This is a genomic window from Caballeronia sordidicola (assembly GCF_000729995.1).
GTDB lineage: Bacteria > Pseudomonadota > Gammaproteobacteria > Burkholderiales > Burkholderiaceae > Caballeronia > Caballeronia sordidicola_A.
Genome location: NZ_JNFG01000201.1, coordinates 1 through 346341 on the forward strand (window position 1 = coordinate 1; position 346341 = coordinate 346341).

300 protein-coding genes and 3 pseudogenes are annotated in these 346341 nt (G+C 60.3%); 154 read left to right on the top strand and 149 right to left on the bottom strand.

Translation table 11 applies throughout. The features are described from left to right. Positions 1-1072 precede the first annotated feature (1072 nt). The 3 genes from FH08_RS0138785 to FH08_RS52760 form a co-directional block, all read right to left on the bottom strand. Positions 1073-2002, bottom strand: a complete 930-nt coding sequence (locus tag FH08_RS0138785; RefSeq protein WP_419178050.1) for an ABC transporter permease — start codon at positions 2000-2002, stop codon at positions 1073-1075. A 114-nt stretch (positions 2003-2116) separates the two neighbouring features. Next, a complete protein-coding gene (locus tag FH08_RS0138790) occupies positions 2117-3592 on the bottom strand; it encodes a sugar ABC transporter ATP-binding protein (protein WP_031363499.1) in 1476 nt (491 codons plus the stop codon). Beyond that, positions 3586-3723 carry a hypothetical protein gene (locus FH08_RS52760; protein ID WP_160172546.1) on the bottom strand — a complete coding sequence of 46 codons (138 nt, stop codon included), beginning with the start codon at positions 3721-3723 and terminating at the stop codon, positions 3586-3588. Before FH08_RS52760 ends, FH08_RS0138790 begins: the two co-directional genes overlap by 7 nt. A 254-nt stretch (positions 3724-3977) precedes the next feature. Here FH08_RS52760 and FH08_RS0138800 point away from each other — a divergent pair, with 254 nt between their 5' ends. Beyond that, a complete protein-coding gene (locus tag FH08_RS0138800; protein ID WP_031363500.1) occupies positions 3978-5387 on the top strand; it encodes an LLM class flavin-dependent oxidoreductase in 1410 nt (469 codons plus the stop codon). Positions 5388-5399: 12 nt separating this feature from the next. On the opposite strand, the gene FH08_RS0138805 is transcribed toward FH08_RS0138800, so the two are convergent. The 11 genes from FH08_RS0138805 to FH08_RS0138855 form a co-directional block, all read right to left on the bottom strand. Beyond that, complete coding sequence (locus FH08_RS0138805) at positions 5400-5729, bottom strand: Rieske (2Fe-2S) protein (protein ID WP_031363501.1); 330 nt, start codon at positions 5727-5729, stop codon at positions 5400-5402. A gap of 24 nt (positions 5730-5753) precedes the next feature. Next, positions 5754-6830 (bottom strand): branched-chain amino acid ABC transporter permease, encoded by a 1077-nt coding sequence (locus tag FH08_RS0138810; RefSeq protein WP_235210643.1) that lies wholly within the window; start codon positions 6828-6830, stop codon positions 5754-5756. Positions 6831-6852: 22 nt separating this feature from the next. Then, positions 6853-7719, bottom strand: coding sequence for a branched-chain amino acid ABC transporter permease (locus FH08_RS0138815; protein ID WP_031363503.1), 867 nt, complete (start codon positions 7717-7719; stop codon positions 6853-6855). After that, the gene (locus tag FH08_RS0138820; RefSeq protein ID WP_031363504.1) at positions 7716-8423 is read right to left on the bottom strand and encodes an ABC transporter ATP-binding protein; all 708 of its coding nucleotides are present in this window, start codon (positions 8421-8423) and stop codon (positions 7716-7718) included. The genes FH08_RS0138815 and FH08_RS0138820 overlap by 4 nt, the downstream gene beginning before the upstream one ends. A gap of 2 nt (positions 8424-8425) precedes the next feature. Then, positions 8426-9148: an ABC transporter ATP-binding protein gene (locus FH08_RS0138825; protein WP_031363505.1), complete on the bottom strand. Its 723-nt coding sequence runs from the start codon at positions 9146-9148 to the stop codon at positions 8426-8428. Positions 9149-9161: 13 nt separating this feature from the next. Next, positions 9162-10451, bottom strand: coding sequence for an ABC transporter substrate-binding protein (locus tag FH08_RS0138830; RefSeq protein ID WP_031363506.1), 1290 nt, complete (start codon positions 10449-10451; stop codon positions 9162-9164). A 63-nt stretch (positions 10452-10514) separates the two neighbouring features. After that, positions 10515-11573: a maleylacetate reductase gene (locus FH08_RS0138835; protein ID WP_031363507.1), complete on the bottom strand. Its 1059-nt coding sequence runs from the start codon at positions 11571-11573 to the stop codon at positions 10515-10517. Between the two features lie 2 nt (positions 11574-11575). After that, on the bottom strand, positions 11576-13039 hold the full coding sequence (locus FH08_RS0138840) for an aldehyde dehydrogenase family protein (protein ID WP_031363508.1): 1464 nt from the start codon (positions 13037-13039) through the stop codon (positions 11576-11578). Positions 13040-13139: 100 nt separating this feature from the next. Continuing rightward, positions 13140-14135, bottom strand: a complete 996-nt coding sequence (locus tag FH08_RS0138845) for a hypothetical protein (RefSeq protein ID WP_031363509.1) — start codon at positions 14133-14135, stop codon at positions 13140-13142. A 78-nt stretch (positions 14136-14213) separates the two neighbouring features. Then, positions 14214-14705: a hypothetical protein gene (locus tag FH08_RS0138850; protein ID WP_031363510.1), complete on the bottom strand. Its 492-nt coding sequence runs from the start codon at positions 14703-14705 to the stop codon at positions 14214-14216. A 175-nt stretch (positions 14706-14880) separates the two neighbouring features. Further along, on the bottom strand, positions 14881-15846 hold the full coding sequence (locus FH08_RS0138855) for a LysR family transcriptional regulator (protein WP_031363511.1): 966 nt from the start codon (positions 15844-15846) through the stop codon (positions 14881-14883). Positions 15847-16101: 255 nt separating this feature from the next. Here FH08_RS0138855 and FH08_RS0138860 point away from each other — a divergent pair, with 255 nt between their 5' ends. Next, positions 16102-17007 carry a LysR family transcriptional regulator gene (locus FH08_RS0138860; protein WP_031363512.1) on the top strand — a complete coding sequence of 302 codons (906 nt, stop codon included), beginning with the start codon at positions 16102-16104 and terminating at the stop codon, positions 17005-17007. 349 nt (positions 17008-17356) lie between these two features. On the opposite strand, the gene FH08_RS0138865 is transcribed toward FH08_RS0138860, so the two are convergent. From FH08_RS0138865 to tssB, 11 genes are all read right to left on the bottom strand, one after another. After that, positions 17357-17851 (bottom strand): hypothetical protein, encoded by a 495-nt coding sequence (locus FH08_RS0138865; protein ID WP_152603031.1) that lies wholly within the window; start codon positions 17849-17851, stop codon positions 17357-17359. Between the two features lie 541 nt (positions 17852-18392). Further along, a complete protein-coding gene (locus FH08_RS52255; protein ID WP_152603032.1) occupies positions 18393-18554 on the bottom strand; it encodes an H-NS histone family protein in 162 nt (53 codons plus the stop codon). Beyond that, the gene (locus tag FH08_RS0138870; protein ID WP_031363514.1) at positions 18551-18826 is read right to left on the bottom strand and encodes a PAAR domain-containing protein; all 276 of its coding nucleotides are present in this window, start codon (positions 18824-18826) and stop codon (positions 18551-18553) included. Before FH08_RS0138870 ends, FH08_RS52255 begins: the two co-directional genes overlap by 4 nt. 35 nt (positions 18827-18861) lie before the next feature. Next, positions 18862-19290, bottom strand: a complete 429-nt coding sequence (gene tssE / locus FH08_RS0138875) for a type VI secretion system baseplate subunit TssE (protein ID WP_031363515.1) — start codon at positions 19288-19290, stop codon at positions 18862-18864. Beyond that, entirely contained in the window at positions 19287-21980 is a 2694-nt protein-coding gene (gene tssH, locus FH08_RS0138880) for a type VI secretion system ATPase TssH (protein ID WP_031363516.1), read from the bottom strand. The genes tssE and tssH overlap by 4 nt, the downstream gene beginning before the upstream one ends. Positions 21981-22093: 113 nt before the next feature. Next, positions 22094-22579 carry an Hcp family type VI secretion system effector gene (locus FH08_RS0138885; RefSeq protein WP_031363517.1) on the bottom strand — a complete coding sequence of 162 codons (486 nt, stop codon included), beginning with the start codon at positions 22577-22579 and terminating at the stop codon, positions 22094-22096. A gap of 15 nt (positions 22580-22594) precedes the next feature. Beyond that, positions 22595-24400 (bottom strand): OmpA family protein, encoded by a 1806-nt coding sequence (locus FH08_RS0138890; protein WP_235210644.1) that lies wholly within the window; start codon positions 24398-24400, stop codon positions 22595-22597. After that, positions 24397-25065, bottom strand: coding sequence for a DotU family type IV/VI secretion system protein (locus FH08_RS0138895; RefSeq protein ID WP_031363519.1), 669 nt, complete (start codon positions 25063-25065; stop codon positions 24397-24399). The genes FH08_RS0138890 and FH08_RS0138895 overlap by 4 nt, the downstream gene beginning before the upstream one ends. Beyond that, entirely contained in the window at positions 25062-26408 is a 1347-nt protein-coding gene (gene tssK, locus FH08_RS0138900) for a type VI secretion system baseplate subunit TssK (RefSeq protein WP_075583437.1), read from the bottom strand. The genes FH08_RS0138895 and tssK overlap by 4 nt, the downstream gene beginning before the upstream one ends. A gap of 81 nt (positions 26409-26489) precedes the next feature. Next, positions 26490-28049: a type VI secretion system contractile sheath large subunit gene (gene tssC / locus FH08_RS0138905; RefSeq protein WP_031363521.1), complete on the bottom strand. Its 1560-nt coding sequence runs from the start codon at positions 28047-28049 to the stop codon at positions 26490-26492. An 83-nt stretch (positions 28050-28132) separates the two neighbouring features. After that, on the bottom strand, positions 28133-28639 hold the full coding sequence (gene tssB, locus FH08_RS0138910; protein WP_031363522.1) for a type VI secretion system contractile sheath small subunit: 507 nt from the start codon (positions 28637-28639) through the stop codon (positions 28133-28135). 246 nt (positions 28640-28885) lie between these two features. Here tssB and FH08_RS0138915 point away from each other — a divergent pair, with 246 nt between their 5' ends. The 11 genes from FH08_RS0138915 to FH08_RS0138965 all read left to right on the top strand — a co-directional run bounded on the left by FH08_RS0138915 (position 28886) and on the right by FH08_RS0138965 (position 47342). After that, positions 28886-31369, top strand: a complete 2484-nt coding sequence (locus FH08_RS0138915; RefSeq protein ID WP_031363523.1) for a type VI secretion system Vgr family protein — start codon at positions 28886-28888, stop codon at positions 31367-31369. 98 nt (positions 31370-31467) lie between these two features. Then, a complete protein-coding gene (locus FH08_RS54525; protein WP_419178051.1) occupies positions 31468-32058 on the top strand; it encodes a T6SS immunity protein Tli3 family protein in 591 nt (196 codons plus the stop codon). Positions 32059-32117: 59 nt separating this feature from the next. Next, positions 32118-34100, top strand: coding sequence for an effector protein Tle3 domain-containing protein (locus tag FH08_RS48950; protein ID WP_051888877.1), 1983 nt, complete (start codon positions 32118-32120; stop codon positions 34098-34100). A gap of 279 nt (positions 34101-34379) precedes the next feature. After that, positions 34380-35573, top strand: coding sequence for a hypothetical protein (locus tag FH08_RS0138930; protein WP_051888878.1), 1194 nt, complete (start codon positions 34380-34382; stop codon positions 35571-35573). Then, positions 35574-39236, top strand: coding sequence for an ImcF-related family protein (locus tag FH08_RS0138935; RefSeq protein WP_031363527.1), 3663 nt, complete (start codon positions 35574-35576; stop codon positions 39234-39236). It abuts the gene before it with no gap. 61 nt (positions 39237-39297) lie between these two features. Further along, on the top strand, positions 39298-40905 hold the full coding sequence (tssA, locus tag FH08_RS0138940) for a type VI secretion system protein TssA (RefSeq protein ID WP_031363528.1): 1608 nt from the start codon (positions 39298-39300) through the stop codon (positions 40903-40905). Positions 40906-40922: 17 nt separating this feature from the next. After that, positions 40923-42725, top strand: coding sequence for a type VI secretion system baseplate subunit TssF (gene tssF / locus FH08_RS0138945; protein WP_031363529.1), 1803 nt, complete (start codon positions 40923-40925; stop codon positions 42723-42725). A 74-nt stretch (positions 42726-42799) separates the two neighbouring features. Further along, on the top strand, positions 42800-43768 hold the full coding sequence (gene tssG / locus FH08_RS0138950; protein WP_200878863.1) for a type VI secretion system baseplate subunit TssG: 969 nt from the start codon (positions 42800-42802) through the stop codon (positions 43766-43768). Between the two features lie 21 nt (positions 43769-43789). Then, positions 43790-44443 carry a type VI secretion system lipoprotein TssJ gene (gene tssJ / locus FH08_RS0138955; protein ID WP_235210646.1) on the top strand — a complete coding sequence of 218 codons (654 nt, stop codon included), beginning with the start codon at positions 43790-43792 and terminating at the stop codon, positions 44441-44443. 80 nt (positions 44444-44523) lie between these two features. Further along, a complete protein-coding gene (locus tag FH08_RS0138960) occupies positions 44524-45696 on the top strand; it encodes a hypothetical protein (RefSeq protein ID WP_051888879.1) in 1173 nt (390 codons plus the stop codon). 74 nt (positions 45697-45770) lie between these two features. After that, positions 45771-47342, top strand: coding sequence for a hypothetical protein (locus tag FH08_RS0138965; protein WP_152603033.1), 1572 nt, complete (start codon positions 45771-45773; stop codon positions 47340-47342). A 390-nt stretch (positions 47343-47732) separates the two neighbouring features. Here the strand turns inward: FH08_RS0138965 and FH08_RS0138970 are convergent, their stop codons facing one another. From FH08_RS0138970 to FH08_RS0139015, 10 genes and pseudogenes are all read right to left on the bottom strand, one after another. Beyond that, on the bottom strand, positions 47733-49187 hold the full coding sequence (locus FH08_RS0138970) for an alginate export family protein (RefSeq protein ID WP_035568437.1): 1455 nt from the start codon (positions 49185-49187) through the stop codon (positions 47733-47735). Further along, a complete protein-coding gene (locus FH08_RS0138975; protein WP_031363535.1) occupies positions 49184-50116 on the bottom strand; it encodes a hypothetical protein in 933 nt (310 codons plus the stop codon). Before FH08_RS0138975 ends, FH08_RS0138970 begins: the two co-directional genes overlap by 4 nt. Positions 50117-50184: 68 nt before the next feature. Continuing rightward, complete coding sequence (locus FH08_RS0138980) at positions 50185-50430, bottom strand: DUF1427 family protein (protein WP_031363536.1); 246 nt, start codon at positions 50428-50430, stop codon at positions 50185-50187. Positions 50431-50456: 26 nt separating this feature from the next. After that, positions 50457-51098 carry an HD domain-containing protein gene (locus tag FH08_RS0138985; RefSeq protein WP_031363537.1) on the bottom strand — a complete coding sequence of 214 codons (642 nt, stop codon included), beginning with the start codon at positions 51096-51098 and terminating at the stop codon, positions 50457-50459. Between the two features lie 85 nt (positions 51099-51183). After that, complete coding sequence (locus FH08_RS0138990) at positions 51184-53061, bottom strand: amidohydrolase (protein ID WP_031363538.1); 1878 nt, start codon at positions 53059-53061, stop codon at positions 51184-51186. 114 nt (positions 53062-53175) lie between these two features. Then, entirely contained in the window at positions 53176-53814 is a 639-nt protein-coding gene (locus FH08_RS0138995) for a hydrolase (protein ID WP_031363539.1), read from the bottom strand. Between the two features lie 202 nt (positions 53815-54016). After that, positions 54017-55417, bottom strand: a pseudogene (locus FH08_RS0139000) (ATP-binding protein); the annotation flags it as partial. Between the two features lie 261 nt (positions 55418-55678). After that, positions 55679-57142 (bottom strand): mechanosensitive ion channel domain-containing protein, encoded by a 1464-nt coding sequence (locus FH08_RS0139005; RefSeq protein ID WP_031363541.1) that lies wholly within the window; start codon positions 57140-57142, stop codon positions 55679-55681. Between the two features lie 32 nt (positions 57143-57174). Beyond that, the gene (locus tag FH08_RS0139010; protein WP_051888881.1) at positions 57175-58539 is read right to left on the bottom strand and encodes an amidase; all 1365 of its coding nucleotides are present in this window, start codon (positions 58537-58539) and stop codon (positions 57175-57177) included. Between the two features lie 232 nt (positions 58540-58771). Then, a complete protein-coding gene (locus tag FH08_RS0139015) occupies positions 58772-60370 on the bottom strand; it encodes an MFS transporter (RefSeq protein WP_081889739.1) in 1599 nt (532 codons plus the stop codon). Positions 60371-60474: 104 nt separating this feature from the next. Between FH08_RS0139015 and FH08_RS0139020 the strand changes: the two genes are divergently transcribed. Then, on the top strand, positions 60475-61356 hold the full coding sequence (locus tag FH08_RS0139020; RefSeq protein ID WP_031363544.1) for a LysR family transcriptional regulator: 882 nt from the start codon (positions 60475-60477) through the stop codon (positions 61354-61356). 88 nt (positions 61357-61444) lie between these two features. Here FH08_RS0139020 and garD read toward each other — a convergent pair whose 3' ends face one another. The 11 genes from garD to FH08_RS0139075 form a co-directional block, all read right to left on the bottom strand. Further along, a complete protein-coding gene (gene garD / locus FH08_RS0139025) occupies positions 61445-62998 on the bottom strand; it encodes a galactarate dehydratase (protein WP_031363545.1) in 1554 nt (517 codons plus the stop codon). A gap of 42 nt (positions 62999-63040) precedes the next feature. Then, entirely contained in the window at positions 63041-63976 is a 936-nt protein-coding gene (locus tag FH08_RS0139030; protein ID WP_031363546.1) for an ABC transporter permease, read from the bottom strand. Then, entirely contained in the window at positions 63976-64866 is an 891-nt protein-coding gene (locus FH08_RS0139035; protein WP_031363547.1) for an ABC transporter permease, read from the bottom strand. Before FH08_RS0139035 ends, FH08_RS0139030 begins: the two co-directional genes overlap by 1 nt. Then, positions 64863-65942, bottom strand: coding sequence for an ABC transporter ATP-binding protein (locus tag FH08_RS0139040; RefSeq protein ID WP_031363548.1), 1080 nt, complete (start codon positions 65940-65942; stop codon positions 64863-64865). Before FH08_RS0139040 ends, FH08_RS0139035 begins: the two co-directional genes overlap by 4 nt. A gap of 94 nt (positions 65943-66036) precedes the next feature. Beyond that, on the bottom strand, positions 66037-67149 hold the full coding sequence (locus FH08_RS0139045) for an extracellular solute-binding protein (RefSeq protein ID WP_419178052.1): 1113 nt from the start codon (positions 67147-67149) through the stop codon (positions 66037-66039). Positions 67150-67704: 555 nt separating this feature from the next. Beyond that, positions 67705-69189: a heavy metal sensor histidine kinase gene (locus tag FH08_RS0139050; RefSeq protein WP_031363550.1), complete on the bottom strand. Its 1485-nt coding sequence runs from the start codon at positions 69187-69189 to the stop codon at positions 67705-67707. Continuing rightward, entirely contained in the window at positions 69186-69872 is a 687-nt protein-coding gene (locus tag FH08_RS0139055; RefSeq protein WP_031363551.1) for a heavy metal response regulator transcription factor, read from the bottom strand. The genes FH08_RS0139050 and FH08_RS0139055 overlap by 4 nt, the downstream gene beginning before the upstream one ends. Before the next feature lie 130 nt (positions 69873-70002). Continuing rightward, entirely contained in the window at positions 70003-71445 is a 1443-nt protein-coding gene (locus FH08_RS0139060) for an efflux transporter outer membrane subunit (protein WP_051888908.1), read from the bottom strand. 86 nt (positions 71446-71531) lie between these two features. Then, positions 71532-72755, bottom strand: coding sequence for an efflux RND transporter periplasmic adaptor subunit (locus FH08_RS0139065; protein ID WP_031363553.1), 1224 nt, complete (start codon positions 72753-72755; stop codon positions 71532-71534). A 15-nt stretch (positions 72756-72770) separates the two neighbouring features. Continuing rightward, positions 72771-76001, bottom strand: coding sequence for an efflux RND transporter permease subunit (locus FH08_RS0139070; RefSeq protein ID WP_031363554.1), 3231 nt, complete (start codon positions 75999-76001; stop codon positions 72771-72773). Between the two features lie 370 nt (positions 76002-76371). Beyond that, positions 76372-77250 carry a LysR substrate-binding domain-containing protein gene (locus tag FH08_RS0139075; RefSeq protein WP_031363555.1) on the bottom strand — a complete coding sequence of 293 codons (879 nt, stop codon included), beginning with the start codon at positions 77248-77250 and terminating at the stop codon, positions 76372-76374. A gap of 149 nt (positions 77251-77399) precedes the next feature. On the opposite strand from FH08_RS0139075, the gene argH reads away from it, so the two are divergent. The 4 genes from argH (at position 77400) to FH08_RS0139095 (ending at position 81420) form a co-directional block, all read left to right on the top strand. Beyond that, positions 77400-78833 (top strand): argininosuccinate lyase, encoded by a 1434-nt coding sequence (gene argH / locus FH08_RS0139080; protein WP_031363556.1) that lies wholly within the window; start codon positions 77400-77402, stop codon positions 78831-78833. Further along, positions 78827-79711 (top strand): amino acid ABC transporter permease, encoded by an 885-nt coding sequence (locus FH08_RS0139085; RefSeq protein ID WP_031363557.1) that lies wholly within the window; start codon positions 78827-78829, stop codon positions 79709-79711. The genes argH and FH08_RS0139085 overlap by 7 nt, the downstream gene beginning before the upstream one ends. Positions 79712-79742: 31 nt before the next feature. Continuing rightward, on the top strand, positions 79743-80507 hold the full coding sequence (locus tag FH08_RS0139090) for an amino acid ABC transporter ATP-binding protein (protein ID WP_031363558.1): 765 nt from the start codon (positions 79743-79745) through the stop codon (positions 80505-80507). 76 nt (positions 80508-80583) lie between these two features. Further along, on the top strand, positions 80584-81420 hold the full coding sequence (locus FH08_RS0139095) for an ABC transporter substrate-binding protein (RefSeq protein WP_031363559.1): 837 nt from the start codon (positions 80584-80586) through the stop codon (positions 81418-81420). Positions 81421-81514: 94 nt separating this feature from the next. Here the strand turns inward: FH08_RS0139095 and FH08_RS0139100 are convergent, their stop codons facing one another. Together FH08_RS0139100 and FH08_RS0139105 are read right to left on the bottom strand one after the other, a co-directional pair. Then, on the bottom strand, positions 81515-82567 hold the full coding sequence (locus FH08_RS0139100) for an ABC transporter substrate-binding protein (protein ID WP_031363560.1): 1053 nt from the start codon (positions 82565-82567) through the stop codon (positions 81515-81517). 1032 nt (positions 82568-83599) lie between these two features. Continuing rightward, complete coding sequence (locus FH08_RS0139105; protein ID WP_031363561.1) at positions 83600-84760, bottom strand: branched-chain amino acid ABC transporter substrate-binding protein; 1161 nt, start codon at positions 84758-84760, stop codon at positions 83600-83602. On the opposite strand from FH08_RS0139105, the gene FH08_RS0139110 reads away from it, so the two are divergent. The 13 genes from FH08_RS0139110 to FH08_RS0139170 all read left to right on the top strand — a co-directional run bounded on the left by FH08_RS0139110 (position 84755) and on the right by FH08_RS0139170 (position 99943). Beyond that, positions 84755-85165, top strand: a complete 411-nt coding sequence (locus FH08_RS0139110) for a hypothetical protein (protein WP_031363562.1) — start codon at positions 84755-84757, stop codon at positions 85163-85165. The two genes, FH08_RS0139105 and FH08_RS0139110, sit on opposite strands and share 6 nt — an antisense overlap. Before the next feature lie 354 nt (positions 85166-85519). Further along, positions 85520-87073, top strand: coding sequence for a carbohydrate porin (locus FH08_RS0139115; RefSeq protein ID WP_035568439.1), 1554 nt, complete (start codon positions 85520-85522; stop codon positions 87071-87073). Positions 87074-87111: 38 nt separating this feature from the next. Beyond that, the gene (locus FH08_RS0139120; RefSeq protein ID WP_031363564.1) at positions 87112-88263 is read left to right on the top strand and encodes a hypothetical protein; all 1152 of its coding nucleotides are present in this window, start codon (positions 87112-87114) and stop codon (positions 88261-88263) included. Between the two features lie 48 nt (positions 88264-88311). Next, positions 88312-89583, top strand: coding sequence for an iron uptake transporter deferrochelatase/peroxidase subunit (gene efeB, locus FH08_RS0139125; protein WP_031363565.1), 1272 nt, complete (start codon positions 88312-88314; stop codon positions 89581-89583). A gap of 78 nt (positions 89584-89661) precedes the next feature. After that, positions 89662-90687: an iron ABC transporter substrate-binding protein gene (locus tag FH08_RS0139130; RefSeq protein WP_031363566.1), complete on the top strand. Its 1026-nt coding sequence runs from the start codon at positions 89662-89664 to the stop codon at positions 90685-90687. 12 nt (positions 90688-90699) lie between these two features. Then, on the top strand, positions 90700-92343 hold the full coding sequence (locus FH08_RS0139135; RefSeq protein WP_051888882.1) for an ABC transporter permease: 1644 nt from the start codon (positions 90700-90702) through the stop codon (positions 92341-92343). A gap of 6 nt (positions 92344-92349) precedes the next feature. Next, a complete protein-coding gene (locus FH08_RS0139140; protein ID WP_031363568.1) occupies positions 92350-93405 on the top strand; it encodes an ABC transporter ATP-binding protein in 1056 nt (351 codons plus the stop codon). An 80-nt stretch (positions 93406-93485) separates the two neighbouring features. Then, entirely contained in the window at positions 93486-93917 is a 432-nt protein-coding gene (locus tag FH08_RS0139145) for a MarR family winged helix-turn-helix transcriptional regulator (protein ID WP_031363569.1), read from the top strand. Positions 93918-93986: 69 nt separating this feature from the next. Further along, positions 93987-94691, top strand: coding sequence for an SDR family oxidoreductase (locus tag FH08_RS0139150; protein WP_031363570.1), 705 nt, complete (start codon positions 93987-93989; stop codon positions 94689-94691). A gap of 29 nt (positions 94692-94720) precedes the next feature. Beyond that, the gene (locus FH08_RS0139155) at positions 94721-95908 is read left to right on the top strand and encodes a thiolase family protein (protein WP_031363571.1); all 1188 of its coding nucleotides are present in this window, start codon (positions 94721-94723) and stop codon (positions 95906-95908) included. A 346-nt stretch (positions 95909-96254) separates the two neighbouring features. Beyond that, entirely contained in the window at positions 96255-96725 is a 471-nt protein-coding gene (locus FH08_RS0139160) for a hypothetical protein (RefSeq protein WP_031363572.1), read from the top strand. Between the two features lie 788 nt (positions 96726-97513). Next, on the top strand, positions 97514-98026 hold the full coding sequence (gene msrB, locus FH08_RS0139165; RefSeq protein ID WP_031363573.1) for a peptide-methionine (R)-S-oxide reductase MsrB: 513 nt from the start codon (positions 97514-97516) through the stop codon (positions 98024-98026). Between the two features lie 99 nt (positions 98027-98125). Beyond that, complete coding sequence (locus FH08_RS0139170) at positions 98126-99943, top strand: cytochrome c biogenesis protein DipZ (protein WP_031363574.1); 1818 nt, start codon at positions 98126-98128, stop codon at positions 99941-99943. Positions 99944-99967: 24 nt separating this feature from the next. Here the strand turns inward: FH08_RS0139170 and FH08_RS0139175 are convergent, their stop codons facing one another. After that, positions 99968-100672, bottom strand: a complete 705-nt coding sequence (locus FH08_RS0139175; RefSeq protein ID WP_031363575.1) for a class I SAM-dependent methyltransferase — start codon at positions 100670-100672, stop codon at positions 99968-99970. A gap of 189 nt (positions 100673-100861) precedes the next feature. On the opposite strand from FH08_RS0139175, the gene FH08_RS0139180 reads away from it, so the two are divergent. From FH08_RS0139180 to FH08_RS0139200, 5 genes are all read left to right on the top strand, one after another. After that, the gene (locus FH08_RS0139180; RefSeq protein WP_031363576.1) at positions 100862-101881 is read left to right on the top strand and encodes a LacI family DNA-binding transcriptional regulator; all 1020 of its coding nucleotides are present in this window, start codon (positions 100862-100864) and stop codon (positions 101879-101881) included. 2 nt (positions 101882-101883) lie between these two features. Further along, on the top strand, positions 101884-103371 hold the full coding sequence (locus FH08_RS0139185; RefSeq protein WP_031363577.1) for a sugar ABC transporter ATP-binding protein: 1488 nt from the start codon (positions 101884-101886) through the stop codon (positions 103369-103371). Then, a complete protein-coding gene (locus tag FH08_RS0139190; protein ID WP_031363578.1) occupies positions 103352-104368 on the top strand; it encodes an ABC transporter permease in 1017 nt (338 codons plus the stop codon). The genes FH08_RS0139185 and FH08_RS0139190 overlap by 20 nt, the downstream gene beginning before the upstream one ends. Before the next feature lie 62 nt (positions 104369-104430). After that, entirely contained in the window at positions 104431-105393 is a 963-nt protein-coding gene (locus tag FH08_RS0139195) for a substrate-binding domain-containing protein (protein ID WP_031363579.1), read from the top strand. A gap of 44 nt (positions 105394-105437) precedes the next feature. After that, positions 105438-106499 (top strand): sugar phosphate isomerase/epimerase family protein, encoded by a 1062-nt coding sequence (locus FH08_RS0139200; protein ID WP_031363580.1) that lies wholly within the window; start codon positions 105438-105440, stop codon positions 106497-106499. An 89-nt stretch (positions 106500-106588) separates the two neighbouring features. Here the strand turns inward: FH08_RS0139200 and FH08_RS0139205 are convergent, their stop codons facing one another. The 3 genes from FH08_RS0139205 to gndA all read right to left on the bottom strand — a co-directional run bounded on the left by FH08_RS0139205 (position 106589) and on the right by gndA (position 109883). Then, positions 106589-107731: a hypothetical protein gene (locus FH08_RS0139205; protein WP_031363581.1), complete on the bottom strand. Its 1143-nt coding sequence runs from the start codon at positions 107729-107731 to the stop codon at positions 106589-106591. Beyond that, on the bottom strand, positions 107721-108290 hold the full coding sequence (locus FH08_RS49815; protein ID WP_051888883.1) for a DUF4365 domain-containing protein: 570 nt from the start codon (positions 108288-108290) through the stop codon (positions 107721-107723). Before FH08_RS49815 ends, FH08_RS0139205 begins: the two co-directional genes overlap by 11 nt. Positions 108291-108476: 186 nt before the next feature. Continuing rightward, entirely contained in the window at positions 108477-109883 is a 1407-nt protein-coding gene (gndA, locus tag FH08_RS0139215) for an NADP-dependent phosphogluconate dehydrogenase (RefSeq protein ID WP_031363583.1), read from the bottom strand. 408 nt (positions 109884-110291) lie between these two features. Between gndA and FH08_RS0139220 the strand changes: the two genes are divergently transcribed. The 8 genes from FH08_RS0139220 to FH08_RS0139255 all read left to right on the top strand — a co-directional run bounded on the left by FH08_RS0139220 (position 110292) and on the right by FH08_RS0139255 (position 117300). After that, positions 110292-110663 (top strand): hypothetical protein, encoded by a 372-nt coding sequence (locus FH08_RS0139220; RefSeq protein WP_051888884.1) that lies wholly within the window; start codon positions 110292-110294, stop codon positions 110661-110663. A 76-nt stretch (positions 110664-110739) separates the two neighbouring features. Continuing rightward, positions 110740-111690 (top strand): 2-dehydropantoate 2-reductase, encoded by a 951-nt coding sequence (panE, locus tag FH08_RS0139225; RefSeq protein ID WP_031363585.1) that lies wholly within the window; start codon positions 110740-110742, stop codon positions 111688-111690. Positions 111691-111857: 167 nt separating this feature from the next. Beyond that, the gene (locus FH08_RS0139230; protein WP_051888885.1) at positions 111858-112466 is read left to right on the top strand and encodes a chromate transporter; all 609 of its coding nucleotides are present in this window, start codon (positions 111858-111860) and stop codon (positions 112464-112466) included. Beyond that, positions 112463-112993, top strand: a complete 531-nt coding sequence (locus FH08_RS0139235; RefSeq protein WP_031363587.1) for a chromate transporter — start codon at positions 112463-112465, stop codon at positions 112991-112993. The genes FH08_RS0139230 and FH08_RS0139235 overlap by 4 nt, the downstream gene beginning before the upstream one ends. 165 nt (positions 112994-113158) lie before the next feature. After that, positions 113159-113497 (top strand): thioredoxin family protein, encoded by a 339-nt coding sequence (locus FH08_RS0139240; RefSeq protein ID WP_031363588.1) that lies wholly within the window; start codon positions 113159-113161, stop codon positions 113495-113497. A gap of 183 nt (positions 113498-113680) precedes the next feature. Continuing rightward, entirely contained in the window at positions 113681-114511 is an 831-nt protein-coding gene (gene otnI, locus FH08_RS0139245) for a 2-oxo-tetronate isomerase (protein WP_031363589.1), read from the top strand. Positions 114512-114743: 232 nt separating this feature from the next. After that, the gene (locus FH08_RS0139250) at positions 114744-116321 is read left to right on the top strand and encodes an aldehyde dehydrogenase (NADP(+)) (RefSeq protein ID WP_031363590.1); all 1578 of its coding nucleotides are present in this window, start codon (positions 114744-114746) and stop codon (positions 116319-116321) included. 49 nt (positions 116322-116370) lie between these two features. Then, complete coding sequence (locus tag FH08_RS0139255) at positions 116371-117300, top strand: SMP-30/gluconolactonase/LRE family protein (RefSeq protein WP_031363591.1); 930 nt, start codon at positions 116371-116373, stop codon at positions 117298-117300. Between the two features lie 15 nt (positions 117301-117315). Here FH08_RS0139255 and FH08_RS0139260 read toward each other — a convergent pair whose 3' ends face one another. The 3 genes from FH08_RS0139260 to FH08_RS0139270 all read right to left on the bottom strand — a co-directional run bounded on the left by FH08_RS0139260 (position 117316) and on the right by FH08_RS0139270 (position 118872). Further along, complete coding sequence (locus tag FH08_RS0139260) at positions 117316-117747, bottom strand: GNAT family N-acetyltransferase (RefSeq protein ID WP_031363592.1); 432 nt, start codon at positions 117745-117747, stop codon at positions 117316-117318. Next, a complete protein-coding gene (locus tag FH08_RS0139265) occupies positions 117748-118347 on the bottom strand; it encodes a short chain dehydrogenase (protein ID WP_031363593.1) in 600 nt (199 codons plus the stop codon). It abuts the gene before it with no gap. Between the two features lie 108 nt (positions 118348-118455). After that, positions 118456-118872 carry a hypothetical protein gene (locus FH08_RS0139270; protein ID WP_152603034.1) on the bottom strand — a complete coding sequence of 139 codons (417 nt, stop codon included), beginning with the start codon at positions 118870-118872 and terminating at the stop codon, positions 118456-118458. Between the two features lie 315 nt (positions 118873-119187). Between FH08_RS0139270 and FH08_RS53075 the strand changes: the two genes are divergently transcribed. Next, a complete protein-coding gene (locus tag FH08_RS53075; RefSeq protein ID WP_200878856.1) occupies positions 119188-119352 on the top strand; it encodes a hypothetical protein in 165 nt (54 codons plus the stop codon). A gap of 76 nt (positions 119353-119428) precedes the next feature. Here the strand turns inward: FH08_RS53075 and FH08_RS0139280 are convergent, their stop codons facing one another. Then, positions 119429-120043, bottom strand: a complete 615-nt coding sequence (locus FH08_RS0139280) for a DUF3005 domain-containing protein (RefSeq protein WP_031363595.1) — start codon at positions 120041-120043, stop codon at positions 119429-119431. 318 nt (positions 120044-120361) lie between these two features. Here FH08_RS0139280 and FH08_RS0139285 point away from each other — a divergent pair, with 318 nt between their 5' ends. Both FH08_RS0139285 and epsC read left to right on the top strand, forming a co-directional pair. After that, positions 120362-120607: a hypothetical protein gene (locus FH08_RS0139285; RefSeq protein WP_031363596.1), complete on the top strand. Its 246-nt coding sequence runs from the start codon at positions 120362-120364 to the stop codon at positions 120605-120607. A gap of 134 nt (positions 120608-120741) precedes the next feature. Then, positions 120742-121701 carry a serine O-acetyltransferase EpsC gene (gene epsC / locus FH08_RS0139290; protein WP_031363597.1) on the top strand — a complete coding sequence of 320 codons (960 nt, stop codon included), beginning with the start codon at positions 120742-120744 and terminating at the stop codon, positions 121699-121701. Between the two features lie 26 nt (positions 121702-121727). Here epsC and folE read toward each other — a convergent pair whose 3' ends face one another. Both folE and FH08_RS0139300 read right to left on the bottom strand, forming a co-directional pair. After that, positions 121728-122384 (bottom strand): GTP cyclohydrolase I FolE, encoded by a 657-nt coding sequence (folE, locus tag FH08_RS0139295; protein WP_035568441.1) that lies wholly within the window; start codon positions 122382-122384, stop codon positions 121728-121730. Positions 122385-122482: 98 nt separating this feature from the next. Then, a complete protein-coding gene (locus FH08_RS0139300) occupies positions 122483-122707 on the bottom strand; it encodes a hypothetical protein (protein ID WP_031363599.1) in 225 nt (74 codons plus the stop codon). Positions 122708-122881: 174 nt separating this feature from the next. Here FH08_RS0139300 and FH08_RS0139305 point away from each other — a divergent pair, with 174 nt between their 5' ends. Next, a complete protein-coding gene (locus tag FH08_RS0139305; protein ID WP_031363600.1) occupies positions 122882-123226 on the top strand; it encodes a hypothetical protein in 345 nt (114 codons plus the stop codon). Between the two features lie 8 nt (positions 123227-123234). Here FH08_RS0139305 and FH08_RS0139310 read toward each other — a convergent pair whose 3' ends face one another. Beyond that, positions 123235-123999 (bottom strand): SDR family oxidoreductase, encoded by a 765-nt coding sequence (locus FH08_RS0139310; protein ID WP_031363601.1) that lies wholly within the window; start codon positions 123997-123999, stop codon positions 123235-123237. A 174-nt stretch (positions 124000-124173) separates the two neighbouring features. On the opposite strand from FH08_RS0139310, the pseudogene FH08_RS48955 reads away from it, so the two are divergent. Both FH08_RS48955 and FH08_RS0139320 read left to right on the top strand, forming a co-directional pair. Then, positions 124174-125081, top strand: a pseudogene (locus FH08_RS48955) (LysR family transcriptional regulator). 61 nt (positions 125082-125142) lie between these two features. Continuing rightward, positions 125143-125940, top strand: coding sequence for an alpha/beta hydrolase (locus tag FH08_RS0139320; RefSeq protein WP_031363602.1), 798 nt, complete (start codon positions 125143-125145; stop codon positions 125938-125940). Between the two features lie 210 nt (positions 125941-126150). Here the strand turns inward: FH08_RS0139320 and FH08_RS0139325 are convergent, their stop codons facing one another. Together FH08_RS0139325 and FH08_RS0139330 are read right to left on the bottom strand one after the other, a co-directional pair. Further along, a complete protein-coding gene (locus tag FH08_RS0139325) occupies positions 126151-126531 on the bottom strand; it encodes a type II toxin-antitoxin system VapC family toxin (protein WP_031363603.1) in 381 nt (126 codons plus the stop codon). After that, positions 126528-126734, bottom strand: a complete 207-nt coding sequence (locus FH08_RS0139330) for a type II toxin-antitoxin system VapB family antitoxin (protein WP_031363604.1) — start codon at positions 126732-126734, stop codon at positions 126528-126530. The genes FH08_RS0139325 and FH08_RS0139330 overlap by 4 nt, the downstream gene beginning before the upstream one ends. A 966-nt stretch (positions 126735-127700) precedes the next feature. On the opposite strand from FH08_RS0139330, the gene chvE reads away from it, so the two are divergent. The 3 genes from chvE (at position 127701) to mmsB (ending at position 131570) form a co-directional block, all read left to right on the top strand. Then, the gene (gene chvE, locus FH08_RS0139335) at positions 127701-128762 is read left to right on the top strand and encodes a multiple monosaccharide ABC transporter substrate-binding protein (protein ID WP_031363605.1); all 1062 of its coding nucleotides are present in this window, start codon (positions 127701-127703) and stop codon (positions 128760-128762) included. A 68-nt stretch (positions 128763-128830) separates the two neighbouring features. Beyond that, a complete protein-coding gene (mmsA, locus tag FH08_RS0139340) occupies positions 128831-130387 on the top strand; it encodes a multiple monosaccharide ABC transporter ATP-binding protein (RefSeq protein WP_031363606.1) in 1557 nt (518 codons plus the stop codon). Next, entirely contained in the window at positions 130380-131570 is a 1191-nt protein-coding gene (gene mmsB / locus FH08_RS0139345) for a multiple monosaccharide ABC transporter permease (protein WP_051888887.1), read from the top strand. Before mmsA ends, mmsB begins: the two co-directional genes overlap by 8 nt. A 165-nt stretch (positions 131571-131735) precedes the next feature. Here the strand turns inward: mmsB and FH08_RS0139350 are convergent, their stop codons facing one another. Further along, the gene (locus FH08_RS0139350; RefSeq protein WP_031363608.1) at positions 131736-132317 is read right to left on the bottom strand and encodes a DNA-3-methyladenine glycosylase; all 582 of its coding nucleotides are present in this window, start codon (positions 132315-132317) and stop codon (positions 131736-131738) included. Between the two features lie 188 nt (positions 132318-132505). Next, entirely contained in the window at positions 132506-133903 is a 1398-nt protein-coding gene (locus FH08_RS0139355) for an MFS transporter (protein ID WP_031363609.1), read from the bottom strand. 127 nt (positions 133904-134030) lie between these two features. Here FH08_RS0139355 and FH08_RS0139360 point away from each other — a divergent pair, with 127 nt between their 5' ends. Continuing rightward, positions 134031-134750, top strand: coding sequence for an ArsR/SmtB family transcription factor (locus tag FH08_RS0139360; protein WP_031363610.1), 720 nt, complete (start codon positions 134031-134033; stop codon positions 134748-134750). 338 nt (positions 134751-135088) lie between these two features. On the opposite strand, the gene FH08_RS0139370 is transcribed toward FH08_RS0139360, so the two are convergent. Then, positions 135089-136417, bottom strand: coding sequence for an aspartate aminotransferase family protein (locus FH08_RS0139370; RefSeq protein WP_031363612.1), 1329 nt, complete (start codon positions 136415-136417; stop codon positions 135089-135091). Positions 136418-136589: 172 nt separating this feature from the next. Between FH08_RS0139370 and FH08_RS0139375 the strand changes: the two genes are divergently transcribed. Then, the gene (locus FH08_RS0139375) at positions 136590-137999 is read left to right on the top strand and encodes a PLP-dependent aminotransferase family protein (RefSeq protein WP_031363613.1); all 1410 of its coding nucleotides are present in this window, start codon (positions 136590-136592) and stop codon (positions 137997-137999) included. Between the two features lie 407 nt (positions 138000-138406). Continuing rightward, complete coding sequence (locus FH08_RS0139380; protein ID WP_031363614.1) at positions 138407-140155, top strand: Ig-like domain-containing protein; 1749 nt, start codon at positions 138407-138409, stop codon at positions 140153-140155. A 149-nt stretch (positions 140156-140304) separates the two neighbouring features. Here FH08_RS0139380 and FH08_RS50920 read toward each other — a convergent pair whose 3' ends face one another. The 3 genes from FH08_RS50920 to FH08_RS0139395 all read right to left on the bottom strand — a co-directional run bounded on the left by FH08_RS50920 (position 140305) and on the right by FH08_RS0139395 (position 141824). Continuing rightward, complete coding sequence (locus FH08_RS50920) at positions 140305-140466, bottom strand: DUF1328 family protein (RefSeq protein ID WP_031363615.1); 162 nt, start codon at positions 140464-140466, stop codon at positions 140305-140307. A gap of 252 nt (positions 140467-140718) precedes the next feature. Next, positions 140719-140883 carry a hypothetical protein gene (locus FH08_RS52765; RefSeq protein WP_160172547.1) on the bottom strand — a complete coding sequence of 55 codons (165 nt, stop codon included), beginning with the start codon at positions 140881-140883 and terminating at the stop codon, positions 140719-140721. 317 nt (positions 140884-141200) lie between these two features. Continuing rightward, on the bottom strand, positions 141201-141824 hold the full coding sequence (locus tag FH08_RS0139395) for a LysE family translocator (protein ID WP_031363616.1): 624 nt from the start codon (positions 141822-141824) through the stop codon (positions 141201-141203). A gap of 447 nt (positions 141825-142271) precedes the next feature. Between FH08_RS0139395 and FH08_RS53770 the strand changes: the two genes are divergently transcribed. From FH08_RS53770 to FH08_RS0139440, 10 genes are all read left to right on the top strand, one after another. Next, entirely contained in the window at positions 142272-142538 is a 267-nt protein-coding gene (locus FH08_RS53770; RefSeq protein WP_075583439.1) for a hypothetical protein, read from the top strand. Between the two features lie 170 nt (positions 142539-142708). After that, positions 142709-143266, top strand: a complete 558-nt coding sequence (locus FH08_RS54085) for a phospholipase D-like domain-containing protein (RefSeq protein ID WP_326929007.1) — start codon at positions 142709-142711, stop codon at positions 143264-143266. Between the two features lie 493 nt (positions 143267-143759). Further along, on the top strand, positions 143760-144254 hold the full coding sequence (locus tag FH08_RS0139405; RefSeq protein ID WP_031363617.1) for an HU family DNA-binding protein: 495 nt from the start codon (positions 143760-143762) through the stop codon (positions 144252-144254). A 721-nt stretch (positions 144255-144975) separates the two neighbouring features. Further along, positions 144976-146172, top strand: a complete 1197-nt coding sequence (locus FH08_RS0139410) for an HlyD family secretion protein (RefSeq protein WP_031363618.1) — start codon at positions 144976-144978, stop codon at positions 146170-146172. Next, complete coding sequence (locus FH08_RS0139415; RefSeq protein WP_031363619.1) at positions 146169-147737, top strand: DHA2 family efflux MFS transporter permease subunit; 1569 nt, start codon at positions 146169-146171, stop codon at positions 147735-147737. The genes FH08_RS0139410 and FH08_RS0139415 overlap by 4 nt, the downstream gene beginning before the upstream one ends. A gap of 1 nt (position 147738) precedes the next feature. Continuing rightward, a complete protein-coding gene (locus FH08_RS0139420) occupies positions 147739-149277 on the top strand; it encodes an efflux transporter outer membrane subunit (protein ID WP_031363620.1) in 1539 nt (512 codons plus the stop codon). Positions 149278-149608: 331 nt separating this feature from the next. Further along, positions 149609-151015 carry a circularly permuted type 2 ATP-grasp protein gene (locus FH08_RS0139425; protein ID WP_031363621.1) on the top strand — a complete coding sequence of 469 codons (1407 nt, stop codon included), beginning with the start codon at positions 149609-149611 and terminating at the stop codon, positions 151013-151015. Between the two features lie 81 nt (positions 151016-151096). Next, the gene (locus tag FH08_RS0139430) at positions 151097-152050 is read left to right on the top strand and encodes an alpha-E domain-containing protein (RefSeq protein ID WP_031363622.1); all 954 of its coding nucleotides are present in this window, start codon (positions 151097-151099) and stop codon (positions 152048-152050) included. 23 nt (positions 152051-152073) lie between these two features. Further along, positions 152074-152871: a transglutaminase family protein gene (locus tag FH08_RS0139435; protein ID WP_031363623.1), complete on the top strand. Its 798-nt coding sequence runs from the start codon at positions 152074-152076 to the stop codon at positions 152869-152871. Positions 152872-153142: 271 nt separating this feature from the next. Next, on the top strand, positions 153143-154012 hold the full coding sequence (locus FH08_RS0139440; protein WP_031363624.1) for a proteasome-type protease: 870 nt from the start codon (positions 153143-153145) through the stop codon (positions 154010-154012). 266 nt (positions 154013-154278) lie between these two features. Here the strand turns inward: FH08_RS0139440 and FH08_RS0139445 are convergent, their stop codons facing one another. From FH08_RS0139445 to cobA, 5 genes are all read right to left on the bottom strand, one after another. Next, entirely contained in the window at positions 154279-155454 is a 1176-nt protein-coding gene (locus FH08_RS0139445; RefSeq protein ID WP_031363625.1) for a porin, read from the bottom strand. 641 nt (positions 155455-156095) lie between these two features. Then, positions 156096-157460, bottom strand: coding sequence for a YihY/virulence factor BrkB family protein (locus FH08_RS0139455; protein WP_051888909.1), 1365 nt, complete (start codon positions 157458-157460; stop codon positions 156096-156098). A 381-nt stretch (positions 157461-157841) separates the two neighbouring features. After that, positions 157842-158999: a CmpA/NrtA family ABC transporter substrate-binding protein gene (locus FH08_RS0139460; RefSeq protein WP_031363628.1), complete on the bottom strand. Its 1158-nt coding sequence runs from the start codon at positions 158997-158999 to the stop codon at positions 157842-157844. A 10-nt stretch (positions 159000-159009) separates the two neighbouring features. Next, positions 159010-159585, bottom strand: a complete 576-nt coding sequence (locus tag FH08_RS0139465) for an ANTAR domain-containing response regulator (protein WP_031363629.1) — start codon at positions 159583-159585, stop codon at positions 159010-159012. A gap of 112 nt (positions 159586-159697) precedes the next feature. Continuing rightward, positions 159698-160510, bottom strand: a complete 813-nt coding sequence (gene cobA, locus FH08_RS0139470; protein WP_051888891.1) for a uroporphyrinogen-III C-methyltransferase — start codon at positions 160508-160510, stop codon at positions 159698-159700. Positions 160511-161248: 738 nt separating this feature from the next. On the opposite strand from cobA, the gene FH08_RS0139480 reads away from it, so the two are divergent. From FH08_RS0139480 to FH08_RS0139495, 4 genes are read left to right on the top strand one after another with little or no spacing between them, the layout of a single operon-like run. Next, positions 161249-162577, top strand: coding sequence for an MFS transporter (locus tag FH08_RS0139480; protein WP_031363631.1), 1329 nt, complete (start codon positions 161249-161251; stop codon positions 162575-162577). Between the two features lie 13 nt (positions 162578-162590). Further along, positions 162591-165131 (top strand): nitrite reductase large subunit NirB, encoded by a 2541-nt coding sequence (nirB, locus tag FH08_RS0139485; RefSeq protein ID WP_031363632.1) that lies wholly within the window; start codon positions 162591-162593, stop codon positions 165129-165131. Between the two features lie 40 nt (positions 165132-165171). Then, complete coding sequence (gene nirD, locus FH08_RS0139490) at positions 165172-165519, top strand: nitrite reductase small subunit NirD (RefSeq protein ID WP_031363633.1); 348 nt, start codon at positions 165172-165174, stop codon at positions 165517-165519. Positions 165520-165547: 28 nt separating this feature from the next. Then, positions 165548-169753, top strand: coding sequence for a bifunctional nitrate reductase/sulfite reductase flavoprotein subunit alpha (locus FH08_RS0139495; RefSeq protein WP_031363634.1), 4206 nt, complete (start codon positions 165548-165550; stop codon positions 169751-169753). A gap of 26 nt (positions 169754-169779) precedes the next feature. On the opposite strand, the gene FH08_RS0139500 is transcribed toward FH08_RS0139495, so the two are convergent. Both FH08_RS0139500 and FH08_RS0139505 read right to left on the bottom strand, forming a co-directional pair. After that, positions 169780-171159: an MFS transporter gene (locus FH08_RS0139500; protein ID WP_031363635.1), complete on the bottom strand. Its 1380-nt coding sequence runs from the start codon at positions 171157-171159 to the stop codon at positions 169780-169782. Between the two features lie 59 nt (positions 171160-171218). Further along, positions 171219-172469: a metal-dependent hydrolase family protein gene (locus tag FH08_RS0139505; RefSeq protein ID WP_031363636.1), complete on the bottom strand. Its 1251-nt coding sequence runs from the start codon at positions 172467-172469 to the stop codon at positions 171219-171221. Positions 172470-172968: 499 nt separating this feature from the next. Between FH08_RS0139505 and FH08_RS0139510 the strand changes: the two genes are divergently transcribed. Then, the gene (locus tag FH08_RS0139510) at positions 172969-174180 is read left to right on the top strand and encodes an acyl-CoA dehydrogenase family protein (RefSeq protein ID WP_031363637.1); all 1212 of its coding nucleotides are present in this window, start codon (positions 172969-172971) and stop codon (positions 174178-174180) included. 224 nt (positions 174181-174404) lie between these two features. Here FH08_RS0139510 and FH08_RS0139515 read toward each other — a convergent pair whose 3' ends face one another. The 4 genes from FH08_RS0139515 to FH08_RS0139530 form a co-directional block, all read right to left on the bottom strand. Then, entirely contained in the window at positions 174405-175370 is a 966-nt protein-coding gene (locus tag FH08_RS0139515) for a glycosyltransferase family 2 protein (RefSeq protein ID WP_051888892.1), read from the bottom strand. A 312-nt stretch (positions 175371-175682) separates the two neighbouring features. Beyond that, positions 175683-176513, bottom strand: coding sequence for an IclR family transcriptional regulator (locus tag FH08_RS0139520; RefSeq protein ID WP_035568504.1), 831 nt, complete (start codon positions 176511-176513; stop codon positions 175683-175685). Between the two features lie 52 nt (positions 176514-176565). Then, the gene (locus FH08_RS0139525) at positions 176566-177888 is read right to left on the bottom strand and encodes an MFS transporter (RefSeq protein WP_031363640.1); all 1323 of its coding nucleotides are present in this window, start codon (positions 177886-177888) and stop codon (positions 176566-176568) included. 50 nt (positions 177889-177938) lie between these two features. Further along, a complete protein-coding gene (locus tag FH08_RS0139530; RefSeq protein WP_031363641.1) occupies positions 177939-178709 on the bottom strand; it encodes an SDR family oxidoreductase in 771 nt (256 codons plus the stop codon). A 276-nt stretch (positions 178710-178985) separates the two neighbouring features. On the opposite strand from FH08_RS0139530, the gene FH08_RS0139535 reads away from it, so the two are divergent. Continuing rightward, entirely contained in the window at positions 178986-179189 is a 204-nt protein-coding gene (locus FH08_RS0139535) for a cold-shock protein (protein WP_031363642.1), read from the top strand. A 68-nt stretch (positions 179190-179257) separates the two neighbouring features. Here the strand turns inward: FH08_RS0139535 and FH08_RS0139540 are convergent, their stop codons facing one another. Both FH08_RS0139540 and FH08_RS0139545 read right to left on the bottom strand, forming a co-directional pair. Next, entirely contained in the window at positions 179258-180721 is a 1464-nt protein-coding gene (locus FH08_RS0139540; RefSeq protein ID WP_031363643.1) for an amino acid permease, read from the bottom strand. A 326-nt stretch (positions 180722-181047) separates the two neighbouring features. Next, positions 181048-182166 (bottom strand): 3-deoxy-7-phosphoheptulonate synthase, encoded by a 1119-nt coding sequence (locus tag FH08_RS0139545; protein WP_031363644.1) that lies wholly within the window; start codon positions 182164-182166, stop codon positions 181048-181050. 345 nt (positions 182167-182511) lie between these two features. Here FH08_RS0139545 and FH08_RS0139550 point away from each other — a divergent pair, with 345 nt between their 5' ends. After that, on the top strand, positions 182512-183240 hold the full coding sequence (locus FH08_RS0139550; protein ID WP_031363645.1) for a FadR/GntR family transcriptional regulator: 729 nt from the start codon (positions 182512-182514) through the stop codon (positions 183238-183240). 168 nt (positions 183241-183408) lie between these two features. Then, positions 183409-184722 (top strand): MFS transporter, encoded by a 1314-nt coding sequence (locus FH08_RS0139555; protein ID WP_235210647.1) that lies wholly within the window; start codon positions 183409-183411, stop codon positions 184720-184722. A gap of 56 nt (positions 184723-184778) precedes the next feature. Here FH08_RS0139555 and FH08_RS54530 read toward each other — a convergent pair whose 3' ends face one another. From FH08_RS54530 to FH08_RS0139570, 3 genes are all read right to left on the bottom strand, one after another. Beyond that, positions 184779-185003, bottom strand: a complete 225-nt coding sequence (locus tag FH08_RS54530) for a type II toxin-antitoxin system RelE/ParE family toxin (protein ID WP_152603043.1) — start codon at positions 185001-185003, stop codon at positions 184779-184781. An 89-nt stretch (positions 185004-185092) separates the two neighbouring features. Further along, positions 185093-185371 carry a hypothetical protein gene (locus tag FH08_RS0139565; RefSeq protein WP_031363647.1) on the bottom strand — a complete coding sequence of 93 codons (279 nt, stop codon included), beginning with the start codon at positions 185369-185371 and terminating at the stop codon, positions 185093-185095. A gap of 297 nt (positions 185372-185668) precedes the next feature. Further along, positions 185669-186550: a manganese catalase family protein gene (locus FH08_RS0139570; protein ID WP_031363648.1), complete on the bottom strand. Its 882-nt coding sequence runs from the start codon at positions 186548-186550 to the stop codon at positions 185669-185671. Positions 186551-186924: 374 nt separating this feature from the next. Here FH08_RS0139570 and FH08_RS0139575 point away from each other — a divergent pair, with 374 nt between their 5' ends. Further along, positions 186925-187344: a CopG family transcriptional regulator gene (locus FH08_RS0139575; protein ID WP_031363649.1), complete on the top strand. Its 420-nt coding sequence runs from the start codon at positions 186925-186927 to the stop codon at positions 187342-187344. Positions 187345-187387: 43 nt separating this feature from the next. After that, positions 187388-188389, top strand: coding sequence for an alpha/beta hydrolase family esterase (locus FH08_RS0139580; RefSeq protein ID WP_031363650.1), 1002 nt, complete (start codon positions 187388-187390; stop codon positions 188387-188389). Positions 188390-188477: 88 nt separating this feature from the next. On the opposite strand, the gene FH08_RS0139585 is transcribed toward FH08_RS0139580, so the two are convergent. The 9 genes from FH08_RS0139585 to FH08_RS0139630 all read right to left on the bottom strand — a co-directional run bounded on the left by FH08_RS0139585 (position 188478) and on the right by FH08_RS0139630 (position 200961). Continuing rightward, positions 188478-190022, bottom strand: coding sequence for a methyl-accepting chemotaxis protein (locus FH08_RS0139585; RefSeq protein WP_031363651.1), 1545 nt, complete (start codon positions 190020-190022; stop codon positions 188478-188480). Between the two features lie 267 nt (positions 190023-190289). Continuing rightward, positions 190290-191396, bottom strand: a complete 1107-nt coding sequence (locus FH08_RS0139590) for a porin (protein WP_035568445.1) — start codon at positions 191394-191396, stop codon at positions 190290-190292. A gap of 463 nt (positions 191397-191859) precedes the next feature. Next, the gene (locus FH08_RS0139600; RefSeq protein ID WP_031363653.1) at positions 191860-193110 is read right to left on the bottom strand and encodes an NAD(P)/FAD-dependent oxidoreductase; all 1251 of its coding nucleotides are present in this window, start codon (positions 193108-193110) and stop codon (positions 191860-191862) included. 46 nt (positions 193111-193156) lie between these two features. Beyond that, positions 193157-194020, bottom strand: a complete 864-nt coding sequence (locus FH08_RS0139605) for an MBL fold metallo-hydrolase (protein ID WP_031363654.1) — start codon at positions 194018-194020, stop codon at positions 193157-193159. A 27-nt stretch (positions 194021-194047) separates the two neighbouring features. Further along, positions 194048-195709, bottom strand: a complete 1662-nt coding sequence (locus tag FH08_RS0139610; RefSeq protein WP_031363655.1) for an HAL/PAL/TAL family ammonia-lyase — start codon at positions 195707-195709, stop codon at positions 194048-194050. 19 nt (positions 195710-195728) lie between these two features. Continuing rightward, positions 195729-197063 carry an MFS transporter gene (locus FH08_RS0139615; protein WP_081889724.1) on the bottom strand — a complete coding sequence of 445 codons (1335 nt, stop codon included), beginning with the start codon at positions 197061-197063 and terminating at the stop codon, positions 195729-195731. Between the two features lie 4 nt (positions 197064-197067). Further along, the gene (locus FH08_RS0139620) at positions 197068-198708 is read right to left on the bottom strand and encodes a urocanate hydratase (protein WP_031363657.1); all 1641 of its coding nucleotides are present in this window, start codon (positions 198706-198708) and stop codon (positions 197068-197070) included. 13 nt (positions 198709-198721) lie between these two features. Continuing rightward, positions 198722-199813 (bottom strand): DUF917 domain-containing protein, encoded by a 1092-nt coding sequence (locus FH08_RS0139625; RefSeq protein ID WP_031363658.1) that lies wholly within the window; start codon positions 199811-199813, stop codon positions 198722-198724. Between the two features lie 257 nt (positions 199814-200070). Beyond that, complete coding sequence (locus FH08_RS0139630) at positions 200071-200961, bottom strand: LysR family transcriptional regulator (RefSeq protein ID WP_031363659.1); 891 nt, start codon at positions 200959-200961, stop codon at positions 200071-200073. Between the two features lie 124 nt (positions 200962-201085). Between FH08_RS0139630 and FH08_RS0139635 the strand changes: the two genes are divergently transcribed. The 4 genes from FH08_RS0139635 (at position 201086) to FH08_RS52770 (ending at position 205036) form a co-directional block, all read left to right on the top strand. Further along, complete coding sequence (locus FH08_RS0139635) at positions 201086-202471, top strand: dihydroorotase (protein WP_031363660.1); 1386 nt, start codon at positions 201086-201088, stop codon at positions 202469-202471. A gap of 14 nt (positions 202472-202485) precedes the next feature. Next, positions 202486-203763 carry a Zn-dependent hydrolase gene (locus FH08_RS0139640; protein ID WP_031363661.1) on the top strand — a complete coding sequence of 426 codons (1278 nt, stop codon included), beginning with the start codon at positions 202486-202488 and terminating at the stop codon, positions 203761-203763. Positions 203764-204351: 588 nt separating this feature from the next. Further along, positions 204352-204606, top strand: a complete 255-nt coding sequence (locus FH08_RS53785) for a hypothetical protein (RefSeq protein WP_075583440.1) — start codon at positions 204352-204354, stop codon at positions 204604-204606. Positions 204607-204898: 292 nt separating this feature from the next. Next, complete coding sequence (locus tag FH08_RS52770) at positions 204899-205036, top strand: hypothetical protein (RefSeq protein ID WP_160172548.1); 138 nt, start codon at positions 204899-204901, stop codon at positions 205034-205036. 155 nt (positions 205037-205191) lie between these two features. On the opposite strand, the gene FH08_RS0139655 is transcribed toward FH08_RS52770, so the two are convergent. From FH08_RS0139655 to FH08_RS0139665, 3 genes are all read right to left on the bottom strand, one after another. Next, a complete protein-coding gene (locus FH08_RS0139655; RefSeq protein WP_152603035.1) occupies positions 205192-205413 on the bottom strand; it encodes a hypothetical protein in 222 nt (73 codons plus the stop codon). 255 nt (positions 205414-205668) lie between these two features. Continuing rightward, positions 205669-207012, bottom strand: a complete 1344-nt coding sequence (locus FH08_RS0139660; protein WP_031363663.1) for a type II toxin-antitoxin system HipA family toxin — start codon at positions 207010-207012, stop codon at positions 205669-205671. Between the two features lie 10 nt (positions 207013-207022). Further along, positions 207023-207400: a helix-turn-helix domain-containing protein gene (locus tag FH08_RS0139665; protein ID WP_326929005.1), complete on the bottom strand. Its 378-nt coding sequence runs from the start codon at positions 207398-207400 to the stop codon at positions 207023-207025. A gap of 392 nt (positions 207401-207792) precedes the next feature. Here FH08_RS0139665 and FH08_RS0139670 point away from each other — a divergent pair, with 392 nt between their 5' ends. Next, positions 207793-209115 carry a sugar efflux transporter gene (locus tag FH08_RS0139670; protein WP_051888894.1) on the top strand — a complete coding sequence of 441 codons (1323 nt, stop codon included), beginning with the start codon at positions 207793-207795 and terminating at the stop codon, positions 209113-209115. Here FH08_RS0139670 and FH08_RS48965 read toward each other — a convergent pair. The 3 genes from FH08_RS48965 to FH08_RS48970 all read right to left on the bottom strand — a co-directional run bounded on the left by FH08_RS48965 (position 209112) and on the right by FH08_RS48970 (position 212455). After that, a complete protein-coding gene (locus FH08_RS48965; RefSeq protein WP_035568448.1) occupies positions 209112-209291 on the bottom strand; it encodes a hypothetical protein in 180 nt (59 codons plus the stop codon). The genes FH08_RS0139670 and FH08_RS48965 overlap by 4 nt on opposite strands. 229 nt (positions 209292-209520) lie before the next feature. Beyond that, positions 209521-211812 (bottom strand): FdhF/YdeP family oxidoreductase, encoded by a 2292-nt coding sequence (locus FH08_RS0139680; RefSeq protein WP_031363666.1) that lies wholly within the window; start codon positions 211810-211812, stop codon positions 209521-209523. A 262-nt stretch (positions 211813-212074) separates the two neighbouring features. Then, the gene (locus FH08_RS48970) at positions 212075-212455 is read right to left on the bottom strand and encodes a hypothetical protein (RefSeq protein WP_235210648.1); all 381 of its coding nucleotides are present in this window, start codon (positions 212453-212455) and stop codon (positions 212075-212077) included. A 366-nt stretch (positions 212456-212821) separates the two neighbouring features. On the opposite strand from FH08_RS48970, the gene FH08_RS52265 reads away from it, so the two are divergent. The 3 genes from FH08_RS52265 (at position 212822) to FH08_RS0139705 (ending at position 214788) form a co-directional block, all read left to right on the top strand. Beyond that, entirely contained in the window at positions 212822-213241 is a 420-nt protein-coding gene (locus FH08_RS52265; protein WP_075583441.1) for a hypothetical protein, read from the top strand. Beyond that, positions 213238-213690 carry a DUF2442 domain-containing protein gene (locus tag FH08_RS0139695; RefSeq protein WP_031363668.1) on the top strand — a complete coding sequence of 151 codons (453 nt, stop codon included), beginning with the start codon at positions 213238-213240 and terminating at the stop codon, positions 213688-213690. The genes FH08_RS52265 and FH08_RS0139695 overlap by 4 nt, the downstream gene beginning before the upstream one ends. Positions 213691-214092: 402 nt before the next feature. Further along, a complete protein-coding gene (locus tag FH08_RS0139705) occupies positions 214093-214788 on the top strand; it encodes a glycosyltransferase (RefSeq protein WP_031363669.1) in 696 nt (231 codons plus the stop codon). A 174-nt stretch (positions 214789-214962) separates the two neighbouring features. On the opposite strand, the gene FH08_RS0139710 is transcribed toward FH08_RS0139705, so the two are convergent. The 4 genes from FH08_RS0139710 to FH08_RS0139725 all read right to left on the bottom strand — a co-directional run bounded on the left by FH08_RS0139710 (position 214963) and on the right by FH08_RS0139725 (position 219603). Further along, positions 214963-215550: a nucleotidyltransferase family protein gene (locus tag FH08_RS0139710; RefSeq protein WP_031363670.1), complete on the bottom strand. Its 588-nt coding sequence runs from the start codon at positions 215548-215550 to the stop codon at positions 214963-214965. A 127-nt stretch (positions 215551-215677) separates the two neighbouring features. Then, entirely contained in the window at positions 215678-217906 is a 2229-nt protein-coding gene (locus tag FH08_RS0139715; protein ID WP_031363671.1) for a xanthine dehydrogenase family protein molybdopterin-binding subunit, read from the bottom strand. Continuing rightward, positions 217903-218892: an FAD binding domain-containing protein gene (locus FH08_RS0139720; protein WP_031363672.1), complete on the bottom strand. Its 990-nt coding sequence runs from the start codon at positions 218890-218892 to the stop codon at positions 217903-217905. The genes FH08_RS0139715 and FH08_RS0139720 overlap by 4 nt, the downstream gene beginning before the upstream one ends. Positions 218893-218901: 9 nt before the next feature. After that, positions 218902-219603, bottom strand: coding sequence for a 2Fe-2S iron-sulfur cluster-binding protein (locus tag FH08_RS0139725; protein WP_035568450.1), 702 nt, complete (start codon positions 219601-219603; stop codon positions 218902-218904). Positions 219604-220062: 459 nt separating this feature from the next. Here FH08_RS0139725 and FH08_RS0139730 point away from each other — a divergent pair, with 459 nt between their 5' ends. Together FH08_RS0139730 and FH08_RS0139735 are read left to right on the top strand one after the other, a co-directional pair. Then, entirely contained in the window at positions 220063-220359 is a 297-nt protein-coding gene (locus tag FH08_RS0139730; protein WP_031363674.1) for a type II toxin-antitoxin system MqsR family toxin, read from the top strand. 2 nt (positions 220360-220361) lie between these two features. After that, positions 220362-220763 carry a type II toxin-antitoxin system MqsA family antitoxin gene (locus FH08_RS0139735; protein WP_031363675.1) on the top strand — a complete coding sequence of 134 codons (402 nt, stop codon included), beginning with the start codon at positions 220362-220364 and terminating at the stop codon, positions 220761-220763. A gap of 81 nt (positions 220764-220844) precedes the next feature. Here the strand turns inward: FH08_RS0139735 and FH08_RS0139740 are convergent, their stop codons facing one another. The 3 genes from FH08_RS0139740 to FH08_RS0139755 form a co-directional block, all read right to left on the bottom strand. After that, a complete protein-coding gene (locus tag FH08_RS0139740; RefSeq protein WP_031363676.1) occupies positions 220845-221645 on the bottom strand; it encodes a transporter substrate-binding domain-containing protein in 801 nt (266 codons plus the stop codon). A 201-nt stretch (positions 221646-221846) separates the two neighbouring features. Beyond that, positions 221847-222371 (bottom strand): isochorismatase family protein, encoded by a 525-nt coding sequence (locus FH08_RS0139750; protein WP_035568457.1) that lies wholly within the window; start codon positions 222369-222371, stop codon positions 221847-221849. Further along, a complete protein-coding gene (locus tag FH08_RS0139755) occupies positions 222361-223683 on the bottom strand; it encodes a GNAT family N-acetyltransferase (RefSeq protein ID WP_235210649.1) in 1323 nt (440 codons plus the stop codon). The genes FH08_RS0139750 and FH08_RS0139755 overlap by 11 nt, the downstream gene beginning before the upstream one ends. A 209-nt stretch (positions 223684-223892) precedes the next feature. Here FH08_RS0139755 and FH08_RS0139760 point away from each other — a divergent pair, with 209 nt between their 5' ends. The 6 genes from FH08_RS0139760 to FH08_RS0139785 all read left to right on the top strand — a co-directional run bounded on the left by FH08_RS0139760 (position 223893) and on the right by FH08_RS0139785 (position 231059). Further along, complete coding sequence (locus FH08_RS0139760; RefSeq protein WP_051888895.1) at positions 223893-224312, top strand: GFA family protein; 420 nt, start codon at positions 223893-223895, stop codon at positions 224310-224312. Positions 224313-224360: 48 nt separating this feature from the next. Further along, entirely contained in the window at positions 224361-224921 is a 561-nt protein-coding gene (locus FH08_RS0139765; protein ID WP_051888913.1) for a DUF488 family protein, read from the top strand. Between the two features lie 192 nt (positions 224922-225113). After that, positions 225114-226679, top strand: a complete 1566-nt coding sequence (locus tag FH08_RS0139770; protein ID WP_031363682.1) for a S53 family peptidase — start codon at positions 225114-225116, stop codon at positions 226677-226679. A 127-nt stretch (positions 226680-226806) separates the two neighbouring features. Continuing rightward, on the top strand, positions 226807-228456 hold the full coding sequence (locus FH08_RS0139775) for a S10 family peptidase (protein ID WP_031363683.1): 1650 nt from the start codon (positions 226807-226809) through the stop codon (positions 228454-228456). A gap of 111 nt (positions 228457-228567) precedes the next feature. Continuing rightward, positions 228568-230718, top strand: coding sequence for a catalase HPII (gene katE, locus FH08_RS0139780; protein ID WP_031363684.1), 2151 nt, complete (start codon positions 228568-228570; stop codon positions 230716-230718). Between the two features lie 38 nt (positions 230719-230756). Next, on the top strand, positions 230757-231059 hold the full coding sequence (locus tag FH08_RS0139785) for a putative quinol monooxygenase (RefSeq protein ID WP_031363685.1): 303 nt from the start codon (positions 230757-230759) through the stop codon (positions 231057-231059). A gap of 67 nt (positions 231060-231126) precedes the next feature. On the opposite strand, the gene FH08_RS0139790 is transcribed toward FH08_RS0139785, so the two are convergent. Both FH08_RS0139790 and FH08_RS0139795 read right to left on the bottom strand, forming a co-directional pair. Next, positions 231127-231564 (bottom strand): PRC-barrel domain-containing protein, encoded by a 438-nt coding sequence (locus FH08_RS0139790; protein WP_031363686.1) that lies wholly within the window; start codon positions 231562-231564, stop codon positions 231127-231129. A gap of 632 nt (positions 231565-232196) precedes the next feature. Continuing rightward, on the bottom strand, positions 232197-232517 hold the full coding sequence (locus FH08_RS0139795) for a DUF4148 domain-containing protein (RefSeq protein ID WP_031363687.1): 321 nt from the start codon (positions 232515-232517) through the stop codon (positions 232197-232199). A gap of 385 nt (positions 232518-232902) precedes the next feature. Between FH08_RS0139795 and FH08_RS48975 the strand changes: the two genes are divergently transcribed. Next, on the top strand, positions 232903-236508 hold the full coding sequence (locus tag FH08_RS48975) for an ATP-binding protein (protein ID WP_051888896.1): 3606 nt from the start codon (positions 232903-232905) through the stop codon (positions 236506-236508). 228 nt (positions 236509-236736) lie between these two features. Then, entirely contained in the window at positions 236737-237189 is a 453-nt protein-coding gene (locus tag FH08_RS0139805; protein WP_235210650.1) for a hypothetical protein, read from the top strand. A 53-nt stretch (positions 237190-237242) separates the two neighbouring features. Here the strand turns inward: FH08_RS0139805 and FH08_RS0139810 are convergent, their stop codons facing one another. Continuing rightward, a complete protein-coding gene (locus FH08_RS0139810) occupies positions 237243-237431 on the bottom strand; it encodes a hypothetical protein (protein WP_031363690.1) in 189 nt (62 codons plus the stop codon). A gap of 179 nt (positions 237432-237610) precedes the next feature. Then, a complete protein-coding gene (locus FH08_RS0139815; RefSeq protein WP_200878857.1) occupies positions 237611-238792 on the bottom strand; it encodes a TIGR03364 family FAD-dependent oxidoreductase in 1182 nt (393 codons plus the stop codon). A 112-nt stretch (positions 238793-238904) separates the two neighbouring features. Here FH08_RS0139815 and FH08_RS0139820 point away from each other — a divergent pair, with 112 nt between their 5' ends. Continuing rightward, the gene (locus FH08_RS0139820) at positions 238905-239660 is read left to right on the top strand and encodes a DeoR/GlpR family DNA-binding transcription regulator (RefSeq protein ID WP_031363692.1); all 756 of its coding nucleotides are present in this window, start codon (positions 238905-238907) and stop codon (positions 239658-239660) included. A gap of 31 nt (positions 239661-239691) precedes the next feature. On the opposite strand, the gene FH08_RS0139825 is transcribed toward FH08_RS0139820, so the two are convergent. Both FH08_RS0139825 and FH08_RS52270 read right to left on the bottom strand, forming a co-directional pair. Next, complete coding sequence (locus FH08_RS0139825; protein WP_031363693.1) at positions 239692-240819, bottom strand: 2-aminoethylphosphonate--pyruvate transaminase; 1128 nt, start codon at positions 240817-240819, stop codon at positions 239692-239694. Then, a complete protein-coding gene (locus FH08_RS52270; RefSeq protein WP_152603036.1) occupies positions 240791-240997 on the bottom strand; it encodes a hypothetical protein in 207 nt (68 codons plus the stop codon). The genes FH08_RS0139825 and FH08_RS52270 overlap by 29 nt, the downstream gene beginning before the upstream one ends. Before the next feature lie 137 nt (positions 240998-241134). Between FH08_RS52270 and phnS the strand changes: the two genes are divergently transcribed. The 8 genes from phnS (at position 241135) to FH08_RS0139865 (ending at position 251242) form a co-directional block, all read left to right on the top strand. After that, complete coding sequence (phnS, locus tag FH08_RS0139830; protein ID WP_031363694.1) at positions 241135-242226, top strand: 2-aminoethylphosphonate ABC transporter substrate-binding protein; 1092 nt, start codon at positions 241135-241137, stop codon at positions 242224-242226. A 71-nt stretch (positions 242227-242297) separates the two neighbouring features. Next, on the top strand, positions 242298-243386 hold the full coding sequence (phnT, locus tag FH08_RS0139835) for a 2-aminoethylphosphonate ABC transport system ATP-binding subunit PhnT (RefSeq protein WP_419178047.1): 1089 nt from the start codon (positions 242298-242300) through the stop codon (positions 243384-243386). After that, positions 243364-244263 (top strand): 2-aminoethylphosphonate ABC transporter permease subunit, encoded by a 900-nt coding sequence (locus FH08_RS0139840; protein WP_051888897.1) that lies wholly within the window; start codon positions 243364-243366, stop codon positions 244261-244263. Before phnT ends, FH08_RS0139840 begins: the two co-directional genes overlap by 23 nt. Before the next feature lie 64 nt (positions 244264-244327). After that, positions 244328-245092, top strand: a complete 765-nt coding sequence (gene phnV / locus FH08_RS0139845) for a 2-aminoethylphosphonate ABC transport system, membrane component PhnV (RefSeq protein ID WP_087881930.1) — start codon at positions 244328-244330, stop codon at positions 245090-245092. Positions 245093-245242: 150 nt separating this feature from the next. Next, on the top strand, positions 245243-246511 hold the full coding sequence (phnA, locus tag FH08_RS0139850; protein WP_031363698.1) for a phosphonoacetate hydrolase: 1269 nt from the start codon (positions 245243-245245) through the stop codon (positions 246509-246511). Next, positions 246508-247962: a phosphonoacetaldehyde dehydrogenase gene (gene phnY / locus FH08_RS0139855; protein WP_031363699.1), complete on the top strand. Its 1455-nt coding sequence runs from the start codon at positions 246508-246510 to the stop codon at positions 247960-247962. Before phnA ends, phnY begins: the two co-directional genes overlap by 4 nt. Positions 247963-247965: 3 nt before the next feature. Then, complete coding sequence (locus FH08_RS0139860) at positions 247966-248529, top strand: phosphonate degradation HD-domain oxygenase (protein ID WP_031363700.1); 564 nt, start codon at positions 247966-247968, stop codon at positions 248527-248529. Between the two features lie 262 nt (positions 248530-248791). Further along, positions 248792-251242, top strand: coding sequence for a glycogen/starch/alpha-glucan phosphorylase (locus tag FH08_RS0139865; protein ID WP_031363701.1), 2451 nt, complete (start codon positions 248792-248794; stop codon positions 251240-251242). 518 nt (positions 251243-251760) lie between these two features. On the opposite strand, the gene FH08_RS0139875 is transcribed toward FH08_RS0139865, so the two are convergent. Beyond that, positions 251761-252177 carry a DUF6232 family protein gene (locus FH08_RS0139875; RefSeq protein ID WP_031363703.1) on the bottom strand — a complete coding sequence of 139 codons (417 nt, stop codon included), beginning with the start codon at positions 252175-252177 and terminating at the stop codon, positions 251761-251763. Between the two features lie 221 nt (positions 252178-252398). Between FH08_RS0139875 and FH08_RS0139880 the strand changes: the two genes are divergently transcribed. Together FH08_RS0139880 and FH08_RS0139885 are read left to right on the top strand one after the other, a co-directional pair. Continuing rightward, a complete protein-coding gene (locus FH08_RS0139880; RefSeq protein ID WP_031363704.1) occupies positions 252399-252767 on the top strand; it encodes a YciI family protein in 369 nt (122 codons plus the stop codon). A gap of 26 nt (positions 252768-252793) precedes the next feature. Further along, a complete protein-coding gene (locus FH08_RS0139885; RefSeq protein WP_031363705.1) occupies positions 252794-253186 on the top strand; it encodes a VOC family protein in 393 nt (130 codons plus the stop codon). Positions 253187-253209: 23 nt separating this feature from the next. On the opposite strand, the gene FH08_RS0139890 is transcribed toward FH08_RS0139885, so the two are convergent. Then, complete coding sequence (locus FH08_RS0139890) at positions 253210-254124, bottom strand: LysR family transcriptional regulator (RefSeq protein ID WP_031363706.1); 915 nt, start codon at positions 254122-254124, stop codon at positions 253210-253212. Between the two features lie 265 nt (positions 254125-254389). Between FH08_RS0139890 and FH08_RS0139895 the strand changes: the two genes are divergently transcribed. The 8 genes from FH08_RS0139895 (at position 254390) to FH08_RS0139930 (ending at position 264768) form a co-directional block, all read left to right on the top strand. Then, positions 254390-255874 carry a UbiD family decarboxylase gene (locus FH08_RS0139895; protein ID WP_031363707.1) on the top strand — a complete coding sequence of 495 codons (1485 nt, stop codon included), beginning with the start codon at positions 254390-254392 and terminating at the stop codon, positions 255872-255874. After that, positions 255871-256494, top strand: coding sequence for a UbiX family flavin prenyltransferase (locus tag FH08_RS0139900; protein WP_031363708.1), 624 nt, complete (start codon positions 255871-255873; stop codon positions 256492-256494). Before FH08_RS0139895 ends, FH08_RS0139900 begins: the two co-directional genes overlap by 4 nt. Then, the gene (locus FH08_RS0139905) at positions 256491-259568 is read left to right on the top strand and encodes a xanthine dehydrogenase family protein molybdopterin-binding subunit (protein ID WP_031363709.1); all 3078 of its coding nucleotides are present in this window, start codon (positions 256491-256493) and stop codon (positions 259566-259568) included. Before FH08_RS0139900 ends, FH08_RS0139905 begins: the two co-directional genes overlap by 4 nt. Further along, complete coding sequence (locus FH08_RS0139910) at positions 259565-260380, top strand: FAD binding domain-containing protein (protein WP_031363710.1); 816 nt, start codon at positions 259565-259567, stop codon at positions 260378-260380. The genes FH08_RS0139905 and FH08_RS0139910 overlap by 4 nt, the downstream gene beginning before the upstream one ends. Continuing rightward, entirely contained in the window at positions 260377-260919 is a 543-nt protein-coding gene (locus FH08_RS0139915) for a (2Fe-2S)-binding protein (protein ID WP_031363711.1), read from the top strand. The genes FH08_RS0139910 and FH08_RS0139915 overlap by 4 nt, the downstream gene beginning before the upstream one ends. Beyond that, complete coding sequence (locus FH08_RS0139920) at positions 260912-262474, top strand: AMP-binding protein (RefSeq protein WP_031363712.1); 1563 nt, start codon at positions 260912-260914, stop codon at positions 262472-262474. Before FH08_RS0139915 ends, FH08_RS0139920 begins: the two co-directional genes overlap by 8 nt. 3 nt (positions 262475-262477) lie before the next feature. Continuing rightward, entirely contained in the window at positions 262478-263284 is an 807-nt protein-coding gene (locus FH08_RS0139925) for an enoyl-CoA hydratase/isomerase family protein (RefSeq protein ID WP_031363713.1), read from the top strand. A 110-nt stretch (positions 263285-263394) separates the two neighbouring features. Beyond that, positions 263395-264768, top strand: coding sequence for an MFS transporter (locus tag FH08_RS0139930; RefSeq protein ID WP_031363714.1), 1374 nt, complete (start codon positions 263395-263397; stop codon positions 264766-264768). A 24-nt stretch (positions 264769-264792) separates the two neighbouring features. Here FH08_RS0139930 and FH08_RS0139935 read toward each other — a convergent pair whose 3' ends face one another. Then, on the bottom strand, positions 264793-265704 hold the full coding sequence (locus tag FH08_RS0139935) for a LysR family transcriptional regulator (RefSeq protein ID WP_031363715.1): 912 nt from the start codon (positions 265702-265704) through the stop codon (positions 264793-264795). A 172-nt stretch (positions 265705-265876) separates the two neighbouring features. Here FH08_RS0139935 and FH08_RS0139940 point away from each other — a divergent pair, with 172 nt between their 5' ends. The 3 genes from FH08_RS0139940 to FH08_RS0139950 all read left to right on the top strand — a co-directional run bounded on the left by FH08_RS0139940 (position 265877) and on the right by FH08_RS0139950 (position 268118). Beyond that, the gene (locus tag FH08_RS0139940) at positions 265877-266560 is read left to right on the top strand and encodes a RibD family protein (RefSeq protein WP_031363716.1); all 684 of its coding nucleotides are present in this window, start codon (positions 265877-265879) and stop codon (positions 266558-266560) included. Between the two features lie 121 nt (positions 266561-266681). Further along, entirely contained in the window at positions 266682-266978 is a 297-nt protein-coding gene (locus FH08_RS0139945; protein WP_031363717.1) for an ArsR/SmtB family transcription factor, read from the top strand. Between the two features lie 78 nt (positions 266979-267056). Further along, positions 267057-268118, top strand: a complete 1062-nt coding sequence (locus FH08_RS0139950) for an alkene reductase (protein WP_031363718.1) — start codon at positions 267057-267059, stop codon at positions 268116-268118. 85 nt (positions 268119-268203) lie between these two features. On the opposite strand, the gene FH08_RS0139955 is transcribed toward FH08_RS0139950, so the two are convergent. Beyond that, complete coding sequence (locus FH08_RS0139955) at positions 268204-270888, bottom strand: excinuclease ABC subunit UvrA (RefSeq protein ID WP_152603038.1); 2685 nt, start codon at positions 270886-270888, stop codon at positions 268204-268206. Positions 270889-271651: 763 nt separating this feature from the next. On the opposite strand from FH08_RS0139955, the gene FH08_RS0139960 reads away from it, so the two are divergent. Further along, positions 271652-273307 carry a bifunctional aspartate transaminase/aspartate 4-decarboxylase gene (locus tag FH08_RS0139960; RefSeq protein ID WP_031363720.1) on the top strand — a complete coding sequence of 552 codons (1656 nt, stop codon included), beginning with the start codon at positions 271652-271654 and terminating at the stop codon, positions 273305-273307. Between the two features lie 116 nt (positions 273308-273423). Here the strand turns inward: FH08_RS0139960 and FH08_RS0139965 are convergent, their stop codons facing one another. Further along, positions 273424-274599: a porin gene (locus FH08_RS0139965; RefSeq protein WP_031363721.1), complete on the bottom strand. Its 1176-nt coding sequence runs from the start codon at positions 274597-274599 to the stop codon at positions 273424-273426. A 328-nt stretch (positions 274600-274927) separates the two neighbouring features. Here FH08_RS0139965 and FH08_RS54535 point away from each other — a divergent pair, with 328 nt between their 5' ends. Beyond that, a complete protein-coding gene (locus tag FH08_RS54535) occupies positions 274928-275074 on the top strand; it encodes a nuclear transport factor 2 family protein (RefSeq protein WP_419178048.1) in 147 nt (48 codons plus the stop codon). Continuing rightward, the gene (locus FH08_RS48980; protein WP_419178049.1) at positions 275071-275295 is read left to right on the top strand and encodes a nuclear transport factor 2 family protein; all 225 of its coding nucleotides are present in this window, start codon (positions 275071-275073) and stop codon (positions 275293-275295) included. The genes FH08_RS54535 and FH08_RS48980 overlap by 4 nt, the downstream gene beginning before the upstream one ends. On the opposite strand, the gene motB is transcribed toward FH08_RS48980, so the two are convergent. Both motB and motA read right to left on the bottom strand, forming a co-directional pair. After that, positions 275284-276459, bottom strand: a complete 1176-nt coding sequence (motB, locus tag FH08_RS0139975; RefSeq protein ID WP_081889729.1) for a flagellar motor protein MotB — start codon at positions 276457-276459, stop codon at positions 275284-275286. The two genes, FH08_RS48980 and motB, sit on opposite strands and share 12 nt — an antisense overlap. Before the next feature lie 69 nt (positions 276460-276528). Beyond that, complete coding sequence (motA, locus tag FH08_RS0139985) at positions 276529-277398, bottom strand: flagellar motor stator protein MotA (protein ID WP_031363723.1); 870 nt, start codon at positions 277396-277398, stop codon at positions 276529-276531. A 339-nt stretch (positions 277399-277737) separates the two neighbouring features. On the opposite strand from motA, the gene FH08_RS0139990 reads away from it, so the two are divergent. Further along, a complete protein-coding gene (locus FH08_RS0139990; RefSeq protein ID WP_031363724.1) occupies positions 277738-278010 on the top strand; it encodes a hypothetical protein in 273 nt (90 codons plus the stop codon). Between the two features lie 102 nt (positions 278011-278112). On the opposite strand, the gene FH08_RS52775 is transcribed toward FH08_RS0139990, so the two are convergent. Both FH08_RS52775 and FH08_RS0140000 read right to left on the bottom strand, forming a co-directional pair. Further along, positions 278113-278283 carry a hypothetical protein gene (locus FH08_RS52775; RefSeq protein WP_160172549.1) on the bottom strand — a complete coding sequence of 57 codons (171 nt, stop codon included), beginning with the start codon at positions 278281-278283 and terminating at the stop codon, positions 278113-278115. Between the two features lie 118 nt (positions 278284-278401). Then, positions 278402-279880 carry an MFS transporter gene (locus FH08_RS0140000; protein WP_051888898.1) on the bottom strand — a complete coding sequence of 493 codons (1479 nt, stop codon included), beginning with the start codon at positions 279878-279880 and terminating at the stop codon, positions 278402-278404. A 381-nt stretch (positions 279881-280261) separates the two neighbouring features. Between FH08_RS0140000 and FH08_RS0140005 the strand changes: the two genes are divergently transcribed. After that, positions 280262-280990 carry a response regulator transcription factor gene (locus FH08_RS0140005; protein ID WP_031363726.1) on the top strand — a complete coding sequence of 243 codons (729 nt, stop codon included), beginning with the start codon at positions 280262-280264 and terminating at the stop codon, positions 280988-280990. Between the two features lie 72 nt (positions 280991-281062). Here the strand turns inward: FH08_RS0140005 and FH08_RS0140010 are convergent, their stop codons facing one another. After that, a complete protein-coding gene (locus FH08_RS0140010; RefSeq protein WP_031363727.1) occupies positions 281063-282892 on the bottom strand; it encodes an ATP-binding cassette domain-containing protein in 1830 nt (609 codons plus the stop codon). Beyond that, positions 282889-283764: an extracellular solute-binding protein gene (locus tag FH08_RS0140015; RefSeq protein WP_031363728.1), complete on the bottom strand. Its 876-nt coding sequence runs from the start codon at positions 283762-283764 to the stop codon at positions 282889-282891. Before FH08_RS0140015 ends, FH08_RS0140010 begins: the two co-directional genes overlap by 4 nt. Before the next feature lie 269 nt (positions 283765-284033). Here FH08_RS0140015 and FH08_RS0140020 point away from each other — a divergent pair, with 269 nt between their 5' ends. Beyond that, positions 284034-284462 (top strand): TOBE domain-containing protein, encoded by a 429-nt coding sequence (locus tag FH08_RS0140020; RefSeq protein WP_031363729.1) that lies wholly within the window; start codon positions 284034-284036, stop codon positions 284460-284462. Positions 284463-284493: 31 nt separating this feature from the next. Here the strand turns inward: FH08_RS0140020 and FH08_RS0140025 are convergent, their stop codons facing one another. Further along, positions 284494-285420 (bottom strand): hypothetical protein, encoded by a 927-nt coding sequence (locus FH08_RS0140025; RefSeq protein ID WP_035568468.1) that lies wholly within the window; start codon positions 285418-285420, stop codon positions 284494-284496. A gap of 224 nt (positions 285421-285644) precedes the next feature. Here FH08_RS0140025 and FH08_RS0140030 point away from each other — a divergent pair, with 224 nt between their 5' ends. The 3 genes and pseudogenes from FH08_RS0140030 (at position 285645) to FH08_RS0140040 (ending at position 287304) form a co-directional block, all read left to right on the top strand. Next, entirely contained in the window at positions 285645-286136 is a 492-nt protein-coding gene (locus FH08_RS0140030; protein WP_031363731.1) for a molybdopterin-dependent oxidoreductase, read from the top strand. A 140-nt stretch (positions 286137-286276) separates the two neighbouring features. Continuing rightward, positions 286277-286842: pseudogene (locus FH08_RS52280) on the top strand (nitrogen fixation protein NifQ). A gap of 138 nt (positions 286843-286980) precedes the next feature. Further along, on the top strand, positions 286981-287304 hold the full coding sequence (locus FH08_RS0140040) for a winged helix-turn-helix domain-containing protein (protein ID WP_200878858.1): 324 nt from the start codon (positions 286981-286983) through the stop codon (positions 287302-287304). A 28-nt stretch (positions 287305-287332) separates the two neighbouring features. Here the strand turns inward: FH08_RS0140040 and FH08_RS0140045 are convergent, their stop codons facing one another. The 3 genes from FH08_RS0140045 to FH08_RS0140060 all read right to left on the bottom strand — a co-directional run bounded on the left by FH08_RS0140045 (position 287333) and on the right by FH08_RS0140060 (position 290669). After that, the gene (locus tag FH08_RS0140045; RefSeq protein WP_031363734.1) at positions 287333-288721 is read right to left on the bottom strand and encodes a DUF2325 domain-containing protein; all 1389 of its coding nucleotides are present in this window, start codon (positions 288719-288721) and stop codon (positions 287333-287335) included. 185 nt (positions 288722-288906) lie between these two features. Further along, complete coding sequence (locus tag FH08_RS0140055) at positions 288907-289410, bottom strand: hypothetical protein (protein WP_051888900.1); 504 nt, start codon at positions 289408-289410, stop codon at positions 288907-288909. A gap of 353 nt (positions 289411-289763) precedes the next feature. After that, positions 289764-290669 (bottom strand): dihydrodipicolinate synthase family protein, encoded by a 906-nt coding sequence (locus tag FH08_RS0140060; protein WP_031363737.1) that lies wholly within the window; start codon positions 290667-290669, stop codon positions 289764-289766. Between the two features lie 264 nt (positions 290670-290933). On the opposite strand from FH08_RS0140060, the gene FH08_RS0140065 reads away from it, so the two are divergent. The 3 genes from FH08_RS0140065 (at position 290934) to FH08_RS0140075 (ending at position 293780) form a co-directional block, all read left to right on the top strand. Further along, the gene (locus FH08_RS0140065) at positions 290934-291887 is read left to right on the top strand and encodes a 4-hydroxyproline epimerase (RefSeq protein WP_031363738.1); all 954 of its coding nucleotides are present in this window, start codon (positions 290934-290936) and stop codon (positions 291885-291887) included. Positions 291888-292203: 316 nt separating this feature from the next. Further along, the gene (locus FH08_RS0140070; RefSeq protein WP_051888914.1) at positions 292204-292959 is read left to right on the top strand and encodes an AraC family transcriptional regulator; all 756 of its coding nucleotides are present in this window, start codon (positions 292204-292206) and stop codon (positions 292957-292959) included. A gap of 407 nt (positions 292960-293366) precedes the next feature. Continuing rightward, positions 293367-293780, top strand: a complete 414-nt coding sequence (locus tag FH08_RS0140075) for a response regulator (RefSeq protein WP_152603039.1) — start codon at positions 293367-293369, stop codon at positions 293778-293780. A 74-nt stretch (positions 293781-293854) separates the two neighbouring features. Here FH08_RS0140075 and FH08_RS53080 read toward each other — a convergent pair whose 3' ends face one another. Further along, a complete protein-coding gene (locus FH08_RS53080; RefSeq protein ID WP_200878859.1) occupies positions 293855-294025 on the bottom strand; it encodes a hypothetical protein in 171 nt (56 codons plus the stop codon). Between the two features lie 252 nt (positions 294026-294277). Between FH08_RS53080 and FH08_RS0140085 the strand changes: the two genes are divergently transcribed. The 4 genes from FH08_RS0140085 to FH08_RS0140100 all read left to right on the top strand — a co-directional run bounded on the left by FH08_RS0140085 (position 294278) and on the right by FH08_RS0140100 (position 299027). Further along, positions 294278-294949, top strand: a complete 672-nt coding sequence (locus FH08_RS0140085; RefSeq protein ID WP_031363741.1) for a glutathione S-transferase family protein — start codon at positions 294278-294280, stop codon at positions 294947-294949. Positions 294950-295078: 129 nt separating this feature from the next. Next, positions 295079-296716 carry an ATP-binding domain-containing protein gene (locus tag FH08_RS0140090; protein WP_031363742.1) on the top strand — a complete coding sequence of 546 codons (1638 nt, stop codon included), beginning with the start codon at positions 295079-295081 and terminating at the stop codon, positions 296714-296716. Positions 296717-296724: 8 nt separating this feature from the next. Continuing rightward, positions 296725-297222: a molybdopterin-dependent oxidoreductase gene (locus FH08_RS0140095; protein ID WP_031363743.1), complete on the top strand. Its 498-nt coding sequence runs from the start codon at positions 296725-296727 to the stop codon at positions 297220-297222. Beyond that, the gene (locus FH08_RS0140100; protein WP_075583442.1) at positions 297192-299027 is read left to right on the top strand and encodes a hybrid sensor histidine kinase/response regulator; all 1836 of its coding nucleotides are present in this window, start codon (positions 297192-297194) and stop codon (positions 299025-299027) included. The genes FH08_RS0140095 and FH08_RS0140100 overlap by 31 nt, the downstream gene beginning before the upstream one ends. 33 nt (positions 299028-299060) lie before the next feature. Here the strand turns inward: FH08_RS0140100 and FH08_RS0140105 are convergent, their stop codons facing one another. Next, positions 299061-299915: a helix-turn-helix domain-containing protein gene (locus tag FH08_RS0140105; protein WP_031363745.1), complete on the bottom strand. Its 855-nt coding sequence runs from the start codon at positions 299913-299915 to the stop codon at positions 299061-299063. A gap of 510 nt (positions 299916-300425) precedes the next feature. Between FH08_RS0140105 and FH08_RS0140110 the strand changes: the two genes are divergently transcribed. Continuing rightward, positions 300426-301160 carry an OmpW/AlkL family protein gene (locus FH08_RS0140110; RefSeq protein ID WP_031363746.1) on the top strand — a complete coding sequence of 245 codons (735 nt, stop codon included), beginning with the start codon at positions 300426-300428 and terminating at the stop codon, positions 301158-301160. 77 nt (positions 301161-301237) lie between these two features. Here the strand turns inward: FH08_RS0140110 and FH08_RS0140115 are convergent, their stop codons facing one another. Next, positions 301238-302212, bottom strand: a complete 975-nt coding sequence (locus tag FH08_RS0140115; RefSeq protein ID WP_152603040.1) for an amino acid ABC transporter substrate-binding protein — start codon at positions 302210-302212, stop codon at positions 301238-301240. Between the two features lie 396 nt (positions 302213-302608). Between FH08_RS0140115 and FH08_RS0140120 the strand changes: the two genes are divergently transcribed. From FH08_RS0140120 to FH08_RS0140155, 7 genes are all read left to right on the top strand, one after another. Next, positions 302609-303946, top strand: a complete 1338-nt coding sequence (locus FH08_RS0140120) for an MFS transporter (protein WP_031363748.1) — start codon at positions 302609-302611, stop codon at positions 303944-303946. 278 nt (positions 303947-304224) lie between these two features. Beyond that, positions 304225-304533, top strand: coding sequence for a hypothetical protein (locus tag FH08_RS0140125; protein ID WP_051888902.1), 309 nt, complete (start codon positions 304225-304227; stop codon positions 304531-304533). 313 nt (positions 304534-304846) lie between these two features. Further along, the gene (locus FH08_RS0140135; RefSeq protein WP_031363750.1) at positions 304847-307000 is read left to right on the top strand and encodes an ATP-binding protein; all 2154 of its coding nucleotides are present in this window, start codon (positions 304847-304849) and stop codon (positions 306998-307000) included. Then, the gene (locus FH08_RS0140140; protein WP_031363751.1) at positions 306997-309036 is read left to right on the top strand and encodes a response regulator; all 2040 of its coding nucleotides are present in this window, start codon (positions 306997-306999) and stop codon (positions 309034-309036) included. Before FH08_RS0140135 ends, FH08_RS0140140 begins: the two co-directional genes overlap by 4 nt. Continuing rightward, on the top strand, positions 309033-309677 hold the full coding sequence (locus tag FH08_RS0140145; protein ID WP_031363752.1) for a response regulator: 645 nt from the start codon (positions 309033-309035) through the stop codon (positions 309675-309677). The genes FH08_RS0140140 and FH08_RS0140145 overlap by 4 nt, the downstream gene beginning before the upstream one ends. A gap of 122 nt (positions 309678-309799) precedes the next feature. Next, complete coding sequence (locus FH08_RS0140150; protein ID WP_031363753.1) at positions 309800-310060, top strand: hypothetical protein; 261 nt, start codon at positions 309800-309802, stop codon at positions 310058-310060. 393 nt (positions 310061-310453) lie between these two features. Further along, positions 310454-311251 (top strand): TenA family transcriptional regulator, encoded by a 798-nt coding sequence (locus FH08_RS0140155; RefSeq protein WP_035568470.1) that lies wholly within the window; start codon positions 310454-310456, stop codon positions 311249-311251. 155 nt (positions 311252-311406) lie between these two features. On the opposite strand, the gene FH08_RS0140160 is transcribed toward FH08_RS0140155, so the two are convergent. The 4 genes from FH08_RS0140160 to FH08_RS53085 form a co-directional block, all read right to left on the bottom strand. Further along, positions 311407-311685, bottom strand: coding sequence for a hypothetical protein (locus FH08_RS0140160; RefSeq protein ID WP_051888903.1), 279 nt, complete (start codon positions 311683-311685; stop codon positions 311407-311409). Positions 311686-312011: 326 nt separating this feature from the next. Continuing rightward, positions 312012-312443, bottom strand: a complete 432-nt coding sequence (locus FH08_RS0140165) for a hypothetical protein (RefSeq protein WP_051888904.1) — start codon at positions 312441-312443, stop codon at positions 312012-312014. Beyond that, entirely contained in the window at positions 312443-313990 is a 1548-nt protein-coding gene (locus FH08_RS0140170; protein WP_031363757.1) for an FAD-binding oxidoreductase, read from the bottom strand. Before FH08_RS0140170 ends, FH08_RS0140165 begins: the two co-directional genes overlap by 1 nt. Before the next feature lie 120 nt (positions 313991-314110). Beyond that, on the bottom strand, positions 314111-314248 hold the full coding sequence (locus FH08_RS53085) for a hypothetical protein (protein ID WP_200878860.1): 138 nt from the start codon (positions 314246-314248) through the stop codon (positions 314111-314113). 423 nt (positions 314249-314671) lie between these two features. Here FH08_RS53085 and FH08_RS53090 point away from each other — a divergent pair, with 423 nt between their 5' ends. The 5 genes from FH08_RS53090 to FH08_RS54235 all read left to right on the top strand — a co-directional run bounded on the left by FH08_RS53090 (position 314672) and on the right by FH08_RS54235 (position 319162). Further along, entirely contained in the window at positions 314672-315100 is a 429-nt protein-coding gene (locus tag FH08_RS53090) for a hypothetical protein (protein WP_200878861.1), read from the top strand. A 29-nt stretch (positions 315101-315129) separates the two neighbouring features. Beyond that, complete coding sequence (locus FH08_RS53095; RefSeq protein ID WP_200878862.1) at positions 315130-315531, top strand: hypothetical protein; 402 nt, start codon at positions 315130-315132, stop codon at positions 315529-315531. A gap of 19 nt (positions 315532-315550) precedes the next feature. Next, positions 315551-316612: an isopenicillin N synthase family dioxygenase gene (locus FH08_RS0140180; protein WP_031363758.1), complete on the top strand. Its 1062-nt coding sequence runs from the start codon at positions 315551-315553 to the stop codon at positions 316610-316612. Between the two features lie 63 nt (positions 316613-316675). After that, on the top strand, positions 316676-317524 hold the full coding sequence (locus FH08_RS0140185; protein ID WP_235210653.1) for an ABC transporter substrate-binding protein: 849 nt from the start codon (positions 316676-316678) through the stop codon (positions 317522-317524). Between the two features lie 63 nt (positions 317525-317587). Beyond that, complete coding sequence (locus FH08_RS54235) at positions 317588-319162, top strand: amino acid ABC transporter permease/ATP-binding protein (RefSeq protein ID WP_051888905.1); 1575 nt, start codon at positions 317588-317590, stop codon at positions 319160-319162. Positions 319163-319176: 14 nt separating this feature from the next. Here FH08_RS54235 and FH08_RS0140195 read toward each other — a convergent pair whose 3' ends face one another. Continuing rightward, positions 319177-320067 carry a LysR family transcriptional regulator gene (locus tag FH08_RS0140195; protein WP_152603041.1) on the bottom strand — a complete coding sequence of 297 codons (891 nt, stop codon included), beginning with the start codon at positions 320065-320067 and terminating at the stop codon, positions 319177-319179. Between the two features lie 199 nt (positions 320068-320266). Here FH08_RS0140195 and speB point away from each other — a divergent pair, with 199 nt between their 5' ends. From speB to FH08_RS0140210, 3 genes are all read left to right on the top strand, one after another. Continuing rightward, complete coding sequence (speB, locus tag FH08_RS0140200) at positions 320267-321217, top strand: agmatinase (protein WP_031363762.1); 951 nt, start codon at positions 320267-320269, stop codon at positions 321215-321217. Positions 321218-321266: 49 nt separating this feature from the next. Beyond that, positions 321267-322037 carry a class II aldolase/adducin family protein gene (locus FH08_RS0140205; RefSeq protein WP_031363763.1) on the top strand — a complete coding sequence of 257 codons (771 nt, stop codon included), beginning with the start codon at positions 321267-321269 and terminating at the stop codon, positions 322035-322037. A 67-nt stretch (positions 322038-322104) separates the two neighbouring features. Then, the gene (locus FH08_RS0140210; protein ID WP_031363764.1) at positions 322105-323028 is read left to right on the top strand and encodes a 2-hydroxyacid dehydrogenase; all 924 of its coding nucleotides are present in this window, start codon (positions 322105-322107) and stop codon (positions 323026-323028) included. A gap of 24 nt (positions 323029-323052) precedes the next feature. Here the strand turns inward: FH08_RS0140210 and FH08_RS0140215 are convergent, their stop codons facing one another. The 4 genes from FH08_RS0140215 to FH08_RS0140230 form a co-directional block, all read right to left on the bottom strand. Continuing rightward, positions 323053-324222: an ABC transporter substrate-binding protein gene (locus FH08_RS0140215; protein ID WP_031363765.1), complete on the bottom strand. Its 1170-nt coding sequence runs from the start codon at positions 324220-324222 to the stop codon at positions 323053-323055. A 211-nt stretch (positions 324223-324433) separates the two neighbouring features. Beyond that, positions 324434-325186 carry an arsenical resistance protein ArsH gene (arsH, locus tag FH08_RS0140220; RefSeq protein WP_031363766.1) on the bottom strand — a complete coding sequence of 251 codons (753 nt, stop codon included), beginning with the start codon at positions 325184-325186 and terminating at the stop codon, positions 324434-324436. Continuing rightward, positions 325186-325608 carry an arsenate reductase (glutaredoxin) gene (arsC, locus tag FH08_RS0140225; RefSeq protein WP_031363767.1) on the bottom strand — a complete coding sequence of 141 codons (423 nt, stop codon included), beginning with the start codon at positions 325606-325608 and terminating at the stop codon, positions 325186-325188. The genes arsH and arsC overlap by 1 nt, the downstream gene beginning before the upstream one ends. Positions 325609-325659: 51 nt before the next feature. Continuing rightward, positions 325660-325983, bottom strand: a complete 324-nt coding sequence (locus FH08_RS0140230) for an ArsR/SmtB family transcription factor (protein WP_031363768.1) — start codon at positions 325981-325983, stop codon at positions 325660-325662. A 205-nt stretch (positions 325984-326188) separates the two neighbouring features. On the opposite strand from FH08_RS0140230, the gene FH08_RS0140235 reads away from it, so the two are divergent. Continuing rightward, positions 326189-327934, top strand: coding sequence for a methyl-accepting chemotaxis protein (locus FH08_RS0140235; RefSeq protein ID WP_075583443.1), 1746 nt, complete (start codon positions 326189-326191; stop codon positions 327932-327934). 120 nt (positions 327935-328054) lie between these two features. Here FH08_RS0140235 and FH08_RS0140240 read toward each other — a convergent pair whose 3' ends face one another. After that, the gene (locus FH08_RS0140240) at positions 328055-328687 is read right to left on the bottom strand and encodes a VC0807 family protein (protein WP_031363770.1); all 633 of its coding nucleotides are present in this window, start codon (positions 328685-328687) and stop codon (positions 328055-328057) included. Between the two features lie 104 nt (positions 328688-328791). After that, positions 328792-329676 (bottom strand): DMT family transporter, encoded by an 885-nt coding sequence (locus FH08_RS48990; protein WP_051888906.1) that lies wholly within the window; start codon positions 329674-329676, stop codon positions 328792-328794. Between the two features lie 288 nt (positions 329677-329964). Here FH08_RS48990 and FH08_RS0140250 point away from each other — a divergent pair, with 288 nt between their 5' ends. From FH08_RS0140250 to FH08_RS0140260, 3 genes are all read left to right on the top strand, one after another. Next, positions 329965-330690 carry a haloacid dehalogenase type II gene (locus FH08_RS0140250; protein WP_031363772.1) on the top strand — a complete coding sequence of 242 codons (726 nt, stop codon included), beginning with the start codon at positions 329965-329967 and terminating at the stop codon, positions 330688-330690. Between the two features lie 104 nt (positions 330691-330794). Continuing rightward, positions 330795-331520 carry a haloacid dehalogenase type II gene (locus FH08_RS0140255; protein WP_031363773.1) on the top strand — a complete coding sequence of 242 codons (726 nt, stop codon included), beginning with the start codon at positions 330795-330797 and terminating at the stop codon, positions 331518-331520. Positions 331521-331565: 45 nt separating this feature from the next. Then, positions 331566-332060, top strand: coding sequence for an Lrp/AsnC family transcriptional regulator (locus tag FH08_RS0140260; protein ID WP_031363774.1), 495 nt, complete (start codon positions 331566-331568; stop codon positions 332058-332060). Positions 332061-332117: 57 nt separating this feature from the next. Here FH08_RS0140260 and FH08_RS0140265 read toward each other — a convergent pair whose 3' ends face one another. From FH08_RS0140265 to FH08_RS0140275, 3 genes are all read right to left on the bottom strand, one after another. Beyond that, positions 332118-333512: an aspartate aminotransferase family protein gene (locus FH08_RS0140265; RefSeq protein WP_031363775.1), complete on the bottom strand. Its 1395-nt coding sequence runs from the start codon at positions 333510-333512 to the stop codon at positions 332118-332120. Between the two features lie 127 nt (positions 333513-333639). Beyond that, positions 333640-335208 (bottom strand): PucR family transcriptional regulator, encoded by a 1569-nt coding sequence (locus tag FH08_RS0140270; protein ID WP_031363776.1) that lies wholly within the window; start codon positions 335206-335208, stop codon positions 333640-333642. 27 nt (positions 335209-335235) lie between these two features. Further along, a complete protein-coding gene (locus FH08_RS0140275; RefSeq protein WP_051888907.1) occupies positions 335236-336552 on the bottom strand; it encodes an MFS transporter in 1317 nt (438 codons plus the stop codon). Between the two features lie 335 nt (positions 336553-336887). Between FH08_RS0140275 and FH08_RS0140280 the strand changes: the two genes are divergently transcribed. Both FH08_RS0140280 and FH08_RS0140285 read left to right on the top strand, forming a co-directional pair. After that, on the top strand, positions 336888-338495 hold the full coding sequence (locus FH08_RS0140280) for an amidohydrolase family protein (RefSeq protein ID WP_031363778.1): 1608 nt from the start codon (positions 336888-336890) through the stop codon (positions 338493-338495). Positions 338496-338497: 2 nt separating this feature from the next. Then, positions 338498-339508, top strand: coding sequence for a CobW family GTP-binding protein (locus tag FH08_RS0140285; protein ID WP_035568473.1), 1011 nt, complete (start codon positions 338498-338500; stop codon positions 339506-339508). A gap of 6 nt (positions 339509-339514) precedes the next feature. Here FH08_RS0140285 and FH08_RS0140290 read toward each other — a convergent pair whose 3' ends face one another. The 6 genes from FH08_RS0140290 to FH08_RS0140315 all read right to left on the bottom strand — a co-directional run bounded on the left by FH08_RS0140290 (position 339515) and on the right by FH08_RS0140315 (position 346222). Continuing rightward, positions 339515-340633 carry an LLM class flavin-dependent oxidoreductase gene (locus FH08_RS0140290; RefSeq protein WP_031363780.1) on the bottom strand — a complete coding sequence of 373 codons (1119 nt, stop codon included), beginning with the start codon at positions 340631-340633 and terminating at the stop codon, positions 339515-339517. Then, positions 340630-341862, bottom strand: coding sequence for an acyl-CoA dehydrogenase family protein (locus FH08_RS0140295; protein ID WP_035568474.1), 1233 nt, complete (start codon positions 341860-341862; stop codon positions 340630-340632). Before FH08_RS0140295 ends, FH08_RS0140290 begins: the two co-directional genes overlap by 4 nt. A 24-nt stretch (positions 341863-341886) precedes the next feature. Continuing rightward, the gene (locus FH08_RS0140300; protein WP_031363782.1) at positions 341887-342822 is read right to left on the bottom strand and encodes an ABC transporter substrate-binding protein; all 936 of its coding nucleotides are present in this window, start codon (positions 342820-342822) and stop codon (positions 341887-341889) included. A gap of 126 nt (positions 342823-342948) precedes the next feature. After that, on the bottom strand, positions 342949-344538 hold the full coding sequence (locus tag FH08_RS0140305; protein WP_031363783.1) for a rhodanese homology domain-containing protein: 1590 nt from the start codon (positions 344536-344538) through the stop codon (positions 342949-342951). Next, the gene (locus FH08_RS0140310) at positions 344535-345131 is read right to left on the bottom strand and encodes a cysteine dioxygenase (protein WP_031363784.1); all 597 of its coding nucleotides are present in this window, start codon (positions 345129-345131) and stop codon (positions 344535-344537) included. Before FH08_RS0140310 ends, FH08_RS0140305 begins: the two co-directional genes overlap by 4 nt. A gap of 14 nt (positions 345132-345145) precedes the next feature. Further along, positions 345146-346222, bottom strand: coding sequence for an LLM class flavin-dependent oxidoreductase (locus tag FH08_RS0140315; RefSeq protein WP_031363785.1), 1077 nt, complete (start codon positions 346220-346222; stop codon positions 345146-345148). Between the last annotated feature and the right edge of the window lie 119 nt (positions 346223-346341).

The following is a 346341-nucleotide window of genomic DNA, read 5'->3' on the forward strand; positions in this document are numbered from 1 at the left end:
GTGGTGGGTTCTGGGGTTTGCGGTCGGGGTTGATGCCGGGTTGCTAGGTTCCTGCGTTAGCGGTCTTAGTCATCGCCGGGTTGCTGCTTTCAGTGTGAGTGGTCTGCATGAGTCGGATATTCTCTTTATCACTATTAGCCACTGTGCGCGGCGGCACGTCATTTCTTTGTCCAAAGCGACAAAGAAACGAAGCAAAGAAAGCGCTTTCAGAACGAGGGCTCGTAAGTTGACCTAGCGTGCAGTCTCCGCGTTTTTGGCACCCCAAAAGCACGGTGCTCGCCAGAACCACGGATGTGTGAACCCCTCCTTCTCGCGAATTCTTACACGCACACGCTTCGCCCCGTACGCTCTCGGGCAAGCACGCTTGCCAAGGAACCCACACGGCCTTACGCGCTTTTCGCGGCTCCATTTTTTGTTGGTTGGTTGTGTTGTCAGCGCTGCTATCTTCTTGGAACGAAGCCCACTCCCTAAGTTCTTGACAGGTGGGTTGCGCGCTGTGTGCGGATGTCTTCGTGGACTACATCACGGCCGGATGCATTTTGACGGCTTCTTTTTTGGTAGGCGTTTGATTGGCTTGAACGTTATTTTTGTCGGCTACGGCCTTACACATTTTGGCAAGCTCGCTTCGGGGTGGGTTGCCGACATAGTTCGGCATGCGTACAAATTCGAAGGATGGTTGTCCGCGGATAGCGCGGAGCGTTCCTTGGGCAGGTTCAGTCACTGGTGGCGAAGCGTGTGGGTATCCGTGTTCGGAGAAAGAGGGTTTCACACATCCGTGGCTCTTGCGAGCACCGTGCTTTTGGGGTGCCAAAAACGTGGAAACTGCACGCTGGGTCAACTTACGAGCCCTCGTTCTGAAAGCGTTTTCTTTGCTTCGTTTCTTTGTCGCTTTGGACAAAGAAATGACGTGCCGCCACGCACAGTGGCTAATAGTGATAAAGAGAAAAGCCAACTCAAGCAGACCACTAACACTGAAAGCAGCAACCCGGCATAGACCCCGACCGCTAACGCAGGAACCTGGCAACCTGAGCACTAACCCCGACCGCTACCCCTCCCAAAACCCACCGCGACTTCACCGCCCCTCTTTCCGTCCAATGCTGAACGTAAAGGCAAGCGCCCCAACAAGCAATGCACCCTTGATGAAATCCTGCATGTAATAAGGCGCATTGAGCATGGTCAGCCCGTTGAGCAACACACCGACAAACACCGCACCCACCGCCGAGCCCAGCACGTTGGGACGCTTCGCCCCCCACACCGCATAACCGATCAGCGCGGCAGCAACCGCATCCAGAAGCAGCGAATTGCCGGCGCCCACATCGCCACGCCCGACGCGCGCGGCAATCAACGCACCGCCGAGCGAAGCGATCACCCCCGATGCCACATACGCCGCCACACGATAACGCGCCGTCGGCGCACCCGCGAGCCGCGCGGCTGTTTCGTTGCCGCCAGTCGCATAGAGCACACGACCCCATCGTGTGAATTCCATGACGAGCACCGCGACCAGCGTCACCACCGCCAGCACGATGACCGGCACCGGTACGACATCCAGCCAGCGTGCCCGGCCCAACGCCAGGAAGGCCGCCGGAAACGCGCCGGTAGCCTCCGTTCCGTCCGGCAGGATGGTGCCGGTCGCGAGCGAACGTCCACCCGTTGGAATCAGTTGCAGGCCCGCTAGCAGGAACAAGGTTCCGAGCGTCGCTAGCTGGTCCGGGACGCGCAGACGCGTGATCAGCAAGCCATTAAAAAGTCCCGCGCCGACACCCAACACCAAGCACGCCGCAACAGCGGCAAGCGTGTTGCCGTGCCACACCACCAGCACGTAGCTCGCGGCCATCTGCGCCGTCGCGGCCGTGCTACCGACCGATAAATCGAAGCCGCCTACCGCCAGCGTAATGCTGACGCCCACGGCCAGAAGCGCGACAATCGACGCAGCCTGCAAGATGCTGAACAGATTGTCCACGCTCAGGAATGCCGGCTCACGCCATGTAAATACCGCGCCCATCACAACGAGCAGTAACAAGATGCCGCTGCGTTCCAGCTTCGTCCTGATGCTGGTGTGTCGGAGCTCCGTTCGAGCCACGGTGCTTGCTTCGGTAGAAGCGCCAAGTTTCATGCGTCAGGCTCCGGCAAGATCTTCAATGTCTGTTTCAATGATCGAACGATCGAAGTGCAGCACACGGTCCGCGACTTCGAACGCCTCCTCGATGGCGCTGACGAACACCAGCGTCACCCGCCCCGCTGCATTCGCTCGCAATACATCGGCGATATCCGCGCGAGCGCCGGCGTCGACACCCTGGAACGGCTCGTCAAGCAACAGCATGCGGGCGGGTTCCGCATGCGAGCGCGCGAGTACGACTTTTTGTTGATTGCCGCCGGAGAGGTTGACCACGCGATCCGCTGGACCGTTGCATCGAATGGAAAAACGCTCGATGGCGGACGCGGCCTCGCGACGTTCGCGCGATCTATTGATCCACCCGCCCTTGAACCAGTTCGACAAAAACGGAAAACTCAATGTGCCTTCGATCGACGCGAACTGAACGCTGTCCGGAAAGAGCGACGAGCTCCATCGGTCCTCGCCTACGAGGAAGACGCCACGGCGGATTGCATCGGCAGCAGAGCGCGGCTGCCATGGCTGGCCATCGAGTGTCATCGTGCCGGACACTACCCGCTCAGTGCCAAACAGCGTTCGGGCTAGCCGCGACTTACCACCGCCCAAGGGTCCCGCGAACGCAACGATCTCGCCACGGGCAGCGTCGAAGTCGAGTGCGGGGCTATCCTTACCCGGGAACAATTTCAGGCCTCGGACCTGAAGGCCTTGGCTCGCTGTCGAATGCACTGTCTTTCGTTCGCGAGTCTTTGACAATTGCGGCAATGCGCGGCCGATCATCGTTTCAGTAGCATCGTCGAAATCGATCGGATTCTTCAGGTTTGCCACTAGCCGGCCATCGCGGACAATGACCACCCTGTCCGCCATTCGCTTCAGATCGCCTAGCCGATGCGAGACCAGCAGCATGGCGACACCACGCTCGCGCAACCTGTCGAGTGCGGTAAAGAGGCGCTCCGCTTCGGCCGCCGAGAGGCTTGCCGTCGGTTCATCGAGTATGAGCACTGCGGGTTTGGCCGCCAGCGCCCGGGCCAGCGTGACAAGTTGCCTCGTCGCAAGCGGCAGCGTGAAAAGTGCCGCCCGCAGATCGACGTCGAGTCCAACCAGCGCAGCAATGGAACGCGCCTCATCGAGCCGCGCCGCGGGCCCGGCAAACCAGGGCGTCCCCGCATTGTTGAAACGATCGAGCAAGAGGTTGTCCGCAACCGACAGCGTGGGCACGACCGACTCAGCGATCGACTGATGCATGGTCGCTACGCCCAACGCCTTCGCTTCCTGCGGTGAAGCCGGTGCGTACGGCTTGCCGTGCAGTTCAAGCGAGCCTCCATCGCCGGGATAAACACCGCTCAGTATCTTGACGATCGTAGACTTCCCCGCCCCGTTAGCGCCCATTAACGCTACGACCTCGCCCGCAGCAACGGAAAGATCGAATCGATCAAGCGCGACGGTTGGGCCAAAGCGTTTCGATACCGACCGCGCGACTAGCATTGGCAAGCCGGCCGTGAAACCGTCGCCGGCACGGCCGCGTCTTCGTCGTCGATAATCAGGCGCGATACGTCGCTGGCCGATCCGGCCGGCAATGACGCAGGCAGGGCGGTTTCAATGTCGACGGTGCTCAAGATGCGCCTCCTTGGCTAGCGGGTTCCACGGCAGAGAAGCTTTATACGCATAGCTATCGCATGACGCAAAGAACGAGTTTTTCTTTCGATATGAACCATGTGGTGGCAAGCCCTCATGGCGCCCCGCTTGCACCAGATGGGAGCACAGGCCTTTACAGCCACGGGCATATGTAAAGCTGAAATCGTTAGAGCGCGACGTCGATTCGGCGACTAGATTGTCCGGTTGTTAAGTGAAAATAGAGAAGCCGGCGGCCATGAGCAAAACCATCCATTTCAATGCGTTCGAGATGAACTGCGTCGGCCATCAATCACCGGGTCTGTGGTCTCATCCACGCGACCGGTCATCGCAATACAAGGACCTCGAGTACTGGACGGATCTTGCAAAAATTCTTGAGAGGGGTTTCTTCGACGGTATCTTCATAGCCGACGTGATCGGCTATTACGACGTCTATAAAGGCAGTAACTATCACGCGATTCATCAGGCCGCGCAGATCCCCGTCAACGATCCGCTGCAGCTTGCGGCGCCTATCGCCATGGTGACCGAGCATCTGGGCATCGGCATCACGGCATCGACGACTTTCGAGCATCCGTATACCTTTGCGCGCCGTCTTTCAACTGCCGATCACCTCACTAAAGGCCGCGTGGGATGGAATATCGTCACGTCTTATCTGGAAAGCGGCGCGAAGAATATCAGTGAAGGCGGCTTGCGCAAGCATGCGAACCGCTATGAAGTGGCAGCCGAATATATTGAAGTGCTGTACAAGCTTTTCGAGGGAAGCTGGGAAGAAGACGCCGTGGTCCGGGATCGCCACAATCGCGTCTTTACGCATCCCGAGAAGGTCCATGAGATAGGTCACCACGGCAAATATTTCGATGTGCCCGGCTACCATCTTTGCGAACCCTCGCCTCAACGCACGCCCGTGCTCTATCAGGCCGGCGCGTCGGGTGCGGGTAAGGCGTTCGCGGCCCAACACGCCGAATGCGTATTCGTCGCCGCCCCGACCAAGGAAGTGTTGAAAGAGTATGTTGCTGACGTCCGCGAACAGGCAGCGCTTGCGGGACGGGATGCGGGCGAACTGCTGATCTACAACCTAGTCACGGTCATCGTGGATGAGACGGATGCCAAGGCGCAAGCGAAGTTCGAGGAGTACCGCCGCTATACCTCGTACGATGGTTCACTCGTGTTTATGTCGGGTTGGACGGGCGTCGACTTCGGTCAGTACGCGCCGACCGATCTGGTCAAAAAAGTGGAAACCAACGCAATCGTCTCCGCCATCGAACATCTGGCGGGCGGTGCGAAGTCCTGGACCATCGACGAACTCGCGGCGTGGGGTGGAATCGGCGGCATGGGACCGGTGTTCGTCGGTTCCGCGGCAACCGTTGCCGATATTCTGCAAACCTGGGTGGAGGAGACCGGCGTCGACGGCTTCAATCTCGCCTATGCGGTCGCCCACGAGACCTTCGAGGATATCGTTGAATACCTGGTGCCGGAGTTGCAGCGGCGCGGCGTTTATCGCAAGGAATATTCGCCCGGCACGTTGCGCGAAAAGCTCTTCGGCAAGGGACGCTTGTTGCCGGCTGGACATCCCGGTGCGAGGTATAGAGACATCGAGGCGTTCAAGCGCGGCGAAGCGGCTAAATCACTGGTTAGCTTGCAGGAATAGCGACCTCCAGGCCTATTCATCGGCAAATATTCTCCTGCCCTCAATGCGGATGGGCACGCGGGTCAGGCGTGCGCCAAGGCACGGGCCATCGACGCACACGCCATCCTCGAACCGGAACATCGCGCTGTGATAGGCGCACATGAGAAGCTCGGCGCCGTAGGCGCAAAACGTGTTCGGCTCATAGTTCAACGGTATGGAGAAGTGCGGACATAGGTTGCGGTACGCCCACGCGTTATCCCCTCTGCGCAACACCACGACCTCGCTCCCTGCTTCGAGACCACCGCCGTCCGGCACGTCGTCGAGAATACAGAGAGGCACGCTATTGCACGCTCCATCGTTCATGGCGTCACACTTCCTTGCGTTACTTCAGCGTGCTGCATGCCGGGGGTCCGCTGATTCCTTGCGCGCGGGTAGAACCCTGGTCCCTGGATCAAGGAACACAACACGCCGGCCGACGGGGAAAAGCTGCAGCCCGAACCGTCGCGATACATAACCCCACAATCCCTGAGGAAAAAACATCGTGACGACAATCGCGAGCGTGCCCAGCCCGATCAGATACCAGGTCCCGAAATCCGACAGGAACTTGTTCAACAGGAAAAATATCAGCGTACCGATGATCGGTCCTTCAAGCGTCCCCAATCCGCCGATCATCACGATGAAAATCGCGAAGGCGGTCCAGTTCACGGAGAACGCGGCATCGGGTGAGATCCGCAGGTTGCTCACGAAATAGAGCCCACCCGCGAGCGCGGCGCCGCCCGACGACACGAGGTACACGCCGAAGCGAGCGCGCCTAACGTCGACTCCCTGACTGTTCGCCGCCACCGCGTTGTCGCGCATGGCAGTGAGCGCGAGACCCCGTTTCGAGCGCAGGAAGACGTACAGCAAGCCGATGGCGGCCACCACGATTGCCAGCGCCAACCACAGCGTCAGCGACTCGCGCAGCGACCTCGGAACGTCCTGTAGCGCGGTCAAGCTCGTGCCTGACCCTCCACCGAGCCACGAGAGGTTCGCGATGCTCAGGCGAAAGACCTCGGCGATCACCCATGTGCCTATGGCGAAGTACCCGCCCTCCAGCCGAAACGCGACCAGCGAGACCGGCGCTGCGATCAATACGGCTATCGCACCCGCAACCGGCACGGCGACGAAAGGCGACAAGCCACCGTAGTTCGCAAGTATCAGCATGGCGTATCCGCCGATACCGAAATACGCCTGTTGTCCGATCGACACCATGCCTCCGTAACCCGCAAGCAGGTTCCACATCATGGCGAAGACCAGGTACGCGGCAATCTGCGTGAAGTCGCGCAGGGTGCCGCGGCCAGCCCAATAAGGAAAGCTCGCGACCAGCACGGCGACAATCAACAGCACAAGCACGGCCGCCCTGCTCACACGCGTTGCCCGCCGGATTTCGAAATGTCGTTCAGAGACGTTCATGTGATTGCTCATTTGACTAAGCTCCCGGCGCTCATCACGCGGTCTTGGGCAACAGGCCTTGCGGCCGGATCGTCAACAGCGCCAGGAACAGCACGTGTCCCAGCCAGATACCCCATCCTGGGTCGATGTAAAAACCGATTTGCTGAGCAACGCCGAGTGCGATTCCGCCGAGGAACGTCCCCCAGAACGAACCCATCCCGCCGATGATCACCGCCTCAAACGCATAGAGCAGCAGCGCGGGGCCATCGGACGGAGAAACGGCTGTACGCATCGCATAGAGCGTGGCAGCAAGCGCGATCAGCACGAACGCGATGCCCATTGCAAGAGCGAACGTCCTGCGCGGCGAGACGCCCATCAGTTGCACGATCTCGCGGTCGTCGGAAGTGGCGCGAAAGACCCGGCCGAGCGGCGTGCGGCCAAAGAGCCACTGCAGCCCGAGCGTGGCCGCTACCGTGACGGCGAGCGTAAGGAGCGGCAGGAGTCCGAGCGCTATGCCACCGGGCAACGTGATGCTCATCGACTCGAAGCCACCGGTCCCGAGCGCGCGCGGGTCCGCAGAAAACGCTTCCTGCAGCACGTTCTGGATCACGATCGAAAGACCGAAGGTGACGACGAGCGATGGCAAGGGGTCACGGCCACTGACCCGATTGAGCACGGTGTATTGCAGTGCATATCCCGCGCAGAATGCGATCCCGATCAAAACCGGTACGGCAACCCACAGCGGCATATGAGCCAGGTTTGTCAGCACGAACAGGACGAATACCAGCAGCACGATGAAGTCGCCGTGCGCCGTATTGGTCAAGCGCATGACACCGAACACGAGCGACTGGCCCATTGCGAAGAGCGCATAAAGCGCGCCGAGCAGCACGCCCTGTAAGAGGATATTGACAATTGAACTCATGACACCGCTCCGAAATAGGCACGCGTAATTGCTTCGTCGGACACTTCCGCCGACGCGCCTGCCAACGACACGCGGCCTTCCTGGAAGCAATAAAGGCGCTTCGATACGCGCCGCGCCAGTTGCACGTCCTGCTCGACGATGATCGCGCTCATACCGTCCGCGACGATCGACGGCAACGCAGCATAGATTTCCCTGATCACGACTGGTGCGAGGCCGAGAGAAAGCTCGTCGCACATTAGAAGATCCGGATTACTCATCAATGCCCGGCCGAGCGCCACCATCTGCTGCTGCCCGCCGGACAACGCGGTCGCCGGATGGGTGCGCCGCTCCTTCAGGATGGGGAAAAGCGCATAGACCGTGTCAAGGGTCCAGCGGCCGGGCCGAGAAGAATAAGCGCCGAGCAACAGGTTTTCCTCGACGGACAGACTCGCGAACAGCCGCCGGCCTTCGGGCACAAGTGCTATCCCCTTTCCGACAATGCGTGCGGCGGGCATGCCGCCGACCGCCTCGTTCTTGTAGGCGATCTGTTGCGCGGGCACCGGCAGGAGACCGGCAAGCGCCTTCAGGAAGGTGGACTTCCCCGCACCGTTCGAACCAATCAACGCAATCACTTCGCCGCGCTCGACCGTGACATCAATGCCGAAAAGGGCCTGGAAATCGCCATAGAAAGCGGTCAGGCCGCGAGTTTCAAGAATGGCAGGCATGGTCAACTCTCCAGGCCAAGATACACGCGCCTGACTTCGGGGTCGTCCATCACGGCGGCCGGCTTGCCCTGTGCAAGGTGCCGGCCGAAGTGGATGACCAGCAAGCGATCGGCGACGGCGAGCAGCGCATGCACTACATGCTCGATCCATACGATCGTCACGCCCTGCTCTTTGACGCTGCGGATTTCATCGACGAGTTCATGTGTCTCCTGCTCGGTCAGACCGCCCGCTATTTCATCGAGCAGCAGCAGTTTCGGCCGGGTCGCGAGTGCGCGGGCAAGTTCGAGGCGCTTGCGGTCCAGCAACGTCAGCGTGCCGGCCAACTGGTCCGCACGGCGCTTAAGACCGGTGCGCTCAAGTACATCGATGCACAGGTCAGCCGCTTCACGTTCTTTTAGCTCGCCGCCAAAGGTGGCGCCGACCAGCAGGTTCTCGAATACCGTCATGCCACCGAAGGGCCGGGGCACCTGATACGACCGCCCAATACCCGCCACACACCGGCGATACGGCGCCAGTTTGCCGATGTCGGCTCCGTCGAATTCGATTGTGCCGGCGTCCGGCCGTACGTCACCGCTGATGAGGTTGAAGAGGGTAGTCTTGCCCGCGCCGTTCGGTCCGAGGATCCCGTAGGTCTCGCCTTGCTCGATCGCGAAGCTGATGTTGTCGGTGACTTTGAGCGCACCGTAGCTCTTCGACACGCCCGTCAATCTGAGAACGCAACTCATGCTCGCCTCCCCTCTAGCCGATCAACTTGAGCGGGCCGGACAGCGGCACATTCGGCGCAAGCTGGTTGTTCACGATTGCAAGGTCGAAGCGATGCGTCTGCCCCTTGATCCATTGACCGCCAACCAGCGGCGTCTTCGCGACGTTCTTCACCGGCCCGCCGCCCCATGCGACGTGACCGACGACGGTATCGAGTTTCGTCGATGCCACCGCATCGCGAATCGCTTCGTTCGAGTCAACGTCCTTGCTACGCTTGAGCGCGTCCACCGCGATCTCGAACAATGCGTGCGCGAAGCCGATAGGCTGGGTCCATTGTTTCGATGTCGCCTTCTCGTATGCATCGGCTAACTGACGGGCCGACTGCCCGGTCAGCGACGACTTGAACGGGTGCGATGGAGACCACCATACTTCGGTGGAGAGACCCTCGCCAAGATCGCCCAGCGCTTCTATTGAAGTCGGGAACAGGAGTGCCTTTCCGATCGAAATGACTTTCGGTTTAAAACCCTGCTGGCGCGCCTGCACCAGGAAGTTCTTCGCGTCGGGCGGAATCACGACGCCCGTCACGATCTGCGCGCCGCCTTGCTTGAACGCTGCGATTTGTGCCGAAAAGTCCTGCGTCATGGACTGAAAGCGGCCGGGGTCTTTCAGCGTAAAACCCTTTTGCGCGAGCACGGGCGGAAAGCCGAGCTTGCCGTCGCCCCATGCGTTGCCATCGCCGTCATTCGGAAAGAGTCCGCCGACCGACTTGTTGGTCTGCACCGATTGCCACATGCCGGTGTACACGGCGATCACGTCTTCAAGGCCCCAGAAGAAGTGATACGTAAAACGAAAACCCTTCTTGGGATCGCCCTTCCTGCCGAAGAACCAGGGTTGCCACGGGACGACCGTGGAGACGCACGGCATCTCGTTGATCTCGCACGCATCGCTCACGGGATTGGCTGTTTCTGGCGTTCCCGAAACCAGCATGATGTCGACCTTGTCCTTCAGGATCAGGTCGTTCGCCACTTCGCCGGCGCGGTTCGGATTCGACTGGCTGTCCTTGACCAGGATCGCGACAGGATACTGCTTGCCATTGATCGCAATGCCGTCTTTAAGCGCCGCCTGCATCTGTCCGATGACAAAGCGGTCAGCTTCGCCGAACGGTGCAAGCGGACCGGTTTGCGGCGACACGTAACCGATCTTGAGCGTACGCGGACTGGCAGCGTTCGCGATGCGCGCAAGCAGCGGGGAAGCCGCGACAAGCGTACCGCCCGCCGCGAGCTTCACGAAATGACGGCGAGCGCCGTTGATGGAATGATCGTCCATGTCTGTCTCCTTCAGTCTTTTATGGTGCTGTCCCGGCCTTCTTGCGTGCCAGGCTCAGGGTAGTCAGTCGGGGCGGCGACCCTCGTAAGCGGCTTCAAGCAAAGCCCGCAATGCGCCACGTTCGAGGGGCCTCGGATTCCAATAGGGGGCCTTCGATGCAATATCCAGCGCGACGCCAATATCCGATTCCTTCAGTCCGATATCCTTCAACGCCGTCGGTGCGCCATTGTCACGAGCGAGATCGAACACGCCTTGCGCTGCATCCGAAGCCCCAAGCGCACGCGCGATCCGCTGCATCGCTAGCGGTGCGGCTTCGCGGTTGTACGCAAGCGCATGCGGCAACACGATGGTGTGTGTCTCAGCGTGCGGCAAGTTGAAGGTGCCGCCAAGCGTGTGGCACAGCTTGTGATGCAATGCCATGCCAACGCTGCCGAGCACGGCGCCGCACAGCCATGCGCCGTAGAGGCAATCGGCGCGGGCATCGAGATCGTCAAGGCGGGAAACGACGCGACCTATGCCGGCTCCCAGCGCACGAATGCCCTCCTCCGCCATCAATCCGGTAATCGGATTCGCATCTTGTGCGTAGAGCCCTTCGGCCGCATGCGCGATTGCGTTGATGCCGCTTGTGACAGACAGCGAGGCCGGCAGCGACACCGTCAGCTCAGGATCGTAGATGACAGTCTTCGGCAACACACGCAGGTCGCGGCCGGTCTTCTTCAAGCCGGCTTCGGTGAGCCCGTACACAGGCGTCATTTCCGAACCTGCATACGTGGTTGGAACGGCAATGATCGGCAGCGATGAAGTCAGTGCAATTGCCTTGCCGAGCCCGGTCGTGGAGCCACCACCTATCGCCACGGCGCAGTCGGCGCCCAGCTTCGTAGCGTAATCGCGGGCCTCCTTCGCAATCTCCACAGGCACATGCATGACTGCCTTCGAAAACACGCCAACCGCCCGCGAGCCGAGTCGCGCGGCGAACGCCTCGGCCTGCTCGCGCTGCTGCGGTGTGGACAGCACGATGGCGCGTTTAGCCCCCAGCAGATCGATCTCGCGCTCGAGGTGGCGGATGCTGCCCGCACCAAAGACCACGCGTGAAGGCAAGCCCTGATAGATGAACGGGTCCATGATCAGCGCGGATAATAAGGCGGAATGTTGGCGTCGACGTTCACCCAGACCGACTTCGGCTGCGTGTATTCGCGCATGACTTCAAAGCCCATCTCGCGGCCATAACCGCTCGATCCCACTCCGCCGAACGGTGACGCCGGACTCACGCGCTTATAGCAATTGATCCAGACCATGCCGCTTTTCAACTGACGCGCAAAAAGATGCGCGCGTTGCAAGTCGCGTGTCCACATGCCGGCGCCCAGTCCGTATTCGGTGCCGTTTGCAATGGCCAGAGCCTCTTCATCGCTCCCGAATGTGCTCACCGTGACGAACGGGCCGAATACCTCTTCCTGCGACACGCGATCGCCAGGCTTCGCCGCAACAATAGTCGGTTCTACGTAGCAACCGTTGGCAAGTGCGGCGCTTTCCGGCGCCTTGCCGCCTGACAGGATGCGGCCGCCCTGCTCGCGAGCGACATCGACATAAGACAGAACGCGGTCACGATGATGACGCGACGTCAGCGGCCCCATCTCGGTCCTCGGATCGAGCGGATCGCCGATCCTGATCGAACGCGCCAGCGCGATAAACCGCTCAAGCAGTTCGTCCGCCACCGACTCATGCACGATCAGCCGCGATGCCGCAATGCAAGCCTGCCCCTGGTTATGAAAGATACCGAACGCAGAGCCTTGCAAGACAGCGTCGAGATCGGCATCGGCGAATACGACGTTCGCGCCCTTGCCGCCCAGTTCGAGTTGCACCTTCTTGAGATTGCCGGCGGAGGCCTGCACGACCTTGCGCCCGACTGCGGTCGAACCGGTGAACGCCACCTTGCTGATCTCTGGATGCTCGGCAATATATTGCCCCGCCACCTGACCGAGACCCGGCACGATGTTCACCACGCCCGGCGGGAAACCTACCTCGGCCATCAGTTCGGCAATCGCGAGACTGGACAGCGGCGTGAGTTCCGCCGGCTTCATGATCACGCAATTGCCGGCGGCAAGCGCGGGCGCCATCTTCCAGCTGGTGAACATCAGCGGGAAGTTCCATGGCACGACTTGCCCGACCACGCCGACCGGTTCGCGCGTCACATAGTTCAGGAAGCCCGCTTCAACCGGAACCACCGTTCCTTCGAATTTGTCCGCCATGCCGCCGAAATAACGGAAAGTGACAGCTGTGCGCGGCACGTCGAGATTGCGGGTATCGCGAATCGGATGCCCTGTGTCCAGCGACTCGAGCCGGGCCAGTTCATCGGCATTCGCTTCAATGGCGTCGGCTAGCTTGAGCAGCAGGCGGCCGCGATCCATGGCCGCCATGTTGCTCCACTTCGGGAACGCAGCTTTCGCCGCGGCGACGGCGCGGTCGATATCCGCAGGGCCGGCCATCGACACTTGAGCGATCACGGAGTTGTCGTGCGGGTTGAGTGAAGCCAGCGTTTCACCGCTCTCGGCGGGAACGAAGCGGCCATTGATGAACAGTTGCGTTTGCATGGTGGTCCTGCCTGATGAACAAATGAAAGCTGAAGACGAAACCCTGCCCGCGACGCCGGCGAGACCGGCGTCGTTAGCGACCTAAAGAAGCAACAGGGGTTTAGAGCGGTACCGGATACGGCGGGAGTTCGCCGCTCTCGTAACGCTTGGGCAGATCGGGGGTTGCGTTCTCCCACACGAGCAGCATCGAACGCTTTTGCGAATAACCCTTGTGGCGAATATCGGCAGGCATGGCCGCGATGTCGCCGGCGTTCATCGTGATGCGGGCGCGGGGTTCGCCCGTGTCCTTGTCGCCGACATCCCAGATGATCTGATCGGACAGTTGCAGGAACCACTCCACGCGATCGTTGCCGTGAAAGACCGGCAGCACGAATTCCTCGGTGGTCGGGCAAAAGAGACTCTGCTTGCAGACGGAGGTGACCGATGGATTCCAGGTAACGTCCGAACGCGAGAGGTATTTGAAAAGACTGAACGCATGCAGCTCATGTTCGAAGCCAGCCTCTGCGTGGATCTCCGGCTCGTCCTGGCCGATATCCGCGAACTGCCGGTTGACCGGTAGGTCATCGCGCAACGGCGAATCACCCACGAGTCCCGGCATGCGTTTCGTCGCAATGCGCGTGCGCTCGATCGCGCCAATGTTGTCGCCATGCTTGATACCGAATGCCGAACCGGTTTCCTCGGGAGCGGCGAACGGATCAAACCCTTCATTGACCCAGTCTCTCAGGATCGCCTTGAAGGTCGCCATGATCAGCGGCGTTTCAAACTGCTGCGTGTAGTCGACGCCCGCGTCCTTGAAGCTCGAGTTGTACGAACCGGCATACATGTCCACGCGGCCGTAGTGATTGCGCGTGCCGATCACTTCGTCGAAGTTGACCCAGCCGTAGAAAAATCCCCACGCCACGTCACGCATCATCGCGCGCAGAAAGTCGTCGGCATGCATCTGGTGCGAACGGGTTTCCCCCTTCGACGGCCATTTGACCGTGACGAAATAAGCGTCACGGCTGAATTCGAAATCACCTAGCGTGAAGGTGCGGTAACCGCTCGTCTTGTCCGGGTCGGTCGCGGTGACACTTTGAAAACCTGCTGACTGGTCCATGGCTTGTTCCTCGAAAGTTGATCAGGTCGATGTCGATAAGGCGGGCTCACGGCCTCATTGAATGCCTTATTGAATGCCTCATTGAATGCATATCTCGGCCCACTTCTCTACCGAACACGAACCAAGAATGGTCTGGACGAGCAGAACGCCCGTCTGGCGGGCTTCGAATCGATAAGCAGCACCGGCAGGCAGCAGCGCCTGATGACCACGGCGCAAACGCACGTACCCCATCGGCTGGCCTGCAGGTTCGCCTTCGAGACGCACGCTGCCTTCTGTATCGGCGTTGACGAGCGGACCGTCGGAGGGCTTGATGAAATGCACGTCGATCTCGCCGTCGAGCACCACCGCGAACTCATCGTGCGACGCGCTGAACCATGGCGAGACGCCTTCGGCGCGAACCGTCTCGATCACGTATTTGAGGTTTTTTCCGACCACCACTTTCTCGTACGGTGCAGCGTGGCTGGCAACCTCGAATACATTGGACATGGCGTAATGTCCGGGTTTGCCCTTGATGATTTCGATGGAGCCCTTGCGGTAATTGCCGAGGCTGCCGAGATAGGTCTCTTGCATGTCTGTCTCCATTGCTTTCTTGAAAGACGGTTGTGAACGCGTTGCCTTGGAACGAAGATTAGGGCCGCGCGCGCAACGGGGCAATGGATTGAGGTTCGCGTTTGGCGAACCCTACGTGCTCACAAAAGACGCTAGGGAAAGTACTGAGAAGCGCGCCGCGTCGCGGGGACCCCGCTCATGCGTCGCCGAGTTCGTCGCCAACGTTCTTGGTTTCGTCATCGGGCGGCGAGATACCGAGCGCCCGGTCCCACTGCGGTTCGCGCAAGTAGCGCGCACGCAGGAACTCGACAAACGCCTTCACTTTTGTGGTCGACCTGTGGGACGCCGGATAGACCGCCGAGAGCCATAGCGGCGGTGCAGCATACTCGGGGAGCACACGGACGAGACGCCGTTCGAGCAGATCGGCGGCGGCCACCATGGTCGGCAGATAAGCGACGCCGGCACCGGCGCGAGCGAATTCCAGGAGCAGGTGCACGCTGTTTGTCTTGAGCACCGGATTGAGTGCGATCTCGAAGCATTCGTTGCCCTTCATGAGGGGCCAGTTGTCGCCCCACGGGTAATACGAATAACGCGCGAAGTCGTGCCGCACGAGGTCGAGCGGCGTTTCTATGACGGGCTCCTCCTTCAGGTAACCGGGGGCCGCGCAGAGCACGCCGCGCACCGGAAAGAGCTTGCGTTCGACCAGCAGGTTCGACGCGGGCGGGTAGATCTGCAACGCCAGGTCGAAGCCTTCCTGCACGGGATCGATCACGCGATCGTTGACCGTCACCACGAATTCGATACGAGGATGCGCCTCGCGAAAAGCAATCAGCGCGTGCGAAAAATGGCCCAGCGCGAAACCCGGCAGCACGTGGACGTTGAGCGTCCCGCTGAGCGAGTGCGTTTCGGCGCTGGTACGGCCGGACAGTTCGTGGACTTTATTGACGAGCTGGGCGCAGTCGCGATAATACGACTCACCCACTTCGGACAAGCGCACCGCGCGCGTGGAGCGATGAAAGAGCGCGACGTTGAAATGCTCTTCAAGCTGTTTGACGCGCGACGTGACGACCGACTTTGCAACACCGAGCTGACGTGCCGCGTTCGCGAAGCTCTGCGCTTCGGCGGCGCGCACGAACGCTTCCATCGATATGAAAAGGTCCACGCTGTCTCCTGATCGTTTTGTCTGAACCGCTATTGTCTAATGGAGATTCTAGTTTCTTTGAGCGGGTGCCGCGGCGCGCTGACCGGTGCGCACAACCTGAATTGATCTTAAAGCCCGCACGCGATGCTGTATTCCAGTTATATGCACAGTTAAAAAACGATCGATTCAAGTCGACAATCGAGACACACCGGATAGCGCGTCAAGCGCATCCTCGCCAGATCACAAGACTACAAGATTACAAAAGGGAAAGCTGCAATGAAGCTGTCATTCGAAGTCCTCGAAGCGCTGGACGCAATCGACCGCACCGGCACGTTTGCCGAAGCGGCCGAATTGCTGCACCGGGTGCCGTCGTCGCTCAGCTACCTCGTGCAGAAGCTCGAAAGCGATCTCGATGTCGCGCTGTTCGATCGCACCGGCAGGCGCGCCAGGCTCACGCACGCGGGACGTGTGGTGGTCGAGGACGGCAGGCGGTTGCTGCTCGCCGCAGAGCAACTTGAACAGCGGGCGCAACGCATTCAGGAAGGCTGGGAGGCGGAGCTGCGAATCTGCATCGACGAGATCCTGCCGCTCGATGCTTTCTGGCCCTATGTACAAGCGTTCTACGACCTGAAGATGGATACGCGGCTGCGTCTGTCGAGAGAAGTGCTCGGTGGCACCTGGGACGCGCTGGTCACGCGGCGCGCCGATCTTGTAGTCGGCGCGGCCGGCGAGCCGCCGCACCTGCCGCATCTGGTGGCTCGTTCGGTCGGATCGCTACGGCACGTGTTCGTGGTCGCACCCAATCACCCGCTGGCGGATCTGCCCGAGCCGCTTGGAATAGAAACCGTCACGCGTTATCGCGGCGCGGTGATCAGCGATACATCGCGAGAGTTGAGGCCGCGGTCGGTCGCCACCGGGACTACGCAGGAATTCATCGCGCTGCCCACGCTCAGCGCCAAGCTCGCCGCTCAATGCGAAGGTGTGGCCGTGGGCACTATACCGGAGTGTCTCGCCGCGCAGCCGATCGCCGAGGGCAAGCTCGTGGCCAAGCGCGTGACCGGCATGCGCGAAGTGACGGACTGCTACCTCGCATGGCGCGACGATGAGACCGGTCGGGCGTTACGCTGGTGGGTCGAACAACTGGATCAGCCGGATTTGATCGATCGCTTTATAAGGCGGTAAGGGTTTTGGCTCGCGCTAGTGGACGGTCTTTTGAGTGGTGGGCGGGGTGCGCGTGGGGGGCGGTGCCTGGGTTGCCAGGTTCTGGCGTTAGGGGTCGGGGCCAGTGGTGCGTTGCTAAGTTCTGAGGTTAACGGTCAGGGTCAATGCAGGGTTGCCGCTTTCGCCGTTGATGCTAGCGCCCAGAACGTGACAAGGGTCGACCTACGCTTTAAAACTGGCGCCTACCCGTGGCTCCCAGCCAAGAAACAGGATAACAAGGCGCAAAAATGAATCTCCCCAGAAAGCGCATGTCCCGTTGCGGTCCATCCAGTCGTTCAAATATGGTTGCCCGATGTAGCCTCGCGCATATCTATCCGCCGTGCGCCGCTGCGAGTTTGCGCATCTCGCCAAGGTGCACACCGAGGTAACGCTGATAAGCACACTCGGGACACCACTGGCCTTGTCGCACATCGCGCGCATTCAACTCGAAGTGATGTCCTCGTCCGCACACAAACCGCACCGGCTTCGGGTACTCGTCGACCCCAATTGATAAGCGCTTCCCGCCCCAAACGGTCGCGACTTTTTTAAGGGCGTTGAGCATTCGTCTTGCGTAGACGCGCGTAACATTCGTACTCCGGTTCGGTATCGTGGACGACGCATCCTCGAAGCGCCGACGCATCTTCGGCGTGACATGCGGGGCGTACACCTCGTAATGGCGCGGGCCGCGGAGCCTGCCGTCTGCTTTCATGATTGACTTTGATATTTTGATCGTAAATGGGACGTTCGACACCGGATACCCTGATGAACCTGCGCCGGCGTTGCCGACCAGCCATGGCTCGCCGTTCGCGTTTCTTTCCGATTTCACGATATTGCGTCCATATGCAAGTACCGCCAAGGCGTGCCATTTCTCCTAAATGGTCTATGACTGGGGCAGGTTTGCGCATACACACCACCGTCCCCGCACTACGTCCCTTCGATATGCTTGCCACTCGCTCCCATGTGTGCATCGCCAAAGAAGCGGAGCATTCGTACCCAGATATTCCGGGGATAAGCAAAGTCCACCGTATCTGGTGGCAAGCTTGCGCATCTCGCCTATCTGCTCGTCGAGGTAACGACGATGCGCACACTCGGGACACCAGACACCTTGCCGAAGGAACTGCACTAACAATTCAAAGCGATGCCCTTGTGCGCAGGCAAACAGAAGCGGTGAATAGTGCCCATCAAATGCTGCAGACAAACACGCGCCGCTCCACGCGCAGGCAACTTCCTCGACGGCGTTGAGCATCCTAGTGTCATAGTCAACCGAACCAACGCCGCCACGCCATGGCATGGTGGCGACGGCGTCCCATACTCGCCATCGGGTCTTCTGCAAAACTGTAGGAGATGAGACGTTGTATTCCAACGCCCTAAGCCTCTTGAGATTCGGTTTCATGCGTAAGTCCCGCGCCCATGTCCACGGCTTGCTCAAGCTGGAAGCGGCCGCAAACCTTGCCGCACAGCCACTCAGGTGGTTTTCCTCTGCCGTTCCACATCGCCCCGGTCAGCGGATTGCGATAATGCGATTTCATGCAAAATAATTGATCGTAGAATCAGCAATCACGCGATTCGTGCCTTCCGGACAGTCGCACATGACGATGTCTCCATCCAGTACACCGCGCGTATTACTTAGACCGAACGTTTCCGCCGTGCCGAAGATCGGCCCGTTCTTGCCGCATTTTGGGCATGACGCGAGATCCATGTGACGTGCAATAGGCCGTCCGTCGTCGAGCGCGGTTTCATCGCCGTCGAGGATCTCGCCTCCAGTCGTTGTTGCGTTGCCTTTCACTGCCATCTTTTTCATATTTGCTTCCTTGGGAATTACTCTGCGCGTGCTTGCTAATCGCGCGCGTCCTCATGCGTTGTAAGCCGGGCTTGTCCCTCTGGCGTGAAATACGTGCCATAGCGCACAAGACCCCCTTGATGCAGTTCGCACGTCATCGTAAAACTGAGCAACATGCCGTCCTCCGGATCGGCGGAAGCTATATCGATCGATTTCAAACGCGGCTCGTACCTAAGCAACGTACCTTCAATCTCACGCCTAAGCGTGTGCGCCGAGGCCGGCATGTGTTTATAAATCGTCGACAGATCGCCCAAACCGTAGTCAGGCAAATGCGCAAGGCTTTCGCGACGGCTATTCAAAATGCGCTGGATGTTGTCGCGCACCGAAAGGAACATTTGCTGGTTCCGGCTGTGCAGATCAATCCGATCGCCGTTCGCAAAATGACCGGTTACAGCTTCGAACAGTCCAGGTCCGCCACGCGTCATGCCGGCAACCCGCCGGTGCTCGTGGTGGCTTCGTCAAAATCGACACCGATGCCGGTATCGTCGGAGTACGACAACCTGACCGCACGGAGCGTTTGAGCTTGCGCCACCCGCACCAGCAACTCCCGCGAGAGCACAGGAAGAATCTGCTGGTCGAGCAGGCTATCGATATTGCGCGCCCCCGAATCCGGTAACTGGCATGCACGCACCAGTTCACCGATCAGTGCGTCGTCACAGATGAGCGGCACGTTGAACTTGCGCTCGATGCGCTGCGCCACTTTGGCGAGCTTCATGCGCACGATCGTAGTCATCGCGTCGGAAGAGAGCGGCCGGTACACGACCGTCTGAAAGCGAGCGAGCAGCGCGGGTTGGAAATGCTCAACGAGAGTCGGCCGAATTGCCTCCATCAACATGCTGGTGGTCACCTCGCCGCCGACTTCGACCACAGCCTCCTGTGCCGCCATGATCAGGTCGCTGCCCAGATTCGATGTCATCACAATCACCGTGTTGCGAAAGTCGATCACGCGCCCTTCACCGTCACGCATGAAACCGCGATCGAAGACTTGATAGAAGACGTTCAACACATCGCGATGTGCTTTCTCCACTTCATCGAGCAGGATCACGCTGTAGGGACGCCGACGCACGGCTTCAGTCAGCACACCGCCCTGTCCGTAACCCACGTAACCCGGTGGCGAGCCTTTGAGCTGAGACACCGTGTGGGCTTCCTGATACTCGGAGAGATTGATCGTCAGCAGTGCCCGCTCTCCACCGAACATCAGGTCGGCAAGCGCTCGTGCCGTTTCCGTCTTGCCGACACCGGATGGTCCGACAAGCAGAAACACGCCGAGCGGCGCGTCGTCGGACTTAAGGCCCGCTTTGGCCGCGCGAAGGCTCTTGCCAAGTCCCGCTAAAGCATCGTCCTGGCCGACCACGATCTGTCCGAGTCGCGTTTCCAGTTCGAGAAGCGTGGCAAGTTCGTCCGATAGCAAACTACCCACCGGCACGCCCGTCCAGTCGGCAATCACGCGGGCAATCGCGGCTTCATCGACTTCCGCGTAGATCAGTGCATCGTTGCCATGTTGGGCAAGTTGATCATGCGCGTGTTTGATCGACGGCTGCAAGTCGCGACGCTCGGTTTCGTCGGTTGCCGCATGCCACTGCGCACGTAGCGCAAACAACGTCTCGATCGCATCCTTCTGCTGCGCGAATTCAACTTCCAGTTGGACAAGCTCGCGCGTGAGCGTTTCCAGCCGCGTATCGATAGAAGCAAGACGGTCCACATATTCCACCGACGTCGCGCCTTCATCGTGCAGCAATGCCGTGCGTTCCACTTCCAGCGCTGCGTGTTCTGCACGCCGGGTGGAGATCGCGATCGGCGTTGCATCGAGACTCATGCGCACGCGTGCGGCCGCGGTGTCCAGCAGATCGACAGCCTTGTCCGGCAGTTGACGACCGGTGAGGTATCGACGCGACAAACGCACCGCCGCGCTTACCGCGGCGTCAGTAATATGCACGCCATGATGTTGCGCGTAGCGCTCCTTCAAACCGCGCAGCATCAGGCACGCGTTGTCGTCGTCGGGCTCATCGACTTTGACCATCTGGAAACGCCGTTCAAGCGCGGCGTCACGTTCGAAGTATTGTTTGTATTCGGACCAGGTGGTGGCAGCAATCGTACGTAATTCGCCTCGGGCGAGCGCGGGTTTGAGCAAGTTCGCCGCGTCCGCGCCACCCGCTGTGTTGCCTGCGCCAATCAACGTGTGGGCTTCATCGATAAACAACAAAATGGGCTTGGACGAATCCTGGACTGCTTCAATCACGTTCTTCAGCCGCTGCTCGAATTCACCTTTTACGCCCGCACCCGCTTGCAAGAGACCAAGATCGAGCGTCAGCACGCTGACATTTCGTATAGCCGCAGGCACATCGCCTTCGATAATCTTTAGCGCGAGCCCTTCAACTAGCGCGGTCTTGCCTACGCCCGGTTCACCCACGAGGATCGGATTGTTCTTGCGGCGTCGCGCGAGGATATCCACCATCTGACGGATTTCGACTTCGCGCCCGAACACCGGATCGATCTTGCCGTCGCGTGCTTTCTGCGTGATGTCGATAGTGAAGCGCTGCAACGCGTCGGACGTCGCTTTTGTCGCTAAGGCCGGTGACTGTTCAGTGTTCTCGTGGTTAGCGTCCAAACGTTCCGTGCCGTCTGTTGCCGCATCCGTCTGCCCCTCCACCGACACCCGATTCAACTCCGGCATCAACCGTCCGATCTGCACGGCAGATATGCTCAACAATTGCCATGCATCGGGTGCACGCAGCAAATGCGGCATATCGGCGAGCACGGCCAGCAAGTGAGCCGAACGGATAGTAGGCTGATCACCTTCGAACGAAGCGCGCAACCAGGCGGCCTCCAGTATCTGTCCAAGCCGATGAGACAAACCCGGCTTACCCCTTAATTCACGCGGCAACCGGTCGATGCTTTTAAGCAAGCCGTTCCAGATGCCGTCCATCTCAAGCTCATAGCGCCGCGCGATTGCTACCAGATCGCCGTCGCCAAGTTCCAGCAATTTGATCAGCCAGTGCTCGATTTCGATCTCTTTATGCGCGCGGGTCTCACACAGGCTTGCTGCATCAGCAAGTGCACGGGCGCAGTGGTCGTTCAGGCGGCGCAGGAATGGCGAGAGGTCGCGAGCGGTCATGGAGGATCATCGAAGAGGATGCAAAACGCACGAACCTGCGAGCGAGGCTCGTGCGGACAAAGCGGTTCAGGCGGACAAATGCGTCCACCCGTCACCGGCTACTAAAAACGCGCTTACGAGCGTTCGTTCCAGCTATCGGCGTGGATGATGTTGCCGTCCTTGTATGCCCACGTGATCTTCTCGTAGCGCAACTCGATCTCTTCCAGATGGTTGTGCTTTTCGAACGCCGGGTTCTTGATGTCAAGCATCTTCGGCTTGACGCTCACGACCTTCACGTTATCGAGTTGCGTATTGAAGTACTCTTTTTCCTTACCCGCGTCGTCGATCTTGTACCACTTGATCTCGATCGACTTGAGCGTCTGGCCGCTCGTCACAGCCTTGTACAGATACGGCGTCGATGCGTCCGTTTCCTTCGTGAACGTGACGGCGCTGTGCACGCGCGTGCCCGTGAGCTTGCCGGTGTTCCCATCGGTCGGAATGTGAATGCCGTGCTCGAACGCAACCACTTCAACGCTGCCTTCGCGACCGGTAACGGTAACGGAACCCTTGACGTCCGCGCCGCCATCGTCCTTGATCCACATGTATGACGGAATTGCCATTTCTTGTTTCCTTTTTTAATTAAAAGAGCAGGCCACAGTGCCTTCATGACCCTCGGGAGGTGCCCCGTTCTTACGATCGTCACGACAGTCCGGAACGAGCGTAATTTCGACGCGGCGGTTCGCAGCGCGCCCCGCCTCTGTTTCGTTGCTGGCTTTGGGACGCGTGTCGCCGTAGCCTTGAATGGCAAAGCGCGTGGGTGAGATCCCGGATGCGTCCGCCAGCCAGTCACGCACCGATCCGGCTCGCGCTTCGGAGAGTGACTGGTTGCTTCGCGGATCACCTACGGAGTCCGTATGACCGGCAATCAATACACGCTTCGATGCATGCTCCTTGATCAATTCCAGTGCGCCGACGAGCACGCGGTTCGAGCCGGGGTTAAGTACTGCGCTGCCGCTGTTGAAGAGGGACAGACTGTTGAGTTCGATCATCGATGGCGGTGGCGCGGGCGGCTGATAACCGGCAATCAAGGCAGTGGCAACCGGTAACAAAGGTGCTGCGCGATAGAAGCCAAGACTCAAACGAGGCGGCACGCCATCGCTTGCGTAACGGCTCAACTGATCGCGGTCACGCTTGATGGCGCTAAGCGCGTCGACTCGCGCCGCGTCCATGCTCTCAGGTATCGCCCGATATCGCGCCATGTCGTTATTCACGCGCTCGACGAGATTGCGGTTCTGCCAGGCGGACGCACCAGCCGCCGCACAAAACACCGCAACAAGGGCCAGAAAGCCGTGAGCCAATGCACGTGATAACGGACGGTGAATCTGTTGCGCGGCGATGCCGCGCATTAGCGATTCGGGTAGCGGATAGCGCGCGACGTTATCTATGTTTTCGGAAGCAGTGGCAGATACATTCACCGGTAATGTCAGCGCCGTAATACCGCTCACATACTTCGCGAGCAGCGAGTCGTGCGCCGGGTAACTCGAAACAGCCATCAAGCCGACAGCGCAGACGTGCACCGCACGCGTGCCCCGTTGTTCATCGATAAGAACAGGCAACACGACGGCGCTCGTCCACTGTGCCGCCGCGTCGAGCCGTGCCGCGCGACGCGCACGCGCTTCGCGCTCTTCGGGGATCGCCATGCCAGCGTAAGCGGCGAGGCGCGTGGCGATCGCCTCAGGCAACGTGGCGAGTTCGATATCGGAGGAACCGGACACGCCAAACCACGGACATTCATCCGATGTGGGCCGACGCTCGTTCGCATACACCGCCAAGCACACAGGCATCGGATAGCCGACCGCCCGACTCGCTTCCCCCACGGCCGCACGCCATCGGCGCAGCACGCCCGTGAGCGCCGCCTGATCGTTTGCAGCGTCGGCATCGACGAGTAAAGCAACCGCGTCCGGGCCTTGACCTTCGCGCCAGCGCTTGAGTGAATCGGCGAGGTGGGCGAGCTTCGCCGGATCGCTCGCGCGAACCCAGATCGCAGTATCGGTGACACGCACCGCTTCGTTGCCAAACGCATGGGCCATCAACGTCTCAGTGGTCGACGCCACCAGCACGATGGGCGTATTGCGCTTGATATCGGCGGGCAGCGCACTAAGCGCGCCATCGATCTTGCGCAGGACCGGTTGCGTGGCTTCGGTGCGCGTCAACGCTCGGCGCGTTGCAATGACCATCGCCACCGCCGTGCATATCATCACCGCAACGCCAGCGCCGATATTCCAGCCGCTCGACCACGGCGAGCAGAGCACGAGCCAGACGATCGCAAGCAGCGCGATCCAGCCAAACAGCGTTCGATACGGATAGCCGCGCACCGGCCCAAAGACGCCGCCCGCGACCACGCTGCTTGCTGTCTTGCTACCCATAGCGCCCTGTGTCATGCAGCCATCCGCGCAATCGATGCAGCGAGCCACTGCGACAGCCCCAGATACACCAGCGCCGCGATCACGACACCCGATACAACCCACCCCAGCGGCGACATGCGTGCATTGAGCACGCTCCACTGCCGGACGATACCTTGCGTCAATAGCACCGTCCCCGACGTATCCTTGGGCGCTGCCTGCCCGATCTGCTGGTCCAGCGCGCGCATCAGTTCAAGGCGGGCATCGGCGCCATTGATCGCGAATTGACCCTTGAATCCAAGGCCCAGAACGGCGCTGAAGAGATTCAGCAGCGCCAGCCTGGGACGCGGCTCTGCAAGCCGTCGCCGGATCAGCCCGATGAGTTCATTGCCGGCATCGTTGGTCTGGAATTCCCTGATCTGGAGCGGCTCCTTTTCCCATGCGTCGCGATCGGCTCCCTTCAGGCGCAGCAATGCGGCTTCATCGAGCAGCGCGCATTGCGCGTATGTCGCGTCGCGGATCACGTCAGGCAAATGTCCGGCGGACGCCAGCTCGCGCCGCAACGCTTCGACCTGTGCCAGGCACTTGTCGCGAAACGTGGCGAAGGAGAGCGCCGTGGCTTCATCTGCTAGCGACGCGACGGTCAGCGCCGTATCGCGAAACGCGTTCGGGAGCAACGGTGTATGAACGGTTTCGTCGTTCATGTTGGCAGCACCGCGTACAGTTCAAGCACGACATCGGGAATGGACGACGGCACATAGAACTGGCAAGCGCGGGCCGCGATCATCCGTTTGAACGCCGGGTGAGCGCTATCGAGCGCGAAGTACTGGCTTTCGATACGAATAGGAATGGCCGCCGGCAAGCGCGACATCACGCGCAACGGAATGCCCGGCATGGCCGAGTTCACGATTTGCTCAACTTCATCGGGTGCACCCGCCTTGCACAATCGCGGCAACTGTTCGAGCAATGCGTGCGCGGGCAGCGACGATTGCACGGACAGGTAATAGTCAGCGCCATCGGTCAGGCGTTCATCGTTGATCTTGCCCATCCACATCGTTTGTTTCGGGCGCTCCAGCGTAATGGGCACCACGCGTGACGGAATGACCGTATCGAGCAACGCCCGGATCAGCGCTTCCAGTTCTGCAAAGACGGGTTCCGGCGCGGCGTGATCGTAAGCGGGAATGGCTTGCAATGTTTCAGTCGTGGAGAAGGTCAGCAGCGACCCCGCCAGACGTGCCAGCACGCCATACAAGCGCTCAGGGTGCTGATTTGGGGCAGCACACAACCGCGCGATATCCGGCCACGTGCTGTTCACGCTATGCAGCAGCCAGAAGAGCGAGACATCGGACACGGCATAATCCGCAATCTGGTCCGAGCGCTCGCGACGGCGCACCGCGAGACTCGCGCTCTTGGCGCTCAGAATCTCGGAGATCCGCTTCATTCGCTCGACCAGCCGATCATTCGCCGACAGGAACAAACACGGCGGCACGAACGCCGTATCGAATTCGAACTGCCCCTGCGTATTGCGCGTGACACGGCCAATCGCGCAGGTCACGTAATTGCCGGACTCTTCAAAGTCGAACAGAAGCGCGAGCGAATGCCGCTCGACGCTCAGTTCTTCATGACCTTCGCCATTAATATCGGCGACGTTCAAATACTCGCGCGCATAACGGCGCGGGCGGGCGTGACGCTCGCCTTCTTCCAGACAGTTGTTGCCCTGCGCGCTCAGCAGCGGCAATGCAATCGACACAACAGCGCCATCCACTTGCGCCGGGATATCACTCAATTGACGCGGCACGGGCAATCGATCTGCCGTTTCCGAATCGATGAGCGAACCGTCCGGCAGACGCGCGTCGATCGCGTTTAATTGCAGGCGGTTAATTCCCAGCGCCTGCTGATCGAAGCCGACGCGAATCACGCCCCATGCATCGGGACTGGCCATGCGCGCGATGCGGTCATCGGCGAATTGATTCCACATCGCCTGTTGTTGAAAGTGCTGGGGCGTCATGAACACACCCTTGGCCCACAGCGGTCTGGTTATTTTCATTTGTTCGTTTGATGCGCGCAAAGGGACACGCTGCACGACGGTTGCCGTGCAGCGCGGGTGGCTTCAATAGCTAAAGTTGTCTTAGCTTTTTGCCTTCGGCATCTGCGAGACCAGCGACAAATTCAGATCCATGCCTTCGATCTGGAAATGCGGCACGATAAAGAGTTTTACGCGGAAAAAACCCGGATTGTCTTCAATGTCCTCGACGGTCACCTTCGCTTCGCGCAGCGGATGTGAAGCTTGCAGCGAATCGCCCGGATCGGTCATCTCGGTGACGAGCGTCTTGATCCACGTATTCAGTTCGAGTTCGAGCACGCGCCGGTCTTTGGTCGTGCCAATGTTCTCGCGCTGAATCAGCTTCAGATAGTGCGCGATACGCGAGAGCAGGAAGATGTACGGCAGGCGCGCATTAACCCGGCTATTGGCCGTTGCATCCTTCGTGTCATAGATTGCCGGCTTCTGTGCCGAGTGCGCCGAGAAGAAACACGCGTGATCGTGGTTCTTGTAGTACGACAGGGGAATGAAGCCGAGATTGGCGAACTCGAATTCGCGCGTCTCCGGAATCAGCACTTCGGTCGGGATCTTCGCCTGATTGCCGGTCCCCAAGTCATACAAGTGGATTGGCAAATCGTCAACGAGGCCACCTGCTTGCGGACCACGAATCTGCACGCACCAGCCATTCTCGATGAAGCTTTTCACCATGTTGGCCGCGAACGCGAACGACGCATTCGCCCACAGATAGCGCGTGTGATCCGGTCCCTTCACGGCTTCCGTGTAATTGAACGCGCGCACCGGCACCGTTTCAGGACCGTACGGCAAACGCACGAGGAAACGCGGCAGCGTCAGGCCGATATAGCGCGCATCGTCCGATTCGCGAAAGCTCTTCCATTTCAGATACTCGGCACGATCAAAGTAATTGCCGATGTCGCGAATGCTCGCGACTTCTTCCATCGAGTCCTTGCCGAAGAACTTCGGCGCAACAGAGCCGATGAACGGCATGTGGGCCGCCGCTGAAACCTTCGAGATGTTGCGCAGCAATGCAATGTCCTGCGGGCTGCGATCGAACTCGTAGTTGGAGATCACGGAGCCAATCGGCTCACCGCCTGGGGTGTCGTATTCCTGGATGTATGTGTGAAGGTACAGCCCACTTTGAATGATTTCAGGCGTGTCCTCGAAGTCCTGACGCAATGCGTCCTTCGAGACATCGAGCAGCTCGATTTTGACGTTCTTGCGAAAGTCGGTCTTGCTGACCAAAAACTGCAAACCGCGCCATGCCGACTCGATTTGCTGGAACGTCTCGTGGTGCATGATCGCATCGAGCTGACGGCTGATGCGCTGATCGATACTCGCCATGTGGTGATCGATCAGGCTCTTGTCCAGGCGATCGACATTTTGTCCCGCGACCATATCGAGGAACACGCGCAACGCTTGCGTGACGCGTTCGTCGGTCGATGACTCGGACAGGGAGTCCGGATTATGGAAGGAGTTAACCGAACGGGCTGACGCCACCGGCGTCATGTTGATCTTGCTGAACAGATTCGCGTAGACGTTGTTTGCAGCGACCGCGCCTGACGCGGCGGGTTCGTCGAGGACGAGCGTTTGCCCCGCCGCTTCAAGAGCGCGGTGTTCATTCTTTGCCATGGTGTGACTTCTCGACTAAAAGGGTAGCCGCGAGGGAATCGCGATAATTCGGCTTATTGACTGGACGGGTTTATTGCACCGGCTTACTGGACCGAAGGCGCCGATTCACCAATGCCCTGAAGCTCGGATCGAAGGCTCGCGGACAGCGTCGGATCAACCAGAATCTTTTCGAGTTCGCGACGAAATGTGGTGTTGTCGAGCAAGTTCGATTTAAGGTCGCGCAGCAGGTTTCTCGCCGACATCAGCGCCCGAAGTTCCGGTACGCGCTCAGCGACTTTTGCGGGACTGAAATCTTCCATTGACTTGAAGTCAAGGTCGACGGGCAGATCGCTACCGTCACCGGCAAGCGTATTGTCCACTGCGATTTTTGCCTTCGGATTCAACTCGGCGAGCACCGCGTCGAAGTTGTTCTTGTTGACCGACACTTTGGTCCGCTCGCCCAGCGCCATGGTGTTTTGCCCGTTGCTGTAGTCACCCATCACGAGCAGTTTCAACGGCAGTTCAACCTTCTTCGATGCTCCGCCGGTATGCAGGTCCAGCTTGATATTGACGCGTGCTTTGGGCACTTCATTCTGGAAACTTTCAGACACTTCGTTTCTCCATTTTTTCGAATTCGCTGGCCGATGCGACCAATCTCGCGAAAACGGTATCGCTAGAACGGGTGATTGAGGAATACGAAAATTCCTAATAAACGGACCTTTCATCGTAAATACATCGCCCCGTTTGCAAACATTTCGCCATCAGCTATCGTGCCCGGTTGAGAAACATATCGCACGACTATGCACAAGATCTCGCACAATCCGCGAGGTTCAAAAGACGACTGAGGGACGAAAACGATGCAAGAAAATGTTCGGGGCGCAGGATCGCGGCGCTCATCCAGCGCACTCATAACGGGGCGGCAGGCATATCACGTTGACGTGCCGAGCGCGGCTAACGCCAAGGACCTCTCCGTGGTGTCCTACCACTTGCGTGAGGCCATGAATGAGCCCTACGAGATCACGATCCAGCTAACGCACCCCGAGCAGCTCACTCGCGCTGACTTCCTCGGCCGCGATGCGCACTTCACAGTCTCCGCCGAAGACAGCCTGGAGCCACGCGAATACCGCGGCATTCTTGTCAGCTTGATACGCACCAAAAAAACGAAGGACGCGTTTCACTACACCTTCGTCATCAAGTCGCAGCTCTCGCGTTTAAGCCTGGTGCACGCAAGCCGCGTGTATCAGCACCACAGCGGGCCGCAGCAGATCGAATCGATTCTGCTGAGCGATAACTTCATGGATCACCAGTTCGTCTTCAGGCTGCGTCGTGAATATCCAGTCCATGATTTCCGTCTGCAGTACCAGATGTCGAACCTTGACTATATTCGTCTGATATGCGAGCAGGAAGGACTGTTTTTCTACACGGAAAAAGGTAAGCATGGTGACGTGATCGTGTTCGCGGACGATATCGATCACTACATCTATACGCCTCAGTTGATGGTGCCGTATCGCGAGAACGCGGGGCTTGAGGCGGGGATTGAAGCGGTGTTTGCGCTTGAGACACATGCGGATGTGGTGCCGCAAGCTTTTACCGTGGCCGACTACAACCCCCTCATCGCGTGGGAACGGTTCAAGGCCGAAGAGAACGTTGCGCAGAGCGACACGACCACCTATGGCAAGCCCTACGTCTACGGTACGAACCATCTGAATCAGGCCGGTGCCGAGTGGGAAGCGCAGCTGCGGCACGAAGCCGCCATTGCGTGGCAGGTGGTGTATCACGGGCAAAGCAATGTGCTGGAGTTGCGGCCGGGCCGCATTCTTCGCATCGATGAGCCACTGCCCGATGCGCTGACCGGACAGGTGATTATCGAGGTGACGCACTCGGGCGGCCGGGGCGTCTCGTACACTAATTCGTATAAAGCGATTCCGTCGGACCGACGATTTCGCGTAAAAATAGACGAGAGCAAGTGGCCCAAAATTCACGGAGCGCTCAGTGCGCGCGTGACGTCGCCCAAGAAATACCCCTACCCGTACATCACGAAATTCGGTCACTACACGGTTCGGCTCGACCTCGATTTCGATGAGTGGAATCCGGGCGGTGAAAGCGTGCCGCTGCGCCTGGCGAAGCCCTTCTCAGGAGCGCTGCACACGGGTTTCCATTTCCCGGTGCTCGACGGCACGGAAGCGGTGGTTATGGCCCGCGATGGCGACCCAAATAAGCTTTTTATCTCGCAGTTCCATCACAACAGCATTCAGTCCGACCTGATCACGAATCAGGACCGGTGGATGTCGCGTCACGTCATTCGCACGCAGAGCAACAACAAGCTGCGCATGGAGGATTGGAAAGGTGAAGAGCATATCAAGCTGTCGACGGAGCATTCTGGGAAAAGTCAGTTAAGTCTCGGACACCTCGTTGATAACAATCGGAAAGAGCGCGGTTTTGGGTATGAGCTGCGTACGTCTGGTTATGGGGCGATTCGCGCCGGTAAAGGCATGCTCATTTCGGCCTACGACCAGCCCGGCGCTGGTGGCAAACAGCTAGATATGTTAGCCGCTAAGGCTCTACTCGACGAAGCACTCCAGATGATGCAAGGACTTGCACAGGCGGCGCAAGCTGCGCAAACCTATGCGAATGACGTGGAAAAACAGCGGCAACTACTTGCCCAGCGGCTCGACAAGCTGCAAGAAGCGGTGATCTTGCTAAGCGCGCCAAAAGGCATCGCGCTTGTAAGCGGGGATCAACTCCAGGCTTCAGCAAAACACAACGTCACTGTATCGGCAGGTGAAAGCGTCGATGTTGGAGCGGGAAAAAATATCACGCTGTCCGCTGCGAACGCAGCTTCGATCTATGCGCAGAACCTCGGTATCAAGCTAGTTGCGGCCAAAGAAGACATTCAGGCTGTCGCTCATACCGGACAGGTGATTCTGACATCTCACAAGGACATGAAACTGACCAGCGTGAATGGGGAGCTTCATGCCGCAGCCCATGGGTCGTTGATCTTGTCCAGCGGTGGTGCATATATCAAGTTGTCGGGGGGTAATGTCGAAATTGGTTGTCCCGGAACGCTCACACTCAAACGCGCCGGCATGAACCTTGAGGGGCCAGCGAACCTCCATGAAACTTATCCGCCTTTGAGCAATGCAGGGCCTAACAGTCGGAAGTTTGCTTTGCATTACGAGGGACGCCCCAACCATAGGCTATCTAATAAACGCTACAGGCTTCACAAAGAAAACGGCTCGGTTATTGAAGGTGTTACTAACGCCAGCGGCGAGACGAGTCTGGCACAAAGCGAGATTGCCGAACTGGTCCGGGTTGAACTATTAGGCGGAGCGAAAACGTGACAAATATAAATAGGTTGATCAACGATTCTCCACGAACAGTTCGTGCGGGATTCGCCGCTGTCATGTGCGCATTGGCGCTAAGCGGATGCAGTGCCCTGATGCCCGTCGGTGTGCCATCGAATTTCGGTGCTCATGGACCGAGCATTGACAGCTTCCCGGAGCATTTCGCATATCGGATTGACGATCATCGCTACATCACGACTCAGGGCAACGACAGATGTCAAGGAATGCTTTACTACTATGACACTCAAGCGGGTGTACGCACGGCAGTTGGGCCCACGGGGCAGATCGACCGAGGAACGTTTAGCGGATATTACGCCGCGCAGTCCCAATACGTAGCTATACCATCAATAGGCTACTCCGAGATTAGTGGGCCGCTCCTTTATATTTATTACTCGTACGACCGAGGGAACACCTTTAAGCGGTTCTTGGCGGGCTCCTACGCGGGAAATTTCGACATGATAATTCTCGATGGCAAGAAGCTTTATGTTGTTCGAAATAGCGGCGATCCTACTAAGGGAATCTACGTCGCTTACCTGTATGACGTGAGTCACGAGATTACTACCGGTGACAACCAGCAGGCAATCAGGTCTGAAAGTCCAAGCGTCACGCCGAGCCAAGTGCCGATACGAACAACTTCACCATCTGGAAAGACGAAGTGGGCATGCGAGGCGACGGCGCACGATTAGCGCAAGTGGACAATTAAGCCACGATATTTTTGGTATCGAAAACAAGAAATGAGAGCCACATGACCCAAGATAGACCTAATTTTGTTGGTGAATCGATGTGCGTGCCGGGAGACATGCATCTCGCACACATCCCTGTTAAACGTCCATTGCCCGGCGTCGTCATATTCGTGCACGGCGTCAATTCCGAAGGAGAATGGTATGACTTTGCTGAGCAAGGTCTCGTTCACGGCCTGAACCAACGTTTAGGACGCGACGATCTAACTGCGAGTAGTAACGACCCCCGCGACGATCGACTACGTGGCGAAACAAATCGAAGCCCCGTGATCCGCTTTTATTGGGGCTACCGTGCCCCTATTTCGGAGACATTGAAACGAGATTCGAAGGGCGAGATTAAACTCAAGTACAGGATTTTCTTGAAGCGCCGCGACGAGGTTCCCGGAGCACCGGAAAGGTACACCTACGATCGCTTTTCATACGATTACCCCGCCAACAACGTACCGGGCACTTACTATTGGGGCGGCGGTCCGTTTCAGAACGGCACCACTGCCCTAAACATGTCGTGGTACGACGGTTTCGATCCCAATTTCGGGATCATCTTTGACGCCGGCAGCCCTTACATCATGAAGGAACGCGATCGACCGCTCAACGAAGCGCCGAAGCGGACCTATTTCGTTAACGCCTCACGTCGACTTGCCGATCTGATCGACTCGATATACCACCAGTATCCACACGACACGGTGAGTGTGGTTAGCCATAGTCAAGGCACGATGGTCGCATTGCTCGCCATGCTGATGGTCGATAAGGTACCGGACGCGCTCTTCCTGTGCAATTCTCCTTACTGTTTCGAAGACAAGTTCCTGGACGGTTTCGCGTACTGCTCCAAATCTCCCACCAGTGGCTCACGCGTTCGGACCTTCTATAAAGTTCTTGATCGCTTCAAACAATCCAAAGAACTCGCGTCCAGCAAAACGACGGAGGAGCAACTCGATGGAGTCGGCGGTTGGCTGGACGAAGCCGATCTGCCGCCGCACGAGGGCCGATCTTTCATGCCCAGTGGCGAAGTCGATGGGCCGGTCGTTGACGTGCCGCCCCCCGCTTCGTGCTCGCCGCATACAGGACGGATGTGGACACCTGCAATACCGACTGAAGAACCGGTGCCGGGTGAAGAAGATCATCACAATCACGGACGGGTTTTCGTCTACTGCTGCCCCCATGATCGAGTCATGGGTTCGGTGCCACTTCAAAGCATCGGATGGAAGGGCGTGGACTATAAGTTGCCGCACCCAACGGACCCACGAGCCAAATTACTGCCGTTCGTGGACTACAAAGGCGTTTTGTATCAACGTCAATTCATGCGATCCCATTCCGTCGGTAGCACCCCTGACGGAAAGGACGGCCCACAGACGCCGCGTTACCCGAAAGAGGGCGAGTTCTGGATGCCACCGCAACCGGATAAAAGTTTGGGATTGTTCGATGAACTCGCCGTGCCGTCGAAGGACGCAAGAATCTATGTGAATGGTTCCCGAGTCCCTGAGCCAGCATCGATCGAGCTGATGGGACTGTTCAACGAAACCAATAAGGACGGTATAAAGATCAATAAAGACGCGGACTACAGGTTCACGAAAGAATTGATCGAAGAAAAGAAAAAATGGGTGGAAGGACCAAAAGATTTCTACACCGGTCAACGGAGCCAACGCCTCCAAACCGACAAGGAGATTGAAACGGAAATGGCGACCACAAATGCTACCCCGACCAATCACAGCACCATTTTCAGCCATGAAAAAGGCGAGCTTGTTCGACGAATTCTTGCTTATGACTTGCCCATTGGGCGAGCCCAATGTTTCGAAGATCCAAACCACCCAGATTTCTGGCCCAATTTGATAAAAAAAGCTGATTGGCTAAACGAAGGAGGCGATGTTGCTTACCAACAAGGGGGCGACTTCAACGCCGAAAACGTGGGTGTAAAACTTGTTGACCCCGAGACGCGCGAGGTCGCGTACAAAGAACTTGAGCACTGGCGGGAAATGTATGGTGGGTCTTGATCGCCCATATGTCCGCGCGGAGCTATGTTCGACACAGGTTCTCGCGCAGCGCGTCATACGTACCGGCGTGTGCCAAACCAAGACCGATGGATCTCTTTGTCCCGCGATCCATCGGCGAGCGTCGCAAAGCAAACGTAGCTACCCGACCAGCGACGGTCCCACACCATACGATTTCCGGTTTTTATGGCCCTTGATATAGATTCGCTTGCGCCGCCCGCTGCGGCGCTGTCTGCACCGCCCTCGTTGCTCCGATGGAGCGTCGTATTCTTGACATCCTGCATGCTGGGGGTTGTCTTGATGCTATTGCTTTGGCCCAAGAACTTGCCAACCGCGACAGCGTTGTTTTGGACAACAGTCATTGGAATCCCGGCAATCGCATCGGCGGTGGTGGTCGTGATTCCCTTGCTTTTGCGCGCCGGCGCGCAGCGCGACGCAGACGCTTGGAACCGGGCACGCGACGTGGACGTGCAGAAGGCCTTTCAATCGGAAAGCCGCGCCATCGCATTGCTGGCAGGAAGTTATCGCTTTTCTTTGGACGACGAGAAGAATGACGTTTCCAACCTCGTAAGCGGAGATCTGCTGCTTGTGGCGCAACCGACGCCGGATCGATCGGCTGCTGTCGAAGCGCGATGGTTTGACGCGCCCGCGTGCGCCGTGACAGAACGCGCGACCACCTACGATGCGACCCGTCAACTGAAAGCGCTCGACAATGTCTTGAAGAAATTACTTGATGCCGTCACAAGCGCGATTCAAACATTGCCTGGACGAATCCCTCTTACGGTCAAACTACATGTTGCAGCTCCGTTGATTGCGGACGATATCGAGAAGCGGTTTCAGCTAGCGTGGAAAGTCGCTGATCTGCGCGACGTAGCCGTCATCCATGAACCTGTTCCTCCCGGTCTGATGTCGCTCGACAGATGGCTTGACCAAGGACCGGGACCCGAGCGCGATCATGCGACTTTACTCGTGGTTATCCAGTTGCATCGTCTCGTATCAAAATCCCCTCCCAAAGGCTGCGCGGAGGCTGGCGTCGCGCTGCTGACAATTCCTGAAGACTTGGCTCGACGCAACGGACTGCAATCCAAAGCGCGCATATTCAGGCCCCGCGAGGGGACCATTGCTACCTTAGCCGAGACGCTCAAATTCGCACTAACTTGGGGTGCTGCAGAGTCCGATACGGTGGGCCATTTGTGGCACACGGGTTTTGACATGGTAGGTCAGCGAGCACTGTTGAGTGCAACCAAATCCGTAGGACTCCCTTCGACGACAGAGCGGCAGCCGCCCGGTGCACACAATCTCGATCGCATGTTAGGGCATGCCGGCGCGGCGGCCGACTGGTTCGCTCTGGCTTGTGCTTGCGAATATGCAGACGCATTCGGCGGCCCGCAACTGGTTGCCACCCACGATGGACGGCATGCATCGATTAGCGTGGTCCGACCGACCGATCGCCCGACCTTACACAAAAGCTTATAAATGGACCGAAAATTTTTGTTCGACGCGTTGTTGATCCTGCTGCTCGCGCTGTTGGCGAGCGTGATTATCTGGGTATGTCGACAACTGGGCGTGATCGAGTCGCCAGCCATTCCACCGTTCGCCTATCGCGCTGTGGCCGGGATGGGCGCTGCCGGAATTGTAATGGCGATATGGGCATTGGTTTCGCGGTACAAAGCCGGTGAGTATCAGCTGGCACGTTGGAAAGCGGCAAATAACGGTCAAGGGGCCGGATCTGCCCGGGAACGCGGACTCGAAAGGTCAACAGAAGGATTGCGATCAACGCTTCGCGCGACGCATGGCTTTTTTTGGCGCTATCGCCAGCCCTGGCTGCTCTTGACTGGCGAGGCGCAGACGATTCGGCGCTTGATGCCCGAACTGGCTGAAAACGGGTGGCTTGCGACAGATGACGCGGTGCTGCTCTGGGACAAGCCGGGTTCGGACGGTGGAAACGACGATGATTGGTTGCGACGCCTGTACGGGCTCCGCCGTCGTCGCCCCGTTGATGCAGTCATTCTGACGTTGGACGGTGAAACCAAACCGATTTCGCAACGCGGCGGTACGAACGCCCACAGCATCGGTCTAACTCGTATTGCCAACGTTCTGCATTGGTCCGCGCCCGTCTATGTGCTAGATGCCGCTAAAACGGATGCCTTCAACAACGGTCGCACAGCGGTGATCGGTTGTGACTTTCTGCCCGACGCCAACGAGCGCGCGATCGAATCAACCTTGCTTGCGCTGCGTAGTCGAATCGGACATACAGCCATCGGGCAGTTGATTCGAAACGACAAAGACCGGTACGGCGCAAAGCTATCGCAGCGACTTGATACCCGCAGCGCTCCACTCGCGGCGTTGATTGCATCGTTGGCAAATCGCAAGACGCGACATCAGTCCGTTAGCGCCGCGTTCTTCGCTCCGTTGCCGGTGCCGTCCGATGCGAATGCGGTCGTCGATCCCAACGCGCTAACCAGCGCCGATCTGCCGCTGTGGACGCACCTCGCTACCATCGCCCGCAAAGCGCGAGGCAGACGCATGGGCTGGCATCCGGTGACCGTGTTCTCAACCATCGCGCTGAGCGTGCTCGGGTTGTGGACCGCGGGCATGCTGATATCGGGCATGACGAACGGACGCGATCTCGTTCAAGCGCGCAATACGGCTCAAACCCTCAAGACAGCATCTGACCCGGCCGCTCGCCTGCAAGCCTTGCTCGCACTGCAACAACAGATAGGCCGTTACGAGGAACGCGTCGCGCATCAGCCGCCATTATGGTCGCGCTTTGGCTTGAATCAGGACGCTTCGATCCTTGCCGCGCTTTGGCCGTCCTACTCCGATGCCAGTAAGGCGGTCCTGGTGACCCCGATCCAGCAGAACCTCGAAGCCACGCTCGTGGATATGAGCCAGATGCCCACCGATGCCCTCGATGACCACGCCAACGCCGCCGCTCAAGACGGCCACAAGGCGCTTAAAACATACCTGATGCTCGCCGATCCAAGCCGTGTCGATGCAGGCTTCATCACGCCCCAACTCACGCATTACTGGAGTACGAACGCAAACGTTTCCGTCGGTGCGAAGCTCGATATCTCTGAACGACTGGCGGGCTTCTATGCGCAACACCTGAAGGCCCACGACGCATGGCGCATCCAGCCGCGACCGGAACTCGTGAACGTATCGCGTCAGACGCTGCTATCGGTAATCGGTGTGCGCAATTCGGAAGACACCGTTTATCAAAGCGTGCTGGCGGGCGTGGGCAACAAGTACCCGGACCAGACGCTCGCATCGCTCACAGCAGGCACCGATACGCGCGGGCTGATTCGAACCAGCGTAAGCGTACCCGGTGTCTACACGCGGCAGGCTTACGAAGGATACGTCGCGGCAGCGATTGTCGAAGCCGCTAAAAGCCGCGACGTGACCCGCGACTGGGTGCTGGCGAATGACACTTCGACGGACTCGGCCGATGCCACGCAAGCGCCATTAGCATCGTCCACCGACGCTCTCGAACTGGCCCTCACCACGCAGTACTTCAACGACTACGCCGAGCACTGGCAATCGTTCATGAACGCGCTGCAATGGCAGGCCGCGCCCAACATTCCCGCTGCCATCGAACAGATGAAGCTGCTCGCCGATGCGCGTCAATCGCCCGTGATTGCCTTGATGAAGTCGCTCGACTATCAGGGCACGGCAGGTATGCGTCAGGCATCGTTATCGGACACGCTGGTGGCCAAGGCGCAGAACATCTTTGGCAAGAAGGATGACGCGGCAGCCGTTGCAGTCGCAAATGCATCGGGCCCGCTTTCAGCAGCGTTTGACCCGGTGCTCAGGCTCGTTGGACAGGTCAGCGAATCGGCAACAGCGAAGACCCCTGTCGCCAGCGATGTCAGCCTGCAACGCTACCTCGAACGCGTCACCGCGCTGCGCTTGAAACTCCAGCAAATCAGCAACGGTGCCGATTCCGATGTTCAAGCGCGCCAGCTCGCTCAAGCGCTCTTCCAGGGCAGAGGCTCGGAACTGGCGGACACGCAAGCGTACGCGCAACTCATCGCGGCTAGCCTCGGCGCGCAATGGTCCGGCATGGGCGACGCACTGTTCGTGCGCCCCGTCGCACAGGCCACGCAGATCGTCCTTCAACCCGCGCAAGCAAGCCTCAACGATGTGTGGCATCAATCCATTGTCACGGCCTGGAACAAGTCATTCGCCGGCCGTTATCCGTTCGACAACACCGATAACGACGCATCGATTCCCGAACTCGCGCGATTTCTCAGGCCGCAAGGTGGCTTGATCGCGTCGTTTCTCACATCGCAACTGGCGGGCGTGCTCGAATTGCAGGGCGACCAATGGGTCGAGGTCAACTCACGTGGTGGCGCATTGCAGTTCGACCCGGCGTTCCTCAAAGCCGTGAACACACTGCAACGCGTCGCGGGACACTTGATGGCGCAGGGCGAGCCGCAGTATCGCTTCGACTTCAAACCTGTTCCAACACCGGGCATTACTGACACGCTTCTCACCATCGATGCACAGAAGCTGCACTACTACAACCAGCGCGAAACCTGGCAGGGCCTGATGTGGCCTTCGAACGATCAACAAGTTGCCGGCACGCGTCTGCAATGGCAGACCGAAACGGCGGGTACGAGCAAGAACTTCGAATTCGGCGGCCGTTGGGCACTCGTGCGCATGCTGGAGCGCGCGAAGGTCGAACCCATCGATAGCGCAACGTTTCAGCTTACGTGGCAGGCAGCGCCGGATACGAGAATGACGCACGTGGCCGTAGTCGCGTCACCGGCCGCCGCTTCATCGCCTTCACCGATTGCGCAAAAGCCATCGCATCGAGCCAGCGACGACTGGAACAGTTCAGCGCGGGAGCCGAGCGCATCGACCGAGAACCTGGCACTTGACAGCCTCGTCACACAGCAACCGTTGACCGCAGCGCCCGCAAGCCTGACCTATCCGTTGAGCTACCTGATGCGCACGGACGTGGGCAAAGGTCCGCTCGAACTGCTCGCGCTGAAGGGGTTTGTTTTGCCGAACCGCATGTTTATCGATAAGCCGCGTGCCGCAAGCACCGACAGAAGCGCGAACCCGCCACCGTTGCCCAAAGCCGCTCGTGAAGCCGCGAAACTCGCCGCCACGCCGTTGCCGGATCAAACGTAATGAAGCACTCCACAACGTCGGCGCGTGCGCTCACGGCCCTGTCAAATCGAGCCCATAGCACATGATCAACTTTTCCAAGCTCCTCAACGCGCTGTTCGGTACGCGCGCCCCATCGGACCTCGCGCGCTCGACCCAGGTCAACTGGGATGTATGGTTGCAACCGATCATCGAATTGCACCCGGGCGATGTCGCTACGCTCGCCGCGCAAGTGGGCGAAGACCCTGGCTACGACGATGGTTTTCTCGCCATCAAGGAACAAGTGGCGAAGCTCTCGGACGTGGACGACACCCTGATCATCAATACCGCCGAGCGCCTGCTCAAACACTGCGCCAAGGACGTACGCGTTGCTGTTTATTACCTGTACGGCCGCATGCGCCGCGACGGCGCCGAGGGGGTTGCATCGGGCTTCGAGCTGCTGTCGGCGCTGATCGATCGCTTCGGCACCGACCTGTTGCCGGCGCGTGTGGAAACGCGCAAAACCGCGCTTGAATGGCTCGCAGGTGCAACCTTCGCTGACCGACTCGATCGCGTGCAAGGGCTAACTGGCGACGTGCTGGAACGCGCGCTTTCCGCGCTCGCGTTGATCACCGAAAGCACCGCCTCGTGGCCCGACGATGCGCGCCCGCAATTGAGCGCGTTGTATCGGCGCTTCGAAGGCCGGGTGGAGTCACCGAAGGCCACGGATCATCCCTCGCTCGTGGCGCCGCCTTCGGGAAGTACGGCCACGTCACTGCAGTCGGAGACCGGGGTTTCATCAAGCCGCGACCTGCTCGACCGCGCACGCCAGATGGCATCGTTTCTGCGCGAGCAGCCGCAGGGTTATTTCCCGGCTTACCGATTAATGCGCTGCATCCGCTGGGACACGCTCACCGAAGTGCCGCCATGCGATCCGGACAGTCGCACGCGCCTTGTACCGCCGCGCTCGGAACTTCGTGTCCAGCTCAAGCGGCTCTTGGCGCAAAAACAATGGCTCGAACTGCTGGACAAAGTAGAACTTGCCTTCGCTGAGGGCGCGAATCACTTCTGGCTCGACCTTCAGTATTACGCGTTCGTCGCCCAAGCGCAGGCAGGCGGCGACTTCGCGCCAGTGCGAGACCTGGCCGCCACCGATTGCGCGTTGATGCTCGAACGCCTGCCGGGGTTTCATCTTCTGTCGTTTTCCGACGGCACGCCATTTGCCGATGATTCCACCCTCGAATGGATCGCACGATACGCAGGCACCCGTGATCTCGATCGCGGAGAAATGCCGAGCTCAGCGGCAGCGCAATCGGCAAATACCGACTGGGCGGAAATCGAAACCAAAGCGCAGGAGCTCGCCACGCAACAGGGACTCGACTCCGCATTTCTCTGGCTGCAAAGCCTGCCTGCTCAAGACGGTGAGCGCGACCGGTTCGTGCGGCAAATGGTGATGGCTCGCATCGCCGAGCGCGCAGAGCGTCCGGACACGGCAATGCATCTGCTCGCCACGCTCGATACATCTACACGCCGTTTTGCATTGCCGATATGGGAACCGACCCTCGCGTTCGAAGCCAAGCAGCACCTGATGCGCCTGCTCAAAGTGCGCATGACGCGCAAGGACGCCGACAAGCCGGCGCTCGCACTACGCATCGATACGCTCATCGGCGAGCTGACTGCAATCGACGCTGCCCGCGCCGTTGCGCTGGATTAAACGAATAAAAAGCTACCGTGAATACACCCAAACACAACGAAGTCCTGCGCTACTACGAAGCCGAAATGCGCTATCTGCGCGATGCCGGAAAGGAATTCGCTCAAGCGTTTCCCGAGCGCGCGCGCATGCTCAACATCGATCGTGTCGGGGAACGCGATCCGCACGTCGAACGCTTGTTCGAAGGTTTTGCGTTTCTCGTCGGCCGCCTACGCCAGAAGCTCGACGATGAACTGCCCGAGCTCACCGAAGGTCTCGTCAGCATGCTCTGGCCGCACTATCTTCGGATGATTCCATCGCTGTCGATACTCGAAATCACGCCCACGGACGGTTCGCTGCAAAGCCACGACGTGCTCGCCGCAGGCCTTGAAGTACTGGCCGATCCGATCGCCGTCGATGACGCCAAGGTTGAATGCGTCTATCGGACCACACAGGCGGTCGACCTGTACCCCCTGAGGCTGACTGAGGCGAATGCTTACGCGCGCGAAGACGGCCGCTCGGTCATCAAGCTCAGGCTGAAATTGCAGCCCCAGATACCGCGCGCGCAGATGCAGGTGCCGCGATTACGCATGTATCTGAATGCGGATCGGCCCGTCGCGTTGAGTCTCTACACCGCGCTCACTGCGGCACCGCTCGCGGTCCACGTTCGCATTCCGGGTTATCCCGAAGATCGGCCGGGAATGCCGCAAACCATGCAGGGCTTGCACATCGAGGCGGCAGGATTCAAGGCCGACGAACGCCTTTGGCCCAAGGCCGATAATGCGTTCGGTGGCTATCAATTGCTGCTCGAATACTTCACGTTCCCTGAGAAATTCATGTTCGTGGATCTGGTGGGTCTGGACATGCCATCGATTCCACAAGCGGCGCCTTACTTTGACGTCGAGATCGTGCTCGCTCAACCCTATCCCGACGACATGCGCTTCACCGCCGAGAACGTGCGGCTCTTTTGCACGCCGATCATCAACCTGTTCAAGATTCAGGCCGATCCGCTCACGGTCTCGCAGTTCGAAACCGAGTACCGGGTGAATGCGCTCAAGGCGAGCGGGGACTTTGTTGAACCGTACTCAGTTGACTCGGTGGTCGGCTTTGAAACCTCGAACGGCTCACGCTTCGAGTACGCGCCGTTTGCGTCGTTCCGGCATCGCGGCGGCATGTTGCGCCATGAGATGCCCGAGCGCTACTTCCATACCCGCACCCGACGCGGTCCATCAGGACGCTTCGATACCTGGGTTGTGCTGGGCGGCCACGCGTGGGAAAGCGAGACCACGCTACCCGAGGAAACGCTGTCTCTGTCGGTGACTGGCACGAACGGCATGTTGCCGCGCAAGGGCCTGCGCGAAGCCGGCATTAACCGCACGCGCGCGGGCTTTACGAACGTCGCATCGGTGCGCAATCTGAGCGCGCCGACCTTGCCGGTGTATCCACCCACCGGCGACCGTTTTCATTGGCGTGTGCTCTCGCATCTGGCGCCGAACTATCTGTCGCTGCTCGATGCGGAGATCCTGCGCGGCAGTCTTGCGCTCTACGACTGGACTGACGGCGAGCTGAACCGGCGGCGTATCGAAGCGATCACCGATGTCAAACATCGACCATTGCAAAAGCTTGTCAAAGGCGGCTTGCTGCGCGGTGTGGAGATTGAGGTCACGCTCAACAGCGACAAGTTTGCAGGCGATGGCGATCTCGCGATGTTCGGCGAGATGCTCAACCGCTTCCTTGCGCTGTACGCAACGGTGAACGTCTATACGAAACTGGTCGTCGTCTCGTTACCGAGCGGGCGCCGGATAACGTGGCCCGATAACAAAGCAGAAGGAGCGCCGTTTTGAACGCGCCTCGTCGCGAGTTTCCGGTGCTTGAGCAAGCCTTGCTGCTCCCTGAGTTATTCAGCCACGCGACGCAGATGAACTTCATGCGCTTTTGCGAATTGATGGAGTTATCGGCGCCCAATCGTGCGCCGATCGGCTCAACCGACTCGCCGACCAATGAGCCGGTGCGCTTTCGCTCGCGCGCTCGGCTGGGGTTTCCGAATCGGGAAATCGATGCAGTCGAGTACGACTACGACGATGCATCGAAGCCGCCATCGGTCCGCACGACCTTCCTCGGGTTGTACGGTGTCGATGCGCGTATGCCATCGTATTTCATCGATGAGGTCGCACAGAATCGTGATGGCGCTGAATCGTTGTCGGCGTTTCTGGACTTGTTCCATCACCGAATTGCCACGCAGTTTTATCGGACGTGGCGCAAGTATCGGTTTCCGGCGGGGTTCAAGAAAGGTGGCACCGATGACGTCTCGCGCTGCCTCGTCAGCCTCGTTGGATTAGGCATCGGCCGCGCGGGCATTGAGCAGACCGTTGGCACACGCAAGATTCTGTCGATGCTTGGGCTGGCCAGCCAGCGCACACGCACGGCTGAAGGTCTGGCAGGTGTGCTTCAACATGCCGTGCCGGATGCGACCATCACGGTCACCGAGTTTCATCCAGTATGGATTCAGTTAAACCAGTTTGAACCAACGGCGCTTGGTGAGAACTGCGTATTGGGACGCGGCTTCTACGATCGAGGCAATTGCGCGCGCGTAGTGATTACACCAACGACACCTGAATCGGTGTTGGGCCTCACGCCCGGTCGTGAGGTACATGCCGAGATCATGGCACTGCTGCGCTTCTACCTCGGCTACGAATCGAACGCGCATTTGGAGATGCATGTTGCGCCCGACCTAATGCCAAAAGCCGAGCTTTCATCGGACCAGATGAGCCTGGGTTACACGACCCAGCTCGCGCAAGCTGAACGGCCCTATGCGACAGGCGCCATCACCCGCGTGCAACTTGGCACATGGGACGGTCGCACCGCGAAAACTTACTCGACACACTAAATAAAAATATGGAACCCAAGCATGAATCCCATGATGATCCGGCTGATCCATCAAACACGACTCGCCGCCGCGGTGTGTGCCATCCTTACTATCGCAGGCTGCGGCATCGCTCAGTCGGTGAAAACCGGGACAGTGGACGCAGCGAAGTGGGCGTTCACCACCCAGATCAAAACGATGAACCTCGACCTCATGAGCCGGTCATCGTTGAATACAAGCGGCGCCGGACGATCGCTGTCGACGGTGCTACGGGTCTACCAACTGAAGACGCCGCAGGCGTTTGAGCAACTGGGGTATGCGCAGTTGCAAGGCAATGATCTGGATGCACTGAAGCCCGATCTGCTCGGCACAACGGACGTCGTGCTTCGACCCAATGCGAGCGCCAGCCTCAGCGAACCGATGGATGAGCAAGCGCGGTTCGTCGCTATCGTCGCGTTCTTTCGGGACGAGGGCCGCGAGTCAACGTGGCGATTGCTGATTCCGAAAAAGCAGTGGAAGGCGACCGATCCCGTGAAGGTCGAAGTGCGGGATAACACGCTGCAATTGGCAGGAACAAACGCGAATGCGGTGAAGCGATACACGTCACAGCCAGGTGCTACGCAGCCAGATACGCCCAAAGCCACGAAGCCGAGTGCGAAAGGCACCGCGTTAAAAGACGACTGGTTGCAGCCTGGGTGACCTACGCTGGCACGTCGCGAAGCAGCGTTCAGCGTGCTCCTCTTCCTATTGCGCGTGACTCATCCTCTCTCTGAGTGATCATGACAAGAAAATTTGTAATTGGCAGCGCGAGCCCCATTGCGCTCGATACCCGCTCTGATATGCCGGTGCGTCGCCGATTGACCGCTAAAGAGTTCGAGCGGAATTTTTCGCCGATCGGCATGGCGATTAGAGAATCGATGATTACCTCCATACAAGCGATGGAGCACCACTTCGATCTGCTGCCGATTCCGGTGCGCTATCGGGCATCCGGCGCCATCGATGCCTGGACTGCCGTGCGGCGTCTGGCAGGCCGCGAGGGTGCGAAATTCTCGGCAGCACTGGCCGATCCGCGCGGTGAGGTCATGGACCTGAGCCGCCATCTGTGCGAACTCGTTAGACATTGTCTGGGCGAACCACCACCGGATGAAGCCGAACATGAATTCGCGGACATCTACACCCGAAGCGCTTTCAGTCAGGCCTTCTGGCTTAGACGCGGAGCGTTGTACGAGCCGACCGCCGCGCTGCATCGTCTGCTTGAAGTAAGCGATATCGCCAGCGACGTCCCGTTGTCGCTGCTGCGCTTGCCTGCACCTGCCATTTGTATCGTTCCGGAGCCTGCGCTGCGCGACCACCCCAATGGTTTTAAAGCCGTGATGGTGTTCGAGCACTGCGCTCCATGCGGTTGGGAGGAGCATGCGCGCTGGCTCACGTTTTGTGTCTGGCCGCACGAGGACGATCCCTATCCGAAGCTTCACGTGCAATCCTTAAGTCTCTATGCTGGCGCCGATAGCGGATCAGTTGAAAAGGCTTTGTCCCACGTGTGTGAGCGTTACAGTCTTGAGGGCGAGGCCTTGGCCTCCTGGCAGCGCGTTCTCGACTACGTAGTCAAAGTTCTGCTTTATCTCTCGCTGGACGTTTCCCCCGTTATTCACGAGCGCCCCTATAGCACGGCTCCACGCAAGCCCGCCGCCTTGGGCAAACGCAAACGTCTTGAGCAGCATGTAGCGAGAGAAAGCCTCTACGACCGCTACGTCGTCGGCCCAGCCGCGCTCCCCGAGCGGTCAGAGCCAAGCGGCAGCAGCGAGGGCAGCGATCGAGAAACGCGGGCGCACTGGCGGCGCGGTCACTTTCGCATGCAGGCGCATGGACCCGCCGCGGCTCGGCGCAAGTTGATCCTCGTGATGCCGGTGCTGGTGCGCGCTGATCGTCTTGGCTCGGACTGCCTCCTGTAGTGTTGTTCCCGCGAGCAGTGGTAACGTGGTAACTCTAAAAACTTCACCGGATTGTCAGGCCTTTCAAACACAAAATGAAAATATCTTCATCTTCAGGGGAATTGCCTTTTGCTTATCGAATGGCGAAGCAAATGCCTATGCCGAAGGTTGGCATCGAGGAGGCGTATCGGACGATTAGGAACCGTTTGCGAAAGTACAGCGCGTCATCGATCATCGATGCAGCTTTACTGATCCTCTGGAACCCGCCGCCGAATAAACTTGAGGAAATCAGAGGCGCACCTTGGCTGACGCTGCTCATCGTAAAGTGGGCGCTTCAAGACAACGGCGTCAATTTGCGTATCGGGGCAGCAATTCCGATGGAGGAGATGAACCGCATCCGGCAGGAGCTTTGGGACCTTCCTGAGAAGGTCCGCGACAACGCTGCACCGACGAACATTCTCCTCATGCTGCGCAAAATCATGCATGCGCAAGTCGAGTTTCAGCGCCTCGAAAGCCAGGGATTCATGCGGTGGGCCGCGTTATATGCGCGAATTCCCGAAGACCGAAATGAACGTAGGCAATTCAGAGATGCCTTCGGGATGGAGCCTGACGTGTTCATGGTTCTTTCCTTTGCGCTTTATGCAGCGGTTCTTTCGGGGGAGATGCCGATAGAACGTGAATGGATGCTGCCGATGCGCGAGACGTATGGTGCGAGCGTCGACCGTATCTATGAAATTTTTTCGCGTGACATTGCAAGCTTGCGAGAGGAGTTGCAGAAGGATGCAGCGCAGAAAATTCGTGGAACAGCAGAACTCTATGAATTCCCATACGTGAAGCGGTTTCCGCTCGTCACAATGCGAGACGGGAAGATTCATTGCTGGCATCGGCTCGTTTTCGCACGAGGCATAGAGGAAATTGTCCACCTTCGCCTTTCGGAACTTTACGGTGGAGAATATACGCTCTCGTTCAGCCGCGTATTCGAAGAATACGTGACAGAACTTGTCGTCGAATCCGGATTGCCCGTGCTGTGCGAGACGGAATATAAGGCGATTGCAGGAGGGCATGCCGCTGCGGTTGAGGCGGTTATAGCAAGCGACAACTGCAATATCTTTGTTGAGGCCAAGATGAGCCTGTTCGCCGATGACGTGCTTTTGCAGGATAGCCCGATCGCCGCTTATCAGAAGACCAAACGCGTACGTGACGCAATCACTCAAGGCTGGAAGGTTGGCGAGCATGTCAGAAAGTGCGCAGGGCTTGGTGAGCGCTTTCAAAAGCCGTACGATTTTCTACTGGTGGTGACCAGTCGTGAGTTGTTCGTCGGCGGTGGAGAAATGCTACAGCGCCTTTTCCCGCCGGAAGAATTTGGTTATCCCGATGAAAATGCTGCGCGCCGCCTCCCCCTTTCAAATGTGTTCGTGATGGGTATCGAGGAATTCGAGCGTCTGATTGGCAGTGTGAAGGCGGGCGAGGTCAATCTGTCCGAACTGCTCCATGAAGCCGCTATTTTGAATCATGACGGCCCTACCTCGCGGATTTTCTTCAGTGACTTCCTGAAGAAATACGTCAAGGCCTGGACAATACCCGTGGTCTTGGAAAATGCTCAAGGTAAGGTGGATGGACAAATCGAGTCTGCGTTGGGGGCGAGTCCCGAGCATACAGCTTGTTGACCTGACCATTCGTGCCAGAACGGTTGCGAGATTCGTCCTGCGTGTACCCTAACGAAATGAAAAATCCCGCTGGCAGTAGGGTTAAATTCCGGCAAAGCCTGCTGACGCTGACTCCATCAACAGGATGAAATAACTGCAGAATCTCATGCGTGCGGCAGCGCGTCATTTCCTTTCCAAAGCGACAAATAAATGACGTGCCGCCACGCACAGTCGCTAACAGTGATAAAGAAACTAGGTACCCTAAGCAGACTACTAACCTGGAAAGCAGCAACCCGGCGCTGACCCCGACCGCTAACACCAGAACCTAGCAACCCGGCATCGCCCCCGGCCACCTACCTCAGAACCTGGTAACCCGGCACCATCCCCGACCGCGACTCCCTCCCTCACCCCCTACCACCCGTATTTCAACTCCACACCAACATAGTCGGCATTACTACCACCCACCGCGCGGATAGCATCGCCGACCTGGAAATGCACCGCCTCGACCGCGCCGATCAGGTTCGCCGCGATGGTCCAGTCCGCGCGCAATTGCACGTACATGCCGGTCCGCAAGCTGCCATGACCGGCCGTCCCCGGCACGGGCACCGATCCTTGTGCATACACGGCATCGGCCGTGGTCGCGCGCCACTGGAAGCCAACGGCTGCCAGCAACGACAAGTTGCTCGCCGGCTTCAACGTGATGCTCGGCTTGACGTGAATCAGGTTGCTGTAGCCGGTGTAACCCGCCAGCGTGAAATAGTAGCCATTGGGGAACAGCGGGTTGAACGTCCCTATCCGGCCATCGCCCGGGTGACGATCGCCCGATGCCGCATCGATCTGAATGCCCGCGCGCGGCGTCCCTGGAACATCGCCGAAGGTATAACCCGCCAGCGACCCGAGCGCCCACGCACCAATCGTGCTGTTGCCAACATGCCCACTTTGCAGCATGGTCTCGACATCCCAGTCCACCTGTCCGCCCTTGCCCGTGTAACGCAAGTCGAACACGTCCCGGCGCTCATCGCCCGCAGCATCAATAAAATGTGCGTTATCGCGGTTATAGCGCGAGTAGTACCCGGACAGGTCGCCCGGTCCCACGCCCTGACGCTCGAAGCGCACGCCGCTGAACGTGAGGTGCCGGTTCGAGACGTCGTCAAAGTCGCTGACGTCACGGTTCTGCACCGGCTGCGTGGCATAGGCTATGAACCGCCAGCGCTGTATCTCCCAGTCAGTCCAGAGCCCGTCGAACGCTTGCCGGACATTCGGGCCATCACGGACGGAAATGAAGCGCTGCAAGTCGAACGCCATCTCCTGACGCCCCAGCCTGAACTTGAACGTACCGCCCCCGAGCGCTCCGACGTAGGTGATGAACGCTTGCTCGAGATCGAGCGGGTTCTTGTCGACCGGCGACACCGAATCCTTGCCGTAAGGCTGGGCATCTTCGATCTGCGTGAAGATCTGCAGATGGTCGCCGAGATGGATATCGGCGTGTACTTCAGCGCGTTGCAGCAGGTACGTATCAGCACGGTTCGCACCGACGCCGAACAACGCGGCATCGTTGACTTCCAGCCGCTCGCGCAGGTTCGCGCCGAGCGAGAGGTACGACGCCGGATCGCCACCCAGCGGCATGTACTTGAGGCCGTCCAGCGGCTCGCGCGGCACGCACGGATTCGCGAGCACCGACCAGTCCTCTTGCCATCGATTAAACAAGACCGTGGGGCGTTTAACGTCGCAGGTCGTCACTGGCGTGGGCGCGGGAGGTGGTACGTCGCCCGCATCCGACGCAGCCCGAGCGTCCATTGCCGCGCCGCTCGCACTCACCGCCAGCGTAAAGCCTAAAAGCGCCAGCAATCGTCGCGTCTGCGTCATTGAGCAGTCGTGTCGTGAATCTCGGCGATATACCCACCCGGAAATTCGACGATCGACGTCTTGCCCTTATCAGTCTGATACGGCGTAAACAGCACCTTAGCGCCTGCCGCCTCGGCCTTCGCCAGCGTCGCCGCGAGGTCGGTCACCTGGTAGCCTGTCGTCTCGCGCCCGAACGGAAATGGCAGCTTGCCGTCGGTCACGAACACCATCATCTTGCCAAAGCCCGATTCAATCCGGATGCAGCGCATGGTCTCGCCCGGACGCCCGATGACGCCGGAATCCGCATGCCGATCGTCTGACACAATCTTGCCTTGCGAGAACCGCACGAACCGGCGCACGAAGTTATCGACGGACGTACGGGACATGTACACGCGATTGTCCGGTACCGATTCAAGCGGCCCATAAGACGGTGCTTTCGTATGCCAGTACAACTGCATGTTCAAGCCGCCGGGCCAGCGGATCAGCGCGTCCTTGCCGATAGGGTCATCGAACGGTTCGACGATCACATCCGCACCCGCGGCATGGGCCGCGTGCACGGCCTTATCCATGTCGGTCACGAGATAGCCGGTCCGCTCGTCGCCGAACGGATACGGAATCGGCGTCTGGAACGCAAACACGGACAGCATGCCGACCGGCGTCTGCACGTATTGCGATGCGGTCTTGCTCGGCGTCGGCGTCACGGTGAAGACCGCGCGTGGCGAAGCCTTGCCGCCGAAGGTCGCCAGGAAGCTGTTGACGAATGCATCGATATCTTCGTTGGACACATACACGTGGGTCGTATCGTACTGAGGACCAACGGATACGTTCGTGCTCGCCGCCGGCTTGAGTTCGGCTGCGGCCTGGGCAACACCGGGCGCGCTCGCCGTGCCGAGCAACACGCAAACGAGGGCGACCGCGGCCGCAAGCCGGGAAACGGAAATGCGCGACATGGAAAAGCTCCTGTTTTTGTCCTGCTTCTATTCGATATAAAGGGAGATAGGAAAGCGGTGCGCTTGATTCACTTGCCACCGTTTCCCGGATCGGTGGACGGCGATGGCTTCGCCGATGCGGGCGTCTCCAGTTGCCGGACCTGAACGCTTTCCGGGAACAGATGAGCGCGCACCACCGGTATCGTATGCTCCCCGAGCACGATACCCAGCAATCCTGCGAGCGCGATCAACGGCGGTGCGGGTGACTGCACGCGCACCAGGCAGTACAGCAGGCCGACCACAAAGCCTGCTGCAAGCGAAATAAGATAGGGCATCGTCAAGTCTCTTGTCTAAAGCAAAACTATTCTTTCCAGTCGGAGCCGAGAATCAGGCCGCAGAAATTCACGCGCCGATAGTTGGGATCGCAGCGTTCGAGCACGTCGGCGTTGACCGTCCCGAATGTGGTTGCGGGACGGTTCGCCATCGCCTGCGCGAACACGTCGATGATCTGCTGCTTGAAGCCCGTACCGCGCGGATATTCGACCAGCACCGCGTCGCGCTCCACGCGACCGACCTCGTCGAAATGCATGCCGAGCAGATCCGTTTCGACACCGGCCGCAACCAGCCCGGTCAACGCGGACATGTGCGAACAAATGCCGAACGTGGTGTGCAGTGCGATCGCATTCCAGACATCGGCGACATCGTCATCGGGTATGTCATAACCCTCGAGAAAATCCCTTACCGCATTGGCGCTGTCCACTTCGAAGCGCATCCGGGAATCGCGATATAGCGAGGTCAGGCCCATGTCATGAAAAAGCGCAGCCACGTACAGCAACTCGGCGTTGAAGACGAGCTGCCTGCGAACACCGATCAGCGCCGCGAACAGGAACACCCGCGATGAATGGCGATAAAGAATATCCGGCTCGATAGCGCGCGCGGCGGCAGCCGCTGCACGCGCCATCTTGCTGTCTGGAATCGCGATTCCCGCGATGCGCTTTGCCATCGCCACCTCCTTGGGCCAGCCTGCACGAACCCTCTGCTCATGCGCCCTCAAGCGGCCTGAATCGTCCTTGATTCTCCACGACGCTTCAGAACGCGAAGCAACTGCAGCCGAGCGCGCCCCAGAACCCGTTTGCATCGCTGACGGGTACCTGTTTGCGCCATGCCCACATGTGACCATGAGCATGAATGCCGCACAGGTTGACGCAACTGTCGGCGCACGCCTGCTGGAGGATAGTGGCGGGCTGGTATCGGCTATAACCGCCGAACTCGGCCACCGGCGACCATGACGGACTGACGGGTAACGGCGGCGGTGCAAGCGAGCTGAACTCGGCGTCCGCATGAACCACCTTGCCGTTGACCACGGTCAGCACTGACGATAGATACTTGATCCGCGTTTCATCGACTGTGAAATAGTCGTCGGTGAGCGCGGCGAAGTCCGCGAACTGCCCGGGCACCAGCGCGCCCTTACGGTCCTCTTCGCCCGAGAACCAGCTGCTGCCCACCGTATAGCGGCGCAGCGCTTCCATCCGGTCCAGGCGGTCCTGCGGTGCGTACATCTGCATGCCACCGACCGTGCAGCCCGACACCATCCAGTAGAGCGATACGAACGGGTTGTAACTTGCCACGCGCGTGGCGTCCGTACCCGCGCCTACCGGCAAGCCTGCTGCCAGCATCTGCTGAATCGGCGGAGTCTTGGCGGCTGCCTGCGCCCCATAGCGATGAACAAAATACTCGCCCTGAAACGCCATGCGGTGTTGAATAGCAATGCCGCCGCCAAGTGCCGCAATGCGGTCGATGTTGCGCCGTGAAATGGTTTCGCAATGGTCGAAGAACCAGCGCAGGCCATTGAACGGTGTGTCCTGGTTGACGCGTTCGAAGACGTTCAGGAAGCGGTCGACAGACTCGTCATAGGTCGCATGCAAACGGAACGGCCAGCGGTTCTGTACCAACAGCCGCACGACCGCTTCAAGTTCCGGCTCGAGCGTCTCCGGCAGGTCCGGACGCGGCTCGAGAAAGTCCTCGAAATCAGCCGCGGAAAAAACCAGCATTTCACCCGCGCCGTTCAATCGAAGGAAGTCATCGCCCTCGCCTGGCTTGGTCATCTTCACCCAGCGCGCGAAGTCCTCGATCTCCTTCTTCGCATTCTGTGTGAAGAGGTTATAGGCAATGCGCAGCGTCAGCTCACCACGCTTGGCCAGCCCCATGATCACGGCGTAGTCATCGGGATAAGCCTGGTACCCACCGCCCGCATCGATTGCGCTCGTGACGCCAAGCCGATTGAGTTCGCGCATGAAATGCCGCGTCGAATTCACCTGGTCGTCGTAGGCAAGCTTGGGTCCCTTCGCGAGCGTCGCGTACAGCAAACCCGCGTTGGGGCGGGCAATCAGCATGCCAGTCGGATTGCCGCGCTTGTCGCGCTGGATCTCTCCGCCCGGCGGGTCGGGTGTGTCCTTGGTGTACCCCACTGCACGCAGCGCGGCCGCATTCAGCAGTGCGCTGTCATAGAGATGCAGGATGAACACGGGCGTGTCCGGCGCAATGGCGTTGATCTCTTCGAGCGTCGGGCCGCGCCGCTCCGCGAACTGCAGCTCGTTCCAGCCGCCGATCACGCGCACCCATTGCGGTGCAGGCGTACGCGCAACTTGCCGGCGCAGCATGTCGAGCGCATCGCCAAGCGACGGCACGCCGTCCCAGCGCAATTCCATGTTGAAGTTCAGGCCGCCCCGGATCACGTGCAGATGCGAGTCGTTAAGTCCCGGGATGACGGTGCGCCCTTTCAGGTCGATACGTTGAGTGCCGGCGTGCGCGAACTGCATCGCGTGAGCGTCGTTGCCGGTGGCGAGAATTTTTCCGTCCTTGACCGCGAGTGCCGTCACGAAAGATCGCTTCTCATCCTGGGTAGCGATCTTGCCGTTGAAAAAAATGGCATCCGCGGACGCAGCGGCAGGGGTGGGCGCTGTCATCGTCGTCCTCATGCTTTAGGGTGCGCGACGGCGGCGAACGTGGTTCACCGGAAGGTAGGAACCATGGTTCGCGCCGTAAGTTGACGTGCGTGTTCTTTAAGCTTCGTCGGACTTTCAGCCGCCCGCTTCGCTCGCGTGCTCGCCGAGGATCTGCTTCGCGTAACGCACGCCGATACCGTATGCGCTATGCGCCTTGAAGATATCCATGCAGCCGTCATACGTTTCACCGCGAGCCCAGTCACGTTGCAGCTCGCACATGAATTGCAACGAGGTCATGGGCACAGCGCCCGCCTGGATGATGCGTTGCACGGCGCGCTCATGCGCTTCTTCCGTGATGTCTCCGCACGCGTCGGTCGGGACGTAGATCTCGTACCCTGCGGCCAGCATCTGCACAGTCGGAAACGTCACGCAGACTTCCGTCCACAAACCGGCGATCACGATCTTCTTGCGCCCGGTCGCTTCAATGGCCTTGCGGAAGTTCGCGTCTTCCCAGGAGTTCATCGAGGTACGGTCGATCGGCTTTTGCTCAGGGAAGACTGCCTGAGGTTCGGGGATGAACTCGCCGCTGAACGTCTGCGCAGCGATCGTCGTGAGGATCGTGGGAACGTTGAACAGCTTGGCGGTTTTCGCGAGGACCTGGACGTTGTGCACGATGGTCGTGCGGTCATGCGAATGCGTTCCAAAGAACATCTGCGGCTGGTAGTCGATCAGCGCGAGAGCACACGTGTCGGGGGTGAGTAATTCATGCGGCATGGAATGCTCCTTGGTCTGGCCTCAGACTGAATCGGCACGGCGACGCACGCCGCCGTGGAAAATGTCGATAACCGAAATGGCAGGCGTTTGCCGCATCTCGATTCCGCTTCGAGGCTACAGAGAGGGAGTCTTAAAGTCCTGAGGCCGACCTGAATCCTTCTTAAAGGATCGAGCCGCTCGTGCGTTGATGCGCCAGCACGGGCCAGGCCGCGTGTGCCAGCGCGGCAGCCTTGCGCTCGCCGTTGTCTTCGAGTTGCTGCAGCGCATAGGCCCGCGTGGTTGCAAGCAGGCGATAGCGCGAAGGAACCGTCCCGCTATCGTGAATCACGAGCGACTTCGAGACGAGGCCGCCAAGCGCGTCGAGGATCTCGGTTTGCGAAAAGCCGTGGGCGGCCACCATGTGGCAGGCTGCATCGAAGGAAAATCCGTTCAGGAAGACACCGAGCCAACGCAGCAACGTACGCTCGGTATCGTCGAGAAGACGATAGCTCCAGTCGAGCATGGCCTTCAACGTCTGATGGCGTGGCAACACACCCCTGAAGCCACCCGTCAGGATACGAAAGCACTCGTCGAGATGGTCCACCAGGACCTCAATGCCGAGCACTGCCGCACGCGCCGCCGCTAGTTCGATCGCAAGCGGTATGCCGTCGAGCCTTCGGCATACAAGGCCGGTAAGAAAGATGCTGCGTTCATCGGAAGAAAAGCACGGATCGATCGTGCGGGCGCGGGCAAGAAATAGCTGCACCGCACTTGTTTGAAGGATCTCGTCGCCAAGGCTTGCATCGGGGGGCACGTCGAGCGACGGCACGTGATACAGCACCTCGTCCTGGATGCGAAGTGCCTCGCGGCTGGTAGCCAGCACGCATAACGCGGGGTTGACGGCCGTCATGGCACGGGCCATTTCCGCGGCCGCGTCGATCACATGCTCGCAATTGTCGAGCACAATCAGCACACGACGGCCAGCTATCTCCGCTGCGATCAGATCGGACGACAAGCGGCCCGCAGGCAACTTAATACCAAGCGCACCGGCCAGTGCTTCCAGCGCGAAACGCGCATTCGACACCGAGGCAAGCGGTACGAACACCACGCCGTCCGGAAAACGCATGGTGGCCTGACCTGCAACCTCCAGCGCAACCCGCGTCTTGCCAATACCGCCCGCACCGACCAGCGTGACAACGCGCCCGGCATTCAGTCCGCCCAGCACTTGCGCGACCAGGGTTTGCCGGCCAATCAAAGCCGATACACCGGCAGGAAGCATGATCGAAGCGCATGGCAACAAACCTGCGGCGGTTTCATGCTGCAAGGGCGCCTCTTCATGCGCCAGCATCAGCCGATAACCGCGTCCTGGCACCGTCTTGATCAGATCACGATCTGCACCGAGCGCCTTGCGCAAGGCAGCAACATGCACCTGCAGATTGTTTTCCTCGACCACCGTATCAGGCCATACGCGGCGCATGATCTCGTCCTTCGAGACCAGCGTTCCCTGTGCGCGGATCAGCAGCTCGAGAATGTCGAACGCGCGGCTGCCAATGCGCAGCGACTCGCTGTCAAGCTGGATTTCCCTGCTTTCGAGGGAGATGAGAAGTTGCCCGATCCGGACCATCGCACGCTCGATTCCGAAGAGTGACGGATGAAAAAACAGGTCACGGTAATAAGCGATTCAGATGGCAAATCTTACGGCACGGGAACGAATCAAAGATTGAAAAATTTCGATTCCACCCATCGAAAATCTTGATGTGTTTGCGGTTCGCAAGACACACGAGCGGTGCAATGCATGGCAGCGTGGAAGAGGTTTTATGCCGGCAAGCGTTGCCCGCATGTCGATGGAACCCTGCGCTACTCCTCGGCTTGCCGGGTGGATTCTTTAAAAGGTCAGATCATGCAGCTTGTGCATGCCTTCGCGCAGCCAGTCCAGCAGCGTGCGTTCGGTGCCCACCGGCGCGGGTATCTCGGTGTTCAGCTTGCGCAGGGTGTCCTGCTGTTCCGAAAGCAGCTGGCACATCTGCTGGCCTATTTCCGGCCGGCTCTTCAGCAGCGGCGTCAGGTCCACCTTGTCCAGCCGATAAAGCACCGCTCGCGTCAAAGCCGTGACTTGCGCCTGAACCGGCAAACCCGCCAGCACGCCCGCTTCACCGATAGAATCTCCAGGTCCCAGGCGCACGGTTTCGACCGGGCCGGAGGGTCCCTTCACGATCACCGACATGACACCCGACTCGACGATCATCAGATAGTCCATCACCTCCTCTGACGCGACCACCACCTGATTTGCTTCGTATTCGTGACGGGACAGTCTGCCGGACAGCGCTTCGATCTCTTCAGTTTTCAAGGCACGGAAGAGATCGACATGTGACAGGAGCCGTTGCCGGCTGTCGGCAGCGTCGTGGCGTGGCGGCCGTGGACCGCTCAGTGGCCAGAGGTCGATACCCGCAGCTGCGAGATGACGATGGCAAAGATCGTAAAGCTGGTTCGTCACGACCACAGACTTGCCCATGTCGTCGATATAAACCGTGACCTCGTATTCAATCGAGTTGATCGAGGCTCTCTTGACAAGCGTATAGGGTGCGGGTGTTTGCAGAATCATATTGCTTCCCGCTACCGCGCGTTCCAGCGCACCAAGGACGGTAGCCGGACGTTCTTCGGGTGAAATCTGCAGCGCGATGGACACGCCGTGCAGCGCAACGGGACGGCTGCTGTTGGTGATTTTGGCCTTGGCCGCCAGACTGTTGGGGACGATGACAACATTGCCCTGTGAAGTGAGCAGGTGGGTCGCCCGCCAGTTCATCTCCAGCACCTTGCCGTCCACGCCATCCACTGAAACCCAGTCCCCAATGTGATACGGCTCGGTCGTGTTCAGCACGATCCCGGCGAACACATCGCTAAGTGTGCTTTGTATGGCGAGACCCACCACGATAGCCAGCGCACCGGAGGTGGCTACCAGTCCCGTCACCGGCAAACCCAGCACGAATGCTAGCGAGGCGACGACGGCGGCAAGAAAAACCAGCGCACCGAGTACGTCCTGGAAAAGGCGGTCCTTGTGCCATTGGCGCGATTGGAACGCTGCGTCCAGTGACATCGTAAGAAGACGCGCACCGAGGAGCCACCACGAAACCTCAAGGATCTGGGCCGCAAGATGGCGGCCCGGGGACTCAGGCCATGGTGCCGGTGTGAAGGGACTCAGGGTCGATCCGAACATCAGCAGCGCACTCAGCAGCGCGAAGATCACCAGTCTGAGCAGCAAGCGAAGGGTGTCGTTGCGTGGAAACGCTGCGCGCCAGAGCACGACGTTCACCATGACCAGCACGAAGCCAAGAACCAGCGGATCTTTCACAAGACTGCTCCCGACATAGAGGACCTTCAGCGTTACCGCACCACGAACGGGCGAGGACCGGTGTTTGCCCGCACCTTCACCGCCTGCCAGCCCGCTCGCGCTTCCACCCACGCGGCTACTGCGAGCAAACGCTCGTCGTGTTGTGCCGCGCCGACCAGTTGTGCGCCGAGCGGAAGACCGGCGGGCCCAAGGGCGATTGGCAGGCTGATAGCCGGAACGCCCAGGAATGTCCATGGAGCGCACAACGAAGCGTCGCCGGTATAGTCGAGTTCGACTGGCGCTTCCCCTGTAGCCGGCGCGACGAGAAGCACGTCAAACCGCATCTCTTCATGCAACCAGCGGTCGAAGAGATGAGCCAGCCGCACCTGCGCAGCCCTCGCTCGCGCATAGTCGATGCCCGATATACCGCGGCCCTCATTGATCAACGACGTCATGACCGGGCTGACCAAGCCGGGCGACCGGTCCAGAAGCGGACCATGCACCACCGCCGCTTCTACCGCCAATATGGCCGATACCAGCGGCCCTATGTCCAGCAGTTCAGCCGGCAAATCGACCGTGACGACCTCCGCTCCATCGGCTTCCAGTTGCCCCGCCAGCCGGGCCAACGCGCTGTCCTGAGCCGGTTCCATCGCGGTGCCGACCTGCCTGCGCAGCATGCCGATACGGATGAACGCACCGCCGTCGTTGCCCTGGCTTTCGTTTTTGCTACGTATGTGTGAAGAGTGAAAGTCCTGGTCGTCGGAACCCGATACGACTTTGAAGGCGTATGCCGCATCTGCGACGTTGCCAGTGAAGATTCCGATGTGATCCAGCGATGGCGCCAGCGGCAACACACCGGTTCTGGCAATACTTCCATAGGTCGGTTTGAACCCCACGACACCGCAATACGCTGCTGGGCGAATAACAGAACCAAACGTCTGGGTCCCGAATGCAAGAGGAACAATCCCCGCCGACACAGCCGCGGCAGAGCCGCTGGACGAGCCGCCGGGCGTATGCTTTTCATTCCATGGATTGACCGTCGGACCCGGCTGGCGCCAGGCGAACTCTGTTGTAACTGTCTTTCCCACAACGGATCCACCTGCCTGCCGCAAGCGCGCCACCAGTACCGCATCGGTCTCAGGCGTGCGGCCCGCGTATGCCGGCGAGTTGTACTCGGTCGGCATGTCCGCCGTGTCGATGAGATCTTTTATGCCGATGGCAATACCCGCGAGCGGCAACCCGATGTCGGTTTGATTGACCACCGGCGCATCCGGCAGATAACTGAATGCGTGCAACCACGGTTGACTTTGCCGGGCGGCCTTATCGGCGGATTCAATGCTTTGCTGGATCGTCAGAACACCGCTCTCGACAGCACGGCGGATGTCGAGCAGGGTAAGTGCGTTTGCTGGTTCAGTCATCTCGTGAATAATCCCGGTATGGTTTTGTATTCCGTGGCCTAAACGCGCAAGGCCTAAGTATGCCAGTCACTTGACTCGAGATAATAATGGCAAAGGAGGCGCGTAGCTGCCAACTACCGCTAGCGGGGCTGTCTTGAAGCACGAACGGCTAAGCCGGGCGTTTGCCCGGCCTTAAGGATTTTCTCTAGGAAGCTGAATCAGCCTCCGAACGCTAAGCATGATTGACGCACCGTCATCCCTCCCTGAGCGGTTGCGTCGCAGGACGCACGCGTCGGCCAGCCAAACCCCATACGATCGCAGCAATGACCAGGGCGAGCACGCCCGCAACGCACAGCGCCGACGCGAAACCACTCGCGAAACTTGCCGGAGCCGCGGATGCCAGGAACGCCTTTGCGGCTGGCGCTAAATGCTCGGTCGCGTGAGACGCGTCTCCGGCTAGCAATCTGGACATGAAGTCGGCATCAAGCGAATTCCTCACTGGGGGAGCATTGGCCAAGGCTACGTCGAGCGCCGTTTGAGTCCGCGATGCAAGCACGGCGCCAAGCACCCCTACGGACGTGACAATCGCAGTAAACCGCGTGGTCGTGCTGATGCCGGAAGCCATACCGGTTCGATTGGGCGGAACGCACGCCATGATCGCTTTCTGCGTATCTCCGTTTAGTATGCCGGCGCCACAGCCCGTGACGATCATGCCAAGTGCGACCAGCCAGTATCTTTGATCCATCGATACCGATGCGGTCAATAAATTCCCCGCGCCGATCAGGCCAAGCCCGACTGTCAGCAGCGTAACGCTGGAAAGCCGGCCTGCGAGCCACGCCCCTACGTAGGGGCCCGCGATCATGGCAGTGGCAAACGGTAGCATTCCGATACCCGCGCTGACCGCCGGCCATCCAAATGCATTCTGCAGATACAACGGCAGGAACGTCATCATGACCTGAGCACACGCTGCATAGCCGAACATGCTAAGCACAGCAGCAACAAAACGCGCCTGACGAAACAGCGACAGGTCAATCATCGCATGAGCACGGTTCTTTTCCAGCTTCAGGAAAGCGATAAGCAATCCTGTACCTCCTGCGAACCTGACAATCGTGGGAAGACTTTTCCAACCGTCTGTTTGTGTTCCGATCAGTGCCCAGATTCCAAGCGCCAGGGAGGCACCAAACAACAGGCTCCCGATTACATCGATTGCCCCCGCTTGAGGGTTGCGCGACTCGCGGATAGAGCGGTGCACGCACCAGGCGAGCACCGAACAGACAGGAAGATTCAGGAGGAAGATCCATCGCCACCCGAGCCACTGCGTAATCACGCCGCCGACTAACGGCGCGACCGTGGTCGCCAGCCCCATGCACATGCCCCATACCGCCCAGGCGCGCGCTCGCGAGGGTCCCTCCGGGAAGGTATGGGCTATCACGGCGAGCGCGGCGGTCAGCAACATCGACGCACCCACGCCCTTTACCGCACGAGCGAGATTCAGGAAAAGCGCGGTGGGTGCAAGCCCGCATCCGAGCGATGCCAGGCAGAAGACACCCAGACCGACCATCATCAGTTTTTTTCGGCCGAAGCGATCGGCTATGCCGCCGGCGGCCAGCAAGCACGATGCAAAAGCGACCATGTAGGCACTCACGACCCATTCGACGTCAGCAAAACCCACGTGGAACGATCGCGCGATCGATGGAAGGGAAACGGCGACCACGTTGGTATCGAGGACGATCAGCGCACAGGTTGCCGAGGCAGTGCCCAAAACGAATCGCGCTGCCTGTGTGCTCAACGCCGGGTTGAGATCCGTGTCCGGAGAATGCTCATGGTTTATAGGTGTACTTCCTCGAAACATGCATACCACCATCGAAATGTAATTGGTGGTTGTAATGCTATCTGTACCCGTATTAATCGTCACTAACGTAAGATCACTGAATTATTCACGAAAACGTTAATACAGTGAAACTCGAACTTCGTCATATCCGATGCTTTGTGTGCGTTGCCAGGCATCTCCACTTTGCCCGCGCGGCTGAGGAGCTGGACATTGCACCGCCCTCGCTCACCAAGCAGATTCAGGAAACCGAGCGGCTGCTGAACGTGCGTCTGTTTCATCGGACCAAACGCAGCGTTGCGTTGACTGCGGCAGGAGAGGCGTATTTGCCTGAAGCGCTGGCCGCGCTTGCCCACTTGTCACGCGGGCAGGAACTCGCCGCGCTGGCCGAGCGCGGAGAGCTGGGCCGGATCGAGGTGGGATACGTTGCGTCGGCGGCATTTGCGGGTGTGCTTCAAAACACCGTCCGCGGATTTCGCCGTGACAATCCCCGCATAGAGATGGTCATTAGCGAACTGGCGATGGACCGCGTGCCGGCCATGCTTGCTGAAGGTCTTATCGACGTCGCGTATGTCAGGCCGCCCCTGCATTATCCAGAGGGCGTCCAGGCGATCACGCTGTATCGCGACGATTTCATCCTGGCAATTCCTGAAGACTCGTTGCTGGCTGAATCGGCGAGTGTTTCTCCCGCCCAATTGCGTGACTGTGTTTTTGCTCTGCCTGAGCAGGACTTTGGGACGTTTGAAGTCGGGCGCAGAGGGCGCTTTCAACCGCAACTGGGCCCGAGGCCCGGACCGTTGGCCGCAGTACTAGCTTGTGTTTCGCTAGGGGGAAATGTTGCAGTGGTGCCGCGTACGCTCAGCGATTGCGTTTCACTTCCAGGCGTGGTTTATAAGGCTATTGCTGGAAAACCAATCGTATCAGAAGTTGCCATGGCATTTCGCCGGCATGAACGTGCGCCTGCTGTACACGCGTTTATCAGTTATACGAAACAGTTGATGGTCGGTTGAGCCGGATCGCATGGTTGGGGAAAGAGATCACCGCTGCCAGCCGAACCATCTATCGGCTGGCAGCGGTCAAGCTTCAACAACCGGCCGCTCAGGTCACCGGCGCCGGATTAAACAAAGTAAGCGCGTTATGCAGCTTCAAATGCTCCGCACACGTCTCCTTGCGTCCGCTCGCCACGTCCAGCATCAAGCGGAACAATTCCCAACCCACGTCTTCAATCGTCGCGTCGCCGGTTGCTATGCGACCCGCGTCGATATCCATCAAGTCATGCCAGCGACGTGCCAGATCGGAGCGTGTCGCGACCTTGATGACAGGGACTTCTGCCAGGCTATACGGCGTGCCGCGCCCTGTGGTGAACACGTGCAGATTGATACCGGCGGCAACCTGCAGCGTGCCGCAGATGAAATCGCTCGCAGGCGTTGCCGCGAAGATCAGGCCCTTCTGCTTCACCTTCTCGCCGGGCGACAACACGCCCGAGATAGCGGAGTTGCCCGACTTGATGATCGAGCCCATCGCTTTCTCGACAATATTCGACAACCCGCCTTTCTTGTTTCCCGGCGTCGTGTTGGCGCTGCGGTCCGCGCCGCCGCGCTTCAGGTACGTGTCGTACCACTGCATTTCGCGGATGATCGCCTGTGCAACCTCGGCGTTAGCGGCGCGGCTCGTCAACTGGTCGACGCCATCGCGGACCTCGGTCACTTCGGAAAACATCACCGTCGCGCCCGCACGCACCAGCAGATCGGTCGCAAAACCAACTGCGGGATTCGCCGTGAGTCCGGAGAACGCATCGCTGCCGCCGCACTGCACACCGATCACAAGATCGGCGGCAGGACAAGTTTCGCGCCGCCGCTGGTTCAGCCGTTCGAGATGGTGCGTAGCGGTACGCATGATGGAATCGATCATCGACTGGAACCCGACGTGCGCATTGTCCTGCAACACGACAACGTCGCCATTCGAATCGTCGCCTGCCGTCGCAATCGGAATCGTGCCGACGGGCATCAAACGCTCAGGCTGCAGCTTTTCGCACCCAAGGCTCACGATCATCACTTCGCCGCCAAAGTTCGGATTCAGGCTGATGTTGCGCACGGTGCGGATAGGCACCATGGCATCGGGGGCATCGATAGCAACACCGCAACCGTAGGTATGTTCGAGCCCGACGACATCATCGACGTTCGGATAGCGCGGCAACAGTTCCGCCTTGATCCGCGCAACCGCATGCTCGACAACGCCCGACACACATTGCACGGTCGTGGTGATCGCAAGAATGTTGCGCGATCCGACGGTCCCGTCGGCGTTTCGATACCCCTCGAACGTGAACCCTTCCAGCGCCGGCATCTCGGGTGCCGCGCGCGTGGCGATCGGCAGATCCTCCAGGCCCGGCGGCTCCGGCATCCGGATCACGTGTTCGTTGATCCAGCTTCCTTTGGGCAAGTCCTTCAACGCGTATCCGATCACCACGTTATAGCGCACCACGGCTTCGTTCTCGGCCAGATCGGCGAGCGCCACTTTATGGCCTTGCGGTACCCGCTCGCGCAACACGAGACCATCGGCAAACACGGCGCCTTCGGGCAAGCCGCCGTCGTTGACGACAATCGCGACATTGTCGAGCGGATGAACACGAATGTAGAGAGGAGACTGTTCCATTTCAATCGAACCTTAAGATGACTAATTGCGACTACTCGCCCATCACTGGCGCTGTTCCTTGACGCGTGAAACGAGTTGCGTCGGACTCACGAACTGCAGCGCGATCAATACCCATACCAGCGTGATCGCCATGTAGATCATCGCCATTGCATCAATGGATTGAGGCGCCCGCACGCCCGTCGAAAAGACCGCGTAATACAGCGCGACCACCAGCGTCTGCGTGGTCGGCCCGGCGGTAAAGAACGTCAGTTCGAACATGCCGATAGTGCGAACCAGCACCAGCAAGCCCGCAGCCAACATGCCGGGCATCAGCAGCGGCAGCAGCACATAGCGGAAGTACTTTGCCGTGTTCGCCCCGAAGATACGCGCGGCCGCTTCGAGGTTCGGATCGATCTGTTCGATGAACGGCGTCATCACGAGAATGACGAAGGGCAACGCAGGCACAAGGTTCGCCAGGATCACGCCGCTCAATGTCCCGGCCAGTCCGACCTTGTACATGACGGTTGCCATCGGGATGCCGTAGGTGACGGGCGGGACCATGAGCGGCAGCAGGAACACGAGCATCGCGAAACGCTTGCCGCGAAATTGCACGCGGGCAAGCGCATAAGCGGCCGGCACGCCCAGTGCGATCGACAGGAGCACCACTGCGCCGACGACCTCGACCGTCACCCACAACACGCTCGCAAGCTGGAAGTCGGTCCATGCCTGCGCGTACCAGTGCAGCGTGAATCCCGCCGGCAGCAGCGTGCCGAACCAGCGCGTCGCCACCGAGTTGACGGCAACGGTTGCAATCAGCAACAGGACGTTGAACAGGAAAAACGCCATCGCGCCCCAGACGAACATCTTCCAGAGGCGGTCACCAAGGCTTAAGCGCGGCTTCATCGGCTTGGCCGGTTGCGCACCGTCGTTGCGGCTGTCGCGAGGCGCCGATGCATGAGTAGAAGCCGTCCAGGCAGGTGCATGATTATCGGACGCCATCAGCCTTTACCTCCGGTCACCGGACCTGTGTAGAAGAAGCGGCGCGTGCTCAGCATGCCTGCCACCACCAGCAACTGGACGAAGCCCATCACCATCGCTATCGCGGAGGCGAGGGAATAATCGTAGCTTTCGAATGCGGCTTCGGCCGCCGCTATCGAGATCACACGCGTGGGTCCGGCAGGCGCACCAAGCAGCACGGCCGATGGAAACACCGAGAACGCCTGCACGAACGACAAGCACGCGGCCATGGTCAGACCGGGCATCAGCAGCGGCAGGTAGATCTGTCGAAACTGCTCCCAGGGACTCGCGCCCAACGTGGCCGCAGCACGCGCAAGCGTGGGGTCAATGCCGGTCACATACGAGAGCGTCAGCAGAAAGGCAAACGGAAACCCCGACACGATCAGCGATATCAACACACCCCAGTAGTTATGCGTGAGACGCACTTCGTCGCCATATAAATGCAGTCCATGCACCGCTTGCGAGAACCAGCCGTTCGGACCGAAATAGGTCAGCATGCCGTCAGCGATCAGCACCGTGCCCAATGTCACCGGGATCACCAGCAACGTGGTGACGAACTTCTGATAAGGCGAGTTACGGCGCAACGCGAATGCGACCGGAACCGACAAACCCACGTTGATGATCGTTGCCGGCACCGCAAGCTTCAAGGTCACGATGATGGTGGGCCACATCGCGGTATCTGTGAAAAACGCGATGTAGTTCGCGAACGCGGAGCCGCCGTTCATCGGCTGGAACGACAGCACGAGGCCGTACACGAACGGATAAACAAACAGCGCGAGGATGAAGATCAGCGCGGGAGAAACCAGCCACGCTTTGGCGTCGCGCGGGACTGCGGCCGGAAGGGGAGCGTTAGGCAGGGTCGGCGAGCTCATGGCGTTTCTCCGTCATACACCAGCGTGCGCGATGGCGGAGCCCGCAGGCAAATTCGTTCACCCACCGTCACGTCACCCGTCACGCGTGCCCACAAATTGCCGAACGCAGCCTTCACGCGGATCAGCGAATCGTGGCCACCGTATTCCACGGTCAGCACCTCTGCATCGAACGCGTTCTCGGCTCCTGGCGCGGCGCGTTCCAGGTCTTCGGGACGCATCGCGACACTCACGCGCTTGCTGTCGAAGCCGGCCATCGGCATGCCGATCAGCCGCACGCCGTCCGAGCTCACGGCCACCCCTTCGCCCTGCATGCCTTCGAGCGTAAATTGCGCCACGTTCCGATACCCCATGAAGCGCGCGACATGCAGGTTGCCGGGCCGTTCATAGATTTCCTTCGGCGATGCGACCTGCTGCACGCTCCCCTCACGCATCACGACAATGCGGTCGGCCATTGAGAGCGCTTCGTCCTGATCGTGGGTCACGTAGATCGTCGCGCGTCCCAGTTGGCTGTGAATGCGCCGGATCTCGGCGCGCATTTCAATGCGCAGTTTGGTATCGAGATTCGACAGCGGTTCGTCCATCAGCACGAGCGCCGGTTCGATCACGATCGCGCGAGCGATGGCCACGCGCTGCTGCTGGCCGCCGGACAATTGCCCCGGCAGCTTCTTCTCCTGACCGACGAGCTGCACCATCTGCAGCGCTTCATAGGCGCGACGCGCGGCTTCGCTCTTCGCGATGCCGCGCATCTTGAGGCCGAAACCGACGTTGTCCAAGACGGACATATGCGGGAACAGCGCGTAGTTCTGGAACACCATGCCGAAGCCGCGTTTTTCCGGCGGCAGGACGTCGATACGCTGGTCGTCGAGCCAGATCCGTCCGCCGGTCAGCGGTTGCAAGCCGGCGATGCAATTGAGCGCGGTCGACTTGCCGCATCCGGACGGCCCGAGCAACGCGATGAATTCGCCGCGCTGGATGTTCAGGGCAAGACCACGGAGCGCCGCGACCGCCTGACCTTCGGCGTTCATGAAACTGCGGCTGACCGAATCAAGACGCAACTCATCAAACTGATGCTTCATGGCAGGTTCCTGAGGCTAAGAACGATACCGTGCGACGGGCTTGAAACCTTCCTCGAGCCGCCGCACGGTCTTTATAACTACTTCGTCATCCGAATTACTTCGACTTCTGCGAGCCGATCTCGCGGTCCCACTTCTGGAACGCGGCGACCATTGCCGCGGCGTTCAACGGCACCACATGCGGACGGTCGGCAAGCAGCTTCGCGTATTCCGGCCGGCCGTACTTCTTGATGACGTCCTGGCTCTTCGCCGGGGCTTGATCAATCGTCACGCCCTTCACTGCGGGACCCGGATAGAAATAACCGTCGTCGAAGGTCATGGCCTGCTGTGCGGGTTCAAGCATGAAGTTCATCATCTTGTAGAGCACGTCGAGCTTTTCCTTCGGCACGCCGTTCGGGATCACCATGTAATGGGCGTCGTTGACCCACGTCATGTTGTCGAAGGCCTGGACCTTGTATTCAGCCGGCACGAGGCCGAGTGCGCGCGGGTTGATATCCCAGCCGGTCACGGTGACCGTCATGTCGCGCGAGCCTTCGCCGAGTTCCTTCATCACCGCCGACGTACCACCCGGGTAATACGGAATGCAATCGTTCAGTTGCTTGAGGAACGCCCAGGTCTTGTCCCAGCCGTTGATCGGGTCTTGCGGATTCTTGTCGCCGAGCACATACGGCAAGCCCATCAGGAAGGTGCGGCCGGGACCGGAATTCGCCGGACGTGCATAGATCAGCTTGTCCGGATGCGCCTTGCACCACGCGAGCAGTTGCTCAGGCGTTTTCGGCGGATCGGTCACCTTGGCCGGGTTGTATTCGATCAACGGACCCGCCGGCATGTACGTCACTTCAATGCCATAGCCTTGCGCCACGTCCTGCATCTTGCGTGGACCGGGTGCGTATTTATCGAGTACGCCGGGGAACGCCGCGGCCTGATCGGGCAGCAGTTTCATCCACAGCTTTTGCTCGATACCCGCAGCAAGCGCGTCCGTACCAGTCAGCACGAGGTCGATATCCGAGCGGCCGGCCGCCTGCATCGCCTTGATCTTGCCGGGCAACTGCGGTGCGGGTGCGTTCGTGAACGTGATGTTGGAGACAAGCTGCGGGTACTTTTCCTTGAAGGCCTCGAACGCCTTCTGCGTCAGTTGCAGGTTGCCCGCGACGTCCACGATGTTGATCGATACCGGCTCCGCCGCGTGCGCGGCAGGTGCGGTGACCATGGACACCGCAGTGACAGCGGTAAGCGCAGCCGCAGCGCTCAACGCCATGCGCAGTACCCCCAGCTTCGCCGACAAACGGCCGGTCAGAATCATTTCGTCCCCTCGCTCTTTGTATGGATTTTATTGCGGATCGATCAAGTCCGATGCCGCCACGCGACACAAATCAGCCGCAGCCAAGGTCAGCTTCACGGCGCATTTATCGATGTATGTTGTCGTATGAGAACATAACTGTGACAGGACGCATTTTCTATCACCGTAAACCCTTAATCGCGATGGATTCAGTCTGCGGGGAAAGGTCGGACAGATATCGTTCTATCCCTTATGGATGGTCATTCCCATGATTTTAAAAAGCGCGGAACCAGATCGATCCGAAGCAGCTAAGTCTCGAATAACGGTGTTGCTATCAGCGATCACGTTGTACGACAACCTATCTTTTGGGCGAACAAAGAAACACGCGTTTAGTAACACGGAAAAAACCAATGAAGGGAATTATTGCCCGAACGGGCCGCTCCCCGGCGCGCGAGGCGCCGGGCAAGCCTGGCTGCCAGGTCAATCTCAGTGACTTGCCGAGGCCGGATGCATAGGTGCATTGGACGGGACATCGGCGGACCCACCGGACGGCGCATCGGCTGGCGCATTGACGGCTGGCGTTTCAGCCGCACTCGCCTGCCCGCTGCCTGACGCAGCGACCGAAAACGCAAAAGTATTAATACCGCCGACGCTGGTAACAGACACCTTGCCGCCATGCATTTCCGCCGTCGCCTTCACGATCGCCAACCCCAATCCATGGTTCTCGCGGCTATTCGTCCGCGAGACCTCGGCACGATAAAACCGGTCGAACAGATGATCGAGCACGGCGGACTCAATCGGCTCGCCCGGATTGGCCACAGCGACGCGCACCTGGTCGCCTTCACGCGTAATCGAAACCTTGATAATCGATCCTTGCGCGCAATGCTGGATCGCGTTCATCAGGAGATTGATACACGCGCGGCCGAACAGCGACTTGTTCACCCGCACCAGCGCGTCACCAGTGGAGACGGCATGCACGTGGGCTTCCTCCAGCGGAATCTCCAAAAACTCCAGCGTATGGGCGACTTCCGCGGCAAGCGATGTGTCCACCAGCCCCGTCGCGCGTTCGCCCTGATCGGCCCGGGCGAGGAACAGCATGTCGTTGATGATCGCCCGCATGCGCTCGAACTCTTCCAGATTCGACTGCAACGTGTGACGCAGGTCATCGACGGAACGGTTGCGGGTCAGCGCCACCTCGGTCTGCCCGATCAGGATGGTGACGGGCGTACGCAGCTCGTGTGCAACATCCGCATTGAACGACTCGAGCCGTCCGTAAGCGCCATCCAGACGCTCAAGCGCGCCGTTGAATGAATTGGCGAGATCGTTGAGTTCGAGCGGCAGTGAACGCGTATTCAGCCGCTGCGAACGATTGTTCGGGCTCACCGCCGATGCGTCCCGGGTCAGCCGAGTAAGCGGCGCAAGCCCAATCCGGGTAACCGAATAACTCAGCAGCAGAACGCCGAGGCTGCCCAAAGCGGACAACGCGGCAAGCGCAAAGCCAAATGCGCGCATGGTCCGCGCGTTGGCCGAATAACCGGCGGCGACCTGCAGCTGCACGGCGGGTCGTTGCATGTAAGCGGGAATGACGACCGTGTTGGTCAGCATATCGCTTTCGCTGCCACCACCGGGGCGCACCCGCGCATACCCGCCCGACCACCGATCCATCACCTCGCCCGTAACCGGACTGCTGTAGTGAAATGACGGATCGGGGCTCGACACGGAATACAGCGTGGCGCCATCGTGCGGCGTCATGTCGGTGAGTTTCTCACGCGCCATCTTCCATTTTTCTGGCGTACCCGCGTGATAGACAATAATCCGCGCGATCTGCGTACGGTCGTCGAGCGACTCGCGCAAATGCTGTTCGAGTTGCGTGCGCAACACCAGGAACAAGCCGCTTCCGACCAGCGTGAAGACAAACAGCGCGACGGCCGCGAACATGAAAGCCAGACGCCGGGCGATAGATCGATTCATGATGTTCCCGCTTCTTCGCGGACCTCCAGCACGTAGCCCATGCCGCGCACCGTGTGCAGCAGCTTGGTCGGAAATGGGCCGTCCAGCTTGGCCCGCAGGCGCTTGATCGCAGTTTCCACCACATTCGTATGACTGTCGAAATTGACGTCCCAGACCAGTTCGGTGATGGCCGTCTTCGACAGGATATCGCCCTGGCGCCGCGCCAGCACGCTCAGCAACTGGAATTCCTTGGCCGTCAGGTCCAGCCGCACGCCGTCACGGGTGGCGCGCCGCCCGATCAGGTCGACGTACAGGTCGCCCAGCGAGATCAGCGTCGACTCCTGCACGCGGGTACGCCGCGCCAGCGCATGCAGCCGCTCGACCAGTTCCAGGAAGGAGAACGGCTTGGTCAGGTAGTCGTCGGCGCCTTCACGCAGGCCACGCACCCGATCGTTGATCTGGTCGCGCGCGGTCAGCATGATGACGGGAGTGGCCTTGTGCGCACGCAGCGACTTCAGCACGCTGAAGCCGTCGCGTTTGGGCAGCATCACGTCGAGCACGATCACGTCGTAGTCGAATTCGATCGCGAGATGCGTGCCTTCCTCGCCGTCAAGGGCTACATCGACTATCCACCCCTGCTCCGTCAAGCCGGAGCGCAGATAGTCAACCACCTTGTGTTCGTCTTCCACGATGAGCAATTTCATGCGCGCCTTCTTATGTACGTATTCCCATTATAGGAAAAACGTTTTCTCTCATCCTGCGGCGAGTGGCGAGGCCCGGTCTAAGCGCCCTGTTCTGCGCGGCCCGGCGGGTTCACGTCACTCGCATGTCAAATCAGTTTGGCGGGTTGGTCGTGGCCGCCGCCGTTTTCTCCGGTGCTGCCGCGTTGACATCCCAGCCGCCCCCCAGCGCCTTCACCAGCGACACCGACAGCGTCCATTGCTGGCCATGAATCTGCACATCCTGACGCTGGCTGGTCAGCAGCGACTGCTGGGCGGTGATCACGTCGAGGAAGGCAACCAGGCCGCCCGAATAACGATCGTTGGCGAGCGAGAGCAAACGCTGCGCGTCCGTCACGGCCTCCTGCGACTCCTTCGACGCCGCATCGAGCACCGACAACCCGGTCACGCCGTCCTGCACCTGCTGGAACGCATTGAGCACCGTCTGCCGATAGTTCGCCTCGGCCGCCTGATAACCCTCGCTCGCAAAGTCGACATTGGCGGCACGACGGCCGCCATCGAAGACGACTTGCCCGAGTGTTGCGCCCAGCGTCCACATCAGCGTGGGCGCGCTCAGCAGGCTGGCGAACTGCGTGCTTTCCCAGCCGATACCGGGCGTCAGCGAAAGGCTCGGGAAAAACGCGGCCTTCGCCACGCCGATCTGCGCGTTCGCCGCAGCCATCGCACGTTCAGCCGATGCAATGTCGGGACGCCGCTGCAGCAGATCGCTCGGCAGTCCGAGCGGTATCGTGGGGACGGCGGTATCGATTACCTTGGGCTCAATGGCGAATTGCGGTGCGGGCACGCCGATCAGTGCGGCGATCGCGTGCTCGAACTGGGCGCGCTGGTTGAGCAGCAGGCGCGCCTGGACCCGCGTGGAATCGAGTTCGGATTTCTGTTGCAGTACATCAAGTCCGGACACTGAACCGAGGTCGTGCTCGGTGGTCACGTAATCCAGCGCCTTCTGCTGCAGGACGACTGAGCGGTTCAGCACGTCGATCTCGGCATCGAGTTCGCGCATCGAAAAGTAGTCGCTTGCCAGGTCCGTGGTCAGCACGAGCCGCGCGTTGGCGAGGTCGTCGCGTGATTGTTCGGCAGACGCTGTCGCGCCCTCGACTTCGCGGCGAATCCGGCCAAACAGGTCGGTGTCGTAGTTGATGGTCGGACCGAGCTGGATGTTGTTCTGCACCGTTGACTGGGTCGGCGTGGCGTAGTTGGTCAGCGGCCGGTTCTGCGATATCCGGAAGCGCGACCCGTTGGCGCCAAGATCGACCTCGGGCACCTGTTGCGCCTTGTTGTTGGCGAGCGTCGCACGCGCCTGCGCGTAGTGCGCGCTCGCGGCTGCGAGCGTCTGGTTCTGCGCGAGCGCTTTCTGCTCGAAGCCATTCAGCGCTTCATCGTTGAAACTGGTCCACCATTCCGGGGCTATCGGCGCATGCGACGGCTCGGCGACACGCCAGTAGGAGTCGGTATGCCACGCGGGCGGAGCGTCGGCGTGAGGCTGCTTGTAGTCCGGCCCAACGGTGCAGGCGGACAGCAGGACTGCTCCGGACGCCATCACGGTCGTGCTGGTGATCAGAGTCCTGAGGGTCTTCAGCCGTGCCGGCAGGATCGGCCACTGAACCGGCCATTGTCGCGCGCGCTTCACGACGTCCCCTTCTTGGCGGCTTGTTGCGGCGCGATCAGGACGTGGTCGCCGTCCGCGATGGAATCGCTCGGATTGATGATGATCTTGTCACTCGCTTCAATGCCGCTTTCAATCTCGAGCGACTGCCCCAGATCCTGCGCAATCACGATCTTGCGCAAGTTGACCTTGCCGTCCTGGTCGACCACTGCCACCCGCGGTCCTTCGGCGCGGAACAGCAGCGCATTGCCCGGCACCAGCAACGGCGCCCGCACGGTAGCCGGCAGCGCCACCTGTACATACGCGCCCGGCCTCAGCTTGCTGTCCGGATTGGGCAGCCGTACTTCGATCTGCAGCGACCGGGTCGGGACATCGATTGCGCCGGAGATATTGGCAATCGTTCCGTGGAACTGCTGGCCCGGCAATTCCGCCTGCGTGACGATCACGTCCTGCCCTTGCTTCACGTTCTGCGCGTAAGCCTGCGGAAGCTGTACATAAACTCTCAGCGGGTCCGACTGCGCCAGCGCGAAGAGCGCACGGCTTGCACCGCTGCCCGCATCGATCAAATCACCCACATCCACGTTGCGCTGCGTCACCACGCCGGCGAACGGAGCGACGATACGCTTGAACGATTCAAGCTGTTTCAGGCGCTGCAAGTTGGCGTCGGCGGCGGCGAGATTCGCGACGTCCTGGTTATACGTGCTCTCGCGTTCATCGAGTTCCTGCTGCGACACGGCATCGCGCTGACGCAGTTGCTGCCAGCGCTGGAACGAACTCTTCGCGAGCACGAGGCTGGACGCGGTCTGCTCGCGTTGCGCCGCGGCCTGCTTCAGTTCCTGATCGACCTCAGGCGTATCCAGGTCGGCGAGCAACTGGCCTTGCTTGACCCGCGCGCCAATATCCGCATACCAGTGCAGCAGATAACCCGTGGAGCGCGCGTAGATAGGCGACTCCACGTAGCCGCGCAACGTGCCCGGCAGCAAGGTGTCGCCGCCGCCCGCCGCTTGCTTCGGCACGATGACATTCACATACACCTTCGCGTTTTGCTGGGAGGTCACCGCCACCGAGTGGCTTTGCATGACATCCGACACCACGGTGCGGCCGGCGCCCAGTACGAGCAGGATCAGCACCACGATGACGGCGATCTTCGCGCGTTTCCATTCACGGCCACGGGGCGGCAATGCGTGCCCGTCCTCGGTATTCCTTGCGGGAATCGCCAGCGAAGCATGAGTTTTTTCAGTCATATCAGTCAGCCATATTTAACTTGGAGCATGCTCGCCGGCGCCGTGGCCCGGGCTATCTTGACCAGGGTGGCCGCCGCCATGATCGTCGTGGTCACCCGCCGAACGATCACGGCGCCGGACCAGCCGGCTGTGAATACCCGCAAACACGAGCGGCACGAAAAACAGTGTGGATACAGTAGCAAACAGCAATCCGCCGATCACCGCGCGGCCGAGCGGCGCATTTTGTTCAGCGCCTTCGCCGAGTCCGAGCGCCATTGGAATCATGCCGATGATCATGGCGAACGCCGTCATCAGCACCGGCCGGATACGGCTCGCGCCGGCTTCCAGCGCGGCGGTCAGCGGCGGTGCGCCGGCTTGCAGCCGCTGGCGCGCGAAGGACACCATCAGGATACTGTTCGCGGTCGCGACGCCCATCGTCATGATGGCGCCGGTGAGCGCCGGAACGCTCAGGTGCGTGCCGGTGAGGAACAGCATCCAGACGATACCGGCAAGTGCCGCCGGCAACGCGCTGACAATGATCAGCGGGTCGACCCACGACTGGAAATTCACCACGATCAGCAGGTACACCAGCACGATCGCCATGGCCACGCCGACACCCAGGCCGAAGAACGACGAGCGCATGGTCGCGACCTGCCCGCGTACGGTGATCTGGCTGCCGCGCGGCAGGCTGGCGCGTGACTGGTCCACGAGCTTGTCGACCTGCCTCGCGATACTGCCGAGGTCGCGCCCTTCCACGCTCACGAACACATCGATGACCGGGCGGATGTTGTAGTGCGTGACCACCGCGAACTGGCTTTTCGGCGTGACCTGGACCAGATTGCCGAGCAGTTGCGTGGGCCCGTTGACGCTGCCGGAAACCGGCGTGCGCAACAGTTCGTCGATTGATGAAACCTGATACTGCGGCGTCTGCACCGCGACCGAATACTCCACGCCATTCTTGTTGTTGAACCAGAAACCGGGCGCTGTCTGCGAGCTGCCCGACAGCGAGATCAGCACGTTCTGCGCGACGTTGCTGGCCGTCAGGTTGAGCTGCTGCAGCCGGGTGCGGTCCATCTGCAGGTTGAGCGTCGGTTCGTCAAGCTTCTGCTGGATGTGCGTGTCCACCGTGCCGGGAATCTGCCGGATCGCCTTCATCAGTTTCGCTGCGACCGCGAAATTACCCTGCTGGTCCGCGCCGGAAATTTGCACGTCTACCGCGGCCGGGAGACCGAAGTTAAGGATTTGCGTAACGATGTCCGCCGGCTGGAAGAAAAACTCAACACCGGGAAAACGCTGCGGCAACACGGCGCGCAACTTGTCGACAAACTTCTGCGTGGGCTCGTGGTCCGCCGTCAGCGCCACCTGGATTTCACCGTCGAGCGTGCCGATCGTGCCCGCGTTGCTATATGACAAGTTGATGCCGCTATACGGCAAGCCGAGGTTATCGAGGAGCGTGGTGAGTTGATCGGCCGGCACGACCTCTCGCACCACTTTCTCCACTTCGTCCGCGAGTCGCGCGGTTTCTTCGATCCGAGTGCCGGTCGGCGCACGCATGTGCAAGCGGATATCGCCGGAATCGACCGTCGGGAAGAAGTCTTCCCCCAGCGCGAATACCAGTCCTACCGACAGCACGCAAAAGCCCAGGAACGACACGGCGAAAATCCGACGCCGCACGAGCAATGTGCTAAGGATCACGATGTAAGTGGCGCGCATGCGCTCGAACCCGGCATCGAAACGGTGATACAGCCGCATGAACAGATTCGGCTTCGAGCCGTTTTTCGGCTTGTGCGCGTGGCCCATCAGCAGCATGGCGAGTGTCGGCACGAGCGTACGCGACAGGATGTACGACGCCAGCATGGCGAACACCACGGCTTCGGCGAGCGGCACGAACAGGAATTTCGCCACGCCGGTCAGGAAGAACATCGGCACGAACACAATACAGATACACAGCGTGGAGACCAGCGCGGGAACCGCGATTTCGCCGGCCCCTTCCAGGATTGCCTCGTGCAGGTCCGTGCCCATGTGCAAGTGCCGCTCGATGTTCTCGATGGTCACCGTTGCATCGTCCACCAGGATACCCACCGCGAGCGCGAGCCCGCCCAGCGTCATGATGTTGATGGTCTGCCCGAGCGCGTGCAGCACGAGCAATGACGAGAGGATCGACAGCGGAATGGAGACCGCGATGATGCAGGTGCTGCGCCAGTTGCCGAGGAACAGCAGGATCATCGCGGCCGTCAGCGCGGCGGCGATCAGCGCTTCGCGAATCACGCCCTGCACTGCTGCCTTGACGAACACGGACTGATCGAAAAGCGGCGTGATCTTCAGGTCCGGCGGCAACGACGCCCGGGCATTCGGTAACAGTGCATAGAGCGAATTGACGATGGACAATGTCGACGCGCTGCCGTTTTTAAGCACCGAGATCAGCACGCCGCGGTGTCCGTCCTGACGCACGATATTCGTCTGCGGAGAGAAGCCGTCGCGCACATGGGCGACCTCTCTCAGGTAAGTGGTCGCACCATTGAGCGTGCGCACCGGAATGTCGTTCAGCGCCGCAATGGTGGCGGGCGAACCATTCATGTTGATCGTGTATTCCTTCATGCCGATCTTGGCCGTGCCGGTGGGCAGGATCAGGTTCTGCGCGTTGAAGGCGTTCACTACATCCGACGGCGTCAGGCCTTTCGCCAGCAACGCACGCGTGTCCAGATCGACCGACACCAGACGGCTTTTACCGCCATACGGATACGGCACGGCCGCGCCGGGAATAGTCACCAGTTGCGGGCGCAGGAAGTTCAGGGCGGTGTCGTTCAGGTCCTGCTCGGAGAGCGTGGGACTGGAGAGTCCCAGCTGGATCACCGGAATACTGGAGGCCGAATAACTGATCACGAGCGGCGGGGTGGCGCCCGGCGGCATCTGCTTTAACTGCGCCTGCTCGACGGCCACCGTCTGTGCGATGGCTGTCTGGATGTTCGCGGTCGGTTGCAGGAAGACCTTCAGGATGGCGATGCCCGGCAGCGACTGCGACTCGATATGTTCAATGTCGTTGACGGTCGTGGTCAGGCTGCGCTCATTGACCTGCGTGATGCGGTTGGCCACGTCCTCGGCCGACAGGCCCGTGTAAGTCCAGATGATGCTGACGACAGGAATGTTGATTTCCGGCAGGACGTCGACCGGCGTTGTCAGGAGCGCAAACGGCGTTGCTAACAGGATCAGGATGGCCATCACGATAAACGTGTAGGGCCGCTTTAGCGCAACGTTGACGATCCACATTGAGACGCGCTCGAAAAAAGCAGGAAAGGAAAATGAACCGCTGGAATGCGACGACGCCGCTTAAGGCCGGGCCGCGTAGGCAGGGCCTCTCACGCAAGGCCGCTTAAGCAGGGCCGCTTTAGGCAAGGTCTAGCATACGGCGAGCCGGATCGAGTGCGGCCCGAAGCCGTGCGGCCTTTCATGCAGCCAACAGGACACCGATAGACAACTCACGCCCCGATCTTAACGGGCAGGCGCCAACGCCTACATGGCGCCAAAATGGCAGAAATGTCAGGAAACGAATCTTTCCTCAGATTTTTCAGAGGCAAACGTTTTCGCGTAATCAGGGTGCACCCGCACTGCTTTCCATATTCGATAAAAATAGAAGGCTTTACGCCAGTTTCGAGTCCACCCACGACATGAATGCGGCCACGAGCGGCGCCTCCGTCAGTTCATGCCGGCACACCCAGTAATACGCATGCTTGGCCGGCACGGTGAGTCTGAATGGACGAACGAGCGTGCCATCGGCGAGATCGTCGCGCACAGAAAAGCTATCGCCTAATGCTACGCCTTGTCCCCGCACTGCGGCCTCGATACCTACATGCGCAATGCCAATTTCAAGGATGCGCAAACCTTCAAGCTTGTCCGCCGACGCCTCGGCCAGCCATCGCATCCACGACTCGGCGTACTCGCAGAACAAGGTCCGGTTCGCCAGGTCCTGCACCGTGCGAAGCGCGCGCGGCCCGTTCATCAACGCCGGGCTCACGACGGGGAACAGGACCGGATGCATGATGAGCTTGACGTCGCGATCACGCCAGCGGCCCTCGCCGTATCGGACGCAGAGATCAACATCGGATGAGTAGATTTCCTTGTCGTCGTTGGACGGGATCAGTTTTAAGTTAACTGCGGGGAAGTGTTCGAGGAAGTCGCCGATGTGCCGCGCGAGCCACCTCGACGTGAACAACATCGGGGCAGACACCACCAGCTCCCCCGCAATGACGGGCGACTCCAGCCTGACGACGGCTGTTGCGATCATGTCGAACGCGTTCTTGACTGGCTGGAGTAGCGCCTCGCCGGCAGGTGTCAGCTTCACCCGCGCCTTCGAGCGAATGAACAACGAGACGCCCAGGGTGCTCTCCAGCACGCGCACCTGATGGCTGACCGCGCTTGCCGTGACGTTGAGCTCCTCGGCCGCGCTCGCAACCGTCCCATGGCGTGCCGTCGCTTCGAACGCACGCAGGGGATTGAGCGGGGGCAGCCGATGGCGCATAAGCAAGTCTGCAGAAAGTGTATGAACGGGAGATGCTGAGAAAAATTTGATTTAAAGCGAATTTAATTCTCTCTACAAGCAAAAAACTTGTTTGCGTAAGCTTAGAGTCATTCTTAGCGTCATTCCGAACCGCATTCTTAGGCAAGCACATGAACACACCAGATACAACCGAACGCCTCTGGGGCGGCCGCTTCAAATCAGGGCCCTCGCTGGCGCTGGAAAACCTGTCCCGCTCGGACCCGAGCTTCTTCCGTCTTGCGCCCTACGATCTCGCCGGTTCGCGCGCCCATGCGAACGAACTAAAGCGAGCCGGCATCCTCACCGCCGACGAGCTTCAACAACTGCTCGACGCAATGCAGCAAATAGAGACCGAGTTTGTTGCGGGCGACCTCTCCCCTATCCTGGCCGACGAAGACGTCCACACCTTCCTCGAGCGCGAACTGACGCAGCGGCTCAAAGCGATCGGCGGGAAGTTGCGCGCGGGCCGTTCACGCAACGATCAGGCGGCGAACGACCTGCGGCTATATCTACGCGACAAGGCTCGCAAGCTGGCACTGTCGGTGATCGAATTGCAGCACGCGCTTGTTGAACAAGCCGAGGCGCATGTGGAAACCATCGTCGCCGGCTTCACGCATTTGCAACCGGCACAGCCGATCGTTTTCGCCCATCAGTTGCTCGCGCATGCGCAGTCGATCTATCGTGATGTCGACCGGCTGGTGGATTGGGATCGCCGCAGCGCGCGTTCGCCGCTGGGCGCGGCGGCACTGGCAGGGTCCGCGATCTGCTTGCGGGCCGACCTGTCAGCGCAGGAACTCGGCTACGACGGCCCGTGCGAGAACTCTATCGACGCCGTCGCCTCGCGCGACCACGTTGCCGAGTTCACGTTCATCACGAGCATGCTGGCGGTCAACCTGTCGCGGCTCTCTGAAGAAGTGATCCTGTGGACGTCCCGCCAGTTTCGCTGGGTCGAACTCGACGATGCTTATGCAACCGGCAGCTCGATCATGCCGCAGAAGAAAAACTCGGATATCGCCGAGCTGACACGTGGAAAAGCGGGCCGGTTGATCGGCAACCTGAGCGGCTTGCTCGCCACGCTCAAGTCGCTGCCGTTGGCCTATAACCGCGATCTCGCGGAAGACAAGATTGCCGCGTTCGACAGTATCGATACCCTTGAACTCGTGCTGCCCGCAATGGCCGGTATGATCCGTACCATGCACGTGAACGTGGATGAAATGCGGCGCCAGGCGCCGCTCGGGTTTACGCTCGCCACCGAAGTCGCGGACTGGCTCGCGCTGCGCGGCGTGCCGTTCAGCGAAGCGCATGAGATCACCGGTGCGCTGGTGCGGGCCTGCGAACAGCAGGGCATTGAACTGAGTGAGGTGTCGGTGGCGACGCTCGCAGCGGTGGATGCGAGACTTGAACCCGGCGTCCTCGATCACGTCACGCTGGACGCCGCCGTCGCAGCGCGCAGCGGTTATGGGGGCACCGCGCCTGCGCGCGTGGTCGAACAGATCGTGCGCTTGCGCAGCGCTATTGAAGAACAGGTCGCGTGGGCGGCTGACTACAAGGGACCTTCATGCTGAGCGCATCGAACGACCGGCCATCGGCGTCCGGCAACGCCGACAGTTTCACCGATATCTCGCACTTCGAGCACGTGCCGCGGCGGTACTACGGGCGTTATCTCGCCTCGGTGGTGATTCTCGCGATCGTGGCTTATGTCGTCGTGGCGTTCGCGCGCGGGCAGATCGACTGGACGGTCGTCGGGCGTTTCCTCACGGCCAAGTCGATCCTTCGCGGCTTGGCCAACACCATCGTCATGACGATCCTCGCGATGGCGCTGGGCATCGTGCTTGGGGTAATCGTGGCGATCATGCGGCTCTCGACCAACCCCGTCGTTCAAGCAGTCGCGCATGGCTACGTGTGGCTGTTTCGCGGCACGCCGGTGATCCTGCAATTGTTGTTGTGGTTCAACCTTGCGCTGGTGTTTCCGGTCATGGGCATCCCCGGCCTGTTCGAATTTCGTACCGTCGACATCATGACGCCGTTCCTCGCCGCCCTCCTCGGCCTCGGGATTAATCAGGGTGCCTATACATCGGAGGTCGTGCGAGCGGGATTGCTTTCCGTCGATACAGGCCAGTACGAAGCCGCGAAGTCGATCGGCATGCCGAAACTCCAGGCCCTTCGCCGCGTGATCCTGCCGCAGGCCATGCGCGTGATCGTGCCGCCTATTGGCAACGAACTGATCGGCATGGTGAAGCTGACCTCACTGGCAAGTGTGATCCAGTACGCGGAAATGCTGCATAGCGCCGAGAACATCTACTACGCGAATGCGCGCGTGATCGAATTGCTGATGGTCGCAGCCGTCTGGTATCTGGTCATTGTCACGGTGCTTTCCTTGCTGCAGTCGCGGGTCGAACTGCGCTTCGCGCGCGGGGCGGGCCGCCCATCCGCGAAGAGATAACTACTCCACTCAACCGCGATCCCGGGTAACCATGAATCCACTAGTCAAAGCGGTCGACCTGCGCAAGTCCTATGGCGAGTTCCAGGCGCTGCACGGCATCAACCTCGACGTCGCGAAGGGCGAAGTGCTGTGCATCATCGGACCATCGGGTTCGGGCAAGAGCACCTTCCTGCGCTGTATCAACCAACTGGAAAGCATCAACGGCGGCGCGCTATGGGTGAATGGCGAACTGGTCGGATACCGGCGCGTCGAGAACAAGCTTTATCCGCTGTCTGAAAAGCAGATGGCGCGGCAACGTCTTGCGACCGGCATGGTGTTCCAGCGCTTCAATCTTTTTCCGCATATGACGGCGCTGGAAAATGTGATCGAAGGGCCGGTCCAGGTATTGAAGAAGAAAAAGTCCGAAGCCGTTGAAGAAGCGCGTGCGCTGCTTACGCGTGTCGGACTTGGTCACAAGTGCGACGCGTTTCCGGTCGAGTTGTCGGGCGGCCAGCAGCAGCGTGTTGCCATTGCACGCGCGCTGGCCATGCATCCTCAGCTCATGCTCTTCGACGAACCCACCTCCGCCCTCGACCCCGAGCTGGTCGGCGAAGTACTGAGCGTGATGCGCGACCTGGCCAAAAGCGGCATGACGATGATCGTCGTCACGCACGAACTCGGCTTCGCGCGCGAAGTGGCGAACCGCGTGGTCTTCATGGACCAGGGCCAGGTGGTCGAAAGCGGCACGCCCGACCAGGTGCTGTCGCGACCGCAACATCCGCGTACTCAAGAGTTCATTTCGGCCGTGCTTTCCTAGCGTTACGGCGCCCGTGGCAACGGCTTTTACATTGGCTTTCCCGACCTTCCGTCAACCTCACGTTCAGGCGACATTCATGATCGATTCCTTGTTCCGGCGCACCCTTCTAACCCTCGCGTTCAGTGCTGTTTCGCTTGCCTCGTCGATGGCGCATGCGCAGACGCCTGTCGCGGGCAACGGTACGCTCACGGCCGCTATCGTGCCGAACTATCCGCCGTTCGAATACAAGGACCCGGCAACCGATGAACTGACCGGCTTCGACGTCGACCTCGGCGTCGCGCTGGCCGCGAAGATGGGCGTGAAACTGAAGTGGGAAGAGACCAACTTCGACCAGATGATGAACGCGCTGACCACGCATCGCGTGGATGTGATCCTGTCGGGCATGACGGACTTGCCGACACGCCGCGAGGCGATCAACTTTCTTGACTACATCAAGTCCGGGCCGCAGTTTTATACGTTGAAAGCGCGCGGTGGTGACTTCAAGTCGATCGAATCCGTGTGCGGCAAGCACGTGGGCGCGAGCCGTCGCACGTCGTGGCCCGACGACATCAAAACGTGGAGCGACGAGCACTGCGTGAAGGCCGGGAAACCGGCGGTGCAAGTGGTGGGTACAGATGGTTCAGCCGATGCCCGCCTGCAGTTGCGTCAGGGCCGCATCGACGCCGCCGTGCAAGGCGGTGAAACGCTGCCGTATCAGAACACCCTTGAGAAAGATGCGTACGCGCCGATCGGCCAGCCGTTCCTGTCGCAATACTCGGCTATTGGCATGTCGAAGAACAGCCCGGCTTTGAACGATGCGATAAGCCAGGCATTCGGCAAGCTGATCGCTGATGGCACCTATGCAAAGATCCTGAAGAAATGGGGCTTGCAGGAGCATGCGGTCTCGAAGGTCATCATCAATTCGCAAGAGTAAGAAGGCGACCGTCATACGCTTGATTAACGCGTAAACGGAAACGGGCGTTGTCGGGGCACTCCCTGACAACGCCCGTTTTTAATTCAGCATCAGGTTACCGCTCGACCTGACGATTCCAGCGCGCGTCCCATTGCGGACGATTTGCGTTGATTACATCCCAGTCCACCACGTTGACCTTCTTCACCAGGTCGTCGAGGTTACCCAGTTGCTTTTGCATCGAGTCGGGCATTGTCGCCTGGCGGTTCGTCGGGATCTGGCGGCCGGCGCTTGCTGCCTTGCTTTGCGCTGACGCTGAAATCATGAACTGCGCAAGCTTTTGCGCGAGCGCCGGATCGGGGTTGTTCGCCACTACACATTCATCGACGAGTAGCAGCACCGGCCCTTCTTTCGGGTTCACGTAGGCCACGGGAATGCCCTTCGCCTGCAGGTCACCCACTGCAGTTGGCGTGAGCGGGAACAGGCCGGCTTGACCGGTCTGGACCATCTCTGAGATCTTGGCCGAGTTGGGGATGTACTCGATCACGTTCCGGCCCACGGTGCTTTGCCATTTCGTGAAGCCCGGTTCGACGTTCTTTTCCGAGCCGCCTTCGAGCCGGTTGATCATCAGGAAGCCGTGCAGGCCGAACGTGCTGCTCGATGCCGACTGGAATACGACCTTATCCTTGTATTTCGGATCGGCGAAATCGAGCCATGACGTGGGCGGCGCCCAGCCGTTCGCCGTGAAGAGCTTCGTGTTGTAGGCGATGCCGGTCATGCCGAGCTGCACGCCCGCGCCGATGTCGTCCTTCATGCGCGCGAACGGATAGAGTTGCTTGAGTTCGGGGCTGTCGTCGAGTTTTTGGCAGACGCCCATGCTGACTGCGCGCGCCATCACGCCATCGTCGAGGAACACTACGTGGATTTGGGGTTTGGCTTTGTTCGCCAGAAGCTTGGCGAGAATGTCTGAGGATGTGCCGGGGACTACGACTACTTTTACGTTGTTGGCCTTTTCGAATTCGGGCAGGACTTCGCTCGTGTAGGCCTTTTCCATGGGGCCACCGTTCATGCCGATGTAGATGGTTTTGTCTTCGGCTTGCGCGGGCGAGGAAAGGGCTGCGGCGCACAGGGCGGCTATGCCCACGCTGGCTACTGTATGAAACGCTTTCATTTACTAATCTCCTTCTGACAGGGTGGTTTCGTTCGCACTTCTTGAAAATGTTTTTTTTCGATGTGGGGGACTGGGGTTTTGTGGGGTTGCTAGATCTTGGGGTTAGCGATCAGGGTCAGTGCCGGGTTGGTGCTTTCGGTGTTAGTGGTCTGCATGAGTCGGATTTTCTCTTTATCACTATTAGCCACTGTGCGTGGCGGCACGTCATTTCTTTGTCCAAAGCGACAAAGAAACGAAGCAAAGAAAACGCTTTCAGAACGAGGGCTCATAAGTTGACCCAGCGTGCAGTTTCCACGTTTTTGGCACCCCAAAAGCACGGTGCTCGCAAGAGCGACGGATGTGTGAAACCCTCCTTCTCCGAACACGGATACCCACACGCTTCGCCACCAGTGACTGAACCTGCCCAAGGTTCACCCCGCGCTATCCGCGAAAAACCATCCTCCGAATTAGTAGGCACGCCGAACCACGTCGCCAGCCCACCAAAAAGTGAAGCCGTAGAGTAGGTAAGGCCATACTCACAAAAATTACTGCGCAAATCAAGCAACTAACCCATCAAATAATGAGGCACTAAAAGCGCGTGACGCCGTGCGGGTTTCTTGGCACTCGTGCTTGCCCGAGAGCGTACGGGGCGAAGCGTGTGCGTGTAAGAATTCGCGAGAAGGAGGGGTTCACACATCCGTCGTTCTGGCGAGCACCGTGCTTTTGGGGTGCCAAAAACGCGGAAACTGCACGCTAGGTCAACTTACGAGCCCTCGTTCTGAAAGCGTTTTCTTTGCTTCGTTTCTTTGTCGCTTTGGACAAAGAAATGACGTGCCGCCACGCACAGTGGCTAATAGTGATAAAGAGAAAAGCCAACTCAAGCAGACCACTAACGCCGAAAGCAGCAACCCGGCATAAACCCCGACCGCTAACGCCAGAACCTAGCAACCCGGCATAAACCCCGACCGCTAACGCCAGAACCTAGCAATCCAGCACCCCCAACCGCTAACCTCCGCGCAGCGCCCCCTCCAGCGCTGCGCGCCACCCACCGGCCTACGTTCCGTTCTTCGTCACGATCGGCACCCAGGCGCCGCCCTTGACCTGATACATCGTCGATGAAGCATTCTTCAACGCGCCGGTATTGTCGAAAGCAATCGTGCCCGTAATGCCCGGGAACGAAATAGCTTTCAGCACCGGACGGTAGACCTTCGGATCGATAGAATTAGCCTTCTGCATGGCATTGATCGCGGCCCATGCAGCGTCGTAACCGAACGGCGAATACGAGAGAATCGCCACGCCGAAATGCTTCTGGAATTTATCGGCGAACGCCTTGCCCTGCGGCAGCTTCTCAAGCGGACTGCCGTATTCCCACGCCATCGCACCATCAGCCGCGTCGCCGGCAAGCTTCAGGAAGTCCGCGTCCATCACGCCACCGCCGCCCACTAGCTGAGCGTTGATGCCAAGTTGCCTCATCCGCTTCGCCACCGCTGCTGCTTGCCGGTCGAGGCCGCCAAAGAAGATCAGGTCGGTACCCGCACCCTTGAGCGCGGTGAGTTGCGCGCTGAAATCGACGGTCTGGTTGTCGCTGTACTGACGCGCGATGATCGTGCCGCCCGCCGCCTTCACCGCTTTCTCGAACTCATCGGCTTCACCCTGGCCGAAGGCCGTCCGGTCGTCGATGATCGAGATCTTCTTCGCTTTCGTCACCGTTACCGCATACGTCCCGGCGGTACCGGCGTTCTGGGCATCGCTGGAAATGACGGTGAAAACGTTGTCGAACCCTCGCTGCGTAATGGTCGGATTGGTCGCCGCGGGATCGATCACCGGAATGCCGGCGGTCTGGTAGACCTGTGACGCCGGAATCGTCGTGCCTGAATTGAAGTGGCCGACAACGACAGCCACACCGCCATCCACCAGTTTTTGCGCCGCCTGCACGCCGATGCGCGGGTCGGCCTGGTCGTCTTCGGCCTGAATGACGAAGTTGGCCGTCTTGCCGCCAATCTGGATCTTCTTCGCGTTCGCTTCATCCAGCGCCAGTTGCACGCCGTTTTGCAGGTCCTTCCCGTAACCTGCGTTCGCGCCCGTCAGCGGGGCGGCAAAGCCGACCTTGACGTCGAATGTGTCGGCAGCGGCCGAGAGCGGTAATGCCCCCAAGCTGGCAGCAGCGCACGCAAGAATCCAGGCAAGCGGTTTGAGTTTGGTTCGAAGATGCACTTTTATTCTCCTTCGGGGTTGGACAGGTCCGGCGAGCAGGGCGATCAGGTTTCGCTTTCGCGTTTTGGTTTTCTCTACACGTTTCAACTCCGTTTTCGGGTTCACGACTGCACCACGGCGGGCACGCTGGGAGCAAGACGGGACTTGCCCGTGTGCGCCGCCATTATCGTGTGGACGAAAAAGCCGGTTGAGCTTGTTGAACGAACTCGCTGGCGACCCAGCAGCAGATGCAATTTAGGAAGCCAAATTACCGGCGTCTTGGCAGTTCGTCGCATCAGCAATGCGGATTTCGGCATAGCGGGTTTAAGCGGATTGCCGAAGCTCCCTAAGCTGGCACTGCCGCCGTTGTTGACCCCCTCGGGCAATACCCTGATGCAGGCGATCATCTGTCCTGTTTGCCGCTGAAGATTGCGGCACAAACCGCGCAGGCGTTGCTCAAGAGCAATGCGGAATCTCGTTATTGTTCTTATATATCAAACACATTACTTAATAGTTTCAAATAAGGAAGTTATAAAATCGTAAAGAATGACATTTGTAAGGTGATTTTTACCTCTCTGTAATTATAATGAGAATCGTTCTCATTTATATTGACGTTCAAACTTTGCGTGGGTACGATTCGCTTCGCTGGTGCCCTCTGGATGGTGGCCCGGAGGACGTTTCAGCGCTGATGTGCGGGGCTTGTCGCCCTCGTCGTTGCAACGTCTTTAGAACAATCAACACGACGCGTTAGCAGCCGTCGCAACAAGAAAGAGGATTTCGATGCAACCCGTCCAGCTCGCTCCGCGCGAATCGCGCGTTGAATCGCGACACGATTCACGCCCCGACGCGACACTGCGCGCTGCCAACAAGCGCCGTGGTGCGCCTTTCCGCCGGGCGGTGCTCGGTACCAGCCTGGCGCTGTTTGCGCTGGCTTCATCGGCGACATTCTCGGCGGCATTTGCCGCAGGCGAGCCGGCCAACCCGGACGCAACCCCTTCTGATGCCCCCGAAGCCGACCTGAACATCCAGGCGCAACCGGCGGGTCAATGGACTGGCACATGGGGCCGTTCAACTCTGCTCGGCGACATGGGCGGCATTCGCTCATTTCTCGGCCAGTACGGCGTGACGCTGCAAGCGACGGAAGTATCGGAATATCTCTACAACACGCGCGGCGGCCTGCAAACCGGCGGCACCTACGACGGTCTGACCACGGTCACCCTTGGCCTCGATACGCAAAAGGCCTTCGGGCTGCCGGGTGGCACGTTCAACGTGAGCGCGCTGCAGATCCACGGCCGCAACCTGAGCGAGTTCAACCTCGGCACGCTGAACACCGCGAGCGGGATCGAAGCACAGGACACCACGCGCCTCTGGGAGCTCTGGTATCAGCAGTCGTTCCTGAACAAAGCCGTAGACGTGAAGGTCGGCCAGCAGAGTATTGACCAGGAGTTCATGGTCAGCAGCTACGCGGCCACGTTCGTGAACACCATGTTCGGCTGGCCGGGCCTGCCGTCGTATGACATGCCTTCGGGCGGTCCGGCGTATCCGCTGTCCGGACTGGGCGTGCGCGTACGCGGCCAGATTTCGCCCTCATTGACCGCACTGGCAGGTGTGTTCGACGCAGATCCGCTCGGCAACAACCCGAACAATCTCAGCGGTACGAACTTCAACCTGCATAACGGCGCGATGTATATCGGCGAATTGCAGTACTCGATCAACCAGCCGTCCGACGGCCAGATGGAAGGCGTGCCGCAAACCGGCTTGCCCGGTACGTACAAGATCGGCTTCTGGTACAACAACGAACGCTTCGCTGACCTGAGCACTGACAACACCGGCCTGTCGCTCGCCAATCCGCTGAGCAGCGGTACGCCGCAAAACCATAACGGCAACTACAGCTTCTACGCCGTTGCGGACCAGATGATCTGGCGTCCGAACCCGGACGAACCGCGCAGCATCGGCGTGTTTGCACGCGTGATGGGTGCGCCGGGCGACCGCAATCTGGTGAGCTTTAGCGCCAACGCGGGCATTGTGATGAAAGCCCCGTTCGCCGGCCGCGACAACGACAGCGTGGGCCTTGGCCTCGCCTACATCAAGGTCGGCAGCCACGCGCACGACCTCGATATCGCGGCCGCAGCCGCAAGCGGCGGCCCGTACGGCATACGCACCCAGGAAACCGCGCTCGAGGCGACCTATCAGTACCAGGTCAACCCGTGGTGGGTCATGCAGGGCGATCTGCAATACACCTTCAACGCGGGCGCCGGCCAGAATCCGAGCGATCCCACGCAGCCGCTGCGCAACACGTTGGTCGTCGGCGTGCGCACCACCATCACTTTCTGATCGGCGTGATCCTGAACGCACGCACCCGAGGCTTTTGTATGAAACAACTTATCAAATCCCGAGCGCTTTCGGCCACGCTTTCGACCATTGCGTCAGGCGCGTTGCTGGTGGGTGGTCTTGTCAGCAGCGTGGCGCACGCAGCGCCGATCGGCTTTCTCGAGACACTGCACAAACACACCACGCTGATCAACACCGTGCCGTCCAACGGCGACCAGAACCCGTATGCGATCGTGGTCGCGCCGGTGTCGTCGGGCACGGTCAAGCAGGGTGACGTGCTGGTGGGTAACTTCAACAACGCCGCGAACCTGCAAGGTACCGGCAGCACGATCATCAACTATCATCCCGACACCAAGGAGATGACGGTGTTCGCCACCGTGCCGCGCGACCTGAAGGAGTGTCCGGGCGGTATCGGCCTCTCCACCGCGATGACCATGCTTAAGTCGGGCTGGGTGATCGTCGGCAGCACGCCAAGCAATGATGGTACGACCGGCACCAAGGGCGCGGGCTGCCTGATCGTGCTCGACAACCAGGGCAAGGTAGCGTCCACCATTGTTAGCGCGAACATCAACGATCCGTGGGGCAACATGGCGGTCGTCGATAACGGCGATCACGCTACGCTGTTCCTGAGCAATGCCGGCTTCGGCGTGGGCGGCGCGGACGGCACGCCGCCAGTGTTCAAGCAGGCGACCATTCTTCGCCTCGACCTGGATATTGCGCAAGGCAAGGCGCCGGTGGTCAAGCAGGAAACGGTGATCGCCAGCGGTTTCGGCGCGCAGGCCGACAAGGGCGTGTTCCTGGTGGGTCCAACGGGCCTGGCGTTGTCTCCTGATCAGAAGCTGCTGTATGCGTCGGACGCCATCGGCAACCGCGTAACCGAAATCGATGAACCCATGACCCGCGATACCAGCGCGGGTGTTGGCCGCGAGTTGACCGCTGATGGTTTCCTGCATCGTCCGCTCGCGATGGTGACGGCGCCCAACGGTCACTTGCTGGTTACGAATGCGTTGAACGGCCAGGTGGTGGAGATCGATCCGGCGACGGGCAAGCAACTGTATGCACGGTGGATCGATACCGACAAAGCGCAATCGCCGCCGGGCAATGGTGACTTGTTCGGCATCGCGATGACGCCGGAAGGTGACGGTTTTTACTACGTACAGGACGATGTAAACACGCTGGTCCTGGCGAAGTAGGTACGTGAAGTAAGCAAAGCGAACTAATTAGCATAGCAGGGCGACATCATGACAAACGATCAAGATCCACCGCGCCGCCGCTTTCTGAAAGCGGGCGTTGCCGCAGGCGCGGCGTTAGGCGCGGGTTCAGTCGCGCACGCCGCGACCAAGGCGCAGTTCAAGCAACCCATCGACCCGATGCTCATGGTCGAGCCGTTCTTCGGCGAGCATCAGGCGGGTATCGTGACACCGCAGCAGAGCCATACGTACGTGGCGTCGCTCGATCTCACGACCGACAAACGCGAAGAAGTGATCGGTCTTCTGAAAGAGTGGACGGATGCCGCCGCGCGCATGTCGCGCGGTGACACGGCCAAGCCTTTGCCCGCCGACGACAAAGCCGCACCCGATTCCGGCGATATCCTCGGCCTCGGCGCCGCGGGCCTCACGATCACGTTCGGTTTTGGCCCGGGATTGTTCACGCACGAAGGCAAGGATCGCTACGGTCTGGAGAAACGCCGGCCCGCAGCGCTGGTCGACTTGCCGCGCTTCAACGGCGACCAATTGCTGCCGCAGAAAACCGGCGGCGACATCCTGATTCAAGCCTGCGCCAACGACGCTCAAGTCGCATTCCACGCAGTGCGTCAACTCGCGCGCATGGGCTACGGCATCGTGGCCATGCGTTGGGCTCAGGCGGGTTTCCTCTCCGGTCCGCGTGGACAGACGCCGCGCAACCTGATGGGCTTCAAGGACGGCACCAACAATCCATCGACCGCGAAACCGGCGCTGATGAATCAGTTCGTGTGGGCCAACGCACCCGACGCGCCGTGGATGAACGGTGGCACGTACACGGTCGTGCGCCGTATCCGTATCACGCTGGAACACTGGGACACCATGGAACGTGGTTTCCAGGAACAGGTGATGGGCCGCGAGAAATACAGCGGTGCGCCGATCGGCAAGAAGAACGAAACCGATGCGTTGGATCTCGATGCCACTGACAAAGACGGCAATCAGGTGATTCCCGAAAACTCGCACGTGCGTTTGTCGAACCAGGCAACGAACAACGGTGCGCAGATCTTGCGCCGTTCGTATTCGTATAACGACGGCACCGATTTTTATATCGAGCGGTGGCCGCCATGGCGCCAGGAAACCGAGTACGACGCGGGGTTGATCTTCGTCGCGCATCAAAGCGATCCGCGCACCGGTTTCGTTCCGATCAACGAACGGCTGGCGAAGTTCGACATGATGAATCAGTTCACCACGCACGTGGGCAGCGCGGTGTTCGCGTGTCCGCCGGGCGTGCGGCCGGGATCGTTTATCGGCGCGGGGCTGTTCGAAACCTGATTCAAAGCAAGCCAGAAGCCCAAGCTAAAGTACACGCCGGCAACGAGCCGGCGCACCACAACAAAAGGAATGACTGCAATGAACACCACACGCTCCCTGCCCGTGCTGCGCACGCTTTGCGGCATCGCGGTGCTGGCTGCCGCGGCGGCGTTGCCGCTGAACTCGGAAGCGGCGACGCTGACCTTGTACAACGCGCAACACGAGCAGGTCGTGGCCGCGCTGGCGAAGGACTTCGAGAAGCAATCCGGTGTGTCGGTGAAGGTTCGTAACGGCGAAGGCCCGGCCATGGCGGCACAACTGGTCGCGGAAGGATCGGCTTCTCCCGCCGATGTCTACTTCACCGAGAATTCGCCCGAACTGATGTTGCTGGACGAGAAGGGCCTGCTCGCCAAAACCGATGCGTCCACGCTCTCGACCATCCCGTCGCGCTACAACTCGCCGCAGGGCGACTGGGTCGGCGTGCTCGCGCGTGAGAACGTGCTGGTCTACAACACGAAGAAGATCGATGCGGCGCAACTGCCGGCATCGCTGATGGATCTCGCCAAGCCGGAATGGAAAGGCAAGGTCGGCATTGCACCGAGCGACGGCGATTTCCTGCCGGTGGTGAGCGCGGTGATTGCGATGAAGGGCGAAGCACAAGCGCTCGAATGGCTCAAGGGCCTGAAGAAAAACTCGCAGATCTTCGATGACGACGAAGGCGTGGTCGCAGCGGTGAATCGCGGCGGCGTGGCGACGGGCGTAGTGAACAACTACTACTGGGCGCGCCTGCATGTGCAACTGGGCGACAGCGCGACCCGCAGCGCGATCTATCACTTCGGTAATGGCGACGTGGGCGCACTCGTGAACGTATCGGGCGCGGCGGTATTGAAGTCGAGCAAGAACCAGGAGGCCGCGCAGCAGTTCCTGGCGTATCTGGTCAGCGAACGTGCGCAGGACCTGATGGCCAAGGGCAAGATCGCGTTCGAATATCCGCTGCATGCGGGTGTTTCTCCCGACCCGCTGCTCAAGCCTTTCGACCAGTTGAGCCCGCCGTCGTTGACGGTTGAACAACTCGGCGATGACAGCAAGGCCGCGAAGCTGATGCGTCAAGCCGGATTACTGTAAGCGCAGGAGAGTATGAGCGATGTTGTGAAGGCGGTTGGCGTATCCGCGCTGCCCGAACCCCGCGGCCGCAAACGCGCGCCGCGGGGTTTGCTCGTGGCGGCGGGATTGTGCGCGCTGCTGGTGCTGATGCCGCTCGCCTTCACGGTGTATCGCGCGGTGACGTTCGGCTGGGATGACGCCATCGAACTGATCTTCAGGCCGCTGGTGGGCGAATTGCTCATCAACACGCTGTCCATTACCGTGAGCGCCACGCTCGTGTCAGCGGTAGTGGGGACGGCGGCAGCATGGTTTATCGAACGAACGGGTTTGCCCGGGCGGCGACTGTGGGCGGCTCTCACGGTTGCGCCGCTCGCGATGCCTGCGTTCATCACGAGTTACGCATGGGTGTCATTGAGCCTCGATTTGCAGGACTTCGCGGGCGCGTTGCTCGTGATTTCCACTGCGTATTTCCCCCTTGTCTATTTGCCTGTTGCCGCCGCCTTGCGTGGCATGGATCCGGCGCTTGAAGAAAGCGCTCGCTCGCTGGGTTGCGGACGTGTTGGCGTGTTCGTGCGCGTGGTGCTCCCGCAATTGCGGCCCGCGCTGCTTGGCGGAATGCTGCTGGTGGCGCTAGGCGTGCTGTCGGAATTTGGCGCGTTCACGCTGTTGCGCTTTCGGACCTTTACTACGCAGATCTACGCCGAATACAGGACCAGCTTCGATAGCAGCGGCGCGTCTGTATTCGCGTGCATTCTTATCGCGATGTGCCTGTTCTGTCTCGCGCTGGAAATGCGCGTGCGGGGCGGCGCACGCTATGAACGCGTCGATCGCGGCGTGAGGCGTGCCGCATTGCGTTATGAACTCGGCGCGTGGCGATGGGTGGTGGTCGCCGCATTTGTACTGCTGGCGATCGTGACACTGGGTGTGCCTATCGGCATGATCGGTTTCTGGCTGACGCAAAGCGGCGCCGCCGCGATCACGCCGGCGGAGGTATCGCCGGAACTGCTGATTGAATCGACTTTGTCATCGATCGGTTATGGTTGCGCCGCTGCAGTCGTCACTACGCTCGCGTGCGTGCCGCTCGCGTTCCTGCTGGTGCGTTTTCCGAGCAGGGTTGCGACTACGTTCGAGCGCATCGTGTTCCTGGCGCAAGGATTGCCGAGCCTGGTGGTCGCGCTGGCGATCGTGTCGCTGGCCGTGCACGCGTTGAGGCCGTTGTATCAGAGCGCCGAGTTGCTGGTCGTGGCCTACGCCATTTTGTTCCTGCCGCTCGCGCTGGTCAGCGTGCGCGCGGCGTTTACGCAGGCGCAACCGCGTCTTGAAGAGACCGCTCGATCGCTTGGGCTAAGCTGGCGTGAAACCGTGCGGCGTGTGCTCTTGCCGCTGGCCGGGCCGGGTCTGGGCGCCGGTGCAACCATGGTCTTTATCTCGGTCGTCACTGAACTCAATTCCACGTTATTGCTGTCGCCAAGCGGGACACGCACGCTCGCCACGCAAGTGTGGATCGATACGTCCACGCTCGCGTTTGCCGCCGCTGCGCCGTATGCCGCATTGCTCGTGGGCATTTCGCTGGCGGCATCGATCGCGTTGTTCACGTTGCTCGGACGATCGGCGGTAGCGGGACGTGCGGCTGATTTAAAAGCAGGACTACAGGCCGGTTCGCCGCCTGACAAGTAAATCGATATGAGCGAACTTCGCGTTACCAGCCTGACCAAGTCCTTCGATGGTCAACCCGTGCTTCATGGTGTCGATTTATCGGTGGAACGCGGTACCTTGCTTGCCTTGCTCGGGCCATCCGGCAGCGGCAAGACCACGCTCTTGCGCGTGCTGTGCGGCTTCGAACGGGCCGACGCCGGCACCGTCGAGATCGATGGCGTGCGCGTGGCCGGACCGGGCATTCACGTGCCGTCAGAAGCGCGGCGGATAGGCTATGTGCCGCAGGAAGGCGCGCTTTTTCCCCATCTTTCGGTCGCCGATAACATCGTCTTCGGCTTGCCGCGGCAGCAGCGGCGGGCGCGGTATCGCGTGGATGAATTGCTGGCGCTCGTGGGTCTGCCGGCGGCCTATGGCGACCGCGCGCCGCAGGCATTGTCCGGTGGGCAGCAGCAACGTGTCGCGCTGGCGCGAGCGCTTGCGCCGTCGCCCTCGCTCGTGATGCTCGACGAACCGTTTTCTTCCCTCGATGCCGCGTTGCGGATCGAAACGCGTGAGGCCGTGGCGAACGCGCTCGCGGCAACGGGCGCCACCGCGGTGCTGGTGACGCACGATCAGGCCGAGGCGTTGTCGCTCGGGCACGAGGTGGCGGTGTTGTGGCGTGGCCGTCTTGTGCAGACGGATTCGCCGGAGGCGGTGTATCGGCGGCCGGTGTCGCGTGAGCTGGCGAGTTTTGTCGGCGACGCGGTGATCGTGCCGGGGTTGATCGATTCCGGGAATTCGAAGCAGGTGATATGCGAGTTCGGCACCTTGCCGATCGCACGCACCGTGGTCGCCAGCGATGTCGATGTGATGATCCGGCCGGAGCAGATCCGGATTGTTTCCGATCATCGTGCGGAAGGTGATGGCGTTCAGGCGATAGTCGAGAAAGTCGTGTTCTATGGTCACGATGCCAGCGTCATGCTGCGTTCCCTCACAGGCGAGCGCGGTGTGCAGATTCGCGTGGCGGGGCATTCGCATCCGCGTGTCGGCGAGCGCATCGCGCTGTCGGTCGAAGGCGATGTCGTGGCTTATCCCAAGGGCTAGCCAGGGGTAGTTGGGGGCCGATGTTATGACGGCCATTTCGCTTATTTGACAAAGTGCATATGCACAAATATAATCGGCAGATGACTACCCAAGACCTGTCCTATCTCGACTGCAACTGCTTCGCCATCCGTCAGGCGGCGCGGTTTGTGTCGCAGCTTTATGAGCGTCACGTCAGCCAGGCAGGCGTGACGGCGGCGCAATTTACGTTGCTCGCGGCAATCCACCGGCGACCGGGCGTGACCATGGCCGACCTCGCGGACGCCATGGTGATGGAACGCACCACGCTGGTCCGGGCGCTAAAACCGCTGCAGCGCGACGGGCTGGTCACGGCCGCCCAGCAAGACGCCAGCACGCGGGCTGTCGCGCTGTCCCTGTCGGACGCAGGCAAGAAGACGCTCGGCGAAGCATCGCTGCGCTGGCGCGACGCGCAGCGTGAATTCGAAGACAAGTTCGGCCGGGAACGCGCCGGCGAACTGAGAAAGTCGCTGCTCGAACTGACATCGGCGGAATGAAATACTCGCTCGGCATGCCGCCGGGCGTTTTTTTACCTCATAAAGTGCATATGCACTACGGAGATTGAGATGGAAATCAAAGGAAAAGTCGTGTTGGTGACGGGCGCTAATCGCGGCCTTGGCGAGCAGTTTGCGAAAGCGTTGCTCGCGGCGGGGGCATCGAAGGTATATGCATCGGCGCGCGATAAAAGCCAGGTCAAGGTGCCCGGCGTTGAGGCTGTGCAACTCGACGTGACGAATGCGCAGAGCATTGCTGCTGCGGCCGACCGCCTGACCGACGTGCAGATCGTCATCAACAATGCCGGCGCAATCATTGGCGGTTCGTTGCTCGATGGCGCGGCCATTGATGCCGTGCGCTCGCAGCTCGAGACCAACGTGATCGGTCCGCTCGCCGTTACCCAGGCCTTCGCACCAATCCTCAAGCGCAACGGCGGCGGTGCGGTGGTCAACATTCTGTCGGTGCTGAGCTGGTTGACCATCGACAACACGGGTTCGTACAGCGCGTCCAAGTCCGCCGCGTGGGCGATCACGAACGGCCTGCGCACCGAACTGCGTGGACAGAACACGCTGGTGGTGGGAGTGCATCCGGCGTTTATCGATACCGATATGACCGCGGGGATCGACGCGCCAAAGACATCGCCGGAAGACGTCGTGCGTCAGGTGCTGGACGGCATCGAGCAAGGCAAGCAAGAGATCCTCGTCGATGAAGTCGGCCGCAACGTGAAGGCGTCGTTATCGTCGGCAACGCCTGCTTATCTCTCGCCGGCGCATTAATTTTTCTGGTCAATCAGGAGCGAAGAACCATGAGCCATCAACGTGAAATCGTGCTGTGCGAGCCGGTCAGGACCGCGATCGGTGCATTCAACGGGGCGCTGAAAGGCACGCCCGCGACGGACCTTGGCGCGGCTGTGGTCCGTGAAACGCTGCGGCGTGCAGGGGTTGCAGGACAGGACGTGGATTCGGTCACCTTGGGCAACGTGATCCAGGCGGGTAACCGCATGAATCCCGCGCGCCAGGCGGCCGTGAACGGTGGTTTGCCAGTGTCCGTTCCCGCGCTAACCGTGAACCGCGTGTGCGGCTCGGGCGCGCAGGCGATTGTATCGGCGGCTAACGAGATCACGACCGGCTTTGTGCAACTCGCGGTAGCGGGCGGCATGGAGAACATGGATCGCGCGCCGTATCTGCTGGATAACGGGCGTTTCGGATATCGGATGGGCAACGCGGAAATCCACGACAGCATGTTGCGCGATGGCCTTGACGACGCATTCTCCGGCAAGCATTCCGGCTGGCATACGGAAGACCTCGTCCTGCAAATGGACATCACGCGCGAAGCGCAGGACCGTTTCGCCGAGCGTTCGCAGCAACGTTTCGCCGCAGCGCAGGCGAAGGGATGGTTCGCGGGGGAGATTGTCGGCGTGGAGGTGAAGGCGGGCAAGCAAAGCGTTGTTTTCAATGTCGACGAACAGCCGCGGCCGGACACCACGTTCGCGACGTTGTCAAAACTGCGTCCCGCATTCCGCCCCGACGGCACGATCACCGCGGGCAACGCGCCGGGTCTGAACAGCGGCGCGGCAGCGATGCTCGTGGCAGATCGCGCGTTCGCCGAGCGCAAGGGGATCCAGGCATCGGTACGGCTGGTCGCATACGGCATTGCGGCGGTCGAACCGGGCATGTTCGGCCTTGGACCGGTGCCGGCCGTCCAGCAGGCGCTGGATCGCGCAGGCTGGAAGCTGGGCGATCTGGAGCGCATCGAGATCAACGAAGCGTTTGCTGCCGTGCCGATCGCGGTTGCACGGAAACTGGGTCTGCCCGATGACGTGGTGAACCCCGAAGGCGGCGCGATTGCCCACGGCCACGCTATTGGCGCAACCGGCGCGGTGCTGGTCACGCGTCTCGCCCACGCGATGAAACGCGACGGTTTGAAGCGAGCGATGGTGACGCTGTGTATCGGCGGCGGGCAGGGGATTGCGCTGGCGTTGGAAAGCGTTTGATTGGGCGGGATTAGCTCGTGGGCTAAACATGGGCATTGGCAGGGGCGTTTGAGTTCGCGATTGAAGAGGATTGCGTCGTCTGGACCGGACGCTTGTGGTGCATTGCACAAGGGAGATTCCCCGAACCCTCGACACGCCTTCCAGGACTCCCGCATCGCTCAGCATCGTCGAACAAACGCGGTCCAGCGCGCTAAACGGGCGAATAACGCGAAAAGTTGGCGGATTACAGCGATAGTCTCTCGCATGGGGACGGGACGCGGACAGTAAGGTGAAAGCTCGTTTGGCGGCGCGTCGGAATCAGCTTGATCCGGGCGTCGCCATTCCTGTTTCCCGGAGTGCACGAGCTATGAGAATCCCCCTGTCCGCCGGCATTGCCGTGCTGTTCCTGAGCACCAGCGCGCTTGCGCAACAACCGCTCGCCCTTCCAATGCGCAGCCAGAACCCGGCGCAAACCAGGATCGATACCGCGATGTGCTACAGCTACGCCAATCAACATACCGGCGTAGTGATGGCGCGCGTGTCCCAGTTGCCCGAAAAGCCGAAGACCGTGAAGCCGGGTGCGGTGAATCCAGTTGCGGTGGCGGCGCCGTTGCCCTCTGCGATTGCGCCCGGGTCCGCGCCGGATGCGGCATCGGCGATGGAAGCGTCCTCGACGCCTACGCCCGGTGTGGCGGCGGATGCTCGCGCTGCCGCGAACGCAAGTTCGACGTCCGCCGATGCGCCTATGCCTGCGTTGCCTCCGCCCGAGCCGCCAATGGTCCAGTACTGGCGTTCGTATGGTGAATGCATGACGGACCGCGGGTATATGGTGCGATAAGGGGCATGGTTTTTCGCTCGCGCCGGTGGACGGGGTTGGGGTTTTGGTGGTTGCGGGGTTAGTTAGTGGTCGGGGGTCTATGCCGGGTTGCTGCTTTCGGTGTTAGTGGTCTGCTTAGGTCGGCTATTCTCTTTATCACTGTTAGCCACTGCGCGTGGCGGCGCGTCATTTCTTTGTCCAAAGCGACAAAGAAACGAAGCAAAGAAAACGCTTTCAAAACGCGGGCTCGTAAGTTGACCTAGCGTGCAGTTTCCAAGTTTTTGGCCCCCCAAAAGCACGGTGCTCGCAAGAACCACCAATGTTTGAACCCCTCCTTCTCGCGAATTCTTACACGCACACGCTTCGCCCCGTACGCTCTCGGGCAAGCACGAGCTGATCGTGCTAACAACCGCCCGAATAAAACCTGACGCCAAGCATGTCGACCACGTTACGCTATATTTCGGTAAATATAGCGTTACGAAAAAATACGTCACACCTATGGGGTATGCATAAACCGGCCAAACGAATTTGATGGGGCACGTGTAACCGACCGTGGCCCCTGGACGAACTAGCTAACAGACGCTCAGTGAATGTGGGGTTGATAAACCCGAGCCACATTCAAGACCCGGTTGAAATAGGCCACAGGCTTTCAAAATTAGTCACGATTTTTTCGTTTCCAATGGATTAAAGCCGTGATTGAAGTGTTTGCCTGTTAGGACCATAACCGCGGTTCACCGTAGCGACCCGGAAAGACGATTCACACAAAGAACGGCCTTCCTCAAAGCGTAAGTTTTGTTCAGGAGCACATCATGCAGACCCGTCGCCGGTTTATTTTTGTAGGCAGCGTTTTTGCCGCAGCGGCGTTTGCCGCGTTCAATCAACGTCGCGTGTTGGGCGCGACCGGAAAAAGCGGCAGCGCCGATGAATCGTTCGAGGTCGTTCATCCTGACGACCAATGGCGCCGCCTGCTGACGCCTGCGCAATACAACGTGCTTCGCCACGAAGGCACGGAACGTCCTTACAGCAGCCCCTTGAACGACGAACATCGTAGCGGCACATTTGCGTGCGCCGGATGCCAACTCGATGCGTTTTCATCGCGCACGAAGTTCGACAGCCATACGGGCTGGCCCAGCTTTTGGGCACCGCTCGACCACGCGGTGGCTACGCATGAAGATTTGTCTTTTGGCGTATCGCGCACGGAGGTGCATTGCCGGCGTTGCGGTGGACATCTCGGCCATGTATTCGATGACGGTCCTAAGCCCACCGGGTTGCGTTACTGCATGAACGGCCTCGCGATGACGTTCAAACCCGCCGCTGCCTGAGCAGGTTGCCTGAGTAAGTTGCCTGACTCGCTGCACTAACCACAGAAACTGCTTTGCGCTGCACGCCGACCACCTAAAGACCTAAGAACCTTCACGCTCATGTTACTCATTGTCCTGGCTTACCTTGGCGGTGCGCTCACTATCCTGAGCCCCTGCATCTTGCCCGTGTTGCCCTTCGTGTTCTCGCGGGCGGACCAACCGTTCGCGCGCAGCGGCCTGCCTTTGCTTGCCGGCATGGCCATCACGTTCGCAGCAGTCGCGACGCTCGCGGCAGTGGGCGGCGGCTGGGTGACACAGGCGAACCAGTACGGACGCTGGCTCGCTGTCGCATTGCTGGGCATCTTCGGCTTGACGTTGCTGTTGCCAAGCTTCGCCGAACGCCTCATGCGTCCGTTTGTTAGCGCCGGCAATCGGCTGACCGAATTTGCCCAAGCTGACGGACAACAAGTGCGCGCAAGTTCGTCGTTCCTGCTGGGCATTGCGACCGGTTTGCTGTGGGCGCCATGCGCCGGCCCGATTCTGGGCCTTGTACTGACAGGCGCGGCATTGCGTGGCGCAAGTGTCGGCACGACGCTGCTGCTGGTCGCTTACGCGGCGGGAGCCGCGACTTCGCTCGCGGTGGCGTTGCTGATCGGCGGCCGGGTGTTTGCCGCCATGAAACGTTCGCTTGGGGCGGGCGAGTGGATTCGTCGTGGTATTGGTGCCGCGATGTTGCTGGGTGTGGTCGCCATCTCGTTAGGACTCGATACGGGCGTGCTTGCACGGGTGTCTACCGTTGCGACGGGTGGCATCGAACAGAAACTGGTGGACCGGTTGTCAGGTGGTACTGCGCAGGCCAAGGCCCTCAATAGCGATGCGGCCGCGCCCGCCCAGACCACCGCGGCAACCGATGCCGCCGCGCCCGCGATGATGCGTGCAGCCGCGAGTCCTGATGCGCCACTATCGCTGCCTGTGGAAGGCGAATTGCCGTCGCTGTCCGGCGCCGTTCAATGGCTCAATTCGCCGCCGCTCACGGCGCAAGATTTGCGGGGCAAGGTCGTGCTCGTCGACTTCTGGACTTACTCGTGCATCAACTGCCTGCGTTCGTTGCCTTACGTGAAAGCGTGGGCACAGAAGTATCGCGATCAGGGGCTGGTGGTGATTGGTGTGCACGCGCCCGAGTTTGCGTTCGAGCGTAACGTGGACAACGTCAAGCGCGCGACGCACGATCTGGGTGTCGACTATCCGGTGGCCATCGATAACAACTACGCAATCTGGCGTGCATTTGGTAACCAGTACTGGCCCGCGCATTATTTCATCGATGCCAAGGGGCAGGTTCGCTTCCATCACTTTGGCGAAGGCGACTATGCACATTCGGAGCAGGTGATCCAGCAGTTGCTGGCGGAAGCCGGCCACGCGAATGCGGGCGCAATGGTCAGCGACGACACGGCAGCGAAGGGCGTGCAAATGGCCGCCGATAACGCCGACATGCAGTCACCGGAAACCTACGTGGGCTACGAACGCGCGGAGAACTTTGGCGGTAAGGGTGGCGAATCGCATGACCGCGTTCACACATATGCCGCGCCTGGTCAACTCGCGCTTAATGAATGGGGTCTGGCGGGTGCGTGGAAAGTGGGTTCGGAGCAAGCGTCGCTCGCGGCTTCGACGGGAACGATTGTGTATCGATTCCATGCACGGGACTTGCATCTCGTGCTGGGACCAGGAAAGGACAACAAGCCGGTGAGATTTCGCGTCAGCATCGATGGCGCCGCGCCCGGCGACGCGCACGGGTCGGATGTCGAGGCCGATGGCACCGGCACGGTCACGGAGCAGCGGTTGTATCAACTCGTGCGGCAGTCGGGCGATGTAAAGGATCACACGTTCACGATTGAATTCCTGGATCCTGGTGTCGAGGCGTATGCGTTCACGTTTGGTTGAACCGAGAAGGCATAGCGAGAAGTACTATGCGTCGTTGAAGCGGTAGATCAGCATTCGGCCTTTATAAGCAGCGGTATCGTCGAAGGCGATTTTATCCAGCCGTTCCTCGTGCATCTGGAAGCCGCGTTCGCCCATTTGGCGGTTGAACGCGGCGCGATTGCCCCGGTCGGGGTCCACGATCCAGACCTCGGCGGCCGACGATGCGTGCAGTCCGATGAACGCGGCGAGCGTCGCGTTGGCATCGCGTTCGTAGAGCAGGTCGCTGCCCATGATCAGGTCGAAGCGGCCATCGACAATGCGCCGTCCCGCCTCATCTTTGAGGGTGTCTTCCAGTTCAGGGATGGACCAGTTGCCGTGCCGGTATTTCATGGGCGGCAGGTGGTTCAGGCGCAGGTTTTCTTTCAGGAAGTCCCCGGTCAGCGGATGGCAATCGCTGGCGGTGACGTCGGCTCCGCGTCGGTGTCCGACGAGGCTGGCGAGCGCGAGTCCGCAACCAATTTCAAGAATGCGTTCACCGATCAGGACCGGCCGCAGGGCGAGGCGCGCGGCGAGGTGCGCGCCCGATGGCCACAGCATGCCGAACAACGGCCACATGGCAGAAGAGATGCCGATTCGTTCGGCGACGCCGGTGGGGTCGGAGAATTGCTGAAGGTCTAGCAGCGAACGGATGATCAGGTCTTCAACGCCTGTAACGGCGATGTTTTGTTGCTTGGTCAGGTAACCGGGCATCAGGGAGGCGCGGAGTGAAGCCGCGCGGGGGGACGGGGACACAGTATGCGCTTGTTTGAAAATCTGCCGGTTCAGGCCGGTCCGAGCCCGGTGCTAACCACCGCCGTCCGCGTTTGTCCCTATCGCGTCCCGCCCGTGTCCACTCCAATAATGTAATCCATTACATCCGCCGGCCGCGAGTTGAAATAAATGACGGAAATATTCCGCACCGCCGATGAAATCTCAATCTCCGACGTCGCACAGAAGGCGGGCGTATCGGTCGCGACCGTGTCCCGCGTGCTCAACGGCCACACCAACGTCCGGGAACCCACCCGCGACAAAGTGCTTGCAGCGGTTGCCGCGAGCGGGTACCGAATCAACGAACTCGCCCGCAATTTGCGCACGGCCGAGAGCCGCATGCTGCTCACCCTGGTCCCCGACTTCGGCAACCCGTTCTACGCCGCCATCGTTCGCGGCATCGACAGCGTCGCCCGTCAAAACGGCTATTTCATGCTGCTCTGCGATACAGGCGCCGATCCCGGCCGCGAACGCAGTTACTTCGACTTGCTAAGAGGCCGCCGCGCCGACGGCGCCATCTGCCTCGATCCTGCCGCCATTCAGCAGGCGCTGGTAGAAGAAGCTGCCACGCTTCCCTGGGTAGCATGCTGCGAGTTCGATCCGGCGGCGGGTGTGCCGTACGTAGGTATTGATAACTATGAAGCCGCCGGAGACGCAATCCGCCACTTGATCAGCCAAGGCCACCGAAAAATCGCGTTGATCAATTCGGGCCACGGATATTTATATAGCCGCCAGCGCGCGGAGGGATATCGGGATGCGCTGAGCGCCGCTGGCATCGAGGCAGATCCCGCCTGGCAAGTCGACCTCGATACCCTCGATTACGCGGCCGGTGAAACCGCCGCGCGCAAGCTGACACGCCTGCGGCGCAACCGACCGACGGCAGTGTTCGCCGTCTCCGACACCCTCGCAATCGGCGTGATCAACGGCTTGCGCGGCGTCGGCTTGCGCGTGCCGGACGACATGGCGGTGATCGGCTTCGACGATATTGCCGTCGCCGCGCAAATCGATCCCCCGCTCACGACGGTCGCTCAACCCATGCGTGAACTTGGAGAAACCGCCGCGCGCCTGCTGCTCAAACGCCTGCGCGAACCGGACGCACAGGTGCCTGGCGTGCTGTTACCGCACAAGCTGATGATACGAAGGAGCGCGTGATCATGAGCCTGGCTGTCGGCTTCGATAACATCGAAAAACAGTTCGGACCTGTTCGCGTGCTGCATGGCGTGAGCTTTGACCTAGCCCCCGGACGCATCTATGGCTTGCTTGGCGAAAACGGCGCGGGCAAGTCGACGCTGATGAAGATCCTCGCCGGCTATGAACGTCCGAGCGCGGGAACGTTTTCCATCGACGGCGTGGTCAAGAGCTTCGATAGTTCCCGCGATGCCGAAGCCACGGGCATCGTGCTGATCCATCAGGAACTGAACCTCGCGGATCATTTGAGCATCGTGCAGAACATGTTTCTTGGGCACGAGATAAAGCGCGGTCTCTTCCTCGATGAACCCGCCATGCGCGAGGCCGCACGCGCGCGTCTCGCCGACGTCGGCTTGCACAAGCATCCGGATACCAGAGTGCGCGACCTGATCGTCGCGGAGAAGCAGCTTGTGGAAATCGCCAAGGCCATGCTGCGCGATGCCCGCCTGTTGATCATGGACGAACCGACCGCCACGCTCACGCCCGCTGAAACGCAACGCCTGTTCGCATTGATGGCGCGGTTGAAGGACGATGGCGTGACCATCATTTATATCTCGCACAAACTCGACGAAGTGGAACGCGTCACTGACGAAGTCATCGTGATGCGCGACGGCCGCTTCGTCTCGCGCGGATTGACTGCCGAGACCACGCGCCAGCAGATGGCGAACCTGATGGTTGGACGCGAAGTGTCCGACATGTTCCCGGATAAACCTGTCATCGCCGCCGATGCACGGATTGCGTTCAAGGTCGATAACGCCTATGTGCCGGGATGGGCGGAGAACGTGAGTTTCTCGGTGCGGGCAGGCGAAGTGTTCGGCTTCGCGGGACTCGTGGGCGCGGGACGCACGGAACTCTTCGAAGGACTCATCGGCCTGCGGGCGCGCACGGCGGGACGCATTACGCTTGACGGCGAGAACATCAATCCGCGCAATCCCCGCGCCGCGATGAAACACGGCATCACGTATTTGAGCGAGGACCGCAAGGGGCGCGGACTGCACGTCGACATGGCGTTGAAAGACAACCTCACCATGATGACGCTGGAGCGCTATGCGCATCCGCTGCTCGACGCGCAAGCGGAACGCGATGCGCTTAAAAAGGCGGTCGGCGACTTTGGTATCCGCACCGGCAACCTGGCGAGCCGCGCGCGCATGTTGTCGGGCGGCAATCAGCAAAAGCTGGCGCTCGCGAAGTTCCTGCATCCCGATCCACGCGTGGTTGTCCTTGACGAACCCACTCGCGGCGTCGATGTCGGCGCGAAACGCGACATCTATTTCCTGATCCACGCGCTCGCCGCCGAAGGCCGCGCGGTGATCGTCATCTCATCCGAACTGATCGAGCTGATTGGTTTATGCCATCGCGTGGCGGTGATGCGCGGCGGCCAGCTTGTCGCCACGCTCGGTGCCGGACATCTGACTGAAGAGAGGTTGATCGCGCATGCGACCGGCACACACTGAAGACGTTGAAGGATCGAGCCGTCTGGGCAGCTTCGCGCGGCGGCTGCACGGCGTCGGGCCGTTGCTCGGACTGGTCGCGCTGTGCATAGGCGGCACGCTGCTGAACCCGGACTTCGCCACCTTCGACAACGCGATGAACGTCCTCACGCGAACCTCGTTCATCGGCATCATTGCGGTGGGGATGACCTTCGTGATCATCTCGGGTGGCATCGATCTCTCGGTTGGATCGATGGCTGCGCTGATCGCGGGCAGCATGATCTGGGTCATGAACGCGCTTGCGCACGGCGTGCGCGGACACACGCTTGCACCGCTTGCCATTATTGCTGTCGGCATAGTTTTAGCCCTTGTTTTAGGGGGTCTTTTTGGTTTGGCGCATGGTCTGCTGGTGACCAAGGGACGTATAGAACCGTTCATCGTGACACTGGGGACACTTGGAATTTTCCGCGCGGTGCTGACGTGGCTCGCGGATGGCGGAGCGCTTACGCTCGACAACAATTTGTCCGATCTCTATGGCCCCGTGTATTACGCCAGCCTCTTCGGCATTCCCGTGCCGATCTGGGTGTTCCTGATCGTTGCGGCGGGCGGTGTGATCGTGCTGAACCGAACCGTGTTCGGGCGGCATGTGCAAGCTATCGGGTCCAACGAACAGGTCGCCCGTTATGCGGCCATTCGCGTGGATTCCGTGAAGATCGTCACGTACGTGCTGCTTGGGTTATGCGTCGGCGTGGCGACGGTGCTGTATGTGCCGCGCCTCGGGTCTGCCACGCCAACCACCGGTCTCCTCTGGGAGCTTGAAGCGATCGCGGCGGTGGTCGTTGGCGGCACTGCTCTAAGAGGTGGGGAAGGGCGCGTGATCGGGACGGTGATCGGCGCAATCCTGCTGTCGGTGATCGCGAACATCCTCAATCTCACGAGCATCATCAGTGTGTATCTCAATGCGGCAGTGCAAGGCGCCGTGATTATTTTTGTAGCGTTTTTACAGCGTGGACGTCGTTGAAGTGTGTTCGAACCGTGCCCTGAAATCCTCTCAGGCGCCTGTCAAAACAATGGAGACACAGCATGAAAAACATTCTTCGCGTACTCGGCGGCTCACTCGGCGCAATAGCGCTGGCGGCGAGCGCCGTCTCGGCCAGCGCCGCCGATAAAGTCACGCTCGGCGTCGCTATTCCGACTGCGACGCACGGCTTCACCGGCGGTATCGTGTGGTGGGCCAACGAGGCAAAAAAGGAACTGGAGCAGGCGCATCCGGACCTGAAGGTCATCATCAAGACAGCGGGCGGCGCGCCGGAACAGGCGAACCAGTTGCAGGACCTGGTGACGGTGAACAAGATCAATGCGCTGGTGATTTTCCCGTTCGAATCGGCGTCGCTGACGCAGCCGGTGGCGCAGGTCAAGAAGAAGGGCGTGTACGTGACCGTGGTGGATCGCGGGCTGACCGATACCAGCGCGCAGGACGCGTATGTAGCCGGCGACAACACCGCGTTCGGCAAGCTGCCGGCTGAATATCTGGCGAAGACCATGGACGGCAAGGGCGACATTGTCGCGTTGCGCGGCATCCCGACTACGCTGGATAACGAACGCTGGGCTGCGTTTGAATCGGTGATCAAGCAGCATCCCGACATGAAGATCCTGGACGCCAAATACGCCAACTGGAATCGCGATGACGCGTTCAAGGTCATGCAGGATTACCTGACGCGTTTCAAGCATATCGATGCGGTCTGGGCGGCCGATGACGACATGATGATCGGCGTGCTGAAGGCGATCGATCAGGCGAAGCGGACGGACATCAAGCAGGTGTTTGGCGGCGCGGGATCGAAGGAAGCGGTCAAGCGGATCATGGATGGCGACAAGCTGGTCCAGGCGGATGTGTCGTACTCGCCCAAGTTCATTTATGACGCCATCAAGCTCACTGCCGAAGCGCGTTTGAAGGGTGAGAAGCTGCCGCCGACGACCATCATTCCCTCGGTGCTGATCACGAAGGACAACGCCAAGCAGTTCTATTATCCGAACTCGCCGTTCTGAGTTCCCGGCGGCTTGAACACAGCTAAGTTAGCGGATCGATGCACATGAAAACCATCAAGGGCCCCGCCATTTTTCTGGCGCAGTTTCTAGGCGACACGTTGCCCTTCGACAACCTCGCGCATCTGGCGGGCTGGGCAAAGGGCCTGGGTTATGAAGGTATCCAGGTGCCGTGCGATCCGCGGCTGATCGATCTCGAACAGGCCGCAAAGAGCGATGCATATTGCGATGATCTGCTTCGCGTAGTGGACGACGCAGGCGTGAGCATCACGGAGTTATCGACGCATTTGCAGGGGCAGCTTGTCGCGGTTCATCCGGCCTACGACACGCTCTTCGATGGTTTCGCCGCACCACATGTTCGCGGCGATCCGAAGGCGCGCACCGCGTGGGCGATCGAGCAGGTCGGGTTCGCGGCGGCGGCATCGAAGCGCTTGGGCCTGAGCGCGCACGTGACGTTTTCGGGGGCGCTGGCATGGCCTTATTTGTATCCGTGGCCGCAGCGCCCGCAGGGTCTTGTTACGGCCGCGTTTGAAGAATTGGCGCGGCGCTGGCGGCCGTTGCTGGATGCCTTCGATCAAGCCGGTGTGGATGTTTGCTACGAGTTGCATCCGGGCGAGGATTTGCACGATGGTGTGACGTTCGACCGTTTTCTTGCCGCTGTGGACGCTCACCCGCGAGCGAACATCCTGTTCGATCCTAGTCATTTCTTGCTGCAGCAACTGGACTACCTTCAGTTCATCGATATTTATCACGAACGCATCAAGGCTTTCCATGTGAAGGACGCGGAGTTTCGTCCTGACGGGCGCCAGGGGGTATATGGCGGTTATTCGGGGTGGGTGGATCGCGCGGGACGTTTTCGGTCGCTGGGCGACGGGCAGATCGACTTCGGGGCGATCTTTTCGAAGATGGCCCAGTACGATTTTCCCGGTTGGGCCGTGCTTGAATGGGAGTGCGCGTTGAAGCACTCGGAGGATGGCGCGCGGGAGGGGGCGGAGTATATCCGCAAGCACATCATTCACGTAGCGGACCGCGCATTCGATGACTTCGCCGGAAGTGACGCGAACGGTGAGAAAATACGGGAGGTGCTGGGATTAGGGCCTTTAGACTGAGGCCGCAAGACCCGAGGCGGAGAACCCGAGGCCTTGAAGCACCGAACACCAGTCCACCGGTCCGTCTGCCAAGCCCAACCTAATTTGTATTAGCCCAGACCCGGGCCGATCAGGATAAAGCTCGTCACGTCGGTCATGGTACGCGGTTGACGACCGGGACGCAGGCGCCCCGCGATTCGAACCAAGGCCCGATCGTCAAGGTGGGCAGTGACTGCCCTCGCGTACTGTTCCTGATCGAGTACAACGCGGGCCTTGATGATCTCGCCCTCCCGAAGGAGCAGCGCCATGACTACCTCACCGGCCCGATTTCCTTCAATATCGAATTCTCCGTTCAGATGCTCGACTGTTCCGATGAATACGTCGTCGCGGTCACGCTCAACCGCACGCAATTCCTGGCGTACCTCGTCAATGCGCGCGAAGTAATCGCTTCGAATCCTGATGCTCTCATCGGCCGTGGCGTCGCGCGGTAACGCTACGGTTGTTGCCCAACGAAACGACATATCGATGTTGTTGCGTACGTCGTCACTGTGAAGACGCGTCAGCGCTTCGCAAAGATTCGACGAAACGATAGGCGACGCCGCTGCCCTCTGTGAATCTACGAAGCGGCTCAGCGAGTCCTCTTCGATGGCGTTGACGAGTTGGCGCACGCCATTTCTGGCGGTAAGCATGGTCATGCGAACAAACGAGTCGTTCGCGTACGCGAGGTCGGGCACGGAAGGCGTTTGCATAGCATCGACAGGACACGACACGCGCATCACGAAACTGCCTCGCTCGGTATGTCCGAATCGTGCATGACCGGCAAGCTGCGCAGCTTCCGCCCTGTGCAGACGCGGATGATGGGTCTGGGGACGCAATACGGTACACGCCGACGCAAGCAGGATTTGCTCCGCGCCCTGCAGCAATGAAGATGCGAACGACAAGGGCAGGCCGTCATCAACGGAGCCGCTGCTCGTCACGCGGTAATAGACGGAGTCGTCACGCGAGATGGCGGCGAGCTGAATCAGCTCCGCCAGCTTCATACCCTGCAGGTCCGCGAGTTTGGACAACGCGAGTTCACATGCCTCGGCGTAGTCTGGCGCATCCTGATCCATGGGAATGACGATCTGGCGGCGCGGCACGTCGGCGTGATGCATGACGTAAAGACGGTCCACAATGCCATCGGGCAACGACTGCCATCCCAGCGATTTCACGAAATCACGCAGGGCAGACGGTGACAGATCTTTAATTGCCATGAGGAACTCGGTGAGCGGGAGCTTTATAAGCAGGAATTTCGCGACGCGAGATGCTCGCCATGAGTTGCATGAGACCGGTACCGTCGAACACCTGATGCTTTGGGATCTTTACCGTGACGCCTGCAAGGTTGTCCGTTGGTGGCGCGCCTCGCAGACTGACCCAGTACGCGCATTTTCGGAGCACGAGCTGCTCGTGTGAGTGCGTTAGCCAGTCTTCCGCTTTCGGCGGCAGGAACAACACGGCGAGTATTCGCGGCGACGCGTGCGTTTCACGGCGCAGGTCGTCGTATTGCTGCGTGCCGGACAGGAAGTAGGAGAGCGAGTCACCGTCGTCGAATGGCGGCTTGATGCTTGCCTTCAGCTGGACCTTGATGTCGACCTCGGTCAGGCTTCCGCCATTCGGAAATGGCTCCCAACCGGTCAGCATGGCATCGATCCCGGCATTGTCGTCGTGCCGGTTGCTCGTCTTGCAGTTGACGCCCGCGTGGGATGCAATGGCGTGGAGATAAGCGTAGCTCAACTCCGATTCCCGATTTAATACTGTAAGTGCTGTTGCCATGATCTTCCTGCCGTTCCGTTATCCATCGACAGGAAAGGATAGGCGCAAACACCGTTATTCGACTTGTGGAAAAATTCGCTGCGACAAAATTTGACGATTCTGCTCAGGGCAAAAAAACGCCGACGCGAAAGCGTCGGCGTTGAACTACCGGAAAGGCCAGCCGCTTCTCAGTGGCTTCTCAGCAACTTACGACCAGTCGGCGTGGAAACTGCCCTTCTTGTCCACCCGTTCGAACGTATGCGCGCCGAAGAAATCGCGCTGTGCTTGCACCAGATTCGCCGGCAACGTCTCCGACCGGTAACTATCGTAATAAGCCACTGCCGACGAGAACGCCGGCACCGGCACACCCGCCTTCACCGCCGCGACAACCACATCACGCAACGCACCCTGATACTTCGTTGCGATGTCGGTGAAGTACGGATCGAGGAGCAAGTTGTGCAAGTCCAGATTGGTCTTGTAGGCGTCCGTGATCTTCTGCAAAAAGCCCGCACGGATAATGCAGCCCGCCCGGAAGATCTTCGCGATCTGACCATACTGCAAGTCCCACTTGTACTCTTCTGACGCCGCACGCAACTGCGCAAAGCCCTGCGCGTAGGAAACGATCTTGCTCAGGAACAACGCACGCCGCACGGCTTCCACGAAGGCATCGCGATCGCCATCGAACTTGGGCGACGGCCCCGTCAACTGCTTGCTCGCTTCAACGCGCTGATCCTTCAGCGAAGACAGCACGCGTGCAAACACGGCTTCCGTAATCAGCGGCAGCGGCGCGCCGAGGTCGAGTGCATTCTGACTCGTCCACTTGCCCGTGCCCTTTTGCGCCGCGCGGTCGAGAATGACATCGACCAGATCCTTGCCCGTCTCTTCATCCTTCTTCGAGAAGATCTTCGAGGTGATCTCGATCAGGTAACTGTCGAGTTCACCCTTGTTCCACTCGACATACACCTTACCCAGTTCTTCGTTCGACAAGCCCGCCACGCGCTTGAGCACGTCGTAGCTTTCAGCGATCAACTGCATGTCGCCGTATTCGATCCCGTTATGCACCATCTTCACGTAATGTCCCGCGCCGTCCGGGCCCATGTACGCCACGCACGGTTCGCCATCCGGCGCCTTGGCGGCAATCTCGGTCAGGATCGGAGCCACCAGGTCGTACGCTTCCTTCTGGCCGCCCGGCATGATCGACGGGCCTTTCAACGCGCCTTCCTCACCGCCCGACACACCCGTGCCAATGAAGTGCAGCCCCGACTTGGCGAGGTCGGTGTTGCGGCGGATGGTGTCGGTGAAATGGGTGTTGCCGCCGTCGATCAGGATGTCGCCCTTGTCGAGAAGAGGCCGCAGCGAGTCGATGGTGGCGTCCGTGCCCTGGCCAGCCTTGACCATCAGCAGGATGCGGCGAGGTTTCTCAAGCGACTCGACAAATTCTTCCAGCGTGTACGCGGGCACGAGTTTCTTGTCGGGATGCTCGGCTATCAGCTCGTCGGTTTTTTCGCGGCTGCGGTTGTACACCGACACCGCGTGGCCGCGGCTCTCGATGTTCAACGCCAGATTGCGTCCCATGACGGCGAGGCCGACAACGCCGATTGCTTGCTTGCTCATGTTTCTCTCCGAATGACCGAAGCGCGGGCGGCTCGTGGCTACACACGCGACGGGTGCGATTTGTCAATTGGGGCGGTGTCCGCGACGGCGTTCCGGACAGGCTTTCGCGCCAGCAACCAGTGGCAAAAGCGGCACGGACACTACGTGTTTCCGTCAGCCTGGCAGGCGGAAACACGCAAACGCCGCGCAGAACGCGCAGACGGAGCGAGATTACCACTTTGACACGGCGCTGGCAGACATCGCACGCGCTTGCACGACCGGAGAGCGGCCGGATAGCCCGTCGGCAGCGGTCGGGCAGCACTCCTGACACCAGTCTAGAATGAGCATCCGCAGCCGGTTTGAGGCGCGACGCGACTCGCTTGAACCAGGCGGAACAGGGCAACCGCAGCGCAACGACAGGGCAACCGCATGGCGCTTCGGAAAAAGACTCAACTTAAAGCTCAACCAAAGGCACGGCCAAGGAGTCACCACTACCACGTCTACGTGATCGAACTGGCGGACACGGTTTGGAACGAAGCGCGTTTCCGGCGCGCGAATCCGGATTACGTGCTCGGCAAGCCCTTTGTCTATGTAGGCATGACGGGTATTGATCCCGATGTCCGTTTCGACAAGCACAAGGCCGGTATCCAGTCGAACCGGTATGCGCGGGAATTCGGGCTGCGATTGTTGCCGCAGCTCTACGAACTGTATAACCCGATGCCGTACGAAGGCGCGCGGGAGATGGAAGTGGAATTGGCAATCGGCTTGCGGGAAGCCGGGTATGGCGTCTGGCAAGCGTAGAAAGGCCGGTAAAACAAGGCGGCGCCGTCGCACCTGCGGCCGGCGTTCTGATCGGACTAAATGCAAGGAGCAGGACATGCGGATTCTGGTGGTGGGCGCGGGCGCGATTGGCGGCTATTTTGGCGGTCGGCTGCTCGAAGCCGGCCGTGACGTGACATTCCTCGTACGCGAACGGCGGGCCGCGCAACTCGCGCAGACGGGCCTCAACGTGCGCAGCCCGAACGGCGACCTGTCTATACCCAATCCGCCCATCGTGCTGGCGAAAGACGTTCGCGAGCCGTTCGACCTTATCCTGCTCAGCTGCAAGGCGTACGATCTCGACGGCGCCATCGAGTCGATAAAAACCTCGGTCGGCCCGAACACCGCCATCCTGCCGATGCTCAACGGCATGCATCACCTCGATGTGCTCGAAGCGCAATTCGGCGCTGAGCGCGTGCTCGGCGGCCAGTGCATCGTGGCCGTGACGCTCGACGCCGACGGCACCATCGTTCACTTGAACAAGCTGCATTCCATGGCGTTCGGCGAGCGCGCGGGCGGACTGTCGGCGCGTATCGAGGCTATCTCGGCGCAGTTGACCGGCGCGCAGTTCGACGCGTTCGCCAGTCCCGAGATCATCCAGTCGATGTGGGAAAAGTGGGTGTTTCTCGCGACGCTCGCGGCCGGCACATGCCTGATGCGCGCGCCGGTCGGCGATATTATCGCGGCGCCGGGTGGCCAGAAGCTGCTGCTCGATCTCTTCGATGAAGCCCGAGCCATCGCATCCGCGAACGGCTTTACGCCCGGGGAAGCGGTGGTCGCGCGTGCGCGGGCGATGTTCACGGAGGCCGGCTCCACGATCACTGCCTCGATGCTGCGCGATCTGGAGAACGGCGCGCGGATCGAAGCGGACCACGTAGTGGGTGATTTGATCACCCGTGCCAAAGCGGCGCACGTCGATCAGATCAGCACGCCGGTTTTCTCGACGGCCTACACGCATTTGAAAGCTTACGAATCTCGCCGCGAACGTGGCGACGTCAAGGCTTCGTAAGCCGGATCGGGGCCATGGGAGCGGGGCGGACGCCGGCAGTCGCAGCGGCATTGCGTCTTGCTGCCCGAAAAAATCCGCATTGCGCTTTAAACAGCCATTTCGGACTTTGAAGCAACCGCTATAAAGCGTTACGCTTTGCGCTTCTCGAAAGTAACGCTCGCCGAACCATGCACGATCATGCCTTGCAAGAGCGGCTTGCCCCGCCGACTGTCGCGGAGATTTTTATCGGCTTCCTGACGCTCGGGCTGACCGCGTTCGGCGGCGCGCTGCCGCTCGCACGGCGCGAAATCGTCGAGCGGCGCAAGTGGCTCACCCCCGACGAATTTGTCGATCTGCTGGGTCTTTGCCAGTTTTTGCCGGGCGGGAACGTGATCAACCTATCGGTTGCGGTCGGCATGAAATTTCGTGGCGTGGCGGGCGCGCTGGCCGGCCTGCTCGGGTTGATCGTCGGGCCTTCGCTGATCGTGATCGGACTCGGCGTGCTGTATCAACGCACGCATCAAGATCCGCACATCCGCCATTTGTTCGCGGGACTCGCCGCGGCGGCCGCGGGCTTGCTGGTGTCGATGGCGATCAAGGTGGCGTGGCCGCTGCGGCACAAACTCTCCATGGCGGCGGTCGCAGTCCTGGCGTTCATCGCGATCGCGTTGCTGCGCTTGCCGTTGTTGCCGGTGATGCTCGTGCTCACACCGGTTTCGATCTTCGTCGCGTCGAGGGTGAATCGCGAAGAGAAGCCGGAAGAGACGCCGGAAGTGAAGCGCGGGGAGAGCCAATGAATCACGATCTCGCTTCGCTTGCGGCCATTTTCAGCCAGCTTTCACTGCTCGCCTTCGGCGGCGGCAATACCATCCTGCCCGAGATGCAGCGGCAGGTAGTGGACATCCATCAGTGGATGTCGAAGGCGGATTTTTCCGCGCTGTTCGCGCTTGCACAGGCGGCGCCCGGACCGAACATGATGATCGTGACGCTGATCGGCTGGCATGTGGCCGGCTGGCCGGGCGTGCTGGTGACATCGATTGCAAAATTCGGCCCGTCGTCAATCGTGACGGTCGCGGCCATGCACGCCTGGGAACGCTTCAAGGACCATCCGTGGCGACGCTACGTTCAACTCGGCCTCGTACCCATGACAGCCGGCCTCGTTGCGGCGAGCGCGTCGTTGATTGCCGAAGCGTCGGATACCCGCTGGGTACTTGCGGCCATCACGGCGGTCATTGCGTTCCTGTCGTTCAGGACGAAGCTGCATCCGCTGTGGTTGCTGGCTGCGGGCGCCCTGATCGGGCTGACCGGCTTCGGGCAGTTCTAGGCTTGCATCGAGTTTAAGGGCGAAGGGCAGAGCCCGTTGCGGGCATCGGCCTTGCGGAAAGGGACGTGCTGGTCGGGCCACATCGACGAGTTTGGCGATGTTATGAACATCCAGCGCCTGGCCGTATTTGCTTGTCACGTGTTTCGTTTCGAGGAGGAAGTACTGATGGCGATGACCACTGAATTCGCACTCACTGCGCCATCGCGCGCTGAGATCGACGCGCTCCGTGGGCCGGCGGTGATCGAGTTCGGCACCTCCTGGTGCGGCTATTGCCGCGCTGCCCAGCAGCTGATTGCGGAGGCTTTCGAGGACCACGCCAGCGTCCGGCATTTGAAGATCGAGGACGGCAGCGGCCGCCCGCTTGGCCGCTCGTTCAGGGTCAAACTCTGGCCAACGCTGATCTTCCTCGACAACGGGATCGAGCTCGCGCGGGTCGTGCGCCCGAAAAGCACATCGGAAATTCGCGATGCTTTCGCGCTGATCGACCATCCGGTTTCGCCATGATGAGGGTTTTTACCGATCATTCCGGGCGCGGGGTACGGGAATATCATCGGTTCGAAGGGTAATGGCGAAGGTAATGGCTGACGATGCGCAAAACCGGGCGCGGGAGTTGCGCAGTTCGTCTTGCAGACCGCTCCGGCAATTCTTGAACGCCTTGGCGTCACCCTGACCAGCAGGAGGTTCACCATGCCGCGTTTCGCCGCCAACCTCAGCATGATGTACAACGAACATGCGTTCCTCGAGCGTTTCAGCGCGGCGGCGCGTGATGGTTTCAAGGCGGTGGAGTTCCTGTTTCCCTATGAATTTCCGCCAGCGGAAATCAAGACTCAGCTCGCGGACAATGGCCTGAAGCAGGTGCTGTTCAACGCGCCGCCGGGTGACTGGACCGGAGGTGAACGCGGACTCGCTTCGCTGCCCGGACGCGAGGAAGAGTTCAGGCGCAGCATGGAGATAGCCCTCGACTATGCCGCGGCGCTCGGCAACGACCGGCTCCATGTCATGGCAGGGTTGATTGACACGAAGCACGGAACAAACCACGACGCGCAGCACTCGCGCGAACAGCATCGCGATGTCTATCTCAAGAGCCTCGCGCTCGCCGCGAGCATGGCGCAAACGGCTCGCATCACCATCGTGATCGAGCCGATCAATACGCGTGACATGCCCGGCTATTTCCTGAACCGGCAGGATGAGGCGCAAGCGATCTGCGAAGAGATCGGCTTGCCGAACCTGCAAGTCCAGTTCGACTGCTATCACTGCCAGATCGTGGAAGGCGACCTGGCCGTCAAGCTTCGACGCGACATGAAACGGCGCAACGCGGGTATCGGCCATATACAGGTAGCAGGCATACCCTACCGCAACGAGCCGGATACGGGCGAAGTCAACTATCCCTACCTTTTCGATCTCATCGATTCACTCGGCTATGGCGGGTGGATCGGCTGCGAGTATCGGCCGCGCGCAGGCACCTCCGACGGGCTGGGATGGCTCACTCCGTATCGTCATGCTGGCTATGCATCATGACCCTGCCGAGACGGCCTGATGCTGGTTTGATGCGCGACGTCCGGGCCGCTTGGTCGCTTTTACCATGGCGGAGGAAGCGCTGGAACTATCCGCACGACGCTGAAATTTTCGTTGTTGCGTGAGCGTCCACGGTAAAAGGCAAACTCACTTGCGCCTCGTGTCACCTGGCTTTTTTTGTCACCCACGGCGACCATCGCGGTCCGCGACAGGCGCTGCATTCAGGAGAGTTCACATGCAGATCACCGGAGAAATGTTGATCGGTGCGACGGCGGTGCGCGGAAAGGACGCCACGCTGCATGCCTTCGATCCGGCGCGCGGCGTCGACCTGCAGCCGGCTTTTGGCGGCGGTGGAGCGAAGGAAGTTGCCCAAGCGGCCGACCTTGCCGAGCGGGCATTCGATACCTACCGGCTCGCGCCGCTCGAAACGCGTGCGCAGTTCCTGGAAGCGATTGCGGACAACATCGCCGGACTTGGCGATACGCTGATCGAACGCGCACACGCCGAATCCGCGCTGCCGAAAGCGCGCCTCGAAGGCGAGCGCGCCCGCACGATCGGGCAATTGAAATTGTTCGCGTCGCTCGTGCGCGAGGGCCGCTGGCTGTCAGCCACGCTCGATTCGGCTAAGCCGGAGCGCAAGCCGTTGCCGCGTCCCGACCTGCGTTTGCAGAAGATTCCCGTTGGACCGGTTGCCGTGTTCGGCGCGAGTAATTTTCCATTGGCGTTTTCGGTGGCCGGCGGTGACACCGCCGCCGCGCTCGCCGCGGGTTGCCCCGTGGTCGTGAAGTCGCATCCGGCGCATCTGGGCACGTCGGAACTGGTCGGGCGCGCGATCCAGAAAGCAGTGGCGGATTCAGGATTGCCCGAAGGTGTGTTCTCGCTCGTAGTGGGCGCGGGCAACGCGGTAGGCGAGGCGCTGGTCGCGCATCCGGCCATCAAGTCGGTCGGGTTCACGGGCTCGCGGCGCGGAGGCCTGGCGTTGATCGAGATCGCATCCAGGCGGCGTGAGCCGATTCCCGTCTTCGCCGAGATGAGCAGCATCAATCCGTTTTTTGTGTTGCCGGGCGCACTGGCGGCGCGGGCTGAATCGCTGGCGAACGGTTTTGTCGATTCAGTGACGCTCGGGGTCGGGCAGTTTTGTACCAGCCCGGGTCTGGTGCTGGCGCTGGAAGGCCCTCATTTGCAGGCGTTTATTGATTACGCAGTCAGTGCTTTCGAAAAGAAGGGCGCGCAGACCATGCTGACGGCAGGCATCGCAACTGCCTATCAGGAAGGCATTGCGCGGCGCGATGAGTCGGGCGTGGAGCGCGTTGCGACCGGCGCCGAATCCGATGCGTCGTGTCCGGCGCTGCCCGCGCTATATACCGTGAATGCCGAGAAATTTCTCGCCACACCGCAGCTCGAGGATGAGATATTCGGACCCACGTCGCTCATCGTGATTTGCCGCAGCGAGGACGAGATGCTGGACCTGGCACGCCGTATTGAAGGCCAGTTGACGGCGACGCTGCAAATGGAAAGCGACGACGTACCGCTCGCGCGTCGCCTCCTGCCGATCCTCGAACGCAAGGCCGGGCGAATTCTGGCGAACGGCTTTCCGACTGGCGTTGAAGTATCGTATGCCATGGTGCATGGCGGGCCGTATCCGGCCACTTCCGATAGCCGCGCGACTTCGGTCGGCGCGACGGCGATTGAACGCTTCCTGCGGCCTGTGTGCTATCAGGACCTGCCTTCGGCTTTGCTGCCGCTTGCACTTCAGGATGACAACCCGCTAAACCTGTGGCGCCTGCGCGATGGTGAACTCGGAGCTAACTGAACACGTTGGACACACGACTCAAACGACTCAAACAAGGAGATGAAAACAGATGGAGCGCCGTTATCCCGATCCCGCCGTCCGAGTACTCGATCCGCGCTTTAACGCGCTGCGTGTCGGCATGGCATCGGTCGAATGTTTGTATCAGGGGGCTCGCTGGTCTGAGGGTCCGGTCTGGTTCGGTGACAGCCGCACGCTCGTATGGAGCGATATTCCGAACAACCGCATGCTGCGCTGGGACGAAGAAACGGGCGAGGTCCGCACGTTTCGCAAGCCCTCGAACAACGCCAACGGCAACACCCGCGACCGCGAAGGACGGCTGGTCACGTGTGAGCATCTCACGCGCCGCGTAACACGCACAGAGTACGACGGCTCGATCACTGTGCTTGCCGATCAATACAACGGCAAGCCGCTCAATTCACCGAACGACGTGATTGTAAAATCCGATGGCTCGATCTGGTTCAGCGACCCGAGCTTCGGTATCGACGGTTTTTATGAAGGCGAGCGCAAGGACCCGGAACTCAAGCCGGCGGTGTATCGCGTGGATGGCAAGAGTGGTGAGATCACCATGATGACCGACACGCTGATTGGTCCGAACGGACTCGCATTTTCACCTGATGAGTCGGTGATTTATATCGTCGATTCGCGTGCGTCGCCGCGCAAGATCCTCGCCTTCGATATCTCGAGCGACGGCCTGAAGCTTGCGAATCAGCGCGAGTTGATCGATGCCGGGCAGGGCACGCCCGACGGTTTTCGCGTCGATGTGCACGGCAACCTGTGGTGCGGCTGGGGCATGGGCAGCGACGAGTTGGACGGTGTCAGGATCTTCACGCCGCAAGGTGAAGCGATTGGACATATCGCGCTGCCCGAACGCTGCGCCAACGTGTGTTTTGGAGGCCGTTATCGCAACCGCTTGTTCATGGCGGCGAGTCACGGCCTGTACTCGCTTTACGTCAACACGCAGGGCGTGATCGGCGGCTGAAACATCACGCCGCCATCACGCCGGCGCGCGTTTTTCCATCAGCTTTTCCGGCTGCGCAGGCACGACAAAACCGAACCGGGCGTATAGGGTGTGAGCGCTTGAGGTCGTCAGCAGCATCTTGCGCAAGCCCTGCAAATCCGGATGCGACAGCACGCATTCCACCAGCCATGTACCCAGGCCGTCGCGTTGACGGCCGGGAAGCACGAACACATCGGCGAGATACGCGAAGCTCACGGTGTCCGTGATCGCGCGTGCATAACCAATCTGCGCGTCGCGATGGAACAGGCCGAACGCCAGCGAATGCCCGGCCGCCCGCTCGACTTTTTCGCGCGAGATGCCGGGTGACCAATAAGCCACCTCGCTCAAGTACCGATGCACGACGTCGAAGTCGAACGTCCTGATGTCCGTGGTGACGCGATAATCGTCCCTCGACCATTCGCTAACCATTCAACGCACCTTGTAGATACGTCCGGTTTCGAGGCCCTCCACGCTACGGCTGTACGCGAGTGCAACGCGCGCACCGGACGCCGCTTCGAAGCCGCGAAAATACGGCCCGAACGCTTCGCGCGCTTCTTCCAGCATGGTCGCGTTCACGACGTTGATGCGCAGGCCTCGCGGCAGTTCGATTGCGGCTCCTCGCACGAAACCTTCAATGGCGCCATTGACCGCCGCCGCGCTTGCGCCATATTTGATGGGTTCATCGCCCACGATTCCGCTGGTCAGCGTGAACGAGCCGCTGTCGTTCACGTACTGTTGCGCGACCAGCACGAGGTTGACCTGACCCATGAGTTTGTCGTCGAGGCCAATGCGGAATTGCTCGGGGGTCATCTGCGAGAGCTCGCCGAAGTGAACGTGCCCGGCGGTAGCAACAATGGCGTCGACCTGACCGATCGATTTGAACAACGCATGAATGCTGTCGATCTTCGTCAGGTCGACACGGTGCGCGCCTCGGGTGGCGCCGATCTCGAAGACTTCGTGACGCGGCTGGAATTCGGAGAAGACGGCGCGGCCGACTGTGCCGGTTGCACCGATGACGGCAATTTTCATGAGAGTCTCATCGAAAAAGAAACGGGCTCTCATTGTGCGATTTACAGGCCGCTTGAACAAGCGTGCCGGTGGGTCTTTCTTAGGTGGACTTCAATTTCAACTGCAACTTCAACGGATCCCGTGCGACGCGCCCGGCGAGAGTAAGAAGATCGATGCCGCCAGCTTGAGCACCAGTACGACGCCGGTGACGAGCGCGGCGACAGGGAAGGCATGCCATTCTGCACCGAGCATGGGTCCGACCAGTACGACCGACGTAAAGCCAAGTACAACGGTAATCCAGCGCGCCCATTGCAGACGGAACGCCACGCAACCATACAAGCCGGCAATCAATGCACGCGATGCAATCAGTGCGGCGATGGGCTCGCCCGGACCGGTCATCAGCGCCAATCCCATCTCGACCCATGACAATGCGTACGCCAGCCCGAGGCACACCAGTGCAGTGGAGAACGCTTGCTTGCGCCACGGTGCGCGGACGCCTTGCGTCTGCTGTAACGCTTCGTTCGATAACGTATTGGTTGTGTTCATGCCGGCCCCCGCCGCTTGGTTTTTCGATGCATCGTGCTGCATTCGTCTGATTCGCGGGAGTCTTATGCATGGGTCGTGCCAGATCAAGGACAAGCTGGGAACATCGCTTGCTTTCAGTTTCATAGCGCCGTATGGCGGCGCGTGCAGCGGCGATTTACCTGACGAAAGCCCGCTTTGCTGCCGGCGTTTTTATCGGAACTAAAGGGCGAAACAAAGCAGAAAGCAGCTTTGTGACGCTGCGACATTGCAACGATGCTGCACCCAACGGCACGCTTTACACAGTCCACCGCGCAGTCCACCGACCAGGAGTCAGCCATGACCACGACGAAACCGAAGGAACAGCACCCGCATTCGCATCGAGAGGAGGAGGACGTAGACCGCGCGGTGGAAGATACCTTTCCCGCCAGCGATCCGCCAGCGACGGGCGGCGTGACACGGATTGAATCCGACGATGAGAAGGTCAAACCCGAAAAGAAATGATCGGACCGAAAGACAAGAAAGGACCGATAGCCGCTTTGAATCGCGGCTTTTGGTCCTGTGAGTGACCGGCGCTGCGTTATTTCTCGCGCCGCTGGATCTCGATCAAGCGCGATGGCCGGAAATGATTGATGGCGAAATGCCGGCGACCCCGCAAGCTGTAGCCATGGGGATCGCGTTCAACAAATTCATACTGGCGCTCCACCTCTTCAACGTCGGGCGCGATCATGCCTTTATCCACGACACTGAAGCCTTCCTCTAACGCGAGCGCCAGCCCGTTGCGAGCCGGACGGCTGTCGAAACCGCCCAGGCCGTCGCCCTGTTCATAGCGCGAATTTACCGACGAAGCATTCACACCGACAAACGCGTTGGGATTGTTCGCAAGCATGGTTTCGTCGCGCGAGGCATCGCGATTTTTTCCGTCAGCGTCGACGGTATCGTCCAGCGTGTCGTCGTTGAGAACATCCATTGCCTGATGCGTGACGTCGGTCTTGCCAAGCGGCCCGGTGTGTTCCAACGATGAATCAGACGTGCTGCTGCCTGATTGGCCAAGCCCGACTTCGCGTCCCTCCGCTGCTGCTGCCACGTCACCCGGTTTGGCTTTGGCAGTTTCGGTTTCAGGCTTCTTCAGCGGGCTGTCCGCCGCGCGCTGCACTTGCTTGTCCTGCGATTCATTGTTCTGTGCATTGTTCATGATTCGCTCCGCCTGGTTCAGGCTTGGTTCAGGTTAACGAAGAGACATCATGCAAGAAACATTCCGGACTTCGGGGTCCGTTGAACCCCGGGTCAACTCCGCGTTGGAATAAACGACGGGATAAAACATCAGTAAATGTTCTAAGCCAAATTGACTTTTTTCGACCCAACGGGAGTTTTCTCAAGAGTATGATTTGTTGTTCGCCAGGCCTGCGTGCGCCACCGGACGGCCTCGGGCCGCTTGCCGGATTCGCGCGTTTCAAGCGAGCGGGAGACGACCATCGCGAATCCAGCGGGGCACTTAAAATCAGGGTGACTCATGCAATATGACGCGGCATTTTCACATCGCGGCTATTTACTCAATTGTGCACCGGCACGTCAGGGCGACGGCTGTTTCCAACCCTACGTGGTCATCTCGCGATCGAGCGACGGTGAACTGGTAGCCAATCGTTTTTTCCCCGCCGAGCTGCGCTTTGGCAACGCTGACGAAGCCATCGCGCATGCCCGTGACTGGGCTGTCCGATGGATCGATGCCAGCCACGTGAAGGTCGACCCCAAGTCCTGAACGCGCCTGAACGCACCTGAGCGCACCTGACCCGGCTTCGCGCACAGGCGGCGGTCTCGCAGAAAAACGGTTAATCTCGGGGGATCGTTTAGATCGTGCCGTTCAACGCGGCGTCATCCGCCCAAGCTCCCGACATGCCCAAGACCGTCTCCGTAGAACATCAACTTCCCTCTCAAGAATGGGGCCTCGACAAGATCGTGGCCGACTTGCGGGCGTCGCGCGAACAGCTGCATCGCACCCGCCATCCGCTTGGAATCCGCGAATTGCCGTCGCGCGAAGCGATCGTGAAGATCGTCAATGGGCTGCGCTCAGCGTTGTTTCCCACTCATTACGGCGCTGCCGACCTGACCGCCGAGAGCGTGGATTATTACGTCGGCCACACGCTCGAGAGCACCTTGCGCCTGCTCTCCGAACAGATCCGCCGTGCCTTGCGTTTCCTGCCGGAAAACCACGACCTGAGCGATGCCGAACTCGGCATGCATGCGTTCGGGCTCGCGCGTGAATTCGGCTCGCAGTTGCCGGCGATCCGGGCGCTCCTGGTCAGCGACATCCAGGCCGCGTTCGCGGGCGACCCTGCCGCGCAGCACATCACGGAGATCCTCCTCTGCTATCCCGGCGTCTGGGCCATGACGCATCATCGTCTGGCGCATGCTTTGCATAAGCTCGGCGTGCCCTTGCTCGCGCGCTTCATCAACGAGATTGCACACTCGGCGACAGGGATCGACATCCACCCGGGCGCGACCATCGGGCCCAGTTTTTTCATCGATCACGGGACGGGCGTGGTGATCGGCGAGACGGCGGTGATCGGCCAACACGTGCGGGTATATCAGGCAGTGACGCTGGGCGCGAAGAGTTTTCCGGCGGGCAACGACGGCGTGCTGGTGAAGGGCAACGCGCGCCATCCGGTAGTGGAAGACGAGGTGGTCATCTATGCCGGCGCGACCATTCTCGGACGCGTGACCATTGGACGCGGTTCGGTGATCGGCGGCAACGTGTGGCTCACGCATAGCGTGCCGCCGGGCAGCAACGTCTCGCAAGGCAAGATTCGCGAAGGCAGTGCAGGCGACGCGCCGGACGATAGCCGCGGCGCGTGAACGACAGGAAGCCTTAGTCAGTTTTTTTAGTTGTTCGACACGCTGAATGCGCTCGAATGTCCGACGATGGACAAGAATTCGCGGCGCGTGGAAGGGTCGTCGCGGAACGTGCCCAGCATCCGCGATGTCACCATCGACGCACCGGCTTTATGCACGCCCCGCGTGGACATGCATTGATGATTGGCTTCCAGGATGACGCCAACGCCTAGCGGTTGCAGGACTTCTTCCAGCGTGTCGGCGATCTGCGCCGTCATCTTTTCCTGGATTTGCAGACGTTTCGCGAAAGCATCGACAAGACGAGCCAGCTTCGAAATGCCCACAACGCGCTCACGCGGCAGATACGCCACGTGCGCGCGGCCAATGATCGGCACCATGTGATGTTCGCAGTAACTTTCGAAGCGGATGTCCTTGAGCACGATCATTTCGTCGTAACCCTGCACTTCGGAAAAGGTGCGCGCGAGGATCTCGCGCGGATCCTGCGCATAACCCGCGAAGAACTCTTCATAAGAGCGGATGACGCGCGATGGGGTATCGACAAGTCCCTCGCGCGCCGGGTCGTCCCCGGCCCAGCGGATCAGAACGCGAACGGCGGCTTCAGCTTCTTCGCGGCTTGGACGATCGGCGTGATCAGTTTGATCGTGGATGTCCGAAGACGCGTTGGGGGAGGTGCGCGTGGCGCTCATCGAGGGCTCCAGATGCTTGTAGCAAAGTCATTAAGCCCTCATTGTTCCACGTTTTGCGAGTTGGAAGACCCCGGTGGGATGTCGGGTTTTATCGGCCCTTAGTCGCTCTTGCCGCCGCCATCGATTCCCGAGCCGGTTTGCCAGACCTTTTTTCCTTCCTCCGACAGCTTGCCCGAGCTGTGATGCTTGTCCGGTTCCGTGCCTTCCTGCGCCAGATGACCGCCGGGTTGGTCCTGCGCGCGCTGTTTTTCGCCCTTGCGTTGCGCCCGGCGTTCTTCTTGCGATCGGCCTGCATAGTTGGTGTCTGTCTGCTTGTCCGTCATGTCGCCCTCCTTGAGTGAGTGACATGGAAAGTGGCGCAAGAGCCGTTCCATCCGTGAGGGTTGCCGGGTGGACGGGGTATCCGCGATACCGGGATAAACGCCCAACTGGTTGTCGTGCGGGGGTTAGATAGAGTGGCCCGACACTTAACCACCTTCAACTATCAGGCTCAGACCATGAAACGGTTCCACATTGCGCTTGCCGTTGCCAACCTCGATGTATCGATTGCCGACTACACGCAGCGTCTCGGCCAGGCACCCTCCGCAGTCGTGCCAGGTGCCTATGCCATGTGGCGAACAGACCTCCTGAACTTCTCGATCAATGAAAACCCGGACCCGGCGCAAGCCGGATTGCTTGGGCACATTGGCTTTGAAGACGATTCAGCCGCTGGTTTTGCGAAGACGCGAGATGTGAACGGCATCGAGTGGGAGCAGTTCTCGCCTGCGGAGCAGGATCGGCGGATCGAAGAGACCTATGGCAATGCTTATGGCACTGTGATCCGCCAGGCCCCTCCGGCATAACACTGTTTTTACGTGCGCGTGATCGACGCGCCGCCGTCCACGAGCGACGCCGTGCCGGTGACGAACGAGGAGTCATCGGAGGCGAGATAAAGCACCGAGCGCGCGAGTTCTTCCGGCGTTGCAACGCGCTTTAACGCGTGCAGGTTGGTGATGAAGGTTTGCGATTCGGCGGTGTCGTTCATGTCCCGGTACATCGGGGTATCGACGGCGCCGGGCAGCACGGCGTTCACGCGGATACCCTGTGCGCCGTATTCGGCCGCCAGCGCCTGCGTGAGGCCGATCAGGCCGGCCTTGCTCGCCGCATACGAAGCCGTGCCGGGAAACGCAAACGAATAGCCCACGAACGTCGATGTAAAGATGATCGACCCGCCGCCGTGTTCGAGCATGGCGGGAATCTGGTGCTTCGCGCCGAGGAAGGCGCTGGTCAGGTTGATGGCGAGCGCGTTGTTGAACCCCTCCACCGAAACGGATGTGGTCGGTCCCATTTCGCCTAGCGTGCCGGCATTGTTATAAGCAACGTCGAGCCGGCCGAATTTTTCGATCGCCAGCGCGACGACTGCCTTTGCATACTCTTCCGTTTGCACGTCGCCCGCGAGATAAACGGCTTCGCCGCCGTCTGCCTTGATCTCTGCCACCAGCGTTTCCAGTTCGGCCGCGCGCCGGGCGGCAACGACCACCTTGGCGCCTTCGGCGGCAAACAATTTGGCCGTGGCGCGGCCGATACCGGCGCTCGCACCCGTGACGATGGCAACCTTTCCTGTCAGTCGATTCATGATGTTTCTCCGTTCTGTTCAGCTTGGCCGGCGCCCGATGCCCCGGTCCATGTGACGCACTGTAAGCGTAGCGGGAGCTTGCGAACAGGCACGGAAAATGGTCTTATCGTTCAGCTTTTGTGAATCTTGAATCGGAGTCACGCCTAATCGCTCAACCCGCACCGGAGACGTTCAATGGACCGCTTGCGCGCTTATGAGGTCTTCGTAGCCGTGGTCAAGCGCGGCAGCTTTACACGCGCCGCCGATGCGCTCGATACCTCGCCGGCTAACGTGACGCGTTATATCGTTGAGCTGGAGGGGCATCTGGGAACGCGGCTATTGAACCGGACGTCGCGCAGGTTGTCGCTGACATCGGGCGGCGGGCGCTTTACGAGCGCTGCGTGGCCATACTCGATGACGTCGCCGAGACGGAGGGGTTGGTATCGTCGTCTACCGCCGAGCCGCGAGGGCGGTTGCGCATTAACGCGCCAGTCAGCTTTGGCGTGTTGCAGCTTGCGCCGCTATGGCCGGAGTTTATGCGGCGGTATCCCGAGGTGGAGCTGGATGTATCGCTGATCGACCGGGTGGTGGATATTGTCGATGAAGGCGTTGACCTTGCCATTCGCATTTCGCGCGCGGGGTCGATGGGCAATGCAGCGCGCAAGCTCGCCGCGTCGCGTAATGTGCTGTGCGCGTCGCCAACGTATCTGGCGGGACTGCGCTTGCCGGAGCGGCCTGCGGATCTGGGCGAGCATCGCTGTATTGGTTATACGTATGCCGCGAGCGGTGACGAATGGCAGTTTCTTGACGCCGATGAAAAGCCGCACGGCGTTCGGGTGAATTGTCACATGCATACGAACAACGGCGATACGGCGCGCTCGGCGGCGCTTGCCGGACTGGGGGTGATCTGGCAGCCAACATTCATTGTTGGCGATGATCTGCGGGCAGGGAGGTTGGTGGCGCTGATGCCGGCCTTCCATATGGCGGATATCGACGTACTCGCGATGTATCCAAGCCGGAGGCATTTAAGCTCGCGCGTGAGGGTCATGATCGATTATCTTGTCGAGGTCTTGGGAGGCGTGGCGCCGTGGGATAGAAGCTGAAACCCCTTCGGAACCTGTAAACTCCGTTCAAACACAACATCCCTTCCAGGAGATAACCCGCATGCAATCCCCGTGGCGCACCATGGACCGCGCGACCCTCGACGCAGCCTATAGCAACGGCGATCCCCCCGCCGACTTCAAGACCCGCAGCGCGGCCTTCTACGCAGCGCATGCCGGTGAACTCGACGTCAGGTACGGCCCCGCGCCCCGCGAGCGTTTCGACTTCTTCCCGGCATCGAGCGACAAACAATCTTCCGCGCCAACTTTCGTTTTTGTTCACGGCGGTTACTGGCAAAGCTGCGATAAAGAGCTCTGCGCTTTCGTCGCACTTGGACCGCTTGCCCGCGGCATGAACGTGGTCATAGCGGAATACACGCTGGCGCCCACGGCGTCGATGACGCAAATTGTGAGCGAGATCGGACGGCTACTCGACTTCCTCGTCGAGCAAGGCCATACAACGCTCATACTGGGTGGCCATTCCGCGGGCGGTCATCTGACCGCGATGCATCGTGCTCATCCGGCGGTCAAATACGCGCTGCCTGTCAGCGGCCTCTTCGATCTCGAACCCATCAGCGCAGGCCGGCTGAACGACAAGCTCGGGTTATCGGCGGAAGAAATCACGCGCTTCAGTCCAATGCGGCACGTGGCTCAAGGTGCACCGATGGTCGTCAGCGTCGGCGACGCGGAGCGGCCCGAACTCATTCGCCATTCGCGTGACTATGCACACGCGTGCGTTGACGCGGGTGAGCACGTGTCTTATTTGCCGCTACCGGGCGCAGACCATTTTTCCATTCTCTACGACCTCGCCAACCCCGATGGTTTGCAACTCAGGGCGCTGGCGCAGTTGATGCAGGGTTGAAAGTACTTCGCAACCCTTATCAAATGAAGCGGCTATCGTCCTCGAAATGAGGTCACATGGAAGCAAAGCGTCCTTGTCCGCACTCAGCGCAACATGAAGCCAGGGCGCTTGGATTGGACGGGCCCAGCCAAGGCAACGGGCGCGATTAATCGGTCCACCGCTCCTTGTCGCTTCCTTGCGCCGACTTTCGCGACACGTGTTGCAAAACTCCTAATGCAGCGTCGGTCGATGCGCGATACCGAATCTCCCAGCCAGGTCTGTGAGTCGCTTATCAAGCGTCCACAGCTCAGCGCCTGGAGTGATCAGTGTAGACGCCAGCAACGACATGTCCACCAAACCACACCCAAGCCCATACAGCTTTTCACGCTCAATGAACTCCATTACCTCGCTGAGATTCGCCTGTTTGCAAGGCTGCAAAAGGCCGATGCTCGCCAGCGTCTGGACATGAGGTGCCGGGAGCGTTCCGCACGCGATTTCGCCCACGACCAACGGGTGAGTAAGCGCGAGGTCCCGCTCGATCAAGTTAGCCAGCGCGTCGTTGCCGGTTCGGAAGTGGTCTACCCATACCGATGTGTCGATGAGCACCCTCATTGCGAACCTGGGTCCGAGCGGCGACGCGACACATCCGGCATGTCAGGCATGGTGCCGCCGAGCGCCACCAGGCGTTTGGCAGCCTGGACCCGCACGAAGGTTTTGATTGCTTCGCGAAAAATGTCTGCTTTATCCATGTCGGGGTCGGCCATTTCCAAAGCCTTCTCGTAAAGGGCATCGTCAATGGTGACAGTTGTTCGCATCAGAAATTCCTCGCATCAATAGTGGCATCATTTTGTTTCAATATGTACATCTTGGCAACCAGTGCTGCGTTGCAAAACTCCTCAATTCTGCAACGCAACCCTTTCGGGAAAAGCCTAAGGACGTATCAAGATTCTGTTACAGGAGCGCTTTTTCGCCGGATGTCTTTTAGTGGAAATAGGGAGAAGGATCAGGCGGATTAACTGGATCTTTTCTGGTAGTGTCGCGATAAGCTCGGCAAGGGGAGAAATAGCGTCATGGTATGCATTCCTTACATGACCAACGAATAGAACCGCTTCACGGCCGGTCGTCATAAACATTGTGCGAACGCAGCAGAATTGACGAGCGATGTTCGTAGCCATCGATGTTAATAACTGGCTGGCGGGGTACGGCCACGGCGGCGATAGTGGACCTGCTGCGCGCGCCACTGGTCAGTACGTCGCCAGCTTGACCATTCGAGCACAGGGTTGATCGAATGGATGGTGCAATGGGCTATACCAAAATTGATATCGATGTTAGCCTTTTTCTATATTGGACGCATGCTGACGTCGGACGTAGACTTGCTCCCAGCCCATTTTGGGGGCAAGAATCAAAACAAGCGAGACCGGGGCGGGAGACACGAATTACATGAATGGGCGCGGGGTTAGCGGCGTCACCGGCATCACATGGGGCTATCGCCCCGCGCACGCTGACCGGGCGCAGGTCTACGAGGCTGCTCGGGCGGCCGTGAATGCGTTTTCCCAATATCTGGATCTTCCGTGCTTGATGAGACGAGTACCGAAAACGGGTGCACGCTTGAGTGCGCGCGACCCGAGGCTTAAAGGGCCGAGTTCCGTACCATCATCGAGACCGGTTGTATGCGGGCCCGACACGGACAAGTCAAGATCAAAACCGCGGTGCTTTAATAATATGCCCGCCTGGACTGCGGCCAGAACGGCACTCATTCATACACAAAAGGAGACATACCGATGAAACGTCTGTTCTTGAAAACCCTAATTGCGGCCATGGCGCTGCCAATGATCGGTATCGCGCATGCCGACAGCAAGGGGCTGGTTGCTGTATCCATGCCGACCAAGTCGTCGGCACGCTGGATTGCCGATGGCAATAACATGGTCAAGGATCTGCAGGCGGATGGTTACACCACCGATCTCCAGTACGGCGACGATGACATTCCGAATCAGCTCGCGCAAATCGAGAACATGGTCACCAAGAAGCCGAAGGTGCTGGTGATCGCCGCAATCGATGGCACGACGCTGACCGATGTGCTCAAAAAGGCACACGATGCCGGCATCAAGGTCATCGCATACGATCGTCTGATCAAGGGCACGGCCGATGTCGATTACTACGCGACGTTTGATAACTACAAGGTCGGTGTGCTGCAGGCGCAGTCCATTGTCGACAAGCTCGGTCTTAAACAGGGTAAAGGCCCGTTCAATATCGAACTGTTCGGTGGTTCGCCCGACGACAACAACGCCTTCTTCTTCTATAACGGCGCGATGAGCGTGCTGGATCCGTACATCAAGAGCGGCAAGCTGGTAGTGCGCAGCAAGCAGTTTGGCATGGACAAGGTCGGTACGCTGCGCTGGGATGGCGCCGTCGCTCAGGCCCGTATGGACAACCTGCTGTCGGCTTACTACGGCAATGCCAAGCTCGACGCCGTGCTGAGCCCGTATGACGGTCTGAGCATCGGTATCCTGTCATCGGTCAAGGGTGTGGGTTATTGCACGGCTCAGCAGCCGTGCCCGATCGTCAGCGGCCAGGACGCCGAGATTCCTTCGGTCAAGTCCATCCTGCACAACGAGCAGTACTCGACCGTGTTCAAGGACACGCGTCAGCTCGCCAAGGTGACGGTTGCGATGATCGACGCAATGGCACAAGGCAAGCAGCCGGAGGTTACCGACACCAAGACCTACAACAACGGTGTGAAGGTGGTTCCGTCGTATCTGCTCAACCCGGTGCTGGTGGATGGCTCCAACTGGAAGCCGATCCTGATTGACAGCGGCTACTACACGCAAGCGCAGGTCAAGTAAGGCAATAACGAAGTCAAGTCTGTCGCCGGAGACGCCACGCGCGCTCCGGCTGGCGGACCCTGCAAAACATGACAAATTCAGGAGACAGCGTGGCGGACGAAACCATCCTGTCCATGCGCGGCATCACCAAGACGTTTCCGGGTGTCAAAGCACTCGATAACGTCAATCTGACGGTCAAAGCTGGAGAAATCCATGCGGTCGTCGGTGAGAATGGCGCGGGCAAGTCCACTCTCATGAAGGTGCTGAGCGGTGTGTATCCGCATGGCTCCTACGAGGGTGAAATCCACTTCGAAGGGCAGGTGCAACGCTTTACGGACATCCGCGAAAGCGAAGAGCGCGGCATCATCATCATTCATCAGGAATTGGCATTGGTGCCAATGCTCTCGATCACCGAGAACCTTTTCCTGGGCAATGAACAGGCGCATCGCGGCGTGATCGATTGGCACGCGGCGCATAAGCGCACGCGCGAATTGCTGCGGCGCGTGGGTCTGAACGAGTCGCCCGATGCGACCGTCGGAAAGCTCGGCGTCGGCAAGCAGCAACTGGTGGAAATTGCCAAGGCGCTATCAAAGCGCGTGAAGCTGCTGATCCTCGACGAACCCACTGCGAGCCTGAACGAGACCGATAGCGCCGCGCTGCTGAAACTGCTGCTCGAACTCCAGGCACAAGGCATTTCCTGCATCCTCATTTCGCACAAGCTCAACGAGATAACGCAAGTCGCGGATCAGATTACCGTCATCCGCGACGGCAGCACGATCGAGACGCTCGACTGCTCCGCAAGCGAGATCAGCGAGGATCGCATTATTCGCGGCATGGTCGGCCGTGACATGGCACACCGTTATCCGCAGCGCGAGCCGCAGATTGGCGACGTGATCTTCGAAGTACGCGACTGGCATGTGTTCCACGAACAGTATTCGGAGCGCGAGGTCATCAAGGGCATCGACCTGAAAGTACGCAAGGGCGAAGTGGTCGGCATCGCGGGGCTCATGGGATCGGGCCGCACCGAACTGGCCATGAGTATCTTCGGGCGCTCGTATGGCCGGCGGATCAGCGGACAGGTGCTGATCGACGGCCAGGCAGTGGATGTATCAACCATCGGCAAGGCTATCAAGCATGGCATTGCCTATGTGACCGAGGATCGCAAGGGGTATGGCCTGATCCTCGAGCAGGAAATCCGCAAAAACGTGTCGCTCGCCAACCTCGCCGAAGTGTCCGATCTCGGTGTGATCGATGAACACGCGGAGGCCAAGGTTGCGCAGCAGTATCGCGAATCGTTGCGCATCCGCAGTTCGGGTATCCAGCAACGGGTGGTCAATCTCTCGGGCGGCAATCAGCAGAAGGTCGTGCTGAGCAAGTGGTTGTTTACGAAGCCGCGTCTGCTGATTCTCGATGAACCCACGCGGGGTATCGATGTCGGGGCCAAATACGAGATCTACACCATCATTGACGAGCTGGCGCGCAAGGGCGAAGGCATTCTGATGATTTCTTCCGAAATGCCGGAGCTGCTTGGCATGTGCGACCGCATCTACGTAATGAACGAAGGTCGGCTCGTGGTCGAGCTCGATCGAAACGAAGCTAGCCAGGAGCGCATCATGCGCGCCATCGTGAACGCCGGTCATGCGTGACCTATCTACATCGAATCAAGGCCATTTCATGAAACTCGGCTTTCTAAAGAACAATCTGCGCGACTACGGCCTGCTGCTGTCGTTGGTCGTCATCATGGGATTCTTCCAGTACCAGACCGACGGCGTGCTGATGCAGCCGTTGAACATCACCAATCTGGTTTTGCAGAACAGCTACATCATTGTGATGGCGCTGGGCATGCTGCTCGTGATCGTGGCCGGCTATATCGACCTGTCCGTCGGATCGGTCAGCGGTTTTATCGGCGGCCTGGCCGCGGTGCTGATCGTGCAGCACTCATGGCCCGTGGTGCCGACGATCATCGTGGCGCTGCTGGTGGGGGCGTTGATTGGTGCGGCGCAGGGCTGGTTCGTGGCTTACGCGCGCATTCCGTCGTTTATCGTGACGCTGGCGGGGATGCTTATTTTCAAGGGGCTTGCACTCGCGCTGCTGGAAGGCCAATCGGTCGGGCCGTTCCCGCTGCGATTCCAGCGGATCAGCACGGGCTTTCTGCCTGATCCGTTCGGTGGCACGGACTTCCGGGTGCTGTCGCTGATCGTGGGCGTCATCCTGGCGCTGGGTCTGGTCGCAGCCGAGGTGCGCAAGCGCCGCAAGGCACAGGCACACGATATGGACGTCGAACCGGTCGCGTTCTTCGTGGTGAAGAACGTGTTGTTCGCGGGCGCCGTCACCTATCTGGTCTGGCTGCTTTCCACGTACAAGGGCTTGCCTGACGTGTTGATCCTGATGGCCGTCCTGATCCTGATCTACCAGTTTGTGACCAATCGCACGACGATCGGCCGCCGTATCTATGCGCTGGGCGGCAACGAGAAGGCGGCACGTCTGTCGGGTGTGAACACTGCGCGCCTGTCTTTCCTGACCTTCGTGAACATGGGCGTGCTCGCGGCGGTGGCGGGTCTGATTTTCGCGGCACGCCTGAACACCGCAACGCCGAAGGCTGGCCTCGGCTTCGAGCTCGATGTGATCGCGGCCTGTTTCATCGGCGGCGCATCGGCCTCCGGCGGCGTGGGCAAGGTGGTGGGCGCGGTGATCGGCGCTTTCATCATGGGCGTGATGAACAACGGCATGTCGATCATGGGCATTGGCATTGACTACCAGCAAGTGATCAAGGGGATCGTCTTGTTGTCGGCGGTGTTTCTTGATGTCTACAACCGTAACCGCGCCTGACGGGGCACGATTTCGCCCGCGGGGGTTCTTGGGGATGTTCGGGGTCAGGCCGCGATTGAAAATGGCCGGGCGGTTGTCCCCGGCAACCGTAGGCGCGATCCAGACTGACGGTTGATCCTCGCGGGTGCATGCCAATTGCGCGACACGCGTTACCTCGGTGTTTGATCAGACCTTCGGGAATGGCTTGCTGAGAAATTTCGATCCGGCGAGCCCGAAGCGCCAGGGTACATCGATCGCCTTCGTGATGCCGATGCGCGGCCCGGTCGCGAGCGGATAGTCCTCCTCCGGCGCCTCGATGTGAAACGGCGCTTCAAGCAGCGACATGCCGTTGTTTGCGTGCGTGATGCCCAGGGCTTGCGCGACGCGACCCGGTCCCGAGCACAACAGCTTTGCTGGTTCGAGGCCGCGCCGCTGGCGCATGGCGTCGAGACCGGTAAGGGGTTCGATCGCGCGGATCAACACCCCCGCACCGTGGCCTTCTTCACGGCAAACAAAGTTCAGGCACCAGTGAATACCGTACGAACGATATACATACACGTGGGCGGGCGGACCGAACATGACGGCGTTGCGCGGGGTGGGCCCGGAGAAGGTATGCGAAGCCGGATCTTCAGGGTCGTAGGCTTCTGTCTCCACGATCCTGCCGCCGACGCCATCGACGGTGAAGATCGCGCCGATCAGGCGGCGCGCGACTTGATCTGACGGCGCGCTAAAGTCGATAGGTACTGCAATGCGGGATGATTTGGGCATCGTTTGACAGGGCCATTGTGCGAGTCCGCCGCAGTGGACCGGATCGTCGTTTGCAGCAGATGTTCAGCGCCCGATTTTGCCGTCGTTGGTTTTTTCCGTCCACCCGCGTGCGTGAATCCACGCGGTACTTGGCGCCAAGCTTCAGCAGAATTTCCAAGGTGTCAGCAGAGCCACGCTTATTCGAATTCTCAGACCGCCTGGCGGATCCGCTCCCGCGTCATCGCTTTCGATGCAAACCACCAGACGAGCGCCGCTGTCAGCGACACGGCCGCGGCCATCGCCATCGCGGTATGCATGCCCCGCTCAAACTGACCCGGCGTCGTGAGCATCGCGCCAAAAATCGCGACACCCAGCGCAGCGCCTGTCTGCCGCGCCGAGTTCAGCACACCGGCCGCAATCCCGGCGCGGTTTTTATCGACGGTATCCATGAGCGAACGCGTCGCCATCGGCGTAATGAGGCCCGCGAAAAATCCGATCGCAGGCATGGGGAGCGCGACGAGCCAGTACGGCGAAGTATCCGTCGACATCAGCATTCCAAGGAAGCCCATCGTATAGATGACCAGCGCGATACAGATCGGCCGGCGCGGTCCAAACATCCTCACGAACCACGCCGCCGACATGCTGCCCGCGGTCACCAGCGCCGTCAGCGGCAAGAACGCGAGGCCGGTCAGCAACGGCGAATAAGCACGAACTTGCTGGAAATAAAGACTGAGTGTGAAGATCAGGCCATAGAACGTCATTGCGGAGACCATCGAGACGAACGCAGCGCTGGAAAAAATCAGGTTGCTGAATAAGGACAGTGGGAGCATCGGTTGCGAGCGCTTTGATTCGATCGCGATGAAGCTTCCCGCCGCAAGCACGCTCAGCGCAATACCGCTCGAGATCCACGGCGAGCGCCAGCCGAACGAGTGCCCTTCGATCAGCACGGCGATCAACATTCCCAGGGCGAGGATGGCTGTCGCCTGACCGGCGAGATCGAGATGGCGCGTCGCCGGTGCAGGGTCAACACGGTCAACGCGGTCAGTGCTTGCGACCCGCGATGTCAGCCACAAGCCGATCAATCCGATCGGCAGGTTCGCCAGGAAGATGCTGCGCCAGCCGAACGCATGGATCAGGATGCCGCCAATCAATGGACCGCCGGCCATCGCTGCGCCGCCGCACGCCGCCCATAGGCCGATCGCGCGGCCGCGCTCGCCCGGGTCGGTGTAGGCGCGGTTGATGAGCATCAGCGAACAGGGCACCAGCATCGATGCACCGATCCCTTGCAACGCGCGCGCGCCGATCAGCGCGGCAAGGTTAGGCGCGACACCGCAGAGCGCGGACGCCAGCGTGAACACAGCGAGGCCGGCGAAATAGACGTTCTTCGCGCCCAGCCGGTCGCCCAGCGCGCCGCCGGTCAACAGCAGGCTTGCGAAGCTGAGCGTGTACGCGTTGACGACCCATTGAAGGCCCTCTGTGCTGGTCGCGAGCGCATCGTCGATGCTGCCTAGCGCAACGTTGACGATGGACGTATCAAGGATAACGACGATATAGCTGATGCTGGTCGCAGCGAGGACGCGTCGCTGAAGCGTTCGGGTGTCGGGCACAGGAGTTTTTCGCAGAGAGACGGGAAATCCAGTGTAGGGACGTTGTGGCGCCACAAGCTTCGACGCGTATCGAAGCATGCGGACAGGTGGCCGGACTATCATGGCGAGGTTCAATCGGAGAGTTCGCATGTCTCGTCATCCCGCGGTCTCGTCGGCCGCTTTCCTGATCGCCGATCCCACTCGCGCCACCATGCTCATGGCGCTCGCCGACGGACGCGCACAGCCCGCAGGCGAGCTGGCCTATGCGGCCGGCGTGACCGCCCAGACGGCGAGCTCGCATCTCGCAAAACTGCTCGCTGGCGGGTTGTTGTCGGTGGAAACGCAGGGGCGGCATCGGTACTATCGCCTCGCCGGTTCGCACGTTGCGCTGGCGCTGGAAAATCTTGCATCGATTGCGCCGGGCGTGCAGGGTGGCGCGGTGCATCGAATGCCACGCAGCCGGGAAGCCCGGGAATTGCAGTTCGCGCGATGCTGTTATGACCATCTCGCCGGCAGTCTCGGCGTAGCGGTGACGCAGGCATTGCAGGATCGCGGGTTGATTTCTGCCGTGGCGGATAAACAGTTCGAAGTGACGCATGACGGCATGGGATGGTTCAGGTCGATGGGCCTGGACGTGGCGGCGTTGGAACCGACCCGGCGCGGGCTCGCGCGGCAATGCCTCGACTGGACCGAGCGGCGGCATCACCTGGCTGGACCTTTGGGCGTCGAATTGATGAGCCGGCTTTGCGCGATCGGATGGGTCCGGCGTTCCAAGTCCTCGCGTGCCGTTCAGGTCACGCCGAAGGGATGGGCCGGGTTGAAAGAGCAACTTGGCGTGGACGAGAGAGCGGTGCAGGCCAGTGGGTAATCGGGACTGCACCGGCGCGAACCGCGCGGGGGGGGCTGGCTTATCGCAACAGGTACAACAGGCTTAATTCTTCAATTCATTCTTGGTCAGCGCGCCGGAGTGCGGCTCGACTTGGATGTCATAGAACAAGCCCTGTTTGACGCGGCGGAAGGCAGCGTCGAAATCGGCTGCGGCACGGAACGCGCGCCAGAGTGGAGTTCGCGGCGCATTTGCAGCGCTGCCACGAAAAAAGGCCGTTCCGGATCAACCAGAACGGCCTTCAGGCTTGCAAATATGGCTTGCACGCCTGGCTTGTATGCCGCGTCGATCAGTGACCGCAAGCGGCAGTGAAAACCGCGCTATTTGACCGTTTCGAGCACCTTGCGCACCGTGCTGAAAATCTGCTCGATCTGGTCGTCTTCAATAATCAGCGGCGGCGAGAACGCAAGAATATCGCCTGTGTAACGCACCAGAACGCCCGCTTCGAAGCATTTCACGAACGCTTCGTAGGCCCGCGCACCCGGCGCGCCATCGCGCGATTGCAGTTCGACACCCGCCACCATGCCGAGATTGCGCACGTCCTTCACGTGGGGCGCATCGCGCAACGCATGAGCAGCGGCCTCGAACTTCGGCGCCTTCGATGCCGCCCGCACAAACAACTGGTCGCGTGCATACAGGTCGAGCGTGGCGATCGCGGCGGCGGCGGCCATGGGGTGCGCCGAATACGTGTAACCGTGGAACAACTCGATGCCGTTCACCGCGCCCGCATTGACGATCGTGTCATGCACGTTGCGATGCGCGGCCACGGCGCCCATCGGGATCGCGGCGTTGTTGATCGCTTTTGCCAGCGTCATCAGGTCCGGCGTCACGCCGAAATATTCCGCCGCTGTCGCTTTGCCCAGGCGGCCGAAGCCCGTGATGACTTCATCGAAAATCAGCAGGATGCCGTGCTTCGTGCAGATCTCGCGCAGCTTTTGCAGATAACCCTGCGGCGGCACGAGCACGCCCGTCGATCCCGCCAGCGGTTCCACGATCACGGCAGCGATAGTCGATGCATCATGCAGCGCGACGATGCGTTCGAGTTCATCGGCGAGATGCGCGCCCCATGCCGGCTGTCCCTTCGAGAACGCGTTGTGCTCAGGCGCGTGCGTGTGCGGCAGATGATCGACGTTCGGCAGCAGCCCGCCTGAAAACGTCTTGCGGTTCGGCCCGATGCCGCCAACCGAGATGCCGCCGAAACCCACGCCGTGATACCCGCGCTCACGGCCGATCAGCTTCGTGCGCTGGCCTTCGCCACGTGCACGGTGATAAGCGAGGGCGATTTTCAGCGCGGTATCGACGGATTCGGAGCCGGAATTCGTGAAGAAGATGCGGTCGAGCCCTTCCGGCATGATCGCCGCGACCTTCGTGGCCGCTTCAAACGCGAGCGGGTGGCCCATCTGGAAGGTCGGCGCGAAGTCGAGCGTGGCGGCTTGCTGCTGGATCGCGGCGACGATTTCATCGCGGCAATGACCGGCGTTCACGCACCACAGGCCGGCGCAGCCGTCCAGAATCTCCCGGCCATCGGTCGCGCGGTAGTACATGCCCTTGGCGCCCTCGATCAGGCGCGGTGCAGCTTTGAACTGGCGATTGGAGGTAAAGGGCATCCAGAACGACGAGAGGTCGTCGATGACGGGGCGCGAAGTCATGGGAAATCTCCTGTTAGAACACGCAATGTAGTCCTCGATAAAAACCCGCGGCATAGACAGTTGACCTGTCGCGGGGAGAACTGTGCTGGCAAAATGGTGCAAACTGTATTGGTCTGTTGGTCGCCAAGCGTGGACCATTGATTGACGCTCATCATCCTCTTCTTGCCAATTCATGATCGAACTTCAACTGGACCGCGACCGCGCGCAAGCGACGCTTGTCGAGCAACTGGTGCGGGCGTTTTCCGGCGCTATCGAGCAGCAGGCGCTGCGAGCGGGCGCGTTGCTGCCTTCCGTACGCCAGCTTGCGCAGGCGGAGCGGCTGAGTACCTTTACGGTAACGGAAGCGTATGGACGCCTTGTGTCCATGGGCCTTGTCGTCGCGCGGCGCGGCTCTGGGTACCGGGTAGCGGCGCGGGCGCCGACCGTCCACAAGCGGGCTGTGGCATGGCAGCCACCGAGCCTCACCGCGACCTGGCTTCTGTCCGATGTATTCGCTGACCATTCCGTGCCGATCAAGGCCGGTTGCGGCTGGTTGCCCAACGAATGGGTCAATGAGAGCGGCCTGCATCACGCGTTGCGCTCGATCAGCCGCGTGCCGGCGGCGCGCATGGCTGACTACGGGCACCCGTACGGTTTTGCGCCGTTGCGCGAGCGGATTGCAGAGCAACTGGACCGCTATGGTTTGCCCGCTGACCCGGCCACGAACGTGTTGCTGACCGCGGGGGCGACGCAGGCGCTCGACCTGATTGTGCGCACGCTGCTGCGCCCCGGCGATACGGTCATTGTGGAAGATCCAGGTTATTGCAATCTGCTGCAGATCCTGCAACTGGGTGGGCTGGTCGTGCGAGGCGTGCCGCGCACGCCGGCAGGAATCGACAACGACGTGCTTGAGCAGTTGGTGATCGAGCATAGTCCCAAGGCCATCTTTCTCAACACGACGCTGCAGAATCCGACCGGGGCGACCTTCGGCATGGCGGCGGCGTTCCGCCTGCTGCAGATCGCGGAACGCTATGGCCTGTGGGTGGTGGAAGACGATGTGAACCGCGAGCTCGCGCCGCCCGGTGCACCGCTTCTCGCCGCCATGGAAGGCTTGAACCGTGTGCTGTATGTCGGCGGATTTTCGAAGACGATCACGCCGGGATTGCGTTGCGGTTATGTGGTCGCCGAGCGTGACGTGCTGCGTGAACTGGCGCGTACCAAGATGGCGGTGGGGCTGACTTCATCGGCGGCGACGGAACGGATTGTCGAGAAAGTGCTGACGGAGGGGCGTTATGCACGCCACGTGGAATCGATCACCGACAAACTCAAGGACGCGCACGTGCAGGTCGAGGACCGGATGGACGCGCTCGGGCTCGAGCTGTTTCATCGGCCGCGTGCTGGCTTGTTCGTGTGGGCGCGGCTGCCGGTTGAGCCCGAGCACGCGAGCGAACTGGCAACGCAGGCGCTGGAGGATGGAATCTGGCTCGCGCCGGGTTCGTACTTCCGTCCGGGCGATGCCGCGAGCAGCTGGTTTCGGTTCAACGTGCCGTATTCCACCGATGACGCGTTGTGGGGGTTTATCGAGAAGTGGGTCGAACGCTAGGGTGTGAGTGCCTGATTTCGCTGTCAGGCGGCGCGTCGATGTTGGCATTACCCCTTCTTTGCGTGTCTTGGTTCAAGAGCGGCCGGCAAGAAACGCAAGCCGCGGCTACCGGTTATTTCTGTGTCCAGCACAACCTCGCTGTTTCGCCCTGACAAATGGAAAGGGCCTTCCCTTTTATTCTGAATAAAACTATTTGACGTCGCGCTATTGCTCATCGTTCGGTTGAAATCCGATCAATTGTTTCAATTATAGGAATAATCGTATATTTAATTGCGAAATATGACGCGACACTTGCCGACACGGTCATACGCGTGCCTTCGAGCAGCAATTTCCGTGTCGAGGCAGGGCTTCGGGAGTTTGGTCCCGGCGCTCCGCCTGTCCATTAACCTATAAAAAGAGGCATAACCATGGCGCTACAAGCCAACGATAGTCACAGGGCAATCATCGTGTCGGTCGGTCAGGCAACCGGCGGAGGAATCGCAGACAGCACCAGGCCCATCATTAACGGCACGGCCGACGCAGGCACGATCGTCAACGTATTCGATGGAGTGCGCATGATCGGTAGCACGACCGTTTCAGCGGATGGTTCCTGGGCGTTCGAACCGTCAGCCGATCTCAAGGTTGGGGTTCATCAGTTCACGGCGATCTCAATGGATAGCCAAGGCGATTACGGCGCGTCGTCGACCCCGGTGTCCGTGACGGTCACTCTCGCAACGTTGGAGGCGCCGGTGGTGACCGCCTTAGCGAACGATCGGGATGCGACTATTCCTGCTGGCGGAACGACAGCTATTTCGCAACCAACCGCTACCGGAACCGGTAAGCCTGGTGACACGGTTACGCTGTTCGACGGTGTACACGTGATTGGCTCGGGGGTAGTGGACAGCACGGGCAAGTGGTCGATCGAACTGGTAACCAAGTTGGTCGACGGTCAGCACGATGTGTACGCAATCGAAACGAACGCCGCAGGTGCGCACAGCCCGGAGTCGGATCACACCACCTTCACACTTGACACCACCACGCCAGCTGTGCCCGTAGTGCTTGGCGTGATGGACAATGTGGGCCCGATTCAAGGTTTGCTACATTTCTCATCCTGGACCGACGATGCACGTCCGACGGTGTTCGGCACAGGCCACCCGGGCGACATAATCACACTAATTGAGTCCAGATTAGGCAGCATCAGATCGGCCGTCGTCGCGTCAGATGGCACCTGGTCAGTTCGACCCGAAGTCGCGCTGCGCGACGGTATGCAAGCATTTGAAGTGACGGCTACAAACAAAGCTGGCACGACAGGTGATATGAGTATCACCGCGACCGTGCTTCTCATTGACACCAGTACGCCATCCGCCCCCTCCATCACCAGCGTCATGGACAACACAGGTTCAGTGACTGGGCCGATCCCTGCCGGTGGCACAACCGATGAAACCCGCCCTGTCATCAGTGGCTCGGGTCAGCCGGGACATATCGTCAAGCTGTATGACGGCACCACCCTGGTCGGCAGCAGCGAGGTTTCCGGCGGCGGCCAATGGACGGTTCAGCCGGCGGACCCAATGACAGCAACCGTGCATAACCTGTCCGCCGTCGAGTTCACCAAAGCAGGCGTGGCGGGCGCTCCCTCCGCGTACTTCCTGTTCTTGATCGAGACGCCGGTCCTCAAGTCAGTCATGCACGTATCGGAGACCGGCGATCACAGCGATGCCGCAAGCGTGACCGGACACGAAGTGGTCGCCGATCCTGCTCAATCGTCCACCCACGCGGCTGCACCGGGCGAAACCGCAAGCGTCCTGCACGTAACCAGCGATCACGGCATGATCGATCTGGCTTCGCTCGCAGCGAAGCCGGTTGCAGCGAAGGCGTCTGGCGCCGATGCGATTGACGTCACCGCCCAGCACGCAGTCCTCAAGCTTTCTCTGGTCGATGTGCTGAATGCCGGCGAGCAGGACCTGTTCCAAAAAGACGGTAAGCAGCAGCTCGTGGTTAACGGTAAGGAGGGCGATACCGTCGATCTGTCGAATTCGCATGTCGCGGGTCTGGCGGAAGGCGAGTGGCAGAATCACGGCACGGCACAGGTCAGTGGCGTGACGTACAACGTCTATGAGCATTCTGGTGCGCATGCTGAATTGCTGGTACAGCAGGGCACGCAGATCGTATTGCACTAATGACGACAACCGGCTCTGCAATCACGGGAAGCCGGTGATGCACGGTCACAACGAGTAGTGTTGTGACCAAATAACAAAAAAGCGCGAGCATGCTCGCGCTTTTTTGCATATGTTCAGCGGCGTCCATTGAAATCATGGACGCCGAGGCTTCATCGCCGGAACACACCCAGCAACAACGTTGCCAGGAAGATCACGATGAAGATGAAGAACAGGATCTTCGCAATTTCGGTTGCACCACTCGCGATACCGCCGAAGCCAAAAAATGCCGCGATGATCGCGATGATGAAAAAGATGACAGCGTATCGAAGCATGAAGCCCTCCAGAGGGTCGATTGTTTGATTGGTCTGCGTGCTGGCTTTACGCCTTCGCCGCCTTGACTGCGTTAAATGTGTCGCTCGGTGCTGCGGTATGCCGCGACGCCGAACTTAGAGCAACCCTCGTGCCCAAGACCCTCCACTCCGGAAAATAGGGCGCAAAAAGATCCACGCACAAAAAAGCCGCACTGCGTTGCGCGAGTGCGGCCTTGGAGACGCGCCAACGGGCGCGGTAAGGGAAGAGAAATGTTATCGGCGGGGCTTGCCGGTGTCGGGTTCGTCGTCGAGGTCGTCTTCGTCGGCGTGGTTTAGCGCATCCGGCAGTTGGTTCTCGAGTTCATCGCGTTCAATTTGGTCGGCGAGATCGAGGGACTTGCGTGTTGCAGGACCGGACGGGCGGTTTGCTCCAGACATGGCATAACTCCTTGGGAGATTTCAAAGCCGCGCCAAAAGCGGCGCGAGTTGATCGGGCAGCAAGCTTCGTACATGCCTGTCGATCCCCGGGATAACGGAGTGTGCGCATTTCTTGCCGCTTTTTACGGCCAAAGTTGCAATCAGGCTGCATATTTTGCGCGACGGCAGGCATGGACCAGTATGCGCCGCCTACGAAAAAATAGGCTGGATCTGAAGCCGGAACCTGCAAATCAGCTCGCCCCGAGTGCAACGCCGGAACCAGTGGTTACGTGACTGCTTCAATCCGTCCGCTAACACGTCACGACGTCACCCACTCATCACGCCAACGCGCGCTCGACGATTGGATACAAGGACAACACGAGCAGCGTAGCCATCGTCCAGTTGAAAGCGCGCAGCCAGCGTGGTTGCGTGAGAAGCCGCCGCATGGACGTGCCGAACGCGGCCCACATGGTGATGCATGGCAATCCAACCACGATGAACACCACCGCCATCAAGACGGCATTCAGCGAAAAGCTCGAATGCAAATGGATAGTGGTCGCGGCTGTAAGCACCATCATCCACGCCTTCGGGTTGATCCACTGAAACGCGGCTGCTTCGATAAACCGCATGGGCCGGCGCTCGCCGTCGCGAACCTGCATGGTCGACGAGGTCGCGATCTTCCACGCGAGATACAGCAGGTACGCCACGCTTAACGTTTCAAGCACGGTGTACGCCCAGGCGAAACGCGCGAATGCCTGCCCCACGCCGAGACCGACCAGCACCATCAGGATGGCGACGCCCACGCTGATGCCGAGCACGTGCGGCACCGTGCGGCGCAACCCGAAATTCACGCCCGATGCGAGCAGCATGGTGTTGTTCGGCCCGGGTGTGATGGTGGTAACGAGCGCGAACAGCACTGCGGCCGGGAGTGCGGTCAGTAAGGCGGCAGTGTCGAGATGCATGGTATTTCCTGGGGTTTCAATAGAGCGCGAACGGATTGGGCTAAAAGTCCGTGAGCGTCAGTGTATGAGAACTGATCTGTACAGTACCGGTACAGATAGTCGGATCATTTCCTGTACGGTGAGGCAGCGTTTTGCGCAGCGCGCAATGGGCACGGCGATCTGGAAAATTCCTCATGTGAACCCTGACTTCATCGTCACGATCCACTCCGCGTTCCAAGGTTTCCGTGGTTTTGCGTACGGCCAATCTGTTCAAGAATCCGTTCGAACCAGGTGGCTGCATGAGCACCGAAGCGTTTTTTCAACCGGGCCGCAATTGCGATAGCGTTCGGTATGCTGATCGTTTTAGTTTGTTAATCGATGGCTCGGATTATTTTCGTGTCCTTCGGGAGGCGATCACGCGTATGCAGCACACGGTGTTTTATCCTCGGCGCGGATATCGATAGCTGCATGAAACTGACGCCCGATGGCTCGGACGACGGCTGCGCCGATGCGCTCGGCGAGTTCCTGCATGATGTCGCGGCGAGCCGAAAACGGCTTCGCATTTACATTCTCGTGTGGGATTTCGTGGTGCTTTATTCGTTCTGCAAGATGGGATGGCGAACCCAGCGGCGGGTCGCGTTCCAGATGGATGGCAAGCATCGGATGGGGGATCACACTACCAGAAGAGGGTGGCGATCGACGACAAGCTCGGATCGGTCGGCGGCCTTGATCTGACGCGTTCGCGCTGAGATACGCCTGCGCATGCCGCTGCGCATCCGCTGCGCCACGATGTGAACCAGCAACCGTATCAATCTTCCACGATTCCACACGATGTTCGACAGCGACGCCGCGAACGTCTGCATGGATTGCTCACGCAAGCGGATGTGGACGACCGGTATCGGCTGATGTCGCCGAGCGTGTCGGAGTTCGTAACGGGTTGCATTAACGTGCACAGGAAACTGATGTTGATCAACGACGAACTTCTGCTGGTCGGATCGGCGAATCTCAACAATCGTTCGATGGTGCTCGACACTGAATGCAATATGGCGATCGATGCAAGCGGCGATCCGCGCATTCAGGGCGCGCTGGCATTAATGCGCAACGCGCTGCTCGCCGAGCATCCCGGCTGTAAACCGGAGGCGCTCGCGCGGAAAATCAGTGAACGGCGCAGCATGAACGAAGCGATCGCCGTCTTGCTGAAGAGTCCGGCGCAACATCGAACCCCCGAGCGTCCGAATCCCACTGGCTCCCCCGATAGCGACCAGCTCGTCCCGCTTGAAGCGTTGATCGATCCTGAGAAGCCGGCCGAGCCGGACGAACTTGTCGAACAATTTGTGCCGGTCGAAAAGCTGCGTCGTTTGAGTGGGCGGTTCGCGTTGCCTGAGATGCTCGCGCTGGCGATCGTTGGTTTAGCGGCAGCCTTGCATTGGACGAAAGACATCGATTGCGACGGTGAGACGTAGCGTGTTGTCGCAATGCGTCTGGGGCTGGCATCGAGTGAAAGACGCGCACTGGTCGAGCAAGTGTTGCAAAGTTTTGCTACTCCGGTCATGCCGGTGATCCTTCTCCGGGACCTCAGCGACTGGTTTATTTATAGCCGGACGCTGCGCCGGCTGTCTCGCGTTTCTATCGCGCACGCTCGCCCAAGACCTTTCCAACACGCTATCCGATGTTCGCTCTGGAGCGCATCCGGGTGCATGCGGGCGAGCGTCTCGTACGGGTCGATGTGCATCGACGTTTGCTTGGGCGCGGTGGCATCGGATCACTATCCGTTGATCGCACAGCTATCCTTGTCGCCTTAAAACAGACGCTTGTAACGAAAACCCCTTAAAAAAAGGCTTAGAAACGCAAAAAGACTCGCACGAAGTTCAATGGCGCTTGTAGAATCCGGCCTTGGTACGGATGCATTCACGCGGCCGTATTCTAAAAACACTGACCTCAACAGGTAGGAGAAACATGCCGACTTCCGCAAAAACCGCTGCCAAGAAAGCTGCGACCAAAGCTGCTCCGAAAGCTGCAACGAAGACTGCAACGAAGACTGCAGCAGCGCCCGTCAAGAAGGTCGCTGCCAAGAAGGCTGCATCGACGCCGGCTACTGTGGCGAAGAAAGCAGCTGTGAAGACGACGGCAACGCTGTCGCCGATCAAGGACACGTTCACGAAGGCATCGCTCGCCGCGCATCTGTCGGACCGTGCGACTGTCGACCTGAAAGCAGTGAAGGCCGTCCTGTCGGCACTCGAGGACACCATCCTCGGCGCGGTTCACAAGAAGGGCGCAGGCGAGTTCACGCTGTCGGGTCTCTTGAAGATTTCGGCGCAAGTTGTGCCGGCGAAGAAGCGGCGCTTCGGCAAGGACCCGTTCTCGGGTGAAGACCGTTGGTTCGACGCGAAGCCGGCGAGCGTGCGTATCAAGGCACGTGCGTTGAAGAAGTTGAAGGACGCTGCAGCGTAAGCTGACGGGACAGTATCGAAGGACTATGGCAGTGCAGGAGTAGAGGCGAACCGTAGTCGAAAAAAAATGGCCGGTTTTCCGTGAGGAAACCGGCCATTTTTTTGGCTTCTTCTTCTCATGCGGGATTGAATGGCGGCGACGTTCGAACATGCTGGATGACGTGCAAACAGCGATTTTGTCCGCGCCTTTTCCGAGGGTGCGCGGGGGCCAAGTGCGGCGCGCAGGTTTGGCTTGCCCCGAATCTTCGAGGATCACCGTCGACGTGCCGGGTTCGCTTTGGCAGCCCGCTTCATAGTCGATGGTATGCGCATCGAAGTGATGGATCGCGCGCAGCGCCGGTAGGAACGCGCTGTCAATGTCACACTTACGCAGGCAGCTATCTGAAGCGAGCTGAGTGATTCATGGCGTTCGGGCGAGCATAATGGGTGCGCTGCTTCTCGCGCGAATACATGGACAACGCAATGCCAACGCTCATGCCGCCCGCAGACCGAACGCCCTCAGGCGCTGGAGTCACCTTCTGAAAACAAACTGAAAGCGGCTCATCCGTCACTCACAAACGACGGCACGTGGTTTGCTTAAGCCTTGCCCTTACGCCGAACCGTTGGCGTGAATAGAAGAAAGAAAGTTCAAGAGCAAGAGATTCCCATTCTGTCGACCTGCGACCTGGGGAGTGGCCGAACGTCTCAGCCATTCCGCGTTTCAATGAGTGAGAGAGGGCCTGATGCCAGATCAAGACGCGCGACCTGACCATGACGGAGACAAAGCCGGGGACGATTCAAACCACGGTGAGCGAAAAAACGATAGCGACAAAAACAGCGGCGACGGCAAGTCTAACGACGGGTCTATCGACAAGTCCGATGAAAAATCGAACGGGCAAAAGAGAGGCCCGGGCAAAACACCGCTGATCATCCTGGCCATTGTCGTGGTGCTCCTGATCCTGGGTGGATTGATCTGGTGGTTCGCAACCCGCAATCAGGTCAGTACCGACGACGCCTACACCGACGGCGATGCCGTGACGATCGCGCCGAAGGTCTCGGGCTACGTCGTAGTCATGAACCTGGGCGACAACAAGTTCGTCCACAAGGGTGATCTGCTGATCAGGATCGATCCTCGCGACTACCAGGCTCAACTGGACCAGGCGAACGCCCAACTTGGCCTGGCGAAGGCCCAACTCGATGCGGCTCAAGTGCAACTGGATATTGCCCGCGTGCAATATCCAGCTCAGTTGACCCAGGCGAAGGCTCAGGAACAGAGCGCGCAAGCGAACCTGGTGCAGACCCGCGCGGCTTACGAACGGCAACGCGCGGTCGATGTCCGCGCGACATCGCAGCAAAACATCGACACGGCGACGGCTCAGCAAAAGAGCGCGCTCGCCAACGTCGCGCAAGCACAGGCGCAAGTGAAAACTGCGAGCCTCGTGCCGCAGCAAATCAGCCAGGCGCAAGCCACGGTAGAGGAACGCCGGCAGGATGTTCACCAGGCCGAGGCGCAGGTGGAAGCGGCCGCGTTGAACCTGTCATACACGGAACTGCGTGCTCCCGCGGACGGCTGGGTCACCAAACGTAACGTGCAGTACGGCACGTTCCTGCAGGCGGGCACCTCGATATTTTCGCTGGTGACAACCACGGTCTGGGTCACCGCCAACTTCAAGGAGTCGCAACTCGAGCGCATGCGCCCAGGGGACTCGGTGGATGTATCCGTCGATGCTTATCCGAACCTGAAGCTGCACGGTCACGTGGATAGTATCCAGCTCGGCAGCGGCTCGCGTTTTTCGGCTTTCCCTGCTGAGAACGCGACGGGCAACTTCGTGAAGATCGTGCAGCGCGTGCCGGTGAAGATTCTTATCGATAGCGGATTGCAGCCCGATCTTCCGCTGCCGCTCGGACTTTCCGTGGTTCCGAAGGTGATGTTGAAATGAGCGATCATGCCGGCTGGAAACCGAGGTCCAATCCCTGGCTGATTGCGGTCGTGGTCACGCTCGCGGCATTCATGGAAGTGCTCGACACGACCATTGTGAACGTCGCGTTGCCCCATATTTCGGGCGCGATGTCCGCGAGTTATGACGAAGCCACCTGGACGCTGACCGCGTATCTTGTCTCGAACGGCATTGTGCTTCCGATCTCCGCGTTTTTCTCGAAACTGCTTGGACGTAAGCGCTATTTCCTGATTTGCATCGGCGCGTTCACGGTCTGTTCGCTGTTGTGCGGCCTCGCCACCGACCTGTGGCAACTGATCCTGTTCCGGATCTTGCAAGGCTTCTTCGGCGGCGGCTTGCAACCGAACCAGCAGTCCATCATTCTCGATACCTTTCCGCCCGAGCAGCGCAGCCGCGCATTCTCGATCTCGGCCGTGGCGATCGTGGTGGCGCCGGTGATCGGCCCGACGCTTGGCGGCTGGATCACCGACAACCTCACGTGGCGCTGGGTGTTCCTGATCAACGTGCCAATCGGCGTGATTACGACCATTGCCGTGATGGAGTTTGTGGAAGATCCGCCGTGGGAGAAGAAAAAGGATCGCCGCGAACTGGGCCTTGATTTCATTGGCATAGGCTTGATTGCGCTAGGTCTCGGCTGCCTGCAGGTATTCCTCGATCGCGGCGAGGACGACGACTGGTTCAAGTCCGGGTTCATCACTACCTTCGCCATTCTGTCGGCGATCGGCATAGTCGGCGCGATCTTCTGGCTGCTTTACGCGAAAAAACCGGTGGTCGACGTACGCGTATTGAAGGACAAGAATTTCGCGTTGGGCTCGGTATGCATGGTGGGTTTTGCAGCCATTCTCTATGGCAGCGCGGTGCTCGTGCCTCAGCTTGCCCAGCAGCAACTGGGTTACACCGCGACGCTCGCGGGCCTCGTGTTGTCGCCTGGCGCAATGATGATCGTGGCCATCATTCCTATAGTCAGCAAACTGATGCCGATCATACAAACCCGCTACCTGGTCGGCTTCGGTTTTTTCCTGATGGCGTGCGCGTTGTTTTATACGCATCACCTGGTGCCGAACATCGACTTCAAGACGCTGACGCTCATGCGAAGTTCGCAGTCCATCGCCATTGCGTTCCTGTTCGTACCCATCACCACGCTGGCGTATTTGACGTTGAAGCCATCGGAGAATGCGGACGCGTCCGCGCTGTTCACGATGTTCCGCAACGTGGCGGGATCGATTGGAATTTCGCTTGCGACTGCCGCGATCGTCGAGCGCACGCAGGCGAACATGGCGCATATGTCCGTGCACATGACGCCGTTGAACCCGAACTACAACGACTCGATCCAACGTCTCACGCACACGCTGATGGACATGGGCCAGACCTTGCAGCAGGCCATGACCACCGCGACCGGACTGATGTACAAGCAATTCATTTCGCAGTCCACGATCCTGGCTTACCTTGACGTATTCGGCGCGGTGGCGATCTTCGCATTGTGTTTCGTGCCGATCACATTTTTCTTTTCACCGGTAAAAGCCGCGGGTGGCGGGGGAGGGCATTGAGATGCGCAAAAGCAAAAGCAGCACACGCTTGATCCCCTTGCTGCTTTCGATGCTCGCCGGCGCGTGTTCAGTCGGTCCGAATTTCACACCGCCCGACGCGAAAGCCCCGGACAACTGGAACGATTTGCAGCGCGCGCAGAACCCGCCTGACGACGTGCGCTTTCCCCATGCGAGCGTGCCATCGCTGGCGGACACCCATGCGGATCCCGACCCTCGCTGGTGGCGCCAGTTCAACGACGCCACGCTGGACTCGCTGATCGAGCGCGCGGCGGCGGGCAATCTGGATTTGCAGAGCGCGGTGCTGCGCATTGAGGCGGCGCGCGAGCAGGCGGTGGTGTCGGGCGCGCAGGGGTTGCCGCAAATCAGCGCAAACGCCAGCTATAAGCGCGAGCAACTGGGCTTGAAGGGCTTGCTGCAATCGCAGGGTGTGTATGGCAAGGTCAACGCACTCGACCCGAACAATGCTAGCGTGACCGGCGCCCTGAATTCCTTGACGGCGCCGGTGAGCCTCTTCCAGGATGGCTTCGATGCGTCATGGGAACTCGATTTGTTCGGGCGAGTGCGGCGCTCGGTGGAATCGGCGAACGCGCAGACAGAGTCGGCGATAGAAAATCGCAACGACGCCTTAGTCTCGCTCGAGGCGGAAGTTGCTCAGACCTATTCGCAACTGCGCGGGGCGCAGCTCCTGAAGCAGATCACGCTGGCCGAGATCGATTCCGAGCAGCGGATCCTCGACCTCACGCGTGAACAGGCGCGTGTGGGGCTGACGAGCCAGAGCGATGTGGAGAGTGCGACTGCGCAGGTGGGTTCGTTGCAAGCCCAGCTACCGCAATTCGATGCACAGATCGCCCAGGCGATGAACGGCCTTGCCGTATTGACCGGAAGCGCGCCGGGGGCACTGGATGCGGAGCTGGAGGCGCCGGGGGCGGTTCCGCCGGTGCCGCCAAGCGTGCCGATTGGTTTGCCTTCGACGTTGGCGCGGCGGCGTCCTGACATTCGCCGCGCGGAGAGTGATTTGCACGCGGCCACCGCTGAGATCGGCGTGGCGGTGGCGCAGATGTACCCGGATGTATCGTTGACGGGGAATGTGGGTACGCGGGCAACGCAAGCCAAATATCTCGCGCGCTGGTCAAGTCTTTTCTGGACGGTGGGCCCAAGTATTTCGCTGCCGATTTTCGAAGGCGGCGCGTTGCGGGCGAACGTGCGGATAGCGAAGGCGCAGGCGGGGCAGGCGGCGCTGCAGTATCGCTCGACGGTGCTGAAGGCGCTACAGGACGTCGATAACGCCCTGGTGTCCTACCGGACGGATCAGGACCGTCGGGAGGCGCTGACGCGCACGGTAGAGGCTAACCGGATCAGTTTGCAGCTTGCGACCGATAGTTATCGGAAGGGGCTCGTGAGTTTTATCACCGTCCTGGATGCCGAACGGCAGTTGGCCGAAACACGGCAACAACTGGCGCAATCGACGGTGAGCGTGACGACGGACCTGATCGCTGTATATAAGGCGCTGGGGGGCGGATGGGAAGCGGCCAATAGTTGAAGAGAGCAGGGAGCTAACACTCGCCGGACCACAGACCCTGGAGATAGTCACCAGTGCGAACGGCCACCCCTTTCGCACCAAAATCGGGCATTCCCCTATCCCGATCAACCACGGCGGCTCACCCGTGCGCACTTATTTGAAGCAAACTCCTACCTAACCCGCCAAAACAATGAGTAAAAACAAGTAGTGGAAAAAATGGCACGCCTGTTGCTTAATTGTAGATACTAAAACTACCGAAGCGTCGGACAGGCGTGGCCCAGCTTGAAGAGAAGTATCGAGCCGGCATTTCCACGCACAGGCGGCACTAGGCCGCGATTAAAAAGGACGCAAGATGCAGATCTACGACGAAATGCGTCACGAGGAAACCGTGCGGGCGCACTACGCACGTTTCTCCCGGTGGCTTTCCACGCAAAGCCCCGAAACCATCGCGCGCAAGCGTGCGGAAGCCGATCTGCTGTTCAGGCGTGTCGGCATCACGTTTGCCGTGAACGGCGATCTGTCGGGCACCGAACGCCTGATTCCCTTCGACATGATTCCGCGCATCATCCCCGGCGACGAATGGCGCAAGCTTGAAGCAGGCCTGCGACAGCGGGTACGTGCGCTGAACATGTTCATCCGCGACGTCTATCACGATCAGGACATCGTCCGGGCAGGCAAGATTCCCGCCGAACAGGTGTACACGAACGCGCAATACCGCCCCGAGATGCAAGGCGTCGCAGTGCCGCTCGACGTCTACGCGCACGTCGCTGGCGTGGACGTGGTGCGCGCGGGTGACGCGGGAGAATTCTACGTACTCGAAGACAATCTCCGGGTGCCGTCGGGCGTGTCGTACATGCTCGAAAACCGCAAGATGATGATGCGGCTCTTCCCCGAATTGTTCGTGCAGAACCGCATCGCGCCGGTCGCACACTATCCGGACCTGCTGCTCGAAACGTTGCGCTCGATCGCGCCGGCCGGCGTGGACGATCCTAACGTGGTGGTGCTCACACCTGGCATGTACAACTCGGCGTACTTCGAGCACTCGTTCCTCGCGCAGCAAATGGGCGTGGAGTTGGTGGAGGGCAAGGATCTCTTCGTCGATGAAAACTACGTGTTCATGCGCACGACTCAAGGGCCGAAACGCGTCGACGTGATCTACCGGCGGCTCGACGACGACTTCATGGACCCGCTTGCGTTCCGCACGGACTCGGCGCTCGGCGTGCCGGGCCTGCTGACGTCGTATCGCGCGGGCCGCGTGGCATTGGCTAACGCGATGGGCACGGGTATAGCGGACGATAAATCCATCTATCCGTTCGTCCCGGACATGATCGAGTTCTATCTCGGCGAAACGCCGATCCTGAACAACGTGCCGACGTTCCAGTGCCGCAAGCCTGACGATCTCGCCTACACGCTCGCGCATCTGCCCGAACTGGTCGTGAAGGAGGTTCACGGCGCGGGCGGCTACGGCATGCTGGTCGGACCGGCATCGACGAAAGCCGAAATCGAGGCGTTCCGGGAACGCCTGATCGCGCGGCCGGACGGTTATATCGCCCAGCCAACCCTGGCGCTCTCCGCGTGCCCGACCTTCGTGGAGTCGGGTATTGCGCCGCGCCATATCGACTTGCGGCCGTTCGTGCTGTCGGGTAAAGAAGTGACGATGGCCGCCGGCGGCCTGACTCGCGTGGCGTTGAAGGAGGGTTCTCTCGTCGTGAATTCGTCGCAGGGCGGCGGCACGAAAGACACCTGGATGGTGGACTAAGCATCCACCAGGATTGTTCGCACGGGCGCGCTCCCAAGCGCTGCGCCCGCGCGCGCCACACAATAACGGAACGCCATCATGATGCTAAGCCGCACAGCCGATCACCTTTTCTGGATGGCTCGCTACATGGAGCGTGCGGAAAATACCGCCCGCATGCTCGATATCAACCTGAAGGGCATGCTGCTGCCGCAGACGCCGGATCAAGCCGCGCGTGCACAACGCTCGGTGCTGCGTATTTCGGAACTCGAATTCAGGTTCGAGGAGCGTTTCCCGGGCTCGGATTCGCGCGAGGACATGCTGCACTTCATGGTCGCCGATACCGGCAATGCGTCGAGCATCATTTCCTGCCTGCACGCTGCCCGCGAAAACGCGCGTGCCGTGCGCGGGACCCTGACCACGGAAGCGTGGGAGACCATCAATTTCACGTGGCTCGAATTCGGCGAGAAACTCGCTGCGGGCGAACTCAAAAAGAGTCCGGACATGCTGTTCGAATGGGTCAAGTACCGTTCGAACCTGTGTCGCGGCGTGATGGTCGGCACCGCGCTTCAGGACGACGCCTTCTGGTTCATCCAGCTCGGCATGTACCTGGAACGCGCGGACAACACGGCGCGGATCCTGGACGTGCGTTTCGCCGATGCAGAACCGAACTCGCGCGAAGCCGCGCGTCAGCTGGAAGACTTCTACTACTGGACCTCCATCCTGAGTTCGGTGTCCGCGCTGGAGATCTACCGGAAGGTGTATCGCGACGTTGTGACGCCGTCTCGGGTTGTCGAGTTGCTGATCCTCAACTCGCAGATGCCACGCTCGCTGCTGGCATCGCTGGATGGGGTTTGCGCGACGCTCGACAAGCTGCGCACGAGCGGCTCGAACGAGTGTGAACGCTTCGCCGGCAAGTTGCGCGCGGACGTGCTCTACATGGATATTCGCCAGATTCTCGAAACCGGAGTGCACGCCTATCTGACGCAATTCCTGAAACGGGTCGATGAGCTCGGTGTCCGCGTGATGCGCACCTTCCTCATGTTGCCTCTCGCCTGAACGCATCCGTCCTGGGAACTATCATGCTTCTGACCATTCGTCATCACACGAGCTACCGCTACGCCGTCCCCGTGCAGTATTCCATCCAGCAACTGCGCATGACGCCCGCGAACGGGTCGGCGCAGATGGTGCGGCGCTGGAATATCGATACCGTGGGCAAGCTCGACGTCACCCGCGACGCTTACTCCAACACGTTGCATACGCTGGTGCTGACGAAACCGCATATGGAGATCCATCTTTCCGTGACCGGTCAGGTGGAGACCACGCTACTCGACGGCGGCCGCCTCAACGACGGTCCCGGCCGGATTCCGCTTCAGCACTACACCTGCACGACCGCGCTGACCGAGCCGGATGCGGCGGTCCGCGAGCTGGCGAACTCGGTGCCCAAGCTCGATTCGCCGTCGGCGCTGCTTGCGCTGGCGGAAAATATTGAAGCCAAGGTGCAGTTCAAGGCGGGCGTAACCGAGGTCACGAGCACCGCCGCGCAGGCGCTGCAGCTTGGCAACGGCGTGTGCCAGGATCACGCTCACCTCATGCTGGCGTGTTGCCGTGCCCGGGGTCTCCCGGCGCGCTACGTGAGCGGTTATATCGATCCGGGCGACGTCCCGCATGCCGCGAGCCACGCGTGGGTGGATGTGTGGCTCGACGACGGCTGGGTGTCGGTCGACGTCACGCACGCGGCGTTCGCCAGCGGCCGGTACTGCCGCCTCGCGGTCGCACGCGACTATGAAGCGGCCGCGCCTGTGCGCGGCTCGCGCGTGGGCGGCAAGGAAGAACGCATGAGCGTGGACGTCTCGGTGCAGGCAACGGCCGATCAGTAATTGCCTGCGTACTTTGCGCCACCGCATTTGTCAGATGCCATGACATTCAAGCCGCGCCCCTCATCTGCCGATAACAACTAAAGGTGAGGTGGCGCGCTCTTCTTTGCCGCACCTTGAGCTGATGTGACCCGATGTGACCTCATGTGACCTCATGTGACTGTAAGCGGCGCGTTTTCCGGGCGACGCTGCCTGGCCGCGATCATCGCAATCAGCCCGATTCGGGCGATTACCCGATTACAATACGAATTTGCTTCTATCAGGAATTGGACGCATGACTTATTGCGTGGCAATGCGCGTCGACGAGGGACTGGTGTTCCTGGCTGATACCCGCACGAATGCCGGGGTCGACCATGTGAGCGCAGCTCGCAAGATGGCGGTCTTCGAACAGCCCGGTGACCGCGTTCTTGTGCTCCTCGCGGCGGGTAATCTCGCGTTGACGCAGGCGGTCATGCAATTGCTGTCGGAACCAGCGCCCGAAGACAAAACCACGCTGTATAACGTTGCCTCCATGGCGGAAGCGGCGCGGCTGGTGGGCGATGCGGTGCGCGAGGTTCATCGGCGGGATGCGGCTACGCTCGCGGAATTCAACGTCGACTTCAATTGCAGCTTTATTCTCGGTGGCCAGATCCGCGGCGCGAATACGCGCCTGTTCATGATCTATTCGGCTGGCAACTTCGTGGAATCGTCGCAGGTCAGCCCGTATTTCCAGATCGGCGAATCGAAGTACGGCAAGCCGATCATCGATCGCGTTGTCACACCGGCCACACCGCTGGACGAAGTCGCGAAATGTGCGCTGGTGTCCATGGACTCCACGCTGCGGTCCAATTTGTCAGTGGGATTGCCGCTCGATCTGCTCGTGTATGAGAAGGACGCGTTGCAGGTCACGCGGTTCTCGACCATCGATAATGACAACCAGTATTTCCAGATGATTCATCGCACGTGGGGTGAACGGCTGCGGCAGATTTTCGGGGAAATCCCGAATCCGACTTGGGCCGATCCCGCCAATGTGCCGCTGCGGGCGCGCGAAACGGTATCGAATGTGCCACGTTTGACAAACAACGATCTGCGCGCCGAACCCGATACGTCAGCCCCGCCGTTTCAGACGCTGATGCAGCCGGCAAGCGGGCAAGGGCAGCATTGAATCGGACAGGAGCAGGTGAGGCGGTCTAAAAGCGCGTGGTGGAAGCATCGCAAGACAGCTAGCGTGAACAAGAACGGCCTGATCGGCTTAAGTCGATCAGGCCGTTCTTGTTTTTGGCTTCGGTTTTGGCCTGTCGATCGCCGTGAATCAGCGGTCAATACCTCACGCGCATAAAAAAACAGCCATCGGCGAAGCCGATGGCTGTTTTTGAACCGCAGTCGGAATCGGCGCGCTGTGTAGTGAAACGCTACGCGCCGGGTCCGGCTTTAGAACTTGTGACGAATACCAACGATGACCATTTCTTGCGTGTTCGTACCGGCGAAGCCGAACGAACCGATCGATGCTTGCGCTTGCTGATCTACGCGAACCGTCTGGCCAGCAGCGTTCGTGGTGAACGTAGCTTGCGTGCCGCTTGCTTTCTGGTAAGCGCCGAGTGCGTAGAAATCCGTGCGCTTGGACAGCGTGTAGTCCGCACCGATGCCGACCTGATTGTAATGAGCACCCGTGTCGCCACTAGCTTTCTCGTACGTGTAGCCCGTGCCGATCAGGAGAGCCGGCGAAAGCTGGTAGTTCACGAATGCGCTGCCGATGTTGTACGTTTCCGTCGACGTGTATGCCGAGAAACCGTCCGGACGGTACTTCGCATTGCTGTACGAACCGCCGAACGTTACCGGGCCGATAGCATACTGAGCTGCTGCACGAGCGATGGCGATCGAGTGAGCCGATGCGTAGCCGCTGTTGATCGGGCTGTCGAAGATCGAATCCGACGACGGGCTATTCCAGGTCGTAGCCGAACGGCCTGCACTCGGGTTGCTCGTGTAGTAGTAACCGGCAGCCAAGCCCAACGGGCCGTTGTTATACGCAACTGCACCGCTCCACGTCTGGCCTTGACCCGTCGTGCCAGCGCCGTTGCTGAAACCATACAAGCCTTCGAATTGCAGGCCAGCATAGTTCGGCGAAACGTACTTCACGCCGTTATTTACACGCGAGCTGTTGTCGTAGTTGTCGACGTCGCCCGGCGTACCAACGATGGATGCCCAGTAGTTGTCACCCGTGATGCCTTGCACCATGTCGACGAGCGGATCGTATTGACGACCGAGCGTGACCGTGCCGAGCTTGTCAGACGTCAAACCGACGAATGCCTGGCGACCGAATTCTTGACCTTGTTGACCCAGCTTGCCCGTGTAAACGTTAAAGCCGTTTTCCAATTGGAAAATTGCCTTCAAACCGCCGCCCAGATCTTCCTGGCCTTTCAGGCCCCAGCGATCGCCAGACAGGGTGCCGGCATTTGTGCCGACCAGCTTTTCGTTGCCGTTCGCGTTGTGAACATAAATGAGACCAGCGTCGATCACGCCATACAGGGTCACGCTGTTTTGCGCGTGAGCCACGCCTGCTGTGCCGAGCAGTGCCAGCGAAAGGGAAGTCAGTGCGAAACGTTTCATCAGGTTCTCCACGCGAGGATTAAATTCGTTGTTGCCGGCGCAGAGAATAACGCAGCGTTACAAAACTTAAGAACTGAAAAATTAAAACCTGTCTCGAAAAAAAGACACTTTATGGTCGATCGTTTGATGTCTTGTAAGGCAAGCCTGTCAAGGCTTTGGCTTATGATTCATCTAGTGAAAGCATGGCGACAAAGCTGTATTCAGAAAGTTCCTTTTAATGCAATTGATTCAACGAGAATCAGCGATTTTTATTAGTTTTTTACTAATTGGGCGTTATAAGCGAGATAGGCTGGCGCCGCCCGCGAGGAGATCTCTGACGGGCAAGAGGAGCGCTGCATATGGCTCGGCGAGGGTTTACGCCGGGTGGCGGCTCGCCGAGGTCAAGCCAAGTCCAACGCCCTGGGCCGGATGCGGGCGTTGTGTATTACCAACATCCTTACCCATTGAAAGCGTCATTTTTGCATTCGGCGCAACAAAGGCGCTGCGCCTTTGCATCGCGACACATCCATGCGATTGGACGCAAGTTTTGCGCAGTCAAGCCTTTGACACGGAAAACTGCCGTACCGCAAATCACGCCGGTTCGGGACCTGAATTTGATCCCGCTCTGGATCCCGCCGCCCGGCTTGGCGGGCGTCATTCGTCTATTCGTCAATTGCAGCGGGCCGGCCGGGTTCTGGTTCGCGGCCAGATTCACGGCCAGATTCACGGCCGAGATCGCGGCCCTTTAACAGCGCGAGCGCCAATCCTGCGCCGCCGGCCATCAACACGGCGCGCCACGGATACCGTTTCACCAGGTCGTTTGCTTGCACCGCCTTACGCCCGCAATCCAGCATGGCCTGCGCTGTCACCCGCGTCGCAGCGGTCTCCGCACGGGCCAGCTTGCGGCTCAGGGTCAACGCGGTGCTCAGCGCCGACACCCGTTGGCGCGCCTGCTGCGTCAAATGCTGCGAGCGTTCAGCCCGCCGTTCGATGGATGCTCGCGCATGTCCCGGCACGACCGTAAAGGCTTTTGTGGTCCCTGGATTGTTCGCATCTGCATCTTTACGGCCGGCTCCGGGTACCGTCGAGCCCGCCAGCATCGAGCCGATCTTGGCGCGGCTGCCGGGCGGGACCCGGGAGCTTTGCTGCCCCCACGCACCACGGGGATCGTGCAAACGGGCTCGCGCGGCTGAAAACTCCGCGCCGAGCAGCAGGACTGCGGCCGAGAAGTACAGCCACATCAGCAGCACGGCGAGCGAGCCGGCGGCGCCGAATGAATTCGCTGTGCCGGCGTGTGTCAGGTAGAACGCAAACAGTTTCTTGCCGACGGAAAAGAGGATGGCGGCAACAAACCCGCCGACCAGTGCGTCCTGCCATTGCACGCGGCCGTCGGGGAGGAACTTCAGCAGCGCCCCGAACGCGAGCGAGAGAATCACCAGTCCGACCACCAACTGCACAACGTCGCCGATGATCACGAAGGGCGAATCACCCCAAAGCCATGTGCCCACGGCCTGGATGGCGGTATCGAGGACTAGCGAGACGATCAGCAGGAAAGCCACGCCCAGCACCAGGCCGAACGAGATCAGCCGCACCCGCACCAGCGCGAAAACGCTGGACTTCTGCTCGCCGCTCAGCGGCCACACAAGGTTAAGCGCAGTGTTGAGCGATGAAAATGTAGCCGATGCACCCACCGCCAGCAACACGAACGAGATCACGGCGGCAACGCCCGTGCCGCCGCTGCGGTGGGCATTCTCCACAATGCTCTGCACGCTCGCCGCAGCCTGATCGCCGAGCAATCCATTGACCTGATGGAACAACTGGCCGCGTGCGGCGTCCGCTCCGAACACCCAGCCGGCCACTGCGATGACCATGACCAGCGTTGGCGCCAAAGAAAACGCGGAGTAGAACGCGATGCTCGCAGCCATGGCGGCACAGCGATCCTCGCCAAATTTCTTGAGCGCGCCCATCACCCAGGATGCGTCCTTTTTCACCACAGCCTGAATTCTTTCGGTGGACGACGTACTCATGGAAACCTCAACTTCGGTGATGGTGATGATGACCTTGACGATTTTGTAATCCGTCAGAGCACGATGCGTTCCACGGCCGGTGAGCCCGTTGGTCACATCACAGCGTGCCGGGACTTATGAGCATCCGTCATCCCGTGGCAGCTTGGCAACCCAAACCGGGCTCATAGGCCGTTCGGATGCCTTCGGCGGCGCTTTTGTCGCCAATTGTTGAGTTTGTTCTACGTAGTTTTACGTTCAGCGGGAGCGGGTTTTTCAATCGGCGCGGGAATGGGCAGGGAAATGCGCACGTGGCTGGGCGAATGAAGTTCAAGCCGTCACGAGGTGGCATGCATCGCCGAGCCGTTGCAGCCACCGGCGAACGCGCCCACCGCGCCCACCGCATCAGGCACGCATGGCGAACCCGTCGAGATAGGCGGCGGGATCTTGTCCGTCCCAGACGTGCCCGTCGAGCAGCACGTCCGCGCGAATCTCCTCCGGCACGCGAACGTCCGCCAATGCCGCGGCCTCGCGATACAGCGCCGTCTGGCTGATCGCCGCTGCAATGGCGGCGTCGTCGTGAGCGCCGCTCAGCAAACCCCATCGGCGATATTGCGTCAGGAACCACAAGCCGTCGGACGGGCGCGGATAGTTGACGGCGCCTTTATCGAAGAAACTGACGGGGAGGGGAAGCGGCTGCCCGGGGAATCGTGCAGCGTCATAGTCGCCGAGCAGCCGTGGCGCGATCAATTCCTGCGGTACGCCTAGCAGGTCCGGCGCTGCGAGCCATGTCGAGATGTCAGCGCGATGCGAGGGGTTGTCGAGCCACCGGCACGCTTCGAGCATTGTCTGGACCAGCGCGCGCGCCGTATTCGGATAACGCATGACAAAATCGCGCCGGCTGGCAAGGACCTTTTCCGGGTGGTCCGGCCAGATCTGGCTAGTGATCGCGACGGTCCTGCCCGCGTGGCGCGACTCGGCAACCGCGTTCCACGGCTCACCGACGCAGAAGCCGTCGAGCTGGCCCTCGGCCAATGCATCGGCCATTTGCGGCGGCGGGATCACGATGCTGCGAATGTCGCGCAGCGGATGCACGCCATGAGCGGCGAGCCAGTAGTACAACCACATCGCATGCGTGCCGGTCGGGAAGGTCTGCGCAAAGACCGGAGGACGGCCGAGCGACGCGAGCGCCTCCTTCAAATTGCCACTCCGGCTCAGCGCGTCGGCAAGCGGGTTCGATAGCGTGATGGCCTGGCCATTGCGGTTCAGCACCATCAGCACGGCCATTTCGCCTTGCGGTCCGCCAATGCCGAGTTGCACGCCATACACGAGGCCATAAAGCGCGTGCGCTGCATCGATCTCGCCGGACAACACCTTGTCGCGCACGGCCGCCCAGGAAGGCTGCCGGCACAACTCGAGCGTCAGGCCGTGGCTGTGGCCGAACTCGAGGATCTTGGCAACGGCGAGCGGGGCGACATCGCTCAGCGCCACGAAGCCCAGGCGGATGTGGGTCTTCTCGGGTTGCTCGGACGCGCGGTTCAAAGCGGCTTTGGGTGTGTTCATGTTGTGCGGGCTACCCTAATAAATCGGCCATCGATACCAACTGGCGCGCAACCTCGGCAAGCTTCATTCCCTCGTCCATCGCGCGCTTGCGCAGCATGGCGTATGCCTCCGGTTCGGACATCTTGCGCCGGTCCATCAAGAGGCGCTTGGCCCGGTCGATCAGCTTGCGGTCCGCGAGTTCGTTTTCAGCATCGGCGAGCCGCTTGCGAAATTGCTCCTCGCGGGCAAAGCGTGCGAGAGCGACTTCGAGGATGGGTGCGAGACGCGCGGCCTCCAAGCCCTCAACAAGGTAAGCGCTCACGCCAGCACCGACCGCGGCGTGAATCAGTTGCTGGTCGCCGTCGTTGCTGAACATCAGAACCGGACGTGGCGCGGTCTCGTTCATCACAGCAAGTTGTTCGAGAGTATCGCGTGAAGGCGATTCAGTATCGATGATGACCACATCCGGGCGCTGCTCTTCCACCACCTTGGGCAATGCAGCAGGGGTCGCCACTTCGGCCAGCATGTCGTAGCCCAGGCGTGCGAGTGCCTGGCGAAGATCGCCAATGGGTTTGTCGGTATCGGTGACGAGCAGTACACGAAGCATGGATCAGGCGCCGGGATAGCTCATGCAAGGTCGGCCGGGCGCAACGCTCGCCGCGCGCCGGTCAGCGAGCGCCATGGAGACCGCGTGCATTGTTCGATTCGATGTGCGCGTATCAGGCTGCATGCTGGACCGCTTCAGTAATGTCTTGCCACGCGTTGAAGGCGGTGTGCTCGTCCACGGTGAGAGCGCCGGTTTCGTTGTTAGCAACCCAATCTACCGCTTCGCCAATCGCATCGCCAACGAGGATCACGGCGGGGCTTCCCAGACCTTCCTTCACGGCGTCGATAGCCATGCGATCCAGCGTTCCAAGCCAGCGCCGCTCGGATGCTGTACCGGCCCATTGGACCACTGCGGCAGGGGTGGACGCCGGCAACGCTGAGAGCAGTGCATGGCAGAGGCTTTCGATGCGTGTCATGCCCATGTAGATCGCGAGCGTTGTACCGGTTGCCGCGAGTGCGGCCCAGTTGGGTTCGCCATGATCCCGTTTGTGCGCCGTGACGAAGGTCACTCCCTGGCAATGTTCCCGATGCGTCAGCGATATCCCAAGACTCGCCGCTGCCGCAAAGCCTGACGAGATGCCGTTGATGATCTCCACCGGAATCTGCGCATGCCTTAGTGCGGTGAGTTCTTCGCCCGCGCGTCCGAACAGCAGGGCGTCGCCGCCCTTCACGCGGACCACGTGCAGTCCTTTCAGCGCATAACGCTGCATCAGCCGCTGGATGAAGGCTTGCGGTGTCGACTTGCAGCCGCCGCGCTTGCCGACCCGGATCACGCGAGCTTGTGGTGCAAGCGACACGATCTCAGGATTGGCCAGATCGTCCAGCAACACGATATCCGCCAGCGCCAATGCCTTGGCGGCTTTGATCGTGAGCAAGTCCAGATCGCCGGGGCCGGCGCTAAGCAAGGTGACCTTGCCTGTTGTCATCGTGATGTCCTTTGGCGGTTTGGGAAAACGTAACAGCCGCCGCGTTGCTTAAAAGATCGAAGAAATGAATGAACCGCATGGGTCGCGTGTCGCACAGATCAATGACCTTCCGGGCGATGCGACAACACCGCGCTCCAATGGAAAACGGCATCCGCTCGTGCTCCTGCACGAAGGGACGCCGTTGTCCTGAGTCGCCGGTACGTAGTCGATACTGCCGGCGTTCGAATCAATAAGACTGTGATATCCAAGCGCCCGACATCGTTGTCGCACGCAACCACATATAGGCAATATCCAGGCCAGACGAGTGCGGCTTTACCGCGCTCGGCGACTGACCATGCGAACAGCAAAGCGTCCGCCGCGCGAGGCCACGCTCCTCATGCGTGTCCGCATGAACTAACCCTTCCTCGATCTTCTGTCGCGGATCGGGGAGACCAGCCGAGGTGCAGCACAGTCCGCACGCGGACAGTGCTGCATCGCACCGCGAGGGTGCGGCGCTGCATCAAAATGCATCGCGGGTAATGGGCGGAAAACCGGCTGCCACCCGCAAACGCCCGCCATATATAGAGAAGCCACTCATGGCATAGCCCTTGCGTTTAGAGCGTCCATGGATCAACGACGGTCCAGTTTCATTGCAAGACTTCAGCAGTGGCCCATGACGGGCTTATTGGACAACGGCGTCCCCTGAACTCAGTCATCGGCTGGGTTCGCGGGACGCCTTTTTGTTTTTCTGGAAAGACAATGGCAGACAAAGCAACCCGGATCGATCTCTTCAGCTTGCGCACCGTGCCCATGCGAGCCTTCCACCTTACGTGGATGGCGTTCTTCGTCTGCTTCTTTGCGTGGTTCGCCTGTGCGCCGTTGATGCCGTTGATCAAGCGCGAATTCGGACTGTCCATTGATCAGGTTGCCAATATCAACATTGCCGCGGTTGCCGCGACGATCCTGGTGCGACTCATCGTTGGCCCGATGTGCGACCGCTACGGTCCGCGAAAGGTCTATACGGGACTCCTGATCATCGGTGCATTCCCCGTGTTCAGCGCCGCGCTCTCGGGCGGTTACACAAGCTTCCTGCTGTGCCGTCTGGGCATTGGCGCAGTGGGAGCGAGCTTCGTTATCACGCAGTACCACACGTCGATGATGTTCGCGCCGAACGTGGTTGGCACGGCCAACGCAACCAGCGCCGGCTGGGGTAATGCCGGGGCCGGCGCGGCGCAAATGCTGGTGCCGTTGCTGCTCGCAGGCATGCTTGCGCTCGGCGCCGCAGATGCGTCCGCATGGCGCCTCGCACTCGTGGTGCCCGGGCTGGCGATGCCGGTCATGGCCTGGTTCTACTGGCGCTTCACGCAGGACTGCCCGCAAGGCAACTTCACGCAATTACGCGCGCAGGGCATCGCTATCGATGGCGGCAAGAAGGGCGGCTGGGCGAGCTTTCGCGCCGCCTGTGCGAACTATCGCGTGTGGATGCTGTTCGTCACCTATGCGGCTTGCTTTGGCGTCGAAGTGTTCATCCATAACATCGCCGCGATCTATTACGTCGATCACTTTCATCTGTCGCTGAAAGCCGCCGGCGTCGCTGCCGGCAGCTTTGGACTGCTCGCCCTGTTTGCCCGTGCACTCGGCGGCTGGCTCTCGGACAAGGCTGCGGCGCGGCGCGGCCTCGCGATTCGCTCGACCTTGTTGTTCGTGCTGATCGCGGGCGAAGGCCTCGGGCTTCTCTGGTTCTCGCATGCGGATAGCGCAGCGCTGGCCGTGGTCGCCATGCTGAGCTTCGGCCTGTTCACGCATATGGCGTGTGGCGCGACCTACGCGCTCGTGCCGTTCATCGATCGAAAGGCGCTGGGCGGCGTGGCGGGAATTATCGGCGCGGGCGGCAACGTGGGTGCAGTTGCGGCCGGCTTCCTAATGAAGGGCTTCGGCAACGTCCAGCAGACGCTCGCCATGCTCGGCGTGATGGTCACGTTGTCCGCGTTGTGCGCGCTCGCGGTGCGCTTTAGTTCCGAGCACAAGGCACAGGAAGCGGTGCTGCGTGCAGATGCATTGGGTGCCAACAACAGCATTGCTAATTGAGAGCGTCCTGATCATGAAAATTGTCGTCATCGGCCATGGCATGGTCGGCCATAAACTCCTCGAATGCCTCGCCGAAAAGGCAGCGCACGGGCTCGATATCACCGTGCTCTGCGAAGAACCGCGGCCGGCTTACGACCGCGTGCATCTGTCGGAATTCTTCTCCGGCAAATCGGCGCAGGACCTGTCGCTGGTCGAGCCGGGATTCTTCGAGCGGGAGAACGTTCGGCTCGAGCTCAATGCGAAGGCCGTGTCGATCGATCGTGCGGCGCGTACCGTGACGGTGTCGACCGGCGAGGTACTGGCGTACGACAAGCTGGTGCTCGCTACCGGTTCTTATCCGTTCGTGCCGCCGGTTGCGGGCAATGAGCGTCGCGACTGCTTCGTGTACCGCACCATTGAAGACCTCGAAGCAATGAAGGAATGCGGCGCGCGCTCGAAGACGGGCACGGTCGTCGGCGGCGGGTTGCTGGGGCTTGAATGCGCCAAGGCGTTGCGCGACATGGGCTTGCAGACGCACGTGGTCGAATTCGCGCCGCGCCTGATGGCCGTGCAGGTCGACGACAGCGGCGCACGCGTGCTACGCAGCAAGATAGAAGAGCTCGGTGTGACGGTTCATACGCAGAAGAACACCGTAGCCATAGTCGATGGCGAAGACGGTACGCATCGCATGGAGTTCGCCGACGCAACCCATCTCGACACCGACATGATCGTGTTCTCCGCCGGCATCCGCCCGCGTGACGAGATTGCGCGGATCAGCGGCCTCGAAGTCGGCGCGCGCGGCGGCATCGTGATCGACGACGGTTGCCGCACGAGCGACGCTGATATCTACGCGATCGGCGAATGCGCACTCTGGAACGGACAAGTCTTCGGGTTGGTCGCACCGGGTTATGACATGGCCCGTACTGTTGCAAAACAGTTGGCTGGCGAGCTGGCCGGTTTCACCGGCGCCGACATGAGCACCAAGCTGAAGCTGATGGGCGTGGACGTGGCGAGTATTGGCGATGCCCACGGCAAGACGCCGGGCAGCCGTGCGTATCAGTTCAGCGACGAACGCAAGCAGGTCTACAAGAAGCTGGTGGTGTCCGAGTGCGGCAAGTATTTGCTCGGCGGCGTGATGGTCGGCGACGCAACCGAATACGGCACGCTTTTGCAGATGATGCTCAACCGCATCGAGTTGCCTGAGGCCCCGGAATTCCTGATTCTCCCTTCCCCCGACGGCAAGCAAAAGCCCGGCCTCGGCGTCGAGGCGCTGCCCGAAGCCGCGCAAATCTGTTCGTGCAACAACGTATCGAAAGGCCAGATTTGCGCAGCGGTGTGCGCGGGTGCAACCAGCATTGGCGAACTGAAGTCCGCGACCAAGGCCGGCAGTTCGTGCGGCGGTTGCGTGGCGCTGGTCACGCAGGTGATGAAGGCCGAGATGAAGAAGCAAGGGCTCGCGGTCAACAACCACATTTGCGAGCACTTTGCGTACTCGCGTCAGGAGCTCTATCACATGGTGCGCGTCGAGCGCATCGAGACGTTTGGTGCATTGCTCGCGAAGCATGGCCACGGCCTTGGATGCGATATCTGCAAGCCGGCCGCCGCCGCGATTCTTGCATCGTGCTGGAACGAGTTCGTGCTGAAAAAAGAGCACGCCAGCCTTCAGGATTCAAACGACTACTACCTCGCCAACATCCAGCGCGACGGCACCTATTCCGTCGTCCCCCGGATGCCGGGTGGCGAGGTCACGCCCGACGGCCTGATCGCCGTCGGCCAGGTTGCCAAAAAGTATGGCCTGTACACCAAGGTCACGGGCGGGGCACGTGTCGACTTGTTCGGTGCGCGGGTTGAACAGTTGCCGCTGATCTGGGAGGAGCTGATCGCGGCCGGCTTCGAGTCCGGGCATGCGTACGGCAAGTCGGTGCGCACCGTGAAGTCTTGCGTGGGTTCGACATGGTGCCGCTATGGCGTGGGCGATTCGGTCGGTCTCGCGATCGGCATAGAGAACCGCTACAAGGGTTTGCGCACGCCGCACAAGATCAAGTTCGGCGTCTCCGGTTGCACGCGCGAATGTGCCGAGGCACAAGGCAAGGACATTGGTGTGATTGCGACGGAGAAGGGCTGGAACCTCTACGTCTGCGGCAACGGCGGCATGAAACCGCGCCACGCCGAGCTGCTCGCATCCGATCTCGACCGTGCCACGCTGATCCGGTACATCGACCGCTTCCTGATGTTCTACATCCGTACCGCGGACCGCTTGCAGCGCACGAGCGTGTGGCGTGACAACCTGGAAGGCGGGCTCGAGTACCTGATCGACGTCGTGGTGCACGACAAGCTTCAGCTTGCCGCGGAACTCGAAGCGGAGATGCAGCACGTGGTCGACACCTACGAATGCGAGTGGAAAAAGGCGGTCAACGATCCGGAGACGCGCAAGCGCTTCCGCCATTTCGTCAACAGCGATGAAGCCGATGCGAACGTGAGTTTCATCGAAGAGCGTGGCCAGGTTCGCCCCGCGACGCCGGCTGAACGGCAACTGAAGCGAATCGATATTCCCGTGGTTGTAGAGACGGTTTGAACTCCGTGCGATTCACAAGACTCACACTAAGGACATCATCATGAACAACGATCGAATCCCAAGCTCATGGGTGGCTGTGTGCCCGCTCGACGACATCGTGCCGAACACTGGCGTCTGTGCGCTCGTCAACGGCGAGCAAATCGCCGTGTTCCATCTCCACGATGGCAACCCCAGCGTGTTCGCGATCGATAACTTCGACCCGGGCTCACACGCGTCCGTACTGTCGCGCGGACTGATCGGCAATCTGGGCGAACGAATTGTGGTGGCGTCGCCGATCTTCAAGCATCACTACGACCTTCGCACGGGCGAATGCCTCGAGATACCGGCGAACTCGGTCAACGCCTTTGCGGCACGCGTGGAGGACGGCCACGTGTGGGTCGCCGTATGAGCACCGCACGCCTATTTGCGTATCTCGCATGATTTCCGGCAGCGTCAAGACCGTGTGCCCATACTGCGGCGTTGGCTGCGGCATGGTCCTGCAAGTCGAGAAGGGGCAAGTAGTCAAGGTGTCGGGCGACAAGGAGCATCCGGCCAATTTTGGACGCCTTTGCACCAAGGGCTCGTCGGCGCATGTGGTCTTGCGCAAATCGGGCCGCCTGGAATGCGCCTTCATTCGCCATGAGCGGGATCAGGATCCGATCCCGTTACCCATGGCGCAAGCAATTTCCGACACGGCTCAGCACCTGCGCAGCCTGCTCGACGAGCACGGCCCGGACGCGCTTTCGTTCTATGTGTCGGGGCAGATGTCGATCGAGGCGCAGTACCTCGTCAACAAGCTTGCGAAAGGATTTGTCGGCACCAATAACATAGAGTCCAATTCGCGGCTGTGCATGGCGAGCGCCGGCAGCGGCTACAAACTGTCGCTGGGCGCTGACGGTCCGCCGGGCTCGTATGAGGACATCGATCGGGCCAACCTGTTTTTCGTGATCGGCGCGAACATGGCCGACTGCCACCCGATCCTGTTCCTGCGCATGATGGATCGTGTGAAGGCGGGCGCCAAGCTGATCGTGGTGGACCCGCGCCGCAATGCGACCGCCGACAAAGCCAGCCTCTTCATGCAGATCAAGCCGGGGACCGATCTGGCATTGCTGAACGGCCTGCTGTACCTGCTGCATCAGAACGGTCACACCAACGCTGCTTTCATCGCCGAATCGACTGAAGGTTGGGACGCGATGCCCGACTTTCTGGAAGACTATTCGCCGGATAAGGTGGCTGAGATCACCGGGATCTCCGAAGCGGATATTCGTCGCGCGGCGCAGTGGATGGGCGAGGCGCCCGAGTGGATGAGCTGCTGGACCATGGGCCTCAACCAGAGCACGCATGGCACCTGGAACACGAACGCCATCTGCAACCTGCATCTCGCCACGGGCAAGATATGCCGGCCAGGCAGCGGGCCGTTCTCGCTCACGGGGCAGCCCAATGCCATGGGCGGACGCGAGATGGGTTACATGGGACCAGGGCTTCCTGGTCAGCGCTCGGTGCTGGTGGAAGAGGATCGGGCTTTTATAGAAAACCTGTGGGGCGTTCCGAAGGGCACGCTCAAAACTTCGCTCGGGCAAGGGACCGTGGACATGTTCTCGCGGATGGCGACGGGCGAGATCAAGGCCTGCTGGATCATCTGCACTAATCCTGTTGCAAGCGTGGCGAATCGGCAGACCGTGATTGCGGGGTTGCAGGCCGCGGAGCTGGTGATTGCACAGGATGCGTTCCTCGATACCGAAACCAATCGCTACGCCGATGTCCTTCTGCCCGGTGCGCTGTGGGCCGAAGCCGAAGGCGTGATGATCAACTCCGAGCGCAACATGACGCTCATGCAGAAGGCGATCGACCCGCCGGGCGCTGCGTTGCCGGACTGGCAGATCATCGCGCGCGTGGCATGTGAAATGGGTTTTGCCGATGCGTTCAGTTATGCATCGGCAGAAGAGGTCTTCGCCGAGATCACCAAGACGTCGAACCTCAAGACGGGCTACGACTTGCGCGGTGCGAGCCATGAGCGCCTGCGCGAGACGCCGTTGCAATGGCCCTGCGCGCCGGATGGTGCGGCCGATCGTAATCCGGTTCGTTATATTAACGATGGCGTGAGCCAAACGCTTAAGCAAATACCGGACGGCAGCCGCCCGCGTCTCGTCTTTCCCACTCCATCCGGCAAGGCGGTTTTCTTCGCTCGCCCCCATGTGGCGCCGGCCGAAATGCCGGACAGTGAACGGCCTATCGTGCTGAATACAGGCAGGTTGCAGCACCAGTGGCACACCATGACCAAGACCGGCAAGGTGCCCATGCTGAACAAGCTGAACCCTGCTCCGTTCGTGGAAATTCATCCCGAAGATGCGGCGGCGCTGGGTATCAAGGCGAAGGATGCGGTCGAGATTCGTTCGCGCCGCGGCCGCGCCGTGCTGCCCGCGGTCGTCACCGATCGGGTTCGCGCCGGTAATTGTTTTGCCCCTATGCATTGGAACGACGTCTTCGGCGAAGAACTCTGCGTCAACGCCGTGACGAATGACGCCATCGACCCGATATCGCAGCAGCCTGAATTCAAGTTCTGCGCCGTTGCGCTCAGCCGCGTAACGCCTAAAGCTGACGCGGTGAATCGCGAGGCGTGTGACGATGCCGCCCGCCCGGAACACGTCGAGCCCGTTGTTGCCGATCACGCCCGTCCGAACCAGGAACTGGACATGTCCCGTATTGATGCCCTTGGCGCGCTGCTCGGTATTCCGAAAACGCCCGCGCCCGAACTGAGCGAGACCGAACGCATCTATCTCGGCGGCTTCATGAGCGGCCTGCGTTCGACCGAAGGCCGTGCAGCAGGCGGCGTGCCGACGTTGCCGCCTGGTGCGCCCATGGCCCCTGCTACACGCCTTTGGCTTGATGGTGTTCTCGCGGGGCTGTTCAGCCGCGCGGAAACGCCCCTGCCGACGTTGGCCTCGCCGGTGGCGGCAACGACCGCCGAGTCCTCCGTGCGCATTGCGCGCGCGCGGCCAAAAGTCGTGTTGCTGTGGGCTTCCCAGACCGGGAATATCGAGTCGTTGACCGAGCGATACGCGACCCAGTTGATGGAGTCCGGGTTCGAAATACGGACCACGTGCATGGCCGACTATGCGGTGTCCGACCTGGAGAAAGCGCAGTACGTTCTGCTGATGACGAGCACCTTCGGCGATGGTGATGCACCCGATAACGGCGAGAGTTTCTGGACCGCGATCAGCGCCGATAACGCCCCGCGCCTGGATGGCGTGCGCTACGCCGTGCTGGCTTTTGGCGATCGCAATTACGACGCGTTCTGCGGTCACGGCCGCAAGCTCGATACGCGCTTGCTCGAACGCGGAGCGATACGTCTGCTGGAACGGGTCGACTGCGATGCCGAGTACCAGCCCGCGGCCGACGCGTGGCTCGAGCGGATCGTTGCACGTATCAACGAAGAAGATGCGGCGCTGCACGCAGTCCCGGCCGACGGCATGATTCCGGCGGTGCTGCCCGGCACCACGCCTTCAAAGACCCATCCGGCAGCCTCGCGGCTGGTGAAGAATCTGCGGCTCAACAAGCACGGCGCGACGAAGGACACACGCTATTTTTCGCTGGATACCGCCGACTCGGGTCTCGAGTATGAGGTTGGCGATGCCCTCGGGGTATGGCCGAGAAACTGCCCCGAACTGGTCGATGAACTCATCGGCCTGAGTGGCCTTAGCGCCGATGCTGCCGTCAACGTGGCAGGCGCGGGTGAGATGCGCCTCGCCGAAGCGCTCGGCAAGCACTATGAAATTGCACGTCCGAATCACGACGCGCTGGCGTTCATCGCCGCCCGCACGCGCAACGGTGCGGACGGTGCGAATGGTGCGGGTGGTGCGTTAAGCCGGCTGCTTCACGAGGACAACAAGGCGGACTTGAAGAAGTGGCTATGGGGTCAGCAACTGGCTGACGTGCTGCATGAATTCCCGGTGGAGCTTTCAGCCACGGAGCTGGTCGGCATGCTCAAGCGCATGCAGCCGCGTCTTTACTCGATTGCATCGAGTCCGAAGGCGCATCCTGACGAGATCCACCTGACCGTGTCGGCGGTCCGGTATAACAACGGCCGGCGTCAGCGCAAGGGCGTGAGCTCAACTTTCCTGGCAGACCGTGCCGGCGATGCCAGCGTGCCGGTGTTCGTCCAGAAATCGGCGCATTTCCGTCTTCCCCATAGCGGCGATGCACCCATGATCATGGTCGGTCCCGGCACCGGCGTGGCCCCGTTCAGAGGCTTCCTGCATGAACGCCTCTCGCGCGGCGACACCGGCCGCAACTGGTTGTTCTTTGGCGAGCAGCATGCCGCCACGGACTACTACTACGGCGATGAACTCGATGAGATGCGTCGCAAGGGCCTGCTGAACCGGCTCGATCTCGCTTTCTCGCGGGATCAGGCCGACAAGATCTATGTGCAGGATCGCATGCGTGAGCATGGCGCGGAGCTCTGGTCGTGGCTCGATGCGGGTGCGCATTTCTATGTCTGCGGCGACGCGGGCCGCATGGCCAAGGACGTCGACGCAGCGCTCAAGTCTGTCGTGGCTCACCACGCCGGCATGAGCGACGACAAGGCCAGGGAATACGTCAGCGGCATGGTCAGGGACAAGCGTTATGTACGGGACGTGTATTGACGTCCCGCGTGAGTTCAGCAATCTGGCTAATCGCGCAACTGCTGCGCCGCGATGTCTTCGAGCGACCGTCCACGCGTTGGCACGCCCAGCAGCACCACCGCCGCCGCACCGATCAGCAGCACGAACGTGGTTGCACCAAACACGCCGGGAAAGCCCAGCAACGGGTAGACGTACCCAACCAGGATAGGCGCAGCGATCGCGCCCAGCCGACCGATCGATGAAGCCAGACCCGTGCCGGTTGCACGGACATCGGTTGGGAAAACCTCGGGTGTGTAGGCATAGACACCCGCATACGTGCCGTTCATGAAGAACGACAGCAGCACGCCGGACGCCATGATGCCCGCGTCGCTGCGCGTGAGCGCAAGGCCGAGTGCCGAGACGCCTCCCAGCACCATGTACGATGCAATGGTCGCCTGCCTGCCGATTTTCTCGTTCAGCCACGCGCCCGAGAAATAGCCTGGTATCTGAGCGATATAGATCACGAGCGAGTAAGAAAAGCTGCGCGTGATCGTCATGCCGCTTTGCACGAGCAAGCTTGGAATCCACGTGAAGAATGCGTAGTAGCTGAAGGTGATCGAAAGCCACATGAGCCATGTCATGGTGGTGATGCGCGCGAGCTTGCGCGACCAGAGCGCCTTCACGTTCGCGAGCACCGAAGCACGTTCAGCCGCGATGGGAACCTCCGCTGCGGCCGCCGCGTCAGTTGCCGGCAGGGGTTCCAGTTTCACGCCCGCTGCCATCAACTCGGCTTCCGCTTTCGCGACGATTGCCTCGGCTTCCGCGTGCCGCCCGCGCGCGACCAGCCAGCGCGGCGATTCGGGCAACGCGCGCCGCCACCATAGCAACATCACGATCGGCAGGGCGGTGATCACCATCACCACACGCCACGCGTTCGGTGCCAGCGGGATCACAAAGTAACCGAGCAGCGCGGCCGCCACGAAGCCGAACGAGAAGAAGCCGGCGAGGCTGCCGGTGAATGCACCGCGATACCGCCGCGCAACGAACTCCGATAAAAACGGTGCAACGATCGCGCTTTCGGCGCCCGTACCGAGACCGGCAACAATGCGCGTCGCGAGAAAGAACGGCCAGTCGTGGGCAGTCGCGCTGGCAAGCGATGCAACGCAGTAAATCACGAGCGCGACCATCATCACGCGCCGCCGGCCGATCAGATCGCCGAGAATGCCTGCGAGCATCGCCCCGAGGAAATAGCCGATGAACGTGCCGCTACCGAGCACGCCCGTCTGCACGCTGGTCAGCGACCACTGCGTGCGCAGCACCGGCAGCAGGAACGCGAGCACGGCGGCGTCCATCGCGTCGAAGGTGTAGCCGAGACCGCCCATCAACAGCAGCCGTCGATGAAAGGATGAAAACGGCATGCGTTCGATACGGGCGGAAATCGTCGACATGGGTCATGCGCCTCACTGTCAGGAATGAGCGGATTCGGCTTGGGGCAGATGTGCTCGAGTTACGCGTGTTCGAGTTCGTCGAAATGGATGTGGCCGCCTTTCATCACGAAGGGAATGTGTTCGCCCTGACCGAGCAGGCAGTCGATGGATCGCAGCGGATTGCCATCCACAACCAGCACATCGGCGAACGCGCCCGGCACGAGGCGCCCGAGTTTGCCGGTCATGCCGAGCACGTCGGCGCCTATCACCGTTGCGCTTGCTATGGCTTCAGCGGGCGATAAAACCTCGGTGCGCAGCCGGAATTCATCGCTTTGCAATCGCTGCGCTTCACCCAGCAGATCCGTGCCGAAGCCCATGCGCACACCCGCGCGTTTCATGATCTCCAGGGACCTTAGGCCCGCTTCGTGTACGTCGGCCACCTTTGCAAGGCTCGCTTCAGGCAGGCCGTATTTGGCGCCCTCGCTGGCAAGTGCTTCGTAGGTCACGAGCGTGGGAACCACGAAAGCGTCGTGTTCCGCAACCAGTCGGGCGGTGGCGTCGTCGATGAGATTACCGTGCTCGATCGTGCGCACGCCGCAGCGCACCGCACGCGCGATGGCATCGGGCGTGTAGGCGTGCGCCAGCACGTAGGTCTGGCGGCCGCGCGCCTCGGCAACGATCGCGCGGATCTCGTCCTCGGAGTATCCCCATGCACCGACGGGGTCCGTCGGCGAGGCAACACCACCGGATGCCATGATCTTGATCTGGTCCGCGCCCATCTGGAGTTCTTCGCGGACGGCGCGTCGCACTTCGTCCACGCCGTCCGCTACCCGTGTGAGAGCACCAACGCGCACGCAGCATCCGCAGGGCGCATCCGGTGGCATGTAGTCGGTGCGCGTGCGCATGTCGCCATGACCGCCGGTCTGGCTCAGCGCGCGTCCGGAGACGAACATGCGTGGGCCTTCGGCCAGTCCTGCTTCCACTGCCTGCTTGAAGGGATAGCCTGCGCCGCCTGCGTCGCGGATGGTGGTGAACCCTCGCCGCAGCATCGCGCGCATCAACGGCACGGCGCGCAGCGTGACGAGCACGTTGGGCAGGGTGATCACGCGCGGGAGATTGAATTCGACCGCAATCACATGCACGTGGAGATCGATCAGGCCGGGCATCAACGTCTTGCCTTTCAAATCGATCACACGGGCACTGGCGGTTTTGATCGGGCGGTCGGAGACTTCCTTGATTTGACCGTCTTCGACCAAGACCTCGTGGCCGGGGATTAATTCTGGCTGCAACGGGTCCAGCAGCGCGCCGTTGCGAAACAACACCGACGTCATCGCGACTCTCCTTGGAAGGTTGAATCCGGGGCGCGGACTGCGCGAGTGGACGCGCTTGGCTTGGACCGCACGAGCAGCAAACTATACGCCGCGCTTGGGCGAGCGCGCCAGCGTGTCATTAATTGCATAAGGGAAAGCACCGCAAGACTGGTTTGGCTGCGCATGCACTATGTGCGTTGGTTCCCGCTGTTTTATGGCTTCGACAGGTTATCGCCGTGTGCGCGGGATCGATGTCAGGGACCGCTCACGAAGCGAGATTGGCGGACCACTGCGTAACTTCGGCGGCATTCAACGCCATCATGGTGCTTGCCGAGTCAGCGCTCGAACAAGGCTATGATTGTTTTCATAGATCCCGCCTACACGTTACCGGCCGATCCGGCCCATCGCTATCTTGACGGCGACAGCCAACGTTGCGGTGTTGCCGCCGTTTGACCGATCAACCCGAAGATGACGCCCGCGCGTTGCGTGGCGCTAAAAAAGGAGACCCTGCATGAGCAGCATGGATGTTGTACAGACAGAGCGTGCGAGCGAAATCGCCAAGCGTGTGGAAGAGTTCGTGCGCACGGTGGTGGTCCCATACGAACACGATCCGCGTTGCGGCAGTCACGGCCCGAGCGAGGAACTGGTGCGCGAACTGCGCGGCAAGGCGCGCGCGGCGGGCGTTCTTACGCCGCATATCCTGGCCGGAGGCGGCCATCTCACGCAACTCGAAACCGCAACCGTCCTGAAGCAGTCGGGCTTGTCGCCGCTTGGCCCGGTCGCCGTGAATACCGCCGCGCCGGACGAAGGCAACATGTACCTGATCGGCAAGATCGGTACCGCGGCGCAGAAGGCGCGGTTTCTCGCGCCGCTCGTAGCGGGCGATGCCCGCTCGGCATTCTTCATGACCGAACCCGCGTCGGACGGCGGAGCGGGCTCCGATCCTTCCATGCTCCAGACCACGGCCCGACGCCATGGCGAGCACTGGATCATCGACGGTACAAAGGCCTTCATTACCGGCGCTGAAGGGGCATCGGTCGGCATTGTGATGGCGCGCAGCAACACGGGCGAAGGTGGTGACGACAAAGTCAAGGCGACCATGTTTCTGGTCGACTTGCCGCATCCCGCCATTCATCTCGAGCGCATCCTCGACACGATCGACAGTTCAATGCCTGGCGGTCACGCGGTGGTGCGTATCAATGGTTTGCGAGTGCCGGACAACCAGGTGCTGGGCGAAGCGCACGAGGGATTCAAATATGCGCAGATCAGGCTGTCGCCCGCGCGGCTATCACATTGCATGCGCTGGCATGGCGCGACCACGCGCGCGCATGAGATCGCGACACACTACGCCTGCACGCGCCGCGCATTCGGGAAGTTGCTGATCGATCACGAAGGCGTGGGCTTCATGCTCGCGGAGAACGTGATCGATTTGCAGCAGGCGGAACTGATGATCGACTGGTGTGCGGCCGTACTCGATGGCGGCTCGCTAGGCACATCCGAAAGTTCGATGGCAAAGGTTGCCGTAGCCGACGCGCTGTTCCGCGTGGCCGACCGCTGTGTGCAGGTCATGGGCGGCACCGGCGTATCGCGCGATACGGTGGTCGAGCAAGTGTTCCGTGAGATTCGCGCGTTTCGTATCTACGACGGCCCCACGGAAGTACACAAGTGGTCGATCGCCAAGAAGATCAAACGCGACACGCTTTCAGGGCTCAATAGCGCTCAAGGCGGCTAGCAGGCGCCGCAAAAATGCGCTTGGGGTCCTTGTCGTCCGGAATGGGTACGCGTCTACGCGTGCTCTTCCCGGTGCCGTGGCGAGACGGCGCGGAGTACGTGTCCCACCAGTACCCAAGACGAACGTTCGCAATGCCAAGTAACAGCGAATAACCCGGACGCGTCATGCGTCCACCCGGGATCGCGGTGAACCCGGGCTTGAATCCTGGCGGAAGCCGTCTCGCTTCAGCCGTTTTGCGTGCTGCTTTTATAGCTTCCCGCGCTGGCGAATCCCTTGAGGATCAGCATCAGGTGGAAGTAGAGCCGTTTGCTGAGCCCATAGTTGTACGCGTACAAATGCGCGAGCGCTATGCTCAGGCCCTGCATGGGTTGATGGTTACGTGCATATACCGACACGACTATTGGCACGATTCGCTTGAGCGCCAGTTCACGCGCCGACTCAAGGCTGCTGTCAAGCTTTAGTGACTTAAGAAAGTCGTAGGCCAACACGGCCGCGGCGGTGGTCGAGCGCGCCGTGGTCTTGGACATCGAAACGTCGGTCTTCCGATAAAACGACACGTATTCCTTGAGGTAATACACCTTGCGCGCGGCAATGCAAATCTGCGCGCCGAACACGAATTCACAACCGATGCCGTATTGCTTCCTATAGCTGATTTTCTTGACCAGAGCCGCATTCGCGAGCCAGCCATTGTTCGGCATCATCTGAATCAGGCCGACGCGTCCGGGATTGTCTTGCAGGCCGACCACGGCGTCCGTGCGGTGATAATCCGTATTGAGCTGACGGCTCGCTTCCATATCGACCCGGCCGGTATCGTCCATCTGATATTGGTCGCCGAATGCGATTTCCAGGTCCGGGTGGAGGTTCCAGACGGACAGCAGGCGTTCTATACAGTCGGGTTTGAGCGCGTCGTCATCGTGAATCAGGATGATTTTATCGCCGGTGGCACGGTCGAAAAGGCTGGCAATATTATCCGCCTGCCCGAGCGGCGGTTCATTCTTGACGTAGGAGATGCGCGTTTCGTGCAAATACGTTGTATCCATCAGGTTACGCGTGCGGGTATCGCTGGAATCGTCACCAATGACTATTTCGATGTTCGCATGGGTTTGCGCAAGACACGAGGTAAGCGATTCGATCAGCAGTTCGGGCCGGTTGCACGTTGGCAGGCAAATCGAGATTTTGGTCTGTCGCATGATGTCTTCACCGTGGGCTGAATGGTTGGACCGACCGGGCGCATTCGGGCTAAACCAGGAATGGCGGCGTCGGACTATTGAAAGACTGCGTAAGAATGGGCGTTGCTGGTTTTATACGGTTGCGCATTTATTTCGTCAACGCGATTAAATCGCGCTAAAACCGACGCCGATTTATTTTTTATTTTTTACTCTGCGGACGCTTAATTTTCGCGACGATTCATCAGACAATAATGATCACGTGAATTTCTTCTAAATGCGCAAACGGGCGCTCGAATGATGGCATTCGAGCGCCCGTACCAAAGCAAACAGGGCTTATTCGCCTTCCAGGTTGTAACCGCTGAACCCCATGAGCGCGGACAAGCGCGCGGTCATCTCGCCGACCATCCTGCAGACCTCGTCGAACTCGGGATTGATTTTTTTATCAATGCGTTCGAGATACGGCACATTGACCGCCGCCACGGCGTCGCCGCTGCTCCCAATCACCGGGAATGCCACGTTGGTCACGCCGCGCATTTGCCGGCTGGGCACGATCTCATGTCCGGCCGCACGAATCTCGTCGAGCAACGCCAGCAAGGCCGCTGGTTCCACGTCGTTCTCGCCTTCCACGCGCGTATGCGCGGCAAGCATGCGCTCCCGCTCGGCCAGATCGCGGAAAGCGAGCAGCACGTGGCCCGACGAGGTGTCGGTCAGCCCCATCACCGCGCCGACTTTCAGCCCGAAGGACCATCGCTCGGGACTATCGACTTGCGCGATGACCGCTACGCGGCCGCTGTGATAGATCGACAAATGACACGACTGCCGCGTCACGTTCGCCAGATCGCGTAACAGCGGCAGCGCCATGGCGGTCAGCGATCGAATCGGCTGTTGCCGGTGCGCCATCTCGAACAGCTTGAGCGTTAGCGTATAGCGGTCGTTATGATCGCCTTGCACATACCCGCGGCGCTCGAGCGTCACGACCATGCGAAAGATTTCGCTCACGGTGCGGCCGAGTTTTACAGACAGTTCGTTGAGCGTGTAACCCTCGGCGGTGTCCACTAGCACGTCGAGAATATCGAGTCCTTTTTCGAGGGCAGGCGCGGCGTAGCGCGGGCTGTCGGTGTTCTCGCCGGACGCGTTCCGGGAAGGTTTCAGGACTGTATTCATGGCAATGGTGTTATCGAATGAGAACGCGTCGGCATCAAGCTGCGCGAGACCGTCAAAGCGCTTGATCGCGGTTGGCAATACGGGCGGGCAAGCCGAACAGGATTAACAATGCCGCGAGGATCAGGACCGTCGCGATAGCGTACAGACCGCCTGACGGTGCGCCGGTAATATCCACCACCTTGCCGACCAGATACGGGCTGATGATGCCGCCCAGATTGCCGATGGAGTTGATCAGCGCAATGCCGCCGGCGGCTGCCGTGCCGCCCAGGAACGCAGGCGGCAAGGTCCAGAACACCGGCAGGCAGCCGATCGCCCCCACGGCGGCAATTACGAGCGAGATCATGGCAAGCGTGGTGTCATGGGCGAAATACGCGCTCAGGATATAACCGATCCCGCCCACGCCGACCGCCAGCCCAAGATGCCAGCGGCGCTCGCCGTGCCGGTCCGAACTCCTGCCAAGCGCCACCATGCCGATGCCCGCTGCCGCATACGGAATCGCGGTCAGCAGACCGATGGTCATCGGACTGGTGATGCCGGTGTTCTTGATCAGTTGCGGCATCCAGAACGTCAGGCCATAGAGCCCCATCAGCATGAACAGATAGATCAGCGAGAGCAGCAGCGTGCCGGGCTGGCGCATCGCATCGATGAATTTATGCGACGTGCCGTGGTCCTCGCGATCCAGGTTGGCCTGCAAGACAGCCTTCTCTTCGGTGCTGAGCCACTTCGCGCTGGCAATGCGGTCATCGAGAATCGCGAGCACCAGCAAGCCGAGCAGGGCGGTCGGCAACCCTTCGAGCAGGAACAGCCACTGCCAGCCCGCCAATCCGCCCACACCTGCGAAGCGCGTCATGATGAAGCCCGACAAAGGGCCGCCGATCACACCCGAGATGGAGATCGACGTCATGAACAGCGCATTGATACGCGCTCGCCGCTTGGCGGGGAACCAGTACGTGAAGTACAGGATGATGCCCGGCAGAAACCCTGCTTCGGTTGCGCCAATCAAGAAGCGCAGCACGTAGAACCACTTTTCCGATGTCACGAACATCATCGCGGCCGAGGCGATGCCCCACGAGATCATGATGCGCGCGATCCAGACGCGCGCGCCTACACGGCTCAGGATCAGGTTGCTGGGAATCTCGAAGATGAAATAGCCCACGAAGAAGATGCTGGCGCCAAAACCATACGCAGCGTTCGAGAGGCCCAGGTCGCCCTGCATCTGCAGCTTGGCGAAGCTGATATTGACGCGATCGAAGTAGGCGAAGATGAAGCAGACGATCAGCAACGGCACGATCCGCCATACGGCCTTTCGATACGCGTTCTCTTCAAGCATAGCGGCAGCTTCCGGGCTCGTCGCTAATGGAATCGATCCTGACATGGGGTCTCCTCTGGTTTTTTATATTAATAAGCCATACGAATCAATTGCGGTTAATTCGACCAGCCGCCGTCGATCATGTGAATCGCGCCGGTGGTGAACCCTGATTCATCGGAGGCGAGGTAGGTCACCAGCGCTGCGACTTCTTCGGCGCGCCCAACCCGTCCAATAGGCTGACGCGCGACGAACGCGGCACGAACCTGCGCCTCGTCCAGATGAGACGCCGCAGCCTGACTCGCGATCCGTCCACGCAGCGACGGTGACTCGATCGTGCCGGGGCAAATTGCATTGCAACGAATGGCCTGGCCGACGAAATCGGCGGCAACTGACTTCGTCAAACCGATCACGGCCGCTTTGGATGCGCCATAAACGAAGCGGTTCGGCACGCCTTTCACGCTCGACGCCGCGGAGGCCATGTTGATGATCGATGCCCCCTTGCCTGCGTCGATCATGGCGGGGAGGAACGCGCGAATGGTCCGGTACATGGCTTTGACGTTCAGGTCGAAGCTGAAGTCCCAGTCTTTATCCGTGCACTTGAGGATGTTGCCGTCGTGGACATAGCCGGCGCAGTTGAACAGTGCGTCGAGCGGGCCCGTAGTGGCTGCGAACGCGTCGACATCGGCGGAATCCAGCACGTTCAGGCGCGCGGTGCGCAATGTGGAGCCAGCGCCTGCGTCGCGGGCGAGTTCGGCGAGGGCGCTTTCGTCGATATCGGTTGCCCAGACGTGGGCGCCTTCGGCGGCGAGCATGAGCGCGGAAGCCCGTCCAATGCCTTTGCCGGCAGCCGTCACCACAATGTTTTTGCCTTCGACACGCTTGACCATTGATGCTCCTTTTTCGGTGGTTGGTCCCGTCGATGCGGCTCCCCGAAAGGGTTCTCCGCATGGGTTTCGTGTCTAATTTTCACATATGAAAAGAATTTTTATAAGTGAAGGTAAACGCGGAGATGCGCTGAGAGGGGCGGCGGGAGGCGTTTCAGGAAGGATTTTTCGCCGGAGAGGGCCGACGGATTTGAAGTTCAGCCGATGCAAGCAAAGAGTGGCGCCGACGAAAACCACCGCGCGTGATACCGTTCCCCTTTTTCCAGCCAGGAGACGGCCATGCCGACCGGACGAGTAAAGTGGTTCAGCGATGCAAAGGGTTTTGGATTCATCACGCCGGACGACGGCAGCGAAGAGCTGTTCGCCCATTTCTCGGAGATCAAGACTGAAGGTTTCAAGTCATTGCTCGAGAACCAGAAAGTGAGTTTCGATATTGGCCAGGGCCCCAAGGGCAAGCAGGCGTCGAACATCCAGCCTGCCTGAGCTTCCTCAGGGCCCCGTTTGAGTCCGCCGGCCAGATGGACCTGGTCAGCGTCGAGCGAAGCGCCGCTTCATCCCACGTGCCGCTCCGGATGCCGCAGCCGCGAGTGATTGCGTCCATACGAGAAGTAGATGACGAGCCCAATCACCAGCCAGACGACGAGCCGCATCCATGTGACGAGCGGCAGGCCGGTCATCAGGAGCACGCAGAACAGGATGCCGAGAATGGGTACGATCGGCACTGCCGGGACACGAAACGGCCGGTTCGCACCGGAGTCGCTGCGCCGCAGATAGATCACCGCGCCGCATACCAGGACGAAGGCGAACAGGGTGCCAATACTCACCATCTCGCCCAGCACGCTGATCGGCGTGAATGCCGCGACGATAGCGACCACCAGCCCGATCATGGACTGGCTGAGGTGAGGCGTCTTGAGACGCGGATGAACCCGCGCGAACAATCCTGGCAGCAAGCCATCCTGCGACATCGTGAAGAAGATGCGGCTCTGTCCGTACAGCAACACGAGGATCACGGTCGTCAAACCGGTCAGTGCACCGATCTTGATGAGGATGGAGAACCAGGTGAGGCCAATCACGTCCACGCCCTTCGCAATCGGGTCGGGCACGTTCAGTTCGCCATAAGGCACGAGTCCGGTGAGCACCCCCGCCACCGCGATGTACAGGATCGTGCAGATCACGAGTGACCCGAGGATGCCAATCGGCATGTCGGTCTGAGGTTTTTTTGCTTCCTGGGCACAGGTCGACACCGCGTCAAATCCAATGAACGCAAAGAACACGACTGCGGAGCCGCGCAGGATTCCGCTCATGCCGAAGTTGCCGAACTCGCCAGTGTTCGCCGGGATAAACGGATGCCAGTTCGCGGGATGCACGAAGAACACGCCCAGCGCTAGAAATGCCACCACGACAAACAGCTTGACCGCGACCATGACGTTGTTGAGCCGCGCCGACTCCTTGGTTCCCATCACCAGCAAGAGCGTGAGGATCGCAACGATGAAGACGGCCGGCAGGTTGACGATTCCCGCCACAGACGTCCCGTCGGCAAGCTTCACCATGGTGCCGGGAGCCGCCGCCATCTGGGGTGGAAAAGAAATACCCACGTTATGCAGCAGGCTGACGATATAACCCGACCAACCGACCGCAACGGTGGACGCGCCCATGGCGTACTCGAGGATCAGGTCCCAGCCGATGATCCACGCAAACACCTCGCCCAGGGTGGCGTACGTGTACGTGTAACTGCTGCCGCAGACAGGCAGCATGGCCGCGAGTTCGGAATAACACAGGCCGACAAACGCGCACGCAATACCGCCTAGTATGAATGACAGGATGATGGCCGGTCCCGCGAACTGCGCGGCGGCCGTGCCTGTCAGCACGAAGATGCCGGCGCCGATGATGGCGCCAATGCCCATTGCCGTAATGCTGAGTGCGCCTAGGGTCTTCGCTAGCGGGCGCTCGCCGCCTTCAGCACTCTTGACGATATCCGCAACGGATTTACGCGCCATGTAACTCGTGTCAGCCATGATGTGTCGCCTCGGTCGTACGTTGGTGGGCACGAATTGAACGGGACGCAGCCCCGGCTCAACTTGCGGATCACTACGAAAACGCTTGATGCAAGACGACTCGCGACGACTCACTGCAATGAGTGAATGACGCTGACGGGATTAAGTCTATGCCGAATGAAATTTAATGGGAAGCTAAGCAATGTCCCTATCTTGCACCGGTGAGGGTGCAAGACAGGCGTGGCAGGTCTAATGCGATGGGCGGTTCGATCATCACGTGAGCACGCGATGGGTTTGCGGCAATGCAACGTTAAACGAGGCTCGCCGAGCCTCGTATTGAATCAGCATCAGTGCTTGCGGCGCTCACGTACTGCAGCAGCGAGCGTTTGCAGTACCGGTTCGGTTTGGGTCCACGCGAGGCATGCGTCGGTAATGGAGACGCCGCGACGCAGCGGCACCCCGGGCTTGAGATCTTGCCGGCCTTCATCCAGATGACTTTCGATCATCACGCCAATAATGCGTTGATCACCGCCGCTCAGTTGCCGCGCGATGTCCTCACCTACCTCGATCTGGCGCAGATGCGACTTGCCCGAATTCGCATGCGAGCAATCGATCATCACCTGTTCGCGAAGTCCCACGTCCTTGAGTGCGGCACAGGCGGCGGCGACCCCTTCGCTATCGTAGTTCGGCCCCTTCTTGCCGCCGCGCAGGATCACGTGTGCGTCCGCGTTGCCGCGGGTTTCGAAGATGGCAGCCATGCCCATCTTGGTCATGCCCATGAACGCATGGCTTGCCTGGGCCGCGACAATGGCGTCCGCTGCGATCTGCACGCCGCCGTCGGTGCCGTTCTTGAAACCGATCGGGCAACTTAAGCCCGAAGCCAGTTGCCGATGGCTCTGGCTCTCTGTCGTCCGTGCGCCAATCGCGCCCCACGCAATCAGGTCCGCAATGTACTGCGGGCTCAGCAAGTCGAGAAACTCGGTGCCCGTTGGCAAGCCGATACCGCTGATGTCGAGCAGCAACTGGCGTGCGCGGCGCAGGCCTTCGTTGATACGAAACGTGCCGTCGAGCAGCGGGTCGTTGATGTAACCCTTCCAGCCCACGGTGGTACGCGGTTTTTCGAAATATACGCGCATCACGATCAGCAGGTCGTCGCGCAGTTCGTCAGCGGTGGCCTTCAGCAGGTGCGCGTATTCAAGCGCCTGGTCATGGTCGTGGATCGAGCACGGTCCGACGACAATGACCAGCCGGTCGTCGCGGCCTTGAATAATGTCGGCTATTTCAACGCGGCTTTTTTCAACCAGCGTCTGCACCGCGAGCGGCACGGGCAGGTCGTCTTGCAGCAGCGCAGGCGATATCAGCGGACGGACGGCGCCGATGCGGACGTCGTCGATTCGGGTCGTATCTTGCGTCGAGTCGGCACGGCCAGCCTCCTGGTCGTGATAAGGGTTGTCAAGGCGGCTCATGGGATGGTTCTCCGGAAACAGGGTGACAGCCCATGATTATCGCATTTGGGCCGGTCAATGCAGGTGACCAGATAGAGCAAAATGAGCGACGAGATAGAAGCGGGTTTTGCTCGACCTGCAGCAGCCTGGTGAGCTGTGTTCACGACTCATTGCGTGATCAGCGACGTTCCGGCACAGATCTTCTCTATTGAAGTAATGCCAAAGCTTGTTTCGATAAAAACGACACGAGCACGTTTACCCTCAATTTAGTCATACTATTTTGAGTTTTTGATCGCCGTACTTATGCTGTGCTTATGTCGGTCAGTTGGTCAGTTGGTCAGGACCGAAGCTTATCTTTCATTGAACATGGACTATCGACATCTCCAGCATGGCAAAAGCATGCACGGGCGCATCGTGCAGGATCTCGGCATGGATATCGTCGGCGGCAAGGTAGCTCCCGGTGAACGGCTGCCCGCCGAAGTGCTGCTGTGCGAGACCTATGGCGTGAGCCGCCCGGTCCTGAGGGAGGCAACGCGTGTGCTTGTAGCAAAGGGACTGGTGGTGTCGAAGCCGCGGGTCGGCAGTGTCGTCAGGCCGCGCGCCGACTGGCACATGCTCGATCCCGACGTGCTCCACTGGACGCTCGCCAGCGTGCCCGAAGGCGAGTTCTTCCGGTCGCTGCTCACCGTGCGGCGCATCATTGAACCGGCTGCTGCGGCGCTCGCGGCGACAAGCGGGAGCTGCGAGGATCTTGCCCGGATCGAGGAGGCTTACACGCGCATGGAAGCGGCCTCGAGCGCGCCCGAATTACTCGAGCCCGACCTGGAGTTTCATCGCGCGATCATGGCGGCTACTCATAACGACATGCTGGCGTACATCGGCAATATGTTGTCGCTCGCGTTGTCCGAATCCATTCGCCTGACCAGCCGTCATCCCGATACTCACGCGCTCTCTTTGCCCCGGCACAAGGCGATTCTCACGGCCATTCAAAGCCGCGATCCGCTGGGCGCGCGGCAAGCGAGTCTGGTGCAACTCGAAAGCGCACGGGTGGATGCGGACAGCGTGCTTGAAGAGGGCGATATGCGACGCGCGTAGTCGTCGTTCAGTCTGCCATTGCTGAGTAATATAGTAAGACTATTTAACGGATCTGTGCGGGTTTACGCCGCTGCCTCTTGCTTTCAATGCGAAATATAGTGTGACTATTAGAAACCCATAAGAGGGCGTCCATCGAGGCCGTCCCTTCGCGTAGACGAGGAGACGGATGTGGCTGACAAGCTCGTATCTCCAGTTGGAGTAGCTGCCGGTACCGGTATGAATTTTCGCTGGACCGTGCTGATTTGGCTGGTGGCGGGCGGCATCATCAATTACATCGACCGCGCGAGTCTTTCCATTGCGGCGCCGGAAATGATTCGCGAACTTGGGCTTTCGCGCACGCAGATCGGCTTGCTCGGCACCGTGTTCGCGTGGACCTACGCGGTGATGCAATTGCCGGCAGGATGGGTGATCGACCGTTTTGGCGCGAAGAAGGCTTACGCCATTGCCATGATCTGGTGGAGCGTCGCGACCTATATGACGGGCGTGGTCGGATCGGTCAGCGCGCTGCTCGTGATGCGTGCGTTGCTGGCGGTCGGCGAAGCGCCGTGCTGGCCCACTTCGGCGAAGATCACAGCCGCGTGGTTCCCGATGAAGGAGCGCGGGTTTGCCACGGGCATTTGGGATTCGTCATCGAAATGGGGACCCGCGCTTGCGCCCGCTGTGCTGGTTGCGTTGATGGTCGCGTTTGGATGGCGCTCGCTCTTCCATGTAGCCGGGTTTGTCGGCATCGCGTTTGCCATCGTATTTTTGTTCCTTTATCGAAATCCCGAGCAGAGCAAGCGGCTTTCGAAGCAGGAGTTTGCTTATATAGAAGCGGGCGGCGGCGGCCGCGAGCGGTCGATCAGCAATTCGACGCACGAGTGGCGCGGGCTCTTCACGCACCGTAGCGTTTGGGGCATGATCCTTGGCTATTTTTGCGCGATCTGGTTGTGGAATCTGTTCCTCGTGTTCCTGCCGTTGTATTTGCTTGATCGCTTTCACATATCGTTCGTACAACTGGGCATCTACGCGAGCATTCCGTGGATCGGCGGTGCGGTGGGCGAGATCATCGTGGGGTATCTGACCAAGAAGATGGTCGATCGCGGCATGGCCACGCCTATCGATGCCAAGCGCATGTGGATCGTGATCTGCGCGATCGGTGCGGCGGCTTCTGCGGTAGCCATTCCTTTTGTTGATTCGCTTGGCGTCACCATCACGCTGATGACGCTGGGACTTGCGTTCCTTGCGGCGATTATTGGCGCTGCATGGGCGCTGGCGTCGGACGTTGCGCCCAAATCGATGGTCGCCTCCGTCAGCGCAATCCAGAATTTCGGCGGTTATTTTGGCGGCGCGTTCTCGCCGGTAGTGGCGGGATTTATCGTCGATAAAACCGGCTCGTATTCGATCGCGTTGATTTCAGGCGGGCTGATTGCGGGGTGTTCCGCACTGTTTTATTGGTTCATGGTGCGGCGGGTGGTGCCGGAGCGGGGAGTGGTTGTTTAACGACGCAGACGAACCTTCCGGTTGCCTGATGGCGGCCGCGTATGTTTCGCTTAGCGTCAGACGCTGAGCAATCTCTGGTTGAGGAGCTCTTCCAGATCCTGGGCTTGTCCGCAGACTACGTGGATAAATATCTGGTCGCCCGCAATTTCATAAATGATGCGTTGCTGATTGGTTAAGACTTGCCTGTATCGATCTGGATAGCCGAGTAGCTCTGGAGGACGCGAGCCCGATAAGGGGAAATCTTCAATCTGAGAAATTTTGTTCCTCAGCTGTGCCTTAATCTCGCTCCAAGTTCCCTTCGGTTTGTGTCAGGTGACGCAACCCCGCAGATCAGCCAAATCTCTTTTGGCCGAGGCGAGGATGATGAGATTCATTCCTTATCCTCTTCATCGGGGCTATCCAACTCGGCAAAGACGTCAGCGGCAGAGGAAAATTTACCCCCTGCAATCTCGTTTTGGCCTAATGCCAGGATGCAGAGCAGGGCATTTGTTTGCCGCTGTCGATCGAACGTACTGATGTCTTCCACTGCCAGTTTCGCTCCCTCATTTTGAGTAATGATCGGAGGCAGATGTGTTTTCATGGGTTCCGTCACAATCCTCGTCGCGTGACTCTTGAGATAACTGTTGGCTTTGTTATTGGAGAGCTTCATGTTGGATCTCAACGGTTTAGTATGAGTCTACATTTAGACTAAATTTGGTTTCATGTCGATTGGGCGTTCGCTGAACGTACTACCAGGCGAGCTGTTTTTTCCGTGAATAATTGATCATGATCATGCAACGGGGCGGCCCCAACGCAGGTTGGAACCGCCCTCGCTCCTGCTCAACTTGAGGTGCGCCGCAAGCGGGCGAGGCTTGATCAGGCACGCTGCAATGGCATAGAGGGGAGCCAACCTGATCCGCGGCGTGCCGGACTTTTCCTGATCACGAACGCCACGCCTCTCAGACAATCAAACCGCCGTCGCTTGCCCCGATCCAAGATCAGCGCCGGTGGTCGGATCCGAACTCTTGTCCGATGCCGTGCGCGCGGCCATGGCCTGCAACACATCCACGTCTTCCGCCGATACCCCCACGGTCGCCAGTCCATCTCCGCCATCCACGGCCGGTTGCGGATCTTCCACGAACTTCCAGTCGCCGCCTTCGTTCCACGGTCCGCGTACCGGCGGCTCGCTGCCTTGCGACATGTTGTAGTAGACGCTTGTAAATTCCGGCACACCCGGCAACTTGCCTTGCGGGAAATTCGGCTGGATGGAATGCAGCGCCTTCTCGAAGGACTTCTGATGCGCGATTTCACGCGTCATGAGGAAGCCGAGCGTTTCCTGAATGCCGGGGTCATCGGTGACATTGATCAGGCGCTCATACACGATCTTGGCGCGCGCTTCAGCCGCGATATTCGAGCGCAGATCGGCAGTCGGTTCGCCAATGGTGTCGATATACGCTGCCGACCACGGCACGCCGGCAGAATTCGTGAGTGCGGGACCGCCGCCGTAGAGAAGGGCGGTGGTGTGCGAGTCGTTGCCGCCGGAAGTCATCGACCGGTACAGCTCCGCTTCCTGCTCGACCGCTTCGGCTAGTTGTCCCTTCGCGCCTTTGTTTAGCATCGCAACGATTGAACCGATGATTTCCAGATGGCTCAGTTCCTCCGTGGCGATATCGAACAGCAGGTCCTTGCGGCCCGGATCGTCCTCCCCCACGGCTTGGGTGAAGTACCGACAGGCTGCGGCAAGCTCGCCCTGCGGACCGCCGAACTGCTCGAGCAGCAGGTTGGCGAGACCAGGATTGGGTGCGGCGACGCGGACGGTGTATTGCAGCCGTTTGTTATGGATGAACATGGGTAGTACTCCTTGGATCATTGATCGCTCGGCTTTTTTCACCCACGCGACAGACGTGCACAAGCACGCGAAATCATCGCGATGAAAAAACAGAACGAAGGTGGCGAATTGCTCCGAACAGCAACGCGTTGCAAAACCGCGTCGCACCCAACCCTGGGCGCCCGGGCCTCAGAGCGGCGAAATGCTCTGGCGTACAAGCGGCAATTTCGCCGCGAGATAAAAGGATTGCGACGACAACTTCAGCATGGGCCGTTCCTGATGTGTCTCGTCCGGATTTTCAACTTCTGCAGACCGCACTGAATCGGCAAAAAACCTTGACGCACTGCAAAAACCAGCCTATAACCATCTAATTGGATGGTTAAGGGATGGTTTAGATGATACAAAAGGTTGAGGTGCTTAGGCCGAAGGGCGGTGAGACGGAGAAGATCACGATCAACCTGGGTCCTGTGGACTTGGGGCAGATCGACCTGCTGGTGGAGGAGGGTTTTTACTCCAACCGCACGGATCTGATTCGCACGGCTATCCGGAATCAACTCGCGACACACTCTCAGGTCGTGAGCGAAACGGTGACGCGCCGCGCGCTGGTATTGGGTATGCAGCACTTTTCCAAGGCCGATCTTGAAGCGGCGCGCGCGGCCGGTGAACGGTTCGACATTCAGGTGCTGGGACTTGCGAGCATTGCTGCCGACGTGTCCGCCGAACTGGCGCTGGACACGATTGCATCGATCGTCGTGCTCGGCGCTTTTCATGCCTCGCCTGCGGTGAAGGCAGCGCTAGCTGGACGGATTGCTTAGGGATGCTTGTAGATAAAAATTGCGAAAAACAAAGGGAAAGATAATGAAAATCAACGAAGGATTTCTGCATTCGATGCAGGATGCAATGAAGCTGCTGCGCTCACGCGGTCCGAAGGAAGCGACGGCGGCGCTGCAGCGTGCGCTTGGGGCGCACGCTCAAACCACGCCTCAAACGAATCCGGATGCCCCGGCTGTCACGTATCCGGGCACCTTCACGACTCATACGTTCACCAATGCCGCCGGTCATCGGAGCTACAAGCTCTACGTGCCGAGGCACCACAGCGGCCGGCCGCTGCCGCTGGTGGTGATGCTGCATGGCTGCACGCAGGACGCCGACGACTTCGCCGCGGGCACGCAAATGAACGCGCTCGCGGAGCGGGAAGGATGCATCGTGGTGTATCCGGTTCAGCCGCAGGGGGCGAACGCATCGAAGTGCTGGAACTGGTTCAAGCCCGCCGATCAGCGACGTGACAGCGGCGAACCGGCTCTGATCGCAGGCATTACGCGAGAAGTGATGTCGAAGCACGCAGTTGACCCGGCGCGCGTATTCGTGGCCGGATTGTCGGCGGGCGGGGCGATGGCTGCCATCATGATCCAGGCGTATCCGGATCTGTATGCCGCGGCGTGTGTGCATTCAGGATTGGCAGTGGGGGCGGCCCATGATTTGCAATCGGCGCTGGCGGCCATGCGAGGTGGAAAGTCACCCGGCACTCCCCGCGCGGCGTTACCGAAGCGACCGCTGATTGTTTTTCATGGCGATGCCGACGCAACCGTGCATCCATCAAACGCGGCTGAGTTGTTGCGCGGTTTCGGCGCTCAGGCCGTCGTCTTCGACGAGACTTCTCAAGGAGAAGCGGGCAAGCGCAAGAGCACGGTGGAGCGGCTGAAATCAACGGACGGCGTTGATGCCGAGTTGTGGCGCATCCATGGCGCTCCGCACGCCTGGGCTGGAGGTAGCGCAAATGGTTCGTACACCGATTCAACAGGTCCGGATGCGAGCGCGGTCATGATGCGCTTTTTCCTCGATCATCCGTTGCAAAGTTGACCGGTAGCACCTTCGACAACATAGTGTCTACGGATTCAAGACGAAAGGGCCACGAATGGCCCTTTCGTTCATCGTTGCATCGTAAAACTCAAGCCGGCAGCGAAAAGCTCCCGATCGCTTCACGCAGCACATCGACCTGATCTTTCAACGAATGTGCCGCCGCCGCCGCTTCTTCCACCAGCGCAGCGTTCTGCTGGGTCACCTGATCCATTTCACCCACTGCACGGTTCACCTGTTCAATGCCCGCGCTCTGCTCGTTCGAAGCGTGGCTGATTTCATCGAGGATCTCGTTCACGCGGCGCACCGAACTCACGATTTCACCCATCGTCGCGCCGGCGTTCGACACCAGCGACGCGCCTTCCTTCACCGTCTCCGTCGATGTCCCGATCAGCGCCTTGATCTCCTTCGCTGCAGTCGCGGAGCGTTGTGCGAGGCTGCGAACTTCCGCCGCCACCACCGCAAACCCGCGGCCTTGCTCGCCGGCGCGCGCCGCTTCCACAGCCGCGTTCAGCGCCAGGATGTTGGTCTGGAACGCGATGCCGTCAATCACGCCGATGATGTCGCCAATCTGCTTCGAGCTTTCCGTAATGCGCGTCATGGTGTGAATGACCTTCTCGACCACGCCGCTGCCGCGCTGGGCTACATCGGCGGCTTCTCCGGCGAGCTTGGCGGCTTGCGTCGCGCTGTCGGCGTTCTGCTTCACGTTCGCCGTCATCTCGTCCATGCTCGACGCGGTCTGTACCAATGCGGCGGCCTGCTGCTCGGTGCGTTGCGACAGGTCGGTATTTCCCGCTGCAATCTCCGATGCCCCCACGTTGATGTTCTCGGTCCCGGTGCGCACCCGCGTGACGGTTTCGACCAGACCGCTTTGCATCTCGCTCAACGCGAACATCAGGCTATGTGAATCGCCGTCGGCAAGCGGTACGCGTGTGGTCAAGTCACCGCGCGCAATGCGCTGCGCCGCGCTCACAGCAATCGACGGATCGCCGCCGAGTTCACGCTTGATGCTGCGTAACACCAGCAGCATGACCAACGACGCGAGCACGCCGAGCACGGCCGTGATCGCAAACCAGCGCAATGCGCTCGCGTAGAACGCGGCGTCGATGTCGTCCGTGTACATGCCGGTCACGATGAACCAGTCCCATGGTACGAAGTGCTTCGCGAAACTCATCTTCGGCACGGGCGTATCGCTGCCTGGCTTTGACCACAAATAGTTGACGAAACCGCCATCGGGCGTCGAGCTGGCGGCGTTGACAATATTGACGAAGAGCTTGTTGCCCGCCGGGTCGGTGAAGTTCGCGAAGTTGTGTCCGTTCATCGCCGGCTTGATCGGATGCATGATCATCGTGGACTGCGAGTCGTTGACCGAGATGTAGCCATCCGTGCCGTAACGAATCGAAGAAAGCACTTCAAGGGCGCGTTTTTTCGCTTCGTCTTCGGAGATTGTCTTGTTCGCGGCGAGACTCTGGAAATGCGCCGTGGCGCTGATGCCTTCGGCAACCAGCGCCTTCAATTGTTCACGGCGATCGTCCATGGTCGACGAACGGCTTTGCCACGCCCCTATAAAACCGATCGCTATCAGTCCGAGCCATAGCACGGCGATCATCGATCCGAGCTTCTGATTCAATGTCATTTTCTTCATGTTTGCGCCGTCGCCTAATGTTGAACCGTTTGTTTGAATGTGCGGCGTCGGGCGTTGCCGAACGCTATGCCTGACATCTTTACGGCAAAGTGGTGGCGGAATGTAGGGGTGGGATAACCCGTAGACAGTCAGATGAGCACGCCGTGTATTTGTCAGATGATAAGAGTGTGCGACGCATATAGCCGCGTATCCGGTTGCACTGCCTGGCAGCGCAACCGGATACGTATCGTCTTAACCGAAAGTGGTCAGATCGTCGAATCAAAAACTGCTGCGGATTCCCACGCGTCCAACTGCCTGCTTCTGATTGCTTGAAGGATTGAAGCCGGCGATCTGGGCGACCTGTGCGTCGCCCGCAGCTTTCTGGAACACGCCCAGCACGTACACCGATGTCCGCTTCGACAACGCATATTCAGCGGTCAGGTTGAACTGGTTATATTTGGGCTGCGCGCCGGTCGCATGATCGCGGCCGGTGGTGTAGGTGTAACCCGCGCCGATGGTCACAGCGGGCGTCGGGTTGAACAGGCCCGACAACTCGTAGTTCTGGAACGTTGCATCATGTCCCGCGCTGCCTTGCTGGAAAATTGTATTCGTGAAATCGGCCAGCACGCGCAGCGATGCGAGCACCTGATATGAAGCCCCAACGCCCAGCACCTTCTGCGCACGGGCGGCGGCCAGGAAGTCGCCATAGACCGCGTTCGTGAAGCCTGGATAGTTCTGGTAACCCTGCGTCGAGGCACCCGGATCGTTGATGCGCAGATATCCCACGCCTGCGCTGACTGGTCCCGCGGCATAGGTCGCGCCCGCGCTGAACGTGGAGTTGTTCGAGAACTGCCCGGCGAGACCTCCCAGTGAATACAGTCCGCCGAAGGTGAAGCCGGCAAAGGTGGGGCTGCGATATTTGATGGCGTTCGAGATGGGGAAGCCGTTGTCGGTGTTATCCATGTCGTTCGGATGGGCAAAGTAATAACCGCCGATGTTGCCGTTGAGCGTATACGGCTCAACGAAATCCACGACTGAGTCCCATTGGCGGCCGAGCGTCACCGTACCCGCCTGTTCACTTTGAAGACCCACATAAGCGTTACGTGAGAATGCAAGACCGCTGCCGAGATTTCCCGAGTTGAGGTTGAAGCCGCTTTCGAGGCGGAAGATTGAGGAAAGGCCGCCGCCCAGGTCCTCAGTGCCGCGCACGCCCCAGCGACTGCCCGCGGTTACGCCGGATGCAAGCTGGACCAGATGACTGCCCTGCACGTTGCTCACTATATCGACACCGTCTTCCACAATTCCGTATAGCGTCACCGCGCTCTGGGCATGCGCCACGGAGGCAGTGACCATGATCGGGATGATCGCAGCAATTCTTTTAATCATAAAAACGCCCGGTTTAGAAGGTTAGGGGTGGATTGATTTAGAGGCCATACACTTAGTACAACAAAGGTAGAAAAGCGAGTGGATGGCGTGTCAAATTTTGTCTATTCGATATTTGAAGAACCATGTGATAAGATCGCCAAATTTTATTTTGGATAACTATGTATGTAGCTTTAAGAGAATTCCGAGTTTCCGCTTGACGTTCTTCTGTGAGCGTTCAAACGTGTTTCATCACCAGCCTTATCACCGGGCTGAAGGCGATAAACCCTGCGATCACTGTAAAACCCTGTTGCAGTCGCGGCGCACTCAGGCGTTTCGCGAACGCATGCCCAATCAGCACGCGCGCACGGTGCACCGCCCGCACCGGTCAGCGCGAGCGTCGCGCCAACACGAGCGCCGATCGCCGAGTGCGGTGCTTGTTCACGTGACGAATGTTAAGAGTGACGGCGCGCTCATGCTCACGGTTTCAGCGGCCCGGCGAGCCATTGACGAGCCATTCCCGGCCCTTCAGCATGCCGTTCCAGTAAAGCCACGGAAGGACGACCGTCTTCAGATGCCAGGCGAGGGCGCGCGGCACGGTCGGGTCGAGCGGGAAACTCGGCAGCAGCTTCCCGCCATAGCCGAATTCTGCCAGTACGACCTTGCCTTTCTCAACCGTCAGCGGACATGCGCCGTAGCCGTCGTAGCGCGCGGGTAGAGGCTGGCTCTCCCGCGCGGCCAGCAAGTTTTCCGCCACCACGACAATCTGCTTCCGAACCGCTGCGGCCGTTTTCGCATTGGGCGCTGAGCAGGCGTCGCCGAGCGCAAAGATATCCGGATAACGCGGATGCACGAGCGTGGCGTGATCGACTTCGCACCAGCCGGCTTTGTCGGCGAGCACGCTATTGCTTATCACGTCAGGGGGAAGCTGAGGCGGGACGACATGCAGCATGTCGAATGGCTTGTCGATACAAACTACGCTGCCGGCATTGTCCTTGATGCTGAATGAAGCGATCCGGCGATCGCCGTCCACACTCACCAGATTCGATCCGAACGCAAGCGAAGCGTGATAACGCTCGACATATTTCATCAACGACGGCACGAACGCAGCGACGCCAAAAAGCACATCGCCGGCAAGATTGAATTCGACGTCGATATGATCGAGCACGCCCTGCCTCAGCCAGTGATCGCAGGACAGGTACAGCGCTTTTTGTGGTGCGCCGGCGCATTTGATCGGCATGGCTGGCTGCGTAAAGAGCGCTTTGCCGCGCTTGAGCTCATTGACCAGTTTCCACGTGTACGGCGCAAGATCGAATCGATAATTCGACGTCACGCCGTTCTTGCCCAGTGTGTCTTCCAGACCTGCGATTTTTTCCCATGCGAGCCGCAAGCCGGGACAGACGATCAGGTGCCGATAACCGATGACTCGTCCATCATCGAGACGGACGAGATGGTGCTCGGGCTCAATGGCGGTCGCACTGGCTCTCAGCCAGTGTGCTTGTTCGGGCATCACGGACGACATCGGCCGCACGGTGTTGTCTATGTTGAAAGCACCGCCGCCGACCAGCGTCCATGCAGGCTGATAGAAATGCCGGTCACTTGGCTCGACGACCGCGATGCGAAGACCGGGCCGCCGGCGCAGCAAGCTCGCTGTCACGCCAATACCCGCAGCGCCGCCGCCAATGACCACCACGTCGAAGGTCTCTGTATTGCCTGAAAAAGCTGCATGCGTGCTCATCGAGGTACCCCTGCTTCAAAATTCATTTTCTATACCCCCGACTGCTTTAAAACGTGTTCAGCGGAAGCTTCAGATAACTCACGCCGTTGGATTCGGCTGCTGGAAAAGCGCCTGCGCGGATGTTCAGTTGAATGGAAGGGATGATCAGCGCCGGAGGACCAAGCGTCGCGTCGCGTGCAGTGCGCATGCTGACGAATTCGCTGACGGTGATGCCGTCGCGGACATGGATGTTTGCTGCGCGCTGCTCGGCGACCGTGGTTTCCCAGCGGGTTTCACGGCCATCGGGTGGATAGTCGTGGCACGCAAAGAGGCGCGTCTGCGGTGGCAGGCCAAGCAGTCTCCCAATCGATTCGTATAACGTGCTGGCGTCGCCGCCGGGGAAATCGCAGCGCGCCGTGCCAACGTCCGGCATGAACAAGGTGTCGCCCATGAACGCGAGGCCGTCGAATAGATAGGCGACATCGGCCGGCGTGTGGCCGGGAACATGCATCACGCGGCCGGTCAGCGCACCGACCTGAAATGTTTCGCCGTCGGCGAATAAATGGTCGAAAGGGGCGGGCGACGTTGACGACATTGCCGGTTCGAGATTGAAGAGCCGCCCGAATACCGCCTGCACCGACCGGATGTGTTCGCCGATTGCAATCGCGCCGCCCAGTTGCTTCCGGAGATACGCCGCGGCCGAGATGTGATCGGCGTGGGCGTGCGTCTCGAGCAGCCACTCCACCCGCAAGTCGTGCTCGTTCACGAAGCGGATCACGCGGTCAGCGGTTTGCGTCGAGGTGCGACCGGAGTGCGGTTCATAGTCGAGGACCGCGTCGATGATCGCGCACGGTGAACCCGCCGTTTCATACACCACGTAGGTGACGGTTGAGGTCACCGGGTCCGGGAATGCTTCAACGCGTGGCGTCATCGTGTACTCCAAAAATAAACAAAAAAATCAGCCTGGGTAACTGTGCAGTAAGGTTTCTGCCGCGCGGAAATCCGGCGTCAGCGGCCGGTCGCGATCGAGGAACGCAACCTTGCCGCGCAGCGCAGTGTAAAGACCCGCGGTGGCCGGCGACAGCGTGAAGTCCGGTTGCTGCTGGCGGCGCAGATCGATGGCCTGGCCCGCGTGAATCAGCTCGATACCCAGCAGCGTGAAGCTGTTGTCGATCTGCTGTTGCACTCGTTCCACCACGCGCGGCGCATTGGTCGCAATGTCTTCGATGTCACCGGCCACCGGCAGGTAGTCCATGGAGACCGGCATGGCCAGCTCCTTGTTTTCCATGGCCAGCGCGACCGGTGGTTTTTCCATTGCGCCGAACGCGTGCACGGTTTGATCCGTGCCGAGAAAGCGCGTCAAGCCGGTCATATGCGGATCGTTCAGCTTGATGATACGTTGGGCCGACGCCAATGAGTTATGAGCCAGGACAAGACCTGTCTCTTCAAACGACAATACCCACGGCAATGGCTCGAAATTCGCGCTGGGCAGCACCGCGCCGCTCACGTCGCTCACGTCGCTCAAGCCGTCGGCCTTTACATAACCGCGCGATTCCTGCGCACGCTTCGAGTGCGGCGCGACGCCTACGGCAACGCCGGGGTTGTCGTCCGACGAGTTGAGCTGGACGTCGAGCAGCGCACGCGTCTCGGCGTACATACGGTCTTCCTCGCCCAGCAAATAGACACCCGAGCGGAAGCTCAGCGGATCTTGCAGCGCGCGGTTATCGTCATGGTTCCAGATGCTGCTGCCGGCAAGCAGCGTGCGAAGCTGGTCACCCGCCTTGACGGTGTAGGGGAACGGGCGCAGTGCGAGCGTGTCCTGCAGGAATGGCGATACGTTACCGTTGAACGCTTGCAGGCTCAGCGCGTAGACCAGCTTCGAGACCTTGAGCAGACGACCCATGTCGTTCAGCGCCAGCGCGGCCATGCCTGCTGAATAGGCATTCGAACTCAGGATGGCGAGCGCGTCCTTGCCGTACGGTTTGATGGGGGTGATGCCTGCCGCGCCGAGTGCTTCGGCTGCCGGGATCTTGCGACCTTGATAGTAGACATCGCCTTCACCGAGCATCGCCAGGCCAACGTGGCTCAGGATTGTTATATCGGCTTCACCCAGTGAGCCGCCCGACGGCATGGCCGGTGTCACACCGCGATTCAGGAACTGCACATACGTGTCCACAATACTTGTCTGCACGCCCGCGCCGCCGTCGAGCATCGCGTTCAGGCGGGCGGCCATCGCGGCGCGTGCGGTGCGTACGTCCATGTCGGGGCCGACACTGCCCGAATGCGCGTGAATCAGGCCGACGTTGAAACGCCCCGACGCGTCGATGATCTCCTGCGTGAGCTTGCCCTGCGCATTGACCATCTTGCGGTCCTTGTTCAATCCCACGCCTACTGTCAACCCATAGATCTGCTGGCCGTCCTGAGCCGCTTCCAGCAGCACGGTATGCGCGTCTTCCACGCGTTTCATCGCAACCGGGGCAATCCGCACGGATTCACCATCGGCAATGCCGGCAATGGTTTCAGGCGTCGCGGAACGGCCGTCGAGCACAACATCGGCGAATGACAGGGAAGCATGAAGCAATACGGCCGCGATGAGTGCGCATCGGATGGGGTGTAACATGATTCGGATTCCTTTATTGTTAAAAGTTTGGCTTGGGCGGCAGGAAGACGATGGAAATCAGCGCGACGACGCTTGCGGCCATGACGTACCAGGCGGGCGCAAATGCATTGCCGGTACTTTCGGTCAGCCACGTCAGGATGGCGGGGGCGAAGCCGCCGAAGACAGTGACGGCTGCGTTATAGGAAAGCGACATGCCGGTAGAGCGCACGCGGGTCGGAAAGAGTTCGGAAAGCGCGGATGGCGCGACGCCGGTAAAGATGGCGACCATCATGCAGAACACGACCTGGACCACGATCAGCACAGAAAGCGTATGCGCTGCTTGCAGCCATGCAAGGAGCGGATAGACGCCAGCCAGCATCAGCATGGCGCCCCATGCAAGCACGGTGCGCCGGCCGAAACGGTCGGACAGCGAACCGGCATAGACGCAGGCGAGCGCCATGAAACAGTTACCGATCAACGCTGCGAGGAATGCTTGCTGGCCTGAGAAGTGCAGCGTCCGCTGTGCGTAGATCGGCATGAAGATGATGAGCACATACACGCACACCGCCCATAACACCGAGAAACCAAAGCCGCTTGCCAGTGCTTTCGGATAGTCGCGAACGACTTGCAGCAACGGCGTCCTGGCCGCCTGATGCGTCCGGTGCTGACGGTCCATTTCCGCTTCGAACTGCGGTGTTTCATGCAGGGTTTTACGCAGCCATAACCCGACTGGTGCAATGGCAAGCCCAATGATGAACGGGACACGCCAGCCCCATTCGCCAATCTGCTCACGGGTCAAAAGCAGCGTGATGGCGGTCGCGATCAACGCTCCCATGATGTTCGAGATCGCCATGCTTGCCTGCAGCCATGAAGCGTATTTGCCTTTCTTGTCCGGCGGCGCGTGTTCGATCAGGAACGCCGCCGCACCACCCACTTCGCCGCCTGCGGAAAAACCCTGGAGCATGCGTCCGCAGACGATCAGCAGCGGCGCACCGAAGCCGATCGCGGTATAAGGCGGCGCGAACGCAATGATCGCGGTGCCCAGCGCCATGACGAGAATCGTCACGCTCAGCGCAGCCTTGCGACCTGCACGGTCGCCATAGACACCCAGCACGAGCGCGCCCAGCGGACGCACGACAAAGCCCAGGCCGAATGCCAGGAATGCCTGCAACAACTCGGCGCCGGCGTCGCCATGACTAAAGAAGTTCTGCGCGATATACACCGCAAAAAACGCGTAGACCGAAAAGTCGTACCACTCCAGCGCGTTGCCGATAGATGCCGCCAGCACCGCCCGGCGCCCTGTTTTCAGGGTGTTTTGTGAAGGTGGGACCTCGGCAGCGGCGTTCGTTACCGCGGCCTGGCTCGTATTGGACATGGGATCAGATCCGGATGTAGGGCAGGTTTTTGCGTTCGGCTTCATCGAGCGCCTCGGGGTAGCCTGCATCGGCGTAACGCATGACACCCATCGATGTATCGTTGGTGATCGAGAGTTGCAGCCGCTCGTCGGCGTCCGCCGTTCCGTCGGCAACAACGGTCACGCCCGCACTCGTCATGTAGCCGCTGTAACCGCCGCCGCCGGAGTGGATAGCGACGAGATCCGCCATCGACGAGCAGTTGACCATTGCATTGAGCAAAGGCCAGTCGGCGATAGCGTCCGAGCCGTCGCGCATGTTCTCGGTCATGATGTTCGGATGCGCCATGGCGCCTGCGTCCAGATGGTCGCGCGTGAACGCAACCGGGCCGCTGAGCAGGCCTTCGCGCACCATCCGGTTCACCGCGAGTGCGAGTTCCGTTCGTTCGCCGTGACCCAGCCACGCGATGCGGGCCGGCAAGCCTTCGAACGGCACGTATTGACGCGCGAGCCTGATCCAGTTGACGACGATCGCGTTGTCGGCGAAATGCTCGAGCAGGTAGTCGTCGATCTTGCGGATATCGTCGGCATCGTTCGATAAAGCGATCCAGCGGAACGGGCCAATCGCGCGGCAAAACAACGGGCGCAGGAACGCTTCGGTGAAAATCGGAATCTCGAACGCGCGCTCGACGCCGCCTTCCTTCGCATGCGTGCGAATCAGGTTGCCGTTGTCGAAGACGATCGCACCGCGGTCCATGAAGCCGAGCATCGCGTTCACATGACGCACGATCGAGGTACGGCTCGCGTTCATGAGCGCGGGGAGGTTGGTGGTGCGTAATGCGCGGACTTGTTCCAACGTATGTCCGACCGGCACGTAGCCGTAGACGAGATCGTGGGCGGCGGTCTGGTCGGTGACGATGTCGGGTATGACACCGCGCGCAAGGATCTCCGCATAGATATCGGCGGCGTTGCCGAGCAACCCGACCGACAACGGTTCGCGCTTTGCTTGCGCGTCGCGGATCATTGCCAGCGCGTCATCGAGGTCGTGTGCCTGCTTCTCAAGGAAGCCGATCTTCATCCGCTTGTCGATGCGTTCCTGGTCAACTTCAATCGTCAATATGGCCGCGCCCGCCATGCGGCCCGCGAGCGGTTGCGCGCCGCCCATGCCGCCCAGGCCCGCGGTCAGGATGAAACGGCCGCGCAAGTCGTTATCGAAGTGACGCTCAGCGATACGCGAAAAGATCTCGTAGGTGCCCTGGATTACACCTTGTGAACCGATGTACTGCCAGTCACCCGCCGTAAGGCCGCCCCAGCAAATCAGGTTCTTTTGTTCGAGATCGTAAAAGTTCTCGGCCTTCGCCCACTGGCCGATCATGTTGCAATTCGCCATGATTACAAGCGGCGCTCGTGCATGCGTGCGCAGCAAACCTATCGGCTTACCCGACTGCACGACAAGCGTCTGGTCTTCGGTCATCGTCTTGAGTGCATGGACGATGGCGTCGTGCGAAGGCCAGTCGCGTGCGGCCCGTCCCAGTGCGGCATAGACAATCAGTTGTGCCGGGTCTTCACCCACGGCGAGCACATTTTCCAGCAGGCGCAGGAGCGCTTCTTGTCGCCAGCCTTTGCAACGCAGCGTGGTGCCTGAAGTAACGTTGAATTCGCGTTTCATATCTGGAGGTTCCTTAATCAGCGAGTGCGTAGCCGGACAGGCTGATCCCAAGCGCTTTCTCGACCGGCGGATACACAGCCGGATCGCGCACGGAGGACGACAATGGCAGATACGCCTTGTGGACATGCAGGATCAGCACTTCGAGTCCTTCGACCAATTGCCCCGCGCTGATCGGTCTGCCTTCGGTATCGAGCGTGGTGATCACGTCGGGATAACTCGCGATGCGCACGCCATGGGCATCGTCCACGGCCATGTGTTCGTTCATCACGTGGATGACGCACCGTTGCGCGCCGGCGCCGATCTCAACCACGCCCACATCGAAGGCTTCATCGGTGTACTTCAGCGTGTTGCGCACGACTCGGCCGCTGCCGATGATCGTGCCTTGCGTCGCCTTGCAGATCGCGTTGATGATAGCGCGCGGTCCTTTGGATTCCGCAGCAATGATCGCTTCGCCCAGTGCCAATGCGCGGCTGATGCCCCCCAGCGCCGCGTGCTCGCGCACATAGCTCGCGCGCACCGGGTTGCGGCAACTGGCAATGAATCCGCCGGACATGTCGGAAGCTTTGCGCAGCACAGGCGACACCTTGGCGGTCGCGCCGCGCACGACGAGCTCCATATAAGCGTTTTGCGCGCGGTTGCCGCCGGCGGCGGCCTGGATCACCGGCTCAGGGCTGGAGGCGAGGCCGAGCGAGCCCATGTCGCCGGTCGGATGAGCGCGGATATCGCCCACGGCATCCACCACCTTCGTGCCGAGCAGCGCGGAAGGCAACCAACCGTTGAGCGTGCTCGACATGCCGTTCTGGCCGATGATCAGCCCGTGGATCGGCGCACCCAGCGCGTCCTGTACGAGCTGCACGGCCCTCACGTAATCCGCGCCGAGCATCTCCCATTCGGTGAGGCCACCGGGTGCGCCAATAGCTGCGGCGGTAGCGATCCACGCGTCGTCAGGCACCTCATCCATCGATACCAGCTCGGGGCGTCCGATAGTCACCGCCAGCGTGCCCAGTTCGCGGCCGTGAGCGGCCCAGCCGCCACCGCCGCAGGCGAACACCGAGCCGCCTTTCACGGCAGCTTCAACGTCCTTCAAGTTCAGGATGCGTCCCATGTCTTTCCCCTTTTCTCATTAAGAAGCGCTTGACCCTGCACACGCGTGGCTGTCGGCTTGTGGCTCAGGAAGCAGCGGACAAAACCGGTGCGGGGCGCGGCCGGCGCGTTGCAGCTAAGGCCGGCGTAGCGGTGCAGCGATCGAATAGGGGTGAGTCTAGGGAGCCAAATTTTTGACGCGTTATTGCTTTTTTATGGCAAGTACATAACGCGATGTTATGGGGCGGGTCTACGCGGATGAGCGAGGCGAAGGGCGAGTCAGAGCTCGATGCGCATGGTTTCCAGAGTGGCGATGAACGCTTGCGCCGTGCGCGACAGGGGCTCGAGCACCGCGTGAATGACACTGACCGGCGCGGCAATGACCGGTTCGACCGGCCGCACGACCATGTTCGACCAGGCTGGGCCGCCGATCGTCAATTCATCGATCAACGCAATGCCCACGCCGGCCTGGACCAGCGCGCAGGCCACGTGAGCTTGCTGCACTTCGGTCTTGATGCGCAGCGCGCAGTCTGCGTCGAGAAACATCTTGCGCACGAGTTGCCCGAACGGAATGTCGCTGCCGTAGCCAATGAAAGGTTGATCGACGAGATCGCGAACGTGCAGCGTCTCGCGTTCCGTGAGCGGATGGCCGACCGGCAGCGCCGCCACGATGCGGTTCTCATGGATCGGCCGGATCTGCACGTTGGGATGCGTCTCCTGCATGAACGCAATGCCGAGATCAACCTGCTGCGTGATCACCGCCTGAAGCAGGATGCTCGGCAACAGCGTGTGCAGGATGATGCGGACATCCGGGAAACGCTCGTAGAAGAGCGCAATGGCGCGAGGAATCAGCGACTGCCCAAGGTTCGGACTGCAAGCAATTCGCAGATGGCCCATGCGGTTTTCAATCAGGTCGTCGGCCACCTCGTTCACGCGTTGCACGCCTTGGTAGACCACGTTCACCTCGGTGAAGAGGCGCCGCGCTTCGGGCGTAGGGTACAGCCGACCCTTGATGCGCTCGAACAGCGATAGCCCAAGCCTTTGTTCCGTATAGGAAATCAGCCTTGACACAGCCGGCTGCGAGACGTGCAGGAGCTTGGCCGCGCCGCTGATGGACCCCGTCAGCATGATGGCGCGGAAGACTTCGATTTGCCGCAGATTGAGTCGCAAACGATTAACCCGATGTTATGTGGACAGGATAAATAAGCATAAGACATTTTGGGATGCCGCTGCCTACACTTGGCGCCGATTGAGGTGATATCGAAGCAATATCGGCGCGGGAGACGGAGGCAAGATGAGCGATTTCGATCTGGTGGTTCGCGGCAATATCGTCGATGCGCACAGCGTCGTGATGGACGGCTGGCTGGCGGTGCGCGATGGCCGCGTGGTGATGCGGGGCGCGGGCAAGCCGCCGGCCGCGAAAGATTTCATCGATGCACAAAGGCAATGGGTGATGCCTGGTGTAATCGACGGGCAGGTTCATTCGGGCAGCCAGGCGAATCAGGAGGGACTGGGCCACGCGTCGCGTGCGGCGGCAGCGGGTGGCGTAACCGTGATGGTGGACATGCCCTATGACGATCCCGAACCCGTGGCCTCGCGTGCGCAACTCGATGTGAAGATTGCCGAGGTCGAACGTGACTGCCATGTGGACGTTGCGTTGTTCGGCACGCTCAACGACAAACACGGGTTGCAGGCCGCAGCCGGCTTGATAGACGGCGGGGTGTGCGCCTTCAAGTTTTCAACCTTCGAAGCGACCCCCGGGCGTTTTCCTCGCGTGGAAGAAGACGACCTGTACGAGGCGTTCCGGCTGATCGCGCCGTCGGGTCTCGCGTGCGGAGTGCACAACCAGATGCAGGACCTGACGCGCAAGAACGTGAGCCGCATGATTGAAGCGGGCGACACCGGCTGGGACGCTTTCATGCGCGCGCATACGCCGCTGATCGAGAATCTGGCGACGGCGCTGATCTATGAAATCGGCGCCGAGACGGGCGCACGTGCTCATGCGGTGCATGTGTCCACGTCGCGGGGGTTCGAGCTTTGCGACATGTATCGGCACGCGGGACATCAGGCCAGCATCGAAACCTGCGTGCAGTATCTGATGCTCAATCATGAAGATCACACGAAGCGGTTCGGCGCCAAAACCAAGCACTATCCGCCGATTCGTCCGAAGGCCGAGACGGAGCGGCTGTGGAGTCATATCGCGAACGATGCGTGTACGTTCGTTTCCTCCGATCACGTGAGTTGGGGGCTTGAACGCAAGGGCAATCCGAACGTGTTCAAGAATTCATCGGGTGGTCCGGGACTGGAGACGCTGCTGCCGGCGTTCTGGACCGGATGCGAACAGAGAGGCATTTCCCCGACGATGGTGGCCAAGCAACTCGCCCGTAATCCTGCGCGCCACTTCCTGCTGCACGATCGCAAAGGAACATTCGACAATGGCGCGCACGCCGACTTCGTGATCCTCACGCCCGGACGGTACGCTTTCGATCCGTCGCACAGCCTCTCCGCCGTGCAGTGGAGCTCGTTCGAAGGCATGGAATTCACGGTGCGCGTCGCGGCGACCTACTGCCGTGGAAAGCAGGTTTTCGACGGTGCACGCATCGTCAACCAGACAGGCGATGGACGCTTTTTGCGCCCCGCTTCTTTTAACCGCGCTGGCCTGTTGCCGGCGGCCTCATGAACGAAACCGCTGCCATGTCCAACATTTCTTTCCCGCCGATCAACGCTTACCGCTTGAACGCCCGTGTCGAACGCCTGAGTCAGTTCACGCGTCCCGATGTTCCGTGGACACGTCGCGCATTTTCGCCTTTGTTCGAAGAGGCGCGTGCGTGGTTGCGCAGCGAATTCGCGGGCGCCGGCCTGAGTGTTTCGCAGGATGCGGGCGGCAATCTGATCGGTCGACGCGAAGGCTCGGGGCGTTCGACGAAGCCCATCATTACCGGCTCGCATTGCGATACGGTGGTGGGCGGCGGCCGCTTCGACGGGATCATCGGCGTGCTGGCGGGCATCGAGGTCGCGCATACCTTGAACGAGCAGGATATCAAGCTGGATCACCCGTTCGAGGTGATCGATTTCCTCTCTGAAGAACCGAGCGACTACGGCATTTCGTGTGTTGGCAGCAGGGCGTTTTCAGGGGTGCTGGACGACGGCATGCTGGCATCTAAGAATGCGGAGGGTGAATCGTTACGGCAGGCGCTGCGGCGCATCGGCGGGGACCCCGACGCGTTGGCGCAAGCGCTGCGCGCGCCCGGCAGCACGGCCGCGTTCGTGGAATTGCACATAGAACAGGGGCCGGTACTCGAGACGAAGCGCTTGCCTATTGGGGTGGTGACGAACATCGTCGGCATCCGGCGCGTGCTGATTACGGTGACCGGTCAGCCGGATCACGCCGGTACCACGCCGATGGATATTCGCCGCGACGCACTTGTTGGAGCGGCGCGCGTGATTGACCGGACGTGCCGCATCGCGTCGGCGATGAACGGCGATCCGCATTACGTAGTCGCGACCATCGGCCGGCTGGCGATGACACCGAACGTCCCGAACGCGGTGCCGGGCCACGTTGAACTGATGCTCGAAGTGCGCAGCGACAGTGACGCCGTGCTGGATCAATTTCCCGAGGCGCTCATGGCGGCCATCGCCGATGATCTGCTGGCTTTGCGGCTGACCGCGTCTGCGGCGCACGTGAGCCGCGCCAGGCCGACGCACTGTCAGCCGCTGGTGATGGACGCGGTGGAGCGCTCCGCCGCCTGCCTTGGATATGCCTGCATGCGTTTGCCGAGCGGGGCGGGGCACGACGGTGTGTATGTGGCGTCAACAGGACCGATCGGGATGATCTTCATCCCCTGTTTGAACGGCCGCAGCCACTGTCCTGAAGAATGGATCGAACCACAACAGTTGCTCGATGGCACGCGTGTTCTGTATCAGACCATCCGCGAGCTGGATGCGGTGCTGGCGCGCGCGGCGGGGCGATAACGAACGGGCGCGAGCCCGTAGCGTTCACCCACTGTGAATCCTGCTTCCCATGCAACAAGGCAATCCCAATCGCTCCCGAGCAATCCGGCGCGTAATGTCGCGCGCCTTCGCCGATAGCGCCTGAGCGATTTCTGCATGGTGGTCTCGCCCCTCTAAAAAACGTTTGCGGTATTGATCGCCGACGCTCAAGTCCGAATCCCCCTGTGCCGATAAACAAACATGGCGAACCGCCGCTGATTTAAGCAGCCGTTGCAAAGCGGTGGCGATCGATCCGGGGCTTTCCCCTTTGCGACAAAGTGTTGCGATTTTGCCTACATCCCTCCCAAACGGGCGATCCAGGCATACAGTTAAAGTGTTTTATCAAGTTCAGGTTGCGGTGCGGGAGGTAAGTCATGAAGCGCAGGACAGCTAGGCAACTTGTTGCTCAACTCGCGGATATAAGGTATGTGGCGCGGTGTAGCGCACTGAGGGCGTCGGCGCTCAGCAGGACGATAGATCAAAGCCCGGATGAAGAAACAGGGCGGCCCGCGGGCATCATCAAACCCGCGCGAAACGAGGTCGAGCAAGAGTCATTTGCCGGAGCAGCACATGAAATCCACGCATGAATATTCGCTACGTACGCAGGTCGACAAATGGCTGGCTCCCAGCCTCTCGACACCGGTTCGTGTAACAGAGTTCAGCCGCACGCGTTCGGGTGGAAGACGGTATGTGTGTGTAGAAACCGCGTTGCCGCTCGGATCTCGCGCGTTGCTTTTCTTCCGACACGATGACGGCTGCTGGTGCGTATTTCCCCCAGCCTTGGATCGGCCTAATATGACGATGGGATGTCTCACCGGACATTGACGGGTATTTGGACGGATTAGGGATCTTTCAGTAGTTCGGGATGCTTATTTCATTGAACTGCTGATATTAATGTGGTTGGCCGCCGGATAGAGGCGGTTAATAATCAAAAGGCTGACAAGCAGAAGGCCGATAAGCTGAAACAGGAGGGTTATGCCGGAAACAACAGCATATTCATACGCCATTCCCCGTCATTAGCGGAAAGAGGGTAAGCCCGTCGCCACGCGCCTGCGCGTTAAAACCCCGAGCTGCGATTTTTCCGTGAACTCAAAAATCCAAGGTTGGGAGAGTCACCATGTACATCGGGCTGCTTGTCTCACAGGTTCGGCAGGTTCAGGAAGTTCACTTTCATCCCGACGAAGAGGTGTCGGTGGAAGTCGCGCCCCCGCATCGGCTCGCGTTCTGGCAAAGAATCAGACGCCTGTTCGCGTGAGCTTTGTCTGAGTGGGGCGCGACCAGCACCGGGGTGAAGGCGGCAGGCTGATATCGGGCGTCGCTTGTCTTCGACGTCTTTGTCATCGAAAGCGCAGGGTGCGCGAGACGAGAAATCCGGCGTGCCTGGGGCGGCCGAACCCTCATCGCATTGTCTTAGGGAGGATCTCCGTTGGATGAGGGATCGGCTATCGATTTATCCGCGGGTGTGCGCTCGCCGTTAGCGGCCGGTGATTGTCGCGGATGATCTCTTTCATACTTCTCGTTCTGTTGAACGACGCGGTCCAGCGCTCTTGGACCATCGGCTTGGGCAGCAAACGACACGGCGGGCAGGTTCAGCACCGAAGCGGCAATGACGGCGGAGATAAGCTGTTTCATGGTGAACTCCCGGACCACGCGTTCCATGCAAAGCGTTGCGCCCTTCGAGGGACATACCGACGCGAAAACCCTGGCGCTTCAAGCCATATACAGCGGAATAGCCGGGTAGACGATGCACCGGTTTCATCGTCAGTGCGGGCGTCTCGGCGTCTGTATGCAACCGTTAATACAAGAGTAGACGGGAATACTTAAAAAGTTGGCCACATCCGATTGGGCGGACGAATGCGCTGAACCCTTGGGCTTGCTGCTGGGCTCCTACCCGGCATCCTCGGCGAACTCAGGCCGCAACATTGCGCGGCCCAACAGCTTGCGAGCCTGATCCGTCTGCGTATGTTCAAAAGCATCCTCGAAGTCATCCAGTTCCTGAGCGCCGAGCCCTACTTCCGGCGTAACGGCCACGCGGCGCCAGTCCATGACCGCATCCAGGACCTCGGCCAAGATTGTTTTCGCCTGCGCCTCGGAGAGTGAAAAATAGGCGCACGTGTCCAGAAGCATCTGGACTGATTCGATAGGGCCCGCATCCTCAGTGAGCCAGGTCTTGGACTCTCGTACCTTGCCGGGCATCGGGTTCACGTCGAAGGCTGGCGAAATACGCCACAGGTCGTTGCCGTCATATAGAAAACCGAGATTCTGCAGATGGTCGTCGGTGTTGGTGATGAGCAGGTTGAAAATCAGGCGGCGCCATAACTCTCGCGCGTCGACGTCCGGATGCGAGCACTTTTGCTGCATGACATCCACTATCTCGGTGTAGGCGTGCACATCCTGCCGCGACGCCTGCAGCATGGACGCAGCCGAGAGATAAGGGATGCGCAGATCGCCGTCCTCCCGGTCAAACCGTTCGATGATGGCGACCGGCGTGTCGTTCAGCGTAACGCACCGGGCGTTGGCCGTCGTAATGCCGGCCTGGCGCGCGAGCTTGAGCGCCAGCACTTCGGCCCGCGTGACGTTGATGGTGTCATTGACGCTTGGAAACTTGCCGATGGCGAGCTTGCCGTTTTCATCGAGCACGGTGCATTTGGGCCGCATTCCGCCGAGCGAGGTGCCTTTGCCTTGCAGGTAGCGCAGGTCCTCGACGGTTTCCCTGGTCGTCTCGACGGCGCGTGTAGCCCTGTACATGCGTTCGAGTTCGATCATGGGCGGCGTCGTGCGGCGGCCTTCATCCACTGTCCTCAGATAGATCCCTTCCTTGCAAAGCCGAAGCGCGCCAATGCGGCTGAAGTCGTCCACTGCACACAGATAGTCGAGCTCGTTCAGGGGCAGCAGGCGAGGATTGTCCTTGCGCGCCTTGGCGTGGATGCGGTTGATGACACGACGCCCCCATGCGTCAGGGGCTGTGTCGGCCAGTGCGAAGTGAAACACCGAGTCCACGGGGTTGGGCGCCCGTCGCGGCTGGTAGCCAGGCTCGAGGGGCAGGTCGGGCGATACTTCAAACCGGTCCGGGTTGGTCAACCAGGTTTCGTCATAGGCGAACTGCGACACTTCGCGCCGCCCTTGACTGACGTAGTTCAGATGGCCGACAAGCGTACCCGCGGCCCCGAGGTGAACCTCCAGGGCCGTACTGATACCGGGCTTGCCGGACCTGGCGGGTTGGGTTTTCATGGCTGGGCCGTTAGAACGCTTTGGTGGTTTTTTTGGCGGCTCGCACCCGCTGCGGCAGCTTTTCGTCCATCAATGCGAGGCCGATATCGTCCTGGCCGCTGTCGAGGAGGTCATTGAGCCGCTGCAGCTCACCGAAAAAATGAAGCGCTCGCACGAAGAAATGCAACTGCACGTGCGGATCGCCGTTCTCCATGCGCTTGACGGTGTTGAGTCCGGCGCCGATGCGCGCGGCGAGCGCTTGCTGCGTCAGCCCTCTGCGGCGGCGCGCGCGGTTGATGTCTTCGCCGAGCTTTGAGAGTGTCCGTTGCACCGGGATGGGAAGCGGTTTTCCGGCTTTACGGCCTCCAACAGGGCTTTTAAGTGGCTTAGTGGACTCCATGTGGGCCATTATAGTACTTTTGAGATGATGCTGTTACTCATCTCATTTAAAAGCCCTTATATGGGCCTTTATGTGGATTTATAGCCTTTATGAGGGTCGTTATAACGATAACGCCATTCGATCACAGGGCGGTGAGCGGTGCGAGAGCATTTTCGGTATCAGGGTTTCGTCAAGAGCGCGCTGGCGCCCGGCGCCCAAATAAAGCCGGAGCGAATGATCCGCTGCCGTTGTTTATCGCCGGATCGATTTCGTTTATCCGGGAGCAGGTCTCGTCAGTCTGCAACCAAAAGAAAACGTCATTGAAAAAAACGTGAGCGCGTGTTTAAGTGCCCGCTGAACGTCGTTTTTCTCGCTCGCCACGAGCGTCACGCGACGGACCTTGGCCGCCAACGTGAATCTCAATGAACGCCGTCTTCAAGACTTTTCTCGCGCTAATCCGTCTTCCCGGTTATCCCGGCATTTCCCTCGCAATGTTCCTGTCAGGCATTGCATCCTCATTTGCGGTGCCGTACACGTCGCTGTTCGGCGCGACCGAGGCGCACATGACGCCGGTTCGGCTAGGCATCTTCATGACGCTGACCGCGGTGAGCAGTGTGATCGTGAGTACGTATCTCGGACGTATCGCTGATCGCCGGAGCGATAAAAAGCGCATCGTGCTGCTGTCCATCGCGGGGTCGGCGCTGGGTTATGCGTTGCTCTGCGTCACGCGCAACTACATCTTGCTGACGATCTTCGGCTGCGTCTTCCTGAGCATCGGCGCGGCGGTGTTCCCGCAACTTTTCACGTTCGGCAAAGCGAGGCTGCACGCGGAAGGCATCGAACATACCGAAATGCCGATGGCGACCTTGCGCACCACGCTGTCCTGCGCGTGGGTGTTCGGCCCGGCGGTGGGCGCAATCGTGCTGGGTGTATCGGGGTTCAACGGACTGTTTTTGTCGGCGGCGGGCGCGTTTGCGATTGCCGGTTTCATCGTGCTGTGCATGCGCGAACCCAAGGCCTACGACACCCTGGAAGCCGCCGATAAAACCAGCAGCGAAATTCCGCTGCAAGACAAAAACGCCCATGTATACGCGGCGCTGGTGAGTTTTACGCTGATCGGCATGGGCTCGGCGATCGCGACCATCATGCTGCCGGTGCTGATTGTCGATCAGTTGCACGGCACGACCGCGCACGTCGCACAGATGGTCGGTCTCGGCGCGTTCGCCGAGATTCCGATGATGCTCTTTCTCGGCGGCGCGTCCCGGCGCATCAACAAGGCGAACATGATTGCGTTTGCGTCGCTGTCGCATATCGTCTATTTCGCGGGCATAGCGTTCGCGCCCAACCTGTGGGTGCTCGTGCCGCTACAGATCCTTAACGCCGTTGTGGTCGCGGTGACGTCATGTCTGGGCATGTCGTACTTTCAGGAACTGATGCCCGGCGCGCTGGCCCGGGCGACCACGCTGTTTTTCAACACCATGCGCACCGGCTCCGTGCTGGCGGGCGTTGCATCGGGATTCGTGGCAGCCACGTGGGGTTATCGCGCTGTGTTCGTGTTCTGCGTGTTGCTGGCGTCCACTGCATCAATTGTGTTGTTCATTTTCAACTATCAACGAGGTGCGAAGATTTTCTCCGATCCCACCCTGGAACCCGTTGTCCAGGGCAGCGCGGTTAGCACGGTTGTCTCCGCTGGCGAGCGAAACGGAAACCAAGCCGTAACGATGGTTGATAACGAGTCTATTTAGACTGGATGCCCGTCCGGTGGCGCGTCGGGATGCTGCGGCTCCTCCGGCCGATGCCCGGGCGACGGCGGCGACAGCGGGTCTGCCTCGGGGTCGCGATTCGGATCTGCGAGCGGGTCTGGAATCGGGTTGCTCTGCATGTCGTATCTTGCGGGCTGCAGGATGTTCATCGGGTTCATGAGTGGCCTCCGTCTGGTCCATTGCCGACAGTTTATGTCGTGTTCTCCAGCATAGGCGCATGCGGACTGGAAGGTAGGCCGCAAACTCCGGCCGTGCACGTTGAATCTGGCGGCGCCATGCGGGCAATGGTTCACGCCTGACGGCTTGCGCCCCATTGTCCGATGACAATTAAAGGAGTGCCGCTTTCATGGCCGGCACGTCCGTCACGCTACCTTCAGCCTTCTTCCCTCAAGCCGCCATTTTCCGTAGCCGTACAGGAACCGCCTTCGCCGCCGGCACCTTGCTGCGTTTCGCGTGATGCGACACTGGAATCAGACGATTGCACTCCGGGTAATAGCCCATTACGCAACCGGCGGGGATGTCGAACGCATGCACGCGCAGACCGCCCAGTTCGCGCAGTACCTCGTCCTTCGCGACCGTGATTGCCGTGACCGCATCGTTTTCAGCGAAACCCAGCCGGGTCATATCGTCCTTGTTCATCAGCAGCACATCACGCGTGCCGTACACGCCGCGAAAACGGTCATCGAGTCCGTACACGGTCGTATTGAACTGACTGTCACCGCGCGTGGTCATCAGGCGCAGCGTGCGTTCGCCTTCGAAGTCCATATCGGGGTCTTCACCAAAACCATCCGGCACAATAAAGTTCGCCTTGCCGGTTTTTGTTTTCCACTCGCGTTTCGCTGCCGGCAACGGCCGATGAAACCCGCCAGGCTGCGTCATGCGCCGGTTGAAATCCTTGAACTGCTCGGGGTAGGTGCGCTCGATGGCATCACGAACCAGCCCGTAGTCTCCTACCCACGCATCCCAGTCGACCTTCGAGTTCGGCGGCAGGAGCGCCTTCGCCAGCCCCGCGACAATAGCCGGCTCCGACAGCAAGTGTTCACTCGCCGGCTCAGTTATCCCCTTCGATGCGTGAATGCACGCCGTGCTGTCCTCTACGGTCACCGTCTGCTCGCCGCTCGCCTGCCGATCCACCTCGATCCGGCCGATACACGGCAGCAAATACGCCGCGCGCCCGTGCACGACATGGCTGCGGTTAAGTTTTGTTGCGATCTGCACGGTGAGCGGCAACTGCTTCCACGCGGGGGCCATCACACCGTGATCGGGAATGGCGCGCGCGAAGTTGCCGCCGAGTCCGATAAACGCATCGAGATGGCCGTCCCTGACGGCTTCGCACGTATCCACGGTGGTCAAGCCGGTTTCCTGCGGCGGCTCGAATTGATACAGCTCCTTGAGCTTGTCCATGGGAACGAGCGCAGGTTTTTCGGTGATGCCAACGGTACGCTGGCCCTGCACGTTCGAGTGGCCGCGAATCGGGCAGATCCCGGCTCCCTTCTTGCCGATATTGCCGCCAAGTAGCATCAGGTTCGTCAGCATCTGTACCGCAAGCACGCCCTCCCGATGCTGCGTGATGCCCATGCCGTACAAGATGATCACGGCCTTCGCGCGTGCATATTCGGTTGCGGCCGCTTCCAGCGCGGAGCGTGTCAGTGCCGACATCGACTCGATCTCTTTCCAGTCCGCGGCACGCATGGCGTCAGCGAAGGCATCGAAACCATGCGTATGTTCGGCGATAAAACCCGCGTCCAGCACGCGCGGTCCGTTGGTTGCCCGGGCTTTATCGTCGGCTTCTATTAGCGATTTGCAAATGCCCGTGATCGCCGCTATGTCTCCGCCGATCTTCACCTGATGGTATTGCGTGCTGATGCAAGTTTGCTCGGTCGAGAGCATTTCCTTGGGCGACTGCGGATTCGCAAAGCTCACCAGTCCACGCTCGCGTAACGGATTGAACGTGATGATCTGTGCGTTGCGTTTTCTCGCTTCTTGCAGCGGATGCAGCATGCGAGGCGCGTTCGTACCGGTGTTGTGGCCGAAGAAAAACAGGCAGTCCGTGTGATCGAAGTCCTCGAGCGTCACCGTTCCGACCGGCACCCCGATCGTTTCCGGCAACGCCACCGACGTGCTCTCGTGGCACATGTTCGAACTATCCGGCAGGTTGTTGCAACCGTACAAACGGGCGAGCAGCGCATACATGTAGGACGTTTCCAGCGACGCGCGGCCCGAAGCGTAGAACACCACGCGTTTCGGATCGAAGCCGCGCAGCTTTTCGCCGATTTCATCGAAGGCTTGCTGCCATGGGATGGGCAGATAGCGATCGGTCGCGGCGTCGTAGCGCATGGGGTGGGTCAGCCGGCCTTGCGACTCGAGTTCGAAATCACTCCAGGCTTCCAGCGCGGCCAGGGTGTGGTGATCGAAGAACTCGGGTGTCGCGCGTTTGGTCGTGATCTCCCAGGCGGTGGCTTTTGCGCCGTTTTCGCAGAACTCGAAGAGATGCGGATCGGCCGGTTTAGCCCACGAGCAACTCACGCACGCAAAACCATCCGGCTTGTTCTGCTTGAATAATATCCGCGTGCCGTTCAGGGCGACGTGCTCCTGCAGAAGTATCGATGAAACGGCTTTGACCGAGCCCCAGCCGCCTGCCGGATGGTCGTATTGCTTGATGCGAGGTTCTTTGCTCATGGTTGTGTCGCTCCGCGGGTGAACAGGGGCGAACGACGAAAATGCGTTCGCTGGTGAAGTTCATCCAGCAAAAAACAGACTCGACCGTCGAGCACAAAAATGAAAGCCGCCGGCCCGCGAATGCGGGGCGGAGGCTTTCAGATCTGTTCATACACGGACTTGCGCTGGGGGAACGGCGACTTTTGCGATGCCTTGTGCGATGTCCTTCGCGCCGGTTTCGCCGCGGTTTATGCGGCGGTTTCTACGACGGCACGCACGACGATCAGCTTTCTGCCGGTTCCAGACCTTCAGTTTGCGGTTTGAACGCATCGGCGCGACGGCGAATTTCTTCCGCTTCCACAGTCACGAACGTCCGGTTGTCGGCGGCGAGGGCGTTTTGATACGACATGCCTTCCGGTACGCGATGCAGCAGCGCGCGCAGTTCGCCCTGCGTGGTTTGTTCGACGGGTTCGTAGTTGTATAGGCGCAGGGTGAGTTCCGTGCGCTCATGCAGCAGGAACAGGCACGCCGCGAACACGGCGACGCCGACCACTTCCTGGGCGCCGAAACTGAAGTCGTTCGGAATGGATGAGAACGGCAGCATGACGATGGCGATCACGCCCGCGATGGCCAGTGCGATGGTTGCGTAGAGGAAAAACTGCACGCGGCCGACGATGCGATTCCGTTCCGCCTTGAGTTGCCCGGCGGATCTCGAATGAGTGCCGCGTGACCTTGTTTTTGCCGACGTTGCTGAAGTGCTGAAAGCGGAAGGGCGGCCATGGAGTCGGTTGCCTTGAAATCGTCGCCAGGATTGGCGTTGTCCACGGGTTAACGCCAAGCTTTCAGGAAAGTTGACTCAGGTTACGTGTTGTTTCAGTTGGGTCCCCAAAATGTTTCGGGCGCTTTTACTCGTTAGCCGTTGGGTCAGCTATCGGAGGTCGAGTGCTCGTGTGTAATATTTGCCACATCGGATGCTTACTTTGCAGATAGTTGTAAGCAACCTTCGCGCAAACAAGGGAGAATAAAATCAATGAAAGTAGGTCAATATAAAGGGAGGCGGATCGCTGTTCTCACGAGAGACGAGCATTGTCCGCCGCATGTGCATCTGGACGGGGGCGATTGGTCCGCACGGTTTGAATTTTCGTTTTGGCACAATGGAGTGAGTCTGTTGGATGTAATCCCGGATACAGCCAGGGTGCCTTCTCAAGTGAAAAGTGACGTTATCGCCATTGTCAAAGGTCGCTTGCCCGTGGCCAGGGAAAGTTGGATGGAAGCTACAAACAACACGTGCCTGGAAAATCAGGCATGGGACGAAGCAAAACAGTACGTCGTGAAGCCGAATCTGGCGGGAAGGACGCTGGTGAGCATCCAGGCGGGAACGTATGATCCCGCCAAACAGCTGACCGTGTTGCACTTGGCAGACCGTACGCAAGTAGGGATCAAGTTATGAAAATCATCAACGCGCCTGACGAGAAACCTGTCGACCTCGACGAGGGAAGCGAGACGCTTTTTGTTTTGGAGCGTCGCCCGGCTGGCGCAATGTTCAAGCTCAAAGCTGCGTACGAGACCATCCAGAGCGTATGGCATGGTTCTCATTCCACCGTCCTCCCAAGCGTTGCGGATGGTGTGAAATATCTTCCGGAACAGGAGGTGATCATGATTCATTTCCCGCGCGGAAAGAGTGTTGTGATCCCAGTGGACCAGATATCGGAACTGGACAAAGTTCCCGCTGAAGCGCTCTCGGCAATTGCGCTGTCTTTCGCCGGTACGGCGCTCACTTTGGTGGACCACAATATCGACATATCCGTGCAGGGGCTGCTGAAGTCCTGTCAAGGTAAGGACGGCTCAGGATCGCCGGAAGACCGGCTCAGTGGGAATGCGGCGAAGCGCTTCGGTTGAGCCCGAAGCCTGTGAACCCCGCCGCCGGCATTAGCCACGCAGTAAAAAGTCCAATCCGAATGCCTCCATGCTGGTCAGGTTCCAGTTAAGGGCCGCCAACAAATTTCTTGATCAGATGGCCAATTGAGCCGTCCGATGTGTTTTTCTGTGAAACGTCCTTCTTGATAAACATGCGAAGCCGACTAACTCGCTGCTTCGTTTTCCGCATGCGTGTTTACTCCTGCCTCCTTACGCCGTCCAAGTATTGTCCGTAGGTCAGCTGACAGCTCCAATGATCGCCCGTCCACATTTCGCCGGACGCCGGCAGGGATCTTTCAATTCGCTAGGAATAGCCATTGCTGTGTCCATTGGCAAACGTGTCCGGGCAAGCCGGACGCCGGAAATGCGAATGGAGAGAACAACATGCTTGGCATCATCATTCCCGCTCATGACGAAGCGGCACATATCGGGGCGTGCGTAAGCGCGGCAAAGCGCGCGTCGAATCACCATGAATTGCTGGGGGAGGAGGTGCGCGTGATCGTAGTCGTCGATCATTGCACCGACGATACCTCCGCCATCGCTGCTTCCCTGGGCGCGGACGTGCTCAGCGTGAGCGCGCGCAATGTGGGCGTGGCGCGGGCAGAGGGGGCGCGCTACGCGTTGTCGCTGGGCGCGCGCTGGCTGGCGTTCACCGATGCAGACAGTGTTGTCGCCGATGACTGGCTGGTCCGGCAACTCGATTGTCGCGCCGATGCCGTATGCGGCGTGATCGCCGTCCACGATTGGTCACCGCATCTGGCGGCTGTGCGGGAGCATTTCGCGCGCACTTATACCGATGCCGACGGTCATCGGCATATTCATGGAGCGAACATGGGGGTATCGGCGCAGGCTTATAGGCGGGTGGGCGGCTTCGCGCCGCTTGAGCACAGCGAGGATGTGGCGCTGGTGCAGGCGTTGATTGCGGACGGGGCATCGATTGCGTGGAGCGCCATGCCGAGGGTGGTCACGAGCGCGCGCACGGATTTCCGCGCGCTGAAGGGGTTTGGTGCGACGCTGGTGGATGTAAGTCGCCGATGTTTTTTGACGAAGGCAGACGAGGACGGGGCGTTGGCGGCTTGAGGGGTTGGCTAAGTACTTGTCGTGCTTTGGAATCTGGAACTGGGATGTCCTCGGGCGATCTGGACCTAGATGCGCGTGAATGTGGCTTTGCAGCGGCTATTAAATAGGGCTATTAGAAGGTCTTCTTGAAGATCATTTCGCCGGAGACGATCATGGAATCGGCAGCAGGACATCTCAACGGGAAGGCAAATCCCCCGGCAAATCCACATCGCGAAGAATATTCGCATCTTCGACATCGATGCGCTCCACCACCTCCGACATAAACAGCGCCCGCGCGCCGGCGTCGCCGTCAAGCGCGCTGAGCGCCTCCCGATGCATGGCGCCGAACCCCGCCGGATGCCCCCTTTGTCCGCGATAAAACGGCGCAACAATCGACGCGCCCGCGTCCAGCGATCGCGCCACCGCCTCGACCGTTCCCGGCTCGATCCATGGCATATCGCCCAGCGTCACCAGCCAGCCCTCCGCGTCCTGCGTTGCGCGAACTGCAGCGGCAAGCGTCGCGCCCATGCCGCGCTCGGCATCGATGGAAAACATGACGTCGCAGCCCGCTTCGTTCAACACCTCCGCCAACTTCTCCGACCCCGGCCGCACTACGGCCACTACCCGCGAAACCGCCGACAGCAACCGCCGGGCGGACTGGAACGCCACGGGCGTGCCGTCGGGGAGCGTGGCGAGCAATTTGTTATGAAGACCGCTTGGATCAAAACGGGAACCGTAGCCGGCTGCAAGCAGAATGCCGGTCGCACTCGACGAATAACTCATGGCCGGCTTCCCGATGTTAATAGTAAGAGCGGTCGATTTTGACAAGCCGAATGCTGCGCCGCAAGCACGAAAATAAACCGTGCGGCATGCACCGGACGTGCAGCCGCGCGGTTTTCCCGGTGAAACGTCAGACCGTAGTTTTCCGCATCACCTTGTCGAGCGTGATTGGTAAATCGCGTACCCGCACGCCGGTCGCGTGATACACGGCATTCGCAATGGATCCGGCTACCCCCGTAATGCCGATTTCGCCAATCCCCCGCGCGCCCAGCGAGTTGATATGCGGATCAGGTTTTCCCAGCAAGGTGATGTCGAGCAAACCGATATCGGCGTTCACCGGCACGTGATATTCGGCCAAGTTGGCGTTGGTGTAGCGGCCATAGCGTGTATCGAGTTCGCTCTTCTCGGTCAACGCCGAACCGATGCCCCACACGAGGCCACCCATCAACTGGCTATGAGCCGTCTTTTCGTTGAGCAGGCTGCCGACGTCATACACCCCTACAATGCGCGGCACGCGGATCGTGCCGAGATCGGCATCGATGTGCACTTCCGTGAACACCGCACCGAACGAGTGAAACGCGAACTGCTGTTTCTCATCGCCGGGCTTGGCGGTCGCCATCGCTTCGATCGGCTTGCCGCCGTTGCGTGCAATTACCGCGGCAGCCGGATCGCGCTTCGATGGATCAGCGCGGCTGATGACCCAGCCGTTATTGACGGTGACATCGTCGATGGAACCCCCGCTTAGCGGTGACCCCGGATCCGCTAAAGCCATCGCAATCAACTTGGCGCGTGCCTGCGACGCCGCCTCGCGCACCGCAGGCGACACGCTCGCCACCGACTGCGAACCTCCTGACACGGGCGCATGCGGCAACGACGAATCGCCGAGTGCGAAGTCGACCTTGTCTACCGGGAAACCTAATGCATCGGCGGCCACTTGCGTCATCACGGTATAAGTGCCGGTGCCGAGATCCTGCGTGCCCGATGCGGCCATCGCCGTCCCGTCCGGCAAGATGCGCGCAATCGCGGATGCCTCGCTGCGGTTCGCCGGATACGTTGCCGTCGCCATGCCGAAACCGATCAGCGTATTGCCGTCGCGCATGGAACGCGGCTTGGGATGGCGCCGCGACCAGCCGAATTTATCGGCGCCAATTTGATAGCACTCGCGCAACGACTTCTCCGACCACGGTTTCTTTTCCTGCGGCTCCATCTCGGCATAGTTCTTCAACCGGAATGCGAGCGGGTCCATGTTCAACTCGTAAGCCATTTCGTCCATCGCTGATTCGAGCGCAAACGAGCCGCTCGTTTCGCCAGGCGCGCGCATGAACGTCGGTGTGCCGACATCAAGTTTCACCAGCTTGTGCGTGGTCGCCTGGTTCGGCACGGCATACAGCATGCGCGTGACGATAGCCGAGGATTCGTTCCAGTCCTCGAACGTCGACGTGGTCGAGATCACGTCATGACGCATGCCGGTAAGCGTGCCGTCATCGCGGGCCGAAATCTGGATGTGCTGATCCGTGAACGGCCGGTTGCCAACCATGCCGAACATTTGCGGACGCTCCAGCACGAGCCGAACCGGCCGGCCGGTTTGTTTCGCGGCCATGGCTGCGAGCACGACATGCGACCACGCCGAGCCCTTGCATCCAAAACCACCGCCGACAAACGGGCAGAGTACGCGCACATTCTCTTCCTTGATACCGAGCGTTTTCGCCACCGCGCCGCGTGCGCCGGAGACGCCTTGCGTGGCGTCATAGAGGGTGAGGTTTGGGCCGTCCCAGCGAGCCAACGTGGCGTGCGGCTCCATCGGGTTATGGTGTTCGTTCGGCGTCGTGTAGACAGCGTCGAGGCGGGTAGGTCCCTGACGCAGGCCGGCAGCTACATCGCCGCGCTGCGTGTTGATAGGCCGGCCCATCATTTTTTCCGGCTGGTAGGCAGTGCCTTTCGCACGCTGATAGTCCGCGTTCGGCATCGCGGCTTCATAGCGAATCGATGCCTGGAGCTTGCGCGCGCCATCGGTTGCGCGCTCCAGCGTATCGGCAACGACCACTGCTACCGGCTCGTTGCTGTAGCGCACTTCGTCGGTTTGCAGCAGCGACAATCTGCGCACGGCCGGCGGCTCGGCATTCGGTTTGCCGCCATTGGGCAGGCGCATTGCGGTTTCGTGCGTCATCACGAGCAGCACGCCGGGCATGGCTTGTATGCGCGCGGTATCCATTGAAGAGACCCTGCCATGGGCGATCGTGCTCGTCACCAGCACCGCATGCGCGAGCTTTGCTTCGGGGTTATCGGCGGAATATCTCGCCTGGCCCGTGACCTTCAGAAGACCGTCGGTGCGGTCGAGCGGTTGTCCAAGAACACTCATGCCACACCTCCTGCAGTCGACACCGCGCGGATAATCGCGCGCTGCGCCAGTTCGATCTTGAAGCCATTGTCGCGATAACTCCGCGCGTCGCGAACGGCAAGCGCCGCGGCGCTACGCAACGTGTCGCGTGACAATGGCTGGCCAGTGAGCGCTTGCTCGGTCGCCGTGGCTCGCCACGGTTTGTGCGCGACGCCGCCTAGCGCGATACGCGCTGTCCTCACGGTGTTGCCGTCCATCTGCAATGCGGCGGCCACCGACACAAGCGCGAACGCGTAACTCGCGCGGTCACGTACCTTCAGGTAATGCGAGTGCTGCGCGAAGAGCGGGGGCGGTAGGTCGACAGACGTGATCAGTTCAGCGGGTTGCAGCGTGGTATCGACTTCAGGATGATCGCCGGCCAAACGATGAAACTCAGCGAACGCAATCGTTCGTTCCCCCTGGGGACCGTTCACGCGCACCACGGCATCGAGTGCTGCGAGCGCCACGCTCATATCCGATGGGTTCGTCGCGATGCATTGCGCGCTCGCACCCAAAATTGCGTGAATACGGCTGTTGCCTTCTATCGCCGCACAGCCGCTTCCGGGCGTGCGTTTGTTGCATTGGGGAAAGCCGGTGTCATAGAAGTAATAACAGCGCGTGCGTTGCATCAGGTTACCGCCGACGGTGGCCATGTTGCGCAACTGCGCCGATGCTCCCGCGAGGAACGCCTGCGACAGCAGCGGATAACGTTCGCGAATCCATGCATGATTCGCGGCGTCGCTGTTGCGAACCAGCGCACCGATCCGCAGGCCGCCGTCGGGCAGTTCGCTCACCGTGTTCAAGCCGGCTATATGCGTGATGTCGACGAGCTTCACCGGCTTAGCGACACCGCCTTTCATGAGGTCGAGCAGATTCGTTCCGCCGCCGATAAACGCGACACCCGGCTGCTGCGCTGCCTTGATCGCCGCGGCAACATCGCTGGCGCGTTCGTAGGAAATGGCATCCATGTTGCGCTCCTAAGCTTTATTGATCGCAACGGTCTTCACCGCCGCGACAATGTTCGGATACGCACCACAGCGACAGATATTGCCGCTCATGCGTTCGCGGATTTCATCGTCGGAGAGTTGGGGCGGACGGTAGCGCACATCGGCGGTCGCGGCGCTGGCGTCGCCGGCACGGAATTCGTCTATCAGCGCGATTGCCGAACACAGTTGGCCGGGCGTACAGAAACCGCACTGGAAGGCGTCGTGATCGATGAAAGCCTTTTGTATCGGGCTGAGGCTGAGCGTCTGCGCGTTGGCGAGTCCTTCTACGGTCACGATCGTATCGCCATTGTGCATGACGGCGAGCGTCAGGCACGAGTTGATGCGGCGGCCGTTCGCGATCACCGTGCACGCGCCGCACTGGCCGCGGTCGCAGCCTTTTTTAGTGCCGGTGAGGCTCGCGTATTCGCGCAATGCGTCGAGCAAGGTCGTGCGTGCTTCAAGCTGCATTTCGTAAGCATGGCCGTTGATGGTCAGCTTCACGGGCATGAGCGGCGCGGCCGTTTCGGGCGCTGATGGCTGCGGTGCGGAAGTCGTCGACGGTTGCTGCGCATGGGCGAGCGGAGCGGCGGTGACGGCCGCTGCTGCCGCTGCGGATTGCAGGAACTTGCGGCGGGATGGTTTTATCGCTTCGGGGTCTGGGTTGGTGTTATGAGGGACGTTGATGTGGCGCATGGCGATATGAAGCTCCTCGCTCGATCGAGTTAGCGCTGTGTGTGGCTGGACGCGTCGGGGTCATCGGCGTGTCTGGCTAACTTGGGGCGCTGACACCATTCGCTTGGGCGTTGCGGAGTGCAAGTCAATGAGCGAAGGGTGACGAACGAAGTCAGCAAATCTAATGCCATCGATTTGTGCCGCGCTCTTGGGGTGTTCACCGTCCGGAATTGCAGGTAAGGGCTACATTAATCGGTAAATCGCGGCGCTCGCGGTGGGTTCTGCCGCGCTCAGGTGCGTTGTTCGGTTGGCTTACCGTGCGCTTACTTTTCGCTGATTCATTCAATCGCAAGCGTCCAGTGCTGGCGCTGTATGCCAACCTTTGTGCGGTCAGAGAGCACGCTGATTCCGTAGCGCGAGCGCGTATTCGAGCCAAAACGTGCACTTGCTAAAAATAACCAAATAGGTTATTTTGTTCGCATGGAAAAAGGCGTCGCACACTGCAAGTTGTCTCTCGTCATCGCCTTGATCGAAGCGGGTAAAGTCCGCTCAACTATGTCGGCACTCGCCGGCGGAGCCGCACTGGGCTTCGACTTCGAGGGAATCATTGGCGTGGTCAAAGCGCTGGTGTCAACCGACTTTTATAAGAGCATGACTACGCACGCTGATCACCGCATCTGGCAGGACGTGTATCAGCCCACCACCGTCGCCGGACCGGTTTATCTGAAACTGACGGTGATTGATGACGTGCTTGTCGTGTCCTTCAAGGAGCTATGAACATGAAGTGTCCAATTTGTGCGGCGGCAGAGCTGGTGCATGACACGCGCGATGTGCCATACACGTACAAGGGCGAGTCGACCGTCATTCCTGATGTGGCCGGCGATTTTTGCCCCGCTTGTAGCGAGGCTATTTTCGATTTATCCGAGTCGACTCGTGTCAGCGCGGCGATGCTTGAATTCAACAAGCAAGTGAATGCATCGATCGTCGATCCGGCTTTTATTGCAGGCGTCCGTAAGAAGCTTGCACTGGACCAACGCGAAGCCGCTGAAATATTTGGCGGTGGCGTCAACGCGTTTTCGCGCTACGAGAACGGTAAAACCAAACCGCCGTTGGCCTTGGTCAAGCTATTGAAGATACTGGATCACCACCCTGATTTACTCGATGAGGTAAGAGCGGCTTAAAGTCGACCGTACCGCGCTAACCAAAAATGCAAACTGCCACCTCACGGTGGCAGTTTCACATCGATGACGCTTCAGCCTCGTTTACAAATCGCTCGGATACGGTGCTTTGAGCCACTTCGTCGAAAGCTTGTTCAGCGTGCCGTCGTTCTTCGCTTTCAGCACGGCTGCATCCACTTCCTTCAGCAGACGCGTCTCGCCCTTATTCACGGCAACATGATCGGGTGAACTAAAAAGCGCGAATTTCTGCTCGGGCGCGATCGGCGGATTACGCGCGATGATTGTCGCGCCCACGTCGTTGCCCACCACCATCAACTGAACCTGCCCTGACAGGAATGCCGAAATCGCGCCATTGGGATCGTCGAAACGCTTGATGGTCGCGTCCGGCGGTGCGACCTTGGTCACGCTCAAATCCTCCAGCGTGCCGCGCGCCACGGAGATCGTCTTGCCTGCCAGATCCTTTTCGCTTTTCACCGGCAACGACTTCGGTCCGAACACCGCGAGATAGTAAGGCGCGTATGGCCGCGAAAACTCGAGCACTTTCTCGCGCTCCGGCGTCTGGCCCACACTCAGCAGCACGTCGGCCTTGCCGGTGGCGAGATACGCCATGCGGTTTTCACCGGTGATCGGTACAAGGTCGACCTTGACCTTCATCGTCTTGGCCAGATAATCGGCCATCTCTATGTCATAACCCTGCGGTTTCATATCCGGGCCGATAGAGCCAAACGGCGGATAGTCCATGAATACGCCGACCCGGAGCACGCCGTTTTTCTGCACGGTATCGAGGGCATCCGCGTGGGCGAAGGTGGCCGTGACCGCTAAGGGCACAGCGAAAGCCGCCGCCACGAAGAGGCGCCGGGCAAGGCGGGAAAGGCGAATCGTCATGATGGTGGCCTTGAGCAGAAAAGTCGGAGAGCGGGAATCAATATTCACCTCGCGGTATTCACTCGCGATCCCGGAGCGCTACGTGAGCGTGCGTGTGAAAGCACGTGAAAGCACTCTAGGCAGGCCAAAAACCCGCAACAATCGAAATATGCTCATGCCAGCCATGATCTGCGTGCATGGCTTGGGGCGCTTTCACTGATGCTATTTAATCAGCGCCAATGCATCCCTGAAACGCGGATGCCGACAGCTTCCCAGCCAGCCGAAAATCGCGGTTTCCGTGGTGGTAGGAAGCGCTCCTTCGCGCTGCGCTCTAGCCAGCGCGATTGCCTTATTCTCCGGGGCGCGTGAACCGACGGCATCGGCAATCAGCTCCACCGTATAGCCCAGTTTCAGCAGACCAGTCACCGTCAGCAACACGCAAACATGCGCTTCGCAACCGGCCACGAACAGCACCGTGTCCTTCGACGGCAACGCCGCCACGAAGTCTGCGCACAGCGTCGCGTCGAACGTATCCTTCTCGATCGCGCGATGCCGCTCGCCAATCAGGCCATCGACGCTGGCGCCAAGCCCCTGCGGATTTTGCTCGGTGACAAGCACCGGGATATCGAGCAGATCGGCTGCTTTCACCAGCGCTAAACAATGCCTCAGCACAGCCGCGCCTTCATCGATATGCGGCATCAATTTCGCCTGCATATCGATGACGACAAGCACCGGATCAGGCTTCACTTTCCATGATCCGGTCGATCAGCCGCGCGTTTTCCCCCGCTGATCCGATGCCTTCGTGCTTGGCCATCGGGATGAAAAAATGCGTCTTCACGTTCGGCAGGTTTGCACGATCCAGCCACTCCGTCAGATGCCGTGTGAGCCTGTGTGCGGGCGCATCGATCTCGCCGCGTAATACGGGCGGCAACTGACTGAGATAACGCATCTCGGTTTGATACGGCTCGGGCGCGACGCATAACGCATCGGGACGTCCATCGGGGTCTGCCGGCAGGCGTTCCAACGCCTCACGCAGCAACGCAACCCCCAGGCCCTGGCCGCGCCACGCTTTCCTCACTTCCCACGTGCTGATGTACACCACCCGGTGCGTATTGAACACGCTGCACAGGCGCTCGGCCCCAAGCGCTTCAGTGGCGGCGAGCGCGAGCGACAGCATCTCGCCGGAGTAGGTATCGAGGACATAAACGAGGTCCGCGCTGCTCTGAATGGGCGGCACTTTCACGAGTTTCAACTCGACCGCCGCCGCGACGATATCCGTTGCCGCCTCGTGAAATACCGCGAACGCGGTGCCGAGCCGTTCGTCGTCGACCTGCGGATATTCATGTCGATAAGTCATGGTCAGCAGGAACGGGCCGATCTTTTCCCCGGTCTTTTCACGATAGGCCAACGGCTTGTCGACGTCGTAATCGCTCTTGCCGTCCAGCCCGTAGGGGTCGTAGTCCTTCGTGGACGATGCCGGCTCCAGGTCCGCAGCCGCTTTCAACGCCACCGCCGGCCGCCGCGACTTGGGCACCAGGTCTTCCGGCAACCCTTCCCAGCTCAGGCGTAAAAATTCGCGAGCGCCGCGATAGTGCGTTTCGAACAACGACACGACCGCCGTCGCTTCGAACGGCGCAAGAATGCGTTCCGCGGATTCGAGCGCACGATCCATCAACTGATCGGCTTCAGCGGGATCGGGCACGTGCCGCGTGCCATCGTTGTCCGCGCCACCATTGGCGGCGTGTTGTTGGCGCGCGAGTTCGAGCCATTCGTCGGCGGCCCGTTCAGCGAGAAATCCCGCCGCAATCTGATAACCGGACAGCACGATCGACTTGCCCGTGTCTCCAAGCGGGAACACGTACTCGTCGGTCATGACGTCCGCGACGTGCACGTTTTTGTAATCCTTGCGGGCAGACGGCGCGTTCTCGGCAGCGTCAAAACGTTCGTGCGACAGCACATACGCAGCGAGATCGGGAGCGGCCGGTGTCGCGTACGGCCCGGTCGCGACAGTAGCCGTCGCGCCGGAGGGGAGCAGAGCCAGCAGGGATACGTGCGTCATGAGTGCCATCTCCGTCTCGTGGGGGTGTCATCGTAGCAAAACCGCGCTTTTTTGCACGTCACAAAGTCTATGCGGCGCGCAGGTTGCTACCTCGCGGATTGCTACTAAGATTGTTGCCATGGCCGCTGCTGCATGGGTAATAGGATCTTAGGATCTGCAAGGTTCCTGCGCGCCAGTAGATACAGATACCAGATTATAGGGAGGCTGCGATGAACGACATGATTCAGAACCCGGATCAGGAAGTTCGACATGAAGGAGGTTGCGCGTGCGGTGCGTGGCGCTTTACCGCGACGGGGGGACCGGATCGCGTCGGTCTTTGCCATTGCATGACATGCCGCCGCGTGCATGGTTCGGCGTTTGGCGCGTACGCGGTTTATGCGGAGGAGCAGGTCACCATGTCGGGTGCGACCAGAGCCTGGCAAAGCTCCGCCGATGCCCGTCGCCACTTCTGCCCGGTATGCGGGTCGGTCGCTTATATGGCGTATGTCAACACTGACGAGATCGACTTGCCGATCGGCGCGTTCGACGAAACCGGTTTCCTCGACCCATCGTATGAACTCTGGTGCATCCGCCGCGAGCCGTGGCTGTCCGGCGCTGGACGGCGGGAATATCCCGAAAACCGGTCCTGACGGCAGGTCCTACAAGCGCACCGGATTGCCGGACTCATGGATCGCCAGATGAACGCGCCTTTTTTCACCATTGGTCATTCGACGCGTTCGCTGGCGGAATTTATCGGTTTGCTGAAAGAAAGCGAGATCGACATGCTGGTTGATGTCCGCAGCATTCCGAGATCGCGGACCAATCCGCAGTTCAACCAGGACACACTGCCGGATTCGCTGAGTGCAGGGGGTGTTGCCTACGTGCATATTGCGGCGTTGGGCGGCCGGCGCAGCAAGCGCAACGCGGACCAACCGTCACCGAACACCTACTGGACGCATCCGGCGTTCCGCAACTACGCCGACTACGCGCAGGGCTGCTCTTTCCGCGAAGCGCTGGAAGAACTGCGGGACCTCGGCCACGCACGGCGCTGCGCGATCATGTGCTCGGAAGCCGTGTGGTGGCGGTGTCATCGGCGGATCGTGGCGGACTATCTGCTTGCGCGAGGCGAGACCGTGCTGCACATCATGGGCCCTCACCAGGTCAGGCCCGCGACGCTTACGCCGCAAGCCTTGGCGCAGCCGGACGGCACCGTCATCTACCCCGAATCAAGCGTGCAACCCGGGGCGACGCCGAATTGACAGTTTCCTTGTGCCGACGCATAAGCAGAAGGCAATCGTTTGCCTATGCTGGAACTGCGCCCGTCGCGCCGAGTCGGATAACAGGCTGAAGCAAGCAGAGACCACCTGGAGTCGAGGTAACCGCTGGTAAGTCATCTCGACTCCGGATCCGCGCGACACGAATATTTCCGTACCAGCCAGGAGCCACAAGCGATGAGCAAGCATCCGATAGCCGGCAGCGACAAGTCGCAACCCGAAGGCGCACGTTGCCTCGGCGCATGCAATCCGGACGAAAAAATCGAAGTAGTAATGATGCTTCGGCGGCAGAACGAGGACGCATTCCACCAGTTGATGCAAAAGATCAATACCGGCGCCGCCGACGCCGTGCCGGTTTCTCGCGAAGAGTTCGCCCAACGCTTTGGGGCATCCGCGTCGGATGTCGCCAAGACGGAAGCCTTTGCGAAGGCGCATGGCCTGAGCGTAATCCGCGCCGATGCGGGCTCGCGCAGCGTGGTGCTGTCGGGCACGATCGCCCAGTTCAGCGCGACCTTCGGCGTCAAGCTGGAGCGCTTCGATCATCACGCGATCGGCGAGTATCGCGGACGCACGGGACCGGTGAACGTGCCGGAAGACATGAAGAACGTGGTGACCGCTGTGCTGGGTCTGGACAGCCGCCCGCAGGCGCGCCCGCATTTCCGCTTCCGGCCGCCGTTCAAGACCGCGCGCAGCGAATCCAGCACGTCATACACGCCGCTCGATCTCGCGCGGCTCTACGACTTCCCCAGCGGCGACGGCAGCGGGCAGTGCGTGGGCATTATCGAACTGGGCGGGGGATATAACGAAACCGACCTGAGCGCCTATTTTTCGCAACTGGGCGTGGGCAAGCCGAATGTGGTCGCGGTTGGCGTCGACCAGGCCAGGAACGCGCCGTCGGGCAACCCGAACGGGCCTGACGGCGAGGTGACGCTGGACATAGAGATTATCGGTGCGATTGTCCCTGGCGCGCGCATCGCGGTGTATTTCACGACCAACAGTGACGCGGGTTTTATCGACGCCGTGAACCGCGCGATCCACGACGATACCAACAAGCCATCGGTCATCTCGATCAGTTGGGGCGGACCGGAAACCAACTGGACGTCGCAATCGCAAAACGCCTTCGATGAAGTCCTGCAATCCGCCGCGGCACTGGGCGTCACCGTATGCGCGGCCTCCGGCGACAGCGGTTCCAGCGACGGCGCCACGGACGGCCAGAATCACGTCGACTTCCCGGCCTCCAGCCCGTACGTGCTCGCATGTGGCGGGACGCAGTTGCGGGCATCGGCGAAAGGGATCAGCAGCGAAGTGGTATGGAACGACGGCGACCAGGGCGGCGCAAGCGGTGGCGGCGTGAGCGCCGTGTTTGCGCTGCCGGCCTGGCAGAAAGGCTTGAGCGTCACGCGGGTCAGCGGCGGCAAATCGGCGTTGACCAAACGCGGCGTGCCCGATGTCGCAGGCGACGCGTCGCCGGTCACGGGCTACGATGTGATGATCGACGGAACGCAGACGGTGGTGGGCGGCACGAGCGCGGTCGCGCCGCTATGGGCGGGGCTCATTGCCCGGATCAACGCGGCGGCGGGCAAGCCGGTGGGTTTCCTCAACCCGAAGCTGTACGCTGCGAAGACCGCGGGTCACGACATCACGCAGGGAAACAACGGCAGCTTCGAGGCGACGGCGGGATGGGACGCCTGTACGGGGCTCGGCAGCCCGGACGGCGCGAAAGTCGCGGCTGCGTTGAAATAGCGGAGTAACGGTTGCAGGTCGAGATCAGATAGGTTGAAGTTATCAGGTTGAAGTTATCAGTTGAAGTCAAGCAAGTAATGACGATGGGCCAGGCAAGAACTCCAACAACACCGGCAAGGGAGCAATCATGACGAACTCCAGTTCAGCGGCAAACGTACCTTCAAAAACAGCTTCAGGCACCTCGCCAAAGGGCTCTTCAACAGCGCCGGATCAGCCTTACTTCGATCCCACTCCGTATGGCAATGGCCCCGACGATTCCATCGACGCCACCCTGACCGACGAAAACGCCGCGATCACGCATCACTCGGCCGTCATAGGCGGCAAGACGATCGACTACACGGCCACCGCCGGGCATCTCGTGATCGTCGATCCAAGCAGTTCCAAGCCGGAAGCCAAGTTGTTCTACGTGGCGTTCACGCAGGATAATCAGACTGAAGAATCACGCCCGGTCACATTTTTCTATAACGGCGGACCGGGATCGTCGTCGGTATTCGTGCTGCTCGGGTCCTTCGCACCGCAACGCATCAAGACCTCGATGCCCGGGTTCACGCCGCCCGCACCCTACCAGATGGAAGACAACCCGGACAGCTTGCTGGACAAAAGCGATCTCGTGTTCATCAACCCGGTGGGCACCGGTTATTCAGCCGCTATTGCGCCGAACAAGAACATCAATTTCTGGGGCGTCGACCAGGACGCGAATTCCCTCAAGCAATTCATCAAGCGCTTCCTGACGAAAAACAATCGCTGGAATTCGCCAAAGTTTCTCTATGGCGAGTCGTACGGCACGGCGCGCAGTTGCGTGCTTGCGTACCTCTTGCACGAGGACGGCGTGGACCTGAACGGCATCACGCTGCAGTCGTCGATTCTCGACTACACCCAATCCGGCAATCCGGTGGGTGCATTGCCGACGGCCGCTGCGGATGCGTGGTTTCATCGCAAGCTGGGCGTGCATCCGCGGCCGACCGACCTCCTGACGTTCGCCGAGGAAGTCGCGCAGTTCTCACGTACCGATTACATCGCGGCGCTGCGTAAATTCCCGCAGACCGACAACGACACGGTGGAGAAGCTGTCCGAATACACGGGCATCGACAAAGCCACGCTGATTGCGTGGAGTCTCGACGTGGCTTCCTACGACAGCCGTGGCAACTCGCTCTTTCTCACCACGCTGCTTAAGTCCAAGGGCGTGGCGCTGGGGTCCTATGACGGCCGCGTGACTGGTATCGAGACGGGTATAGCGGGCAAGATCGATCCGAACTCCGGCGGCAACGACCCGACCATGACGGCGGTGACCGGGGTTTATACGGCGATGTGGAATGAGTACTTGAACGAACAGTTGAAGTTCACGTCCACGTCGTCGTTCACGGATCTGAACGACCAGGCTTTCGCCAACTGGGACTTTCATCACACGGACCCGACCGGTGCGCAGAAGGGCGTGGACGCGAAGGGCAACATCATTCTCTACACGGCCGGCGATCTGGCTGCGGTGATGGCGCTGAACATCGACTTGAAGGTGTTGTCGGCGAATGGTTTTTACGACTTCGTGACGCCGTTCTACCAGACGGTAATCGACCTGCAGGAAATGCCGCTTATCGATAAAACCGTGCGGGAGAATTTATCGGCGACGTTCTATCCGTCGGGGCACATGATCTATCTCGACGATGGTTCACGCACGCAATTGAAGGCGGACCTCGCGAAGATGTATCAGGCCGCGACGACCGATCACCAAGCCATGGGCCGGATTCGCGCACTGCAACAACGCAAGATTGCAGCGAAATAGCTCACAGTAAGGAAGCGTCTGACGGAGTGCGTCGGCGGGAACACAAGTTGCGAACCGACGAACGAGCGCATGTTTATTGCGCGAGTTCAACTGCAACCCGGAGTTCCCCCGATGCCCACCTCGAAGAAGAATGCTGGCGCGCCCGCGCCCTCAAAAAACACCAGCGCAGTTGCGCGAACGCCTTCGCAGAACAACACCAATCCCAAGCTCGACAGTCTTGAGCCGTTCCGCTCGGACGCGACGAATCAAGCGCTCACGACAAACCAGGGCGTGAAGGTTTCCGATAACCAGAACACCCTGAAAGCCGGTCCTCGCGGACCCTCGCTGCTCGAAGATTTCATCATGCGTGAAAAAATCACGCACTTCGATCATGAGCGGATCCCGGAGCGCATCGTGCATGCACGCGGTTCGGCCGCGCATGGCGTGTTCAAGCCATACAAAGCGCATACGGACTTGACGAAAGCGGCATTCCTGCTGGACCCGAACAAGGAAACGCCGGTGTACGTGCGATTCTCGACGGTGCAGGGTTCACGCGGGTCGGCAGACACCGTGCGTGACGTGCGGGGCTTCGCCGTCAAGTTCTACACCGAAGAAGGCAACTTCGACCTGGTCGGCAACAACATGCCCGTCTTCTTCATTCAGGACGCGATCAAGTTCCCCGACTTCGTTCATGCAGTCAAACCGGAACCGCATAACGAAATGCCGCAGGGCGGCTCGGCCCATGACACGTTCTGGGACTTCGTCTCGCTCGTACCGGAGTCCGCGCACATGGTGTTATGGACCATGTCGGACCGCGCGATCCCGCGCAGTCTGCGCACCATGGAAGGATTCGGTATCCATACGTTTCGTCTGGTGAATGCTCAGGGCCACGGCCGGTTCGTCAAATTCCACTGGCGTCCGACCATAGGTTCGGCGTCGCTCCTGTGGGACGAAGCGCAGAAGCTGGCGGGCAAGGATGCGGATTTTCATCGGCGCGATCTGTGGGAAGCGATCGACATGGGCGACTATCCGGAATGGGAGCTGGGCGTACAGATTGTGGAGGAGGACGACGAGCATTCGTTCGACTTCGATCTGCTCGATCCGACCAAGATCATTCCAGAGGAAATCGTGCCGATCACCATGCTCGGCAAGCTCACGCTGAACCGCAATCCGGATAACTTTTTCGCGGAAACGGAACAGGTGGCGTTTTGTCCCGGGCACATTGTCCCGGGCATCGACTTCTCGAATGATCCGCTGCTGCAAGGCCGCTTGTTCTCGTACACGGATACGCAGATCAGCCGGCTGGGCGGCCCGAACTTTCACGAGATCCCCATCAACCGCACGATTGCGCCGATGCACAACAACCAGCGCGATGCAAAACACCGGATGACGGTGAATCGCGGGCAAGCGTCGTACGAACCCAATTCCATCGATAGCGGCTGGCCGAAGGAAACCGAACCGGCGGCGATTGGCGGTGGTTTCGAGACCTATCCGGAACGCGTGGACGCGGTAAAGATCCGCCAGCGCAGCGAGTCATTTGCCGATCATTATTCGCAGGCCACGCTGTTCTGGAATAGCATGACGAAGCCAGAGAAGGATCACATCGTGGGCGCGTATTCGTTCGAGTTGAGCAAGGTCGAGCGCAAGTTCATCCGCGAACGGCAACTGGGAATTCTGGCGAATATCGATAGCGAATTGTGTGCACGTGTTGCCGATAATCTCGGCCTGGCGGCGCCGAAAGCGAGCGCAAGCGCAGCGGAATTGGGCAAGTCGTCGCTGACTGAGTCACCGGCGTTGAGCATTGTCGCGAAGGCGAAGCCGTCGGTGAGGACACGCAAGGTTGCGATTCTCGCCGCGAAGGGCGCGGATGTCGCCACCATCAAGGCGATCAAGGATGCGCTGACGGCGGAAGGTGCGCATGCGAAGGTGGTTGCGCCGCAGCTAGGCACGTTGGGCGACGGCGTGGAAGTCGATGCAACCATTCTCGCTTTGCCATCGATCATGTTCGACGGCGTGGTGGTAGCCGGTGGTGCGGCGAGTGCGAAGCTCCTGTCGGAATCCGGCGATGCCCGTCACTTCATACTCGAATCGTTCAAGCATCTCAAGGCAATTGGCGCGGTGGGCGATGGTGAGGACTTGCTGGCGGCCGCGCATCTGCCGACCGGTGACGAAGGCATCAGCGTAGGCAGCGACGCGAAGAAGGTGATGAAGGCGTTTATTGCGGCGTTGTCGAAACATCGCGTATGGGCGCGGGCCGAAATGGCGGAAAGCGTGCCGGCGTGATGGGCGCTGGCCATTATGGTGTGTGAACGGAGGACGACATGGTCAAGACAGCATTGTGGGTCCGGTTGGAAGCAAAACCCGGCAAGGAGAAAGATGTCGAAGCGTTCTTGTTGGGCGGCCTCGCGCTGGTCGAGCAGGAGCCTGCCACGACCGCATGGTTCGCGTTGCAATTGGATGCAAGCACGTTCGGAATCTTCGATGCCTTTCCCGATGAAGCCGGTCGCGACGCGCATCTTTCCGGCAAGGTCGCCGAGGCGCTGATGGCGCAGGCAGCCGAACTGTTCGCCTCGCCGCCGCAGATCATGAAGATCGACGTACTGGCAGCGAAGCTGCCGGGTTGAACGCCCGCAGCACGTGGACTACTTGCTGCGGCGTTGAGCGTAACGCCGCAGCAAGCCTCACATCACCTCAATGATGGTCGTTGAACTCCGCACGGGGTTTCGGTGCCGCGGGCATCTTCGCGTATTCAAACTCCGGCAGCGCTTTGATTGCCGCCTTCGTCGCGCCTGCCAATACGATCTTGCCGCCGACCATATCGAGTTGCTCGATAGGAATGGCGACGTCGTGATGCGATACGCCGGCAAACTGGCTGGCCGCGATAATCGCAAACGATACCGACTTGTCCGGCGCCACGATGATGTCGTGAATCACACCGACCCGGTCGCCGTTCTCATTGACGACAGGCTTGTTGAGGATGGATTTCTTGACACTCCAGCCGCCCAGAATGGCTGTGGATTCCTCCACGCTGATGCCGAGCGTCTGCGAGCCGGCGACTTGCGCTTGCGAAGGAAGGGCGACTTGAGCGAGCGCTGCTGCAAGTAGCGCTGCGATGAGTTTCGTCTTCATGTGTGTCCTCTTGCGCGAGTGAATGAGCAGGCGGGTGGCGCGCACATGCCCGGCTTCGAGTTGGGAAACCGGAGACACGCTTGGCAACCGACCGCCGGAAAAACCATGGCCAGGCGTTGATAGCTGATGGTCATGGGCGGAGCGTTGTTCGACTAAGCAACTAAGCGACTACGCGACGACTACGCGAAACGAACGGCTTGATACGAGTGACACGAAACGCATTGGCAAAAGCGAACGAGCATGCTCACGCCGGCGATGAATCCTGGCGTTTGCTCGGAGGTTGAATATTGCCTGGCCCGGATGGCTCGTTTGAGCGATGTGACAGCGGTGTGTCATGTATCCGCAATAAACATTCGCAATAAACGAGCTGATTGGATAGGGCAACAGAACCTGGCTGAATGTTAGCCGCGAAATCAATTTCTGTCAGAGACCGACTAACTGCGGCTAAAAGAGGAGTGGGGTGAGAAAGACGCGGCTGCATGCCGGTCTATTCCCGAACTATGGATGGTGCTGCACGCAAGCTTGAAACGAAGAGAGCCGCTACGTGGCTACGTGGCAGCTCCCTTCACTACTTCAATTTAACTAACGCGTTAATTTTTTGCCAGATGGCACTCCGGTCATAAATGTCCCGCTTAGTGCCCGAAGTACACCGAATGTGTTCCATCGGGTTGCGCCATCGGGGCGCGCATGCCGGCAGCGGACGAACCATCTGTCGGCGAGCCATAGGACGTTGCCGTGACGCCGCGATTCGCTTCCACGCGTTGCTCTGCTGCCTGCGCCTGCGCGGGGTAGGTGGTGTGATCGCCTTCAACGTTATAGCCGGATTGTTCCATCTGAAGCAGATCGGCCTTGACAGCAGGGCGGGTTACCGTGTCCGCGTCTTGCGCATAAGCGAATGCCGGTGCGCCGAGCGCGGCAGCAAGCACGATTGCGGGAACCAGTGACTTGAACATGACGGAATCTCCTCTCTTATGTGTGTTGAGTTTGTTCCAGGACCAATGAGGTCATGCTGAACAGACCCATTAATGAAGTGTAGGCAAGTAAGCGTTGTTGCATTAGCCGTGAATCTGTCGAAATAGTATTGTGTGTCTCGCAATAATGAATGCACTGGATCAGTGCGAATGGGGTCGGGTTAACTGTACGGTTAATGACCAGGCTTACGTTTTTGTTAGCTTGAACAGGCGGATGCGGTGCCCCTTCTTACGTGGGTAAATGCGACTGTGTCATTTAGGCAGACTGAGCGTTTCAACATCTCCAATTGGCGTGGCCGCTTGTATTTGCGACACTGGCGCTCCTTTCAAGAGCGCGTGTCTGGCGCCGTGCGCAGGCAATCACCCAATGAGTTTGCTAAGGACTCACGTCGCGATACAAAGCATCAGCGCGTTGCGTCAGGCAATGGTGTTCGCCTGTCTGCTGGCACTTTCCATTGCAGTCAATGCAGCAACGCCCAAGCCGTTTATCGTGGGTGCGGTCCCGGGCGCATTGCCGCCGATGGAAATGAATGATCCGGATGATTCCAGTTCGGGAGTTCGCGGCGTCTCTGCCGATTTCGCGCAACGTGTGGCTATCGCGTTGCAGAGGCCGCTCGAATGGCGGACCTTTCCTGACCGTTCTGCCATGTTGGATGCGTTGCGTCACCATCGGATTGATGCGGCGACCAGTGCAACCGGCAATGACGCAGGACCGGCGCTGCGTCACAGCCGGCCTTATGTTGCGACCAAGCAAGTCTTCGTTGAACGGCGCGTGGCGGGCCGTCGCACTGGACGGGTTGCTTATGTCGAGCAGCAAACGTCGGTGCGACAGTTGCACGATGCTTATCCCGCGCTGCACGCTGTGGGCTATCGCGATACGCTGAGTGCGCTGCTGGCTGTGTCGCTGGGCGATGCGGACGCGTTTGTGGGCGATCTGGCCACGACGGGTTACACGATCGATCACCTGGACCTGGTGAGCCTCACCATCTCAGGCTTTGCGGCCTTCGATGAAGCCGGCTACAGCTTTGCCTTCGCCGCCGACGCCGCAGGAGACATCCAGCGTCAGCGCGTGGATGCGGCGCTCGCCGCGCTGCCGCCCCGTTTTCTGCTCGAGGTGCGTGCGCGATGGGCGGCTGCCGCCGCGGTGACGTTCACCCGCCCGCTGACGTTGAGCGATGCACAACGTGCCTGGATAAGCGCTCATCCGGTGATCGACTATTCCATGTATGCGGACGCCGCGCCCATGACATTCCGCGATTCAAGCGGTAAGCCCGCGGGGCTGGCAATCGATATGCTCGCGGCTATTGGCGCCCTCACGGGTCTGAGCTTCGAAGGCCGCCTGCACGGTTCCACAGCGCAGGTGACCGATGACCTGGGCGACGGCCGCGCGAGCCTGATCGCCTACGGACTGAGCGCGGGGCAGATCCCGCCGCAGTTCGCGCCGACCAAACCTTATGGCGAAGGCGTGCTTGTGATCCTGACGCGGGCGGGATCGCAGCCGCTGCGCGACGCGCAAGCGCTGGCGGGCAAACGCGTTGCGCTTTGGCGCAATCATGCGCTCATGAGCGAATTGCGCGAGCGCGTGCCGTCGGTGCGTATTGTCGAGACATCGCCGATCAATGGCCAGTTCGATGCCGTGGTAAACGGCCAGGCCGACGCCACCATCATCGACCTGACTTTCGCCAACTATGCGGTCGGCAATCCGTATCGCAACAAGCTCGTCATCACGGGCGCGTTCTCGGATCAGCCCGTGCAGCACGGGTTTCTCATTGCGCGTAACCAGCCCATGCTGCTCGCGATCATGAACCGCGCGATCGAACACATGCAGCCGACCGAACTCGATGCCATTCGCCGCCGCTGGATGCTCATCGAACACCCGGAGAGCCAGTGGGAACGGCGGCGTCCGCAAGTCATTTTCGGCGCGCTGCTGGGTGCGGCCATGCTTGCTCTGTTAATCGGCTGGGCGGTGTCGTTGAAAGCGCAGATTGCGCGCCGGCGGGCGGCCGAACATGCGATGCGCGCGGCAAAGGAGGAAGCCGAAACCGCGAACCGCGCGAAGTCAACGTTCCTCGCCACCATGAGCCACGAAATCCGTACGCCGATGAACGCCGTGCTCGGGCTTCTCGAACTTGAATTGCGCAGTCCGGGAGACCGTGCATCGACTGAACGGGCGCTGGGCACGGCGCATCATGCGGCACATGACCTGCTTGGCATGATCGACGATATCCTCGACATGGCGAAGATTGAAGCCGGGCGGCTCGTGCTGACACCTGCGCCGCTGGAATTGGGCGAATGGGTGAAAAGCGTGGTGGCGATCTATGAGCCGGCGGCACGCAGCAAAGGCGTCGCGCTGGTTGTGCGCATGCGTGGCCATCGGGAGCATGAGCGCGTGTGGGTGATGGCCGACGGGCTGCGCCTGCGGCAAGTGCTGGGCAATCTGTTGTCGAATGCGATCAAGTTCACGGATGCGGGACAGGTGACGCTCGAGTATGCAATCGGGGCAGTGAGGAAAGGCCACGCGCATACCCCTCCCGCTGCCAATGCGCTTATCGCGCATCGCGAACTGTTGCTGGCAGTCTCGGACACTGGCATCGGTATCGCGGCGGATCAGCAAGCGTTGTTGTTCGCGCCGTTCGCGCAGGCGCGACAGGAACGGCCCGGCCGCTTTGGCGGTACCGGTCTCGGCCTCACTATCTGCCGCCGCTTGATGACCATGATGGGCGGCACGATCCGGTTGTCCAGCAAGCCCGGGCAGGGCAGCCGCTTTACCGCGCGGGTACGCTTGCCTGTGGGCCGCCAGCCACTGGAAACGCCCGTGTCAATGTCCGAACTCGATACGCATGACTTGCTCGGTCTGCATGTACTCGTTGTTGACGATCATCCGGCCAATCGCATCCTGCTTGCGAGCCAGTTGAATACGCTCGGCTGCGTGCTTGAAACCGCTAACGACGGCGAGGCTGCTTTTGCGCGTTGGGAGCGGAAGCGGCAAGACGGCGCTCAGTTCGACTTGATCCTGACTGATTGCTCGATGCCCACGATGAGCGGCGAGGATCTTGCACGTGCCATTCGCGCGCGCGAACTGGCGCTGACGCGTCCGAACGCCCATATAAAGCCGACGCCCATCATAGGCGTGACCGCGAACGCGCAGCCCGAGGCGCTTACGCAAGCGCTCGGCGCAGGCATGACGTTGTGCCTGGTCAAGCCGCTTGGACTCGACGCGCTGCACCGCGCGCTGGTACTTGCCATGCACGATGAGCGCAGGCCGAAGGTGGCCGCACTGACCGCCGCCTTGCCCGTTGCCACTCGCGCTGGAGATCCGACGCTGCCATCGGATTCCAGATCCTTCTTCGACCGTGTATTGGGTACTGCACCCATGCATATGTCGACCGCATCGATTGGTGCCGCGAGATCCTTCACGCCAGGCGTGGCGCATGCCGATACCTATGGTCCCACTCAAACCTTCCCGGCGAACAGGGCTGTCGGTAGCGCCGTTTCGGCTGCACTCAATGTGTCCGTTGCGGATCCCGGGAAACTGACGAGCGCGTTCGATGGCCCATCGGATACAGCGCCCAAAGCTGCTCAACCTGTCGATCACGCCGGTGCGGCACTAGGCACGTCCGCTCTCCCATCCACGATCCCGCGTTTCAACGTGGACCAGCTCAACGGCTTCGGGGACCAGGCCGCTGCCCTGGTCGATGCATTGAAGTCGGCGAACCGGCAGGATCTCGAGGAGGCGCGCCGGGCGTTTGCATCGGCGGACTTTCGCCGTCTGCTCGAACTCGTGCACCGAATGAAGGGAGCGGCGTTCGTGATCGGCGCCACGTCTTTCTCCGATGCCTGTCTGAGCCTTCAGCATGCTTGCGTGATAGAGCCAGGACATGGCTACAACACCGCGGCGATTCGCGCGGCCTATGCGCGTTTCCACGCCGAAGCAATAGCGCTCCATGCGGCGCTCGAGCAGCACCCCGCCTAAGGGCTCAAGGGCGCTTTGCTTTTCGATTGGCGTTGATCGACGCGGGTCATTCCGCCGTCGTGATTAATGCCCGATCCCGTTCCTGGAACGCGCATGTGTTTTAATTAGCCCCTCCTCTCGCTCCGACACTTGGCCGTTGCGTTTCCGGCGCGGCCCGATCGCCGAATGAATAGAAGGTTTCTTTCGCATCATCGTCACCACCGCCAAAGTCGCCGGCGTGTTGCCACCGTGTGGTTGCTGCTTGCGCTTTCGGCCGGCGGTGTGCCGGTTCACGCGCAAAAACCCGAGTTGCTTGATCCGCGCGTGACCCAGTCGACCATTGTGGACACGATCTGCCGCCCGGGTTACGCCGACGACGTCCTGCCGCCGTTCGACACCTTGCAGCGCCAGAAAGAGCAACTGCTGAATCAACGCCATGTGGACCCGAAGAGCGCTTCAGACTACGCGCTCGACCACCGCATGCCGATCCTGCTGGGCGGTTCCCCGACCGCGGCGGCAAACCTTGACATCCGACGCTGGGATGGGCGAGCCGGGCAGCGCCGCAAGGAACGGCTGGCGGTGTTCCTGAAGCGCTGCGTGTGTACGGGAGATATGCCGCTGGCCGCGGCACAGGCGGCGATGTCGGGAGACTGGCCGAGCCGTTTCAGCAACCTGTCGAGTCCCACCTGCAGCGGAGGGTGAGGAGAGGGTCGTTCGTCCGGGACCATCGGCACCGATTGAGTGCGAACGACCGCTTATTCCATCGTGAACGTATCAAGCGGCTGATTTGCTTGTGCCTCGCTGGCGAAGCGCCTTGCCAGTTGCTCGTGGAGGCGGCGGGCTTCATCGAGTGTCAGGTCGATCCAGTACGGGTCTCCCGCGCCGTCGTTCAGACGGTCGGGCGGAAACTGAATCTCCAGCACAATGCCTTTCTTGTAGCTCATCGATCAATACCCGGCGCAATCGCAGAAAAGAACAGGCGTCGAGTTTACCGGGCGAGGGCGCCTTCATTGCCCTGCAGCGAGGAAATAGATTCTTGCCGCTAGCTAAATGAAAACCTGTGGTTCTACACCCGTCATGGCATCTGGCCGCGTCGCCAAGGCGTCGCATCTGCGACAGGTTGTCACGCCGTGGGCACCGCTGCACCGTCAAGCAGATGACTGACTACACGCTCACCCAGCGCCGGCCCGCCGCTCATGCCCACGCCGCTATGCATGTACACGCCGGTCACATTCGGCGCGGCCCGCAGGACAGAAAACGGTGCATCCGATGTCCTGGTGCGCGCGCCATACACGCCTTGCCACCGCTCGACGACCCGCACCGTGCTGCCGAGCGTGTCCTCAGCCAGGCCGAGCAGGATTTCATCGATAGCCTGCGCATTGAACGGTGACGGATCATCACCATAATCATGCGAGTCGCCCACGATGAGGTCCCCTCCAGGCGTCGGGCTCGCCAGCAGATGGATACCGTGCTCGAGCAACGCGGGTTCTCGCGCGGCCACTTCCGCTTGCAGCGCAGCGGCTTCGGGAAGGTCCGAGAACGCGCCGTAATGCAGGCAGCTCAGTCCGGTCAGCACGGCATGGTCGAGGGCGAAAGGCGTGGTCGGCCGCACGCGCAGCATCTGCAACCGGCACACCCGCGGTTCCAGTACAGCGAGTTGCGGCGCGAGCAGCGACAGATAATCGTGTCCCGCGCAAACCACCACATGCTCCGCGCGCCACTGGCCCGCAGTCGTCTCGACTCGCCCGTCATCCACATCCTGCACGAGCGTCCCGAAGCGAAAATCCACGTTGAACACAAACCGTAAATAGTCGATGAGCGCAGGCACCGCCTGACGCGAAAACACCTGCAAATCGGCACGCCCATGCAGTGCGGCACGATGCTTGCGGAAGCGGCCATCGTAGAGATCGTCGAGCGCGGCGCGCGAAAGCAACGTGGCATCGTAGCCCGCCGCCTCGGCGCGCGTTGCCGCGAACGCCTCCATCACCTGGGCTTCGGCCGCGCTGCGGGCGAACATCAGCGAGCCGGAACGGCGCACATGCAGCGCCGCGCCGGCTGCCCAGTCGAGCCATATTTTCCGCGATGCCTGCGCAAGCGCATGCATTGCGCCCGGCGGCTGGCCGGTCACCAGCACCATGCCGAAATTTCTGATGGAGGCGCCGAGCGGCGTGCCGCTGCGCTCGAATACGGTTACGCGCAAACCGCGTTTAGCGAACGCATAGGCATGCGCCAGTCCGAGAATGCCCGCGCCGATAATCGCGACATCGGTGCGAAGGGGAGTACGTGTCGTTGTTGTCATGGTCATCCGTGTGGCGGCCGTTCGCGTACTATCGCGTACTACAATACGCGCGGTTCCGGGTTTATCCTGTTTGTCCCTTAGTTCGTTCACTCATTGCCGGCATGTCCGGCCGCACCCGATGCTTGCCGAACAACGTCATCAATACATCCTGTCGGAGTTGTCGAAGAACCGCGCGTTGTCGGTCGCCGAACTCGTGCGTGCGCTCGACGTGTCGCGCGAGACCATTCGGCGCGACCTCAACGCGTTGGCCGAACGCGGCCTGATCGCGACCACCCACGGCGGCGCGCTGTCCAATGATCGGCGCGAGCCGGACCTCGACGTGCGGGAAGCAGCGAACGCAGCCGCCAAGCGTGCGATCGGCGAGCGTGCCGCGCAACTGGTGCCCGACGGCGCGTCGGTGATCATCGACTCGGGGAGCACGACGCAAGCCGTCGCTCGCGCGCTGGGCGACCGGCACCGCTTGATGGTCTACACCAACGACTGGCGCATCGCGCTGCTGCTCGGCCGCCGCAACGACAACAAGGTCACGCTGTTCGGCGGCGAGCTCTCGGACAACGAGGACGCGGTATTTGGCCTCGACACCGTGCAGCAACTTTCGCAATATCACGTGGACTTCGCATTTGTGGGCGCGGGCGCGATCACGCCCGAAGGCTTCCTGACCGACTACTCGCGCCTCGCCGCCGAAGTGCGCAGCCGCATGATCCTGGCGGCGAGCGCGGCGGCTATCGTCGCGGACAACTCGAAGTTCGGCAACGTCACGCCCGTGCGTATTCGCGACTTCGAGAAGGCGCGTTACCTGATCACCGAAGTCGCGCCCGATAAAGCCATGCGCCGCGCGATTGCCGCGCGCGGGCCGGAGTTGGTGATCGCCTGAGGGCGGGGTTGCCCTTGCCGTCACGCTGATCTCAAGCTGCCAGACGCACATGCAGCGTGCCTAGCGCCCGCCCGATGGCCGCTACCGCGTTATATATTTCGTTCGCGTCAATTGCGCCGATGCACCCCACGCGGAACGTCTCCACTTCCGTCAGCTTGCCCGGATAGAGCACATAACCCGCATCGCGGACGGCTTCATAAAAGCGCTTGAAATCGTAGGCTGAATCGTTCGGAGCATGGAACGTGACGATCACCGGGGCCTGCACTGCGGCATCCAGGAACGGCTTGAAACCCAGCGACGCCATGCCGTCGATCAACGCCGCACAATTGCTTCGATACCGCGCGCCACGCGCCGGCTGACCGCCTTCCGCGATGAACTGATCAAGCGCCGCGCGCAACGCGGCGACCACATGCGTAGGCGGTGTAAAGCGCCATTGCGTGGTCTTCACCATGTACGCATATTGATCGTGGAGGTCGAGCGCGAGCGAGCGCGAGTTACCCGCCGACGCTTCCAGCAACGTGCGCCGCACGATCACGAAGCCCATCCCCGGCACGCCTTCGAGACACTTGCCGCTGGCGGAAATCACCGCATCGATACCGCCCTTCGATACATCGATAGGTAACGCGCCGAACGAACTCATTGCATCGACGATCAGGCTCTTGCCATGCTGCTTGCACAGGGCTGCAATCTCGTCGAGCGGGTTCAGCAAACCCGCGCTCGTCTCCAGATGCACCTGCGCCACGTGCGTGATGCGCGGCTCGCGGCGAAACATCTCTTCTATCCGTTCGACGCTGGCCGGCTCATCATCGCTAAACTTCAACTCGATTGACGCCACCCCCAACCGCTCGAGTATTTTCAGTAAGCGTGTGCAATACGCGCCGTTGTTCGGCACGAGCACGACCGCATCGCGCGGCACGAGCGAGCCGAGCGCCGCTTCCACGGAAAACGTCCCGCTACCTTGCATGGGTACACACACAAAATCTTTTTGGCCGGACACGATCGCAAGCAGGTCGCGGCAGATCTCGCTTGTCATCCGGTTGAAAGCCGCATCCCAGGAGCCCCAGTCGCGTAGCATCGCCTGACGGGTGGCAGGCGATGTGGTCAGGGGGCCGGGGGTCAGCAAAATCGGGTCACTTCCATTGATCACGTTTTCCTCCATTCATAGCAACAAGCGCCGCGTCGGCGGTTGGATTGTCGGTCAGGCATCGCGCAGCAAGCATGAAATAGTCTAAGCGTAATTTTGGCGAAATGTGTTCTTTGTTGGAAAAATGTGGCATCGTCATGGCGCTGTCATGAAGTTCTGTGATGCTTCGTTTGGGCTGCTGGCGGACCGACATTCGGGGCGCCGCGCCAGTGAATCATCGGACGCATCGGATCTAAAAGAATCCGGCCGATGCCTGGAAAAAACGTGTCAAAACGACCATTCACCCTCACGCCACCTGGTTGTATCCGCCTTCCCGGAGAAACAAGCACCATGACAAAAAATCGCTTTCCCGCTTCCCGTTTCGTCGCGCAGCGCGTGCTGCCGGCGCTGGCCGTGGCCGCGCTCACCGGTGTCGTGACGGTGCCGGCTTTCGCTGCCGACGCAGTCGTGCTGTACAGCGCCGACGGTCTGGAAAACCTGTACAAGGACGTATTGCCGGCCTTTGAAAAGAAGGAAGGCGTGAAGGTCAATATCGTGATTGCGGGTAGCGGGGAAGTCGTGAATCGCGCGACGGTGGAGAAGGATTCGCCGAAAGCGGACGTGCTGGTCACGCTGCCGCCGTTCATTCAGCAAGCGTCGCAAAGCGGCTTGCTGCAGCCGTACCAGAGCGTCAACTACGCGAACGTGCCGGCAATCGCTAAAGCTTCGGACGGCTCCTGGGCCACCTTCGTGAACAACTATTTCTCGTTCGCGATCAACCCTGAAATCACGAAGACCGCACCGAAGACCTTTGCTGATCTGCTGCAACCCGACTTCAGCGGCAAGGTGGCTTATTCGAATCCCGCCACGGCCGGAGACGGCATGGCCGTGATCATCCTGACCAGCGCGCTGATGGGTGAAGACAAGGCGTTCGACTACCTGAAGAATCTGGAAAAGAGCGCAAAATTCCACACCAAGGGCACGGGATATCTCGACGTCCTGCTCTCGCGCAACGAGATCGCGTTCGCCAACGGCGACCTGCAGATGGACCTGGACGACTCGACCAACGGCGGCCTGTCGCTCAAGCCGATCTTCCTCTCGGCCAAGCCCGGCGAAGCCCCGACCACGTTCCAGTTGCCGTACGCAATCGGCCTGATCAAGGGCGGCCCGAACCAGGCTGAAGGCAAGAAGCTGGTGGACTACCTGATGTCGAAGGAAGTGCAGGCGAAGGTGCCGGATATCTACGGCATTCCGGGCCGTACCGACGTGCCGCTGGCAGGCAAGAACGGCGAGACGGTCAAGCAGGCAATAGCAGGCGTTAAGCTGATTCCGGTGGACTGGAACCAGGTGATGGAGAAGAAGGCTGCATGGACCACACGCTGGAAAAATGACGTGATCGGCAACTCCGACAAACAGCTGGAAGTCGTCAAGCCGAAGTCCTGAGCGTCTGAGCTTTAATGTGACTTGACCTTCGCGCTCGTCCTGTTTTCTCCAAGCTATCAAGGATGCGAACCGTGAACACTTTGACGCTGGCTCCGGCCGCTCGCGAAGCTGCCGCCGTGGATTCAAATCAGCAAGCGCACGGCGGCGTGCGTATTGACCGCTTAAGCGTGCGCTTCGGCACACGCACCGTGCTCGATGACCTGTCGCTGACCATCGAGCGCGGCGAGCTGCTGACCGTGCTCGGCCGCAGCGGCTGTGGCAAGACCACGTTGCTGCGGTTTATCGCAGGGTTCATTGAGGCGGATGGGCTGGCGGGGACGTTGACGGTGGCGGGGCGTGACCTCACGCACGTGCCGCCGTTCAAGCGCAATCTCGGCTTGCTGTTTCAAAGTTATGCGCTGTTTCCGCATCTGTCGGTGTACGACAACGTCGCGTTCGGTTTGCGGGCGCGGCGTTTGAAAGCAGGGGAGATCGCACGGCGCGTAGCCGATGCGCTCAAACTCGTGCAGCTCGGCGACGCGGGGCATGTGATGCCCGCGCAGTTGTCGGGCGGCATGCAGCAGCGCGTCGCGTTGGCGCGGGCGCTGGTGATCGAGCCGGATGTGCTGCTGCTCGACGAGCCGCTGTCCGCACTCGATGCCAACCTGCGCGCATCAGTACGTACTGAACTCAAGGCGTTGCATGAGCGTTTGCCGAACCTGACTATTGTGTGTGTCACGCACGATCAGGACGACGCGCTCGTGCTCTCCGACCGCACCTTGCTGATGCGCGATGGCCGCATCGCGCAACTTGGCACGCCGCGCGAACTCTACGACAACCCGAAGGACGCATTCGTCGCGCGCTATCTTGGCGCGGCCAACCTGTTACCGCCATCCATCATGTTCCCCATCGGCGATGCCCGTCACGATGATCGCGATCACGTGGCATGCGTGCGTCCCGAGTGCCTGTCGATTGTGCCACTGGGCAATGCCCAACTGCATGGCACCATCGCTTCGGTGGAATGGTATGGCGCGGCGTTGTCGGTATCGGTGATGCTGGATGCGTTGCCCGATCAACCCGTGCTTGTCACCATGCAGCGTGCCCACGGGCCGATGCCCGTGAAGGGTGCGCGCGTTTCCCTACGCCATGAGGTTGACGATGTCGTCCTTATCAGTGAGTGAGCACGTAGTCGACGACGTCGCGCATACCGCTGCCAAGCGGCGTCGCGAACGGCTGGCGCAGTGGCATTTGTGGTTTATATTGATTGTTGTGCTGGGTCCGCTGGTCATCTATCCGCTGCTGCAACTCCTGATTCTGAGCGTGAGCGGTGCGCATGGCCTGAGCCTGCATGCCTATACCGCGTTCTTCAGCAATCCGGAGACAAGCGGGGTGGTCGGCACAACGCTCGGCATCCTGTTCGCTAGTGCGACGCTCGCTTCAGTGTTGGGCGTGCTGCTCGCTGCAATGCTGTTTTTCAAGCCCTTCCCCGGTGCGAAGCTCGTCACCCGGTTCCTCGAATTGTTCGTCGCCTTCCCATCGTTCCTGGTCGCGTTTACGCTGATCTTTTTGTATGGATCTCAGGGGTCGGTGAGCATTGGCTTGCAGCGGCTTTTCAACCCGCAGGATCCGCCGCTCAACTTCTTGTTCGGTATCGGCGGCGTGATTCTCGCGGAGGTCGTGTTCTACGCGCCGTTCGTCGTGCGGCCCACGCTCGCGTCGTTCGCCACGCTCGACATGCGCCTGATTGAAGCCGCCAAGAGTCTGGGCGCGAACGGCTGGATGGTTGCGTTCAAGGTCATCCTGCCGCTCGCTTGGCCCGGCATTGCCGCTGGCACGATCCTGTGTTTCCTGCTGACGCTCAATGAGTTCGGCATTCTGCTGGTGCTCGGCAGCGCGCATCTGATCACGTTGCCAATGGCCATCTACAGCTCCGCGACCGTTGATCTCGACTTGCCGACGGCCGCCGCCGGCGCCGTCGTGATGCTGGCAATGTCGCTCTCGTTGTATGCGCTGTACAGGCGAGTCAATCGACGCACCGGAGGCCGCAATGGCAACTGAGTTCACGCTGCCTGCAACGACGTCGAAGCCGCATTCCCTGAAACGGATCGGCGCATGGCTATTCATGGGGTTTGCCGCGCTGTTGTGCTTCTGGTTGTTCGTGTTGCCGGTGATTGTGGTGGCGCTTTCGAGTGTGGCGTCACACTGGTCGGGAACCATCTTCCCCGATGGTTTCAGCATGCGCTGGTTCGAACGTTTGGGTTCCAGCGACTTCGATGCATTGACCACGAGCCTTGAAGTCGGCTTTGGCGTCGCGGTGCTGGGCACCGTGCTCGGCCTATGGCTTGCGCTGGCGCTGGAAGGGCGTGACCGTCGCGGCGTGGGTGCATGGGTCGATACCATCGCGATGATGCCCAATGGCGTGCCGAGCGTCGTGCTGGGGTTGTCCGTGTTGATCGCGTACCACAAGAAACCGCTGGATATCTCGGGGTCGGCGGCAATCGTCGTGCTGGTGCAACTCGCACTCGTGTTGCCCTTCTGTTATCGATGCGCCGCCGCTGCGCTGCGCCCCGAACTTACGATCTTGCGCGAAGCTGCCGCGAGTCTTGGCGCGCCGCCTTCGATGGTCCTCTCACGTGTGGTCCTCCCGCAACTTGTGCCCGCCATTCGCGCGAGCCTTGCGCTCGGGTTTGCTTTGTCGCTCGGCGAATTGGGCGCGACCCTGACCGTCTATCCCCCGGGTTTTGCGACCGTGCCGATCGTGGTGGTCGGGCAGGTGAATCGCGGTTATTACTTGCCGGCGTCGGCGCTGTCGCTGATCTTGCTGGCCGTCTCGCTCGCGGCGTTGTTGCTGATCGCGGCAAAAGTGCCACGGCGGCGAATGGCCTGATCCAGCCTGGCTCCGCCGGAAGTCCCACTCTTCGGGACTTTTTTACGCCGAAAAATGTGGCAAATATTGGCGTTGTGCATCAAAATATGGAATCGCGGATCTTAGCCACAATCGCTGGCAGAACGCTGGTTCATCACGGAAAGGAACCTCATGTCCACGTCCACCGAAATGCTCATGGAAGTTAACGGCCGCGCTTATGGTCCGGCGCGCGCGCTGACTGTGGTCGTCTGCGTCGACGGCTGCGAATACGATTACCTTGAAGCGGCCGTAGCGGCGGGTGTCGCACCGTTTATCGGCACAATGCTGCGCGGCGGGTCCGCCTTTCGCGCCGACTGCGTGATTCCGTCGTTCACCAACCCGAACAACTTGTCGATCGTGACGGGCGTGCCGCCTTCGGTGCATGGCATTTGCGGCAACTATTTCTTCGACCCGCAAGCGAACGGCGGCAAGGGTGCCGAGGTGATGATGAACGATCCGGCCTACCTTCGCGCCGGCACGATCCTCGCGGCTGCTGCGCAACGCGGCGAGAAGGTGGCCGTAGTGACGGCAAAGGACAAGTTGCGCCGTCTGCTTGGCTGGCAACTCGACGGAATCTGTTTCTCGGCGGAGAAAGCGGACGCGGTGACGCTTGCGGAGAACGGCATCGAGAACGTGCTGGAACTGGTGGACAAGCCCGTGCCGGATGTCTACAGCGCAGACCTGTCCGAGTTCGTGTTCGCGGCCGGCGTACGCCTTGCCGAGACGCGCAAGATTGACCTCATGTACCTGTCGACGACGGACTACGTGCAGCATAAATGCGCGCCTGGCACGGACGGCGCCAACGCGTTCTACGCGATGATGGACGGCTATCTCGCGCGCCTGAACGAACTCGGCGCGGTGATCGGCCTGACCGCTGACCATGGCATGAACGCGAAGCACGACGTCGCAACCGGCGAGCCGAACGTGGTGTATTTGCAAGACTGGCTGGATGAAACGCTGGACCTCCCGAATGCGCGCGTGATTCTCCCGATCACTGATCCCTACGTGGTCCACCACGGAGCGCTTGGTTCGTTCGCGACCATCTACCTGCCGGCTTCCGTCGATACAAAAGCACTGGCGGCGCGCATTGCTGCACTGCCGGGCGTGGATATCGTGCTCGACAACGCAACTGCGTGCGAGCGCTTCGAATTGCCGATCGATCGCGTGGGAGACCTGGTGGTCGTGAGCGGACGCAACACGGTACTCGGCACCCGGCGCGCGGAGCATGACCTGTCGGGACTGACTGTGCCGTTGCGTTCGCATGGCGGCGTGTCCGAGCAGGAAGTGCCCTTGCTGTTCAATCGTCCAACCGACGGTTTTGAAGCACAGAGAGAAGGAAAGCGCCTGCGCAACTTCGACGTTTTCAACATCGCGTTGAACCACCTGGAGTTTGCATCATGAGCGCCGTTCTTGCGGTTGAGCAGCATGCGCTGCGGGTTGAAAAGCTGCGCCTTAAGGGCGAGCGTGTGGCGCGTTCACGCAATATCGATGTTTTCGATCCTTACACGAACACCATCGTTGGCACCGTGCCAATGGCAAGCGTCGACGATGTGCGCGATGCATTCGAGTACGCGGCGAACTACCGGTCGACGCTGACGCGTTATGAACGCTCGCAGATTCTCGAGCGTGCTGCTGCGTTGCTGCGTGAGCGTACGGAAGAAGCGTCGGATCTCATTTCGCTTGAATCGGGTTTGTCGAAGCAGGACTCGCGTTATGAAATCGGCCGCGTGGCGGACGTGTTCAAGTTCGCCGCGATGGAAGCGCTGCGCGACGACGGCCAGAGTTTTTCCTGTGACCTTACCCCCCACGGCAAGGCCCGCCGCGTGTTCTCGCAACGTGAACCGCTGGCGGGCGTGATCGTTGCAATCACGCCGTTCAATCATCCGATGAATCAGGTCGCGCACAAGCTTGCACCTGCTATCGCGACGAATAATCGCGTGATCCTGAAGCCGTCGGAGAAGGTGCCGTTATCGGCTTATTACTTAGCCGACGTGTTGTATGAAGCCGGTTTGCCCGCACCCATGCTGCAGGTTTTAACGGGCGACCCGCGCGAGATTGCTGACGAACTCGTCACGAACCGGCACGCCGACCTCGTCACTTTTACCGGTGGCGTGGCGATCGGCAAGGATATTGCAGCGAGGGCGGGGTATCGGCGCGTCGTGCTGGAACTTGGCGGTAACGATCCGCTGATCGTGCTCGACGACGCCGACCTGGAACGCGCGGCAACGCTGGCCGTGCAAGGCTCGTACAAGAATTCCGGGCAACGCTGCACGGCGGTCAAGCGGATGCTCGTACAGAAGGACGTCGTTGCCCGGTTCACGGAACTCGTGGTGGAAAAAACGCTCGCATGGAATCATGGCGATCCCTTCGATCCTGCCAACCAGATGGGCACGGTGATCGACGAGGCTGCGGCCAAATTGTTCGAGGCACGCGTGAACGAAGCGGTATCGAAGGGTGCACGGTTGCTGTGCGGCAATCACCGCCATGGGGCGTTGTACTCGCCCACAGTGCTGGATCGTGTCAATCCTTCCATGACGCTGGTGCGTGAGGAAACCTTCGGACCGGTGTCTCCGATCATCGAATTCGATACCATCGACGACGCCATTCGTATCAGCAACGGCACGGCCTTCGGGTTGTCGTCCGGCCTATGTACGGACAGGGCGGACCTGATCACGCGCTTTGTGAACGAACTGCGCGTGGGTACCGTGAATGTGTGGGAAGTGCCGGGTTACCGGATCGAGCTGACACCGTTTGGCGGCATCAAGGATTCGGGCCTGGGTTACAAGGAAGGCGTGCAGGAAGCGATGAAAAGCTTCACGAACCTCAAGACCTTTTCTCTGCCCTGGGCTTAAATCATGGCGCTTACGCTGACTGACATCAAGCATCTCTTCGATACCTACGGCGCCATTGCCTATAGCGGCGAACCGGTCACGCAACTCCAGCACGCGTTGCAGACTGCGGCACTGGCAGAGGAAGCGGGCGCTGATGAAACGCTCGTTGGCGCGGCGTTCTTGCACGACCTGGGTCACTTGCTCAATCTCCAGGGCGAGACGCCGAGCGAACGCGGTATTGACGACCTGCACCAGTATTTCGCGCTGCCGTTCCTGCGACCGCTGTTCAGCAACGCCGTACTTGAGCCGATCCGCCTGCATGTGGACGCGAAGCGCTGCTTATGTGCAATTGATACCGATTATTTTTCGACACTATCCGCGGATTCGGTCCGTAGCCTGAAACTGCAAGGAGGCATTTTCAGCAAGGAGGAAGCGGACGATTTTATGAGCAAACCGTTCGCGCAGGACGCGCTTTCACTACGCCGCTGGGATGATCTTGCCAAGCGCCCGGAGCGTGTTACGCCTGCGCTCGGCCACTATATTCAGCTAATCGAAAGGCTGGCGGAAAGCCACCGCACGGCGGCATAAATCCAGGTTCGAACCGCATTATGATCAGGAAACCAAAGTAATTTGCCAATTCTGTTCCGGGAGCGGCCTGGTTGTTCCCGATGACGGAAATGCGACAAAAGGACGGACCGCCGGCGGATGTCGTGCCAATTCCACGGCGGCCGGGGCCATTACCAAAAAAATAAAAATAGCGTAACCTGCCTGTTCACCCGGCCCCGTCCCGCTTGACTGAACGCGGCTCGCACCTAGCGCGTTGTCCAGCAATGCATTTCTGGAGAGTTCGATGACATCCGTCGACCTGGAATTCGAACAGCTGAACAGCACCGTCGATGCGCTCAGGCGCTCCATTTCCAACCGCCTCATGTACGGAGTCGGCAAGGATGCCGTCACCGCCCAGCCGCGCGACTGGCTTCATGCCGCTGAACTGGCGGTCCGCGACCGGCTGGTAGCGCGCTGGATGAAAACCACGCGCCAGCAGTACGAGCAGGACGTCAAGCGTGTGTATTACTTGTCGATGGAGTTCCTCATCGGTCGGACTTTTACCAACGCGCTGCTTGCGCTCGGCATCCACGACGAAGTCCGCGACGCCCTTGCCGGCCTTGGCATTGACTTAAACACCCTCGAAAACCTGGAGCCCGATGCCGCGCTCGGCAACGGCGGCCTGGGCCGCCTTGCCGCGTGTTTTCTCGACTCCATGGCGACTGTCGGCATTCCCGGTTTTGGTTACGGCATCCGTTATGAATACGGCATGTTCCGGCAGACCATCGTGGACGGAAATCAGGTCGAGACGCCCGACTACTGGCTGCGAGCGGGCAATGCGTGGGAGTTTCCGCGCCCGGAAGTGAATTATGTGATCCATTTCGGCGGCAGTACGGTACGCCACGGCGACCGCACCGAATGGATCGACACGGAACACGTGAACGCTATGGCGTACGACACCGTGATCCCCGGTTTTGCCACGACCGCGACCAATACGTTGCGGCTCTGGTCGGCGCGGGCTACCGACGAATTCGACCTGTCCGCGTTCAACCAGGGCGATTACCGCCGGTCGGTGGAAGCAAAGAACACCTCGGAACACGTATCGCGCCTGCTGTATCCGGACGACTCCACGCAGGCCGGCCGCGAACTGCGTTTGCGCCAGGAATACTTCTTTGTGTCCGCGACGATGCAGGATCTGATCCGCCGCTATCAACGCACGCACACGCATTTTGGGCGGCTGGCGGAAAAGGTCGCGGTGCATTTGAACGACACGCATCCGGTGCTGGCCATTCCGGAACTGATGCGTTTGCTGGTCGATATCCATCATTTGCCGTGGGAGAAGGCCTGGAAGCTGATTCAGCAGATGTTCTCGTACACGAACCACACGCTGATGCCCGAGGCGCTGGAAACCTGGGACGTGGAAATGTTGTCGCGGCTGTTGCCGCGCCACCTCGAGATCATCTTCGACATCAACGCGGATTTTCTCAAGCAAGTGGGTGAGAAGTTCGGGCGCGACGTCGACCTGATCCGCCGCATTTCGCTGGTCGATGAATATGGTCAGCGGCGTGTGCGCATGGCGCATCTGGCGATTGTTGCAAGCCACACAGTGAACGGTGTGTCGAAGCTGCATTCGCAGTTGATGACGCAAAATATCTTCGCCGATTTCGCGCGCATGTATCCCGAGCGTTTCACTAACGTGACGAACGGCATCACGCCGCGCCGGTGGTTGTCGCAGGCGAGCCCGAAGCTGTCGTCGTTAATCGATGAACGGCTTGGACCGCGCTGGCGGACCGACTTGTTCGAGCTGGCCCGGCTGCGTGAATGGCGCGATGACCCCGAGTTCACCAAAGCTTTCCATGACGCGAAGTTCGCCAGCAAGGTACGGCTCGCCGCGCGTGCGAAGCGCGAGACGGGGGCGATCATCGACCCGAATGCGCTGTTCGATTTGCAGGTGAAGCGCATTCACGAATACAAACGGCAGCTGCTTAACATCCTGCACGTGATCGTGCGCTACAACCGGATCCGCGAGCAGCCGGAGAAGGCGTGGACGCCGCGGGTGGTGATGTTTGCCGGCAAGGCGGCGTCGGCGTACAAGATGGCCAAGACGATCATCAAGTTGATCAACGACGTGTCGGAGAAGGTCAACAACGACCCGTTGATTGGTGACCGGCTGAAGGTCGGCTTCATCCCGAACTATGGCGTGAGCGTGGCCGAACTGATCATTCCCGCGGCGGATTTATCGCAGCAGATTTCGATGGCCGGGACTGAAGCGTCGGGCACGGGCAATATGAAGCTCGCGTTGAACGGCGCGTTGACTATCGGGACGCTGGATGGCGCGAACATCGAGATCTGCGATGCCGTTGGGCGCGAAAACATGTTTATCTTTGGGCACTCGACTGAAGAGATTGATGCGCTGCGGGCGACCGGATACAGGCCGCGGCATATCTACGAAGAGAACCCGGAACTGAAGATGGCGCTGGACCAGATTCGGCTTGGGCATTTTTCGCCGGACCAGCCGCATCGGTTCTACGACATCTTTCATACGCTGGTGGATTGGGGCGACCATTACATGGTGCTCGCTGACTTCGACAGTTTTGACAAAGCTCAGGCCGACGTCGACGCGAAGTTCCTCGATAAGGAAGCGTGGACGCGCAGTGCAATTGAAAACGTCGCGGGGATGGGGATTTTTTCGTCAGACCGGACGATTGCGGAGTATGCCAGGCATATTTGGCATGTCGAGCCTTTGATAGTTTAGCTTTTGGTTTGGCATTTGGCTCGCGCCGCTGGACGGGATTTCAGACGGCCGCCGGCGCGAGCAAATCAAACTAAAATTCAAACTAACGCCGCAGCGTGAACGTGGTCGCGTGGCCCAAGGTGGCCTGCTCAAACCGGGAAGTCACGACTCCAATCACATCACTCAACGTCCGCGAAGGCACTTCAACGTGCAGCGTGACGCATTCATGCCGGCGATCTGTCGCTACCACCTGCATGCGGGCCTCATGCCCCAGCGCCTTCTGCAAAACGCGGCGTGGCCCGCTGGAGTCAAGCCCCGGCAGGATGAGATCGAACGCAACTACCGTGTGAAGTTTTCGTGTGGCCCGCACGGGCGGCTGGGCCACGGGAACAGAATGGGATCGGAACGGGGAAGCAACGCTTGCCTGAAGCATCGGATGGTGCGCCGTCTCGCGACGGGCGGTGGTGGGAACAACACCACTTTAGCCAGCGCCGCATTAACAACGGGCATGGATCGCTGCGGTCCGTGTAAAGAAAGCGTTAAATAGACGCAGGCGCAGCGGGGGGCGCAGACGTCGGCACCGCCGGAATGCTCTCGCGCACCAGTTTCGCCACGCGCTGCGCGAACTCCTCGTCCTTCGTCGTGAACACCTCACGCTCGCCTGCCGGAGTCGTCACATACATCCTGTAGATCACGTCCTGCGTAATCCACGACAGATATCCCACCACCGCGATCATCACGCCCAGCAGCAACGCCGGTCCTGAACCGAGAATTCCGCCCGTCACCGCCACGATCAAACCGATCACAGCCAGCGCAATGGGCAAGGGCTTCTGCCGCGGCACCATTACCACCGTTGCGCCGCGCAAATCGCGTAACGGAAACAACTGCCCCGAGGCACTCAGGCCAGCGCGGGCAAACGTAATACCTCGTTCGTTGAAAGGGAGTTCCTGTTGCATGGTTCGAAGTCTTGTCGGCGGAAAGAAAGGCGCAGATTAACAGACCCGCCCAGGCTCGGGCATTCCGCCGATCGTCGCATAAGAATTCACCCTGGCGCAAAGCCGGCTGGTCACTCCTGTCCCGTCAGTTACATTTCGATACTTTTTCGCAGCCGTTGTCTGTCGATTTCGATCCCGCTCATGCGTCTACCGGGTGAAGCCACCCTTAACCGGAGACATCGATGAAATTCCTGTGTTTCATTTTCTTTGACGAACGTGTGCTCGACGACCTGTCGAAACGACAGTATGACGCGCTGGTCGATGAATCGCTGGCATACAAGGAACGACTCCGAGAGAGCCATCAGCTCATTGAGGCGCAGGCGCTGCAGTCCGCGAAGGAAGCGGTCACGTTGCGGGTCCGCGGCGAACATGTGTCGATCACCGACGGCCCGTTCGCCGAGACCAAGGAGCAGGTGGGCGGCTTTCTTCTTATCGAGGCACGCGACATGAATGAAGCCATGCGCGTGGCTTCCGGCTTTCCCGGCGCGCGCCTGGGCGGCGTGGAAGTGCGGCCGGTCAGGGAGTTGCGCGCGTCGTGGTCGCACGCCTGAGCGGTATCCACTTAAAGGAGCAAACGATGCAAACCCTATTGAAAGACAGCCCCGCGTTCAGCGGCTTCGCAGTGAAGGATCTTCCCGCGGCGAAGCAGTTTTACAGCGAGACCCTTGGCCTCGAGGTGACGAGCGAGCCCATGGGCATTCTCAAGCTGCACTTGGCCGGCGGCAACAATGTATTGGTCTACCCCAAGCCTGATCATGTGCCGGCGACGTACACGGTGCTTAACTTCCCGGTCGATAGCGTGGACCACGCAGTCGACACGCTGAGCGCACGCGGCGTGAATTTTGAACACTACGATATGCCGAGTCTGAAGACCGATGCGAAAGGGATTTGCCGTGGCTCCGAAGGCCCGGTGATTGCCTGGTTCAAAGACCCGGCGGGCAATATTTTCTCGGTGCTCGAAGAGCGGTAAGGAGATAAGGGTACTGGCTGCGTTCAAGCCTCCATCGTCGATTCCCTGGACACCAGCCTCAGTTCGTCCGCAATGATTGCTATGAGCGCTTCCGCCGCCGCGCTCAACGGGCGCCGCGGATGGCTGATCCGCACAATATGCCGCACGATCCGCGGCGCAAGAATGGGATAGGCGCGCAGCGTGCCGTGCCGCACCGCGCGCTCCACCACGATGCGCGGAAGGATCGTCGCGAAGCGCGTGCTTTCCACCAGCTTGACGATCGTGCTCAGCACGTCGATCTCGAAGCGCGGTGCGAGTAATACGTCTTCGTGTTGGGCGGCGGTATCGAGTACGCCGCGCAAACCATGGCGCTTCGTGGGCAACACCAGTTCGAGTTCCGGAAGCTGCGCAAGGTCGATGGCATGCGGCAAGTCAGGACCATGCACGGCACTAGTGACCAGCACCATCTCTTCATCGAGTAAGGGCTGAGAGTCGAGCGACAGGCGCGCACGAGGTTTGTTGATGAGCGCGGCGTCGAGTTGTCCCCCGGACACCCAGTCGATAAACGTCGCGCTGTAACCGTCAGACACGGTGACTTCCACATGCGGATAACGAGCGTGAAACCGCGATAGTGAATCCGCCAGCACGCTCTCCGTCACCGATGCAATCAAGCCGATCGATACATGCCCCGTTACCACTTCGTCACGCTGCACCAGTTGCTGGCGCGCGTGGGTGAGGTCCCGCATGATCGGCAGGAAGAGGCGGTACATCAGCCGTCCCGCTGCGGTTGGGGCCATGCCGTGCGCGCCGCGTTCGAAGAGTTGCTGATGCAGTTCGTCCTCCAGCTTGGCGATCTGCATGCTCAAGGCAGGCTGCACGATGTTCAGCCGCTTGGCTGCCCGTGTGACGGAGCCGTCCTCGAACAGGGCGATGAAATACTGAATCTGCTTCAGGTCCATGGAGGTCGGCTCAGTTCAGTAAAGGTTGCGGATCGTGGCCCGGCGAGCAGGCTATCAATAAGTCTAATAAAGCAGCGGTGTTTTATCAGACGCCAGGTCAACGGACATCGCGCCCAAGTCCCATGGTATTGATATTCCACTAACAAAATACTTACATCGGGGCAAACACGGATATCACGGGTACTGATCGACAGCATCAAAAAACAGTATTAGAAGTTATATCGCGTTCTCGTTACGCTTCATTTCAGAAATGATGGAGACGCAGATGAACCAACGTGACGCCGCGACGAACGGCACCGGAACGATCCCGCCAGCCCGACAATCCTTCGACGCGTTGTCGCTGCGTGGCTGGCTCGCCCACCTCTCGGCTACGGGACGCGTTGCGACCATCGCCAAGCCGGTCGCGCTAAAACATGAGCTCGCGGCTGTGGCGAAGCGCCTCGACGGCAAGCAAGCGGCAGTATTCCTCGCGCCCGGTGGACACGACATGCCGGTGGTCAGCGGCTTTATGTCCAGGCGCGAGTGGATTGCCGAAGCCATGGGCGTGGCGGAGAAGGACCTGCTGCAACGTTTCCGCGATGCAGCGGATCATCCGCTGCCATGGAAAGAAGTGCCCGCCGGGGAAGCCGCTTGCCAGCAAGTCGTCCACACCAGCGGCATCGACCTTCACGCGTTGCTGCCGATCCCCACCCATAGCGAACACGACAACGGTCCGTACATCACCGCAGGTCTCGTGATTGCACGGAACCCCCGCACCGGCATACAAAACGTTTCGATCAACCGTATCCAGGTTCACGCTCGCGATCGCATGGCGATCCTGCTGCTGCCGCGTCATCTTCATGCATTCCAGAAGACTGCCGAAGCCGCGGGCGACGCGCTCGATATTGCGGTCGCAATCGGGGTCGATCCACTGACGATGCTCGCGTCGCAAGCCATTTCTCCGATCGATTTCGACGAGCTGGAGATTGCCGGCGCATTGCATGGCGCGCCCTTGCCGGTCGTTAAATGCGTGACGAACGAGGTGCGTGTGCCGGCGTTCGCGGAGATCGTGATCGAGGGCCGCATCCTGCCGGACGTGCGCGAAGCGGAAGGCCCGTTCGGTGAATTTCCGAAGTACTACAGCGCACAGGAAGCGCGCGAAGTGATCGAGGTGACGGCCGTCACCCATCGGCAAAAGCCGGTTTATCACACCATCTTGCCAGCCGAGATGGAGCACTTGCTGCTTGGCGGGATTCCGCGTGAGGCGACGCTTTTATCGCACCTTCAACGCAGTCATCCCGGCGTGACCGACGTGCATCTTTCAGTGGGCGGCGTATGCCGATATCACCTGTGGGTGCAGTTCGAGAAGAAGCGCGAGGGCGAGGCGAAGAACGTGATCCTGTGCGCGTTCGGCGCGCACTACGACATCAAGCAGGTCGTGGTGGTGGACACCGACGTCGACATTCATGATCCCGCCGAAATCGAATGGGCGATCGCCACGCGTTTCCAGGCAGACCGCGATCTGGTGTTGATCGAAGGCGCGCAAGGCTCGCCGCTGGACCCGTCGACGACGGTCGGCCAACCGGACGACGCGCCGGCGCATCTGCAGGGCGTCAGCGCGAAGATGGGCCTGGACGCCACGCGGCCGGTGGTTTATTCGGGCCACGTGTTCACCCGCGTGCGGATTCCCGGCTACGACGCGGTCGATCTCGACGCGCTTGTTGCTCCCGATAATGACGGCTTCAACACGTACCTGGGCGAGCACTCATGAGCGCCGATCAAAAGCCGCGCCTGGTTGTCGGCATCTCAGGGGCGAGCGGCGCTGTCATCGGCGTGCGGCTGCTTGCTGCGCTGCGGCGTATTGGTACGCACGAGACGCATCTGGTCGTGTCGGCGTCGGGTGCGGTCACGGCGGCGCAGGAGCTCGGGCTTACGCGTAACGATCTCGATGCGCTCGCCGACGTTGTGCACAACGTTCGTGATGTAGGCGCGTCGATTGCCAGTGGTTCGTTTGTCACAAGCGGCATGGTCGTGGCGCCCTGCTCAATGAAAACGCTGGCTGCTGTAGCGAATGGTTTTGCCGACAACCTGCTCACGCGTGCCGCCGACGTGATGCTGAAAGAGCGCCGCCGGCTGGTGCTGGTGGCGCGAGAAACACCGCTCAATCTCGCGCACTTGCGCAACATGACCTTGGCGACCGAGATGGGCGCGATCGTGATGCCTCCGGTCCCGGCGTTCTATGCGCATCCGAAGACCATCGAAGATGTTGTGGACCATACGGTGGGCCGGATTCTCGATCTGTTCAGCATCGAGCACCGTGAAATAGCCCGGCGATGGAGCGGTCTCGCCGATGAGTTCAGCGCTCGAAGCAACGAAGGGGCAGACGAATGAACCAGCGCGAACAGGCCGGCTTCGCCGGTATCGATGCGCGCGCATCCGAGGCGGTCATAGCGGTGCGAGACGCGCCGGAGGTGCAAGAGGCTCGGGAAGCGCTGAAGCCCAAAACCACTCATGTCGGGAAGTCGATCGAACGTTTCGAAGACCCCGCCATCCTGACTGGCCGCGGCCGTTATGGCGACGATCTGGCGATCAAGCCAGGCACGCTGCACGCCGCCGTCCTGCGCTCGCCGCACGCCCATGCCGAACTGATTTCCATCGATACCACCGCTGCGCTCGCATGCGAAGGCGTGCGAGGGGTGCTCACGCGTGACGACCTGGCTGCGTGGTCGCGCCCGTTCGTGGTCGGCGTGAAGTCGAAGATGGAGCAGTGGGCGCTTGCGACCGATCGCGTGCGTTACGTCGGCGAACCTGTTGCGGTGGTGATGGCTGAATCGCGTGCACTGGCCGAGGACGCGCTCGACCTGATCAAGGTGGAATACAAGACGCTCGACCCGGTGACGTCAATAGAAGGCGCGCTCAAAAGCGACGCGCCGGTGCTGCATAAGAACGTCCAGACCAACGTGATCAGCGACCGCAGTTTCCGCTATGGCGAACCCGAAGCGGCATTCAGGAACGCAGCGCATCGCGTGAAGCTGGAAGCGCACTATCCGCGCAATACCTGTGCTCCGATCGAATGCGCCGTGGTGATCGCCGAGTACCTCTCCGGCGACGAAGGGTATGACGTCACCTCCAATTTCATGGGGCCGTTCTCGCTGCACGCGGTGATGGCGCTCGCGCTGAACGTGCCGGCTAACCGCTTGCGTCACAAGGCGCCGCGCGATTCCGGCGGCAGCTTCGGCGTGAAGCAGGCCGTATTCCCCTACGTCGTGCTGATGTGCCTCGCTTCGCGCAAGGCGAACGCGCCGGTGAAATACGTGGAAGACCGGCTCGAACACCTGAGCGCGGCGACCTCCGCCACGGCGCGGCTGACCACGCTCGAAGCGGCCGTGGAAAACGACGGCCGGATCACCGCGCTCAACTACGACCAGGTCGAGGATTGCGGCGGTTATCTGCGCGCGCCCGAGCCTGCCACGTTTTATCGCATGCACGGGTGTTTAACGGGCGCCTACGCCATTCCCGGGCTGCTGGTGCGCAACAGGGTTGTGCTGACCAACAAGACGCCCACGGGCCTCGTGCGCGGTTTCGGCGGCCCGCAGGTTTATTTCGCCCTCGAACGCCTGATGCAACGCATCGCGATCGAGTTGAAGCTTGATGTGCTGGACGTGTACCGGCGCAATCTCGTGCCCGCCGATGCCTTCCCCTATCGCGCCGCGGCGGGTGCGTTGCTGGACTCGGGCAATTATCAGGAAGCGCTGAAACGCTCGCTCGCCGAGGGCGGTTACGACGAGCTCAGGGCACGCCGCGAAGTCGCGCGCAAGGAAGGCCGTTTGTACGGCATCGGCTTTGCGGCGATCGTTGAACCGTCGGTATCGAACATGGGCTACATCACGACCGTGATGCCGGCCGAAGCGCGCAAGAAGGCTGGCCCCAAGAGCGGTGCGATTGCGAGCGCGACGGTCAGTGTCGACCTGCTTGGCGGCGTGGTGGTGACGGTGGCCTCGACACCGGCCGGGCAGGGGCACATGACCGTATGCGCGCAAGTGGTGGCGGACGTGCTCGGGCTCGCGCCGCATGAGATCGTGGTGAATGTGGAGTTCGATACGCACAAGGATGCGTGGTCGGTGGCGGCGGGAAATTATTCGAGCCGCTTCGCCGGAGCAGTGGCGGGCACGGTGCATCTCGCGGCCGTGCGGGTGCGCGACAAGCTGGCGCGCATTGTTTCGTCGCAGCTCGCGTGTAAGCCCGGTGATATCCGTTTCGAAGGTGGACGCATCTACAAAGCAGGCGATGAAACCAGCGCAATGCCCTTCGGCCGCGTAGCAAGCAACGCACCGCATTGGGCGCCTGCGTTACTGCCGGAAGGCGAAGAGCCGGGTCTGCGCGAGACGGTGTTCTGGACGCCGGAAAACATGGACGCGCCTGATGAGCAGGACCGCATCAATACATCGGCGGCTTATGGTTTTGCCTTCGACATGTGCGGCGTGGAAGTGGACCGTGCAACAGGACGCGTGCGGATCGACCGCTATGTGACCGCACACGATGCCGGCACGTTGCTGAACCCAGCGCTCGCCGATGGCCAGATTCGCGGCGCGTTCGCGCAGGGGCTCGGCGCGGCGCTGATGGAAGAGTTCCGCTATGGCGCCGACGGCAGTTTCCAGTCTGGCACGCTCGCCGATTACCTGATGCCGACTACGTGCGAAGTGCCTGATCCGCTGATCATCCACCTGGAGACGCCTTCGCCGTTTACGCCGCTCGGCGCCAAGGGCTTGGGCGAAGGCAACAATATGAGTACGCCGCCCTGTATCGCAAATGCAGTGGCCGACGCGCTCGGTGTGGATGACATCCGTTTGCCGCTCACGCCTTCGAAAGTGATGGCGCTGGTCGGTATCGATGACCCGGAGCCTTCACGGCCCGAGTTCCGGGAGACGCAGCAGAAGAAGCCGGTCTTGCCGGGCGGCAAAGCGCTGACCGCGCAAGGCAGCGTGGATCTCGCTGCGTCGCCGGATGCAATCTTCGCGGTGCTGCTCGATCCGAACGCGCTCGCCAAAGTGATCCCTGGTTGTCACGCGCTTGAAGCGAAGGGCGAGAACGCGTATCGCGCGGATGTGACGGTGGGCGTCGGGATGATCAAGGCGCGCTTCGAAGCGGAGATCACGTTGTCCGATCTCGATCCTCCGCACCGGTTGCGTCTCGCCGGCGCAGGCATGTCGTCGCTTGGCAGCGCACGCGGCAATGGCCTCGTGGAACTCACGCCCGTTGGTACCGGCACGCGGCTCACCTACGACTACGAGGCACAGGTCTCGGGCAAGGTCGCAGCCGTAGGCGCACGGATGCTTGAAGGCGCGGCTAAGGTCGTGTTGCGCCAACTGTTTGAATCACTGGGACGTCAGGCGGCGGGCAAGCCCGTAAAAGCTGGCGGTTCGTGGCTCGGCCGGCTCGTTGCACGCTTCAGGAGAAAATCATGAAACCGGCGCCATTCGATTATCTGCGCGCCGTTTCTACGCACGACGCGCTCGAGGCCCTCGCTCAAACGGGCGAGGACGCACGCATCCTTGCAGGCGGCCAGTCGCTGATGGCCGTCCTGAACATGCGGCTTGCGCAACCGCGGGTACTGGTCGATATCTCTCGCACCGAGGAACTCGATCGCGTGAGCATTGACCACGGTCATCTCGTGGTGAGCGCGGCCGCCACGCAAGGCAGCGTGGAATGGCGTGCGTCACTGCAGAATGAAGTCCCCTTGCTCGCGCTCGCGTTCCCGCACATCTCGCATTTTCAGGTCCGCAATCGCGGCACCGTATGCGGGTCGATCGCCCATGCCGACCCTAGTGCAGAGCTGCCGCTGGTGCTCTCGGTACTGGGTGGCGACGTCATGTTGCGATCGAAGAAACGCAAGCGCGTGCTCAAGGCGGAAGACTTTTTCCAGGGCATGTTGATGACCGCGCGCGAGCCCGACGAACTGGTTGAAGGCGTGCGGTTCCCGTTGAAGCGGGCTGGCGAGCAATACGCCTTTACCGAGTTTTCAGCACGCCATGGCGACTTCGCGATGGTCGCGTGCGCCACCGTGGTCACCGATACATCGATCAGGATCGCCGTAGGCGGTGTGGCGGACCGGCCGGTGGTCGAGCAATGGCCAAGGCTGCATGGCGATGATTTGCGTGGCGCGCTCAACGACTTGAGCTGGAAGCTGAATGCGCAGGACGACACCCATGTCAGCGCAATGTATAGACGCCATCTGGTGCGGCAGCTCGGATGGCGCGTGATAGAGGAGGCGAAGTGAGCAAGACATCATCGACCACGCTTGCGCGGGGCGAGCGCCGGCGCATCACCGTGACACTCAACGGACGGGAGCGCACGGGCTATTGTGAATCGCGTGACCTGTTGTCCGATTTCGTGCGTCATGAACTCGGCGCGACCGGAACGCACGTGGGGTGTGAACACGGCGTGTGTGGTGCATGCACCGTACATGTGGACGGCGTGGCGGCTCGCTCGTGCCTGATGCTTGCCGTACAAGTGGAAGGACGTCGGGTGGACACGGTTGAAGGTCTCGCGCCTGACCAGACGCTGGGTGATCTGCAACGGGCCTTCCAACGTCATCATGCGTTGCAGTGCGGCTTTTGCACGGCGGGCATTCTGATGTCGTGCGCGGACTATCTCAAGCGGGTGCCGGACCCGACGGAGACGCAAGTACGAGAGATGCTGTCCGGTCATCTGTGCCGATGTACAGGCTATACGCCGATCGTGGCGGCGGTGCTCGACGTAGCGGCTTTGCGTAACAAGAACAACAAGAGCAGCAAGAAGGAGCCGGAACATGCTTGATCTCGGCCGGACCTTTTTGCAAAGCGTTGAACGCAGCCCCAACACGCTTGCCATCGTGGATGGTGACGTCAAGCTGACTTACGCACAGTGGCACGACACCATCCTCAAGGTAGCCGGCGGTTTGCGCGAGCTGGGTCTCGCACGCGGCGACCGCTTGCTCGTGGTGTTGCAAAACCGCTGGGAAATGGCGACGCTGCATTGGGCCTGCCAGTTTGCGGGCATTGTCATGACGCCGTTGAACTGGCGCGCGAAGCCCGAGGAACTCGACTATTGCGTGATCGATGCAGGCGCGAAAGCGGTCGTCTTCGAACCGGTCTCCGCCGATGCGGTCTATGCAAGCGAGGCGGCGCAGAAGCTGCCGCGTATCGCACTGGACGACGCCCGCGGTACGACTTCGTTCGATGCATTGCTGAGCGGACCTGCAGCGAGCGTCACGACGGACGCCACGACAGACGCCACAGCCGACGACATCTCGCTGATCCTCTATACCTCCGGGACAACCGGCAAAGCGAAGGGCGTGCCGCGCCGTCACCGGCATGAACGCGCTGCTGCGCTCGCGCACGTGGCGCAAAACCTGTACCGCTACGGCGAGCGCACGCTGGGCGTCATGCCGCTTTATCACACCATGGGCGTGCGCTCGCTGCTCGCCATGGCGTTAGTCGACGGCCTGTTCGTTTGCGTGCGGCGCTGGAACGGACCGCAAGCGCTGGAATCGATTGGCTCGTTCGAGCTCACATGCCTGTATCTCGTGCCCACGCTCTATCACGACCTGCTGGCCGCACCGGGCTTTGCAAACGCAAGCATTGGTTCCGTGACGAAGCTCGGTTTCGCGGGCGCACCCATGAGCGACGGCCTGCTGAAACGTCTATCTGCCGCATTCAAGCCTGAACTGTTCGTGAACCACTACGGATCTTCCGAGGTGTACACGTGCAGCATTGACCAGGACGCCACGCGCAAACCCGGCAGCGCGGGACGCGCGGGCATCAACACACGGTTGCGCGTGGTGAAGCTGGATGCTGCCTCGCCGACCGATGTCGTGGCCGTGCACGAGGAAGGCCAGATCATCGCGGACCTGCTTGGCGACGAAGCATTCGAAGGTTACTGGAATCGTCCGGATGCGAATGCGAAGTCCTTGCGCGACGGCTGGTACTTCACCGGCGACACGGGTTTCTTCGACCAGGATGGTGACCTCTTCGTGAGCGGCCGGGTCGACGACATGATCATCAGCGGCGGCGAAAACATCTCGCCGGTCGATATTGAATCGGTGTTGTCGTTGCATCCGGCTGTGGACGAAGTGGCGGTCGCGGGCGTGAAAGACGAGCGCTGGGGACAGCGCGTGGTTGCGTTCATCAAGCGCCGTGATTACGTCGATGCCGGCGCGCTCGACGCCTGGTGCCGCGAATCGGATCTCGTCAATTTCAAGCGTCCGCGCGACTACGTCTTTGTCGATGAGATTCCAAAGTCGCCGGTCGGCAAGATCCTGCGCCGCAAGTTGTCTGCCGGTGACTATGACCCCGATATCACGAACAACCCTACCGAAACAACGAAGGAGTAACCGATGACCGACTTGACCCATCGCGGCCAGACGCTGTTGCAGGACCTGGACGGCTTCTCGATTGAAGTCGATGAAAAACGCGAGCGTGCAGACATCATCTTGCATCGTCCGCCGCTCAACGTCATTTCGATGCACGCACGCGACCAGTTGCGCGCGGTGTTCGAAGCGCTCGACGAAGATGACCGCGTGCGCGTGATCGTCGTCCGCGCCATCGGCGAACATTTTTCAAGCGGTGGCGACATCAAGGGTTTCCTCGAGGCATCGCCGGAAACTGTGTCGAAACTGGCGTGGAATATCGCGTCGCCCGCTCGCTGCTCGAAGCCGGTGATTGCGGCGAATCGCGGCTTCTGCTTTGGCGTGGGTTTCGAATTATCGCTCGCTTGTGACTTCCGCATTGCAACCGACACGACCTTCTACGCGCTGCCGGAGCAGAAGCTCGGCCAGATCCCGGGCTCGGGCGGATCGGCGCGCCTGCAACAGATGGTGGGGATTGGCAGGACCAAGGATATTGTGATGCGCTCGCGCCGGATTCCGGGCAAGCAGGCATACGAATGGGGCATCGCGGTGGAGTGCGTAGCCGACGCGCAACTGGAAGCCACGACCGATGCACTCGTCGATGAACTGCGCGCGTTCTCGCCGCTCGCACAACGCACGGCCAAGAAGCTGCTGAACGATACGGAAGATGCGCCGCTCTCGATTGCTATCGAACTTGAAGGGCACAGCTATAGCCGGCTGCGGACATCGGACGATTTCCGTGAAGGCGTGGAAGCGTTTCATGGCAAACGCAAGCCGGTGTTTCGCGGTAGCTGAAGCTTGCATCACACCGCATGGTGAGAATTCCAACGAGAGCACGAGGGTCTGACGTGCCAAAAACAGGGTGCCATTCGAGAGAAGACACCGTGACCTTCAAGGAGACAACAATGTCCGTAGCAGCACAGGAAAGCGCCGTTGCGCCCGTAGTCAACACGCGACAGGTAATGGGCGCAGTCGTGGCCTCATGCCTCGGTTGGGCACTCGATCTGTTCGATCTGTTCGTGCTGCTGTATGTGGCTCCTGTGGTTGGCCGGCTGTTCTTTCCGTCTGAACATGCGATGCTTTCGCTGGCAGCGGTCTACGCGTCATTCGCGGTGACCCTGCTGATGCGCCCGCTCGGCTCCGCGTGGTTCGGTTCCTACGCGGACCGGCACGGCCGCAAGGGCGCGATGATTCTCGCGGTCGTCGGCGTGGGGATATCGACCGCGCTTTTCGGTGTCTTGCCTACTGTTGCACAGGTCGGCCTGGTAGCGCCAATCCTGTTCCTCGCGTTGCGGCTGGTGCAAGGCGTGTTCGTCGGCGGAGTGGTCGCGTCCACGCATACCATCGGCACGGAATCGGTGGCGCCGAAGTATCGCGGCGCGGTGTCCGGGTTGATCGGCGGTGGTGGTGCGGGCCTGGGCGCCTTGCTTGCTTCTATCGTGTACCTGACCATGTCGTCGATCTTTCCCGGCGCGCTCTTCGACGTATGGGGCTGGCGTTGCATGTTCTTCACCGGCATCATCAGTTCGGTGCTTGGCCTGTTCGTGTTCAATAGCCTCGAAGAGTCGCCGTTGTGGAAAAAGCTGGCGGCAGATAAGGCCGCGAAGGCCGCAGCGCGCGATATCTCCGCGCCGGTGGAAGTCATCCGATCGCCGATCAAGACGCTATTTTCGCGGGACTATCGCAGCATCCTGTTCGTCAACCTGTTGCTTACGATTGGCGGCGGCAGCGGTTATTACCTGACCTCGGGCTACCTGCCGACCTTCCTCAAGGTGGTCAGCCACGTGCCCAACGGCGCGGCCGCTGCCATCCTGATGATCGCGAGCGTCGGGGTACTCGTGGCGTCGGTGGCGGCGGGGCACCTGAGCACGGTCATCGGCCGCAAGACGGCGTTCATCTGGATGGGGCTGGTGCGCCTGGTCGCGCTGCCCGCGTTGTTCCTGCTGTTGCCCAGCGCGCAAAGCATCACCATGATCGGCGTCTACGCGGTCGTGTTGAGCGCACTCGGCAGCGCGGGTTATGCGCCTATCCTGATCTTCCTGAACGAGCGTTTCCCGACCGCGATTCGTGCGACCGGAACGGGGCTGTCCTGGAATATCGGCTTTGCGATCGGCGGCATGATGCCGACCGCCGTCTCGCTGGTGGCGAAGGACCCGAGCGAGTTGCCGATGACACTGGCGATCTTCGTCGGCGTGATCAGCGTGATCTTTCTCGCGGGTGCGTTCATCGTGCCGGAGACACTGGGCAAGCTCGAGAATCGTTCAGCGCAGGCGGGCTGATGTCTCTCGAATTGGCGTTGCGATCTATGACGCTGTGGCTGTCGTGGTCACGCGACGTATGTTGTCCGTGATGATTTCGATGAGCGCGTTCGTCGCGGCGCCGAGTGGCCGCTTCGGGTGACTCACGCACACGATATGCCGCACGATTCCCGGAGAGGCAATGCGGTAAGCGCGCAGCAGGCCGTCATCCACTTTTCGCTGGACGACAACACGCGGCAGGATGGTCGCCACGTTGCTCTGTTCGACGAACTGCACAATCGTATTCAGCAGATCGATTTCAAACTTCGGCTTGATCACAATGTCCGCGTTGAGAAGCGCGGCATCCAGCACGCCGCGCAGGCCGTTGCGACGGGTGGGCAGCACGAGTTCGAGATCGCCTATTTCAGCCAGGTCGATCGCCTCGGGCATTGGTCGTCCGTGGATAACGCTGGTCACCAGGACCATCTCTTCGTCGAGCAGGGAGCGCGTGTCGAGCGAGAGACGTCCGCGCGGCTTGTTGATGACCGCGGCATCCAGACGCCCGGCCTCGACCGCATCGATCAATTGCGCGCTGAAGCCGTCCGCCACCGACACTTCCACTTGCGGGAACAGCGCGTTGAAGGTGGCGAGCGATTCGGGCAGCACGCTCTCCGCTTCAGACGACACCATACCGAGCGCCACGCGCCCGGTGACGATCACGTCGCTGCGGCTCAGTTGTTCGCGCGCGTGTTCAATATCGCGAATGATCGGTACATATAGCCGATACATCAGGCGTGCGGCGTCAGTCGGCGTCATGCCGTGTGGCCCGCGCTCGAACAAAAGCTGGTTGAGCTCTGCCTCGAGCTTCGATATCTGCATGCTGAGCGCCGGCTGCACAATGTTGAGCCGCTTTGCCGCGCGCGTGACCGAGCCATCTTCGAACAGCGCGATGAAATAGTGAATCTGCTTCAGGTCCATGAACGGCGGCGCGTTATTCGCGTGATCCAAAGGACGAATGAGACCACAAGCATCCCTCCTATGCCAGCGTGTTCTGGCTTTCAGGAAGGTTTTGTCCCCTTCTTCTCAGCCAGTGGCGCGGAACACTACTTGCTGCATTGCTCGGTTTCCCCCAACGCGGAAACCAACGTCCATGAAGCCCTATATTGTTTGCCACATGATGTCTTCCGTCGATGGCCGCAGCCTCACCGACGGCTGGCATCTCGACTTTGCGTCGGACCTCTACGAGAACACGGCCGGCACCTTTGAAGCCGATGGCTGGATTTGCGGCCGCGTCACGATGCAGGAAATTGCGCACGGAGAAGGTTATCCGAAGGGCCTCGCGAAGCAGCCAGTTCCTCGCACAAACCATTTCGCCCAACGCGGCGCGGATCAATACGCCATTTCCATTGATCCGAAGGGACTGGTTGAATGGAAGTCGAGTACCGCGCTGGAATCGCACGTGATCGAAGTGGTGACGGAGCAGGTTTCCGACGACTTCCTCGCCTATCTTCAGTCGATTGGCGTTTCATATGTTTTCGGCGGTAAGACCGACATCGACCTGGCCGATGTAGTCAATACGCTTGGACGCGAGCTGGGCGTGAAGAAGCTGATCGTGGAAGGCGGCTCGCACGTGAGCGGCGCGTTCGTGGACGCCGGTCTGGTGGATGAGGTGAGCGTGCTGATCCTGCCGCTCGTGGATGGCCGCAGCGAACATCCGTCGTCATTCGAAGTTCCAATGGACGCATGGAAAAGTCCGGCGTATCTGACCCTTGCATCGGTCGAGCAAGTCGCTCCCGACGCGGTCTGGCTTCGCTATACGCGCAAAACGAACTGAAGAGAAAAGGGCAAGAGTTGGGACTCGGGATTACCCCTATCGGCAATAGTGGATTGCTTGCATATCGTCTTTTTACGAAATATAGTTCGTTTCATCGCGATTCTACTTAAAGCCGTTTTTCATGGATATCGACGCCATTCACAAGGCCCTGGCCAATCCGGTCCGCCGCGAGATTCTCGCGTGGCTCAAGGAGCCAGAGATCTACTTCCCGGAGCAGCAGTTTCCGCTCGTGAATGGCGTATGCGCCGGTCAGATCGACGCGCGCTGCGATATGTCTCAATCCACTGTGTCGGCTCACCTGGGCACGCTTCACAAAGCGGGTTTGGTGACCTCCAAGCGGGTGGGGCAGTGGATATTTTTCAGGCGCGACGAAGCGGTCATTCAGGCGTTTCTCGATCAGCTTCATAACGGGCTCTGACGGCCTCTAACGCGTCAACTTGTTCACCGTGTTCTGGTTGCTGGTTCTCATTACAACCTATTTAGGAATGCTTTCAAAATGCCGAATCTTTTCGACCCACTCAAAGTTGGTGCCTTTAATCTTCGTAACCGCGTCATCATGGCGCCGCTCACGCGTCAGCGCGCAGGTGTTGAACGTGTGCCCAACGCGTTGATGGCGCAGTACTACGCTGATCGCGCCGGAGCCGGCATGATCCTGAGCGAAGCCACTTCGGTCACGCCCCAGGGCGTGGGTTACGCTGAAACGCCGGGAATCTGGTCGGACGAGCAGGTCGAAGGCTGGAAGCTCGTGACGAAAGCGGTCCACGACGCAGGCGGCACGATCCTGCTGCAACTGTGGCACGTCGGCCGGATCTCGGACCCGATCTTCCTCAACGGCGACCTGCCCGTAGCGCCGAGCGCAATCGCGGCGCAAGGCAATGTGAGCCTTGTGCGGCCGCAGCGCGCATTCGTGACGCCGCGCGCACTCGAACTCGACGAGATTCAAGGGGTGGTTGCAGCATTCCGCAAGGGTGCCGAGAACGCGAAGCTTGCCGGTTTCGATGGCGTTGAAGTGCACGGCGCGAACGGTTATCTGCTCGACCAGTTCCTCCAGGACAGCACGAACCAACGCACGGACATCTACGGTGGCTCGATCGAAAATCGCGCACGCCTGCTGCTCGAAGTGGTCGACGCGGCTATTAACGTGTGGGGCGCTGACCGCGTTGGCATGCACCTCGCACCGCGCGCCGATTCGCACAGCATGGGCGACAGTAATCGCGCCGCTACCTTCGGTTACGTTGCACGTGAGTTGGGCAAGCGCAAGATCGCCTTCATTGCCGCACGTGAACGTGTGGGCGAAGACTCGATCGGACCTCAGTTGAAGCGCGACTTCGGAGGCGTTTATATCGCTAACGAGAAGTTCACCAAGGAAAGCGCTCAGGCAGCGCTCGACCGTGGTGACGCCGATGCCGTCGCGTGGGGGCAGTTGTTCATCGCCAACCCTGACCTCGTGAAACGCTTCGAAAGCGACGCCGCGTTGAATGCGCCGATCCCCGAGACGTTCTACGCTCGCGGTACCGAAGGGTACACGGACTATCCGACACTCGAGACCATGGACTAAGCGTTTCGGTTTTGGCTTGCCGCAGCCGGTGACTCTTACGGAGTCACCGGCTGTTTTTTTACCGGGTTCGCCATCGGATGAAAGCTCAGGACAAGCAGGCCTGTAGGTATCTCGACGTATGGCCGGTTTTGCCCCCCTTCACCACGTCTTCCGGCGTGCCGCTGACGATCACCTTGCCGCCTTCCTCACCCGCGCCGGGGCCCATGTCGATGACCCAGTCACTTTGGGCCGCCACCCGCATGTCGTGCTCGACGACAATCACGGTGTTGCCTGCATCGACCAGCCCTTGCAATTGAATCAACAAGCGGTCGCTGTCCGTGGAATGCAACCCGGTCGTGGGCTCATCCAGGATGTAAAGGGTCTCGCCTCGATGCGCTCGCTGAAGTTCGGTCGCCAGCTTGATTCGCTGCGCCTCGCCACCGGACAGTTCAGTGGCCGGTTGGCCCAGGCGTAAATAACCCAGTCCGATGTCCTTGAGCACAGTCAACGCGCGCATGATCTGCGGTTCTTCGGCAAAGAACGCGTATGCGGTGTCCACGGTCATTCGCAGCACGTCCGAAATATTCTTTCCCTGCCACTCGATCTCCAGCGTCTCCGGGTTGTAGCGCGTTCCTGCGCACGTTGAACACGGTGCATACACGCTCGGCATGAACAGCAATTCGACACTCACGAAGCCCTCGCCCTCGCACGTCGGACATCGGCCCTTCGCAACATTGAACGAGAACCGGCCCGCGTCATAACGGCGACGACGCGCCGCGGGCGTCTCCGCAAACAACTTGCGCACGTGATCGAAAAGGCCCGTGTAGGTCGCAAGATTCGAACGCGGTGTCCGTCCGATCGGCTTCTGATCGACGCGAACCAGTCGCCGGATTCTCTCCATCCCGGCCGTTATCTCACCGCCGGTCGGGATGTCCTCTGCATCCAGCAGCGGATCGCGCTCTTCATCCGTTTCTGCTGCGATCGGGCGGCCAAGCCGTTGCGCGACCAACTCGGGCAGCGCCTGGCTGACGAGACTGGATTTGCCCGAGCCGGAGACGCCTGTGACCGTCGTGAAGCAGCCGAGCGGGAAAGCGACCTCGAGATTGTGCAAGTTATTACGCGTCACCTTCTCGAGCCGCAGCCAGTCCGCTGGCGTGCGCTTCGAACGCGAAGCCGGCCGGTAATCGCCAAACAGATGCAGCCGCGTTTGCGATTCCTCGATGTCCGCCAGACCGGCCGGCGGTCCGCTATATACAATCTGTCCGCCCGCCGTGCCCGCGGCCGGTCCCACATCCACCAGCCAGTCCGCCCGGCGCATCATCTCCAGATCATGCTCGACCACGAACAGGGAATTGCCCGCGGCCTTCAGGCGCCGCAACGCGCTGAACAACGCTTCGCCATCGGCGGGGTGAAGGCCGGCGGAAGGTTCATCGAGGACATAGATGACCCCGAACAACTGCGATGCGAGTTGCGTCGCCAGCCGTAGCCGTTGCAATTCGCCCGACGACAAGGTCGGCGTGCCCCGGTCCAGTGCCAGATACCCCAGGCCGAGATCGATCAGCGTAGTCAGGCGTTCGAGCAGCTCGTTGGCAATCCGCTGGGCCGCAACCTGCTTCTCCCTGGATTGATTCGTAGTCCGTCTGATATCGGGAGAGGCCTTGTGTTCCGAGCCACCGGACGCGACCCGTCGCGCAACCGCTGCCCGCATCTCGTCTTTGCTCAATATCTCGCCGGATGATGCCGCTGCGGATATCGATATGTTCGCGCCCTCCGGTGCTTCACCGCGAGCAACAGGCCGCAAGACATCGGCGACCCGGGCGAGCGGCATCTGCGATAACTCGCCTATATCAAGTCCCGCGAACGTCACGGACAGCGCCTCGGGCTTCAATCGCTTGCCACCGCACGACGGGCATGCACTGCTCACCATGAAACGCGATACGCGCTTCTTCATCAACGCGCTTTGCGTGTTGGCGAATGTGTGCAGCACATAGCGTCGCGCGCCTGTAAACGTGCCCTGGTAGCTCGGTTCCGCGTGGCGCTTGAGCGCCGCGCGCGTTTCTTGCGGTGTCATGCCGGCATACACGGGAGCGGTCGGTGTCTCGTCCGTGAACAGGATCCAGTCGCGGTCTTTCTTCGGCAAGTCGCGCCACGGCTTATCGACATCGAACCCCAGCGTGACCAGGATGTCGCGCAGGTTCTGACCATGCCATGCCGGCGGCCACGCAGCGACTGCGCGCTCACGGATAGTCAGCGAGTCGTCGAGCACCATCGATTGCTCGGTCACCTCGTAGACGCGTCCCAGACCGTGACACGTGGGACACGCTCCTTGCACGGTGTTCGGCGAGAAATCCTCGGCGAACAGCATGGGCTGTTTCGCCGGGTAGGTGCCGGTGCGCGAGTACAGCATGCGCACGAGGCTGGACAGCGTGGTCACGCTGCCCACCGACGAGCGTGCATTGGGCGTACCGCGTTGCTGCTGCAGAGCGACAGCGGGCGGCAAGCCCTCGATGGAATCCACTTCCGGAACACCGACCTGATCGATGAGGCGACGCGCATAGGGCGCGACCGATTCGAAATAACGGCGCTGCGCCTCGGCATAGAGCGTACCGAACGCTAGTGACGACTTGCCCGATCCCGAGACGCCGGTAAAGACGACGAGCGCGTCGCGTGGGATGTCAACATCGATGTTGCGCAGGTTGTGCTCGCGGGCGCCCCTGACCCGCACGAAGCCGGTCCGGGAAGGATGGGGTGATGTGTCTTCGGGCTGCTTGTTTCGAGTTGGCATGCGCATTAAGCCGTTGTGTGGTTCAGTTTGCGAGCGTGGCATCCAGCGTATGTCCGGACACCATGAGGAAACCGCTTGCCGCTTTGCCGGGCAGATTATGGACAGTTTAAGTGGCTTGCGAAGCTTAGCGGCCCGCAAGTGGTAAGTAAGTGGTAAGCAAGTAGCTCGAGAGCGGCTATTGATCCCGCATGGCACATGCCCGCGTATGCGGCGCACTGATAGGCGGGATATTTACCTGCACTTGTCGAATGGTTAAAGAACCCCCGATTAAATTGAGTAGCAAGTCTGTTATGTTTCTGTTCGGGATGTAAAAATCACCCGCGACTCTGACTTTTTATTGCGATCGGTAACGCCGGTGATGGATCGCAGCTATTTAAACGCTTGTGATGAAATCGCTCGCTGCCGTTGCCAGCAAAAAAGCTGCGACGGCAAGCCCCATGGGAAAACATCCACCGACATCTACCGACATCCCACCCATTACGCCTGAGGGTTTCTCCCCCAGGACTATTAATTCGCAGGCTTCGCGGAGGAAGTCTGGATTATTTCATTACCCAAAATTATCCTGCCCATAATGCATAAGCCAGGTCGCGCATTGACTTCCAGCCCAGTTACGAATATCAGTTCAGGAGGTGCAGTTTAGTATCCTGATAAGTATCTGCAATCAAAGACGCATAGCCTGAAAATTCATTGCCGCTTTTATCCCGAAGGGACTGACGTTTCCCGGGGAACGTCGCTCTTTCAAGCAGTCGATCATTTCTGGAGGTGTTGGATGGCAAAATCTACAAAGGCGGGCTCGCAGGAACAATCCAAGATCGCGGCGCTCAGCCCGTTCGAACTCAAGGACGAATTGATCAAGGCCGCGGGCGGCGGCGCGGTCGAGCGTCCCGCCAACGCGGCCATGCTCAACGCAGGCCGGGGCAATCCCAACTTCCTCGCCACTGTTCCTCGCCACGGCTTCTGGCAACTTGGCCTTTTCGCCATGCGCGAGTCGGAGCGCTCGTTCGCCCACATGCCCGAAGGGCTGGGCGGCTTTCCGAAGCGCGAGGGGCTGGAAGAGCGCTTTGAAATCTTTGCACGCGACAACAAGGGCGTTCCTGGCATCGACTTCCTGCGTGGCGTGCTGTCATATGTGCGCGACCAGCTCGGTCTTAACGGCAGCGAATTCCTGTACGAAATGTGCGAGGGGATTCTTGCGTCGAACTATCCGGTGCCGGACCGGATGCTGAAGTTGTCGGAGGTGATTGTTGCGCAGTACCTGAAGAAGGAAATGATCGGCAGGCATCCCTTCGTTGGCGACTTCGATATCTTCGCGACCGAAGGCGGCACCGCCGCCATGACCTACATCTTCAACACGATGCGCGAGAATCACCTGATCAAGCCGGGCGACACTATCGCGCTAGGCTCGCCCATCTTTACGCCCTACATAGAGATCCCGACGCTCAACGATTACCAGTTGAACGTGGTCAATCTCGACGCCGACGTGGAACTCGGCTGGCAGTACTCGAAGAAGGAGCTCGACAAGCTGCGCGATCCGAAGGTGAAGGCGTTCTTCCTCGTGAATCCGAGCAATCCGCCTTCCGTCAAGATGAATACCGAGAGCCTGGAGTACATCGCGGAGATCGTGAAAGAACGGCCGGACCTGATCCTGCTGACCGATGACGTGTACGGCACTTTCGCCGATGACTTCGTCTCGCTGTTCGCGCTGTGTCCGAAGAACACCATCCTCGTGTATTCGTACTCGAAGTACTTCGGCGCGACCGGCTGGCGGCTCGGCACGATCGCCATGCACCGCGAGAACGTGATCGACGAACTGATCCGCAAGCTGCCGAAGGAACAGCGCAAGGAATTGCATGAGCGCTATGAGTCGATCACCACCGAGCCGGAGAACCTGAAGTTCATCGACCGCCTGGTGGCCGACAGCCGTACCGTCGCGCTGAACCACACGGCGGGGCTCTCCACGCCGCAGCAAGTGCAGATGGTGCTGTTCTCGCTCTTCGCGCTGATGGATACGCCTGAGGCCTACAAGAACGCGCTCAAGCGGCTGATTCGAGGCCGCAAAGAGGCGTTGTACAGGGAGATAGGAATATCGTTCGACGACAGCGACGTGAACCAGGTCGATTACTACACCATCATCGACCTCGAGTTCCTCGGCAATCGTGCGTATGGGCCGGAGTTCGTCACGTGGCTCTTCGAAAACACCGAGCCCTCCGAGCTGTTGTTCCGGCTTGCGAAGGAAGCGCGCGTCGTGCTCTTGCCGGGACGCGGCTTCGGCACGCAACACCCGTCGGGCCGTGTGTCGCTTGCGAACCTTAACGAGAGCGACTACAAGGCAATCGGCCGCGCGATGCGCAAGCTGATGGAGGAATACGTCGAGCGCTATAACGCAGCCACGGGCAAGTCGCTCGATAAACACAAGGTGCTGTGATAGTTATTCGACGCCTGGTGCTTCAGACGTCGAATGAAAAACGGGCCGCTGGGAATGAAGAGATCCCAGCGGCCCGTTTTAACTACTCAAGCCTGCTTTAGAACTTGTGGCGCGGTTTAGAACTTGTGGCGAATACCCACGCGTGCAGCTATCTGTTCATTCGAACCGCCGCCCGACGTGCCGAAGTAGCTCGTGCTCGAACCGATCTGCGCTTGCACAGGGGTGTTGCCATTCGAACCCGACGCGTGTTGATAGATACCCAGCACGTAGACATCGGTACGCTTGCTCAGCGCATAGTCCACGCTTGCGTCCACCTGGTTCCACTTGCCTTTCGCGGCATCGGTGAGCTTCATGTACGTGTAGCCGAGGCCGCCGGTAAGAGCCGGCGTGAACGCATACTTGCCGCCGATTTCATACGCGTTGAACTTCGACGTCGCGCCCGTGATGGATTCAAAGCGCGTATTGGTCCAGAGACCAAACACCGTTGCAGCATCAAACTTGTAGCTGGCGCCAACACCGTACGTGCGCAGGTCCTTCGAACCGCCCGTCGCAACGTTCGCAATGCTCGTGCTGAACGCCGGCGTTGACGAGCCCGGGTAGTGGATGTCCGTGTAAGCCGCGCCAATACCGAACGGGCCGCCGGCGTAGTTCACGCCGAAGCTGTAGGCGCGCGACGAACCTTGCGTTGTGACGCCTGCGGTCGTGGTCGTGGGCGAACCTTCGAACGCGCCGGCCTGGTTCGAGAAACCGTACAAGCCGCCAAACGTCACGCCGTGAAAGTTGGCGCTGCTGAACTTGATCGAGTTGTTGATGCGGCTCGACGTGAGCTGGTCGACGTCGTTGATGTGATACGCGTAGTTGCCTGCAACCGTCTGGCCGCCGATGGAATACGAACCGCCGAGGTAATCGGTCGAGAACGTGTATTGCCGGCCGAGGGTCACCGAGCCGATATCCGACTTCGAAATCCCTACATACGCTTGCCGGCCGAATTCCGCACCGCCCTGGCCGAGCGTGCCATTGCCGCTGTTGAAGCCGCTCTCCAATGTGAAGATCGCCTTCAGGCCGCCGCCCAGGTCTTCAGCACCGCGCAGACCCCAACGGCTGCCTTGTGCCACGCCATCGTCATACTTGAAGTTCTTCGAGCTGCCGGTGCCGGCAGCGCTGTGGTTCACATAGCTGATACCGGCGTCGATGAGGCCGTATAGCGTGACGCTGCTTTGAGCTTGAGCGGAAGGTGCCGATGCAGCGAATGCCGCCATTGCAGCAGTGGCGAGCAGTGTTTTACGGTTCAAAACGTTCTCCCTAAGCGTGGGTGTGAGTAAGTTGATGCAAAAAAGTGATGCGCGGCATCGGACTCTGACGGTCCGTAGCTCGCGACGGGCGGACTTTAGCGAAGGCGTGTGTAAGGTAGATGACAGTTGTTTTTAAGCGACGGCTACAGAAAAAATACTTCCGGTAAGCCTCAGGAATGGTTGCCTGGCGAGTAAACGGCTAACGAATCGACCCACGAAAAACTGGGCGTCGAACGGCTTGGGCTGGTATTCGGGGAGGGCGCTAAAGCGCGCTTTAGCGACGCGTCGCGCTATGCTGGCGGCTCTTCTTCAAGCCAGGAACGAAGCGATGACAGAGAGCGTGATTGCGGAACTGGAAGGGCGATTGCGGGAAGCCATGCTTTCATCGGACGTGGATGTGCTCGACGCGCTGCTAGCCGACGACCTCACGTTCGTCGATGCAACAGGCAAGGTGAGGAGCCAGCCGACGACTTGAACGCGCATCGCCATGGGATACAGCGGATCGAGCGGCTGGAGATCAAGGAACAGACGGTGCGCGTGTACGACAAGAGCGCGGTGACGCTCACGCATGCAGCGCTGAGCGGCCAATTCGGCGGGGTGCCGCTCTCGGCCAACCTGCGCTATACCCGCATGTGGGTGGAGACGCAGAGCGGCTGGCGAATCGCCGCCGCTCACTGCAGCGTGCTAGCTTTTTGAGGCAGGCTCGGCGGTCGCCGACGCAGTAATCGGCTTCGCCGGTCGCCCGGCTACGTCCGCCGCAGTCACTGCGCTTGTAATCTGCGACCTGACGGCTTCCAAATTCGCGGCGCTCGCGGGCTTGGACAGCACGGCTGCCGGAATCACGCTGCTTGCCGGCTTGGAGCCAGAGGCCGCAGCAGGAATCACGGTGCTTGCCGCCTTCGACCCGACGGCCGCAGGAATCGTTGAGCTGGCCGGCTGCGATTCATCCACGGCAGTCCGCCCGCCGTCAGCAAAGAACGTTTGTTCAGCGGCCTTGTTCAACACCAGGATGCTGATGCGCCGGTTGGTCGGTTCGTCGGCGACTGCCTTGTTGAGCGGCAATACATCGGCCAGTCCGCGCACTTGCAGGATCTTGCCTTCATTCATCCCGCCTGCTATCAACGCGCGGCGTGCAGCGTTTGCCCGTTCGCTCGACAACTCCCAGTTCGAATAACCTGCCTGACCGCCCGAGTACGGCACGGCGTCCGTGTGTCCGGCGATCGACACGCGGTTATCCACGTCGTTCAGCGAGGAGCCGATCTGCTCGAGGATGGTCACCACGTACGATTCCAGCTTCGCGCTGCCTGAAGGGAACATCGGCCGCTTGAGTGAGTCGACGATCTCGATGCGCAACCCTTCGCTCGTGATGTCAATGCGAATCTGATCCTTGTACGCGGCAAGCGCCGGCGTGCGTTCGATCAATGCGCTGAGCTTCTGCTTGAGTTGCTTCAGGCGCTGTGCGTCGTCCTTCGCGGCCGCTTCCGCGGCCGCGCGCACGGTCGTCTTCGGCAGCGGCTGGGTCTGGCTCTTGGTCGCCTCTCCCGGACGTGAACTGGAGAGATCGCGTCCGCCGCCTTGGATCACACTCGAGCGTGCGGCGCCGCTGCCGTCCTTGCCGCCGAAGACCGTCGACAGTGGCGCGTTGAAATAGTCTTCAATCCCCTGCTTGTCGTACTTCGAGGTCGAGCCGAGCAGCCACATGAGCAGGAAGAACGCCATCATGGCCGTGACGAAGTCCGCGTAGGCAATCTTCCATGCGCCGCCATGATGGCCGCCGTGTCCGGATTTCTTCTTGCGTTTCACTACAACGGTCGGCGAAAGCACCGACTGCATGGGGTCGCGAGAGGAGTTGTCAGCCATGAGCGAACCTCTTGATGATCTGCACGATCTGCGTGGTGCGGGTGAAGCGCGCCGGGCGCGACAGGCTCGTCATGCTGATTTCGTTTGCTTGGTGGCCCGGACGGCGTCGTCGAGTTCCTTGAAGGTCGGACGATCCGCGGTGAACAACACCTTGCGCCCGAACTCGACAGCAATCGCCGGTGCGTAGCCGTTCATCGACGCGAGCAGTACGGACTTCACGCACTGGAATGGCTTGGCTTCGGCCTGTCCTTTTGCAGCCAGCAGATCGGCCAGCGGCCCGAAGAAACCATACGAGAGCAGGATGCCGAGGAACGTGCCGACCAGCGCGCCTGCGATCATTTCGCCGAGAATTGCTGGCGCTGCACCCACCGAGCCCATCGTATGCACGACACCCATTACGGCCGCGACAATACCGAACGCGGGCAGGCCGTCGGCCATCTTCTGGATTGCGCCGCCTGCCAACGATGTCTCCGCGTGATGCGTCTCGAGTTCTTCGTCCATCAGGTCCTGCATCTCGAGCGCATTGATGTTGCCGCTCGACATCATGCGCAAGTAGTCGACGATGAATTCCAGCAGATGATGATCGTTCAGCACGTGTTCGTACTTCTTGAACGTAGGGCTGTTCTCCGGCGCTTCCACGTCGACCTCGAGCGCCATCATGCCTTCCTTGCGGGCCTTCTGAAGCAGCTCGTACAGCAGCGCGATGAGCTGCACGTACTTTTCCTTCGAGTAGCCTCCCGACTTGAACGCGCTCGGGATGACCTTGAGGGTCTTCTTGAGCGTCGTCACCGGATTGGATACGACAAACGCACCCATGGCCGCGCCAAAGATGCACAACAACTCGAAGGGCTGGAACAGCGCGGCCAGATGACCGCCTACGCCCAGGAAACTGCCGATCACCGACCCGATGACCACGACCCAGCCAATGACAACAAACATGCTCTCTCCGCTTGATTTTGTTGGGCTTCGTTTGAATAAAGCTGTCCTAGACCTTAACGGCAAGCGGGGCGGCAGATTTAGGGTAGGACGAAGGTATCTTTTCTCCTGAGGCTTACTTAAGACGGCAAAAGTTACTTTGGCAGAGATTGTTGCGAGGATCGAAGCGATGTGATTTATTGAAGGGGGCTACGAGAATTAGCTGGTTCGAAGGCCATCCGCATAACGGCTGAAGACAGCCTTGCCGGTTAATCATCAGATGATTCACAAGGAGCGAACAGCGCGGGGAACGTTTTATGCGTGCCCTAGCCCGACCTCCATTACTACAGGCGAACCCTGGCGATGATTCAAACTTTCGAGCAAACCATCGATGGCAAGTCGGAGCAGTTCTGCGCAACCATCGCAGACGGCGGCAGTCCGCAACGCGTCATCATCAGCCGGGCGGATTCGGCAAAGTCGCTGGTGATTGTCGAGGCTTCAGGGATCATCGGCGCGATCAAAGCTGAGATCGAAGCGCCGGAAACGTTTGTCGCTGAAGCCGTGCGCAAGGCACAGCAGGAAGGGTTGATTGAACGAGCGCTTGCATCGGGCGAAATCCTGACAACGACCCTTTGATTTGCGCTTCATCGGCCAGAAAAGGCCAGAAAACCCAGCCCGAAAAAATGCCCGCCTGCTAAACACCGGCGGGCATTTTTCTGCTGATCCGGGAGTGCAAAATCAAAGACGCGGCGTACCGTTGTTCGGATCTGCAGGCACCAGCGGTGTCGCTGAATCCGGACCATCGGGGGAGTCGGGATCGTCCGGAGGCGGCGGCAAGTCGGGATCGAGCAGCTCATCGGGATCGGGTTCAATCGGCAGGTAGGTGGGGTCCGGCGGCGGCGTGGACATGTCCTGTTCCTCACTAGCGGTCGGCGGACCGCGCGTTGCACGAGAAGTGCGTGTATCAAACGAGATCAAACGAGACGCAACGAGCGTTCCCGGCGCCCTTAGCGTGCTTGCGTCACGCTCAGTGGCGCGCCCCCGTGCCACATTTAACCGCGCATTTAACCGATATGGCCTCCGGTGCTGCATCGTCCTTTGCACGCTTGCTCTCGACCGCCCGCCACGCGAGGACGGCGGCGAATAGCAACAACGCCACTGATACCCCCGCCGACGCCTTTACACCTATCACGATCTGCGCGCTTTCCGCCATGGCTGAGTGACTCGCCAGCGCGCCGAACGCGGCGACGCCTATCGCGCCGCCTGCTTGCCGCGCGGTGTTCAGCACAGCCGACGCCGTGCCTGCCCGATCCGGCGCAACCGTGCCCAACACGGCGGTTGTCATCGCGGGAACGGCGAGGCCCATGCCCGTCGGAATCAGCAAGAAGGGCAGCAGCAATGCAAGCACGGGCGTAGACGCATTGACGAAAAGAAGCGCGGCGAAACCGGCTGCATCGATCAATGCGCCAACAATCATCGGCAAGCGCGAGCCGAAGCGCGCGACGACTACGCCACTCGCGAGATTCGACAACAGGAACCCCCCGGTGAGCGGCAGGAACGCGAGCCCGGCTTCCAAAGGGCTATGGCCAAGCACGCGCTGCAGGTACAGGCTCAGCACGAACACCATGCCGTAATACGTGAGGTTCACGCAGATGCCGAACACCGTGGCCGAATTAAACGTGCGGTCCCGAAACAACGCGGGAGGCAGCATGGGGGCTGATGCGCGCCGTTCGACCAGCACAAGCGCCACGGCCGCGAGCAGGGCCACGGCAATTCCGCCGATCACCAGCGGGTGCGCGAGGCCCAACGGCCGGAGTTCGATCATCGCGCCGACGAAGCCGGTCAGCGCAACGGTCGCGAGGATTTGCCCGGGCAAGTCGATACCGCGCGCTTGCACTTGTTGTTCCGGTTTTTTATCGGCGATCCACACATAGGTCGCCACGATGCCGGCGACGCATAGCGGCACGTTGACCCAGAAAATGCTGCGCCAGCCGAACGCGGCGATCAGCAGGCCGCCTACGATCGGGCCTGCGGCAATCGACACTCCGCCCGCCGCCGTCCACAAGCCCACGGCACGCGCACGCAGCCCGTCGTCGTGACCGCAAGCCTGGTTGAGCAGTACCAGGGAGTTGGGCAGCATGGCGGCGGCGCCTATGCCCTGCAATGCCCGTGCAGCGACCAGTTGGGTCGCGTCCATCGCAAATCCGCAAGCGGCCGAAGCCACCCCGAACAGCATCAGGCCCGCGACGAACAAACGGCGTGCGCCGAAACGGTCGCCTAGCACGCCTGCCGAGAGCATCAGCGCGGCGAAGGCGAGCGCGTAAGCGTCCACGGTCCACTGCAGGCCCGCCACGCTCGCGTGCAGGTCGCGTCCGATGCTGGCGAGCGCCACGTTGACGATCGTGACATCGAGTTGGGAGACCACGAAACCCATGCTGGCCGTGGTGACGATCAGCGCCTGGCGTGTGCTCAGCCCGGCGCGTGCGGAGGAAAGGTTCGAGTTCATGAAGACCAGCTTATCGAAGCGCAGCGTCCGACGTTTCCGTGGTTCGTGAAATATGCATGCAAGACTTTTCGCGAGTGTGCGTGTCCTTGCGCACCCATTTAAAACCACGTGGCATAGCGTTCAGGCAGCACCTGTCTGAAAGGTCGGACGCTGTTACCTATCGGCACAAACAGTGACTTCGCAAGACATATTGAAAGCATTTGTGACCGACTTGTCGCCGTAATTAAGAGTTTTCCGATGGATCAACCCGTTACCGCTGCGCAGAATTCGCGCATCTAAAGCGGTCTCGTGGAGCGTCATGAGACCTTCTTTGGTGGCTTCAATAACGTTGTTTCAGCACGTCTCGAAGTCACCGTTTGCAGGTTCACCGGTCCTGTCATCATGCGCATCGCAGTTCTTCAATCCGATCCCCAGCACCGCTTCGTCGTCTGCGCAATCATCGAGCGGCTCAACCATGTCTGCGTTCCTTTCAGCGACGGTTTGTCGATGTCGAAAGCACTGTCCCGTTCCACGGTCGACATGCTGATTCTCGACTGGAATTCCGCCGGTTTGTCCGGGCTCGATTTGCTGAAATCGATGCGCTCGGGCATCGGCGAGCGCGTGCCCGTGATGTTCGCCACGGCGCATGGCGGCGAGAGCAACATAGTGCGTGCGCTGACCGCGGGTGCGGACGACTTCGTCACGCATCCCGTGCGTTCCGCCGAGTTCGGTGCACGCGTGCAAGCACTGCTCAGGCGCGCCTATCCGGCAAAAACCGCCGCTATCACGGAGCTGGGCCCGTATCGCTTTGATTCACGCCAGCAAACCGTCACCGTATGGGGCAAACCCGTGCAACTGAGCGGCACGCAATTCCGGCTGGCGTTGCTGTTCTTCTCGAACATCGGGCGGGTGTTGTCTCGCGATCATATTTTCGCCATGGTCTGGGGACGCGAGTTTCGCGAGTCCACGCGAACCATCGACAGCCATGTTTCGCGCTTGAGGCTTGCACTGATGATCGAGCCGATCAATCACTTCCGCTTGCAGCCGGTGTACAAGAGCGGCTATCGGCTATTGCATCTTTATGGCGACACCGTCGAGGAATCGCGCGCGTGTGAGGAAACCACGGTTTGAGGCATGCGTGGCGTCCAGGTTAAAAAAACCGTCGCGAGACGGTTTTTTTATGCGCACCGTCAGCCGTTTCCGTCAAACAGACCAGATCGTCAATTTGCCGATGTCCACCGAGAACCGATGGGATGTGCCGGTCCTCAGGCGAGCGTCATCGCTGGGAATATCAAATATCACACCGGAGATTCTTAGCCGTGCGTATCGATCTCCGCGCCGCAATTCGATCCCGTCAACCGTGCCCTGGAACGCACCTTCGTCAGACGGCGTGATAGCAAGCGCAGGCAGCCGCCACATGACAGTTTGTCCCGCAGGGATGGCAGTATGACCCGCCATGTCAAGGCGTAACTCGCCGCCAAGCTCGATCCGGTTCGCCTGGATCAAGCGGCCTTGCCCGACATTGTGAAGCCCAAGCAATTCCGCCACGCGCAGTGAAGCGGGGCGCTCGAAGACATCGCTCACCGGTCCTGCCTGAAGCACACGGCCGTGCTCGATCAGCAATACTTCGTCGGCGAGCAGCGCGGCTTCATCGGGATCATGGGTGACGATCACCGTGACCGCCGATATCTCCCGTTGCAGTGCGCGCAACGATTGCTGCAGACGGCGGCGGCGTGGGGTATCGAGTGCGGCGAAGGGTTCGTCGAAGAGCAGCAACTGGCTATGCTGCGTGAGCGCGCGAGCCAGCGCCACGCGCTGCCGCTGACCGAATGAAAGTTCATGGGGCAAGCGGGCTAGCAGCGTCGAGAGGCCGAGTTGATCGACCCATTGCCGCGCGCTCGCGGCATCCGCGCTTAGCGGAAACGCTAGTTGCTGCGCGACCGTCATGTGCGGGAAAAGACCGTAGTCTTGCGGCATATAACCGATCCTGCGCTCTTCGGGCGGCAGGGCATCGAGAGGAGTTGTACCTAGCGTTACGGTAGCCGTCTGCCCGGCTTCAAGGCCCGCGATCAGGCGCAACGTCATCGATTTGCCCGACCCCGACGTGCCGATGATCGCAAGGCGCCGTGTCCGCGGCGCCCATTCAATGTCGAGATCAAAGCTGCCAAGCCGCTTTTTCAGCACGATGCTCAGGCGGCGATCGTCGTCATCCAGCATCGGATGTGCGGGGACGTTGTCGTCAGCATCATCGCCATTGACGAGTTCCTGGCTCAACGAAGCGCGGCCTTGGCGGCTGTAGATGGACAACGCTGCACACGCCACGGCAATGGCAAGCGTAGGCAACAGCAAAGGCATCATCGCCGGCAAGCCCTGGCCGCCGAACACGACATACGTATAAACCGGCAGCGAATACGGGTGATAGGCGACCATCACGGTCGCGCCGAATTCACCGAATGCGCGCAGCCAAGCCAGCGCCAGGCCGGCGCTGATTGCAGGCCATGCAACCGGCAGCGTGACGCGAAAGAAGCGGCTGCCTGCACGATGTCCCAGCGTGGCGGCCACGTCCTCGAACATGGGGTCCACCGCTGCAAATGCGGAGCGCGCCGCGATGATCAGGAATGGTGCCGCGACAAACGTTTCAGCCAGCACGATGCCGGTGAACGAGTCGGTCAGCGCGCCGCCCGTCAGTTGTCCGACCCAGCTATAGGGGCCGAGAAGAAACAGCAGCAGGACGCCGCTGGTGAGCGGCGGCAAGGCGAGCGGCAATTGCACGATAAAACCGAGCAGCGCTGCCTTGCGCGAATTTGACCGGGCAAGCAGATAACCCAGCGGCACGCCACCCAACAGAATGACGAGCGACGCGACACTCGCGCTGCCCGCCGATACGGCCACCGCCGACAGCGTGCTCGTCCAGTCCACGCCGTGCCAGTCCGCCGCGCCTACCTGCGGGATGCTCGCAAGGAAGGGCGCGCACAAATAGACTGCGAGCAGCGCCGCTAGCCACCACAGCGGTTGCGCAGCGGTGCGTTTCATTGCGTAGCGTCGATCACAGCCTGGACGGACGGCGGCATGGCCTGGGTGTTACCGGTGATCGCGGGTTTGATCACGTCGACACCATGTTCCTTAAGCAGCTCGCGGCCCTTCGCGCTGAGCAGGAAGTCGACGAAGCGCGTAGCACCCGCGGAGTTCGGCGCATCGCCAAGAATGGTGAGCGTATAGCTTGCCTTGGCTTGCAATTCGGGTGCGGGACGAATGGAGGGGATCTTCAGGTCCGAAGTCTCGGTCGAATAGAAGAAACCGGCGTCGAGTTGCCCGGATTGCAAACGTCCGACAAGGGTTTCTTCAGGCAGGACCTGATCGGGATTCTCGGCTGCGCCCAACGTCTTTTCGACTAGGTCCGGCTGGTGATAAAGATCGGCGGCCTTGGTCACCATTTCGACGGTGAACGCGCCCTTGGGGTCCAGTTTCGGATCGGTCCGGCCGATGCGAATACCCGGTTCCTGCAAGACCTTGTCCCAGCGCTTCGTCTTGAAGTCGCCGGCAAATTTACTGCGCGGGTTATAGCCGATCATCAGCGGTGATTCGGCGAACGTCACATACCATGACACGTGGTCCCCATTGGCCGCACCCATCAAGCTCGTGTTGACCTTTGGGCTCGCGCTGATGAACACGTCGCCGCGACGCAGCTTGCCCTTGATCTCGTTGGCGATCTTGTTCGAACCGGCCGCGTAACCCTGGAAGTGCAGACCCGTTTCTTTTTCAAAAGCGGGGCCAACGCTGCGCTCCATCAAATTGACGAGCGACCCGGCATACAGCACGTTGACCGCATTTTCATCCGCCACGGCGGCATGGCTCAAGAGCGCGCTGGCCATGACCACAACCGACACCATCACCTTACGGATCATCTGATTCTCCACGTTGATTCCACATTGATAAAGGGCGTAATAAAGGCCGCTATATTACGCTGAGACTCAACGTGTCCGCTAACGCCATCGACATGCATCGACATGTTTCCCCGGCTATTCGTCTCAAGTGGTCAGCATGGTGCGGTTACACTTGTGGCCTGCCTGCAATGCAGGTGACCCTAGCAAACGTGCGTCCTGAGATCAGGGTAGATCGGGGTAGATCGGGGTGATCAACGCCTTCGAAGGACGCCGCAACCGGAGATGAGAACATGCGAACAAGCGCCCGAAATCAATTTGTCGGTGAAGTGGTGGACGTCAAGCATGGCGCAGTCAATGACGAGATCTTGCTGCGCGCCAATGACGGCCTGGAGATTGTCGCGGTGATCACACATGGCAGCGCAACATCACTCGGGCTCGCTCCCGGCAAGGCTGCGTTTGCGCTGGTCAAGGCATCGTCGGTCATCGTGATGGTCGATGTGGCGGATAGCCAGGTATCGGCGAGGAACTGCTTTGCCGGGACGGTATCGGCCGTAACCCCGGGCGCCGTCAATAGCGAAGTCATTATTACTGTTGCGGGCGGCGCGCAGATTGCCGCCATTGTCACGAACGAAAGCGCGCAACGGTTGGCGCTCGCCAGCGGGAAAGCGGCCACGGCGATCTTCAAGGCGTCGAGCGTGATTATCGGCGTGGACGACTAGCTTTTTCGTCAGCTTGCGCTGCGTCAGTTCGTCAGTTCAGTGGAATAGCGCGTAGGGTACTGCCGCTGTCAGCGGATTTCGGCCGGTCTATGACGTACAACACGTGATGCGTCCGGTCGATAGCGACGCCGCGCGCATCCTCGAAATCGTTTGCGATAACGGCAACCGATTCATCGGGGTTTATCTTGCAGACTGCCGTCGAGTCGCATTTGGTATAGAGCGTGCCGTTTGAATCGATGCTCAGCAGGTCGGGTCCGTTGATCTTGACGACCGTTGTGTTCAGGCCACCAGACTGGGCATGATTGATCAGTCCGGACAGGCTGGTCTTCAGGATCATGTTGTCGGTCTGATCCGATATAAAAACGGTGTCGCCTTGCACGGCTATGCCGACGGGTTTCGCCAGTCCGGTCAACAGGTTGTGTTCGGACGCGGCGTGGCTTGAAACATCGAATGTGATCAGGCTGAGGCCGCCCGTTGCCGGGCTGTTGCCGTTCTTGACGAACCAGGTCGAGAGTATTTTTCCCGTGCCTATGACGGCAAGTCCCAGTCTTCGCCGCATTGGGTCGGTGCCCGACAGGGCGGAGACGGAACGGTCCGCGCCAATGTCGAACACGGCGCCTGCCGTGCCGAATCCGAATCGTCCGACCAGAAGCGAACCGCTATCCGCGATGCTCACCTGGCTCAGCGCGTTTCCTTGTCCCGCGACCAGCGGAATCTCGGCCAGCGGTTTGAATGTCTTGCCGTCAACCGATGAAAGCACGCTATTGGTTTTATCGTCGGTGATGAAGATCGTGCCATCGTCCGGACGGATCGCAATGCCATTTGCCCGTGCATCCAGAGTGACGCGTTGTGGCGCGCTTACGATTTGCGCCGAACTGCAACCGGATAGCACGATGACCGCAGCGGCAGTCAAGGTGGCGGCGAGCGTAAGCGCGTAGCGAGAGAGACGCTGGGGCATCGATTTTCCTTAACCATCCATGGGTTCAAGGCCACCAATATATCGCTTTAGGCGATCAGGGTTGGTACTTAGCGCTGCTTTCAGGCTTACCTGAAGCGCATATGCGCGATTTTGTATGCTGCCTATTGGTCGCGCACTGACTTGACTGCCGCGACTGCAGCGTAATATTCGCGTGGATATAATGCCGGACAAGCCACCTGAAACCGGCCCCTGGAGGATGAGAAATGAGTGATGCCTATTCCCCCGCAGTCGCGCTCGAAACCACTGCGAAAGCCGTCATATCGCTCGAAGGGGATTTCCTGCGACCGTTGAGCGTCGATCTCGCGGAATTCAGGGAGCAACCGAACGTCGTTGCCGATCCGTTCGATCTGCGTTGCTATACGACGAACCGGTTTATCCGGAGTGTCGACACCTATCGCGGGGTGTTGCTGAAGGATTTGATCATGAAAGCCGGACTGCGGCCCGAGCCTAAGGGCGAGTTCAAGCGCACTGTGTTTATTGCGGTCGCGCACGATGGCTACGCGGTCACCTTCTCATGGCACGAGTTGTTCAATACGCCCGTGGGTGAGCGTGTCATCGTCGCGCATGAATGTGGAGGCCGAGCGCTTAGCACCGAGGACGGCGTCCCCATCCTGTTTTCAGGCGCGGATATTCTTCCCGCTCCCCGTCATGTGAAGCGGCTTGTGCGAATCGTGGCGCGGGTCTTGACGCCCTGATTTGATACGGGCTATTTGTAAGGTGTCACGAGACACAGGCTTGACTCTGGGCTACGCGTGGCATACTGGTTTTGAGCTGAACCTTCCCGGGACGCCCCGCGATCGACTATACCCTCGAGCAGTATTCTCGCTACCCGGCAATGACACTTTCGCTCGTGACGCGCGCCCAGTTGCTGGCCGCCTCGGCCACGCCCGATGCCGCCGGCACCGCTTTGTTCGCAACCTTGCTTGCCGCGCACGATGACCCTTCTCTGCTGTGGGGTTATCGGCGGAACAATTCGTCTGGTTGTATGGCCGGCACTTTGGCGCAATGCAACCGCCAAGGGCGAGCCTGGTTATCCGTTCGGAAGAACAGGCCGGGTTCGTCAGCGCGCTTGCGGCTTTCCTGCTAAATCATGTCCGGGAGAGCGGCGCCGCCGACATGGCTGACGCGGAGTGCCTTGCATCGATCATCGCCCATGCGTGCTTGCGGCAGGACCATCTGTGGCGCGATCTCGGGCTAGGCGGGCGCGACGAAGTCACCGACATGCTCAGCCGGTATTTCCCGGCACTGGTGATGCGCAATGTCGATGGGATGCGCTGGAAAAAATTCCTCGCGCGAGAACTTGCGCTATCGCTCGGACGAGCGCCGCAGCCGGCGCCAGGGTGTCCGGGCTGTGAAGATTTCGGCTTTTGTTTCGGCGATAAATCTGAGCACCGCGCCTGAGTACCGCGACTTCCTGATGCACAGCAATGCCGTGGATGCATGGTCCTGTCGGCGTCGTGTATGCTTTCGCGCATGGCCAAATCCGTGAAAGATCCAGCGACTCCTTCCTTATCCCGTCAGCCCGAGGTGCGTTTTCGCATGCGCATCCGGCAGGCGGACGCCGTGGCAATCGGGCCCGGGAAAATTGATCTGCTGGAGGCCGTGCATGAGCATGGCTCGATCTCGGCTGCTGCGCGCAGCCTGGGCATGTCGTACCGGCGGGCGTGGTTGCTCATCGACGAACTGAACCGCACGCTCAAGGCGCCCGCAACGTCTTCGGAAACGGGTGGCTCGGCGGGCGGCGGTTGCGTGCTCACGCCTGTTGGTGAAAAGATCGTGCGGCTTTATCGCGAGATTGAAGCGGAAGCGGCCAGGACCTGCGCGCCGCAGATTTCCGCGCTGATCAAGCTCATGAAACGCTGAGCTTATTGAAAGGCCAGGGCTCCAGGGCTTACCCGTGCCGCAAGCAAAACCGGGACGCTGGCGGCTTATTGCCGGGCTTGCCGGACTTACCGGCTTGCGACGACGCCCGGCCAAGCCGCGTCATCAATTCCACAAAGCTCGCCACGCTCGCGGTTCTCAGCGGGTGATAGTCGACCTGATGACGGTCGCATACGCGCTTGAGCAGATTCATGGAGTCATGGTCGATACAGTCGACCGGAAACACGACAATGTCCGCCCGCGGGAGCGCGGCGGCGAACATGCCCTTGCGGTCTTCTATGCCGCCATCGTGGACAACAAAATCGCCACCCGCCGATTCAACCAGTTGCCTGAGCGCGGCGTTCGAACCGGGCCGGCCGCCCACGTAGACCACGCGCTTGCCGCTCAGGTTGGCGAGGTCATCGGCCTTCGAACCGGCTTCGCTGCCCTGACCCTGAACCACCAGCGCCTGCTCCAGTGCGTTGCATTCGGCCTGGACCACGTTGAGGATCGCAATGGTGTCGTCCAGCCGCTGGCTCAAGCTTTGCGCATGGCGTTGCTCATCGAGTGCGCGTTGCTCGGCAGTTTCCCTGCGGCTCGTGTGAATCGCCAGACGTTCGTCGCGGGCAACCAGCGCCTCTCGCAGCGCCTGGGCTTCAGCTTCCAGACCTGCCTCCGACACATCGGGCTTGCGCTCCGCCCTGGCCGACAACTCGGCCACTTGCGCGCTCAATTGGCGCAGTGACGCGTCGCGCTCCGTAGTCAATTCGTGCAGCTTGTCTTGCTGCCGGTCGATCTTGTCCTTGAGCACCGCATTTTCTTCTTCGAGCGCAACCAGGCGGCGGATGTCGGCCCGGTTGGCCGCACCCACCAGATGGGACAACATATGCAGGTCGCCGAACGCAGCCTGGCGCACGCTCATGACGGCTTCCGGATGGGTCATCAACGCCCAGTACGCCGGGGGAATATCGCCGCTCTTGAGCGCGTCTTTCCAGAGCGCCAGCAGGGCTTCAGGATCCTTGGCCGCGTCGAAGCGGCGCACGGCGCCCGAGTAGCGCGCATCCAGCGCCTTCTGCAGCGCCTTGGCGCCCGCACCGCCATCTATAGCGAGTTCCACTGCGGCGTGATGAATCTCAAGATCCGTCGCGTGTTGCCGGTCGAGCTCCGTGAACTTCGGCACGAGTTTTCTAAGCTCGTTCGTACTCAAGCAGGTACCGATCACCGAGCAATGCAAATGCGAATCCAGATCGGACAGCCGCGCACGGCGATGCGGACTGTGAAGCTGTGCGTCGGTAGGCGTGCAGCAGGCATCCGCCGCACCGGTCTGGGAGCCGGCGTAAGCACCCACGGCGGCTCCCACGGCGCTGCTCGATTCAGTGGACGGCGTGCGGGCAAGGCGGAAGGGGGGAACGGTTTGCACATTCACCTCGAATCGATCTGGATGTCAAACGGCTGCGAACAGCTGCAAGCGGCTGAACAGACAACGGTCATTAGCCTGCTCGATGAACGGATATCGAAATATACCATTGAATATAACGGTACGAATCTGGCCGGCTGTTTCGAGGAAATCAATGCCGGTGGTCCTGGCGTACAAAACGCGTGTGTTCAGACAGGCACGCCGTTGCCCGCACGGTCTCGATAGTGCCGTTCAAGCACGTGCTCGACGCATAAGCCGACAAACGTGGCGTCCAGCCGTTCGAGGCTTCGCGCAACCTGCTGAAGACCGATCGTGCCGCTGCCGGGCGCGGCCAGGAATACCTGATCCCGCTGCTGCTCAGCCGACCGGGCGGTCTCGATGGCAAACGTCAGGTCGTCGAGGCGGCCGAAGTCGAGCGCGCGAGCGTGATCTTCAAGGGAAGACAAAAGCTCGCCGAGCGGCTGGCCGGTCGTGGATTCGAGGTTGCGGGCATTACCGCGGATGTCCTCGAGCATGAGGACAAATCGGGCGACGCTTGCACGCAGGTTCCGGAATGCATCGACCACTTCCCTAATCGCTTCCGTGCGCTCAGGATCGCGCGCCGAGTTGAGCGGCGTGACCGCGACCGACAGGTCGCGGCGCAGCGGGATGCAAGCGGGAGCGCTGGGTGTGGATGCCTTTTGCCCGGACATGGGTAAATCCTCGAGATGCATGATTGGATCGGTTTCTTGGCGCCGGCAAGATGAATGATCAGGGGCAAAAGAATAGTACCGTGATATTTCATAGAATATAACGAATGCCTACTTTCTGCTTTAAGTGTTAGATGGAGCTGGGCTGGTTTTGAGGCTTAGGAGCGTGTGCAGGCGGGCTGCTTGCATGCTCGGGCGGTAACGCGCTGGGCGAGGTGAACGGAGCCGGAAGAGGCTCGTTGGTGAGACTGAACGATGAAAAGCCGGTATTGATCGGGAATAAAGCTGCGGCGGCTGCGGACTTGTTTCAACGAGAACAAGTCCGCAGCCGCCGCGGGCCAACCCAACTTAGCAACTTATAACGTCGGCAAAACCGGCCGGGTTTCAATCGAACGCTTGATCAACGCCTCCACCGCGAGACGTTCGTCGCCTGCCAGCGGCAAGCGCGGCGGCCGGACCGGTTCGGTGCCAAGGCCAACCATTGCCTCGGCCAGCTTGATGTTCTGCACCAGCTTGGCCGAGACGTCGAGCGCAAGCAGCGGCGCAAACCAGCGGTAGATCGTGCGGGCTTCTTCCAGGCGGCCCGCCTTGAGGAGCCTGAAGATCGCCACGGTCTCGTCGGGAAACGCGCAAACCAGCCCGGCAACCCAGCCGTGCGCGCCCATCAGGCAGGCTTCCATCGCGAGGTTATCGACGCCGCAAAAAAGTGCGTAGCGGTCCCCGACCGCGTTGATCAGATCTGTGAAGCGGCGTACATCGCCGGCCGATTCCTTGATCGCAACGAGCTTCTTTTCATCGGCGAGTTCGGCGAACATGTCCGGTGTCACATCAACGCCGTATGCGAGCGGGTTGTTGTAGACCATGATTGGCAGCGGACTCGCACTGGCGACCACGCGGAAGTGGTTGAGCGTCTCGCGCCGGTCCGATAAATAACGCAAACCCGGCAGCACCATGTAACCGGCCGCGCCGTGCTTGACGCCGAGTTCGGCCTGCCGGCAACCGTCGAGCGTGCTGTTTTCCGCAATCGTCAGCAACACGGGCACGCGTCCCTGGGCGGCATCGACGCCGATGTCCAGCACGTCGAGCTTCTCGTCGAGCGAGAGCGTGGACGCCTCGCCAAGCGATCCGCAGACGATGATGCCGTCGACCCCGGCCGCGATCTGTGCCTCGATATTCTTCTTGGTCCAAGCGCGGTCTATGCTGAAATCCGCATTGAACTTGGTCGTGACGGCGGGCATTACGCCTTCCCAGATATGCGCCATGGCGGCTCTCCTAAAAGTGATCGGTTGAGTGCAGTCTAAGCATTGCAGAATGGGCCGTCTTGCATGTTGCGCGCAATTGCGATGCCGATTTCAGCACAAGTGCTCTCGCTTGAGCTTCGCTTGTCTATAGCGAAATCACGCCATGGGCCTAAGTCTTCTCAGTGCTCAGTGACTTATGGAAACGTTAGGCTCTATGCCGAAATCGGCATCAAATTCGATGAGCGCCACCAAGACGGGTCGCGTCCGAATTTCTACGATGTCAGCATGAAAATCCTACACTTCATCGATTCCCACACGGGGGGCGAACCCACTCGTCTCGTCACATCGGGCGGACCGGATCTGGGCGACGGCAGCTTGGCCGAGCGCCTGGAAAACCTCCGCACGAAACACGACGACTGGCGCTCGGGCGTGGTCACCGAACCACGCGGTTCGGACGTGATCGTAGGGGCGTTGTTGTGCCAGCCGGATGAACCGGCGTGTGCGGCGGCGGTCATTTTCTTCAATAACGTCGGCTATCTCGGCATGTGCGGCCACGGCACGATCGGGCTGATCGTGTCTCTTGCTCACATGGGGAAGATTCAGCCGGGTTTACACCGGATCCAGACGCCCGCGGGTGTTGTCGAGGCTACGCTGCATCAGGACGGCAGCGTGAGCGTGCGTAACGTGCCGGCGTATCGATACCGGCAAGCGGTTCGCGTGAATGTGGACGGGTACGGGCCACTGACGGGCGATATCGCCTGGGGCGGCAACTGGTTTTTTCTCGTAGCCGATCATGGCCAGGATCTCGTTGCAACGAATCTGACTCGACTGACGGTATTCACAGACGCCATTCGTGACGCATTGCAGGCGCAAGGCATTACCGGCGCGGACGCCGCGATGATCGACCACATTGAATTGTTCGCGGACTCGCCGCGCGCGGGTATCAATAGCCGCAATTTCGTCCTGTGTCCCGGTAGCGCCTACGACCGTTCGCCGTGCGGCACTGGCACAAGCGCGAAAGTCGCGTGTCTTGCCGCCGACAATAAACTGGCCGAAGGCGAGGTGTGGCGGCAGGAAAGCATCATTGGCAGCGTGTTCGAGGCAAGCTACCGGCGCTCGGGCGAACTCGCGGGCGAGGCGGTGATCCCGACCATCACCGGACACGCGCACATCATGGCCGAAGGCCGACTCTGCTTCGACAGCACAGACCCGTTCGCCTGGGGTATTCCGGCGGCCTGAGGGCGGGACAAAAAGAAGTTGTCAGTCCCGGTCCGTGCAACACGCTCTCCTTGTTCTCTTTGCCCAAACCTCCCTGTCGTCAACACCAATTTTGACGGACGCCTCTCGCCTCTATAATCGGGCGCATCGAGGTGCGCGCTCCATCCACGCGGCGTATGTGGCATGGGCGGCACTTGCGGACCCCGACGACGCCAGCGAGACGCGAATGACCATTACGACGGACCGTCCGGCGCAGGCTGAACCCGAACACGGTATCGCACCACCCGGCTTGCACGCGACGCTTGCCGCCCCTGCGGGCGCGGCTACGCTCGAGGCCATGCTGCAGCATTTCAGGCTGCTCGAACCGGTCTTCGACGCGATGCCCGATATCGTTTTCTTCGTGAAGGACGCGCAGGCGCGTTACGCCCTCGTGAACCGTGCGCTGGCTTCGCGCTGCGGCCTGAAGGACAAGCAGGGGCTGCTTGGCAAGAGGGCGGAAGAAGTCTTTCCGCAACGCTTTGGCCGCATTTATACGGCGCAGGACCAGTCGATCATTGCGCAGGGCAACCCGATGATCGACCAGCTCGAACTGCATCTGTACCCGGCGCGCCAACCGGGCTGGTGCATGACGTCCAAGCAGCCGCTCCACGATGCACACGGCACGGTCGTCGGCCTGGCCGGTATCTCGCGCGACCTGCAGGCGGACGAAGGGACGCATCCGGCTTACAGCCGGCTCGCAGCCGTCGTCCAGCATATCCAGAGCAACTTCGTGCAGCCGCTGAACATGCCGCATCTGGCGTCGATGGCGAACATGTCGATTGCCCAGCTCGAGCGTTATTTCCACAAGGTCTTTCATCTGACACCGCGTCAGGTGTTGCTCAAGACGCGGCTCGATGCGGCTACGGCGCTGCTTGTCACACACGACAAGGTCACCGACGTAGCGGCGCTATGCGGCTACACCGATCACAGTGCGTTCACGCGGCAGTTCAAGGCGACGGTAGGCCTGACGCCGACCGAATATCGCGCGCTGTTGCGCTCGCATCATGTGGTAGCGCATACCTCGACACATGCCGCAGCCAAGCTTTCACTGTGATGATTTGCGTTCGCGGCCGCATCGATAAGTCTGAACTTTCAAAACGTCATACCGGGTAAAAAATTACCTGCGTTGGGCCGGCTCGCGTTCGATCCACGCTTGCACGCAGCGCTGCCATGAACCCATTAGGGTTTGCGCAAAGCCCCACGAAGCGGGGCTTTCGCCGTGGTTTCTCATGCAGTTCCTGCGCTCGGTCTGTTTTTTGCTGCTAGCTTGAGCGACCACGCAATGAGGCATACTGCGGCCGTTGAAATTTTTAATCCGCGCGACGTTCGACACCGGCGCGCGCGGCAGATCACACGGTGCCGCATGGATCGCATGCCGTCGTGCCGCAAGGTCCGCAGTGAGTGAGACGCGAGGGCCGCGACATCGGCACCGGAATCCAGTTTGGGCTGTTAGAAAAGATAATGATGAATGAAGTAGCGAGACTGGGACATACCAGGATTGTGCTGATCGAAGATGACCTTGAGAGCCGCGAATCACTGCGAATGCTGCTGGAAGAGGAAGGTGCGGAAGTGTTTGCTGTGGCGGACGCCGAAGAGGGCGCCGAGACGGTCATCCGCGAGTTGCCCGACGCTGTCATCTGCGACATCGACCTGCCGATGATGGATGGTTTTTACCTGATCCAGCGCCTGCGAGACCATGAGATTCGTGGCAACCTGACGCCGTCGATAGCGATTGCCCTGACAGGCCACGACGGAGACGAATACCGCTTGCGAAGTATTGGCGAAGGGTTTCAGCACTTCATGACAAAACCCGCGCACCCCGATGCGCTCGTGACGCTGATCCAGCAGTCTCTTAGTTCGCGCGTGCTGTCCTAGCGTCCTATCGGCACGCGGCCGGCCCGCACTCGCAGGACCCCAGCGTCCTGCGAGTCCTTCACGCGATGACGGTCTTATGACCGGTCGCGGTTGCGCGCGCGAGTGGCGCCGGTGATCACCGCAATGCCCAGCAAGATCACGTCGACAATCAAGATGGTGTGCTGCGACACGTGCATGGCGACCAGCGCCCATGACACGCCGCCGATCAGGATCAGCCAGCCCAACAGATAAATAACCAGGGTCATTGAATTGTCCTTTTGCTTTGTTTTGATCTGGAAACAGGGGGAAAAGCAGGGAACGACAGCCCTTGTCCGATCATGCCCGTCGCACAAAGCGGGCCTCGCCTCATGAATTCGACACTAAACCGAGGAAACGCTCGGTGCGAATGTGAGCGCCCCGTGAACGCCCCGCGAACGCCCGTACGCAGCCATGTTGTATTCTTGGCGCGTTTGTGCCCGGACTTCAACCCTGGATTTAAACTTCTACGGCAATCCTCCATGCTCATTGTTCATCACCTCAACAATTCCCGTTCACAACGTGTGCTCTGGATGCTGGAAGAATTGGGCGTCGAATATGAAATCAAGCGTTATCAGCGAGACCCCAACACCATGCTTGCGCCGCCCGAGTTACGCGCTGTGCATCCGCTAGGCAAGTCACCGGTCATCACGGACGACGGCCAGACGATCGCCGAGTCGGGTGCGATCATCGAGTACCTGAACGAGCGTTATGGGCAAGGACGCTTTGCACCCCCGCACGGGACCACGCCTGAACGCATTCGCTACAACTACTGGATGCACTACGCCGAAGGCTCCGCCATGCCGCCGCTGTTGCTCAAGCTGGTGGCGCTGCGGATCGGCAGCGCGCCCATGCCGTTCTTCGTCAAGCCTATCGCGCGCCGGATCGCGCAGACCATGCAGGACAGTTTCATCGACCCGCAATTGAAACTGCACTTCGGCTTCATCGAGAGCGAGCTGTCGAAGTCCGAATGGTTCGCGGGCGACGCCTTCAGCGCCGCCGACGTGCAAATGAGCTTCCCGCTCGAAGCCGGAACCCAGCGTGCGGGCGCGAAGAAGCTTCCCCACGTAGCGGCTTTCATCAAGCGGATTCACGAGCGTCCGGCCTATCAGCGAGCGTTGCAGCGTGGCGGAAAATACGATTTTGCGGACTGACCCGGGACGGCCGCGCGGCTTGCGTACAATGGCCGCTGGTTTCCCGGATCCGGCTTGAGTTCAGCTTGAATCAGGCTTCATTCAGGCACTTTCCGGCACTCATACGCACTTAGGCAACGAAGGCGAAGCATGGCTCGAATCGTCCCCGACGACTGGAAGAATATGGCAGCGACCGGCGCCGCCGTGCGTGAACTCGACACGCTCGCGCTGCTCGCAAAACTCCCCGATGACTACACCGTGTATCACGGTGTTCACTGGACCCGCATCAACGAAGGTTTTTCGGTGTTCGGCGAAGCGGACTTCGTGGTGGTCGCGCCGTCGGGCCGGGTGCTGGTCATCGAACAGAAAGCGGGGTTCCTGCGCGAGACCCCCGCGGGCCTGATGAAGGTCTACATGCAGAAGGAGCGTAACGTCGCCATCCAGCTTGCACGCACGCTCGAGAACCTGCACCGGCGCTTCACCGCCGCATTCGGCGCGGGCACCTACCGGATTGAAGAGCTGCTGTATTGCCCCGATTACACGGTGAAAGACGCGTCCATTGCAGGCGTGCCCGAAGCGCGCATTGTCGATGCCAGCCGCAAGTCGAAGCTGCCATCGGTCGTGCTGGATATCCTGCCGCCCAATGAGCCGCGTTTCGAGGCGTCCGCGCGGATCCACCACTTTCTCTCCGACGAACTCGCCCTCACGCCCGATACCAACGCGCTGGTCGGTCAGGCCGACATGCTCGTCACCCGGCTCTCGGGAGGCCTCGCCACGTGGGCACGGCGGCTCGAATTCCAGCCGTTCAGGCTGCGTGTGATCGGCACCGCCGGCTCGGGCAAGACGCAACTGGCGGTGCAGGTGATGCGTGATGCGGTGGCGAAGGGCCGCAGCGTGATGTACGTGTGCTTCAACCGGCCGCTCGCGGACCACATCCGTCTGGTCGCGCCGCCCGAAGCGCGCATAGCCAATTATCACCAGCTCAGCGCAAGCGTGACGCGCGATGCCGGGATTCCGCCAGACTTCAGCCAGCCGAACGTATTCGCTACGCTGGAGGAGCGTTTCGCCAACGTGGAGATTGCGGGGCACTGGAAGTTCGACGTATTGATTGTCGATGAAGGCCAGGATTTCCAGGCGCCCTGGGTGGATGCGCTCACGCGTTTGCTTGCGCCAGACGGCGCATGGTGGTGGCTCGAAGACCCGATGCAGAACCTGTATTTCCGCGACCCCGTGCCGCTGCCCGGCTGGACCACGTTGCGCGAGACCACGAACTATCGCAGTCCGCGCGACTTGCTGGCGTACATCCGGCGGATCGTCGGACCCGACGTGCGGCTCGATGCGGGCAGTCCGTTCGATGGTTCCGAAGTCAGTCTCTCCACCTATGAAAACGGCCATCCCGACGAAGTGATCGAGGCGACTAAGCGAGCGATCACTCAGGCGCTGGCGCTCGGCTACCGGAAGCAGGACATTGCGGTGTTGTCCTTTCGCGGACGCGAAGGCTCGGTGCTGACATCGGTCGACCAGCTCGGGCCGCATCGCTTGCGCAGCTTCACGGGGAGTTACGATTTGTTCGGGAATCCGGAATATCGGGAGGGTGACGTGCTGCTCGAATCGATCTACCGGTTCAAAGGGCAATCGGCGCCGTGCGTGATCCTGACCGAAGTCGATTTCGACACTTTCGACGAACAGGTCGCGCGCAAATTCTTTGTCGGCGCGACGCGTGCCACCATGAAGCTGATCGTGGTGGCGTCCGAACGCGCGGCGCTCGCCTTTAACCAACAGCATTGACCGCCGCCATGACACAGCCGCGCGTCTTGAGAACGCTGGCGGCTTCACTGCTCGCTCTGCTGCCCCTTGCGGCGAGCGCTGCTCCTTTGACGCTGGACGTGCAGGGGATGATCGGGCGCACCAACGACGTGGACCATAGCGTCTATCACGTCAGCGAAGCCGAACTGCTGAAGCTGCCCGTCCATACGATTACGACCTCGACCACCTGGACGCCGAAATCCACCTTCTCCGGGCCGCTGCTGGGTGACGTGCTGAAGCTCGTGGACGCGCGCGCCGACGACATCGAACTGCGCACGATCGACGATTATTCCTACACGGTGAGCGCGAGGGAAGCCGAGCGTTACGGTGCCATTCTCGCGTACAGCATGAACGGCGTGCGCCTCACCGTCAGCAAATTTGGTCCGTTGTTCCTGATCTATCCGCGCGACGCGTATCCGTCCGAGCTGACCGGTTCGGCCGCGGAGGCGAAGTTCGTGTGGCAGATCAAAGGGATGGTCGTGAAATGATGCGTGCGGCGCTTGGCCGTTTCAAGGTTGCGATGCTGGTTGCGGCAGCTATCGCGCCGCCGCTTGGCGGCGTGGGCTATGTGTTGTATTCCGTCCTGCTGGCGAACCAGAGCACGCAGCAGCTCACCCTGCCGTACGACGGCTTCTACTGGGACGGTGCGCAATTCCAGATTGCGTACGGCCGCTTTGCAAACCAGATCCTCTTGTATCGGAGCGGAATCGACGCCGATACCGACGAGATCCAGCTGCGGTTCGAAGTGCTTGAATCGAAGCTCGCCGTTGTCACCGCTTCTACCGCGATGCTCTCCGATCGCGGTTCCCTGCGAAACCGCCAACAGGAGATCCTGCGCCAGCTGGACGCGGCGCTCGAGTCTGTCGAACCCGATATTGATGCGGTGAAGAGGGACCGCGGGCGCACGCTGAAGATCATCGGCGTATTGCGGCAGAACCAGGATGCAGTGAACGAGCTGGCGAACGGACGCCGCGTGGTCGACGTGGCGGAGCGTGACTACATTGCACGTGATTTCGTTTCGAAGCGGCGTTATCTGTTCGCAGCGGGCATGCTGCTCGCGCTGCTTTCCATGGTCGCCACTGCCATGCTGCTGCTCAACGGCTACCGGCGTTCACGGCTGATTCACCAGCAACGCGCAGCGCTCGAAGCGCAGCATCAGGCAACCCGCGCGGCGCGCGAAGCATCGCAGGCGAAGGACGCGTTCCTCGGCATGATCAGCCACGAGTTGCGCACGCCGTTGCATGCCATTGTGTCGTCGGTGGAACTGCTCGAACTGAACCTGCATAGCGAAAGCGATCGCAAGATCATCCAGCGGCTCGAGACCGGTGCCCGCCATCTCGAGGCACAGATGCGCGACCTGACCGACTTCGCGCGGCTCGGCGCCGGCAAGCTTGAATTGCGGCTGACAGTTTTCGATCCCATGGAACTGCTCGACTCCATCGTGGACGCGAATACGCCGGCGGCCGTGGCGAAGGGCCTGGCGTTGCGCGGGCAATTCGCGGGCGAGGCGGGTCTGGTGGAATCGGACCAGCACCGGCTGCGTCAGATCGTGACCAACCTGGTGACGAACGCCATCAAGTACACCGACGCCGGTTCGGTCGATGTACGTTTCGAACGCTCGCTCGAACGGCTCGATATCTCGGTCGTCGACACCGGTCCCGGAATTGCGCGCGAGCAGTTGCCGCTCATCTTCAAGGAATTCACGCAACTCGATTCATCGACCACCCGGCGTTTCGATGGCGCCGGCATGGGCCTCGCGGTCGTGCGCGGACTGGTCGAATTGCTGGGGGGCGTGGTCAACGTGTCGAGTGATGTCGGTCAGGGCGCGGCGTTCCGCGTGAGTTTGCCCGCTGCACCGGTGGCGCGAATGCCCGAGCGCGAGCGTGCGCCTGCGGACTTGCCGCCGTTGAAGAAAGCACGTGTGCTGGTGATCGACGACCACGATTCCATCCGCGAGTCGCTGACTGAAATGCTGGCGCACCTGGGTTATGCGAGCGTGGCCATGCCCGACGTGGACAGCGCGCTCGCGTGGCTCGAGAACAATCAGGCCGATGTGATACTCGCCGACCTGCACATGCCGGGCAAGGACGGGTACTCGTTCGTGAATGAATACCGGGCAAGGCGGGCGGCGGGCGCGAGCTTGCCGGTGATCGCGGTGAGTGCCTACGCACCGGATCTGGTCGACCCTAGCGCCGCCATCCTGTTCTTCGATTACCTGCTAAAACCCGTGCGCTACGAAGTGCTGAAAAGCGCCTTGGCGCGGGCGCTATCGGCGACACGGCGGATACATTGAGCGGTGCGTGTGCCATGCAATGGCGTCGAGGAATCAGGTCCGCTGCAAACGCTTCGACAGGTCGGCCACAAGGATCGCCATGCGCGCCGGTTTCTCGAAGCAAGTGACGTTGTAGCGCTGGATGATGTCACTGATTTCCGACTCGCTTGCCTTGCCGGTCGTCAGTTCGCCCGTCAATACGAAGATGGGCGCATCCGGGTTGTCGGAGTTGCGCACGGCGCGGATAGCGTCGGCGGAGGTATGCGCCCCGAACAGCCAGTCGATCACCACCGCATCGAACACCTGCGTCTGCAGCGCTTGCGAGAACCCTTCCAGACCATACAGGGCGACCGCTGTGAAACCGCTGCGCTCGAGATAATCGTGCAGGTTGTCGGCTGAGGTCTGATCGTCGTCCACGACCGCGATCAGCGGTTTGTCCATGTCCGTGCGGCGTGGCTGGATCTCGATCTTGTGGACATCGTGAGCGGCGTGCAGCAGCACCCCTTCGTGCGTTGTCACTAGCCAGCGGCCGTTCATGTTTTGCGCAATGAAATCCGGGCGGCTGCCTGGTTCGAGCGCTTCGCCAATCCATGCAACACAGGGAACTTCGATAGCGCCAAGCATCAGCACGGCATCCTGGGCGGCGCCTTCGGTGTCGTCTACGTCGGCGTTCTTCGCGTCGAAGAGCTGCAACGCAGGCTCGTCAAACGCGTCGGCCACGCGGCGGATTTGCGCGAGCGTCCAAGGGCTGTTGCCACGGAGTTTTCGATGCCCCTGCGAGAAGCTGAGGTCGAGGATGCGGCAAAGCTCGGCGGTCTGCTGCCGCTTGCCAATGCCGTGGCGATTCATCAGGTCGCGAACGCGCTGGGCGACTGCGAGGGAATCGGTGGATGAGGTTTCAGTGACCATGCTGCCTGTGGACCAGTTAAAGCGCGTGGCGGGTTCGGGATGGATCGGGAGGTATTGTAGGCGTAAGAGCGGGTGAGTTCGAAAAACTCTTGTGAAGATAAACGCCTGTCCTGACGGGGACAGGGAGCTTGTTACCGGTTGCGAAGCTACGAATGCATTCGAGCCGCTGGCGGGTTCGTGCCTGGCAAACGTTAACTGAGATCAGATAACGACATGAAACCGTCTGAAGCAATATAAAACGATCGAACGAACATTCGGGTCGTTTGACCGATCGCGTAAATCATCATTCGATGACATGCGTTTTTTGGACTACAGCCGTCCCGCGCTTTTGAGCGAAAGTGGCTGCCGCGACGAGCTCCACAGCCGAGCCCGCAGCAAAAACGGGTTTCGAATTCTTACCAGATTCCAGAAGTATTTCTCCAGCGTAGAGCGAATTATTCGTACGATCGTTCGCATAGAATCTTCTCCAGATCCACTGACAGGATCGGATAAAACGGAGGAGACATGAGCATGCAGATACGAGCGTTGGGCGTGATGAACGTGATGGCCGCGTTGTTGGTCAGTACGGCCGCGCATGCGCAGAGCGCCGGTGACATCGTGGCGAACCTCGGCTGGTTTCATCTGGCGCCGCAGGATTCGAGCAGGCCGCTGACGGTGAGTGCCCTTGGCACGAGCACGACCGAAACCGGTACGGGAGCATCGGTCGACGGCGCGGACACGTTCGGCCTGACGGCGACGTATTTCATTACCGATCACATCGCGGCTACTGCCGTGCTCGGTGTGCCGCCCAAGTTCAATTTGTCTGGAAACGGAACGCTCTCGTCGCTCGGGCAGATTGGGTCGGCTTATGAATGGAGCCCGACCCTGCTGCTGAAATACTACTTCAATGACGCGCAGAGCCGGCTCCGGCCTTATCTTGGCGCCGGGGGCTCGTATGTCTGGTATAGCGGGGTGAAGTTGAGCTCTGCCGTGTCCAGCGGCAGTTTCCTGTATTCCTCAAGCTATGGGACGGCACTGGAAGGGCCGACGACAGCCAAGCTGAGCAGCTCGTTTGCACCGGTCATCAACGCGGGGCTTTCTTATAACATCGACAAGCATTGGTCGGTCGATGCCTCGCTCTCTTATATGTGGCTGTCAACGCGCGCCACGCTGACAACCCAGTCGGCACTGGGCACCGTGACCAGCAGCACCAAGATCAAACTCAATCCGATCATCTCGTTTGTTTCAGTCGGCTATCGGTTCTGATCGGGGTTGATGCAGGTTTGCTCTACTACCTCGCTTTACAACCTTGCTTCACAGCTTCGCTTCACAACTTCTTCGCCTCAACCGGAGCTGCCGGCCGTGACCGGATCGAGCCAGAGTTCCTTGCGCTCGACCGGCACCCACGAGGGAAGAAACGGATTGGTCAACTCGATCACGACCCGCCGTTCCAGATGCAGGTCGGCAACGGCCTGGCCAAAATTCTTCTGGAAGAGCGCGTCAAAACTCCCATCCTTTCGCATTGCCTCCAGGCCGTCCTTGATTCGTTGCGCGATCAGCGGCTCCGACTTGTTGACGTAAAAAAATTGCGCATAGGGATAGCGGATCAGCAGATGAGTATCTATCGCCATCTCGGGGTACAGGGTCCGAAAGGAAATGAGCTCAGGCGTGATCTCAAGCACGCCGCGCGGGAACAGGTCGAAACGCCGATGAACCAGCATCGGGAACAGTTGATCGTAGTGGCTTGCCGTGACGAGAGGGATCCGGTTGTACCGGTACACGGGCACGTCGCCCCAGTCCTGACCCTGGCCGACGTTCAGCAGACGCAGGCCCTGGATGTCTTTGACTTCATTGATGTGCGTTTGCTGATCGCGCCGGATCAGGGCGACCCGATAACCGAGGAGGCCTTTGTCGATAGGAATGGCAATCGGAATCGTCTGCGCGTTGAGGTCGGGATGACCAGGATCGCTCGCAATCACATTGATCAGGCGACCGGATATGGCCTCCTCGACCTCGCGCTGCGTTGACATCGGCTCGGCGTATGCATCGATCACGTAGGGTCCGTACGTGGACGTCGTATGGTCGAGCGCCGCGATCAGGAAATCCCAGCGCCTTTCCCGAACGACTTCATCCGGCACGCGAAGGATGCGGATATGCATGGGCGTAGCCGGCGCGGCAAGCGCCGGACTGGTGGCTTGAGCGCGGGTAACGCCGGTCATTGACAGGCTGGCCACGAGGCCGGCCACGCCCGTCATCAAGACGGCGCAGGCCAGGACGCGAATGCCTGCTGTCCAGTCGCCTCGCATGTGTCTTCTCATGAGGAGCCTCCAACGGGGTTGAAGCGCTGAACGCTTCTGTGTACGGGGCTGCGATCGATATAGCTCGTGCGAGAGGACATCGCAATGGACGGCTTAAAGGCGGGGTCAAAAGACGGATAGCGCTGGCGCGAGGGCCGATACGGCGGGGACCTCCTTGCAGGCGCTCATACGTTATTACCCGCAGACAATTCTTCCGGATCCAGTGCACACTGCGTCTGATTCGGCCAATTCTGCCGATAGCCGGCTTCGCATTATTTCATCATGAACCTAGGTTTCACGGGCACATACTACTTCCCGCTTCGTCTTAGGAGCACTATGCTTTCAACGGCAAAGAGAGTTGAATATTGCGCACAAAATGACGATGGACGTTTAAAACTCTAACTTGGGGGAAGGCTAGTGGAACTCGAAACCCGCACTTTGGGACGCGTGACGAAGCGACTCGTCCCGTTCCTGATTCTCTGTTATTTCATAGCGTACCTGGACCGTGTCAACGTGGGTTTCGCCGCGTTGCAGATGAACAAGGACCTCGGGTTTTCCTCAAGCGCCTTCGGCTTCGGTGCGGGCATTTTCTTCATCGCTTATTTCTTTTTCGAAGTCCCGTCCAACCTCTTGCTGGAGAAGTTCGGAGCGCGCCGATGGATAGCCAGGATCATGTTCACCTGGGGCATCCTCGCCGGCGCCATGGCGTTCATCCCCCAGATTTCGCGGTTGACTGGACTCTCGGCCGCACACGTGTTCTACACGTTGCGTGTGTTGCTCGGGATTGCTGAAGCGGGATTCTTCCCGGGCATCATCTTCTTTCTGACGCTGTGGTTTCCGGCGACGTACCGGGCTCGCGTGGTCGGCTCCTTCATGGTGGCCATTCCGCTGTCTACGGTGATAGGCGCGCCTATCTCCGGTGCGCTGCTCAACCTCGATAAACTCGCCAGCCTCGCAGGCTGGCAATGGGTCTATCTGATTGAAGCATTGCCGGCCCTGTTCCTGTCGTTCGTGGTCCTGTTTTATCTCACCGACAAACCGGCGGACGCAACCTGGCTTGCGCCCGAGGAGCGTGACTGGCTCGTGGCCCGGCAAGCCCAGGAACGCGCGCAGCGTGAGGCCGTGCGCGCCTTCAGCGTGCGCGAAGCCTTGTTCAATCCGCGGGTTCTCGCCGTTGCGCTTATCTACTTCGGCGCCAACGCGACCAACTACGGCCTGAGTTTCTTCCTGCCGCAGATCGTCAAGGGATTTGGCCTTGGCAACGTTCAGACCGGGCTTGTGACGTCGCTGCCGTACATTGTCGGGGCGTTCAGCATGATCCTCTGGGGACGCCGCTCCGACCGCATGCTCGAGCGCAAGTGGCATGTGGCCATCCCGCTGCTGGTGGCAGCAGGTGGAATTGCGGCGTCGACGGCGCTGGATGATCCTGTGCTGAAAATGATCGCGCTCTCCATTGCCGGCTTCGGCATATTCGGCTGCCTGCCGGTGATCTGGACGTTGCCGGCCGCTTTTCTTTCGGGGGCGGCCGCTGCGGGCGGCATTGCCGCAGTGAACTCGCTCGGCAACCTGGCCGGGTTCTTTGGACCCTATGCGATGGGGTGGATCAAGGACAGTACCGGCAGTTTTGCGGCTGGCCTGCTGTGTCTGTCCGGGGCGGGGCTGGTCGGCGTGGCAGCAGTGCTCCTGCTTCGTCACGATAGCGCCTTGGAAAACGCACCCGAGCCTCTTGCGGAAGAAGGCTCGAGGCACGCATAAGCTCGTCCAGGGGCGCATCCAAGGGTTCGACCAAGCTTGGCTTGCACCGCGAAAGGGGACCGTAAAGATGGGCTCCTTTCGCATCCACTCGGGGCGCTGCTTTGCCGCAGTTGCCTCGATCATTGCCTATTCCCGCATCACATTTTTGTCCACGTAAGGATTTCCTGACGGGTAAATCAGCATACGCCTCTGCCCATTTTCCGCGTTTCCTGACTGTGTAAAACCCATCAACTGCCTAGACTTTGAAGCATCAAAATGGGTTTAACCGGTCATCCGCCATGATTCCGTATCTGTCCGAGCGTGAAAATGCGGTGGAGCATATCCACACTATCTGCCTGCGCTTGTTCGATGCATGGTGCGAGAACAGGAACGTGATTCCGCTCGCGTACCTGATGCATTGCTGGCCTTTGATCAATAGCGGACCCATACCGATCAGGCGTCTTGCGGACACCATGTGGGAGCTGCGAAAATTCCACGCGGAAACGCTCGATGTCGACGAATCGGGGGTGCTGTGCGACCTGGCCGATTGTATCGACGAGATTCTGGGGAACTCGTTCGGCCCCTTCAATATCGCCGCAAACGGCTAGGATCGCGTCAGTTTTTTTCAGGCGAATTTGAATGAATTTGAAAGCTGGATGACATCGGTTTTTCCGTTCGGGATAGGCCAACTGCCCGCCGAACCGCCTGTGGAAAAGCACAGGGAAACCGCCGTCTTCCAGCGAGTTGATTCCAGAGCGCAGAGGGCGCATGCGAGCAGCGGCGCCAGTCTGCTCACCTAAACCATTTCAGTACCGACGGCCTGCGCCAAGCGTGCCGTCCGCCCAATGAACTCACGATAACCGTCATTCGGCAACGAGTGCAGATTAACGAAAACGAGGCTCAGGGCACTCGCGGGGGGATATGGTTCTCAACATGTTCAGCGCGCTGTGGAGTTCGCTGAGCCGCTTTCGCCACAGCGTGGTCATGCGGCTTATCGCGACCGTCCTCCTGTTCAGCTGCGTGGTTACGCTGCTGCTGACTGCGCTTCAACTCTACGGCGACTATGAGCGCGGTATCGCGCTCATCGAAAACCGGCTGTCGGATATCGACCGGAGTTATCGCGACAGCCTCGGCGAGGGTTTATGGCGGCTCGACCGGCAGCAGCTTCAACTCGAACTGGACGGCATGCTGCGTCTTGCCGACATTCGTGCCGCCGAGGTTCGCGAGGCTGGCCCGGTCGCCTCGCCCCTGGTGGTGCGCGCTGGCCAGCGCATGAATGACGCGCTCATATCGCGCGAATTTTCCATCTCCTACCGCGTCCGCGGAACGGAACGCGTGCTCGGCACCTTGTACGTCGAGGCGACGCTCTCCGGTCTCTATCGCGAGCTGGCGCAAACCGCGCTCCTGATCCTGGTGAGCCAGGCGGCCAACACGTTTCTGGTTGCGCTTTTCATCATCTATATCTTCTGGCGGCTCGTCACGCGGCACCTCGCGACAATCGCGCGGCTTGTCGGCCGCTACGACTTTCGCGAGTCGCCGCAACCCTTCAGCTTGCAGCGCCGCCAGCCCCGCCGGCCCGACGAACTCGATCGCGTGGTTGCTGCATTTCATGCGATGAGCGTACGCCTGCACGTCGCCTACCTCGACGAACGTAACGCCGCCAAGCAACGTGAAGCGCTTCGTTCGGCTGAAGCGGCGAACCGCGCCAAGGGCGAATTCCTGGCGAACATGAGCCATGAACTGCGCACGCCGCTGAACGGCATCCTGGGTTACGCGCAGATCCTGCAGCGCGACAGCGGGTTGAGCGAGCGGCAACGTACCGGCGTGGCCGTCATCCAGCGCAGCGGTGAACACCTGCTGACGCTGATCGACGACACGCTCGACTTCGCGAGGATAGAGGCGGGCAAGCTGCGGCTTGAGATCGGCGATGTAGCCTTGTCCGGTCTCGTGGATCCGATTCGAGAAATCATCGGCGTGAAGGCAGAAGAGAAGCAGCTCGACTATGCCTGCGTCATTGCGCCCGACGTGCCGGGCGGCGTGCGCGCCGACGCGCGGCGGTTGCGGCAGGTGCTGCTCAACCTGCTCGCGAACGCCGTCAAATTCACGGATCGGGGCAGGGTGAGCCTGCTTGTTACGCAGACCGCTTCAGGGGCGGTACGGTTCGAGGTACGCGACACCGGGATCGGGATTCCCCCGGACCAGTTGAGAACCGTTTTCGAACCGTTCGAACAGGTCGGCAATCCCGAGCGTCGTTCCGAGGGCACCGGGCTTGGGCTCGCCATCAGCCGGGAGTTCGTGCTGGCGATGGGCAGCGAGATCCACGTCGAGAGCGGGCTCGGACAAGGCAGTACCTTCTGGTTCGAACTGGCCCCTGCCACGACGGTGCGCTCAGGCACATCCGGCGAACCGGATGCATGCGTCGCGACCGGCTACGAGGGGCCGCGCAGGAAGGTGCTGATCATCGACGACGTGGCGGTCAATCGCACCGTCATCACGGAATTGCTGAGCCGGCTCGATTTTGAAATCATCGAGGCGGCGAGCGGCGCCGAGGGCCTGGCCCAGGCGCAAAGCGAGCGGCCGGCGCTGATTGTCACGGACATCGTGATGCCCGGCATGGACGGCCTCGAGCTCACGCGCCGATTGCGTCAGACACCGGGACTGACTGACGTGCCGATCATCGTGGTGACCGCCAGCCCTTCCGGCCGTGACCAGGAAAGAAGTCTTGCGGCCGGTGTGAATGCATTCCTCGCCAAGCCGGTCGACTTCGGCCAGTTGCTGGCTCAGATAGGCGCGTTGCTGAACCTTCAGTGGACCTATGCCGTGAGGGCGCATTCCCCGCAGTCCTCATTGCCCGATGTGCTGGCCGCTGTGCCACCGGCGCAATTGGATGAACTGCATCGGCTTGCGCGAATTGGCAACATGCGAGACATCATTGCATGGGCGGACCGGGTGTCATTGATCGATCCGCAGTACGAACCATTTGCTACGAATCTGCGTGGGCTGGCGAAAGGCTATCAGTCGAAGGCGATCCTCTTGCTCGTAGAACACTATCTTGAAGCGAGGCGGGCGCCATGAGCGAGACAAGCGCCAACCTGAGCGCCAGCGAGCCGCCGGCAATCCTGATTGTCGATGACACGCCGGCCAATCTCGGGCTCGTGGTTGACAGTCTCTCCGACCAGGGCTTTCGCGTCCTGGTGGCGCTCGATGGCGAGGAGGCGCTCGAACGCGCGCAGTTTTCACGGCCGGATCTGATCCTGCTCGACGTGAAGATGCCTGGCATCGACGGCTTTGAAACTTGCCGCCGGCTCAAGATGAACGAGCACACACGGGATATCCCGGTGATCTTCATGTCGTCGCTGACCGGCATCGAGGATCTGGTCGAAGGCTTTGCCGCCGGCGGCGCGGACTATGTGACGAAGCCTGTCCGGATCGACGAAATGATGGCGCGCATCGGCACGCATCTGGCGCTACGCGCAATGCACAAGCAGCTTGTCGCACAGAACCGGCAATTGTCGAACGAAGTGAGCGAGCGCCAGCAAGCGGAAGCGGCGCTGGCGCGTGCGCGCGACGAACTCGAGGTGCGAGTCGCGCAACGCACCGTAGAACTCGCGCAGGCCAATGCAAGCCTGCGGCAGGAGATAGAGGAGCGCAGGAGGGCCGAAACGAAGCTGCTGTCGAGCGAGGCGCGCTTCCGCAACATTGTGGAGACCAGTCCGCTACCGTTTTGCATCACGTCGATGCCGCAAGGGTCGCTGCTCTACATGAACGAGCCGTTTCGGAAGCTGTTCGGCCTCGGCGCCCCGACCGACACGGTCATTAGTGTTATCGACTTCTATGTGGACCCCGGGACGCGAGACACGCTGGTGCGCCAGCTTCGCATGTTCGGCGGCTTTCGCAACACTGAAGTCAATTTCAGGCGGCCGGACGGCAGCACGTTCTGGGCAATGCTGACCGCCCGGGTCGCGAGCTTCGACGATGCGCCGGCCATCTACGTAGGCCTCAACGACGTGACGGCGCGCAAGTTGGCCGAGGGAAAATTGCGGGCGAGCGAAGCGAGTCTCGCGAACGCGCAACGGCTTGCGCGGCTCGGTGACTGGGAGTGGGACACGACGGCTGACGTGATCCATTGGTCAGACGAGATGTATCGGATCCTCGGGTTGGCGCCGCGGCTTTCGCGGCCAGGCTATCGCACTTTTCTGGCCGCAGTGCATCGCGAGGACCGGGCACTGGTCCGCCACGCCGTACGCGTGCTGCTGGATGAGCGGCGGCCGTACGGCCTTGATTGCCGCGTAACGGGAGCCGACGGTGTGGTGCGGATCGTCCAGTTCCAGGCCGAGGCCATGCACGCCGCTGGAGCCGGCGGCGGCGTCGCTGAGCAGCCGTTAAAGCTGGTCGGTACGATCCAGGACATTACCGAGCGCAAGAGCATCGAGCACGCACTCCTGGAGTCGCGCGAGCAATTGCGGGAGTTGTCCGCCTACATGGAAGCGATTCGCGAAGAAGAGAGGAAACGTATCGCGATGGAAATTCACGACGAACTCGGGCAGCTGTTGACTGCATTGAAGATGGACGTTTCATTGCTCAAGATGCGCCTGGCTCAAGACGCGGATGCGGCAAGGAAAGTCGACGACATGCGCGAGCTGGTTGAAAAGACGATCTGGATGGTGCGCAACGTCGCGAGTCACCTGAGGCCGGCTGCGCTCAATTTCGGCATAGTGTCGGCGCTGGAGTGGCTGGTGGAGGACTTCGGCCGCCGCAAAGGCCTTTCCTGCCAGCTCTGGATCAATGGTCGCGAGCCGGTTCTTGACGATGCCCATGCCACTGCGGTGTTCCGTATCGTGCAGGCGTCGCTGACCAACGTTGCACTCCATGCGGGCGCGTCTCGTGTAGACGTCACCTTGACCAACACCGAGACGACGCTCGATCTCTACGTCAGCGACGACGGCTGCGGTTTCGATCCGGCGGCGGCCCGCAAGGGATATTCATACGGGCTGCTTGGCATGAGCGAGCGCGCCCGGCTGATCGGGGGATCGTTGCGAATCGACAGCTCGCCTGAAACGGGCACCGTGGTGTCGATTCACGTCCCGTTGGGTGGAGGCGAACGGCCATGATCAGTATCCTGATAGCCGACGATCACGCCATCGTACGTAGCGGATTAAAGCAGATCATCGCGACGACAGCGGACATTGAAGTGACAGGCGAAGCTGCGCAGGGCGCCGAGGTGATCGAGAAACTGCGCATCTGGCGCGTCGATCTCCTGCTCCTGGACATGACGATGCCCGGCATCAGCGGCGTCGACCTGATCCGGCGCGTGCGCACTGAATACCCGGCGCTGCCGGTCCTGGTGCTCAGCATCCACAATGAAGCGCAGGTCGTCGCGCGCGCGGTGCGTGCCGGAGCAACCGGCTATGTCACGAAGGACAGCGATCCTGACATCCTGCTCGCCGCCATTCGCAAGCTTGCCGGCGGGGGGCGGTTCATTGATCCGAAGCTGGTCGATGTCATGGTCTTCGACACCCATTCCAGCGACGCCGCACCGCACGAGATCCTGTCGGATCGTGAGTTCCAGGTGCTGCACCTGCTGGCGGCGGGCAAGAGCATCAATGCCATAGCCGAAGTGCTGGTGCTGAGCGCCAAGACCATCAGCACGCACAAGATGCGGCTCATGCAAAAGCTCGGCATTGAAAACAACGCTGAACTGATCCGCTATGCGATCAAACATGGTTTGACTTCCGAGCGCGATCGCTCGTAAGGATATTCCGACAACAAAACCAGCCACGCCTGAGGCCATAATCGACCTCTCCCGACGGACAAGCGCTGCTGACGCTTCTACCATGGTCTCATGCGGTGAAAAAGCAAACCACGGAGAATCTTATGGTTGCGTCGGAGCAGTCGTTGCGCGTACTGGTTGAAAAGTGGCTGGGCGCGGTAGTTGCCGGGCATCTGCACGTGCACTCCATTCATCGTATTCGTGCAGGGCGCCACCGCTGCGTCTGCATTGAAGTGGAACGCGCATTCGGTTCGGCATCCAGCGCTTTCACCCTGTTCTTTTTCCGTCATAACGACGGCGCCTGGCATGTCTATCCGGCAGAGGCAGTTCGCCCTGCCATGGGTCTCGTCCGGCTGGCCGCTTGAACGGCAACGGATAGTCCCTCTCCGCCAAAATCCAGCCAGGACGCACGCTCCGGCGAGTGACGACCCACGTGCGCACTTCACTATGCCGCGTCGTAGAACACCTCGACCGGGCTGCATCAATCCTCCGCAGGTCTTTGATCTCTCAACTGTTTCACCGGTCCCGAACCCCGGGCCGGGATATCGCTGCGCGTTATAAAAGGGACCTTCGGTGCGGTGCTGTCTGAATAACTGGATTGGATTAAATGTTCCGCGAAATGTGCGCATCTGCATATAGGAAATCCTTTGATTCCCCGATGCTTGGCAGGCGCCACGATGGCGAGTTGAGAACCGGCTTGCCCTTGTACGGATGCCGTGGCCCAACACCTGAAACCCATTCCTGCGAGACATCATCCGATGACAACAGACTTCACCCGTACCGGCGAACTCAAGAACATTGCCAGCTATCCGAAATGGCTCCAAGACGTAGTCAAGGATTGCGAAGAAGCGAAGACCAGGATTGTTTATCATCCGCTGTGCGTGGCCATGAAGGAAGCAACGCTCGACATCGAAAGTACGCATCGCTTCCTGATTGGTTTTTTCCCTGTCATCGAGCAGTTTCCGCAGTTCATGGCGTCGAACCTGATGAAAGCACGGTTCGGCAATTCGCATGGCGAAGGGATGGCGCGCTCCTACCTCATCCAGAATATCCGGGTTGAGAACATGCACGCCAAGCACTGGCTGCAATGGGCAGGAGCGAGCGGCCTCGACCTCGACGCGCTGTTGTCGCAAGAGGTGCCGAGCGAAATGCATGCACTCGCGCATTGGTGCGGGCATGTCAGTCTCACCGACGAGCTGGCGGTAGCGGTGGCGGCAACGAACTATGCAGTGGAAGGTGCGACGGGTGAGTTCTCGTGCCTGATCTGCTCTGACGAAACCTATGCGATGACCTTTCCGGAACCGATACGCAAGTCGGCAATGCGCTGGCTCAAGGTGCACGCCCATTACGATGACGAACACCCGTGGATGGCGCTGGATATCGTGGCCACGTTGCTGGGTACGAATCCGCCGGTGGAGTCGGTCAACAAGATCCGCGCTGCCATTCGCAAGAGTTACGATTATCTGCGCATGACGCTCGATTACGCGTACGGTACGCGACTCGAGCCGTTGACGGTGACGGTACGTGAAGTGGAGGAAGAGCCGGTCGCGGTCTGAGCGAGCCCGGTTTGGAATGTCGAATAAAGGCGCCTGTTATCCGATAACAGGCGCCGCTATTTTTGTTTGGATTGAAATGCGTCGCGATTGTCGTGCGAGCAACCGGCATGTTGCCGGCGTCTGGACATGCGTTGTTTGAAGAGCGCCTGCCGTACTCAAGCGCCTTTCTGTTCGCGTGATTGGGTGCCTGACCTTGATGGTGCCGGTCCCTTGCTGAACAGCGCGACCAGCAGCGCCGCAAGCGGTACGCAGAAAACAAGTGCGGTTGTGATCGGGCTGTTCGCCGAGCCTTGCGTGAAGAGCGGCACGATGATCGCGATCGCCGGCCCCAAGGGCAGCATCACGAGAAGATACGCGCTCCAGCTGAGACCTCTCTTGCCGGCAATCCCGGCGACTATTGCCGCGCAGATGGCGTATGTTACGAAGCCCGTCATCGGTTGCATCGCCTTCCCCGGTTTTACGATTTAGCCAGAGTGTATCGGCGACGAATACGGGGACCAACGAGAAAACCTTGGGATGTGTGCGCTACATCACAACCATAAGCATGCTACTGAAATGGCGTGCGTCAGCACACATAAAACGGCACCACAACGTCGCCGGAAAGGCCGTCATGGTCATGCTTTTTTAACGTAGACCGAGTGTGATCCTTATTTCCTCTCATGGGCGCTTACGCTCTTTCTTGCCGATTGCGCGCTTGTGTCGAACTGGATTCGGCTCATCGCGTTAGCTCGGCAAAGAGACCGCAGAATGATGGTCGCGCTCAGGCAAGCATTTGCCACATGACCAGCGTATCGGACCCTGCATGCGCCTCGGCCGTACGTTGCTCAACCCGCAATCCGATGCCTTGGGCGAAGCGGGTCAGCAAGAACGCGTTCGCGTGTGTGGTCAGTCCCGCGATCGTGTTTCCAGGCGAACTGGCCAGAGGCATCAAGTGCTCAAACCACAGCATGCCGATATCGTTTCCCAGCGGCACGATGCGTGCGCCCATCGTGCGTGACCTGAGCGCAAAAGCGCGGCTGTCCGCCCGGTGTTCATCGAAGACGATGGTGAGCGTGTGACCCGTATGACCGAGCCCCACTTGCTCGCTTGATAGCATTGCGGAGCGCAGCATTGTCTGCGCGGGCCATGACACGCGGATGCTTGCGGCCGCCAGCGAAGCGCTCGCAAGGAACTCACGCCGGCCGGTTTTCATCAGTCGCGCTCCTTGATCTTCTTAGGCCAGATACCTTGTTTTCCCGGTGACAAAATGCCGTTCGGGTCGAGCGCCTCCTTGATGCTCTCGCTCATGCGCATCAACGCATGATTGTTGAAATCATACTGGGATGCGGCAAGATCCATGAAGGCGAGGTGGGTTCTGTATTGACCATAGCCCGCCGCGCCGAAGTCGTTGATCAACGTCTTGAGCAGCTCACCCGCGTCGCGCGCCTGCGCCGGATCGTCACGATTGAAGATGGCCGCAAAGATGTGATGCATGCTGCGCGGCCCGGCGGTAAAACCGCCGTAATAGTCGAAACCATAATGCGCGGCGCGGTCCCTGATCATCCGATATTGCCGGACCGCGTCGCGGCCGAGCGGCGCACAGACGGGCGAGAAATCAATGTGCGCGCCGGAGCCGCCGCGCCAGTTCAGCAAATTGAATGCGTCGAGATTGGGAATACCGACCTGGCTGCGATCGCCGCCGCCTTTGGGTTCAACGTTTGCAAGCGTATAGGGTGACTCGATCAACTCCGAATCGGCGATGGATGAGAAGCGCTGGTGTATCACATCGCGACGCGCCATCACCAGCGCTTCGGGACCATAGAGGCAGAAGCGAAGATTCCAGCGGCCTATGCCGAGCTTGCGCGTCATGGTCTCGATTGCCGCATCAGGTATTGGACCCGGGCCGTTGTACCATTGCTTGCGTGTGGATACGCCGGCAGCCCAGCGCACCGCGCTTTCGATGACCGCATTGCTTTGTATGGTGTCATCGAGTTTCAAGGGACGCAGCGTCTCGACAATGCTCTCAAGATCGGCGTCGTGCCGGAACTTATAAGTGCACAGCATGTAGCCTTCGGGCTTCGGCATCAACCAGATGCCGAGCTTGGTGACAATGCCAAAATTCGACTGCATGAACATGGCATCGTAGGAAGGACCGAAACCTGGCTTGAATACCTGCCAGTCGTGATTGCCGTTCATTGCGCCCATGCCGGTGCGTACGATCTCGCCGTTCGCGAGCATCACTTCCATTCCGCACTGCATGGCCGCGTGATCGCCGTATGGGGTCGTACCGAAGCCACGCTCGAGAGTATTGCCGAGCACGCTGCCCCAGCCGGCGGCCGGTGGGTCGAGCCACAACCCGGCGCCTCGCGCCTGAAGTGCCTGATAAAGATCGTAGTAGCTGACACCCGGTTCGACCAGCGCATAACCGAGCGTCTCATTGATCTCGATGATGCGGTTCATGTGCTGCAAGTCCAGCACGACACAGCCTTTAAGCCGGGGAGCGGCGCCACCGTAAGCAAAGTTGCGTCCGGTCGATACGCTCCACAAAGGTACGCCGTACCGGTTCGCGACGCCGAGCACGGCGCGCAGCTGCTCGACATTCGACACCAGCACAATGGCCGACGCTTCATGAGTGTGTGCGTCACCAGGCGCGAACGGATCCAGATACGGCTGCGCCGCACCGTCTCCGACGAGTACGGCGTGTTGACCCGCGATCGCCCTGAATGCTGTCAGCGCCTGCTGGAAATCAGGCTCCTGCATTCCGGGAGGACGCGGCAGATCGCTCACGTTCCCTGCATTCGGAACACGTTCATCGAGGCGATGCTTTCAATCGGCTTCAATCGCTTTCAACCGGGTGAGCTCGGGTGAGCTGGGGTTAGCTTAGTAGCCGCCGCTGCTGGAGCTTCCGCCCGAGCTCGACCCTGAGGCTGGGCTGTCGGTTTGGCATCCGGCAAGAGAGACTGCGAGCGAGACGGTCAGGATAGCCAGCAACATCGATGCAATGCGCTTGAAATTCATTTGTTTTCCCCATGAAATTTGGATGAGGGCGTACTCACCGCCAGCGCGATGTGCGGCACTCATGAGTTAAACGCACCGACGCGGCAAATTATTCCCTTCTTTTTTGACATCGGTGAAGCGAAGGGCAGCGTACCCCATTGATACGGTCGATGGTGCCGGTCGCACGCGCCACGTGATGTTCGGCAGCACGCAATCATATGAGGAAATAGGGTCACGGAGTGGGAATGCAACCACGCTGGGGTTGATCCAGCGAGATACGTTGGTGATGGGCCGGCATTGTTGAAGGCTGCGCGACGGCAAAACTTAGTTTAGAAACTTCAAAACTAATTGTTTTGTTTCCACGATTTTTTACTGCGTAGGCTATATGCGACATTGCTTTCACAAGAACGGCGCGGTGCCGCTCCCACGTACAAAACTCCGCCAATGCAACTGGACATCTTTCGCTCGCTCTGGGGCCATCGCGGCGACCGGCGCAGTATTTTCGGTGACGTCCGCGAAGCGGGCCTGGCCGGTATAGAAGCCCGCCTGCCGCTGACGGCGGACGAACGTGCTGCGCTGCTGCGGGACCTGAAGGAACACGAACTCGACTACATCGCGATTGTCTTCACCGATAACGCGGTATTGCCCGACCAGCGCGCCACGCCCGCGCAACATCTGCAAGACCTGGATCGCAAGCTCGGATCGGCCGCTGATTTGTCGCCGCGTTTTATCAACGTGCTGGCCGGCAATGACCGATGGCCGCTCGCGCAGCAAGTGAGTTCTTCGGCAAGGCGCTCGAGCTCGCACGAAAACACGAACAGTTTTGCAGTTTCGAAACCCATAGAGCGCGATCCCTGTATAGCCCGTGGGTGACGCTGGACGTGATACGCCAGGTGCCTGCCTTGCGTTTCACCAGCGACATCAGTCATTGGGTCGTTGTATGCGAACGCTTGCTCGATGACACTGAGGACGACCTCACGCCGTTTGTTGAACGCGTGCATCACATCCAGGCGCGCGTGGGATATGACCAGGGTCCGCAGGTGCCGCATCCCGCCGCCGCCGAGTATTCATTGCCGCTCGCTTTTCATCAGGACCACTGGGCTTCAGTCTGGCGCTCGCAAGCGGCGCGCGGCTACCGGACCACGACCCTCACCCCAGAGTTCGGACGAGATGGCTACCTGCACCATCTGCCGTTCACCGATGTTCCGGTCGCCGACCTGTCACAACTCAACGAGTGGATGGTGGACGCGGAGCGCAAGCATTTTAGCCAGATCAATTTCAGTCAGACCACGGACCCCCGCTGACCCCCAGGAGCAATACGCGATGCAAGCGAACCACGCCGGCGAAGCTGCGCCGGAAAAAAACTTCACATCGATTCCGGTGATCGACATCTCCGGCCTGTTCAGCGACAAGCTGGCGGATCGCCAAGCGGTCGCCAGCGAGCTTGGGCGAGCCGCTCGCAACGTCGGATTCCTTTATATCTCCGGTCACGGGATAGAACCTGTGGTGATCGACGCTCTGAGAGAGGCGGCCAAGGACTATTTCAGGCAGCCGATCGAAAAGAAGATGGAGCATTACATAGGTGCGTCCGATACCCACAAGGGATTCGTGCCCGAGGGTGAAGAGGTCTACGCGAAGGGCAAGCCCGATCATAAGGAGGCGTTCGACGTTGGCTTTGAAGTGCCTGCCGACGATCCCCTGGTGCTCGCCGGAACTCCGCTGCTCGGACCGAACCACTGGCCTGCGCTCGACGGGTTCAAGCCTGCCGTGCAACGCTACTACCAGCAGGTGTTTGCGCTTGGACGCGTGCTGTTCCATGGCTTCGCGCTGGCGTTGGGCCTGCCTGAAGACCACTTCGATGAGCTGGTCACGCGGCCGCCCTCAAAGCTGCGCCTGATTCATTATCCGTTCGACGGTGCAGCGCAAGATGCGCCCGGCATCGGCGCGCATACCGACTACGAGTGCTTCACGATCCTGCAAGCCGACGCACCCGGTCTCGAGGTGATGAACGGCCTTGGCGAATGGATCGATACGCCGCCGCTGCCGGGGACGTTCGTCGTGAACATTGGCGACATGCTGGAAGTGATGACCTCCGGGGCATTCGTTGCCACGGCCCACCGCGTGCGCACCGTGCGTGAGGAGCGCTACTCGTTCCCGCTGTTCTATGCATGCGACTACCACACGCTCATCAAACCGCTGCCGGCCTTTGCGAAGGAGGGCGACGAGTACGAGGAGATCGCGATTGGCGAACACATGTATGGGCAGGCGCTGCAAACCTATACCTACCTTCGCCAGCGCGTGGCGGAAGGTCGCGCGACGCTGCCCTCGCGCGCACGCAAACCGTCCAGTTTCGGGCACCTGAAAAAGGCCGGGCAGCCGGGCTGATCGCGGGCCGCGCGACTGAGCAAGTTCATCAACACACCACCCTTCTTCGAACGGAGTCACACGATGATTTTCAAGCCGGACACCAAGCATTTCCTGATCGCTGCCGCGACTGCCGCGACTGCCTTCTTCGCCGGCGCATTTGCCATGACCGGTGCGTTTGCACAGACGCCGGCCAATGCCGTTACGCTCGCGCCTGGCCAGTTCAAGGTCGGCATGGAGATTACTTACCCGCCGTTCGAGTCTTACGATGGCGACAAGGTGGTCGGCTCCGATCCCGATTTTTCACGGGCGCTCGCGAAGCAATTCGGCGCTAGCGCGAGCTTTGTCGACACGCGTTTCTCCGGTCTCATCCTCGGCCTGAACGCACGCCATTACGACGCGGTCATTTCCGGCATGTATGTCACGCCCGAGCGGGTAGAGCAGGCCCAGGCGATTCCTTACGCGCAGACCTCGGCGGCGATCATGGTGGCCGCCAGCAGCACGATCAAACCCAAGACACCCGAAGAACTGTGTGGACTGCATGTGGGCCTTGAGCAGGGGACGACGTGGGTAGCCCAGTTGCAGACGTTGTCGAAGGATTATTGCAAGGCGAACGGCAAGGGCGAGATCACGGTCAGCGAGTATCCATCGGCCCCGGAAGTGTTGCAGGCGCTACTTTCGAATAACGTGCAGGCGCAGATGGAAATTGCCGGGGCGGCTCACGCGCTGGCCGCCAAGTCGTCGGGTCGCGTGGTGGTGGTGCAGTCGCCACAACTAATCTATCCGCAGACGCTGGGTATCTATGTGAGAAAGGATGACACGGCGCTCTACGACACCCTCACCAAGGCATTCGACGCGTTGAAGAAAAACGGCGAGTACGAAACCTTGCTCAAGAAATACAACCTGTCCCTGCCGCCCGCCAAGTCGTCCTGATTTCTGAACGATAGGGCGATACCTGATCCGATCACCGAGCACCGCGTCTAGCGAGAGGCACTCATGCACTACGATTTCCCCTACCTGCTGTCGCTATTCGCGTTGCCGGCCTTCTGGCAGGCTTGCGTGACCGTGGTGGAGCTCAGCGCGCTTTCATGGCTGACAGGCCTCGCGCTGGGCTTTTTGCTTGCGTCGGCCAAGCTGTCCCGCTCGCGCTGGCTATCATTACCTGCCGCTGTTTACATCTGGTTTTTCCGTAGTGTTCCGCTGCTGGTTCTGGTCGTATTCGTCTACAACCTGCCGCAGCTTTTTCCCGCGAGCGGCGTGGCGTTGTCGCATCCGTTCTTCTCCGGTTTCGTCGCTTTGGCGCTCACGGAAACCGCTTACATGGCGGAGATACATCGGGGCGGATTGCTATCCGTGGCTAAAGGACAGCATGAGGCGGGCGCGGCGCTAGGCATCAGTCCAATTGGCCTGCAGCGGTTGATCGTTATTCCGCAGGCGCTGCGCATTGCGTTGCCGACGCTGATCAACGAGTACATTACCTGTGTGAAACTGACATCGCTGATCTCGGTGATATCGTTGAGCGAGTTACTGCTGGTCGGGCAGCGGCTATATTCGCAGAACTTCCTGGTAATGGAAACCTTGTCGGCCATCGCCATCTATTACGTGTTGATCGTCACCGTCTTCGGTTGGCTGTTGCAGTATGTCGAGCGTCGTCTTGACCTTTCAAAGCGCAAGCCGGAAACGCTTGCGGCCGAGCAAATAGCAGCGCTGCGCACGCGGCTCGTACCGGTTGCAACGGTTGCCCCGGCTAATGCCGGGCCGGACGGCAAGGGCGCGCCGCATGCGTTGTTGCTCAAGAACCTGCATAAGCGCTACGGCGAACATGAGGTGCTCAAGGGCATCGATCTGGAGGTCAAGGCAGGGGAAGTGATTGCGGTAATCGGACCGTCAGGTTCGGGGAAAACTTCGTTGATCCGCACGATCAATGCGCTTGAGCCAATTGATCAGGGCGAGATCATCCTGTTCGGCAAGACCTTCATTTGCGCCGCTGACAAAGCCAATATCCGGCGTGTACGAGATGGCGTACGGCACATTGGCATGGTGTTCCAGAGCTTCAATTTATTTCCGCACCGGACCATCCTGGAGAACGTGACGCTCGCGCCGCATTATCACGGGTGCGGCAAGCGGGCGGATGTCACCGCGCGCTCACTGGCGCTGCTGGACAAGGTGGGTCTGCTTGCGCACGCGTACAAGTATCCGCATCAGCTTTCGGGCGGGCAGCAGCAGCGCGTGGCGATCGCGCGGGCGCTTGCGATGGAGCCGGCCGTCATGCTGTTTGACGAGCCTACGTCGGCTCTTGATCCTGAGCTCGTCGGCGACGTGCTCAATGTGATCGGCGAGCTTGCGAAGGAAGGGATGACGATGATTATCGTCACTCATGAGATGGAATTTGCGATGTCGATTTCCGACCGGATTGTGTTTATGGAGAATGGTGTCATTGAGCTCGATGCGGCGCCCGACGCGATCAGGCATCAGGATGGCGCTGAACGCGTGCGGCGGTTTATTGGCGTCTCAAAGGAAGGGAAAGGGGCGCACGCGGACCAGGGTGTTCCGGTTGCGCTGGGGTCTTGAGGAAACTCAACCCGCTACCGCCCGGGATGCTCCTTCAATGTATCGCGGAATTTCTGAATCAGAGGCTCCTTCGAACGCCCCCGCCTGACGATCAATGCAAACGGCGCCTGATAGCCGAACGCGGCCGGTGCGAGAGCACGCAAACGCCCCGTGTCGACCCATCCTTGAGCGTAATGCTCCGGCAGGAAACCAATAAACGCGCCGGACAAGATCAGGATCAGTTGCCCTTCCATACTGTCCACTGTCGCTTCGCTACGCTTGAACCCATGCCGCGCCAGCTCCGTCTGACTCCAGTAGGCGCGCCCGACCATCCGCTGCTGACTGATCGTTTCCTGCGGAATTTGACGTTCATTGAAAAGCGGATGGCTGTCGCTGCAATACAACCAGTGCTGCTCGCGATAAAGCGAATGGTAGATCAGCCCGTTCATGCGTAACTGAAACGCGCCGATCGCGAGATCAAGCCGATTTCCCAGCACGCTAAGCTGTAATTCATAAGGACTTTGCACATGCAAATGCAAATGCAGCGCCGGATGCGCGCGCGTAAATGCACCAATGATCTCGGAGAGCGGCAACGCCTTGTCGCTGACCGTGGAATCCAGTACGCCAAGCTTGATACTGCCGCGCAATTCCCCGCGCAGCCCGGCGGCGTAACGCTCGAAACCGTCAACCTCGCCAAGCAGCCGCAACGCTTCCTGATGGAACTCCTCACCCTTCGGTGTCAGACTAAAACCGCCGCGCCCGCGATGACACAACACAACGCCCACCAGGGACTCCAACTGGCTCATGTAGGTGCTGATGGCCGACGTGGACAGGTTGAGTTCCTGCTGTGCCGCGGCAAAACCCTGATGTCGGATCACGCAAGTAAAGATGCGCAGCAGGCGTGCTTCAGGCAATACAGTGGCCACATCAAACTCCATCGAATAGGGTAAATGCCGGCAAGCGAACTGCCCGTTGCCGGCGAGGCTTAAGCAATCCCCCCGGCCCGGACGTGCCGATACTTTAGAAATAACTGAACTAAATATTTCACACCAGCACTTTGTTGGTGCGCCGGTAAGAGCCAGAATTCAATCCAGACAGCTGGACGAAAGAACGTGAGGAAGTGCCATGGAAAAGATCTTTCATCAACCGCTCGGCGGTAATGAAATGCCGCGCTTTGGCGGCATTGCCACGATGATGCGCTTGCCGCATCTCGCCTCGGCTGCCGGCCTGGACGCTGCGTTTATCGGCGTGCCGCTGGACATCGGCGCGTCGCTGCGCGCGGGTACCCGCTTCGGCCCGCGCGGAATTCGCGCCGAGTCCGTCATGATCCGGCCTTACAACATGGCGACCGGCGCCGCTCCGTTCGACTCGCTTTCAGTGGCCGATATTGGCGACGTGGCCATCAATACCTTCAATCTGCTGGACGCTGTGCGGATCATCGAAGAGTCGTATGAGCGCATCGTCGAGCAAAATGTGGTGCCGCTGACGCTTGGCGGCGATCACACCATTACGCTGCCGATCCTGCGCGCGCTGCATCGCAAGCATGGCAAGATCGGCCTTGTGCATGTCGATGCTCACGCCGATGTCAACGACCACATGTTCGGCGAGAAGATCGCCCACGGCACGACCTTCCGGCGCGCGGTGGAGGAGGGCCTGCTCGATTGCGAGCGTGTGGTACAAATCGGCTTGCGTGCCCAGGGTTATACCGCGGACGACTTCAACTGGAGCCGCCGGCAAGGCTTTCGCGTGGTGCAGGCGGAAGAGTGCTGGCACAAGTCGCTCGACCCGCTGATGGCCGAAGTCCGCGCCAAGGTGGCGGGCGGTCCGGTGTACCTGAGCTTCGACATCGACGGTATTGATCCAGCGTGGGCACCGGGCACGGGCACGCCCGAGATCGGCGGGCTGACGACGATTCAAGGCATCGAGATCATCCGTGGTTGTCATGGGCTGGATCTGATCGGATGCGATCTGGTCGAAGTGTCGCCACCCTACGATACGAGCGGGAACACGTCGCTGCTGGGCGCGAACCTGCTTTATGAAATGCTGTGCGTGCTACCGGGCGTGAAGCGTCGCTAAGCTTCATCTTCAAGCCTCAAGCTGCGACATCAGGAGGAAGGATCAAAACATGGAAACCATTACTACGCCCATCATGGCGGCCGAACAAAAGGTCCGTGAGGACCTGGCGGCGTTGTATCGGCTGATGGCGCATTTCCGCATGACGGACATGATCGACACGCATATCACCGCGCGTTTGCCGGGTTCGAAACCCGCGTTCCTGATCAACCGGTACGGCGTGTTGTTCCATGAAATGCGTGCTTCGGACCTGGTCAAGATCGACTACGAGGGCAAGGTGATCGACGAGCGTGCACGCGATACGCCCGAGCTCTTTATTGTCAATGAGGCTGGTTTTACGATCCACTCGGCGATTCACATGGCGCGCGAGGACATCGCTTTCGTCGTGCATACGCATACTGCGGCCGGAACCGCTGTGTCGGCGCAAGAGCAAGGGCTTTTGCCCATCAGCCAGCATGCGCTGAAGTTCTACGGCAAGCTGGGTTACCACGACTATGAAGGCATTGCGCTTGACCTGGGCGAGCGCGCGCGCCTGGTTGCCGATCTCGGCCCACACAAGGCGATGATCCTGCGCAACCACGGCCTGCTCGCCGGCGGTGCAACTGCTGCGCATGCGTTTCACGAGATCTACTTTCTCGAGCGCGCTTGCCAGGCGCAGGTGCAGGCGCTGGCCGGAGGTGTGCAACTGCGCATACCGCCGGCCCATGTCCGCGAACTCACCGCGCGGCAGTTCGACTCGGAAGGGGCGGACGCCATCATCGAACTGGCATGGCAAGCGGCGCTGCGCCTGATAGCCGATAACCTTCCCGACTACCGGTCCTGATCCGCCATCCGGCTGCATGATCATCGCGTCGTGTGCCGGTGTCCCTTGATCGTTTCCCGAGCCAATCATGACCAAGCTCGTACTCATCAGCCGCGATCATGACATGTCGGCGCTGGCGCCCGTGATCGTCGCAGCGGCCCCAGAACTACAGGTCCAGTTGTTCGGCGCTCCTGGCGCCGGCGATGCTCAAGTCGCCGTGTGCTGGAATCCACCGGCGGGCGCGTTGCGCTCGCTGCCCGAGCTCCGGCTGGTGCATGGCATTGCTGCCGGCGTCGACAACATCTTGTGTGATCCCCATCTGCCTGCAGTGCCGATATGCCGCGTGGTCGATCCGTATCAGGCACGCGCCATGAGCGAATTTGTCATGTGGGGTGCGCTGCATTTTCATCGACAGTTCGATCAGGTACTTGCCAATCAGCGAGCCGGACTATGGCAGGTGCCGGTGCAAAAACTCGCAAGCGATTGCACCATCGGCGTGATGGGGCTCGGTGAAATCGGTGCGCGCGTTGCCACCGACTTGCTGCATGCAGGTTTTACGGTGAAGGGCTGGGCGCGCAGTGGCAGGACGTTGCCGGGCATCCAGTCATTCAGCGGCCGGGACGCGTTGCCTGCGTTCCTGTCGGGCGTCGATATCCTCGTGTGTCTATTGCCGCTGACCAGCGAGACACGCGGTTTGTTGAACGCCGATGTGCTGGGGCAATTGAACCCGGGCGCGAAACTGATTCATGTCGGCCGGGGTGAGCATCTGGTGATGGACGCATTGCTTGCGGCATTGTCCAACGGACACATGGACGGCGCGATTGTCGATGTTTTTCCCAACGAACCGCTGCCGCCCGATGATCCGCTTTGGCGCCATCCGAAGCTCATCGTCACGCCGCATATGGCGGCAATCGCAAGCCTCGAAACCATTGGTTCGCAGATCGCCCAGAACGTGCGACGTCTGGTGCGTGGCGAGCCGCTTAACAATCAGGTCGACGTGAGTCGGCACTAGCGAACGCCAACCGCTTGCTTCCATTTACTTCCACAACGCGCAACGCGATATGGCCTTGGTCCCGAACGCCTGCTCGCCGGGTATGATCGCGGTGATCGTGTAGAAATCCCACGGCTGCTTGGACTCCGAGGGTTTCTTCACTTGCATCAGGTACATGTCGTGAATCATGGTGCCGTCGGGCCGGATATAACCCTTGGCGTACATGTCGTCGATCTTCATCTTGTGCAGTTGCTCCATCACCTTCGTGCTGTCAGTCGTTCCTGCCGCCTGCACCGCCTTCAGGTAAGTGGTCGCAGCCGAATAGTCCGCGGCTTGCAAGCTAGTGGGCATCTTCTTCATCTTGGCGAAGTAGCGCTGCGCCCATTTGCGGGTATCGGCGTCCTTGTTCCAGTACCAGCTGTCGGTCGCGAGAAGACCTTGGGCGGTCTCTAGCCCGATGCTGTGGATGTCGGTGAGAAAGATCAGCAGAGCGGCAATTTTCATCGACTTGGTCAGGCCGAATTCCTTCGCTGCCTTGATTGAGTTGATCGTGTCGCCGCCCGCGTTTGCAAGCCCCAGGACCTGTGCTTTCGATGCCTGCGCTTGCAACAGGAACGATGAGAAATCCGATGCCGATAACGGATGCCGCACCGCGCCGAGTACCTGCCCGCCATTCGCCTTCACGACCTCGGACGTGTTCTTTTCGAGTGCCTTGCCAAACGCATAGTCGGCGGTCAGGAAGTACCAGGTCTTGCCGCCTTGCTTCGTCACGGCCTGGCCGGTACCGTTGGCAAGCGCGACGGTATCGTAGGCGTAATGGACCGTGTAGGGCGTGCATTGCTCATTGGTCAGTGCATCGACACCGGCCCCTACGTTGATGTACGGAATCTTCTTTTCAGCGGCTATCTGGTTGGTCGCGAGCGCGGTCGCCGAATTCGTGCCGCCGATGATCCCGTTGACACCGTCGCGGTCGATCCACTCGCGCGCTTTCGATGCCGCAATGTCCGCCTTGTTCTGGTGATCGCCATACAGTAGTTCGATGGGCTTGCCGTTCACCTTGCCGCCGAAGTCGTCGATCGCCATGCGAATGGCTTCGAGGCCTCCCTGGCCGTCGGAGTCGGAGTAGAGCCCTGAGAGGTCTGTAATGAAGCCGAGCTTGACTGAGTCGGCCGCTGCATGCGCCGCGCTCGCGGTGAAGCTCAGGATGGCTGCCATAACGAGGCCGCACGTAGAGCGTCGGGCGAGTGTGTTGTTCATTCGTGTCTCCATTGGTTCTTATGGGCGGCCTGGGGCCGCTGTATATGGCTGTGTATCGCTGTATATGCTCGATATGCTTGAAGGGCGGCTCGTGCGAGCAATCCGTCAGGGTCGAAAATATCCGCTTGGGACGAATGAAGTCAAGACTTACAGCACTGATGTTGCGGCGCTACTCGACGTCGTCATCATCCGGTGCAGCGGTTTCATGGGTCATTGCGGCGTTTGCGAGCGATGTAGCCTCCACTGGCGACGCTTGTCTGCGCTCGCTATAGCGATCAGTCAGGTAGGACGAACGATCGCGCACAAGCAGGGTGAACTTGACCAGTTCCTCCATGACATCCACTACGCGGTCATAGTACGCGGACGGTTTCATCCGGCCGCCGGCATCGAACTCCTTGTACGCCATGGCAACCGATGACTGGTTCGGAATAGTCACCATCCGCATCCATCGGCCGAGGACGCGCAACGCGTTGACGGCATTGAACGATTGCGATCCGCCGCTTACCTGCATGACCGCGAGCGTACGGCCTTGCGTGGGCCTGACTGCGCCGATTTCCAGCGGAATCCAGTCGATCTGGTTCTTGAATACCGAGGTTAGCGTTCCATGCCGTTCCGGGCTGCACCAGACTTGTCCTTCCGACCACGCGGACAACGCGCGCAGCTCCGCTACTTTCGGATGATCGGCTGGAACGCTGTCGGTGATCGGCAGGCCGTGCGGATCGAAGACCTTTGTCTCGGCGCCGAAATGGTTAAGGATGCGTTCAGCCTCGAGAGTCAGGAGGCGGCTGTATGACGTGGGGCGCAGTGAACCATACAGCAGCAGGATCCGCGGCGGATGGGTTGCAACGGACTCGGGCGCCAGCTTGTCGATACTCGGGATGTCGATGTGCGCGTGGCTAATATTATGCATTCCTGATGACATTAACGAACCCGGTTACCTTTGCCATCGATCACGACCTCGCCATCTTCTTTACTGAACGGTCCTTTCTGCGTCTCGGTGAGAATCTCCAGAAGCAGTTCGGAGGGCCTGCACAAACGCGTGCCTGCGGGCGTGACCACGAACGGGCGATTGATGAGGACAGGGTGCGCCAGCATGGCATCCAGCAATTGTTCGTCCGCGAGCGTTGCATCGGCGAGACCGAGTTCCGCGAATAGTTTCTCTTTTTCCCTGATCGCTTGCCGGACGCTCAGTCCCGCATCCTTGATCATCCTGGATAGCGTGCTGCGACTGGGCGGCGTCTTGAGGTACTCGATCACTTCCGGTTCAACGCCCGCATTGCGGATCAGCGCCAGCGTATTGCGCGACGTGCCGCAAGCGGGGTTATGGTAAATCGTGACGGTCATGCCTTGAGTCTCCATGAATTGTTAAAGAGGGGCGTGCTTCACCAACGCCGTTTAGCGGGTGCGTTTCGACACCGCGCTCGCCGAACACGTGCGGCCTTCGCAGCAATTTTCGGTGAGGAAGCCAATGAGTCCACTCATGGCGTTGAAGTTCGCTGAGTAGAAGATGAAGCGGCCGTCCTGGCGCGCATCGACCAGCCCGGCGTGTGAAAGGTCCTTCAGATGAAACGAAAGACTTGATGGTGAGACGCCGAGTTGCTGAGCAATGTCCCCGGCCGCCAGACCCTCCGGACCCGCCACGACCAGCGCACGAAAGATTGCCAGCCGCGACTCGTGCGCGAGCGCGCCCAGCGCACGGACAACGGTATTTGATTTCATGCGCCAAAGCGTACAACAAACGTTTTTACATTTCAATGATTATTGAAATGTAAGCTTGGGCGACTTAAGCATTTGCTCAAGTGACGCCGGTGTTTGCCGTTAAAGGGTATGGGCCGGATGACGCTGTCGGCCTCGGTTGCGTTCGCTTGCATCGACGTGCGCCACCGCTTGGATATCGATGTGAGAATTAAAAAGCGAGACCAACATGTTTTCGACGATTAAAGGCCGCCTGGGCATTGCCATGGCGTTTCTGGGACTGTTGCTGATCGTGATCGGCGGACTGGGGCTGTGGGGAATGAGCCGCGGTAACGACACGACTCGCGGCCTCTTCATGGACGAGATGCCTAGCGCGGTTGCGGCCGGCAACGCGGAAATGTTTACTGCCCGTGAGCGGCTCAGCTTCGATCGTGCGGCCTTGCTGGTTGGCAAGCCCAGCGCGGAAACCGCCATTGGACGCGGGGCATTGATGCGCACGCGTGCCGACAAGGAGTGGGCGACCTACGCCGCGCTGCCCCAGGGTCAGGGCGAACGCAAACTGGCCGAAGACTTCCAGGCGAAGCGCCTTGAACTCCAGAAGCTGATGGACGACGGTTACGCCAATATCAGGGCGAACGACGCAGACAAGATTGTCGCTTCCGCCGAAGCCATGCAGGTTGCGTTCAACCAGTTGGCCGCGTTCGGCGAAGCGCTGCGCAAGTATCAGTTCGACTCTGCAAAAAGCGACTACGACGCCTCGCAGGATGCATTCGGCGACTTCCGCATTGTCAGCATCGCGGCCATTCTGGTTGGCCTCGCGGCGGCTATTTTCTCGTGGTTGTCGCTGCGCCGTTCGATTGGGCGTCCGCTCGACGAAGCGCTTGCGCAATTCGATGCAATCGCCGCAGGCGATCTTCGCCGCGAGCTGATCGTCACCTCGCGCGACGAGATGGGGCAACTGCTGTCGGGTCTTGCGAAGATGCAGGCCAGCCTCGTCAGTACGGTTCGCACGGTGCGCTCGGGCAGTGAATCCATTGCATCGGCGACCAAGCAGATTGCGGCGGGCAATATCGATTTGTCATCGCGTACGGAAGAGCAGGCGTCGGCGTTGCAGGAAACGGCATCGAGCATGGACGAGTTGACCGGCACCGTGAAGCAGAATGCGGAAAACGCGCGCCAGGCAAGCTCATTGGCCGCCAATGCATCGGACATTGCGAACAAGGGCAGCACGGTTGTTTCGCAAGTGGTCACCACCATGGGCGACATCAACCAGAGTTCGACGAAGATCGCCGACATCATCACGATCATCGAAGGCATCGCGTTCCAGACCAACATCCTTGCACTGAATGCAGCGGTGGAAGCAGCGCGTGCCGGTGAACAAGGACGCGGTTTTGCGGTCGTCGCGGCAGAGGTTCGCAGTCTCGCACAACGCTCGTCGGCGGCAGCCAAAGAGATCAAGGATCTGATCAACACGTCGGTCTCGCGCGTCCAGACGGGTACGACGCTGGTGGGCGATGCCGGCCGCACGATGTCGGAAATCATCGGCGCGGTGCAGCGTGTGACGGACATCATGGGCGAGATCGCGGCGGCATCCGAAGAGCAGAGCAGCGGCATTGAACAAGTGGCGCGCGCGGTCACGCAAATGGATGAAGTGACCCAGCAAAATGCGGCGCTGGTGGAGGAAGCCGCGGCCGCGGCGCAATCGCTGGAGGATCAGGCGGGCGCGTTGAAGGCGGCCGTGTCGGTGTTCCAGTTGAACGACGGCGGTTTGGAAATCGGCAAGATGGCGCTCAGCGTGAAACCGGCGCATCGTGCGTTGGCGGTGTCGAAGAAACGTACGATTGCTGTGAGTTCGAGTTCGAGTTCGAAGCTGAGCCCGGTTGCCGTGGGTGCAGGGCTCAAGACACCAGCGCTGATCAAAGAGAAGTCGAAGCCCGTTGCATTGGCCGGCGCTGCTGATTGGGAAGCGTTTTAACTAGCGGTGTATTGAAGCTAGCGGTCACAGGGAGGCGCTGAAAGTCAGCGCCTCCCTGCTGCATCCGTCGGGTAATCGAACGCCTGGTACACAAGACTACGATTTTGATATCGGTATTGCTCACTTCGCGGGCAATGCCGACGGACTCATTCGCTTCCTGCGCCTTCTCTCCAGGAAGGTCCACAACGTCAATCCCCCGTATGTCGCGTACCGCAGAAATGTGGAAGCGCCGGCAATCCAGGTTGCCTCTGGCCACTCGATATTCAGCAACAGCCGCACGGCATTCTCCGCCGTCAGTCCCAGTCCCCACACGAGTGTCATCTTTCGAATGCTCGCTACGAGCTCAGGATCGTCGCGCCACCATTGCTCGAATTGAGCCGTTCCCCCGTCCTGCTCGCGAGCGACGGTGGATCGCCCGAGATAAAACACGAGCGGCCGTGGAAAAGCGAGTGAAATCAAAAATGCGATGCCGATCAAACCGGAGATGACAGGCTCTTCAAAAAGCTGCGTACGGGAGTTATCGATGAAAGATGACACCGCCAGCGAGAACAACGTGCCGACCAGCACAATCGCGCTCAGCGCATCAAAGTGGCGCAAGCGCAAAAGGTCCCAGGTCATCCAGGCTATCAGCGGCAGCGTGGAGGCCCCCAGTGCGCCGAGGTGACCCCACCGCGGATACGCAAGGTGATAGGCGAGCCACGGGAAGAGCACGTTGATGCAGATCGCGGATAAATATCGGGCCCGGTTGTTCATACGAATCGCCTGAGTGCCGAAGTGCAAAGCTGCCGGGTTGCCGGAGCGGGACAAACAAAAATACCACGGCGCGTTTCGGGTGTCCCAAGCGTTTGACGAAGTGGTCAGTCGCCAGGCAGTCCGTGGCTGCGCGATGCCATCGCCACGGATACGGTCACCAGAAGGGCGCCGGCCCAAAGCGTCGCGGTCATTGGGACACGCAGGTAAGCCGACAGGAAGAGCGTCGACAGGACGGGGATTGCATAGCTCAGGACGGCTGTCTTGCGTGGATCGCCCCGCTTCATTGCAAAATCCCAGAGGTAAAACGCTCCACCCATAGGGCCCAAGCCCATGTACATAAGAACGCCGGCATCGGTCATCGTCACGTGCGGCCACGAAGACCTTGAAAAATAGAGGGCAAGGCACCCGAGGCCGGCGCTCAAACAGAAAAGCCCAACGCAGTGACTGGGGACTTGCCGATATCGCGTGCCCAACAGCGAGTAAGCCGCCCAGGCAAATGCAGATAACAGGGCTAGCGCGTAAGCGACGCACGTCACCGCGATTCCGGCATGGCCTATCCCCGACGCCGCCGGACCTGCGGCGCTTGCGGAGGCAGTGCTCCATGACGCGAAGCAGGCGAGGATTGCGCCAGCGAATCCTAAAGCGGCCGGCACGAGATGGCGGCTGCCGATGCGGACGTCGCGCGTGAAGACTGGCGAAAGAATAACGATCAGTATCGGCCACAGATAATGGATCAGGCTGACCCCGACCGGGTCGCCAAGCTGGAGTGCGTAAAAATAGACGACATGGTATGCAAACATGCTCGCAGACCCGGCGACAGCGAGTAGCGGAGGCATCCGCCAGTCGCGCGCCCAGGGCAGTCCCAGCAAACCGCCCACCGTCAGGGCGATGCCGTTGACGAACAGGGGCGGTAGATGACCGACTACAACGACGCATGATGCAAGCGTGCTCCACATCAGCACCGTGACCGCGACTCCAAATAAAGCCATCGACAGAATCCCCCAAAAGCGTCTGACTCTGCTGTACATCTTCCTTCGAGTCATCCGGCGTGGCGCAGGGGGTGGCACGCGGTATCTTGGCGGTAAAGTAGGAGAGAGGGACATAAGCGCTGCGCGGCGGGCACGTCGATCGACCGGAGCAAGGCGGCAGCAGAATCTGCCGCCTAGCCGCTATCGCACGAAACCACGTGCTGCTGCTGATCTCGACATCAGTAACGGCTGCTGCCACGAGTCAATACACTGTGGTCTCATCCTGTGAACAACTGAGGGCAAATTGTTATGAAACTCACTGACTTCGATACGCTGACGTTTGACTGCTATGGGACCTTGATCGATTGGGAGACCGGGATCTTCCAAGGCCTGCGTCCCCTTCTTGAGCGTGTCAAGCAGCCGCTGACACGCGATCAGGTTCTTGAGGCTCATGCACGCCACGAATCCTCGCAGCAGAAATACACACCTGCCAAGCGGTATCAGGACCTGCTGCCTATCGTGTACAAACGGCTGGCCGAAGAATGGCAGGTGCCGTTCACGCTGGCCGACTGCGTAGCGTACGGTAAGTCAGTGCAGAACTGGCCGGCTTTCGAAGATTCGGCAGACGCCCTGCGGTACCTCAAGCAGCATTACAAGCTCGTTATCCTGTCGAACATCGACAACGAAAGCTTTACCTACAGCAATGCAAAACTGCAGGTCGAGTTCGACGCGATCATCACGGCTGAAGACGTTGGTTCGTACAAGCCATCGCCGCGTAATTTCGAATACATGCTGGACAAGCTTGGTGAGCGTGGGATCAAGAAGGACAAAATCCTGCATACCGCCGAGAGCCTGTTTCACGATCACAAGCCGGCAAACGAATGTGGCCTGGCATCGTGCTGGATTTATCGCCGTCACGAGCAAGAAGGCTTCGGTGCGACAATGAATCCGGGTCAGCAGCCCAAGGTGGACTTCCGCTTTAACAACATGGCGGGCCTCGTGAAAGCGCATCAGGAAGCCTTGCTGCAAAAGTAACGTCTTTATAGTGCCTGCCGCCCGGGCGATTCGAACTCGCAAGATGTTGCGCGGCAGGTCGCGGGCCGCGCTCTCAAATGCGATTTATTTTCCAGGAGGTTCAAGTGCGACTCACAGATTTCAAGGCGCTCACCTTCGATTGTTACGGCACGCTGATCGACTGGGAACGCGGCATAACGGCGGGTCTCATGCCTCTGATCCAACGCGTCGAGAAGCCGTTGACGCGTGACGAGGTGCTCGAGGCGCATGCGCGTCACGAGTCATCTCAGCAGCGCTACACGCCGGAGATGCCCTACAGGGAGTTGCTCGCTGTCGTCTTCAAACGACTCGCAGAGGAATGGGGCGTTCCTTATACGATCGAAGAGTCTTCTACATATGGTCGATCAGTGGGACAGTGGCCCGCGTTCCCCGACTCCGCGAGTACGCTTCAATATCTCAAGAAGTACTTCAAGCTGATCATCCTGTCCAACGTTGACAATGAAAGTTTCGCGGGCAGCAACGCGATGCTACAAGTAGACTTCGACGCGGTCATTACGGCGGAAGATGTCGGCTCCTATAAGCCGTCTCATAGAAACTTCGATTACATGCTTGATATCCTTCCGTCGCTAGGCGTGCGCAAGGAAGAGACGCTGCACATTGCAGACAGCATATTCCACGATCACGAACCAGCGGCCAGGCTCGGCATAAAATCCTGCTGGATCTACCGCCGGTTCGAGCAGCGGGGCTTCGGCGCCACCATGCGCACGGTCAGTGAGCCGTCGGTCGAGTTCAAGTTCACGAGCATGGCGCAACTGGTGAAGGCGCACCACGAAGAGCTAAGCAAAGGGTGACCGGATAGACCCGCCTGAAAAAATCACCGGAAGCGAGAGCACGATATGACCACTCGACAGAAACTGGATCGGATCGACATCAAGATCCTGGCGGAACTGCAGAAGAACGGCAATATAACGAACGCAAACCTGGCCAATGCAGTCGGGCTATCGCCCAGTCCATGCCTTCAGCGCGTCAAACGGCTCGAGTCGTCGGGCATCATCTCCGGATACGGCGTGCATCTCAATCTTGCCAAGCTGACGACTACGGTGACGGTGTTCACCGAGGTGATGCTGCAAGACCATCGACGTGAGGATTTCATCCGGTTCGAAGCGAATGTCCGCGAGATCGACGAGATCATCGAATGTCACTTGGTCAGCGGAGGGTATGACTATTTGCTGAAGTTTCTGGTCGGCAATATAGGCCACTATCAGGAGGTAGTGGAAAGGCTGCTGGATCTCAACCTCGGCATTGAGAAGTACTTCAGCTACATCGTGATCAGGTCGCCATTCGTGAAGCACGCCGCGCCGTTGGACAGACTGCTGACGGACGAACAATGAAGTCCGTCACGTCGAGAATCAATCGCAGCGCGCCAGCGTAAAAGACAGCGGGTTGGCTCAAGCGGTGGCTTTGCTGCGCAATGCCGCTCGCACATCGGCGTGTTCGAGCAGGTCGTCGAGCGTCTTCGTGACACGCTCGAACATCAGCGCGAAGTCGTCTCGCGTATAGCAGAGTGCGGGCGCAAAACCGAGGATGTTGTCGCCGAACGCGCGGAATATGATCTTGTTCTTGTAGGCGGTCTCGAAGAGACGTTCAGGCAGCTTGAGCGACGCATCGAATCCCTTGCGGGTATCTTTGTCCGACACCAGTTCGAGCGCGCCGAGCAAGCCGATATGACGCGCGTCGCCCACGAGTGGATGGGTCAGCAACGCGTCGAGCCCGTTCGCGAAGTGCGGCGCTTGTGCGATGCCGTTCGCCAGTAGACCGCCCTCGTGATAGAGGCGCATGACTTCGAGTCCGATCGCGGCGCTGACCGGGTGCGCGGAATACGTCTGGCCGTGGCCGATCGCCACCGACTTGTCCGCGCCGTCCGCTATGCCTTGATAAACCGCGTCGGACATCAGCACAGCACCCATTGGCGCGTAGCCGGCGGTCAGGCCTTTGGCGACCGTCATCAGGTCCGGTTCAACACTTTCCGTCTCGCACGCGAAGAGGGGGCCTGTGCGGCCGAACGCGGTGATCACTTCGTCAGCTACGAACAGGATGTCCAGCTTGCGGCAAGCCTGGCTCATCGCCTTGAGCCATCCGACAGGCGGGACGATGACACCACCCGAACCTTGCACCGGCTCGCAGAAGAATGCCGCGACGTTCTCGGCGCCGAGCTGGGCTACCTTCGCTTCGAGTGCGGCGACTGAAGCCGCGATGATCGCCTGCGGATCATCAGGCGTCGCGCTGCGGTAAGGGTAAGGCGATGGAATATGGTGCTGAGTAGGTAAGGGTACGTCGAAGTTGCGATGAAAGCTCGCAATCGCAGTCAGGCCAGCGCCGATAGCCGATGACCCGTGATAACCCCGTTCGAGCGCGATGATGTGCTTTTTCGACGGACGGTTCGTCGCGTTGTAGTAGTGCGTGATGAACCGGATTGCCGAGTCCACCGCATCGGAGCCGCCGAGTGTGAAATAGACGTGTTGCAGGGACTTGGGAGCCTTGCTGACGAGCTGCTCCGCAAGTTCGATCGCCGGTTCCGAGCCGAAATGAAAATAGCCGGTGGCATAGGGCAGGCGGGTCATCTGTTCAGATGCGGCTTTGACGATACTGTCCTGACCATAGCCGACATTGACGCACCACAACCCGGCGAAGGCATCCAGCAGTTCGTTGCCGTTTGCGTCGCGCAGGTAAGCGCCCCGGCCGGATTCGAGAATGGTGACGCCGCGCGCTTCATGGGCGCGATAACTGACGACCGGGTGGATCAGATGCTTGCGGTCGGCTTCGGTGAGTGACTGGATCGACATGGAGGTGACCTTGTTTCGAAAGTGCTTGATTGATGAGCCGATGCTACGCAAATAGCTGAACCGGTTTCTCAGATTAAAGCGTGAAACGTGATGGCGGTCATCCTACGAAGCGTATGAAAAAACTCCGCTAGTCTTCTCGAAGACGAGACAGCGCCACCGCAACCTGCAACTGAAATCGCATCTTTGGATCTTCGAGTGACAGCTTCAGTATGCTTTCGATGCGCTCGACGCGATAACGCAACGTGCTGATATGAATGCCCAGCGCCTTCGCCGTGTTGGCGAGCTGGAACCCCTCGTCCGCTAGCGTGCACAGTGTTTCCAGCAGCGATTCCCCGCGCCGTTTCTCCGAGAGAGGACCGATCAGTCGCTCGACAAGGAGATCGCGAGCATTCGGGTCGCCCATCAACGCTCGAGGGAAGAGAATTTCGTCGAATTGATGCAGGCGTCCAGGGCGTAACGTGGGCACAAGCGCGTCCACGTCTTGCGCTCCCACTGCCATCCCTTTCACGCCGGTGTGAATCCGGCTGATCGCCATGGCGGCGCGTTTATCTGACAAGGCTTCCCACAATGATGACGCCGATGCGTCTTCCGGGACAATAAACTTGATCTGGTTCAGCCATATCGCAATGAGTTCGGGGAGCTTTCTTGCACGCAACTGGCGCTTCAGTGAAGCGATCCAGCGCTCGCGTCGTTCGAGCCCTTCCGACGTCAGCGGAATCGGTTCATCGAGCAGAACCAGGCACACGCGATACGCTTTTGAATCGCTCCAGCCACATACTCGGGCGCGTTCGAGGGCACCGGCTGTCGCTGAAAATTCGCCGTCGAGAAGGCCGGCAACGAGCGCATACCCGAGGCGATCTTCCTGTTGGGCGAGTTGCCGCTGGTGCATCATGTGCAGCGCTGCCACGACGCTCGCATGTTCTATCGCGCGCGCATCGAGCTCCTGGGTTTCGTTACCTGCAAGATCCAGCCAGATGAGTGCGACGACGGTATCGTGCAGACGGACGGGGAAGACGATGCGATGCTGCACCGCTGCCTCTGTCGCGAACGCCACCACGAGCGGCCGTTGCATCCCTGCGAGGTCGACAGGCAGCGAGCCACCCTGCACCGCGCTAACGAATTGAGGTTCGAGCAGTGTGAGCGCTTCAACGGTATCCGATCCACCCAGGATGTCCCCGGCCGGATCGGTGAATGTCACGAAGCGCCCGAGCAGGCTGGTCAGCGCGGCCGCGATGTCGGACAGGTTTGTCGCAGAGACAGCCGCATTAGTAAGCGCCCGGTGCAGCTTTTCGGACCGCTGGATTATGTCGCCCTGGAAGTTGATGATCTTCGCGAGTATCTCGTGAGTGACCTCGCTGAAGGGAACATCCCAGGGCAGTTCGAGAAGCGGCAGGCCGACCCGGTTGGATTCTTCAAGCGCTTCAGGCGGGAAGTGTTCGCGAAAGTGGGGCACGGCGAGGACGACGCCCGCAAGCCCCACCTTGCTGAGGTTCCTGACCAGCTCTCTCGAGGCAACCTCGTCGCTTGGCCAGTTGTACCCAGTCGTCAGCAACAGTTCGCCGGGTTTCACCCATTGGGCTATGTCGGGATGGTCGACCATGTGAACCCACGTGATCTCCCGGTCCAGCATGTGCGAACCCGCCACCACTTCGGCGTCGCGTAATATCGTCTCCCTGATCGCGGTATCGAGTTTCATTTTGTTCCGTTAATGCAGCGTGATGCGCTAGCAGGGCACTGCGATGTCGGGTGATCTGCTGGCGACAGGTTGCCGGTAGCCCAACAATACGCCGAGCAGGCTGAAAGCGGCCGCGAACATCACATAGAACGCGGGCGCCATTGCCGTGCCGGTCTTGGCGATCAGCCAGGTCAGAATCAGCGAGGCGAAGCCGCCGAACGTCATGACCGCGAGGTTGTACGCCACGGACAAGCCCGTCGACAATACTTTCGTCGGAAACGTTTCGGAGAGCGCGGCGAGAATCGGACCCGTGTAGATCGCAATCAGCACGCCAAATACGGCCTGAAAGATGCATAGCGTGGCAAGCGACGGGGATGACACGATCATTGCGAACATCGGCCACGCGAGCAGGAGCATGGCTGCCGCGGAACACGCCAGGAGCCATTTCCGGCCGATCTTGTCGGACCACCAGCCCGTGATTGGCGAGCAAACCGTAATCACCACGCCACCCACCATCGCGGCAATGAAGGAAGCCGACTGCTGCAGCTTGAGCACCTTGACCGAGAACGTCGGCATGTAGAAGAGGATCACATAGATGCACACGGTCCACAGCACGACCATTGCGAAGCTCGCGAACGTCTGCCGCGGATAGTCGCGTAGCACGTCGACAAGCGGAGTCTTGGACTTGTCAGTGGCATTGAGAAAGACCGGCGTTTCCTCAAGGTTGCGACGGATGAAAAACCCGATCGGTCCGATCAGCAAACCGGAGAGAAACGGAATTCTCCATCCCCAGCTTTCGACATCCTGCACCGACAGTCCGAGCGTGATACCTGTGCCGAAACATGCCCCGAGCAGCACGGCGAAGCCGATGCTCGTCTGGATCCAGCTTGAGTAGTAGGCTTTCTTTCCCTTCGGAGCGTGTTCGGTCAGGAACGCGGTTGCCGTGCCCATTTCCCCGCCGGCGGAAAATCCCTGCAACAGCCGTGCAACCACAATCAGGCAAGGCGCGGCGACGCCGATCTGCGAGTACGTTGGGGCAAGGCCGATCAGCGCGGTGCCCGCGCACATCAATAGAATGGTCAGTGACAGTGCCGCCTTGCGGCCGGCCCGATCCGCGTAAATGCCGATCAGAATGCCGCCGAACGGACGGACCAGAAAGCCGACGCCGAAGGTTGCAACGGACAGCATCAACGAACTCAGGTCGTTGCCGGTAGGGAAAAAAAGCTTGGCGATAGTAATGGCAAAAAAGCCGTACACCATGAAGTCGAACCATTCGAAGCCATTGCCCAGTACGGTCGCAACAATGGCGCGTCGCCGGATTGCCCGGACCTCGTCGTAGGTTGCCGTCAGATCTACCGTGTTCATCTCCACTCCTGATGCATGCGTGTGACTTCGTCCATGAGGTCGAACGCGCGGAATGTCCGTGCGCTCCCTGTTAGTCATTGGACTCAGCCACAATTCGCACAACTACCCTCAAAACAACGCAATGAACACGGTCGGATTTGTATCAAACATAGAATAAGCGCCAGGAAAAAGGAAACTTTCTTGTGTGTTTTGTATGTTTGATAGGTATCGCCTGATTTTTTGAATTCCTACCCTATGTGCGGGAAGAAAGTCTTCTGACATAGCATTCGAAAATCAGCCGCTCGCTGCGATCAGGGTTTAACTGCTTGCGTCCGTGGCGGAAACCGGGAGGAACAATGACGACGCCAAACATCACTGTTGAAGTCGGCGAAGAAATGGTTGCGGGCTTTGCAAGGAAGGGGCTCGGCCAAGTTCGTCCGTCCTCGTCGCGAGACCGTGGCGACGGCCCGTTTCGCAGGCTGGTCTTGCGCGGCGCAACGGTTATCGACGGCACCGGTGCGCCCCCTTGGGGACCCGCCGATATCGTCATTGAAGGCGACCGGATCACGGAAATTGCAGCCGTAGGCGTGCCCGGACTTCCTATTAACGGCCAACGCCGGCCTGCCGTGGGCGACCACGAGATCGACTGCACGGGCAAGTTCGTGACGCCGGGATTCATTGACTGTCACGCACATATCGGCACCCCGTTTCATGCGGAAAACGGCGAGATGATGCCCGCGGATTACGTGTACAAGCTTTGGCTTGCCCATGGTGTGACGTCGGTGCGCGAGGCAGGCTGCATGAACGGCCTCGCATGGACCTGTGAGCAGAAGGCCGCGGCCGACGCCAATCGCATTGCGGCGCCGCACCTGTACCCGTACGTCTATTTTCCGGCGGTCAACGACTACCTCAAGACAATCTACAGTCCCGAAGAAGGGCGGCAATGGCTGAGAAGAGTCAGTGAGAAAGGCGCAAAGGGCGTGAAGTTTTTCGGGGCGCCGCCGGCGATCATGCAAGCGGCTCTGGACGAGTGCAAGCTGCTCGGGTTGCGCACGTGTTGCCATCATGCGCAGCTCTCGGTAGGCCGGATGAACGCGCTCAAGACCGCGCAATGGGGGCTGACAAGCACCGAGCACGCGTATGGCTTGCCGGAGGCGCTGTTCGAAGGCAGGACGCTGCAAACGATTGGAGACGACTACAACTATAACGACGAGTACCTGAGATTCTCAACGGCCGGCCAGACGTTCCTCCAGGCGGCGAAGCCTGGGAGTCAGAAGTGGAATGACGTGCTGGATGCATTCCTGGCCGTTGGCCATACCTTCGTCCCCACGATGAACGTGTATGACGGCAACCGGGATCTCATGCGTGCGCGCAGGGCTGAATGGCACGATGCGTATACCGACAACACCACGTGGAAATATTTTCAGCCGCAGCGCGGCGGTCACGGTGCTTATTTCTATCGGTGGTCGGTCACGAACGAAGTCGAGTGGCGCGAGAGCTTTCGTCTCCTGATGCAGTTCCTCAACGAGTACAAGAACAGGGGCGGGCGCGTATGTCCGGGCAGCGACTCAGGATTCATGTTCCAGATCTACGGGTTCGGTTATGTCCGGGAACTCGAACTGTTTCAGGAGGCAGGATTTTCGCCGCTGGAAGTGTTGCGCGCGGCTACGGCTCAATCTGCCGAATTGCTGGGCATAGAAGACGAGACCGGCACGCTCGAAGTCGGTCGCTGTGCGGACATTCTCGTGCATGACCAGAACCCTTTGACCGATTTCAAGTTGCTTTACGGAACCGGCGCCTTGCGGCTGAACGACGAGTCGCGCTCCCTGGAACAAAAGCGCTCGATCGAACTGACCATCAAAGGCGGTGTGGTGTTTGCGGCCGAGGCGCTATTAGCAGATGTACGCGCGATGGTATCGGCTACCTGGCCTGATGATGAGACACCGTTCGGACGAAAGGCATGAATATGGCCTGCACGCAATTTGTCATCCTCGCCGGAATTCTGGGAAGCGGCAAGACGTCGTTGCTCGAAGCGTTGCTTGACGCGGGTAGCGGTGCATCGACAGCCGTGATCGTGAACGAGGTGGGTGCGATCAACATCGATGGGGCAGTGCTTTCGGAGTCGGCCCGTGGCATGACGATGGCAACCCTCAGCAACGGTTGCGTATGTTGTTCACTGACTGATGATCTGGTAACGACAGTTGAAGAGCTGGTCGCCTTGCGCTCGGAGGAGGGCAAAGAGCCTTTTGAGCGCATAGTTCTGGAATGCAGCGGGTTGTCGCGGCCTGGGGCCGTCATGCGTTCGCTGGAACAGCTCGCGAAGTTTCGGTTCCGGCTGCATATCGTGGCTACTTACGACTGTAGCCGCCCGCCGCTCGACAGCGATTTCGAAGATGCCTCCGCGCAGCTTACCGCCGCGCATACAGTGGTGCTGACCAAGATCGATCTTGTCAGTGCTGAGCGGCGCGCGCAGGCACGCGGTGTGGTTGCGGGCGTCAATCCGTTGGCGCGTATTGTCGATGAGTTTTCTTCATCGATCCGGGCGCGCGAGGCCTTTGCTGAGGTGGATACCTCGGTGTCACCGCGGATCGTGGTCAGTGAACCAACGCGCGTCGGGGAGGCCTTGCTCCATCCTCGCGTTCGCGTGTTCCGCGCCCGGTTTACGCAGAAACCAAACTGGGAAGATGTTCTTGAGTGGCTCGAAAATATCACCGGTATGACCGGTGATCGACTGCTGCGCATGAAGGCGATCGTCGCCGGCCCTCATGGCTCCGAGCGCGTTTTGCTTCAGAGCGTAGGAACGACATTTGCCGCGCCCAGACGCCTTGCGTCGACATCGTTTGATGACCTTGCAGCGGTCTTTATTGTTCGCGATTGCGCGATGGTGGAATTGCAACAGGTCGAAGGCGCTTTGGGCGTAACGTGGACGGCGCTGCAGCGGGAGTTGCCCGATGTCAGTGCCGTTCACGTCGCCTGATTTTCTTCAGTCCTGGACCGCTTCGAGTTCCTTCGAGTTCGCTTTGCTATCTTCATGCGCGACTGCCGCGTGCACCAGCGGTAACAGATCGCGGCCATAACCCAATGCATCTTCGAGCGGATCAAAACCACGGATCAGGAACGTCGAGATGCCCAAACGGTAATACTCGATCAAAGCTTCCGTCACTTGTTCGGGCGTGCCGACCAGCGACGTGGAGTTGCCCGCCGCTTTTGTCAGCGCGGTGATGCCCGTCCACAGGCGCTTGTCCACCACGGTACCCTTTGCCGCTTCGGCAAGCAGACGCTGTGCACCGACATTCTTGGGTTCGGTCGGTCGACGTGTAAAGTTAGGATTGCTTTTCACCACCTCTGTTGCTCGCGCGAGGATCGATTCTGCGCGTGCCCATGCTGCATCTTCTGTTGAAGCGATGATCGGGCGCAGCGACAGGCTGAAGCGGATTGCGTTCTCACGGCCATACGGTTTGGCGGCGGCGCGCACCCGGGCGATGGTCTCGGCGACCTGCTGCAGCGACTCGCCCCACAGCGCGAATACGTCGGCATGCTTGCCCGCGACCTGGATTGCCGCTTCCGACGAACCGCCGAAATACACCGGCAGATGCGGCTTCTGTACCGGACGAACCAGCGACCGGTGACTCTTCACGCGATAGAACGCACCTTCGTGATCGAACGGCGTTTCGCTTGTCCATGACCGCTTCACGACATCGAGATATTCATCGGTGCGCTTGTAGCGGTCGTCGTGCTCGAGGAAGTCACCGTCGCGTTGTTGTTCGGTATCGTCGCCGCCGGAAATGATGTGCACGGCGGTGCGGCCCGCGCTGAAGTGATCGAGCGTGGCAAGTTGACGGGCGGCGAGCGTGGGCGCGACAAAGCCCGGCCGATGCGCAAGCAGGATACCCAGACGCTTCGTCTGTTGCGCGACGAACGACGCTATCTGGAAGCCGTCCGGCGACGCACTTGAATGAGCGATCAGCACGCGATCGAAACCACCGTATTCATGCGCTTGCGCGACCGCGGCAATGTACGGCGGATTGACCGCGGGTCCTTGCGGCAAGTGGATTTCACTTGATTCCTGATGGCTCACATAGCCGATGAATTCAACGCTCATAGTGGTGCTCCCTGAAGAGAAGATTTGGCTTGGTGCGAGGCGAACCCGGTGCGTCCGAATGCGCTGAGCAGTGCGTCGTTTTGCGGCGTATGAATGCGCGAGCACAGCACGTCGCGATGATGGCGTTCGAGCGCATTGTTGCGGCTCAGCCCCGGATTGCCGCTTGCTTCGACCGCGAGTTCAACGGCGGTGATCGCGTTCTGCGTCACGAGGTATTTGATGGCCGGTGCTTCATGCAACGGAATGTTGCCGTGCGAGCCGGCGTCCAGCAACACACGGTTGTTGAGCAGCAATGCATCGATACGGCCAAGCGTCTGCTGGAAACTGCCCAGGCTCGACAGCGGCGCACCCAGGTTGGCGGGTTTGCGATCCGTGCCCCATGATGCAAACCAGTCGCGCGCAGACCGGGCGACGGCGTCGTAGATCGACGAAAGCAGCACGTTCATCCACAGCGTGGTGAGCGGGTCCATGCCGCTCGCAGCGATCTCCGGAGAATTCAGGTCGACGGCATGAGCGGCAGGAACACGTACGTTCTCGAAGATCACTTCGTGACTGCCGGTTGCACGCATGCCGAGGTGATTCCACGGCTCGCCGAACCGAATGCCGGGTGTGTCGCGGTGCACAAGGAACGTCCCGACCCGCGGCGAAGTCTCGTCCGTGCGGCCCCAAACTGCGAACCATGTCAGGCCCGGACTGCCGGTCGAATAGATCTTGCTGCCGTTGAGAATCCACGCGTCGCCGCTATCGGTCAGACGACCGATCGTGCCGGGCAAACCGCCGCGCGAGGGCGAACCCAACTCGGGCTCAACACGCAGCGAGTTGATGAGCGCGCCGTTTTCCACGGCATCGCGCGCTACCTGTTCTTTCAACGCTTGCGGCCAGTTTGGATTGGCCTGCAGGCGCAGATGATAAAGACACTGCATCACGAGGATCAGTGCCGTCGACGGTTCGCCGCGTGCAACCGCGCGTACCACCTTCAGGACTTGCGGGAGCGTCGCTTGCCGGCCGCCGAGCGTCTGCGGTACCGTCAACGCGAGCAAGCCGGCGCTTCTCAAACAGGCGAGATTATCGTGGGGAAAGATCGCATCACGATCCAGCGCTCCGGCGCTCGCCGAGAAATCCTGAGTGAGCGCGGCGAGCCATTGGTCGGCGGCAGCGCTGTCGAGATCGGCGAGGGCGTCGAGCGCAATCGGGTCCTGCAGGGCAGCGGGTGGATGCCGTACGGTCATCGGAAGGTCCGTTATCTACGAGTGTTAATGCGCGGTGAACTGGGCGTCGAAACTCGGTGTTACGTCGAGCGTCGTCTTGATCACGCCCGCTCGAACGTAGAGGTCGGCGGTGCGTTGCTGCTCGGCGATCACCTTGCTGTCGATCGTGATGGGCTTTAATTGCGCGCGCTGATAGACGACCTTCAGCACATCGGCCGGCAGGTGCGTGACGCGTGACTGGATAGCCGCGACCTCGTCGGGATGCGACAGCGCCCATTGTTGACCGGCCGCTACGCGACGCACGAAGTCATCGATTTGCGCGCGCTTCGCCTTGAGCGACTCATCGGTCGCGGCCTGGAAGCTGAGTCCCGATGAAAGTCCCACACCATTCGCCACGCTGCGGTTGTTATCGCGCAATTCACCGAGCGCGACATACGGGTCCCATGTGGACCATGCATCGACGTTGCCCGACTCGAGCGCTGACTTGGCATCCGCGGGTTGCATGAACTCGAGCGTCACATCGGAGAGCTTGATGCCGGCACGCTCCAGCGTCGCGATGGCCAGGAAATGGCCGATGGAACCGCGCGTAGTCGCTATGCGTTTGCCTTTCAGATCGGCAGCGCTTTTGATGGGGGATCCGGCGGGCACGAGAATCGCGAGGTCGACCGGTTGCGAGCGGGTGGCCGCTACCGCGCGTACCCGCGCTCCGGCGGCGTAAGCAAAGATCAGCGGGGCGTCGCCGAGACCGCCTATATCGATTGCGCCTGCATTCAAGGCCTCGCCGAGCGGTTGCGCAGCGGGGAAATTGAACCACTCGATCTGGTACGGCACGTCTTTCAACTGACCGGATGCTTCGAGAATGCCGCGTGTCTGCAACTGCTGGTCACCGACTTTCAGAACGGTTTCGGCGACCGAAGCAAGAGGACGCAGCGCGACGAATGCAGTCAGCGCGGCAATCAACAGGAGGCTGCGTCGTTTCATGAATCATCCATGCAGGAAAAAACATTCACGATACGATTCGCCGCGGCATTAGACAAACGCGTTGTTCTGCTTTGCTAATCGCCGGAGTTGGAATGACGCGGATAGGGACGTGTCAGACCTTTGACTTTAAATTACGAAGAAACCATGCGTGCCGTCACGTTCGAGTTGCGCGACGAGCCCGTACTCCCACTCAAGGTAGGCGTTCATTGCTTCGTGCGGCGCGTCGGTGCCTTCATACGGACGCCGATACCGGTCGATTCTCGGCGAAGCCAGGTGCGTTTCGCCCTTGGCAAGCGGCAAGCCTGCCGCGGTCCATGCAGCGGTGCCGCCTTCTAGCAACAGGACAGGCTTCGATGTGAGCGCCGCCACTTCCGGTCCGGCGAACGCGGCAAGCGCGCTTGATCCGCACGTGACCACATATTGTTTCGCGTCCGGCAGCGCGGGCAGGTCGAGCGCAAGCCGCGAGCGCACGGTCCACCATGCGCCGGGAATGTGGCCCTTCACATGGTTGGCGCTCGCCGTGAAGTCGAGCACGATGGTCTGGCTAGCGGGATCATCGAGCAGGGCGGCGAGGTCGTTCGCGGTGATCGTGGGCGTGGCTGCGGGCAGTGGTTTTGCGGCACGCCACGGGCCTCGTTCGATCAGGTCGGTGCCGGTTGTATCATCGATTACATACACGTCGATGTTCATCTGCGCGAGCCATGACGCCGTCATGTTGGCGCGTACGCCGTCGTCATCGAAGAGGACCACGCGGGCGCCGCGAACCGGCGCGAACATCTCCGTTTCCTGCACGAGCTGGCCGCCCGGCGCGCCTTGAAAACCCGTTGCATGCGCGAGTTCGTATTCGGCCGGCGTGCGGACATCGAAGCGATACGTCGTGCGTTCCACGTCTTCCGCCCAGCCTTGCGCCTCCGTGAACGTCGTGCGTTTCACGCCCGCGCGATCGGCTACGGACCGGGCTGATTCACGCGAAGCGGTGTCGGCACGGCCGTCGTCGGTGGCGAACTGCCGGGCGCTGCCATAGGCAAGTGACTGGCCCGCAAGCAGCCAGCCGATCGTGCCGTTACGCAACGCGGCCACCGGGTTCGGAATCCCGGCATTCACCAGCGACTGCGTGCCGATGATGCTGCGCGTACGCCCTGCGCAATTCACGATTACGCGTGTCTTGGGATCGGGCGCGAGTGCACGGGCACGCAGCACAAGTTCAGCGCCCGGCACGCTGATGCTGCCGGGGATGTTCATCGTCTGATATTCGTCGTAGCGGCGCGCGTCCAGCACGACCACGTCCTCGCCGCTTTTCAGCAACGCATCGACTGCTTCCGCCGATAACGCCGGCGTATGCCGCTTCGCTTCCACGAACTCGCCGAACGCCTTGCTGGGTACATTGACATCGCGGAACACTTCGCCGCCTGCACTTTCCCAGCCTTTCAGGCCGCCTTCGAACAACGCAACATCGGTATAGCCGAGTTCTTCGAACCGTCGTGCGGCGGGTTCCGCGAGACCTTCGCCGTCATCGAGCAAAACGATCGGCACGCTCTTGCGCGGCAGCTTCGTCAAGGCGTCGAGTTCGATCTTCGATAACGACAGGTTCGCTGCAAACAAGGGGTGACGCTGCGCGTGCGGATCTTCTTCGCGGACATCGAGGAAAGCAATCTCGCGCTTTGAAAGCAGGGCGTCGCGCACGTCGTTGAAGCTGCGCTGGGGGATGGCGCTCATGAGTCGAGTCTTTCCTTCGAGAGGTTCCAGAGGTTGGGGAGCGTGTCGTTCGTATAGCCGGAGACGAAGGGCTTCGGCGGACCGTCAAGGGGATAGACGTGCCGCGAGACACCGCCGATATTCGCACCGTACACATGAATGCTGATGGAAACACGGTCGTCGAATGCGTTGCTCACGCGATGAATATCGCCGATGGACGGCGACACCGCCGCTACTGCGCCTCGTTCGAGCAACTGGTCTTCACCCGATGTAACGAGCGTTCCGTGGTCGTTGCGTGCATACGAGCGCGCGACTTCCGCGCCCCGTAATACGCCGACGAGACCCCACACCGTGTGGTCGTGAACGGGCGTTTGCTGACCCGGTCCCCATACGAAGCTGACGACCGAGAAGCGTTGACGCGCATCGGCGTAGAGCAGGAATTGTTGATAGCGATCAGGCGACGGTTTCGCATAGGCATCGGGTAGCCAGTCGTCTTCGGCTATCAGCTTGCTGAGCGCAACCGCACCTTGTTCGAGCACGTGAGTTTCGGAAGAATTTTGATCGACGAGTTGCGCAATCTCGCTGATGAATCCGCGCAGTTTTTCATGGCTCATCGCTTATTCCAGCTTCACGCGGCGTGCGCTATTTGCGAGGTCAGTTCACGCGCGGCCGGGATCAACTCGCGGCCGTAATCGAGCGCGTCTTCCAGCGGATCGAAGCCGCGAATCAGGAAGGTGGTCACGCCGAGCGCGTGATATTCGGCCAGCGTCTCGGCCACTTGCGACGGCGTGCCGACGAGCGCGGTCGAATTCGAGCGGCCGCCGATCTCCTTTGCCACGCCGGTCCACAGGCGATCGTCTGCACGTACGCCATCGCCTGCTGCAGCCAGCAGGCGGCGCGCGCCCTCACTTTGTTGCGGCGTCGCTTCACCGAGACCTTGCTCGGCACGAAGCCGCCGCGTTTCAGCAAGAATATGTTCGGCGCGATCCCAAGCGGCCTTTTCGGTTGCTGCAAGGATTGGGCGGAACGATACGGAGAAGCGCACGTTGCGCCCATGTTTTGCCGCTTCGGCGCGAATGCGGGTGACCTGTTCGCGCACCTGTTCCTTCGATTCGCCCCACAGCGCGTAGACGTCGGCGTGCTTGCCCGCGACTTCGATAGCCGGTGACGATGCGCCGCCGAAATAGATCGGCACGTACGGGGCTTGCTTCGGCTTCACTTCGGAGAAAGCTTTTTCGAAGCGGTAATAGCGGCCTTCGTGATCGAAGGGTTCGGATTCGGTCCACACGCGTCGCAGGATCTGCAGATATTCGTCGGTGCGGGCGTAGCGTTCATCGTGCGAGAGGAAGTCGCCGTCGCGGCGTTGCTCGACGTCGCTGCCGCCCGAGATGAAGTGGACCGCGAGGCGGCCGCCGCTTAGCTGATCGAGCGTGGCGAGCTGGCGTGCGGCCAGGGTTGGCGCGACGAATCCGGGGCGATGCGCGAGCATGAAGTGGATGCGCTGCGTGACGCCGGCCGCGTAAGCGACGGTCAGCATGGCGTCGGGGCTGGTCGACTGATAGGGCACGAGAACGCGGTCGAAGCCGGCTTTCTCGTGCGCCTGGGCGAAGTCGCGGAGGTAGTCGATATCGATTGCCGGACCACGCGCCAGATACGTCTCCGACACTTTTTGCTGCTGGAGCATGCCGATGAATTCGACGCTCACGAAAGACGCTCCTCGTTTGATTCACACTGTCAGGCAGTGCGTGAAGAGACGCCTCAGGACGCTGCCGATAGCTCTAAAGGCTAACATCGGCTGATGCAGATCTTAAATATCAAAACGAG

Excerpts from the sequence above, each read along its gene's own strand:
- FH08_RS0138785 (WP_419178050.1), bottom strand. The coding sequence starts at position 2,002 with ATGGGCGCGGTATTTACATGGCGTGAGCCGGCATTCCTGAGCGTGGAC.
- FH08_RS0138790 (WP_031363499.1), bottom strand. The coding sequence starts at position 3,592 with ATGCTAGTCGCGCGGTCGGTATCGAAACGCTTTGGCCCAACCGTCGCG.
- FH08_RS0138800 (WP_031363500.1), top strand. The coding sequence starts at position 3,978 with ATGAGCAAAACCATCCATTTCAATGCGTTCGAGATGAACTGCGTCGGC.
- FH08_RS0138805 (WP_031363501.1), bottom strand. The coding sequence starts at position 5,729 with ATGAACGATGGAGCGTGCAATAGCGTGCCTCTCTGTATTCTCGACGAC.
- FH08_RS0138810 (WP_235210643.1), bottom strand. The coding sequence starts at position 6,830 with ATGAGCAATCACATGAACGTCTCTGAACGACATTTCGAAATCCGGCGG.
- FH08_RS0138815 (WP_031363503.1), bottom strand. The coding sequence starts at position 7,719 with ATGAGTTCAATTGTCAATATCCTCTTACAGGGCGTGCTGCTCGGCGCG.
- FH08_RS0138820 (WP_031363504.1), bottom strand. The coding sequence starts at position 8,423 with ATGCCTGCCATTCTTGAAACTCGCGGCCTGACCGCTTTCTATGGCGAT.
- FH08_RS0138825 (WP_031363505.1), bottom strand. The coding sequence starts at position 9,148 with ATGAGTTGCGTTCTCAGATTGACGGGCGTGTCGAAGAGCTACGGTGCG.
- FH08_RS0138830 (WP_031363506.1), bottom strand. The coding sequence starts at position 10,451 with ATGGACGATCATTCCATCAACGGCGCTCGCCGTCATTTCGTGAAGCTC.
- FH08_RS0138835 (WP_031363507.1), bottom strand. The coding sequence starts at position 11,573 with ATGGACCCGTTCATCTATCAGGGCTTGCCTTCACGCGTGGTCTTTGGT.
- FH08_RS0138840 (WP_031363508.1), bottom strand. The coding sequence starts at position 13,039 with ATGCAAACGCAACTGTTCATCAATGGCCGCTTCGTTCCCGCCGAGAGC.
- FH08_RS0138845 (WP_031363509.1), bottom strand. The coding sequence starts at position 14,135 with ATGGACCAGTCAGCAGGTTTTCAAAGTGTCACCGCGACCGACCCGGAC.
- FH08_RS0138850 (WP_031363510.1), bottom strand. The coding sequence starts at position 14,705 with ATGCAAGAGACCTATCTCGGCAGCCTCGGCAATTACCGCAAGGGCTCC.
- FH08_RS0138860 (WP_031363512.1), top strand. The coding sequence starts at position 16,102 with ATGAAGCTGTCATTCGAAGTCCTCGAAGCGCTGGACGCAATCGACCGC.
- FH08_RS52255 (WP_152603032.1), bottom strand. The coding sequence starts at position 18,554 with ATGAAATCGCATTATCGCAATCCGCTGACCGGGGCGATGTGGAACGGC.
- FH08_RS0138870 (WP_031363514.1), bottom strand. The coding sequence starts at position 18,826 with ATGAAAAAGATGGCAGTGAAAGGCAACGCAACAACGACTGGAGGCGAG.
- tssE (WP_031363515.1), bottom strand. The coding sequence starts at position 19,290 with ATGACGCGTGGCGGACCTGGACTGTTCGAAGCTGTAACCGGTCATTTT.
- tssH (WP_031363516.1), bottom strand. The coding sequence starts at position 21,980 with ATGACCGCTCGCGACCTCTCGCCATTCCTGCGCCGCCTGAACGACCAC.
- FH08_RS0138885 (WP_031363517.1), bottom strand. The coding sequence starts at position 22,579 with ATGGCAATTCCGTCATACATGTGGATCAAGGACGATGGCGGCGCGGAC.
- FH08_RS0138890 (WP_235210644.1), bottom strand. The coding sequence starts at position 24,400 with ATGACACAGGGCGCTATGGGTAGCAAGACAGCAAGCAGCGTGGTCGCG.
- FH08_RS0138895 (WP_031363519.1), bottom strand. The coding sequence starts at position 25,065 with ATGAACGACGAAACCGTTCATACACCGTTGCTCCCGAACGCGTTTCGC.
- tssK (WP_075583437.1), bottom strand. The coding sequence starts at position 26,408 with ATGAAAATAACCAGACCGCTGTGGGCCAAGGGTGTGTTCATGACGCCC.
- tssC (WP_031363521.1), bottom strand. The coding sequence starts at position 28,049 with ATGGCAAAGAATGAACACCGCGCTCTTGAAGCGGCGGGGCAAACGCTC.
- FH08_RS0138915 (WP_031363523.1), top strand. The coding sequence starts at position 28,886 with ATGCAAGAAAATGTTCGGGGCGCAGGATCGCGGCGCTCATCCAGCGCA.
- FH08_RS54525 (WP_419178051.1), top strand. The coding sequence starts at position 31,468 with ATGCCCGTCGGTGTGCCATCGAATTTCGGTGCTCATGGACCGAGCATT.
- FH08_RS48950 (WP_051888877.1), top strand. The coding sequence starts at position 32,118 with ATGACCCAAGATAGACCTAATTTTGTTGGTGAATCGATGTGCGTGCCG.
- FH08_RS0138930 (WP_051888878.1), top strand. The coding sequence starts at position 34,380 with ATGCTGGGGGTTGTCTTGATGCTATTGCTTTGGCCCAAGAACTTGCCA.
- FH08_RS0138935 (WP_031363527.1), top strand. The coding sequence starts at position 35,574 with ATGGACCGAAAATTTTTGTTCGACGCGTTGTTGATCCTGCTGCTCGCG.
- tssA (WP_031363528.1), top strand. The coding sequence starts at position 39,298 with ATGATCAACTTTTCCAAGCTCCTCAACGCGCTGTTCGGTACGCGCGCC.
- tssG (WP_200878863.1), top strand. The coding sequence starts at position 42,800 with ATGAACTTCATGCGCTTTTGCGAATTGATGGAGTTATCGGCGCCCAAT.
- tssJ (WP_235210646.1), top strand. The coding sequence starts at position 43,790 with ATGAATCCCATGATGATCCGGCTGATCCATCAAACACGACTCGCCGCC.
- FH08_RS0138960 (WP_051888879.1), top strand. The coding sequence starts at position 44,524 with ATGACAAGAAAATTTGTAATTGGCAGCGCGAGCCCCATTGCGCTCGAT.
- FH08_RS0138965 (WP_152603033.1), top strand. The coding sequence starts at position 45,771 with ATGAAAATATCTTCATCTTCAGGGGAATTGCCTTTTGCTTATCGAATG.
- FH08_RS0138970 (WP_035568437.1), bottom strand. The coding sequence starts at position 49,187 with ATGACGCAGACGCGACGATTGCTGGCGCTTTTAGGCTTTACGCTGGCG.
- FH08_RS0138975 (WP_031363535.1), bottom strand. The coding sequence starts at position 50,116 with ATGTCGCGCATTTCCGTTTCCCGGCTTGCGGCCGCGGTCGCCCTCGTT.
- FH08_RS0138980 (WP_031363536.1), bottom strand. The coding sequence starts at position 50,430 with ATGCCCTATCTTATTTCGCTTGCAGCAGGCTTTGTGGTCGGCCTGCTG.
- FH08_RS0138985 (WP_031363537.1), bottom strand. The coding sequence starts at position 51,098 with ATGGCAAAGCGCATCGCGGGAATCGCGATTCCAGACAGCAAGATGGCG.
- FH08_RS0138990 (WP_031363538.1), bottom strand. The coding sequence starts at position 53,061 with ATGACAGCGCCCACCCCTGCCGCTGCGTCCGCGGATGCCATTTTTTTC.
- FH08_RS0138995 (WP_031363539.1), bottom strand. The coding sequence starts at position 53,814 with ATGCCGCATGAATTACTCACCCCCGACACGTGTGCTCTCGCGCTGATC.
- FH08_RS0139010 (WP_051888881.1), bottom strand. The coding sequence starts at position 58,539 with ATGACTGAACCAGCAAACGCACTTACCCTGCTCGACATCCGCCGTGCT.
- FH08_RS0139015 (WP_081889739.1), bottom strand. The coding sequence starts at position 60,370 with ATGTTTCGAGGAAGTACACCTATAAACCATGAGCATTCTCCGGACACG.
- garD (WP_031363545.1), bottom strand. The coding sequence starts at position 62,998 with ATGGAACAGTCTCCTCTCTACATTCGTGTTCATCCGCTCGACAATGTC.
- FH08_RS0139030 (WP_031363546.1), bottom strand. The coding sequence starts at position 63,976 with ATGGCGTCCGATAATCATGCACCTGCCTGGACGGCTTCTACTCATGCA.
- FH08_RS0139035 (WP_031363547.1), bottom strand. The coding sequence starts at position 64,866 with ATGAGCTCGCCGACCCTGCCTAACGCTCCCCTTCCGGCCGCAGTCCCG.
- FH08_RS0139040 (WP_031363548.1), bottom strand. The coding sequence starts at position 65,942 with ATGAAGCATCAGTTTGATGAGTTGCGTCTTGATTCGGTCAGCCGCAGT.
- FH08_RS0139045 (WP_419178052.1), bottom strand. The coding sequence starts at position 67,149 with ATGGTCACCGCACCTGCCGCGCACGCGGCGGAGCCGGTATCGATCAAC.
- FH08_RS0139050 (WP_031363550.1), bottom strand. The coding sequence starts at position 69,189 with ATGAATCGATCTATCGCCCGGCGTCTGGCTTTCATGTTCGCGGCCGTC.
- FH08_RS0139055 (WP_031363551.1), bottom strand. The coding sequence starts at position 69,872 with ATGAAATTGCTCATCGTGGAAGACGAACACAAGGTGGTTGACTATCTG.
- FH08_RS0139060 (WP_051888908.1), bottom strand. The coding sequence starts at position 71,445 with ATGGCGTCCGGAGCAGTCCTGCTGTCCGCCTGCACCGTTGGGCCGGAC.
- FH08_RS0139065 (WP_031363553.1), bottom strand. The coding sequence starts at position 72,755 with ATGACTGAAAAAACTCATGCTTCGCTGGCGATTCCCGCAAGGAATACC.
- FH08_RS0139070 (WP_031363554.1), bottom strand. The coding sequence starts at position 76,001 with ATGTGGATCGTCAACGTTGCGCTAAAGCGGCCCTACACGTTTATCGTG.
- FH08_RS0139075 (WP_031363555.1), bottom strand. The coding sequence starts at position 77,250 with ATGCGCCATCGGCTGCCCCCGCTCAATCCCCTGCGTGCGTTCGAAGCG.
- argH (WP_031363556.1), top strand. The coding sequence starts at position 77,400 with ATGAACACACCAGATACAACCGAACGCCTCTGGGGCGGCCGCTTCAAA.
- FH08_RS0139085 (WP_031363557.1), top strand. The coding sequence starts at position 78,827 with ATGCTGAGCGCATCGAACGACCGGCCATCGGCGTCCGGCAACGCCGAC.
- FH08_RS0139090 (WP_031363558.1), top strand. The coding sequence starts at position 79,743 with ATGAATCCACTAGTCAAAGCGGTCGACCTGCGCAAGTCCTATGGCGAG.
- FH08_RS0139095 (WP_031363559.1), top strand. The coding sequence starts at position 80,584 with ATGATCGATTCCTTGTTCCGGCGCACCCTTCTAACCCTCGCGTTCAGT.
- FH08_RS0139100 (WP_031363560.1), bottom strand. The coding sequence starts at position 82,567 with ATGAAAGCGTTTCATACAGTAGCCAGCGTGGGCATAGCCGCCCTGTGC.
- FH08_RS0139110 (WP_031363562.1), top strand. The coding sequence starts at position 84,755 with ATGCACTTTTATTCTCCTTCGGGGTTGGACAGGTCCGGCGAGCAGGGC.
- FH08_RS0139115 (WP_035568439.1), top strand. The coding sequence starts at position 85,520 with ATGCAACCCGTCCAGCTCGCTCCGCGCGAATCGCGCGTTGAATCGCGA.
- FH08_RS0139120 (WP_031363564.1), top strand. The coding sequence starts at position 87,112 with ATGAAACAACTTATCAAATCCCGAGCGCTTTCGGCCACGCTTTCGACC.
- efeB (WP_031363565.1), top strand. The coding sequence starts at position 88,312 with ATGACAAACGATCAAGATCCACCGCGCCGCCGCTTTCTGAAAGCGGGC.
- FH08_RS0139130 (WP_031363566.1), top strand. The coding sequence starts at position 89,662 with ATGAACACCACACGCTCCCTGCCCGTGCTGCGCACGCTTTGCGGCATC.
- FH08_RS0139135 (WP_051888882.1), top strand. The coding sequence starts at position 90,700 with ATGAGCGATGTTGTGAAGGCGGTTGGCGTATCCGCGCTGCCCGAACCC.
- FH08_RS0139140 (WP_031363568.1), top strand. The coding sequence starts at position 92,350 with ATGAGCGAACTTCGCGTTACCAGCCTGACCAAGTCCTTCGATGGTCAA.
- FH08_RS0139145 (WP_031363569.1), top strand. The coding sequence starts at position 93,486 with ATGACTACCCAAGACCTGTCCTATCTCGACTGCAACTGCTTCGCCATC.
- FH08_RS0139150 (WP_031363570.1), top strand. The coding sequence starts at position 93,987 with ATGGAAATCAAAGGAAAAGTCGTGTTGGTGACGGGCGCTAATCGCGGC.
- FH08_RS0139155 (WP_031363571.1), top strand. The coding sequence starts at position 94,721 with ATGAGCCATCAACGTGAAATCGTGCTGTGCGAGCCGGTCAGGACCGCG.
- FH08_RS0139160 (WP_031363572.1), top strand. The coding sequence starts at position 96,255 with ATGAGAATCCCCCTGTCCGCCGGCATTGCCGTGCTGTTCCTGAGCACC.
- msrB (WP_031363573.1), top strand. The coding sequence starts at position 97,514 with ATGCAGACCCGTCGCCGGTTTATTTTTGTAGGCAGCGTTTTTGCCGCA.
- FH08_RS0139170 (WP_031363574.1), top strand. The coding sequence starts at position 98,126 with ATGTTACTCATTGTCCTGGCTTACCTTGGCGGTGCGCTCACTATCCTG.
- FH08_RS0139175 (WP_031363575.1), bottom strand. The coding sequence starts at position 100,672 with ATGCCCGGTTACCTGACCAAGCAACAAAACATCGCCGTTACAGGCGTT.
- FH08_RS0139180 (WP_031363576.1), top strand. The coding sequence starts at position 100,862 with ATGACGGAAATATTCCGCACCGCCGATGAAATCTCAATCTCCGACGTC.
- FH08_RS0139185 (WP_031363577.1), top strand. The coding sequence starts at position 101,884 with ATGAGCCTGGCTGTCGGCTTCGATAACATCGAAAAACAGTTCGGACCT.
- FH08_RS0139190 (WP_031363578.1), top strand. The coding sequence starts at position 103,352 with ATGCGACCGGCACACACTGAAGACGTTGAAGGATCGAGCCGTCTGGGC.
- FH08_RS0139195 (WP_031363579.1), top strand. The coding sequence starts at position 104,431 with ATGAAAAACATTCTTCGCGTACTCGGCGGCTCACTCGGCGCAATAGCG.
- FH08_RS0139200 (WP_031363580.1), top strand. The coding sequence starts at position 105,438 with ATGAAAACCATCAAGGGCCCCGCCATTTTTCTGGCGCAGTTTCTAGGC.
- FH08_RS0139205 (WP_031363581.1), bottom strand. The coding sequence starts at position 107,731 with ATGGCAATTAAAGATCTGTCACCGTCTGCCCTGCGTGATTTCGTGAAA.
- FH08_RS49815 (WP_051888883.1), bottom strand. The coding sequence starts at position 108,290 with ATGGCAACAGCACTTACAGTATTAAATCGGGAATCGGAGTTGAGCTAC.
- gndA (WP_031363583.1), bottom strand. The coding sequence starts at position 109,883 with ATGAGCAAGCAAGCAATCGGCGTTGTCGGCCTCGCCGTCATGGGACGC.
- FH08_RS0139220 (WP_051888884.1), top strand. The coding sequence starts at position 110,292 with ATGGCGCTTCGGAAAAAGACTCAACTTAAAGCTCAACCAAAGGCACGG.
- panE (WP_031363585.1), top strand. The coding sequence starts at position 110,740 with ATGCGGATTCTGGTGGTGGGCGCGGGCGCGATTGGCGGCTATTTTGGC.
- FH08_RS0139230 (WP_051888885.1), top strand. The coding sequence starts at position 111,858 with ATGCACGATCATGCCTTGCAAGAGCGGCTTGCCCCGCCGACTGTCGCG.
- FH08_RS0139235 (WP_031363587.1), top strand. The coding sequence starts at position 112,463 with ATGAATCACGATCTCGCTTCGCTTGCGGCCATTTTCAGCCAGCTTTCA.
- FH08_RS0139240 (WP_031363588.1), top strand. The coding sequence starts at position 113,159 with ATGGCGATGACCACTGAATTCGCACTCACTGCGCCATCGCGCGCTGAG.
- otnI (WP_031363589.1), top strand. The coding sequence starts at position 113,681 with ATGCCGCGTTTCGCCGCCAACCTCAGCATGATGTACAACGAACATGCG.
- FH08_RS0139250 (WP_031363590.1), top strand. The coding sequence starts at position 114,744 with ATGCAGATCACCGGAGAAATGTTGATCGGTGCGACGGCGGTGCGCGGA.
- FH08_RS0139255 (WP_031363591.1), top strand. The coding sequence starts at position 116,371 with ATGGAGCGCCGTTATCCCGATCCCGCCGTCCGAGTACTCGATCCGCGC.
- FH08_RS0139260 (WP_031363592.1), bottom strand. The coding sequence starts at position 117,747 with ATGGTTAGCGAATGGTCGAGGGACGATTATCGCGTCACCACGGACATC.
- FH08_RS0139265 (WP_031363593.1), bottom strand. The coding sequence starts at position 118,347 with ATGAAAATTGCCGTCATCGGTGCAACCGGCACAGTCGGCCGCGCCGTC.
- FH08_RS0139270 (WP_152603034.1), bottom strand. The coding sequence starts at position 118,872 with ATGAACACAACCAATACGTTATCGAACGAAGCGTTACAGCAGACGCAA.
- FH08_RS53075 (WP_200878856.1), top strand. The coding sequence starts at position 119,188 with ATGACCACGACGAAACCGAAGGAACAGCACCCGCATTCGCATCGAGAG.
- FH08_RS0139280 (WP_031363595.1), bottom strand. The coding sequence starts at position 120,043 with ATGAACAATGCACAGAACAATGAATCGCAGGACAAGCAAGTGCAGCGC.
- FH08_RS0139285 (WP_031363596.1), top strand. The coding sequence starts at position 120,362 with ATGCAATATGACGCGGCATTTTCACATCGCGGCTATTTACTCAATTGT.
- epsC (WP_031363597.1), top strand. The coding sequence starts at position 120,742 with ATGCCCAAGACCGTCTCCGTAGAACATCAACTTCCCTCTCAAGAATGG.
- folE (WP_035568441.1), bottom strand. The coding sequence starts at position 122,384 with ATGAGCGCCACGCGCACCTCCCCCAACGCGTCTTCGGACATCCACGAT.
- FH08_RS0139300 (WP_031363599.1), bottom strand. The coding sequence starts at position 122,707 with ATGACGGACAAGCAGACAGACACCAACTATGCAGGCCGATCGCAAGAA.
- FH08_RS0139305 (WP_031363600.1), top strand. The coding sequence starts at position 122,882 with ATGAAACGGTTCCACATTGCGCTTGCCGTTGCCAACCTCGATGTATCG.
- FH08_RS0139310 (WP_031363601.1), bottom strand. The coding sequence starts at position 123,999 with ATGAATCGACTGACAGGAAAGGTTGCCATCGTCACGGGTGCGAGCGCC.
- FH08_RS0139320 (WP_031363602.1), top strand. The coding sequence starts at position 125,143 with ATGCAATCCCCGTGGCGCACCATGGACCGCGCGACCCTCGACGCAGCC.
- FH08_RS0139325 (WP_031363603.1), bottom strand. The coding sequence starts at position 126,531 with ATGAGGGTGCTCATCGACACATCGGTATGGGTAGACCACTTCCGAACC.
- FH08_RS0139330 (WP_031363604.1), bottom strand. The coding sequence starts at position 126,734 with ATGCGAACAACTGTCACCATTGACGATGCCCTTTACGAGAAGGCTTTG.
- chvE (WP_031363605.1), top strand. The coding sequence starts at position 127,701 with ATGAAACGTCTGTTCTTGAAAACCCTAATTGCGGCCATGGCGCTGCCA.
- mmsA (WP_031363606.1), top strand. The coding sequence starts at position 128,831 with ATGACAAATTCAGGAGACAGCGTGGCGGACGAAACCATCCTGTCCATG.
- mmsB (WP_051888887.1), top strand. The coding sequence starts at position 130,380 with ATGCGTGACCTATCTACATCGAATCAAGGCCATTTCATGAAACTCGGC.
- FH08_RS0139350 (WP_031363608.1), bottom strand. The coding sequence starts at position 132,317 with ATGCCCAAATCATCCCGCATTGCAGTACCTATCGACTTTAGCGCGCCG.
- FH08_RS0139360 (WP_031363610.1), top strand. The coding sequence starts at position 134,031 with ATGTCTCGTCATCCCGCGGTCTCGTCGGCCGCTTTCCTGATCGCCGAT.
- FH08_RS0139370 (WP_031363612.1), bottom strand. The coding sequence starts at position 136,417 with ATGACTTCGCGCCCCGTCATCGACGACCTCTCGTCGTTCTGGATGCCC.
- FH08_RS0139375 (WP_031363613.1), top strand. The coding sequence starts at position 136,590 with ATGATCGAACTTCAACTGGACCGCGACCGCGCGCAAGCGACGCTTGTC.
- FH08_RS0139380 (WP_031363614.1), top strand. The coding sequence starts at position 138,407 with ATGGCGCTACAAGCCAACGATAGTCACAGGGCAATCATCGTGTCGGTC.
- FH08_RS50920 (WP_031363615.1), bottom strand. The coding sequence starts at position 140,466 with ATGCTTCGATACGCTGTCATCTTTTTCATCATCGCGATCATCGCGGCA.
- FH08_RS52765 (WP_160172547.1), bottom strand. The coding sequence starts at position 140,883 with ATGTCTGGAGCAAACCGCCCGTCCGGTCCTGCAACACGCAAGTCCCTC.
- FH08_RS0139395 (WP_031363616.1), bottom strand. The coding sequence starts at position 141,824 with ATGCATCTCGACACTGCCGCCTTACTGACCGCACTCCCGGCCGCAGTG.
- FH08_RS53770 (WP_075583439.1), top strand. The coding sequence starts at position 142,272 with ATGAAACTGACGCCCGATGGCTCGGACGACGGCTGCGCCGATGCGCTC.
- FH08_RS54085 (WP_326929007.1), top strand. The coding sequence starts at position 142,709 with ATGTCGCCGAGCGTGTCGGAGTTCGTAACGGGTTGCATTAACGTGCAC.
- FH08_RS0139405 (WP_031363617.1), top strand. The coding sequence starts at position 143,760 with ATGCCGACTTCCGCAAAAACCGCTGCCAAGAAAGCTGCGACCAAAGCT.
- FH08_RS0139410 (WP_031363618.1), top strand. The coding sequence starts at position 144,976 with ATGCCAGATCAAGACGCGCGACCTGACCATGACGGAGACAAAGCCGGG.
- FH08_RS0139415 (WP_031363619.1), top strand. The coding sequence starts at position 146,169 with ATGAGCGATCATGCCGGCTGGAAACCGAGGTCCAATCCCTGGCTGATT.
- FH08_RS0139420 (WP_031363620.1), top strand. The coding sequence starts at position 147,739 with ATGCGCAAAAGCAAAAGCAGCACACGCTTGATCCCCTTGCTGCTTTCG.
- FH08_RS0139425 (WP_031363621.1), top strand. The coding sequence starts at position 149,609 with ATGCAGATCTACGACGAAATGCGTCACGAGGAAACCGTGCGGGCGCAC.
- FH08_RS0139430 (WP_031363622.1), top strand. The coding sequence starts at position 151,097 with ATGCTAAGCCGCACAGCCGATCACCTTTTCTGGATGGCTCGCTACATG.
- FH08_RS0139435 (WP_031363623.1), top strand. The coding sequence starts at position 152,074 with ATGCTTCTGACCATTCGTCATCACACGAGCTACCGCTACGCCGTCCCC.
- FH08_RS0139440 (WP_031363624.1), top strand. The coding sequence starts at position 153,143 with ATGACTTATTGCGTGGCAATGCGCGTCGACGAGGGACTGGTGTTCCTG.
- FH08_RS0139445 (WP_031363625.1), bottom strand. The coding sequence starts at position 155,454 with ATGAAACGTTTCGCACTGACTTCCCTTTCGCTGGCACTGCTCGGCACA.
- FH08_RS0139455 (WP_051888909.1), bottom strand. The coding sequence starts at position 157,460 with ATGAGTACGTCGTCCACCGAAAGAATTCAGGCTGTGGTGAAAAAGGAC.
- FH08_RS0139460 (WP_031363628.1), bottom strand. The coding sequence starts at position 158,999 with ATGAACACACCCAAAGCCGCTTTGAACCGCGCGTCCGAGCAACCCGAG.
- FH08_RS0139465 (WP_031363629.1), bottom strand. The coding sequence starts at position 159,585 with ATGCTTCGTGTACTGCTCGTCACCGATACCGACAAACCCATTGGCGAT.
- cobA (WP_051888891.1), bottom strand. The coding sequence starts at position 160,510 with ATGACAACAGGCAAGGTCACCTTGCTTAGCGCCGGCCCCGGCGATCTG.
- FH08_RS0139480 (WP_031363631.1), top strand. The coding sequence starts at position 161,249 with ATGGCAGACAAAGCAACCCGGATCGATCTCTTCAGCTTGCGCACCGTG.
- nirB (WP_031363632.1), top strand. The coding sequence starts at position 162,591 with ATGAAAATTGTCGTCATCGGCCATGGCATGGTCGGCCATAAACTCCTC.
- nirD (WP_031363633.1), top strand. The coding sequence starts at position 165,172 with ATGAACAACGATCGAATCCCAAGCTCATGGGTGGCTGTGTGCCCGCTC.
- FH08_RS0139495 (WP_031363634.1), top strand. The coding sequence starts at position 165,548 with ATGATTTCCGGCAGCGTCAAGACCGTGTGCCCATACTGCGGCGTTGGC.
- FH08_RS0139500 (WP_031363635.1), bottom strand. The coding sequence starts at position 171,159 with ATGTCGACGATTTCCGCCCGTATCGAACGCATGCCGTTTTCATCCTTT.
- FH08_RS0139505 (WP_031363636.1), bottom strand. The coding sequence starts at position 172,469 with ATGACGTCGGTGTTGTTTCGCAACGGCGCGCTGCTGGACCCGTTGCAG.
- FH08_RS0139510 (WP_031363637.1), top strand. The coding sequence starts at position 172,969 with ATGGATGTTGTACAGACAGAGCGTGCGAGCGAAATCGCCAAGCGTGTG.
- FH08_RS0139515 (WP_051888892.1), bottom strand. The coding sequence starts at position 175,370 with ATGCGACAGACCAAAATCTCGATTTGCCTGCCAACGTGCAACCGGCCC.
- FH08_RS0139520 (WP_035568504.1), bottom strand. The coding sequence starts at position 176,513 with ATGAATACAGTCCTGAAACCTTCCCGGAACGCGTCCGGCGAGAACACC.
- FH08_RS0139525 (WP_031363640.1), bottom strand. The coding sequence starts at position 177,888 with ATGTCAGGATCGATTCCATTAGCGACGAGCCCGGAAGCTGCCGCTATG.
- FH08_RS0139530 (WP_031363641.1), bottom strand. The coding sequence starts at position 178,709 with ATGGTCAAGCGTGTCGAAGGCAAAAACATTGTGGTGACGGCTGCCGGC.
- FH08_RS0139535 (WP_031363642.1), top strand. The coding sequence starts at position 178,986 with ATGCCGACCGGACGAGTAAAGTGGTTCAGCGATGCAAAGGGTTTTGGA.
- FH08_RS0139540 (WP_031363643.1), bottom strand. The coding sequence starts at position 180,721 with ATGGCTGACACGAGTTACATGGCGCGTAAATCCGTTGCGGATATCGTC.
- FH08_RS0139545 (WP_031363644.1), bottom strand. The coding sequence starts at position 182,166 with ATGAGCCGCCTTGACAACCCTTATCACGACCAGGAGGCTGGCCGTGCC.
- FH08_RS0139550 (WP_031363645.1), top strand. The coding sequence starts at position 182,512 with ATGGACTATCGACATCTCCAGCATGGCAAAAGCATGCACGGGCGCATC.
- FH08_RS0139565 (WP_031363647.1), bottom strand. The coding sequence starts at position 185,371 with ATGAAGCTCTCCAATAACAAAGCCAACAGTTATCTCAAGAGTCACGCG.
- FH08_RS0139570 (WP_031363648.1), bottom strand. The coding sequence starts at position 186,550 with ATGTTCATCCATAACAAACGGCTGCAATACACCGTCCGCGTCGCCGCA.
- FH08_RS0139575 (WP_031363649.1), top strand. The coding sequence starts at position 186,925 with ATGATACAAAAGGTTGAGGTGCTTAGGCCGAAGGGCGGTGAGACGGAG.
- FH08_RS0139580 (WP_031363650.1), top strand. The coding sequence starts at position 187,388 with ATGAAAATCAACGAAGGATTTCTGCATTCGATGCAGGATGCAATGAAG.
- FH08_RS0139585 (WP_031363651.1), bottom strand. The coding sequence starts at position 190,022 with ATGACATTGAATCAGAAGCTCGGATCGATGATCGCCGTGCTATGGCTC.
- FH08_RS0139590 (WP_035568445.1), bottom strand. The coding sequence starts at position 191,396 with ATGATTAAAAGAATTGCTGCGATCATCCCGATCATGGTCACTGCCTCC.
- FH08_RS0139600 (WP_031363653.1), bottom strand. The coding sequence starts at position 193,110 with ATGAGCACGCATGCAGCTTTTTCAGGCAATACAGAGACCTTCGACGTG.
- FH08_RS0139605 (WP_031363654.1), bottom strand. The coding sequence starts at position 194,020 with ATGACGCCACGCGTTGAAGCATTCCCGGACCCGGTGACCTCAACCGTC.
- FH08_RS0139610 (WP_031363655.1), bottom strand. The coding sequence starts at position 195,709 with ATGTTACACCCCATCCGATGCGCACTCATCGCGGCCGTATTGCTTCAT.
- FH08_RS0139615 (WP_081889724.1), bottom strand. The coding sequence starts at position 197,063 with ATGTCCAATACGAGCCAGGCCGCGGTAACGAACGCCGCTGCCGAGGTC.
- FH08_RS0139620 (WP_031363657.1), bottom strand. The coding sequence starts at position 198,708 with ATGAAACGCGAATTCAACGTTACTTCAGGCACCACGCTGCGTTGCAAA.
- FH08_RS0139625 (WP_031363658.1), bottom strand. The coding sequence starts at position 199,813 with ATGGGACGCATCCTGAACTTGAAGGACGTTGAAGCTGCCGTGAAAGGC.
- FH08_RS0139635 (WP_031363660.1), top strand. The coding sequence starts at position 201,086 with ATGAGCGATTTCGATCTGGTGGTTCGCGGCAATATCGTCGATGCGCAC.
- FH08_RS0139640 (WP_031363661.1), top strand. The coding sequence starts at position 202,486 with ATGTCCAACATTTCTTTCCCGCCGATCAACGCTTACCGCTTGAACGCC.
- FH08_RS53785 (WP_075583440.1), top strand. The coding sequence starts at position 204,352 with ATGAAATCCACGCATGAATATTCGCTACGTACGCAGGTCGACAAATGG.
- FH08_RS52770 (WP_160172548.1), top strand. The coding sequence starts at position 204,899 with ATGTACATCGGGCTGCTTGTCTCACAGGTTCGGCAGGTTCAGGAAGTT.
- FH08_RS0139655 (WP_152603035.1), bottom strand. The coding sequence starts at position 205,413 with ATGAAACAGCTTATCTCCGCCGTCATTGCCGCTTCGGTGCTGAACCTG.
- FH08_RS0139660 (WP_031363663.1), bottom strand. The coding sequence starts at position 207,012 with ATGAAAACCCAACCCGCCAGGTCCGGCAAGCCCGGTATCAGTACGGCC.
- FH08_RS0139665 (WP_326929005.1), bottom strand. The coding sequence starts at position 207,400 with ATGGCCCACATGGAGTCCACTAAGCCACTTAAAAGCCCTGTTGGAGGC.
- FH08_RS0139670 (WP_051888894.1), top strand. The coding sequence starts at position 207,793 with ATGAACGCCGTCTTCAAGACTTTTCTCGCGCTAATCCGTCTTCCCGGT.
- FH08_RS48965 (WP_035568448.1), bottom strand. The coding sequence starts at position 209,291 with ATGAACCCGATGAACATCCTGCAGCCCGCAAGATACGACATGCAGAGC.
- FH08_RS0139680 (WP_031363666.1), bottom strand. The coding sequence starts at position 211,812 with ATGAGCAAAGAACCTCGCATCAAGCAATACGACCATCCGGCAGGCGGC.
- FH08_RS52265 (WP_075583441.1), top strand. The coding sequence starts at position 212,822 with ATGAAAGTAGGTCAATATAAAGGGAGGCGGATCGCTGTTCTCACGAGA.
- FH08_RS0139695 (WP_031363668.1), top strand. The coding sequence starts at position 213,238 with ATGAAAATCATCAACGCGCCTGACGAGAAACCTGTCGACCTCGACGAG.
- FH08_RS0139705 (WP_031363669.1), top strand. The coding sequence starts at position 214,093 with ATGCTTGGCATCATCATTCCCGCTCATGACGAAGCGGCACATATCGGG.
- FH08_RS0139710 (WP_031363670.1), bottom strand. The coding sequence starts at position 215,550 with ATGAGTTATTCGTCGAGTGCGACCGGCATTCTGCTTGCAGCCGGCTAC.
- FH08_RS0139715 (WP_031363671.1), bottom strand. The coding sequence starts at position 217,906 with ATGAGTGTTCTTGGACAACCGCTCGACCGCACCGACGGTCTTCTGAAG.
- FH08_RS0139720 (WP_031363672.1), bottom strand. The coding sequence starts at position 218,892 with ATGGATGCCATTTCCTACGAACGCGCCAGCGATGTTGCCGCGGCGATC.
- FH08_RS0139725 (WP_035568450.1), bottom strand. The coding sequence starts at position 219,603 with ATGCGCCACATCAACGTCCCTCATAACACCAACCCAGACCCCGAAGCG.
- FH08_RS0139730 (WP_031363674.1), top strand. The coding sequence starts at position 220,063 with ATGGAAAAAGGCGTCGCACACTGCAAGTTGTCTCTCGTCATCGCCTTG.
- FH08_RS0139735 (WP_031363675.1), top strand. The coding sequence starts at position 220,362 with ATGAAGTGTCCAATTTGTGCGGCGGCAGAGCTGGTGCATGACACGCGC.
- FH08_RS0139740 (WP_031363676.1), bottom strand. The coding sequence starts at position 221,645 with ATGACGATTCGCCTTTCCCGCCTTGCCCGGCGCCTCTTCGTGGCGGCG.
- FH08_RS0139755 (WP_235210649.1), bottom strand. The coding sequence starts at position 223,683 with ATGACGCACGTATCCCTGCTGGCTCTGCTCCCCTCCGGCGCGACGGCT.
- FH08_RS0139760 (WP_051888895.1), top strand. The coding sequence starts at position 223,893 with ATGAACGACATGATTCAGAACCCGGATCAGGAAGTTCGACATGAAGGA.
- FH08_RS0139765 (WP_051888913.1), top strand. The coding sequence starts at position 224,361 with ATGAACGCGCCTTTTTTCACCATTGGTCATTCGACGCGTTCGCTGGCG.
- FH08_RS0139770 (WP_031363682.1), top strand. The coding sequence starts at position 225,114 with ATGAGCAAGCATCCGATAGCCGGCAGCGACAAGTCGCAACCCGAAGGC.
- FH08_RS0139775 (WP_031363683.1), top strand. The coding sequence starts at position 226,807 with ATGACGAACTCCAGTTCAGCGGCAAACGTACCTTCAAAAACAGCTTCA.
- katE (WP_031363684.1), top strand. The coding sequence starts at position 228,568 with ATGCCCACCTCGAAGAAGAATGCTGGCGCGCCCGCGCCCTCAAAAAAC.
- FH08_RS0139785 (WP_031363685.1), top strand. The coding sequence starts at position 230,757 with ATGGTCAAGACAGCATTGTGGGTCCGGTTGGAAGCAAAACCCGGCAAG.
- FH08_RS0139790 (WP_031363686.1), bottom strand. The coding sequence starts at position 231,564 with ATGAAGACGAAACTCATCGCAGCGCTACTTGCAGCAGCGCTCGCTCAA.
- FH08_RS0139795 (WP_031363687.1), bottom strand. The coding sequence starts at position 232,517 with ATGTTCAAGTCACTGGTTCCCGCAATCGTGCTTGCTGCCGCGCTCGGC.
- FH08_RS48975 (WP_051888896.1), top strand. The coding sequence starts at position 232,903 with ATGAGTTTGCTAAGGACTCACGTCGCGATACAAAGCATCAGCGCGTTG.
- FH08_RS0139810 (WP_031363690.1), bottom strand. The coding sequence starts at position 237,431 with ATGAGCTACAAGAAAGGCATTGTGCTGGAGATTCAGTTTCCGCCCGAC.
- FH08_RS0139815 (WP_200878857.1), bottom strand. The coding sequence starts at position 238,792 with ATGACCATGACAACAACGACACGTACTCCCCTTCGCACCGATGTCGCG.
- FH08_RS0139820 (WP_031363692.1), top strand. The coding sequence starts at position 238,905 with ATGCTTGCCGAACAACGTCATCAATACATCCTGTCGGAGTTGTCGAAG.
- FH08_RS0139825 (WP_031363693.1), bottom strand. The coding sequence starts at position 240,819 with ATGGAGGAAAACGTGATCAATGGAAGTGACCCGATTTTGCTGACCCCC.
- FH08_RS52270 (WP_152603036.1), bottom strand. The coding sequence starts at position 240,997 with ATGTCGGTCCGCCAGCAGCCCAAACGAAGCATCACAGAACTTCATGAC.
- phnS (WP_031363694.1), top strand. The coding sequence starts at position 241,135 with ATGACAAAAAATCGCTTTCCCGCTTCCCGTTTCGTCGCGCAGCGCGTG.
- FH08_RS0139840 (WP_051888897.1), top strand. The coding sequence starts at position 243,364 with ATGTCGTCCTTATCAGTGAGTGAGCACGTAGTCGACGACGTCGCGCAT.
- phnV (WP_087881930.1), top strand. The coding sequence starts at position 244,328 with ATGGGGTTTGCCGCGCTGTTGTGCTTCTGGTTGTTCGTGTTGCCGGTG.
- phnA (WP_031363698.1), top strand. The coding sequence starts at position 245,243 with ATGTCCACGTCCACCGAAATGCTCATGGAAGTTAACGGCCGCGCTTAT.
- phnY (WP_031363699.1), top strand. The coding sequence starts at position 246,508 with ATGAGCGCCGTTCTTGCGGTTGAGCAGCATGCGCTGCGGGTTGAAAAG.
- FH08_RS0139860 (WP_031363700.1), top strand. The coding sequence starts at position 247,966 with ATGGCGCTTACGCTGACTGACATCAAGCATCTCTTCGATACCTACGGC.
- FH08_RS0139865 (WP_031363701.1), top strand. The coding sequence starts at position 248,792 with ATGACATCCGTCGACCTGGAATTCGAACAGCTGAACAGCACCGTCGAT.
- FH08_RS0139875 (WP_031363703.1), bottom strand. The coding sequence starts at position 252,177 with ATGCAACAGGAACTCCCTTTCAACGAACGAGGTATTACGTTTGCCCGC.
- FH08_RS0139880 (WP_031363704.1), top strand. The coding sequence starts at position 252,399 with ATGAAATTCCTGTGTTTCATTTTCTTTGACGAACGTGTGCTCGACGAC.
- FH08_RS0139885 (WP_031363705.1), top strand. The coding sequence starts at position 252,794 with ATGCAAACCCTATTGAAAGACAGCCCCGCGTTCAGCGGCTTCGCAGTG.
- FH08_RS0139890 (WP_031363706.1), bottom strand. The coding sequence starts at position 254,124 with ATGGACCTGAAGCAGATTCAGTATTTCATCGCCCTGTTCGAGGACGGC.
- FH08_RS0139895 (WP_031363707.1), top strand. The coding sequence starts at position 254,390 with ATGAACCAACGTGACGCCGCGACGAACGGCACCGGAACGATCCCGCCA.
- FH08_RS0139900 (WP_031363708.1), top strand. The coding sequence starts at position 255,871 with ATGAGCGCCGATCAAAAGCCGCGCCTGGTTGTCGGCATCTCAGGGGCG.
- FH08_RS0139905 (WP_031363709.1), top strand. The coding sequence starts at position 256,491 with ATGAACCAGCGCGAACAGGCCGGCTTCGCCGGTATCGATGCGCGCGCA.
- FH08_RS0139910 (WP_031363710.1), top strand. The coding sequence starts at position 259,565 with ATGAAACCGGCGCCATTCGATTATCTGCGCGCCGTTTCTACGCACGAC.
- FH08_RS0139920 (WP_031363712.1), top strand. The coding sequence starts at position 260,912 with ATGCTTGATCTCGGCCGGACCTTTTTGCAAAGCGTTGAACGCAGCCCC.
- FH08_RS0139925 (WP_031363713.1), top strand. The coding sequence starts at position 262,478 with ATGACCGACTTGACCCATCGCGGCCAGACGCTGTTGCAGGACCTGGAC.
- FH08_RS0139930 (WP_031363714.1), top strand. The coding sequence starts at position 263,395 with ATGTCCGTAGCAGCACAGGAAAGCGCCGTTGCGCCCGTAGTCAACACG.
- FH08_RS0139935 (WP_031363715.1), bottom strand. The coding sequence starts at position 265,704 with ATGGACCTGAAGCAGATTCACTATTTCATCGCGCTGTTCGAAGATGGC.
- FH08_RS0139940 (WP_031363716.1), top strand. The coding sequence starts at position 265,877 with ATGAAGCCCTATATTGTTTGCCACATGATGTCTTCCGTCGATGGCCGC.
- FH08_RS0139945 (WP_031363717.1), top strand. The coding sequence starts at position 266,682 with ATGGATATCGACGCCATTCACAAGGCCCTGGCCAATCCGGTCCGCCGC.
- FH08_RS0139950 (WP_031363718.1), top strand. The coding sequence starts at position 267,057 with ATGCCGAATCTTTTCGACCCACTCAAAGTTGGTGCCTTTAATCTTCGT.
- FH08_RS0139955 (WP_152603038.1), bottom strand. The coding sequence starts at position 270,888 with ATGCGCATGCCAACTCGAAACAAGCAGCCCGAAGACACATCACCCCAT.
- FH08_RS0139960 (WP_031363720.1), top strand. The coding sequence starts at position 271,652 with ATGGCAAAATCTACAAAGGCGGGCTCGCAGGAACAATCCAAGATCGCG.
- FH08_RS54535 (WP_419178048.1), top strand. The coding sequence starts at position 274,928 with ATGACAGAGAGCGTGATTGCGGAACTGGAAGGGCGATTGCGGGAAGCC.
- motB (WP_081889729.1), bottom strand. The coding sequence starts at position 276,459 with ATGGCTGACAACTCCTCTCGCGACCCCATGCAGTCGGTGCTTTCGCCG.
- motA (WP_031363723.1), bottom strand. The coding sequence starts at position 277,398 with ATGTTTGTTGTCATTGGCTGGGTCGTGGTCATCGGGTCGGTGATCGGC.
- FH08_RS0139990 (WP_031363724.1), top strand. The coding sequence starts at position 277,738 with ATGATTCAAACTTTCGAGCAAACCATCGATGGCAAGTCGGAGCAGTTC.
- FH08_RS52775 (WP_160172549.1), bottom strand. The coding sequence starts at position 278,283 with ATGTCCACGCCGCCGCCGGACCCCACCTACCTGCCGATTGAACCCGAT.
- FH08_RS0140000 (WP_051888898.1), bottom strand. The coding sequence starts at position 279,880 with ATGAACTCGAACCTTTCCTCCGCACGCGCCGGGCTGAGCACACGCCAG.
- FH08_RS0140005 (WP_031363726.1), top strand. The coding sequence starts at position 280,262 with ATGCGCATCGCAGTTCTTCAATCCGATCCCCAGCACCGCTTCGTCGTC.
- FH08_RS0140010 (WP_031363727.1), bottom strand. The coding sequence starts at position 282,892 with ATGAAACGCACCGCTGCGCAACCGCTGTGGTGGCTAGCGGCGCTGCTC.
- FH08_RS0140015 (WP_031363728.1), bottom strand. The coding sequence starts at position 283,764 with ATGATCCGTAAGGTGATGGTGTCGGTTGTGGTCATGGCCAGCGCGCTC.
- FH08_RS0140020 (WP_031363729.1), top strand. The coding sequence starts at position 284,034 with ATGCGAACAAGCGCCCGAAATCAATTTGTCGGTGAAGTGGTGGACGTC.
- FH08_RS0140025 (WP_035568468.1), bottom strand. The coding sequence starts at position 285,420 with ATGCCCCAGCGTCTCTCTCGCTACGCGCTTACGCTCGCCGCCACCTTG.
- FH08_RS0140030 (WP_031363731.1), top strand. The coding sequence starts at position 285,645 with ATGAGTGATGCCTATTCCCCCGCAGTCGCGCTCGAAACCACTGCGAAA.
- FH08_RS0140040 (WP_200878858.1), top strand. The coding sequence starts at position 286,981 with ATGCGCATCCGGCAGGCGGACGCCGTGGCAATCGGGCCCGGGAAAATT.
- FH08_RS0140055 (WP_051888900.1), bottom strand. The coding sequence starts at position 289,410 with ATGTCCGGGCAAAAGGCATCCACACCCAGCGCTCCCGCTTGCATCCCG.
- FH08_RS0140060 (WP_031363737.1), bottom strand. The coding sequence starts at position 290,669 with ATGGCGCATATCTGGGAAGGCGTAATGCCCGCCGTCACGACCAAGTTC.
- FH08_RS0140065 (WP_031363738.1), top strand. The coding sequence starts at position 290,934 with ATGAAAATCCTACACTTCATCGATTCCCACACGGGGGGCGAACCCACT.
- FH08_RS0140070 (WP_051888914.1), top strand. The coding sequence starts at position 292,204 with ATGCTGCAGCATTTCAGGCTGCTCGAACCGGTCTTCGACGCGATGCCC.
- FH08_RS0140075 (WP_152603039.1), top strand. The coding sequence starts at position 293,367 with ATGATGAATGAAGTAGCGAGACTGGGACATACCAGGATTGTGCTGATC.
- FH08_RS53080 (WP_200878859.1), bottom strand. The coding sequence starts at position 294,025 with ATGACCCTGGTTATTTATCTGTTGGGCTGGCTGATCCTGATCGGCGGC.
- FH08_RS0140085 (WP_031363741.1), top strand. The coding sequence starts at position 294,278 with ATGCTCATTGTTCATCACCTCAACAATTCCCGTTCACAACGTGTGCTC.
- FH08_RS0140090 (WP_031363742.1), top strand. The coding sequence starts at position 295,079 with ATGGCTCGAATCGTCCCCGACGACTGGAAGAATATGGCAGCGACCGGC.
- FH08_RS0140095 (WP_031363743.1), top strand. The coding sequence starts at position 296,725 with ATGACACAGCCGCGCGTCTTGAGAACGCTGGCGGCTTCACTGCTCGCT.
- FH08_RS0140105 (WP_031363745.1), bottom strand. The coding sequence starts at position 299,915 with ATGGTCACTGAAACCTCATCCACCGATTCCCTCGCAGTCGCCCAGCGC.
- FH08_RS0140110 (WP_031363746.1), top strand. The coding sequence starts at position 300,426 with ATGCAGATACGAGCGTTGGGCGTGATGAACGTGATGGCCGCGTTGTTG.
- FH08_RS0140115 (WP_152603040.1), bottom strand. The coding sequence starts at position 302,212 with ATGAGAAGACACATGCGAGGCGACTGGACAGCAGGCATTCGCGTCCTG.
- FH08_RS0140125 (WP_051888902.1), top strand. The coding sequence starts at position 304,225 with ATGATTCCGTATCTGTCCGAGCGTGAAAATGCGGTGGAGCATATCCAC.
- FH08_RS0140135 (WP_031363750.1), top strand. The coding sequence starts at position 304,847 with ATGGTTCTCAACATGTTCAGCGCGCTGTGGAGTTCGCTGAGCCGCTTT.
- FH08_RS0140140 (WP_031363751.1), top strand. The coding sequence starts at position 306,997 with ATGAGCGAGACAAGCGCCAACCTGAGCGCCAGCGAGCCGCCGGCAATC.
- FH08_RS0140145 (WP_031363752.1), top strand. The coding sequence starts at position 309,033 with ATGATCAGTATCCTGATAGCCGACGATCACGCCATCGTACGTAGCGGA.
- FH08_RS0140150 (WP_031363753.1), top strand. The coding sequence starts at position 309,800 with ATGGTTGCGTCGGAGCAGTCGTTGCGCGTACTGGTTGAAAAGTGGCTG.
- FH08_RS0140155 (WP_035568470.1), top strand. The coding sequence starts at position 310,454 with ATGACAACAGACTTCACCCGTACCGGCGAACTCAAGAACATTGCCAGC.
- FH08_RS0140160 (WP_051888903.1), bottom strand. The coding sequence starts at position 311,685 with ATGACGGGCTTCGTAACATACGCCATCTGCGCGGCAATAGTCGCCGGG.
- FH08_RS0140165 (WP_051888904.1), bottom strand. The coding sequence starts at position 312,443 with ATGAAAACCGGCCGGCGTGAGTTCCTTGCGAGCGCTTCGCTGGCGGCC.
- FH08_RS0140170 (WP_031363757.1), bottom strand. The coding sequence starts at position 313,990 with ATGCAGGAGCCTGATTTCCAGCAGGCGCTGACAGCATTCAGGGCGATC.
- FH08_RS53085 (WP_200878860.1), bottom strand. The coding sequence starts at position 314,248 with ATGAATTTCAAGCGCATTGCATCGATGTTGCTGGCTATCCTGACCGTC.
- FH08_RS53090 (WP_200878861.1), top strand. The coding sequence starts at position 314,672 with ATGCAACTGGACATCTTTCGCTCGCTCTGGGGCCATCGCGGCGACCGG.
- FH08_RS0140180 (WP_031363758.1), top strand. The coding sequence starts at position 315,551 with ATGCAAGCGAACCACGCCGGCGAAGCTGCGCCGGAAAAAAACTTCACA.
- FH08_RS0140185 (WP_235210653.1), top strand. The coding sequence starts at position 316,676 with ATGATTTTCAAGCCGGACACCAAGCATTTCCTGATCGCTGCCGCGACT.
- FH08_RS54235 (WP_051888905.1), top strand. The coding sequence starts at position 317,588 with ATGCACTACGATTTCCCCTACCTGCTGTCGCTATTCGCGTTGCCGGCC.
- speB (WP_031363762.1), top strand. The coding sequence starts at position 320,267 with ATGGAAAAGATCTTTCATCAACCGCTCGGCGGTAATGAAATGCCGCGC.
- FH08_RS0140205 (WP_031363763.1), top strand. The coding sequence starts at position 321,267 with ATGGAAACCATTACTACGCCCATCATGGCGGCCGAACAAAAGGTCCGT.
- FH08_RS0140210 (WP_031363764.1), top strand. The coding sequence starts at position 322,105 with ATGACCAAGCTCGTACTCATCAGCCGCGATCATGACATGTCGGCGCTG.
- FH08_RS0140215 (WP_031363765.1), bottom strand. The coding sequence starts at position 324,222 with ATGGCAGCCATCCTGAGCTTCACCGCGAGCGCGGCGCATGCAGCGGCC.
- arsH (WP_031363766.1), bottom strand. The coding sequence starts at position 325,186 with ATGTCATCAGGAATGCATAATATTAGCCACGCGCACATCGACATCCCG.
- arsC (WP_031363767.1), bottom strand. The coding sequence starts at position 325,608 with ATGACCGTCACGATTTACCATAACCCCGCTTGCGGCACGTCGCGCAAT.
- FH08_RS0140230 (WP_031363768.1), bottom strand. The coding sequence starts at position 325,983 with ATGAAATCAAATACCGTTGTCCGTGCGCTGGGCGCGCTCGCGCACGAG.
- FH08_RS0140235 (WP_075583443.1), top strand. The coding sequence starts at position 326,189 with ATGTTTTCGACGATTAAAGGCCGCCTGGGCATTGCCATGGCGTTTCTG.
- FH08_RS0140240 (WP_031363770.1), bottom strand. The coding sequence starts at position 328,687 with ATGAACAACCGGGCCCGATATTTATCCGCGATCTGCATCAACGTGCTC.
- FH08_RS48990 (WP_051888906.1), bottom strand. The coding sequence starts at position 329,676 with ATGGCTTTATTTGGAGTCGCGGTCACGGTGCTGATGTGGAGCACGCTT.
- FH08_RS0140250 (WP_031363772.1), top strand. The coding sequence starts at position 329,965 with ATGAAACTCACTGACTTCGATACGCTGACGTTTGACTGCTATGGGACC.
- FH08_RS0140260 (WP_031363774.1), top strand. The coding sequence starts at position 331,566 with ATGACCACTCGACAGAAACTGGATCGGATCGACATCAAGATCCTGGCG.
- FH08_RS0140265 (WP_031363775.1), bottom strand. The coding sequence starts at position 333,512 with ATGTCGATCCAGTCACTCACCGAAGCCGACCGCAAGCATCTGATCCAC.
- FH08_RS0140270 (WP_031363776.1), bottom strand. The coding sequence starts at position 335,208 with ATGAAACTCGATACCGCGATCAGGGAGACGATATTACGCGACGCCGAA.
- FH08_RS0140275 (WP_051888907.1), bottom strand. The coding sequence starts at position 336,552 with ATGAACACGGTAGATCTGACGGCAACCTACGACGAGGTCCGGGCAATC.
- FH08_RS0140280 (WP_031363778.1), top strand. The coding sequence starts at position 336,888 with ATGACGACGCCAAACATCACTGTTGAAGTCGGCGAAGAAATGGTTGCG.
- FH08_RS0140285 (WP_035568473.1), top strand. The coding sequence starts at position 338,498 with ATGGCCTGCACGCAATTTGTCATCCTCGCCGGAATTCTGGGAAGCGGC.
- FH08_RS0140290 (WP_031363780.1), bottom strand. The coding sequence starts at position 340,633 with ATGAGCGTTGAATTCATCGGCTATGTGAGCCATCAGGAATCAAGTGAA.
- FH08_RS0140295 (WP_035568474.1), bottom strand. The coding sequence starts at position 341,862 with ATGACCGTACGGCATCCACCCGCTGCCCTGCAGGACCCGATTGCGCTC.
- FH08_RS0140300 (WP_031363782.1), bottom strand. The coding sequence starts at position 342,822 with ATGAAACGACGCAGCCTCCTGTTGATTGCCGCGCTGACTGCATTCGTC.
- FH08_RS0140305 (WP_031363783.1), bottom strand. The coding sequence starts at position 344,538 with ATGAGCGCCATCCCCCAGCGCAGCTTCAACGACGTGCGCGACGCCCTG.
- FH08_RS0140310 (WP_031363784.1), bottom strand. The coding sequence starts at position 345,131 with ATGAGCCATGAAAAACTGCGCGGATTCATCAGCGAGATTGCGCAACTC.